Raw genomic sequence first — 461,373 nt, 5'->3', positions numbered from 1 at the left:
CGTCCCTGCTTGACCTGTACGTCTCACAGTCAAGCTCCCTTGTGCACTTGCACTCAACACCTGATTGCCATCCAGGTTGAGGGAACCTTTGGGCGCCTCCGTTACATTTTAGGAGGCAACCGCCCCAGTTAAACTACCCACCAGGCACTGTCCCTGAACCGGATATACGGTTCGAGGTTAGAGGTCCAATACGACCAGAGTGGTATTTCAACAACGACTCCACAATAACTGGCGTTACTGCTTCACAGTCTCCCACCTATCCTACACAAACCGAATCGAACATCAATACCAAGCTATAGTGAAGGTCCCGGGGTCTTTTCGTCCTGCCGCGCGTAACGAGCATCTTTACTCGTAGTGCAATTTCGCCGAGTCTATGGTTGAGACAGTTGAGAAGTCGTTACGCCATTCGTGCAGGTCGGAACTTACCCGACAAGGAATTTCGCTACCTTAGGATGGTTATAGTTACCACCGCCGTTTACTGGGGCTTAAATTCTCCGCTTCACCCCCGAAAGGGTTAACAGGTCCTCTTAACCTTCCAGCACCGGGCAGGCGTCAGTCCGTATACATCGTCTTGCGACTTCGCACGGACCTGTGTTTTTAGTAAACAGTCGCTTCTCACTGGTTTGTGCCACCCACTCACGCTCACCACCGCGAAGATGGATCACGCCATGTGGGTCCCCCTTCTCCCGAAGTTACGGGGGTATTTTGCCGAGTTCCTTAACCATAGTTCACTCGTACGCCTTAGTATTCTCTACCTGACCACCTGTGTTGGTTTGGGGTACGGGCCGTGTACGGACTCGCTAGAGGCTTTTCTCGACAGCATAGGATCACCGAATTCGCCTCAATCGGCTATGCATCACCTCTCAGACATATGAGTGACGGATTTGCCTATCACTCGTCCTACAGGCTTGCCCCAGTATTACCACTGACTGGTACGGCTACCTTCCTGCGTCACCCCATCGCTTGACTACTACCACCGAAGGTCCCGCGCAGCCGGCAACAGTCCTTTCCCGAAGGATCAGATCTGCCACCTTTTGGGCGGTTAGTACCGGTGATTCATCAGGGACGCTCATACACGGGTACGGGAATATCAACCCGTTGTCCATCGACTACGCCTGTCGGCCTCGCCTTAGGTCCCGACTCACCCTGGGCGGACTGGCCTGGCCCAGGAACCCTTGGTCTTTCGGCGGGCAAGGTTCTCACTTGCCTTATCGCTACTCATGCCTGCATTCTCACTCCCACACCCTCCACAACACGGTCACCCGGCTGCTTCACTGGATGCAGGACGCTCCCCTACCCATCGAACAAGTTCGATGCCGCGGCTTCGGCGGTGTGCTTGAGCCCCGCTACATTATCGGCGCACAATCACTTGACCAGTGAGCTATTACGCACTCTTTCAAGGGTGGCTGCTTCTAAGCCAACCTCCTGGTTGTCTTCGCGACTGCACATCCTTTTCCACTTAGCACACGCTTAGGGGCCTTAGCCGGCGATCTGGGCTGTTTCCCTCTCGACGCACGGAGCTTATCCCCCGCCGTCTCACTGCCACACTTCAACTTGTCGGCATTCGGAGTTTGGCTGACGTCAGTAACCTAGTAGGGCCCATCGGCCATCCAGTAGCTCTACCTCCAACAAGAAACATGTAACGCTGCACCTAAATGCATTTCGGGGAGAACCAGCTATCACGGAGTTTGATTGGCCTTTCACCCCTACCCACAACTCATCCCCTCAGTCTTCAACCTAAGTGGGTTCGGGCCTCCACAACATCTTACTGCTGCTTCACCCTGGCCATGGGTAGATCACTCCGCTTCGGGTCCAGAACACGCCACTACACCCCTCACGGGGATACGCCCTATTCAGACTCGCTTTCGCTACGGCTACCCCACCCGGGTTAACCTCGCGACATGTCCCTGACTCGCAGGCTCATTCTTCAAAAGGCACGCCATCACCCCACGTAAAACGAGGGCTCTGACGGATTGTAAGCGCACGGTTTCAGGTACTATTTCACTCCCCTCCCGGGGTACTTTTCACCATTCCCTCACGGTACTAATCCGCTATCGGTCACTGAGAAGTATTCAGGCTTACCGGGTGGTCCCGGCAGATTCACAGCAGATTCCACGGGCCCGCTGCTACTCGGGGAACATTCCACAACAGAGTGCATGTTTTCGCCTACAGGACTCTCACCCTCTACGGCAGGCCATCCCAGACCACTTCGACTAACACACACTTTTCTGACTGTCGCCCAGGCCGGCGGACCTGAGAAGAAACGCCCCACAACACCGCACACACAACCCCCGCCGGGTATCACATGCACACGGTTTAGCCTCCTCCGCTTTCGCTCGCCACTACTCACGGAATCACAATTGTTTTCTCTTCCTACGGGTACTGAGATGTTTCACTTCCCCGCGTTCCCCCCCGCCACCTATGAATTCAGTGACGGGTGACACGACATCACTCGTGCCGGGTTTCCCCATTCGGACATCCTCGGATCCACGCTCGGTTGACAGCTCCCCGAGGCTTATCGCAGCCTCCTACGTCCTTCATCGGCTCCCAGTGCCAAGGCATCCACCATGCGCCCTTAAACACTTACAAACACAAAAACCAAAAGAAAAATCAGAAATTACACCACAACAAACCACACACCCAACCCCCACCCCAAAGAGTGAGAACCGTTGTGCGGCCTGATGCTCGCAACCACTATCCACAAATCAAACACCACACCCCACCACCAAGATGGAGCGACAACACGCCTCCCACCCCACACAGGGGCCAGAGAAAAACGGGCCTGTTGCCTCAGGACCCAACAGTGTGTCTGGCAGCATCACGAACAACAACCCCAAAAGGTTGCTTCCCGGTCCATGACTGCATTGTTTGTTGTTGCACCAGACCCCCACCCACTACAGGCAAGAGGCCATCCAACGAATCGCTCAGGTCACCGAACCCCCACACGATGTGGGCGGGCCCGAGTCTCGTGGTGCTCCTTAGAAAGGAGGTGATCCAGCCGCACCTTCCGGTACGGCTACCTTGTTACGACTTCGTCCCAATCGCCGATCCCACCTTCGACAGCTCCCTCCCTTACGGGTTAGGCCACTGGCTTCGGGTGTTACCGACTTTCATGACGTGACGGGCGGTGTGTACAAGGCCCGGGAACGTATTCACCGCAGCGTTGCTGATCTGCGATTACTAGCGACTCCGACTTCACGGGGTCGAGTTGCAGACCCCGATCCGAACTGAGACCGGCTTTGAAAGGATTCGCTCCACCTCACGGCATCGCAGCCCTTTGTACCGGCCATTGTAGCATGTGTGAAGCCCTGGACATAAGGGGCATGATGACTTGACGTCATCCCCACCTTCCTCCGAGTTGACCCCGGCAGTCTCTCACGAGTCCCCACCATAACGTGCTGGCAACATGAGACAAGGGTTGCGCTCGTTGCGGGACTTAACCCAACATCTCACGACACGAGCTGACGACAGCCATGCACCACCTGCACACAGGCCACAAGGGAACCGACATCTCTGCCGGCGTCCTGTGCATGTCAAACCCAGGTAAGGTTCTTCGCGTTGCATCGAATTAATCCACATGCTCCGCCGCTTGTGCGGGCCCCCGTCAATTCCTTTGAGTTTTAGCCTTGCGGCCGTACTCCCCAGGCGGGGTACTTAATGCGTTAGCTACGGCACGGATCCCAAGGAAGGAAACCCACACCTAGTACCCACCGTTTACGGCGTGGACTACCAGGGTATCTAATCCTGTTCGCTCCCCACGCTTTCGCTCCTCAGCGTCAGTTACTGCCCAGAGACCCGCCTTCGCCACCGGTGTTCCTCCTGATATCTGCGCATTCCACCGCTACACCAGGAATTCCAGTCTCCCCTGCAGTACTCTAGTCTGCCCGTATCGCCCGCACGCCCACAATTGAGTTGTGAGTTTTCACGGACAACGCGACAAACCACCTACGAGCTCTTTACGCCCAGTAATTCCGGACAACGCTCGCACCCTACGTATTACCGCGGCTGCTGGCACGTAGTTGGCCGGTGCTTCTTCTGTCACTACCGTCACTTGCGCTTCGTCGTGACTGAAAGAGGTTTACAACCCGAAGGCCGTCATCCCCCACGCGGCGTCGCTGCATCAGGCTTGCGCCCATTGTGCAATATTCCCCACTGCTGCCTCCCGTAGGAGTCTGGGCCGTATCTCAGTCCCAGTGTGGCCGGTCACCCTCTCAGGCCGGCTACCCGTCGTCGCCTTGGTAGGCCATTACCCCACCAACAAGCTGATAGGCCGCGGGCCCATCCCACACCGCAAAAGCTTTCCACCACAACCCATGAAGGCCATGATCATATTCGGTATTAGACCCAGTTTCCCAGGCTTATCCCAAAGTGCAGGGCAGATCACCCACGTGTTACTCACCCGTTCGCCACTCGAGTACCCCGAAGGGCCTTTCCGTTCGACTTGCATGTGTTAAGCACGCCGCCAGCGTTCGTCCTGAGCCAGGATCAAACTCTCCAAACAAAAACCCCCAGACCAAACTGGGCAGAATTCAATCAGAAAAATCCGATCACAAACAAAAGACACCAAAAACTGGCATCCAAAAAAACCACGCCCTAAACGGGAAAAAGAACGTGGCAAAAAACAACAAACAAAAACCACCAAACACACTATTGAGTTCTCAAACAACAGACCTGATTGTGACTACCCCTCAGGCCGCGCAAAAAACCCGCGGCCAAAAGGCCGCGACTTCAAGTGCGGACTAGTGGGAACACCCTGTTATCCAAGGTTATTCCCGGGGAAGCCGTCGCGCTCTCCGGCGGGGCCGTGTCGCGGCGACGAGAGATAAGTTACGTGCTTGCAAACTCGGAGTCAAATCGGCTGGTAGAAGGGGGTTTTCGGACCTTCAAGATCAACTCCCGACCTTCCGCACGCCGGCCACGTTCCGCTTGCCGCGGCGCAGCACCAGCCACCGACCGAACAGAAAGTCCGAGGATTGCGGCGCCCAGTCGTCGGTGCCGACCCGAATGTTGTTCACCGACACCCCGCCCTCGGCGATCGTGCGCCGGGCCGCGCCCTTGCTCGCGGACAGTCCGGTGGCCACCAAAAGGTCGGCTATCCCATCCGGACCGTCGGGTGTGAGGTCGGCCACCGACGCCTCGGTGAGCGCCGCGGCCAACGTCGGCTCGTCGAGTTCGGTCAGCTCTCCCCTGCCGAACAGCGCCTGGCTGGCCAGTTCCACCGAGGCGGTCGCCGCCTCCCCGTGCACCAGCGTCGTCAACTCCTGGGCCAGCCGGCGTTGGGCGGCGCGTTCGTGCGGACGCTCGGCCGTGGCCTGCTCGAGGTCGGCGATCTCCTCGGCGGACAAGAAAGTGAACCAACGCAAATAGGGCAACACGTCGGCGTCGGCGGTGTTGACGAAGTACTGGTACCAGGCATACGGGCTGGTCATCTCCGGGTCCAACCACAGGTTGCCGCCCCCGGTGGACTTGCCGAACTTCTTGCCCTCGGAGTCGGTGACCAGCGGCGTCGTCAACGCGTGCACCGTCGCACCGAGCTTCTGGCGGACCAACCGGACCCCGGCGATGATGTTGCCCCACTGATCGGACCCGCCGAGCTGAAGTCCACAGTCGTAGCGTCGGTGCAGTTCCACGTAGTCGTTGGCCTGCAGCAGCATGTAGCTGAACTCCGTGTACGAGATCCCGTCCCCGTCGAGCCGGCGTCGCACCGTGTCGCGGTCCAACATGACGTTGACCGAGAAGTGCTTGCCGAGGTCACGCAGGAATTCGATGGCCGACAACTCGGCGGTCCACGCCAGGTTGTTCTCGACGATGGCGCCGGTGGGTGAATCGTCGAACTCCACGAACCGCTCGAGTTGACCACGGATGCGGCCGGCCCAGTCGGCGACGGTGTCGGCGTCGTTGAGGGTGCGCTCGCCGGCGTCGCGCGGGTCACCGATCATGCCGGTGGCGCCGCCGGCCAGCACGATGGGCCGGTGTCCGCCCTGTTGGAAGCGCCGCAACGTCAACAACGGCACCAGGTGTCCGGCGTGCAGGCTGGGCCCGGTGGGATCGAAGCCCGAATAGACCGTGACCGGACCGTTCGCCAACTGTTGGGCAAGGGCATCACGGTCGGTCGACTGCGCGATCAATCCGCGCCAGTCCAACTCATCGAGTATCGAAGCCATGGGTCGATCTTCCCGCACGGCCCGCGGCGTCAGTCGCTGAGGCCGGTCGCCGGGGCCCGCGGGCTGCGTCGATACGCCGAAACCTCCGGGTGATCGGCCAGCCAGAACCGCCACGGCCGGTCCGCGGCCTTGCTGACGCCGACCCGCGGACCGCTGACCGAGTCCCCAGGGTCCCCCAGTTCCAGTCGGACCGGGCTGGCCGCGTCGAACACGTCGACCCCGTTGTCGGACATTGCGATTCCCAGCGCCGAGCACAGATTCCCCGGGCCGCGGCCCAGCGCCCGGTCGGCGACGTCCCCACGCCGGCGCCGCGCCGCGGCGATCCCGTCGGTGATCACCCCGGCCCGCAGCAGAACCGCGGCGGCGGTGTCGTCGGGACCGCACACGACGTTCGCGCACACGTGAATGCCGTGGCTGCGATAGGTGTAGAGCCGACCCGCCGGCCCGAACATCACGTCGTTGCGGGCGTTGGGTCCGCGAAAAGAATGCGCGGCCGGATCCGGCCACGGCCCGTCGGGAACGCCGCCGTAGGCCTCGACCTCGACAATCACTGCGGCCGCGTCCCGGGTGAAAACAGTGGCGCCGAGCAATCGGCGGGCGGCGGCCTGCGGATCAGTGATCAGGTCCTCGACACTCACGGTTGCGATTGTGCTGCACCGCGTCCGCAATCAACAGACACAACTAGGCAGACCCCGCCAACCTGGCGTGCTCGTCGTCGTCCTCGACCTGCCGGGCCTCGTCGGCGAGCAGCACCGGGATGCCCTCGTCGATGCGGTAGGCGCGCCGCAGTCGCGGGTTGTAGAGCACGTCGTCGGTGTGTACCAACGGGCCGCGATCGACTGGACACACCAGGATCTGCAGCAGCTTCTCGTCGAGCGCCGCCAAGAGTTATCGACCCGGCATCTCGAAGACGGGATTGCCGTTGTTGCCGCCGGTGCGGTCCATCGGGTTGGGGTTGTTCCAGTTGTCGTTGGGCATGATGCCGACCTGGATGGGCGACTGACCCCGGCCACCGGAGGCATGGCTCAGCGCCTTGCGCTGGTTGGCCAGCGCCCCGTTGAGCGCCTCCACCAGCGGAGCCTGGTTGGGGCCGCGGTCCATGGCGGCCTTGATCGCGGCGAGGTCGGCCGGTTTCGGGTTGTACCCCTTGGCCCGCAGTTCCAGTGACGCGCGCAGCAGGTTGGCGACGAGGCCGGCGCCGGAGCCGGTGCTGTACTGCTGGGCCAGTTCGTCGAGGACGTCGGCGTTGGCGGTGCCCGCCCCCGCGCCCAGGGAACCGAGCGCCAATCCCACGCTGGTCACCCCGATGACCGCGGCGCGACGCCAGCGAGATGTCTTCTGTCCAGTCATGCGATTCCTCCGAAAGAATGTCATCGGGAGCCTAACAGCGCTGTCGTCGCCGAGCATGTTCTCGTTACTGCCCACCGGCGAACTGCGCGCGCACGGCCGGGGTCAGCCGCTTGTACTGCCCGCTGGCCGCATCCAGGCACCAGGTCTGCCGGCCGGCCTTCGGGATCCCGGCCGCGCGCAGGTCGTTGACGACCGGGCGGTAGGTCGCCGACAGCGGAAGCTCGGGGACGACGTGCACGATGTCGGGTGGCAGGCCCACCGGCAGCTCCGCCAACGCGTCGGTGAGGTCGGCCGCGGTCACCGCCGCGCCCGCCCGCAGCGTCAGCGCCGTGATCGCCACGTCGTGGTCGCCGACCGGCACGCGATAGGTGACGGCCAGGTCGACCGCGCCGATCAGGCTCACCGCGTCGGTGATCGGCTCACCGAACACCACCCCGCGCGCGGTGTGCATGGCCGTGCTGCGGGTCCCGACCAGCCAGAAATCGCCGTCGGCGTCGCGCCGGAACAACGATTCGGTGGACACCCAGGTGTCGGCCGGGGCGAACACGCCCCGCTTGACCGAGGCCGACGGGTCGACCGGGCCGCGCGGCCGGGCCAGCAGGACGCCGACCTCGTCGGTGCCGGCGACCTGGACGAAGCCCCGCTCGTCCTCGAGGATCAGGTCCTCCTCGGCGCTGTAGGCGCCCAGTTCGATCTGGCCACCGCCCGGCAGCGGCCGGCCCTTGCTGCCGACCTTGGCCCCGGACACGTTGGCCAGCACCGCCTGCCCGTCGGTGGTGGCGTAGAACTCCACGACGTTGGCCGGCGCGAACGCCTCGGTGACGCGCTGCCACAGCCCGGTCGGCATGCCGGAGCCGATGAAGACCCGGACCGGATGGTTGCCGTGCAGGGCGAAGCCCGGATCGTCGATGACGTCGGCCAGCATCGCCCAGGTGTAGGACACCACCGTGACGCCGTATTGCCGCACCTCCTGGACGAAGGTGTCGGGCCGCAACCCGCGCGACAGGGCGATGCGGGCGCCGCCGACCACCGCGCCGCCGAGCGCGACCAGCAGGCCGGACTGGTGGTGCAGCGGGGTCAGGCAGTACACCGTGTCGTTGCGGCCGATCGACGCGGTCGAGGCGGTACCGAAGGCCGACAACGCCCAGCGGAAGTTGGTGATCTCCTTGGCGACCAGTTCGCCGGCCACCGTGCTGAACGCGACGAACGCGCGGTCACGCGCATAGCCGGGGTTGGGGCGGTACCAGCCGGGCAGCTCGACCACCTCGGGATCGATCTGCTCCATGTCGACGACGTCGGTCCCGTCGGGCAGCTGCAGGCGGCGCGAGTCGCCGCCGCCGAGCACCAGCACCTGCAACCCGAGCTGACCGGCCGCCTCCAGGTTGGTTGGGTCGGTGAGGATTTCGGAGACACCGCCGAGGCGAGCGGCCTCGGCCAGGTCGCCGTCGGGCGGCATCAGCACCGCGACGGCCCCGAGCCGGGACAGCGCCGCGATGGCGACCAGCGCGCTCGGCCTGGTCTCCATCAACACGCCGACGTGATCGCCCTGCCGGATGCCGACGTCGATCAGGCCGCGCACCACGTTGTTGATGCGCCGGTCGACGGCCTCGTAGGTGTGCACCCGGCCGTCGAACAACAGGAACTCACCGTCGGGCGCGCCGCGGGCCTGCTCGGAGATAATGCGGCCCAACGAGATCCGGGTGTGGTCATTGATCTGGCCGAGCCGGGCCAACCGTGGCAGCGTGCGCGCGGTTTCCACGGCCAGGGTGCGGATCGATTTTCCGGCCGCCCCCACGGCATCGGCGGCCCCGCGCGCCAACGTCAACGCCACCTCGGAGGCACCGCCCACGCCGTGCACCACCCGCGAGGCCAGCGGCACGCCGCTCTCGCCTTCCTCCTCGGGCTGGTCGTTCATCGGTTCGACGGTCGACGGCATCGGGCTCTGCCCGGACAGCCACAGCACCCAGTCGGCCACCGTGGGCCAGGTGATCTCCGAGGCCTTCGACCCCACCACCAGGCCGAAGTGCCCGGTGCGGATCATCGTCTCGTAGACGTCGGCGTGCGGCGCGGCCTTGCGGATGCCCCGCACCGAGGCCGGCTGGCCGATGTCGTCGACCTCGCCGACGAAAGCCAGTACGGGACAAGTGATGTCGGTGAGGGTGACCAGCTGACCGTTGATCGCGAAACCGCCGGTCATCATGCGGTTGTGCGCGATGAACTGCTTGAGCAGCTCCGAGATCGCCGGCCCGGACCAGGCGATCCAGCCCTCGGAGTCCAGGAACCGGCGCTGCTGCTCACGCGGCAGCAGCGCCTGGCGGTCATGCAGTTGGCGCAGGAAATCCAGGCGGGCCTTGGCCGTCTTGAGCGGATCCATCATCTGGAAACCGGTGCGCGCCATCCAGCCCTGGATGTCGAGGCGGTTGAACACGTGGTCGGCCATGAAGTCCGCGGCCACCGCGCCCAGGTTCGGCGGGATCCCCATCGGCAGCGCCGCCAACGTGTCCACCGGAGAGCCGAACGCGATGATGCTCGCGACGTCCTTGGACCGGCGGTAGGCCACCGTCTGATAGCAGAACATCCCGCCCTGCGAGTAGCCGGCGACGTGGACGTCGCGGCCGGTCACCTTCTTCACGGTGTCGATGGCGTCGTTGAGACCCACCAGGTGGTCGGCCAGGGTGCGGCGCATGCCGCCTTCGACCTTGTCGGGTTCGCCGAAGTCGATGACCCACGGATCCAGCCCGGCGCTGTGCAGGATCCCGACGGCGCCGTCCTCGCGGGTGACGTCCCACATGTCGGCCGACATCATCATCGGGTGCACCATCAGCACCGGTTCGCCGGCCGGCGCCTTGCCGGGACGGCTGTCCGGCGGGAAGTACCGACGCAGCTTGTACATCGGCACACTCTCGACGATCTGGTACGGCGAGGGCACGGTGCCGGTTTCGAGACCGCCGAGGCGCAGCACCTCCAGCCCGTTCTGCGCCGTGGCCAGCAGCCGCTCCACCGGCCTGGCCACCGCCCTTAGCCTTCGATCCACCCGCAGCTCCCCTGCCAAAAGTGCCGACGTGCCCCGACAGCCTGCACATTCTGGCACAGCCGCGGATCGCAGCGGTCAGGCTTGCACCGCGCGGCGGCGATCAGACCCTGGCGGCGACCAACCGGAACGCCTCGGACTCCCGCCCGAACACCATCCGTCCCTCGCGCCACAACGCCATGCCGACCTGCGCGACCGGGGTCGCATCCCCGTCCGGGCCGGGCTGCAGGCGCCGCAGCGAGCCCGACAGCGGCTTGCCGACCTCGATCGCGGGATCGGGCAGGCCCAGCACGGCCGCGGGGTTGGTCGAGATCATGTCGACGGCGGCCGACAGGCTCAGCGAGGTGTCGCGCACCAGCGCGTACGGGGCGGCCTGTAGCGCCGAGGGCAGATAGTCCGAGCACAGCACGTCGCACAGGCCGGCCTCGGCAGCCTCGGCCGCCAACACGTTGCCCTCCGAGGTGGACCGTCCCCGCACCGCGTTCGGTGCGCCCAGCACCACGTGCATCCCCAGGCTGTGCGCGTGCCGGGCCGCGGCCATCGTCAGCGGGAACTCCGCGACCCGGGCCCCGAAGTCGAACGCCTCCTGCACGTGCTCGGGGGTCCGGTCGTCGTGGCTGGCCAGCACCACGTTGTGCGCCAACGCCAGCTTCGCGACCTCGGCGCGGCGGTCGGCGACCGCGGCCAACCGGGCGGCGTCGACGTTGAAGACCTCGTCGACCTCGGCCTCGCTCACCCCCCAGTCCTGGGCGTAGAAGGCGCGGGTCTGCTCGGGCGAGCCGAACCGGCTGCGCTCCGCGGAGGTTTCGATCATCGAGATCAGCGCGACGCGCGAGGTGGCCGCCAGCACCGCGGCCAGGGTGTCGACGCTGCGTTCGTCGGTCAGTTCGACCCGGGCGTGGATCCGCCAGTCGCAACCGAGTTCGGGGCCCAGGCGTTCGATGCTCGCAGCCAGCGCCGGCGCGTCGGCGATGTCGATGCCCTTGCGGGGCGAGTGCTCGCACCGCGCGGCGATGCACACGGTGCCGATGCCCGCCGCGGCGCATTCGGCGTCGAGCACCGGCAGCACCGTCTCGTTGTCGAGCAGCACTGTGGCCCTCGGCGCCCGGCGCTGCACCAGGTTGTCCAGGTGCAGGTCGACGGCTGCCGGCAGCAGCACTGCCCGGGCCGGCGCCGAGTTCGCGGCGATGTCCAGCACCCGGCCACCCTCCCCGAGGGTGACCGTCGCATCCGGGATCACCGGCCGGCCGCCGCCGGGCACCACGGTCAATCCCTCGAGCACTGTCAGACCCATGTGATGCGTCCCTCCTGTAGTTGGCCCACCGCGGATGCGATCGGGCGTAGTGCACTTTCGACGCCGGCGGCGACGATCACCGCGGCTCCGCGCGCGGCGGACTCGGTCAGCCAATTGGCCAGTGCGGCAACCGGTGCCGATTGTTCGGGATCGTCGAGCACGACGATGTCCCGCTCGGCGAGCAGCGCCGCGGCCAGTGCGGCGGTGCGCCGCTGGGGTGCGCGCAGGCGCCCGACCGGGAGCGCGGCGAGCGGTTCGGCGCCCAGCCGCCGCAGCGCGCGCTGCGCCGCCGGCGCGTCCGTGTGGGCGAGGCGGGCCACCGCCTGCGCGACGAGGAGGGTGGGCGCGGCGACCAGTTCCCCGTCGAAGCAGGCCAGGTGGTGGGCCCGCAGCCAGGCCACCGAGCGCGGGTCCGCGTCGGCCAGGCTGACCTCGACGACGTCCGGGGGCGCCACCGTGACGTCGCCGCCGCACAGTCGGTAACCACCGGTCAGGCAGCGCACCAGGCTGGTCTTGCCGGATCCGGGCGTCCCCAGCACCAAGGTCACCTCCCCCGCCGGTGCTACGAGGTCCACCGACTCCAGCGGCCCACGCGCCTCGTCGAAGCGCTTGGTGAGCGCCGCCGCGGTCAGCACGTCAACCTCGACGAGACCAGCAGGCGGGTGTACGGGTGCTGCGGATCATGCAGGATCTGTTCTGTCACACCGTGTTCGACGATGCGTCCGTGGTGCAGGACGACGGTGCGCGAGGCGAGGATGCGCACCGCGGCCAGATCGTGGGAGACGACGACGGTCGCCGACCCGAGCGTGGCCGCCACCTGTTGCACAGCGTCGAGCAGACCCGCCTGGATGGACGGGTCCAGGCCGGTGGTGGGTTCGTCCAGCAGCAGCACCGGGGGCGGATCGACGAGCGCGCGGGCCAGCTGGACGCGCTGCTGCATGCCGCCGGAGAACGTCATCAGCGGATCGCCGTGGCGTTCGCGGCGCAGACCGAGTTCGACGAGCATGGCCGCGGAGGTGGATTGCAGCTGCTCGAAGTTGCGGGTGCCGGCCGCCAGCAGTCGTTGCGCCACATTGGATTCGGCGGCCAGCCGCGGGTACAGGCCGGCCGCCAGCGCGTTCTGGTGCACCATCACCACCGACGATGCGTGCATCGGCGCGCGGCCACACCACACGGTGCCCTCGTCCGGACTCAGATCCAGGTGCAGGCTGCGCAGCAGCGTGGTCTTGCCGGATCCCGACTCGCCGACGATGCCCAGCACCTCGTTGGGCCCGACGTCGAACGAAACATCTTGCAGGGCAACGACCGAACCGCAGGAGGGGCAGCGATTGGTGCCCGGCTCCTCGCCGGTGAGTTCGAAGCACCGCGCACACTTGGGCCCGAAGCGGTGCGAGATTCCGCGCACCGACAACACCGGCTCCGGTGGCCCCAGTCGGGTCTCGGGTGCCGCGATGGTCGCCTCCGACGTCATCGTGTTTCCTCCTCTGCCCGGAGCCGACAGGCGTCCGCGTCGGTGCAGATCCAGTCGGCCCCGGAGTCCTGCGAAACGCGGTACGACGTCGTGCTGCCGCACCGCGCACACGGGTCCCCGCAGTGTTCGGATTGCAGCGGCCGATCGTCGAAGGCCAGCGGCGCCACCGTGGTGTGGGGCGGCAGGGCGGTCAGGCGGGCGCGGCGACCCGCGCCCAGCAGGATCGGATACGGGCGCCGGTCCAATCGCAGCACGTCGTAGCGCGGGATGGGGCTGGGGCTCATCAGGTGCTTGTCCGCGACCAGCACCGGATGGTCGGCGCCGGTGCGCGGGCCGCCGAGGCGCGTCTGCGCGTCGTAGAGATCCAGCCACGCCGGGGTGTAGTCGCCGCCGGCGTGCCGTTGCAGCGCGGCGGCCTCGTCGGGCACGACGCGGTGCAGCGGGTCCGGGTGGGGCACCTGCAGCACCAGCAGCTGATCGGCGCGCAGTTCCACCTCCGGAATGCGGTGCCGGCTCTGGACGATGGTGGCCTCGGCGGTGACGGTGGTGGCCTCGCACCGGGCCGACCTGCTGATCAGATCGCGCATCCCGGCCGCGTTGACCGACATGTCGTCACCCTGGTCGATGACCTTCACGACGTCGTCGGGGCCCACCACCGACAGCGTGACCTGCAGTCCGCCACTGCCCCACCCCCGGGCGACGGGCATCTCCCGGGACGCGAACGGCACCTGCCAGCCCGGGATGGCCAGGGCCTTGAGGACGGCGCGACGAACGTTGCGCTTGGTGTCCTCGTCGAGGTACGCGTAGGACTCGGCGGTGCTGTGCGTCGCCGCGAGTTCGGCGACCGTTGTGGTCATGATGTGCCTCCCGACACTGCGGACAGATAGGCGGCGAAGCTCGCGTAGTGCGGCAGCCGCAGGTGTTCGACGAAGCCGTTGGTGGCCGCGCCGTCGCTGGCGGCGATGACGGTCTGCTCGTCGAGGAGCAGGGGTTGCTGCAGTTCCCCGTCGGCCTTCATCGCGGCGTCGATGAGCGCCAACGCCAGGGCGCGACGTTCGACGGTGCCCAGCGTCGCGCCCCAGCCGGTCGCCAGCCCCGGGGCGCCGGCCACGTCGGCGTCGAGGACCACCTCGACCTGCGTGACCGGCACTTCGGCGATCACGCAGGGGATCCCGCTGCTCGGGTGGGCAACTCGCACGGCGACGACCTCGACGGTGAGCTCCATCATGATCGCCTCCTGGCGGCGGCCCAGGATCAGGGCGGACAGCGCCACCAGCGCGCCGGTCTCACCGCGCGCCAGCACCGACATCCGGCTGGCCCGCGACAGCGGCGGGGTCAGCACCGAGGTCGCCGGGTCGGCGCCGGCCCCGTCCTCGGGTTCGGGCGCCAGGCGGATGCCGCCGAGCAGGTCCCGAACCCGCGACGTGGTGGCCCGGGTCGGCAGCGGCGGCGTTTCGACAGCGGCCTCGGGGGCGACCGCGGGCCGCGGCGAGGCGGGCGCGTCGTCCCAACTCAGCTGCCGGGACCGCAGGTCTCGGGCCGCGCCGAGCCACTGCCCGCCGGGGATGCGCGGATACGCCGAGGACAGCCGCCGTTCGATGGCGACGTCGCGCGGGCGCACCGGCTCGGGGGTCACGTGCGGCTGGGTCGCCGCCCACACCCGCAGCATGGCCACCGCCGCGGCGGTGTCACCGTGGGCCTGGTGCAGCGCGCGGCGCGCCGCGGCGCGGTCCCACAGCCCGGCCTCGGCGCACAGCTGCTCCTCGAGCACGCTGGTGTCGATCTGCTCGCCGGCCACGGTCTGGTTCACCAACGCGCGCGCGGCGTCGAGGGCCTCGTTCTCCTGCATGCTCGCGTACATCAGGCCGCCTCCCGCCGCAATGTCAGGGTGCGCGGCAGGCCGTACAGCCGATCACCGGTGACGACGAAGACATCGACGCCGCAGGGGGTTTCGGCGTTGGCCGCCGCGAAGGCGTGCAACGCCAGTTCGTCGAGCGGCACCCGCACCGTCGCGGTGCCGTCCACGCCGGGCCCGCTGATGGACGCGCTGCTCGACGGTCCGGCGGTCGCGACGACCACGGTCGCCCCGCGCTCCGGATTCGTGCGATCGCCGCGGGGAGCGCGGCTGATCGCATCGGCGGCCGGCCCGTGGGCCAATACCCAGTCGGCGGCCTCGATGTCGCCGAGTTCGGCGCCGGTCTCCTCGGCCAGCGCGGCGGCCAGGCGTTGCGCGGCCGGGCCGCCGGCCACCCCGAGGACCAGTCCGCGGTCCAGCAGGGCCAGCAGCACCCCGGCGGCCGCATCGAGTTCGGCGGACTCGCACCGCCGCGGCGCGGCGGGCAGTTCCTGCGGCTGCCCGGGCGCGCACAAGGCGCGCATGCAGGCCAGGAAGCCGTGCCGGCCGTCGTGCACCTGATCCCAGCTCATGCTTCGGCCAGCCTGGTCGCGGCCACCCGGCGGGCACGTTCGCGGGTCGCGTGCTGCACCTGTTCCGCGGTCTGGCGGCACAGGTGCTCGACGCGTGCGGCGTGCGGACCGCCGAGTTGGGCGGCGGCGTCGCAGACCGCCGCGGCCACCGCACCCACCGGGTCGTAGCCGCTGCGGTAACCGTCCCCGCGCACGCCGCCCAACTCCACGGTGCATCGGCTCAGCCCGACGTGGCCGAGAACCGCGGTGCTGGAGTCGGTCCCGGGGATGGGCAGCCGGATGGGCGCGCTGACGGACTCGGGGCCGGCGATGACCTCGACGCCGGGCACCTCGGCCAGGATGTCGTTGGCCAGTGCCTCCAGGTCGGCGGCCTCAGCGGCGGCCAACGCCTCGAAGCGGTGCTCGGGGCTCATCGCAGATCCACCGTGAACTGCACGCGGTCACCCGGGAAGCGGTGCTCGACGGCGGCGACGGGATCGCCGTGCTGATCGACGTTGACGCCGCGCATGCCGAAGATCGCGTCGCCCACCCGGATCCGCAGGTGCTCGGCGTCGGCGGGCTCGGCCAGCGCCGCGACGAAGGTCCGGTGGCCGCGCTGCATCGTCACGCCGTGCGCCTCGAGCAGGAAATCGAACAGCGACGTCTGCCCCTGCCACCGCTCGATCAACCCGGGGAAGCGCCGGACGCCGATCCGGGTCTCGGACAGCGACCAGGGCTGGTCGTCGACCAGGCGGACGGTTCGACACACCAGAACCGCGTCGGCGGTGCGCAGTTCGGCCCGCAGATCGGGATCGTCACTGACGGTGCGGGACAGTTCGCGGATGTTCACGCGGTGGCCGCGTTCGCGCATGTTGCGGGTGAAGCTGGCGTGCTTGCCCGCCGACACGTCGTAGCGCAGCCGCGGGGTGGCCACGAACGAGCCCTTGCCGTGCAGCGTGTCGATGATGCCGCGACGGTTCAGTTCGTCGAGCGCCCGGCGCACCGTCAGCCGGTTCACGTCGAACTCGGCGGACAGTTCGGCCTCGCTGGGCAACCGGTCGCCGGGCTGGGCGTGTTCGGCCAGCCGGGCCTCGAGCAGGTCGCTGAGCTGCCGGTAGATGGGCCGGTCGCCGAATCTGTTGAGCACCGCGACAGCGTTGGTCATGGGTAGTCCTCCTGGCCCAGCACCCGGCGCCGGATCGCCGCCGAGAGTCGTTCGAATGCAACAACAACGAGAAGAATCGAGAGAATGATCGTGAAGGCCTCGTCGTAGCGCAGCAGCGTCATGGACGTGGCCAGCTCGATCCCGATGCCGCCGGCGCCCACCAGGCCCAGCACCACCGAGGAACGCACCGAGGATTCCAGCGCGAACATCGACGTCGTCACGAACGGCGGCAGGCAGGCCGGGAGCACCCCGCCGGCGAGCACCCCGACGCGGGACGCGCCCAGCGCGCGCAGTCCCTCCAGTCGTCCGGGTTCCAGATCCTCGATGCTCTCGGCGAAGAACCGTCCGCAGAAACCCATGACGTCGACGGTGATGGCCAGCACGCCGGCCTCGGGACCGAGGCCCACCGCGACCACGAAGATCAGTCCCCAGACCAGGTCGGGGATGCTGCGGCACACGGTGATGACCCCGCGCGCGGCGCCGTAGAGCGTCCAGTGCGGGGAGATGTTGCGGGCCGCCAGCGCGGCCAGCGGAAGGCTCAGCAGGACACCGAGGATGGTGCCCAGCAACGCCATCTCGATGGTCACCAGCAGGGCTTTGAGAATGGGTCCCAGCCGACTCGCGTCGGGCGGGATCGCGTCGGAGAAGAACTCCCCCAGCCGCAGGGTGCCGATCGCCAGCGACCCGGGGTCCACCTTGGCGCCCTGGGTCCAGCCGTGGATCAGCAGGCAACCGGCGACCAGGACGATCACCAGGCTGAACAGGCTGGGACGGCGCAGCCGGGCGGGGCCGGCCGCCTCCGGCCGCGTCAGCGTCGGACTCACGAGGCCCTCGACGCGTAGACCGCATTCAGTCGGGCCGGGTCGCAGGACCCGCTGGGCTGATCGAGTTCGATTGCTCCGCCGCGTAATCCGATGATGCGGTCGGAGTACCGCAGCGCCAGGTCGACGTGATGCATCGCCATGATGACCGTGACGCCGCTGTCGGCGGCGATGGACCGCAGCAGGTCCATCGCCGAGATCGCCGACGCCGGATCCAGGCTGGCGACCGGCTCGTCGGCCAGGATCAGCCGGGGCCGTTGCATGAGCATCCGGGCGATCGCGACCCGCTGCTGCTGACCACCGCTGAGGGACTCCACCCGGCGGTCGGCGAGGTCGGCGAGGCCCACTCGCTCGAGCGCCTGCAGTGCCTCGTCGCGCACCTCCTGGACCGCCAACAGCGGCCAGGCGCAGCGCAATCCGCGTCGCCCCATGGCGCCGTGCACGACGTTGTCGAACGCGGACAACCGACCCACCAGATGGAACCGCTGGAACACGAAGCCCACATCGCGGCGCACCGCGCGCAGGGTGCGCCGGGAGGCCGCCGTCACGTCGACGTCACCGAGGCGGATGGTGCCGGCCGACGGTTCGACCAGGCGCACCAGGCAGCGCAGCAGGGTCGACTTGCCCGCCCCGTTGGTGCCCACCAGGGCCACGCTCTCGCCCTGGCGCACCGTCAGATCCACCCCGGACAGCGTCGGCGCGGCGTTGCGTCGGTATCCGACGCGCAGCCCGGACACGGTGACCGCGGCCGGTCCGCGGCGCTGCTCAGCGGATACCCCGACTGCCGCCTCGATGACCGAACCCATCTCAGCTGCCGATGAATTCGGAGAAGTCGTTCACGCCGACGGCCTGATACATCGACCGCACCACGTCGTAGTCGCCGTCGGTGACGGTCACCAGGGTCGCGTTGTCGTACTTCGCGTTGTCCTTGCCCTCGAGCATCGCGGGCAGGAGCGTGTCGAAGTGGTCGACGAAGGTGGTCCGGATGGTCTCCACGGTCGCCTCGTCGAGATCCTCGCGGGCCATCAGCAGATCGGGCGGCAGGACTGGCCCCTCGGCCAGCATCCGGAACTGCGCCGGATCGTCCTCGGTAGCCATGAACTCCTCGTAGTCGTGACAGCCGATGCCGACCGAGGCCACATCACCGCGCTTGAGCGCCTGATGGACCGTGTCGCCCACGGTGAGCACCTCCATGTCGGCGACCGGGTCCAGTCCGGCGTCAACGAGGATCTGCGAGGGCCCGAGATGTCCACTGGTGGAACCGACGTCGGACATCGCGATCTTGGTGCCGCGCAGTGCGTCGAGGTCGGCCGGCCCGTCGCGGGTGGTGTAGATGCAGGAGCGGTAGCCGTCGCGTTCGATCGCGACGATGGGCTCGGCGCCGGTGCGCTCGTGCAGCACCACGTACTCGGCCGGGCCGGTGAAGACCACGTCCACCCGGTCGGCCTGCAGCGCCGCGGCGGCGGCCGTGCGGTCGTTGACCGCGAAGAAGTCGACGTCCAGACCGGACTGCTGCTCGAATTCGTCCTTGAAGGCCCCGAACTCGCGTTGCAGTTCCTCGAGACCCTGCAGGTCGGTGACCGCCAGCCGCAGCGTCGGGGACTGGGCATGTTCCTCGCTGGGCGCGCCGCTGCAGGCCGCGACGGCGGCCGTCACGGTCAGCATTCCCACCGCGCCTACGATCGTGCCGCGTACAGACATCATGTTCTCTTCCGTTCGTTCGCCGATGGTCGCTGCAACTGCCGTATAGATGTCTAGATGTGCAACCGGAACTGCGGGTTAACGGCTGCTGACGGCTGAAAATCGGCTCGATGGCCAGCGCGGTCGACGCCGGGAGGCCCCCGGCCGATAGGGTCGGCGGCAATGGCACACCTACTCGGCGCGGAGGGACTGCACCTGCAGTACCCCACCAAGGTCGTCTTCGATTCGGTGTCCCTCGGTGTCGACGACGGCGATCGGATCGGCATCGTCGGACGCAACGGCGACGGCAAGTCCAGCCTGCTCGGCATGCTGACCGGCGCGGTGCGGCCCGACGCGGGTCGCGTCACCCGGCGCAGCGGGCTGCGGGTGGGTGCGCTGGCCCAGGCCGACCTCCTGGACGATGACCACACCGTCGGGCACATCCTGGTCGGCGATCAGGCCGAGCACGAGTGGGCCGGCGATCCGCGGATCCGTGACGTGGTGGGCGGGCTGGTCGCCGACATCGAGTGGAACGCCCGGGCGGGCACGCTCTCCGGTGGTCAACGTCGCCGAGTTCAGTTGGCCGCGTTGCTGATCGGCGAGTGGGACGTCATCGCGCTCGACGAGCCCACCAACCACCTCGACGTCGAGGGCATCACCTGGCTGGCGGAGCACTTCAAGGGACGCTGGGCACGTAACACCGGCGGCCTGCTGGTGGTGACCCACGACCGGTGGTTCCTCGACGAGGTGGCCACCGCCACCTGGGAGGTCCACGACGGCATCGTCGAACCGTTCGACGGCGGGTACGCGGCCTACGTCCTGCAGCGGGTGGAACGCGACCGCGTCGCCGCGGCGGCCGAGGCCAAGCGGCAGAACCTGATGCGCAAGGAACTGGCGTGGCTGCGGCGCGGGGCCCCCGCGCGGACCTCGAAGCCGAAGTTCCGCATCGACGCGGCCAACGCGTTGATCGCCGATGTGCCGCCGATCCGCAACACCGTGGAATTGGCAAAGCTGGCCACCGCCCGGCTGGGCAAGGACGTCGTCGACCTGCTGGACGTCTCGGTCTCCTTCGACGGGCGCACGGTGCTGCGCGACATCGAATGGCGCATCGGGCCCGGTGAGCGCACCGGCATCCTCGGCGCCAACGGCGCGGGCAAATCCACGCTGCTGGGTCTGATCGCCGGCACCGTCACCCCGGACTCGGGACGGGTCAAACGCGGCAAGACCGTCCAGTTGGGCGTGCTCGACCAGCAGTCCGGAATCCTGGCCGAGGTGGAGGGCGACCTGGTCCGCGAGGTCATCGGCCGGCTGAAGGCCGGTTATGTGGTCGACGGCCGCGAGCTGACGCCCGCGCAGCTGTTGGAGCGGCTCGGCTTTGCCCGCGAACAACTTTCGAATCGGGTATCGGATCTGTCCGGCGGTCAGCGGCGCCGGCTGCAGTTGATGTTGACGCTGTTGGCCGAGCCGAACGTGCTGATCCTCGACGAGCCCACCAACGACGTCGACACCGACATGCTCACCGCCACCGAGGATCTGCTGGATTCCTGGCCGGGCACGCTGATCGTGGTCTCCCACGACCGCTACCTGCTCGAGCGGGTCACCGATCAGCAGTACGCAATCCTCGACGGCCGGCTGCGGCACCTGCCCGGCGGTGTCGAGGAGTACCTGCGGCTGGCGGCCGAGCCCCGCGACGCCCCCGCCGCGCGGACGGCTCCGGAACCCGTTGCCGACGAGGCGCTTTCCGGGGCCGAGCTGCGCGCCGTGGAGAAGGAGATCGCCTCGATCGACCGGTCGCTGGCCAAGCTGTCGGACCGGATCGCCGCCAAACACCAGGAACTGGCCGACCATGATCAGTCCGATCACGTCGGCCTGGCGGCACTCACCGAGCAGTTGCGTGCCCTCGAGGCCGAGGTGGAGGAACTCGAATCGCGCTGGCTGGAGCTTTCCGACAAGCTGTCGTGAGCTCAGGCCGCGGTGATCCGCCGGAGAAAATCGATCTGATCGGCGACGATCCGCGGCCGCACCTCTTCGGCGTAGAAGTCGAAATGCGCCACCGGGTAGGTCTTGCGCTCACTGTGCGGCACCGCATCGGCCAGGGCTTCGGCAAGCTCCGGCGGGGTTTCGGCGTCGCCGGCTCCGATGCACACCAGCACCGGACAGGCCACGCTCGGCGCGACGGTCGCCGGCCGGTAACGCAGCATCTCCAGCAGTCCGCGCGGGGCCACCTGGTTGCGCCAGGTCGGGCTGGTCATGCCCGCGATGACGCGCTGCGCCTCGTCGCTGGCGATCACCGCGAACTCGCCGCGCCCACCCACGGCGGACAGGTAGAGCGGCGGAAGCCGTAGTTTACCGCGCAGCCAATCGCCGACCATGACGCCGAGCAGCTTGAGTGTGGCTGCGGTGGAACGGCCTTCGACCTTGCGCGGGAAGCCATTGAACGGAATCTGGGCGATGACGGCGGCGATGTCGGGATCCCGGGACGCGGCGGTGACGACATGTCCGCCGCCCAGCGAGGTGCCCCACAGCATCACGGAGTCGACCTCCTCGATCCCGCGGGCGCGGTCGACGGCCGCGGCGATGTCGGCGAGCTGACCCTCGACGCTCATCACCTGGCGGGGTTCGCCGTCACTGACACCGAAGCTGCGGTAGTCGAAAGTCAGGACGTGGTAGCCGGCCGTCGCGAAGTCGCGGGCGGTGGCCCGCAGAGCCGGGGTGTCCTGGGTACCACCGAATCCGGTGCACATCACGATGCAGTGCCGGCTCGGATGGGCCGCGCGATACACCTGACCCACGCAGCGGGTCCCCTCAGACGTGAACACGACCCGCTCTGTCATGTCCCCAGCCTAGGACTCAGCCGAACAACCGGATGCGCAATTCCTCGACGGTCCGCCGCACGCCGGCGAGCTGGTTGGCCACCTGATCCGGGGCGGTGCCGCCGCGCGCGTTGCGCGAGTTCACCGAGCCCTCGACCGTCAGCACCTCGCGGACCGCGGGCGTCAGCGCCGCGTCGATGGACGCGAACTCCTCGTCGGTGAGTGCATCCAGGCCCACCCCGCGACCCTCGGCGATCCGGACCGCCGCGCCGGCGGCCTCGTGCGCGTTACGGAACGGAACACCCTGGCGCACCAGCCATTCGGCGATATCGGTGGCAAGCGTGTAGCCAGCCGGGGCCAGCTCGGCCATCCGCGCCTCGTCGAAGGTCAGCGTGCCCACCAGGCCGGCCATCGCCGGCAACAGCAGTTCCAGCTGCGCCACCGAGTCGAAGACCGGTTCCTTGTCCTCCTGCAGATCCCGGTTGTAGGCCAGCGGCTGGGCCTTGAGGGTGGCCAGCAGGCCGGTCAGGTTGCCGATCAGCCGGCCGGACTTGCCGCGCGCCAACTCGGCGATGTCCGGGTTCTTCTTCTGCGGCATGATCGAACTGCCCGTCGACCAGGAGTCGTGCAGGGTGACGTAGCCGAACTCCGTTGAGCTCCAAATGATGATGTCCTCGGCCAGCCGGGACAGGTCCACGCCGATCTGGGCCAGCACGAACGCCGCCTCGGCCGCGAAGTCGCGGGCTGCGGTGGCATCCACGGAGTTGTCGGCCGCTCTGGCGAACCCGAGGTCGGCCGCGATGGCGTCGGGGTCCAGTCCGAGCGAGGATCCGGCCAGCGCCCCGGACCCGTACGGCGACACCGCGGTGCGCCTGTCGAAGTCGGCGATGCGGTCGACGTCGCGCAGCAGCGGGTGCGCGTGGGCCAGCAGGTGGTGGGCCAGCAGGATCGGCTGGGCCGACTGCAGGTGGGTCTTGCCCGGCAGCACGGCGCCGGGATGCGCGGCGGCCTGGGCGGCCAGCGCACCGACGACCTCGAGTACGCCGTCGGCGACCCGGCGCACCGCGTCACGCAGCCACAACCGAAACAGCGTGGCCACCTGGTCGTTTCGCGAGCGTCCCGCGCGCAGCCGGCCGCCCAGCTCGGGTCCGACGCGGTCGATCAGGCCGCGCTCGAGGGCACCGTGCACGTCCTCGTCGCTGGGCAGCGGACCGAAGCTGCCGTCGGCGACGTCGGAGCCCAGCGAATCCAGCCCCGCGAGCAGCCCGTCGCGCTGCTCATCGGTGAGCAGCCCGGCCGAGTGCAGCACCTTGGCGTGCGCCTTGGAGGCGGTGATGTCGTAGGGCGCCAGCGCCCAGTCGAAGTGCGTCGACTTGCTCAGCGCCGCCAGCGCCGGCGACGGCCCGTCGGCGAACCGGCCGCCCCACAGCGAACCCTCGTTGGTGCTCATGACAACCGCCTCGAAACCAACGCGAGCGTGCGCAAACTACGCACTTTGCGCGGCGTGTCGGCCGCGAACACGCCCGCTCGCGGGAAGGGGGTGGGGGTCACAGGCCGAGGTCGCGCTTGGCGGAAATCTTCGACGACAGGCCGTGCACGTGCACGAAGCCCTTGGCCGACGACTGGTCGAAGGTGTCGCCCTCGTCGTAGGTGGCCAGGTTGAAGTCGTACAGCGACTGGCTGCTGCGCCGGCCGTTGACCGCGATGTGCCCGCCGTGCAGCACCAGCCGGATCTCGCCGGTGACGTGCTCCTGGGTGTGCTCGACGAAGGACTCCAGCGCGCGCTTGAGCGGCGAGAACCACAGGCCGTCGTACACCAGCTCGCCCCACTTCTGGTCGGTGCCGCGCTTGTACCGGCCCAGCTCGCGTTCGAGGGTGACGTGCTCGAGCTCGGTGTGGGCGGTGATGAGCACCATGGCGCCCGGGGCCTCGTAGATCTCGCGGCTCTTGATGCCAACCAGCCGGTCCTCGACCACATCGAGCCGGCCCACGCCTTGGGCGCCCGCGCGGCGGTTGAGTTCCTCGATGGCCTGCAGCACCGTGACCGGCCGGCCGTCGATGGACACCGGCACACCCTTCTCGAAGCCGACGATCACCTCGTCGGGGGTGCTCCAGTTGAGGGTGGGATCCTCGGTGTAGTCGTAGACGTCCTTGGTGGGCGCGTTCCACAGGTGCTCGAGGAAGCCCGTCTCCACTGCGCGGCCCCACACGTTCTGGTCGATCGAGAACGGCGAACGCTTGGTGACGTTGATCGGGATGGCGTTCTCCTCGGCGAAGGCGATGGCCTTCTCCCGGGTCCAGGCGTAGTCGCGGACCGGGGCCAGCACCTCGAGATCCGGGGCCAGCGAGGCGAATCCGACCTCGAAGCGGACCTGGTCGTTGCCCTTGCCGGTGCAGCCGTGCGCGACGATGCCGCCACCGTGCTCGCGGGCCGCGGTGACCAGGTGCTTGACGATCAGCGGCCGGCTGATCGCCGAGACCAGCGGGTAGCGGTCCATGTAGAGCGCGTTGGATTGGATGGTCGGCAGGCAGTACTCGTCGGCGAACTCGTCGCGCGCATCGACCACCACCGCCTCGACGGCACCGCAGTCGATGGCACGCTGACGCACCACCTCCATGTCCTCACCGCCCTGACCGAGGTCGATGGCCACGGCCACCACTTCGCGGCCGGTCTCTTTCCCGATCCAGCTGATCGCCACGGAGGTGTCCAGACCGCCGGAATACGCCAGGATGACGCGCTCAGACATCACCGATCTCCTTCATCATTTTTCTTCAGTCTCTGGGTGGTTTTCAGTCATTGCAGTTCTTCGAATGTGATCGCGAGCTCGGCGCCGGTCATCGGCTCGCGCGCGATCACCAGCACCGTGTCATCGCCGGCAACCGTACCGACCACGTTGGGCAGCGCCGCACGGTCGATGGCGCTGGCCAGATAGTGCGCCGCGCCCGGCGGGGTGCGCAGCACCGCGAGGTTCCCGCTGGCATCGGTGGACACCAGCAGCTCCCCGAGCAGTTTCGACACCCGTTCGGTGCCGCCGGTGACGCCCCGCACCGGGCTGCCGTCCTCGGGGATGACGTAGGCGCCGCTGCCGCCGTCGGCGCCACGCAGCTTCACCGCGCCGAGTTCCTCGAGATCGCGCGAGAGGGTCGCCTGGGTGACCTCGATGCCCTCGGCGGCCAGCAGGCCGGCGAGTTCGCCCTGGCTGTGCACCGAGTGCACCGAGAGCAGCGCGATGATCCGGGCCTGTCGTCCGGCCCGGGTCGACGCGACGCCCGGCGCGGTCTTGCCCGCGACGTCGGTCACGAGGACACCGTCCCGCTTCGCTCGAGCAACCAGACCAGCAGCGCCTTCTGGGCGTGCAGCCGGTTCTCGGCCTCGTCCCACACCGCGCTCTGCGGTCCGTCGAGTACTTCGTCGGTGATCTCGTGGCCGCGGTGCGCGGGAAGGCAGTGCAGCACAATCGCTTCCGGATCGGCCAGGCCCAGCAGCTCGGCGTTGACCTGGAACGGCCGGAACGGGCGGACCCGATCGAGCCCGTCGTTCTCCTGCCCCATCGACGTCCAGGTGTCGGTGACCAGAACGTCGACGCCTTCGACGCCGGCGCGGGGGTCGTTGGTCAGCGTCACCGAGGCGCCGGTCTCGGCCGCGCGCTGTTGGGCGGCGGTGACGAACTCCGGCTGCGGTGCGAAACCCTCGGGCGCGGCGATGGTCACGTGGATACCCGCGGTGACGCCGCCGAGCATCAGGGAGTGGGCCATGTTGTTGGCGCCGTCGCCCAGATAGGTCAGCCGCAGTCCAGCCAGGGCGCCCTTGCGCTCGGCCAGGGTCTGCAGGTCGGCGAGGACCTGACACGGGTGCAGCTCATCGGACAGGGCGTTGACGATCGGGACGATGGCCCCGGAGGCCATCGCGGTCAGCCGCTCCTGGGCGAAGGTGCGCCACACGATGGCGTCGACGTAGCGCGACAGCACGGTGCCGGTGTCCTCAAGGGTCTCCTCGCGCCCCAGCTGCGTGCTGCGCCCGTCGACGACGATGGCGTGCCCACCGAGTTGGGCGATGCCCATCTCGAAGGAGAACCGGGTGCGGGTGGAGTTCTTCTCGAAGATCACCGCGACGCCGCGCGGCCCCTCGAGCGGGCGCCGGCTCAGCGGTTTGCGCTTGAGTTCGGCGGCCAGGGCCAGCACCTCGGCCTGCTCGGCCGGGCTCAGGTCGTCGTCGCGCAGGAAGTGTCGGATGCCGCTGGGCTGTGCTGCTGTCATGAGGTCTCCTGTGCGGTATCGAGGACGCCGGGCAAGGCTTCGACGAAGCCACTGAGCTGATCCTCGGTGATGATCAACGGCGGGGCCAACCGCACGACGTCGGCGGCCGCGGCGTTGACCAGGAAGCCGGCCTCGCGGGCCGCGGCCTCCACGGCCTTGGCTTTCTCGGCGGTCAACACGACGCCCTGCAGCAGGCCGCGGCCCCGAACATGGCTCACCAGTGGGTGTTCGAGGCTCTCGATGCCGTGACTGAGCGTCTTGCCCAGCACGTCGGCCCGGGTGATCAGGTCCTCGTCGCGCAGCGTGCGCAGCACCGCGAGCGCGGCCGCGGTGCACACCGGGTTGCCGCCGAAGGTGCTGCCGTGCAGGCCCGGGGTCATCAGGTCGGCCGCGGCGCCGATGCCGATGCACGCGCCGATCGGCAGGCCGCCGCCGAGGCCCTTGGCCAGGGTGACGATGTCGGGGGTGATGCCGTCGTGCCGGTGGGCGAAGAAGGCCCCGGTGCGCCCGACCCCGGTTTGCACCTCGTCGAGGGCCAGCAGCGCGCCGTGTTCGGCGGTGATGTCGCGCGCCGCGGCCAGATATCCGGCCGGCGGCACGACGACGCCACCCTCGCCCATGATGGGCTCCAGGAACACCGCGGCGGTGTCGCCGTCGACGGCGGCCGCCAATGCCGCGATATCGCCGTACGGGACGTGGCTGACCTCGCCGGGCAGCGGTGCGAACGGCGCCTGCTTGGTGGGCTGGCCGGTGAGCGCCAGCGATCCCATGGTCCGGCCGTGGAAAGCACCCTGTGCGGCAACGAGTTTGGTGCGCCCGGTCAGTCGGCTGATCTTGAAGGCGACCTCGTTGGCCTCGGTGCCGGAATTGCAGAAGAACACCCGGGCGCTCTGCTCGGTTCCGAGGTGGTCGACGAGCGCCTCGGCCAGCGCGATGCCCGGCTCGGTGGCGTACAGGTTCGACGTGTGGCCCAGCGTGTTCAGCTGGGTGGTGATGGCCTCGATGACGGCCGGGTGGCGGTGGCCGAGCAGGTTGACGGCGATGCCGCCGAGCAGGTCCAGGTACGCCTTTCCATCCGGGTCGGTCACGACGACGCCATCGCCGCTGGCCAGCGCCAGCGGTGGGGTGCCGTAGTTGTCCATCATCACCGCGGACCAACGCCGTTGCAGGTCTTGGGTTTCCGTCATGCTTGCGCCACCACCTTTGTCCCGGCCCCCGCATCGGTGAACAGTTCGACCAGCACACAGTGCTCGACCCGGCCGTCGATGACGTGGGCGCTGGGCACCCCGCCGTTCACGGCCCGCAGACAGGCCTCGATCTTGGGCACCATCCCGGACTCCAGCGTCGGCAACAGCTGAGTCAGCGCCGCGGTGTCGATCTCGCTGACCAGCGAATCGCGATTCGGCCAGTCGGTGTACAGGCCTTCGATGTCGGTGAGCATCAACAACTTCTCGGCGCCCAGCGCCTCGGCCAACGCCGCCGCGGCGGTGTCGGCGTTGATGTTGTGCACCACGCCGTCGACGTCGGGGGCGATGGTGGACACCACCGGGATCCGGCCGGCCGCGATCAGGTCCACCACCGCGGCGGTGTTGACGTGTTCGACGTCGCCAACCAGACCGATGTCGGTGGACACGCCCTCGACCATCACGCTGCGCCGCACGGCGGTGAACAACCGCGCGTCCTCGCCGGTGATCCCGACGGCGTAGGGACCGTAGGCGTTGATGAGGTTCACCAGTTCCCGACCGACCTGACCGAAGAGCACCATCCGGGCCACGTCGAGGACCTCGGGGGTGGTGACCCGGAAGCCGCCCTTGAAATCGCCGACGACGCCGAGCCGTGTGAGCATTGCGGTGATCTGCGGGCCTCCGCCGTGCACGACGACGGGCTGGATTCCGCAGTTGCGCAGGAAAACCATGTCCGCGGCGAAGGCCGCCTTCAGGACGTCGTCGGTCATGGCGTTGCCGCCGTACTTGACCACGACGATCTTGCCGTGCAACTGCTGCAGCCACGGCAGCGCCTCGGCGAGGACCTGCGCTCGGGTCTCGGTGCTGACGGTCATGAGCTCGCTCCTCCGCACTGCTCGTCCCTCGCAGCGCTGCGTCGACTCGCGGCGGTCATGAGCTCGCTCCTCCGCACTGCTCGTCCCTCGCAGCGCTGCGTCGACTCGCGGCGGTCATGAGCTGTAGGCCGAGTTCTCTTCGACGTAGGCGTGCGACAGGTCGGTGGTGCGGACGGTGGCCCGCGCGTCACCGAGTTGCAGATCCACCAGCACTTCGATGTCGGCGCCGGACAGGTCCACCTCGCGAGCGCCGGCGGCGCCCATCCCGTCGATGCACACCGGAAAACCGTTGAACGACACCGAGATCAGGTCGTGCTGCACCGTGAACGGCACCATCCCGACCGCGGCCAGCACCCGACCCCAGTTCGGGTCCGAGCCGAACAGGGCGGTTTTCACCAGGCTGTCGCGGGCGATCAGCCGCGCCGCGGTGAGGGCGTCCTCCTCGGTACGGGCGCCGGCCACGGTGATGGTGATCCGCTTGGTCACGCCCTCGGCGTCGGCCTGCAGTTGCGCGCACAGGTCTTCGCAGGCCAGCAGGACCGCGCGGTCGAGATCCTGCTGGCTGGGCACGATCTCGCTGGCACCGGAGGCCAGCAGCAGCACGGTGTCGTTGGTCGAGCAGCTGCCGTCGATGTCGAGGCGGTCGAAGGTCAGCGCCGCGGCCCGGCGCAGCGCGGCGTCGAGGGCCTCGGCGTCGGCGACCGCGTCGGTGGTCAGCACCACCAGCATGGTCGCCAGCGAGGGCGCCAACATGCCGGCCCCCTTGGCCATGCCGCCGACGGTCCAGTTGTCCGCGTGGTGCAGCGCCACCTGCTTGGGCACGGTGTCGGTGGTCATGATGGCGCGGGCGGCCTCCTCGCCGCCGGAGAGCCCGCCGGCCATCTCGTGCACGATCTCGAGGACCCCGGCGCCCAGCTTGTCCATCGGCAGCCGGTCCCCGATCAGGCCGGTCGAGCAGACCGCCACCTCGATCGCGCCGGTGTCGGTGCCCCACTGCGACAGCGCCGCGGCGACGGCCTCGGCGGTGGCGTGGGTGTCCTGGAAGCCCCCGGGCCCGGTGCACGCGTTGGCGCCGCCGGAGTTGAGGATCACCGCGCGCAGCCGGCCGGTGCCCAGCGCCTGCTGGCTCCACAGCACGGGGGCGGCCTTGACCTGGTTGCGGGTGAAGACGCCGGCCGCGGTGTAGTCGGGCCCCTCGTTGAACACCAGTGCCAGATCGAGCGCCCCGGAGGCCTTGATGCCGGCCGCGATGCCCGCGGCCCGGAAACCCGCCGGGGCGGTGACGCCCTGGGTCCGCAACAGCCGTTCGGTCACGGCGCCACTCCCACGATCGACAGGCCCTCGGTCTCCGGCCAGCCCAGGGCCAGGTTCATCGACTGCACCGCAGCTCCCCCGGTGCCCTTGACCAGGTTGTCGATGGCGCACACCGCGACGAAGGTCGAGGCGTCCGCGTCGACGGCGATGGCCAATTGCGCGGCGTTGCTGCCGATCACCGCGCCGGTGCGGGGCAGCTGCCCGTCCGGCAGCAGGTGCACGAAAGGTTCGTCGGCGTAGGTCTTTTCGTAGGCGGCCCGCAGCTCGTCCACCGACGCCTGCGTGCGCGCGGTGCAGGTGGCCAGGATGCCGCGCGAGGTGGGGATCAACACCGGGGTAAACGACACCGTGACGTCGCGATCGGTCACGGTGCGCAGCCCCTGGGCGATCTCCGGGGTGTGCCGGTGCGCGCCGCCGATGTTGTAGGCCCGAGCCGAGCCGATGACCTCGGCGCCCAGTAGGTCGACCTTCGCGGCCCGCCCGGCGCCCGAGGTGCCGCTGACGGCGACGACGTTGACCGCGGGCTCGATCAGGTCGGCGGCCACCGCGGGCAGCAGCGCCAGCAGGGCGGCCGTCGGATAGCAGCCGGGCACCGCGATCCGCCTGGTGCCGCGCAACGCCTCGCGTCCGCCCGGCAGTTCCGGCATGCCGTAGGGCCAGCTGCCGGCGTATTCGGAGCCGTAGAACCGCGTCCAGACCTCCGCATCGGTCAGCCGGAAGTCCGCGCCGCAGTCGATGACCAGGGTGTCGGTGCCCAGCTGCTCGGCCAGCACGGCGGAGTGGCCGTGCGGCAGACCCAGGAACACCACGTCGTGGCCGCGCAGCGCGTCGATGTCGGTCGGTGCCAGCACCCGGCCGGCTAACGGCAGCAAGTGCGGATGATGTTCGCCGAGGGCGGTACCGGCGCTGCTGGCCGCGGTCATCGCGCCGATTTCCAGTCGGCCGTCCAGATAGGCCGGATGCCCGAGGAGCAGCCGGAGTATCTCGCCGCCCGCATATCCACTTGCACCCGCCAACGCTACGGAAACCATTTCACCGATTCTGCATGGTTATGCGGAATTCTGCAAACTAATTCCAGCTGGGCCTTGTCAGGTGGTTATCGCATTTTCCTCCGCATAGCGCGGTGCGAGCGACTCCATCTGGTTCATCACCGCCACGATTGCGGCCGGCTGCTGATCCGGCGGGTATCCGTACTTGCGGAGCAGCCGCTTGATCGAGGCTCGGAGCTTGGCCTTGACATCCTCACGCACCGTCCAGTCGATACGGGTGTCGCGCCGCATCGTGGCGACCAAATCTCGTGCGATCTGGGCGAGAACGTCATCACCCATGACATCAACCGCTGAAGAGTTCTGGGTGACGACATCGTAGAACGCGAGTTCATCGGTGGCCAGCGGTGGCGCGAACTGCTTTCCACGGTCCGCTTCGGCCACCACCTCCTCAGCCAGTTCAACCAGCCGCGCAATCACCTCGGCAGCAGTTAGCTGCTGATTCGTGTACTTGGCCATCAATTCGTCGATGCGTTCCGAGAACAGCTTGCTGCGTACTTCATTGCCGCGGGTCGACTCCCGAGCCTTCTCCAGCAAGCTAGCTTTGAGCGCCTCGATCGCCAGATGTGCCTTGTCAGGTTTCTGCACATCCTCAACCCACGCGGGGGTCAGGTGATCCAGTTGCGGCAGCTCCAATCCGGCGGCCCGGTAGATGTCGATGACGCCGGTGGTTTCCGCCGAACCGACCACAATGTCGCCCAAAAGCCGCTTGATGTCGTCGGGGATCGGCTCACCGGAAGCAATGCGATCCCGCGCATCCAGCTTCGCCATCCAACCCCGAACCTCTTCGTAGAACCGCACATCTGGACGGACGCGCTCGAGCTCGGCGTCTCGGTCGGAATGACCTCCGGTCAGCGCCCACGCTCGGGCCAGCTTCGCCGACAGATCGCGGAACGTGTCGGCCAGCGGACGGCGCGCCGGGTCGTCGGGGTCGACGTTGCCCGGCGTTGCGGGCGACCGCAACTGGACCGTGACATCGCGAGCAGCCCGGTACCAACCCTGCTTCGGGTCAGCCCGCACAACGTCGCGCCATTGCTCACCGACCAGCGCATGCAGCTTGCTCAACAAGTCATAGACGATCGTGGCCGCCTCGGCCACGTTCTGGCCGACCAGCTTGTCGCCGGTGTCCGTGGTGTTGCGGGTGAACTCTGCAAGCGCCTTGGTCAGATTCTCCACCAACGGCGAGTATGCGACCAGCAAGCCGTCTTGTTTTCCCTGGTAGGTGCGGTTCACCCGGGCCAGGGTCTGCATCAGCAACGCGCCCCTGAGCGGACGGTCGATATAGAGGGTGTGCAGTGCCGGGGCATCGAAACCGGTCAACATCATGTCCTTGACGATCACGATTTCGAGTTCGTCATCCGGATCCTTGACGCGCTGCTTGACCGCGGCTGTCGCACTGGGCCGCCGCAGATGTTTGGTGATCGCCGGGCTGTCTCCAGGCGAAGCCGTGTACACCACCTTGACCACGCCCTTGTCGTCGGCATCGTCGTGCCAATCCGGTCGCAGCGTGATCAGTTCCTCGTACAGCCGCGCGGCAATGGACCGGGTGGCACAGACCACCATGGCTTTGCCGGGGCCTCCGATGAACGGCCGCATCAGGTCTCGTCGCGTCTCCCAGTGCCGCACCAGATCTGCGGCCAACTCGCGGACGCGATCCGGCGCGCCGTACACCGTGTCGAGAACGGCCACGCTCCTTTGCAGCCGCTCCTTGTCCACTTCGTCCAGGCCCGCTGTGACTTCTTCTGCAGCGTCGTCGATCTGGTCGTCGTCGACGTCGTCGACGCGGGCCAGTTTGATCAGGCGCGGCTCGAACAGCACCGGCACCGTGGCTCCGTCGGACACCGCCCGGTGCAGGTCGTACACATCGATGTCGTCGCCGAATACCCGGCGGGTGTCACGCTCGCCTTCGGCGATCGGTGTCCCGGTGAACGCGATCAAGGTGGCGTGCGGTAGCGCCTTCTTCAGATGCGCGGCGTAGCCGTCGAGGTTGTCGTAGTGGCTGCGGTGCGCTTCGTCGGCGATCACGATGATGTTCCGCCGCTCCGAAAGCAGCGGATGGTCTGCCCCGGAGTCCCGCTCGTCCTTCGTCAGTCCGAACTTCTGCAGCGTAGAGAAGTAGATGCCGCCACTGCGGGTATCGGTAAGTTTCTGACGCAGTTGTTCACGGTTGGTGACCTGCTGCGGGTGCTCGGGCAGCAAGGTGCTGACGTTGAAGCCGTCATAGAGTTGGCTGTCGAGTTCGGTGCGGTCGGTCAGCACGATCACCGTCGGGTTCGCCAACCGTGGATGGCGCATCACCTTGGCGGTGTACAACTCCATTTCCATCGACTTGCCCGAGCCCTGGGTATGCCAGACGACGCCGGCGCGACCGTCCGTATCGACGGCTTCGATGGTGCTGCCGACCGCCTTGGTCACCGCAAAGTACTGATGGGGCTTGGCGATTCGCTTCCGCAGACCGGAGGCATCCTCATCGAACACAGTGTAGTCACGCAGCAACTGGCCGAAGCGTTCGACGTTGTAGACGCCCGCGATAGTGAGGTCCAGTTCGGTGGACGGTTCACCGTCGGACGCAAGTTCCCCATATTCGACTGGGTGCCCATCGTCGTCGACGTTCCAGGGCGCAAAATGGTTCCACGGGGTGAAGGGTGTGCCGTACTTGGCGTTGATGCCGTCGGTCACCAAGACGAAACAGGCAAAGCGGAACGCCATTGGGAACTCGCGCAGGTAGGTCTGCAATTGATTGTAGGCGGTCTCGGCGGTGGCCGACTTGGAGCCGGCCTGCTTCAACTCGATGATCGACAGCGGCAGACCGTTGACGTAGAGCACGGTGTCGAAGCGACGTTCGTATTGGTGGCTGCGGATGGTGACCTGGCTGACTGCCAGATAGCGGTTCTTGGCCGGGTCTGCGGACATGAACCGGATGGTTGGGTTCACCTCGCGTCCGTCGTGATCGATGTAGCTGATCCCGCGGTATCCCTCGGTGACGATCTTGTGCAGACGGAAGTTTTCTTTGATCGCATCCTGCGACTGTGGGGTGGTCACCTCGGCGTAAGCCTGCTGCAGGTACTGCTCGGGCACGTTCGGATTCAGGTTCCGCAGTGCCGTTTCGACCGCGCCGCGCAGCACGATGTCGTGCCAATTCTCACGCCCACCGGAGCCGGGCGCGATTTCCTTGCCACTCTTGTGTTCCCACTCGATCTCGCCGAGCTGGTCCAGAGTCCACTGTTCCCAATCTGATTCATTCATCACCCCGGTCACGGCACGTCTCCTTCTCCGGTGGCTTCATTGAGTTCGGCTTCGATTTCCTCGACGGTGGGCAGACTGGTCTGTAGTTCAGCCGGCAGGCTTTCGGTGATCGCGGTCTTCCACTCCGACACACCGATCGGTGCGATGTAGCCGCGTAACGCATACTCGGCAACGACGTTGCTCTTCGTTTTGCACAGCACCAGCCCGATGGTGGGCTTGTCATCCTCATGGCGAAGTACGTCGTCGACAGCGGCCATATACATCCCGAGCTGACCGAGATAGCTGGGATCGAAGTCCCCAGCCTTCAGTTCGATGACGATGAAGCAGCGCAACCGCAGGTGGTAGAAGAGCAGGTCGGTGTAGAAGTCGTTACCGTCGATCTCCAGGTGAACCTGCCGACCGACGAACGCAAAACCCTGACCAAGTTCGAGGAGGAATTTCTCGACATGGTCGATCAGTGCGCGTTCCAGATCGCGTTCCCGGCGGGTATCCGCGATCCCCACGAAGTCGAACAGGTATGGGTCACGGGTGGCCTGCTGGGCCATGTCCGAATCCGCCGGCGGCAGGGTCTGGGCGAAGTTGGTGATCGCCTTGCCCACGCGGTCATAAAATCGGGTATCGATGTGATGGACCAGAATGTTGCGGCTCCACCCTTCATCGATCGCGGACTGTGCGTACCATAGCCGCAGGTCAGGGGAATCCAGCTTCTCCAGCAGGGCGATGTGGTGATACCACGGCAATTGTGCAAGCGGTGCTTGCACAATTGCCTCTTGGGGCCATGTCTCGGCGAAGCTGCGCATGTACTTGAGATTGCGCGCCGAGAATCCCTTGACACCGGGAAACCTCTCGCGCAGGTCGGCAGCCAACCGGTCGATGACGCGGGCACCCCAGCCTTCGGCGGATTGGCGGGCCAGGATCTCGGCACCCACCTGCCAGTAGGTACCGACCAGTTCCTGGTTGGCGGCGCCGATGGCGCGGCGCCGACCGGTCTGGACCGTATCGGTGACCGCGTCCAGCAAATCCGGGTACCACTCCGGCACCATGCTCTTCGGCGGTGGCACAGGGAAAATCAGGTTCTCGCCCATCGCTACAGCACCTTTTCCACCTTGGCCTCGGCTTGTTTGACGGTGATCTTGCCGTTCATGAGCAGTGGGAGGAGTTCGTCGCGGGTGCGGGCGAGGACTTGATTTTCGTCCTGCCTCGCATTGATCGCGTCCGACATCGCGGACACGATGCCTCCGATTCGCCGCTGCGTGTCGATGTCCGGCAATCTGAGCTCCAGGGTCGCCAGAAGATCTCGCCGAAGTTCGGTTTGGCCGGTGCTTCCTTCAGCTAGCGACTCGATGTCGCGTTCCATTCCGGTGAGCACAGTTCCCGCGAACACCTCGTCCGCGAGTGAGGAATCGAAGCGGACGATCGAGATGTGCGAGTCAGCGGTCACTTCAGCATCCGAGCGGATCCATCGAGAAGTCCGCCCAAGTGTCCCTTGACCGGTCGAGTTCACCAGGACATCGTTCTGCCGAAGAACTTTCGTAGGAACCGTGGGAAGCGTCGAGGTGGTACGCGCAAGGGTGACATCGACGAGGCCATTCCTTACGCACTTCTGGTTGAGGACGACATATCCGGTATCCGAATATTTTGGCGCAGCACCACGGACTAGCGACGTCGTGATGTCTCCAAGCGGTACCGGGCGCGTCGGCCACCGGGTCGCTGACACAGCCGCAGCCGATAACGCCTGCGACGCATCAATCACCTGACGGTTCGCCGCGATCTTGTCGTCCAGCGCACCGAGGACGTCACTGACAGCACACTGCGTCGGCAAGTCTGGAAGATTCACAATCCATGAACCAAGTTGGTTCAGCGGGATGCGGCTCACAGTAGCTCCGTGAACCGAATTCTCCCGAATCAGTTCCTTAAACTCAGGAGACAGCCAGTAGTAGAGAAGAAATCTGGGGCGGACAACCTCATGATCTGGCCTAATGAGGCCCATCCTCCGTCCAAGACACGCCTCGACACCGGCTGGCATCAGCGCCGCCTCCCCCAGGCGCGTCTCGTATGAGAAGAGCAGGTCTCCCTCCTGAGGCTGAACGCGGCGTGTCCATTTCTTGAAGTCGTCATCATCCACGAAGTCCGACTGACCCAGATCGAGTCGCCCGTTGTCAAGACTCGCAATATTCAGGAAATACTTGCGACCAGTGTCGCGACGTCCGGGAGTAGCGTGAGGCCCGTCAAAGATCGCTCCCGCTTCATCTATGCGCCGACTCGTGAACCCCATCACACGAGCCTCCCCAACTGTTCCCGCACCACCGAATCCAATCGAACCGACTTATCCAGCGCCCCGGTGAGTTCCTTAGTGAGCCGCGCGACCTTCTCCTCGATGGGCTCTCCGTCGACCTCACCCTCCGCTGCGCCGACATACCGTCCCGGTGTCAGCGCAAAGCCCGCGGCCTTGATCTCGTCGAGCGTTGCGCTCTTGCAGAAACCGGGGACGTCCCGGTACTCGTCGACCGCCGACTCCCGGCCACGCCAGGCACGGAACGTGTTGGCGATGCGGTCAATATCGCCACCTTCGCCGTCGGAGAAGGTGCGCTCCACCCGGTCGATCATGTGGCCGAGTTCGCGGGCGTCGATGAACAGCACCTGGCCGCTGCGGTCGGTCTTACCGCCCTTACCCGCTGATTTGTCCTTGGCGAAAAACCAAACGCACGCCGGGATTTGGGTTCCGCGGAACAACTGCGAGGGCAGAGCGAGGATGCAGGAAACGACATCTGCTTCGACCATGGCTTGGCGGATACCGCCCTCGCCACCGGTGTTGGAGGTCATGGTGCCGTTGGCCATCACCACTCCCGCTTCACCCTGCGGAGCCAGCTTGCTCAGGATGTGTTGCATCCAGGCGTAGTTCGCGTTCCTGGCCGGTGGCACGCCGTAGCGCCAGCGCGGATCGTCTTCGCGGCGCACCCAGTCCTTGATGTTGAACGGCGGATTGGCCAGCACGTAGTCGGCCTTGATGTCCGGGTGGATGTCGCGCGCGAAGGTGTCCTGCCAGACCGTCCCGAGGCCGGCCGTGTCGATGCCGTGAATGGCGAGGTTCATCTTGGCCATCCGCCAGGTGCGCTCGTTGAACTCCTGACCGTAGACGGCGATGTTGGTCGGATCCTCATGGTGCCGTTCCAGGAATTTCTCGGCCTGCACGAACATGCCGCCGGACCCGCAGCATGGGTCGTACACCCGCCCGGAGTGCGGTTCCAGAACTTCGACCAGGGTCCGGACGATCGACTGCGGCGTGTAGAACTCGCCACCCCGCTTGCCCTCCGCCTTGGCGAACTTGTCGAGGAAATACTCGTACACCTCGCCAAGCAGGTCGCGCGCCTTGGACGCTCCCCCGCCGGCGAAACGGGCGGAGTTGAACAGGTCCAGCAGTTCCCCCAGCCGCCGCTGATCGACGTTCTCGCGGCCGTACATCGTTGGCAGCACACCGCGCAGTGATTCGTTGGCATCCATCAGGCCCCGCATGGCCTCGTCGATCAGGTTGCCAATGGACTGGGCATCGTTGCTAGCAGACGCGGGGATTCCCTTGGCATGCTTGGCCAAATACTCCCAGCGGCACTCGCGGGGCACCCAGAACACCCCGCTGCCGGTGTACTCGTCCTGCTCTTCGAGGGTTTCGCTGATGAAGTCGTCAGGCTCACTGGCGAGTTCGGCGGCAAGCTCCTCACGGCGTTCATCGAACGCGTCGGACACGTACTTCAGAAACACCAAGCCGAGCACCACATCGCGGTACTGGGAGGCATCCATCGAGCCGCGCAGCTTGTCGGCAGCCTTCCACAGGGTGTCCTTGAGTTCTTTACTGGTCGACGGCGCATCTGCAGCCTTCGCCTTTACCTTCGCCATACGGCGCTGTCCTCCTTCTTCCTGGGGTGCGCTCCCACTCCGGGTGTGTTGGGTTCTTTAATTTGTGCTGTCAATGTGCCCGCCGCCAGCCCGTTCGCCAGCTCGTTCTCCAGTGCATCGAGAGCTGACAGCTCGGCCCTCAGCGCGGCCCGGCGTTCCGCGCAACGACGCAGGCTCAGCGCCAGAGCGCTGCTGGCATCGGCGGGGACGGCCCGCACCGTCCATGAGGTTGGGTCGGTGCCACGCTGGGCGCAGATGTCGGCAGCCAACACCAGGGGCAGCAGCCGGAAGCGGCTGTCACGGCGATCCATACAGCGCACGATGCGGGCCGGGGCCTGAACCACGTGGCCGCCGACGTCGTCGACAATCGCTCGCGGCACACCCGTCGGTACGAACACGACGTCGCCGGGTTCGGTGAAGCGCGCTCGCGGCGCGGTGGATTCCAATGTGAGACGGTCGATTCGACGTACGCCGACCGGAATCTCGCCGCGGACCTCATCGGGGCCGATCACCGCAACGGTGCCGGCACCGGATGCGCGGCAATCCTCGGCCGACAACCGCACCCCTTTGAGCACCCTCGCCAGTCGGCCGGTACCGCTGACCGCCGAGGGCCATGGCATCGGCACCCTGAGTTGATCGTCCGTCGACGCCGCTAGGTCGATGTCGTCGATCACCCGCGCCGCGCACTGTGACGCCAACTCCCACACACGACTCAGCGCCGCACCTTTCACCTCAATATCGGGTTCGGACACGGGCCACGCGAGCTGGTGGCGGCGCAGTACCGCCGCCGAGTCGCGAGCCGCGCTGCGCAGGAATGAATGCTTTCCCACCCGACCGGAGACAGCGGCAACCACATCGGCTGCCATGGCATCGATTTCAGCGGTGTTGAGTGCGTGATCGGAGTGGTCGGCGTACGTCGTCCATTGCGGCGTACCGGGATAGGCCGGTGCCAGCACCCACATGGCCAGCCGGCGCCGACCACCGCCACGGCACATCCCCTTGGGCAACCGCGCGACATATCGCAGCGGCGCGATGTAGTGGTCACCTCGGACAAGTGCTTCAAAGCGGTGCCGCCATGCGGGGCCTTCGAGTGAATCGACCAACAGCGCCGCCGGGCCGACGATGAGAGCCCGGCCGCCCGGAGCGAGTTCCATGGCGAGTTCGCCGACCCAGTCGAAGAACGCCTCGGAGTCATCTGCGCCTGCTGCTGCCCACTGGCCGACGATGAGCGCGGTGGACAATGCATCACCCTCCCCGGCCTGGTGCAATTCCGCGCCCACAGCCTCGAGGCCGCGCCAGGCCGAGCGCTGCCACGCGGTATCCAAAAGGTCGTCCACAACCGCGAGGGCCGGCCGTTCGGCCTCGGTGAAGCGCGCGAAAGCGCCCCCGACGAGCATCAGACCCCCGGTTCGCTGCGGCACAAGCAAACCAGGTGTGTCGCGGGCCAACTCGGCCGCCACAGCCTGCAGCAGATCCGCCCCCGATCTGGTCAGCATCTCGGCATCGTCGAGGGTGGGTGCACGCCCGACCAGGCGAGCCAATGCCCGACCGCCCCCGAAACCCGCCTCGGCGAGACGGTCCATCGCGTTGACGAAAGGTTCGTCATCGAGCAGTTCGCCGATCACTTCGAGCGGCATGAGCGCATCGAAACAGGCTGTGTCGATCCCCTGGAGGACGGTGTCCATCGCCAGGCCGTTCAGTGGCTCACCGAGCTTGGCGTTGAGCAACAGAAGCATGGATGCGTCATCGAGACGGCTGGCGGCCGTATCCAGCAGCGATGAGTGGATCGCCGCGTCGTCAGCCGCGTGCGGGTTGTTTCCGCGACCCGTCGCCCGAAACCAGTCCGCCACGTCCGAGGCGTCGAACCGCAGGTGGGCACCTGGGATCGGTTCGGGGAACGGCAGGTCTGACGCGGCGTACCGCCCGCGCCAGACGGTGACGACCGGTCGGGCGACCTCGGCGAGGTCTGCGATGTCCTGCATTGACAGCGTGTCCATCACCACCTCCGTTCCGATCATGGGTTGGCCATTACGTCACATGAATCTAGAACTACCATCGCACCAAGTCACTCAGGATATCCGATAAGACCCCTTATCGGCTTTAAACCTATCCAATCTGGTCCGTCAATGCGATCTTGGTGATGCCCAGTTGCATGAGGAAGAAGGAGTCGCCGTGAGTCGTCGCAATCGTCGAAACCAGCCAGGACTGCGGTGCAGCCGCGGGCATCGCACCCCGCACCTCGGCACCTGTCCCACCGGCAAGATCCGATTCCCCGACCACACCGCCGCGGTGCACGCCCTGCACAGCGCGGCCACCCAACGGAACTTCGCCGAACAGGACGGCACCGTCACCAATCGTCGAGAAGTGCGCAGCTACAGCTGCAAGGAGTGCAAGGGATGGCACGTGACCTCGAAACCGATGCGGCAGACACGGCCGGCACCACCCGGACAGTGCAAAGGCGATGCGGAGCTACCGTTGCGATCGCATCGAAACGAGTGATCGGAGGGGTTAGACCGGGCAAGCCCACCAGCCGCCCGGCGTAGGAGAAATCGCCAGGTCAGGCGCGCTGGACGGCGCCGACGGCCGTGCCCGCGTGCTCGACTGCGGCCGCGCGCGCGGCACTGGCGTCGTCCTCGGTCAGCGTGCGGTCGGGGGCGCGGAACCGCAGCGCCAGCGTCAGCGACTTGCGGCCCTCTCCGATCTGCGGCCCGGTGTAGACATCGAACAACTCCACGGCCTCGAGCAGTTCGCCGGCGCCGGCGCGGACCGCGTCGATGACGGCCTGGGCTCCGACACTGTCCTCGACCACCAGGCTGACGTCCTGGAACACCGCCGGGAACGGGGAGACCCGCGGCGCGGGCAGCACGGTCGCGATCGGGATGGCCGCCAGGCTGAGCTCGGCCGCGCAGGTGCCCTTGGGCAGCCCCGAGCGCTCGACCACCGCAGGATGCAGCTGCCCGGCGTAGCCGACGCTGGTCTCGCCGACGAACACCTCGGCGCACCGCCCCGGATGCCACGGCAGCTGCTGCGCGGGCCGCAACGACACCTCGACACCACAGGCCCGGGCGACCACGCGCACCGCCTCGAAGGCGTCGGCGGCCTCGACGCGGCGGCCGGGACCCCAGGGGCCGCGTGGCTCCCGCAGGCCGGTGAGCACGACACCGACGTGCTCGGGTTGGCGCGGCAGCGACGCGTCCAGCGCGGCGATCTCGGCGTCGGTCGGACGACGATCGGTCGGGATCAGCTCGACGGCGCGGGTCTGCTCGGTGCGCTCGACTACCTGGGCGATCGCGAACAACGCCACATCCGAGGCACCGCGGGACACGTTGCGCCCCAACGCTTCCAACAGCCCGGGCAGCAAGGTGCTGGCCAGCTGCGGGCGGTCGGACTCCAACGGGTTGAGCACTGCGGCGGTGTTGCGGCGCGGGTCGTCGTCGGCCAGGCCCCAGGTATCGAAGATCCCCGCCGGCAGGAACGGCGTCGGCAGCACCTCGACGAACCCGGACAGCGCCAGCGACTTGCCGACGGCGCGGTGCCGCTGCTGGGCCGCGGTCAGTCCGCGCCCGGCCGGGGCGGCGGGCAGCACCGACGGGATTGCGTCGAGCCCCTCGAGCCGCAGCACCTCCTCGACCAGGTCGGCCGGGCGCTGCAGGTCGGGTCGCCAACTCGGCGGTGCGACCACCAGTTCGGCGGGATCGTTCTCGTCGACGACGACGTTCGCGCCGATCTGGGTGAGCCGGGCGGCCGCGACGCCGTCGGGATACTGCACCCCGGCCGTGCGGTCGGGCAGGTCGGCGGGCATCCGCACCGGGGCGCCGGACCAGTCCTCGCGCGGCGGGTCACCGCGCCAGTCGGTGAGCGTGGGTTCGACTCGGCCGCCGGCGATCTCGGCGAGCAGCGCGGCGCAGCGGTCGAGCGCGGCCACCGAGATGGCCGGGTCGACGGCACGTTCGTAGCGGCGGCCGGCCTCGCTGACCAGGTGCAGCCGACGCTGGGTGCGCGAGACCGCCGCCGGATCCCAGATCGCCGCCTCGAGCAGCACATCGGTGGACTCGTCGCCGATCTCGGTGCTGCCGGCGCCCATCACGCCGCCGATGGCCGCGGTGGCCACGTCGTCGACGATCAGCACGTCGCCCGGGTCCAGCTTGCGTTCGATGTCGTCGAGGGTCAGCACGGTCTCGCCGGGGCGGGCGAACCGCACCGCGAAGCCGCCCTGGATGCGCGCCCGGTCGTGGGCGTGCATCGGGTGCCCCAGTTCGAGCATCACGTAGTTGGTGACGTCGACGGCCGGGGAGATCGGCCGGATCCCGCACAGCATCAGCCGGCGCCGCAGCCACCACGGGGAGGCAGCGTGCTGGTCGATCCCCGTGACGGGGCGCAGCGCGAATCGGCTGACGCCGGTGGCGGGGTCGACCGTCAGCGACCAGGCCTCGCCCTCGACGGGCAGCGCCTCGACGTCGGCGGGGTCGACGAAGGGAAGGTCGAAGGCGCAGGCGATCTCGCGCGCCATGCCGCGTACCGACAGCCCGTAGCCGCGGTCCGGGGTGATGGCCAGGTCGAACACCACGTCGTCGAGACCGAGCACCTCGATGCCGTCGGCGCCGGGTTCGGCGGTGCCGGCGGGCAGCACCAGAATGCCCGAGTGATCGCTGCCCAGGCCGAGTTCGGCGGCCGAACAGATCATGCCGTCGGATATGCGGCCGTAGGTCTTGCGGCTGGCGATCTTGAAGTCACCGGGCAGGGTGGCGCCCGGCAGGGCGACGACGACGGTGTCACCGACGACGAAGTTGGTTGCGCCGCAGACGATGTCGCGGGGCTCGGACTCCCCCACGTCCACCTTGCAGGCCCGGATCGGCTTCTTGAACTCGGTTAGTTCCTCGATCTCGGCCACCCGGCCGACGGTCAACGGCCCGGTGACCGGACCGAGTGTGATCACGTCCTCGACCTCGTGGCCGATCCGGATCAGTGCCTGTTCGAGTTCGCTTGGCGTGGCGGCGAATTCCGGTGCGCCGGCGCGCACCACCTCACACAGCCAGCTGTACGGGATGCGCATCAGGCACCCACCCCGAACGGCAGGGAGAACCGCACGTCGCCCTCGACCATGTCGCGCATGTCGGGAATCCCGTTGCGGAACTGCAGCGTGCGTTCCAGACCCATGCCGAACGCGAACCCGGAGTACTCCTGCGGGTCGATGCCCGCGGCGCTGAGCACGTTGGGGTCGACCATCCCGCAGCCGCCCCACTCCACCCAGCCGGGACCGCCCTTCTTGTTGGCGAACCACACGTCGACCTCGGCCGAGGGTTCGGTGAACGGGAAGAAGTGCGGCCGCACCCGGGTGCGGCCCTCGGGGCCGAACAGCGCCCGCGCGAACGCATCCAGGGTGCCCTTGAGATGCGCCATCGTCAGGCCGCGGTCCACCGCCAGCCCCTCCACCTGGTGGAAGACCGGGGTGTGGGTGGCGTCGAGTTCGTCGGTGCGGAACGTGCGCCCGATGGAGATGATGTACACCGGCAACTCGCGGGCCAGCAGCGCCCGCACCTGCACCGGGGACGTGTGGGTACGCAGCAGTTGCCGCGAACCCTCCGGGGCCACGTGGAAAGTGTCCGACTCGCTGCGCGCCGGATGATCGGGGCCGAAGTTCAGCGCGTCGAAGTTGAACTGCTCGGTCTCGACCTCGGGCCCGTCGGCCAGTTCCCAGCCCATCGCGATGAAGGTGTCGGCGACGTGCTCGGCCAGGATCGTGATCGGATGGCGCGCGCCGGTCGGCTGCCGGGTGGACGGCAGGGTGACGTCGATGCGCTCGGCCACCAGCACCGCGGCATCGCGCTCGGCGCGCAGCACCGCGAGGCGATCGTCGAAGAGTTGCTGCGCGGCGGTGCGGGCAAGATTGACCCGCTTGCCGGCGTCGGAGCGTTCGGACTTGGGCAGGCTGCCCAGCGCTTGGCGGGCCTGGGCCAGCGGCGACCGGTCGCCGAGGTGCTCGGTCTTGGCCTTGGCCAGCGCGTCGATGTCGGCGGCGGCCTCGAAGGCCGCCCGGGCCGCGGCGACGGCACCGTCCAGTGCCTCGCCCGACAAATCCAGTTCGTCACCCACTCGGTGTGAGCCTCCTCAACAGTTGCGACACCGGTGTGACGCCAGTGCTGATCATAGGTGATGACCGTTGGTACCCTCGCGCCGTGCTGAGGCCACTGCTCGTCGCCGGCGTCGCGGCGGCCGCCGTCCTGTTGGGGTTGCTGGCAGTGCTCGTTCACGCCGGTTGGTGGCTGGCGGCGGTGCCGGTGGCGGCCCTGGCCGGGCTCGGGGTGTGGGATCTGCTGCAGACCCGGCACACCATCCTGCGGGCGTTCCCCATCCTCGGCCACCTGCGCTACCTGATGGAGGCCATCCGGCCGGAGGTCCAGCAGTACTTCATCGAGTCCAGCACCGACGGCACGCCGTTCGACCGCGAGACCCGCGACATGGTCTACGAACGCGCCAAGGGCACCAAGGGCGACGAGCCGTTCGGCACCGAACGCAACCTCAACGCCCCGGGCTACGAGTTCCTGCGGCACTCGCTGCGCGCCAGGGTCGCCCCGGCCATCGCCCCGAGCGTCCGGCTCGGCGGCCCCGACTGCGCCCAGCCCTACGACATCGCGCTGCTCAATGTTTCGGGGATGAGCTTCGGCGCACTGTCCCCCACCGCGGTCGAGGCGCTCAACGCGGGGGCAGCGCGCGGCGGGTTCGCCCACGACACCGGCGAGGGCGGCATCTCCCCGTATCACCTGCGGCCCGGCGGGGATCTGATCTTCCAGATCGGCTCCGGATACTTCGGCTGCCGCGACGCCCACGGCCGCTTCGATCCGGCGACGTTCGCCGAGAAGGCCCGGTTGCCCGTCGTCAAGGCGGTTTCGATCAAGCTGTCCCAGGGCGCCAAGCCCGGGCTGGGCGGTGTGCTGCCCGGCGCCAAGGTCAACGCCGAGATCGCCGCCACCCGGGGTGTCCCGCTGGGGCAGACCGTGGTGTCCCCGCCGGTGCACAGCGCGTTCTCGACCCCGACCGAACTGATGAGGTTCGTCGCCACGCTGCGCACCCTGGCCGACGGCAAACCGGTCGGATTCAAGCTGTGCGTGGGGTCGCGTTCGGAGTTCCTGTCGATCTGCAAGGCCATGCTGGTCACCGGCATCACCCCGGACTTCGTGATCGTCGACGGCGCCGAGGGCGGCACCGGCGCAGCCCCGCAAGAGTTCGAGGACCACGTCGGCATGCCGCTGACCGAGGGCCTGATGCTCGTGCACAACGCGCTGGTGGGCGTCGGGCTGCGCGACCGCATCCGGATCGGCGCCTCCGGCAAGGTCGCCAGCGGCGTCGACATCGTCTCGCGCATCATCCAGGGCGCCGACTTCACCCTGTCGGCGCGCGCGATGATGTTCGCGGTCGGCTGCATCCAAGCGCTCAAGTGCAACACCAACCGCTGCCCCACCGGTGTCGCGACCCAGGATCCGGGGCTGGCGCGCGCCCTGCACGTCCCGGACAAGACCACCCGGGTGGCCAACTTCCAGCAGGCCACGGTGGCCAGCGCGGCGCAGCTCGTCGCGTCGATGGGGCTGAGCAGCTTCGCCGAACTGGATCCCTCGATGCTGAATCGCCGGGTGGCCGGTCAGCGCACCCAGACCTACGCCGAACTCTACGAGTGGTTGATGCCCGGCGAACTGCTCGAGGATCCGGCGCCGCTGTCGTGGCGGTCGGATTGGATCGAGGCCTCTGCCGACGAATTCCGCTGAGGCCCTTCAGCTTTCCTTGGTGACCCGGTACATCGTCAGGTCGACGGGAACCCCGCTGGGGCGGGCACTGAACACCGGTCGGCGCACCTTCTTGACACTCACCCCGAGTTGGTCGAGTTCCTCGGCGCCGATCAGGTCCAGCGTGGCGCCGGAGACGACGATGCCGCCATGGGTGGCGCGTTCCATCACCCGGGCGGCGACGTTGACGTCGACGCCCACCCAGTCCGAACCGATCCGGTGCGGCCGGCCGGTGTGGATGCCGATCCGCATCTTGGGCGTGTAGCCCTGCACCTCAACGGATTTCAGCGCCTCGCAGGCGTTGACGGCCGCGACGATGGCCACCGTCGGACTGCGGAACACCGCCATCGACCCGTCGCCCATCCGCTTGACGATGTGTCCACCGCGTTCCAGCAGCGGCGGTTCGACGGCGCCCGCCACCCGGCGCAGCAGGGTCAGCGCGGCTTCGTCGCCGGCCGACAGCGCCCAGGCGGAGAAGCCCACGAGGTCGGTGAAGACCACGGTGGCCTCGGCGTTGGCGGGGCGGCCGGCCACCTTCTCGGTCAGCGCCTGCCACACCTGCAGGCCGGCCAGGCTCAGTTCCCGCGACGCGGCGTCGCGGTCGCCGAGCAGGCGCCCGGCGGTGCGGCGGCGGCCCGCGGCGCGCCCTGCCCGGCCGTCGACAGCGGATCGCCGAACTCGGGATCGCCGGGCAGAAACCGGCGCGCGCGCTTGACCAGGGCGACCACCCGCGCGGAGGCGTCGGCCGGTTGGGGCTCCACTCGGGCCAGGGTATGTGCTCGCTCGCGAGCCCGGCAATACCCGCTGGTCACGCCCGCATGGAGCGACGATGGAGCCCCGGTAACAGAAGTCGGTGACGCGCGCCCAAAGAGTAGACAACGGCAGTTGTCAGCTATATCTTCGAGTGATCTGGGCCACCGGATCAGGAGGAACGATGACTGCCAGCGCTCCCGACCCCGCACTTGCCGACATGCCGGACCCGCTCGGCCCGGACTCGCTGACCTGGAAGTACTTCGGCGACCTGCGCACCGGAATCCTGGGCATCTGGATCGGCTCGATCCAGAACATGTATCCACAACTCGGCGCCGGCGTCGAGGAGCACTCCATCCTGCACCGGGAGCCCCTGCAGCGAGTGGCGCGCTCGGTCTACCCGATCATGGGCGTGGTCTACGACGGTCCGCGCGCCGCCGAGACCGGTGCGCAGATCCGCGGGTTCCACCACACCATCAAAGGCACCGACGCCCAGGGCCGGTGCTACCACGCGCTGGACCCGGACACCTTCTACTGGGCGCACGCCACCTTCTTCATGCTGATCATCAAGGTGGCGGAGTACTTCTGCGGCGGCCTGACCGAGGCCGAGAAGCGCCAGCTGTTCGACGAGCACGTGCGGTGGTACGCGATGTACGGCATGAGCATGCGGCCGGTCCCGGAGACCTGGGAGGACTTCTGCGAGTACTGGGACCGCACCTGCCGCGAGGAACTGGAGATCAACCCGGCGACGCTGGACATCTTCGCCATGCGGATCCCGAAACCGAAGTTCCTCCCGATGCCGACGCCGTTGTGGGATCAGATGTTTCGGCCGATGCTGGCCGCGCAGCGCTGGGTGGCCGCGGGGGTCTTCGATCCGGCGATCCGCGAACGTGCCGGCATGCGCTGGACCCCCGGCGACGAGGTGCTGCTGCGGCTGATCGGCAAGGCGGTCGAGATCGCCTTCTGGGCGGTGCCCGACGAGATCCGGTTGCACCCGCGCGCGCTGGCGGCCTACCGTCGCGAGTCCGGCCGCGCCCCGGCCGACGCGCCGCTGGTGGAGGCGCCGTTCTTCACCGACCCGCCGCGCGACCGCAAGGGCCTACCCATGCACTACGCGCCGCGGCGCCGGTCGCCGTTCCCCAAGCCGCCGGTGCCGACTCCGCCCAATCCCATGGTCCTGATGGAACGCGCGGGCTCGCTGGTGCACACGACGTTCTCGCTGGCGGGCCTGCGGCCGGCCCGGGGCCGTCAGCCGGCAGCGTAGTCTGACTGCCCATGATCGAATGGACCGACGTCGACCTTGCCGTGCGCGATGCAGTTCGCCAGTTCATCGACAAGGAGGTACGGCCGCACCTGGACGCTCTGGAGAGCGGCGACATGGAGCCCTACCCCATCGTCCGAAAGCTGTTCGCCACCTTCGGACTTGATGTCATGGCGCGGGAGTCGCTGGAGAAGCGCCTGGACCGGATGCGCAACGGGACCAGCACCGACCCAGCCGCGGACTCGGGCAAGTCCGGGGGCATGTTCGGCGACAGCGGCGGCGCCTCGGCCGGCATGGGGTTCATGCTGATCAGCGAGCTGTGCCGGGTCTCGATGGGCATCGTCACGGGCATGGGCGTGAGCCTGGGCCTGACGGTCCCCACCATCGCCTCCCGCGGCACCGTCGCCCAGCAGGAGCGCTGGCTGCCGGGCCTGGTGACCTACGAGAAGATCGGCGCCTGGGCCATCACCGAGCCCGACTCGGGTTCCGACGCCTTCGGCGGGATGAAGTCCTACGTCACCCGCGACGGCGACGACTACATCCTCAACGGCCAGAAGACCTTCATCACCAACGGCCCGGACGCCGACGTCGTCGTCGTCTACGCCAAGCTCGACGACGGCGACCCCGGCGTGGACAAGCGCGACCGGCCGGTGCTGACCTTCGTGCTGGACCGCGGGATGGAGGGCTTCGAGCAGTCGAAGCCCTTCCGCAAGATGGGCATTCACTCCTCGCGCACCGGCGAGCTGTTCTTCCACAACGTGCGCCTGGGCCCGGACCGGCTGCTGGGCGGCACGGAGAGCAACAACGCCGGCGACGGCCGCGACAGCGCGCGCTCCAGCTTCTCCACCGAACGCATCGGCGTGGCCGCGATGGCCCTCGGCGTCATCGAGGAATGCCTGCGGCTCAGCGTGGACTACGCCAAGAGCCGCACGCTGTGGGGCAAGGAGATCGGGCAGTTCCAGCTGATCCAGCTGAAGCTGGCGAACATGGAAGTGGCCCGGATGAACGTGCGCAACATGCTGTTCCGCGTCATCGAGGCGCGTCAGTCGGGTGCCGAGATTTCGCTGGCCGAGGCCTCGGCGATCAAGTATTACTGCTCACAGGCCGCCACCGACGTCGCGATGGAGGCCGTGCAGCTGTTCGGCGGCAACGGCTACATGACCGAGTACCGGGTGGAACAGCTTGCCCGCGATGCGAAGTCGTTGATGATCTACGCCGGCAGCAACGAGGTGCAGATCACCCACGTGGCGCGGGGCCTGCTCAGCGACTAGTGCGACCGGCGGCGTGGGCGCGGGCGCTCTGGTACAGACAGATCGCCGCGGCCGCGCCGACGTTGAGACTCTCGGCGTCCCCGGGCATCTCGATGCGGACGCGGTGGTCGGCCGCCCCGGCCACCTCCGCGGGCAACCCGTGGGCCTCGGGGCCGAACAGCCAGGCCGTCGGTCCGGCGAGGTCGGCCTGGGCCAGGTCGACCTCACCGTCGAGCGCCGTGGCGAGCACCTGCAGGCCGGCCCCCTGCACCGCGGCGATGACGGCCTCGGTGTCGGGTTCGACCACCACCGGGACGGCAAAGATGCTGCCCGTGGAGGCCCGCAGGCACTTGCCGTTGTAGGGATCGACGCTGTGCCCGGCGAGCACCACCGCGTCGGCGCCCATGGCGTGGCCCAGCCGGATCAGCGTGCCGGCGTTACCCGGTTCGGAGACACCCACCGCCACCGCGATCAGGGCGGCCCCGGGCAGCACGCCGGGCAACGTCGGGGTCGGGGTTTCACAGACCGCCACCAGTCCGGTGGGAGTCACGGTGTCCGACAGCGCTTTCGCGGCCCGCTCGGTCACCACGTGCACCGTGGCGCCGCCGATCACGTCGGCGTGGCGTGCCACGGCGGCCTCGGTGGCGAACACCTCGGTCACCACACCCGCCCGGGTCGCGGCCTCGACCAGGTTGGGCCCCTCGGCGAGAAACCGTCCGGCACGACGACGGCCCGCGAGTCGCAACAGCTTCGCTGCGGCGACCACGCGGGCCGATCGTTCGGTCAGGGCGCTCAGGCGGCCTCGCCGGCGGGGGCGTTGACGTCCTCGGGCAGGGCGGCCTTGGCCACCTCGACGAGGGCGGTGAACGCGGCCGGGTCGCTGACGGCGATCTCCGCCAGGTTCTTACGGTCCACCTCGACGCCTGCGGCCTTGAGGCCCTGGATCAGGCGGTTGTAGGTGATGTCGTTCGCCCGGGCGGCGGCGTTGATCCGCGAGATCCACAGCTTGCGGAACTCACCCTTGCGGGCGCGACGGTCCCGGTAGGCGTAGGTCAGCGAATGCAGCTGCTGCTCTTTGGCCTTGCGGTAGAGCCGCGAACGCTGTCCGCGGTAGCCCTTGGAGGCCTTGAGGATTTCGCGACGCTTCTTCTGGGCGTTGACTGCCCGTTTCACGCGTGCCATGGGATGTTCCTATCGTTCGTTCGAAAAAGTCGGTGCGAGATCAGCCGTTGAGCATCTTGTCGACGCGCTTGGCGTCGCCCGCGGCGACATCCGTGCGGCCGTCCAGGCGCCGGGTGCGGCGACTGGACTTGTGCTCGAGCAGGTGGCGACGGCCGGCCTTCTGACGAACGATCTTCCCCGTTCCGGTGCGACGGAACCGCTTCGAAGCACCGCTATGGGTCTTTGCCTTGGGCATTGGTCCTCAGTTCTGTGTTGATTCTGCTGTGTCGGTGGGCGGCGGTTCAGCTGCCTTGGCCGCTTCGCCGGGGCGCTGACTCGGCGCGTCAGCGTCTTGCGCTGCCTTCGCACGGGTCTTCGCGCCGCGGTGCGGTGCCAGCACCATCGTCATGTTGCGGCCGTCCTGCTTGGCCGAGGTTTCCACGAAGCCGTAGTCGGCCACGTCGGCACCCAGGCGCTGCAGCAGTCGGAAGCCCAACTCGGGGCGAGACTGCTCGCGTCCGCGGAACATGATCGTCACCTTGACCTTCGACCCGGCCTCCAGGAAGCGCACGACGTGACCCTTCTTGGTCTCGTAGTCGTGGGGGTCGATCTTGGGACGCAGCTTCTGTTCCTTGACGACGGTCTGCTGCTGGTTCTTGCGAGACTCGCGCGCCTTCTGGGCCGTCTCGTACTTGTACTTGCCGTAGTCCATGATCTTGCAGACCGGGGGCCTGGCGTCAGGGGCTACTTCAACTAGATCGAGATCGGCGTCCGCGGCAACGCGGAGAGCATCTTCGATGCGCACGATGCCTACCTGTTCCCCTCCGGGACCGATCAATCGGACTTCAGGTACACGAATACGCTCGTTGACGCGGGTCTCAGTGCTGATGGGGCCTCCCTGGTTGTGTTCCGCTACGGAACCCCACCCAGTTCAGCAAAAAGCCCTGCTCAAAAGCAGGGCCCGAATGCCGACCGATCGCGGTGACTAACCGCCCACCCACGGTCAGACCGGGGCGGAAACGACAGCTAAGCTGCCGATGACCGGACCGTAGAACCCTTCGGGTCAACGGTGGGAGCGGGACTCCACTTGCTGTCCCGGCAGTTGCCGAGACGGTCGCGCATGCAAGTCTAGCAGGCATGACCGAAAATCCGAGAATCGTGCCCGACCCCTCCAGCCCCGACCCCGCGGTGCGCGAACTCGCCCAGATTCCGGCGGTCGAGGTGATCACCCGTTCGGCCGTGATGCTGATGAGCGCCGCCGCCGAGAAGCTCGGGCTGTCCGAACCCGACCCCGACGAGAGCCCCTACCGCGACCTCGACGAGGCCCGCCGGCTGATCACCGCCCTGGCCGGCCTGGTCACCGCCAGCGCCGAATACCTGGGCGCGCACGCCGGACCGCTGCGCGACGGGCTCAAGAGTCTGCAACTGGCCTTCCGCGAGGCCAGCGCCGCCCCGGAGGAACCGGGCCACGGACCGGGCGAGAAGTACACCGGACCGGTCTGGTAACAACTGGGCGGTTTGACCACGCGAACCCGGCGCACAGCGAATAACCTCCCGGCGTATGACCCTCGCCGCCCGCCCGGTCAAGCGCTTCGCGTCCCGCTGGCACTGGGTGCCCGCGGCCACCGGCTGGATCATCGGCGTCATCGCCACGCTGGCGCTGATCGCCAGCGTGTCCCCCCTGGTGCGCTGGATCATCCACGTCCCGCGGGAATTCGTCGACGACCATCTGTTCAACTTCCCCGACACCAGCTTCGCCTGGGCATTCGTGTTGGCCCTGCTGGCCGCCGCGCTGGCCGCGCGCAAGCGCATTGCCTGGTGGACCCTGATCCTGTACCTGGTCGGGGCGATCCTCACCAACGTCGCGGACCTGGTCACCGGGCCGGAGTCCGTCCGCGACGAGATCGGCGAGGTCATCGGCCTGGTCTTCCACGTGACGGCCATCGCCGTCCTGGTGTTGGCGCGCAACGAGTTCTGGGCGCGGGTTCGCCGGGGCGCCTTGATCAAGGCCGCGGCGGTGCTGCTGACCGGGATGGCCCTCGGCGTCCTGCTGGGTTGGGCCCTGCTGCAACTGTTCCCGGGCACCCTGCAGCACGGCGAACGGCTGCCGTACGCCGCCAACCGGGTCTCCGCGTTCGCCGGGGTGGACGCCGGCTTTTTTGACGGCCGCCATCCGCACGTCTTCGTCAACACCGCGCTGGGCCTGTTCGGGGCGCTGGCGCTGATGGCCGCCGCCATCGTGCTGTTCCGGTCGCAGCGCGCCGACAACGCGCTCACCGGCCAGGACGACGCGGCCATCCGGGCGCTGCTGGCGGTGTACGGCAAGAACGATTCGCTGGGGTACTTCGCGACGCGCCGCGACAAGTCCGTGGTGTTCGCCCCCGACGGGCGCGCGGCGATCACCTATCGCGTCGAGGTCGGGGTGTGCCTGGCCAGCGGCGACCCGGTCGGCGATCCGCGGGCCTGGCCGCAGGCGATCGGCGCGTGGCTGCGACTCTGCGAGACCTACGGCTGGGCCCCGGGGGTGATGGGCGCCAGTTCCGCGGCCGCACAGGCCTTTCGGGAGGCCGGCCTGAACGCGTTGGAACTGGGCGACGAGGCCATCCTGCACCCCGACTCGTTCACGCTGTCCGGCCCCGAGATGAAGCCGGTGCGCCAGGCGGTGACCCGGGCCCGCCGGGCCGGGCTGACCGTCCGGATCCGCCGCCATCGCGAACTGTCGGGCGAGGAGATGGCGCAGGTGCTGGCCCGCGCCGACGCCTGGCGCGACACCGAGACCGAGCGCGGCTTCTCGATGGCGCTGGGCCGGCTCGGCGATCCGGCCGACGGGGACTGCCTGCTGGTGGAGGCCGTGCGCGACGACGACGCCGAGGTCGTGGCGATGCTGTCGCTGGTCCCGTGGGGCAGCACCGGGGCCTCGCTGGATCTGATGCGCCGCTCCCCCGGTTCGCCGAACGGCACCATCGAGCTGATGGTCAGCGAGCTGTGCGCGCACGCCGAAACCCTGGGCATCACCCGAATCTCGTTGAACTTCGCCATGTTCCGGTCCGCCTTCGAGCAGGGCGCGCAGCTGGGCGCCGGCCCGGTCGCGCGGCTGTGGCGGGCCCTGCTGGTGTTCTTCTCCAAGTGGTGGCAGCTCGAGACGCTCTACCGGTCCAACATGAAGTATCAACCGCAGTGGGTGCCGCGCTACGCCTGCTACGAGGACACCCGGCTGATCCCGCGGGTCGGTATCGCCTCGGTGATCGCCGAAGGTTTCCTGGTGCTGCCGTTCAGTCGGCGCAATCGCCCGCTCACCGGACAACACCCCGCGGTCACCGCCGTCCCGACCGACATCACCGAACTGTTCGACGAGCCTCCCGCACCCGCGCTGCCCGAGCAGGTCCGGGTCCGGCTGGCCAAACTGGCCACCCTGCAGGCCGACGGGGTCGACGCCTACCCGGTGGGCCGACCCCCCAGCCACACCGTGGCCCAAGCCCTCGCGGAGACCGACGGCACCCCGGTGACGGTGGCGGGCCGGCTGTTGCGGTTGCGCGACTACGGCGGTGTGTTGTTCGCCGAACTGCGGGACTGGTCGGGGGATGTGCAGTTGCTGCTGGACAGCGGCGCGCTCGACGACGACTGCACGTTGCGCGCCTTCACCGCGGCCACCGACCTCGGTGATCTGGTCGAGGTGAGCGGGACGATGGGCCTCAGCAACACCGGGACCCGCTCGGTGCTGGTGCGGCGCTGGCGGCTGACCGGCAAGTGCCTGCGGCCGCTGCCCGACAAGTGGAAGGGGCTGGCCGATCAGGAGGCGCGGGTCCGCACCCGCTACGTCGACCTGGCCGTCAACCCGGAGGCCCGCAACCTGATCCGGGCGCGCAGCAACGTGCTGCACTCGATCCGGGAAACGTTGTTCGACAAGGGTTTCCTGGAGGTGGAGACGCCGATCCTGCAGCAGATCCACGGCGGCGCCAACGCGCGGCCGTTCGCCACCCACATCAACGCCTACGACCTGGACCTGTACCTGCGGATCGCCCCCGAGCTGTATCTGAAGCGGCTGTGTGTGGGCGGGGTGGAGCGGGTGTTCGAGCTGGGGCGAGCGTTCCGCAACGAGGGTGTGGACTTCAGCCACAACCCCGAATTCACGCTGCTCGAGGCGTATCAGGCCCATGCCGACTACCTGGTGTGGATCGACGGCTGCCGGGAACTGATCCAGAACGCCGCCGTGGCGGCCAACGGCGAACAGGTGATGCTGCGGCCCGGCGCCGACGGCGGGTTGGAACCGGTGGACATCTCTGGGCGGTGGGCGGTCAAGACCGTGCACGACGCGGTGTCCGAGGCCCTCGGCGAGCCCGTCGGCGCCGACACCGAATTGCCCGCGCTGCGCCGCCTGTGCGAGGCCGCGGCGATCCCCTACCAAACCCATTGGGACGCCGGGGCCGTCGTGCTCGAGATGTACGAGCACCTCGTGGAGGACCGCACCGAGGCGCCGACGTTCTACACCGACTTCCCGACGTCGGTCTCGCCGCTGACCCGCCCGCACCGCAGTCGGCCCGGGGTGGCCGAACGGTGGGACCTGGTGGCCTGGGGCGTCGAACTCGGCACCGCCTACAGCGAATTGACCGACCCGGTCGAGCAGCGCCGCCGACTGCAGGCCCAATCGCTGCTGGCGGCCGGCGGCGACCCGGAGGCCATGTCCCTGGACGAGGATTTCCTGCAGGCCATGGAATACGCCATGCCGCCCACCGGCGGCCTGGGCATGGGCGTCGACCGGGTGGTCATGCTGATCACCGGCCGCAGCATCCGCGAGACGCTGCCGTTCCCGCTGGCCAAGCCGCGCTGATCGCGCCCGGACACTCGGTTCAGTAGTCGGATTCGGCAGCGAGGACCTCGGCCAGGAACGCCTCGGCGCCCGGTTCGGACAACCGACGGCGCGCGAAGCCGCGTACCCGTTCGCGGGTGGCCGCCGACTCGCCCTCGACGTCCGCGCCGATGCGGATCGCGGGCCTCGACCAGTCGGCGTTCCACGCCGAGGTCTCGGACACCGGCGCGCCCTCGGCGTCGAACAACGCCAGCACCGCGCGGCCGGCGGCGTCCAGCACGCCCGCACCGCCGATGCCGTCGGCCCGCAGCGCGACCTCGATCCCCGCCGGCGAGCCGGGACCCACCAGCGCGACCCGCACGACCGCCTCCGTTCCGACCACCGACCAGTCGACGGTGTCCTCGGCCGCGTCGAACACACCGGGTGGCACCGCACTCCAGCCGACACTGGCCGTACCTTCGGCGATCGCCGCGCCCGGCGGCCGGGCGCCGGGGCCCGCGGCCAGCGCGTAGTCCTCGCGCCGGGCCGGCGCCACCACGGTGGCGGGCCAATCGACGCCGCTGTCGGCGGCCAACTCGCGGCAGGCGCGCACCACCGCCTGTACCCGCGGATCACCGTGGCGGGAAACCGCATTCAGCTCGGCCACCCGCGGTGCGAGCAACTGCACCGGATCCGAATCCAGGGTGTCGTCGGTAAAGAAGTCCTCGGCGGCGGCCGTCAGCAACGCGACCTCGGCGTCCAGCAGCGCACCGTCCAGCGCTGCGATGCCGTCCCGCTCGCTGACCGGCCACCACCGTCGCAGCCAGTGCCCGACGGCCAGGCGCCGCAGTCCGGCCGTGCTGCCGGGTTGCACCGCCACGTCATCGAGTTCGAGCTGCGAGCCCGGTTCGCGGTGGCGCAGCGCATCGAGCAGGACGACATGCCCGGTCTCGCCGAGCACGCGCCACAGCCAGTCCGCCCGTTCCGGATCGGTGAACGTGATCGACGGCGGGTCGGCCGGGTCGGCGTCGACCAGCCAGCTCAGCACCGCACCGCTGACCTCGAGCACCGCCACCAATGGCAGCGGCGCCGCGATCGGGCCGGTGCTCCACAGTCCGCCGTCGGCACCGAATCTCACTGCGGCACCGCCACTTCCAGCATCGTCTTGATCCGCTGACGGTGATCGAGGCTCACCGAGCGGGCCACCCCGTCGAGCAGGGAACGCAGGTCGTCGACGTCGCCGCAGGACTCCTGCCAGACGTCACGACCGTGCAGCCGGGCCCACAGCCGGCTCAGGTAGGGCCGGCAGAACGCCGCGAGGTCGTCGATCACCTGCTGCTGGCGCGGATGCACGGCCGCGCCGTCCGCCAGGTAGCGCCGCGCGTGCAGGACATAGGCCTCCTTGGCCAGCCGAGCCTGGATCCCCGCGGCCAACTGATAACGCGGCGCGGCTGTCTCGTCGAGCGGGTGCAGGTCCGTGGCCACCTCGATGCCGGTGAGCAGCGCGGCCTGCTTGTCCTCGGCCAGCAGGCCCCACGGCGCGCAGGCACGGTCCACCTCCTCGGCGCACAGCAGCGGGACGTCGGGCAGTTCGTCGCGGTCCAGGGCCCGGCGCAGCGTGGCCCGCACCCGGTCCAGCACGCTACGGTCCAGCGGCCGGTCCCCCGCCGCCTGACCGCTGATGGCCGGGGGTTCTTGCGGGGCGACCGAACTGAGGCCGATCTCGACCATCGACCAGGGCAGCCGGGCGTCCGCGCGGCGCGCGGCGGCGCCCAGGTTGTACGGGGTGGCGTCGGCCACCAACGCCGACCACACCCGCTGCCGGGCCACCTCGGCGCGATGGCCGTCGGCCGGGCCGAGCACCGTGGCCAGGCCGGCGAAGAACGGATCGACGATCGCGTCCGACGGCGCGACGTCGCGCCAACTGCGCTGCAGTTGCCGGCGTAACCGGTCGACCACATGCGCGTCGGCCACGTGTCGGTTCAGCGCCTCGATGGCGGTGCGGTCACGGCCCTCGTGCAGGTCCTGCAGCACCGCCGCGGCGACCTGCGCGCCGTCGTCGGCCGGGGCGCCGCGGGTCACCGCCAGTTCGAAACACACCGGGAAATAAAGCTCCTGGGCGTTGCCGGTGGTGATGCCCAGCCGCCGGCGCTGCTGCTTGAGCTGGACGAACCAGCCCGCCGCGGCGCGCAGGTGCGGCCCGTTGCGCAGCACCTCCTCGTGCAGCGCGGCGGCCACCTCCGGGGTCAACACGGCCGACGAGTACTGAGCATTGCTGCGTAACCGGAGCACCAGCGGATCGATGATGCGTTTGACGGTCCGGCGCAGCGGGCCGCCGTCGTTGCCGCTGAGCACCTCGACCTCGGGTCCCAGGGCCCGCCAGGCCCGGTCGATCACGGCGCGGCGCGGCTGCGCCGAATCCGGGCCCGAACCCTGGGCGGCCGCGGCCCCCGCGGTGTCGGACCCGATACTCATCGGAACCAGGATAGAGGCGCCGAAGTTGGGTTCGGTAGCCCTCCGACGGCGGGACCCTTGCCGTCATGACCGACGCCGTGCTGCTCATCCTCGTGGGCCTGTGCTGCGGGGGCGCCCTGGGCGCCGCCTGGGGGATGCGCCGCCACGCCCGTGCCGAATGTCGGGACGACGAGGCCGACGAGCGCCTGGTCACGCTGGCCGAGCTGGTGGCCGAGTTCGATCACATGCTGGTCCGCAAGGGTCTGATGACGGGTGCGCAGCTGGCGTTGATCCGCACCGGCACCCGCTCGCGCGGGATCATCACCGGGATGCGGGCCACCGGCGGTTCCCGGGAGGACTACCGCGAGGTGGAACTCGACCTGATGGTCCTGCGCCGCGGCGGCGGGCAGTTCCCGGTGCGGCAGCGGACGTTGATCCCGGCCTCCGCGCTGGCAAAGGTGGCCCCGGGCAACGTGATCGACACCTATTACCGGCCCGGGGACGAGAACACCGTGGCGGTGTGCGTCTCCCCGGCCTGACTCAGCGGGCGCCGTCGACGGCGAAGGTGGCCAACGCCGCCCAGTACACGGGGCTCGCCGCGCGGTCGCCGTCGCGCCAGCGGCGCATCTGGGCCCGCTGCCAACGGTTGACCGCTCGGCCCGCCTCGTCCTCGCGGTGGGCCAGGTCCACCCCGACGACGGCGTCAGCCATCGGGTCGAATGTGGGATCCGTTGGGCCGGAGGCGAATCGTCGATATCCGGCGGTGGTCGGCAGCGGCCACAGGGTCGCCGTGACCAGTTGCGCACCGCCGAGCACCATCGCGGCCACCAGGCCGGTGGCCTCGTCGAAGCGATAGTCGCCCCCGGAGCCACAGGCCAGCAGCGCGACCCGCGGCGGGACCGGCAGATCGGCGGCCATGATGTCGGCCGCGGTCAGCGCGCGGTCCTCCGCCAGGTGCAGGGCGGCCCGGTCGGCGTGTCCCACATCGCCTTCGGCGGCGCTGGCATGCCCGACGTAGAGCAGCCGGGCGGGCTCATCCGCGCAGGCCCGCCGCAGCCAGTGCCGGTCGAGGTCGGTGCGCCGGAACAGTTCCTCGGGTGCCGCCGCCGCGGGTAACACCTGCCCGGCGGCCAGCGGCTCCGCGAAATGTCGGGCCAGCGCGGTCTGCGGCGAAGGGCGGCCCAGCACCGAACCCAGCGCCGAGTCCGGGCGCTGACCCGGGATCCGCGGATCGAGCACGGCCACCGCGGGGCCGTCCGCGCGCTCGGACCAACTGGTCGCGGCCCGCGGCGCGTGCACGATGTTCGGCGGCACCGCCATCAGCACGTCGACCATCTCCATCAGCCGGAACTTGTGCAGGCCCGGCATGGCCAGCTGCCCCCACGGCACCCGCGCCAGCCGCGGGCTGGGCGTGATGAACAGCACCGCGCGCGGTGCGGCCACGCAATCGGACAGCAGCTCCCAGCCATCCGGCCCGATCAACCGGGCCCCGAGCTCACGCGCCAGCTTCAACTCGGGCTTGGGCCCGGCGAAAGGCCCTGCGGTCAGCGACCTTTCGATGGCCTCCGCGGTAGATTCGCCGGGCCGGGGATCCGGCAGCGCGAGATCCAGCGCTTCGTCGACCGTCTCGAGCACCGGCTCCTCGATGACCCAGCTGACCGAGCGCTCCGGCTGCCCCACCACCCGCAGGCCGGCGTAGGTGACGATGCCCATGTCGGCGAAGCGCAGCACCAGGGTCTCGGTCACGGCCAGGTGCTCCATTCCGGCTCGGCAGCGGTGACGTCGCGACCGTAGCGCCCACGGGCCAGTTCCCGGTAGCGGCTCAGGATGGGCGCGGTCTGCGGATCCATCCGCAACGGCGGCAACGGACCCAGCCGGGTCAGCCCGCCCGCATCCACCGGCGGGGCGGCCGCGGCCACCGCGAGTTCGGGGGCCAACTCGGCCTCGATCGGCATCGCGGCGGTGGCCGTCTCGGCCCAGTCCTCGGCCGTCTGCACCACCGGATCGGCGCTGAAGGTTCCCCGGGCGCTGTGGTATTCGACCAGCTCGCAGACCAGCTCGGTGTTGTCCCCCTCCCACGCGACGGCGAAGGCCCCGGCCAGCATGGGCGCGGAAACAGTACGGGCCCAACGCATCCGGGCGCCGGCATTGGCAATGGTGTAGCGGACCGAATCCACCGCGAGCGCGGCGGGAACCTTGAGATCGGCCGCACGCTCCAAAAGAGCCATGCCGCGCAGGTACTTCGGGCTGCCGGGCCGGCAGTTGAACACGCCCTTCCCGGCGGCGTGTCGGGCCTCGACCTCCTGCCAGCTCTGCTCCGGCCGGCCCAGCCCGTCGAAACCCATCTCCGCCAGGGCCTGAGCCCGCAGGATGCTGCCCAGGTGCGCGTCCAGCCGGGCGTACTGCAGCCAGCTGTGCCGCGGCGAGGAGTCGAGCAGTTCCCGCGCCTCGGCCACCAGCGCGGTGGCCTCGTCGAAGGCGCCGCGGAACAGCGAAAGCCAGCTGCGCTGCAGCAGGATCCGGTGGATGTGCAGCGGCTTGCCCAGCTCGCGCCAGTGCCGTTCCGCGTGTGCCCAGCACTCGTCGGCCTCCTGCAGCCGTCCGATCCCCAACCGGATCAGGCCGAAGTAGAGCCAGCTGCGGGACACGTCGTGGGCGCGGGCGTGCTCGGCGATCACCGGATAGGCCTCGGTGACCAGGTCCTGGGTCTCGGCATACTCGGCGGCCGACCAGCACGCGGCGGCGCGTTCCAACTGCGTGCGCGCGCGGGCCAACGCCCAGCCGCGGGCCTCCGCGCGGGCCTCGGCCCGGCGCAGCCACGGTTGCGCTTCGTCGAGCCGACCGGATTCCACGCAGAACCGGCCGTAACCCAGGGCGCCGGCGACGAACAGGTGATCGTCCTCGGCGTCGGCACCGGCCGGGCCGATCTTGGCCAGGGATTCGACCACGGCGTCCCACAGCGGCGCCGACCGCGCGTACAGGTCGTCGTCACCCAGCCCCGTGGCCACCAGGACACGGGCGTAGTCGATCAGGCGGCGGTGCTCGTCGGCGAGTTCGGTTGGCCCGTCGACGTTCTCGGCCAGGTTGTCGAGCTGGGCCGCGGCCTCGTCGTGGTCGCCGTGGGCGGCGGCCAGCCCGGCCCGGAGGAACTGCGCGCGTCGGCCGTAGCGGCAGAGCATGTCGTCGATCTCGGTCTCGGTCATGGTGACCTGGTCGGCGCCCTCGGGCCCGGTGCCTGCGCGGATCGCGGTGTAGATGCCCAGGCAGTCCTCGAGGCGCCGAATGCTCTCCATCACTCCGTCATAGGCGCTGCGCACCAGGTACATCTCACCGAGTTGGGCGAACACCTCGAGGGCGTAGTCGTCGCGGTCGGCCTGCTCGATCCGGGGCATCAGCGAGACCAGTAGCTGGTGGGCGGCCGTCTCCTCGGAGGCCAATGCCAGGAGCCGGGCCCGGGCCAGCTCCTCGACGATCGCCACGGTCCCCCATCATAGGCAAGCGGCGGGCGTGCCAGGGACGCCCGCCGCTTGCTCCCAGCCGGGATCAGCTGCAGCTCACCGTGACGGTGAACGGCTTGGTGATCTGTCCGGCCATCGGATTGTTCAAGTCGGCCCCGCTGGCTTCACCGGTGATGGTGTACGTGTCGCCGTCGACGCTGACCTCGGCCGAACCGACCTTCATCCCCATCGCCTCACTGACGGCCAGGGCGCTGCCGTCGACCACCATGCCGAGCGACTCCACCTTGGGCGTGGCCTCGTCGGTCATGACGATGCCCAGCCCCTGTTGACCGCCGATGGCCGCGCTGCCGACGTTGATCTTGCCGCCCTGCTTGACGCAGGTCACCGAGTTCAGATCAAGGCCGGGCAGGTCGTTGCCGTCCACCTTCACCACGGTGTTGCCGCCGGTGCGCACCTCCGCGTCACCGGCGACCACCGTGCTCTCCGATTCCGCGTTCGCCGCGGCCGGCTCGCTGCCCGTGTCGTCGGAGCAACCCACCAGCGCCGCCGCCACCGCGAACATCCCGACTCCGGCGGCCAGAACCCGATTCTTCGTCATCTGTGTGTCCCTTCCTTCGTGCGTCGCCCTCGTGGCGTCGTCGTGCCTCGAGTACATCCGGGGCAAATCGCTACCGATCCCAACCTTGCGGGCGGGTACCGTGGCCCTATGCCCGATGAGCAGCAGCCTTCCGCGGCGCAGCCGGTCCCCGAGCCGGCACCCGATCCCGGTTACGACAGCGCCGGGATGCCGACGTTCGAATCGGTCCGGGAGAAGATCGAGACGCGGTACGGCACCGCGATCGGCGCCACCGAACTCGCCGAGGAGACCCCGGAGGGCCGCTCAGTGGCCGAGCAGTACGAGTCCCGGGAGCGGGCCGCCGCCGAACGGCTGCGCCAGATCCGGGAATCGATGGACAAGGACACGAACACGGACATCGACAAGAACAAGGACAGCTCGTAGACCGGTGCGGACATTTACCGTCGCCGAGCGGCGCGCCCGGCTCGGGCGCCGGCATCATTTGGCCTACCCCGCCGCGCTGTCCGAGGTGACCGATGCGGTGCTGGGCCTGCACGCGACCGACCCCGCCACCCCGTATCTGTCGCTGTGGTCGCGGGTCGCGGACTTCACGGTCACCGACCTCGACGAGGCCCTGTATGCGCGACGCGAGGTGGTCAAGCAGCTGGCGATGCGCCGCACGCTGTGGCTGGTGACCGCCGACCGGTGGCCCGTCGTGCAGGCGGTGGCCGGCACCCGCGTGGCCGAGGCCGAGAGCCGACGGCTGATCGCCGACGTGCAGAAGGCCGGGGTGGCCGCCGACGGCGCGGAATGGCTCGCCGCCGCGCGCACCGCGGTGCTGGCCTACCTCGATGCCCACGGCCCCACCGGCGCCGCCGATTTGCGCGCCGCGCTGCCGGAGCTGGCCGGCAATTGGGATCCCGCTCCCGGAAAGCGTTGGGGCGGGCCGACTCCGTTGTCGCCGCGGGTGCTGACGGTGCTCGGGGCGCGCGGCGAGATCGTGCGCGGCCCCAACCGGGGCGGCTGGACGGTCTCCCGCCCCCTGTGGGCGCCGACCGCGGCGTGGTTGAGCGGCTCCGCCACGGCCGCACCCGAGGCCGCCGACCCCGACGCCGCCGGCACCGAACTGGTGCGGACCTGGCTGCGTGCTTTCGGACCGGCCACCGTCGAGGACGTCAAGTGGTGGTTCGGCAACACGCTGACCTGGGCGCGGCGCACCCTCGCCGATGTCGGGGCGGTCCAGGTGGATCTGCACGGGACCCCCGGCGTGGCGCTGCCCGACGACCTGGAGCCCGAACCCGACGCCGAACCGTGGTGCGCGTTGCTGCCGGGCCTGGACGTCACGACGATGGGCTGGGTGGACCGGGACTGGTACCTCGACGGACTGCGCGATCAGGTGTTCGACCGCAACGGCAACGCCGGCCCCACGGTCTGGGCCGACGGGCGGGTGGTGGGCGGCTGGCGCCACGACGACGGCGGCCGGGTGGACCTGCAGATCGTGTCCGATCTGAGCCGCGATGCGCGAAAAACATTGCAGCGCAAGGCCGACGAACTGACGGAGTGGCTGGACGGGACGCGGGTCAAGCCCCGGTTCCCCTCGCCGCTGTCGAAGGGTGGCCCGGGTTAGGCGCTGACCTTGCGCTTGCGGGGCGCGCGCTTGGGCTTGGCCTTGATCGCGGCGGGGGCGCGTCCGGTCAGCACCTCGGCGAGGAACTTCCCGGTGTAGCTCTCCGGGGTCGCGGCGATGTCCTCGGGGGTGCCCTGCGCCACCACGGTGCCGCCGCCGGCCCCGCCCTCGGGCCCCATGTCGATGATCCAGTCCGAGGTCTTGATCACGTCCAGGTTGTGTTCGATCACGATGACCGAGTTCCCCTTGTCCACAAGGCCGTTGATGACCTTGAGCAACTTGCGGATGTCCTCGAAGTGCAGGCCCGTGGTGGGCTCGTCGAGGATGTAGACCGTGCGGCCGGTCGAGCGCTTCTGCAGTTCGGCGGCCAGCTTGACGCGCTGCGCCTCACCGCCGGACAGCGTCGGCGCCGGCTGACCGAGCCGCACGTACCCCAGGCCGACGTCGACGAGGGTCTTGAGGTAGCGGTGAATGCCGGTGATCGGTGCGAAGAACTCCGCGGCGTCCTCGATCGACATGTCCAGGACCTGGGAGATGGTCTTGCCCTTGTAGTGCACCTCGAGGGTCTCCCGGTTGTACCGGGCGCCGTGGCATACCTCGCAGGGCACGTAGACGTCGGGCAGGAAGTTCATCTCGATCTTGATGGTGCCGTCGCCCGAACACGCCTCGCAGCGGCCACCTTTGACGTTGAACGAGAACCGGCCCGGCTGATAGCCGCGCACCTTGGCCTCGGTGGTGGCCGCGAACAGGGTCCGGATCTTGTCGAACACCCCGGTGTAGGTGGCCGGGTTGGACCGCGGGGTGCGCCCGATCGGCGACTGGTCGACCCGGACCAGCTTGTCGACGTGGTCGAGGCCGGTGACGCGGGTGTGCCGCCCGGGCACGTTGCGGGCCCCGTTGAGCTTGTTGGCCAGCACCGCCGCCAGGATGTCGTTGACCAGCGTCGACTTCCCCGACCCGGACACGCCGGTGACCGAGGTGAGCACCCCCAGCGGGAACGGCACCTCGATCTCCTTGAGGTTGTGTTCCCGCGCGCCGACCACCTTCAGTTGCCGGGCGCGGTCCACCGGGCGACGGATCTCGGGGATCTCGATGCTCAACCGGCCGGCCAGGTAGGCGCCGGTGATGGAGTCCGGATTCTTCAGCAGGTCGGCGTAGGGCCCGCTGTGCACGACGGTGCCGCCGTGCTCGCCGGCGGCCGGGCCGATGTCGACCACCCAGTCGGAATGCGCGATGGTGTCCTCGTCGTGTTCGACGACGATCAGCGTGTTGCCGAGTTCCCTTAGGCGCGTGAGGGTTTCGATGAGCCGACGGTTGTCCCGTTGGTGCAGGCCGATGGAGGGCTCGTCGAGCACGTAGAGCACGCCCACCAGACCCGAGCCGATCTGCGTGGCCAGCCGGATGCGCTGGGCCTCACCGCCGGACAAGGTGCCCGCGGCGCGCTCCAGCGACAGGTACTCCAGCCCCACGTCGAGCAGGAAGCCCAGCCGCGACTGGACCTCCTTGAGGACCTGCCCGGCGATCGCCTGTTCGCGCGGGCCCAGCGTCAGCGCGTTGAGGAAGTCCGAGCAGTCCGAGATCGACAGCGCGCAGACCTCGGCGATGGACTTCGCGCCCCGGTCCCCCGCGGCCAGGGTGACCGCCAGGATCTCCGGCTTGAGCCGGGTGCCCTGGCATTCCGGGCAGGGGATGTCGCGCATGAAGCCCTCGAGGCGCTCCTTGGTCTGCTCGGAGTCGGTCTGCTCCATGCGGCGCTGCAGGTAGGCCATCACGCCTTCGAAGTCGGCGTAGTACGAACGGGTGCGGCCGTACCGGTTCTTGTAGCGCACGTGCACCTGCTGATCGGAACCCTCCAGCAACGCCTTGCGCGCCTTGGCCGGCAGCTTGTTCCACGGGGTGTCCACGTCGAACCCGAGGGCATCCCCGAGGCCCGACATCATCCGGGTGAAGTACTCCGCGCTCTGCCCGATCGACCACGGCGCGATCGCGCCCTCGGCCAACGTCAGCTCCGGGTCGGGCACCACCAGGTCGGGGTCGACCTCCTTGCGGAAGCCCAGCCCCAGACACTCCGGGCACGCGCCGTAGGGCGAGTTGAACGAGAACGACCGCGGTTCGAGGTCGTCGACGGCCAGCGCGTGGCCGTTGGGACAGGCCAGCTTCTCGGAGAACCGCTGCTCGCGGTGCGGATGGTCGTCGTCGCGGTCCACGAACTCGAGCACGACGATGCCGTCGGCCAGGTTCAGCGCCGTCTCCACCGAGTCGGTGAGCCGCTGCTTGGCGCTCGCCTTGACCGTCAGCCGGTCGACGACGACCTCGATGTCGTGCTTCTCCTGCTTCTTGAGCTTGGGCGGCTCGGTCAGCGGATACACCACGCCGTCGACGCGCACCCGGCTGTAGCCCTGGGTGTTGAGCTTCTCGAAGAGGTCGACGAACTCACCCTTGCGGGTCCGCACCACCGGGGCCAGCACCTGGAACCGCAGCCCCTCGTCCATGGCCAGCACCTGATCCACGATCTGCTGCGGGGTCTGCCGCGCGATGCGCTCCTCGCAGACCGGGCAGTGCGGGGTGCCGGCCCGCGCGTACAGCAGCCGCAGGTAGTCGTACACCTCGGTGATGGTGCCCACCGTCGAGCGCGGGTTGCGGTTGGTCGACTTCTGGTCGATCGACACCGCCGGGGACAGCCCCTCGATGAAGTCGACGTCCGGCTTGTCCATCTGGCCGAGGAACTGCCGCGCGTAGGCCGACAACGATTCGACGTAGCGGCGCTGCCCCTCGGCGAAGATCGTGTCGAAGGCCAGCGAGGACTTCCCCGACCCGGACAACCCGGTGAACACGATCAGCGCGTCACGGGGCAGGTCAAGGTCGATGCTGCGAAGGTTGTGCTCGCGCGCACCCTTGACTATCAAGCGGTCAGCCACCCGGCCCCACTCCTAACTTTCCGAGGTCGCGATCCATGCTATGCGCCGGTACCGACACGCGGTCGCCGGCCGGGGACCCGGCCTGTAACGTCGGCCACATGACCGTCATCGCCGATACCTACACCGGACATGTCGAGCCTGGTAGCGGGGCCCGCCGCGACCTGCCGGGCGCCACCATTGTCAAGGTTTCCGTGGGTCCGATGGACAACAACGCCTACTTGATCACCTGTTCAGCCACGGGCGAAACGCTGCTCATCGACGCCGCCAACGACGCCGAGACGCTGCTGGAGGTCATCGGCGAGCACGCGCCGAAGGTCTCCCTCATCGTCACCAGCCACCAGCACTTCGACCACTGGCAGGCGCTGGAGGCCGTGGCGAAGGCCACCGGGGCACCGACCGCGGCGCATGAACTCGACACCGAACCGCTGCCCGTGGTCCCGGACCGGACCCTGGCCGACGGCGACACCGTCACCGTCGGCAACCTCGAGTTCGCCGTGATCCACCTGCGCGGCCACACCCCGGGCTCGGTGGCCCTGGCGCTGACCGGCGACGCCGTCGGCGGGGTGCCGCAGTTGTTCAGCGGGGACTGCCTTTTCCCGGGCGGGGTCGGCAAGACCTGGCAGCCCGGGGACTTCGAGCGACTGCTCGACGACGTCAGCACCCGGGTGTTCGACGTCTATCCGGATTCGACGGTGGTCTATCCCGGTCACGGAGACGACACCACGCTCGGCGCCGAACGCCCACAGCTGGGCGAATGGCGCGAGCGCGGCTGGTAGTTCTGTCGCGAAGCTCTTAGCTGGTCGTGTGGACGATCAGCACGTCGATCTTGGACCGCCGGGCGACGTTGGCGGGCACCGAGCCCAACAACCGGCCGGCGATCGTGCTCAGGCCGACGTTGCCGATGACCAACAGGTCGGCGTTGACCTCTTCGGAGAGTTCGACCAGCGCGTCGACGGGCGCGCCGACGATGGCCTTCTCCTCGATGTTGGTGGCGCCGGCCGCCTTGGCCCGGTCCTTGGCCTCCCGCAGGATGGCGTAGATCGGGGCGTTGCCGGCGGTCTTGTAGCCCTCGTCCTTGAGCACGTCCGAGGCCCGGGTGTCGTCCTGCGAAGGGAAGTACGCGGTCGCGATGATCACCTTCGCGTCCGGACCCGCGGCGAGGGCGCCCGCCCGGTCGACAGCACGCAGCGACGAATCGGAGCCGTCCGTGCCGACCACCACGGTCTTGTAGCCGCTCATCCAAACCCTCCCAATAATCAAATTGTCAGCCGGTGTGTTACCGGTTTCGTAGTACGCCAAACGAGACAGTAACCCGTCGTCAGCCGTCGATGGGTGCAATTCGCGACACAGCCGTCGCTTCGACGTGCTATTTTGCCCCGCGACCAGCGCGTAAGGGCGCCGCCGGGCACCGAGGTGAGGTTGCCGACACCGCGCCGCGCGTCGCGCGGTCGCACTCAGCGGCGCCGAGGGTATGGCCCAACTCACAACCATCCGCCATCAGCTCGCGGTGGGTCGAAACCCATTGCCGGACAGTAGCATTTCGACCCCGCCACGCGGGCCGTCCACATCGCCAAACACCCACATCCGGACCCGGGCCGTGCCAAGATCATTGCCATGGGATCTTTCCTGGCGCGCACCGCGCTGACGGGGGCCGCACTCTGGATCGTCACGTTGCTGGTGCCCGGCGTGTATTTCGTCGGCGGCAGCAATACCTGGCAGAAAATCGGCATTGTTTTGGTGGTGGCCGCCATCTTCGGGCTCATCAACGCTTTCCTCAAGCCGATCGTTCAACTGCTGGCCATTCCGCTCTACATCTTGACCCTGGGACTCATTCACATCGTCATCAACGCGTTGATGTTGTGGATCACGTCGTGGATCACCCGCAACACCACCCATTGGGGACTCGACATCGACCAGTTCTGGTGGACCGCGATCTGGGCGGCCATCGTGCTCTCGGTGGTGAGTTGGGGTCTGTCCCTGCTGGTTCGGGACACCCCGGTGGGTTCGCGCCGAGGCTGACCCTCCCCCTGGCTCGGGCGCTCCGGCGAGAGCGAAAGGAGAACGGATGCAAGTCCCCAAGGCAGTGCGCTGGGCGCTCGGCGTGACCTGTGTCGCCGTCCTGGTGGTGGCCGCGGGCATCGACGCGAACCAGAGCGGCTCCGGCGCGGACGCCCGGGCCAAGCTCACGCTCATCGCCCCGGCGGCCGCCGGCGGCGGATGGGATCTGGTGGCGCGCGAATCCCAACAGGCGCTGCGCAGCGCCGGCATCGTCAACAACGTTCAGGTGGTCAACGTTCCGGGTGCGGCCGGCACCATCGGCCTCAGCCAGATGTCGCGGCTCGAGGGTGATCCGACCACCATGATGGTCACCGGCACCGTCATGCTCGGCGGGATCGCGCGCAACGAGTCGCAGATCGACCTGTCGGATCTGACGCCGATCGCCCGGCTCGCCGAGGATTTCGACGTCGTCGCCGTTCCCGCCGATTCCCCGTTCCGGACCATCGACGAGTTGGTCGAGGCCTGGCGGGCCGACCCCGAGGCGATGCCCATCGGCGGTGGATCGGCCGGCGGCGTCGACCACATGATCGCCGCGCAATTGGCCCGCGAGGCCGGTATCGATCCCGGCCAGTTGCGGTACGCCGCTTATGCCGGCGGCGGCGAGTTGACCATCAACCTGTTGTCCACGGCCCCGGGCACGCCGGGCGTGGGCATCAGTGGCTACAACGACTTTCGCGACATGCTCACCGAGGGCCGGCTGCGCGCGCTGATGGTCGTCGCCCCGGAGCGGCTCGAAGGACTCGACGTGCCGACGGCCGTCGAAGCCGGCTACCCGGAGGTGGACATCGTGAACTGGCGCGGCCTGGTCGCCCCGGCCGGCATCGACCGGGCCGCGCAGGACGAACTCATCGCGATCACCACCGAGATGGTCGACACCGAGCACTGGAAGAACGTGGTGGACCGCAACCGCTGGAATGAAACCGTGCTGACCGGAGACGAATTCGGCAAGTTCCTGCGCCAGGAGCAGCAGCGGGTGAACGGAATTCTGCAGGATCTGGGGCTGGCATGACGACCGACGAACCGAACACGCAGACCGAGTCCGCCCCGCCCCGATACTTCTGGTCCGGCAAGAGCGCGCTGGTCATGCCGGGCCTGCTGGTGGCGCTGGGACTGTTCCTGATCTACGGCATCAGCAGCATGGAGGTCGCCGACGACTCCGAAATCTTCGGCCCCAAGGCGTTTCCCGCGATCACCGCGGGGTTCTGCTTCCTCATCGCGGCGCTGCTGGCCTGGGTCATCCTGCGCAATCCCGAAGTGGCCGAACCCATTCGGGACGAGGACGGCAAGATCGTGGCCCGGTTGACCAGCAACTGGCGCTCCACCGGGCTGACCATCGGCGCCTTCGTGGTGTTCGCGGTGCTGCTGATCCCGGCCGGCTGGATCATCGCCGGGGCCATCGTGTTCTGGGGCGTCACCGTCGGCCTGGGCAGCACGCAGTACGTGAAGAATCTGCTGATCGGCCTCGCGGCGTCCTCGATCATGCAGCTCATCTTCTCCGGGCTGCTCGGCCTGAACCTTCCACCCGGCGTGATGGGGATGTTCTGATGGATTCACTGACTGGCCTGCTCGGCGGCTTCGCCGACGTCCTCACCCCCGTCAACCTGATCTACGTGCTGGTCGGCGCGCTGATCGGTACCGCGGTCGGTGTGCTGCCCGGGCTCGGCTCGGCGATGGCGGTCGCGCTGCTGTTGCCCATCACCTTCACCATCGACCCGCTGGCCGCGCTGGTGATGTTCGCCGGCATCTATTTCGGCGGGCTGTTCGGCGACGCGATCGCCGGGATCCTGATGAACACGCCCGGCAACTCCACCGCGATCGCCGGTTCCATCGAGGGGCACCTGATGGCCAAACGGGGCCGCGGCGCCCAGGCGTTGGCCACCTCGGCGATGGGCGCGTTCATCGGCGGCATGATCGCCACCATCCTGGTGGTGTTCTTCGCCCCGTCCCTGGCGGACATGGCCACCAAGTTCGGACCCGGCGAGTACTTCGCCCTGGCCCTGTTCGCCTTCCTGGCCACCTCCGCGGTGGTGTCGGACTCGGTGCTCAAGGGGCTGGCCGCGCTGCTGATCGGCCTGGTGCTGGCCATGATCGGCACCGATCAGGTCAGCGGGTCGCAGCGCTTCACCTTCGGCAACGTGGCGCTGTTCGACGGCGTGAGCATCGTCGTGATCACCGTGGCGATGCTGGCCGTCGGCGAGGTCATCTACGTGGCATCGCGCATCGGGCGCCCCGACGACCGCAGCTTCACCCCGTCGACCGGGCGGCCGTATCTGTCGCTGGCCGAGTACCGCGAGGCGTTGCCGGCGTGGTTGCGCGGCACCGCCTTCGGCGTTCCGTTCGGGGTGATCCCGGCCGGCGGCGCGGAGGTCCCGACGTTCCTGGCCTACGGCGTCGAGAAGCGGCTCGACCGCCGCCGCAAGTTCCCGCAGTTCGGCCGCGGCGCCATCCGGGGTGTCGCGGCGCCCGAGGCGGCGGGCAACGCCACCGCGGGCACCGCCATGGGTGCGCTGCTGGCGCTCGGGTTGCCCACGTCGGCCACCGCGGCGATGCTGCTGGCGGCCTTCCAGCAGTACGGCATGCAGCCCGGGCCGCTGTTGTTCACCCGCAACGCCGACATCGTCTGGGCGCTGATGGCCAGCCTCATCATCGGCATGGTGGTGCTGCTGATCCTGAACCTGCCGTTCGCACCGCTGTGGGCCCGGCTCCTGCTGATCCCGCGCGAGTACCTGTATGCGGGCATCGCGATGTTCGCCTGCTTCGGCGTGTACGCGGCCAGCGCCGCGATGGTCGACGTGGTGTTCATGATCCTGCTCGGCGTCGTCGGATTCGTCATGCGGCGCTACGGAATTCCGTTGGCGCCGGTGCTGATCGCCGTGATCCTGGGACCCCTGGCCGAGTCCTCGCTGCGCGAGGCGATGAACAACTCCCAGAACAACCCGCTGACGCTGATCAGCACGCCGATCACCATCACGCTGTATGCGTTGCTGATCGCCGTCATCGTGTTCAGCATCGTCAACAAGGTGCGGATGCGCCGGGAACTGTCCCAGCTCGACAGCGACGACTCCGAGGCCGCCACGACCGGATGATTGTTTCCTTCGGGAAAAGTGGGTACGCGTATCCCGACGGCCATAGGCGACAAAGGAGGCAATCATGGCCAAGGGAGACATCATGACCTACCACGAACGTGGCGTCTGGAAGAGCAAGGTGGAGGGCAGCAGCCGGGCCGCGCACGCCGGCGGGACCAGGGCCGAACAGGCCGCGGTGGGCCGCGCGATGGCGATGACCCGCCACGCCGAGCACACCATCCGCAACCAGGACGGCACCATCGGCGAGAAGAACTCCTACGGCAGGGATCCCTATCCCCCGAAGGGCTGAGCGGGCGCGGTGATGCTGCGAGACACCGTCGACGCCGTTGCGCTACTGCTGACCGGCCCGATGGTGGGGGTCGAGTTCGGCGTCGCCGTCTTCACCCACCCGGTGTTCGGTCGGCTGCCCGACGACGCCTTCGCGCAGGCGCGCAGCGACGGCAGCCGCGTGCTGGGCAAGGTGATGCCGTTCTGGTACATCGCGACCCTGCTCGCGCTAGTCGCCGCGGCGCTGCTGGCGGGCGGTGCCTGGCTGGTGACGGTGGCCGCGGCGCTGATGGCGGTCGTCGTCCTCATCACCGTCGCCCTGATGGTGCCGATCAACAACCGGATCGGCCGATGGGCCGGGGCCGCCGACGTTTCGCGCGCCGACGCGCGCCGGTGGGATCGGCTGCACGCGGTGCGGGTCGTGCTGCTTCTGGTGGTGTTCGTGCTGCTGGTGTTGCACGTGATCGAGTGACGGCGCCCGGTTCGAGCGTCGTTCCATGCGAGCGAGTGACGGGATTCGAACCCGTGTGAACGGCTTTGCAGGCCGGTGCCTCGCCTCTCAGCCACACCCGCACTGCCGTCGAGACTGCCAGCAGCGCGGGCCCCGGGCCCAGGGTTTAACTCACCGTGATCCCGTGCCGGCCGGCCCGATAGGACGCCACGCAACCGAGCAGCGCAAGGACGGCGAACACCGCGAACATCCACCGGGCCGCGACGGCGTCACCGGTGCCGACGGCGTTCACCACGACGCCGGCCAGGCCGGCACCGAAGGCGCCGCAGATCAACTGCACGGTGTTGATCGCCGCGGCGGCGACCGGCCCCTCGGCGGGGTCGTCCACCCTGGTCATCGCCCAGGCCGACAAGTGCGGCCACGCCATCCCGATCCCCACGCCGGCGATCAGCAGGGCCAGCGACCAGACCAGCACCAGCCCGGTCGGCATCCCGTCGCGCACCAGCAGTGCGCAGGCCGCCAGGCCCACCGCCATCACCAGCGGCGCGACGAGCACTATCCGCGCCACCAACACGTGCCGGTCGGCCGAGGCGCTGACGATCTCGCTCACCGTCCAGCCGATCGCCAGGGCCACCCCGAGGATTCCCGCGGCGGCCGGCGCCAGGTAGGCCAGCCGCTGCCCGAACAGCGGCACGTACATCACCACCATGGTGGCCGCCATCAACACGCCGAGGGTGAGATAGATCCACTTCAGTGGGCCCGGCCGAAACGCGGTGGGCGGCAACACCGGATCCTCGGTGCGGCGGTCCACCACCAGGAACACCCCGACCAGTGCCGCGCCGGCCAGCAGCAGGACCGCGGTGTACAGGATGTGCTGGGGCAGTCCCGCCACGCTCACCAACAGCGCGGCCGCACCCAGCGGTAGCAGCGACCACACCGGAACCCGGGTCGCGGCGACCTCGTGATCGTGTGAGCGCCGGGGCAACCCGATGGGCACCAGCACCGCGATCGCGATGGTCAGCACGACCAGGGCACCGAAAGCCCAGCGCCACGAACCGAATTGGGCGAACAGTCCGCCACCGGCGGGGCCGAGGAATGTTCCGACGCCCCACATCGCGGACACCAGCGCCGACGCCCTGGTCCACAACGACCGCGGCAACGCGGCGTTGATCACCGCATAGCCCAGGCCGGCGAGCACTCCGCCCGCCGCGCCCTGCACGACCCGGCCGCCCAGCAGCACCTCCATGCTGGGCGCCACGGCGCAGATGGTGCTGCCGCCGGCGAAGACCGCGAGCGCACCCAGGTAGGCCATCCGTGGTCCGAACCGGGCCAACATGGCGCTGACCGTGGTGGCGCCGGCCACCGAGGCCACCAGGTAGACCGTCATCACCCACGCGTAGTAGCGCTGACCGCCGATCTCCTCGACCGCGCTCGGCAGCAGGCTGATGGTGAGGAATTCGTTGGTCGCGTACAACAACACGCCGCCGGCCAGAACCGCGGACGCGCCAAGGTATTTCCGGCCGAGCAGCTCGCGCCAACTCCCGCCGGCCAGGGTCGGCTCTGGTTCGGTCACCGGACCAACCTAAGAGATCAGGCCCGAGCTACTTGAGCCCGGCGGCGTCCATGCCGCGCAGTTCCTTCTTCAGGTCCTGGATCTCGTCGCGGATCCGCGCCGCCAGCTCGAACTGCAGATCCCGCGCCGCGGTCATCATCTGGTCGGTGAGGTCCTTGATGAGGTCGGCCAGCTCGGCCCGCGGCATGTTGCTGGTGTCGCGGCCCTCGATGATGCCGGCGCTGACAGCGCGGCCCGGTTCGCCCTGCGCGCGCCGACCCCGGGACCGGTTGCGCCCCGAACCGCCCACCTCGACGGTCTCGCTGTCGTCGGCCTCCCGGTACACCTGATCGAGGATGTCGGCGATCTTCTTGCGCAGCGGCTGCGGGTCGATCCCCCGCTCCTCGTTGTACGCGATCTGCTTGGCGCGCCGACGCTCGGTCTCGTCGATGGCCTCCTTCATCGAGTCGGTGATGGTGTCGGCGTACATGTGCACCTCACCGGAGACGTTGCGCGCCGCGCGGCCGATGGTCTGGATCAGGCTGCGCGGGGACCGCAGGAAGCCCTCCTTGTCGGCGTCCAGGATGGCCACCAACGACACCTCGGGCAGGTCGAGACCCTCGCGCAGCAGGTTGATGCCGACCAGCACGTCGTACTCGCCGAGGCGCAGCTGCCGCAGCAACTCCACGCGGCGCAGGGTGTCCACCTCCGAGTGCAGGTAGCGCACGCGGATGTTCATCTCCAGCAGGTAGTCGGTGAGGTCCTCGGCCATCTTCTTGGTCAGCGTCGTCACCAGCACCCGCTCGTCGCGGTCGGCGCGCGCCCGGATCTCGCCGATCAGGTCGTCGATCTGGCCCTTGGTGGGCTTGACGATGACCTCCGGGTCCACCAGACCCGTGGGACGAATGACCTGCTCGACAACCTCGCCGCCGGCCTGGCCCAACTCGTAAGGGCCCGGGGTGGCCGACAGGTACACCGTCTGACCGACCCGCTGCGCGAACTCCTCCCAGGTCAGCGGCCGGTTGTCGACGGCGGACGGCAGCCGGAAACCGAACTCGACCAGGTTGCGCTTGCGGGACATGTCGCCCTCGTACATGCCGCCGATCTGCGGCACCGTGACGTGCGACTCGTCGATGACCAGCAGGAAGTCCTCCGGAAAGTAGTCCAGCAGCGTCGCGGGCGCCGAACCCGCGGGCCGGCCGTCGATGTGCCGCGAGTAGTTCTCGATCCCGGAGCAGAACCCGACCTGGCGCATCATCTCGATGTCGTAGTTGGTGCGCATCCGCAACCGCTGAGCCTCCAACAGCTTGCCCTGACCCTCCAGGTGGGCCAGCCGTTCCTCGAGTTCGGCCTCGATGGTCGAGATCGCCTGCGCCATCCGCTCCGGCCCGGCCACGTAGTGCGTGGCGGGAAAGATCCGCACCGAATCGACCTTGCGGACCACATCACCGGTCAGCGGGTGCAGGTAGTAGAGCGCCTCGACCTCGTCGCCGAAGTACTCGATGCGCACCGCGAGTTCCTCGTAGGACGGGATGATCTCGACGGTGTCGCCGCGGACCCGGAACGTGCCGCGGGTGAACGCCATGTCGTTGCGGGTGTACTGCACGTCGACCAGCAGCCGCAACAGTCCGTCGCGCGGGACCTCGTCGCCGACGCTCAACTCCACCGAGCGGTCCAGGTAGGACTGCGGCGTGCCCAGGCCGTAGATGCAGGACACCGACGCCACCACCACCACGTCGCGCCGGGACAGCAGGCTCGAGGTCGCCGAGTGCCGCAATCGCTCGACGTCGTCGTTGATCGAGCTGTCCTTCTCGATGTATGTGTCGGTCTGGGCGATGTACGCCTCGGGTTGGTAGTAGTCGTAGTAGGAGACGAAGTACTCGACCGCGTTGTGCGGCAGCATTTCCCGCAGCTCGTTGGCCAGCTGCGCGGCCAGCGTCTTGTTCGGCGCCATCACCAGGGTGGGCCGCTGCAGCCGCTCGATGAGCCACGCGGTGGTCGCCGACTTACCGGTGCCGGTGGCGCCGAGCAGCACGATGTCGCGCTCCCCCGCCCGCACCCGGCGTTCCAGGTCCTCGATGGCCGCGGGCTGATCGCCGGCCGGCTCGTACTCGCTGACCACCTCGAACCGACCGCCGACGCGGACCACGTCCTCCACCGCGCGGTACTCGGACTGCGCCAGCACGGGGTGCTCGGTTGCAAAAGCCATGGGACCAGGGTAGGCGCGGGTACCGACAGTTTCGCCAACAGCTTTAAGCTTGGGGCCATCCACCCGCCCAAACACGAAGTCTTCGATCTCGGCGCCCGGACCAACACGGACCCCAAGGGGTTCGTCCGCGCCGTGGACGACTACGTCCTGGCGCCCTGGGGCGGGCTGTACATGGCGCGGCCGACCCCGGGTCGCGCGCAGTTCCATTACCTCGAGTCGTGGTTGCTGCCGCCGCTGGGGCTACGCGCCAACATCTTCCACTGGAATCCGGGCCACGAGCGCGACCAGGACTTTTACCTCGACATCGGCGAGATCAGCGTCGACGGCACCGTGTGGCGGACCGAGGACCACTACGTGGACCTGGTGGTCCGCACCGGGGTGGGCACCGAGGTGGTGGACATCGACGAACTCCTCGAGGCCCACCACATTGGTCTGCTCTCCCCCGAGACCGCCGAGCAGGCGCTGCATCGGACCATCGCCGCGGTCGCCGGACTCGCCGCGCACGGCCACGACCTGCACGCCTGGCTGCGCGGTAACGGGATGGAACTCACTTGGCGATAAGAGCTAGTGTTGCTAACTATGAGCCGACCCGCACCGACAGTGGCCGCCGCGGCACTGCTGTTCCTCGGGGCCGCGCTGATTGTTCCGGCCACCGCGTCGGCGGATCCCGACCCGACGCCCAGCGAACCGATCCCGGCCGGCGAGAGCGCTCCGGAGCCCGAGTTGTACAACGTCACCTACCGGGCCCGCATCGACGGTGTCGCCCGCGGCGCCTTGATCACCTACAAGCTCAACGACACGCAGGTCCAGAGCGCGGACCCGACGATGCTGCCCGGCCGGACGTTCGAGGCGCAGACCGTGCTCTCCGATGCCGACCTGGCGGGCATGCAGATCTCCATCCAGTGGCCGTACTCGGCGAACCTGCACTGCGAGATCCTGGTCGACGACGCCATCGTGGCGATGGCCGACGAGTTCATCAAGCCGCGGCTCACCCCGGTCGACGACGAGCCGGACTACGGCAAGCTGATGTGCGGTGCCCCGCTGGTCAATCCGGTCGACCTGCCACCGGTCGACCTGCCGCCGATCGACGAGGTCCCCGGCGAGCCCGCGCCCGAGCCCCCGGTCGAGCCCGCCGCCTGATCAGGTCTGCGAGATCACGAGGAACGTCAGGTAGGCCAGATAGGCGGCCACCATGGCGCCGCCCTCCCTGCGGCTGACCCGCCGCCCGGTGAGGAATATCGGGATGCACACCAGCGCGACCAGTGCCATCAGCGGGATATCGATGCGCACCAGGTCGGGGTCGAGGTGCAGCGGACGGCCGGCGCCCAGCACCGTCAGGCCGAGGATCAGCAGGATGTTGTACACGCTGCTGCCCAACAGGTTCCCGATCGCGATGTCGCGCTCGCCGCGGAACGTCGCGACCAACGTCGTCGCCAACTCCGGGGCGGACGTGCCGATCGCCACCACCGTCAGCCCGATGAACGCATCCGAGACCCCGAATGTCTGCGCGACGCCGACCGCACCGCCGACCAGCCAGTCGGCGCCGATGACCACCACCACGATCCCGACCAGCAGCAACGCCAGCTCCCGGGCCATCGCCCCGCGGGAGCGCCCGATCACCGGGGTGGCGTACTCGTCGGCGAATTCCGCTTGCACACTCTGGCTTTCGCGCCGGGCCGACACGATGAGCACCGCCGTGTAGAGCAGCGCGGCCACCGTCAGCACCGCGCCGCCGCTCATCGCCAGGGTGCCGTCGGCGGCCAGCAGCCACAGCAGCAACGCGGCCGCCGTCATCATCGGCAAGTCGAGTTTCGGGGTGCGTAGGTGCAGCGACAGGGGCCGGATGAGGGCGCTCAAGCCGAGGATGAGCAGCACGTTGACGATGTTGGTGCCGGCGATGTTGCCCACTGCCAGCGAGCCGTTGCCGCTGGCGGCCGCACGCAGGCCCACCGCGAGTTCGGGCATGCTGGTGCCGATCGACACCACCGTCAGCCCCACCAGGATCGGCGAGATCCCGAGGCCGCTCGCCAGCCGCGAGCCGCCCTTGACCAGCCACTCGGATCCGACGACCAGCGCGATCAGCCCGATCGCCAGCCAGCCCAGATCCGCGGCCATCAGCGTGGACGCCAGCCCGTCGTGTCCGCCCACTCCCAGGCCCGGCGGTAGGCGTCGAGGAACCAGGGTTCCTTGGCCTCGGCGTAGGCACCGATGTCGCCGCCGCCCCGCTCGTGGGCATGGCGTTTGGCGGCCAGATAGTCGGCCTGCACGCCCGGGTTGGCCGCGATCCAGTCGGTGAACAGCAGCGCAAACTGCTGATTCGGCCAGCCGTCCACTCGGACGTGGACGTTGGTGGGCCGGCCCGGGTCCGCGGACTTGAAGTAGCGCTTGCGCCACAGCGACGCGTCGTCGGTGTGGTCGAATTCCCCAACGGTGCTGCGGCCGTTAGGTTTTGGCACGTCGGCCGTGATGTTCTCGAGGCGCAGGTAGCCCGCGGCCAGCAGGCCCTCGGTGAGTTCGTCGGCGGTGGCCAACGAATCGACGGTCACCTGGATGTCGATGACGTCCTTGGCGTCCAGCCCGGGTACCGCCGTCGACCCGATGTGGTCGATGCGGCGCACCCGATGCCCGCCGGCGGTGTTCAACCGGTTGACGATCCGCGCGGCCTGGGCCGGCCAGGACGGATCCGACGGCACCAGCCGCACCTCGGCGCGCGCCGGTTCGCGATGCTGCAGGTTGTGCGAGAACGGCAGGATCCGCTCGTGCCACAACGCGCGGGCGCGTTCCTTGAGGTCGCCGGCCGTACCGGAGTTGTCCAACCACACATCGGCGACCGCGCGGCGCTGCTCCTCGGTGGCCTGGGCGGCGATCCGCGCCCGCGCGTCCTCCTCACTGAAGCCGCGGTGCTCCATCAGCCGCGCCACCCTGGTCTCGACCTCGGCGTGCACGATGATCACCAGCGGGAACATCGGCGCCATCTGCGATTCCACCAGCAGCGGGATGTCCTCGATGATCACCGGGCTCTCGTGCGCCTCGACCGCCGCGGCGATCAGCTCCGAGCGGCGGTGCGCCACCAGCGGGTGCACGATGCCGTTGAGGGTGGCGCGCTTGTCATCGTCGCTGAACGCGATGGCGGCCAGCGCGGGGCGGTTCAGGGCTCCGGCCTGGGGCCCGCTGTCGTGCAGGATGTCCCGACCGAACGCGTCGACCAGCTTCGCCAGCCCCTCGGTACCGGGCTCGACGACTTCCCGCGCGATCACATCCCCGTCGACGACGATCCCGCCACACTCTGTGAATGTCGCGGACACCGTTGACTTCCCGGCCCCGATTCCACCGCTCAATCCAATACGCAACACCCCGACAGTCTTGCAGGCCGCACGGGGCGATCAGCCGGGCACTCCGGTCAGCTCGATGGTCGGCCGGCTCAGCGTGGTTTCCGCGAGGTGCTCGCCGGTCGCGAGATCGACGGCGACCAGTCGGCGGGCGGCCGGATCGCTGACGTAGGCGATGCCGTCCTGCACGAACAGGTTCGGCATGGGCGACTGCCACTGATCCGGTTCGGTCCAGCCGTCGATGGCCGCGAAGTGTCCGATCCGGGCCGCGGTCGCCGGGTCGAACACGTGCAGCGCCCCGTCGGTACCCAGGATCACCGCTTCCCCGTCGGGTCCGCGATCCAGCGACCGGAAGCTGTAGCTGACGTCGAGCGGCACCACGGTGAGTTGGCCGGTTGCGGTGTCGATCAGGGTGAACTGTTGCGGGCGTTCCAAGTCCGCCTCCGGGTCCGTCTTGTAGTCGCCCAGCACCACCGGGGAGGCGGGGCTGCCCGCCGGATTTCCGATGCGGCCGTAGGGGTCCGGACTGGTCACCTTGCGGATCTCGTTGCCCCGCACGATCAGCATCCCGTCCTGACAGCCGAAGGTCACGACACCCTCGGCGGCCTCGGCGGCGCCGTGCAGCCCCGGGCACTGGTCGTTGCCGGCGATCCGACGACCCGCGCTGTCGAGAATCTCGATGCCGGAACGGGATTCGGCGTCACCGACGCTGAGCACCACCGAGCCGTCCGCGCGGCCGACGGCCACCCCGTGGTGTGGCTCGGTGGTCGTGACGGTCGTGGCCTCGACACCGCCGGCATCGTCGAGCAGGCCCTCGGGATCGACCTTCTCCACCGCGCCGGTGCCGTCGCTGAACAAGGTCAGGACACCGTCGTGGGCGACCACGTGCCCGGGCTTGCTGCCGCCGAACCGCGTGTCGGTGAGCCGCGGCTCGGCGGTGTAGTGATGGCCGTGGTCGCCGTGCGCCTCGGTCCAGGTGCCGGTGTCGAAGACCACGAAGCCGTCGGACTGCGACACCAGCACGTGCCGGCCGTTGTGGGCGGGGTTGAGCCGCACGAAGCCGGGCATCGGTACGTCAGCCACCTGCTGCAGACTCTCGGCATCAAGGACCAGCAGACCGCCGTCGTAGCTGAGCACCAGCCGCGGCGAGGGCGCGGTCTGCTCGACCGGTTGCGCGGCGGGCTCCGGCGCCGAAGTGGGCTCGGGTGTTCCCGCTCCACAGCCGGCAACGAAGAGCGGCACGGACAGGGCGGCGAGGAGGCGGTTCGGCGTCAGCATGCCGCACAGTCAACTTGATAATGAAAATCATTGTCAAAAGCGCATGCCCGCATGAGAGGGCCGGACAAAGCAGAACTCCCCGGCTCGCGAGGAGCCGGGGATTTCCGTTGTCTAACTGTCGATCGCAGCCTTAGGCGTTGCCGGCCAGCTTCTCGCGCAGCGCGGCGAGCTGGGCGTCGCTGGCCAACGAACCACCGGCCGACTCCTCCGAGCGGGACGAGCCGTTGGACACCGGGCGAGCCAGCTCCTCGGCCTCGGCCGCGGCGAACTTCTCCATCTGCGCGGTGTGCATCTTGTGGCGACGCTCGGCCTCGGCGTACCGGGCCTCCCACTCGTGCCGCTGCTTGTCGAAGCCCTCGAGCCACTCGTTGGTCTCGGCGTCGAAGCCCTCGGGGAAGATGTAGTTCCCCTGCTCGTCGTAGCTGTCGGCCATGCCGTACTTCGACGGGTCGAACTCGTCGGTGTAGTCCTCGTTGGCCTGCTTGAGGCTCAGCGAGATCCGGCGCCGATCGAGGTCGATGTCGATGACCTTGACCATCGCGTCGTCGCCGACGGTGACCACCTGATCCGGCACCTCCACGTGGCGCTCGGCCAGCTCGGAGATGTGCACCAGGCCCTCGATGCCCTCCTCGACGCGGACGAACGCACCGAACGGCACCAGCTTGGTGACCTTGCCCGGCACGATCTGCCCGATGGCGTGCGTGCGGGCGAAGTGACGCCACGGATCTTCCTGAGTCGCCTTGAGCGACAACGAAACCCGCTCGCGATCCATGTCGACGTCGAGCACCTCGACGGTGACCTCGTCGCCCACCTGGACCACCTCGGACGGATGGTCGATGTGCTTCCAGGACAGCTCGGAGACGTGCACCAGGCCGTCGACACCGCCGAGATCGACGAAGGCGCCGAAGTTGACGATGGAGGACACCACACCCTTGCGGATGGCGCCCTTGGTGAGCTGGTTGAGGAACTCGCTGCGGACCTCGGACTGGGTCTGCTCCAGCCAGGCGCGGCGGGACAGCACCACGTTGTTGCGGTTCTTGTCCAGCTCGATGATCTTGGCCTCGATCTCCTTGCCGATGTACGGCTGCAGATCGCGGACGCGACGCATCTCCACCAGCGACGCCGGCAGGAAGCCGCGCAGGCCGATGTCGAGGATCAGGCCGCCCTTGACGACCTCGATGACGGTGCCCTTGACGGCCTCGTCCTTCTCCTTGAGCTCTTCGATGGTGCCCCAGGCGCGCTCGTACTGTGCGCGCTTCTTGGACAGGATCAGGCGGCCTTCCTTGTCCTCCTTGGTGAGGACCAGAGCTTCGACCTCGTCGCCGACGGACACAACCTCATTGGGGTCGACGTCGTGCTTGATGGACAGCTCACGGGAAGGGATGACGCCTTCGGTCTTGTAACCGATGTCGAGCAGGACTTCGTCGCGGTCGACCTTGACGATGGTCCCTTCGACGATGTCGCCATCGTTGAAGTATTTGATGGTCTTGTCGATGGCGGCCAGAAAATCCTCAGCCGAGCCAATGTCGTTGATGGCTACTTGCGGCGAGGTGACGGAGGGACTTGGCATATTGTTGGGTTGCTCCGGACAGGTTCAATCGTAGGGACAGGATGTTTTGTTCTGGTGAATCTGTGCGACTCGCGCGAACGTACGCACACGAGTACCCCCTGAGCCTACTTCACTACGCACACGCTGGACAAACCCGTCTGCGTCGCAGCACCCGGCTACCGGTTTTTCCGCCTGCCGCCAGCTAACCTCCTTGACGTGCAATATCCCGTGCTGCCGCAGCAGCCGCCGCCCCCGCTGGCCCCCGCGCTGCCGACCAAAGTCCGCAAGGTCGGCGCGCCGCTGGCCGTCATCATCGCGCTCGGCACCCTGACCGCGCTGATCCTGGTGTTGATCGTCGCGACCAACCCGGGCGGCGCGGTCGTCGGTTTTGTGCTGACCACCGTCGCGATGACCGTCGTGGTGGGCGCCTACCTGTGGTTGGACCGCTGGGAGCCCGAGCCGCCGCGGTTGCTGATCCTGGCGTTCCTGTGGGGCGCGTCGGTCGCGATCGTGATCTCGGTGATCCTCGAGGTGGCGTTCGAATACGCCATCAACCCCGCCGCCACCACCGAGTCGGCGACCAGCTTCTTCACCGTCGCGATCGGGGCGCCGGCCATCGAAGAGGCCGCCAAGGGGCTGTTCCTGCTGCTCATGATGACCGGACGGCGCCGCCTCGAGCTCAACTCGATGACCGACGCGCTGGTGTTCGCCGGGCTGGTCGGCGCCGGTTTCGCCTGGATGGAGGACATCTTCTACATCGCCAGCGGGGAGACCGTGGCCGCGTCGCTGGCGACCGCGGGCCTGCGGCTGATCATGGCGCCGTTCGCCCATCCGCTGTTCACCACGTGCATCGGCATCGCGGTATACCTCGCCCTGCAGCAACGCCACACCGTCGTCAAGGTGGCCTACCTGGTGGCCGGTTACCTGGCCGCGGTGCTGCTGCACGGACTGTGGAACGCCTCCGCACTGCTGGGACCGAAGGCCTACTTCGGCGTGTACCTGCTATGGATGGTGCCGATGTTCGCGCTGGCCATCGCGCTGGCGATCCACAGCCGGCGGCGCGAGCAGCGGGTGGTCGCGGCAAAGCTGCCCGGCATGGTGGCCGCGGGGGTGATCACGGCCAACGAGGCCACCTGGTTGGGTTCGCTGCGCACCCGCAAGGCGGCGGTCGCGGCGGCCTCCCAGCACGGCGGCCGGGCCGCGGCCAAGGGCGTGCGGCACTTCGCCGTGCAGGTGGTGGAGCTGGCCTTCGCCCAGGACCGGATCGACCGCGGTTTCAGCGACCACCGCGTGGTCGAGCTACGCAACGACGAGACCTACCGGGTGTATGCGGCCCGCGCCTACGCGGCGCCGACGCTGCACTGGCTGACCAACTACCGGGCGGGCTGACGCCGGAACGCGCGCCACAGCACCAGGCCGGCCTGCAGCCCGAACGCCACCGAGATCATCGAGATCAACGTGGCGGGCAGGGCCGCGTCGCCGTCGGCCCCGAACACCTCGGTGACCCCGATCAGCCCCATCGACCCCGGCACCAGCAACCAGAAGCCGGGCAGGATCATCGTGATCGCCGGCGGCGATCCCCGCAGCCGCGACATCAGCAGCGCCGCGACCGACAGCGCGAGGCCGCCGCAGAAACCACTGGCATAACTGCCCAGCACCAGGTCCCCCACGAACTGCGCGGCGTACGCGATGCCCGAGATGGCGACCAGCCACGGCAGGAAGGAGCGCGGCGGCGCCATGAACAACATCACGCCCACCGCATAGACCACGACACCGAGCCACGGCGCCCACGGCCCGATCTTGTTGACCGCCTCCGGACTCAGCTGGCTCTCGTCCAGACCGAGCAGTTGCGCGGCGATGATGATGCCGAAGGCCAGCTGGACGATCTGCACGAAACCCGCGATCAACCGGCTGGAGCCCGAGATGACGTCGCGCGAGGTCAACTCGATGACCGCCAGCGTGATGGCCGCCCCGGGCAGGAACATCGCCAGCGGCGGTATCAGCGCGCGCAATCCGACGTGGTCCAGCTCGAGGTGGCGCGCGCCGAGGATGCAGATGGCCGTGACCGCGAACGCGCTGAACACCGGCACCAGATGACCCAGGCCGGGGATCCGTTGGCCGGCCACCCAGAACAGCCCGACCATCATCCCGAGCACCGCGGCCGCCAGCACGTTGAGGACGGTCGGTTCCAGCACCAGCGCCAGGCCCGCGCTCCACACCCCGTAGCCCAGTACCGTCACCCAACTCGGATAGGGCTGGGGCAGTTCCTCGACCCGGTCCAGCCGGGTCTCACCGGCGACCGGGTCGATTCGCCCGTGCAGCGTGTCGGAGACCAACCCCGCCAGCGGGAACGTCTGGTCGAAGCGCAGATCACCACCGATGTGGGCGGCCTTGACCACGGACCCGGACTCCGCGGCCGAGTCGACGACCTGCACGTGGTTGGGCAGCGCGATGAAGTCGGTCTTCAACCCGTACACCGCTGAGGCGCGCTCGATCATCTGGCGAACCATCGTGACCGGATAGTTGGACGCCGCCATCGCGGCGCCCAACCGGGCGATGTATCCGATCTGCTGTTCGCTCATGATCCCGGTGGCTAGTGCGCGGCGGCGTCCCAGCTGCGCCCGTAGCCCACCGACACCTCCAACGGCACGTCCAGCGGATAGGCCCCGCCCATCTTCTCCCGCACCAGCGCGTCGACCTGTTCGCGTTCGCCCTCGGCGACCTCGAACAGCAACTCGTCGTGCACCTGGAGCAGCATCCGCGACTTCAGCTTCTGCTCGGTGAACGCCTTGTCGACCTCGATCATCGCGACCTTGATGATGTCGGCCGCGCTGCCCTGGATGGGGGCGTTCAGCGCCGCGCGTTCGGCGCTCTCCCGGACCTGCCGGTTGCTGCTGTCGAGTTCCGGCAGGTAGCGGCGCCGGCCCAGCACCGTCGAGGTGTAGCCGTCCTTGCGGGCCTGGTCGACCACCGACTGCAGGTAGTCGCGCACCCCGCCGAATCGGGCGAAGTACTGGTCCATCTGCCCCTTGGCCTCTTCGGTGGAGATCTTCAGCTGGGACGCCAGCCCGTAGGCCGACAGGCCGTACGCCAGGCCGTAGGACATCGCCTTGACCCGGCGCCGCAGCTCGGCGGTGACCTCGTCGATCTCGACGCCGAACGCCCGCGACGCCACGAACGAGTGCAGATCCTCGCCGGTGTTGAACGCTTCGATGAGGCCCTCGTCGCGGGACAGGTGCGCCATGATCCGCATCTCGATCTGGCTGTAGTCCGCGGTCATCAACTCGCCGTAGCCCTCACCGACCACAAACGCATCGCGGATCTCCCGGCCGGCCTCGGTGCGGATCGGGATGTTCTGCAGGTTGGGCTCGGTCGAGGAGAGCCGGCCGGTCGCCGCGATCGTCTGGTTGAAGGTGGTGTGGATGCGGCCGTCGGAGGCCACCGCGTTCAGCAGGCCGTCGACGGTCACCTTCAGCCGCGTGACGTCGCGGTGGGCCAACAGGTGCTGCAGGAACGGGTGGCCGGTCTTGTCGAACAGGGACTGCAGCGCGTCGGCGTCGGTGGTGTAGCCGGTCTTGGTGCGCTTGGTCTTCGGCATCTCGAGTTCGTCGAACAGCACCACCTGCAACTGCTTGGGCGAACCGAGGTTGATCTGCTTGCCGATCACCGCGTACGCGGCCTCGGCGGCGTCGCGGATCTGGTCGCCGAACTTGCTCTGCAGCGCGGTCAGCCTGTCCAGGTCGATCGCGATGCCGCGGGTCTCGAGGCCGGCCAGCACCGACTGCACGGGCAGTTCCATGTCGGTGAGCAGCGCCGCGGACTCGATGCGGGCCAGTTCCTCGTCGAGAGCGGCGGCGAGGTCGACGACGGCGCGGGCCCGCAGGATCAGCGTCTGCACCGCCTGGTCATCGACGCCGTCGGAGTCATCCAGCAGCGAAAGCTGTTGCTGCTCAGGGGTATCGGCGCGCAGCTCGCGGCGCAGGTAGCGCAGCGAGAGGTCGTCCAGGGCGAAGCTGCGTTGCCCGGGGCGCACCAGGTAGGCGGCCAGGGCGGTGTCGGAGGTGACGCCGGCGAGGGTCCAGCCGCGGCCCTCCAGGTCGTGCATGGCCCACTTGGCCTCGTGCAGCGCCTTGGGCGCATCGGCGTCGGCCAGCCAGGCGCCCAGCGCCGCATCGTCCTCGGGGGTCAGGGTCGCGGTGTCGAGGTAGGCGCCCTCGCCGTCGGCGGCGGCGATCGCCAGCGCGGTGGCGTCGGCATCGAAGGCCAGGTGCGTGCCGACCACCGCGAGCCCGGCGCGCTGCCCGTCGTTGACGTGATCGGCGAGCCAGGCGGCCACCGTGCCGGGGGCCAGCAGGCCTCCGCGCACGTCGAACCCCTCGTCGACCTCCGGGTCGGCCGAGGCCAGCGTGTCGAACAAGCGGTCGCGCAGCACCCGGAACTCGAGGTCGTCGAACAGCCGATGGATCAGATCGCGGTCCCACGGCTGCATCCGCAGCGTGTCCGGGGTCTGCGGCAGCGGCACGTCCTTGACCAGGTCGGTGAGCTCCCGGTTGAGGATCACCGAGGCCAGGTTGGCGCGCAGCGAGTCGCCGACCTTGCCCTTGACCGCGTCGGCGTTGTCGACCAGCGACTGCAGCGAGCCGTACTCGTTGATCCACTTGGTGGCGGTCTTCTCCCCCACCCCGGGGATGCCGGGCAGGTTGTCGCTCGGGTCGCCGCGCAGCGCGGCGAAGTCCGGGTACTGCTGCGGGGTCAGGCCGTACTTCTCCACCACGGCCTCGGGGGTGAACCGGGTGAGCTCGCTGACCCCCTTGCGCGGGTAGAGCACCGTGACGTCGTCGCTGACCAGTTGCAGCGAGTCGCGGTCGCCGGTGACCACCAGCACCCGGTAGCCCTCGGACTCCGCCTGGGTGGCCAGCGTCGCGATGATGTCATCGGCCTCGAAGCCCGGCTCGGCCAGCACGGTGATGCCGAGAGCGGCCAGCACCTCCTTGGTGATGTCGATCTGACCGCGGAACTCGTCGGGGGTGGCGGCCCGGCCTTCCTTGTACTCCGGGTACTTGTCCTTGCGGAAGGTCTGCCGGGACACGTCGAAGGCGGCGGCGATATGGGTGGGCCCCTCGTCGCGCAGCAGGTTGATCAGCATGGCGGTGAAGCCGTAGACCGCGTTGGTGGTCAGCCCGCCGCGGGTCTTGAAGTTCTCCGCGGGCAGGGCGTAAAACGCCCGGAATGCCAACGAGTTGCCGTCGAGCAACATGAGCGTGGACTTCGTGGTCGACGCGGTTTCGGATGCGGTGTCAGTCGCGGCGGGGCTCACGGTCCTCACTCTAGGCACCAGCGGTGACAGCCGGGTGGGCACTACCCTCGTCGGGCGGTGACCACTTCAACTACCGACATCGCACCGCTGGCGTGGCGTCCCGTCGCCGTCATCACCGCCATCGTGGGAGTCCTCCAACTCGGTGCCGCGATCGCGGGCCGCGGCTACTGGTTCGACGAGGTCTACATGCTGGCCATCGGCCGCAGCCATCTCGACTGGGGTTCGGCCGACCAGCCGCCGCTGACCCCCGCGCTGGCCGCGCTCAGCGACACCCTGTTCGAAAATTCCGTTGTGGCGCTGCGGATCCCGGCGATCCTCGCGACCATGGGCACGATCATGGTGGCGGCGCTGATCACCCGCGAGATGGGCGGCGACGGGCGCGCGCAGACCTTGGTGGCCGCGGCGCAGGCCAGCGCGCCATGGGCCGCCGTCAGCGGACACTGGCTGACGCCCTATGCGCTCGAACCGGTCGGCTGGCTGTTGCTGGTGTGGCTGCTGGTGCGTTGGATCCGGGTGCGCGACGACCGGCTGGTGTTGGCCCTCGGCGTGGTCGCCGGCCTCGCCGCGATGACGAAGTTCCAGGTCGTCTTCTTCTGCGCGATCATGCTGACCGGGGTGGCCACGGTCGGGCCGCGCGCGCTGCTGCGCCGCCCGCTGCTGTGGGCCGGCGCCGCCGTCGGCCTCCTGATCTGCGCGCCCACGTTGTGGTGGCAGGCGCAGCACGGCTGGCCGCAGCTCAAGATGGCCGAGGTGGTGGCAGCCGAGGCGGAGCCGCTCTACGGTGGCCGCGCCAGCATTGCGGTGCTGCTATTCGTCTTTGCCGGCCCGGCCGCCGCCGGCCTCGCGCTCTATGGATTGCTGAGCCTGGTTCGAGACCGTGCGCTGCGCGACTACCGCTTCCTCGGCGTCACCTTCGTGGCGCTCTACGCGGCGTTCGCCGCCACCGGGGGCCGGCCGTACTACCTGTGTGGGCTGTTCGGTGCGCTGGCCGCCGTCGGAGCCCTGAGCCTGCAACGCCGCCGTGAGGCAGGGCTCACGCGGTGGCGATGGGCGGTCTGGCCGGTTTACCTGATCAGCGCCGCCCTGGCGCTGGGCGGGCTGTACCTCGGCGTCGACCTGACCCGCTCCGACGACGGCGAACGGATCGTCCAGCGCACCGCGGAGGTCTATCGGAGCCTGCCGGCGGAGCAGCGCGGGCGAACCGCGCTCATCGGCGAGTCCTACATCGTGGCGGCCTACATCGACGCGTACTCGACCGAGTACGACCTGCCCGCGGCATTCAGCCCGGCCCGCAGCTATGGCTACTTCCCGGCCCCGGGCCCCGAGATCGACACGGTACTGGTGATCGGCGACAACCGGCCGGACCGGCTCCGCCCGTACTTCACCGAAAGCCGCAAGATCGACGGACCCGAGGACCAGATCGACGTGTGGCTGATGTCGGGGCCGACCGAGGGCTGGGACACGCTGTGGCCCAAGATGCGAACCCTCGAGGTCGTGTGATCGGGCTCCTGCACCGAGGATCACAGCCACCGGTGACTGCAATCCTCGGCGCAATGTGTCCACCAGCCGGGACAAAACTGGAACACGTTTCAGTTCAGCGCGCGGCGCTGGGTACGCTGACCGCGTGCCTGCAGCAACCACAGCGCCCGCGATCGAAGGGTGGTTCGCCACCGACGACGCCGGCCAGACCCATCTGATCGGCGGCAAGTGCACCGCGTGCGCTACCTACGTCTTCCCGCCGCGGACCAACAACTGCCCCAACCCGGCGTGCGACAGCGACGTCCTGGACCCGGTTCCGCTTTCGCGGCGCGGCAAGGTCTGGAGCTACACCGAGAACCGCTATCCCCCACCGGCGCCGTATCCGGCACCCGATCCGTTCGAACCCTTCGCCATCGCCGCGGTCGAGCTGGCCGAGGAGGGCCTGATCGTGCTCGGCAAGGTCGTCGAGGGCACGCTGGCCGCCGACCTGCAGGTCGGGATGGATATGGAGCTGACCACCACGGCGCTCTACACCGACGACGAGGGTGTCGTCCGCACCACCCACGCCTGGAGGATCGCATGAGCGCGCCGGAACCGCTGTACATCCTCGGCGCGGGCATGCACCCGTGGGGCAAGTGGGGCCGCGACTTCACCGAGTACGGCGTGGTCGCCGCCCGCGCGGCGCTGGCCGAAGCCAACCTGGACTGGCGGCAAATCCAGCTGGTCGCCGGCGCCGACACCATCCGCAACGGCTATCCCGGCTTCATCGCCGGTTCGACGTTCGCCCAGAAACTGGGCTGGAACGGCGTGCCGGTCTCGTCGAGCTACGCAGCGTGCGCCAGCGGCTCGCAGGCCCTGCAGAGCGCGCGCGCCCAGATCCTGGCCGGCTTCTGCGACGTGGCGCTGGTGATCGGCGCCGACACCACCCCCAAGGGCGCCTTTGCCCCGGTCGGCGGGGAACGGAAGAACGACCCGGACTGGCAGCGCTTCCACCTGATCGGCGCGATGAACCCGGTGTACTTCGCGCTGCTGGCGCGGCGCCGGATGGATCTCTACGGCGCCACCGCCGAGGACTTCGCCCAGGTGAAGGTGAAGAACTCCCAGCACGGTCTGCAGAACCCGAATGCCCGCTACCGCAAGGAATCCGCGGTCGAGGACGTGCTGGCCAGCCCGGTGGTCGCCGATCCGCTGCGCCAGCTCGACATCTGCGCCACCTCCGACGGTGCGGCCGCGCTGATCGTGGCCTCGAAATCGTTCGCCCAGAAACACCTCGGCTCGCTGGAGGGAGTGCCGTCGGTGCGGGCGGTCTCGACGGTGACGCCGCGCTATCCGCAGCACCTTCCGGAATTGCCCGACATCGCAACGGATTCCACCGCGGTGGTCAACGCCCCGGAGCGGGTGTTCAAGGACCAGATCCTCGACGCCGCCTACGCCGAGGCCGGCATCGGCCCCGAGGACGTCAGCCTGGCCGAGGTGTACGACCTGTCGACCGCGCTGGAGCTGGACTGGTACGAGCATCTCGGGCTGTGCGCCAAGGGTGAGGCCGAACAACTGCTGCGCAGCGGTGCCACCGCGATCGGCGGGCGGGTGCCGGTCAACCCGTCGGGCGGGCTGGCCTGTTTCGGTGAGGCGATCCCGGCCCAGGCCATCGCGCAGGTCTGCGAATTGACCTGGCAGCTCAAGGGACAGGCCACCGGCCGCCAGGTGGAGGGCGCCTCCGTGGGCGTCACCGCCAACCAGGGCTTGTTCGGTCACGGATCGTCGGTCATCGTTGCCCGCTGAGTCGCCCGTCGAGGTGGTCAGTGTCCGGGTCAAACCGGGCAGCAAGAAGGGGCCGTTGGTCGAGGCGCAGGCCGGCGAGTTGACGGTGTACGTCCGCGAGCGCGCGATCGAGGGTCAGGCCAACGCGGCCGTGATCCGGCTGCTGGCCGAGCATTTCGGTGTGCCGCGAAGCCGGGTCGAGTTGGTCTCGGGGGCGACCTCGCGGGTCAAGCGATTCCGCATCACCCGGTGACCGCGGGTCACTGCACCTTGTAGATCCAGATCAAAGTGCTGGTCAGTTCCCCGTTTTCGGCCCACTGGTACTGGCGTTCCAGTCCCTGACCCGAGTAGTTGCGCACGTAGTCCAGCAGCGCCGGCCGGGTGCGCGCACCGGAGTCGATCCCGTTGAGCAGGATGGTGCCCAAGTCGTAGCCGCCCGCGCTGAAGGTGCCCGGCGGCTCACCGAACTTCTCGGTGTAAGCCGCCACGAATTCCGGGTTGTCGGGGGCGCAGGAACACGACAGCACGGCATCGCGAGCCGCTTCGCCTGCGGCGGCGACGAATTCGCGGTCCTTGCTTCCGTCGGCGCTGACGAAAGCGGCATCCACCCCACCGTCGCGCAGCGCCCGCGCCAGCGCCGCGGACTGCGAGTGGTAACCGCCGAAGAACACCGCGTCCGGCGAGCGCTCCTCGACGGTGGACACCGTCGAGGCGGGATCGTCCAGGTCCAGCGCGATGCTGCACGCGGCATCGGCAGCGGCGCCGAGGGTCTGGCGCACCGCCTCGGCCAACCCGGTGCCGTAGTCGGTACCGTCGTCGAGGACGCACACCGAGGTGCTGCCCAGTTGCCGCTTCATGTAGTTGGCCACGGCCATCCCCTGCACGGCGTCGTTGGCCAGGCCGCGGAAGAAGGTGCCCCAGCCCTGGCCGGCCAGGGCGACGGCGGTCGCCGAGGCGGTGGCCGCCACCATGCCGGCCGCATCGAAGATGTCGCCGGTGTCCAGCACCTCGGTGGAAAACGCGGGCCCGATCACGCCCAGGGTGAACGCGTCCTCGACGATCTGTTGCGCATCGGCCCGCGCCTTGTCCGTATCGCCCTCGGTGTCAAAGGTTTTCAGTTGGATCTGGCAGCCCGGATTGGCCGAGTTGTGCTCGTCGACCGCCAGCTGGATGCCGTTGCGGATGCCGATCCCCAGGGCCGCGTCGGGACCGCTGAGGGTGGCCGTCGTCGCCAACGACAGCGGCGGACAGACGGCGTCGCCGTCGCCGCCGGGGGCGGCCGGCGGGGGTGCTGTCGTCGCACCGGGCACCACCTGATTGCCGTTCTGATCGATCCGCACCTGTTCGACGATCCGCAGCCCCGTGTCGTCACCCGCCCGCTCCGAGGAGGTCTGCGCGCACCCGGCAAGCCCCAGGACGACCGCCGAACTCAGCGCGAGCACGCCCCGTACCGCACCGACGCGCACATGAACCTCCGGATCGCTGGACTATGGCTAAACATAGCCAACCCACCGGCGAGTTCCGGTGTTTACTCCGCTCAGAACCGAAAGTCCCCGTGCCGGCTCACTTGACGGTGGGTGTCCGGGGTCAACTCCAGGGCCGCGGCCACCGACAGCACCGCCAACATCCCGACGAAGAGGATCAGCACCATCATGGGACCAGCCTGGCGCCCCCGGCGGCGCAGCAAAAGTGGCAGTACTGACAGGGTTGGCAGAAATCCTGCCAACCGCCGCGCGGTGCGCTTAACCGGCGCATCCCGGTCCCAGCTGATAAACATTTGACATTCCAGAACCGCGTCAGGTGCCACGCCGAAACCTATAAGGTCCCGTAAGCCGCATCACGCCCCGGCGTGATCAACCGCAACGGAGGTTCGTTCAGTGGGGTTGAGCTCCCCCGGGAAACACTTCGTCGTCCGCGGTCTGCTCCTGCTGATGTTGACCGTCTTCGCCGGGCTGCTCTGCGCGGGCCCCGCCGGCGCCCAGGAGGATGAAACCGCAACGGTGTCCGGCCGGTTGGTCGACGCGGGTGAACCCGTTGCGGACGCGCGGGTCCGCGCACTGGATCCCGACGGCACCGAGGTCGCGGTCACCGAGTCCGACGACACCGGCCGGTGGACCTTCCAGGTCCCGATCGGCCCGCACACCTTCGAGGTGGACGCCGAAAGCCTGCCCGAGGGCGTCAGCGTGCAGCACGCGGTCACCCGGGAGGTCATCGCGGGCCGCACCAACAACGTCATCTTCACCTTCGGCGAGGTCCGCACCGGCATGTCCACCCCGCTCTACGAGCGGCTCATCCGGCTGAGCATCGACGGCCTGCGGTTCGGCCTCACGATCGCGGTCGCGGCCATCGGCCTGAACCTGATCTTCGGGACGACGGGCCTGACGAACTTCGCGCACGGCGAGCTGGTGACGCTCGGCGCGGTGTTCGCCTGGATCTTCAACGTGGCCATGGGCATGGGTCTGATCGTCGCGTCGCTGCTCGCCGTCGTCGTCGGGGTCGCCATCGGCTGGCTCAACAACGCGGGCATCTGGCGTCCGTTGCGAAAACGACGAGTGGGCCTGATCCCGATGCTGGTGGTATCCATCGGTCTGGCCATCGCCCTGCGCTACCTGATCCTGATGCTGTTCTCCGACCGCACCCAGGCGTTCGCCGACTATCCCGTCAGCGCCCAGCGGCGCTGGGGCCCGGTCGCGATCACCGACATCACGATCCTCACGATCGCGATCAGCGTGGCGGTGCTGGTGACCGTCGCGGTGCTGTTGCAGAAGACCACGATCGGCAAGGCGATGCGCGCGGTCGCCGACAACAAGGACCTCGCCGCGGCCTCGGGCATCAACGTCGAACGGGTGATCACCTATGTGTGGTGCCTGGGCGGCGGATTGGCGGCCCTCGGCGGGGTGCTGCTGGCCATGTCCGAACTCGGCGGCCGGGTGCAATGGGAGATGGGCTTCAAGCTGCTGTTGCTGATGTTCGCCGGCATCACCCTGGGCGGGCTGGGGACGGCCTACGGTGCGCTGCTGGGCTGCGTCATCGTCGGACTGCTGGTGCAACTGTCCACCCTGGTGGTCAACCCCGACCTGAAATACATCGGCGGCCTGCTGATCCTGATCTTCATCCTGATCGTGCGGCCCCAGGGCATCCTGGGATCCCGCGAAAGGATCGGGTGAGGCCCCGATGGACATCCTCACCGCGTTCCAGGCGTCCTTCGCCCAGCTCATCGGCCCGTCGGCGATCTTCTACGCGCTGCTGGCCATCGGGCTGAACCTGCACTTCGGCTACACCGGCCTGTTGAACTTCGGCCAGATCGGGTTCGCGTTGCTCGGCGGCTACGGCGTGGGCGTCATGACGGTCACCTATCAGCAGCCACTGTGGGTGGGCGTGCTCGTCGGCCTGCTCGCCGCGGGCCTGCTCGCCGTCGTCCTGGGCATCCCGACCCTGCGATTGCGGGCGGACTATCTGGCCATCGCGACCATCGCCACGGCCGAGGTGCTGCGGCTGATCTTCCGATCCACCGCGGCCGACCCGGTGACCGGATCCACCAACGGCCTCTACGGTTTCGCCGATCCGTTCACCCGGTTCAGCCCGTTCGATTCCAGCAAGCAGTATTCGCTGCTCGGAATGAAGTTCGTCGGCGACGACCTGTGGGCCATGGTGGTCGGCTGGACACTGGTGCTGGTGCTGTGCGTGTTCGTCTACCTGTTGACGCACAGCCCGTGGGGCCGGGTGCTCAAGGCCATCCGCGAGGACGAGGACGCCGCCCGCGCGCTGGGCAAGAACGTCTTCTCCTACAAGCTGCAGGCGCTGGTGCTCGGCGGCGTGATCGGCGGCATGGGCGGGGTGTTCAATGCGTTGCAGACCAAGTCGATTCACCCCGATTTCTATTCGACGTCGCAGACCTTCTACGCCTTCGGGGCGCTGCTGCTCGGCGGCGCGGCCACCGTGTTCGGGCCCGTGGTCGGCGCGATGCTGTTCTGGTTCCTGCTGGCCATCCCCGACGCCCTGCTGCGCCAGGCCATCGCCGGGCCCGATCCCCTGCTGCCGTTGACCGATGCCCAGGTCGGCGCGACCCGCTACATCCTGCTGGGCATCCTGATCATGGTCCTGATGGTCTTCAGACCCCAGGGGATAATGGGCAAGAGACGGGAGGTGCAACTCGATGGTTGACGCCGCCGGTTCGGTTTTCACCGACGTCCCGGCCGAAGCCGGATCCGCCAAGCCGGACCCGATCATCGTGGTGGACAACCTCTCCCGCGCGTTCGGCGGCCTCAAGGCCGTCGACGTCGCGCACCTCGAGATCCAGCGCGGCCACATCACCGGGCTGATCGGCCCCAACGGGGCCGGCAAGACCACGTTCTTCAACCTGCTGACCGGTTTCGACCGCGCCGACACCGGGACCTGGACCCTCGACGGGGTGGACGTCGGCCGGCAGCCGCCGCACCGCGTCGCCCGCCATGGAGTGGTACGGACGTTCCAGTTGACCAAGGCGCTGTCGCGGCTGTCGGTGCTGGACAACGTCCGACTCGGCGCCACCGGCCAGAGCGGTGAGCGAATGTTCAACGCGCTGCTCCCGTTTCGGTGGCGCAAGCAGGAGGCCGAGATCACCGAGCGGGCCCGCGAGATGCTGGTGCGGTTCAAGCTCGACGCCAAGGCCGACGACATGGCCGGATCGCTGTCCGGCGGACAACGCAAACTGCTCGAGATGGCGCGCGCGCTGATGACCGACCCGAAGGTCGTCATGCTCGACGAACCGATGGCCGGGGTGAATCCGGCGCTCACCGAGAACCTGCTGGAACACGTCAAAACGCTGCGCACGCAGGGGATGACGGTCGTGTTCGTCGAACACGACATGGACGTCATCCGCGATATCAGCGACTGGGTGGTGGTGATGGCCCAGGGCGCAGTGATCGCCGAGTCACCGCCCAGCGGCCTGGCCGACAATCCCGCCGTCGTCGACGCCTATCTGGGCAGCCATCACGACCAGGCCCTGGAGTTCGACGCCGACGGTAACCCGGTGGGCGCCACCGCCGAACTGGCCGAGGAGATCGAGCAGGCCGTCGCCGACACCATCGAGGCCGGCGGCGACCTGTCGGATCCCGGCGTCGACATTCGGGCAGGCCGCGATGACTGACCCCGCCGACCACGCGGAACTCGCCGAGGGCGCGCTGCTGCGGGCCGACCACCTGGTGGCCGGCTACCTGCCCGAGGTCGACATCCTGCGCGGCTGCGACTTCTTCCTGCGCGAGGGCGAGATCGTCGGCATCATCGGTCCCAACGGTGCCGGCAAATCGACGTTGCTCAAGACGCTGTTCGGGCTGATCCCAGTGCGCTCCGGCGCCGTCACGCTGCGCGGGGAGGACATCACCTCGGCCGCCGCGCACGTGCTCGTCACCAAGGGCGTCGGCTACGTCCCGCAGAACCAGAACGTGTTCCCGTCGCTGACCATCGAAGAGAACCTCGAGATGGGAATCTACCTGCGGCCGGCCAAGTTCCGGGAACGCTTCGAGTTCGTCAGCGAACTGTTCCCGCTGCTCGCCGAGCGCCGCAAGGTCAAGGCCGGCGCCCTGTCGGGCGGGGAACGCCAGATGGTGGCCACCGGACGCGCGCTGATGATGGAGCCGTCGGTGCTGCTGCTCGACGAGCCGTCGGCGGGCCTGTCCCCGATGTTCCAGGACGAGGTGTTCATCCGCTGCAAGCAGATCAACGCCACCGGGGTCTCGGTGATCATGGTCGAGCAGAACGCCCGTCGCTGCCTGCAGATCTGCGATCGCGGCTATGTGCTGGACCAGGGCACGAACGCCTACACCGGCACCGGGCGCAACCTGATGAACGACCCCAAGGTGATCGAGCTGTACCTGGGCACCCTCGCCGGCCGCGGCGAGAAATAGCTTGTCGAAAGCACTGCGGGCCGGGCGAATTCGCCCGGCCCGCAGTGTTTGTCGGTATCAGCCCTGTACGACGATGAAGTCCGTCGTCGTGAGCTTGTTGTCCGGACCGAACTCGAGGCGCCCGTAGGAGCCGACCGACGGCTCCCCGGCCGGCCCGAAGGCCAGTTCACCGGTGACCCCGTCGTAGTCGATGTCCTCGCCCGCCCGGATCAGGTCCCGGCACTCGGCGAACGCCGTGCACTTGGTGCCGTCACGGGTGACCGAGTTGATGTTGGCGGCGATATCCACACCCGCCGTCGACTTGGCCTGCTCGGCGGCCAGCGCCGAGACCACCACGGCGTCGTAAGCCTCACCGCCGTAGTTGAAGTCGACCAATCCCGGATCGACCGCGGTGAGCCGGCCCTCGAACTCCGGGCCGACGTCGGTCAGCGGTGTGGTGCCCTTCATGCCCTCCAGCAGGCCGGGTGCCACGCCCTCGCCGAGCGCGTTGCCCATATTGCCGTCGGTGCCGTAGACGAACATGCCGTCCGACGGGCCGATGCCCACCTCGTGCATGCGGGTGATGATCTTGGCGGTCTCCTCGAAACCGAGCACCGCCACCGCGTCGGGGTTGAACTCCTTGATCCGGTCGACCTCGGCGTTGAACGACTGCGCGTTCGGGTCGTAGATGATCTTGGTGATCTGGTCCGAGGCGATGCCCGCGGTCTCCAGGTTCTCGACGGTGTTGGCCGCCAAGCCCGTTCCGTAGGGATCGTTGAGCGCCAGGATCGCGACCCGCTGGGCGCCGTCGCCGGTGATCAACTGCGCGAGCGCCTGGGCCTGCAGGACGTCGGTGGGCGCGGTACGGAAGTACATGCCCTTGTCCGGGTAGCAGACGAACTGATCGGAGGTGTTGGCCGGGGAGAACATCACCACGCCGGCGCTGGCGATCTTGTCGATCACCTTCAGCGACACCGCCGAGGACGCCGCGCCGACGATGACGTCGACCCCTTCGGCGAGTTCGCGGTCCACCGTGGCGTTGGCGGTGTCGGTGGTGGTGTCCCCGGAGTCACCGGTGACCAGGCCGACGGGCTGGTCGAGCACGCCACCGGCGTCGTTGATCTCGGTGATAGCCACCTGCACGGCGGCCACCTCGGGCGGCCCGAGGAATGCCAGCGTCCCGGTCTCCGGCAGCAGCGTCCCGATCTTGAGCGCGCTGGTGTCCGGCGTCGCCGCGGCGGTGGCCTGCGGCGGATCGCACTCCGTCGAGGCGACCTCGGCCTCGGTCTCGGTGGCGGTTGCCGTGTCGTCGCCGGTGGCTGCCGTGTCGTCGCTCTCCTCGGCCGAGCAGGCGGTCAAGGCGAGCGCGGCCACGCCCGCTACCGCGAAGACACGAGCGAGGGTCCGATTTTTCATCGAGAAACGCTCCTAATCAGTTGTGCGTAGCGCCCCCCCAGGGCAGGTACGAGTCTCGACGCTAATGCGTGGTTGTTACCGGCGATGACAGGAAGAGCCCTCGTGACCAATCTGTTACACAACGGCCTCAGCCGGGCGAGGTCTCACCCTCCGGGGCGTCGAGCGTCTCGACGATCACCTCGGCGACCCGCTTCATCGTGGTCCGGCGGTCCATGGCCGCGCGCTGGATCCACTTGAACGCCTCGGGTTCGGTCATCGACTGCTTGGCCTGCAGCAGACCCTTGGCGCGCTCGACGAGCTTGCGGGTCTCCAGCCGGTCCGACAGCGTGGCGACCTCCTGCTCGAGCGCACTGACCTCGCTGAACCGGCTGACCGCCAGCTCGATGGCCGGGATGAGGTCGGTGATGGAGAACGGCTTGACCAGATAGGCCATCGCGCCGGCGTCGCGCGCGCGTTCGACGAGGTCACGCTGGCTGAACGCGGTGAGCACCACGATGGGCGCGATCCGCTTGCGGGCGATCTCGGCGGCCGCGTCGATGCCGTCGCGGCGGGGCATCTTGACGTCCATGATCACGAGATCGGGGTGGAGTTGTTCGGCGAGTTCGACGGCCTCCTGGCCGTCGCCGGCCTCCCCGACGACCTCGTACCCCTCTTCGCGCAGCATTTCGGCCAGATCCAGGCGGATCAGTGCCTCATCCTCGGCGATGAGAACGCGATGCGGTGTGGTGCCCTCGGCGTGGGGTTCGGTCATGTCGTTCATTGTCGCTGACCTTCACCGACGGGCGAGCGCCGACACCGAATTGAGCATCATCTAAGGTGGTATCTCGCACCAACGGTGCTTGCCCTCGTATCCCAATTGGCAGAGGAAACGGATTCAAAACCCGTCCAGTGTGAGTTCGAGTCTCACCGAGGGCACTCAAGCTCCTGACCGGCTAATTCAGCCCGTTCGCCAACGTGACAGACTCCCCCGACTGACACCGCACCCGGCCCGTCACCAGAGCGAGCACCGCGTCGGCCACGTCCTCGGGTTCCAGCAGGCCGGGGCGCGGGCGGCCTCGAGCGAACATCTCTTCCGCATCGGCGCGTCCCGGATGGTCCAGGTCCGGTCGGATCAGCCGATAGGTCGTCGGGTTGTGGATCATCGGTGTGTTCACCCCGGCCGGTAATACGGCGTTGACGACGATCCCGTGCTCGGCGACTTCGTGGGCCAGCGATTGCACCAGCGCCACCACGCCGGCCTTGCTCGCGGCGTAGTGTCCCGAATTCGTCGCCCCGGTTTTCGCGACGACCGACGACGTCGCAACCAGATGCCCGCCGCCACGCTCGATCAGTTGCGGGAGGACCGCACGGAAGGTGTTGAACACGCCGGTGAGGTTGATGTCGATCATTGTGCGCCAACGTGTTTCGGACATCTCGGCAATGGGAGCACTGCTGGCGATGCCGGCGTTGGCGATGACGATGTCGATGCCGCCGAAGGCCTCCTGCGCGGCGTGGGCCACGTGGTGCAGGTCCTCCAGTTCGCGGACGTCGGCGGTGAGCGCGATGCAGCGACGACCGGTGGACTCCACCCGTTCTGCCGTTTCGCGCAGGTCTTCGGGTATGGCCAGTGGGTAGTCGACCTCGTCGACCTGGGCGGCGATGTCGCAGAAGACGATGTCGGCGCCCGCACGAGCCAGCGCCGCGGCATGCGCGCGGCCCTGCCCACGCGCACCTCCGGTGACGAGCGCGATCTTTCCTTCGAGTGTCATCTACTCCCCTCTCTGCCTACTGGCTTAGACCGGGGCCGGCGACCATTCTCATCGCTGTTATCCACAGTCTCGTTTTGATCCACAGGTGGGTGGTTTCGGCGGTGCGGCGGGGTTGAGACCGGCTTAGTGTCGAACGTATGTGCGACTCGCTGGATCTCTCCTCGTTGGCCTCCGCTGACGATGCCGCGGTCGTGGACGCCATCTCCGAGTCCGCCCGGGCCGAGAACAGGGCGGCGGCCGCGCGGTTGGCCGCGATCGGCGAACTCATGAACCGCCGCCTCTTCAGCGATGGCGAGGACGATGAGCGCGACCTGTGGGCCTGCGACGGCTGGGACAGCGTTGCGGCCGAAGTCGCCGCCGCGCTGGGTCTGACCCACCGGCGGGCCTCCACCCAGATGCACCTAGCCCATGCGCTGCGGACCCGGATACCGAAGACCGCGGCCGGCTTGGCCAACGGCGAGCTGAGCCTGCGCAGTGCCACCACGATCGCCTGGCGCACCAAACTGGTCGAAGACCCGGCCATCTTGGCGACCATCGACGCCGAGTTGGCCGATAAGGCCACCGGGTTCGGGACGCTGTCGGACAAGGCCCTCGACAACGCCATCGACGCCGTGCTGGCCGAACACGACCCCGATGCGGTGATCGAGCACCGCGACGCCGACCGCAACCGGGATGTGCAGTTCGGCAAACGCGACGACACCACCGGCACCACCTCGATGTACGGCAGCCTCACCAACGTCGATGCCGCCCTGTTCGACCGCCGGTTGCGCGCGATGGCCACCAGCGTCTGCCCCGAGGATCCCCGCACCACCGGACAACGCCGCTCCGATGCCGTGGCGTTGTTGATCACCGGCGCCGACCGACTACCGTGCCGCTGCGGCAATACTGAATGCCCGGCCACCACCGCCCCCGACACCCGCGCCGACCACATCGTCGTCCACGTCGTGGCCGACCAGGCCGCCGTCGAGCAGGCGCGGGCCACCAATGCCGCGGCCAAAGCCGAAGCCCAAGCGCGGCGCACGGCCAAGACGGTCGAGGGTGTTGCTAGGGCCGACGACAGCCCCGGCAACAAACCTGTCGAGCCTCCAGCCCCCAAAGACCCCAGCCCGCAACCCAATACCTGCGCCCGGACCGCGGTCCTGCAGGGCGGCGGGGTCGTGCCCGCACCGCTGCTGGCCGAACTCGTCGACACCGGCGCCACCGTCAAAGCGCTGCGGACCCCGGCCGAGGCCCCCGAACCGCGCTACCGGCCCTCGACCACCCTGGCCACCTGGGTCCACGCCCGCGACATGACGTGCCGGTTCCCGGGCTGCAACACCCCCTCCGAACGCTGCGATCTCGACCACACGATCCCCGACGGCCAAGGCGGGCCCACCCACCCGTCGAACCTGGCTTGCCTATGCCGAAAACACCACTTGCTGAAGACGTTTTGGACCGAATGGTCCGAAACCCAACACCCCGACGGCACCATCGTCTGGACCACACCTGCGGGCAAGACCTACACCACCCACCCCGGCAGCAAGATCGCGTTCCCGAACTGGGACACCACCACCGCCACCCTGCCGACACCCACACGGCCCAGCGAGCCCGCGAACCCGCACCGCGGCCTACAGATGCCGCGTCGCCGACGCACCCGCAAAGCCGACCAAGCCCAACGCCTCAAAACCGAACGGGGCAACAATGCCCCAGCACGCCAAAGGTATTCACCCCCAGCGAAACAAGCGGAACAGAATCCCCACACCCGAGAGGGGCCCGACGATGCGGGCGACCCGCCGCCATTCTGAGGGTGCCGGCGCCGGCAATGCACCGGTGTTGAACAGGTCGACGGTGCGACCCGCTAGGTCAGGCGTCCTGTTGCGGCAGCAGTGCTTCCAGGGCCGCACCGGTGATACGCCGGAAGGCCCGTCGCGGCTTGGTGGCCTCGAGGACCGCGACCTCGAGCGTGGCGGGTCCGAGCACGCGGGGTTCGCCGTCGCCCTCGGTGGCCTGCAGTGCGTGGACGGCGGTCTGCACGGCATCGCCCAGTGCGGCGTTCTCGATGTAGGAGTCCTTCAACGCCGCGATGATGGGATCGGTGGTGCCGCCCATCACGACGAAATGCGGCTCGTCGGCGATCGACCCATCGTAGGTGATCCGGTACAGCTCAGGCGCTTTCGACTCGCCGAAGTGCGCGACCTCGGCGACGCAGAGTTCCACCTCGTACGGTTTGGCCTGCTCGGTGAAGATCGAACCGAGCGTGTTGGCGTACACGTTGGCCAGCTGGCGACCCGTGACGTCGCGGCGGTCGTAGGCGTAGCCGCGAGTGTCCGCGAACTGGATGCCGCCGCGCCGCAGGTTGTCGAACTCGTTGAAGCGGCCGACGGCGGCGAAGCCGATCCGGTCGTAGAGTTCGCTCACCTTCTGCAGCGACCGCGAAGGGTTCTCGGCGACGAACAGCACGCCGTCGGCGTAGGCCAACACGATGACGCTGCGCCCGCGGGCAATGCCCTTGCGCGCGAGTTCGCTGCGCTCACGCATCGCCTGTTCGGGCGAGATGAAATACGGAAAGCTCATGCGTCACCCCGGGGCGCGGCGTTGATGCCGGAATTGTCGTCGGGACCAAAGGTATCCGAGCGCGAGCGGCTGGCGACCACCTCGCGGGCCAACTCGGCGATGCGATCCTCGGGCACGTCCTCGGCGCCGTCGGCGTCGATGGTGACCGCGGTGGGATAGATGCCGCGCACCAGGTCCGGCCCACCGGTAGCCGAGTCGTCGTCGGCGGCGTCGTACAGCGCCTCGATGGCCACCGCGAGCGCCGAGTCGGCATCGGAGACCCGGGTGTACATCTTCTTCATCGCCGACTTCGCGAACAGCGAACCCGAGCCCACCGACTGGTAGCCCTCGACCTCGACGTTCCAGCCGCCGGCCGCATCGAACGACACGATCCGCCCCGCGCCCAGCGGATTCGGGTCGTCGAGGTCGTAACCAACCAGCAGGGGCAGCGCGACGAAGCCCTGCAGCGCCGCGCCGAGGTTGCCGCGCACCATGGTGGCCAGCCGGTTCACCTTGCCCGGGAAGGTCAGGGCGACACCCTCGAGCTTCTCGTAGTGCTCGAGTTCCACGGCGTAGAGCCGGGCGAACTCCACCGCGATGGCCGCGGTGCCGGCGATGCCGGTGGCGGTGTAATCGTCGGTGATGTAGACCTTCTGCACGTCACGCCCGGCGATCATGTGGCCCTGCGTCGAGCGTCGGTCACCGGCGATCAGCACGCCGCCCGGATACTTCAGCGCCACGATGGTGGTGCCGTGCGGCAGATCCGCCCCCGAGCCGATCGAATCCCGGACGTTCGGCAGCAGATCCGGCGCCTGCCGGCGCAGTAGATCGGCGAACGAGGACAGCTCGGTGATGGGCGATTGAGGGGTCAGACGGTCAGTGGGAGCGTTGAACGACCAGCTCACTGGCCACCCTTTTGCACGTACGCGCGCACGAAGTCTTCGGCATTCTCCTCGAGGACATCATCGATCTCGTCGAGCAGATCGTCGGTGTCCCCAGCTAGCTTCTCGCGACGTTCCTGGCCACCACTTCCAGAGTCGAGGTCGTCGTCATCGCCGCCGCCACCACGCTTGGTCTGCTCCTGAGCCATCGCTAATCCTCCTGTGCAACGCCAGATGTATTTCCACACTACCGGGCAATATTCGGATTGCCCGGGATAGCGGCTAGTTCGTGAGCTGTTCGACCAATTCGGCCGCGCTGTCCACCGAATCCAGCAGCGCCCCGACGTGCGCTTTACTGCCGCGCAGCGGCTCCAGCGTGGGGATGCGAACCAGCGAGTCACCGCCGAGATCGAAAATCACCGAATCCCAGCTTGCCGCCGCGATGTCGGCACCGAACCGCCGCAGGCATTCGCCACGGAAGTAGGCGCGGGTGTCGGTTGGCGGGTTGTCGACCGCGTCGAGCACCTGCTGCTCGGTGACCAACCGCTTCATCGAGCCGCGCGCCACCAGCCGGTTGTACAGGCCCTTGTCGAGCCGCACATCGGAGTACTGCAGATCCACCAGGTGCAACCGCGGCGCCGACCAGCTCAGGTTCTCGCGCTGACGGAACCCCTCGAGCAACCGCAGCTTGGCCGGCCAGTCCAGGATCTCGGCGCACTCCATCGGGTCGCGTTCCAGCAGATCCAGAACCTCGGCCCAGGTCTCGATGACGTGCGAGGCCCGCGGATCGGGATCGCGGCTGTCGACCAGCTTGGCCACCCGATCCAAGTAGATACGTTGCAGCGCAAGGGCGGTCAGCTCGCGGCCATCGGCCAGCGCGACGGTGGCGCGCAGCGTCGGGTCGCGGCTGATGACGTGGACCGCGTGCACGGGCCGGGCCAGCGCCAGGTCTGAGAGGTCGACATTCTCCTCGATCAGGTCGAGCACCAACGACATGGTGCCCACCTTGAGATAGGTGGAGGTCTCGGCCAGGTTCGCGTCGCCGATGATGACGTGCAGCCGGCGGTACTTGTCGGCGTCGGCGTGCGGCTCGTCGCGGGTGTTGATGATGCCGCGCTTGAGCGTGGTCTCCAGGCCGACCTCGACCTCGATGTAGTCCGCGCGCTGGGACAGCTGGAAGCCCGGCTCGTCGCCGGAGGGGCCCAGGCCGACGCGACCCGACCCGCTGATGATCTGCCGGGACACCAGGAACGGCGTGAGTCCGGCGATGACCGCCGAGAACGGGGTGTGTCGGCTCATCAGGTAGTTCTCGTGCGAACCGTAGGACGCGCCCTTGCCGTCCACGTTGTTCTTGTACAGCTGCAGCTTGACCGCCCCGGGCACGGACGCCACGTGCCGCGCCGCGGCCTCCATGACCCGCTCGCCGGCCTTGTCCCAGATGACCGCGTCCATGGGATCCGTGACCTCGGGTGCCGAGTACTCCGGATGCGCGTGGTCGACGTAGAGGCGCGCGCCGTTGGTCAGGATCATGTTCGCCGCGCCCACCTCGTCGGCGTCGATGATCGGCGGCGGTCCCGTCGAGCGGCTCAGGTCGAATCCGCGCGCATCGCGCAGCGGGGATTCCACCTCGTAGTCCCAGCGCGTCCGCTTGGCCCGCTGAATTCCGGCCGCCGCGGCATAGGCGAGCACGGCCTGCGTGGAGGTCAGGATCGGGTTCGCGGTCGGGTCGGACGGCGACGAGATGCCGTACTCCACCTCGGTGCCGATGATCCTTTGCATGCACACCAGCCTAGAGGGCGACGCAGCGGCCGAGGCACGAGGCCGCGGAGGAGCCCGACCATCCAACACAGCGGGCGACGCAGCGGCCGAGGCACGAGGCCGCGGAGGAGCCCGAGCGGCAGAGGCTGTGGGTCGTGTCGCTGCTTGCGCGGCCCCGCCCGACGGTGTGGAGTTGGCGACGAGATGACCACCGACTTCAGGCGCGCCGAGGCCGAACGCTGGTTCCTGCGCAACGGCCTGCCCTACGTGCTGCGGCCGGGCACGCTGGTGCGCCGGGTGGTGTCCCGCTCCGCGCCCGCGCAGGCCGCCTTCGCGCTGGTGATGTTGTCGTCGATCCTGGTGGTCGCGGTCACCGGCGAGCACACCATCGACATCGACGGCACCCCCACGCGCACCGAATGGTTCGTGCTGTTCATCGTCGTCCTGGTGCTGCCCGCCGCCACGCTGACGGGCTGGCTGACCAATCGCGTCGAGTCGGTCCCCCGGCGCCGGCTGATCGCCCTCGCCTCCGTCGGCATCGCTCTGCTCGGCGCCGTCTTCGGCGGGCCGAGCGTCCTGGTCTTCGTCGACATCGTGCTCGACGTCGTCATCATCGGGCTGATATTGCTGTGCACGGCAACGGGAGTCGGCGCCATCCTGGGTTGGGCCGCCCGAATGACGCTGACCAATCTCGCCTCGATCGGGGCGCTGATGCTGCGGGCGCTGCCGGTGATGTTGCTGACCGTGCTGGTGTTCTTCAACTCGCCGGTGTGGACCATGGCGTCGACGATCGGCCGCGGCCGGCTCTGGCTGGCGCTGCTGTTCCTGTTCGCCATCGCCGCGGTGTTCCTGGTGTCGAACACCATGCACCGGGTCCGCCCGATCCTGGACCCCGACGCCAAGCGCGACGAGGACGCAAAGACGTTGGCCGGCACCCCGTTCGAGGATCTGCCGGACCGCCCGCGCCGGGTGCCGCTGTCGGCCGCCGAACGCCTCAACGTGGTCTACGTCGTGGCGCTGTCACAGCTGGTGCAGGTCCTCACGGTGGCGGTGGCCACGGGCATGATCTTCATGGTCTTCGGCCTGATCCTGATCAGCCCGGAACTGTTGGACGCGTGGACCAATGGCGGCCCCTCCGACGGTCAGGTGTTCGGGATGACGCTGCCCATCCCGGACGCGCTGATCCAGATGACGATGTTCCTGACCGCGCTGACCTTCATGTACCTGGCCGCGCGCGCGGTCGGCGACGCGGAGTACCGCGCGCAGTTCCTGGATCCGCTGCTCGACGACCTGCGCCGCACCCTGGTCGCGCGGGACCGCTACCGCACCTACACGGCCGGCAACCCGCGGTCCTAGAGGTACTGGCCCAGGTTGCTCTCGGTGTCGATCGCGCGGCTGGCGCTGGAACTCTTGCCCGTGACCAGCGTGCGGATGTAGACGATCCGCTCGCCCTTCTTGCCCGAGATCCGTGCCCAGTCATCGGGATTGGTGGTGTTGGGCAGGTCCTCGTTCTCGGCGAACTCGTCGACGATGGAGTCCAGCAGATGCTGGATGCGCAGACCCTTCTGACCGGTCTCCAGCACCGACTTGATGGCGTTCTTCTTCGCCCGGTCGACCACGTTCTGGATCATGGCCCCGGAGTTGAAGTCCTTGAAGTACATGACTTCCTTGTCACCGTTGGCGTAGGTGACCTCCAGGAACCGGTTGTCGTCGATCTCGGCGTACATCCGGTCGACGACCTTCTCGATCATGGCCTTGATGGTCAGGCCGCGGTCGCCGCTGAACTCGGCGAGGTCGTCGTCGTTGATCGGCAGTTCCTCGGTGAGGTACTTGCTGAAGATGTCCTGGGCCGACTCGGCGTCCGGGCGCTCGATCTTGATCTTGACGTCCAGGCGGCCGGGCCGCAGGATCGCCGGGTCGATCATGTCCTCACGGTTGGAGGCGCCGATCACGATGACGTTCTCCAAGCCCTCGACGCCGTCGATCTCGCTGAGCAACTGCGGGACCACGGTGGTCTCCACGTCCGAGCTCACGCCCGTGCCGCGGGTGCGGAAGATCGAGTCCATCTCGTCGAAGAACACGATCACCGGGGTGCCCTCGGAGGCCTTCTCCCGGGCCCGCTGGAAGATCAGCCGGATGTGCCGCTCGGTCTCGCCGACGAACTTGTTGAGCAGCTCGGGGCCCTTGATGTTCAGGAAGTACGACTTGGCTTCCCGGGACTCCTCGCCGCGCAGCTCGGCCATCTTCTTGGCCAGCGAGTTTGCCACCGCCTTGGCGATCAGCGTCTTGCCGCAGCCGGGCGGGCCGTAGAGCAACACACCCTTGGGCGGCCGCAACGCGTACTCGCGGTAGAGATCCTTGTGCAGGAACGGCAACTCGACGGCGTCGCGGATCTGCTCGATCTGCCGCGTCAGGCCGCCGATGTCGTGGTAGCTGACGTCGGGCACCTCCTCGAGCACGAGGTCTTCGACCTCGGCCTTGGGGATGCGCTCGAAGGCGTAACCGGCCTTGGTGTCCACCAGCAGCGAATCACCGGGACGGAGCTTGCGCGGCCGCAGTTCCAGCTCGGCCTCGGTGAGCGAACCGGCGACCTCGGCCGGCAGATCGTTGGCGGCGATCAACGGCTCGGCCAACCAGACGATGCGCTCCTCGTCGGCGTGGCCGACCACCAGCGCGCGCTTGCCGTCGGCCAGGATCTCGCGCAGCGAGCTGATCTCGCCGACCGACTCGAAGCTGCCCGCCTCGACCACCGTCAACGCCTCGTTGAGCCGAACGGTCTGGCCCTTCTTGAGGGTGTTGACGTCGATGTTGGGCGAGACCGTCAGCCGCATCTTGCGCCCCGAGGTGAACACGTCGACGGTGTCGTCCTCGGCCACGTCGAGCACCACGCCGTACCCGCTGGGCGGCTGGCCCAGCCGGTCGACCTCCTCGCGCAGGGCGAGGAGTTGCTGACGGGCTTCTTTAAGAGTTTCCATCAATTTCGCGTTGCGCGCGGCGAGCGAGTCAATCCGGGCCTCGAGTTGATGCACATCGCGCGCGCTGCGGGCGCCTCCAGCACCGCCGGCGACCTCCGCCAACTGCTCTCGCAATGCCGCGGCCTCGCGGCGCAGCTGCTCGAGCTCGGCGGCGTCTTCGCTGGACATGGCGGTGTTGAAACCGTCCGAGTACGCTTCTGAACGCTCCGACTCACTCATGTTGCGCTCCTCTCCCGCACCGAAAGTTGGTGCAGTAACAACTTCAACGCTACCGGCGATTCAGCCTTTGTGTGCGGTGTAGCAATTCGACACACCAGTACCACTGTTAGCCTCTGCTGATTGAGTCGGCTGAACGAAAGGAAGCCTTGACCATGAAATACCTAGCCACAGGCGTGGCAGCCATCGCCGGCGCCGCCGTGATCGCCGGCGCCGCTGCCGCGGGTGTGACTTCAATTGCAGCCGGTGCGCCGGCGCCCCAGGCTCAGCTCGCCGTGTTCGATGCGCCGATGCCGCAGAATCCGGTGGCCGGTGTGCCGACCGCCGACGCGCTGTACGGGGTGCTCAACGGCCTCGCCAATCCGGGCGTGCCGTTCGGCAGCAAGGGCTATCTGGTCGAGGGTGGCATCGGCATCATCGAGGGCAAGACCGCCGATCGCCTGATGAAGAACGCCGTCGCCAAGGGCCTGCTGCCACTGTCGTTCTCGATCGCCGACATTGCCCCGGCCGGACCGGGCACCGCCACGGCCAACGTCACGGCCTCCGGGCCCGGGCTGACGCCGACCACGCAGAACATCACGTTCGTCGACCAGGGCGGCTGGAAGCTCTCGCGGGGTTCGGCCTCGCAGGTGCTGTCCATGTTCGCCGGATGAGTTGAGTCAGCCCCTTTCGTCAGTCCTGAGCGCCGCCACGATCTTCGTGGCGGCGTTCGGGCTGTCGGGGTGCTCCGACGACCCGGGCGCCGAACCCCGCGCGCCGGTGACCCCGACGACCACCTCGGCGCCCGCCCCCGCCGTCGCGCCGCTGCCCGACCCCGCGGCGCTGACCGACGTGTTGGCCCGGCTCTCCGACCCCGCGATTCCCGGCGACGCCAAGCTGCCGCTCGTCGAGGGCGCGACCCCCGATCAGGCCGGCGCGCTCGACGGCTTCGCCAAGGCGCTGGCCGACAACCAGCTGCTGCCCCTGAGCTTCACCGCCACCGAACTGTCCTGGTCGGAAGCCGATCCGGGCAACGTGTGGGCGACCGTGACGGCCACCCCCGCCAAACCCGAGAGCGGGCCGCTGACCTTCCCGATGGAATTCCAGCCGGCCGGGGACGGCTGGCAGCTGACCCGCGAGACCGCCGACCTGCTGTTGGCCTTCGGCGGCTGAGCGACCGTGTGGATCGGCTGGCTCGAGTTCGATGTGCTGCTCGGCGACGTGCGTTCGCTGAAAGAGAAACGGTCGGTGGTGCGGCCCATCGTCGCCGAATTGCGCCGCCGGTTCGCGGTCTCCGCCGCCGAGACGGGAGCAGCGGAGTTGCATCGCCGCGCCGGGATCGGGGTGTCGATGGTGGCCGGGGACCGCGCCCACGTGGTCGAGGTGCTCGACGCCGCGGAGCGGTTGGTGGCCGCGCGCCCCGAGATCGAATTGCTCTCGGCGCGCCGCGGCCTGGTCCACAGCGACGACTGAGTCAGACCTGGCGCTTGCGGCGCAGCGGGGTCGGGGTGACCGTCCCGGGCGCCAGCCGCCGCGCCGACACCAGGAACGCCGTGTGCCCGCGCATGTTGTGCTGCGGGCGCACCGCGAGCCCGACGACGTCCCAGCCGCGCTGCAGCGTCTCCCAGGACCGCGGCTCGGTCCAGCACTGCTGCGCGCGCAGCGCTTCGACGACCTTCGAGAGCTGTGTGACGGTCGCGACGTAGACCATGAGCACCCCGCCGGGCACCAGCGCGCGGGCCACCGTGTCCAGCACGTCCCACGGGGCGAGCATGTCGAGGACGACGCGGTCGACCTGCGGGCCGTCGTCCGGGTAGTCGGCGAGGTCGGCGATGCTCAGGTCCCAGTTGGCCGGGCGCTCCCCGAAGAAGGTCTCGACGTTGCGCACCGCATGTTCGGCGTGATCGGCGCGCACCTCATAGGAGATCACCCGTCCCGTCGGCCCCACGGCGCGCACCAGCGAACAGGTCAGCGCGCCCGACCCGGCCCCGGCCTCGAGCACCGTCGCGCCGGGGAAGATGTCGCCCTCGTGCACGATCTGGGCGGCGTCCTTGGGGTAGATCACCTGGGCGCCGCGCGGCATCGACAGGACGTAGTCGATCAGCAGCGGGCGCAGCACCAGGAACGGGTCGCCGTTGGTGGACTTCACCACCGAACCCTCGGGCTGACCGATCACCGAGTCGTACGGGATGGCGCCGCGGTGGGTATGGAACTCCCCGCCGGGGGTCAGCACCATCGTGTAGTGCCGCCCCTTGGCGTCGGTGAGTTGTACGCGGTCACCCACGCGGAAGGGACCGGTTGCGTCAGACACAGGGCATCAGCCTGCCATGCCTTGTCGGTGCTGCTGCATAGGCTGCTGAGTATGCATCGTCCCGCCCTGTCACCGTCGCGGGCAGCCGACTTCAAGCAGTGCCCGCTGCTGTACCGATTCCGGGCCATCGATCGGCTGCCGGAGCCGCCGTCGGCCGCCCAGGCGCGCGGTTCGGTCGTGCACACCGCGCTCGAACAGCTCTACGCGCTGCCGGCCCCGCAGCGCGACCCGCAGACCGCGCTGTCCCTGGTGGAGCCCGCCTGGCAGTTGCTGGCCGCCGAGGAGCCGGAGTTCGCCGAGACGTTCGGCGCCGAACAGCGCGACCGGTTGCTCGCCGAGGCCCAGGCCCTGCTGTCCGGGTACTACCGCCTCGAGGACCCCACCCGGTTCGATCCGGACTCCTGCGAACAGCGCGTGGAGGTGGAACTCGAGGACGGCACGCTGCTGCGCGGCTACATCGACCGCATCGACGTGGCGCCGACGGGCGAGGTGCGCGTGGTGGATTACAAGACCGGCAAGGCACCGCCGGAGGCCCGCGGCTTCGCCGAGGCCAAGGCGATGTTCCAGATGAAGTTCTACGCGATCGCGCTGCTGCGATCGCGGGGGGTGCTGGCCGCGCGGCTGCGACTGGTATATCTGGCTGATGGCCAAGTGCTGGACTACACGCCCGACCGCGAGGAACTGCTGCGCTTCGAGAAGACGCTGATCGCGATGTGGCGTGCCATTCAATCAGCCGGTGCGACGGGCGATTTCCCGCCGAAGCCGTCGCGGCTCTGCAACTGGTGCAGCCATCAGGCGCACTGTCCGGCCTTCGGCGGCACGCCGCCGCCGTACCCCGGCTGGCCGGTGGTGGCCGCGTGACCTGCTACTACCGGCGGGTGTCGCCGGACTCCTACGAGTCGACCGACCTGACACGCAGCAACTGGACCCCCGAAATCCAACACGGCTCTCCCCCGCTGGCACTGTTGACCCGGGAAATCGAACACCACCTCGAGGGTTCGGGCCTGCGAATCGGGCGGTTGGTTCTCGACATCCTCGGCGCGATCCCGGTGGTACCGCTGACGGTCCGGACCTTCGTTCCGCGTCCCGGTAAGCGCATCAGCCTGGTCTGTGCGGAGATGGCACCGGTGGCCGATCCGGATCGACCGGTGGCCCGGGTGTCGGCGTGGGCGTTGGCCACCAGCGATACCTCCGCGGGGGCGTCGGACCGGTATCCCCCGCTGGTCCGCGGCGAGGCGATACCGCTGCCGGAGTTCTGGTGGGACGCCCCGGGCTACTTGGAGTCGGTGGCCTGGCAGCGTCAGCAGGACGAGGCCGGCGCCCGGATCTTCTGGCTGCGACCGACAGTCGCCTTGGTGGACGACGAGCCCACCACGGCCCTGCAGCGACTGGCCATGGTGGTCGACTCGGCCAACGGCATCGGCTCGGCGCTGAACCCCGAGGAGTTCATCTTCATGAACACCGACACCGCGGTGCATCTGCATCGGCTGCCGACCGGCGACGAGTTCGCGGTGCGGGCCCGCGGCTCCATCGGCCCCGACGGCCTCGGCGTGACCACGGCCGAGATCTTTGACCACTCCGGTTTCATCGGCACCTCGGCGCAGACGCTGTTGGTGCAGCCGCGCTAGATCCATAATGTCCTGAATTCAGAAAGCTATGTACTATGACCGGCATGCAAACAGTGCCGGTGATGCATCGTGACGCGTTGGCCCGGTTCGGCTATGCCCTATCCGATACCACCCGGGCCCAGATCTTGATGTCGCTGCGGACGGCCTCGCGTTACCCGTCCGATCTGGCGGACGAAATCGGCGTGTCTCGTCAGATTGTGTCGAATCACCTTGCCTGCCTTCGCGGTTGTGGATTGGTGGTCGCGATGCCGGAGGGGCGCCGGTCTCGTTACGAGTTGGCCGATGCCCGGATCGCCAAAGCCCTCGACGACCTCGTTGGGTTGGTCCTGACGGTGGATCCGGAGTGCTGCTGTTCGATCGGCACCGGGGATGGGTGCTGCTGATGGCGGCCGAGTTGGACCTGGCGAGGCGACAGCTACTGACCCGGCGCATCCGCTGGTTCGTGGCCGCGACCATCACCTACAACATCATCGAGGCCGCGGTGGCGATCCCGGAGGGTGCGCGGGTCGGCTCGACCGCGTTGATCGGGTTCGGGTTGGACTCGGTGATCGAGGTGTCCTCGGCGGCCGCGGTGGCGTGGCAGTTCGCCGGGCGCGATCACGAGTCGCGGGAGAAGACGGCGCTGCGGGTGATCGCATTTTCGTTCTTCGCGCTGGCCGCCTATGTCACCGTCGACGCGGTGCAGTCGTTGGTCGGCGTCGGCGAGCCGCCACGACATTCGACGATCGGCATCGTTCTGGCCGCCCTGAGTCTGGCGATCATGCCGGTGCTGTCGTGGCTGCAGCGCCGCGCCGGCCGGGAGCTGGGATCGTTGTCGGCGGTCGCCGATTCCAAACAGACGTTGTTGTGCACGTACCTGTCGGCGGTCCTGCTGGCCGGCCTGGCGCTCAACAGCCTGTTCGGCTGGTGGTGGAGCGATTCCGTTGCGGCACTGGTGATCGCCGCGGTCGCCGCCCGCGAGGGCGTGGAGGCCTGGCGCGGTCAGCACTGCTGCGGTTAGTCGACAGCGACGTTCAGGTCGGCCAGCAAATTTCGTACCCGGGTCTCGATGATGCCGCGAATGGGTCGCACGGTGTCAAGGTCTTGTCCGGCCGGGTCGGGCAAGTCCCAGTTCTCGTAACGGGTCCCGGGGAAGATGGGGCAGGCGTCGCCGCATCCCATGGTGATCACAACATCAGCCGCTTGCACGATCTCATCGGTCCAGGGTTTGGGGTATTCGCCGGTGATGTCGATGCCGACCTCACGCATGGCGGCGATGACGGCGTGGTTGATTTCGCTTCCGGGTTCGGACCCGCCCGACCAGGCCACAGCGCGGTCGCCGGCGAGGTGGGCGAAGAAACCCAGGGCCATTTGTGAGCGGCCGGCGTTATGGGTGCACAGGAACAGCACGGTGGGTCTGCCGTCGCTGACCTTGCCTTCCACCCGGGCCAAAGCCTGCAGGCGTTGGCGGGCGAAGCGCTCGGCCAGCAGCGGCAGGAAGTTGGGAATGGTGGCGCGGCTGGCGAATTGGTCATAGGAGGAGTGCAGGAATCGTTCGATGGTTTCAGTACCGAAAGTGTCGGCGAACTCGGCGTGCAGCCGGGTCGCGGCGGTGCGCAGTGCGAGTTGCTGGTCGATGGCGAGATCGGTCATGGGCGGACTCCAGGTTCGGGGGCAGACGGGTGCGGGCTCGATGAAATGGCGTCGCGGAACCGCTTTCGCAACGCCAGCGAGACGTAAATCAAGGCGACCAACACCGGCACCTCGATGAGGGGGCCGACGACGGTGGCCAGCGCCTGGCCGGAGGTCGCGCCGTAGGTCGCGATGGCGACCGCGATGGCCAACTCGAAGTTGTTGCCCGCCGCGGTGAAGGCCAGGGTGGTGGTCCGGGCGTAGCCCAGCCCCAGCGCGGCGCCCAGCAGGTAGCCGCCACCCCACATGATCGCGAAGTAAGCCAGCAGCGGCAGCGCGATGCGGGCGACGTCGAGGGGGCGACTGGTGATCTGCTCGCCTTGCAGCGCAAAGAGAATCACGACGGTGAACAGCAAGCCGTAAAGCGCCCACGGCCCGATGCGCGGCAAGAAGGTCGACTCGTACCAGTCGCGGCCCTTGGCTCGCTCGCCGATCCGCCGGGACAGGTATCCGGCGATCAGCGGGATGCCGAGGAAGATCAGCACGGACTTGGCGATCTGCCACGGCGAGGTGTCGATGGTGGTCTGATCGAGGCCGAGCCAGCCGGGCAGCACCGAAAGGTAGAACCAGCCCAGGACCGCGAACATGACGACCTGGAAGACCGAGTTGAGCGCCACCAGCACGGCGGCGGCTTCGCGGTCGCCGCACGCCAGGTCGTTCCAGATGATGACCATCGCGATGCACCGCGCCAACCCGACGATGATCAGCCCGGTCCGGTACTCGGGCAGATCGGGCAGCAGCAGCCAGGCCAGCGCGAACATCAACGCCGGGCCGAACACCCAGTTGAGCACCAGCGACGACAGCAGCAGTTTGCGATCACCGGTGACGGTATCGAGGCGGTCGTAGCGCACCTTCGCCAGCACCGGATACATCATGATCAGCAGTCCGAGTGCAATCGGCAGCGAAATGCCGTCGATCTGAACGCTTTCCAGGACGGTGTTCAGACCGGGAACCCACCGCCCCAGCAGCAGGCCGGCGATCATCGCGGCACCGATCCACACCGACAGGAAGCGATCGAGGGTGGACATTCTGCCGACCACCGCCGGCGCGGCGGCGGTCATCCGCGCGCCCCGACCGGGTCAGCCACCCCGAGCAGCACAGCCAGGCTGGCCAGGGCGTCGGGCACCACCGCGTAGTACACCCACGAGGCACGACGCTGCGAAGTCAGCAGACCGGCATCGCGCAGCACCTTGAGGTGATGCGAGACGGTCGGTTGTGAAACCTCCACCCCGACCGCGATATCGCACACGCACGCCTCGCCCCCGGCGCGGCTCGCGATCGCGGAGAGCAACTGCAGGCGCACTGGATCGGCCAGCGCCTTGAGCTTCACCGCCATCTCCGTCGCCGCGGTGGCCGACAGCGGTTCCGGCAGCAGCGCCCCGGGCGGACAGCCTGGCGCATCGGCGACCCGCGACCCTGACTTCGACATTCATCTATATTGATGGATGTCGAAGCAGGGCGCAAGTCGAGCCGGTGATCGTCAGCAGCAGGCGGTGGCGGAGGTGGCCCCCTGGGCCTCCGGGTCGAGGTGCTGCGGACTGCTGCCGAATTCTTCCGAATCGGCCAGCACGGTGTAGACCTCCCACTTCTCGCCCGCAGGTCCAGTCACCCACACCTTGTCCTGGGTGGCGAAGCAGCACGTCGTGCCGATCTCCTCGGCGGTGAACAGCCCCTCGCCCGACAGTCGGGCAATCTCGGAGTGCACCTGCTCACTGCTGCCGACCTCCACGCCGAGGTGGTTGAGGGTGCCGCCGCGGCCGGGGTTCTCCAACAGCACGAGCTTCAGCGGCGGTTCGGCGACCGCGAAGTTCGCATAGCCCGGCTTGACCTTCGCCGGCGCGGTGTTGAACAGCTTGGTGTAGAACGCAATCGCCTGGTCGAGATCGTCGACGTTGAGGGCGAGTTGAACCCGGGACATGGGAACCTCCTCGAGAGGATTGTGACATATATCGAACTTCGGACAACCGCCAGAATGCTCCCCTTTTTGATATATGTCAATATCCCTGGCAAGATGGATCCATGCCCAAGGCCTTACCCGTGATCGACATGAGCGCACCGGTGTGTTGCGCACCGGTGGCGGCCGGGCCGATCAGCGACGACGACGCCCTGCAGATCGCCATGCGCTTGAAGGCCATCGCCGATCCGGCCCGGGTCAAGATCCTCGCGCACCTGTTCAACTCCCCTACCGGCGAGGAGATCAGCGGTGAATTGGCCGCGCTGCTGGATCTGACCGAATCGACCGTCAGCCATCACCTGAGTCAGCTGCGCAAAGCCGGACTGGTGATCTCGGACCGTCGCGGGATGAACGTCTTTCACCGGGTGCGCCCCGAGGCGCTGCAGGCGCTGTGCGTGGTCCTGGATCCGAACTGCTGCACCTGAGTCAGCTCAGCGGTTGCAGATCCTGCAGCAGGGTCGGCACCAGTTCGCTGACCGTCGGATGGATGTGCATGGTGCGCGAGATCGCGGTGTAGGGCAGCTTGGCGGTCATGATGTCGAGGATCGAGTGGATGACCTCGTCACCGCCCACGCCCAGCACCGCCGCGCCCAGGATCTGCTCGGTCTCGGCATCGACGACCACCTTCATGAAGCCTTGGGACTCACCCTTTTCCACGGCGCGACCCACCCTGGTCATCGGTCGGGTGGCCACGAGTGCCGGCCGGCCCGACCGTCGTACCTGATCCACGCTCATCCCGGCCCGCCCCAACGGCGGATCGATGTAGAGCGCATAGGTCATGACGCGGTCGGACACCCGGCGCGGGTCGTCGTCGAGCAGATTGGCCGCCACGATCTCGAAGTCGTTGTAGGAGGTGTGGGTGAACGCACCCCGGCCGTTGCAGTCCCCCATCGCCCAGATCCCATCCGCGCTGGTGCGCAGCTGATCGTCGACCTTGACGTAGCCCCGCTCGTCGCACTCGACCCCGGCCACCTCCAGTCCGAGGTCGTCGGTGTTGGGTCGGCGTCCGGTCGCCATCAGCAGATGGCTGCCCGCAATCGGTGCGGCGCCGGCGCCGAGTGTCAGCTCGAACCCGTTGTCGCACCGGTCGAATCGCATATCGGCCGCGTTGAGCACGACGTTGATGCCCTCGGCTTCGAGGATGTCCTTGATCGCCGCGGAGATGTCCTCGTCCTCGCGGGAGGTCAGGCGCGCGCCCCGTTCGACGACCGTGACCTCGGCACCGAAGCGCCGGTACATCTGCGCAAACTCCAGCGCGATGTAACTACCGCCCACGATCACCAGATGCGCTGGCACCGTGTCCAGTTCGAGTATCCCGACGTTGGTCAGATAGTCGCAGTCCGCCAGGCCCGGAATCTCCGGGACGACGGCGCGCCCGCCGGTGTTGAGGAAGATCCGGTCCGCCTCGATGACGGCCAGGTCGGCGCCGTCGATCTGCAGGGTCTTGGGTCCGATGAACCGGGCGTGGCCGCGGATCAAGGTGCACCCGGTCATGCCGTCGAGCCACGACTCGAGACCGTGGCGGTCGTCGAGCATGATCTTGTCCTTGCGCGCCTTCACCTTTGCCATGTCGATGGCGATGTCCCCGGTGCCCACCCCGTATTCGGCGCCGCGACGCGCGGTGTGCGCGGCGTACGCGCTGGCGACCAGGGTCTTGGTCGGGATACAGCCGTAGTTCACACAGGTGCCGCCGACGAGTTTGCGTTCGACTACCGCGACCGTCTTTCCGGCCTCGGTCAGTCGCCCGGCCAACGGCGGGCCGGCCTGTCCCGCTCCGACGACGATCGCGTCGAAGCGCTCGGTCACAGCGCCGCTGTCAGGGCCGCGATGCTGAAACCGGCCAACACCGCGACGACATCCTCGGTCAGGGCCACCGGCAGATCGATGCCCTGCCGGTCGGACAGCTTGCGGCGCAGGTGATAGCCGCCGAGGGTGCCGAGCACCGCGCCGATCATGCCGGCGCCGAGGCCGCCCCAGGTGTACCCCCAGGCCGTCCCCAGCACCGCGCCCGACAGCGCGCCGGTGACCAGTCGCGCCGCGAACGGCGCCGCGGCGGTCCGGTTCGGGGTCTTGGGCAGCTGATCGGAGATCAGTTCGACGACGGCCAGCACGGTCAGCAGGGCCACGACGACCCAGTTGCCCATCCAGGAGGCCCAGGTCCCGTCGAGGTTGATCCACTGCAACACCGTCGCCCAGGCCAGCACCGCGGGCGCGGTGAACGCGCGCAACCCGGCGACCGCGCCGATCAGCACAGCCAGCAGAAGAACCAGAACGTGCGTCGTCACAGACGGACGCTAACACGTTCAGATGCGGCAGAACCTGATGTCGGACGCCAAGATCGCCTTGGCTCCGATGGCGCCGAGTTCGTCCATGATCGAGTTGACGGACTTGCGCGGCACCAGCGCCCGCACCGCCACCCAGTCCGGGTCGGCCAGCGGGGCGATGGTCGGCGACTCCAGGCCCGGGGTGACCGCCATGGCGTCGTCCAACACCGCGCGCGGGCAGTCGTAGTCGAGCATCAGGTACTGCTGGCCGAACACCACGCCCTGGACCCGCTTGGTCAGCTGGTCGCGGGCCCGCTCGGCGGGGCGGTCGGCGGCCTCGATGAGCACCGCCTCCGAATCGCACAGGGTCTCACCGAAGGCCACCAGGTCGTGCTGGCGCAGCGTGCGCCCGGAGCCGACGACGTCGGCGATGGCGTCGGCCACCCCGAGCTGGATCGAGATCTCCACGGCGCCGTCGAGGCGGATGACGGTGGCCTCGATCCCCTTGTCCGCCAGGTTCTTCCGGACCAGGTTCGGGTAGGCCGTGGCGATCCGCTTGCCCGCGAGCTGATCCACCGACCAGTCCTGGCCCGCGGGCGCGGCGTAGCGGAACGTCGAGTAGCCGAAGCCCAGCGCCAACCGCTCCACCACCGGGGCACCGGATTCGGCGGCCAGGTCGCGGCCGGTGATGCCGAGATCCAACTGGCCGGAGGCCACGTAGATGGCAATGTCCTTGGGCCGCAGGAAGAAGAACTCGACCTGGTTGGCCGGGTCGATGACCGTCAGATCCTTGGGGTCGGTGCGACGGCGGTAGCCGGCCTCCGACAGGATCTCGGCGGCCGATTCGCTCAGGGCACCCTTGTTGGGTACGGCTACTCGCAGCATTTCAGTCACAGCTTCCGGTACACGTCATCGAGGGTCAGCCCGCGCGCCAGCATCAGCACCTGGGCCCAGTAGAACAACTGGCTGATCTCCTCGGCCAGCGCGTCGTCGGACTCGTGTTCGGCGGCCAGCCAGACCTCGCCGGCCTCCTCGAGGACCTTCTTGCCGATGGTGTGCACCCCCGCGTCCAGCGCGGCCACGGTGGCACTTCCGGTCGGTCGGGTGCGCGCACGTTCGCCCAGCTCGGCAAACAGCTCCTCGAACGTCTTCACGGACAGTGATTCTTTCATGCCCGCGCGCGGCCCGGCGGCTGGCCGGTCAGGCCTTGTTCTCCGGCTGCCCCTCCCGCAACAACTCGGAGTGCATGTCCTCCAGCGACACGCCCTTGGTTTCGCGCACGAAACGCCACACGAACAGCAGCGACAGCACCGCGCACAGCGCGTAGAAGCCGTAGGCCGCGCCCAGGAAGTTGCGCAACTCGGGGAACGTCACGGTGATCAGCCAGTTCGCGGTCCACTGACCGGCCGCGGCCAGTCCGAGCGCCGCGGCGCGGATCCGGTTCGGGAACATCTCGCCGAGCAGCACCCAGACCACCGGACCCCACGACATGCCGAACGCCACGACGAACAGGTTGGCGGCCACCAGCGCGATCGGTCCGGCGGCGCCCTCGAGGTTCGGCTGGCCGTCGACCACCGGGGCGCTGGCGAAGATGACCGCCATGGTGGCCAGCGTGATCGCCATGCCCGACGAGCCGATCAGCAGCAGCGGCTTGCGGCCGACCTTGTCGATCAGCGCGATGGCGATCAGCGTCGTCAGGATGTTGACCACCGAGGTGATGACGGTGATGGTGAACGACGAACTCTCGTCGAAGCCGACCGCCTGCCACAGCACGTTGGAGTAGTAGAAGATCACGTTGATGCCGACGAACTGCTGGAAGATCGACAGGCCCAGGCCCACCCAGACGATGCCGTAGAGCCCGCCGGTGGGCTTGCGCAGATCCCGCCACGACGGCTTGTCCTCCCGCTCCAGGGTCTCCTGGATGCGGTTGATGGTGATCTCCAGGTTCTTGGTGCCCAGCAGTCGGGTCAGCACCCGGCGCGCCTCCGGGATCCGGTGGGTGGCAACAAGATAGCGGGGAGACTCGGGGATGGTGTAAGCCAGCGCGCCGTAGACGATCGCGGGCACCGCCATCATCAGGAACATCCACCGCCAGGCCGCCATGCCCAGCCACAGCTCCTGATCCGATCCCCCGGCCAGGTGCGCGAGCAGCCAGTCGACCGCCAGCGACAGGAAGATGCCGGAGACGATGGCCAGTTGCTGCAGCGATCCGAGCCGGCCGCGGATGTGCGGCGGCGACACCTCGGCGATGTAGGCGGGCGCGATCACCGAAGCCACGCCGACGCCGATGCCGCCGACGATCCGGAACAGCACGATCATCCAGATGCCGGTCGCCAGGCCCGTGCCGATGGCGCTGAGCAGGAACAGCACCGCGGCGATCTTCATCACCGCCAGGCGGCCGATCCGGTCGGCGAGCCGACCCGCGGTCATCGCGCCGGCCGCCGCGCCCAGCAGCGCCGAGGCGACCGCGAAACCCAGTGAGGCGTTACCGATCTCGAAGTGCTTCTGGATGGCGTCGACCGCGCCGTTGATCACCGCGCTGTCGTAACCGAACAGCAGACCGCCCAGCGCGGCCACCGACGCTATTCGAACGGCGCTCTGCCCGCTGGCGAACTGCTCGTCACCGACCGCGCGCTCGGACATCCGAATCCCTTCCGCCGACGCCAAATGCGTGATGCTCATCACATTTAAGCACCAGGGGGCGGGTCGGCGCGGCCAGACGCCTCAGCCGGCTTTGCGCACGTGCCGGTCGAGTTCGGCGTGCACCGTGCGCAGGTCCGCGACGGACAGTTCGCGCAGCGAGTCGACGTGGCGACGACGGAGGCTGCTGGGCACCGCCACCTCGTTGGGCACCACGATCACCGGGCAACCCGCGTCCTCGGCCGCCTCGGTGCCGGTCACCGAGTCCTCGATGGCCAGGCAGTGCCCCGGGTCGAGGCCGAGCAGGTGCGCCGCGCGCAGGTACGGGTCCGGCGCCGGTTTGCCGCTGGGCACCTCGTCACCGCAGACCGACACCGAAAAATAATGGCGGCCAATGCTGTTGAGCGCCTTCTCGGTGAGGTCGCGGCGGGTGTTGGTCACCAGCGCCATCGGCACCTCGGCCGCGGTGAGCGCATCCAATATCTCTTGGGCGCCGGCACACCACGGCAGGCCGGTCTCGAACAGCTCGCCGACGTAGTCGTGCATCCAGTCCGCGGTTTGCGCCATGTGCACGGGGTCGGGGGCCAGCCCGAGATCCGCGTAGATGATCGCGACGACCGAATCGCTGGAGCCGCCGACGGTCGAGTTGCGCAACTCCTGGCTCATCTCCCGGTCGTGGCGCCGGTAGAACTCCTGCAGGGCCTCATCCCAGAGCTTTTCGGAGTCGACGAGCGTGCCGTCCATGTCCCAGAGCACAGCGCGCATACCGGCGATTGTCTCATCGAAGCCCGCGGAAGCCGAAATCCTCGCGGCGTCGGTCGCCCTGATTACCGTGGAGGGCATGGCGATACTTGTGACCGGCGCCACCGGCAACATCGGCCGACGCGTGGTGGACCATTTGATTGAGCTGGGCGCCAAAGACATCCGCGCGCTGATCAGAAACCCGCGCAAGGCAGATCTGCCCGACGGGGTGACAGCGATCACGGGGTATCTCGGAGCGCCCGAATCGCTGCCGGCCGCACTTGACGGCGTGGAACGGATGTATCTGGCGCCGCTGCCGGCGACGCTGGACACCACGCTGGAGATGGTCAAGAGCGCGAAAGTGGACTACGTGGTGGCCCTGTCGGGCGCGGGCGACTGGCAGGAACACGCCGACAAGGTCACCGCCTCGGGGCTGACGCACACCCAGCTCGGGCCGGGCGAGTTCACTGACAACTTCACCATCTGGGCCGACCAGATCAGGACCACCCGCACGGTCCGGGATCCCTATCCCTCGGTGGTCGAGGCGCCGATCTCGATGGACGACATCGCACGCGTGGCGGCGACACTGCTGGTCGACCCCGACGACGCGCATCACGGGAAGATGTATCCGATCACCGGGCCGGTGGCGCTGACCCGCGCGCAGATCGCCGAGCAGGTCGGTGTGGGCGTCGGGGTGGCCGTCGCGTGCGAGCAGTGCAGCCGTGCCGACGGCGAGGCGGCGTTGCGCCCCGCCATGGGTGAGTACGCGCGCTGGTATCTCGATGAGATCGCGAAGGGCATCGACCGACCGCAGCAGGCCAACGCCCTGGTGGCCGAGCTGACCGGCACTCCGGCCGAGTCGGTCGCCCAGTGGGCGGCGCGCAACGCCGCGGTGTTCGGCTGACCCGCATCACTTTCTCGAAAAACGGGCCGGTCAGTCCTCCGGGTTGTATCCGAGGTTGGGCGCGAGCCAGCGCTCGGCCTCGGCCAACGTCCAGCCCTTGCGCTTGGCGTAGTCGGCGACCTGGTCCTGGGCGATCCGGCCGACGACGAAGTACTGCGACTGCGGGTGCGAGAAATACCAGCCGCTGACCGCGGCACCGGGCCACATCGCCATCGAGTCGGTCAGCTCGATACCGGTGCGCCTCTCGACGTCCATCAACTGCCAGATCGTCGTCTTCTCGGTGTGTTCCGGGCAGGCCGGGTAGCCGGGGGCGGGCCGGATTCCGACGTACTTCTCGCCGATCAGCGCGTCGTTGTCCAGCTGCTCGTCGGGCTGGTATCCCCAGAACTCCATCCGGACCCGCTGGTGCAACCGCTCGGCGAACGCCTCGGCCAGCCGGTCGGCCAGCGATTCCAGCAGGATCGCGCTGTAGTCGTCGAGATCGGCCTTGAACTCCATGATCTTGTCCTGGCTGCCCAGCCCGGCGGTGACGGCGAAGGCACCGACGTGATCGGCCAGGCCGGTGTGCTTGGGCGCCACGAAGTCGCCCAGGCTCCGGTTCGGGATGCCCGGACGGTGCTCACCCTGCTGACGCAGGTTGTGCAACGTGGTCAGCACCTCGGTCCGGGACTCGTCGGTGTAGACCTCGATGTCGTCGTCGACGGCGTTGGCCGGGAAGAACCCGATCACCCCGTTGGCGGTCAGCCACTTCTCCTTGATCAGGGTGTCGAGCATCTGCTGGGCGTCGTCGTACAGCTTGCGGGCGGTCTCCCCCGACGCCGGGTTGTTGAGGATGTCGGGGAAGCGGCCCTTCATCTCCCAAGCGTTGAAGAACGGCTGCCAGTCGATGAATTCGCGCAGCTCGGCAAGGTCGTAGTCAAGAAATTCACGTATCCCCGTCCCTTGCGCGGGCACCGGCGGGGTGTAGCCGTCCCATTCGATCGGCGTGCGGTTGGCCCTGGCCTTCTCCAGTGTCAGCATCGGCCGCTCGTTCTTCTGGGCGTGTCGTTCCCGCAGCGACGCGTAGTCCTTCTCGGTGGCTTCCAGCAGCGCCGGACGCTGCTTGTCGTCGAGCAGCGCGGCCGCCACGGGAACGGAACGCGAGGCATCTTTGACCCAGACCACCGGGCCGGACCGCCGCGGCGAGATCTTCACGGCCGTGTGGGCCCGCGAGGTGGTCGCGCCACCGATGAGCAGCGGGATCTCCAGACCGGCGCGTTCCATCTCGACGGCGAAGTTGCTCATCTCGTCCAGCGACGGGGTGATCAGGCCGGAGAGCCCGATGATGTCGGCGCTGTGTTCCTTGGCCGCATCCAGGATCTTCTGCGCCGGGACCATCACCCCGAGGTCGATCACCTCGAAGTTGTTGCACTGCAGCACAACCCCGACGATGTTCTTGCCGATGTCGTGGACGTCGCCCTTCACCGTCGCCATCACGATGGTGCCGTTGGTGTCCTTCGTTCCGGACGTGCCGGCCTCTTCCTTCTCGGCCTCGATGAACGGCAGCAGGTAGGCCACGGCCTTCTTCATCACGCGGGCCGACTTCACCACCTGCGGCAGGAACATCTTCCCGGAGCCGAACAGGTCGCCGACGACGTTCATGCCGTCCATCAGCGGGCCCTCGATCACCTCGATCGGACGACCGCCCGCGGCGTCGATCTCGGCGCGCAGTTCCTCGGTGTCCTCCTCGACGTGGGCGTCGATGCCCTTGACCAGGGCGTGGGTGATGCGCTCGCGGACCGGCTGGGAACGCCACTCGGCAGCGGTCGGATCCTCGGCCTTGTCCTTGGAGTTGAACCGCTCGGCGATCTCGAGGAGGCGTTCGGCCGCATCCTCGCGCCGGTTCAGCACGACGTCCTCGATGCGCTCCCGCAACTCCTCGTCGATCGAGTCGTAGGGCACCAGGGCACCGGCGTTGACGATGCCCATGTCCAGACCGGCCTTGATGGCGTGGTAGAGGAAGACCGCGTGGATGGCCTCCCGGACCGGGTTGTTGCCGCGGAACGAGAACGAGACGTTGGAGATGCCGCCGGAGAGATGCACCCCGGGCAGGTTCTCCTTGATCCAGGCGCAGGCCTCGATGAAGTCGATGCCGTAGGTCGCGTGCTCCTCGATCCCGGTGGCCAGCGCGAAGCAGTTCGGGTCGAAGATGATGTCCTCGGCCGGGAAGCCGACCTGTTCGGTCAGCACCCGGTACGCGCGCCCGCAGATCTCCTTGCGGCGCTCCAGGTTGTCGGCCTGCCCCGTCTCGTCGAACGCCATGACGACGACGGCGGCGCCGTACTTGCGGCACAGCCGGGCGTCGTGGATGAACTTTTCCTCGCCCTCCTTCAAGGAGATCGAGTTGACGATCGGCTTGCCCTGCACGTTCTTCAGGCCGGCCTCGATGACCTCCCACTTGGAGGAGTCGATCATCACCGGGACGCGGCTGATGTCCGGTTCGGAGGCGATCAGCCGGGTGAAGCGGTCCATCGCGGCGACGCCGTCGATCATGCCTTCGTCCATGTTGATGTCGATGACCTGCGCACCGACCTCGACCTGCTGCAGCGCCACCGACAGCGCGGTGTCGTAGTCCTCGGCCTTGATCAGGTTCCGGAACCGGGCCGAGCCGGTGATGTTGGTCCGTTCACCGATGTTCACGAACAGCGAGTTGTCGTCGATGTTGAGCGGCTCGAGGCCCGACAGCCGGGTCGCGACTGGAAGCTCGGGCACCTGACGCGGCGCCTTGCCCTCGACCACCTTCGCGATCTCGGCGATGTGCGCCGGCGTCGTCCCGCAGCAGCCACCGACCAGGTTGACGAAGCCGGCGTCGGCGAAGTCGGCGAGGTAGCCGGCCTGACGTTCCGGGGTCTCGTCGTACTCGGCGAAGGCGTTGGGCAGGCCCGCGTTCGGGTAGCAGGACACGAAAGTATCTGCGATGCGCGAGATCTCGGCGATGTACGGCCGCATCTCGGGTGCGCCCAGGGCGCAGTTGAGGCCGACGGCGAGCGGCTTGGCATGCCGGATCGAGTTCCAGAACGCCTCGGTGACCTGGCCGGACAGGGTGCGCCCGGACGCGTCGGTGATGGTGCCGGAGATGATCACCGGCCAGCGGCGGCCCCGCTCCTCGAACAGGGTCTCGAGGGCGAACACCGCGGCCTTGGCGTTGAGCGTGTCGAAGATCGTCTCGACGAGGAGAATGTCGGCACCGCCGTCGACCAGACCGTTGGCGGCCTCGAGGTAGGCGGCGACCAGTTGGTCGTAGGTGACGTTGCGGGCGCCCGGATCGTTGACGTCCGGCGAGATCGACGCGGTCCGCGTCGTCGGTCCCAGCACCCCGGCGACGTAGCGCGGCTTGTCGCCGGTGCTGAACTCGTCGCACGCAGCGCGGGCCAGCGCGGCCCCGGTGTAGTTCAGCTCGTAGCTGAGTTCGGCCATGCCGTAGTCCGACAACGAGATCGCGGTGGCGTTGAAGGTGTTGGTCTCGAGGATGTCGGTGCCCACCTCGAGGTACTCGCGGTGGATCGCCTCGATGATCTGCGGCTGCGTCAGGTTGAGCAGGTCGTTGTTGCCGACGAGATCGCTCGGCCAGTCGGCGAACCGTTCGCCGCGATAGCCGGCCTCGTCGGGCCGGTCGCGCTGGATGGCGGTACCCATGGCGCCGTCGATCACCATGATTCGCTGCCGCAGCGCGGCGGTCAGCTCCTCGGTGCAGTCGGGGCGAATGTTCGGCTGCACGGCGCTGGACTCGGATGTCTGCTGCTCAGGATTATTCACGCAACTCCCTCCCATGACGGAAGGCGTCCTTGACTCTGCCGAGCGTGGCGGATATTACGGGTGCCCGCCCCGAATAACCGTTGCAACGCCTCTCGACCCAAAAAGTCTACGTGGTCACCGGTTCGTCGTCGGGACACCCCACAGCCAGGGTGTTGCTCGTGGGCGTATTTCCGGCCCGAGGTCGTACGCTGGGTTGGTGACCTCGCCGGATTCCCGCAGAGTTGATCTGCCCGAACTCCACAACACCATCATTGTGGCGGCCTTCGAAGGCTGGAACGATGCCGGCGATGCGGCCAGCGACGCCGTTGCGCACCTCGACGCCATCTGGGAGGCGTCGGCGATCGTGGACATCGACGACGAGTCGTACTACGACTACCAGGTCAACCGCCCGGTGATCCGGCAGCTCGACGGCGTGACCAGGGAGTTGGTCTGGCCGTCGATGCGGGTCTCGCACTGCCGCCCGCCCGGCAGCGAGCGCGACATCGTGCTGATGCACGGCGTCGAACCCAACATGCGGTGGCGGTCGTTCTGCGCCGAACTGTTGGGGATCGCCGAGAAACTCGACGTGGACACCGTGGTCATCCTCGGCGCGTTGCTGGCCGACACGCCGCACACCCGCCCGGTTCCGGTGTCGGGCGCGGCGTACTCGTCGAACTCGGCCCAGTACTTCGGCCTCGAGGAGACCCGCTACGAGGGGCCGACCGGCATCGCCGGGGTGTTCCAGGACGCGTGCGTGGCCGCGGGCATCCCCGCGGTGACGTTCTGGGCCGCGGTCCCCCACTACGTGTCCCATCCGCCGAACCCGAAGGCCACCGTGGCGCTGCTGCGCCGGGTCGAGGACGTCCTCGACATCGAGGTGCCGCTGGCGGACCTGCCGCAGCAGGCCGAGGAATGGGAACAGGCCGTCACCGAGATGACCGCCGAGGACGACGAGGTCGCCGAGTACGTCGCGTCGCTGGAGGAGCGCGGCGACGCCGAGGTGGACCTGCACGAGGCGCTGGGCAAGATCGACGGCGACGCCCTGGCCGCGGAGTTCGAGCGCTACCTGCGGCGGCGCGGCCCCGGCGGCAGCCCCGGGTTCGGGCGCTAGAGCGCGATACCGAGCAGCGCGTCGACCGCGGTGGCCACCAACTTGGGTGCCTGCTCGTCGTGGCCGCCGTACTCCAGCGCGTCGGTACACCAGCCGTCCAGGGCCGTCAGCGCCCCGGGGGTGTCCAGGTCGTCGGCCAGGTAGCGCCGCACCCGCGCGAGCACGTCGGCGGCGTCGGGACCGGCGGGCAGCGCGACGGCCTCGCGCCAGCGGGCCAGCCGCTGCTGCGCGTCGGCGAGCACCTGCGGGCTCCAGAACCGGTCGGTGCGGTAATGCCCCGCGAACAGCCCGAGCCGGATGGCGCCCGGGTCCACCCCGTCGGCGCGCAGCTTCGAGACCAGCACCAGGTTGCCCAGGCTCTTGGACATCTTCTCGCCGTCCCAGCCGATCATCCCGGCGTGGACGTAGTGGCGCGCGAACCGGCGCTGCTCGGTGACCGATTCGGCGTGCGCGGCCGAGAACTCGTGGTGCGGGAAGATCAGGTCGCTGCCGCCGCCCTGCACGTCGAAACCCATGCCCAGGCGCGTCAGCGCGATGGCCGAACACTCGACGTGCCAGCCCGGCCGGCCCGGACCGAACGGCGACTCCCAGCTGGGCTCACCCTCGCGGGCGGCCCGCCACACCAGCGCGTCGAGCGGATCGGCCTTGCCGGCCCGGTCGGGGTCCCCGCCGCGCTCGGCGAACAGCGCGCGCATGGTGTCCTGGTCGTAGCCGGACTCGTAGCCGAACTGCTCGGTGGCGTCGGCCCGGAAGTAGACGTCGGGGAACTCGGCGTCGTCGACGGTGTAGGCCGCGCCGGAGGCCAGCATCTTCTCGACGAGTTCGATGACCTCGTCGATGGCGTCGGTGGCCGCGACGTAGTCCTGCGGCGGCAGCACCCGCAGCGCGCTCATGTCCTCGCGGAACAGCTGGGTCTCGCGGTCGCCGAGGTCGCGCCAGTGGATGCCGTCCCGGTCGGCCCGCTCGAACAGCGGATCGTCGATGTCGGTGATGTTCTGCACGTAGTGCACCTGATGCCCGGAATCCAGCCACATCCGGTACACCAGATCGAAGGCCAGATACGTCGCGGCGTGCCCGAGGTGGGTGGCGTCGTACGGGGTGATGCCGCAGACGTACATGGTGGCCGTGGGGCCCGGCGCGACGGGACGCACCTGCCGGTCCGCGCTGTCGAACAGTCGCAACTGCGGTGCCCGACCGGGCAACTCCGGAACTGAAGCGGCCGACCACGATTGCATAGCGTCGAACTCTATTCGGGTGTCCATGGGGCTCCTCAACTGGCCGACCGGATCGCGTCGAGCAGCACGTCAGCGAATTCGGCCCGGCACATCAGCAGATCGGGCAGGTACGGGTCGGGGCGGTTGTAGAGCATCGGGGCCCCGTCGAGGCGGGAGGCGTGCATGCCCGCGGCCTGGATGACGCCGCCCGGCGCGGCCGAGTCCCATTCCCACTGCCCGCCGGCGTGGATGTAGGCGTCGACGTCGCCGCGCACCACGGCCATGGCCTTGGCGCCGGCCGAGCCGATCCGGACCAACTCGAAGTCGACGTACTGCGACATCCGGTACAGCACGGCCGGCGGCCGGTTGGCGCTGGCGGTGATGCGGATGGGCGCGGCCGGGTCGCGGCGCGGGCCGGCGACCACGGTGTCGGACCGGAACACCTCGCCGCTGGCCGGCAGCGACACCGCGGCGTCGGTGATGCGCCCGTGCGGGCCGCCGACGCGCTGCCACAGCGCGATGTGCACGGCCCAGTCGGCGCGGCGGGGGGTGGAGTATTCGCGGGTGCCGTCGACGGGGTCGATGATCCACACCCGGTCGGACTGCAGCCGGCTCAGGTCGTCGGGGGCCTCCTCGGACAGCACCGCGTCGTCCGGGCGTTCGGCGGCCAGTCGACGCAGCAGCAGCTTGTTGGCCTGGCTGTCGCCGGCGTCGCCGAGCATCCACGGATAGTCGAAGCCGACCTCCTCGCGCATCGCCAACAGGAGATTTCCCGCGTCGACGGCCAGGTCGGCGGCAAGCGCGGCGTCGGTCTGGTTCTCGTTGCTGCCGCCCGCCTCTGTCACCGTGTCAGTATCCGCGATGAGCGTGCACGCTGTGGCCGGGGGCTGGGCTGACGGTAAATTCGGCACATGCGTACAACAGCGTCGGCGGCCGTGATCTTCCTGACCGCGGTTGCGCCGCTGGTCGCGTGTGGTTCCGAGGCGCCGCCGCGGACATTGACCGGCACCAGCTGGGAGCTGGTGTCCGTGCAGTCGATGGCCGACGCCGAGGCCACCGAGGTGCCCGACCCCACCAAGTTCACCGTCGAGTTCGGCGAGGACGGCAAGGCCTACTTCCAGCTGGACTGCAACCGCGGCAACGGCAGCTACACCGCCGAGCCCAGCGGCGACGGGGACTCCGGGTCGCTGACGTTCGGACCCATCGCCGTGACGCAGATGTTCTGCCCGCAGCCGTCGATGGACCAGCAGGTCACCAGCTCACTGGAGCACGTGCGGACCTACCTGTTCGCCGGCGATCAGCTGCACCTGTCGAAGCTGGCCGACGGCGGCATCCTGACCTGGCGCCCGGCCTGACTCAGAACGCCGGCCACGGGATGGGCCGGGAGCGGTTGGGCGCCGGCATCACCGGGTCGTCGAGCAACTCGCGCGCCCGAGCCCGCAGCGCGGCGATCTCCGCGCCGGTGACGTGCGGGGCCAACTGTTCGGCGAGCTCGCCGGCCAGGGCGTCCTGCACCTCGGCCACCGCTTCGAGGATGTCGTCGTCGACGGGCTTGCCGGCCCACCCCCACAACACCGTGCGCAGCTTGTCCTCGGTGTGCAGGCACAGGCCGTGGTCCACGCCGTAGACGCGGCCGTCGACGCCGGACAGGATGTGCCCGCCCTTGCGGTCGGCGTTGTTGACCAGGACGTCGAAGACCGCCATCCGCACCAGCCGCGGGTCGTCGGCGTGGATGAGCAGCACCTCGTCGCCGGCGTAGTCGTAGGCCCGCAGCACCGGCAGATAGCCGGCGGGCAGGTTGTCGACGGGGCACAGGTCGACCAGGTCGGGTCCGGCATCGGTTTCCCCGGGTGGGCTTTCCGGCTGGTCCACCCACTGCTGCACCATGCCCGGACCGGCCGGACCGGAACGAATGATGGTGTGCGGCACGATGTTCCAGCCCAGCGCGGCGGAGACCAGGTAGGTGCCCAGCTCGCGGCCGGCCAGCGTGCCGTCGGGAAAGTCCCACAGCGGTTGTTCGCCGCTGACCGGCTTGTAGACGCAGTGCGTGCGCTGCCCGTCGAGTTCGGCCTCGCACAGGAAGGTGGCGTTGCTGGCCGAGCGGATCCGGCCCAGCACCGTCAGCTCACCGTCGCGCAGGACCGCCGCGTGCTCAGGGCTGGGGGGCTCAGGGTTGGGGGTCATCGTCGGACCCGAACAGTTCGGCGCGCCGGTAGCCGTTGGTGCGCACGCAGATGTGACCGTCGGCATCCAGCGGTTCCTCGCACAGCGGGCAGGGCGGCCGACCCGCCGAGATCACCCGCTGGGAACGATTGGCGAACTGGCGCGCCGATTCCGGGCTGAGGAACACCCGCACCGCGTCGGGCCCCTCCTCGGCGTCGTCGAGCACCACTGACGCGTCGAACTCGGTGTCGGTGACCGCGAGCAACTCCACCACCACGGTCTGGGCCTCGGAGTCCCAGCCCAGGCCCATGGTGCCGACCCGGAACTCCGCGTCGACCGGCGTCTCGAGCGGGTTGAGGTCCTCGACGTCCGCGGACTCCGGCGGCAGCGGCGTGCCGAACCGGCGGTTGATCTCGACCAGCAGCGCACCGATCCGGTCGGCGAGCACCTCGACCTGCTGCTTCTCCAGGACCACCGAGACCACCCGGGTGTCGTGGACGGCTTGCAGGTAGAAGGTCCGGTTTCCGGGTTGACCGACGGTCCCGGCCACAAAGCGGTCGGGGGTCCGGAAGACGTGAATTGCACGGGCCATGGCGACCTCCAAAATACCGGCTCGCACCGGCGACGTCGGGATCAGTCCGTCGAGCCGCCGACGACGGCGTCGCCCGCGGCAGGGTTCTCTCCATTGGTTTCGGCGGCCGGCGGCGCACTGAGCACGTTGGCCAGCGCCGGCCCGGTGTGGTTGACGTGGACCACGAACGGCCGCACCGCCGTGTAGCGGATCACGCTGCACGACGCCGGGTCGGCGGTGATGCGCTGGAAGCCGTCCAGGTGCAGGCCGAGCGCGTCGGCGATGACGGCCTTGATGACATCGCCGTGGGTGCAGGCCACCCACAGCGCGTCGCCGCCGTGCGCCTCGGCCAGCCGACGGTCGTGTTCGCGGACCGCGGCGACCGCCCGGGACTGCACCGCGGCCAGCCCCTCACCGTCGGGGAAGATCGCGGCGCTGGGCTGCTGCTGCACCACCGACCACAGCGGCTCCTTGACCAGTTCGCCGATGGGGCGGCCGGTCCACGCGCCGTAGTCGACCTCGCTGATCCGCTCCTCGACCGTCGGCGCCAGCGACAGCGCCGCCGCCAGCGGTTCCAGCGTGCGCTCGCAACGCAGCAGCGGGGACCGCACCAGCGCCTTGATGGGCAGGGTCGCCAGCCGCTCGACCAGCGCGTCGGCCTGCTGGCGGCCCTTGTCGTCGAGATCGACGCCGGCGCTGCGGCCCGCCAGGGTGTGCGCGGTGTTCGAGGTGGAGCGGCCGTGCCGCAGCAAGATCACTGTCATGTCGCGCTCATCACTCCAGTTCCGAGAAGGATCAGTACCAGCACGCCGAGGGCCACGCGGTAGCCGACGAACCAGTACATGCTGTGCCGGGTCAGGAACCGCAGCAACCAGGCGACCGCGACGAAGCCCACCACGAACGCGATCAGCACCGCCACCAACAACTGCGGGCCCGTCGCGCTCATTCCCTCGCTGACCGGGGCGAACGCGTCCGGCAGCGAGAACAACCCGGAGGCGAACACCGCGGGGATGGCCAGCAGGAAGCCGAACCGGGCGGCCAACTCGCGGTCCACTCCCAGGAACAGCCCGGCGCTGATGGTCGCCCCCGAGCGCGACACCCCCGGCACCAGCGCCAGGCACTGGGCAAACCCGACGATGACCGCGTCGCGCCAGGTCAGCTGCTCGGCATGGCGGGTCTGCCGGCCGACGTACTCGGCGAGCGCGATGACCACCGAGAACACGATCAGCGCCGAGGCCACCAGCCACAGGTTGCGCGCGCCGCCGCGGATCACGTCCTTGAACAGCAGGCCCAGCACGCAGATCGGGATGGTGCCGATGATGACGAACCAGCCCATCCGGTAGTCGACGTTGTCGCGGCGGGTGGCGTCGAACAGGCCCGCGAACCACGCCCGCACGATCCGGACGATGTCCTTGGCGAAGTACAGCAGCACGGCGGCCTCGGTGCCCAGCTGCGAGACCGCGGTGAACGAGGCACCGGCGTCGTCGGAGAAGAACAGCCGCGAGGTGATCGCCAGATGCCCGGAGGAGGAGACCGGCAGGAATTCGGTGAGCCCCTGCACGATCGACAACACCACGACCTGCAGCCAGGACATCGCCGCCACTTCCACGCCGACGACCGTACCGTGGGCCGCCGGGACGGCTCAGCGTGCCGGGCGGGCGGCCGCCTCGGTGACCGCGTCGCGCACCGCGGCGATCAGGCTGCGCTCGTCGGCCAGGTCGACGCCCTTGCAGCTGCGAGTGGTCGAGGCCACCACGTCCTCGCGCTGCGGCACCGGGCCGGCCAGCCGCGGCCGGTAGATCTCGACCCGCAGGTCCTGATGGTCGTGCACGAGGAAGGCGAACGTCCGGCCGTCGCCGACGGAGCCGAAACCGCTGGCGTGGGGCCCGGTCGTGAGATCTTCCACGGCGAACTCGTCGCCCAGTCCGGTGTCTGCGCCCTGGGACATGGGCCCGACCATACCGCCGGGGTCGACCGGGGCGGTTGGTGGTGCCGGATAGAGTCTTTCGGCAGTGCTACAGCAACGAAGGTTCCCCGTGTCGGCCGCCGCCGTCCTCGCCGCGCTGGCCCTGCTGGGCGGCGTGGCGTGCTCCTCGGCGCCGGTCGAGCTGGCCCCGGCGACCATTCCCCCGGCCTCCCCCGCGCGTGCGCCGGCGCCCGCGCACGCGCCCGCGGGCACCGTGCGGCCGCTGGACGCGCCCGCGCAGGCCGCCGTGTTCGATCCGGGCGCGGACGCCCTGGTGGTGCTCAGCCCCGGCGCCGACGCCTCGGCGCCGGCCACGCTGACGGTGTTCGACACCGCGGCCGGTCCCGGACGGGTGATCGAGCTGCCCGGGCGGGCCATCGCGCTGGCCCGCGACGAGGACCGGCTCTACCTGTCGACCCGCGGCGGCTACTTCGTCGTCGACCCCACCGCGCCCGACGGCGCGGTCCGCCGCGTCGCGGTCCGCGAGCACGCCGACACCGTCTTCACCGCGCTGGACCGGCGCGCCGACGGCCGCATGGTGCTCGGCAGCGCCGACGGCGCGGTGGTCATCCTGGCGGCCACCGACGGCCCGGAGGCCGACGTCGGCGACTACCGCAAGATCTTCGCGCGGGTGGATTCGATTGTCACCGAAGGTGATACCGCGATGGTGCTGGACCGCGGCCAGACCTCGGTGACCGCGCTCGACGCCAACGCCGAGGTGGCCCAGGCGCTGCGCGCCGGCGAGGGCGCGACCACCATGGTCGCCGACCCGGCGGGCCGGATCCTGGTGGCCGACACCCGCGGCGGGGCGCTGCTGGTGTTCTCCGCCAACCCGCTGATCCTGCGGCAGCGCTACCCGGTGGCCTCGGCGCCCTACGGCCTGGCCGGCTCGAGCGAACTGGCGTGGGTGTCGCAGACGGCGGCCAACACCGTGGTTGGTTACGATCTGTCCACTGGAATCCCCGTGGAAAAGGTGCGTTATCCCACCGTGCAGCAACCGAACAGCCTGGCCTTCGACGACGCCACCGACACCTTGTACGTGGTGTCGGGATCGGGCGCGGGGGTCCAGGTGATCCGCGACGCGACGGGCTCGCCGTGACGAATCGGGCGGCGCGCGCGCGACTGCCGAGGGGCTGGGACCACGACCTGTCCGACGAGTACGAGTGGATCCCGCTGCGGCTGCCGCCGGACGTGACCCGCCTGACCGCCTCCACCCGGCTGTCCATCGAGGCCGAGTACCGCGGCTGGGAGCTGAGCAAGGTCCGGCTGTACACCGACGGGTCACGCCGGGTGTTGTTGCGGCGCAAAAAGACCCGCGTGCAGAATCCGCACGCCGAACCGATCCCGGGGCTGTAGATGTACCAGACGTTGCGCCGCGGGCTGTTCGCGGTGCCCGCCGAACGGATCCACACGGTGGTGTTCGGCGCGCTGCGCTCGGCGACCGCGTGGGGCCCACCCCGGCGCCGCCTGCACGCCCTGCTGGCCCCGCACGACCCAATCCTGGCCAGCACCGTGTTCGGCGTGCGTTTCCCGGGCCCGCTGGGGCTGGCCGCCGGGTTCGACAAGAACGGCGCGGGCCTGCACACCTGGGGCGCCCTCGGGTTCGGCTACGCCGAGGTGGGCACCGTCACCGCGCAGGCCCAGCCCGGCAACCCGCAGCCCCGGCTGTTCCGGCTGCCCGAGGACCGCGGCCTGCTCAACCGGATGGGCTTCAACAACCACGGTGCGGGCGCGTTGGCGCTGCAGCTGGCCCGCCATCGCCCCGACGTGCCGATCGGGGTCAACATCGGCAAGACCAAGGCGACCCCGCCCGAGCACGCCGTCGACGACTACCGCGCCAGCGCGCGCCTGCTCGGCTCGCTGGCGAGCTACCTGGTGGTCAACGTCAGCTCCCCCAACACCCCTGGCCTGCGGGACCTGCAGGCGGTGCAGACGCTGCGGCCCATCCTGCAGGCGGTGCTCGAGGAGACCGCCACCCCGGTGCTGGTGAAGATCGCGCCGGACCTCTCAGATTCCGATATCGACGAGATCGCCGATCTTGCAATGGAATTGGGCCTGGCCGGCATCGTCGCCACCAACACCACGGTGTCCCGCGAGGGACTGCGGACGCCCGGGGTCGACGCGCTGGGCGCCGGCGGGGTCTCCGGGCCGCCCGTGGCGCGCCGGGCCCTCGAGGTGTTGCACCGGCTGCACGCGCGGGCCGGCTCGGAGCTGGTGCTGATCAGCGTCGGGGGCATCGAGACCGCCGACGACGCCTGGGAGCGGATCACCGCCGGGGCCGCGCTGCTGCAGGGCTACACGGGATTCGTCTACGGCGGCGGCATGTGGGCCAAGAACATTCACGACGGGCTGGCCCAGCGGCTGCGCGCCGGCGGGTTCGCCTCGCTGAGCGAAGCGGTGGGCTCGGCCGCGCCGTAACCCACCGCTTCCGGTGCGTCAGCTACTTCTGTTCGTAGGTGCCGTGGATGACCGCGCGGGCGATGGCGTTCATGAACAGGTTGAAGCCCAGGTAGGCCGGCGAGGCGCTCTCGTCGATCTCGAGCTTCTCGACCTGCAGCGCGTGCACGGCGATGAAGTAGCGGTGCACGCCGTGACCGGCCGGCGGGGCCGCGCCGACGTAGCGGCGCATGCCGGCATCGTTGGCCAAGGTGATTGCGCTGCCGGGCAATTCGCTGCCGTCGCCGATGCCGGCGGGCAGCTCGGTGACCGTACCGGGCAGGTTGGCCACCGCCCAGTGCCAGAAGCCCGAGGCCGTCGGCGCGTCCGGGTCGTAGACCGTCACGGCGAAGCTGCGGGTCTCCTCCGGGAAGCCCGACCAGCTCAGCTGCGGGGAGACGTCCTCGCCGCCGGCCCCCATCAGGCCGCTGACCTGAGCGTTGTCCAGCGGGCCGCCGTCTTTCACCGAGGTCGAGGTGAGGGTGAAGCCGGGCAGTTTCGGCAGGTGATCGTAGGGGTTGTACGGGAACGCCATGGTTGCCTTTCTGTTGGGTTGTGTCGGGTCTAGCAGTTCTTCAGGAAGTGTTCGAGCACCTCGGTGCCGAAGATCAGCGCGTCGACGGGGACCCGCTCGTCGACCCCGTGGAACAGCGCGGAGAAGTCCAGTTCAGGCGGCAACTGCAGCGGTACGAAGCCAAAGCAGCGGATCCCCAGCCGGGCGAAGTGCTTGGCGTCGGTGCCCCCGGAGAGCATGTAGGGCACGGTGCGGGCCTCGGGATCGGTGGCCAGGATCGCGGCGTTCATCGCCTCCACCAGGTCGCCGTCGAAAGTCGTTTGGTACGAAGGCAGTTCGGTGATCCATTCGCGCTGCACATCGGGGCCGATGATCTCGTCGACCTCGCGTTCGAAGGCGGCCTGGCGCCCCGGCACCACCCGGCAGTCCAGCACGGCCTCCGCGGTCGCCGGGATCACGTTGGCCTTGTAGCCGGCCTTGAGCATGGTCGGGTTCGCGGTGTCACGCAGCGTGGCCCCGATGATCCGCGAGATGGGACCGAGCTTGGCGATGGTGCCGTCCAGATCGGGCGAATCCGGGTCGAAGGTGTAGCCGGTCTCCTCGGTGACCGCGGCCAGGAACTCGGCCACCGCCTCGTGCATGACGATCGGGAACTGGTGCCGGCCCAGCTTGGCGACCGCCTCGGCGACCGCGGTGACCGCGTTGTCGTCGTGCACCATCGAACCGTGCCCGGCGCGGTTGCGGGCCGTCAGGCGCATCCACAGCATGCCCTTCTCGGCGGTCTCGATCAGGTACAGCCGGCGTTCTCCCCCGTCGCGGCGCGGGATGGTCAGCGAGAAGCCGCCCACCTCACCGATGGCCTCGGTGATGCCCTCGAACAGGTCGGGACGGTGGTCGACGAGCCACTTGCAGCCGTAGGTGCCGCCGGCCTCCTCGTCGGCGACGAAGGCGAACACCAGATCGCGCGGCGGCACGATGCCGGCGCGCTTGAAGTGCCGCGCGACCGCGATCATCATGCCGACCATGTTCTTCATGTCGATGGCGCCGCGGCCCCACACGTAGCCGTCCTCGACGGCCCCGGAGAACGGGTGCACGCTCCAGTCCGCGGCCTCGGCCGGGACGACGTCGAGGTGCCCGTGCAGCAGCAGGGCCCCGCGCGCGGGGTCGGCGCCGCGCAACCGGGTGAACACGTTGGCCCGCCCGGGCGCGCCCGACTCGAGGTATTCACACTCGTATCCGACGGCCTCGAGCTGCTCGACCACCCACCGGGCGCATTCGGCCTCGCCCTTGGTGGTCTCCGGCACCCCGGTGTTGGAGGTGTCGAACCTGATCAGGGTGCTGACGAGGTCGACCACCTCGTCGACGGAGCGCAGCGGTGAGGTCACAGTGCCTGTCTACCAGTTGCGGGCCGCAATGCGGGGGTTGGGTTTGGGCCAACCGGACCCGATCCGTTAGCCTTAGCTGCCCACCGCGGACGCTTCCCGGTGGGTGATGTCCGAGTGGCGGAATGGCAGACGCGCTAGCTTGAGGTGCTAGTGCCCTATTAACGGGCGTGGGGGTTCAAGTCCCCCCTCGGACACCCAGTCAGTACACATCCCGCAGGTAGCGCTTCTCCGCGATCAGTTCGCGCTTGTAGTCCCGCGCGGCCTCCTCGCTCATCCGACCGTGGGTGCGGATGATGTCGGTCAGCGCCGTGTCGACGTCGCGGGCCATCCGGGCGGCATCCCCGCACACGTAGAAGTGCGCGCCGTCGGCCAGCCAGCGCCACAGTTGCGCGCCGGCGGCCCGCATCCGATGCTGCACGTAGACCCGCTTGGCCTGATCCCGCGAGAATGCCACGTCCAGGCGGGTCAGGATGCCGTCGTCGAGCATGTCCTCGAGTTCGGCGCGGTAGTAGAAGTTCTGCTCGCGGTGCTGATCGCCGAAGAACAGCCAGTTGCCGCCGGTGTGCCCGAGCGCGCGCCGCTCCTGCAGGAACCCCCGGAACGGCGCGATGCCGGTGCCCGGCCCGACCATGATCATCGGGGTCTCCGACCGTTGCGGGGGCCGGAAGTGCGGCGAGCGCTGCAGGAACACCTCCACCGGCGTATCCGCGGGCAGATCCGCCAGGTGGGTCGAGGCCACACCGCCGCGCACGGCCCCTTCGGGGCTGCGGTAGCGCAGCACCGAGACCGTCAGTTGGATCTCGTGGGGGCTGACCAGCGGGCTCGACGAGATCGAGTACTGCCGCGGGGTCAGCCGCACCAGCACCTCCTGCCACTCCTCGGGGTCGGCGCGGACGGCGAAATCCCGGACCACGTCGAGGCCGTTGCGGTCGACCAGCCACTTCTCCAGCGCGTCGCGGCGGCGCAACCGCTTGGCCCGGGCGCGGTCGGTGGTGCGCTCGGCCAGGAAGTCCAGCAGGTTCGGCGTCACCTTGGCGATGTCGTAGTGCGACGTGAGCGCCTGGCGCAGTTCGGTTTCGGCGCCGTCGACGACGACGGTGGCCGCGCCGGAAAGTCCGGTGGCGGCCAGCCACTCGTCCACCACGGCCGCATTGTTGGCGACATAGACGCCCAGGGAATCCCCCGCGGCGTACTCGACGTCGTGGCCGCTGATGTCGAAGCCGAACTGGCGAACCTCCTTGGCCGCGGTGCCCGGGGTGAGGAGTCGGTTGCGGCACAGCGGGGCGGCGATCGGCCGGGTGCGGGTGAAGGGTGCGGGCCCCGACGGCGCTGCGCTGGGCGCCGAGTCCGGCGAAACCCCGAGCAGCTCAACAACTTTGTCGGTCCAGCGGCCCAGCGGCTGCTCCTCGTGCACCTCGTGGTCGGCGCGGTCGAGCAGGCGGGTGGCGCCCAGTTCGGCCAGCCGGGCATCCAGCACCCTGGCGTAGCCGCAGAAGTCGGCGTAGGCGCGGTCGCCGAGGCCGAGCACCGCGAAGCGCACCCCGGCCAGCGACGGCGCCTCCGGTGCGGACAGCCGGGCCCAGAAGTCCGCGCCGTTGTCCGGCGGACCCCCGTCGCCGAAGGTGCTGGTGACGACGAGCACCTCCCCCGCGGCCGTCAGATCGCTCAGCGCGGTCTGGTCCAGCGTCCGCAGCCGCACCCCGCCGAGCCGCCCGCCCAGGGCACCGGCGAGTTCCTCGGCGTTGCCGGTCTGCGAGGCCCACAGCAGCAGCGGCCCGCCCGGCTCGGGGGCGGCCGCGACAGGGGCGGCTGCCGGGGTCGCTTCGACGGGCGCGGAGACCAATTCGAGCCGCACCGCGCAGACCTTGAGTTCGGGCTGCAGCGATTCGGCGTCCACCGCATCGTTGGTGACGGTGTTGATGGCGAAGCGCCTGCCGTCGGCGTCGTCCCAGTGGAACGGCGCCCAGACGCTGCCGGGACGGACCCGGTCGGTCAGCACGGCCGGCAGCACCGCCGTACCGCGCCGCGACCGGATCGCCACCTCGGCACCGTCGACGATGTCCAGCGCCGCGGCGTCGTCGGGGTGGATCTCGACGAACGGTGACGAGTTGAGCCGGTTCAGCTTGGCCACGTTGCCGGTCTTGGTCATCGTGTGCCACTGGTGTTGCAGGCGACCGGTGTTGAGCACCAGCGGGTAGTCGTCGTCGGGCATCTCCGCGGCGGGCAAGTGCGGGCGCGGATGGAACACCGCGCGGCGGCTGGGGGTGGCGAACGCCAGCCGCGGCCGGTGCCCGTCGGCGTCGACGAACAGCTCCTGGGAGACCCCGTCGTTGAGGTAGCGGATCGGGTTGCGGTCGTCGTCCCCCGGGATCTCGGGCGGGCACGGCCACTGCAGCGGGGTTTCGCGCAGCCGCTCGTAGCTGGCCCCGCGCAGGTCGTAACCGGTTGCGGGATTGTGGAATCGACGGATCTCGTCGAAGATCTGCTCGCTGGACTTGTAGTCGAACTGCTCACCGAATCCGAGGTGGCGGGCCACCCCGCAGATCAGCTCCCAGTCGGGGCGCGCATCGCCGAGGGCCGGGACACTCTGCTGCAGCAACGTCAGGTTCCGCTCGGAATTGACCATCACCGCATCGGATTCGGCCCACAGCGCCGCCGGCAGCACGATGTCGGCGAAGCGGTTGGTCGCGGTGTCGGCATAGGCGTCCTGGGTGATCACCAATTCGGCCGCGCGCAACCCGGCGATCACCGCGTCGCGGCGGGGCACCGTCACCGCCGGGTTGGTACAGATGATCCACGCGGCCTTGATCTCGCCGGTGCCGAGCCGGCGGAACATCTCGATGGTGCCCGGTCCGACGTCGCTGCGGATGGTGCCCGGGTCGAGCTCCCACTGCGCCTCGACGAAGTCGCGGTCGGCCTCGGACAGCACCGAGCGCTGGCCCGGCAAACCCGGTCCCATGTAACCCATTTCGCGCCCGCCCATCGCGTTGGGCTGCCCGGTCAGCGACATCGGCCCGGATCCGGTGCGACAGAGGGCGCCGGTGGCCAGGTGCAGGTTGCAGATCGCGTTGGTGTTCCACGTCCCGTGCGTGCTCTGGTTCAGTCCCATCGTCCAGCACGTCATCCACTCCCCCGCCGCGGTGATCATCGCCGCGGCGGCACGGATGTCGGCGACGTCCAGTCCGGTGATCTCGGCGACGCGCTCCGGCGGGTAGTCGGCGAGGAACGCCGGCATGGCGTCCCAGCCCTCGGTGTGTTCGGCGATGAAGTCCCGGTCGATGTCACCGGCCTCGACCAGCAGGTGCAGCAGCCCGTTGAGCAGCGCCAGGTCGGTGCCGGGCCGGATCGGCAGGTACAGGTCGGCGTTCTCGGCGGTGGCGGTGCGCCGCGGGTCCACCACGATCAGCCGGGCTCCGGCCCGGACCCGATCCATCATGCGCAGGTGCAGGATCGGGTGGCAGTCGGCCAGGTTCGCGCCGATCACCAGGAACAATTCGGCCGCCTCGAAGTCGGCGTAGGAGCCCGGCGGGCCGTCGGAGCCCAGCGACTGCTTGAAACCGGTTCCGGCGCTTGCCATGCACAGCCGCGAGTTGGACTCGATGTGCACGGTCCGCAGGAATCCCTTGGCCAGCTTGGTGGCCAGATACTGGGCCTCCATCGACATCTGACCCGAGACATACAGCGCGACCGCGTCGGGGCCGTGTTCGTCGACGATCGCCCGCAACCGCGCGCCGGCCTCGGCCAGCGCCTCGTCGACGTCGACCGGCACGGCCTCGGCGGCGCGGTCGGGGCGGCGCAACGCCGTGGTCAGCCGCCCGTCGGTAGCGGCCATCAACTCGGCGTGGGTGGCCCCCTTGGTGCACAGCCGGCCGAAGTTGGCCGGATGCAACCGATCCCCGGAAACCCGGGCGATCACCGGCCGACCGGTGTCGGCGTCGGGGCGGGTCTCGACCGAGATCCCGCACCCCACACCGCAATACGAGCAGGCCGTCCGCGTCGTCGTCGTGGTCGTGGTCATCGTGGTGCTCGCCCCGCCGGGACCGGCGCGCTCTCCCCGACCGGGCGGGCCCGCGGGGCCTGCAGGCGCAGGAACACGCACCAGGTGACGACGGCGCACACCACGTAGAAGCCGAGGAACACCCAGAACGCGTTGGTGGCGGACTTGGCGTCGCTGACGTAGGAGGCGCGCAGCACGATGTTGATGAACACCCCACCCAGGGCGCCGACGGCCCCGGCGAACCCGATCAGCGCGCCGGACATGCTGCGCGACCAGGCGGCCTTACCGGCCCGATCCAGGTCGTCGCGCCCCTGCGCCTTGGCCTCGAAGATGGACGGGATCATCTTGTAGGTCGAGCCGTTGCCGATCCCGGACAGCACGAACAGCAGGATGAATCCCGCCACGTAGGCGCCCATCTGGGCGCCCGTGGGCGCGCCGCTGCGGGCGTCGTCGGCCATCCCGGTGGCCACCAGGATGCCCGCGGCGAAGGTCATCGCGACGAACGTGTACAGCGTGATTCGCCCGCCGCCGATCCGGTCGGCCAGCTTGCCGCCGTAGGGCCGGGCGATCGAGCCCAGCAGCGGTCCGAGGAAGGCGATCTGGGCGGCGTGCAGCGCGGCCTGGGCCGGCGTCTCCCCACCGGCCAGGAAGTTGATCTGGAGCACCTGCCCGAACGCGAAGGAGAACCCGATGAACGACCCGAAGGTGCCGATGTACAGGAAGCTCATGACCCAGGAGTGTCTGTGCCGCAGCGCTTCCGCCAGGGCGCCGAGGTTGGACCGTTGGTTGCGCAGGTTGTCCATGAACAGCGCGGCCCCCAGGGCCGCCAGGCTGACCGCGACCAGATACGCCGCGCAGACGATCTCGGGCCGGGTGTTGCCCACCGTGGCGATCACCAGCAGCGCCACCAACTGGATGACCGGCACGCCGATGTTGCCGCCGCCGGCGTTCAGGCCCAGCGCCCAGCCCTTGAGCCGCTGCGGGTAGAACGCGTTGATGTTCGTCATCGACGAGGCGAAGTTGCCGCCGCCGAGACCGGCGAACGCCGCCACCACCAGGAACGTCGTGTAGCTGGTGCCGGGCGAGGCGATGAAGTACCAGGTCAGCGCGGTCGGGAGGAGCAGCAGCAGCGCGCTGAACACGGTCCAGTTGCGCCCGCCGTAGCGCGCCGGGGCCACCGTGTACGGGATCCGCATGAACGCCCCGACCAGGGTTGGCACGGCCACCAGGTAGAACTTGCCCGCGGCATCGATGCCGTAGACGTCCTCGGGCATGAACAGCACCATCACCGACCAGATCGACCAGATGGAGAAGCCGACGTGCTCGGCGACGATCGACCAGATCAGGTTGCGCCGCGCAATTGTTCTGTTGCCGGCCTCCCAGGCCTCGACATCCTCGGCATCCCAGTCCTCGATATCGCGGTTTCGGCGCAACGACAGTGCTGACATCTGGGCCCTCCGGGGTGGTTTCGGTGACGCGTGCCCCAGGTGTACCGAGCGGCAATGCCGCACCCATTGCACCGGCGTGACCGCGGTGTCACCAGTGCCTCACACCCCTGCCCGCCCCGTCGTGAGCCAGCCGAGTCCCGCGGGTCCGGCTAATGTCGAGGGATGACCGGCGAAGCCGAACTCCTGGCCCTGCGCGGGATCGTGGACGAGCTCCTGGACCACCTCGGCGAGGCCGAGCAGGCCTGGGCCGACGGCATCGCGCAGACCGCCCCCGAGTACCGGGATTCGGCGCGAAACATGGTGCACTACTTGGCGATCCGCCAGCACGACCTGCGCGAGCTGCAGGGCCAGCTCGCCCGGTTGGGCCTGTCCTCGCTGGGTCGCAGCGAACCCCACGTGCAGGCCACCCTGCGCGCGGTGCGGGCCGCGCTGACCGCGATGGTCGGCGACGACGGCTGGTCACCGCCGGAGCCCAGCGCAGTGCCGTTGGACGAGGGCACCGCGCTGCTGGTCAAACACGCGACCGCGCTGCTGGGCCCGGCCCCGGAGCACCGGGCGAGCCGGATCATGGTGACCATGCCGACCGCGGCGGCCACCGACTCCGCGCTGGTCACCGGCCTGCTGGAGGCCGGAATGGACGGCGCGCGCATCAACTGCGCCCACGACGACCCGAACACCTGGCGGGCCATCGCCGCCAACGTGCGCCGGGCCGCCCGCGCGACCGGCCGCACCTGCTTCATCGCCGCCGACCTGGCCGGGCCGAAGGTGCGCACCGGCGCGTTGGAACCGGGGCCGCGGGCGAAGCTGCGGCTGCACCGCGGCGACGTCCTCGAGCTGACGGCGGATTGCGCCCCTGCCCCGGTGGACTCGCCCACTGCGCGGATCGGATGCACCCTGCCCGAGGTGATCGACGCCGCCGAGATCGGGCACCGGGTGCTCTTCGACGACGGCAAGATCGCCGGCAAGGTGATCGAGAAACAGCCCGGGATCCTGCGGATCGGCATCACCCACGCCGCGGCCAAGGGCTCGAAGTTGCGCGCCGACAAGGGCATCAACCTGCCCGACACCACCCTGTCGGCGTCGGCGCCCACCCAGCAGGACCTGGTCGACCTGGCCGTCGCGGCGGAGTTCGCCGATCTGGTCGAGATGTCGTTCGTGCGCGATCCCGGCGATGTCGAACTGCTGCTCGACGAACTGGAGCGCCTCGGCGCGCAGGCCATGGGACTGGTGCTCAAGATCGAGACACCCAGCGCGTTCGAACATCTGCCGCGGCTGCTGATCGCCGCGATGCGCCGCCCCAAGGTGGGGGTGATGATCGCGCGCGGTGATCTGGCGGTGGAATCCGGCTACGAACGCCTCGCCGAGGTCCAGGAGGAGATCCTGTGGCTGTGCGAGGCCGCGCACCTGCCGGTCATCTGGGCGACCCAGGTGCTCGAGCAGCTGGCCAAGACCGGCAACCCGTCCCGCGCCGAGATCAGCGACGCCGCGATGAGCGAACGCGCCGAATGCGTGATGTTGAACAAGGGGCCCTACATCCGCGACGCCGTCACCGCGCTCGACGACATCCTGCGCCGGATGAACGAGCACCAGAACAAGAAGGTGCAGCTACTGCGGCCGTTGCGGTCCTGGCAACCCGGCGGATGAGGCACCATCGGAGGACATGCGCGTGCGCGCATCGGTGCGACGGAAGGGGATGTCGATGGCGACCAACGAACAGGGCACCGTACTGACCTGCGCCCACGAGGGCTGCGGCTGCCGGGTGCGGATCGAAGCCCCGTGCAACTGCGCGGATTCCGGTGGCAGCTACCGCTGTACGTGCGGCGCCGAACTGGTCCCCGTCGAGTAGCCCGCATGTCCGCCGCGAGGCAACCGGCCCGCTACCGCGACCGCAGCGAGGCCGGACAGGCCGTGCTGGCGGCGCTACGCGCCACCGACGCCGCCCGCGGGGGCGACGAGATCCTGGTCGTGGGTCTGGCCCGCGGCGGGGTGCCGGTGGCCGCCGAGGTGGCGCGCGGCCTGGGAGCCGACCTCGACGTCGCGGTGGTGCGGAAGCTGGGCGCACCGGGCCACGAGGAGTTGGCCCTCGGCGCGATCACCCGGGACCGGATGGTGCTCAACGACGCGGTGGTGCGCTCCCTGGGCATCTCACAGGACGCGCTGGATTCCGTGGTCGCCGCCGAGCGCCGCGAACTGCTGCGCCGCGAGACGGCCTACCGGGGTGGTCGGCCGCCGGCGCCGATGCGCGGCCGGGTGGTGATCCTGGTCGACGACGGCATCGCGACCGGGGCCACCATGCGCGCGGTGGCGCTGGACGCCCGGGATCGCGGGGCGGCGCGGATTGTCATCGCGGTGCCGACCGCGCCGGACAGCGCGGCGGCCGAATTCGGGGACGTCGCCGACGAGTTCGTCTGCCCGCACACGCCGAATCCGTTCCTCGCCGTGGGGTTGTCCTACGAACGGTTCGATCAGACCAGCGACGATCAGGTGCGCGACCTGCTGGGTTAACCGGTGCTGGGCTTGTCCGCCTCGGTGGCCGGATCGGTGGGTTCGGCCACCTCGTCGGGCAGTTGTTCCTCGGGATAGTCGGCGTCGAAGGTCTGATAGGTGGCATCGACGCTGTCGGCGTCGGGGTCCACCTCGTCGTCGGCCGGGGCCGGCTCCGGCGTCGGCTCACCGGCGCGCTGCTTCTCCCGGATCGCGTCCACGATGAGCAGGATGACCCCGATGACGCTGGCCGCGATGCAGACCCAGGCGATCACTTCATTGCTGGTCACCACGGCCGTCACCAGGGCTGCGAGCCCGATGACCGCCAGGACCAGGGCGACGATCAGCATCGCGTCCTCCCTGCCGGGCGTTTAGTTGGCGCCGCGGTTGAACTGGTTGAAGTTGCCCTCGCCGGCGCTCGAGTCGACCGGGGCCGCTGAACCGCGCTGGCCGAGCTCCTCGAGCTGCGATTCCAGGTAGGTCTTGAGCCGGGTGCGGTATTCGCGCTCGAACGTGCGCAGCTGCTCCAACCGGCCCTCGAGCACGGTGCGCTGCTGGTTGATGGTGCCCATGATTTCGGAGTGCTTGCGCTCGGCGTCGGCCTGCAGGGCGTCGGCCTTCTCCTGGGCCTGCCGCAGCTGGGTCTCCGACCGGGTCTGCGCGTCCGACAGCATGGCGTCGGCGCGGGACTTGGCGTCAGCGACCGTGGTCTCCGCGGTCCGCTTGGCCTCGCTGATCATCGCGTCGGCGTTCGCGCGGGCGTCCGCGAGCAGCTTGTCGGACTCCGCCTTGGCGGTGCCGGTGAGCCGATCGGCGGTGTCCTGGGCCAGCGCCAGCACCTTGGCGGCCTTGACGTGTGCCTCTTCGCCGGCGGGAGCCGCGGCCGCCGCAGCGGGCGGCGGCGCCGGGGTCGGGGGCTCGTACACCGGCTGCGCGGGTTCGGGCTCGGGTTCGGGCGTGTACAGCGGCACGGCCTGGGCGGACTGACCGCCGCCACCGGCGCGGGCGCTGGCGAGTTCCTGATCGAGTTCGCTGACGCGCTGGCGCAGATCGGCGTTTTCCTCGATGAGGCGGGTGAGCTCGTTTTCCACCAGGTCGAGGAAAGCGTCGACCTCGTCCTCGTTGTAGCCACGCTTACCGATGGGCGGCTTGCTGAACGCGACGTTGTGGACGTCGGCTGGTGTGAGCGGCATTTTCTGCCCCCTTGAGTCTGTACGGTCAAACCGGTCTGACAAGTTTAGGACGAGCTACCAAGTTGGTAGCCCAGACTGTAACTGGCGTCCATCCTGTCACACCAGAACCGTCGGTTGCTCAGCAGCCCGATAATTAAGAACGAATTTCAATCTTCGCGCAGAGTTTTGCGCGACGACTCCGGCGCCTCACATCGCCGCGGTGAAGGCCAGTCGCATGCCGATGAACGCCAACAACAGCAGCACCATGATCGACAGGTCCAGGCGCACCGCACCCAGGTTGAGCGGCGGAATCAGCCGACGCAGCAGCTTCACCGGCGGGTCCGTGAGCGTCATGATGATCTCCAGGATCACCACCGTCGGGCCCTTGGGATGCCAGTCGCGACTGAAGGATCGGATGAACTCGACGACGATCCGCGCGATGAGGAGCAGCCAGAAGATGAACAGCGCGAAACCCAGGATTTCGAAGAAAATCTTCAACCTTGAGCGACCTAACTGACGAGGTTGGGATGCTGCCGACACCGGTCGGTCGACGCCTCGGTCAGCTTACCGGCTGGTGGAACCGCTACGCGTAGAAGCCGGCCTCGGCCATCTTGCGACGCTCCTCGGGGGTCACCTCGACGTCGGCGGGCGACAGCAGGAACACCTTGGTGGCCACCTTGTCGAACGATCCGCGCAGCGCAAAGGCCAGGCCGGCGGCGAAATCGACCAGCCGCTTGGCGTCGGCGTTGTCCATCGAGACCAGGTCCATGATCACCGGCGTGCCGTCGCGGAAGCGCTCGCCGATGGTGCGCGCCTCGCTGTAGTCCTTGGGGCGCAGCGTGGTGATCTTCGACAGCGGGCTGCCCTCGTCGAACAGCATCGCCATCCGCCGCGGGTCCATGGCCAGCGCGCCGCGGGTCGGACCGCGCAGCGCACCCAGGCGCGGCGGCGGCGCCGAGCGGTCGAACTCGCGCGGACGGAACCGCTCCTCGGCGTATCCGCCGCGGTAGGCGCCGGCGTACTCGGGCTCGTCGTCGTACTCATGCTCGCGCTCGGGGTAGCGCCCCCGCTCGTAGCCGTCGTCGAAGCGCTCCCGGCGCGGGTAGGGGCGGGCGCCGCGGTCGTCGTCGTCGTAATACTCGTCGTCGTAGTCCTCCAACGGTGCCATCCCGAAGTAGGCCTTGACCTTGTGAAGTGCGCTCATCGTGGACCCTCTCGATGGTCTGAAAGTCTTGGTGCCTGTGATGAAGATGTGACTGGAGTGACTACTCACGGTGACGTTAGCGGTCGTGGGCCCATAAGCGCGGTACCGACACGCACGCAAGTTGATCCGTGTTTCACGGCAATTTCCAGATCCTGGGTCATCCCCGCGGACAGCCCCAGGCGCTGCGCAAACCCGTCCTGAACTCGACGAAGCTCGGCGGCCAGGGCCGCGAAGGCCGCGTCGGGGTCGGAGTCCAGCGGCGGCACGCCCATCAGCCCGACGAATTTCAGGCCCTCGGCGGCATCGACCTGCGCGCACAGCGCGTCCACCTCGGCCGGCGCGTTGACGTCCACCCCGCCGCGCGAGACGTCGCCGTCGAGACTGATCTGGACGTAGACACCGAGCGGTTCGGCGCGGTGGCCGGCCGCCAACGCGTCGGTGGCCCCGCGGTCCAGCGCGGCGGCCACCCGGGCGCTGCTGACGGAATGCACCACCGCGGCCCACGTGGCGATCGAGCGCGCCTTGTTCCGCTGGATCTGCCCGACCATGTGCCACCGGACGTCGGCCGGCCAGGCCGGGTCGCGGCGCGCCTCCTCGATCTTGGCGCGGGCCTCCTGATCGCGCGCCTCGCCGAAGGACCGGCAGCCCAGGCCCGTGAGAATGTTGATATCGGCGGCCGGAAAGAATTTGGTGATCGGCAGCAATTCAATTTCTTCGACTTTGCGGCCGGTATTCTCCGCGACCGTTGATAAACGACTTTTCAGCAAAGTCAAAGAATTTGCCAGCTCAATGCGCCGGTCCGTCGATTCGGTCATTCGACCCACACCAACGAGGCGAGCCGACCGGTCGGCGCGCCGCGGCGGTGGCTGAACAACGCCTTGTCGGCCACCGTGCAGCGCGGGTCGACGTCGATGGCCGCCACGCCCAAATCCTTGAGCTGACGGACGATTCCGGCGCGCAGATCCAGCCCCGGGGTGCCCTTGGCGGTGACGGTCCGGCTGCCGGGCAGGGCGGCCTCCACCTCGTCGGCCATGGCGGCGGGCACCTCGTAATTGGTGCCGCTGACCGCCGGACCGAGCAGCACCGAGATGTCGGCCAGTTGCGCCCCGGCCCGCAGCATGGCTTCGACGGTGCGCGGCACGACGCCATTCTGGGCGCCGACCCGGCCGGCGTGCGCCGCGCCCACCACTCCGGCGCGGGCATCGGCGAGCAGCACCGGGACGCAGTCGGCGGTGACCACGGCCAGCGCCAGCCGCGGCGTCGCGGTCACCAGCGCGTCGGTGTCCTCGACCCGGGGGCGCGGTCCCTCGACGGTCTCCACCCGGACGCCGTGCACCTGATGCATCCAGATGACCCGGTCCTCGCCCAACCCGGTGGCGGTGGCCAGCCGGCGGCGATTGGCGGCGACGGCCGCCGGGTCGTCACCGACGTGATCGCCCAGATTGAACGTGTCGTACGGCGGGGTCGAGACGCCGCCGGACCGCGTGGTCGTCACGCGTCGTACGCGAAACACCCGTCAGTGGCGCATGAAGGGCGGCACGTCGACGTCGTCGTCGGCGATGCCACCGTCGTCAGGGCCGTCACCGCCGCCGACGCGGACCGTGGCGCCGTTGGAGTGCGGCGGGACGCTGGCCGCGTCCACCGGCTCGAACAGCGGCGAGCTCACCTTGCCGGCCTTGCCGGGGGCGATCGGCTGGGCGCCGGTGCCGGTGCCGGTGCCCGATCCCGGCGCGGCGCCTGGGCTCACCACCGGTTTCCGACCGGCCGCACCGGCCTCGAAGCCCGCCGCGATCACGGTCACCCGCACCTCGTCGCCCAGCGAGTCGTCGATGACGGTGCCGAAGATGATGTTGGCGTCCTGATGGGCGGCGTCCTGGACCAGCGAGGCGGCCTCGTTGATCTCGAACAGACCCAGGTCACTGCCGCCGGCCACCGACAGCAGCACGCCCTGGGCGCCCTCCATCGAGGCCTCGAGCAGCGGCGAGTTGATCGCGATCTCGGCGGCCTTCAGGGCACGACCGTCCCCGCGCGCGGCCCCGATGCCCATCAACGCGGTGCCGGCCCCGCTCATGACGCCCTTGACGTCAGCGAAGTCGACGTTGATCAGGCCCGGTGTGGTGATCAGGTCGGTGATGCCCTGCACGCCGTTGAGCAGCACCTCGTCGGCGCTGCGGAACGCGTCCATCAGCGAGACGGCCGCGTCGCCCATCTGCAGCAGCCGGTCGTTGGGGATCACGATGAGGGTGTCGCAGCTCTCCCGCAGCGCGGTGATGCCGAGTTCGGCCTGATTCGAGCGGCGCTTGCCCTCGAACGAGAACGGCCGGGTGACGACGCCGACGGTCAGCGCGCCGAGCTTGCGGGCGATGGTGGCCACCACCGGCGCGCCGCCGGTGCCGGTGCCGCCGCCCTCACCCGCGGTGACGAACACCATGTCGGCGCCGCGGAGCAGCTCTTCGATCTCATCCTTGGCGTCCTCGGCGGCCTTGCGCCCGACCTCGGGGTCGGCACCGGCGCCCAGGCCACGGGTGGAATCGCGGCCCACGTCGAGCTTGACGTCGGCGTCGCTCATCAACAACGCCTGCGCGTCGGTGTTGATGGCGATGAACTCGACGCCCTTGAGGCCCTGTTCGATCATTCGGTTGACGGCATTGACGCCGCCGCCGCCGATGCCGACCACCTTGATGACGGCGAGGTAGTTGTGCGGGGGGGTCATGGTCTTCCTCCCATGGGACGATTGCTTGCCGATCTGGCGCCGAACCTCTTGACCGGCAAACCCTCAACCTCAACCATAGGCTTAGAGTTATGTCAAGTAGTTCTGCGTAACCAAGACGGTATGGGTGGTACGGCAGCTATCCCGGCAGGCGCGCCGACGTGTCGGCCGGCAATTTTCGTCCTACTTGACGGTAGGGAGATCCGGACTCGACACGTCGTAGGTGTGTCCGGGCTGCGTCAGCAACGCCGCGAGCTTCTCGGCCTTCTCCTCGGTGCGCTCATGAGTGCCCCACACCACTTCCCTGCCGTCGGTCAGGATCAGCGTGATCGAGGCGACCGACGGTGCCGCCACCCGGCCCACCTGACCGGCCACCTCGGGCCGCAGCGAGGTCAGCACCGCCAGCGCCGCCTGGGTCGGCGGATCCGTCGGTCCCGGGTTCGCCACCTCCAGGTACGGCAGCGACGGCGGCGGCGGTGCCGTCGCGAAGTCGACGCCGTCGCGGTCATACAGGTGCGGGCCGTCGGGGAAATCCATCACCGCGACCGGCACCCGTTCGGCGATGGTGATCCGCAGCGTCGAGGGGTACTCGCGCTGCACCCGCGCGCTGGCCACCCGCCGGATGGTGGCCACCCGGTCGGCCACCTCACCGGTGTTGACCTGCAGCAGCGGGGTGCCCAACGGGACCGCGGCGACCGCCGTCACCTCCTCGATGGGCACCTCGGCGGTGCCGACCACGGCCACCGCGCGCACCGACATCACCGGCGTGAAGTACAGGATCGAGCCCACCCCGACGCCGAGGATGATCAGCAGCACCGTCAGCAGCACCGCGCGCAGGCCGCGGACCTTGCCGCGGCCGGTCGGGGCGGCCGGCGGGACGAGTCCGCTGGCGCGGCGCTTGGCCTCGCGCCGGGCCTCCTCGATGGCCCGCGCGCGCTGTTGGGCCGCCCGGCGCTGCTCGCGCTCCCGGCGGGCGCGCCGGCGCGGACCCTCGAAGTCGGTCTCAGATGACTCGGTCTCGGATGACTCGGTGGCCGGGGCGGCCCGATCGTCGGGGACCTCCTGCGGGATCTCCCCCGGCGCGACCTCCCCCTGCGGCGCCTCGGGCTCGCTCACCAGGACGCTCCGGGTCCTCCGGGTGCGGCGCGGTTGGCCTGCACCTGCAGCTGGATCAGGATCTCCGGGCCCAGCATGGTCACATCGCCGGCGCCCATCGTGACGATGACGTCACCGGGGCGGGCCACCTCGGCCACGGTCTGGGCCACCGCCGAGAAATCGGGCAGGTAGCGCACCGGCACCTGCACCCGCTCGGCGATGGTCGCACCGCTGATCCCGACGATCGGCTGCTCGCGCGCGGCGTAGACGTCGAGCACGAACACCCGATCGGCGCAGCTGAGCGCGTCGGCGAACTCGGCCGCGAAAGCCTTTGTGCGCGAATACAAATGGGGCTGGAAAACCACCAGCGCGCGGCCGCCGCCGCTCTGTTCGGTGACGGTCTGCAGCGCGGTGAGCACCGCGCGCACCTCGGTGGGGTGATGGGCGTAATCGTCGAACACCCGGATCCCGTTGGCCACCCCGACCAGCTCGAACCGGCGCCGCACACCCTCGAACCCGGCCAGGCCGTCGAGCACCAGCTCGGTCGGTGCCCCGCCCTCGATCGCGGCCAGCAGTGCGGCCAGCGCGTTGAGCGCCATGTGCCGGCCGGGCACCGACAGCCGCAGGGCCCGCGGATGCGGCTCGCCGGCCAGCTGGATCTCGGCGACCGCACCGGTCCCCTGCTGCTGCCAGGACAGCAGCGCCCCGGCCAGCGGCCGGTCACCGGGGGCACCATAGGCCAGCACCCGCACACCCGCGGCGGCCGCGCGGTCGGCCAGCGCGGCGGCCCCGGGATCGTCGACGCAGACCACCAGCGCGCCGCCGGGCGCCAGCCGGTCGACGAACTTGTCGAACACCTCGGTGTAGGCCTCGGGGCTGCCGAAGAAATCCAGGTGGTCGGCCTCGATGTTGGTGACCACCGCGACATTCGGGGTGTACTCGAGCAGCGAACCGTCGCTCTCGTCGGCCTCGGCGACGAAGATCTCTCCGCTGCCGTGATGCGCGTTGGTGCCGGCCTCGCCGAGGTCGCCGCCCACGGCGAACGACGGGTCCAGCCCGGCGTGCTGCAGGGCCACGATGAGCATCGAGGTGGTGGTGGTCTTGCCGTGCGTGCCGGTGACCATCAGGGTGGTGTGCCCCTCCATCAACCGGGCCAGCACGGTCGGGCGCATGATGACCGGGATGGCGCGGCGGCGCGCCTCGACGAGTTCCGGGTTGGTCTTCGGGATCGCGGCGTGGGTGGAGATGACCGCGGTCGGTCCGCCGGGCAGCAGGTCGAGGGCGGCCGCGTCGTGACCGATGTTGATCAGCGCGCCGCGGGCCCGCAGCGCGACCACGCCGCGGGATTCCTTGGCGTCCGAACCGGACACCAGCGCCCCGCGGTCCAACAGGATGCGCGCGATGCCGGACATACCGGCCCCGCCGATGCCCACCATGTGGACCCGGCGCAGTTCCTCGGGCAGCGGCGCGCTCATCGCCGCGCCCCCCGGGCGATCTCGAGCGCGACGGCAGCCACCCGCGCGGCGGCGTCGCGGTGCCCCACGGCGGCCGCGGCCGTCGTCATCTGCGCCAGCCGCGGCGCGTCGGTCAGCAGGCCGACGACCGTCTCGCCGATGTAGGCCGGGGTCAGGTCGGCGTCGGCGACCAGCAGGCCGCCCCCGGCGTTGACCACCGGCAACGCGTTGAGTCGCTGCTCGCCGTTGCCGATCGGCAGCGGCACGTACACCGCGGGCAACCCGACGGCGGAGACCTCGGCGACCGTCATCGCGCCGGAACGGCAGATGGCCAGGTCCGCCGCGGCGTAGGCCAGGTCCATCCGGTCCAGGTACGGCACCGCGACGTACGGCGGGTCGCCCGGACCCGGGGTGCGCAACTCCAGGACGTTCTTCGGCCCGTGTGCGTGCAGCACGGCAATTCCGTTGGCGGCCAACGTCTCCGCGGCCGCCGAGACCGCCCGGTTGATCGAGGCCGCCCCCTGGGAGCCGCCGAACACCAGCAGCACCCGCGCGTCTTCGGCGAAGCCGAAGTGCGCCCGGGCCTGCGCGCGCAGCGCCGCGCGGTCCAGGCCGGTGATCGTCGAGCGGACCGGCATGCCGACCACCTCGGCGGCGGCGAGGCCGGACCCGTCGACGGCGGCCAGCACCCGGGCCGCGCTGCGCGCCCCCACCTTGTTGGCGATGCCGGCGCTCGCGTTGGCCTCGTGGATCACCACCGGCACCGACCGGCGGGTCACGCCGCGGCGGGCGGCCAGGTAGGCCGGCAGCGCGACGTAGCCGCCGAAGCCGACGATGACGTCGGCGTGCACCGCGTCGAGGACCGCGCGGGTCTCGCGCACCGCCCGTCGCACCCGCAACGGCAGCCGCATCAGGTCGGCGTTGGGCTTGCGCGGCAGCGGCACCGGCGTGATCAGTTCCAGGTCGTAGCCGCGGTCGGGCACCAGCCGGGTCTCCAGCCCGCGGGCGGTGCCCAGCGCGGTGATCCGCACGTCGGCGTCCAGGGCGCGGAGCGCATCGGCGACGGCCATCGCGGGTTCGACGTGTCCGGCCGTCCCGCCGCCGGCCAGGACCACCGAGATGCGCCCCTGCCCACCGGCAGAGACCGGCACCGAGTCACTCACCCGTAACGCTGACCTTCCACTGTTCTGGCCCTGCGCGGCCGCGGGGTACCCGCGCTCGCAGCAGCCGATTGCTTTCGCGCCCGCGGGGTGGACCTCGCGCGGCGTTGACCGTCTCCATGATGCACCGCGCGGCGGGCGCCGCGATCACCGGGAGCGGGTGCCTTCTTCTTGGGCTTGGCCGGCCGCTTGGCCGCCTGTTTGGCCGACTGTTTGGGCGAGGCCTTGGGCTGGGTGCGCAACCGGTCGCGCAGCGCCTCCACGCGGCTGGGCACGTACGGTTCGGGCAGCGGCAGCCGCAGGATCCGGTTCATCCGGTCGTCGCGGCCCGCGCGCAGCGCGGCCACCGCGTCCGGCTCGTGCCGGGCCGCGTTGGCCATCAGCCCGATGATGAACAGCTCGGTGGCCGTGGAGGTTCCGCCGGCCGAGATCAACGGCAGCTGCAGCCCGGTGACGGGCAGCAGTCCGACCACGTAGCCGACGTTGATGAATACCTGGCTCAGCGTCCAGAAGGTGGCGGTGGCCGTGAGCAGCCGCAGGAACGGGTCGACCGAACGACGGGCGATCCGCATGCCGGTGTAGGCGAACAGCGCGAACAGGCACAACAATCCCAGCGCGCCGACGAAGCCGAGTTCCTCACCGACGATGGCGAAGATGAAGTCGTTGTGGGCGTTGGGCAGGTAGTTGTATTTTGCCGTGCCCTGGCCCAGTCCCTCGCCGAACATCCCGCCGTTGGCCAGGGCGAACTTGGCCTGCCGGGCCTGATACCCCGACCCCATCGCATCCGCGGACGGGTCGAGCCAGGACTGCACGCGCGCGCTGCGGTAGCCCGCCGAGACCGCCAACACGGCGCCGGCGGCCAAGACCGCCAGCGACGACGCGAGGAAGACCTTCAGCGGCAGTCCCGCATACCAGAGCAGGGCCAGCAGGATGAGCCCCAGCGAGATCGTCTGGCCGAGGTCGGGCTGCAGCAGGATCAGCACCAGCGCGATCAGCACCGCGGGCACCAGCGGGATCAGCATCTCGCGCAGCGACGCGCGTTCCATCCGGCGCGCGGCCAGCAGCTGGGCGCCCCAGATGGCGAACGCGATCTTGGCCAGCTCGGACGGCTGCATGGAGAATCCCGCGACGACGAACCAACCGCGCGAACCGTTGGCCTCCGTGCCGATACCCGGGATCAGCACCAGGACCAGCAGCAGGATCGACAGGGCGAACCCGGGAAAGGCCAGCCGCCGGATCATCGCGACGGGCATCCGCAGCGCGATGTAGAACCCGACCAGGCCGATGACGGTCCACAGCACCTGCTTGGCAAAGATCGTCCAGGGTGAGCCGTCGGCATCGTAGGAATGCACGCCGGAGGCCGACAGCACCATGATCAGGCCGAGCGTCGCCAGCAGCGCCGCCACCGCGATGATCAGGTGGAACGAGGTCATCGGCTTGTTCAGCCACGCCCCGAACCTGCCGCGATGCTCCACCGGCACCGCGGCCGACGGCGCGGGGTCGTCGCGCCCCGGGCGCACCCGGTCCCACCACCGGGTGACGATATTGGCGGCCATCGCGCTGCGGCCTAGTGTCCGGCGTCGCTCAGCGCGCGCACCGCGGCAGCAAATCGGTCTCCGCGTTCGGAGTAGCCGCTGAACTGGTCGAACGACGCCCCCGCGGGGGCCAGCAGCACCGTGTCGCCGGGGCGGGCCAGCGACCGCGCGGCCGCCACCGCCTCGGTCATGACCGCCTCGCCGAGCACCCCCGGCGCACTGATCACACGAGTCACAACAGACTCATTCGTCCCAAGCATCCCAACATCCTCCCCCGTCACAACCTGAACGACGGGTACATCGGGTGCGTGTCGTGATAACGCCTCGGCAACCGCGCCGCGGTCCCGGCCGATCAGCACCGCACCGGCCAGCCGATCTGCCACCGCGGCGACCAAGTCGTCGACCGAGGCGCCTTTGAGCAAACCCCCGACGATCCACACCACCCGCGGGTAGGCGCGGATCGAGGCCTCGGCGGCGTGCGGATTGGTGGCCTTGGAGTCGTCGACGTAGGCGATGCCGTCGGTCACGCCGATCACCTCGGCGCGGTGCCGCCCCACCTGGAACGACGCCAGCCCGGCCGCGATCGCCGCCGCCGGGGTGCCGACCGCCCGGGCCAGGGCGGCCGCCGCCAGCGCGTCGAGCACCCCGACCGGGCCGGCCACCGGGATCGAGTCCACCGGTGCCAACGGCACCGGCTCGGCCCCCGAGGCCCCGAAGGCGCGGTCGACGAGCATCCCGTCGAGCACCCCGAGTTCGCCCGGTCCCGGCGCGCCGAGGCGGAATCCCACCCGGACCGGGGCCGGCGCCTCGTCGAGCAGGCCGGCCGCCCACGGGTCGTCGAGGCCGGCCACGGCGACCTCACCGGTCAGCGCCTTGGCCTTGGCGGCGGCGTAGTGCTCGGGCGAGCCGTGCCAGTCCAGGTGATCCTCGGCGATGTTGAGCACCGCACCCGCGGCCGGCCGCAGCGACTCCGACCAGAACAGCTGGAAGCTCGACAGCTCGACGGCCAGCAGCCGCGACGGCCGGGTGAGCACGTTGAGCACCGGGTCGCCGATGTTGCCGCACAGCAGGCTGTCCTGTCCCCCGGCGGTCAACATCGCGTGCAGCATCGAGGTGGTGGTGGTCTTGCCGTTGGTGCCGGTGACCACCAGCCAGCGCCGGGGCGGACCGTAATGGCCGGCCTGATCGAGCCGCCAGGCCAACTCGACATCGCCCCACACCGGAACGGCCGCGGCCGCGGCGGCCACCGGGATCGGCGCGGTGGGCGGCAGCCCGGGGCTGATCACCACCAGCGCGTAGTCGGCGATGCGCCGCGCCGCGGTCCTGGCGTCGAGCACCGCGACGCCGTCGGCCGCGTACGGCTGCAGCGCCGCCGGGTTGTCGTCGGTGAGTTCGGCGCGCACATCCAACGGGCCCAGCGCGGCCAGCACCGCCCGGCCCGTGACACCGGCGCCGACCACCAGCACCCGCGCGCCGGAAGTCAGCGGGCCGCGCACGTCAGGCCCCGATCGCGGTCAGCCACTCGCCGTAGAACAGCGCCACGCCCAGACCGCAGGCGATGGCGGTCAACAACCAGAACCGGATGATCACCGTGGTCTCGGCCCAGCCGACGAGTTCGAAGTGGTGATGGAACGGCGCCATCCGGAACACCCGGCGGCCGGTGGTGCGGAACGCCAGGATCTGCACCACCACCGAGACGATCTCGGCGACGAACAGCGCGCCGAGCACCACGGCCAGCACCTCGGTGTGGCTGGTCACCGACAGGCCGGCGATGATGCCGCCCAGCGCCAGCGAACCGGTGTCGCCCATGAAGATCTTGGCCGGCGCGGCGTTCCACCACAGGAAGCCGATGCACGCCCCGGCCGTGGCGGCCGCGATGATCGCCAGGTCCAGCGGGTCGCGCACGTTGTAGCAGCCCAGCCCGGGCGCGGTGGCGCACGCGTTGCGGTACTGCCAGAAGGTGATCAGCACATAGGCCGCGCTGACCATGCCCATGCTGCCGGCGGCCAGGCCGTCGAGGCCGTCGGTGAAGTTCACCGCGTTCGACCAGGCCGACACCACCAGCACGACGAACAGCACGAACACCAGCGTCGGCAGCGCCACCGTGGCGATCTCGCGGACGTAGGACAGCTGGGTGCTGGCCGGGGTCAACCCGTCGGCGTTGCGGAACTGCAGCACCAGCACGCCGAACAGCACGGCCGCGGTGACCTGGCCGATGGTCTTGGTGGTCTTGTTCAGACCCAGGTTGCGCGAGCGCCGGATCTTGATCAGGTCGTCGAGGAAGCCGACCAGGCCCAGCGCGGTGGCCAGGCCCAGCACCAACAGGCCCGACGCCGAGGGCCCCTCGCCGTTGAGCGCCACGCCGATCAGGTGGGTGCCCAGGTAGCCGGCCCAGATGCCGGCCAGGATCGCCACGCCACCCATCGACGGGGTGCCGCGCTTGGTCTTGTGGCTGGGCGGGCCGTCCTCGCGGATCTCGTGGCCGAAGCCCTGCTTGGTGAACAGCCGGATCAGCCACGGCGTGAGCAGGATCGAGACGGCCAGCGAGATCCCGACGGCGATCAGGATGAGCCTCATGCGCGGCCCTCAGCGTCCGCGAGCAGGTCCTGGGCCAGTTGGGCCAGGCCGGCGGAGTTCGACGCCTTGACCAACACGACGTCGCCGGGCGCCAGTTCGGTGCGCAGCAACGCCAGCGCGGCGTCGGTGTCGTCGACGCGCACCGCCTCGGACCCCCACGAACCCTCCATGACCGCACCCTGGTGCATGGCGCCCATTGCCCTCCCGGTTCCCACTACGACAAGTCGAGAGACATCTAAGCGCACCGCGAGCCGGCCGATGCGGTCGTGCTCGGAAATCGTGTCGTCGCCGAGTTCGGCCATCTCGCCGAGAACGGCGAAACTGCGCCGCTTGCCGGACTGGGCCCCGGCACCCGCCCGCGCCATCCAGGCCAGCGCCTGCAGGCCCGCGCGCATCGAGTCCGGGTTGGCGTTGTAGGCGTCGTTGATCACCGTGACGCCGTCGGCGCGGTCGGCGACCGCCATCCGGTGCGGCGAGGCCGGGCCCGCGGCGGCCAGCGCCGCGGCGACCTGCGCCCCGTCGGCCCCGCATTCCAGCGCCACCGCGGCCGCGCACAACGCGTTGGACACCTGATGGTCGCCGTGCACGGCCAACCGCACCGCGACGGCATGCCCGTCCTCGGGGGCGCCCCAACGCAGCGTGAACCGGGGCCGGGCCAGCTCGTCCAGCGTCACGTCCTCGGCCCACACCTGCGCGGGCGAGGACCGGCTGACCCGCACCACGCGGCCCGCGGTGACCTCGGCCATGGCGGCCACGGCCGAATCGTCGGCGTTGAGCACCACCACGCCGGTCTCCGGAATGGCCTGCGGCAGTTCCGCTTTGGTGTCGGCGATGGCCTGACGCGACCCGAACTCGCCGAGGTGGGCGGTGCCGACGTTGAGCACCACGGCGATGCGCGGCGGCGCGATGGCCGCGAGTTCTGCGATGTTGCCGGGATGGCGCGCCGACATCTCCAGGACCAGATAGTCGGTGGTCGGCGTGGCGCGCAGCACGGTCCAGGGATGACCGAGTTCGTTGTTGAACGAGCCCGGGGGCGCGACCACCTCGCCGAGCGGGGTGAGCACCGCCGCCAGCAGATCCTTGGTCGACGTCTTGCCCGACGAGCCGGTGACCCCGACGATCGTCAACCCGGTCGCGGTCAGGCGCCGGGCCACCTCGGCGGCCAGCCGCGCCAGCGCGGCCAGCACCGCGGCGCCGGATCCGTCGCGATCGTGTTCGAGCACGCCGGCACCGGTCGGCGCGACGACGGGGGTGACGACGATGGCGGGCACCCCGACCGGGCGCGCGGCCAGCACCCCGACCGCGCCGGCGGCCACCGCGGCGGGCGCGAAGTCGTGGCCGTCGCTGCGCGCCCCCGGCAACGCCAGGAACAGGGCGCCGGGTTGCACTGCGCGCGAATCGAATTCGACGGTGCCGGTGACGATCACCCGCGCCGCATCGGCCGCGCTGATGTCGGCGAGTTCGCCGCCGACGATCTCGGCGATCTCGGCCAGGGACAGTTCGATCATCGCTGCTCCCGTCGGGCCGCCAGCGCGGCGGCCAACTGTTCGCGGTCGTCGAACGGCACCGTCACGCCGCCGGCGGTCTGCCCGCTCTCGTGTCCCTTGCCCGCGATCAACACCACGTCTCCGGGCCGGGCCCAGCGCACCGCGTAGTCGATGGCCGCGCGCCGGTCGGCCACCTCGATGACCTCGGCGGTCCGGGCGGCCGACGACGGCCCCAGCCGCCAGGACTCGGCCCCGGCGACGATGGCCGCGCGAATGGCGGCGGGCTCCTCGTCGCGCGGATTGTCGTCGGTGATCACCACCAGGTCGGCCAGTTCGGCGGCCGTCTGCCCCATCGGCGCGCGCTTGCCGGCGTCCCGGTTGCCGCCGGCGCCGAACACCACCGCGAGGCGCCCAGCGCCGGCTGCGGCGCGCAGGGTCTCCAGGACCGCGCGCAGCGCGCCCGGCTTGTGCGCGTAGTCCACCAGCGCCAGGAAGTCCTGACCGCGCTCGATCGGTTCGAGCCGCCCGGGCACCGTCGCCCGGATCAGGCCCGGCGCGGCCTGCTCGGGGGCCACCCCGACGGCGTCGAGCACCGCCAGGGCGACCAGGGCGTTGCCGATGTTGTAGCGGCCGGGCAGCCGGATGCCGATGCGGTGGTGCACCCCGGCGGGGTCGACGGCGGTGAACTCCTGGGTGCCGTCGTCGCGCACCGTGATGTCCTCGACGGACCAATCGGCCGGGCCGAGCACGCTGACGGTCACCGGATCCACGGCGCGGGCCGCCATCGCGCGGCCGGCCTCGTCGTCGACGCAGACCACGGCGCGGCGCGCGCGTAGACCCGACTCGCGTGCGAACAGCCGGGCCTTGGCCTCGAAGTAGTCGGCCATGGTCGGGTGGAAGTCGAGGTGGTCGCGGGACAGGTTGGTGAACCCGGCGACCGCGTAGTCGACGCCGTCGACGCGGCCCAGCGCCAGGGCGTGGCTGGAGACCTCCATGACCGCGGTGTCCACGCCACGCTCGACCATCAGCGCCAGCAGCGCCTGCACCGCGGGGGCCTCGGGCGTGGTCAGCGCGCTGGGCACCTCCGTGCCGTCGATCCGGACCCCGACCGTGCCGATCAGGCCGGCGCGGCGGTCGGCGGCCCGCAGGCCCGCCTCCACCAGATACGATGTGGTGGTCTTACCGGAGGTGCCGGTGATGCCGATGACGGCCAGCGCCTCCGACGGCCGGCCGTAGACCTCGGCCGCCAGCGGACCGAGCACCGAGCGGGGATCGTCGTGCAACAACACCGGCGCCGGCGGCGCGGGCGCGAGCACCTCGAGCCCGGCCGGATCGGTGAGCACGGCCACCGCCCCGGCGGCGACCGCGTCGTCGGCGTACTTGGCGCCGTGGGCGCGGGATCCGGGTAGCGCGGCGAACAGGTCTCCGGGCCGGGCGGCCTGCCCACGCAGCGTCACCCCGGTGACCGTCACGGCCGCCGGATCCGGTGTGGGGCCGACGATGCGGGCACCGACGGTCTCGGCCAGCCGAGCCAGCGCGATGCCGGGGATACGGCTGGGACGCGGGTCAGTCACCACCGTCACCTCCGTCCCCGCGCGACACCGCCTGAGGTTGTCCCGACCAGCCTGACACCCTACCGAGGGCCGCGCGAACGCCTCGCGAAAGGTTGGCTACGTCAGATTGGCTACGTCGCCTGCAGCAGCAGCGGGGGGCCCGGATCCGGCGACAGCGGCACGTTCTGGCGCTGCATCAGCCAGGACGCGATGCTGTGGAACAGCGGCGCGGCCGAGGATCCCGGCGAACCGTCGGAGGCCCGGTGCGGGGCGTCCATCATCACGCCGATCACGTAGCGCGGATCGTCCACGGGGATCATCCCGGCGAAGGTGATCCAGTAGACGTCGCTGTAGTAGCAGCCGCACGCCGGGTTGATCTTCTGCGCGGTGCCGGTCTTGCCGGAGACCTGATAGCCGTCGATGGCGGCCTGCGGGGCGGTGCCCTGCTGGTAGCCCATCGGATCCCGTTGCACGACGGCGCGGAACATGTCGCGCACGGTCTTGGCGGTCTGCGCCGACACCACCCGCACGCCCTCGGGGCGCTCCTCCTCGGTGCGGGTGCCGTCATCGGCGATGGTGGCCTTGATGATCCGGGGCGGGATCCGCACGCCGTCGTTGGCGATCGCCTGGTACATGGCCGTCATCTGCAGCAGCGTCATCGAAAGACCCTGTCCGATGGGCAGGTTGGAGAACGTGCTGCCGGACCACTGCTCCATCGGCGGGACCAGACCGGCGCTCTCGCCGGGCAACCCGACGTTGGTGCGCTCGCCGAGACCGAACTTGCGCAGCATCTCGAAGTAGCGCTCCTGGCCGATCCGCTGGGCCAGCATCAAAGTGCCGACGTTGGAGGACTTCCCGAAGATACCGGTGGTGGTGTAGGGCATGACGCCGTGCTTCCAGGCGTCGCCCACGGTGACCCCGCCCATGTTGATCGACCCGGGCACCTGCAACACCTCGTCGGGGTTGGTCAGTCCGTGCTCGATGGCGGTGGCCGCGGTGATGATCTTGTTCACCGAGCCGGGCTCGAACGGCGCGGAGACCGAGGGATTGCCCATCTCGCGGTTGCCCTGCCGGCCGATGTCCTGCGATGGGTCGAACGTGTTGTCGTTCGACATGGCCAGCACCTCACCGGTTTTGGCATCCAGGACCACGGCCGAGACGTTGTTGGCGCCGGAGGCGTCCTTGGCCATCTGCACCTGCTGCTGGACGTGGAACTGGACGTCGTCGTCGATCGTCAGCTGCAGGGTGGAGCCGTCCACGGCGCTGTGCATGTTGCGGTAGCTGCCGGGGATCACCACGCCGTCGGAACCGCGGTCGTAGGTGATGGAGCCGTCGGTGCCGGCCAGCACCGAGTCGAAGGAGTCCTCCAGGCCCAGCAGGCCGTGGCCGTCCCAGTCGATGCCGCCGATCATGTTGGCCGCCAGCGACCCACCCGGATACTGGCGCAGGTCCTGGCGTTCCGAACCGACCTCGGGGTACTCCTCGGAGATCGCCGAGGCGACCGCCGGGTCGACGGCGCGGGCGAGGTAGACGAAAGTCTCGTCGCTCTTGAGCTTCTTGAGCACGGTCGCGGCGTCGGGACGGTTGTCCAGCCGCGCGGCCACCTCCCGCGCGATGTCGCGCAGGCGCTCATTGGGATCGGGTGCCTCCGAGGACTTCTCGCGGGCCTCGGTGAGCTGTTCGCGGATCTTGACCGGTTGGAAGGTCAGCGCGCGCGCCTCGATGGTGAAGGCCAGCTTGTCGAAGTTGCGGTCGACGATGGCCCCGCGCATGGCCGGTTGCACGTCGGTGACCTTGAGCTGGCCGGCGGCCTGGGCCCGCAGGCCGGCCGCCCGCGGCACCTGCAGGCTGAACAGCTGCGCGGCCGCGACGATCAGCACCAGGAAGATCGCCGCGGTGCCGACCCGCTGCCGGAAGGCGAACGAAGCGGTGCCGGAGTCGGTTTCGGTCGCCGGGCGGGTGCGACGCGCCCGCGCGGAGCGCTCCTGGCCGCCGGCCGGCTTGGGCGCTGGACCGCGGCTCATGCCGCCGGGACCTGTTCGGGCAGCGCGACCGCGGGCGCCTCGACCGGTCCGGGTTCCGGGCCCAGCGTCGGGCCGGGCAGCGTGGGCTGGCCGGGCACGGCCGGACCGGGCGCCGCCACGGCGGGTACGTGCTCCTGCGGGAGCACCGGCTCCGGATTACGCACCGGGACTTCGGGGTTGACTCCGGGCGCGGGCACGGCCGCGGGCTCGCCGGCCAGCGGCACCGCGGGATCACCGGCCAGCGGCACCGCGGGCGCCTCCGGCGGGGCCGGAGCGGCCGGCACCCGGACGGGCTGCTCGACGGTCCGGGGGGTTTCTGGCGCACGTGGCGGGGCCGGGTCGGGCAGCGGGGTGTTCAACGGCGGCGGCGGTACGCCCTCGGCCGGCTTGGGCTCGCCGACGACGATCCAGTTCCCGGCCGGGTCCTGCACCAGGTGCGCGGTGTTGCGCGACGGGATCATCCCCAGGTTGCGCGCGGCCTCGGCGAGCGCCGGTGCGGCCTGCGCCTCGAGCACATCGCGCTCGAGCGCTTCCTTCTGTTGCAGCAGAACCTGATTGGCCTTGCGGGCGGTGCCCAGCTCGTAGGAGCGCTCGGCGGCGTCGGTGGACAGCCACAGCGTGACACCCAGTCCCATGCCGAGGGCGCCGATGACCAGCACCACGAACGGGACGCGGGCGGCCAGGGTCCGCGGGTTCAGATCGATCGAGGAGATCCGGGTCAGGATGCGTTCGCGCAGCGGTACCCGGACGACCTTGGGCGCCTTGGCCTTGCGCGCCTTGGCCCGGGCCTTGGCCTGGTTGGTGTTCTTGGGCCGCACCGGCCGCCGCGACGGCGATGTCGCCGGACCGTGCCGCAGCCCGCGCGGGTCGCGGTCCCGGGTCCGCGTCGACCGGGCCTGCGGGTCGGCGGGCCGGCGCTGCTCCCGTCGCCGCTGGCTCTCGGCGCGCCGCAACTCCCGGGGGTCGGTCCCCTTCTGGGGCCGCCGCGCGGGCTTGCGGGTCTTGGCCGACCCCTTCGAGGCCGGGGTGGTGCGCTTCGTCTTCATTCCTGGCCCCTTTCCGCCGCACGCTGCACGGCCCGCAGGCGGACCGCGGCGCTGCGCGGGTTGCGTTCGATCTCCTCGGTGTCGGCCCGCTCGGCGCCACGGGTCAGGAAGTTGAATTCCGGCTCGTGGCCGGGAAGTTCGACCGGTAGGCCCGGCGGGGTGCGACTGGCCGTCGCCGCGGCGAAGACGTTCTTGACGATGCGGTCCTCGAGCGACTGATAGGCCATCACCACCACGCGTCCGCCGGCGCGCACCGCGTCCAACGCCGACGGCAGCGCCGCGCGCAGCGAGTCCAACTCGGCGTTGACGGCCACCCGCAGCGCCTGGAAGGTCCGCTTGGCCGGGTGCCCGCCGGTGCGCCGGGCCGGTGCGGGGATGGCGTCGTAGAGCAGTTCGACCAGTTCGCCGGTCGTCTGCAACGGTGCGGTGGCGCGGCGACGCAGCACGGCCGTGGCGATCCGGCCGGCGTGGCGTTCCTCACCGAACTCCCGCAGGATCTCCATCAGGGCGGCCTTGTCGTAGGTGTTGAGGATGTCGGCGGCGGTCAGCGGCAGGTCCGGATCCATCCGCATGTCCAGCGGCGCGTCGGCGGAATAGGAGAAACCGCGCTCGGTGCGGTCCAGTTGCATCGAGGAGACCCCGAGGTCGAAGAGCACGCCGTCGACCGAACCGGTCGCGGGATACCCGCACTGCTCCAAAGCGTCGGCGATGCCGTCGTAGCGGGTGCGCACCGCGGTGAACCGGTCGCCGAACTCCGCCAACCGTCCGCCCGCCAACTCCAGCGCGCTCGGGTCGCGGTCCAGGCCGATCACCCGCAGGCCACCGAATTGCGTCAGCAGCCGTTCGGAATGGCCGCCGGCGCCCAGGGTCGCGTCGATCACCAGCGCGCCGGTGCCGTCTGCGGCGGTATGGGTCAGCGCCGGGGCGAGCAGTTCCACGCAGCGGTCGAGCAGCACGGGGACGTGGCCGAAGGGGCCTTGCTGCTCGGCCACGTCGACACCGCCCCTCAGATCGATGGCCGCCGCCCCTGCATCGAGGTCCCTGTCCGATACGGACCTGGCGTTGGGGAAGTACGCCAGGGCCGGTTCGGGCAGAGGCCACGATGCACGGGCCACAGCCGGTACAGGCTCGTCAAATAATGTCGCGGAGGGCTTCATCGCTGGCTGCGGAGAAGTTCTCTTCGTGGGTTTGCTGGTAGTCCTGCCAGGCCTGGGAATCCCAGATCTCGAGGTAATCGACCGCGCCGATGACCACGCACTCCTTGGACAGGTCCGCGTAGCGCCGGTGGTCGGCCGACAGGGTGATCCGCCCCTGAGCGTCGGGATGCTGCTCGTCGGTGGCGGCGGCCAGGTTACGCAGGAACGCCCGCGCCTCGGGATTGCTGCGCGACGCGCTGGCCGCGCGACGGGCCAACTGCTCGAACTCGGCCCGCGGGTACACGGCGAGGCTGTGATCTTGGCCTTTGGTGACCATCAACCCTCCTGCCAGTGCATCGCGAAACTTGGCGGGCAGCGTGAGCCGCCCCTTGTCGTCGAGCTTGGGCGTGTAGGTGCCGAGAAACACTCGTCACCTCCAGCCCTCGGACCTCCCGTGTCCGATTCCCCCTCGCTCCGTACTCCGCCACCATACCCCACAATCCCCCACTTTTTGCCATTCAGCACCATCAAATTGGTGCGCTCCCCCACAACCGTCCCCTTTGCGCAGGACGAAGCGGAATTTTCCACGGACCATCCGGCCTGGCAAACGCCACTGGAACACCCGAATACGCAGTTCAGGGCGCACAAAAGGGCTGCTGGGTGGCCGGTGGGGCAATGTGGGGGGCCAGGTGGGGCCAAGTGGCGCACAGTAGCGACACGCCCCGTCTACGGGCAACAAAAAGGGCCGGCCTCGCGGCCGGCCCTGGAGCCTTACGGAACTACCGAGGCATCACTGGTCGAAGCGGCGCCGGAAGCGGTCTTCCATCCGGCTGGTGAACGACCCGCCGGTGCCGCGGTTCTTCTTGGCCCGCGGGGCACCGCCCGCCGGGCCGTCCACGGACTTCAGGTCGGGGCCGCCTTCGCGGCGACCGGAGACGGCGAACACCACACCGCCGAACATCACGATGAATCCGAGCACCGAGAGCGCCGGCAGGTCACCGATCCAGGTGGCCTTGATCATGACGCCGGAGACCAGCAGGGCCAAGCCCACCACGAACAACGCGAGGCCCTGGATGCGGCGGCGTGCCGAGGGCGCTCGCAGAGTGCCGCCACGCACGCTGGACGCAAACTTCGGGTCCTCGGCGTAGAGCGCGCTCTCGATCTGATCAAGCATGCGCTGCTCATGCTCGGAGAGTGGCATTAGTCCCTCCTTGCCGGCGCGGCGGGTCACGGTGGTCGGTAATCGGTCGTCGACGGTCCCCCGGGTAGCGGACCATCAACAACGATGATACGAGGTGAATCCGCGGGGGACCACCTTGTTCCCTGACGATTCTAGGCCCTGGGCGCCGACACCGCGGCCACCACCTTCCCCGACATAATGGCAACACACCGACAACAGCGGGTCATCCGGCGCGATTTGATCGCGTTGCACCCCCGAATCCCCACCGCTTCGGAGGAGGACAGCCGGCCTTGGCCATGTATCTCATCGACCTGTCGCCGAACGACATGCAGCGGCGCCTCCGCGAGGCACTGCACATCTACGTCGATGCGATGCGCTATCCGCGCGGCACCGAGAACCAGCGGGAATCGATGTGGCTCGAGCACATGCGCAGGCAGGGCTGGAAGGCGGTGGCGGCCGTGCAGACCGGCGACCCGGACCCCGCGGCGCCGGGCTCGGCGACCGACCCGACCGAGGCCGACCTGACCGCGGCTCCCCTGCTCGGCGTCGCCTACGGCTACTGCGGCGCCCCGGACCAGTGGTGGCAACAGCAGGTGCTGCAGGGGCTGCGGCGCAGCGGCATGCCCCTGGAATCCATCGAACAGCTGATGCACGACTACTTCGAACTGACCGAACTGCACATCCACCCCCGCGCCCAGGGGCAGGGCCTGGGCGAGGCGCTGACCCGGCGGCTGCTCAGCGACCGCACCGAGGCCAACGTGCTGCTGTCGACGCCCGAGATCAACGGCGAGGACAACCGGGCCTGGCGCCTCTACCGGCGTCTCGGCTTCGCCGACGTCATCCGGGGCTACCACTTTGCCGGGGACCCGCGGCCGTTCGCCATCCTCGGCCGGTCGTTACCGTTGTAGATCGGCGAAGTTGCGCGCCACGCCGGTATCCGGCGGGCGAGTCTGGCACGATAGCTCGGTGCCGCGCGTCACCCTCCAACACCGCCGTCAGCGCCGTCGGCGACTGGTCACCCTGACCGTCCTGCTGCTGCTCTTGGTCCCGATGGCCGTCGGCTGCGTGCGGGTGCGCGCGTCGATCACGGTGTCCCCCGACGACCTGGTGTCCGGCCGGATCATCGCCGCGGCCGTCCCCCGCGACGCCGACGACACGGGCCCGCAGCTGGCCAACGACCTGCCGTTCGCGCACAAGGTCGCCGTCTCCGACTACGAGGCCGACGGCTACGTCGGCTCCGAGGCGGTGTTCTCCAACCTGAGCTTCGCCGAATTGCCGCAGCTGGCCAACATGAACCGCGACGCCGCCGGCGTCGACCTGTCGCTGCGCCGCGCCGGCAACCTGGTCATCCTCGAGGGCCGGGTCGACCTCACCGCACTGTCGGACGCCGAGGCCGAGGTCGAGCTCACGGTGTCCTTCCCCGGCGAGGTCACCTCCACCAACGGCGACCGGATCGCCACCGAGGTGGTGGAGTGGCAGCTGGAACCCGGCATCGTCAACACCATGAACGCCCAGGCTCGCTATACCGATCCGAGCACCCGCTCGTTCACCGGGGCGGCCTGGGTGCTGGGCATCGCGGCCATGATCGCCGCGGGCGCGGTCGCCGCGCTGGCCTATTCGGCGCGGGACCGCTCCCCGCGGGTGGGCGCCGAGGCCGGCCGCGACACCGATACCGACAAGGACTAGCTGCGACGGGGCACCGTTCTCGACGTGCCTTCCGAGGACCTACGCTCTACTGTGATCGGTCGGGGTAGCTCTGGAAGAAAGGGGCCCGGCGCTGAGCGTCGAATCCGCGGCACCGTCCGCCCGCGAGTTGGTCGGCGCCGTCACCGAGGAACTGCGGGTTCACCTGCGTGAACGCCGCAACAGTGCCGGCTATGTCGGCGAGGACTACGACGGGTTCATCGCGGCCCTCGAGGACTTCGTCCTGCGCGGCGGCAAGCGGGTGCGCCCCGCCTTCGCGTACTGGGGCTGGCGCGCCGTCGCCCCGCCCGATACCGATCCGCTGCGCGCCGACATGCTGTTGCTGTTCGGCGCGCTGGAACTGCTGCACGGCTGCGCGCTCATCCACGACGACGTCATCGACGCCTCGGCCACCCGGCGCGGGATGCCCACCGTGCACATGCACTTCGCCGCGCAGCACCGCGAGCACCGCTGGGCCGGGTCGCCCGATCAGTTCGGCCTGTCCGCGGCGATCCTGCTCGGCGACCTGTCGCTGGTCTGGGCCGACGACATCGTCGCCACCGCACCGCTGTCCGACGACGCGCGGCTGCGGGTGCGCCACGTGTGGTCGCAGATCCGCACCGAGGTGCTCGGCGGCCAGTACCTCGACATCGTCGCCGAATCCAGCGGCGCGGACACCATCGCCTCGGCGATGCGGGTCAACACCTACAAGACCGCCAGCTACACCGTGACCCGCCCGCTGCAACTCGGGGCGGCCGCCGGCGCCGACCGCCCCGACATCCAGACCGTGTTCCACGACGCCGGCACCGATCTGGGGATCGCCTTCCAGCTGCGGGACGACGTGCTCGGCGTGTTCGGCGATCCCGCCGTCACCGGCAAGCCCTCCGGCGACGACCTGCGCTCCGGCAAGCGCACCGTGCTGCTCGCCGAGGCCATCGAGCGGGCCGACGCCACCGATCCGGCGGCCGCCGAACTGCTGCGCTCGTCGATCGGGACCGACCTCAGCGACGACCGGGTGCGCGAGTTGTGTTCGGCCATCGAATCGGTCGGCGCGCTGTCGGCCGTCGAGTCCCGGATCGAGGAACTGACCGACACCGCGCTGGCCGCCATCGACGGCGCCGCGATCAACCCGGCGGCCAAGGTGGGGCTCACCGAGCTCGCCCGGCTGGCCGCCAATCGGACGGCGTGAAACGACTCCCGATGACGACCGGACTGGTACGGCTCCGAGAATTCAGCACCGCCGAGGAGGCCCGGCCCGCGCTGCTGGGATTCCTGGGCGCGCTGATGATCTGCGCCGGCGGCCTGGGCGCCGGCAGCACCCGGCAGCACGACCCGGTGCTCGAGGGTCTGAGCCTGTCCTGGCTGCGCTTCGGCCACGGGCTGGTGGTGTCCTCGGTGCTGCTGTGGGGCGGCGTCGCGCTGATGCTGGTGGCCTGGCTGTGGCTGGGCCGTCGGGTGGTCGACGACACGCGGCGCACCTCGGTCTACACCATGGTCGCCACCACCGGTTTCTGGTTGGCCCCGCTGCTGGCCTCGGTCCCCTTGTTCAGCCGGGACACCTATTCCTACCTGGCCCAGGGCGCGCTGCTGCGCGACGGCCTCGACCCGTACGCGGTGGGTCCCGTCGAGAACCCCAACATCCTGCTCGACGACGTCAGCCCCATCTGGACGACGACGACCGCACCCTACGGGCCGGCGTTCATCCTGATCGCCAAGTTCGTCACGATGCTGGTGGGCGACCACGTCATCGCGGGCACCATGGTGCTGCGGCTCTGCATGCTGCCCGGCCTGGTGCTGTTGATCTGGGCCACCATCCGCATCGCCCGCCGGCTGAGCGCCAATGCGGCTGTCGCGCTGTGGATCTGCGTGCTCAACCCGCTGGTGATCATCCACCTGATGGGCGGCGTGCACAACGAGATGCTGATGGTCGGCCTGATGATGGCCGGCATCGCCCTGACCCTGGACCGACATCCGGTGGTCGGCATCGCCCTGGTCGCGGCCGCGGTCGCGGTGAAGGCCACGGCCGGACTGGCGCTGCCGTTCCTGGTCTGGGTCTGGATGCGGCAGCTGCAGAACCGCGGCGCCACCGACGAGACCGACCGCCCGCCAAGGCATCCGGTGGTCGCCTTCCTGGCCGCCTCGGCGGGATCGGTGGCGATCTTCGTCGCGGTGTTCGCCGTGTTGTCCTGGCTGGCCGGCGTCGGCCTGGGCTGGCTGACCGCGCTGGCCGGCTCGGTGAAGATCATCAACTGGCTGACCATCCCGACCGCGATCGCCAACCTGAGCAACGCCATCGGCGGCCTGTTCTTCACCGTGAATTTCTATGCGGTGCTGGAGGTCACCCGCATCGCGGGCATATTGATCATCGCGATCTCGCTGCCGGTGCTGTGGTGGCGCTTCCGCCGCACCGACCGCGAGGCGCTGGCCGGAACCGCCTGGGCGATGGGCGTGGTGGTGTTGTTCGTGCCCGCCGCGCTGCCCTGGTACTACACCTGGCCGCTGGCCGTGATGGCGCCGCTGACCCAGTCGCGCGCCTGGATCGCGGCCATCGCCGGGTTCTCCACCTGGATCATGGTGATCTTCAAACCGGACGGCGCCCACGGGATGTACTCCTGGCTGCACGTGCTGCTGGCCACGGCGTGCGCGGTGGGCGCGTGGTACTCGCTGCGCCGCACCGACCGGGCAGCGGTCGGTACGCCCTCGCCTCAGTAGGCCATGGCTTGGGCGCGGCGGACCACCTCCCGCGCCTGATGGGCGTGCAGCGCGTCGACCGGGCGCGCGTTCTCGCGTACCTCCTGGGTGCCGTCGAAGGTCAGCGTCAGCGTGGGGTCGGCGGTGAACAACCAGCGCAGGATCTCGGTGTCGCGGTAGCCGCCGTCGCGCAGCACCGACAGCAGGCCCGGCAGCGGTTTGACGACGGCGCCGGCCTCGGTGAAGAAGATCCGCGGGACCACGATGACTCGGTCGCGGCGGACCGCGATCAGGTGCCCGTCGCGCAACTGCTGCTGCGCCTTGGTCAGCGGAATGCCCAGCATCTTCGCCACTTCTTGGAGTTCGATGACCGGTTCGGTGGGATCGAGGACGTCGTCCGCGGTCGGAATGCTGCTCACGGCTTCGAGTCTAAGCGCGCCACGCGTGGCAGGATGGCCCGGTGACGCCAACCGCGCCGAGCGACCCGCTGGAGGGTGAGCTGCTCGACGGCCGCTACCTGGTGGAGACCAAGATCGCCACCGGCGGCATGTCGACGGTCTACCGGGGCCTGGACACCCGGCTGGACCGCCCGGTGGCCTGCAAGGTGATGGACGCCCGCTACGCCGGTGACCAGCAGTTCCTCACCCGGTTCCAGCTCGAGGCCCGCGCGGTGGCCCGGCTCAAGCATCCCGGCCTGGTCGCGGTCTACGACCAGGGCACCGACGGCCGTCATCCGTTCCTGGTGATGGAACTCGTCGACGGCGGCACGCTGCGCGAGCTGCTGCGCGAACGCGGGCCGATGCCGCCGCACGCGGTCACCGCGGTGCTGCGGCCCGTGCTCGGCGGCCTGGCGGTCGCCCACCGCGCGGGGCTGGTGCACCGCGACGTCAAACCGGAGAACGTGCTGATCTCCGACGACGGCGAGGTCAAGCTCGTCGACTTCGGGCTCGTGCGTGCCGTCGCCGAGGCCGGGATCACCTCCACGAGTGTGATTTTGGGCACCGCCGCGTACCTGTCGCCCGAACAGGTCGCCAGCGGCAGCTCCGACCCACGCAGCGACGTGTATTCGGTCGGGGTCCTCACCTACGAATTACTCACCGGGACAACGCCGTTCACCGGCGATACCGCCCTGGCCCTGGCATATCAGCGGATGGACAACGACGTCCCCGCCCCCAGCACCCAGATCGGCGGTGTGCCACCACAATTCGACGAGCTGGTGCTGCGCGCGACCGCGCGCGACGCCGCCGGGCGGTATCCGGACGCCGCGGCGATGGCCGAGCACCTGGACGCCATCGCCGCCGAGTTGAACCTGCCGGCGTTCCAGGTCCCCGCACCGCAGAACTCCGCGCAGCACGCCTCGGCCGAACTGCATCACAGCCGGATGCACGAACACACCACCGAGCGTCGGCCCCGGCCCGCCGCCGAGCCGATCCTGCCGGTCCGCCACCCCACCCGGGCCATGACCCGCGGACCCGAGGACTGGGCGGACGAGGACTGGGCGGACGCCCCCGGCAGCGCGGGCGAACTGCCGCCGGTCGGCCAGTTCGCCGGCATCGACCTGCACGAGTTCGCGTGGGCCCGGCAGCGGGCGCGCCGCGCCGGTGTCATCTGGCTGGCGATCGTGCTGGTGCTCACCGGATCGGTGGCCGCGGCGGCGTGGTCGCTGGGCAGCAACCTCACCGCGCTGCTGGGACCGTAGGACCGGTCAGTCGCGCAGCATCTCCGCGACCAGGAACGCCAGCTCGAGGCTCTGCTGGGTGTTGAGCCGCGGATCGCAGGCCGTCTCGTAGCGGCCGGCCAGGTCGGTGTCCGAAATGTCCTGCGCCCCACCGAGGCACTCGGTGACGTTCTCACCGGTGATCTCGACGTGGATGCCGCCCGGGTGGGTGCCGAGCGCGCGGTGCACCTCGAAGAAGCCCTGCACCTCGTCGACGATGCGGTCGAAATGGCGGGTCTTGTAGCCGGTGGACGATTCGTGGGTGTTGCCGTGCATCGGGTCGCACTGCCAGATCACCTGGTGGCCGGAGGCCTGCACCTTCTCGATGATCGGCGGGAGCGCGTCGCGGACCTTGCCGTTGCCCATCCGGCTCACCAGGGTCAGCCGGCCGGGCACGTTGTGCGGATCCAGTCGCTCGACGTATTCGACCGCCAGCTCCGGGGTGGTCGTCGGGCCGATCTTGACGCCGATCGGGTTGGCGATCACCTCGGCGAAGGCGATGTGCGCCCCGTCGAGTTGGCGGGTGCGCTCGCCGATCCACAGGTAGTGCGCGGACAGGTCGAACAGCTTGAACGAGGCGCCCTCGTCGGCGTCGTCGGCCAGCCGCAGCATGGCCCGCTCGTAGTCGAGCACCAGCGCCTCGTGCGAGGCGTAGATCTCGGCGGTGTCCAGCGCGCGGTCGTTGACGCCGCAGGCGCTCATGAACCGCAGCCCGCGGTCGATCTCCCCGGCCAGCGCCTCGTAACGCGCGCCGGCGGGCGAGGTGCGGACGAACTCGCGGTTCCAGTCGTGGACCAGATCCAGCGACGCCAACCCCGACGAGGTCAGCGCGCGCACCAGGTTCATCGCCGCGCTGGCGTTGGCGTAGGCACGCACCAGCCGGGACGGATCGTGTTCGCGCACAGCCACATCCGGGGCGAACCCGTTGACCATGTCGCCGCGGTAGGACTTCAGGCCCAGCGCGTCGGTGTCCGAGGACCGCGGCTTGGCGTACTGCCCCGCGATGCGGGCCACCTTCACCACCGGCATGCTCGCGCCGTAGGTCAGCACCACGGCCATCTGCAGCAGCGTGCGGATGTTCGCCCGGATGTGCGGTTCGGTGTTGTCGGCGAACGTCTCGGCGCAGTCGCCGCCCTGCAGCAGGAACGCCTCCCCGCGGGCGACGGCGGCCAGCTGACCGCTGAGCTTCTCGACCTCGGACGGCACGGTGATCGGCGGCACGCTCTCCAGCACGGTGCGCATCGCCTCGGCCTGCCCGGCGTCCCAGCTGGGCTGCTGGACGGCCGGCCGCGCCAGCGCCGAATCCAGGCGTTGCCGCAGGTCATCCGGCAGGGGCGGCAGCGACGGGAGCTGCTCGATCGGTACGTCGACGGTCCAGTTCACCCCTACATGGTAGCGGGGCGCCACGGGCGCTCCGACCCGTTCGCGACCTGCACAAACGCCGGATTCAGCCGGCCGCGGGCGGACCCGTCTGCTCGACGATCAACGAAAACCGTCGCAGGTGGTCGCGCGCGTCCACCAGGGCGTCGTGGGTGTCGGCCGGCCGCGGCGGCATCCGCGGGCTGCCGCGGTCCTCCCAGAATTGCCGCAACTCCCGGGTGAACCGCGGGATCTGCGTCGGCAGACTGGTCATCGGCCCCCACAGCTGACACAGCGCGACGTGGTCGTAGGCGGCCACCCAGGCCCACAGCTCGATCGGTTCGGCACCGCCGATCCCGAAGAACTCCTCGAGGTCCTCGCGGATGCGCCGGCGCGACCGCCACAGCTGCGACGACGGCGGCGGCAGCTTGGGCAGCACATGCTTGCGCACCCAGTTGCCGGCCTGCGCGGCGTCGAATTCGGTTGACACCGCGTAGTATTCGCGGCCATCCTCGGCGACCACCCCGATCGAGACCAGCTCGATGGTGCGGCCGTCCTCGATGAACTCGGTGTCGTAGAAGTACCGCACGGGCGACCACCCTATCCAGTCGCGGCGGAGATCGGCGCGGGCGCCGGGTGCACCTGGCGGTCCAGCGTCGCGTCGATGGCGGTGTCGTCGGGCAGGCGCGGCATGCCGGCCAGCGCGCTCTGCAACCACAGATTGGCCCGCACCAGCGGGCGCCGGATCCGGCGTTCCCGCTGCAGCGCCCGGTCCATCTTGTGCGGATGGTCCAGGTAGCGCCAGCGCGCCCACGGCGCGTGCGGCCGGGACAGCCGCACCGCCCCGATCACCAGCAGCGGCGGCACCCCCATGCCGAGCAGGCCCGTCCACACCTTGCCCTTGGCGAGCACGACGAGCGCGAGCGCCAGGCTGGCCACCGCCCAGCCGATGACCGCGGCGCGGACCACCCACGAGTCGTCGGCGCGCCAGATGTCGATGTCGAAGAACGCCAGCGGGTTGAAGCCCAGCATCAGCAGGCCCGCCACGGCCACGGCGATGAACACCGCGTCGACCGAGGTGCGCCCGTCCTCCGACCAGTAGACGTCCTGCAGGTGCAGGATCAGCGCGAACTCGTCGAGCACCAGCGCGGCGCCGATGCCGAAGAAGATGGCCGCGGTGGTGAAGGCGCCCACGCCCCCGTCGACCGCGAGCGTCACCATCGCGACCCCGGAGATCAGCACCAGCAGCACGCCGAACACCACGTGGTGCAGGTGGAAGCCCTTACCGTCGCCCTTGCCGTCACCCTTGCCGCCGCCCAGCGACAGGTTGCGGGGTTGCCACCACTTCTTGGGCGCGGTGTCCTCGGCCGTCGCCCGGATGTAGCGCACGATCGCCCGGGTGATGCAGAACGTCAGGATGAACGCGATCAGGCACCACATCAGCGGCAGCCGGCTCTGGGTGATGAAGTCGAACCTCATGTCGACGGACCACTGGGGCACGGCCGTGAACTTACTGCGTTGCTGGGCAACCCGGATAGTCTGTTCAGGTCATGACTAAACAGCGACGGCGGCTGGCCGCCTGGCGGGTGTTTCAACTGGCCACCGTGGCGGCCCTCGGCTACGCGGTGTGGCGGCTGTTCGCGCCCAACCCGTACCGGATCGACATCGACGTCTACCGCATGGGCGGCCGGGCCTGGTTGGACTCCCAACCGCTGTACAGCGAGGGCGTGACGTTCCACACCGTCGGCGGGATCGACCTGCCGTTCACCTATCCGCCGCTGTCGGCGGTGCTCTTCAGCCCGTTCGCCTGGCTGTCGCTGCCCGGCGCCGGCATCGCGATCACCATCACCACGCTGGTGCTGCTGGTGGTTGCCACGATGATCGTGCTGACCCGGTTGGAGGTGTTCGCCGGCGCGCCGGCGCACCGCTGGTGGCTGGCCGCGGCAATCACCGCGCCCGCAGCCCTCTGGCTCGAGCCGCTGGTATCCAACTTCGACTTCGGGCAGATCAACGTGGTGCTGATGACGTTGGTGCTCGCCGATACCGTGCCCCGTCGCACGCCGTGGCCGCGGGGCATGCTGCTGGGCCTGGCGATCGCGCTGAAGCTGACGCCCGCGGTGTTCCTGGTGTATTTCGTGCTGCGCCGCGACGTGCGCGCGGTCCTGGTGGCCGCGGCGTCCTTCGTCGCCGCGACACTGCTGGGATTCGCGCTGGCCTGGCGGGATTCGATCGAATACTGGACGACGACGGTGATCAACACCGACCGGATCGGCACCGCGACGTTGAACACCAACCAGAACATCTCCGGTGCGCTGGCGCGGCTGGGCCTGGCCGAGAACGTCCGCTTCGTGGTGTGGGTGCTGGCCTGCTTCGCGGTCCTGGGCCTGACGGTGTGGGCGGTGCGACGGATCCTGGCCGCGGGCTCGGACGGCCCGGAGTCGGTGCTCGCGCTGATCTGCGTGGCGCTGTTCGGCCTGGTGGTCTCGCCGGTGTCATGGTCGCACCACTGGGTCTGGGCGCTGCCCACGCTGGTGGTCACCGCGGTGCTGGCCTGGCGGCATCGCAACGCCGCGCTGGCCGTGGTGACCGCGGTGGGTCTGGCGTTGATGATCTGGCCGCCCATCGACCTGCTTCCCGAACATCAGGAGGCCGAAGCGGCGTGGTGGCGGCAGTTGCTGGGCGGTTCCTACATCTGGTGGGCGATCGCGACGATCGTCGTGGCCGGTCTGGCCGCCAAGGCGGTCGCGGGGCCGGTCAGCCGGCCGCGGACTGCGGCAGACGCGCCGGCGGCTGACCGTTCTGAGCAGGCGCTGCACCCTCTTTGAGGGTGGCGGCGTAGATGTCGACGTATTCCTGACCGGACAGCCCCATCAGCTCGTAGATCACCTCGTCGATGACGGCGCGTTCGATGAAGCGGTTGCCGGCCATGCCGTCGAACCGGGAGAAGTCCATCGGCTCGCCGAACCGCACCGTGACCCGGCCGAACCGCAGGCCCTTGGTTCCCGGCGGGTTGACGACGTCGGTGCCGATCATCGCGACGGGAATGACGGGTACGCCGGTCTCCAGCGCCAGCCGGGCCAGGCCGGTCTTGCCCTTGTAAAGCCGGCCGTCCGGGGAGCGGGTGCCCTCCGGGTACATGCCCAGCAGCTTGCCCTGGCCGAGGATGCGCGCGGCGGTATTCAGGGCGTCCTGCGCGGAGTCGGCGTTGGTGCGGTCGATGGGGACCTGCCCCACCACGGTGTAGAACCACGCCAGGAGGCGGCCCTTGAGGCCGGTGCCGGTGAAGTACTCCTGCTTGGCCAGGAAGGTGATCCGCCGCCGTACCACCAGCGGCAAATAGAAGCTGTCCATCACGGCCAGGTGGTTACTGGCCAGAATCGCCGGACCGTCGGCCGGAACGTGTTCGAGTCCTTCGACTTTGGGTCGACCGAGCAAGGCCAGCAAGGGTCCCAGCAGGATGTACTTGAAAATCCAATACCACATGGACCCTCCCGAGTTGGCCGCATCGGACGATGCTGCGCGCAACTTTACCCACCCCGCCTGCGCGCGACCACACGGCAGCGGGTCAATCCCGGCTATTCCTCGACGGTGACCGGGATCGGTTCGTAGCGGCCCCTGGGCGGCGGGGGCGGCTCGGTCGGCGGCTCGGGGTGCTCGGCGGGACCGGCCTCGGCGGCGTCGGTGTCGGCCAGGATCGCCCGGACCACCTCCAGCAACGCCACGCTGTGCTCGGAGATGATGCCGAGCAGCGGATGCTCCTCGCCGGTGGCCAGCGCGGCCAGCGCACACACCGGGCACCACACCTGCTGGCAGCGGCCGGGCCCCGCGGCGCTGCGCGCTGCGGCCAGCGCGGCCGCCGAGCGCAGGGCGGGATCGAGGCGGTCCAGGATCAGCTGCGCGAGCTGGCGCAGCTCCGGGCCGAGCTCGGGGTGGGTCGCACTCATCGTGGCCACACCTCCGGGTTGGGTCGGAAACGGACGGTCAATTCGGTGCCCTTGAGTTGGGCCCCGATCACGATGCAGCGCCGCAGCACCGACGCCAGCCGCACTCGACGCCGCATGCCCCCCACCCCGATGATCAGATCGTCGTCGACCCGGCCCAGCGTGAGCGTGCCCGAGTCCACGTGCGGCAACTCTAGCTGCATCCGGTACACCGCTTCGAGACCGACGCCGGACTCCAGGTCCACGACGGGACGCAGCGGTCCGGGCGGGGCCGCGCCGTCGCGCCGGCGCACGCTGTCGAGCAGGTGCCCAAGGGCCTTGGGCCCGATCGGCTCACCGGGCAGATGCGGCACCAGCACCAATTCGACGTCGCCGATGGTGCCCGACAGCTCGTCGAGGACCGCCCGCTGCTCGGCGATGCGCTCGGCGTACCAGTCGAACGCCGGATGCTCGGGCAGGTTCTGATACTCGTACGAATCATCTTGGGCCAGAACCTGATTGACGATCAGCTCGGCCACCCGCACCCCCATCAGCGCCAGTGAGCCCAGGGTGCGGGCCGCCTCGGCGGCCACCACCCGCTCCGGGGTGAGCACCAGGTGCGCACCGACGGCCGAGCCGTCGGTCAGCAACTCCGAGAGCTGCTCGACCCCGGCGGTGATGCGCTCGAGCAGCTCGACGACCACCGCGGTGGCGCCGCTGTCGGCCATGGACAGCCGGCGGTGCCGCGGCCAGGCGCGTTCCACGTAGAGCCCGAACGTCGAGGGCAGGGTGAGCATCCGCAGCGCGTCGGCCGTCGACGCGCAGTCGACCACGATGTGGTCCCAGCCCGCCGAGGCCGCCAACTCGCCCACCTCGTGCAGGCCCAGCACCTCCTGGACGCCGGGCAGCGCCGAAAGTTCCTCGGGGGCAACGTCACCCAGATCGGATTCGGGGAACTGCTCGCCGAGCGGACGGGCGATCTCCCGCCACCGGGACTCCAACAGCGCCAGGGTGTCCAACGCCAGCGCGTCCAACAGCCCACCGCCGGCGTCGGCGTCGTCGGTCAGCACCCGCACCGGTTCCCGGCCGCCGGTGGGCGGCACCGCCACGCCCAGCACATCGCCCAGCGAATGCGCCTGATCGGTGGACACCACCAGGACCCGCTGCCCGGACTGCGCGTCGCGCACCGCGGTGGCGCACGCCAGCGTCGACTTGCCGACCCCACCCTTGCCGACGAAGAGACTGATCCGGGTGTGCTCGGCCGACACGGATTCGGCGGTAGCGGTCAGCCCTCGACTCTTTTCTTCAGATCCTTCAGCGCGGTGTCGGTCAACCTGCGCTCGGCCTTGCGCTTGAGCAGTCCGATCATCGGGATCAGCAGGTCCACGGACAGTTCGTAGGTGACCTCGGTGCCAGACCCCTTGGGCGTCAACCGATACGCGCCGTCGAGCGCCTTCAGCAGCGAGCTGGACACCAGCGACCAGCGCACCGACTTGCGGTCGGCCGGCCATTCGTAGGACAGCACCATCGTGTCGCGCAGGACCGCGGCGTCCAGCACCAGGCGCGCGGTCTTGGGCAGCCCCGAGCTCTCGGTCTCGAGCACCTCGGTCTCCTTGTACTCCTTGACCCACTCGGGGTAGGAGCCGATGTCGGCGATGACATCCATGACCGTGCCGGGATCGGCCTCGATGTAGATGGTCTGCGTGGTCTTGTCCGCCAACTTGCTGCCTAACTGTGAAACCGCGGGCGCGGAACGGGTCGCCTTGGGATAAAACGGTACCCCGGTGCTGTTGCCCGGGACCGGCTATCGGGCTTGCGGGGCCACCCCCACCGGGCGATCGGCCTCGAGTTCGGCCTTGATCTGGAAGGACATGTTCTTGCCGGCGACCCGGCGCCGGTGCACCAGCTTGGCCAGGTTCAGCTTGGCGAGCGCGTGCGCGGAGACCCCGGCCGGTTCGGCGTGCAGGAAGTAGTGCAGCAACACGCCGTCGAGCATGGGTTCCAGCCAGATCTCCATGGTGCCGGTCAGCGGGCCGGCGACGGTCCAGCGGATGCCCTTGTCCCCGCGTTCCTCGACCACCTGCAGGTGCAGGTCCGGCCACCACTGCCGCCACCGGGCGGGATCCGCGACGGCCTCTCCGACCAACCCCGGATCGGCGGCGATGAACGTCTCGTCGGCCACCTGGATGCTGTTCATGGGCATAGCTTCACATACGCCCCACCGGTGAGGACCGTCACACCGCACCCGGAGCGCCTATTAGGCTGAGGACGACGTCCCGATCCGAAAGAGGCCATGAGCATTGCGTGAGTTAAGTGTTCCCGCATCCTTTGAAGTCGGCGAGCACGACACCGTCGTCAACGCCGTCTTCGAACACGAACGCGACGATCCCAACTTCCCGATCTATGAGCGCCTGGTGGACGGCCAGTGGCGCCCCGTCACCGCCGCCGAGGCCGCCGCGCTGGTCCGGTCCGCGGCCCAGGGTCTGCTCGCCGAGGGCGTGCAGCCCGGCGACCGGGTGGCGATCCTGTCGGCGACCCGCTTCGAGTGGGCCATCCTGGACTTCGCGATCCTGGCCATCGGCGCCCTGACGGTCCCGATCTACGAGACGTCGTCGGCCGAACAGGTCCAGTGGGTGCTGTCGGACTCCGGGGCGGTCGCGGTGTTCGCCGAGACCGACGAACATGCCGCGCTGGTCAACCAGCTCTTCGACGACCTGCCGGAGCTGCGCAAGGTGTACCGGATCGAGTCCGACGGGGCGAGCGCGTTCGAGGAACTCGCCGCGGCCGGCGCCGCCGTCGACCCCGCCGAGGTCACCAAGCGGGTCGAGGGCCTGCGCTCGGCGGATCCGGCCACGCTGATCTACACCTCGGGCACCACCGGGCGCCCCAAGGGCTGCGTGCTGACCCATTCGAATCTGGTCTACGAGATCCAGGGCTCCAAGGCCGCCATGCCGACGCTGCTCAGCGAGCGCGAGCGCCTGTTGGTGTTCCTGCCGCTGGCGCACGTGTTGGCCCGGGCGCTGACCATCGGCGCGTTCAACTTCAAGGTGACGGTCGGGTTCACCAGCGACATCAAGAACCTCGTGGCGCTGTTCGGCGTGTTCAAGCCGACCATCGTGGTCTCGGTGCCGCGGGTCTTCGAGAAGGTCTACAACACCGCCGCGCAGAACGCCGCCGACGGCGGCAAGGGCAAGATCTTCGAGATGGCGGTGCAGACCGCGGTCGAGTACAGCGAGGCCCAGGACGCCGGCGGCCCGGGTCTGCTGCTCAAGCTCAAGCACGCGGTGTTCGACCGGCTGGTCTACCACAAGCTGCGGGCCGCGCTCGGCGGCGATTGCCGCGCGGCCATCTCGGGCGGTGCGCCGCTGGGGGCGCGGCTGTGCCACTTCTACCGCGGCGTCGGCCTGACCATCTACGAGGGTTACGGACTGACCGAGACCAGCGCGGCCATCGCCGTCAACCAGGTCGGCGACATGAAGGTCGGGACCGTCGGAAAATTGTTGCCGGGCAACAGCTTTCGACTCGGTGAGGACAGCGAGCTGCTGGTCCGCGGCGGCGTGGTGTTCCAGGGTTACTGGAAGAACGACGAGGCCACCAACGACGCCGTGCGCGACGGCTGGTTCCACACCGGCGATCTCGGCGAGGTCGACGCCGACGGTTTCATCAAGATCGTGGGCCGCAAGAAGGAGATCATCGTCACCGCCGGCGGCAAGAACGTCGCCCCCGCGGTCCTCGAGGACGAACTGCGCGCGCACCCGCTGATCAGCCAGGCGATGGCGGTCGGCGATGCCCAGCCGTTCATCGGCGCGTTGATCACCATCGACCCCGAGGCCTTCGAGGGCTGGAAGCAGCGGCACGGCAAGCAGGCCGAGGCCACCGTCGCCGACCTGGCAGGCGACCCCGATTTGAGGGCCGAGGTGGAGCAGGCGATCAAGGTGGCCAACGGGCACGTCTCGCACGCCGAGAGCATCCGCAAGTTCCGCATCCTGCCGGTCGACTTCACCGAGGACACCGGCGAACTCACGCCGACCATGAAGGTCAAGCGCAAGGTCATCGCGGAGAAGTTCGCCGAGGAGATCGAGGCGATCTACCGCAAGGACTGATCGCTCAGCCGGCCAGCAACCCGCTGAGCCGGCCGGCCAGCACGTCCCAGCGCCAGTTCGCCAGCACCCAGTCCCGCCCGGCCGCGCCCATCTCGGCCGCGCGGGCCGGGTCGGCCAGCAGGGCACCGACCGCCGTGGCGATCTCGTCGACGCGGCGCCCGTCGACCACGGTCCCGGTCTCGCCGTCGCGCACGGTTTCCGGGGCGCCGCCGGAGTTCCCGGCGACCACGGGCACGCCGCTGGCCGAAGCCTCGAGGAACACGATGCCCAGGCCCTCGACGTCGAGGCCGGCCCCGCGGGTGCGGCACGGCATGGCGAACACGTCGCCGACGGCGTGGTGGGCGGCGAGTTCCTCGGCGGGCACCCCGGCGGTGAACACCACGTGGTCGGTGACGTCGTGCTCGGCGGCCAGCTTGCGCAGGGTCGGCAGGTAGGGCCCGCCGCCGACGATCACCAGCGCGGCGCCGTCGACGCGTTGCCGGATCCGCGGCAGCGCGCGGATCAGCATGTCCTGGCCCTTGCGCGGGACCAACCGCGACACGCAGACGACGGTCGGGCGCTCCCCCAGCCCGTACCGGCGGCGTAATTCGGCGCGCGCGGCCGGGTCCGGCCGGAACCGCTCGGTGTCCACCCCGGGCGGGACGTGCTCCATCGCGGCGTGCGACCCGAACGCCGAGGCGAAGCGGCCCCGGGTGTAGCGGCTGACGTAGGTGATGATGTCGGCGCCGTCGCCGATGCGTCGCAGCGCCGAGCGCGCCACCGGCAGCATCGACCACCCCACCTCGTGGCCGTGCGTGCTGGCCAGTACCCGGGTGGCCCCGGCCCGGCGGGCCCGGCCGGCCAGCAGCGCCAGCGGCGCGGCGGCACCGAACCAGACGGTCTCGATGTCGTGGCGTTCGATCAGCCCCCGCATCCGGGACTCGACCGAGGGCTCGGGCAGCATCAGCGTGGTGGGGTGGCGCACCACCCGGTAACCGGCGGCGTCGGCGGCGTCGTCGTACGCCTCGGCGCCCTTCCATTTCGGCGCGTACACCGTGAGGTCGTGGTCACCCGAGGTCGCGAGCCGACCCACCAGTTCCTCCAGGTACGACTGGATGCCGCCGCGACGGGGTGGAAAGTCATTGGTCACCAGCAGGATTCGACTCATGGTGTGCCGATGCTAGCGCGGCCCGGCCGACCACTGCCGCCACTGCTGCAGGAGCGCGGCGGGTTCGGCGCCGGTGATCTCGCGCAGCGCGTCCTCGGCGGGGACGCGGTCGGGTCCGGCCGCGCGCCGGTAGAGCTCGCGCAGCGCCGCCGGGCCGTGCCGGTCGGCCAGGAACCGGGCGAACATCCAGGCGCGGTCGTAGGCCCGCGACAGTTCGGGCTCCGGACGGTCGAAATCGGCGTCGGCGGGCAGCGCCGACGGGACCGGGGACGGGGTCGTGGCCGACGGCGCGGGGCGGGCGACGTAGTCGGCGACGCCCTCGGTGAGCCAGCGCGGCGCGTCGGCGGCGGTGTCGGTGCGCGCGGCGTAGTGAAACAGCTCGTGGGCCAGCACGATGCGCAACGCGGCATCGCTCATCCGGTGGGCATCGGGGCCCAGCACGATGCGTTGGCCGGTGGCCACCCGCCGATCGAGGTCGACGTCGTCGGCGACCGCGACCGCGGCCATCCCGGCGGGGGCGCCGGGCGCGGCCGCGGCGAACTGCGTCGGCGAATCGGTGGCCACCACGGTGATCTCACGGTTCCAGTCGGTGCCCCAGAAGTCCTCGACGCGCGCGGTGGCCTCGCCGAGTTCGGCGGCCACCCGGTCGAGCAGCGCATCGGTGTCGTCGCCGCCGAGGCTGAGCAGGGTGACGGTGCGGCCGTCCCCGACGATCAGTTCCGCGGGCGCGGCGCTCGGCGGCGCACTCGACGGTGCGGACGCGTCGGGCCGCAGCAGCACCGCGGCCGCGGCGACCACCGCGATGGCGATCAGGGCGAAAACCGGCGCGCGCCACCCGGACCGGGAGTCGGCGGGCTCGGGGACTGCGGGTTCGGTGACGGCCGGCTCAGTAACGGCGCGCGTTGTAGAACGGTCCGGCGCCGTCCAACGGCACCACCTTGACCGGCACACCGTAGGTAGAGGCGTGCACCACCATGCCGTCGCCGACGTAGATGCTGGTGTGCGAGGCGTCCGAGTAGGTGTTCACCACGTCGCCGGGCTGCAGTTGGTCCCGCGACACCGGGGTGCCACCGCGGGCCAGCGCCTGGCTGGAATGCGGCAGCGAGATGCCGGCCTGCTGGAACGCCCACATCACCAGTCCCGAGCAGTCGAAGGCACTCGGGCCCGAACCGCCCCAGGAGTACGGCGATCCGACCCGGGTCAGCGCGGCCTGGACGGCGATGGCGCCCTGCGGCGATCCGCCACCCGGCGCGGGCACCACGGCGGCCTCCGGCGGCGGCGCGATATCGCCGGCCGGGATGCCTTCCGGACCCTGCGCCAGGATCTCCGGACCGGGCGCGGCGGCCGGCGGGACGGGGCCCGGGTCCGCCAGCGCGACCCGCTGATCCGGGGTCAGGGTGTTGTACTGCGAGCGGACCACGGCGATCTTGAGTTGCAGCTCGCTCTGCTTGGACTGCAGATCGGCGCGCACGGCGGCGGCCTGCTCCGCGGCGGTCTTCGCCTCGGCGGCGGAGTGCACGGAGGCGGCCTCGGCGGCCTTGGCCTGCTCGCTGACGCTGCGGTAGTTGGCCATCTGCGAGGACATCTCGTTGGCCATCACCCGCTGCACGGCCATCTTGTCGATCAGGCCCTGCGGCGACTCGGCGGTCAGGATGGCGTTGAAGCCGGAGGTCCGACCACCCATGTAGGTGGCGGCGGCGAACTTGTCGACCCCGGCCTGATAGGTCGACAGCTGCGCCCGGGCGGCCTCGACGGCGGCGCGGTCGGCGGCCAGCTTCTGCTCGGCGGCGGCCTGGGCCTCGAGCTTCTCGGTGAGGTCGAGCTGCGCGGCGTGCATGGCCTCGGTGGTCTGTTCGGCCTCGCGGGAAAGTTCGGTCAACTTTGCCAGGGCATCTTCTTGCGGGTCCGCATACACCGCCGAGGCGAATGCCCCGCTCAGCACGGTCAACACGGCAATCAGGCAGATTGCGGTCCGTTTGAGGGGTCGGTTGATGATGCGATCGGTCCAGAGCGTGCCGTCGATCCTCAAGATTCGCGTCCTTAAAACTGCTTACAACTGTCTGCGTTGTGCCGTTTCCGCGTCGCCCCCGACCGCGTTAGGTCTCGAATAGGTTACGAAACGATATCGGCGTTGTCCAACAGAAGTTGCCAATCTAGCAGGAGTTACAGGCCGGGCGCCCACTGGCACGCCCATCCCGCGGCACCCGCCGAAGGTGAATCAGGCCACACCGTGGTGCGGGCCGCGCCGCACCGGCACCAGCCGCAGCCGCGGCGCCATGCCGGCCTCCGCGAGCACCTCCAGCGCCGCCCGCTCATCGGCCAGCAACTCATCCGGCACCCCGAGCAACACGCTGACCACGCAGTCGTGGCAGCCCGACCCGCGGACAGCACAGTCGTCGCAGTCGATGACCACGGGGTCCGCAGCATCGGAGCGCCCCTCGTGGTCGTGAACATGGTCGTGATCGTGGCCGCGATCGCCTCCGCCGTGCCGTACCGGCAGCTTCCCTATCTCCGTCATGCCGCGTCCCATCTCTCGTTTCCGCCGTGGCGGCTGGCTGTAGCCGGACGCTAACCGAGGGCACCGACAACCCGCCCCGGCGCGCGTCGGCGCGCGTCGGCGCGGTAAATGTCCGCCCCGGGCTCTAACGTATTCGAACATGCGTTCGTCGGATGGGGGGCAGCTGAGTTTCGCGGACTTCGACCCGTCCGCGGACCTCTCCCTGCGCGACACCACCTTCGTGGTCGTGGACCTCGAGACCACCGGGGGACGCGCCGCCCCGAAACAACCCGGCGGGGCGTGCGATGCGATCACCGAGATCGGCGCGGTGAAGGTGCGCGGCGGCGAGGTGCTCGGCGAATTTGCCACACTTGTCGATCCGCGTCGATCCATCCCGCCGCAGATCGTCCATCTGACCGGTATCACCACCGCGATGGTGCGCGCCGCGCCGACCATCGAGGCGGTGCTGCCGATGTTCCTCGAGTTCGCGCGTGGCGCGGTGCTCGTGGCCCACAACGCCGGATTCGACATGGGATTCCTGCGCGCGGCCGCCGCGCAGTGCGACATCGCGTGGCCGCGTCCGCCGGTGTTGTGCACGGTGCGGCTGGCCCGCCGCGTGCTCACCCGCGACGAGGCGCCCAGCGTCCGGCTCGCCGACCTCGCCCGCCTGCTGGGCGCGGCCACCACCCCGACGCACCGGGCCCTCGACGACGCGCGCGCCACGGTCGACGTCCTGCACCGCCTGATCGAGCGCGTGGGCAATCAGGGCGTGCGCACGTATCCGGCGCTGCGTTCGTATCTGCCCGACGTCACCCCCGCGCAACGGGCCAAGCGCGGGCTGGCCACCCAGCTGCCCCGCGCCCCCGGCGTCTACCTGTTCCGCGGCCCGTCAGCGGAGGTGCTCTACGTCGGCACGGCCACCGATCTGCGGCGCCGGGTCGGGCAGTACTTCAACGGGTCGGACTCGCGGGCGCGGATGCGAGAGATGGTCGCGCTGGCCGAATCCGTGGACCACGTCGAATGCGCGCATGCGCTGGAGGCCGGGGTGCGTGAGCTGCGGCTGCTCGCCGCGCACGCCCCGCCGTTCAACCGGCGCTCCAAGTTCCCGCAGCGCTGGTGGTGGGTGGCGCTGTCGGACGAGGCGTTCGCCCGCTTCGTGGTGGTCCGCCGGCCGCGGCACCCGGGTGCGCTCGGGCCGTTCCGGTCCCGCGCCGATGTCGCGCAGACCGCGGCGCTGCTGGCCCGGTTCGCCGGCGTACGGACCTGCACCACCCGCCTGGGCCGCTCGGCCCGCCACGGTCCGTCCTGCCCGGAACGCGAGCTATCCCCCTGCCCGGCGCCGCGCGACATCTCGGCGGCCGACTACGCGCCCGTGGCGGCGCGAGCCGCGGACATCTTGGCCGGCGCCGACAACGCGCCGCTGGACGCCGCGGTGGCCGAGGTGGACGCGCTGGCGCGCCGCGGCCTCTACGAGAACGCCGCGCGGCTGCGCGATCACACCGCCCTGGCCATCGAGACCGCCTGGCGCGGACAACGCCTGGCCTCGCTGGTGGCCATCGACGAGCTGGTGGCCGCGGCGCCGGACGGGGCCGGCGGCTGGCAGCTGGCGGTCGTACGCCGCGGTCAGCTGGCCGCGGCGGGCACCGCGCGACGCGGGGTCCCGCCGATGCCGGTGGTGGCGGCGCTGTGCGCCGGCGCGCAGACCATCCTCAGCGAGCCGGCCCCGCTGGGCGGCGCGCTGGTCGAGGAGACCGCGCTGATCGCGCGGTGGCTGACGACGCCGGGCACCCGGATCGTGCGCACCAGCCAGGGTTGGACGTCCTCGCGACACGGCGCGGGCCGGTTGGCCGGGTGGGCGGCCGCCGCCCGGTCGGCGCGGCTGGCCGCCGAGCAGCACCGCGACGCGGACGCCGATCGGGATCCGCCCCGGCGCGGCGCGCTCAGTTCGGCGCTGCGAGCTTCTGGCTGAGCTGCACCCACTTGGCGAGCAGTTGTTCGGCCGCCCCGGAGTCGATCGCCTCGGTGGCCCGCGCCAGGCCCGACTCCCAGGACGGCAACCAGTCCGCACCCGCCGAGAGCCCGGCGTGGGCCACCATCGCGCCGGCGGCGTTGAGGAGAACGGCGTCGCGCACCGCGCCGTGGGCGCCGGCGAACACCGACCGCGCCACCTCCGCGTTGTGCGCCGCGTCGCCCCCGCGAAGCTCCGAGAGTTGCGCGCGCTTGAAACCGAAGCCGGCCGGGTCGAAGGTCAGCCGGTCGATGGTCCCGGCCTGCACCCGCCAGATCGTCGAGGTCGTCGTCGTGGTGAGTTCGTCGAGGCCGTCGTCCCCGTGCACCACCAGCACGCTGCTGCGCCGGGTGGCGAACACGCCGGCCATCACCTCGGCCAGATCCCCGAACGCGCAGCCGATCAGACCCGCGCGCGGCGACCCCGGATTCGTCAGCGGTCCCAACAGGTTGAACACGGTCGGGACGCCGATCTCGCGCCGCGGTCCGCCGGAATGCCGGAACGACGGGTGGAACTTGGCCGCGAAGCAGAAGCCGATGCCGAGTTCGGCGATGCAGCGGGCCACCTCGTCGGGCCCCAGATCGATGCGCACCCCGAGCGCCTCGAGGGTGTCCGCGCCGCCGGACAGCGACGACGCCGCGCGGTTGCCGTGCTTGATGACGGGCACGCCGCAGGCCGCGACCACGATCGCGGCCATCGTGGACAGGTTCACGGTGTTTGCGCCGTCGCCGCCGGTGCCGACGATGTCGACGGCCTCGATGCCGGTCTGGGCGGTCGGCAGGTGCACGGCGTGGGCCAGCATCACCTCGGCCAACTCGTTGACCTCCGCGGAGGTCGGGCGCTTCATCTTCATGGCGACCCCGAACGCGGCGATCTGCGCGGGCGTGGCCACCCCGGTCATGATCTGTTCCATGGCCCAACCGGCCTCGCCGGTGGCCAGCGGTTGCAGTTCGGTCAGGCGGCCCAGGATCGTCGGCCAGGCGGGAGCGGCGGATTCCGGCCGCGCGGCGGTGTCAGTCACAACCCCGATATTCCCACGTCGCGGCTCGCCCGGAGCATCTGGGAGGGCGACACTTGGACCCAAATGCATCCCCGGGTGGAGTTCGACAACTACAAAGCGTCATACTTCTAGGCGTGACGAGTGCTGTGGGTACCTCTGGGACTGCAATCACGTCGCGCGTGCATTCGCTGAACAGGCCAAACATGGTCAGTGTCGGCACCATCGTGTGGCTTTCCAGTGAGCTGATGTTCTTCGCTGGACTGTTCGCGATGTACTTCGTCGCGCGCGCACAGGCCGGCGGCGAGTGGCCGCCGCCCCCAACCGAGCTGAACCTCGCGTTGGCCGTACCGGTGACGTTGGTGCTGATCGCATCGTCGTTCACCTGTCAGATGGGCGTGTTCGCCGCCGAGCGCGGCGACGTCTTCGGGCTGCGCCGGTGGTACTTCATCACCCTGCTGATGGGCACGTTCTTCGTCCTCGGGCAGGGCTACGAGTACATCCACCTGGTGCAGCACGGGACGACGATCCCCGGTAGCGCATACGGCTCGGTCTTCTACCTCACCACCGGCTTCCACGGCCTGCACGTCATCGGCGGTCTGGTCGCCTTCGTGCTGCTGCTCGTGCGCACCACGATGAGCAAGTTCACGCCGGCGCAGGCCACCGCGGCGATCGTTGTGTCCTACTACTGGCACTTCGTCGACATCGTCTGGATTGCGCTGTTCGCCACGATCTACTTCGTCCGATAGTTCACGCGGCCATGAACAGGAGAGCTCGGTTGAATATCTCGCGCTTGATCGGATCGGCCAACGGTGACCGGTCCCGGCGGCGGTGGCGCCGTCGCCTGACGGCCGGGACGTTGCTGCTGATCGCCTTGGCGCTGGCGGGCGGTCTGGCCGCCGTGCTGACGCCCAAGCCCCAGGTGGCGGTCGCCGACGAATCACAGTCGGCACTGATCCGCACCGGTAAGCAGCTCTACGAAACGTCGTGCATCAGCTGCCACGGCGCCAACCTGCAGGGCGTGCACGATCGCGGTCCCAGCCTGGTCGGCGTCGGCGAGGCGGCCGTCTGGTTCCAGGTCTCCACCGGACGCATGCCGGCCATGAGCCTGCACCAGCAGGCGCCGGAGAAGCCGGTGAACTTCGATGAGCATCAGACCGACGCGCTGGGCGCCTACGTCCAGGCCAACGGCGGCGGCCCCATGGTGGTCCGCGACGCCAACGGTGAGATCGCCCAGGAGTCGCTGACCCACGGCAACCTCGCGCGCGGCGGTGACCTGTTCCGGCTCAACTGCGCCTCGTGCCACAACTTCACCGGTCAGGGCGGCGCGCTGTCGTCCGGCAAGTACGCGCCGGCACTCGGAGACGCCAATCCCCAGGTGATCTACACCGCGATGCTCACCGGGCCGCAGAACATGCCGAAGTTCTCCGACCGGCAGCTCACCCCCGAAGAGAAGACGGACATCATCAGCTACGTCCGCAACGTCTCTGAGGCCAAGAGCCCCGGCGGATACGGCCTGGGTGGGCTGGGACCCACGTCTGAAGGAATGGTGATCTGGATCCTCGGCATCACCGTGATGATCGGAATCACAATGTGGATCGGGGCAAGGGCATGACCGACAACCAGGGTGCGAAACCGACCGACGAACAGTTGGCGGCGATGTCGCGAGAAGAGCTGCTCGCACTCGGTGGCAAGCAAGACGGTGTCGACATCGTCTTCAAGGAGCCCCGCTGGCCCATCGAGGGCACGCGGGCCGAGAAGCGCGCCGAGCGCTCGGTGGCCGGCTGGCTGCTGTTCGGCGGGCTGTGCGGCCTGGCTCTGCTGCTGGTATTCCTGTTCTGGCCTTGGGAATTCGATCCGGACAGCTGGTGGTACGCCCTGGCCACGCCGATGTACGGCCTGACCTTCGGGCTGTCGATCCTGGCGATCGGCATCGGCGCGGTGCTCTTCCAGAAGAAGTTCATCCCGCAGGAGATCACCATCCAGGACCGCCACGACGGCGCGTCCTCGGAGTTCGACCGCAAGACCATCGTCGCCAACCTGACCGACGCCCTCGAGGGGTCGACGATCAAGCGACGCAAGATCATCGGCGCCTCGATGGGCCTGGGTCTGGGCGCCTTCGGGCTCGGCACGCTGGTGGCCTTCGCGGGCGGCTTGATCAAGAACCCGTGGAAGCCCGTCGTCCCGACGGCCGAGGGCAAGAAGGCGGTGCTGTGGACCTCCGGGTGGACCCCGCGCTACCACGGCGAGACCATCTACCTCGCCCGGGCGACCGGCGACAGCCACGCCCCGTTCGTGAAGATGCGTCCCGAGGACATCGACGCCGGCGGCATGGAAACCGTGTTCCCGCTGCGTGATTCCGACGGCGACGGCACCACCGTCGATTCGCATCACAAGCTGACCGCGATCCAGATGGGCGTCCGCAACCCGGTCATGCTCATCCGCATCAAGTCGCAGGACATGAGCCGCGTGGTCAAGCGGCAGGGCCAGGAGAGCTTCAACTTCGGCGACCTGTTCGCCTACACGAAGGTGTGCTCGCACCTGGGCTGCCCCTCGTCGCTGTACGAGCAGCAGAGCTACCGCATCCTGTGCCCGTGCCACCAGTCGCAGTTCGACGCGCTGGAGTTCGCTCGCCCGACGTTCGGCCCGGCCGCACGTGCGCTGGCGCAGCTGCCCATCACGATCAACACCGAGGGCTACCTGGTGGCCAATGGTGACTTCATCGAACCTGTCGGTCCGGCCTTCTGGGAGCGCAAATCATGAGTCCGAAACTCGGCGAGGTAATGGCCAAACAGGGCGACGCGATCGACTCTCGCTACCACCCCTCGGCGGCCGTTCGACGCGGAATCCTCAACAAGGTCTTCCCCACGCACTGGTCGTTCCTGCTGGGCGAGATCGCGCTGTACAGCTTCATCGTCCTGCTGATCACCGGCGTCTACCTGACGCTGTTCTTCGATCCGTCCATGGCACACGTCGTCTACGACGGCGTGTACCAGCCGTTGCGCGGCGTCGAGATGTCCCGCGCCTACGAGACGGCGCTGAACATCAGCTTCGAGGTCCGCGGCGGCTTGTTCGTCCGGCAGATCCACCACTGGGCCGCGCTGCTGTTCGCCGCGTCGATCATGGTGCACCTGGCGCGCATCTTCTTCACCGGCGCGTTCCGCCGGCCGCGTGAGGCCAACTGGGTGATCGGCTCGCTGCTGCTGATCCTGGCGATGTTCGAGGGCTTCTTCGGCTACACGCTGCCCGACGAACTGCTGTCCGGCACCGGCCTGCGCGCCTCGTTCTCCTCGATCACCCTGGGCATGCCGGTGATCGGCACCTGGCTGCACTGGGCGCTGTTCGGCGGTGACTTCCCGGGCGAGATCATCATCCCGCGGATGTACGCGCTGCACATCCTGCTGCTGCCCGGCATCATGCTGGCGCTCATCGGCGCCCACATGGCCCTGGTGTGGTTCCAGAAGCACACCCAGTTCCCCGGCCCCGGCCGCACCGAGAAGAACGTCGTCGGCGTGCGCGTCATGCCGGTGTTCGCGGTGAAGTCCGGTGCGTTCTTCGCGATGACCGTCGGTGTCCTGGGCCTGATGGGCGGCTTGTTGCAGATCAATCCGATCTGGAACCTCGGTCCCTACCGGCCGTCGCAGATCTCCGCGGGTAGCCAGCCCGACTTCTACATGATGTGGACCGAGGGTCTGGCACGTATCTTCCCGAACTGGGAGCTCTACCCGGGCAACTACACCATCCCGGCCTCCACCTGGGTGGCCCTGGGCATGGGCCTGGTGTTCGGGCTGCTGATCGTGTGGCCGTACCTGGAGAAGAAGTTCACCGGCGACAACGCGCACCACAACCTGTTGCAGCGGCCGCGGGACGCTCCGGTCCGCACCGGCATCGGCGCGATGGCCATCGCGCTGTACATGGTGTTGACCTTCTCCGCGATGAACGACCCCATCGCGCTGAAGTTCCACATCTCGCTGAACGCGACGACGTGGATCGGGCGCATCGGCGCGGTGGTGCTGCCGCCGCTGATCTTCTTCATCGCCTACCGGTGGGCCATCGCCCTGCAGCGCAGCGACCGCGAGGTGCTCGAGCACGGCATCGAGACCGGCATCATCAAGCGGCTGCCGCACGGTGCCTACATCGAGCTGCACCAGCCGCTGGGCCCGGTCGACGAGCATGGTCATCCGATCCCGCTCGAGTACCAGGGTGCGGCACTGCCGAAGAAGATGAACAAGCTGGGCTCGGCCGGCGAACCGGGTTCGGGCAGCTTCCTGAGACCGGATCCGCTCGAAGAGGATCGGGCGCTCGGCGAGGCCGCCCACGCCGCGGAGCACCGCGCTCTGACCGCGCTCAAGGAGTACCAGGACCGCGAGCACGGCGGCAACGGCAACGGATCCGACGGGCACCACTAGCCGTCGACCGCGACACCAACGGTTCGGGGCCGTCACCGGATTCCGGTGACGGCCCTGACCTTTCGGGCGATCAGTCGATCCGGCGGGCGACGACCGCGAAGTTCAGCGGGATCCGCGGCGCACCCGGCGGCAGCGTCCAACCCTGGGGCCCGGGCACCAACCCCTCGAAGGCCGGCCAGTCCATCTGCGGCAACTCGGCGAACGCCTCGATGCGCAACCCCGCCGCGAGCAGCGACCCCAGCACCTCGCCGAGATCGTGGCGCCACTCGTGGTTGGTGGTCTGCGTGATCTGCCCGGCCGAGTCCTCGGTATAGCTGCCGTCGTCGCGATAGACCCGCTCCCCTCCCCCGGCCAGATAATCGTCGGTGATCTGCCAGGGTGTGAACTCCATGGCGGCCAGGATCGGGTGGTCGTCGCGGATCAGGAACACCCCGCCCGGCACGAGCAAATCGTGGATGGACCGCGCCCAGGACCGCAGTTCCGGCAGCCACACGATGGTGCCCGCGCTGGTGACCACGATCTCGAAGCGCCGGTCGGTCAGCGTGGCGGCACGCCGGGCGTCGCCCTCGATCCAGTCGACGTCGCGGCCGTCGGCCTCCGCAATCCGGCGGGCGTGCCGCAGCGAGTTCGGCGACAGGTCCAGGCCCGCGACCCCGGCGGCGCCCAGGCGCGCCCACGACACCGTGTCGATGCCGATGTGGCACTGCAGATGCAGCAGCGACCGCCCCCGTACCCCGGAATCCGGAAGGTGCGGGGCCAGCACCGCGAGATCGCGCCGCACCACGTCGGAGATGGCCGTGCGGTCGGCCAGGAAGCCGTCCACGTCGTACATGCGGGAGCGGGCGTGGACGTCGGCGCGTTGATCCCAGTTGGCCCGGTTGTCGGCAAGGGCGGCGTGCTCATTCATCGTCTCGATGGTGACACGCCGCGGCGTCAGGCGCTGGGGCCCACCTGGGCCTGCAGTTCGCGCAGGAAGTACAGCGGGATGACCACCATCGCGGCGGTGATGACCGCGGCCACCGCGTACAGCACCCAGGACGCCACGACCGAGTCGACGGCCATCAGGTGCGTGGCGATCGCGACGGCGCACATCGCGACACCGGCCGCGGTGAGCACCGAGAGTCCGCAGCGCAACCAGATCCGGTCCAGCGCAGCGGCATTGGGGGCGGCCGCGGGTGGACGGCCCGCCGCGGCGACCGGCGCCGCGGTGCGCACCGGGCTGCCCGCACGGGCGGCGGCCGGGGCGGCGGACGAGGTGCCCGTGCCCGTCTTGCGGGCCCGCAGCAGCAGCGGCACCGCGGCCACGATCACCGCGGCCGAGATCCCGATCACCGTGTAGAGCAGCCAGGGCGTCCCGCCCCCGTCGGCGTCCTGCGGGCGGCTCTGTCCCAGGTTGGCCAGTGCCACCCCGGCGGCCACGAACAGGCCCAGGACCAGCAGCCACACCACCGCGCAGGCGGCCATCAGGGTGCGGTCGACGTTCTCCGGTGTGCGGAACAGGTCACTGCCAGGACGTGAGTTCATACCTTCTCGGACCCCTCAGCAGCTCGTCTGCGCCGCGTTGCCGGAATTCGACGACAACACGGTGCCGTCGCTGGTCGTGATCGAGCAGTTCAGTTGGCTCACCAGGAACAGGCTGGAGGCCTGCACCGAGCCGACCTCGGACTGCGAGATGGGCGTGACGGTCAGCGACCACGGGATGTACACGTTGCGCTGGGTGCGCCGACGGCCCGAGGCGTCGACGTAGGTCACCGAGATGATGTCGCCGGGGGCCTTGGTGCCGGTCACCGAATAGGTGACCTGACGCGGCCCGCTGCGCGTCGTCGTGGTCGGCGGCGGCGGCTCCTCGGTGGTCGCCGGCGGCGGGGGTGGTTCCTCGCTTGGCGGCGGAGGAGGCGGGGGCGGCTCCGGGACCACCGTGACGGTCTCCGGCGGCGGCGGGGGCGGCGGCTCGGGCGGTGGGGGCGGCGGCGGTTCCTCGCTCGGCGGCGGAGGCGGCGGGGGCGGCGGGGGCGGCGGCTCCGGCGTGGTGATCTCGTCCTGGACCGGCGGCGTCGTCGGCGTGGACGTCTGTGGGGTGGCCAACGTGTCGGTGTCGGTGCTGGTCACCAGCAGGGACACCGAGACCACCAGCGCGATGGCGGCGATGATGGCGGTGACCCCGACCACCCAGGGCCAGCGCGGCGGCGCCTCGTCGGCGACCACCTCGGTGGCCGCGTCATAGCTGTCGTAGTCGTAGAGACTCGGATCGGCGGGCACATAGGGCCCGGAGACGAACTGCTCGGACTCCGGTGCGGAGTAGGCCTGCGACGGGAACTCCTCCGGCGGCACTTCGCCGGCGGTGAGGTCGTCCGGATCGCCCGCAGAGCCCGGTTCCGGAGAATTCGGCCCGCTCATCTTCGCCTGTCCTTCTCGACTAGATCACCCGCGACGGGCACAACCGTTCGGTTTGCGCCCCGGCCACACTACCCAACCGAGGGCGTCGAACCGATCCGACAGTGAGGTGGCACGCCGTGTCGCGCCACGATTGTGACCTTTGCCGCGGATGGGGCGGGATCAGTGCTTCTCGGGCTTCAGGTAGTACTCCCAGACCCAGCCGGCCGCGCCCATGATCAGGAAGACGAACCCGGTGAAGATCAGCCAGGGCAGGTACAGGGCCACGCCGACCGCGGTGACCGAGGCGCACAGCGCCAGCGACACCGGCCACCAGCTGTGCGGGGCGAAGAAGCCCAGCTCGCCGGCGCCGTCGCTGATCTCGGCGTCCTCGTAGTCCTCGGGCCGGGTGTCCAACCGTCGTGCCACGAACCGGAAGAAGGTGCCGATGATCAGGCACAGCCCGCCGGACAGCGCCAGCGCGGTGGTGCCCGCCCACTCGACGCCACCGTCGGCGTACATGGCCGTGAGCACGGCGTAGACCACGGTGGTCACCACGAAGAACGCGGTGAGGATCTCGAACAACCTGGATTCGATATGCATGAGGCGTCCCCTCGTCCCTTAGTTCCGCGGTCCGGACGCCAGCTCACCGCGCCGCGTGTCGAACGGCTGGGTGGTGACTGCCAACGGCGCCTGGTTGATCGCCGCCAAAGCCTCGGCGTTGGTCTTCCCGTCGATGCGCTGCTGCATATAGGCCTTGAAGTCGTTCGGTTCGACGACCCGGACCTCGAAGTTCATCATCGCGTGGTAGGTGCCGCACATCTCGGCGCAGCGCCCGACGAACGCACCGGTCTTGGTGATCTCGCTGACCTGGAAGATGTGCTGGGAGTTGTTCTCCACCGGGTTGGGCATGACGTCCCGCTTGAACAGGAACTCCGGCACCCAGAAGGCGTGGATCACGTCGGACGAGGCGATCTGGAATTCGATGCGCTTGCCGACGGGCAGCACGAGCACCGGGATCTCCTCGCTGGTGCCCAGCGTCTCGACGTCGTTGAAGTTCAGGTACGAGCGGTCCTCAGGGTCCAGCCCGGCGATCGCGCCGCGGACTTCGTGGTCGCTGTCGGGATGAGCCTCGGGCCGGGAGACCATGGCCGCCTTGCGCTCCTCGTCGGCACCCTCGTAGCTGTAGGTGCCGTCGGCGAAGTTGATGCTCTGGTAGCCGAACTTCCAGTTCCACTGGAAGGCGGTGACGTCGACGACGACCTCAGGGTTCGGGTCGATGTTCATGATCTTCTCCTGCACCACCACGGTGTAGTAGAAGAGCACCGAGATGATGAGGAACGGGATGACGGTGAGCACCAGTTCCAGCGGCATGTTGTAGCCGAACTGGCGAGGGAAGTCGGTGTCGGTGTCCTTCTTGCGGTGGAAAACCGACGTCCAGAACAGCAGCACGTAGACGATGCCGCCGACCACGAACGCCGTGATGACCGAGCCGATCCACAGGTTGTAGTTGGCATGCGCCTCGGGGGTGATGCCCTTGGGCCAACCCAGACCGATGACGTCCTGCCAGCTGCAGCCGCTCAGGGTGACCGCCAGCAGGCCCAGCGTCGCCGCCAGACCCACCATCCGGAACCGACGAGAACGACCTTGTGACAAGGCCTGCCCGCGGGTTTTCACGTCGGTGCCTCCTGTATGAGTTCCAGTCAATCCAATCGCATACGCACGCGTCGCGAATCGAATACTACGCAGCGTAGACCACGCCTTTCCACCGGGCGCGACACACCTACCCCATTGGGCCCACGCGTCGTCGGTCCTGCCGCGATGACACCGCCCGGAGTGCGGCATACTTGCCACCAATGTGCGGACTGCTTGCCCTGGTGTGCGACCCGGATCGGTCCGTCACCAGCGAAATCGTGGAGACCGTCGCGGGCGCATCACATCTGATGCGACACCGCGGTCCCGACGAGCCCGGAACCTGGTCGGATGACCGCGCGGTGCTCGGGTTCAACCGGCTCTCGATCATCGACATCGCCCACAGCCATCAGCCGCTGCGCTGGGGACCCCCGGAGGCCCCGCAGCGCTACATGCTGGTGTTCAACGGGGAGATCTACAACTACCTCGAACTACGCGAGCAACTGAGCTCCGAGTTCGATGTGGTCTTCGCCACCGAGGGCGACAGCGAGACCATCGTCGCGGCCTATCACCACTGGGGCCCGGCGGCGCTGACCCGGCTGCGCGGCATGTTCGCCTTCGCGATCTGGGACACCGAGACCGCCGAGCTGTTCTGCGCGCGCGACCCGTTCGGGATCAAGCCGCTGTTCATGGCGACGGGTCCGAGCGGCACGGCCGTCGGCAGCGAGAAGAAGTGTCTGCTGGAACTGGCCGGACCGCTGGGCCTGGACACCGCGATCGACGAGCGCGCCCTGCAGCACTACACCGTGCTGCAGTACGTCCCGGAACCGGAGACGCTGCACCGCGGGGTGCGCCGGCTGGAGTCGGGCTGTTACGCGCGGGTGCGCCCCGGCGCGGCCCCGGAGGTGACGCGCTACTTCGTGCCGCGCTTCGCCGCGGTCCCGTTCGGCGCCCGCAAAGAGGACGCGCAGGCCCGCTACGACGAGATCACCGCCGTCCTCGAGGACTCGGTGGCCAAGCACATGCGTGCCGACGTCACCGTCGGCGCGTTCCTGTCCGGGGGCATCGACTCCACCGCGATCGCCGCGTTGGCCATCCGGCACAACCCGAACCTGATCACCTTCACCGCCGGGTTCGAGCGCGAGGGCTTCTCCGAGGTGGACGTGGCCGTGGCCTCGGCCGAGGCGATCGGCGCCCGGCACGTCACCAGGGTGGTCAGCCCGGGCGAGTTCGTCGAGGCGCTGCCGCAGATCGTCTGGTACCTCGACGAGCCGGTGGCCGACCCGGCGCTGGTCCCGCTGTTCTTCATCGCCCGCGAGGCCCGCAAGCACGTGAAGGTGGTGCTGTCCGGGGAGGGCGCCGACGAGCTGTTCGGCGGCTACACCATCTACCGGGAACCGCTGTCGCTCAAGCCGTTCGATTTTCTGCCCAAGGGGCTGCGCCGCTCCGTCGGCAAGTTGTCGGGACCGCTGCCGGAGGGCATGCGCGGCAAGAGCCTGCTGCACCGCGGTTCGCTGACGCTCGAGGAGCGCTACTACGGCAACGCGCGCAGCTTCAGCGACGCGCAACTGCGCGCCGTGCTACCGGGCTTCCGGGAGCAGTGGGTCCACACCGACGTCACCGCGCCGATCTACGCCGAGTCGCAGGGTTGGGATCCGGTGGCGCGCATGCAGCACATCGACCTGTTCACCTGGCTGCGCGGCGACATCCTGGTCAAGGCCGACAAGATGACCATGGCCAACTCGCTGGAACTACGGGTGCCGTTCCTGGACCCCGAGGTGTTCGCGGTCGCCGCGCGGCTGCCGCTGGAGCAGAAGATCACCCGCACCACCACCAAGTACGCGCTGCGCCGCGCGCTGGAGCCCATCGTGCCCGCGCACGTGCTCAACCGCGCCAAGCTCGGTTTCCCGGTGCCCATCCGGCACTGGTTGCGGGCCGGCGAGCTGCTCGAGTGGTCGCAGCAGCTGATCGAGGCCTCGCAGACCGACGAGTTCATCGACCGCGCCGCGGTGCGCCGGATGCTCGACGAGCACCGCACCGGCGTCAGCGATCACAGCCGACGGTTGTGGACGGTGCTGATCTTCATGCTCTGGCACGCGATCGTCGTCGAGCGGTCCATCACCCCGCAGATCAGCGAACCGACCTACCCCGTCGAGCTCTGAGTCGTCAGGCCCGGGCCGTTACGCCAGGGCCTTGGCGATGGCCCCGGCCGCCTCGGCGCCGTAGGCGTTCTCGAGGCGGGCCAGGCCGCTGTCGCGGTTCCAGGTCCACTCCTGGGTGCCGTCGGTCTCGAGGACCAGCACCGCGACCAGGCAACCCAGCTGCGCGCACTGCTCGTAGGCCAGACCCGCGCTGCGCCCGGTCAGGAAGCCGGCCCGGAACGCGTCGCCGACACCGGTCGGATCGGTCTGCACCGTCTCCGGCACGACGTCGACGTGCAGCGTGGTGCCGTCCGGATGCACCACGTCGACGCCCTTGGCGCCCAGGGTGGTGATCCGCAGCCCGATCTGGCCCATCACATCGGCCTCGGTCCAGCCGGACTTGCTCAGCAGCAGGTCCCACTCGTAGTCGTTGGTGAACAGGATCTCCGCGCCGTCGATGAGCCGGCGGATCTCCTCGCCGGACAACCGTGCCAGCTGCTGCGACGGATCCGCCGCGAACGGCAGACCGAGCTTGCGGCACTCCTCGGTGTGGGCGAACATCGCGTCCGGGTCGTTGGCGCCGACGATCACCAATTCCGGTGCGCCGCTTGCGGATACGTAGTCAGCCAGCGAGATGTTGCGGGCCTCCGACATCGCGCCGGGGTAGAACGAGGCGATCTGGGCCATCTCCAGATCGGTGGTGCAGACGAAGCGCGCGGTGTGCGCGGTCGTCGACTCCAGCACGTGCGCGCAGTTCACGCCGGCGGCCTCCAGCCAGGCCCGGTACTCGGCGAAGTCCGCGCCGGCCGCGCCGATCAGCGCGGCGTCGCCGCCCAGCACGCCGATGGCGTAGGCCATGTTTCCCGCGACTCCGCCGCGACGGACCACCAGGTCGTCCACCAGGAAGCTCAGCGACACCTTCTGCAGGTGTTCGGCCAGGAGCTGTTCGGAGAACTTGCCCGGGAACCGCATCAAATGGTCGGTGGCAATGGACCCGGTCACGGCAATTGTCACGAAGTTCTCCGCCCTTCATCGATGGTCGAACCAGCCAAGCCTAACGGCAGCCACGGTCGCGTTGGTCAGTGCCGGGTTGCGATAACCTGGCTCGACCGACGTTCCCGTCCGCCCGACTCACGCATCACCTGGGAGGGAAAGCCATGGCCGGCCCGTATCCGCCGCACCAGGGTAACGACCCCTCCGGGGAGTATCCGGTGCCGCCCAGCTACGGGCCCACCTATGCCGGACCGCCGCCTCCCCCGGTGGCCTATCCGCGCCGCCCGCGCTGGCCGGTGCTGGCCGCGGGCCTGGTGGTGTTGGCGGCGGTGGCGGGCATCGTGGCCGCGCTGGTGTTCGCCGGCGGGGAGAAGTCGACGGCGGCGGCCGGGGGCCAGATCACCACCGAGAGCGCGCAGCGGGCCATCCAGACCTACCTGGACGCGCTGTCGAACAAGGATCTGGAAGTGATCGCACGCAACACGCTGTGCGGGATCTACGAGGGGGTCAAGGACCGGCGGTCCGACGACGCGCTGGCCAAGATGTCCAGCGACGCGTTCGAGAAACAGTTCTCCAGTGCCGAGGTGACCTCGGTGGACGCCATCGTGTTCGCGTCACCGAACAGCGCGCAGGTGCTGTTCACCATGCGCACCGAACCGGCGCGCGGCACCCGCGGCGGTCCGACAGAACGTCAGGGCGTGGCCCAGCTGCTGAGCTACGACAACCAGATCTTGGTGTGTTCCTACGTCCTGCGGACGGCCGGGGCGTTCTAGCTGTCGATCAGTTGAACGAGTCCCCGCACGCGCACGATCCCGTGGCCTGGGGGTTGTCAATGGTGAAGCCCTGCTTCTCGATGGTGTCGACGAAGTCGATCGAGGCGCCCTCCACGTACGGCGCGCTCATCCGGTCGACGGTCAGGTTGACGCCCTCGAACTCGACGGTCAGGTCGCCGTCGAGCGTCCGGTCGTCGAAGTACAGGTTGTACCGCAGTCCGGCGCAGCCACCCGGCTGCACGGCGATACGAAGCGCCAGGTCGTCGCGGCCCTCCTGGTCGAGCAGTGACTTCGCCTTGGCGGCGGCGGCAGAGGTCAGGATCACACCATGCGTGGTGGTCGCCGACTCGTCCTGAACAGTCATTACCTTCTCCCTCGGGTTCCCATGCGGGTTGCTTTCCGGCGGGTGGGTCGCGGTGACCACACTTACCACCGACTTTTCTAACGGTACCTCCTCGCCCTGCTATTCCCGTAGTTCTGCCGACTGTCCGGCCGGCGCGGCCGGGTATGTGCCGGAGCACCCGATGCTGCGAAGTAACCTGGCAGGCGTGAAGCTGCTGGGTCGAAAGAACGGCGACGGCGACACCAACCCGGCTGACGAACCCGGTTCGGAGTCGACCGTCGAGGAAACCTCGGACGTCGAGACGGCCGAATCAACCAGGACCACCGCGCCCAAGGGCCGCCCGACGCCCAAGCGTGACGAGCGCCGCCGCAGGGGCCCGGTGGCCCCCGCGCCGATGACGACGGCCGAGGCCCGCAAGCGCCGCAAGGAACTCGCCGGACCCAAGCTGTCCAAGGCCGAGCGCAAGGCCGCGCGCCTCGAGCGCCGCAGCCGGTTGAACGAGAACCGCGAGCGGATGATGGCCGGCGAGGAGGGCTACCTGCTGCCGCGCGACAAGGGGCCGGTCCGCCGGTACGTCCGCGACATCGTGGATTCCCGGCGCAACCTGCTGGGCCTGTTCATGCCCGCGGCGTTGCTGATGATCTTCTCGATGCTCGCGGTGCCGCAGGTGCAGTACTACATCTCCCCCGCCATGCTGATCCTGATGGCGCTGATGGCCATCGACGCCATCTGGCTGGCCCGCCGTGTCAACAACATGGTGGACGCGAAGTTCCCGGACAACACCGAGAGCAACTGGCGGCTCGGCTTCTACGCCGCCGGGCGGGCTTCGCAGCTGCGCCGGATGCGCGCCCCGAAGCCGCTGGTCAACCGCGGCGACCCGATCTCCTGAACACCGATGGCAGCAGCCTGATGGCGGCCTCGGTGTTTCCCGAGGTGGCCGCACCGGACGCCGACGCCGTCGCGGCCGCCCGCGCCCGCCAGGACCGATTGACCAAGCCGACCGGCTCGCTGGGGCGTCTCGAGGACCTGTCCGCCTGGGTGGCCGGCTGCCAGGGATGTTGTCCGCCGGCACAGTTCGAGCGGGCCCGGGTGGTGGTGTTCTGCGGCGATCACGGCGTCGCCCGGGGCGGGGTCTCGGCGTATCCGCCCGAGGTGACCGCCCAGATGGTGCGCAACATCGCCGACGGCGGCGCGGCGATCAACGTGCTGGCCGAGGTGGCCGGGGCCGGCGTGCGGGTGGTGGACATCGCCGTCGACGGCGACTCGGACGACCCGATCCTCAGCGCGCACAAGGTGCGCCGTTCCAGCGGTGACATCGCCACCGCGGACGCGTTGAGTCAGGACGAGGTGACCGCCGCGCTCGAGGCGGGCAAGACCATCGCCGACGAGGAAGTGGACTCCGGCGCGGACCTGCTGATCGCCGGCGACATGGGGATCGGGAACACCACGGCGGCAACCGTTCTGGTGTGCGCCCTGACCAATACCGAACCGGTGGCGGCGATCGGCCGCGGGACCGGGATCGACGACGCGGGCTGGATGCGCAAGACCGCCGCGGTGCGCGATGCGCTCTACCGCGCCCACCCGGTGCGCTCGGATCCGGTGGGCCTGCTGCGGGTGGGCGGCGGCGCCGATCTGGCCGCGATCGCGGGTTTTCTGGCCCAGGCCGCGGTGCGCCGCACCCCGGTGCTGCTCGACGGGATCGTCGTGACCGCCGCCGCGCTGGCCGCCGAGGCGCTGGCCCCCGGTGCGCGCGCCTGGTGGCAGGCCGGGCACCGGTCCACCGAACCGGCCCACACGTTGGCGTTGGCGCAGCTGGAACTGCAGCCCATCCTCGATCTCGGACTGCACCTGGGCGAGGGCACCGGCGCGGCGCTGGCGCTGCCGGTGCTGCGGGCCGCGACGGCGACCCTGGCGTCGATGGCGACCTTCGACTCCGCCGGGATCTCCGGTCAGCCGGATTCGTGATCGGCTCGCTGACAACCAGTTTCGCGTTCGCGACGGTGCTGCCGCTGCGCGGCGGGGCACCGTTCGGCCGGGGCGCGGTGACCGCGCTGCCGCTGGTCGGGGCGGCGCTGGGCGCGCTGGCCGCCGCGGTGGTGTGCGCGGGCGCGGCGCTGTTCGGCGCGGGCAACCCGATCGGCGGACTGCTGGCCGTGGCGGTGTTGCTGCTGGCGACCCGGGGGCTGCACCTCGACGGCCTGGCCGACACCGCCGACGGCCTGGGCTGCTACGGCCCGCCCGAGCGGGCGCTGGCCGTCATGCGCGACGGCGGCGCGGGGCCCTTCGGGGTGGCCGCGGTGGTGCTCGCGATCGCGCTGCAGGCGCTGACCTTCACCGAACTGTCCTGGCTGGGCATCGTCGTGGCGGTGGCCGCGGGGCGGGTCGCGGCGGTGGCGGTGTGCCGCCGCGGGGTGCCGGCCGCCCCCGGCAGCACCCTGGGCGCCATGGCCGCGGGCACGCAGCCGCGCTGGGTGGTCGCGGCGTGGGTCGTCGCGCTGGCCGTGGCCGCGGGCTTCGCCGCCGGGCGGCCGTGGCAGGGCCCGGCGGTGGTGCTGGCCGTGTTGGTGCTGGTCGCGCTGCTGGTGCGGCACTGCGTGCGCCGGTTCGGCGGCATCACCGGCGACGTGCTGGGCGCCGCGGTCGAGGTGACCGCGACGCTGACCGCGCTCGGCCTGGCGATCGGCTAGCTGAGCCGCGCCATCCAGCCGTGCGTGTCGGCGAAGGTGCCGCGCTGGATGCCGGTCAGGGTGTCGCGCAGCGCCATGGTGACCTCACCGGGTTCGCCGTCGGCGACGGTGAATTCGGCCTCGCCGCCGTTGTCGTCGTACTTGACCACCGACACCGGGGTGATGACCGCGGCGGTGCCGCACGCGAAGACCTCGGTGATCTCGCCGTCGGCCACGCCCTTGCGCAGTTCCTCGACGTCGATCTTGCGTTCCTCGACGGCGAAGCCCGCGTCAGTGGCCAACTGCAGCAACGAATCCCGCGTGATGCCCGGCAGCAGCGAGCCGGACAGCTCCGGGGTCACCAGCCGGGCCGAGCCGCCGCTGCCGAACACGAAGAACAGGTTCATGCCGCCCATTTCCTCGATGTAGCGGCGCTCGATCGCGTCGAGCCACACCACCTGGTCGCAGCCGTGCTCGGCGGCCTCGGCCTGGGCGAGCAGCGAGGCCGCGTAGTTGCCGCCGAACTTCGCCGCGCCGGTGCCGCCCGGGCTGGCGCGCACGTATTCGGTGGACAGCCACACGCTGACGGGTTTGACGCCGCCCTTGAAGTACGCCCCGGCCGGCGAGCCGATCACCAGGTAGCGGTAGTCGTTGGACGGGCGCACCCCCAGGCCGGGTTCGGTGGCGAAGATGAACGGCCGCAGGTACAGCGACTCCTCGCCGCCGGCCGGCGGGACCCAGTCGGCGTCGACGGCGATGAGCTGACGCAGCGACTCGATGAACACATCCTCGGGCAGTTCCGGGATGGCCAGCCGCCGCGCCGAGGTGCGCAACCGGGCGGCGTTGGCCTCGGGCCGGAACGACACGATGGTGCCGTCGGGCCAGCGGTAGGCCTTGAGCCCCTCGAAGACCTCCTGGGCGTAGTGCAGCACGATCGCCGACGGGTCCAGTTCGATGGGCCCGTACGGGACCACCTGCGCGTCGTGCCAACGGCCGTCGCTGTAGCTGATCGACACCATGTGGTCGGTGTGAAAGCGGCCGAACCCCGGGTCGCCCAGAATCTTCGCCCTTACGTCGTCGCTTGCCGGGCTCGGGTTGCGGGCAAGCGAGAACTCAAGAGGGCCGTTGGTCATGGGGGAATTGTATAACTGCGCGCCAACGGGTTATCGGGGGCGGACGTCGACGAACGGCGGGCGGACGACCTCGCACTCCAGCGCCCGTCCGCGCACGTCGACGGTCACCCGCGCGCCGTCCTCGAGGCCCGCGGCGGTGTCGATGAGCGCCAGCGCGATCCCGGTCTTCAGCGTCGGCGAGAACGTGCCCGAGGTGGTGACGCCCACCTGGGTGCCGTCGGCCAGCACGGTCAGCTCCGGGCGCAGCACGCCGCGCCCGACCGCCCGCAGGCCGCGCACCAGTCGGCGCGGGCCGGCCTCCTTCTCGGCCAGCAGCGCCGCGCGGCCCCAGAACTGTTCCTTCTTCCAGCCGATCGCCCAGCCGCAGCGGGCCTGCACGGGCGTGATGTCCAGCGACAGCTCGTGGCCGTGCAGCGGGTAGCCCATCTCGGTGCGCAGCGTGTCGCGGGCGCCGAGGCCGGCCAGCTCACCCCCGGCCTCGCCGACGGCGGCCACCAGCGCGTCGAACACCGGGGCGGCCTGCTCCCAGGGCGGCAGCAGCTCGTAGCCCTGCTCGCCGGTGTACCCGGTGCGGCACACCCGCACCGGCACGCCGGCGTACTCGGCGTCGGCGTAGCCCATGTAGTCCATGTCGGTGGGCAGGCCCAGGGCCGTCAGCACCTCGGCGCTGCGCGGGCCCTGCACGGCCAGCACGGCCAGCGAGCGGTGCTCGTCGGTGACCGTGATGCCCTGCGGCGCAACCTCGCTCAGCGCCGCGACCACGGCCGCGGTGTTGGCCGCATTCGGCACCAGGAAGATCTCGTCGTCGGCGACGTAGTAGGCGATCAGGTCGTCGATGACGCCGCCGGATTCGGTGCAGCACATCGTGTACTGGGCCTTGCCGGGTCCGATCCGGTTCAGGTCGTTGGTCAGCGTGGAGTTGACGAAGGCGGCCGCGCCGGGCCCCTTCACCGACGCCTTGCCGAGGTGGCTGACGTCGAACAGGCCCACGTTGGTGCGGGTGGCGGTGTGCTCGCTGACGGTCCCGGCGTAGGACACCGGCATCAGCCAGCCGCCGAACTCGGCGAAGCTCGCGCCGAGTTCGCGGTGGCGGTCCTCGAGGGGCCCGTGCAGCAGGTCAGCTGAGTTGTCGGTCACGGAGATCGAGCCTAGCCGTGTACCGCCCGACGGATAGGGTGATGGCCGTGAGCACCAAATATGGCTACCAGTCCCCCGCCGTCACCGTCGCCACCGCGCTGCCCAAGAGCGACGACAGTTCGGATGTGCTGATCGTCGGTGTGATCAGCGGCGATCCGGACAACCCCGACGCCAAGACCACCGTGGTCGCCGGCGAATTCCTCGACGCCGGCGCGGTCGCCGAGATCGAGGCCGGCTGTGCGGCGCTGGGCGCCAAGGGCGGCGCCGATCAGGTGACCCGCGTGGTGGCGCCGTCACTGCCGTTCGGCAGCGTGCTGGCCGTGGGCCTCGGCAAGGGGCGCGATGAGTGGCCCGACGACGTGGTCCGCCGCGCCGCCGGCACCGCGGCGCGCTCGCTCAACGGCACCGAGGCGGTGTTCACCACCCTCGGCGAGCTGAACCTGGAGGCGACGGTCGAGGGTCTGATCCTGGGCTCCTACCGGTTCACCGAGTTCCGCAGCGCCAAGACCGCCCCCAAGGACAAGGGCCTGCGCAAGATCACCGTGCTGTCGAAGGCCAAGGACGCCAAGAAGCGGGCTGCCCGCGCGGCGGCGGTCGGCACCGCGGTGGCCACCGCCCGCGACTTCGTCAACACCCCGCCGAGCCACCTGTACCCGGCCGAATTCGCCAAGCGCGCCAAGGCTTTGGGTCAGTCGGTGGGCCTCGAGGTGGAGATCCTCAACCGCAAGGCGCTCGAGGAGGCCGGCTTCGGCGGCATCGTCGGCGTCGGGCAGGGCTCGGCGCGGGCGCCGCGGCTGGTCCGGTTGATCCACCGCTCGGGCCGGGCCGACGCCAAGACGGTCGCCCTGGTGGGCAAGGGCATCACGTTCGACACCGGCGGCATCTCGATCAAGCCGGCCGCCTCCATGCACCACATGACCTCCGATATGGGCGGCGCGGCCGCGGTGATCGCCACCGTCGCGCTGGCCGCCCAGCTCGAGCTGCCCATCGACGTCATCGCCACCGTGCCGATGGCCGAGAACATGCCGTCGTCGACCGCGCAGCGCCCCGGTGACGTGCTGACCCAGTACGGCGGCACCACCGTCGAGGTGCTCAACACCGACGCCGAGGGCCGGCTGATCCTGGCCGACGCCATCGTGCGGGCCTGCGAGGACGACCCGGACTACCTGATCGAGACCTCCACGCTGACCGGCGCCCAGACCGTCGCGCTGGGCGCGCGGATCCCCGGCGTGATGGGCTCCGACGAGTTCCGCGATCGGGTGGCGCGGCTGTCCCAGGCCGTCGGCGAGAACGGCTGGCCCATGCCGCTGCCCGATGAGCTCAAGGAGGACCTCAAGTCCACGGTCGCCGATCTGGCCAACGTCAGCTCGACGCGGTTCGCCGGGATGCTGGTCGCCGGGGTGTACCTGCGCGAGTTCGTCGCCGAGGGCGTGCAGTGGGTGCACATCGACATCGCGGGCCCGTCGTACAACACCGGCGGGCCGTGGGGCTACACCCCCAAGGGTGGCACCGGGGTGCCGGCCCGGACGATGCTCGCGGTGCTCGAGGACATCGCCGAAAACGGTTAGCCGGGCTCCTCAGAGGGCGTCGGCGCGTGCCGCGCGCCGCAGCGCCCCGGGCACCAGCCGCGACAGGCCGTAGACCAGGTGCGCTTCCGGCGTGACGGGCCGCACGGCGGTGCCGTCGTGCACCGCGGCGAGGATGGCCTTGGCCACCTTGTCCGGTGTGTAGCGGCGTCGGGTGAACACCTTCTGGGCCCGCGCCCGCGCGGCGTCGGCGACGTCCACGTCGATGTCGAAGTGCGTGGTGGCGACGATGTTGGTGTCGACGACGCCGGGGCAGATGGTGGTCACACCGATTCCGGCCGAGGCCAATTCGCCGCGCAGGCAGTCGGAGAACATGAAGACGGCGGCCTTGGACGTGCAGTAGGCGTTCATCGAGCCCAGCGGGGCGTAGGCGGCCATCGAGGCCACGTTCACGATGTGCCCGCCGGTGCCGCGCTCGACCATCTTCGCGGCGAACGCGCGGCAGCCGTTGATCACGCCGCCGAGGTTGATGTCGAGCACCCGGTCGAATTGTTCGGGCGGGGTGTCCAGGAACGCCCCGGCCTGCCCCACCCCGGCGTTGTTGACCACCACGTCGGGCACGCCGTGTTCGGCGCAGACCCGCGCGGCGAAGCGCCCCACGGCCTCGGCGTCGGCGACGTCCACCGCGTAGGCGTGCGCCTGGCCGCCGCGCTCGGTGATCTGCGCGGCGGTCTGCTTGGCGTTGGCCTCGTCGATGTCGCTGACCACCACCTCGGCGCCGGCGGCCGCAAAAGCCAGCGCGGTCGCCCGGCCGATGCCGCTGCCCGCACCCGTCACCGCGACCAGGGTGTGGCCGAACGGGCCGCGGGCACGGCCGACCTCGGCGCGTCGCAGCGCCCGGGCCGGCGGCGCACCATCGAGGTGGTCGACGAGTTCGCGGACCGCCTGCGCGATCGCCGGGGCGTGCGAGAACGGCGCCCAGTGCCCGGCGAGCAGATCGCGGCGCCACAGCCGCGGCGACCACCGGGCCTGATCGGCGAACCCGTACGGGCGCACCACCGGGTCCTTGTCGTTGCAGACCAGTTGCACCGGCACGGTGACGTAGTGGTCGCGGCGCAGCGTCGGCTTCCGAAAGGCGATGGCGCGGTAGATCTTCATCGAGTTGGCGGCGTCGTCGTCGAACCCGTCGCCGCGGTACTTCGGCGCCCCCGGGGAGTCCTTGGCCTGCAGTCGGCGGGCCAGCCCGGCGCGCATCGCCGCCGGCGCCAGCACGGGCACCGAGAACGGCAGCCAGTAGGACATCCGCGCCGCCAGGCCCAGCGCCTGCGCGAACCTCACGAGACGGTACGGGCGGGCGAGCCCGGACCGGATGAAGGCGCCGAAGTGGTCGGTGCTCGGCCCGGACACCGAGGTGAACGAGGCCACCGTCGCCGACGCTTCCGGGCGGCTCAGGTACTCCCAGACGGCCACCGATCCCCAGTCGTGGGCCAGCACGTGCACCGGGACCCCCGGGCTGTATTCGGCGACGACGGCGGCGAAATCGTCGGCGAGCCGGGCCATGGTGTACTCGCGGACCGGCTTGGGCACCGTCGAGGCGCCCGCGCCGCGGTTGTCGTAGCGGATGATGCGGAACCGGTCGGCCAGCTCGGCGACGACCCCGTCCCACAGGCGGTGCGAGTCGGGCCAGCCGTGGGTCATCACCAGCGGCGGGCCGTCGGGGTTGCCCTCCTCGTAGACCGCGATCCGAATGCCGTCGCCGGCGTCAACGTAGTGCGCTGTGGTCATCCGCAACTCCTGAGTCCGATACCTCCGGTTACCTCATACCGCCGGTACCGGGTTGTCAAGGGTATCGGTCAACTCTCGAGTTCGCGGCGCATCGCACGCTTGCGCTCGATGCGCCGACGGGCGTCGAAGTCCCGCATGCGTTGCGGGTACCCCACCTTCTGCACGTCGTAGACGGGAATCTTCAATTGCGACGAGAGCCGTTGGGCCCCGGCCTCCCCCACGCTGCGCCGCGTCCACTCGCCGTCGCTGGCGATCAGCACCGCGGTCACGTCGGTGACCGTCGTCTTCGGTTCGATGAAGGCCTCCACCCCATGGTGGGTGCCCACCCAGTCACGCAGGTACTTCAGGTCGCCGGTATTTCGCTTCCCGGTCCCGCGGAACCGGTCGAACAAGCCCATGTTTTCGATAGTGCCAGAACCGCGGTTTCGGCCCGGGTTCGTGCCAGACCCCGAGCAGTGACAGGATGGACGACGGACGTTCCAGCTCCGGTTTCTGATGGCGAACACGACGCTGTGGTAAGCCAGAGGACAACCGGTGACAACCACCTTCGAGGAGTCAACTGACATGGCCGTGTCCGTACAGATGCCCGAACTCGGGGAGAGCGTGACCGAAGGGACTGTCACTCGCTGGCTCAAGCAAGAAGGCGACACGGTCGAGGTCGACGAACCCCTGCTCGAGGTCTCCACCGACAAGGTCGACACCGAGATCCCGTCGCCGGTGGCCGGCGTGCTGACCAAGATCGTCGCCCAGGAGGACGACACCGTCGAGGTCGGCGGCGAACTCGCGCAGATCGGTGACGCCGGCGAAGCGGGCGGCTCCGACGAGGCCGCCGAGCCCGAACCGGAACCGGAGGCTCAGGCCGAACCCGAACCCGAACCCGAACCCGAACCGGAGCCCGAACCGGAGCCCGAGGCCGAGCCGGCCGCCGCCTCCTCCGGGGGTGGCGATTCCGGCACCTCGGTGACCATGCCCGAGCTCGGCGAGTCCGTCACCGAGGGCACCGTCACCCGCTGGCTGAAGAAGGTCGGCGACTCCGTCGAGGTCGACGAACCCCTGCTCGAGGTCTCCACCGACAAGGTCGACACCGAGATCCCGTCGCCGGTGGCCGGCACGCTGCTGTCCATCAGCGCCGAGGAGGACGACACCGTCGAGGTCGGCGGCGAGCTCGCCAAGATTGGCGACAAGGGCGCCGCCCCGGCCGCCAAGCCGGAACCCAAGCCCGAGCCCAAGCCGGAACCCAAGCCGGAACCGAAGCCCGAGCCCGAGGCCACCAAGCCCACCGCGAAGCCGGCCGAGGAGGCCCAGCCGGAGCCCGCGAAGCCCCCGGCGCCGAAGCCCGAGGCCACACCGGAGCCCAAGGCCGCCGCGCCGGCCGGCGGTGCCGACAGCAGCCCATACGTCACCCCGCTGGTGCGCAAGCTGGCCGCCGAAAACGACGTCGACCTGGCGTCGGTGAAGGGCACCGGCGTGGGCGGACGCATCCGAAAGCAGGACGTCCTGGCCGCCGCCGAGGCCAAGAAGGCCCCGGCCGCCCCCGCCCCGGCCGCCGCGTCGAGCGCACCGGCCGCCTCGGCGCCGGCGCCCGCCGCCCCGAGCCCGCTGGCGCATCTGCGCGGCAGCACGCAGAAGGCGAACCGGATCCGCCAGATCACCGCCAAGAAGACCCGCGAATCGCTGCAGGCCACCGCGCAGCTGACGCAGACCCACGAGGTCGACATGACCAAGATCGTGGCGCTGCGGGCCAAGGCCAAGCAGGACTTCAGCGAGCGCGAGGGCGTCAACCTGACGTACCTGCCGTTCATCGCCCGCGCGGTGATCGACGCGCTCAAGGCGCATCCGAACATCAACGCCAGCTACAACGAGGAAAGCAAGGAGATCACCTACTTCGACGCCGAGCACCTCGGCTTCGCGGTGGACACCGAGCAGGGGCTGTTGTCCCCGGTGGTGCACAACGCGGGTGATCTCTCGCTGGCCGGGCTGGCCCGCGCCATCCACGACATCGCCGATCGCGCCCGCACCGGCAAGCTCAAGCCCGACGAGCTGTCCGGCGGCACCTTCACCATCACCAACATCGGTAGCCAGGGCGCCCTGTTCGACACCCCGATCCTGGTGCCGCCGCAGGCGGCGATGCTGGGCACCGGCGCCATCGTCAAGCGGCCGCGGGTCGTCGTCGACGAGACCGGCAACGAGTCCATCGGCGTGCGGTCCATCTGCTACCTGCCGCTGACGTACGACCACCGGCTGGTCGACGGCGCCGACGCGGGCCGCTTCCTGACGACCATCAAGAAGAGACTCGAGGAAGGCGCCTTCGAGGCCGACCTGGGGCTGTGAGCCGGTGGCCGACGACGCAGCCACCTCCGTCGCCATCGCGGGCTCCTCGGGGCTGATCGGTTCGGCGCTGGTCTCCGCGCTGCGCGCCGATGGGCACGCCGTGACCCGGTTGGTGCGCCGCACACCGGCGAAACCCGACGAGCGGTGCTGGAATCCGGACACCGGCGACGTCGACCCGCGGGACCTGGCCGGTCTCGACGCCGTCGTCAACCTGTGCGGGGTGAACGTCGGCGGCGGTCGCTGGTCCGGCGCGTTCAAGCAGAGCCTGCGCGACAGCCGGATCGACCCGACCGAGGTGCTCGCGGCGGCCGTCGCCCGCGCCGGCGTGCCCACGCTGCTCAACGCCAGCGCGGTCGGCTACTACGGCGACACCCGCGACCGCGCGGTCGACGAAACCGCCCCGCCCGGTTCGGGTTTCATGGCCCGGCTGTGCCAGGACTGGGAGGCCGCCACCGCGCCGGCCGCCGAGGCCGGCACCCGGGTGGTGCTCTCGCGCACCGGACTGGTCCTCGCGCCCAAGGGTGGCCTGCTGGGGCGGCTGCGGCCGCTGTTCGCGCTGGGGCTGGGCGCCCGCCTGGGCGACGGTCGCCAGTACATGCCGTGGATCACCCTCGCAGATCAGGTGCGCGCGCTGCGCTTCGCGCTCACCAACACCGCGTTGTCCGGGCCGGTGAACCTGACCGGCCCCGCACCCGTCACCAACGCGCAGTTCACCTCGGCGCTGGGCCGGGCGCTGAATCGTCCCGCCCGGCTGGTGATCCCGGGCTTCGCGGCCAGGTTGGCCGTCGGAGAGTTCGCCGAGGAGGCGCTGCTGAGCGGTCAGCGCGCCATCCCGGCGGTGTTGGAGCGCGCGGGCTTCGAGTTCGAGCACAACACCATCGGGGCCGCGTTGGCCTACGCGACGGGCCGCGACCAGCGGTAGCCTGAGTCCATGACGGCATCCATCCGGTCGGCCGACACCCCGGTCGAGGTGCGTGACCTGGGCCGGGTCGAGTACCAGGACGCCTGGCAGTTGCAGCGCGACTGCGCCGATGCCCGGGTGGCCGGCGGCCCCGACGCGTTGCTGCTGCTCGAACATCCCCCCGTCTACACCGCCGGGCGTCGCACCGAACCGCACGAGCGTCCCGTCGACGGCACCCCCGTGATCGACACCGATCGCGGCGGCAAGATCACCTGGCACGGGCCGGGACAGCTGGTGGGTTATCCAATCATCGGGTTGACCGAGCCGCTGGACGTGGTGAATTTCGTTCGGCGCCTGGAGGAGTCGTTGATCAGCGTGTGCGCCGGCCTCGGGCTGGACGTGGGCCGGGTGGAGGGCCGCTCCGGGGTCTGGCTGCCCGCGCAGGTGGTCCGCGGCGAACCGCGCCCGGAACGCAAGATCGCGGCCATCGGCATCCGGGTGGCCCGCGCGGTGACCCTGCACGGTTTCGCGCTGAACTGCGACTGCGATCTGAACGCCTACGGCAGCATCGTGCCGTGCGGCATCACCGACGCCGGGGTCACGTCGCTGTCGGCCGAGTTGGGCCGCCGGGTCGAGGTGGCCGAGGTCCGCCAGACGGTCGCCGACGCGGTCTGTGATGCGCTCGACGGCCGACTGCCGCTCACCGACGCAACGGCCCGCGTAGCATCGTCGTTGTGAGTGTCGATCCCGGTAACCGCAAACTGCTGCGTCTCGAGGTTCGCAACGCCGAGACCCCCATCGAGCGCAAGCCGCCGTGGATCAAGACCCGCGCCCGCATGGGCCCCGAGTACACCGAGCTCAAGGCGCTGGTCAAGCGCGAGGGGCTGCACACGGTGTGCGAGGAGGCCGGCTGCCCCAACATCTACGAATGCTGGGAAGACCGCGAGGCCACCTTCCTGATCGGCGGCGAGCAGTGCACGCGGCGCTGCGACTTCTGCCAGATCGACACCGGCAAGCCGGCCGACCTCGACCGCGACGAACCGCGCCGGGTCGCCGAGAGCGTGGCCGCGATGGGGCTGCGCTATTCGACAGTCACCGGCGTGGCCCGCGACGACCTGCCCGACGGCGGCGCCTGGCTGTACGCCGAGACGGTGCGCGCCATCAAGGCGCTCAATCCGGGGACCGGGGTGGAGTTGCTCATCCCGGACTTCAACGGCATCCACGAGCAGCTTGCCGAGGTCTTCGAGTCGCGTCCGGAAGTGTTGGCGCACAACGTCGAAACGGTGCCGCGGATCTTCAAGCGGATCCGGCCCGCGTTCCGCTACCAGCGCAGCCTGGATGTGCTGACCGCCGCCCGCGAGGACGGCCTGGTCACCAAGTCCAACCTGATCCTGGGCATGGGCGAGACCCCCGACGAGGTGGTCACCGCGCTGCGCGACCTGCACGCCGCGGGGTGCGACATCGTCACCATCACCCAGTACCTGCGGCCCTCGGTGCGCCACCACCCAGTGGAGCGCTGGGTCAAGCCCGAGGAGTTCGTCGAGCATGCGGCGTTCGCCGAGAGCATCGGCTTCGCCGGGGTGCTCGCGGGTCCGCTGGTGCGTTCGTCGTATCGGGCGGGGCGGCTCTACGCCCAGGTGATCGAGCAGCGCACCACTGCTGCCAAGCACTGATTTTCACCGCTTATCCTTGCTGTATGGCGAAATCCCGCACCCCCGCCCAGACCAAGGCCGCCAAGGCCGAGGCGAAGGCCGCCCGTAAGGCCGCTTCCAAGCAGCGCCGCAGCCAGCTCTGGCAGGCGTTCCAGATGCAACGCAAAGAGGACAAGCGGCTGCTGCCGTACATGATCCTGGCGTTCGTGCTGATCGTCGCGTTGTCGGTGGTGGGCGGCCTGGCCATCGGCGGCTTTACGATGTACATGATGATCCCGCTGGGCATCGTGCTCGGCGCGCTCGTCGCCTTCATCATCTTCGGCCGGCGCGCGCAGAAGTCGGTCTATCAGAAGGCCGAGGGACAGACCGGGGCGGCGGCCTGGGCGCTGGACAATCTGCGCGGTAAGTGGCGGGTGACCCCGGGCGTCGCGGCCACCGGGCACTTCGATGCGGTGCACCGGGTGATCGGCCGCCCGGGTGTGATCTTCGTCGCCGAGGGCTCGGCCAGCCGCGTCAAGCCGCTACTGGCGCAGGAGAAGAAGCGCACCGCGCGGCTGGTGGGCGACGTCCCGATCTACGACATCATCGTCGGCAACGGCGAGGGCGAGGTTCCGCTGTCCAAGCTGGAGCGGCACCTGACCAAGCTGCCGGCCAACATCCCGGCCAAGCAGATCGACTCGCTGGAGTCGAAGCTGGTGGCGCTGGGTTCCAAGATCGGCCCGGCCGCGATGCCCAAGGGGCCGATGCCCGCGCAGGCCAAGATGCGCGGCGTGCAGCGCACCGTGCGCCGCAAGTAGCTAGCGCCGCACCACCGCGGCCGCCGCCGCGAGTCAGAAACCACGCACACAAAGTGCGAGTGACCCGATGCCTCAGGTCTGACTCGATGCGCTCAACTAGCGTCGCAACCCGGCCAGTTCCGCCCTGCGCAGGATGCTGGACCCGGTGTCGCCGGCGAGCACCCGAATCCGTCGCCAGCCGAGACGCTCGATGTACTCGGATCGACCAATGTCGCCGCGGTACTGCGCGTCGTCCAGCCGGTGCTGCTCGCCGTCATACTCGGCGGCGAGCGTGAACTCGTACCAACCCATGTCCAGGAAGTACTTGGGGAGACCGTTCGGGCCCGGGACCGGGATCTGAGTCTCAGGTCGGGGATAACCCGCGTTGATGAACAGCAACCGCAGCCAGGTCTCCTGGGGCGATTGAGCGCCCGCATCAACCAGGTCCAGAGCCGCCGGGATGCGCGGGCTGCCTCGGGCACCAGGATGGCGTCCGGCCAGTTCGAGCACGTCCTCGATCTTGAAGTGCGTGGCGCGGGCCAGCGCGTCCAGGCGTTGGACCGCCTTGCCAACGGGCAAGCGGCGAGCGAGATCAAAGGCCGTGCGCTCGATGGTGGTGACGGGCATCCCCCGCACCCGGGTGACCTCGTCGTCCCGCAGCGTCTCATTCCTGGTCAGCACCCCTTTGGGTGACTTGTTGTTGGCCAGGTTCAACTCGATGGGGACCTCGCTCTTCACCCACTTGGCACCATGGAGCGCAGAGGCCGCCAAACCCGTGATGACACCCTGGCGCTTGGACCAGAGCCAGGCCGCACGTGTGCGATCCAGGAGGGTCAGTGGGACACGTTTGGGCGCATAGACATTGGGCAGCACCCGCACATAGAGCGTGCGAAGTTCGTACCGGGTGACCTTGCCGGCCGTCAGGGCCTCGCTGCCGAGGAACACGTGCGTCATCCGAGGCAAAATGTCAGATCAGCGAGCTGCCCGTGCTCCGCTATCCACACCCCCGTCGAGTCAGAAACCACGCACACGAAGTGCGAGTGACCCGATGCCTCAGTTCTGACTCGATGCGCCGCAAGTAGCTAGCGCCGCACCACCGCGGTGTGGGTGAACTTGTCCTGCAGACCCCGCCCGTCGCTGTCCATGAACAGCGCGGGGATGACCAGCGCCAGCAGCGCGCCGCGGCCCAGCGCCCGGCCCAGGCCGACATGGATGCGGTTGTCCACCGGCGTCACCATCATGCCCAGGGCCAGCTGCCCCGGGGAGAAGCCGAACAGCCGCACCGAGACCGCGCCCAGCAGCACCCACACCACCAGCACGGCCGTCGACAGGAACGCCTGGGAGAACAGCCCGAAGGTCATCAGCAGCGCCGCCAGCCCGTAGGCCACCAGCCAGTCGACCAACAGCGCCAGGATGCGGCGCCCCGTCGGTGCCAGGGACCCAGGGCCGCTCTGCGGCAAACCCAGTAACTCGCCGGGATAGGTCGAAGCCGGGCCGGAATCCCCCGGTTCACCACCGGAAAGCCAGGACGATGTCGCGCGCGCCATGTTTCCCAGCATAGGGGGCCAGAAATTGCGTAACGTCCACGCAACATACGGTTGACTGTGGTGCAACATCGGCTCCATAGCGTCAGGCGCGAGTTACACGGAGTGGACAATGAAGGAGTAGTAAGTGGCTGAACAGAACGCTGATGACATCATCAAGCTGATCAAGGACGAGCAGGTCGAGTACGTCGACATCCGCTTCTGCGATCTGCCCGGTGTGGTCCAGCACTTCTCGATCCCCGCATCGGCGTTCACCGAGGACGTCTTCGAGGACGGATTGGCATTCGACGGCTCCTCGGTCCGCGGGTTCCAGTCCATCCACGAGTCCGACATGATGTTGCTGCCGGACCCCGCGACCGCCAAGATCGACCCGTTCCGCGCCGCCAAGACGCTGAACATGAACTTCTTCGTGCACGACCCGTTCACCCGTGAGGCCTACTCCCGCGACCCGCGCAACGTGGCCCGCAAGGCCGAGAACTACCTGATCAGCACGGGCATCGCCGACACCTGTTACTTCGGCGCCGAGGCGGAGTTCTACATCTTCGATTCGGTGAGCTTCGACTCGCGGATCAACGGCACCTTCTACGAGGTGGATTCGGAGTCCGGCTGGTGGAACACCGGCGAGCCGCTGGAGGCCGACGGCTCCCCCAACCTCGGCTACAAGGTGCGCCCCAAGGGCGGCTACTTCCCCGTCGCCCCCTATGACCACTACGTGGACCTGCGCGACGAGATGTCGACCAACCTGACCAACGCGGGCTTCGTCCTGGAACGCGGTCACCATGAGGTCGGCACTGCCGGGCAGGCCGAGATCAACTACAAGTTCAACACGCTGCTGCACGCGGCCGATGATGTGCAGCTGTTCAAGTACATCATCAAGAACACCGCCTGGAAGAACGGCAAGACCGTCACCTTCATGCCCAAGCCGCTGTTCGGGGACAACGGTTCCGGCATGCACGCCCACCAGTCGCTGTGGAAGGACGGCCAGCCGCTGTTCCACGACGAGTCCGGCTACGCGGGCCTGTCCGACCTGGCGCGGCACTACATCGGCGGCATCCTGCACCACGCGCCGTCGCTGCTGGCGTTCACCAACCCGACGGTGAACTCCTACAAGCGCCTGGTGCCCGGCTACGAGGCCCCGATCAACCTGGTGTACAGCCAGCGCAATCGCAGTGCGTGCGTGCGCATTCCGATCACCGGCAACAACCCGAAGGCCAAGCGCCTCGAGTTCCGCTGCCCGGACAGCTCGGGCAACCCGTACCTGGCGTTCGCGGCGATGCTGATGGCCGGCATCGACGGCATCAAGAACAAGATCGAGCCGCTGACCCCGGTCGACAAGGACCTCTACGAGTTGCCGCCGGACGAGGCCGCCAGCATCCCGCAGGCACCGACCTCGCTGGCCGCGGTGATCGACAAGCTCGAGGAGGACCACGAGTACCTCACCGAGGGTGGCGTGTTCACCGAGGATCTGATCGAGACCTGGATCTCCTACAAGCGCGAGAACGAGATCATGCCGATCCAGATCCGTCCGCATCCCTACGAGTTCTCGCTGTATTACGACGTGTAAATCCCACGCGAGCAGACGTAGAGTCGCACGGAATTCATAGGATTTCGTGCGACTCTGCTTTTGTTCGAGGGATGGGTGAACCATGCGGGTGTTGGTGCAGCGGGTCAGTTCGGCCAGCGTGTCGGTCGACGACGAGATCGTCGGCGAGATCCGGCCGCGCACACAGGGTTTGCTCGCCCTGGTGGGCGTCACCCACGACGACGACGCGGCCACCGCCACCCGGATGGCCGAAAAGCTCTGGGGGCTGCGAATTCTCGACGATCAGCGCAGCGCGTCCGACGTCGGCGCCCCGGTCCTGGTGGTCAGCCAGTTCACGCTGTACGCCAACACCGTCAAGGGCCGCCGCCCGTCGTGGAACGCCGCCGCGCCCGCGCCGGTGGCCGAACCGCTGGTCACGGCCTTCGCCGATGCGCTGCGCGGCCTCGGCGCCGAGGTCGCCCAGGGCGTGTTCGGGGCCCACATGCAGGTGTCGTCGGTCAACGACGGGCCGGTCACGCTGATGCTCGAACTGTAATCGCGGGTTGGCTCAACCGACACCGGCGCGGCCTATCGTCGGCACATGACCAATCAATTGGGTACGCGCGTCGACACGTATTCGACGCACATGCTGAGCGTGTTCCGCATCGTGGTCGGCCTGCTGTTCCTGATGCACGGCACCTCCAAGCTGTTCGGCTGGCCCGCGGCCGGGGGCACCGCCGAAATGTTCGCCTGGCCGACCTGGTGGGCCGGGCTGATCGAGATCATCGTCGGCGTGCTGGTCACCCTCGGGTTGTTCACCCGCGCGGCCGCGTTCATCGGCGCCGGCCAGATGGCGATCGCCTACTTCTGGCAGCACTTCCCCACCGACTTCTGGCCGATCAACAACGGCGGTGAGCCCGCGGTGCTGTTCTGCTTCGCGCTGCTCCTGCTGGTGTTCACGGGTCCCGGCGCGTGGGCGCTCAACCGCAGGTAATACCCTCCCCTGCATGGTCAGCAAGCATGTTCCGTCGTGGCACGACGACGAGGTTTCGGCGCTCTTCGATCTCGCGAAAGGATTCTTCGAGCGTGAGGTCGTCGCCCACGCCGAGAAGTGGGACAGCCAGCGGCACATCGACCGTCAGGTGTGGCTCGAGGCCGGGAAGCTGGGCCTGCTGCTGTGCTCGGTGCCCACCGAATACGGCGGTGGCGGCGGCACGTTCGCGCACGACCTGGCGGTCTTCGACGCCCAGGGGTACTCCGGTGACCAGTCCCTGGGAATCGGCGTGCACAGCGGCATCGTCGCGCACTACGTCCTGACCTACGGCAGCGAGGAACAGAAGAAGACGTGGCTGCCGCCGATGGCCACCGGCGAGGTGCTGGGCGCGATCGCGATGACCGAGCCGGGCGCCGGTTCCGATCTGAAGGCCATCCGCGCCACCGCCATCCGCGACGGCGACGAGTACGTGATCAATGGCTCCAAGACCTTCATCACCAACGGGGCCCAGGCCGATCTGGTGCTGCTGGCCGCCAAGACCGACCCCAAGGCCGGGGCGCGCGGCATCTCGCTGCTGCTGATCGACGTGCGCGACTGCCCCGGATACCAGGTCACCCGGGTGTTGGACAAGGTCGGCATGCACGGCGCCGATACCTCGGAGATCTCCTTCACCGACGTTCGGGTGCCGGTCGGCAGCGCGCTGCTGGGACCGGAGGAGGGCAAGGGCTTCGGGCAGCTGATGGCCCAGCTGGCCCAGGAGCGGTTGATCGTGGCGGCGCAGGCCGTCGGCGGCATGGAGCGCGCGGTGGACGAGACGGTGGCCTACACCAAGTCCCGGGAAGCCTTCGGGCACAGCCTGTTCAAGTTCCAGAACACCGCCTTCGAGCTGGCCGAGTGTATGACGATCGCGCGCACCTCGCGGGTGTTCCTGGACCATTGCATCCAGTCGCATCTGCGGGGTCAGCTCGACGGCACCGAGGCCGCGATGGCCAAGTACTGGCTCACCGATCGGCAGTGCGAGGTGGTCGACCGCTGCGTGCAGTTGCACGGCGGGTACGGCTACATGCGCGAGTACCTGATCGCCCGGATGTACGAGGACGCGCGCGTGCAGCGCATCTACGCCGGCGCCAACGAGGTGATGAAAGAGATCATCGCCCGGTCTTTGTGAGACGTCCTTGTGAGACTCGGTCCCGGTAAGACGAGAATTGCCCCGGGGGTCGGCCGTGGCGGCCGCCCACCCGGGGCAATCTTGTCTCTGCGACGCGGTTAGACCTTGGCGAGAACCTCGGTCGTCATCAACGCCTGTCCCACGCCGGCCACGATCGAGGCGAGGCGGATGGCCTCGAAGATCGCGGTGCGCGAGACATCGGAATCACGCAGGGTCTTCTCGTGGGCGGCCAGGCAGTGCCCGCAGCCGTTGATCGCCGATACCGCCAGCGACCACAGCTCGAAGTCGACCTTGTCGACGCCCGGGTTGCCGATGATGTTCATCCGCAGGCTCGCGCGCAGGTCGTCGTACTGACCGTCGAGCTGACCCTTGGTCCGGTAGAACACGTTGTTCATGCCCATGATGGACGCGGCACCCAGCGCTGCGTGGTAGGCCTCCTCGGACAGCACGTCCAGCGCGTCCTCGGAGATCTCCTTGAGCAGCCGGTCGGACTTGGTGGCCGCCGCGGTCGCCACCAGGGCGCCCCACAGCTGCTGCTCGTTCAGCTCGGTGGTGCGGACGATCGCCCCGAGGTTGAGCTTGAGGTCCTTCGCGTACTCCGGAAGGGCTTCCTTGATGTTGTCGACACTCATGGGCTACACCGCCTCGGACAGGAGCTCACCCGCGTTGATGGTCGGGTCGCCCTTCTTCCAGTTGCAGGCGCACAGCTCGTCGGACTGCAGCGCGTCGAGCACCCGCAGCACCTCGTCGACGTTGCGACCCACCGAGCCGGCGGTCACGGAGACGAACTGCACCTCGTTGTTCGGGTCGATGATGAAGGTGGCGCGGTCGGCGACACCGTCGGCGTTGAGCACGCCGGCCGCGGTGGCCAGCTCGCGCTTGAGGTCGCTGACCATGGGGAACGGCAGCGTCTTGAGGTCCTCGTGCTGGGCGCGCCACTGGAAGTGCACGAACTCGTTGTCGACGGACACGCCGTACACCTTGGTGTCGCGGTCCTCGAAGTCGTCGTTGAGCTTGCCGAAGGCGGCGATCTCGGTCGGGCAAACGAAGGTGAAGTCCTTCGGCCAGAAGAAGACGACGCGCCACTTGCCGGCGTTGTCCGCGCTGCTCACCGTGGTGAAGTAGTCCTCGGGAGCCTTCGCATCAACCTTGGACAGGTCGCCCCCGATGACGGCCGTCAGCTCGTACTGCGGGAACTGGTCACCGATGGTCAAAAGAGTCACAGAAAAACACTCCCTTTTCTGGAATTATTCAAGTATTGACGTCTCCATTGTGCATCGGAACCCGCGGTTTGTGAACCTCCCCCGGGGTGATACCGGCCACATCGCCTGTGCGAAATGCGCTCGGTAGCAGTCGATATCGACGGCACCAACGTGAGCTCAGCCGAGCCCCTGGTCCTCCCGGAACCGCCGCATCCCCTCGATCTTCTGGGCGAGCGTCGCGGACTCCGGGGTGTAGAACATCCAGGGCATCGTGATTATTCCCGTGACCCCGCCGGCCTCGGCGCGCGCGTAGTGCTCCGGGGTGAACGCGTCGACCAGTGGCGTCAGCACTGCGAAATCGTCCATCGACAAGCCGCTTTCGGCGCGCAACTCGCGCAACCGGTCCGCCCGCCGCAGCGCGTCGTCGGTGGTGATCAGATCCCCCACCCAGCCGTCGTGGCGCGCCGCACGGCGCAGCGCGACCTCCGAGAGGCCGCCGACGTAGACCGGGATGGGCGGCGGGGTCGGCTCCATCTCGAGCCGCGGGGCACGGTAGAACTCGCCGTCGAACTCCGTCCAGCCCGGGGCCCACAGCGCCTTCATCAACTCGAGCATCTCGTCGGTGCGCTTGCCGCGCCGCTCGAACTGCTGCCCGAGCAGCTCGAACTCCTCGCGGCACCAGCCCACCCCGATGCCGAGTTCCAGCCGACCGCCGGCCAGGACTGCCGCCGTACCAATGGCTTTGGCGGCCGAAAACGGGTCGCGCATCGCCGGCAGGTAGACAGTGGTGACGAACCGTAGCCGGCGGGTCGCCAACGCGATCGCGCCGATCATCACCCAGGGGTCGGGCCAGTCGGTGAACGACTCCCAGCGACGACGGCCGTCCTTGGTGTAGGGATAGGGCGTCTGCAAGGTCTCCAGGTTGATCACGTGATCCGGGATGGCCATCCCGTCATAGCCCAGATCATCTGCGGCCCTGGCGATCTCGACTGCCTCGGCGGTATCGAGAAATGCGGTGCTGACGTAGAACCTCACTGCGGGTCCCGGGCCCAGGCCGGCTTGATGAAGACGCCCTCGGCCTCGACGGTCGGGCCCTCGGCGTCCGAGATGAACCCGCGCGCATAGGTTTTGACGCCGTCCACCCGTTCGATCCACGCCTCGGAGCGCAGCGGGCCCAGCGGGGTGCCGCGCAGGTACCGCAGCGAGATGGTGCCGGTGAACAGCGGGGTGCTGCCACCGGCGCTGGCGGCCTCGCCGAGCAGGTGGTCCAGGATCAACGCAGAGATGCCGCCGTGCACGTGGTCCGGCGGGCCCTCGTAGGCCGCGCCGAGTTCGAACTCGGTCCAGCACTTCTCGGCGCCGTGCTCGATGGTCAGCGGCGGCGCCATCGGATTGCGGACGCCGACCACCGGGTTGCCCCAGGACATGCCCTGGCCCTCCGTGGTGAACCGGACGCCGAAGGGCCCGTCGAGCTGCTTGGCCCGCAGCCGGGCGGTGACCGCCTCGATCGAGGCCTGCGCGGCCGCAATGTCCTCGGCGCCGACCTCGGTGCGGATCGTGGCGTCGAGCAGCTCCCGGACCGCCCGCGTGAACGGCTCGTAGATGGCCCGCTGTCGCCTGGCCTCGTCAGCGTCGACCGGCTCATAGGTGAACTGCATCCACCTGTCTTAGCATCGAGGGCTCTACGAAACCCGCGCGGGGCCCGTCAGCTGCCGAACACTTTGCGCACGACGGCCTTGGCCCGCCGCGTCACCCGCAGGTAGTTGTCCAGGAACGCGCCGCCGTCGTCCTCCGGCCAGCCGGCGGCCACCGCCACCGCGTTGAGCATCCGCCCCGGCCCGGGCAGCTGATCGGTGGGCTTGCCCCGCACCAACACCAGCGCGTTGCGGGCGCGGGTCGCGGTCAGCCACGCCTGCCGCAGCAGGTCCACGTCGCCCTCGGCGATCAGTTCGGCCGCGCCGATCGCGTCGAGGGCCTGCAGCGTCGAGGTGTTGTGCAGCTCCGGGGTCTGGTGGGCGTAGCGCAGCTGCAACAGCTGCACGGTCCACTCGACGTCGGCCAGCCCGCCGCGGCCCAGCTTGGTGTGGGTGTTGGGGTCCGCCCCGCGCGGCAGCCGCTCGGCGTCGACACGCGCCTTGACCCGCCGGATCTCCTGCACCGTGTCGGCCGAGACGCCGCCGGCCGGATACCGCGTCTGGTCGACCATCACCAGGAACCGCTCGCCGAGCTCCAGATCGCCGGCGACCCGGTGCGCGCGCAGCAGCGCCTGGATCTCCCATGGCTGGGCCCACTGCTGGTAATAGCTGGTGTAGGAGGCCAGCGTCCGCACCAGCGGCCCGTTGCGCCCCTCCGGGCGCAGGTTCGCATCGACCTCCAGCGGCGGGTCGACGCTGGGCGTGCCCAGCAGCGCGCGGAGCTGTTCGGCGACGACGGTGGCCCACTTGACGGCCTTCGTGTCGTCGACGCCCGGGGTGGGCTCGCAGACGAACAGCACGTCCGCATCGGAACCGTAGCCCAGTTCGCCGCCGCCGAGCCGGCCCATGCCGATCACCGCGATGGAGGCCGGCACCGCGCCGTCGGGCGGGGTGTTCGCCTTCGTCACCGCGTCCAGCGCGGCCTGCAGCACCGCCACCCACACCGAGGTCAACGCCTGGCACACATCGCGCACGTCGAGCAGGCCCAGCAGGTCGGCCGAGGCCACCCGGGCCAGTTCGCGGCGGCGCAGCGTCCGCGCGGCGGCGATGGCCTTGGCCGGATCGGACTGCCGCCCCGCCGCGGCCACCAGGGCCCGCGCGAATCCCTCGGGTTCCACGTCGAGCAGCTTGGGTCCCGAGGGACCGTCGGCGTAGCTCTGGATCACCTCGGGGGCGCGCAGCAGCAGATCGGGCACATAGGCCGAGGTGCCCAGCACGTGCATCAGCCGCTTGGCCACCGCGCTCTCGTCGCGCAGCGTGGCCAGGAACCAGCGCTGGTCGACCAGGCCCTCGGACAGCCGTCGATAGTGCAGCAGGCCCGCATCCGGGTCCGGGGTGTCCGACAGCCAGTCCAGCAGGGTGGGCAGCAGGATGGCCTGCACGCGACCGCGCCGGGTGCTCTGATTCGCCAGTGCCGCAAGGTGACTCAGCGCGCTGGCCGGGGCCTGATAGCCCAGCGCGGCCAGCTGCCGTTCGGCCGCGGCCGCGTTCATCCCGTCGGTCAGCTCGACGGCGCCGCCGACCGATTCCAGCAGCGGCTGATAGAACAGCTTGGCGTGCAGCCGCGAGACCCGGTGGCTCTGCCGCTTGAGTTCCTTGCGCAGCACCCCGAGCGCGTCGTGGGTCCCGTCGGGCCGCACGTGGGCCGCGCGGGCCAGCCAGCGCAGCGCCTCGGCGTCGTCGGGGGCGGGCAGCATGTGGGTGCGCTTGAGCCGCTGCAGCTGCAGCCGGTGTTCGAGCAGCCGCAGGAATTCATAGGACGCGGTCATGTTGGCGGCGTCGTCGCGGCCGATGTAGCCGGCCGAGCCCAGCGCCGCGAGGGCGTCCACGGTGGACGCCACGTGCAGCGCCTCGTCGTTGCGGCCGTGCACCAATTGCAGGAGCTGCACGGCGAATTCGACGTCGCGCAGACCGCCGGTGCCCAGCTTGATCTCGCGGTCGCGGACGTCGGCGGGCACCAACTCCTCGACCCGGCGGCGCATGGCCTGCACGTCGGACACGAAGTCGTCCCGCTCGCAGGCCGTCCACACCATCGGCATCAGCGCATCGATGTACTGGCGGCCCAGCTCGGCGTCGCCCACCGCGAACCGCGCCTTCAGCAACGCCTGGAACTCCCAGGTCTTGGCCCAGCGCTGGTAGTAGGCCACATGCGAGTCCAGCGTGCGCACCAGCGGACCGCGCTTGCCCTCCGGGCGCAGCGCCGCGTCGACCTCGAAGAAGGTCTCCGAGGCCATCCGCATCATCTCCCCGGCCACCCGGGTTTCCAGCGCGTCGGCGTTGGCGCCCACGAAGATGACGTCGACGTCGGAGACGTAGTTCAGTTCGCGCGCACCGCATTTGCCCATCGCGATGACCGCCAGGGTGGGCGCGGGCTCGTCGGGCTTGCCGACGGTGTCGGTCGCGTAGCGCAGCGCGGCGGCCAGCGCGGCGTCGGCCAGGTCCGACAGATGGACCCCGACCGCGGCGAACGGCAGCACCGGTTCGTCCTCGACGGTGGGCGCCAGATCGAGGGCCGCCAGCACCAGGATCCGATTGCGGTACAGCGTGCGCAGCTCGTGCAAGGTTGCCGGGCCGTCGTTCTGGTCGAGGCAGTCGAGGAACATCGCCTCGAGCTCGGCCGCCGACGGCAGCGCCGGCTCGGGGTCTTCCGATCCCTCCAGCAGCCGCCAGGACTGCGGGTGGGCCACCAGGTGATCGCCGAGCGCCAGCGACGAACCCAGCACCGCGAACAGGCGACCGCGCAGGGTCTTGTCCTTCTGCAGCGCGGCGTCCAGCTGGTCCCAGTCGGTGTCGAGCGCCTCGGACAGCCGCACGACGGCGCGCAGCGCGGCGTCGGCATCGGGTGCGCGCGACAGCGACCACAGCAGTTCGACGTGCGCGTCGGTGTCCCAGCCGAGGCGGGCCAGATCGGCCGGGGCGGTGCGCTCGACGAGTCCGAGCCGCCCCACCCCGGGCACTGTGGGACGCTGCGTCACCGGTCTGGACACGGCAGCAACGGTAGCCCACTCGGGGCGTGTGCAGTAGCCACCGCTACAGCGAGAGGTACTGCTTGAGTTCGAACGGGGTGACGGCGTTGCGGTACGTCTCCCACTCGCTGCGCTTGTTGCGCAGGAAGAAATCGAAAACGTGCTCCCCCAACGCTTCCGCCACCAGCTCGGAGTTCTCCATGGCGTGCAGCGCGTTGCCGAGGCTGCCGGGCAGCTCGCGGTAACCCATCGCGCGGCGTTCCTCGGGCGTCAGGCTCCACACGTTGTCCTCGGCCTGCGGCCCCAGCACGTAACCCTTCTCCACCCCGCGCAGCCCGGCGGCCAGCAGCACGGCGAACGCCAGATACGGGTTGCAGGCCGAGTCGGGGCTGCGCACCTCGACGCGCCGGGAGGCGGACTTGTTCGGGGTGTACATCGGCACCCGCACCAGCGCCGAGCGGTTGGCCGCCCCCCAGGACGCGGCCGTCGGCGCCTCGCCGCCGTGCACCAGCCGCTTGTAGGAGTTCACCCACTGGTTGGTGACGGCGCTGATCTCGTTGGCGTGCTCGAGGATCCCGGCGATGAAGGACTTGCCGATATCGGACAGCTGCAGCGGGTCGTCGGGGCTGTGGAAGGCGTTGGTGTCGCCCTCGAACAGGCTCATGTGGGTGTGCATCGCCGAACCCGGGTACTCGCTGAACGGCTTGGGCATGAACGAGGCCCGCACCCCGTCGCGCAGCGCGACCTCCTTGACCACGTAGCGGAACGTCATCACGTTGTCGGCCATGGACAGCGCGTCGGCGTAGCGCAGGTCGATCTCCTGCTGCCCGGGCGCGCCCTCGTGGTGACTGAACTCCACCGAGATGCCCATCGACTCGAGCGCCTCGATGGCGTGCCGACGGAAGTTCGGCGCCGAATCGTGGACCGCCTGGTCGAAGTAGCCGCCGTTGTCGGCGGGCACGGGCACGCTGCCGTCGTACGGGCCGGGTTCGAGCAGGAAGAACTCGATCTCCGGGTGCACGTAGCAGGAGAAGCCCAGGTCGCCGGCCTTGGCGAGCTGGCGGCGCAGCACATGCCGGGAGTCGGCCCACGACGGGGAGCCGTCGGGCATGGTGATGTCGCAGAACATCCGTGCCGAGTGGTTCTGGCCGTCGTCGCCGGTCCAGGGCAACACCTGGAACGTCGACGGGTCGGGCCGCGCGACGGTGTCGGATTCGGAGATCCGCGCGAAGCCCTCGATCGAGGAGCCGTCGAACCCGATGCCCTCCTCGAAGGCGCCCTCGAGTTCGGCCGGGGCGATCGCGACGCTCTTGAGGAACCCGAGCACGTCGGTGAACCACAGCCGAACGAACCGGATATCCCGTTCCTCCAGCGTGCGCAGCACGAATTCCTTCTGACGGTCCATGACTGCGAGCCTAGGCAGCGGCTGTTAATTCTGTGTTACAGGCGTGTCCCGAGATCGCCGGTCAGCACCGCATGTCGCCGGGCACCACACCGTCGACGAAGTAGTCGACCACCGTGGCGTCGATGCATTCGCGGCCGCTGAACACCACGGTGTGCTGGGTGCCCTCGAAGGTGATCAGCGGCGCCTGCAGCTGGCGGGCCAGGTTGACGCCGGCCTGGTACGGCGTGGCGGGATCCCCGGTGGTGGAGACGACGACGACCGAGCCGGGCCGCGCCGGCGACGCCGGTTGCGGTGCGGAGGTGGCCGGCACCGGCCAGAACGCGCAGATGTCGCGGGGGGCGAAGCCGGTGAAGGCACCGTAGGAGGCGAACGGGGCCACTTCCCGGATGCGCCGGTCGGCGGCCGCCCACACGGCCGGGTCCGTCGGCGACGGCGCATCCATGCACCGCACCGCGTTGAACGCGTCCTGGTTGTTGCGGTAGTGGCCGTCCGCGTCGCGGCCCTCGTACTCGTCGGCCAGCAACAGCAGATCGCCCGGGTCGGTGCCGCGCGCGAGCCCCAGCAGCCCGCTGGTCAGGTACTTCCACAGCTGCGGGGTGTAGAGCGCGTTGAAGGTTCCGGTGGTGGCGTCGGCGTAGCTGAGCCCGCGCGGGTCCGCGGTGGCCGCGGGCCGGGCTACCAGCGGGTCGACGAGCTGGCGGTACCGCGCCACCCACAGCGCGGGGTCCTGCCCCAGCGGGCAGTCCGGCGATTGGGCGCAGTCCGCGGCGTAGGCGTTGAACGCCTGCTGGAAGCCGGCCATCTGGTTGATGCTCTTGGTCACCGGGTCGACGGTCGGGTCGATCGCCCCGTCGAGCACCATCGCCCGCACGTGCTGGCCGTAGGAGCGCAGATAGGCGGTGCCGATCTCAGTGCCGTAGGAGAAGCCGAGGTAGGTGATCTGCTCCTCGCCCAGGGCGCGCCGCACCGTGTCCATGTCGCGCGCGACGTCGCGGGTGCCCATGGTGGCCAGGAACTCGGTGCCCATCCGCGCGGCGCACTGGTTGGCGAACTGTTGGTAGAGCGCTTCGATGCGCGCCACCCCGGCCGGGCTGAAGTCGGCCATCGGCTCGCGCCGCCAGGCGTCGAACTCGGCGTCGGTGCGGCAGCGCAACTCCGGGGTGGAGAACCCGATGCCGCGCGGGTCGAAGCCGACCAGATCGAAATGTTCGTTGATGGGCGAACCCACCAGGGCGGCCCCCATGCTCGCCACGGTGTCGACGGCCGAGGCGCCCGGGCCGCCGGGGTTGACGAACAACGCGCCGATGCGTTCGCCGGCGGCCGGCACCCGGATGACCGCGAGCGCGGTGGTGGACCCGGCGGGTTCCTCGTAGCTGATCGGCACCGGAAGCCGCGCGCACTGCGCGGTGGGGATCATGCTGGTGTTGTCGTAGAACAGGCTGCACGACTGCCAATTGAGTTGCGGCGCAGCGGGTTCCGGCGCCGCGACCGCAGTGTGCATGGGTGCGCCGAGCAGCACCAGAACTGAGCTGAGCAGCGCAGTGCCCCATCGTTTACAGCGCTGCATGCCGCCCATCGTCCCATGCGCGGGCCCCGGGTGCCGCCCGCGGTCGGTCACGCTCCGGTATCGGTCCGGATACGCCCGCCTCAGCAGCGAGCGTCGGGCGGCGGCATGGTCCCGTCGATCAGATACGCCGTGGCCATCTCGTCCACGCAGGCCTCGCCCTGGAACACCACGGTGTGCTGGGTGCCCTCGAAGGTGATCAGCCCGCCCTTGAGCTGCCGGGCCAGGTCCACGCCCGCCTGATACGGGGTGGCCGGGTCGCCGGTGGTCGAGACCACCAGGGTGGCCGGCAGGTCCGGGATGGACAGCTCGTGCGGCTCGCTGGTCGGCGGTACCGGCCAGAACGCGCACGTCGACATCGGGGCGTGCCCGGTGAACTCGCCGTAGCTCATGAACGGGGCCACCTCGCGGACGCGCCGATCGGTCTCGACCACCACCTCGCGGTCGGTGATCGGCGGCTTGTCCACGCAGTTGACGGCGATGCGCGCGTCGGTGGCGTTGGTGTAGTGGCCGTTGGCGTCGCGACGCATGTACATGTCGGACAGGATCAGCATGGTGTCCCCGGTCCCGTTGCGCAGCTCGCTCAGCCCCTGGGTCAGATGCCGCCACAGCGCCGGCGAGTACAGCGCCATGATGGTCCCGACCACGGCGTCGCTGTAGGACAGCCCGCGCGGATCCTTGGTCTCGGCCGGCTCGTCGACCAGCGCCTCGACCATCTCGCGGTAGACGTCGACGGCCTTGTCCGGGTCGGTGCCCAGCGGGCAGGACGCGTCGGTGGCGCAGTCCGCGGCGTAGTCGTCGAACGCGCCCTGGAACGCGGCGGCCTGGTTGACGTCGGCCTCCACCGGGTCGGCGTTGGGGTCGACGGCCCCGTCGAGGATCATCGCGCGCACGTTCTGCGGGAACTGCTCGGCGTAGGCCGCCCCGATCCGGGTGCCGTAGGAGTAGCCGAGGTAGGTCAGCTTGTCATCGCCGATCGCCTCGCGGATCTGGTCGAGATCCTTGGCGACGTTGACGGTGCCGACGTTGGCCAGGAAGTCGGTGCCCATCTTGTCGACGCAGCGCTGGATGAATTCCTTGGTTTCGTTCTCGATGTACTCGACACCCTCGGGCGTGTAGTCGACCTGGGGGTCGGCGCGCAGGCGGTCGTTGTCGGCGTCGGAGTTGCACCACAGCGCCGGCGTCGAGGACGCGACCCCGCGCGGGTCGAAGCCCACGAAGTCGAACCGCTCGTGCACCTCCTCGGGCAGCAGGTCGACGATGCCGATGGCGGCCTCGATGCCCGACTCCCCCGGCCCGCCGGGGTTGACCAGCAGCGAGCCGACCTTGTCGCCGGTGGCCGGGAACCGGATCAGCGCGAGCTGGATCTGCGGGGCGTCCGGATCGTCGATGTCGTCGTAGTCGACGGGCACCGCGATGCGGCCGCACTCGGTGTCCGGGGGCAGCTCGAGGTCGGCCCCGCCGGTGAACTTGCACGGCTCCCAGCGCACCGGTTCGCCGATGCGGGGCTCGGCCAGCGCGGCCTGTCCCTCGATGACTTTCGAGCACCCCGTGGCGCCCAGAGCCAGGGCCGACACGGCCGTCACGATCATCGTGGCGCGCAGGAACGACCGGGGGCGAAGAATGCTCATGGCATCCAATGCTGCCATGAGCCCGCCGCGGGCCTTGTCAACGCATGTCTACCGAGTCGCAGCCAACAACTCGTCCATGCCGGTAGCGAAGTCGTCGGCCAGGTCCCACAGGTCCGGCAGCAACTCGGGGCAGGAGATCAATCCCACGTCCAACGCGCCGTTGAGCGACATCACGGTGATGTTCAACCCGGAGCCGTGGAAGATCGGCCCCAGCGGGTAGAGCGCCTTGACCTCGGCCCCGAGGAAGTACAGCGGCACCTGCGGGCCCGGCACATTGGACAGCACCAGGTTGTGCACCGGCCGGGCCTCCGTCAGCCGGGTGCCGGCATAGACCCGCATGGCCGCGCCGAACACCGCCGGGGCGGCGAACTGGGACCAGTCCTGCAGCAGCGAGGCCGCGATGGCCGAACTGTGTTCCTTGGCAACCGAAGTCGCCTCGGCGATGGCGCGCAGCCGCTCGGCCGGGTCGGCGATCTCGGTGTGCAGGCTGGCGAACATCCCGGACACCTTGTTGCGGCCCGGCCGGTCGGAGCGGTCGTGCACCGACACCGGGACCATGGCCACCAGCGAGCTGTCCGGTAGCTCGCCGCGGTCGATGAGGAACTGCCGCAGCACCCCGGACACCAGCGCCATGACCACGTCATTGACCTTGACGTCGAAGTGGTTCTTGACGGTCTTGATGTCCTCGAGGTCAAGCTCGGCGTAGGCGATGTTGCGCCGCCCGGTGATGCTGGCGTTGAAGGCGGTCTGCGGCGCGCGGAACGGGCTGGCCATCGCCGAGCCGTTGAGCGCGCGGCGCACGGTGTCCACGACGGTGGTGACGGTGTCCGGCAGCACCTTGGTCGCCAGGTTCACCGGCCGGGTGGCGAACCGGGCCAGGCCCCGCACGGCGATCTCGAGCTGACCGGCCCCGCCGGGGGCCGGCACCGGTTCGGGATCCGGGGCGTCGGGCTCGGTGGTGCACAGCTGCGACATCAGGTTGGCGCCGGTCACGCCGTCGACGGCGGCGTGGTGCACCTTCGTCATCACCGCCAGCCGGCCGCCGTCGGTGGCGTCGGTGCCCGCGATGTTCTCGACCACCAGCATTTCCCACAGCGGCTTGCTGCGATCCAGCGGCAACGACGCGAAGTGCCCGCAGATCTCGGCCAGTTCGGCGCGCCCGCCCGGGGCGGGCAGGCCGACGCGGTGCACGTGGTGGGCCACCTCGAAGTTCTCGTCCTCCACCCACACCGGGTGGTCGAGGTTCAAGAAGCTGTCGGTGAGCTTCTCGCGGAACTCCGGCATGGCGGTCATCCGCACCGCCAGCGCCTCGCGCAGCCGGTCGAAGGTGTAGCCGCCCGGGACCGTGGAGGCGTCCAGTTCCAGCAGCGAACACACGTGCAGGGGCTGCTGAGGTGTTTCCAAGTACAAGAAGCTGGCGTCGAGGCCGCTGAGCCGCTGATAACCGGACATCTGCAGATCGTAGGTCGGTCCGGGGTGCGGTGTGAGGAAGTCCACTCAAGTGTCGCTTCACCTGCGCGTGTCGCAATGGCAGACTTGACGGCGTCAGACGACCCGGGGACCCGGATGGGCCTCGAGGATCGACCCGACAATCGACAAGGGACCACGAGAGCCATGTCTTCAGAACACACCGTGTACGGCACTGCCACCGATGCCAAACCCCGGACCAAGGTGCGCACGCATCATCTGCAGAAGTGGAAGAGCGAGGGCCACAAGTGGTCCATGCTCACCGCCTACGACTATTCGACGGCGCGGGTGTTCGACGACGCCGGCATCCCGGTGCTGCTGGTCGGCGACTCGGCCGCCAACGTGGTGTACGGCTACGACACCACCGTGCCGATCTCCATCGACGAGCTCATCCCGCTGGTCCGGGGTGTCGTCAAGGGCGCTCCGCACGCGCTGATCGTCGCCGATCTGCCGTTCGGCAGTTACGAGGCCGGCCCGCAGCAGGCGCTGGCCACCGCCACCCGTTTCATGAAGGAGGGCGGCGCCCACGCGGTGAAACTCGAGGGCGGCGAACGCATCGCCGAGCAGATCGCCGTGCTGACCCAGGCCGGCATTCCGGTCGTCGGCCACATCGGCTTCACCCCGCAGAGCGTCAACGGCCTCGGCGGATTCCGGGTCCAGGGCCGCGGCGACGGGGCCGAACAGACCGTGCACGACGCCATCGCGGTCGCCGAGGCGGGCGCCGTGGCGGTGGTGCTGGAGATGGTGCCCGCCGAGTTGGCCACCCAGATCACCGGCAAGCTGACCATTCCCACCGTGGGCATCGGCGCCGGACCCAACTGCGACGCCCAGGTGCTGGTGTGGCAGGACATGGCGGGCATGACCTCGGGCCGGACGGCCAAGTTCGTCAAGCGGTTCGGTGATGTCGGCGGCGAACTGGGCCGCGCGGCAAGCCAATACGCCGCGGAGGTCGCCAGCGGCGCCTTCCCTGCCGAGGAGCACTGCTTCTAAGGGCATGTCGCTGACGCGACCCGCTCGGCGGTCAGATGCTTGCGCGCCCGGCTCACCAGCTGACGCGCATTCGGTTCGCTGACCCCGACCGATTGGGCGATCAGCCGATACGGATAGTCGAAGGCTTCCCGCAGCACATAGGCGGACCGCTCGGTCGGCGGTAGCTTCGCCAACACCATCCGTGTGGCGGCCAGCGCGTCGGCACGCTCGGCCCGCAGTGCGGGGTCGGCAGCGGTGTCGACGGGCTCGGGCAGCCACGGCCCCAACGGGGTTTCGCGCCGGCAGTGGGCGGACTGCAATTCGTTGAGGCACAGCCGGGTGGTGGTGGTCAGCAGGAACGCGGTGGGGTTGCGCACCGCGTCGCGGTCGCAGCACTGCCACCGCAACCAGGCGTCCTGCACAATGTCCTCGGCCTCGGCCGTGCTGTGCAGCATGCGACGGGCCACGGCGAACAGCAGATGCCGGATGCTGGTGAAGAACTCCGCGGTGTCCTCGAGGTCTGCGACGGTCATGTCTCCAGACTGCGGGCCGCGCGGCCACGGCAAACCCTTGAAAGTTCGTGGTCCCGGTGGCGCTCAGTGCGCCCACGTGGCGGTGCGCAGCTGGCGGCGCGAGCTGATCCCGAGCTTGACGAAGACCTTGCGCAGATGCCATTCCACGGTGTGCGTGCTGAGGAACAGCTGCGCGCCGATCTCGTGGTTGGTCAGCCCGTCGGCGGCCAGTCGGGCGATCTGCCCCTCCTGGGCGGTGAGTGCGTCGCCGGAGCGCAGCGGCCGGCGCCGGACCTTCGCGCCGACGGCGACGAGTTCCCGACGGGCGCGTTCGGCGAACGCATTGGCGCCCATCTTGGCGAACCGCTCGGCGGCCGTGGTCAGCTGTTGGCGGGCGTCCCCGCGGCGGTTCACCCGACGCAACCATTCGCCGTAGCTCAGTTCGATGCGCGCCAAGTGCACGTTCACGCCGCTGTCGACGAAATGGTCGATCGCCGCGCCGAATAGCGCCTCGGCGTGCTCGTTGTCGGCGACCAGCGCCTGCGCGCTCGCGACCGCGCCGCGGGCCCAGCCGCTGGGGCTCGCGCCCACCCGCCGCTCGAATCGCCGCACCCCGCGCGCGGCGATGTCGCGGCGACCGGTGTGGACGGCCGCTTCGATCATTTCGTACAGCGTCCAGCTGTAGAAGCCCAGATCCTCGAATTCGCATGCCTCGCGGGCGCAGTCGAAGGCCTCCTCGTAGCGGCCGAGCCCGTTGTAGAGCACGGCGCTGGCGTATCCGGTGAGCCCCAGCAGGCGGCCTTCGCCGCGGGCGGCGGCATCGGCGGTGGCGCCGGCAATCAGCCCGAGCGCCTCCGCTGCGTCGCCGCGCCAGGCGGCGATGGTCAGCGAGTGGTACCGCACCGGGGTGTAGCCGGTGGCCGCGGTGATCGCGTCGGCCTCTTCGAGAAGGGTTGCCGCCGTGGAGAGTTCACCCGCCAGGACGTGCACCCCGGCGTGATAGGCCAGCGCCGGGGGTAGGGCCGCCAGCGCGCCGGCGGCGCGGGCGGCCCGCACCAGGCCGGCGGCCATCCGGTTCATGACGGCGTCGTCCCAGAGTTCGCCGGCCGCCGATTCCTGCACGATCGCCAGCCCCAACGACATCCACCGCGGCGGCTGCCCGTCGCAGCCGTCGAGTTGGGCACACATGGTCGCCAATGCGGCACCGAGCAGTTCGGCCCCGCAGCCCGGGCCACCGGTGATCCGGGTGGCCATGCCGCCGAGCAGAACGTCGATGGGCCGCTGGAGGTCCGGGTCGCGGTGCACTGCGGCGAGCGCGGCCGCGGCGGTGTTCGCCAACGCCTCGGGTGCGCCGAGTCGCCCCGCGTACATGGCCGCCGCCAGCGACTCGAGGTAGGTCTCCCGGGCCAGATCCCGGTCCAGACCGTCGAGTTGCTCGGCGGCGGCGCGCAGCCGGGCGGCGACCTCGCTGAGTCGGGGCGCCGCGGGGTCCCCGCCGCGGCAGCGGACGAAGTCGATCTGCGCCCGCAGCCGCGCCACCTGAGCGCGCTGCAGGGCCGACAGCGGGCCCAGTTCGGCCAGCGCCAACAACTCGTAGGCCGCCTCGGACGCCGCGGCATCCCGCTTCGCCCGGGCCGCCGCGATCGCCCTGGCACCGCGCAGCCCGGGGTCCGCGGTCAGCACCGCCGCGCGCTCCAGGAACGCGGCGGCGGCGGCCACCCCGCCGCGGCTCTGGGCACGGCCGGCCGAGGCCTCGAGTTGGGCGGCCACCGCGTCATCGGTGCCCGCGGTGGCGTTGGCGGCGTGCCAGGCCCGCCGGTCGGGGTCCGATTGCCGATCCGTCGCCTCGGCCAGCGCGCGGTGAATCGCCCTGCGGTCCACCAGATCCGCCGCGGCGTAGGCGGCCGATCGGACCAGCGGGTGGTGGAACCGCATGCGCGACCCGAACTCGATGACGCCGGCGGCCTCAGCGGGACCGAGCGCCTCGACCGGGATGCCGAGGTGTCCCGCCGCGCGCTGGAACAGCGCCGTATCGCCGACGGGTTCAGCTGCCGCCGTCAACACCAACAGTTGGGTGTCGGTCGGCAGCAACCGAATTCGGCGAACAAAACTCTCCTCCACCTGTCCGGCCGACGGCCGCGCCCCGGCGTTGCCGAACCCGCCGGCCAGCTCCGCCGGGGAGAAGTTGCGCGGCACCTCCAGCACCGCGAGCGGGTTGCCGCGCGTCTCGGCCACGATGCGGTCGCGCACCCGTTCGTCGAGTCGGCCCAGCACCACCGCATCCAGCAGGGCCCGCGCGTCGCTGTCGGACAGCCCGTCGAGGCGCAACTCCGTCAGCCCGGTCAGCACCGCGGGCCCGCCGTCGCGCACCGCGAACACCACGCCGACCGGTTCGGCCAGCAGTCGCCGGGCCACGAAGCCCAATGTCTGCACCGAGACCTGATCCAGCCACTGCGCGTCGTCGACGATGCAGAGCACGGGTTGCTCCTCGGCCGCGGTGGCCAGCAGGCTCAGGACCGCCAACCCGACCAGGAAGCGGTCGGGTGCGGGGCCCACCCCGCGGCCGAAGGCCACCGCCAGGGCCTCCCGCTGCGGTTCGGGCAGTTCGGTCATGTGGTCCAGCAACGGCGCGCACAGTTGGTGCAGACCGGCGAAGGCCAGTTCCATATCGGATTGCACGCCCGCGACCTGAGCGATCCGGAAGCCGGCGGAACCGGCGCACTCCCCCACGAAGTCCAGCAGTGCGCTCTTGCCGATCCCGGCCTCGCCGCGCAGCACCAGCGCCTGCCCGCAGCCGGCGCCGACGTCGGCCACCAGGGTCTGCAACTCGGCGCACTCCCGGTCGCGTCCGCGCAGCAGCGATGCCCGATCCTCGCGTGTCATGGGCCTCACCGCGTCCGCTGTCGGGGACGGATTACCCGGAAATATTAGCGAGCGGCCACGGATTTCGCCCTAGGTCGCCGAGCCGCCGCCGTCGACGTGCAGGGTGGTGCCGGTGATGAAGCTGGCGTCGGGACCGGCCAGGAACACGACGGCCGCGGCGATCTCCGCGGGTTGAGCCGTGCGGCCCAGCGGTAGCGCCTTGCCCAATTCGTCGTTGACCGCACCCCATTGGGCCACCACCCCCTCGGTGTCGGTGGGGCCTGGGGCCACACAGTTGACCCGGACGCCACGGCCACCGAACTCGACGGCCCAGGTGCGGGTCAGTGCTTCCACCGCGGCCTTGGAGGCGCTGTAGGTCGACGCGCCCGGGACGCCCTTGCCGGCGACCAGGCTGGTGATGTTGACGATGCTGCCCGATCCGCGGTCGAGCATTCCGGCGGCCAGACCGGCGGTCAGGAAGTAGGTGCCCAGCACGTTGGTGTCGAAGGTCTGCTCGAATGCGTCGACGCGTTGGTCGACGGTCAGGGCCGCCGGAAAGCTGGCGGCGTTGTTGACCAGGATGTCGATGTCGCCGCTGTCGCGCACCAGGTTTCGCACCGAGTCGATGTCGGCGAGGTCGGCCCGCGCGAACCGGGCCCGGTCGCCGATGCCGGCCAGGGCTGCTTCGCCGCGGCGTTGATCGCGTCCCGAGACGATCACCCGGGCGCCGGCCCGGGCCAACAGTTGCGCGCAGGCCAGCCCGATGCCGGCGGTGCCGCCGGTGACCAGGGCCGCGCGGCCGTGCAGTGGCTCCATGAGATTTCTCCTTCGTTCCGTTCAGGCGGCCGTGAGTTGTTCGCGCAGGCGCTGCCGCGCGCGGGAGACCCGCGACATCGCGGTGCCCACCGGGGTGCCCATCAGGGCGGCGACTTCGAGGTAGGTGTAACCGGCCACCTCGGCGTAGTACACCGCCGTGCGGAAGTCCTCCGAGAGGGCGCCGAGCGCCGCTTCGAGTTCGGGTCCCGGCAAGGCGGCGAGCACCGCGGCTTCGGCCGAGCGTGCGGCCGCGGGCCGGGCCGCCGCGGCCCGGGCGAGGTCGTGTTCGGTCAGCGCGTCGAACGACACTTCCGCGGGCCGACGTTGCCGGTGCCGGAACGCACTGACCCACTGGTTGTGCAGGATCCGGAACAACCACGCGTTCAGGTTGGTGCCGGTCTGGAAGCCCTCGAAGCCCGCGTAGGCGCGCAGCAGCGTGTCCTGCAACAGGTCCTCGGCATCGGCTTCGGTGCGGGTCAACCTGCGCGCGGCCCGCAGCAGCGCGTCGCGGTACGGCAGCACCTCGGCCTCGAAGCGCCCCGCCGCGGCGGTGACCGTCGACTCTCGCATCATGACTCCCCTTCGGTAGCGCGGAAGTTGTTGTCGCTTCGCCTATCCGACCGGCCACCGCTCCCAGTTGTGACAACCGGAGGACGACGTCACAGAGTGCCGTCGCGGCCGGTCGTAACTGTGACTGCTCGATTCGCGAAAGGAGACCGGCATGCGCATCGTCGTCATCGGCGGCACGGGACTGGTGGGTTCGAAGCTGGTGGATGTCCTGACCGGCCGGGGCCATCAGGCCGTGCCCGCTTCGCCGCGCAGCGGGGTCAACTCCGTGACCGGCAAGGGGTTGACCGAGGCGCTGACCGGTGCCGCCGTGGTGGTCGACGTGTCGAACTCGCCGAGTTTCGACGACTCCGCGGCCATGGAGTTCTTCCGCACCTCCACCACGAACCTGCTGACCGCCGAGCGGCTCACCGGCGTCACCCAGCACGTCGCCCTGTCGGTGGTGGGCACCGAACGCCTGGCTCCCCAGAGCGGCTACTTCCAGGCGAAGTTGATGCAGGAGGAGTTGATCGGCACCGGCCCCATCCCCTATTCGCTGGTCCGGGCGACGCAGTTCTTCGAATTCCTGCCCGTCATCGCCGATGCGGCGACCGAGGCGGGCACGGTCCGGCTCCCGCCGGCGTTGATTCAGCCGATGGCCGCCGTCGACGTCGCCGAGGCCCTCGCCCGCACCGCGCTCGGCGATCCGGTCAACAGCAGCGTCGAGATCGCGGGCCCGCAGCGGTTCGCGCTCGACGAGCTGATCCGCGAGCTGTTCGCCGCGCGCGGGGACCGGCGCGCGGTGCTGCGCGACGCCGACGCGAAGTACTGGGGCATCGAGGTCGGCGAGCGCACGCTGATCCCCGGCCACGGGGCAACGGTGTTCGGCACCAGCCTCGCGGCGTGGCTGAACGGCTGACTACCCGGGTTGCGCGGCGCTGAGCCGCCAATCGGCCAGGCGCGTCCCGAACAACGTCGCATCGGCCCCCGGGGTCAGGGTGTCCGTCTTCAGTTCGGCACCCCAGTAGCGGGCCGCCGGATCCGTCCGGACGGTGCGGGAATCCCGGCGCGCCGCCAAGGTGGTGCGAGCGAGTTCGTCGAGCCGGAACCGTTGTGGGCCCGCGACTTCCAGAACCGCGTTGCGCGGGGCCGCGACCGCGACCTCGGCCACCGCCGCAGCGACGTCGGCCGAGGCGATCGGCTGGAAGCCCACCGGGGCCAGCCGCACGGCGTCACCGTCGGTCGCCGCATCGATGATGCCGGTGACGAATTCGTAGAACTGGGTAGCGTGCACGATGGTGAACGGCACCCCGGCCCCGGCGATCAGTTCTTCCTGCAGCTGCTTGGCGGCGAAATAGCCGCTCTCGGCGGCCAATTCGGCGGTGCCGACCACCGACAGCGCCACGTGATGACCGGTCCCGGCCGCCTTCTCCGCGGCCAGCAGGTTGCCGGTGGACATGCGGAAGAACCCCACCGCGGCATCCCGGTCGAAGGACGGCGAGTTGGACACGTCGACCACGACGTCGGTGCCCGAAAGTGCTTCGGGCAGGCCCGCGCCGGTGATGGTGTCGACCCCGGTACTGGGCGCGGCCGCCACCGCCTGCTCGCCGCGTTCGGTGAGCAACCGCACGACCTGGGAACCGATCAGGCCGGTCCCTCCGATTACGACGATCTTCATGTTCGGGCTCCCTCTCGTCCACGCTGCCCGACCGGTGGTGGCCGGGCAGTCGTCAACTAGGACCGAACAGATCCGCGATTCGTGACGGCGCGGGTCAGGCGTACTTCGGGGCGCGCTTGTTCAGGAACGCCTCGATCCCCTCGCGGCCGTCGGCGCTGTCGGCGTTCGCCGAGATCAACCGCGCCTCGAGGTCCATCTGGGTCTCGATGTCGTTGTCGAAGGTCGTCAGCAGCAGCGTCTTGGCGGCGGCGGCCGAACCAGCTGCGCCCGAGGCGATCTCGTTGGCCAGGGCGTCGACACGCGCGGTGAACTCGTCGTCGGCGACCACGTAGTTGACCAGGCCCCACTGCTCGGCCTCGGCCGCGGACAGCTTGCGGTTGGTGAGCATGAGGTCACCGGTGCGGCGCACGCCGATCAGACGGGGGAGGGTGTAGGACGCGGCGCCGTCCGGACTCAGTCCGGCGCGGGTGTAGGCCATCGTGAACGACGCCGAGGCCGCGGCGACCACCAGATCACCGCTGACCGCCAGCGAGAAGCCGGCCCCGGCGGCGGTGCCGTTGACGGCGGTGATCAGCACGGCCTCCATCCGGGCGAACTTCGACAACGCCCGGTGCAGATCGTCGGCGATGCCCTTGACGAAGGGGCCCGGCCCCAGCGGCGAGTTCGCCATCGCCTTGAGATCGCCTCCGGCGCAGAAAAACCGGCCGGCGCCGGTGAGCACCACGACCTTGACGCCGGGCGCCTCGCAGCGGGCGGCAACGTCGGCCAGTTCGCGGGTCATCGCATCGTTCATGCCGTTGGCCGCGTCGGGCCGGTTCAGCGTGATGCGGGCGACGGGGCCGTCCTGCTCGAACAGCAGGGTCTCGTAGGCATGCGACTCGGTAGACATGCCGGTGACGTTAACCCGCGCGGCCCGACCGCCGGTCGGGTCCCCCTCAGATCCGGCCGGCCAGGTAGTCGGCCCGGCAGGCCCGGCGGGCCAGCTTGCCGCTCGTAGTGCGCGGAATTGTCCCCGCGGCCACCAGCCGCACATCGGCGACCGGCACCGCGTGGGTGCGCGACACCGCGGCCCGGACCGCGGCCAGCACCGGCTCCGGATCGGCCTTGCCGGCGCCGGCGGCGCGCTCGGCGATGATCACCAGCTGCTCGCCGGCGGAATCTTGGGCGGGCACCGAGAACGCCGCCACGTAACCGGTCCGGATGGCGTCGGAGGCCGCTGCGACCGTGGCCTCGATGTCCTGCGGGTAGTGGTTGCGCCCGTCGACGATCACCAGATCCTTGATCCGGCCGGTGATGTAGAGCTGACCGTCCAGGTAGACCCCGAGATCGCCGGTGCGCAACCAGGTTTCGCCGTAGGCGGTGCCCTCGGCGTGGCTGCCGGCGGCCAGCCGCGACTGCAGCTTGTTGCCGAAGGTCAACTCCGATTCCTCAGGGCGACGCCAGTAGCCGCGGCCGATGTTGTCGCCCTGCAACCAGATCTCGCCGACCCGTCCGTCGGGCAGTTCGGCGTCGGTCTCCGGGTCGACGATCACGGCCCACTGGCTGCGGGCCACCGCACCGCAGGACACCTGCGCCACGGCGTTCGGCGAGTCGGGGGCCACCCGCACGGCGTGGCCCGCGCCGAGTTCGTCGCGGTCGAGGTGGACCGCGCTGGGGGCGGCCTCGGGCCCGACCGTCGAGACGAACAGCGTGGCCTCGGCCATGCCGTAGGACGGCTTGACCGCGGTGGCCGGGAGCCCGTACGGCGCGAAGGCCGCGGTGAACTTGTCGATGGAGGCCATGCTCACCGGTTCCGACCCGTTGATCAGGCCGGCAACGTTGCTCAGGTCGAGGTGCTGGCCGGAGGCGGGCAGGCCGCGGGTGGCGGCGAGTTCGAAGGCGAAGTTCGGCGCCGCGGCGAACGTGGGACCGTACTTGCCCTGCTCGCCGAGTTCGGCGATCCAGCGGCCGGGCCGGCGCACGAACGCCAGCGGCGACATCAGCGTGATCTGCCCGCCGCACAGCGCCGGGAACATGATCATCAGCAGTCCCATGTCGTGGTAGAGCGGCAACCAGCTGACGCTGCGGATGTTGCGGTCCAGACCCACCGACATGATCATCTGCAGCACGTTGGTGCACACGCCGCGGTGGGTGATCTCCACGCCGGCCGGGGTGCGGGTCGAACCCGAGGTGTACTGCAGGTAGGCGACGTCGTCCACGGCGGCCTCTGCCGGGGTGAACAGCTCGCCGACGGTGTCCGGGATCGCGTCGACGGCGACCACCCGGGGACGCTGGTGGCGCGGCCGGGTGCGGAGGAACTTCTGCACCGACTCGGCGGCCGCGGTCGTGGTCAGCACCACCGTCGGCTCCGCGTCGGTGAGCACCGCGTCGAGCCGCTCGGTGTGGCCCGGCAGTTCCGGGGCGAACAGCGGCACCGCGATGTTGCCCGCGGCGACGGCGGCGAAGAAGGCGACGACGTAGTCGATGCCCTGCGGTGCCAGCACCGCCACCCGGTCGCCCGGGGTGCTGATCTGCTGCAACCGGGCCCCCACGGCGCGCAGCCGGGAGCCCAGCTGCGACCAGGTGATTTCGATGGCGGTCCCGTCGCGGTCCTGGGTGTAGTCCAGGAAGCGGTAGGACACTTCGTCACCGAGGGCGGCGATGTTGCTTTCCAGATACGACGTCAACGTCGTACCCGCCGGGAGGGCGATGTTGCCCTCCTCGTCGAGGTAATCCTCGACGCGTAGCGTGTTCGACCCGATGTTCATGAGGCCAATTCTAAGAGATCTCTGAGGTTCGTTGGTCATCGACATATCTCAATTCGGTCTCGACGGGTCCGGCGGCCCGAATCGGCCGAGTTCAGCTCACCTGCGCTGCGGGGTGCCGGTGGTGCGGGTGTGGCATCCTGGGAACAAGGTCCATCGCTGGCGATCGAAGGTGACATGACGGCCAAAACGGCAGCTCAGAAGTCCAAAACCAACCGCTACACCGAGATCGAGCGCAAGTACGAGGTCTCCGGCGAGGCCGTCGCCCCGTCATTCGACGGGCTGACCTCCGTGACGCATGTCGAGCGATCGCCCTCACAATCGCTGGACGCTGTCTACTTCGACACACCCGACCACGATCTGGCTGCCCACAAGATCACCCTGCGCCGGCGCACCGGCGGTGAGGACGCGGGTTGGCACCTGAAGCTGCCGGCCGGTCCGGACGCCCGCACCGAGGTGCTGACGCCGTTGGAATCCGAGGAGGTTCCCGACGAGTTGCGCGACGTCGTGCTGGCCGTCGTGCGGGATCGTCCGCTGGCCCCGGTGGCGCGGATCGAGACGACCCGGCACGTCCAGCGTCTGCGGGGCGCCGACGGGTCGGTGCTGGCCGAGTTCAGCGACGACCACGTGACCGCCACGGCCGGAGAGAACGAACAGCAGTGGCGCGAGTGGGAACTCGAACTGGTGGAGTCCGACGATCGGCTGCTGCTGGACCGGCTGGGCAACCGCCTGCTCGATGCCGGGGCCGCGCCGTCGGCGCACGGCTCCAAGCTGGCGCGAGTCCTGGACTCCCCCGCCGACGCGCGACCGGCCGCCGAACCGACCGATCCGGTACACCGCGCCGTCATCGAGCACAACCGGGAGCTGGTGCTCTGGGATCGTGCGGTGCGCTCGGACACCTTCGACTCCGTGCACCAGATGCGGGTGACCATACGCAAGCTGCGCAGCCTGCTCAAGGAATCCGAGGAATCCTTCGGCCTGACCGACGACGCCTGGGTGCTCGACGAACTGCGGCAGCTGGCCGCCCTGCTCGGGGTGGCCCGAGATGCCGAAGTGCTGGCCGCGAAGTACGCCGAGGCCCTCGACGAGCTGCCGGCGCAATTGATCCGCGGGCCGGTGCGCGAGCGCCTGGTCGACGGGGCCCAGCGGCGCTACGACACCGGGCTGCGGCGGTCGCTGAAGGCCATGCGCACACCGCGCTACTTCCGGCTGCTCGACGCGCTCGACGAGCTCGCCCACACCCCGGCGCCCGCCCCGGGGACCGAGCAGAAGCCCGTCAGCCTCGACGCCGCCTACAAGCGGGTCCGCAAGGCCGCGAAGAACGCCCGGGCCGCCGCCGAGGACGCCGCCCACGACCGCGACGAGGCACTGCACCGAATTCGCAAGAGCGCCAAGCGGTTGCGCTACACCGCCGCGGCCACCGGCAAGCGCAAGGTGTCCGACGCCGCCAAGACCATCCAGTCGCTGCTGGGTGACCATCAGGACGCCGTGGTGAGCCGCAATCATCTGAGCCAGCAGGCCGAGGCCGCCCACGCCGCCGGCGAGGACACCTTCACCTACGGGCTGCTCTATCAGCGCGAGGACGATCTGGCCGAGCGCTGCCGCGAGCAGCTCGACGACGCGCTGAAGGCGTTGGCCAAGGCGATGTCTTAGCTGGGGCGAACGAGTTGGCCTGTAAGCCGGATTCTGTTCCGAGCCCCCGTTTCCGGGGTGCTCGGCGGCGACCATCCATCTGGGCACACCGTTGCCGGGTACCTCGAGCGGCCTACCCGCAGGCTCGGGCGAGCAGCCCTCGAGCGCCTGCGCAGCCGTGCCGGGCACGGCCTCTTGGCCTTGCTTCGGGTGGGGTTTGCCTAGCCACTCCGGTCACCCGGAGCGCTGGTGCGCTCTTACCGCACCGTTTCACCCTTACCATCGCTGGCGGTCTGTTTTCTGTGGCACTTTCCCGCGAGTCACCTCGGATTGCCGTTAGCAATCACCCTGCTCTGTGAAGTCCGGACTTTCCTCGAGCCCCAGATTGCTCTGAGGTCCGCGGCCGCCCAGCCAACTCGTTCGCGCTCATAAGGTACCCGATCGATGGGTCATACTGGGAAAATGTTGCCGCCCGCGCGCTATCTGATGCGCGCCAAGGACTTCGTCGACGCCCGGTACGCCCGGAATCAGGCGGCGTGACCCACGATCTCGATGGCGATGTGGGTTTCGATCTCACTGACCTCGACAAAACGTCGTCCCGGCAGCGGCGGCGCGGTGCAGTGATGCCGCGCCCCGGTCGGGGTGATGAACTCGGTGCTGTGCCGCCCCTGTTCGTCCACCGCGGTGGCGGCCTTCCAACCGCCGGCCTCCTTGGCGTAGTTGCACGCCGCACACAGGCCTTGCCCGTTGGCCCCCGAGGTCACCCCGCCACCCGCGGCCGGGGCAACATGATCGGTGTGCCGGATCGGCGCATCGCAATACGGCATCCGACACGTGTCATCGCGCAACCGGATGAACTCGGCCAACCCCTTCGGGAAGATCCGCGACCGCGACTCCATCGCCACCAGCGCCCCTGAAACCGGGTGTTTGTACAACCGCCGCAAACTCGCCCGGGATCGCTCGTCGTCGACCGCCCCGCGCACCAACTGCCGCGCCACCCCCGCCGGCACCGGCCCGTAGCCGGCCACCCGCGCGGGGTGCTCCTCCCCGGCCAGCAGCGACTCATCCGAGAGCACCAGGTTGACCGCGATCGGAGTGGGCACCTCCGCCGACTGACCGGTGACCCGCTCCACCAGCGTGTCGGCCATCACCTGACCCCGAGACCGCCCATCACAGGTCACGTCAGCCTCCCGCTTGAGCGCGGCATACACCGACACCCCCTGGGCCACCGGCAACAACGCCGTCACATACGTCATCGTGTCCGGGGCCGGGCGCACACTGACCGTCCGATCCCGCGCCGCCCGCGCCGCCCGATCCACCACCGCCTGCGGATCCAACCGATACGCAATACCCTTGGCCTCCGCCACGATCCGCCGATCCCCCAACCCCTCCAGATTGGCGACATCACCACACAACTCGGCATCCAACACCCGGCGACCCTCCACATCCAGACACGCCGACTCCCGCACGATCAACGTCGCCCGCCACTCCGAAAGCACCCCGGCCTCCAACGCCGCCAACGTATGCGGCATCTCCTGCACCAACGCCTTGGCAAAACCCAAATGCTGATCACCGCGCGTCGGCGAATCCCGCCGCGCCAACCCCACCTCGGTCGCCAACCCACGCCCCCGCCGACCCACCGGCACCCCACGCGCCACCTCATCAGCCGCCCGCGCCGACACCAACGCCACCGTCGCCCGCGCCTGCGCCGCCGCCGCCACCGCCTTCAACGTCTCCAACTCACCGATATGGGCCACCAACGCCGCCTCACCGGCATCCGGCCTCAACTCCGCCACTTCGAACATGCATTCGAGCATGGCACCACCCACCGACAGGCCAGAAACCCCAGGTCAGCGCCGTCGCAGCAGGATCACGTTGTCCACCAGCGTGCCGAGCTGACCGTCCGGACCGAGCCCCTCGCGCCCCGCCCGTTCGACTCGCTCGCGCTCCCATTCCGCGGGGTCGAGGTCCATCCCGGCGACCACCTCCTCGGCGGTGGCAAAGACGTGGTCGTGGATGTGCTCGGCCCACGGCGGCGCCTCGGCGTGGTCCACGATGAGCAGCCGACCGCCCGGGGCCACGGCCGCCGCGGCCCGGCGCATCACCGCATCGCGGTCCCACTCCGTCGGCGAGTGCAGAAAATGCGCGGTCACCAGGTCGAAGCGGCCACAGGGGAACGTCACCGTCAGGTCGTGGCGCTGGAACTCGACGCGCTCGGCCAGGTCGCCGCCGGCCGCCTCGAGCGCCGCCGCGGCGCGCTGCAGGGCGTTGTTGGCGATATCCACGGCGAGCACACGCCAGCCCCGCTGCGCCAACCAGACCGTGTCACCACCCTCGCCGCAGCCCAGCTCCAGCGCGGCGCCCGGGGGCAGCGTCGAGACCACCTCGACCAGCCGGGCATTCGGCCGTCCGCTCCAGATGCGCTCCGACTCCGCGTAGCGCTCCTCCCACATCTGCTGTGTGTCAGTGTTTTCCATGCCCAAAGCTTGCTCGCACCCGAAGCCACCTGGCAAGCTTTCTTGCCATGACGGCAAAACCCGACGACGTGGACCTGCGCGTGCGGCGCCGGCTACGCGAGCTGCGGACGCAGCAGAAGCTGACGCTCGAGGACGTGGCCTCGCGCGCCCAGATCGACGTCTCGACGCTGAGCCGGCTCGAATCCGGCAAGCGCCGACTGGCGTTGGACCATCTGCCGCGCCTGGCGGCGGCGCTGGCCGTCAGCACCGACGACCTGCTGCGCGAACCCGAGCAGCGCGACCCCCGCGTGCGCGGAACCCCGCAGACCCATGACGGCGTGACGTTCTGGCCGCTGACCCGCCACGGACCGGCGGCCGGCCTGCACGCCTTCAAGATTCGCGTCAGCGCACGGCGCCGGACCCCGCCGGCCGAACTACCGGTGCACGAGGGGCAGGACTGGATGTACGTCCTGTCCGGCCGGATGCGGCTGATCCTCGGCGAGCGGGACTTCACCATCACCGCCGGCGAAGCGGTGGAGTTCAGCACCTGGACGCCGCACTGGTTCGGGGCCGTCGACGGGCCCGTCGAGGCCATCACCATCCTGGGCCCGCACGGCGAACGGATTCACCTGCAGGAGTAGGGCTTTAATGGTACGACGTGTCGTTGACGAGTCGCACCGAGGCCAGCCCATCGGAGTAGAACTCCGCGATCGACAGCGACGCGAGATCCAGGTGCAGGCGGTACAGGATCGTCGGGCCGGCATCCAGCGCCATCCGCAGCAGCGTCTTGATCGGCGTCACGTGCGAGACCACCAGCACCGTGGAATCGCCGTGGTCGGCGATGATCCGGTTGCGGGCCCGCCGCACGCGGGTGTGCACGGTGTCGAAGCTCTCCCCGCCGGGTGGGGTGACGCTGGTGTCGCGCAGCCATTGGCCGTGCAGATCCGGGTTGGCCGCGCTGGCCTCGCCGAACGTCAGCCCCTCCCAGCCGCCGAAGTCGGTCTCGATCAGGTCGTCGTCGACGCTGACCTCCAGCCCGAGCGCCTTGGCGGAGATGGCCGCGGTGTCGTAGGCGCGCTGCAGCGGCGAGGAGATCACCGCCGAAATCCCGCCCTTGGCCGCCAGATAGGCCGCCGCGGCCTCGGCCTGGCGCCGACCCAGCTCGGTCAGTTCGGGGTTACCCCGCCCGGAGTAGCGGCGCTGCACCGAAAGTTCGGTCTGGCCGTGCCGCAACAGCAGCAACCGGGTGGGTGTCCCGCTCGCCCCGGTCCAGCCGGGCGCGGCGGGTTTTTCCGTCGGGGCCGGATTCTGTTTCGGCTCCCCCGGATCCAGAACCTCGGCGGCCGCGTCCATCGCCTCGTTGGCCAGCCGGTCGGCGTGCGAGTTCTGCGCGCGCGGGATCCAGCGGTAGTCGACCCGGTCGAATCGGGCGGCCAGATCCCGGGCCTGGCGGTGCAATTCGGCCAGGCTCGCGTTCTTGACCTTCCACCGGCCGGCCATCTGTTCGATGACGAGCTTGGAGTCCATCGCCACCGAAACCTCGGTGGCGCCGAGGTCGGCGGCCTCGGCGAGCCCGGCGATCAGGCCGCGATACTCGGCGACGTTGTTGGTGGCCACGCCGATGGCGGACTTGCTCTCGGCCAGCACTGTGCCGCGGTCCGCCGAGAACACCACCGCCCCGAAACCGGCCGGTCCCGGATTGCCGCGCGAGCCGCCGTCGGCCTCCAGCAGAACCTTCATACCTTGACCCGCAACAGGATCGCGTTGCACTCGGGGCAGCGCAGCACGTCCTCGTCGGCGGCCGCGGCGATGCGCGACAGTTCGCCGCGGTCGATCTCGATGCGGCAGGCACCACAACGCCGGCCCTGCAGCGCCCCCGCGCCGGTGCCCGACTTGGCGCGCTGTTGCTCGTAGAGCGCCAGCAGTTCCTGATCAACACTGGCGGTCAGCGTTTCGCGGCGCTGAGTGCGCTCGGTGCGGATGTTCTCGATTTCGGCCAGCGCGGCGTCGCGTTCCCGGCCGGCCTCGGCGGCCTCGGCGTCGAGCTTGTCGATACCCGCCGATTCCTCGGCCACCTGGCGTTCGAGTTCCTCGCGCCGCTCCATCACCTCCAGCTGCGAATCCTCCAGGGAGGCCTGCCGGCGCTGCAGCGTTTCCAGTTCGTGCTGCAGTTCGGTGAGTTGCTTGGCCGACGTGCTGGGCGAGGCGAGCAGCTGGCGGTCCCGGTCCTCGCGCTGGCGGACGCCGTCGATCTCGGTTTCCAGCCGGGCCACCTGCGCATCGATGTCCTCGACCGCAATCTGCAGCACCGCCAACCGATCCCGGGCGGCCTGCTGTTGGGCCTGCACCTCTTCGAGGCGCTGCTGCTCGGGCAGATGCCCGGCCCGATGCGCGATGCGGGCCAACTCGGCGTCCAGCTCGGAGATCTCGAGTAACGAACGCTGTTGCCAGAGGTCGGCTTTCATCAGTTCACTCCCAATGTCCAGGGGTCGGTTCGGATGTCGCTGACCCGCACCGGCAGCGCGTCGCCGAAGGCGTCCGCCAGCACGGCGGCGGCCTGCGCGCACCACGGGAATTCGCTGGCCCAGTGCGCGACATCGATGAGCGCCACCTCCGACCGGCGGGTGTGTTCATCGGCGGGGTGGTGCCGCAGATCGGCGGTGAGATAGGCCTGCACCCCGGCCGCGGCGGCCCGGTCCAGCAGCGAGTCCCCCGCCCCGCCGCAGACCGCCACCCGCGTCACCGGCAGATCGGGCGCGCCCGTCGCGCGCACTCCCCACGTCGTCGTCGGCAGGGCCGCACCGACGCGGGCGACGAACTCGCGAAGCGGCATCGGCTGCGGCAGCGACGCGATCCGCCCGATGCCCACGCCGGCCGGCAGCGGCGCCAGCGAGAAGACGTCGAAGGCCGGTTCCTCGTAGGGGTGGGCGTCTCGCAGGGCCGCCAGCACCCGGGCCCGCAGGCCGGCGGGGGCGATCACCTCGATGCGGTCCTCGGGCACCCGTTCGATCGAGCCCACCTCGCCGATGGCCGGCGAGGCGCCGTCCTGCGGCAGGAACTGACCGGTGCCGGTGACGCCCCAGCTGCAGCACGAGTAGTCCCCGATCTGCCCGGCGCCGGCCGCGAACACCGCGGCGCGCACCGCGTCGGCGGACTCGACGGGCACGAAGATCACCCACTTGTCCAGGTCGGTGCCGCCCGGCGCCGGATCCAGGACGTCCTCGACCGTCGCGCCCAAGGCCTCGGCCAGCGCGTCGGACACGCCGGGTGCCGCGGCGTCGGCGTTGGTGTGCGCGGTGAACAGGGCGCGGCCGGTGCGGATCAGCCGGTGCAGCAGCGCGCCCTTGGGGGTGCTGGCGGCCACGGTGTCCACGCCGCGCAGCAGCAGCGGGTGGTGGGCCAGCAGCAGCCCGCGCTCGGGCACCTCGTCGACGACGGCGGCGGTCGCGTCGACCGCGACCGTGACCGAATCGACCGGCTCGTCGGGATCACCGCAGACCAGACCCACCGAGTCCCAGGACTGCGCCAACCGCGGCGGGTAGGCGGCGTCCAGCACCTCGATGACCTCAGCAAGGCGCACACTCACGCCTGCAAACAGTAGTGGTCCGCGCATCGGGGACAATGGCGGCGTGACCGAACTGGCCCCGACAGGGTTATCTGCGCCGCAGGCTGAGCGGCCCGAACTGGTGATCTTCGATCTCGACGGAACCCTCACCGATTCCGCCGAGGGCATCGTCGCGAGCTTCTGCCACGCATTGGAGCAGGTCGACGCGGCGGTGCCGGAGGGTGACCTGGTGAGCAAGATCATCGGTCCGCCGATGCACCACACGCTGGCCGGCCTCGGGCTCGGCGAGCGCACCGACGAGGCGATCGCGGCCTACCGGGCCGACTACGTGGCGCGCGGCTGGGCGATGAACACCCCGTTCGACGGCGTCGAGGAGCTGTTGACCGATCTGCGCGCCGCCGGCGTGCGGCTGGCGGTGGCGACGTCGAAGGCCGAGCCCACCGCGCAGCGCATCCTGGCGCATTTCGGGCTCGCCGAGCACTTCGAGGTCATCGCCGGTGCCAGCCCCGACGGGGTCCGCGCGTTGAAGGCCGACGTGGTGGCCCACGCGCTGGCCCAGCTGCAACCGCTGCCCGACCGGGTGTTGATGGTCGGCGACCGCCTGCACGACGTCGAGGGCGCCGCCGAGCACGGCATCGACACCGTGGTGGTCGCCTGGGGATACGGCCGCCACGACTTCACCCCGGACGAGCCGGCGCCGAGGGTGGTGGACGACGTGTCCGCGCTGCGCGAGGTGCTCGGTGTCTGACCGGCTGCACGTCACGTTCGTCTGTTCGGGGAACATCTGCCGCTCGCCGATGGCGGAGAAGATGTTCGCCCACCAGATCGCCGAACGTGGCCTGGCCGAGCGGGTACGGGTGAGCAGCGCCGGGACCGGCGGCTGGCACGTCGGCGACGGGGCCGACGGGCGGGCCCGGTCGGTGCTCGAGGCGCACGGGTATCCCAGCGGGCACGTCGCCGCCCAGGTGGGCGACGACCACCTGGGCGCCGATCTGGTGGTCGCGCTGGGCCGCAATCACCAGCGGCTGCTGACCCAGCTGGGCGTCGAACCCGAGCGGGTCCGGATGCTGCGCGGGTTCGATCCGCGCTCGCCCCGAAACCCGGAGGACGTCGAGGACCCCTACTACGGCGATCTGAACGACTTCGAGGACGTGTTCACCGTCATCGAGGCCGCCCTGCCCGGCCTGCACGGCTGGGTCGACGAGCAACTCGAAGGCCGCGCGCCGTGAAGTGGCCGACCTGGTTGCGCCCGGGCTGGATCGCGCTGGCGATCGTGGTCCTGGCGTTCGCCTACCTGTGTTTCACCGTCCTGGCCCCCTGGCAGCTCGGCAAGAACACGGAGACCTCGCGGGAGAACAAGCAGATCAGCGAGTCGGTGCAGGCAGATCCGGTGCCGCTGACGGACTTTCTGCCGCACCAGGATTCGGCGGCACCCGACCAGCAGTGGCGGCTGGTCACCGCGACCGGCCACTATCAGGCCGACAAGCAGATCCTGGCCCGGCTGCGGGTCATCGAGGGCGAGGCCGCCTACGAGGTGCTCACACCGTTCGACGTGACCGACGGGCCCACCGTGCTGGTCAACCGCGGCTGGGTGCGTCCCGTGCAGGGCTCCGGGGTGCCGACCATCGAGCCCGCGCCCGCCGGCGAGGTCGCGATCACCGCGCGGCTGCGCGACAGCGAGACCGCCCCGGCCAATCGCGCGCCGCTGAACGAGGGCGGCGTGCAGCAGGTCTACGCCATCGACACCGCGCAGCTGGCCGGACTGTTCGGCGTCCCGCTGACCGGCTCCTACCTGCAGCTGACGGCCGATCAGCCCGGTGCGCTCTCGGTGCGCGCGCTGCCGCACCTGGATGCCGGGCCGTTCCTGTCCTACGGCATCCAGTGGATCGCGTTCGGCATCCTGGCCCCGCTCGGGCTCGGGTACTTCGTCTACAGCGAGGTCAAGGCGCGCCGGCGCGATCGCAGCGCGCGGCCCGCCGACGGCGACCCGGAGCAGCCGGTCACCGTCGAGGACAAGCTCGCCGACCGCTACGGACGACGCCGCTGAGGACGGCCACCGCGGCCGCGGTCAGCGCCGCGGCGCCCTGAACGCAGCGCGACAAGGCCACGCCCCGGCGCAGGTCATCGACGCCGGGCGCCGGCCCGTCGCCCAGGGTGGGGCGCAGCTGCAATTCGTGGCGGTACCGCGTGGGCCCGCCCAGCTGCACCCCGAGCGCGCCGGCGAACGCCGCCTCCACCACCCCCGCGTTGGGGCTCGGGTGCCGACGGGCGTCGCGGCGCCACGCGCGTGCCGCACCGATCGCCGATCCGCCGACCAGCGGCGCGCACAGCACCGTCAGCGCCCCCGCCGCCCGCGCCGGCAGGTAGTTCGCGAGGTCGTCGAGCCGCGCTGCGGCCCAACCGAACTGGGCATACCGCGGGGAACGGTGCCCGACCATCGCATCCAGGGTGTTGGCACCGCGGTAGAGCAGCACGCCCGTCGTTCCCCCGACCGCGGCGCACAGAGCCGGGGCCACCTGCGCGTCGGAGGTGTTCTCGGCGACCGACTCCAATGTGGCCCGGGTCAGGCCGTCGGCGTCGAGGAACTGCGGATCGCGGCCGCACAGCGAAGGCAGCAGGGCGCGGGCACCGTCGACGTCGCCGGCGCCGAGCAGATCGGCCATCGCGGTGCCGGTGCGCGCCAGGGAGGTCCCGCCCAGCGCGACCCATGTCGCCGCCGCCAGCGCGGCCGTCGTCCCCACCGTCCCGAACCGGGCCGCGCCGCGGCCGACCCCGAGCGCGCCCGCGCCCAGCCCGCCGAGCAGGATCGCCACGTGCGCCGCCCCGGCGATCCGGCTGTCGCGGTAGGTCAGCCCTTCCAGGCGCGCGGCGACGGTGCCGAAACCGGCCACCGGGTGGCCGCGGCGCGGGTCGGCGAGCGCCAGGTCCGCGAGATATCCGACGAGAACTCCGGTGGCCCGCGCGCGGGTTCTGGGCGGATTCATCCTCAGCAGCGTCTCATAGGTGGTCTACTCGGTGATATGAGCCCAGTGAAGCGGCCGACACGGGTGGTCGACCTGCTCAACCCGGCAGCCGCACTGCTGCCGGCGGCCAACGTGATCATGCAACTGGCGCTGCCGGGCGTCGGCTACGGCGTGCTGGAGAGCCCGGTCAACAGCGGCAACGTCTACAAGCACCCGTTCAAGCGCGCCCGGACCACCGGCACCTATCTGGCCGTGGCGACCATGGGCACCGCGCAGGACCGCGCGTTGATCCGCGAGGCCGTGGACACCGCGCACGCGCAGGTGCGCTCGGGGAAGTCATCGCCGGTGCGCTACAACGCCTTTGACCCCCGGCTGCAGCTGTGGGTGGCGGCGTGTCTGTACCGCTACTACGTCGACCAGCATGAGTTCCTCTACGGCCCGCTCGACGACGAGGCCGCCGACGCCGTCTATCGGGACGCCCGGCGGCTGGGCACCACGTTGCAGGTGCGCGACGACATGTGGCCCGCGGACCGTCTGGCGTTCGACGAGTACTGGAAGCGCAGCCTCGACGAGCTGAACATCGATCCGCCGGTGCGCGAACATCTGCGCGGGGTGGCCTCGATGGCGTTTCTGCCCTGGCCGGTGCGCGCGACCGCGGGCCGGTTCAATCTCTTTGCGACGACGGGATTTCTGCCGCCCGAGTTCCGCGCCATGATGGCGCTGCCCTGGGGCGGGGCGGCGCAGCGCCGCTTCGAATGGTTGCTCGCCGCGCTGCGGTTGGCCGACCGGCTGATCCCGCATCAGACCTGGCTGCTGGGCTATCAGCTGTACCTGTGGGACATGCGGGCCCGCGCGCGGCGCGGCAAGCGGATCGTTTGAGCCGGCCCCGGCTGAGTAGCGAGCCGAAATTGCGTCGACGGTCGTGATCTCGGCGAGCGCACCACCCTGGGCCCAATCTCGACGCCCGGCGCCGACGCGGGTTGCTGCGCCGTCTCCACCGCCGGCACATCGATACTCTGGTCGGATGCGGCTCTCCGGCGGTGATCCATGACCACGACGGAACGGATGTCGACGTGGGCGCCGCTGCGGTCGAGAATCTTCCGGGCATTGTGGATCGCGCAGTTCGTCTCCTTCCTGGGCACCTGGATGCAGACGGTGGGCGCGCAGTGGATGCTCGTCGACCATCCCCGGGCGGCGGTGCTGGTGCCGCTGGTCCAGACCGCCACCGCGCTGCCGGTGATGCTGCTGGCCCTGCCGTCGGGGGTGCTGGCCGACCTCGTCGACCGCCGGCGCCTGCTGATCGTCATGCAGACCACGATGGCCGCGGCCGTGACTCTGCTGGCCGTCCTGACCGCCGCCGGGTTGACCACTCCGACGGTGCTGTTGCTGCTGCTGTTCGTGATCGGTTGCGGAACAGCGCTGACGGGGCCGGCCTGGCAGGCCATCCAACCGGATCTCGTTCCCCTCCACCAGATTCCGGCGGCGGCCGCGCTCGGCAGCATGAGCTTGAACGCGGCGCGGTCCATCGGGCCGGCGATCGCCGGGGCGCTGGTGTCGCTGTCCGGTCCGACGGTGGTGTTCGCGCTCAACGCCGTATCGTTCGTGGGCGTCGTCGCCGTCTTGATCGCGTGGCGCCCCGCCACCCCTCGGCAGGACTTCCCCGCCGAACGCGCGCTGTCGGCGCTCGGCGCCGGTGCCCGGTTCATCCGCAGCTCACTGATCGTGCGACGGATCCTGCTGCGGACCACACTGTTCATCGCCCCCGCGAGCGCGCTGTGGGGCCTGCTGCCGGTGATCGCCAGTCGTCAACTGGGGCTGGGCTCGTCGGGGTACGGCCTGTTGCTGGGGGCGCTGGGCCTGGGCGCGGTGGTCGGCGCCGTCGGATTGTCGCGATTGCGCTCCCGGTTCGACGAGAACGCGATGTTGGTGGTCGCCGCGGTGGGGTTCGGCGCCACCACGGTGGTGCTGGCGTTGGTCCCCGTCTTCGCCGTGGTGCTGGTGACGCTGGTGGGCGGCGGCGCCGCCTGGTTGCTGTGCCTGGCGACGCTCAACGCCTCGATGCAGCTGAGCCTGCCGGGTTGGGTGCGGGCCCGCGGGCTGTCGGTGTACCTGATGATCTTCATGGGCGGCCAGGCGCTGGGTTCGTTGCTGTGGGGGCTGCTCGCCGGTGCGACGTCCAGCGTCACCAGCCTGCTGGTCAGCGCGGCGCTGCTGGGGTTCTGCGCGCTGTCGTCGCTGTGGTGGCCGCTGCACGCCAAGACCGGCAACATCGACCTCACGCCGTCGACGCATTGGCCGGAGCCGACGTTGGTGTTCGAACCCGAACCGCTGGACGGTCCGGTGCTGGTGATGACGGAGTACCGGGTCGGGGTCGAGGACGAGGACGAGTTCGTGGCGGCGATGACCGTCATGGGCCGGTCCCGCAGACGCACCGGCGCCGCGCGGTGGCGGCTCTACCGCAGCGTGGAGCGCGAGCACACGTTCGTCGAGACGTTCGTGGTGCGGTCCTGGGGCGAGCATCTGCATCAGCACCACCGGCGGCTCACCGGGCAGGATCTGGTGATCGAGCAAACCGTCGAACGCTGGGTGGACGGGGTGTCGCACCATCTGATCGCGGTGCGCAAGCTGCGCTGACGTGGCCGACACCGCCCGCCCTGACGGACACGGCGTCGAACGTGTGTTCTAATGGGCGCGCAATGTCAGCCCACTCCACGTTCACGAGGAGACGCCGCAACGATGACTGTAGACACCCTGGTGGCCGAAGCGCCGTACACCGACGACACCGCGCCGTGGGACACCCCGGCGCCCGAGGCCGTCGCCCCTGCGGTTCCCGCTGAGGAGAAGCCCAAGAAGGCCCCGGCCAAGCGCGCGGGCGGCCGGAAGGCCAAGACGCTCGAGTTGACCGTGACCGTCACCGGCACCGCCGACGGCGAATGGCGCGCGGACCTCAAGCAGGGCAGCACCTACATCGCCCGCAACGTCACGGTCGCGGCCGCCGCCGTGTCGCGGGCGGCCAAGGAACTGCACGAGGACCTGTCCACCCCGATCGACGCAGTCATCGAGGAGGCCCGCGCCCAGCAGGCCGCCCGGGTCTCCGAGTTGGAAGCCGAATTGGAGGCCGCGCGCCAGGCACTGGCCAACCTGGACTAGGAGCCCGCCGCAGTGGGTATTACCCGGCGATGATCACTCGCATCGTTTCCGGGATCGTCCAACTGGCCGGGGGCCTCGGCGGCATCGTGGGCATCCGCGTCGGCACCGAGGAGCCGATGTACCTGTCCGAACCGCTGTCCGGCGGCGTGGAGATCCGCCGCTACGGCCCGCGGATCGCCGCGGAGACCACCGTGCTCGAGGACGACGAGCAGGCGCGCAACACCGGCTTTCGTCGGCTGGCGGGCTACATCTTCGGCGGCAACAGCCGACAGACCTCGATCGCCATGACCGCACCGGTGGCCCAGTCCAGCGAGAAGATCGCGATGACGGCGCCGGTCGCACAGAGCCGCGACCCGCAGGGCGGCTCGGTGATCCGCTTCTACATGCCGGCCAAGTGGTCCCTGGCGACGCTGCCCTCCCCCAACGACAGCCATGTGCGCCTGGTCGAGGTGCCGGCCGAGACGTTCGCGGTGTTGCGGTTCACCGGCGACCGTAGCCCGGCCGCGGTGCAGCGTCGCACCGAAGAGCTATTGAAGACCTTGGCGGACAACGGGATCAAGTCCGACGGCGAGGCGCTGTCGTGGTTCTACGATCCGCCGTGGACCATTCCGTTCCGGCGGCGCAACGAGGTCGCGGTGCCGATCGCCGAGTAGCGCACGTAATCCCGCCGCGGTGCCAGTCCGCCAACGTGGTGCCCTCGTCCGCCGTCACACCTCGCTGCGACACTCAGAGCATGAGCACCCGGAACAGATAGGGCCTGAGGAGCTTCCAGCTTCCCACTCGGTCAGTCGCCCACCAAAATCCGCAGCGCCGCGCGACCTCGGCGAGCAGTAGCTCCGGTGGCGATCCACGACGGGTGATCCTGGTCGGCCAGCGCCGCCCACAGGGCCCGGATGCGTTTGGCATCGCTGCCGATCATGCGCGCACGGTCGGCAACCGGGTCAGTCGCCGCGCATGCCAGCACCGCGGCGTCGTCCAGGTGACGCCCGCGGTCCCGCGAATCCTCCGTGTACGCCGCACCTTTGAGCACCAGCGCCCCAAGGACGTCAGGGACGCTCAACGTCACAAGGTCTGTGCCAATGGTGACCTCACAGTTCACCGTCTTACGCAACGCCGAAGTTCCTCCAGGAACTTCGAAAACCTTTCGCCGAAGCACCTTAGGACGCCATCTCGGAGGCAAATGGTCGGCGACCATCACATCCACCACCTCCGAGTCGCGACGGCCGCGGACGAATCGATGCACCGGTCCATCTCCGACGGGTTCCCGCAATGCGTACCCGAGACGTTCCAACTCGTGTCGCACTCCGCTGAAGGTCGCTGCGCCGGTCTCGATGTGCAGGATCATGTCCACGTCGCGGGTGGGGCGGGTGAGTCGCAGTCCCGCGTACGCAGCGTGCAACTGCACCATCAGCCCACCTACCCAACGTCCACTGAGTGTGCGGTACCACCTGCACGATCTCGACGAGTTGCGGCCACGGTGGTGTCCAACCTCCGGGTGGCGCACCGACCACCCACACCTGGCGTTCGCCGTCCGGAGCGGAGCTCATCGGGTCCGCCGCGGCTCCACCTGTACGTTGACGCCACGGTTCAACATACCGTCGCCTGACCGGAACTCGGCAAGCAGAGCTTCGAGCACCCGCTCCCCCGCGGCGGATTCCCGGGTATCCAATGATTCCGACAGATCGACGGCGATGGCCGCGAGGAGCGGACGGTCAACGGCGTAGCCCGCGTCGTCAGGCACAACACGCACGACCACATCGCCCGCGATGTCCTCGAACAGTCCGAAATTGGTCACGAGATCACCGAATCCACTGTCCAGCACGTAACCATCAGACCCTCGATCCACCGGAGGCAAACCGAACAGCACGGCCACCTCCGGGTCACGCAGCGCGCTGACACCAGTGGGCAACAACCCAGCATCCTTGCCCCACCCCTGCATTTGGTGCACGGTCGCGCGTTGGCGAGCCAGCCACACCACTTCGCGGTGGTTGAGGCCGCGCAGACGGTGCCGCAGCCGTGATAGCGCCGAGGCGCCGAGCCAGTCCACCCGCTGCCCCGACAGCAATGCGAGCGCAGCCCACGCTGTCGGCGCCGACCACGGCCGGCCGTTGTGCCGGACCCGGCCCGCCAGCCGGTGCACCGACGCCGCGTCGAGCAACAGGGTTCGGCCGACGACGCGACTGATCGTCAATACGCCCGAGCGCGCGAGACGCGTCACCTGGCGCTGCGACACCGCCAGCTGCTCAGCGGCGTCCGCCGCCGTCATCTCCGCCATGCACATATGGTCCCCCATCAGACCCATTAGCGCAATATCCACTGCTCAGTGCGATAAAAGTGCAAGGTCTTCGTGTGTCGACTGGGTGACCGTCGACAAGCACCCCGGTGTAGGGCATCCCTGCCCGCACTACACACCTCCTGGTGTCACCCAGACCCGCGCATGGCTCTCGCCGCGTCATGCGCAGGATCCGTCGAGAAGCCATGCAGCTTGGTGAGTTTCGGGTCAAAGATGAGAAAAGCTCTGACCCGGAAGCCGAAATTCTGGTGGGCGCGATAGGGATCGAACCTACGACCGCTGGTGTGTAAAACCAGAGCTCTACCGCTGAGCTACACGCCCGTGCCGTGGCAGGCTACCGAAAACCACGGCGGAGAATCCAATTCACCGGCTAGTTCAGCGCCGCCAACGCCGAGGTCCAGACCGCCTGGTCGCGCGCCTGGCCGGGCGCCTTGCACTCGGCGAACTGGATCACCCCGGCCTTGTCCACGAGGAACGTGCCGCGGTTGGACACCCCGGCCTCCTCGTTGAACACGCCGTAGGCCTGGGCGACCCCGCCGTGCGGCCAGAAGTCCGACAGCACCGGGAACAGGTAGCCGCTCTGCAGCGCCCAGATCTTGTGGGTGGGCGGCGGGCCGACGGAGATGGCCAGTGTGGCGGTCTCCTCGTTCTCGTAGCGCGGCAGGTTGTCGCGGATCTCGTCGAGTTCACCCTGACAGATCCCGGTGAACGCGAGCGGGAAGAACACCAGCAGCACGTTCTGGGAGTCCCGGAAGTCCGACAGCGAAACCGGTTGCCCGTCCTGGTCTTTCAGCGTGAAGTCCGGGGCCTTGTCACCGGGGGCCAACATCAACTGTGCCGCCCGGCAGCCTTGGACTTCGGCTGCACCAACCGACTGGCGCTCCAGTCACCGAGGTTGGCCGACGACGTCTGCATGAGCCCGGCGGTGGGCGCCGACTCGGCGATCTCCGCGGGCAGGACGTGGCCGGGTTTGCCGGTCTTGGGGGTCAGGACCCAGATCACCCCGTCCTCCGAGAGGGGGGTGATGGCGTCCATCAACGCGTCCACCAGATCACCGTCGTCGTCGCGCCACCACAGCAGCACCACGTCGATGACCTCGTCGGCGTCCTCGTCGAGCAGTTCCGAACCGCAGGCCTCTTCGACGTCGGCACGGATGTCGTCGTCCGTGTCCTCGTCCCAGCCCAGTTCCTGCACAACCTGATCTTTTTGGATGCCCAGCTTTTGGGCGTAGTTCGAGGCGCCGTCCGCCGCGACCACCGTTTACCTCCTCAGCACCGCACGTGGATTAATGACCGAATTGACCAATCGTCGCACAGTGGCCTCGACCGCTGCTGCGCAACGCGGCGGACCGCTCGAAATGGCACAGTCAGTACGCCGTGTCACACAGGTTCAAAGCATCGGTCCGAGTGGTGTTCACCCGGTCGATCGCGGTGTTGAACTCCGAGGGTGACGGCCCGCCGCCCAGCACGTCGCCGGCGGCGCGGGAGGCGTCCACCCAGGCGGTCAGCGCGTCGCGCAACGGGACGGGCAGCGTGTCGTTGATCTCCGCCGACACCCGCCCCGCGCTGCTGTTCAGGGCCTCGCGGGCGGGTTGGATGGTCGCGGCCACATCGCCGCCGGAGTTCACCGCCTCGACGTAGGCGTTGACCGTCTTGACGGCGTCGGCGCTGCTGGTGCTCAGCGTCTCGCACACCGTGCGCACGGCCTGCGTGGTCATCGAGGCCTGCCGCTGGGACTCGCGCACGCTGGAGGTGACCGCGGACGCGGAGACCGATGCGGACACCGAGGCGCGGTAGTCGGGGACGTCGGCGCGGTCGACCGAAGGGTCCCCGGTGACGATCGACGTGCAGCCGGCCACGCCGAGCACCGCGATCGCGGCGAGTCCGGCGGCCAGCGGCAGCGCACGCCTGTATCCGCTCAGCACAGCCGGTGACGTTACCGGCTGTGCGGCCTCGCGTGGCGCAGTGGTGGAGACGGGTCCCCCTGCGGCGAGGGACACAAAGGGGGCAGGATGGTGAGCGGACACGGGAAATCCCCGCGTCACCAATCAAGGAGTATTGCGTTGACGACCGAGTTCGTGCGCCAAGACCTGGCCCAAAACTCCGGCACCGCAGGTGAACCCGATCGCGTTCGAGTCATCCGGGAGGGTGTGGCGTCCTACCTGCCCGACATCGATCCCGACGAGACGGGTGAGTGGCTGGAATCGTTCGATGACATGTTGTCGCGGTCCGGTCCGGCCCGCGCCCGCTACCTGATGCTGCGCCTGCTCGAGCGCGCCGGCGAGCAGCGTGTCTCCATCCCCGCGCTGACCTCGACCGATTACGTCAACACCATCCCGACCGAGCTGGAACCGTGGTTCCCCGGCGACGAGGACGTCGAGCGGCGCTACCGGGCCTGGATCCGCTGGAACGCCGCGATCATGGTGCATCGCGCGCAGCGCCCGGGCGTCGGCGTCGGCGGCCACATCTCCACCTACGCCTCGTCGGCCGCGCTGTACGAGGTCGGCTTCAACCACTTCTTCCGCGGCAAGTCGCATCCCGGCGGCGGGGATCAGATCTTCATCCAGGGCCACGCCTCCCCCGGCATCTACGCCCGCGCCTTCCTCGAGGGCCGGCTGACCGCCGACCAGCTCGACGGCTTCCGTCAGGAGCACAGCCACCCCGGCGGCGGCATCCCGTCCTACCCGCACCCGCGGCTGATGCCGGACTTCTGGCAGTTCCCCACGGTGTCGATGGGGCTGGGCCCCATGAACGCCATCTACCAGGCCCGGTTCAACCACTACCTCGACGACCGCGGTATCAAGGACACCTCCGACCAGCACGTGTGGGCCTTCCTCGGCGACGGCGAGATGGACGAGCCGGAGAGCCGCGGGCTGTGCCACGTGGCCGCGCTGGAGGGCCTGGACAACCTGACCTTCGTGGTCAACTGCAACCTGCAGCGCCTCGACGGTCCGGTGCGCGGCAACGGCAAGATCATCCAGGAGCTGGAGTCGTTCTTCCGCGGTGCCGGCTGGAACGTCATCAAGGTGGTCTGGGGCCGCGAGTGGGACGCGCTGCTGCACGCCGACCGCGACGGCGCCCTGGTCAACCTGATGAACTCCACGCCCGACGGCGACTACCAGACCTACAAGGCCAACGACGGCGGCTACGTCCGCGACCACTTCTTCGGCCGCGACCCGCGCACCAAGGCGCTCGTCGAGCACATGAGCGACCAGCAGATCTGGAACCTCAAGCGCGGTGGGCACGACTACCGCAAGGTCTACGCCGCCTACCGCGCCGCCCTCGAGCACAAGGGCCAGCCGACGGTGATCCTGGCCAAGACCATCAAGGGCTACACGCTGGGCAAGCACTTCGAGGGCCGCAACGCCACGCACCAGATGAAGAAGCTCGCGCTGCAGGACCTCAAGGACTTCCGCGACACCCAGCGCATCCCGATCACCGACGAGCAACTCGAGCAGGATCCCTATCTGCCGCCGTACTACCACCCCGGCCCGGAGGCCCCGGAGATCCGCTATCTGCTGGATCGTCGTCGGGCCCTCGGCGGGTTCCTGCCGGAGCGCCGCGTCAAGAGCCGGCCGTTGACGCTGCCGGGCCGCGACGCCTACAAGGTGCTGAAGAAGGGCTCCGGTCAACAGGAGGTCGCCACCACGATGGCGACGGTGCGGACGTTCAAGGAGTTGTTGCGGGACAAGAACATCGGCCCGCGGTTGGTGCCGATCATTCCCGACGAGGCCCGCACGTTCGGGATGGACTCCTGGTTCCCCAGCCTGAAGATCTACAACCGCAACGGGCAGCTGTACACCTCGGTCGACGCGCAGTTGATGCTGGCCTACAAGGAGAGCGAGGTCGGCCAGATCCTGCACGAGGGCATCAACGAGGCGGGGTCCACGGCGTCGTTCACCGCGGTGGGCACGTCGTACTCGACGCACAACGAGCCGATGATCCCGATCTACATCTTCTATTCGATGTTCGGTTTCCAGCGCACCGGCGACGGCTTCTGGGCCGCCGCGGATCAGATGGCCCGCGGCTTCGTGCTGGGCGCCACGGCGGGGCGCACCACGTTGACCGGCGAGGGGCTGCAGCACGCCGACGGGCACTCGCTGCTGCTGGCGTCGACCAACCCGGCGGTGGTGGCCTACGACCCGGCGTTCGCCTACGAGATCGCCCACATCGTGGAGAGCGGTCTGCAGCGGATGTACGGCGAGGACCCGGAGAACGTCTACTTCTACATGACGATCTACAACGAGCCCTATGTGCAGCCCGCCGAGCCGGAGGGCTTCGACCCCGAGGGCTTGCTGCGCGGCATCTACCGCTACCGCGCGGCCACCGAGAAGCGCACCAGCACCGCGCAGATCCTGGCGTCGGGGGTGGCCATGCCCGAGGCGTTGCGCGCGGCCGACCTGCTGGCCGCGGACTGGGACGTGGCCGCCGATGTGTGGTCGGTGACCAGCTGGGGTGAGCTCAACCGCGACGGTGTCGAGTTGCAGAAGCGGCAGCTGCGCCACCCGGGCAGCGACGCCGGCGAGGCGTATGTCACCAAGGCGCTCAAGGACACCCGCGGCCCCGCGGTGGCAGTGTCGGACTGGATGCGCGCGGTGCCCGAGCAGATCCGGCCGTGGGTGCCCAACACCTACGTCACGCTGGGCACCGACGGTTTCGGTTTCTCCGACACCCGCCCGGCCGCGCGGCGCTACTTCAACACCGACGCCGAGTCCGTCGTCGTCGCGGTGCTGGGGGCGCTGGCCCGGGACGGCGAGATCGATCCCTCGGTGGCCGTGGCGGCCGCGCAGCAGTACAAGATCGACGACGTGTTCGCCGCCGGTGTCTCGTTCAAGGACACCGGCAGCGCCTGACGGCGGCGATTTGGAGCTTCCACCAGAAAAACGGCGTAGGTTTTAGGGGTGCCCGACAAACCGCTGGAGCCCTTCACGTCGCGGTCGCCGAACGAGCTCATGGCGAACGTGCCCGATTCGCTGCGTCGACGGCTCAAGCAGTACTCGGGCCGGTTGGCGACGGAGGCCGCGGCGGCCATGCAGGAGCGGTTGCCGTTCTTCGCCGAACTCGAGGCCTCCCAGCGCGCCAGCGTGCAGTTGGTCCTGCAGACCGCGGTGGTGAACTTCGCCGAGTGGCTGCACGACCCGGACAGCGATGTGGGCTACACAGCCGAGGCGTTCGCGCTGGTCCCGCAGGAGCTCACGCGGCACATCGCGCTGCGGCAGACCGTGGACATGGTGCGGGTGTCGATGGAGTTCTTCGAGGTGGTGGTGCCGTCGCTGGCGCGCAACGAGGAGCAGCGGATCGCGTTGACGGTCGGCATCCTGCGCTACAGCCGCAACCTGGCGTTCGCGGCGGCCAAGGCCTACGCCGACGCCGCCGAGGCGCGCGGGGCCTGGGACAGCCGGATGGAGGCCAGCGTGGTCGACGCCGTGGTGCGCGGCGAGGCCGGCCAGGAACTGCTGTCGCGCGCGGCCGCGCTGAACTGGGACACCAACGCCCCGGCCACGGTGGTGGTGGGCACGCCGCCGGCCGACCGGGTCGAATTGGCCAGCCAGGACATCCGGGAGGCCGCGGGCCGGCACGGCCGGGCGGCGCTGACCGACGTGCACGGCACGTGGCTGGTGGCGATCGTGTCCGGGCCGTTGTCCCCCACCGACAAGTTCCTCACCGAACTGCTGACCGCGTTCTCGGCCGGACCGGTGGTGGTCGGCCCGACCGCGCCGTCGTTGACTGCGGCGTATCACAGTGCCAGCGAGGCGATTTCGGGGATGAACGCGGTGACCGGCTGGGGGGCGGCGCCGCGGCCGGTGTCGGCCCGCGAACTACTGCCCGAACGCGCGCTGATGGGCGATCAGGCGGCGATCGCCACCTTGCATTCCGATGTGATGCGGCCGCTGGCGGACGCCGGCCCCGCCCTCACCGAGACCCTCGACGCTTATCTGGATTCGGGCGGCGCCATCGAAGCTTGCGCACGCAAGTTGTTCGTTCATCCAAACACCGTCCGCTACCGTCTCAAGCGCATCGCCGACTTCACCGGCCGTGACCCCACCGCCCCGCGCGACGCCTACATATTGCGCGTGGCGGCGACTGTGGGCCGGCTCACCGCGCAACCACAGCCGCCTCGCGCAGGAAAGAGCTCGGTGAACCATCACACCGCGGTGGCGATGGACGCCTTCGGCGGCGGCCGGCCCAGGTAAGGATTCTGTAACAGGTCGCGACCCGATCTCGATGACGTCGCATCACGTGCCGTTTTGTAGGCTCTCCACAAAAACATAAGACAAGGTTCATAATGTCTTACACCCCGCAAATGAGGCTTCACAGTGTTCTCTTAATCATGTGCCTGAAACGACACCTGTGATTGCGCTGCTCGCTCCCGGGCAGGGTTCCCAGACCCCGGGGATGCTGACCCCGTGGCTGGAACTGCCGGGCGCCGCCGACCAGCTGGCCGGCTGGTCCGAGATCAGCGGCCTCGACCTGGCCCGCCTCGGCACCACCGCGACCGCCGAGGAGATCACCGACACCGCGGTCACCCAGCCCCTGGTGGTCGCGACCACGCTGCTCGCGCATCAGGAACTGACCCGCCGCGGCCTGCTGTCCTCGGCGGAACTGGTCGTCGCCGGCCACTCCGTCGGCGAGATCGCCGCCTACGCGATCGCCGGCGTCATCAGCGCCGACGACGCCGTGAAGCTGGCCGCCACCCGCGGCGCGGAGATGGCCAAGGCCTGCAACAACGAGCCCACCGGCATGTCCGCGGTGCTCGGTGGCGACGAGGCCGAGGTGCTCGCGGCCCTGCAGGACCTCGAACTGGTCCCCGCCAACCGCAACGCCGCCGGCCAGATCGTCGCCGCCGGCCGCCTCGAGGCGCTCGCCAAGCTCGCCGAGAACCCGCCGGCCAAGGCGCGGGTGCGCCAGCTGGCCACCGCCGGCGCGTTCCACACGCACTTCATGGCCTCGGCCACCGACGGCTACTCGGCCGCCGCGGCCGGCGTCGAGAGCACCGAACCGCGCTCCGGGGTCACCCTGCTGAGCAACGCCGACGGCGCACCCGTCGCCTCCGCCGCTGACGCGATGACCAAGCTCGTCGCGCAGCTCACCAACCCGGTCCGCTGGGACCTGTGCACCAAGACCATGGGTGCACGTGAACTCGCCGCCGTCGTCGAGTTCCCGCCGGCCGGAACCTTGGTCGGCATCGCCAAGCGCGAGCTTCGGGGAACCCCGACGCATGCCGTCAAGACTCCCGCGGACCTGGACGGTCTGCCCGCTCTCTAGGGCGAACTGTCCACCAGCACAACCACATACGCACCAACCCCGTAGCGCATCCGTTGTCGGGACATCAAGAAAAATATGAAGGGAGCCACACTGTGGCCGCCAGCCAAGAAGAAATCATCGCCGGTCTCGCCGAGATCATCGAAGAGGTCACCGGCATCGAGCCGTCCGAGGTCACCCCGGAGAAGTCCTTCGTCGACGACCTGGACATCGACTCGCTGTCGATGGTGGAGATCGCGGTGCAGACCGAGGACAAGTACGGCGTGAAGATCCCGGACGAGGACCTCGCGGGCCTGCGCACCGTCGGTGACGTCGTGTCCTACATCCAGAAGCTCGAGGAAGAGAACCCCGAGGCCGCCGCCGCCCTGCGCGAGAAGTTTGGCTCGGAATGACCAGACCTTCCACTGCTAACGGAGGTTTCCCGAACGTCGTGGTGACCGCCGTCGAGGCCACCACGGCGCTCGCAGCGGACATCGAGAGCACGTGGAAGGGCCTGCTGGCCGGCGAAAGCGGAATCCGCGTCCTCGAGGACGACTTCGTCACCAAGTGGGACCTGCCGGTGCGCATCGGCGGTCATCTCGTCGATTCGGTCGACGACCACATGACCCGTCTGGACCTGCGACGCATGTCGTACGTCCAGCGGATGTCGAAGCTGGTCTCCGCCCGGCTCTGGGAAAACGCGGGCAAGCCTGAGGTGGACCCGGACCGCTTCAGCGTGGTCATCGGCACCGGTCTCGGTGGCGGCGAGAAGATCGTCGAGACCTACGACCTGATGAACGAGGGCGGCCCCCGCAAGGTGTCGCCGCTGGCCGTTCAGATGATCATGCCGAACGGTGCCGCCGCGGTCGCCGGCCTGGAGCTCGGTGCCCGCGCCGGGGTCATCACCCCGGTGTCGGCCTGTTCGTCGGGCTCGGAGGCCATCGCCCACGCATGGCGTCAGATCGTCATGGGTGACGCGGACTTCGCCGTCTGCGGCGGCGTGGAAGGCGGCATCGAGGCACTGCCCATCGCGGCGTTCTCGATGATGCGCGCCATGTCCACCCGCAACGAGGATCCGGCCGGGGCCTCGCGTCCGTTCGACAAGGACCGCGACGGCTTCGTGTTCGGTGAAGCGGGCGCCATGATGATCATCGAGACCGAGGAACACGCGAAGGCCCGCGGCGCCAAGCCGCTGGCCCGGTTGATGGGGGCCGGCATCACGTCGGACGCCTACCACATGGTGGCGCCGTCGCCGGACGGTCTGCGGGCCGGCCGGGCGATGACCCGATCGATGGAGCTGGCGGGCCTGTCCGCCAAGGACATCGACCACATCAACGCACACGGCACCGCCACCCCGATCGGTGATACCGCCGAGGCCAACGCAATCCGGGTCGCCGGGTGCGAGAACGCCGCGGTCTACGCGCCCAAGTCGGCGCTGGGTCACTCGATCGGCGCCGTCGGTGCGCTGGAGTCGGTGCTGACGGTACTGGCACTGCGGGATGGGGTCATCCCGCCCACGCTGAACTACGAGACCCCGGACCCGGAGATCAATCTCGACGTGGTCGCGGGTGAACCGCGGTACGGCGACTACCAGTACGCCATCAACAACTCCTTCGGATTCGGCGGGCACAACGTGGCGCTCGCCTTCGGCAAGTACTGAGTCGGGATCACCAGAAGGGACATACGCAGGAGCAATGGGAGTTACTACTGGAAACGGTCTCCCGGATGTAGTTGTCACCGGCGTCGCCATGACGACGGCCTTGGCAACCGACGCGGAGTCGACATGGAAGGCACTTCTCGACGGTCAGAGCGGGATCCGCAAGCTCGAGGATCCGTTCATCGAGGAGTACGACCTACCGGTGCGTATCGGGGGGCACCTGCTCGAGGATTTCGACGGCGAACTGAACAAAGTCGAACTCCGACGTATGTCCTACCTGCAGAAGATGGCCACGGTGCTGGGCCGGCGTGTGTGGGAACACGCCGGCTCACCCGAGGTCGACACCGACCGTTTGATGGTGTCCATCGGCACCGGCCTGGGCTCGGCCGAGGAACTGGTCTTCGCCTATGACGGGATGCGGGCGCGCGGCCTGCGGGCGGTGTCCCCGCTCGTCGTCCAGATGTTCATGCCCAACGGCGCGGCCGCCGTCGTCGGCCTCGAGCGCGGCGCCAAAGCCGGTGTGAACACCGCGATCTCGGCGTGTGCATCCGGCTCGGAAGCCATCGCCAATGCCTGGCGCAACATCGTCTACGGCGAGGCCGACATGGCCATCTGCGGTGGCGTCGAGACGAAGATCGAAGCGGTGCCCATCGCCGGGTTCGCCCAGATGCGCATCGTGTTGTCCAACACCAACGACGACCCGCCGGGCGCGTGTCGGCCGTTCGACAAGGACCGCAACGGTTTCGTCTTCGGCGAGGGCGGTGCCCTGCTGGTCATCGAGACCGAGGAGCACGCCAAGGCCCGCGGCGCCAACATCCTGGCCCGCATCATGGGCGCGTCGGTCACCTCCGACGGTTTCCACATGGTGGCCCCGGACCCCAACGGCGCGCGCGCCGGTCACGCGATTTCACGGGCCGTCGAACTCGCGGGTCTGCAGCCCACCGACATCGATCACATCAACGCCCACGCCACCGGCACCAATGTCGGTGATGTCGCCGAAGGTAAGGCGATCAACAACGCGATGGGCAGCCACCGACCCGCGGTCTACGCGCCCAAGTCGGCACTGGGGCACTCGGTCGGCGCCGTCGGCGCCGTCGAGTCGATCCTCACAGTGCTGGCGCTGCGTGACGGGGTCGTCCCGCCCACCCTCAACCTGAAGAATCTCGATCCCGAGATCGATCTGGATGTGGTGGCGGACCAGCCGCGGACCGGCGATTACCGGTACGCGGTGAACAACTCATTCGGATTCGGCGGGCACAACGTCGCACTCGCCTTCGGCAAGTACTAGAGCCATAACGGCTTAGGAGAATAGATGACGACCATGGCCCCCGACGCGGTAAACGAGTCGCTGGATCCCCGCGATCCGCTGCTGCGACTGTCCACCTTCTTCGACGACGGCAGCGTCGAGCTGCTGCACGAAAGGGACCGCTCGGGTGTGCTTGCCGCGGCGGGCAACGTCAACGGTGTGCGGACCGTCGCGTTCTGCACCGACGGCACCGTGATGGGCGGGGCGATGGGCGTCGACGGATGCCGCCACATCGTCAACGCCTACGACGTCGCCATCGCCGAGCAGAGCCCCATCGTGGGTATCTGGCACTCCGGCGGCGCGCGGCTGGCCGAGGGCGTCAAGGCGCTGCACGCGGTGGGCCTGGTCTTCGAGGCGATGATCCGCGCCTCCGGTTACATCCCGCAGATCTCGGTCGTCGTCGGCTTCGCGGCCGGCGGCGCGGCCTACGGCCCGGCGCTGACCGACGTCATCGTGATGGCCCCGGAGAGCAAGGTCTTCGTGACCGGCCCCGACGTGGTCCGCAGCGTCACCGGCGAGGACGTCGACATGGTCTCCCTCGGTGGCCCTGAGGCGCACCACAAGAAGTCCGGCGTCTGCCACATCGTCGCCGACGACGAGCTCGACGCCTACGAGCGCGGCCGCCGGCTGGTCGGATTGTTCTGCCAGCAGGGCCATTTCGACCGCAGCAAGGCCGAGGCCGGCGACACCGACCTCAAGGCGCTGCTGCCGGAGTCCGCGCGCCGCGCCTACGACGTGCACCCGCTGATCGACGCGCTGCTCGACGAGGGTGTGCCCTTCGAGGAGTTCCAGTCCAAGTGGGCCCCGTCGATCGTGGTGGGCCTGGGTCGGCTGGCCGGGCGCTCCGTCGGCGTGATCGCCAACAACCCGCTGCGCCTCGGTGGTTGCCTGAATTCCGAAAGTGCCGAGAAGTCGGCGCGTTTCGTGCGGCTGTGCGACGCGTTCGGCATCCCGCTGGTGGTCGTCGTGGACGTGCCCGGTTACCTGCCCGGGGTGGATCAAGAATGGGGCGGCGTCGTGCGTCGCGGCGCGAAGCTGCTGCACGCCTTCGGCGAGTCCTCGGTCCCCCGCGTCACGCTGGTCACCCGCAAGATCTACGGCGGCGCCTACATCGCGATGAACTCGCGGTCGCTGAACGCCACCAAGGTGTTCGCCTGGCCCGACGCCGAGGTCGCCGTGATGGGCGCCAAGGCCGCGGTCGGCATCCTGCACAAGAAGAAGCTGGCCGCCGCGCCCGAGCACGAGCGCGAGGCGCTGCACGAGGAACTGGCCATCGAGCACGAGCGGATCGCCGGCGGCGTGGACAGCGCCATCGAGATCGGCGTCGTCGACGCCAAGATCGATCCCGCGCAGACCCGCAGCGTGCTGACCCAGGCGCTGGCCGAGGCGCCCGCGCGCCGCGGCCGGCACAAGAACATCCCCCTGTGAGCTAGCGATTTCGGTGCGCCCGGTTGCGGTGGCCGCAACTGCGCGCACCGAAATCACCGGGCTCAGCGGGTGGTGTAGCCGCCGTTGGCGAAGATGGTCTGCCCGTTGATCCAGTGGCCGTCGCCGGCGAGGAACACCACCAGCGGCGCGATGTCCTCGATCTTCGTCAGCCGGTTCCCCATCGCCTGCGACTTGTGGAACTCGACGCGCTCCGGGGTCTCCTGCGGATAGAAGAACGGCGTGTCCATCGGGCCCGGCGCCACGTTGTTGACGTTGATGCCGCGGACACCGAACTCCTTGGACGCCGCGCGCACGAAATGCTCGACGGGGCTCTTGGAGCCGCCGTAGGTCGAGTAGCCGTCGGTGTAGGCCGCCAGCAGCGCCGTCACGATCGTGGTGATCGACCCGCCGTCGTTTAGCCGCCGGCCCGCCTCCTGCAGGAAGAAGTACGCCGCCTTGGCGTTGATGTCGAACATCGAATCATATTCGGCCTCAGTGGTTTCCAGGATTGGCTTGCGCAGCACCTTGCCCACCGTGTTGATCGCGATGTCCACGCCGTCGAAGGCGCCGGCCGCGGCGTTGAACAGCGCGGTCACCGTCGCGGGCTTCGTCAGATCACCCTGGAACATGATCGCCTTGGCGCCGGCGGCCTCGACGGCGGCGACGGTGCGCTCGGCCTCGGGTGCGGTGGCGTCGCTGTTGTAGTGCACGGCGACGTTGACGCCCTGCTGGGCCAGGGTGGTGCTGATCAGACCGCCGAGGTTCTTCGCACCCGCGGCGACCACTGCTGACTTTCCGGTGAGTTTGCTCATTGCCCCGACGCTAGACCCGCGATGCACAAATAGAAAACAGATCTATCGGAGCTTTCCACAAGTATTATTTGTGCATGGATTTGCGTCGGCTGCATCAGTTCGTGACCGTCGCCGAAGCCGGCAGCTTCACCCGCGCCGCCGCCCAGCTGCACCTGAGCCAGCAGGCGCTGAGCAGTTCGGTGCGGCAACTGGAGTCCGACCTGGGCGCACCGCTGTTCGACCGGGACGGCCGACGGATCACGCTGACCCCCGCCGGGGTGACCCTGCTGCGGGAGGGCCGGGCGTTGCTGGCCGCCGCGCGCACCGTGGGCGACCACGTGCGTACCGCGGCCTCCGGCGGCCTGCACTGGACCGTCGGCCACACCCCCGCGCTGTCCGGCGCCGAGGTCTACACCCTGATCGAACCGGCCGTGACGGCCTTCCCCGACGTCTCGTTCACACTGCGCCAGATGTACCCCGACGCGCTGCTGGCCGCCGTGCTCGACGGCTCGATCGACCTCGCGCTGCGCCGCGGCGTGGCACCGACCGGCGAGCTGGCCGCCGCGATCATCGGCTATCACCGGATCCGGGCGGCCATCCCGGCCGGGCATCGGCTGGCCGAACGCGCGGCGGGCATCGCCATCACCGACCTCGTCGGCGAGCGCCTGGCGCTGTGGGCGCCCCCGGGTTCCTCGTACTTCAGCGACTTTCTGCTGGGCGCCTGCCGGCGCGCGGGCTTCGAACCGGACTACCTGGTCAGCCGGGTGCAGGGGGCGGCCATGGTGGCCGCGCCGTTGACCACCGGCGCCATCGCCCTGGTCACCGCGGAGCCGGGACCGACGATGGGCGACCGGGTCCGCGTCGTCGACGTCGACCCGCCGCTGCTGGTCCCGGCGCAGGCGCTCTGGCAACGCCACACCCTCTCGGAGGTGCGCGACCGCCTGCTCAGCGGCTAGCCCGGCAGGGTCAGGATGCGCGGTCCGTCCTCGGTGATGGCGATGGTGTGCTCGTAGTGCGCGCCGTACGAGCCGTCGGCCATCCGCAGCGTCCAGCCGTCCGGATCGAAGACGATCTTCTCCGTGGTCGCCGACCACCACGGCTCCAGCGCCAGCGTCATGCCCGGCTTCAGCCGCAGCCCGCGGCCCCGCTTGCCGCGGTTGGGCACGTGCGGATCCTCGTGCATGGTCCGGCCCAGCCCGTGCCCGCCGAAGTCGGTGTTCACCCGGTAGCCGTGCCGGCGGGCGACCCCGCCGATGGCCGCCGAGATGTCCTCGAGGTGACCGCCCGGTTTGGCCGCGGCGATACCCGCGGCCAACGCCTCCCGCGTCGATGCGATGAGCTCGGCGTCGGCCGGCGAACCGGTCCCGACCGACACCGACACCGCGGCGTCGGCCACCCAGCCGTCGATCGAGACGGCGAAGTCCATGCTCAGCAGATCGCCGTCGCGCAGCACGTAGTCGAACGGAAGCCCGTGCAGCACAGCGTCGTTGACCGACAGGCAGATGACATTGCGGAACGGCCCGCTGCCGAACGACGGGGCGTAGTCCCAATAGCACGACTCCGCGCCGCGGTCCTCGATCAGCCGGCGGGCGTGCCGTTCGAGTTCCAGCAGGTTGACGCCGGGTTCGGCGCGCGCCGCCAGCGTCGCCAGGGTCTCGCCGACGAAGCGACCGGTGACGGCCATCTTCTCGATCTCTTGCGGGGACTTCAGTTCGATCACGGTACTAACCTACGGCCGCCACGAATTCCTGCGCCGCGGCCACCGCGCGTTCGCGGTCCGCGGGCACCAGGCCGATCCGGGTCCGGCGGTCCAGCACGTCGCCGACGTCGAGGGCGCCCTCGTGGGTGACCGCGTACTCGAACTCGGCGCGGGTCACGTCGATGCCCTCGGCCACCGGTTCGGTGGGGCGCTCGCAGGTAGCCGTGGCGATCACCTTCGCGGCCTCGGCGCCGTAGCGGGCCACCAGCGACGACGGCAGCGCGGTCGGCGCGGTCGCGATCCGGGCCCCCGGGTTCGCGGGTGCGCCGATCAGCGGCAGGTTGCGCGTGCGGCACGGCCCGGCCGCCAGCCCGCGCACCGCCACGGTGTGGTCCAGGACGTCCTCGGCCATGTGCCGGTACTCGGTGAGCTTGCCGCCGACGATGCTGATCACGCCGGTGGGCGCGTCGATGACCGCGTGATCGCGGGAGATGTCGGCGGTGCTGCCCGCGCCGGTGTCGATCAGCGGTCGCAGCCCGGCGAAGCTGCCGAGCACATCGGCGCGGGAGACCTTGGCACCCAACGCCGTATTGACGGTGTCGAGCAGGAAGTCGATCTCGGCGGCCGTGGGCTGCGGTTCGTCCGGGATGGGTCCGGGCGCGTCCTCGTCGGTCAGCCCGAGGTAGACCCGGCCGAGTTGTTCGGGCATCGCGAAGACGAACCGGTTGAGCTCACCGGGGATCGGGATGGTCAGCGCGGCAACGGGATTGCCGAATGCGGCAGCGTCGAACACCAGGTGCGTGCCCCGGCTGGGCCGCAGCCGCAGCGACGGGTCCAACTCGCCGGCCCACACGCCGGTGGCGTTGATGACCGCGCGGGCGGTCACGTCGAACGACTCCCCCGTCAGCATGTCGGTCAGCCGGGCCGAGGTGCCGGTGAGCTCGCCGGCGGCCACCCGGGTCAGGATGCGGGCCTCGTGCTGGGCCGCGGTGCGCGCGACGGCGGTCACCAGCCGGGCGTCGTCGATCAGTTGACCGTCGTAGGCGAGCAGTCCCCCGTCGAGGCCGTCGCGCAGCACGGTGGGCGCCAGTTCGACGGCCCGCCGGGCATCCACGCGCCGCGACCGCGGCAGCGTCGAGGCCGAAGTGCCGGCCAGGCGGCGCAGCATGTCGCCGGCGAGGAATCCCGCGCGCACCAGCGCGCGTTCGGCGCGGCCCATGGCCGGCAGCAGCGGGACCAGTTGCGGCATGGCCCGCACCAGGTGAGGTGCGTTGCGCGACATCAGGATTCCGCGTTCGGCGGCGCTGCGCCGGGCGATGCCGACGTTGCCGGTGGCCAGGTAGCGCAGGCCGCCGTGGATCAGCTTGGAGCTCCACCGACTGGTGCCGAAGGCCAGGTCGTGGCGTTCGACGAGGACCACGTCCAGTCCCCGGGTGGCCGCGTCGAGCGCGATCCCCACCCCGGTGATGCCGCCGCCGACGACGAGCAGGTCGGGCACCATGCCGTCGGCGAGCTCGGCCAGTTCGTGTCGACGCCGCGCCGCGTTGAGCGCACTGGAACTAGCCATTGCTCAGGTATCCGTTCAGGGCGCGGCCCAGCTCGAGCGCCAGGGCCTCGGCGGGCAGGATGGGTTCGACGATCTGCGCGGACTGGATGGTCGACTGCGTGATCAGCAGGACCATGGTGGCCAGCTGCCGCGGGTCACCGGCGCGCACACTGCCGTCGGCCTGCGCGGCCCCGAGGTCGGCGGCCAGCGCGTCGATCAGCAGCTGCTGGCTGGTGCCGAGCCGCTCGGAGATGTAGGTCATCGCGAACTCGGGGGCCGAATGCATGACCGCCATGAGCAGTTCGTCACGGCCGAGGCGCTGGGCGACGGCCACGATGCGCGCCACGATCGCGGCGCGGCCCGAGCCGGTACTCGGCACCTCGGCGGCCACCTCGGTGACGCGGCGGGTGAGCAACGCGGCCAGGATCGCCTGGCTGTCGGGCCAGCGGCGATAGATGGTCGGACGGCTCACGCGGGCGCGCCGGGCGATCTCGGCGAGGGTCACCCGCTCGATCCCGTAGTCGCGCACGCAGCTGGCCGCGGCGGCGAGGATGCGCTCCTCGACGGCCGGGTGTGCATTACTGATTGACAGCATCTGTAATACTGTAACGCATGACTGTGCCGCCGATGAAATGGAACGCCTGGGGCGACCCCGCCGCGGCCAAGCCGCTGTCCGACGGGATCCGCACCCTGCTCACCCAGGCGCTCGGCGTCGAGCAGACCGAGCGGCCCGAGCTGCGACTCGACGAGGTCCGCGTGCGCCCGTCGGCGCTGGCCGAACCGCACCGCGCGGCGCTGACCGCGATCGTCGGCGAAGAGCACTGCAGCGTCGATGACGAGGCCCGGTTGCTGCGCGCCGGCGGCAAATCCACGCTCGATCTGCTGCGCCGGACCGAACGCGGCGAGCAGGACGCCCCGGACGCGGTGCTCACCCCCGGCGCCGAGGACGAGATCGGCGAGGTGCTGCGGTACTGCGCCGAGCACGGTATCGCCGTCGTCCCGTTCGGGGGCGGCACCAGCGTCGTCGGCGGCCTGGACCCGATCCGCGGCCCGTTCTCCGCCGCAATCACGCTGGACCTGCGGCGCTTCGACGCCCTGCTGCAGTTCGACGAGGTCTCCGGCGAGGCCGAACTGGGGGCCGGGGTCACCGGTCCGCGGGCCGAGGAACTGCTCGGCGAGCGCGGGTTCTCCCTCGGACACTTCCCGCAGAGTTTCCAGTTCGCGACCATCGGCGGGTTCGCGGCCACCCGTTCCTCCGGCCAGGACTCGGCCGGCTACGGCCGGTTCGACGACATGATCCGCGGGCTGACCGCCGTGACACCGGTCGGCGTGCTGGACCTCGGTCGCGCGCCCGCCTCGGCGGCCGGACCTGATCTGCGGGAGTTAATCATCGGGTCCGAGGGCGTCCTCGGCATCATCACGCGGGTCCGGGTGCGGGTGCATCCGGTGCCGGCGACCACGCGCTACGAGGCCTGGTCGTTCCCGGACTTCGCCACCGGGGCGGCTGCGCTGCGCGCCGTGGTGCAGACCGGCACCGGCCCCACGGTGATCCGGCTGTCCGACGAGGCCGAGACCGGCGTCAACCTGGCCACCACCGAGCACATCGGCGAACAACAACTCACCGGCGGCTGCCTGGCCATCACCTTGTTCGAGGGCACCGCCGAGCACGCCGAGAGCCGGCACGCCGAGACCCGCGCGCTACTGGAATCCCGGGGTGCGACATCGCTGGGTGAGCAGCCCGCGCGGGCCTGGGAGCAGGGCCGGTTCTCAGCGCCGTATCTGCGGGACTCGCTGCTGGCCGCCGGTGCGCTGTGCGAGACCCTGGAGACCGCGACCACCTGGGCCAACCTCGAGCCGCTCAAGGCCGCCGTCACCGCCGCGCTGACCGAGACACTGGCCGAATCCGGCACGCCCGCACTGGTGATGTGCCACATTTCCCATGTGTATCCCACCGGGGCGTCGCTGTACTTCACGGTGGTCGCCGGCCAGCGCGGCGCCACCCCGGCCGAGGTGATCACCCAGTGGACCGCGGCCAAGCGGGCGGCCTGCGAGGCCATCGTGCGCACCGGCGGCACCATCACCCACCACCACGCGGTCGGCGCCGACCATCGCCCGTGGATGACCGACGAGGTCGGCCCCCTCGGCGTCCAGATCCTGCGCGCGGTCAAGGCCTCGCTGGATCCGGCCGGAATCCTCAACCCGGGCAAGCTGATTCCGTGACCAGCGCCATCTCCCGGGTGACGGTGCTGACCAATCCGGCATCCGGGCATGGCAATTCGCCGCACGCGGCCGAACGGGCGATCACCCGGTTGCAGCAGCGCGGCGTCGACGTCACCGCGGTCGTCGGCCGCGACGCCGACCATGCGCGGGCACTGATGCGCGAACAGCTCGACCTCGGCACCGAGGCGCTGGTGGTGGTCGGGGGCGACGGCGCGATCGGCCTGGCGCTACAGGAGTTGGCCGGCAACGACATTCCGCTCGGGATCGTCCCGGCCGGCACCGGCAACGACCACGCCCGCGAGTACCGCATCCCCACCGGCGATCCGGAGGCCGCCGCCGACGTCGTGGCCGACGGTCACGCCGCGACCGTCGATCTCGGCCGCATCGAGAGCAGCGACGGCACCGGCAAGTGGTTCGGCACCGTCGTCGCGACCGGGTTCGACTCGCTGGTCAGCGACCGCGCCAACCGGATGCGGTGGCCGCACGGTCGGATGCGCTACAACCTGGCGATGCTCGCCGAGCTGTCGAAGCTGCGGCTGCTGCCGTTCCGGTTGTCGTTCGACGGCGGGGCCGCGGTGCACACCGAGCTGACCATGGCCGCGATCGGCAACACCCGCAGCTACGGCGGCGGCATGCTGATCTGTCCCGACGCGGACCCCACCGACGGCCTACTCGACATCACGATGATCAGCTCGGCGTCGCGTGCCCGGTTGGTGCGCCTGTTCCCCACCGTCTTCAAGGGCACCCACGTCGACCTCGACACCGTGAGCACCCGGCGGGCGCGCACCGTCGCGGTCGAGTGCCCGGGCATCAACGCCTACGCCGACGGCGATTACGCCTGCCCGCTGCCCGCGGAGATCAGCGCGGTGCCCGCCGCCCTGCGCATTCTGCGCCCCGCCGCTCCGTAACGAATCCCGTCGGCAAATGTATGCACGTGTGAGACTTCTGTTAAAGATGTGGTCGACGGGCGCAGCTCGTCATACCGTTCTCACGTCGGTCGTCGTTTGAGCGCACACGGAGCGTCATGGAAACCAGCAAATACATCGGTCGCGTCGGCGCACTGGCGGTCGCCCTCGGTATCGGTACGGCGCTGACCACCGGGACCGGCATCGCCTGGGCCGATGATGCCGGGAGCAGCAGCAAGTCCTCGAGCAGTTCGGACTCGAAGGGCTCCGGCGACTCGGATTCCACGAGTTCGAAGACCTCCACCGACAGGGACAGCGCCGGCGACGCGGCCACCGACGCCAAGGACAGCAAGGCATCCACCCGCAAGGGGCCGCTGTCACGGATCGGCGAACGGGTCCGCAAGGAGGCCGAAGCCGGCGTCTCGCGCGCCGAGGCGGCCGTGGAGCGCACCCAGGCTCGGCTGGAGAAGGCCCAGACACGGATCAGCGAGCGACGCGCGGCGCTGCAGGACAAGATCGACGACGTCGCCGGCGAAGCCCTCGCCGACGCGGCAGAACCCGTGCGCCGCCCCTTCGGTGTGCGCCCGCGGCCCGAGGAGCCCACCACTCCCGAGGCACCCACGACTCCCGAGGCACCGGCCGCCGCGAAGAACAACAGCACCGCGAGCTCCGACACGCCCCGCGTGACGCCCGCGGTCGTCGAGGCCCAGCCGAAGCCCACCGCCCCGGCCCGCGCCAAGTCCGTCGCCCTGAAGCTCCGCGAGGTGCGCGAGGACGTGACCGAGCGCGGACTCGCGGCCATCACCACCGTCGCCGAGTCGGTCACGACGCTGCCGGCCGGCGTCCTCGAGCCCGCGCCCATCACGTCCTTCGCCAAACCGGCTGCCGCACAACCGGATATCTCCACCGGCTCCGCGGAACTGCCCGAGACCACGGCCACCTCGGTGGTTTCGGCGCTACTGGTGGCCGCGGGCCTCTCGCCGCTGGCCGCCGGGACCAGCCCCGTGTCCCCCGGCCCGTCGGCGGCGCTGTGGGCGATGGCCGCCTGGGCGCGCCGGGAGGCCGAACAGGTGGTCAACCCCAAGGGCGTGGCCCTGACCTCGGCCAAGGACGCCGAAGCCCCCGCGGCCGCCACCGATGTCGAACCGCTGGCCGCTGTCGCGGCCGCCGACACCCAGCAGTGGGAGGCCAATCCAGGACTCACCGACGCACCCGTGATCTCCGGGACCTCGATCCTGCGCGACCTCGGCTTCATCACCGGCCCGGGCACCCCCGCCAACCACTGGTTCGTCGGCGGCACCGATCTCGGCATCATGTGGGTCGGCGGTTACGAAGAAGACGGCACGCCCATCGTCTACACGCTGTTCGGCGACACCTTCGACGATCCGGGCATGACGACCGGCTGGCGCAACAACGTGCTGTTGCGCTCGTGGGACACCGACCTCAGCGACGGCCTGAGCTTCAGCGACGCCCTCATCCATGCCGGTGCCGGGCCCGGGGTGCCGGGCACGCCCACGTGGTACGGCCTCGGCGGCGATCCAGCCGGCGCCGCGCAGATCATCTACGACCCCGGGTACACCGGGTGGTTCGGCACCACCTACACGATGATCCCGACCTCGGCGATCGCGATCGAAAACGAGGACGGCTCCTACACCCAGTACGCGACCGTGATGTCCGTGCGCACCTGGGACAACCCGGGCAGCTGGACCACCAACTACTCGGCGATCGCGGTGTCGGAGGACGGCGGCAAGACCTGGACGGTGGACCCCGACACCGTGCGGGGCTCCGGGTGGCTGCGCGCCAACAAGACCTTCGAGTTCGGCAACCAGAACTTCCAGCAGAACGCGCTGGTACAGGGACCCGATGACGATCCGAACTCGTGGACCACTCCGGACAAGACCGAAAAGTACATCTACGTGTACGGCACGCCGTCGGGCCGGGCCGGGTCGGCCTACCTCGCGCGGGTGCCGGAGAGCCAGTTCACCGACCTGGATGCCTATCAGTACTGGGCCGGCGAGAACGCCGATGGCACCGGCAACTGGGTGACGGGCGACCCGTCGGCGGCGACCTCGGTGATCGGCGGCGGAAACAGCAACTACATCTCGTTCCTGCCCAAGGACGGCTTCCTGGGCCAGATCAACAAGCTGTTCGCCGGATTCCTCAACGGGTTCATCGTCGGCGGCCTGCCCACCGGCGGCAACGTCAGCGAGATGTCGGTGCAGTACAACGAGTACCTCGGCAAGTACGTGGTGACCTACACCGACAGCGGCAACAACGTGGTGATGCGGGTGTCCGATTCGCCGCAGGGCAGCTGGTCCAACACCCACACGCTGATCCGCAACAACTACCTGGGCAACACCGGCATGTACGCGCCGATGATCCACCCGCTATCGGGAACCTCGGCGGCCGGCGCCGGCAACGAGCAGTACCTGTACTACAACGTCTCCTTCTGGAACAACTACAACGTGAAGTTCATGGAGTCCGACCTGAGCCAGCTCGACATCACCTAGGCCCATGAAATTCGCCGTCGTGCTGTCTGCGGTGGCCGCCACGGCGGCCGCCGCAGTCAGCACGACCGCGTGCGCCCACGCCCAACCCGAACCGCCGCCGTCGGTCCCGCCACCGCTGCCGCAGGTCGGTGCCGCGTGCGCCGAACACCTCGACGGCGCACTCACTGAGCTACCGGCACCGGCCGATGCGCCGCCGAGCCGCGCCAAGAATCTGCTGGAGTGCGCCGACGGCAGCTGGCAGACGTATCGCAACCCGTATCCGTCGCCGCAGAGTTGGCTGACCACCGGCCCCGAGTTGGTGCTCAGCGGCATGCGAAACCCGGAGATCGGCTCCGGAACATGGACCGGCACACCGCAGTTCGCCGACGGCCAGTGCGAGGCCCAGCAGGTCGAGGTCGTCGCCGCGGGCCAGACCTCCGCACCCCAGGCCTTCACCGCCGAACCGGGCGCGCCGCTGACCGTGCCGGTGTCCGACCGGCTGTTCACCCTCAGGCTGAGCGGCTACTGCCTCTGGCAGCGTGCGGACTAACCACTGTCACACCACGCGGGCACACTGTCGGCAACCGACAGAAATCCCACACTGTGTCGAACATTCGACTGGACTCCATCCCAGCAATTGTCTATGCGCATAGACTAGAAAACGTCTACCTGGATAGACTATCGTCATGATCGCACCGGCGCCGACCCGGGAGATCGTCAAACAACTCAAGAAGGCGGGCTTCACGCGTCGCGACGGCAAAGGTAGTCACGGCATGTGGACCTGCGCTCACGACCGCTACAGCATCTCGCTGGTCGACGGGCACCGGCCCATCAGCCCAGGCGTTCGCCGCCAAGTGGACGCTGCGATCAGCGCCTGCGCTACCGACTGCAAGGAGCGGTGACATGCACATCTACAAAGTCCACGTCGTCCGCGACGACCGCTGGTGGATGATCACCGTTCCCGAGCTCCACGGCTACGTGACCAGAGACGGGTCGACCAACCTCAGCGATACGACTCAAGCTCGCCGGTTGTCCGAGGTGCCCAGCCAAGCCCGCGATTTCATCTGCACGGTCACCGACGTTGCCCCGTCGAAGGTCAGCGTGGACATCACGGTTTCCGTCGACGATATCGATGTGACGGCGGCGGCCGAGAAAGTGAATCGCGATCGGGAACTGGCTGAGCGTCACATGGCGGCCGCGCAGGGCGAGGCACGGGACCTTGCGCGAAAGCTCGCAGCCCGCGGGGTGCCGGTTCGTGATGTCGGCGAAGTTCTGGGGGTGTCGTTCCAGCGCGCCCAGCAGCTAATTACAGCGTGAGGGCTGAAACCGCTAGCCCACGCCCCGGCTGAGCCAGCTGACCTCGGCGCCGTCGCCGCCGTTGCGGAAGTCCTCGAGCGATTCGTCCCACGCGGTGCCCAGCACCGTGTCCAGTTCGGCGGCCAGGGTGTCGGCACCGGCGGCCATCAGGGCACGCAGCCGCATCTCGCCGACGATGGTGTCGCCGTTGGCGCTCATCGCGCCGCTCCACAGGCCGAGCTGCGGGGTGTGGCAGAAGCGCTGCCCGTCGACACCCTCGCTGGGATCCTCGGTGACCTCGAAGCGCAGCACCGACCAGGAGCGCAGAGCGTTGGCCAGCTGCGCGCCGGTGCCCACGGGGCCCACCCAGTTGGTGACCGCGCGCAGCTGTCCGGGCATCGCCGGCTGCGGCGTCCAGGTCAGCTTCGCCCTGGCATTCAGGGTCGACGAAAGAGCCCACTCCACGTGTGGGCATACCGCCGCGGGTGAGGCGTGGATGTAGACCACGCCTGTAGTCGCGTCGGCAAATTGGTTCGACGCACGCATTGGCTGCTCCTTCAGTTCGACGAGGGACGTCTTCCCCAACGGCCTCGGTGAACCAACGAGCATCACAAGTTTGTGTGTCGCGCGTGTCTATTGTGCCCTGTGTGGCACGTGTTGCGCTAGTGTGCCCCGAATTCTCTCAGGACTTCGTCAGAGATCGCCGGCCACAGCGGGTACGCCCACTCCCCGAAATTGCGGTTCGTCAACACCACGAAAGCCAGCTGCGCGGCCGGATCGGCCCAGATGAACGTGCCTGACTGACCGAAATGGCCGAACGTGGCGGGCGAGTTCGTCGAGCCCGTCCAGTGCGGCGACTTCTCCCCGCGCAGCTCGAAACCGAGACCCCAATCGTTAGGTCGCTGTGACCCGAAACCGGGCAACACGCCCGAAAGTCCGGGGAATTGCACGGCGATCGCGTCGGCGTGCATCGGCGCCGACACCACCCGCGGGACAAGCAGGTCGCCAGCGAACGCCGCCAGGTCGGCCACCGTCGAGGTCCCGCCGAACCCCGCCTCGGCCGCGCCGCCGGGCAGTGTCGACGCGGTCATCCCGAGCGGGGCGAAGACCGCCTCGGCCAGATAGCGACCGAACTCGATGCCGGCGGCGGCCTCGACCGTCTCGGCCACGATCTTGAATCCGTAGTTGGAGTAGATGCGACGCGCACCGGGCTTGGCCAACACCGACTCGTCGTGCATCGTGTACCCGGCGGCGTGCGCCAGCAGATGCCGCACGGTCGAGCCCGGCGGACCGGCAGCGGTGTCGAGGTCGACGGCGCCCTCCTCGACGGCCACCTGCACGGCGCGCGCGGCCAGCGGCTTGGTCACCGAGGCCAGCGCGAACGACGCGGTGGTGTCGCCGTGGCTGGCCAATATTCCGGACGGTCCGACCACCGCGGCCGAAACCGCCGACACCGGCCAATCATCGAGAACTTCGAGTGCACCCATCGGTCGCGAGCCTAATCGCTTGGGCGACTTTCCGGTCGGGATGATCCCAACGACACAAACCATTAGGTTGGGGGCATGAGTCAGACAGTGCGTGGAGTGATTTCCAGGAGTAAGGGCGAGCCGGTGGAGCTCGTCGACATCGTCATCCCCGACCCGGGTCCCGGGGAGGTGGTCGTCGACATCATCGCCTGCGGGGTCTGCCACACCGATCTGACCTACCGCGAAGGCGGCATCAACGACGAATACCCCTTCCTGCTCGGCCACGAAGCCGCCGGCACCGTCGAAGCCATCGGCGACGACGTCACCAACGTCGCCGTCGGCGACTTCGTCATCCTCAACTGGCGCGCGGTCTGCGGCCAATGCCGCGCCTGCAAACGCGGCCGCCCCCACCTGTGCTTCGACACCCACAACGCCACCCAGAAAATGACCCTGACCGACGGCACCGAGCTGACCCCGGCCCTGGGCATCGGCGCCTTCGCCGACAAGACCCTCGTCCACCAAGGCCAGTGCACCAAAGTCGACTCCGGCGCCGACCCCGCCGTGGCCGGCCTGCTGGGCTGCGGCGTGATGGCCGGCATCGGTGCGGCGATCAACACCGGCGCGGTCAGCCGCGATGACACCGTGGCCGTCATCGGCTGCGGCGGGGTCGGCGATGCCGCCATCGCCGGAGCCGCCCTCGTCGGCGCCAAACGCATCATCGCCGTCGACACCGACAACAAGAAACTCGACTGGGCCCGCGATTTCGGTGCGACCCACACCATCAACGCCCGCGAACTCGACCCCATCGAAACCATCCAGGACCTCACCGACGGCTTCGGCGCCGACGTCGTCATCGACGCCGTCGGGCGCCCCGAAACCTGGAAACAAGCCTTCTACGCCCGCGACCTCGCCGGCACCGTCGTCCTCGTCGGCGTCCCCACCCCCGACATGACCCTCGAAATGCCCCTGGTCGACTTCTTCTCCCGCGGCGGCGCCCTCAAATCCTCCTGGTACGGCGACTGCCTACCCGAACGCGACTTCCCCACCCTCATCGACCTCTACCAACAAGGCCGACTCCCCCTCGACAAATTCGTCACCGAACGCATCGGCCTCGACCACGTCGAAGACGCCTTCCACAAAATGCACGCCGGCGAAGTCCTGCGCTCGGTGGTGGTGTTGAAATGAGTGACGCCATCACCCGCGTGGTCACCAGCGGAACGTTCAGCCTCGACGGCGGCACTTGGGATGTCGACAACAACATCTGGGTGGTCGGTGACGACAAGGATGTGGTCGTGTTCGACGCGGCCCACACCGCCGATCCGATCATCGAGGCCGTCGACGGCCGCAACGTCGTCGCCGTGGTCTGCACGCACGGTCACAACGACCACATCACGGTCGCACCGCAGCTCTCCGAGCAGCTCGACGCGCCGATCCTGCTGCATCCCGCCGACGAGATGTTGTGGCGGATGACGCACCCGGACAAGGACTTCCGCACCGTCGAGGACAATCAGGTCATCCGGGCCGGCGGGATCGAGCTGCACGCGATCCACACGCCCGGGCATTCGCCGGGCTCGGTGTGCTGGTACGCCCCGGATCTGGGTGCGGTGTTCTCCGGCGACACCCTGTTCCAGGGCGGGCCGGGCGCCACCGGGCGCTCGTTCTCGGACTTCCCCACCATCCTCGACTCCATCAAGGAGAAGCTGGGCAAGCTTCCGCACGACACCGTGGTCTACACCGGGCACGGTGACACCACCCGCTACGGCGACGAGATCGTCAACTACGACGAGTGGGTGGCGCGGGGCCACTGAGATCCGAACCTCAAGGGATCCGAACCTCAGGGCCCGAATCTCCCACCGCGGCGGTTCGTTTCAGGACGCGGCGGGTTGGCGGCGCTTCATCCAGCGCCCGGCCGTGATGTCGGCCAGGCCGTTGAGCAACAGCACGACGGCCAGCCACGGCAGCCAACCCGCCTCGAACTGCAGGGAAGCGAGGAACGCGACCCCGGCGGCGACGATCATCCCGACGCCGACCTTCAACAGAATGCCTGGTGTTTGACGTTTCACAGGCCGAAGTGTGTCACGACCCGGCGCCGGGGACTACCGTTGGCCACATCGCAACGTGGGAGGTCACCATGCCGTCCGAGGACACCGCCGCACCATCGTCGGGGCGTGCGCGCAGGTTCGCCCTGCGGCACTGGTTCGCGCTGATCCTGGTCGTGCTGGCCGCGATCTTCATCGCCCAGAACCGCGAACAGGTCAACATCCATGTGCTGTGGACCAGCTTCGCCGCCCCGGTGTGGTTCTTCTTCGCCGGGTTGTTGGTGGTCGGCATCCTGATCGGGCTGCTGCTGCGGCGGCGCCGACGAGGTTGACCGTGCGCGAGTCGAGCATCGTAGTTCGACCGGAGTCGCCGGACAGCCCCAACTACACCGCGGCGGCTCGGCTGCAGGCCGCCGGATTGCAGTCCGCCATCGAACTTTTCGTCGATGCGGCCGGCGCGGTGCCGATCCCGCGGTACCCGCAGCCCATCGTGATCGCCGACTACGGCGCGTCCACCGGGCACAACGCGCTGCTGCCGGTGGCCGCCGCCATCACCGCGCTGCGGCGCCGGACCCGCAAGGAACATCCCATCCTGGTGGCGCACACCGATGTTCCCGACAACGACTTCACCGCGCTGTTCCAGACCCTGACCGACGACCCGGACAGTTATCTGTACAAGGACGCCGCGGTGTTCTGCTCGGCGGTGGGACGGTCCTTCTATCAGCAGCTGTTGCCGTCGCAGAGCGTGTCGCTGGGCTGGTCGTCGTGGGCCATACACTGGCTCTCGAAAACCCCGGTGCCCGTTCCTGATCACATCCTGCCCGCCCTCAGCGACGATGACCGCACCCGCGCCGCCTGCGAGCGCCAAGCCGCGCAGGACTGGCAGGAGTTCATCGCGTTCCGCGGTCGCGAACTGGTCGGTGACGGCCGACTGGTGGTGCTGACCATGGGGGTCGACGAGGCCGGTAGACCGGGCCTGCTGCCCCTGGTCGACATCCTCTACGGCGCGCTCACCCAACTGGTGGGCAGCGGACTGATCAGCGCCGAGGAGCTCCGGGCGATGGCGATCCCGATCGTCGGGCGCGGCGAAAAGGATTTCGCCGCGCCGTTCGCCCCGAAGGATCGGTTCGAGGGTCTGTCGATCGAGCAGGTGGAGGTCTTCGATGCCGAGGACCGGTACTTCCAGCAGTTCACGGTGGACAACGACGCGAATGCCCTTGGCGCGAAATGGGCTTCGTTCCTGCGCGCCTCGGTGTTCGGCTGCCTGACCGCGGCGCTGAGCGGCGGCCACGACGACCCGCGGGCAACCGAACTGTGCGACCGGCTCGAACGCAGCATCGCCACCCAGGTCGCCGCCGCGCCCGCGCGGACCCCGATGCCGTTGGCCAAGGTGGTGCTGCGCAAACATCCGCGGACGCGGGATTAGCCCCGACGTCGGGTGAGGCCGGCTCCGGACGGCCTCTCGATCAAATGCCGTCACCTCCGGGTGACGGCTATCCACAGGGCGCCCGGCGTGCCCGCCCCTTGCTGTGCACAACTGTCAACACGACGTAACGGGTTTCGATCGAGGGCCGGGTGGACAGCGGCGAACCGCGATCAGCCTCCGGCCGGGGGCTGCGGAATCAATTGCGGCAGACCGGGAATGGTCGGGATCGGAGGCAGGGTGGGAATCCATTGCGGGTGCGTCGGCACCGGCGAGTCGGGGGCCGGCTCCGACGGTGCCGGTTCCTCGACGGGTGGTTGCTCGGCGGGTGGGTCCGGTTCGGGCGCAGGCTGCTGGGCCGGCGGATCAGGTTCCGGTGCGGGCGATTCGGCCGGCGGCGGCTCCGGTGCGGGCGCCTCCGAGGACGGCGGGGGCGGTGGCGTCACGGTCTCGGTGACCGTCGACGTCGCGGGCGGGGCCGGCTCGGCGGGCCGCGGTGTGGGTGCCTGTTGTTGCACCACCCGGGTGCGGGTCACCGGCGCGGGGGTCGCCGCGACCACCGGTCGCTGCACCGCGGGTGGCGGCGACGCGGGCGGGGGCGGTTCGGCCGGCGGCTGCGCGGCCACCGGTGCAGGTTCGGGTGCGGTGCTGATACTCGGGGTCGGTTCCGAAACCTGCACGGCCCCACTGTCGTTGACCAGCACCACGCCGAGGGCGCTGACTGCGCCGATCAGCACCACGCTCGCCGCGGCCATCGTCGCCAACGGTCGCCGATACCAGCGCAGCGCGGGTTCCACGGCGGCGTCCTCGGCCGCGAAGGCCACCGCCGGGCGCGCACTCGACAACCCGGTGTCTGGCGACTGGTCGTAGAGCTCGAGGCCCGCGAACTCTTCCTCGGCCTCCGGCTCCTGGGCCTCCGACCAGGCCAGCGCGGCAGGCTCGAGGGCCGGGGCCACGGCGACCGGGGCGGGCGCCGGCAGCGCCACCTTCGTCGCGGTGTCGTCGGCGGGGCCGCGCAGCGCGCGCAACGCCGAACCGGTGGCCGCGATCAGCGCCGGGCGCGGCGCGGTGATCACCGGCACCCGCAGGTGATCCGAGAGCGTGGTGGTGACGGCGGCCATGGCGGCCGCTCCGCCCACCGAGGCCACCGCACTCAGCGCCGCGGGAGGAATACCGTTGCGGGACAACGTGTCGTCGAGGACATCGACCAGGCCGGCCAGCGGCTCCCGCAGCACGGCATCCAGCTCGGGGCGGGTCAGGCGGACCTCGTCCCGAAACTCGGGCAGTTCCACCGGCATCGACGTCACGGCCGCGGCCGAGAGTCGCTCCTTGGCGCCGCGGCACTGCGCGCGCAGCCGCCACAGCGAGCCGATCGCCGAGGTGCTGTTGAGATCCACCGAGCCCGCGCCGGCGAGTTCGCCGATGACGTGGGTGAGCAGGGCCTGATCCACCAGATCACCGGAGAAGTCGGGATGCCGGACCGTCGGCCCCACCGGCGCATAGCCCCGGTCGGCGTCGACCAGGGTGATGCTGGTCCCGCCGCCCCCGAAGTCGCACACGGCGATGACGCCGCGGGTCGGCAGACCGGGGTCGTTCTGCAGGGCGGTGACCACGGCCGATACCTCGGAGAGCACCGCCGGGGGCCGTCCTCGCCACTCCGGCACCCGGGCCAGCGCCGAGGTCAGCGCCTGCACCGCCGCGGGACGCCAGTGCGCGGGGACGGCGACCGCCGCCAGTTGCGGAAGTTCTCGACCGCGGGTGGCCTCGTAGGCCGTCTGCCGCAGCGCCTCGGCGAGCACCCGCTCCGCGCGGTGACTGGTCCCGTCGGCGGCCAGCAGGCCCACCGGGTCCCCCACCCGGTCGACGAAGTCCGTGATCGTGCCGCCCCCGGCCGTCAGGACCGGCGCCTTGCGCACCGCGTTGTCCGATGTCACGGCCGCCAAGGCCGTGGTGCCGACCGACAGTCCGAGCGCCGGCCGTGTTGCGTCCCTCATGTCTCCATCCCGCGATTCCTCATTGGGAATCTCGGTTCCGGGCCCCGGACCGTTACGTCGGGGAATCCTTCGGCCGCCCCGTTCGTTGCCCACTCCATAGAATGTGAAGTCAAACCGGCTGCGGGCAACCTCGGCCCGAGGATGTCGAGGTGTCCAGCATGCTGGCGATAGGCGCCCCCAAGGGCCCTGGTGTCAGAGGGCGCCGGCGCCGTCGGCTCTATTTGACCGTCAGCTTCCCCCTCGTCCTGGTGGCGTCGCTGTATTTCGCCGATGTGATGTTGACCTCGGGAAAGGTGTCCCGCGGGGTCACCGCCGCCGGCGTTGAGCTCGGCGGACTGACCCCGGTGGCCGCCGAGCAGCGGCTCACCGAGGTCGTCGGCCCGCGCGCCGAGGAGCCGGTGCCCGTGACCCTGGGGACCGCCGAGGCCGAGGTGGACCCGCGGTCGATCGACCTGACCCTCGACGCCCCCGCCACCGTCGCGCAGGCGGGCCCGCAACCGTTGAATCCCTTCACCCGATTCACCTCGCTCTTTGCCGAGACCCCGATCGACGTCGTCTCGTCGGTGGACGCAGCCGCCCTGACCGAGGCCCTCGAAAACCTCGGGGACACCGTCGCCGAGGATCCCGTCGAGGGCTCCGTGCGATTCGTCGACGGCGAACCCGAGGCCGCGCAGCCGCAACCCGGCCGCCGACTCGACGTCCCGGCCGCCGCCGAGGTGTTCACCCGGGACTGGGCGACCGGCGACACCGTGGACCTGCCGATGGTGGAACGCCCCGCGCGCACGACCAGCGCCGAGATCGAGTCCGCCCTCAACGACGTCGCCATCCCGGCGGTGTCGGGGCCGGTCACCGTCGACGGCGACGACGACACCCGGGCCGTCATCTCCGAGGACGTCATCGCCGAAGCGCTGACCTTCCGCACCGAGGACGGCCGCCTGGTGCCGGAGATCGACGAGAACGTGATTGTCGAGGAGTTGCGCCCGCAGCTGGCAGAGTCGGAGGTCCCGCGCCGCGACGCCGACATCGACTTCGCGGCCAGCCCGCCGGTCAAGGCGCGCGAGCAGGCGGGCCGCACCGTCGACTACGACGCCACCCTGACCGATCTGCTCTCGATGCTCACCAGCACCGACGACCGCGAGATCACCGCCGAGTACGTCGACGAGCCGGCCACGTTCACCTTCGCGGAACTCGAGGCGCTCGGCCCCATCGAGGTCATCGGCGAGTTCGAGACCAGCGGCTTCTCCGGGGACTCCGGTCGCAACATCCGCCGCGCCGCCCAGCAGATCGACGGCATCGTGGTCCGGCCGGGAGAAACGTTCAGCCTCAACGACGCAACCAATCCGCGCACGTTGGCCGCCGGCTACGTCGAGGCCGGCATCATCCAGAACGGCAGGCCCGCGCGCGGGGTCGGCGGCGGGGTCTCCCAATTGGCCACCACGCTGTACAACGCCTCGTACTTCGCCGGCATGGAGGACATCGAGCACCACGAGCACAGCTACTACATCAGCCGCTACCCCGCCGGCCGGGAGGCGACGGTGTTCGGCGACGTGCTCGACGTGAAGTTCCGCAACGACGGTCCCACGTCGGTGCAGATCCAGACCCAGTGGACCTCGAGCTCCATCACGGTGCGCCTGGTCGGCATCAAGCGCTACGAGGTGACGTCGTCGCAGAGTGACCGCAGCCGTCCGACGAGCCCGCGGACCGTGCGGATCCCCGCCGGCGAGGCGTGCAGCGCCAGCAACGGCGGGCCGGGATTCACCATCACCGACACCCGCACACTGCGCGACATCACCACCGGACAGACCCGCACCGAGCCCCGCACGGTGGTCTACGACCCGATCCCCCGGGTGGTGTGCGGCGGCTGAGCCCCCACGGCAATCAGGCGATCCCGGTGTGGACTCAGCAAATTGTGCCGTAGGATTCGGCGCATTCGCTTTGTGCACTTCTGGGGGTTTCGGGTGGGGAAATCGTGTGGTCGGCATCGCGCTCAGCGCAGCCGTCGTTGGTCGGCGGGCGGCACCGCGGCCACGGTGGCCGCGGCCGGCGTCGCCGCGACGGTCGTCGGGCTGACGCCGACGCTGGTGGCGAGCCCGCAGTTGCTGGCGCAGACGTACTACCTGCGCGGCACCAACATCGGCGACGAGCCGACCGACGCCGAGTTCACCGCCTTCATGGGGCGGGTGTTCGCCGGCACCGCGACGGTGCCGCCCAGCGGTCCCCCCACCAAGATCGACTACAACGCCGGTTTCTGGCCGGTGTCACACGGCGGACTCGACGACCTGAAGTGGGATGCGTCGGTGTCCCAGGGCGCCGCGCTGCTGGCCGATGAGCAAATCGGCGACGGTGACGTGGTCTTCGCGTTCTCCCAAGGTGCGGTGGCGGCCTCGAAGTACAAGGGCGAGCATGCGAACACCGGCGCGACGTTCGTCCTCGTGGAGAATCCCAACCGCGCCAACGGCGGTGTCCTGTCGCGCTTCGCCGGGCTGAAGATCCCGATTTTGGATGTCACGTTCAGCGGGGCCACCCCCGACAACGGGGATCTGACCCTCGACATCGCCCGCCAGTACAGCGGTTGGTCGGACTTCCCCACCTATCCGCTGAACCTGTTGGCCACCGCGAACGCGGTGCTGGGCATCGTCTATCTGCACGGTCCGACGCAGCGGGTCGAAGATCTGGAAGCGCAACTCGCCGCGATTCCCACCGACGACCCCGACTACTACCAGCAGCACGGCAACACCACCTACTACCTGATCCCCACCGATCGGCTGCCGCTGCTGCGCCCGTTCGGTGGCATCGTGCCCGAACCGATCCTGGTCGCCCTCAACGAGCCGCTGCGGGTGCTGGTGGAAACCGGTTACGACCGAACCGATTACAGCACCCCGACCCGCGCGCAGCTGCTCCCGAAGATCGACCCGGTCGAGCTGACCCGTGACCTGGCCGACGCCACCGCGGCCGGCGTCGCGAAAGGCCTTGCCTCGGCCGGGATTTCCCCCGCGCCCGCCGCCACCGCGGACCAGGCACCGGATTCCTTGGCGGCGCCGGACCTCGGCGAGCGCAGCGAGGCACAGCAGGCGGCGACGACCCTGACCGCCGACGATGACGCCGGTGCCGGAGCCGGCGGCGGCGGCGAGACCGCGGAGACGCCCGCCGCCCGCAAGGCACCCGGGGCCAAGCTGCGCAAGGCCCTGCGCGACCTGGCCCCGAAGATCGGCGCCACGGCGGAACAGCGAGCCGAACGTAAGGCCGAGCGCGCAGCCAAACGCGAGACCGAGCGCGCCACCGCATCCGAGCAGTCCGAGGATCGGTCCGCGCCCGAGTCGGACGACAAGTCCGAACCCGCCGACCGCGAGGCGGGTTGATTCTTCCGCGCCCCGGGTACAGGCTTGTTCGGGCAGCCGAGAAAGCGACCCGATAAGGCCGGGTGATGAGGATGGGGCGACGAGCGGTCGCGCTCTGCGCTGCTCTGATCCTGCTCTTGACCTCGTGCGCCACCGGGAACCGCGTGGACCTCGGCGGCGGTGCGTCGAGCAACCTCATCGCCGGGATCGCCGGCGAACCCGACCAACTCGACCCGCACAAGACGACCGCGTACTTCTCGTTCGAGGTGCTCGAGAATGTCTTCGACACCCTCGTCGAACCCGACGCACAGTTGCGGATGCAACCGGCGCTCGCGCAGTCCTGGGAGACCGCACCGGACCAGCTGAGCTGGACGTTCCACCTGCGCCCCGGGGTGCGGTTCCACGATGGACGACCGTTGACCGCCGAGGACGTCGTGTACTCCTACCGCCGCATCATCGACGAGAAGCTGGCCAACGTCGACAAGTTCAGCGCCGTCACCGAGGTGTCGGCCCCCGACCCCGCCACCGTGGTGATCAACCTGAGCCGACCGACCCCCAACCTGCTGACCAACCTCGGCGGCTTCAAGGGGATGGCGATCGTGCAGCGCGAGAACGTCGAAAGCGGTGCCATCGCCACCCATCCCGTCGGCACCGGGCCGTTCGCGTTCGCGGGCGCCAAGAGTGGCGACTCCATCACCCTGAGCGCCAACCCCGACTATTGGGGCGGCGCCCCGCAGATCACCGGCGTCACCTACCGCTTCATCTCCGAGCCCTCCACCGCGCTGTCGGCGCTGCAGGCCGGCGAAATCGATTGGACCGACTCGGTTCCCACTCAGCGGGTCGAGCAGCTGCGCGGCGACGATTCGATCCGGCTCGAGGTCACCCCCAGCAACGACTACTGGTATCTGGCGCCGAATCAGGCCCGCGAACCCTGGAACGACGTGCGCGTGCGGCGGGCCATCGCCTACGGCATCGACCGGCCCTCGATCCTCACCGCCACCAGCTACGGCACCGCGGCCGCCAACCAGCTGGCGATCCCGGAGGGCAATCCCTGGCACACGCCGTACGACCGGTACCGCTTCGACCTCGACGAGTCCCGGAAGCTGTTGCAGGAGGCGGGGACCCAGCCCGGCGAGTTGGACATGCTGGTCACCAACGAGTATCCGGAGACCATCACCGCCGCGCAGATCATCGCCGCCAACCTGGCCCCGCTGGGCTTCACCGTCCGGATCCGGACCGTGGACTTCGCCACCTGGCTCGACGAGCAGAACCGCGGCAACTTCGACATGCTGATGATGGGCTGGCTGGGCAACATCGACCCCGACGACTTCTACTACGCCCAGCACCACACCGACGGCACGAGCAACGCGCAGAAGTTCTCCGATCCCGAGGTGGACCGACTGCTGGACGCCGGCCGGGTGGAGACCGACCCGCAGGCCCGCCGGGAGATCTACGCGCGGGCGGCCACCCGGATCGCCGACGAGGTCAGCTACATCTTCTTGTACAACCCGTCGGTCATCCAGGCCTGGAATCCCGAACTGAGCGGCTACGAGGCCCGCCGCGACGGCGCGATCCGGTTCCGCACGGCCCGATTCGGGGACACGTGACGCCGCTGCTGAGGTTTCTGACCCGGCGGGTGCTGTATTCGCTGGTGGTCCTGTTGGGCGTCCTGGTCCTAGTGTTCGCGCTGGTGCATCTGGTTCCCGGCGACCCGGTCCGCATCGCGCTGGGCACCCGCTACACCCCGGAGGCCTACGAGGCCTTGCGCACCGCCAGCGGGCTGGATCGGCCACTGCTGCAACAGTTCTTCGGCTACGTCGGCTCGGCGCTGCGCGGCGACCTGGGCGTGAGTTTCCGCAACGGCGATCCGGTGACGGTGACACTGCTCGAGCGGCTGCCGGCCACGGTCTCGCTGGGCCTGGTCGGCATCGTCATCGCGCTGCTCATCGCGATTCCGCTCGGGGTGTTCTCCGCGCTGCGGGAGGGCCGGCTCAGCGACGGGATCATCCGGGTGACAAGCCAATTCGGGGTGTCGGTGCCCGATTTCTGGATGGGCATCCTGCTGATCAGCCTGTTCTCCACGACCCTGGGCTGGCTGCCCACCTCCGGTTACCGGCCGCTGTTCGACGACCCGGCGGGCTGGCTGCGGCACATCGTGCTGCCCGGCCTGACGGTGGGACTGGTCGCCGGCGCCATCCTGACGCGCTACGTGCGTTCGGCGGTCCTCGAGGTCGCCGCGATGGGCTACGTGCGCACGGCACGGTCCAAGGGCCTGTCCCCCGCCGTCGTCACGAGGCGGCACATCATGCGCAACGCACTGGTCCCCATCCTGACCATCACCGGGATCCAGCTGGCGACCATCCTGGGCGGGGTGATCGTCGTCGAGGTGGTCTTCGCCTGGCCGGGTCTGGGCCGGTTGGTGTTCAACGCGGTCTCGGCGCGCGACTATCCGCTGATCCAGGGCGCGGTGCTGCTGATCGCGGTGCTGTTCCTGCTGATCAATCTCCTGGTCGACGTGTTGTATGCGGTGGTGGACCCGAGGATTCGGCTGTCATGAACCAACGCGTGTCCCCGTGGAAGTTGCTGCTGACCAACCCCATCACCGCGCTGAGCGTCGGCGTGCTCGTCGTCGTCGCGGTGATCGTGGTGGGCGCCGGCTGGCTGGCCCCGTACGGCATCAACGACATCGACGTGCCGAATGCGCTGCAGGGCCCGGGCCTGACGCATTGGTTCGGCACCGACGAGCTGGGCCGCGACGTGCTGTCCCGGGTGCTGGTGGCCATTCAGGCCTCGATGCGCATCGCGGTGATCAGCGTGACGTTCGCGGCCGTCGTCGGCGTGGCGATCGGCCTGCTGGCCGGATACCGCGGCGGCTGGCTGGATGCGGTGCTGATGCGTGTGGTCGACGTGATGTTCGCCTTCCCGGTACTGCTGCTGGCGTTGGCGATCGTGGCGATCCTGGGCCCTGGCGTCACCACCACCACGCTGGCCATCGGCATCGTCTTCACGCCGATCTTCGCGCGGGTCGCACGGGCCAGCACACTCAGTGTGCGCACCGAGCCCTACGTCGCGGTCTCGCGGACCATGGGCACCGGCGACGGATACATCCTCGGACACCATGTACTGCCCAACATTTCGGGACCGCTGATCGTGCAGACCTCGCTGTCGCTGGCGTTCGCGACGCTGTCCGAGGCCGCGCTGTCGTTCCTGGGGCTCGGCATCCAGCCGCCGCAGCCGTCGCTGGGCCGGATGATCTTCGATTCGCAGGGCTTCGTCACGATGGCGTGGTGGATGGCGGTGTTTCCCGGCGCGGCGATCTTCGTCATCGTGCTGGCGTTCAATCTGCTCGGCGACGGGCTGCGCGACGTGCTGGATCCCAAGCAGCGCACCCTGATCGAGGCGCGGCGGGCGGGGCGGGTCCGATGAGCGCGCCCGTGCTGAACGTCACCGATCTGCGGGTGCGCATCGGTAGGCGCGAGATCGTCGGCGGGGTGTCGATGTCCGTGGCGCGGGAGCAGACCCTCGGCATCGTCGGCGAATCCGGTTCCGGCAAGTCCATGACCGCGCTCGCGGCCACCGGTCTGCTCGACGCCCCCGGTGCCGTCGTCACGGGCAGCGCCGTGCTGGCCGGGACGCCGCAGACCCAACTGGTCGGCGCGTCGGCGCGGGTGCTGCGTGGTGTGCACGGCGGGCGCATCGGCTTCGTGTTCCAGGACCCGGGCACCTCCCTGAACCCGCTGCTGACGCTGGAGCGACAGATCACCGAATCGCTGGAGGCCCACCGGGGTTCGACCCGGCGCGGGGCGCGCTCGCGGGCGCTGGAATTGCTGGAGGCCGTCGGCCTGCCGGATCCGTCGGCGCGGCTGCACTCCTACCCGCATCAGCTCTCCGGCGGGCAGCGCCAGCGGGTGATGATCGCCATCGCACTGGCCTGCGATCCCGAACTGCTGATCGCCGACGAGCCCACCACCGCCCTGGACGTGACCACCCAGGCGCAGATCATCGACCTGGTGCGGGAGTTGCAGCGCGACTTCGGCACCGCCGTGGTGTGGATCAGCCACGACCTCGGGGTCATCGGGCAGGTCGCCGACGACGTCACGGTGTTGCAGGCGGGCGAGGCCGTGGAGCAGGCGCCGGTGCTCGACGTGTTCGACCACCCCCGGCAGCCCTACACCCGCGAACTGCTCGAGGCGCGGCCGCTGATCGGCGCCGACGGGCCCCCGCCCGTGGCCGAGGCTCCGGTGCTGTTGGAGGTCGCCGGCCTCGACGTGACGTTCACCGCCGAGACGCCGCGGGGCCGCTCCGATGTGCGTGCCGTCCAGGATCTTTCGTTCCGGATCCGCCGCGGCACCACCCTGGGCCTGGTCGGCGAATCCGGCTCGGGCAAGTCGACGGTGGCCGCGGCGCTGACCACCCTGGTGCGCCCCGCCGCCGGCACGGCGACGCTGGACGGCGTCGACGTGGCCGACCGGTCGATGCGCCGGCGGATCAGCATGGTGTTCCAGGATCCGTTCTCGTCGCTGAACCCGCGCCGGACGGTCGCCGCCGCGATCGCCGAGCCGCTGCGGGTGCACGGGCTGGCCGACGGCAAGCGGGGCCGCGCCGCCCGGGTCGGCGAGCTGCTCGAACTCGTCGGGCTCACACCGGAATTCGCGTCCCGCTATCCGCACGAGCTGTCGGGCGGTCAACGGCAGCGGGTCAGCATCGCCCGCGCCGTGGCCGTCGAACCCGATCTGCTGATCCTCGACGAGTCCACGGCCTCCCTCGACGTCTCGGTGCAGGACCGGGTGCTCGACCTACTGGCCGACCTGCAGCGCGACCTGGGCCTGACCTATCTGTTCATCGCCCACGACCTGGCGGTCGTGCAGCGGATGAGCCACGACGTGCTGGTCCTGCGCGACGGGCGCGCCGTGGAGTACCGGCCGGCCGCCGAGTTGTTCGCACACCCCGACGCCGACTACACCCGCGCGCTGCTGGCGGCGGTCCCCCCGGCGCGTCCGCGCGGCGCCGGCGCGGCATGAGAAGGTGCAGCGATGACTTCGTATCAGCCCCTGGGGTACCAGCCGCTGGCCGGCAAGGTGGCCCTGATCACCGGCGTCTCCTCGGGACTCGGCGCGGCGACGGCGAAACTGTTCGCCGAGCGCGGCGCCACGGTGTTCGGCATCGCCCGCGACGCCGAGCGGATGGCCGCGGTCTTCGCCGATGTCCCGGGCGGTAGGCACGCCTCGTTCGACATCGGCCGCCCGCAGGCGTGCCGCGACGCCGTCGAGCAGTGCGTGGCCGAGTTCGGTCGCCTCGATGTGCTGGTGAACGCCGCCGGGTACCACCAGATGCGGCACACCCTGACCATGACCGATCAGGACTGGGACGACGACCTCGCGGTCAACCTGACCGGACCGTTCCACCTGTGCCGGGCCGCCCTGCCGCACCTGCTGGCCGCCGGCGGCAACATCGTCAACGTGTCGTCGGTCGCCGGCCTCGAGGGCGAGGTGTACTCGTCGGGGTACTGCGCCGCCAAGCACGGCATCGTCGGCCTGACCCGCGCACTCGCCGTCGAGTTCACCGCCGAGCGGCTGCGGGTCAACGTCGTGTGCCCGGGCGGGATGTCCACGCCGCAGGTCACCGAGTTCGCCGCGCCCGAGAACGCGGACTGGAACCTGATCATGCGCATCGCCGCGCCCCGCGGAATGATGGACCCGGTCGACGTGGCCAAGGCCATCGCGTTTTTGGCCAGCGACGACGCCGCGGCCATCCACGGTTCGGTGTACCGAGTCGACAACGGCAAGGGCGCCGGCTGAGTAGCCTCGTGCCCATGGCAGCGTCGCGAGGTGTCGTCCGTTCCACAGCGACCGAGGCCAGCGCCGGGTTGGCCGGGTCGGTGGCCACCGCCCGCAGTGCGGGTGTCGCGGGCTCGGTCGCCACCGTCACCAGCGCCGGCGTCGTCGGCTCGGTGGCGACCGCCAGCAGCGCCGCGATCGCCGTCAGCGCCATGACCACGCTGTCATTCGCGATCCTCGGATGCATCGGCTGCGTGGGCTGTTTCGCCTGCCGCACGTGTGTGGCGTGTCTGGGCTGTGCCCGCTGCACCAACTGTGTCGGCTGCGTGGGCTGCTACAACTGCTCCGGCCTGCGCAACGCCGTGGGGCAGCGCAACGTCCACGTGTGACGAACCGCGGGTCAGCGGGCCTTCGCGGTTTCGGCGTGGCCGGCGTCGAAGTGGTCGGCGTCGAAGTGGTCGGCATGGAACAGGGCGTGGCTCAGCAGTCGCTGGACGTGCTGGTCGGCCGCCGAGTAGTAGACGAAGGTACCTTCGCGACGGCCCTTGACCAGGCCCGCCAACCGCAGCTTGGCCAGGTGCTGGCTGACCACCGTGGGCGCGACCTCGGCCAGTTCGGCCAGGCACGCCACTGACGACTCACCCTGCAGCAGCGCCCAGAGCACCCGAATCCGGGTCGGATCGCTCAGCATCCGGAACGTTTCGGCAGCCAGGTGCACCTGCTCCTCGTTCGGCATCTGGAAGTCCGGCAGCGACGTGTGCATGCCACCAGCTTACTGAGTGATCGTCTGCTCAGCTGCATTCGTACCTGCGTGCATTCGCAGGTACGCTTCCAAGGTGGTCATCGAAACGCCAGCGCTCGCGCCCGCCTCCGCCGTCGATCGCGGGCGGCGATCGAGCGCCTGGGAGCTCCCCGAGGTCCGGTGGGCGCAACTCGCCGCAGCACTGTTCCTCGTGGGCCTGCTCGCGCAACTGGCCGGCGCGCCCGCTCCGGTGTACTGGGCGTTGTACCTGGGCTGCTATCTGTCGGGCGGCTGGCAACCCGGGTTGGCGGGGCTGAAGGCTCTGCGGAACAAGGTTCTTGACGTCGATCTGCTGATGGTGGTCGCCGCGGTCGGCGCCGCGGCCATCGGACAGGTCTTCGACGGTGCCCTGCTCATCCTCATCTTCGCCACCTCGGGCGCCCTCGAGGCCGTGGCCACCAAGCGCACCGAGGATTCGGTGCACGGCCTGCTGGATCTGGCCCCCGAGACCGCGCAGCGGCTCACCGAATCCGGTGCGGAGCAGACGGTGGACACCGCGACGCTGGACGTCGGCGACGTCCTGATCATCCGGCCTGGCGAACGCATCGGTGGCGATGGCGTCGTCCTGGCCGGCGCCGGCGAAGTGGATCAGGCCACCATCACCGGCGAACCGCTGCCGGTAACCAAGCAGCCGGGCGACGAGGTCTTCGCCGGCACGGTCAACGGCACCGGCACCCTTCGGGTCCGGGTGTCGCGTCCGGCCGCCGACATGGTGATCGCCCGCATCGTCGCGATGGTCGCCGAGGCCAGCGCGAGCAAGGCCAGGATGCAGTTGTTCATCGAGAAGGTCGAGCAGCGGTACTCGGTGGGCATGGTCGCCGCCACCGTCGCCCTGTTCACGATCCCGCTGCTGCTGGGCGCGGACCTGGAGTCGACGCTGCTGCGCGCGATGACGTTCATGATCGTCGCGTCGCCGTGCGCGTTGGTGCTGTCCACGATGCCGCCGATGCTCTCGGCGATCGCCAACGCCGGCCGGCACGGGGTACTGGTGAAATCCGCGGTGGTGCTCGAAAAGCTCGGCACCATCACCCATGTCGCGCTGGACAAGACCGGCACCCTCACCGAGGGCGCCCCGCGCCTGGTACAGATCCGGCGGCTGGCCGGTATCGGCGCCACCGAACTGCTCAGGCTCACCGCTTCCGCCGAGCACCCGTCCGAGCACCCCGTGGCCCGCGCCATCGTGACCGCCGCGCGGGACGCCGACCTGGCGCTGGAGCCCGTCGCCGAGTTCAGCTCCGCCCCCCGGGCGCGGCGTCCGAACTCGCCTCGGCGACAAGGTGATCGAGGTCGGCAGCCCCGCCCTGCTCGGCGCCGACGACGCGCCGGCGCGGGAGATCGTCGGCGAGTTCGAGCGAGTCGGCCACACGGGCGTCGTCGTCCGCATCGACGGCACCGTCGTGGGTGTGCTCGGGCTGACCGACCGGGTCCGCGACGACGCCGCGGACGCGGTGGCCGACCTGACCGCGCTGACCGGGGCCCGGCCGATCCTGCTCACCGGCGACAACTCGCGAGCGGCGGCGACTCTGGCCGCCCAGTCGGGCATCACCGACGTCCGCGCCGAGTTGTTGCCCCAGGACAAACTCGCGGCGGTCACCGACCTGCAGGCGCACGGCGGCCGGGCCATGTTCGTCGGTGACGGGGTGAACGACGCGCCGGCCATGGCCGCGGCCACCGTGGGGGTCGCCATGGGCCGCACGGGCTCCGACCTGGCGCTGGACACCGCCGATGTCGTCATCACTCGCGACGATCTGTCGACCCTGCCGGCCGTCGTCGCGATGGCGCGCCGGGCGCGCCGGTTCGTGATCGCCAACCTGACCATCGCCGCGACGTTCATCGTCGTCCTGGTGGCGTGGGACCTGTTCGGGCATCTACCGCTACCGCTCGGAGTCGCCGGCCACGAAGGCTCCACCATCCTCGTCGGGCTCAACGGTCTGCGGCTTCTGCGCGGCGCGGCCTGGCCGGCGAGCCGAGAGCGGTGACTGCCCGACTCGGCGTTTCGCCGCAGATCAGCGCCCACCAGGTGAGGCAAGATGGCCAGCATGAACGCAGCGACACCACCGGCCGAATCCAAGGGCGTCCTGGTCTGGCTGTTCGGGCTGCCCAAGCGCATCCTGTCGCTGCGCACCATCGTGATCGCGGCGATGGCCGGGGTGATCGGCACCATCCTGATCATCGGCGGGTGGGTCTGGTTCGGCATCATCAACGACCAGTACAGCCAGCTCGACCGGCGCCTGGACTCGGTGAGCAGCCTGGGCGACTTCAGCAACATCCTCACCGCGCCGCCACCGTCGGCCGCCGATGACCCGCTCGAGGAGGGTGACCTGGTCCGCACCGCGCGCATCGGGCGGGTGACGGTCTCCACGCCCAGCAACGTGGTGCTGCCCGAGTTCGAGGACGGCTACACCAACACCACGATCGACGGCGTCGACTACCGGGTCCGCACCTTCCAGGTGGGGCCCGCGTCCATCGCGCTGGGTTCGCCGCTGCAGGAGACCCAGGACCGGATCGACGCGCTGCACACGCGGGTCATGCTCATCTGCGGCAGCCTGATCCTCACCACGCTGGTGGTGGGCTGGGTCATCTCGCTGGTGATGATCACCCCGTTCCGTCGGTTGGCCCAGCAGGCCCGCGCCATCAACGCCCAGTCCACGCCCGACGAGGTCCAAGTGCGCGGCGTGTGGGAGGCCGTGGAGATCGGCGAGGCCGTCGAGGGCATGCTCGACCGGATCGGCAAGGAGCAGGAACGCACCAAGGCCGCCCTCGAGTCGGCCCGCGACTTCGCCGCCGCGGCCTCGCACGAGTTGCGCACCCCGCTGACCGCGATGCGGACCAACCTCGAGGTGCTGTCCACCCTCGACATGCCCGCCGAGGCGCGCCAGGAACTCGTCGGCGACGTGATGCGCACGCAGAGCCGCATCGAGACCACGCTGTGGGCCCTCGAGCGCCTCGCGCAGGGCCAGCTGACCACCGCCGACGACTTCGTGCCGTGCGACATCACCGAGATCCTGGACCGCGCCGCGCACGACGCCGAACGCAGCTACCCCGATCTGCAGGTGTCGCTGGCCGCCACCACCACGGTGCTGATGGTCGGTCTGCCGGCCGGGTTGCGGCTGGTCATCGACAACGCGATCGCCAACGCGGTCAAACACGGCGGGGCCACCGAGGTGCGCCTCGATGCCATCAGTTCGGCCACCGGGGTGCAGATCACCGTCGACGACAACGGGTCCGGGGTACCCGAGGCCGAACGCGCCGAGGTGTTCGAGCGGTTCTCCCGCGGGTCGACGGCCTCGCGCTCGGGTTCGGGTCTGGGGCTGGCGTTGGTGGCCCAGCAGGCCGAGGTGCACGGCGGCACCGCGCGCCTCGAGCAGAGCGCGCTGGGCGGGGCGCGGCTGGTGCTGGATCTGCCGGGCGTGCAGTAACGAGAAGGTCACAGCCACCAAAGAGGTTGATAACGACGCGATCACGCGCGGCGCGCGTGTCGGGTCCGGCGGCGGTGCGCGGCTAACTTGCCGGTGTGACGGACGCACTCAGGACCACGACCCGCATGGCCACCGCCACCCTGTTGGCGGCGATGTTGACTGCGATGTTCCTCATCGTCGGGCCCGCCCCGCAGTCCCGGGCCGCCTCGCAGGTGGCCATCGAACTGCTCGATGTGCCGTCGCCCTCGATGGGCCGCAACATCCGCGTCGAATTCCTCGGCGGCGGACCGCACTCGGTGTACCTGCTCGACGGCCTGCGCGCCCAGGAGGACTCCAACGGCTGGAACATCAACACCGCCGCGTTCGACTGGTTCAACGGCTCCGGGATCTCGGTGGTGATGCCCGTCGGCGGCCAGTCCAGCTTCTACACCGACTGGTACCGCCCCGCGGCCGGGACCGCCGGCACCAGCACCTACAAGTGGGAAACCTTTCTGACCCAGGAACTTCCGGCGTGGCTGGCCGCCAACCGGGGCCAGGACCCCACCGGCAACGCGGTCGTCGGGCTGTCGATGGCCGGCGGGGCCGCGCTGACCCTGGCCATCTGGCATCCGCAGCAGTTCATCTTCGCCAGTTCGCTGTCCGGCTTCCTGAATCCGTCGAACGGCCTGTGGCCCACCCTGATCGGGCTCGCGATGAAGGATGCCGGCGGCTACAACTCGGTGGACATGTGGGGTCCGGCCGGCGATGTCGCCTGGAAGCGCAACGACCCGATGGTCAACATCAACCGGCTGGTGGCCAACCGGACCGCGCTGTGGATCTACTGCGGCAACGGCACCCCGTCGGACCTCGACAGCGGCAACGACTTCGGCACCAACTTCAGCGCGCAGTACCTGGAGAACATCACCGCGAGCACCAACAAGGACTTTCAGCAGCGCTACCTGGCCGCCGGGGGCCGCAACGCGGTGTTCCAATTCCCCACCAACGGCACCCACAGCTGGGGCTACTGGGGTTCGCAGCTGCAGGCCATGAAGCCCGACCTGGTGCGCATCCTGACCACGCCCACCCCGGCGCCGCTGCCCGCCCCCGCGCCCGCGCCCGCGCCGGGCCTGCCCGGAGCGCTGCCGCCCCCGGCCGCGGCACCGGCCGCCCCGGCGCTGCCCGCCGCGCTGCCGCCGGCGCTGCCCGTGGCCCAGCCGGTCGCCGCCATCGGATAGCCCAACTGCAGGGTACGACGGCCCGCGGGCAGTTATCGTGATCGTTACGGTAAGCCCGTTCGCAGCCTGCGGACCCGGAGAAGATTGGGGCGATTGTGCCCACCGAACAGAAGGTCACCTACTGCCGGATCTGTGAGCCGATGTGCGGCCTGATCGCCACGGTCGAGAACGACCGCCTGGTGTCGCTGCGCCCGGATCACGACCACCCGCTGTCCCGGGGCCGCGCCTGCCCCAAGGGCATCGCGTTCACCGAGGTGCAGAACGATCCCGACCGGGTGCTGACCCCGTTGCGCCGCCGGCCCGACGGCGGCTTCGAACCGGTGTCCTGGGATGTCGCACTCGACGACATCGCCGCGCGCCTGACCCGCATGCTGGCCGAGCACGGCGGTGCCGCGGTCGGCCAGTACTTCGGCAACCCGGCGGCGTTCGGCTACGCGGCCAGCATCTGGTCCGGGTTCTTCATGAAGCGCATCGGCGCCAACCACCTGTATTCGGCCGGCTCGCAGGACATCAACAGCCGGTATGTCGCCTCCGCCCTGCTCTACGGGGCGGCCACCCAGCTGCCGTTCCCGGACCTGCCCCGCACCGACTTCCTGTTCATGCTCGGCGCCAACCCGCTGATCTCACACGGCAGCGCGCTGCGCGTGCCGCGGGTCCGCGACGACCTGGCGGGCATCGTCAAACGCGGCGGGCGGGTCGTGGTCGTCGACCCCCGTCGCACCGAGACCGCCGCGGCCTACGAGCATGTCGAGGTCCGACCGGACTCCGATGCCTGGCTGCTGCTGTCGGTGCTGCAGGTCGTCTTCGCCGAGGGCCTCGAGGATCGGCGCGCCATCGCCGCGCAGTCCACCGGGGCCGAGACCCTGCGGGCGTTGTGCGCCGATTTCCCGCCCGAGGACACCGCGGCCCGCACCGGCGTGCCCGCCGACGTCGTCCGGGCGCTGGCCCGCGACTTCTGCACCGCCCGGACCGCGGTCGCCTACGGCCGCACGGGCGCCTGCCTGGGGCATCACGGCACCCTGGTGAGCTTCCTGATCGACGCGCTCAACGTGGTCAGCGGCAACCTGGACGCCCCCGGCGGCAGCCTGATGTCGCACACCGTGATCCCGCTGGAGGACATGGGCGAGAAGACCGGCGCGTTCGACTACGACACCAAACGCTCCCGGATCGGAAACTTCCCGGCCGTGCACAACACGTTCCCCGCCGCCGTCATGGCCGACGAGATCACCACCCCGGGCCCCGGGCAACTCCGCGCGCTGTTCGTGCTGGCCGGCAACCCGGTGCTCTCGGTGCCCAACAGCACCGCCCTCGACGACGCGCTGGGCAAGCTGGATCTTCTTGTGTCGCTGGACTTCTACGTCAACGAGACCAACCGGCACGCGCACTACATCCTGCCGAGCACCACCATGCTCGAGCGCGACGACCTGCCGATGGCGTTCGCGGCCTGCTGCCCGTCGGTGTACATCCAGTCCACCGAGGCCGTGGTCAAGCCCTACGGGCAGGCCCGGCAGGAGTGGGAGGTGTTCCAGGAGTTGGCCACCCGGATGGGGGTCTCCATGCTGGCGGCCGGGGCGATGGAGAAGCTCAACCCGGTGCTGCACTGGTTCGAACGGCGCGGCCTGCGATTCACCCCCCGACGGATGATGGATCTGCTGCTGCGCACCGGTCCCTACGGCGACCGGTTCGGCCTGCGCCGGAGCGGTCTGAATCTGAAGAAACTGCAACAACATCCGCACGGCATCCTGCTCGCCGAACACGCCCCGCACGGCGTGCTGCACAAGGCGGTGCGGCACAAGGGCGGCAAGGTGCGGCTGGATCCCGAGCAGATTGTCGCCGAGATCGGTCGGCTGGGACATGCGCCCGCCACCACCGCCGAGTTCCCGTTGCTGGCCATCGGCATCCGCGAGCTGAAGTCGCAGAACAGCTGGATGCACAACAGCCCCACCCTGATGAAGGGCGACCGCCGGCACCGGGCGCGGATCCATCCGCGCGATGCCGAGGCGGCGGGCCTGCGCGACGGCGGCCGGGTCCGCGTGGTGTCGGTCGACGGCGCCGTGGAGACCGAGGTGCTGATCACCGACGAGATCGGCCCCGGCACCGTCGCGATCCCGCAGGGCTGGGGGCACCGCGGCGGCGGCTGGCGGTTGGCCAACGCCAACCCGGGCGTCAACGTCAACGAACTGACGTCCAACCGGGCCGAGGACCTCGAGGTGCTCGCGGGAATGTCGGTGCTCAACGGGGTGGCCGTCCGGCTGGAGGCCGTGCCGCTGGTCGGCGACCTCGCCGCCGCGGCCAGCACGGTCGAAGCGCCATAGCGCCCGACCCCGCGCCCCGCGGCCGCCCAGGCCGTAAGGTCGACCCGTGACCCGACTCGACAGGTTCTTCGAGATCACCTCGCGCGGCTCGACGGTCGCCGGTGAACTCCGCGGTGGCGTCGTCACTTTCATCGCGATGGCCTACATCATCGTGCTGAACCCGATCATCCTGTCCGGCACCGCCGACGTCGCGGGCAACGAGCTCGGGTTCACCCAGGTCTCCGCGGTGACGTCGCTGGCAGCCGGCGTGATGACCATCGTGTTCGGGGTGGTGGCGCGGCTGCCGTTCGCGTTCGCGGCCGGGCTGGGCATCAACTCGTTCTTGGCGTCCTCGATCGTGGGCGTGGTGACCTGGCCCGAGGCGATGGGCCTGGTGGTCATCAACGGCCTGATCATCGTGCTGCTGGCGGTCACCGGCCTGCGCCGGCTGATCTTCGAGGCGGTGCCCATGCCGCTCAAGCTCGGGATCACCGCCGGCATCGGGCTGTTCATCCTGTTCATCGGCCTCGTCGACGCCGGCTTCGTCGGCTCCACCGGCCGGCCCTCTCCCCCGGTCGGCCTGGGCCGCGACGGCGCCGGCTCCATCGACAGCGTGCCGACGGTGGTGTTCGTCCTGACGCTGCTGCTCACCGGGATCCTGGTGGCCCGAAAGGTGCGCGGCGCCATCCTGATCGGGCTGACCGCCGGCACCGTCGTGGCCGTGGTGATCGAGGCGATCTGGCACCTGGGGTCGGCGACCGAGAACCCCGGCGGCTGGGGACTGTCGGTGCCCACGCTGTCCGGGTCGCCGTTCTCCATGCCCGATCTGGCGCTGATCGGCGAGTTCAGCTTCGACAGCGTCGGGCGGATCGGCATCCTGGCCGCGGTGATGCTGGTGTTCACGCTGGTGTTCACCAACTTCTTCGACGCCATGGGCACCTTCACCGGGTTGTCCCGGCAGGCCGGGCTGGCCGACGAGCGCGGCAACTTCCCGCGGCTGCGCGCGGCGCTGGTGGTCGAGGGTGCCGGCGCGGTGGTCGGCGGGGCGTCGTCGTCGTCGTCGAACACGGTGTTCGTCGAGTCCGGGGCCGGCATCGGCGAGGGTGCGCGCACCGGCCTGGCCAGCGTGGTGACCGGCGGATTGTTCCTGGCGGCAATGTTTTTGACGCCGTTGGCCGCGATCGTGCCGTCCGAGGTGGCCACCGCCGCGCTGGTGATCGTCGGGGCCATGATGGCCGCGAACCTGCGCGAGATCGACTTCTCGGACTTCTCGGTGGCGCTGCCGGTGGTGCTCACCGTCGCGGTGATGCCGCTGAGCTACTCGATTGCCAACGGCATCGGCGTCGGGTTCATCGCCTGGGTGGTGGTCCGCTCGGCGTCCGGCAAGGCCCGCGAGATCAGCCCGCTGCTGTGGATCGTGGCCGTCGGGTTCCTGCTCTACTTCGCGCGCGGTTGGATCGACGCGCTGGTGGGGGTCTGATCCCAGCTACACGGTGCTGGTCAACCGCTGCGCGAGCAGCGCCGCGAACTTGGCCGGGTCCTCGGGGATGTCCCCCTCGGCCAGAAGCGCCGTGCCGTAGAGCAATTCGGCCGTGTCGGCGAGCCGCTGCCCATGCGCCTCGTCGCCGCCGTCCGTGTGCGCCTTCTGCAGCCCCAGCACAAGCGGATGCTTCGGGTTGAGTTCGAGGATCCGCTTGCCCACCGGGACCTCCTGCCCGGAGGCCCGGTACATGCGCGCCAGCGCCGGGGTCATCCCGAAGTTGTCGGTGATCAGGCAGGCCGGCGACTCGGTCAGCCGGGTCGAGAGCCGGACCTCCTTGACGTGGTCGTCCAGCGTCTCCTGCAGCCAGGCCAGCAGGTCGGCGAAGTCCCGCTCGGCCTCTTGGCGCTCGGCCTCGTGTTCGGCCTTCTCCTCCTCGGAGTCCAGGTCCACCTCGCCCTTGGCCACCGACTGCAGCGGCTTGCCGTCGAACTCGTGCACCGTGCCGGTCCAGACCTCGTCGACCGGGTCGGTGAGCAGCAGCACCTCGTAGCCCTTGGCCTTGAACGCCTCGAGATGCGGTGAGGCCAGCAGCTGCTCGCGGGACTGCCCGGTGGCGTAGAAGATCTGCTCCTGACCGTCCTTCATCCGCTCGACGTACCCGGCCAGCGTGGTGCGTTCGGTGTCGTCGTGCGTGGAGTCGAACGACGCGATGCCCAGCAGCGTCTCCTGATTGTCGAAGTCCGACATCAGGCCCTCCTTGAGGACCGAGCCGAACTGCGTCCACAGCGTGGCGTAGTCCTGCGGCCGCTCGGACTGCAGGCTCTTGATCACCGACAGCACCTTCTTGGTCAGCCGGCGCCGGATCGCGGTGAGCTGCCGATCCTGCTGCAGGATTTCGCGAGACACGTTGAGCGACATGTCCTCGGCGTCCACGACGCCCTTGACGAACCGCAGGTACGGCGGGATCAGCTGCTCGCAGTCGGCCATCACGAAGACCCGCTTGACGTAGAGCTGCACGCCGACCTTGGCGTCGCGGCTGAACAGGTCGAACGGCGCGTGCGACGGGATGAACAGCAGCGCCTGATAGGAGAAGGTGCCCTCGGCCTTCATCGAGATGACCTCGAGCGGGTCGTCCCAGGCGTGGGCGATGTGCTTGTAGAACTCCTTGTACTCGTCCTCGGAGACCTCGGACTTGTCCCGGGCCCACAGCGCCTTCATGGAGTTCAGCGTCTGGGTTTCGATGGTGACCTGCTCCTCGCCGCCCTCCTCGGCGGGCGGGGTGCGCCGCTCGACCTGCATCCGGATGGGCCAGGCGATGAAGTCGGAGTACTTCTTCACCAGTTCCCGGAGCTTCCACTCCGAGGTGTAGTCGTGCAGTTGATCCTCGGCGTCCTCGGCCTTGAGGTGCAGGGTCACCGACGTGCCCTGCGGCGCGTCGTCGACGGTCTCGACGGTGTAGGTGCCGTCCCCGCTGGAGGTCCACCGGGTCGCGGCGCTCTCCCCGGCCTTGCGGGTGAGCAACTCGACCTTGTCGGCCACCATGAACGTCGAGTAGAAGCCGATGCCGAACTGGCCGATCAGCTCCTCGGAGGTGTCGGCCGAGTTGGCCTCCCGCAGCTTCTGCCGCAGCTCGCCCGTGCCGGACTTGGCGAGCGTGCCGATCAGGTCGACAACCTCCTCGCGCGTCATGCCGATGCCGTTGTCCCGGATGGTCAGGACGCGCGGCGGGCCCTGATCGACCTCGAGTTCGATGTGCAGATCGGACGTGTCGACGTCGAGGTCCTTGTTGCGCAGCGCCTCGATCCGCAGCTTGTCCAGCGCGTCGGACGCGTTCGAGATCAACTCGCGCAGGAACGAGTCCTTGTTGGAGTACACCGAGTGGATCATCAGATCCAGCAGTTGGCGGGCCTCGGCCTGGAATTCGCGCTGTTCTACCTGTGACGTCATCTCATCCCCATTCGACGACAAACCTGCAAATACCGACAACCGAAAGATCATAATCACCTCTGACGACGCGCAGCGGTACGCCGACCGGGAGTGGCCATGCAAGGGTTCCTTGATTGGTTCCTTGAACGGTTCATTGACAGCCCCCTCCTGACCCTGTTCTTCTGCGTCGGGGTCGGCAGCCTGTTCGGGCGTATCCGGTTCGGACCGGTGTCGTTCGGCCCGGCCGGCGCGCTGTTCGTGGCGCTGGCGCTCGCGGCCGCCGAGCCCGACGTCAGCCTGCCGCCGATCGTCACCACGCTGTCGTTGTGCCTGTTCTGCTACGTGGTGGGTATCGCGGCCGGCCCGTCGTTCATCAACGCGCTGCGCACGGGTTGGAAGCCGGTGGTGGTGTCGGTCGTCGCCATCATCGCGATGGCGGGCGCCGCCCTGGGCGTGGGCCGCGCCCTCGGCTTCGACATCGGCACCATCGCGGGCGCGTTCTCCGGTGCGGGCACGGCCACCGCCGCGCTCGGCGCCACCCAGCAGCAGCTCGCCGACGGCGGGACCATCCCGATCGAACCGGCGATCGGTTACGCCGTGGCCTATCCGATCACCGTGTTCCTCACCATCCTGGCCTGCTCGTACCTGGTCGGCGCCGGGCGCCGCAAGCCGACGGCCGAGGACCGCGAGACGATGCCGCCCATCGTGGTGCGCACGCTGGAACTGCTCGGCGATCCGAACCTGAGCGTGCACGGCCTGGAATCGCGCTACGAGACGGTGGTGTCCCGGCTGACCCGCGACGGACGGACCGTCGTCGCGCACGAGGCCGAGCGCCTGGTCGCCGGGGATCTGCTCACCATCACCGCGCGCGAGGACGTCGCCGACCGGCTGGTCAACGAGCTGGGCCGGGCCGCCACCCATGAACCTTGGCTGGACCGCCGCAGCATCGACTTTCGCCGCATCACGCTGTCCAACTCCGACTACATCGGACGCGAGCTGCACGAGCTGCGGATGGAGGAACGCTTCGACGCGGTGGTCAGCCGGGTCCGCCGCGGCGACGTCGACATTATCGCCGGCCCGGACCTGATCCTGCAGAGCGGCGACCGGCTCCGCGTGACGGCCCCGCGCGACCGGCTGGCCGAAATCACCAGGGATCTGGGCGATTCGGAACGCGCCGCCGGCGACATCAACGCCATCGGTCTGGGTCTGGGGCTGACGATCGGGCTGCTGCTGGCGTTCGTGGAGCTTCCGCTGCCCGGCGGCGGGACCCTGGTGCTCGGCACAGCCACTGCTCCGCTGATCGTGGGCCTGGTGCTCGGCGCGTTCGGGCGCACCGGTCCGGTGGTGTGGACGCTGCCCGGCAACGTCGCCAATACGCTGAATCAGTTCGCGTTGTTGGTGTTTCTCGCGGCGGTGGGCACCGGGGCCGGCGGCGGACTGGTCGAGGCACTGCAGGCCGACGGGATCGCGCTGGTGATCCTCGGCGGTGCGATCTCGGCTGTGCACGCGCTGATCTGCATCGTGGGTCTGCGCAGCGTGCTGGGGTACGGCACCGCGCGGGCGCTGGGCGGGCTGACCGGATCCCAGCTGAACCCGGCCCCGTACGCCTACGCCATGAACAGGGTGCCCGACCAGCGGGTGGCCCTCGGCTACGCCGTGTTGTTCCCGGTGTCGATGATCTTCAAGGTGCTGTTGGCCCAGCTGCTGGTGGTCTATTTCTGATCACCGCCTATGTTGGTCGGAGTGACCACCTGGAATCTCGATCAGCACGACGGCACGCTGACCCTGCTCACCGGCGTCACCGGGCGCGCCGCCCGGATGGGGCACCGACTGACGATCGCGATGGACTCCTGGCGGATCAGCGTCACCGGGGACGGAGACACCCCGACGTCCGCCCGCCTGATCGTCGACGTGGACTCGTTGCGCGTGCTCAGCGGCACCGGCGGGCTGACCCCGCTGACCGGGCCGGAGAAGACCCTGATCCGCGGCAACGCGCTGAAGACCCTGTCCGCCAAGCGGTTTCCCACCATCGAATTCGACGCGCAGACCATCACCGCGACCGACACCGGCTACCGGCTGGCCGGACCACTGACGTTGCACGGCGTCACCCGCGACATCGAGGTGCCGGTCGAGGTCACCGACGGTCGGCTCAGCGCCCGCGCCACGGTGTCGCACAAGGACTTCGGGATCCGGCCGTACAGCATGGCGATGGGGTCCATGAAGGTGGCCGACGAGGTGGTCATCGAGTTCAGCGCGGCGCTGCCCGCGCATTAGTCGAAGATCCCCACCATGCCCCACTAGCGCTGTGGCGCACAGGGTTTGCGTCAGCACAAATTTTTATCATCCACTCGGGCCATCGGTTGTGTTACAGAACATAGTTCGAGACATGCTTTCGCGACGAGGGAGATCCATGAGCAGGCCGGCCGGCAGCACGATGACGCGGTGAGCGCCCCCGCCGAGCAGACCCGCAAGCGACGTCTGCTGCTCGACCTCTCCCCGCTGCGGGAGAGCCCCGCGTTCCGCCGGCTGTGGCTGGGCAACACCCTGGGCAGCATCGGGCAGGAAATGACCGTGGTGACGGTGGCGCTGCAGGTCTATGCGCTGACTGGGTCCACCTTCGCGGTGTCCCTGGTCGCCGGGATCGCGCTGGGACCCATGATCGTCCTGGGCCTCTACGGCGGCACCCTGGCCGACCGGTTCGACCGGCGCAAAGTCGCGCTGACGGCCTCCGTGGTGTCCTGGGTGGCCATCGCCGTACTGGCGGCACACGCGGTGCTCGGCGGCACCTCGCTGTGGCTAATTTACACTGCGGCCACGGTGAATTCGGTGTTCGGCACCATCGGCGGGATCACCCGTCGCGCCATTGTTCCGCGGCTGCTGCCGCAACACCTGCTGCCGGCCGCCGGCGCGCTCAACGGCATCAACATGGGCCTGATGGCCACCATCGGCCCGCTGCTGGCGGCCGCAGCCGTCGGCGCGGGCGGGTTCCAGGCCGCTTTCCTGGTGGACGTCCTGCTGCATTCCGCGGCCTTTCTGGGGGTCTGGACGCTGCCGGCGCTGCGCCCGCTGGATGCGGTGGTCGGTACCTCGCTGCAGGCCATCCGCGACGGCCTGGGATTTCTGCGGCGGGCCCACAATGTGCGGTTCAGTCTGCAGCTCGACCTGATCGCGATGGCCCTGGCGCAGCCGCGGGTGTTGTTCCCCGCCCTGGGCGCGGTGACATTGGGCGGCGGGGTGGCCACGGTCGGGGTGCTGTCGGCGGCCTCGGCGTTCGGGACCGTGCTGGCATCGTTCTTCTCCGGTTGGACCGGGTCGGTCCGCCGACAGGGCCGGGCCATCCTGGTGGTCACCTACATCTACGCCGTCAGCATCATGGCCGGCGGCGTCGTGCTGCTGCTGGCGGTGCTGCACCCGCGCGGGGACGAGGCGAACATCGCGGCCATCGTTGGCCTGACGGTGACGTTGGCCATCGGCGGTGTGGCCGACAGCATTTCGGTGATCTTCCGGATGACCATCCTGCAGGCCGCGGTGCCCGATCAGCTGCGCGGCCGGGTGCAGAGCATCTTCTCCCTGGTCGTCACCGGCGGCCCGCGGGTGGGCGATGTGGTCACCGGTGCGGTGGCCAGCCTGGTGACGCTGTGGAGTCCGGTGCTCGCGGGCGGGGCGGCGATGATCGTGGTGATCTGGCTGGCGTCGCGCCGGGTGCCGTCGTTCGCCCGCTACGACCGGGACAATCCGCAGCCGTAGCTACTGCGGCGCGGGGCCTGCGAGATAGCGGGCGAACACCGGACGCAGCCACTGCACCAGGTCGGCGGTGTCCATCGCCACCAGCGGCGGCACCCCAACGATGTTGCGCGCCAGCACGATTCCGAGCACCTGCGAACCGACCAGGGCCGCGCGCTCGGCCGGGCGGTCGACGGCCGCCGCAGCCAAAGCCGGCGCCACCTGCTGGACAAAAACCTCCAGCAGCGTGTCGGCGGCAACCTTGTTGGTGGCCGCGGCGCGCAGCAGTGGGATGAACGCGCCGTCGCTGCCCCACACCTGCTCCAGCAGCGGCACCAGCGCGTCGGCGATGCGGTCGGGCGGGGTGTCGGACAGGTCCGGGAACGGGATCTCCAGGCGCGAAGCCTCGGCGAACAGGTTGGCCTTGCTGCCGAAGTAGTGCATCACCAGCGCGGGATCCACCTCGGCCGCGGCGGCCACGGAGCGGATGGTCGTGCGTTCGAAGCCGTGCGCGCCGAACTGTGCGCGGGCGGTCGCCAGGATCGTCGCACGGGTGGCATCGGCATCTCGGGTCTTGGTGGCCACCCCCGGAGTCTATTCAACAACTGTTGACATGCCCCGGCAGGCGCGCCTACCGTGGAATTCAACAAGCGTTGAATCGCGGAGGGAGTCCCCCATGATCAGCAACGATGCCGACGTGGTCGTCGTCGGCGCCGGACCCAGCGGCCTCACCGCCGCCGGCGACCTGGCGCGCCTGGGGCGCCGCGTCGTCGTCCTGGAACGCTGGCCCAGCGCGAACCCGTCGAGCCGCGCCTTCGCCACCATGGCCCGCACCCTCGAGGTGCTCGACGCCCGCGGCCTGGCCGACGACCTGCTCGCCGACTCGCACCGCGCCCCCGGGGTCACCCTGTTCGCGGGCGCACGCCTGGACCTGACCCTGCTGGAGTCCCAGTACCCGTTCGTGATGATCGCGCCGCAGACCAAGGTCGATGCCGCCCTGGCCCGCTACGCCGCCGAGCAGGGCGCCGAGGTTCGGCGCGGCTACGAGGTGACCGGCCTGGAGCAGGACGCGCACGGCGTGACGGTGCTCGCCCGCCGGGCCGACGGACACCAGGAGAGCTGGCGGGCGCCGTATCTCATCGGGGCCGACGGCGCGCACAGCACCGTGCGCGCCCTGGTCGGCGCCGACTTCCCCGGCGAGACCGTCTTGCGGTCGATGATCTTGGCCGACATCCGGCTCATCGACGGGCCCGCCGGCGGCGGGTTGACCGTCGGCAACACCGAGAACGTGCTGGGCTTCCTGGCCCCGTACGACGGGCACTGGTACCGCGCGATGGTGTGGGATCGACGCCACCAGTTGCCCGATTCCGAACCGGTGACCCGCGCCGAGATCGAACGCACCCTCACCGAGGCCATGGGCGCCGACTTCGGCGTGGCCGAGGTCGGCTGGACCTCCCGATTCCATTCGGACGAGCGACAAGTCGAGCACTACCGGCACGGCCGGGTGTTCCTGGCCGGCGACGCCGCGCACGTGCACTCGCCGATGGGTGGGCAGGGCATGAACACCGGAATCCAGGACGCGGCCAACCTCGCCTGGAAGATCGACGCGGTGCTCGGCGGCGCCGACGAGGCCGTCCTCGACAGCTATCACAGCGAGCGGCACCCCATCGGCAGGCGGGTGCTGCGTCAGTCCGGGCTGCTGGCGCGCGCGGTGACCCTGCACCTGCGGCCCGCGCGCTGGTTGCGGGATCTGGTGGTGCCCAACCTGCTTCGCGTCCCGCGGGTTCGCGCCGCGGTGGCCGGCAGTTTCGCGGGCACCACGCTGCGTTACGGCCGGCGCGGGCTGATCGGGCGCCGCGCCGCGGCGATCCCGTTGGTCGGCACCCGGCTCACCGAGTTACAACGCTCCCCCGGCTTCGTGCTGGCCCGCGAACGCGGCACGCGACCGGTCGCCGGTGCGCTGCGGCAGGCCGAACGCGCCGACGCGGGTCCGGCGGTGCTGATCCGCCCGGACGGCTACATCGCCTGGGCGGACACCGCCGCGGACACCGAGGGCTGGTCGGCCGCAATGCGGCGCTGGACCGGCCCGCGGCCGGGGCAAGCCCTCAGACCCACTCCGCGGAGTAATCCGTGCTCAACCAGCGGGCCGGGCGCATCCGGATGAGCACCGACGTCGGCGTGTTGTTCTGCGTCGCGAACGCCGCACCGGCCTCCTCGCCCAGGTAGCGCACCGCGAGGGCGCGGACCACCTCGTCGGCCGCGGGCTCCACCCCGGTGACCTCGCCCTCGGCCGTGACGTACTTGTACGGGGGCTGCTCGTCCTGGACGGTGATGGCGAACCGGCCGGCGGCCGCGATCAGCTTGTGCTTGATCGACTCCCGCTCGGTCCACAACAGCACCTCGCCGCCCGGCTCGTAGCCGTACCAGATGGGCACCGCCAGCGGGGCCCGGTCGGGCCGCTCCACCGCGATCACCCCCACGTGCACGCCGGCCAGATACTGCTCCCGTTGATCCTTCGACATGGTCGCCATGTCGGCGACAACCCCGCGGACTCGCCGGGTTATTCCAGCGTGCGGCAGGATGACGGCCGATGACCGACGACGCCCCCGCCGTGTCCCGGCGCCGCCACGCCGTGCGGCTGCTGGTGTTCTTCGCGTTCCTGTTCGCGTTGTTCTACGCGGTGGCCATCGCGCGGGTCATCGACGTCGAGGACGTCCGTGGCTTCATCGCCTCCACCGGTCCGGCCGCGCCCCTGGTCTACGTCGTGGTCTCGGCACTGCTGGGGGCGGTCTTCGTGCCCGGGCCCATCCTCGCTGCCGGCAGCGGCTTCCTGTTCGGACCCCTGCTGGGCACCTTCGTGACCCTCGGCGCGACGGTGGGCACCGCGACCGTGGCCAGCCTGGCCGGGCGCCGCGCCGGCCGCGACAGCGCGCGGGGTCTGCTGGGCGCCGAGCGCGCCGACCGGCTCGACGCGCAGATCGAGCGGCGCGGCCTGTGGGCCGTCGTCGGCCAGCGCTTCATCCCGGGCGTCTCCGACGCCCTGGCCTCCTACGGGTTCGGCGCGTTCGGGGTGCCGCTGTGGCAGATGGCGGTCGGCGCGTTCATCGGCTCGGCCCCGCGGGCGTTCGTCTACACCGCGCTCGGCGCCTCGATCGGCGACCTGTCGGCGCCGCTGGCCTACACCGCCATCGCCGTGTGGTGCGTCATGGCGATCATCGGGGTCTTCGCCGCCCGCAGCGGCTACCGGTCCTGGCGACGGTCCCGGGCGACCACGACCGACGGCTAGACTCGACCCGGCTGCGACGGCGATCCGGCGCGTGCGCGGAGGTCCGGGCTGGCCGTTTCGGCATACCGAGGGCCCCGGTCGGCACCGCCGTCTGGTATTAGTAGTCGTACTAACAGATCCGGAAGTGCCGAATTCGCACTGGCGATTCCCCGACCGACCACGGGTGGTTTTTTACTGATGGCCGATACCGGCACCAGCACGGAGTTTGCGGCCCAGTGATGTCTGCATGAGCGCGATCATCCCCGGCGCGGCCGCCGGTCCCCCCGGTACCCCACCGCCCCCGGAGCAGGAGAAGCGCCGCGGGCTGGCCAAGTGGCTGCGCACCCTCGCCGTCCCGGTGATCATCGCCTGGGTCGCGTTCGTGGCCCTGCTGAACATGACGGTGCCGCAGCTCGAGGTCGTCGGGCAGATGCGCTCGGTGTCGATGAGCCCGGACGACGCCCCGTCGGTGATCGCCATGAAGCGCGTCGGCGAGGTCTTCGAGGAGTTCAAGTCCGACAGCTCGGCGATGATCGTCCTCGAGCACGAGCACGCCCTCGACGACGCGTCGCACTACTTCTACGACGACATGATCGACAAGCTCGAGGCGGACACCGAGCACGTCGAACATGTCCAGGACTTCTGGGGCGACCCGCTGACCGAGGCCGGCGCGCAGAGCCCCGACGGCAAGGCCACCTACGTGCAGGTGTACCTGGCCGGCAACATGGGCGAGGCGCTGGCCAACGAGTCGGTCCAGGCCGTCACCGAACTGGTCGAGGGTCTCGAGCCGCCCCCGGGCCTGACGGTCTACATCACCGGTAGCTCGGCGCTGGCCAACGATCAGCAGATCTCCGGTGATCGCTCCGTGCGCGTCATCGAGTCGGTCATCTTCGTCGTCATCATCACCATGCTGCTGCTGGTGTACCGGTCGATCATCACCACGGTCCTGGCGCTGGTCATGGTGGTGCTGAGCCTCACCTCGGCCCGCGGGGTGGTGGCCTTCCTCGGCTATCACGAACTCATCGGACTCTCGACGTTCGCCACCCAGCTATTGGTGACCTTGGCGGTCGCGGCCGCCACCGACTACGCGATCTTCCTATTCGGGCGATATCAGGAGGCCCGCACCAACGGCCTGGACCGCGAGTCGGCGTACTACGACATGTTCCACGGCACCGCGCACGTGGTGCTGGCCTCCGGTATGACGATCGCCGGGGCCATGCTGTGTCTGAGCTTCACCCGGCTGCCCTACTTCCAGACCCTGGGCATCCCCATGTTCGTCGGCATGGTCGTGGTGGTCGCCACCGCGTTGACGCTGGGACCGGCCATCGTCACCGTCGCGACCCGCTTCGGCAAGATCCTCGAGCCCAAACGCGCGATGCGGATCCGGATGTGGCGCCGCATCGGCACCATCGTGGTGCGCTGGCCCGGCCCGGTGCTGCTGGCCACCATCGCGCTGTCGTTGATCGGGCTGCTGACCCTGCCGGGTTACCAGACCAACTACAACGACCGCAATTACCTGCCCAAGGACCTGCCCGCGCAGGAGGGCTTCTCGGCGGCCGAGCGGCACTTCTCGGCGGCCCGGATGAACCCCGAGTTGCTCCTCATCGAGACCGACCGCGATCTGCGCAACCCGGCCGACTTCCTGGTGATCGAGAAGATCGCCAAGGAGGTGTTCCGGGTGCCGGGCATCGGCGAGGTGCAGTCCATCACCCGTCCGGAGGGCGAGCCGCTCGAGTTCTCCACCATCCCGGCCCAGATGGGTCAGGGCGGGATCTTGATGGACATGAACCGCAAGTACCTGATGGACCGCATCGACGACATGCTGGTGCAGGCCGACGACATGCAGACCAACATCGACACGATGGACCGCATGGTCGAGCTGATGACCGAGATGGCGGCGACCACCAGCAGCATGGTCGGCAAGACCCACACCATGGTGGACAACCTGGTCGAATTGCGGGACCACATCTCCGATTTCGAGGACTTCATCCGGCCGATCCGCAACTACCTGCACTGGGAACCGCACTGCTACAACATCCCGATGTGCCAGTCGATGCGCTCGGTGATGGAGGCCATCGACGCCACCGACGTCATGACCGCGCAGATGGAGGAACTGCTGCCGGACATGGATCGGCTCAACGAGCTGATGCCGCAGATGATCACGCTGCTGCCCGCGCAGATCGACTCGATGCGCAACATGCGCACCACGATGCTGACGATGTACCAGACCCAGAAGGGTCTGCAGGACCAGATGGCCGCCCAGCAGGAGGGCCAGACGGCGATGACGCGGGCGTTCAACGACGCCAAGAACGACGACACGTTCTATCTGCCGCCGGAGATCTTCGACAACGAGGACTTCAAGCGCGGCATGGAGAGCTTCATCTCACCGGACGGAAAGTCGGTGCGGTTCATCATCTCTCACGACGGTGACCCGCTGACGCCGGACGGCATCAAGATCATCGACGGCATCAAGCTGGCCGCCAAGGAGGCCATCAAGGGCACCCCGCTGGAGGGCTCGAAGATCCAGGTCGCCGGCACCGCCGCGGCGTTCAAGGACATGCAGGAGGGCAACAACTACGACCTGCTGATCGCCGGCATCTCGGCCATCTGCCTGATCTTCATCATCATGCTGCTGATCACCAGGAGCCTGGTGGCCGCCGCCGTCATCGTCGGCACCGTGCTGCTGTCGCTGGGCGCGTCGTTCGGCGTGTCGGTGTTGGTGTGGCAGCACCTGATCGGCATCGAACTGCACTTCATGGTGATGGCCATGGCGGTGATCGTGCTGTTGGCCGTCGGCGCGGACTACAACCTGCTGCTGGTCGCCCGCCTCAAGGAAGAGGTCCACGCCGGCATCAACACCGGCATCATCCGCGCGATGGGCGGCACCGGGTCGGTGGTGACCGCGGCCGGGTTGGTGTTCGCGTTCACGATGATGTCGATGATGGTCTCCGAGATGGTGGTCGTGGCCCAGATCGGCACGACGATCGGCATGGGCCTGATGTTCGACACGCTGGTGATCCGCGCGTTCATGACGCCGGCGATCGCGGCGCTGATGGGCAAGTGGTTCTGGTGGCCGCAGCGGGTGAAGCAGCGACCGTCGCAGGGCGCGATCACCCGGCTCGCGACCAAGAACAACTGAGCGCACCGAAATCGCGAGATCACCTACGGTGGTGCCATGAAATACCTCGAGGTGGATGGGCTCGGTCAGGTCAGTCGGATCGGACTGGGCACCTGGCAATTCGGTTCCCGGGAATGGGGTTACGGCGAGGGCTACGCCGCCGGGGCCGCCCGCGACATCGTGCGGCGAGCCCGCGAACTCGGCGTCACGCTGTTCGACACCGCCGAGATCTACGGGTTCGGCAAGAGCGAACGCATCCTGGCCGACGCGCTCGGCGAGGAACGCTCCGAGGTCGTGGTGGCCAGCAAGGTCTTCCCCGTCGCGCCGTTTCCGGCCGTCATCAAGCAGCGCGCCGAGGCCAGCGCCCGGCGGCTGCGGCTCGAGTCCATCCCGCTGTATCAGATCCACAAGCCCAACCCGGTGGTCCCCGATTCGGTGATCATGCCGGGAATGCGGGAACTGCTGGAGACCGGGCGCATCGGTGCGGCCGGCGTCTCCACCTACACGCTGGAGCGCTGGCGCAAGGCCGATGCCGCACTGGGCTTTCCGGTGATCAGCAATCAGGTGCACTTCTCCCTGGCCAATCCGCAGCCCCTCGATGACCTGGTGCCCTTCGCCGAGCAACACAACCGGATGGTGATCGCCTACAGCCCGCTGGCCCAGGGCCTGCTCGGCGGCAAGTACGGCCTGAACAACCGGCCCGGCGGGATCCGGGCCACCAACCCGTTGTTCGGCACCGAGAACCTCGCCCGCATCGAGCCGCTGCTCAACGTGCTGCGTCAGGTCGCCGACGACGTCGACGCCAAACCCGCGCAGGTGGCGCTGGCCTGGCTGCTTCACCTGCCCGGCGTCGTCGCCATCCCGGGGGCCTCCAGCGTCGAACAACTCGAATTCAACGTTGCCGCAGCCGAAATCGAGCTCAGCGCGGAAGCGCAGGCCGCGCTGACGGCGGCGGCGCGCGCCTTCCACCCGGTCTCGGGGGCGCGCAGCATGGCCAATCTGCTGATGGAGAAGATCGGCCGCCGCTGAGGCCGACCTACACCCCGCGTTCGATCGGCAGGCGCCCGGAGTCGACGGCGGCCAGCAGCGCCGCGTGGTCGGCCTCGGTCTGATCGGCGTAGCGGCGCGCGAACTCGCACAGCGCGTCGTCGACCTTCTCCGAGCGGCCCAGGTAGCCGGCGATCATCGACGCGCCACTGGTGCGGGCGTGCCCCTTGGCGAGCAGTTGGCCGACGACACCGGCGTAGTCGATGAGCGCGACGGGGTCCATGGAGTCCAGGGCGATGCTGCCCTTCATGTTGCGGAACTGGCGCACGTAATACTGCAGGCCATCGACGGTGGTCCAGCCCAGCAGCGGATCGCTGACCGTCTGCAGCGCCTGCTGGTACTCGACGACGCGCTGCCCCTGATGCGCGTGCCAGGCCGATTCGCCGTGCACGTAGCGGGCCAGCACCGAGCGCCGGGCCTGCTTGAGCTGAAGGAACACCACGTCCTCGGGCGAGGACCCCTCCAGTAGCGCGACATAGGCGCGCAGCCCGACACTGCCGACGCCGACCACCTTGTGCGCGACGTCCAGCAGCGTGTAGCCGCCCAGCACGCGACGCCAATGCGTGGAGAGGGTCTGCAGATACTCGTCGAGCGCCACGGCCAGGGCCTCGGCCTCCCGGTCCGGCAGCCGGGTGATCAGCGGGGGTTCCTCGACGATGCGGCGCACCCCGTCGACTTCCTGGGTGAACCGGGGCAGCGCGCGGTCACTGGTGCGGTTGCGGGCCCGCCGCGCCGAGCGGCGCACCTCCTCGGCCAGAGACTGCGCCGTCTGCCCCGCCAGCCGCTCGACGTCGAGGCGGGTGAAGGACCGGGAGAACAGCGGCTCGTCGGCCAGCCGGCGCAGCTCGAGCCGATACGAGGTGACACACGAGCGCACCGCGGCGCCGCAGTCGTCCTCGGCGGCGCCGTTCTGCCGGCCGGCCACCCAGATGCTGGCGACCAGCCGGCGCAGGTCCCATTCCCAGCCGCCCGGGTGGGCCTCGTCGAAGTCGTTGAGGTCGAGCACCAGGTCGCGCTCCGGGGAGGCGTAGAACCCGAAGTTGCCCAGGTGTGAGTCGCCGCACACCACCGGGGTGATGCCGGTCGCGGGCAGCCGGGCCACATCCTCGGCCATCACCACGGCGCTGCCCCGCAGGAAGCCGTACGGCGAGGCGGCCATCCGGCCCACCCGCACCGGGATCAGGTGTGGTTGGCGGCCATGATGATTGAGCTCGATGAGCCGGATGGGGTCGGGGCGATCCGGCGGCGGCTCCCAGGCGGCCAGCTCGTGGCGGTGCACCCGGTCGCGCAGGCTCTTGCCCAGCGCGTACCGCTCGGCACGGGTCACCGGACGCTGCAGCAGTGAGTGGTAGGCACTGCTGTCGGTGTCGGCCAGCACGGTGTGCCTGATCGGTGGACGCCCCGGCGCGGCGCTGCTCACTGTCCGACCACCTCCTGCTGTGGGTCGATTCGGTGGCTCCCATGTTGCCACCGTCGGGTCACCGCGTGGCGCTCGACTGCCGCCACGGTCGTCGTCGACCAGTTGACGGCGGCGCGCGGCCCGAATCGGGCGGCAGCAAATCGCCGACGGCCTAGGCTGGTTGCTATGTCCGACCAGGGTCCGCAGCGCCGAGCAACAGTCGCCAAGCTGGCGCTGTACTGCGTGCTCGCCGGGTTGCTGGTGGCCGCGTTGGTGTTCCCGTTCGCCGGGGCCGCGGGCCTGGTCGCGATGCGCGTCTCGGACTCGGTCAGCGAGGACTCCACCAAGATGGTGCAGGGCGAGGTGCCCGTCGTCACGACGATGGTCGACGCCGCCGGTAAGCCCATCGCCTGGCTGTATGCGCAGCGCCGTTGGCCGGTGCCGACCGCGCGGATCGCCGACACCATGAAGCTGGCCATCGTCTCGATCGAGGACAAGCGCTTCGCCGAACACAACGGTGTCGACGTGCAGGGCACCCTGACCGGTCTGATCGGTTATCTGCGCGACGACGAGGACACCCGCGGCGGCTCGACCATCGAGCAGCAGTACGTCAAGAACTACAACTTCCTGGTCGACGCGCAAACCGATGCCGAGCGGCGCGCGGCCATCGAGATCACCCCGGCGCGCAAACTCCGCGAGATGCGCGCGGCGATGGCGCTGAACAAGGCGCTGCCCAAGCCGGAGATCCTGACCCGCTACCTGAACCTGGTGTCGTTCGGCAACGGCGCGTTCGGCGTGCAGGACGCGGCGCGCACCTACTTCGGGGTCAACGCCGCGGACCTGAACTGGCCGCAGGCGGCGCTGCTGGCCGGGATGGTGCAGTCCACCAGTGCACTCAACCCCTACACCAACCCCGAGGGTGCGCTGGCGCGCCGCAACGTCGTGCTCGACACCCTGATCGACAATCTGCCCGAGCGCGCCGAGGAACTGCGCGCGGCCAAGGCCGAACCCCTGGGGGTGCTGCCCAATCCGCGGCCGCTGCCGCAGGGCTGCATCGCCGCACGGGATCGGGCGTTCTTCTGCGAGTACGCGCTGCAGTATCTGGCGCGCGCCGGGCTGCGCAAGGAGGACGTGGCGCGCAACGGCTACCTGATCCGCACCACCCTGGATCCCAAGGTGCAGGACAGCGTCAAGCGCGGCGTCGACTCGGTGGCCGCCCCGGACCTCGACGGCGTGGCGAGCGTGATGAGTGTCGTACAGCCCGGCAAGGACGCGCACCGGGTGTTGGCGATGGTCGACAACCGCACCTACGGGCTGAACCTGAAGCGCAACGAGACCGTCCAGCCGCAGCCCTATTCGCTGGTGGGCGACGGCGCCGGGTCCATCTTCAAGATCTTCACGGCCGCGGCGGCGCTGGATCTGGGGATGGGCATCAACGCGGACCTCGATGTGCCGCAGACGTTTCAGGGCAAGGGCCTGGGCAGCAGCTCCTCGCCCGGCTGCCCGCAGATGACGTGGTGCGTGCGCAACGCCGGCGGGGCCAGTTTCCGGAGCCCGATGAATCTCACCGACGCGCTGGCCAAGTCCCCCAACACGGCGTTCGCGAAGCTCATTTCGCAGGTGGGGGTCTCCCCCGTCGTCGACATGGCGGTGCGGCTGGGGCTGCGCTCCTACGCCGAACCGGGCACCGCGCGGGCCTACGACCCGGACAGCAACGAGAGCCTCGCCGAGTACCTCAAGCGGCAGAACCTCGGGTCCTTCACGCTGGGCCCGGTGGAGGTCAACGCGCTCGAGCTGTCCAACGTCGGGGCGACGCTGGCCTCCGGCGGGGTGTGGTGCCCGCCGACGCCGATCGACAAGATCTTCGACCGCAACGGCCGCGAGGTGGCGCTGGAGACCCCGGCCTGCGAGCAGGCCGTCCCCGAGGGGTTGGCCAACACCCTGACCGTCGCGCTCAGCGAGGACCACACCGGCGGAACCGCCACGGCGGCAGCGGGTTCGGTGGGCTGGACCCTGCCGATGTCGGGCAAGACCGGCACCACCGAATCGCACCGGTCCTCGGGTTTCCTGGGCTTCACCAACCAATACGCCGCCGCCACCTACATTTTCGACGACAGCCCCAACCCGTCGGGGATCTGCTCGTACCCGCTGCGCAAGTGCGGCGGCGGCAGCCTGTACGGCGGCAACGAGCCGGCCCGCACCTGGTACACCGCGATGAAGCCGATCGCCGAGGAGCTGGGCCCGGTGCGGTTGCCGCCCACCGATCCGCGCTACGTCGACGGCGGCGCCGGCAGCGAGGTGCCGTCGGTGACCGGTCTGAACCTCGACGCGGCCCGGAAGCGGTTGATCGACGCCGGTTTCCGGGTCGCCGACGAACCCACCCCGGTCAACAGCTCGGCGTCGCGGGGCACGGTGGTGGGGACCACGCCGAAGGGCAAGACCATCCCGCGCTCGATCATCACCATCAACACCAGCACCGGCATCGCTCCCGCACCGGTGTACCAGCCGCGCTACGACCGGCCCTCGGGCCCGCCCCCGCCGCCCGAGGCGCCGCCACCGCCGGCCACGCCGCCGCCGAACATCATCGAGATTCCGGGCCTGCCGCCGATCACCCTGGCGCCGCCACCCCCGCCGCCGGCCCCGGCTCCCCCACCTCCGCCGCCGGTCGCACCCCCGCCGCCACCGCCGCCGATGTGAGGTCCAGTCCGGCGTTGCGCTGAAATCCCGCCGATGATCGTGTTACATGGCGGTGTGGCACAAGCAAGTCGCAGTCGGGTGATATCGGCCCAGCCGCAAGCAATCTGGGATGTCTTGGCCGACTTCGGGGAACTGAGTTCCTGGGCGGACGGTATCGACCACTCCAGCGTGCTGACGGCACACCCCGACAATGTGGGCACCAGCCGTCGGGTGCAGGTGGGCCGCAACACGCTGGTGGAGACCATCACCGTGTTCGAGCCGGCCAACACCCTGGCCTACGACATCGAGGGCCTGCCGCGCTGGCTGGGCACGCTGGAGAACCGGTGGACGCTGCGGCCGTCCGGCGGGGCCACCGAGGTGACGGTCACCAGCACCATCACCAAGGGTTCCGGCCCGCTGGCGCGGCTGCTGGAGCGGATCGTGGGCGTCGTGATGGCCAAGCAATCCGACGCCATGCTGGCCGGGCTGGACCGCCGAGTAGGAGGAGCGACGTGACCGACCGACCCGACATCGTGATCCTGATGACCGACGAGGAGCGCGCGATCCCGACGTACGAGTCGGACGCGCTGCTGGCGTGGCGGCAACGCGTGCTGGGCGGGCGACGTTGGTTCGACGAGAACGGCGTCAGCTTCGCCCGGCATTACACCGGCTCGCTGGCGTGCGTGCCGAGCCGCCCGACGCTGTTCACCGGTCAGTACCCGGATCTGCACGGCGTCACCCAGACCGATGGGCTGGGCAAGCGGTACGACGATTCTCGGCTGCGGTGGCTGCGCCGCGGCGAGGTGCCGACGCTGGGCAACTGGTTCCAGGCGGCCGGCTATGACACCTATTACGAAGGCAAATGGCACATCTCGCATGCCGACATCGAGGACCCCGCCACCGGGGAGATCCTCGCGACCAACGACGACGACGGCGTGGTCGACGAGGCGGCCGTGCAGGCGTACCGCAAGGCCGACCGGTTGGCGCCGTTCGGCTTCTCCAACTGGGTGGGACCCGAACCCCACGGGGCGCCGTTGGCCAACAGCGGATTTCGCCGCGACCCGCTCTACGCGGAGCGGGCCGTGGCCTGGCTGCAGGACCGGTATGCCCGTCGGCGCGCCGGCGACGCCGCGGCACTGCGGCCGTTCCTGCTGGTGGTCAGCTTCGTCAACCCGCACGACATCGTGCTGTTCCCCACCTGGGCGCGGCGCAGCCCGCTGGCGCCGGCGCCGATGTGGGAGCCGCCGCCGGTGGCACCGCCGCCGACCGCCGACGAGGATCTCCGCGACAAGCCGGCCGCCCAGATCGCCTACCGGGAGACCTACTACTCCGGCTACGGCCCGGCCGCGGCGGTGCGTCGCACGTATCAGCGCAAGGCGCAGGAGTACCGCGATCTGTACTACCGGCTGCACGCCGAGGTGGACGGGCCGCTGGACCGGGTGCGCCGGGCGGTCACCGACGGCGGGTCCGAGAACGCCGTGCTGGTAAGGACTTCCGACCACGGCGAGCTGCTGGGCGCGCACGGCGGTCTGCATCAGAAGTGGTTCAACCTCTACGACGAGGCCACCCGGGTGCCGTTCGTCGTCGCCCGCATCGGCGCCGCGGCCACCTCGGCGCGCACCGTGTCCGCGCCGACGTCGCACGTCGACCTGGTGCCGACGCTGCTCGGGGCCGCCGGGGTGGATGTGGACACGGTGGCCGCCGGGTTGGCCGAATCGTTCTCCGAGGTGCATCAGTTGCCCGGCCGGGATCTGATGCCGGTGGTCGACGGGGCCGACGCCGACGAGCACCGGTCCATCTACCTGATGACCCGGGACAACGTGCTCGAGGGCGATACCAAGGCCTCCGGGTTGGCGCGGCAGCTGGGCCGGACGGTGAAACCACCGGCGCCGCTGCGGATCAAGGTCCCGGCCCATGTGGCCTCCAACTTCGAGGGCCTGGTGGTCCGCGTGGACGAGGCCGATGCGCCGGGCGGCGCCGGGCATCTGTGGAAGCTGGTGCGCACCTTCGACGACCCGGCGACCTGGACCGAACCCGGCGTGCGGCATCTGGCCAGCGACGGGCTCGGCGGCGAGGCGTACCGCAGCGACCCGCTGGACGATCAGTGGGAGCTGTACGACCTGACCGCCGACCCGATCGAGGCTGAGAACCGTTGGGGCGACGCCGATCTGCACGAGCTTCGGCAGCATCTGCGGATGCAGCTCAAGCAGGTCCGCGCCGAGTCGGTCCCGGAGCGCAACCAGCCGTGGCCCTACGCCGACCGGCAGCCGCCGACCGGTTCGGACCAGGGGTTGGTGCGACGGGTGCTGGGCCGGTTGGGGTTGTAGCCCTCAGGGAGTCCGCTCAGGGTGCCCGCACGACGGGCTCACGCACGACGATGACCGGCGTGTGCGCGGCCTCAACCACCGCGGCGCTGACCGAGCCCAGCAGCATCCCGGCGAGGCCGCCGCGGCCGCGGCGCCCGACCACCACAAGCTGCGCGTCCTGCGAATGCTTGACCAACCGGCGGGCCGCGCCGTCCGGAACCACGACCTTGCGGACCGACACCTGCGGGTACTGCTGCTGCAGGTCCGCGAGCCACTCGTCGAGGGCGGCAACAGCCTTGGGGTGCATCACTTCCCACTCCGCGCCGGGCAGTTCGATGCCGATGTACTCGGACCAGGAGTGCAGGACGATCAGCTCGACGTCGCGGCGCGCGGCCTCGTCGAACGCGACGGCCGCGGCCGCCTGCGATGCCGCCGACCCGTCGACGCCGACGACCACCGGCAGCTTCGCCACATCCTCGGGCGCGCCGCGCTTCTCGTCGTGCACGATCACCACGGGGCACCGGGCGTGGTGGGCGAGGCCGGTGCTGACCGAGCCCAGCAGGCGCCGCGGGATCCGGCCCAGGCCGCGGCAGCCGACCACCACCAGCTCGGCGTCCTCGGACAGCGCCACCAGCGCCGGCACCACGTCGCCGGAGAGCTCGGCCGTCTCGATCTGCAGCGCCGCATCGACGGAGCGTTCGGCGACCGCGCGGCTCTCGGTCAGCACCGCCTCCTTGGGGGCCGGGGTCACATGGACCAGGACCAGTCGGGTCTCGCGCAGCGCCGCGGTCCGGGCCGCCCACGCGACCGCGGCGTCCGACGACGGTGAGCCGTCGACCCCGACCAGGACGGCGTGCGCGGCTGAAACAGTCATGCCGCAGATCATCACACGCTCGTACCTACGGCCAACCCGGTAACGGCGCGTCGATGCCGATCCGGGCGCTATAGATGAATCCCGCGCCCCGGAACTCCAGGGTGCCGTCGGCGCACACCGTGACGCTCAGCTCGGTGACCTCGTCGTCGTCCTGCACCCGCTCCATGAAGCGTTCGAGGTGCGCGAGTTCGGCGCCCTCGATGACGATGCACTTGATCGCCCGGTGGTGGCGGGCACCGCAATCGGGGGCCGGCCGGGGTCGCTCCAACCGGACCGTCAACGGTTCGATGAACGGGTCGGCGTCACACGCGTGCATTCCGCCCAGCCATCCGAAGAAGGCGGCCTCCCCGCAGTTGCCACATACCGGCCACCCTGACATTGCACCCCCACCATCAGACAGCTACCTCATTCTAGTGCGGTGGTCTGACACTTTTATCCTGCCAGCAAACGGTGCACACAGGGACGATTATTCGATCTGCCCGCCCGGGCAATACCATCAGTACCGAGATGACCGACAACACCCTGACCGATAACGCCCCCGCCACCGACGCCCGCATCGCCGCCGAGGCGGCGCGCCGTCGCACCTTCGCCGTCATCAGCCACCCCGACGCCGGTAAGTCCACGCTCACCGAGGCGCTGGCCCTGCACGCGCGCGCCATCACCGAGGCCGGCGCGGTCCACGGCAAGGCGGGCCGCCGCGCGACCGTGTCGGACTGGATGGAGATGGAGAAGGCCCGCGGCATCTCGATCACCTCGACCGCACTGCAGTTCCCCTACCGCGACTGCGTCATCAACCTGCTGGACACCCCCGGCCACGCCGACTTCTCCGAGGACACCTACCGGGTGCTCACGGCGGTGGACTGCGCGGTCATGCTCATCGACGCCGCCAAAGGCCTCGAGCCCCAGACCCTCAAGCTGTTCCAGGTCTGTAAGCACCGCGGCATCCCGATCATCACCGTGATCAACAAGTGGGACCGCCCCGGCCGCCACGCCCTGGAACTCATCGACGAGATCCAGGAGCGGATCGGCCTTCGCCCCACACCCCTGACCTGGCCGGTGGGCATCGCCGGCGACTTCAAGGGCGTGTTGGATCGCCGCAGCGGCAACTACATTCGGTTCACCCGCACCGCCGGCGGCGCCACCGTCGCCCCGGAGGAACACATCGCCGCCGACGCCGCGCACGACGCGGCCGGCGTGGACTGGGACACCGCCGTCGAGGAGTCCGAGCTGCTCTCGGCCGACGGGTCGGACTACGACCGGAACGGCTTCCTGTCCGGCGAGTCCTCGCCGCTGCTGTTCACCTCCGCCGCACTGAACTTCGGCGTGAACCAACTGCTCGACGTCCTGGTCGAGCTGGCCCCGGCGCCGGATTCGGCCACCGGCGTCGACGGGACCGAGCGGACCACCGACGGACCGTTCAGCGCGTTCGTGTTCAAGGTGCAGGCCGGCATGGACACCGCGCACCGCGACCGCATCGCGTATGCGCGGGTGTACTCGGGCACCTTCGAGCGCGGCGAGGTCCTCACCCACGCCGGCACCGGCAAGCCGTTCGTCACCAAGTACGCGCAGTCGGTGTTCGGACAGCAGCGCGCCACGCTGGACACCGCCTGGCCCGGCGACGTGATCGGCCTGGCCAACGCCGCCGCCCTGCGCCCCGGCGACACGCTGTATCGCGATGTGCCCGTGCAGTATCCACCGATCCCGAGCTTCTCCCCGGAGCACTTCTCGGTGGCCCGCGGCACCGATCCCAGCAAGCACAAGCAGTTCCGCCGCGGCATCGAGCAGCTGGACCAGGAGGGTGTCGTGCAGGTGCTGCGCTCGGATCGCCGCGGCGACCAGGCCCCCGTGTTCGCCGCCGTCGGCCCCATGCAGTTCGAGGTCGCCGCGCACCGGATGGCCACCGAGATCGGCGCCCCGATCGCGCTGGAACCGCTGCCCTACCAGGTGGCGCGGATCGTCGAACCCGAGGACGCCGAGTTCATGAACAAGCAGGTCTCGGCCGAGGTCATGACCCGCTCCGACGGCGTGCTGCTGGTGCTGTTCTCCACACCGTGGCGGCTGCAGGGATTCCAGCGCGACAACCCCGAGATCAAGCTGCGCTCGCTGGTGGCCGCCGCGGAGGGCTGAGCGCTACTCCCCGACCGCGATCGGCAGCCGGCCCTGCGGGTACGGCAGGTCGATGCCGTTCTTGTCGTAGGCGCGCAGGATCTCGCCGCGCAGCCGTCGCTGCACCGACCACTGCGCGTTCGGCTTGGTCTTGACCAACATCCGCAACGTCAGCAGATCGGGTGAGAGCTCCTGCACCCCAAGCATCTCGGGCTCGCCGATCACCTTGGACTCCATCGCAGGATCCTTGATGGCCTGCTTGGCCGCCTCGACGGCCACCGACTCCGCGCGCCCCAGGTCGGCCGTCAACGACACCGGTACCTCGACGCGCGCGACGGCGTAGTCCTGGCTCATGTTGCCCACCCGGGCGATCTCACCGTTGCGGACGTACCAGAGAGTGCCGTCGATATCGCGCACGGTGGTCACGCGCAGACCGACGGTCTCGACCTCGCCGATGGCCTCGCCGAGGTCGACGATGTCACCGACCCCGTACTGATCCTCGAGCAGCATGAACACCCCGGTGACGAAGTCACGCACCAGGTTCTGCGCACCGAAGCCGATGGCCAGGCCGACCACGCCCGCCGAGGCGATGAACGGCGCGATGTTGACGCCCAGCACGTTGAGGCAGGCCAGCACCAGCCAGACCAGCAGGACGATCGACACGGTCGACTTCAGCACCGACCCGATGGTCTGCGCGCGCTGCTGGCGGCGCGCCGCGATGCGGGCCGCGCCGGCCGTCGACGCGGCACGGTCGCGCAGGTGACGCAGCAACGGCGGCTTCTTGGCCGGCGCGTCGACCTCCTCGCTCCGAACCTTGCGGGGGTGCGCCGTGGTGGCCCGATCGATCATCCGGTGCAGCAGATAGCGCGCGACCAGAACCACGACGATGTACGCGACAAGCCGAATGGGTACCTCGATCAGCCAGTGTCGGTTGGTCTCCGTCCATTCGAAGGCAAGGGTGTACACATCCATGGTCTCGACCGTACCCATGACGCGCGGTGCCGAATCGCGCTCAGGCGATGACGTCGGCCACTTGCGCCGCGCGCGCCAACCTTTGGTCCGTCGTCAGCAAGGTCAAACCGGCCGTCTCGGCCAATTCGACGTAGAGCGCATCAGCCAGGCGCAACGTGTCGCGACGCGCCCACGCGCCGGAAAGCAGCGACGGGAGAGCGTGCCGTGTCACCGGCGCCTGCCGGAGTTCATCAAGGGCTGCATCGACTTCCGCCACGGTCAGTACAGCCGCACGTTGCAGGCGTCCCAGCGCCGAGAGCACTTCGGCGTCGAAGTGGGCCGGTGCATGCATCACCGTCCGCGCCAGCCTTGCCCGGACTGCGGCGAAGCGATCCGTGCGGGCGACGAGGTCCACCATGGCACTTGCGTCGATGACCACCTGTTCCGGCGGCGCAGGAACGCTCACGCGCCGAGTTCGTCGCGGGCGGCGTCGATGGCATCCAGCACATCGTCATGCCGCGCCCGGGTGCTTCTCGGCGCCAAGGCCTCGAGCCACGCGTCGGTGGCGGAGTCGTCCAACTCCGCGCGGATCGCGGCCTGCGTCAGCGCCGAGACGTTCAGGCCCCGCGCCCGGGCGCGTTCAGCCAGTTCGTCGGGCACGTACACGTTCAAGCGAGCCATACACACCAATGTACACACATGGGCTGCTACCTGGCCGAATCCAACTGCGCACACACCGCGTCGTAGGCCTCGCTGCTGAACGCGACCAGGACCGCCTGCTCCACGTCGACGTCGGCCGTCGACAGGGTTTCGATGGCCGCCGCGATGGCGTCATGTTGCGGCCAGCCGTAGACACCGCTGCTGATCAGCGGGAAGGCCACCGTGCGCGCACCCAGCTCGTCACCGACCTCCAGCGACCGCCGATAGCAGGATTCGAGCAGCGCCCGGTCCCGCTCACCGGCGTTGTAGTTGGGTCCGACGGTGTGGATCACCCATTGGGCGGGCAGCTTGCCGGCGGTGGTCCAGCCGGCGTCGCCGGTGGCCAGGCCGTCGGGGAAGCGCTCGATGCAGTCCCGCAGGATCGCGGGCCCGCCGGCGCGGTGGATGGCGCCGTCGACGCCGCCGCCACCGCGCATCGCATTGTTGGCGGCGTTGACGATCGCGTCCACGTCCTGGCGGGTGATGTCGCCCTGGATGGCGGTGATGGTGGGCATGAGGCCAGTATGCGCGTGCAATAGCGGATGCCGCGGCCAGCACGGCTATGCGAAGCTGATCGGGACCACCCGCCCCGCACGACCGACGGAACTTCGCCCCCATGTCTTCGAGACCGCACCTGCGCTGGTTCAAGTTCGCGGTCGCGGCGCTGTGCGTGCTGGTCGGCACCGGATGCGCGCAGTACACCCTCGACGGGCGTGCGGTGTCGATGCGGTACGACCCGTTCCGGGTCGCGGGCCTGCCGGCCACCGACGGGCCCAGCGGACCGACCGTGCCGCTGCCGGAGTCGGTCGCGCGGGTGCAGCACAGTGACGGCGGCGCGGTCGACCGGGCGGCGCTGCTGGCCATCGAGGACGTCGAGGACTTCTGGGCCCAGCACTACTCCGAGACGTTCTCCGGCGGGTTCGCCCCGGTGCGGACGCTGGTGTCCATCGACCCGTCGGCTCCCGACGCCCCCGAGATTTGTGGTGCCGACACGTCGCAGCTGAAGTACAACGCGGCCTACTGCCGCACCCAGGATGTGCTGCTGTGGGATCGTGAGTTTCTGCTGCCGGTCGCGCAGAAGTTCTTCGGCGACATGGCGCTGAACGGGTTGATGGCCCACGAGTACGGCCACGCGGTGCAGGTGCAGGCACGCCTGGTCGACGCCGACACCCCCACGCTGGTCAGCGAGCAGCAGGCCGACTGCCTGGCCGGGACGTATCTGCGCTGGGTCGCCGAGGGCCACTCGCCGCGGTACACCCTCAACACCACCGGCGCGCTGGACCGGGTGATCGCCGGGGCCATCGCGATGCGCGACCCCATCTCGCTGTTCAACCTGCTGTCGGCGCCCTCGGATGCGCACGGCACCGCCCTGGACCGCGTCAGCGCCCTGCAGCAGGGCTTCGATATCGGCACCGAGGCCTGCGCCGCAATGGATCTCGACGAGATCGACCAGCGCCGGGGCGATCTGCCCGGCCTCCTGTTCCACTCCGGCATCCCGGGCAGCGACGCACCCATCACCGAGGCCACCGTCGCGTCGCTGCTGGACACCCTCGATGCCGTCTTCACCCCGGCCGCGCCGCCCGTGCTGGTCACCGATCAGACCGGCTGCCCGCTGGCCGAGGGCCAACCCACGGCCTACTGTCCCGACACCAACACCGTCAGCGTCAACCTCGCGTTGCTCGCGCAGATCGGCACCCCGGCCGACGAGAGCGAACAGGTGCTGCTGCAGGGCGACAACACCGCCCTGTCGGCGGTCGCGTCGCGCTACGTCCTTGCGCTGCAGCAGGAGCGGGGCGTCGGCCTGGAATCTGGTGTGGCCGGGATGCGGACCGCGTGCCTGACCGGCGTCGCCCAGAGCGAGATGGCCCAGGGCTCCGATCTGCCGCTGGTGTTGGGGACCGGCGACCTCGACGAGGCGGTGTCGGGCATCCTGACCAACGGCATCGTGGCCAGCGACGTGCGCGGCGGCGTGGTGCCCTCGGGCTTCACCCGGATCTCGGCGTTCCGCTCCGGGCTGGTCGGTGACGCCGACGACTGCTTCCGGAGGTTCCCGTAGTGACCGGCCAGTATGGCGAGCGGCCCCGCCCGCCTCACGGGCCCCGCGGGCCCCGCCCCGGCCCCGACGATCCGACGGTCGCGTTCCGCCGGCCGCCTCTCCCGCCGCCCGAGGAACCGTGGTGGCGCACCGTGAATCAGCGACCCGCGCCCGTACCGCCGCCCCCGCCGCGGCCGGCCCCGCCCCCGCCCGTTGTGAAGCAGGCGCCCGCCAAGAGTTCCCGGTGGTGGCTCGTCGCCGGTGCGGCCGTCGTCGTCCTCGTCGGTGTGGCGCTGGGCGTCGGGCTCTCGACGCTGAATCCGGTGCGCGACAACGTCCTCGAGGTCTCCCAGGTCGAGGACGACGTCACCGCGGTGCTGCTCGACCCGGTCGACGGCTACGGGGTGACGGGGTTGACGAAGATCCGATGCAACGACGGGGACGATCCCGTCGTCGCCGCCGGGGCCGAGTTCCGTTGCGAGGTGGTCGTCGGCGACAAGGCCCAGAGCGTGCTCGTGGTGTTCCAGGACGACGCGGGCACCTACGCGGTGGACCGGCCGCGGTAGCTCAGCCGTAGATGGCGTGGTACCAGATGTGGAACAGGGATTGCCGGGCGCCCTCGGTCGATTCGGGGGTGAAGCCGCTGCGCCCGATGCGGTCCAGCAGGCTGACGTTCATTCCGATCAGCGTCACCGTCAGGGTGGTGGCGTCGGGTCCGGGGCGGGCGCGCCCGGATTCGCGTTCGACGTCGATGGCCTCGGCGATCGGCCCGACGAACTGGGCCAGCCAGTCGTCCCAGAACTGCTGCACGGCCGCATCGGTGTGCCGCGCGTCCAGGATCGCCATGTAGAGGTTGGTGTGCCGCTGCCAGGAGGCCACCACGTTGTCGATGCCGGACTTGACGTTGTCGTGCGGGTCGCCGGCGTGGGCGATGAACGGCGCTGTGCCGGCGAACATCTCGGTGAACAGGTCCGACAGCAGCGCCGCGACGGCCACCGACTTGTTGGGGAAGTAGAAGTAGAAGGTGTTGCGCTTGACCCCGGCGGCGGCGCTGATGTCGGCCACGTTGATCTCGTCGAAGCGGCGCTGTTCGAGCAGGTCGGCCAGCCCGGCGAGGATCTCGGCGCGGCGGGTTTCGCCGCGGTAGGGTCCGCGCCGGTCGGCGAGCTGCGGGGCCTGCGGGTCGACGGTCATTCCTGGGTGCCGAAATACCGTGTCAGGAAGTCGATCTGGTGGGTGATCACCGGTTCGAACCACGCCTCGCCCGGATAGACGTCGAAGTGGTCGCACGGGTAGTGCCGGATCTCGGCGCGGCTGCGCACGCCGGCCTTCATCGCGGCCGCCGGCGGGGCGCTGCGGTCGTAGTCGGCGATCTGCATCAGCATCGGCACGCGCACGTCCTTGGCGCGGCGGGTCGGCCGGTAGTTGCCGACCTGCAGGAAGATCCGCGCGGCCAACTCGTTGCGCCACGTCGGGCCGGCCATCTGCAGGTGCTTGTCCAGCGCGCCCGGGGCGTTCAGCGCGGCGATGGTGCCGGGTTCTCCGACGATCGGGGCCAGCACGGGCGGGCGGCGCAGCGCCGCGCTGATGACGTCGCGCAGACCGACGCGCATGCTGCGGGCCAGGTGGGCCACGCCCTGGTTGCGGGTCAGCTGCAGCGCGGCGGCCAGCCCGTCCGGGGCCGGGGTCAGCGCGATGACACCGGCGATGCGGGGGTCCTCGGCGGCGACGTTGAACACGTGCCCGCCGGCGAACGACACGCCCCACACGATGACCTTGTCGGGGTCTACGCCGGGCAGCGCGCGGGCGGCCTCGACGGCGCCGCGGTAGTCGGCGAGTTGTCCGGGGATCGAAAGAAGTTGGCGCGGTTGGCCGTCGCTGTCGCCGAAGTTGCGGTAGTCGAAGACGACGACGTCCAGGCCGGCCGCGCTGAGGCGTTCGGCGAAGGCGGGTAGGGCGCTGTCCTTGGTGGCGCCGAGGCCGTGGGCCATGACGACGACGGGTCGGCCCTGCGGGCCGGCGAAATTGTCGCCGCGGCCCGGGTAGTGCCAGGCGCGGACGGTGTCACCGTCGACCCGGAAGGCCAAATCGTCGCGGAACTGGTCGGGGGCGTCGGTGTCGACCGGGCTCACGGTGGTCATGCAGGCACCTTTCGGGCGAGGTCGACGGGACCGTACCGCGCGACGCGGCGGGCGCCGGCGGGCAGTTCCTTCTTCTGGATCTCGTGGACGTAGCTGTAGTAGTCGAGCTGCTGGGTGTGGCGCGGCCGGTCGGCGAAGTGCCCCATGTTGGCCTTGTCGTCGGCGTCGATGATGCGTTCCATCTCGTCCGGGTTCGGCGGCCGGTAGGTGCCGGCCAGATAGGCGCCGAGCAGTCGGGACTGGCACTCGACGAACGGGAACAGCGTCGGCACCGCCTGGGCGAACCCGACGAACGCGATGTCGTCCATGTCGGGTTTGAGCATGCGCTTGTAGAGCCGAATCTTGTTGTCGGGGGCGCTGATGAAGTCCTTGTCGAAGAACGGGAACGTGATGTTGTACCCCGTCGCGTAGACGATGGCGTCGAAGTCCTCGTGGGTGCCGTCGACGAAGTGCACGGTCTGGCCGTCGAGGTTGGCGACGTTGGGCTTGACCTTGACGTCCCCGGATCCCAGGCGCAGCAACAGTTCACTGGACTGGGTGGGGTGCGCCTCGAGGAAGTGGTGATCCGGGCGGGGCAGGCCGTAGCGCTCGGGCGGGCCGGAGATCAGCGTGGGCAGCTTACGGATGAGCATGCGCTGCCACTTGGCGGGGATCTGCGGGAAGGTGCGGGCGATCCGGTCGGTGGGCAGGCCGAAGATGTACTTCGGGACGACCCACGCGCCGGAGCGCGTCGACATGTACACCGTGTTCTGGAAGGTCTTCTGGGACAGCTCGCTGATGATGTCGGCGGCGCTGTTGCCGATGCCGACCACCAGGATGCGCTTGCCGGTGAGGTTCAGCGGGGTGCTCGGGTCGATGTACTGGTGCGAGTGGAGGCTCTCGCCGGTGAAGGTGCCGGGGAAGTTCGGGTAGCGCGGGTCCCAGTGGTGGCCGTTGGCGACGACGAGGAAGTCGAATTCGCGGTCCTGACCGTCCTGGGTGCGCAGCGTCCAGCCGCCGTCGGGGTTGCGGCGCGCGTGCTCGACACCGTTGCGGAAGTGGATGTTTCGCTTGAGGTCGAACGCCTCGGCGTAGCGCTCGAGGTAGTCCTTGATCTGGGTGTGGTGCGGGAAGTCCGGGAACTCCTTGGGCATCGGGAAGTCCTTGAACGACAGGCGTTCCTTGGACGTGTCGATGTGCAGCGAGCGGTAGGCGCTCGAGTGCCCGTTGGGGTTGCCGAAGGCCCAGTTGCCGCCGATGCGGTCCGAGGACTCGAAGCACTCGTAGGGGATGCCGTAGTCGGAGAGCATCTTGCCGGCCGTCAGGCCGCTGATGCCGGCGCCGATGATGGCCGTGCGGGGGCGCGGTGCAGTCGTGGTCACGGGTGTCCTTTTCTGGCGACCGCCGGCGTGAGCCGGGCGGCGTCGCCGGCGTGCTGTGAGTTGAACCACTCTCTTGGGACCGACTGTAAGCACAGTTTGGACATCCGTCAAGAAGTCTCGACGCGCGTCGAAGGGGTGCGGTGGGCGCTCTACGCTGGGGCGACGGCGAAGCCGGCCAGCTCAGCCGAGATCCAGTCCAGGTCCCGCTCGGAAGTCGCCACGTCGTTAACGCTTTCCGCTTGTCTCACCTCTCCGCGACAACGAGCGACACCTTGCGCCGCGAACTTGAGCGGTACCGTTGCCACCGCGACTGACCCGATTGAGACGTTGGCGACGATGCTGACCGAGGACGGCCCGCTGGATAAGGACACGATCGCGCGGCGCTTGCGGGCCGACGGCGTCGCCGACGTCGACGTCCCGGCGCTCGCCGGCCACACACCCCGGCAGGCCGCCGCCGACCCGACGCGGCGCGACGATCTGATCAGGCTGCTGGACACGTTCCCGTCCGGCGCGGCCGCGGGTTCCGGGATGGACGCCGATCGGCTCCGCGCGGCGCTCGGCCTGGAATGGGCCTGTCATTCGCGAGTAAGGTCATTGGGCTGCAACGACATCCGTGTGCTGAAAGCCATCGCCCTTGAACAGCAACGGCTGACCGTTCACCTTGGCCAAAGCGTAGGAGAAGCAATCGCCGTAGTTCAGGCCGGCAGGGTGGCACCCCTTGCCGTACTGCCGGTAGGCGCGCCGCGCAACCTCAGCTTGGTCAGCGGTGACAGGGACGAGGTCCACCGATGCCCGATGGAGCCATAGGTCCAATTCGCGACCGCCGGCTTCACCGTATCGAGCTTCGATCACAATCGCCGTCTCCAAATACGACGCGGTGGACATCGTCCGCACCGGATCCTCTGCCACGCGGGCTTCGAGAAGTACTGCGTCGGCTTCGTCGGTCAACATTGCGACCAGCGCAGAGGTGTCGATGACCATCAGGACGGTAGACCGCGGTCGTCGTAGCCCAAGATCGCCTCGGCGGCGCGGTCATCCTTGACCTCGAGTGCCGCGCAGCGCCGTCGGATCGCCGCGAGTTCCTCGCGTAGTGGAGCGACGCGTACCCGATTGGATTGGCGCGCCAGGCGCTCACGCAACGCCACCACCACCACTTCCGTCAAAGTCTCTCCGGTCTGCGCAGCGAGTTGCCGGGCCAGTCGGTCGGCCTCGGGATCTTTGATACTTAGTGCCATTTCTAGATTATAGATAGCATTCCGGATTTATAGATAACCCGTGTTCATTAGGTCTTCTCGGGTGGCAGGTACCGGCCGTGGACTCCCCGCGGGTCGCCCTCCTGATACAGCTGGTCCTCGTAGTCGGCGCGCTCGGCGAGCATGTCGCGCCGGAACTGTTCCTGGCGTTGCTGCTCTTCGCGCTGCTGCGCCGACTTGAGCGCCCAGAATCCGTAGCCGCCCGCGATTCCGAGGATCGCCAGCACCACGAACAGCCACGGGTGCTGCGCCGCGGTGCCGAGGACCACCAGCCCGCCGAAGACCGCGGCCGCGACCATCAGCGGTCGACGGTTGGTGCTGCGCGCGACCGCCCCGCCCGCGCCCCCGATCGCCACCGCCGATCCCGAACCCGCGCTGAAGATCGCCACCAGGATCCAGATCGGCAGCCAGAGCCCGCAGGACAGCAGCGTGAGCACCGCATGCAACGCGTGGTTCGCACCCCCGCCGGTGGACACCGCGACGGCAACGGCCGGCGGTGGCTGGCTGGGCGGTGGCGTCGGCACGAAGTGTTGGGTCCACCGTCGGCCGTCGTGGTAGCGCTGGCCCGGCTGCCCGCCGGGGTCCGGATGCCAACCCGGCGCCGGTGTCGAGTGCCCCTGGTAATCAGTCACTTTGGTCTCCCCTCCTCGAACGCGGGCCTCACCGCGTTCCCCGTGGAGCAAAGGCTCGCATGAGCCACCGACAAGTTCGGGTCACGCTCGGCGCCGGAAGCTTGCGGTGTTGGATTTGCCCACCTCCGAGCGACACGTGTCGCGCAGTGTCGCTCGGAGGTGGGCAACCCGCACTCTCGAACCTTGTCGGTGCCCTGGTCTAACCTCCGTGCCAAGCGCTATCCGAGGGGGGAACAATGCGTGGGGTAACAGCAGCGGTGCTCGCGGTATCTGCGTCGGTGGTGCTGGCCGGTCCGGCCCGGGCCGATCAGTACGACTTCATCACCGAGCTCGACAACGCCGGGGTTTGGTACTCGTCGATGATCGACATGATCGACATCGGCAAGGAACTCTGCCACGAACTGCGTCACGGGGTCGCTCCCCCGCTGGTGCTCGGCAAGCTCGCCAATACCGGGTTCGCGCCGGCCGAGTCGGCGATCGTCCTGATGTCGGCGGTCAATCACCTGTGCCTGGACGCCAAGCCGGTCGTCGTCGACTGGGCCCGCGACCAGGGCTACGTCGGCCCGCTGTAAGCCATCCAAGGGAGTGACATGAACGTGAATTTGACGACGGCACAGCGCGATCGCGCGGTCGGAACCCTGTTAACGACGGCAGCCGGGGACGCCCTGGGCGCCGGCTACGAGTTCGGCCGCCCGATGACCGACGAGCAGCCGGTCGCGATGATCGGCGGCGGACTGGGCCCGTTCGCGCCCGGCGAGTGGACCGACGACACGTCCATGGCGATCGCCATCGCGGAGGTCGCTGCCACCGGCGCCGATCTGCGCGTGGCGCCGTCTCAGGACTCGATCGTGCAGCGGTGGGAGCAATGGGCGCGCACCGCCAAAGACGTTGGGATCCAGACCCGCTCGGTGCTCGCGGCCGCGGCGCGCATCGGGATCTCGGCGGCAACGGCCCGCGCCGAATCCGCGGCCCTGCACGCCCAGAGCGGGCGGACCGCGGGTAACGGCTCGCTGATGCGTACGGCGCCGGTGGCGCTGGCCTATCTCGATGATGAGGCCGGGCTGGCGCAGGCCGCGCGCGAGGTCAGCGCGCTGACGCATTTCGACCCCGACGCCGGGGACGCCTGCGTGCTGTGGTGCGCGGCGATCCGCCATGCGGTGCTGACCGGTGAGCTGGATGTCCGGATTGGCCTGCGGCACCTCGATTCCGAGCGTCAGGACGTGTGGCGGGAGCGCCTGACCGCGGCCGAGAACGCGCGGCCGGCGGACTTCTCGCACAACAACGGCTGGGTGGTCGCCGCGCTGCAGGGCGCCTGGTCGGCGATCAGCACGACGCCGGTGCCCACCGAAGATCCCGCTGCGGAGAGCTTCCGCGCCGATCATCTGCGTCTGGCGCTCGAGGCCGCGGTACGCGGCGGCGGGGACACTGACACGGTGGCCGCCATCGCCGGTGGCCTGCTGGGCGCGGTGTACGGCGCCTCGGCGGTGCCGGCGCAGTGGCGGTTGATGCTGCACGGGTGGCCCGGTCTGATGACCCGCGGGCTGGCCACGCTGGCGGATCGTATTGTCGGCAAAGGTGCGACGGCCGAACCGGATTACGAGTCGTGGGCCGCGACGGTGCCGCCGCGGCAGCACCCGCACGACGACAAGGTGTGGATCGGCTCCGTGCGCTCGCTGGGTGCCCTGGCCGACGACATCGACGCGGTCGTCTCGCTGTGCCGGATCGCCGACAGCGACGTTCCCGACGCGGTGCATCTCGAGGTCCGGCTGATCGACCGGGTGGGGCATAACGCCAATCTCGATTTCGTGCTGCTGGACACTGTGCGGGCCATCGAGGCGCTGCGGGCCGACGGGCGCACGGTCTTCGTGCACTGCGTGGAGGCGCAGAGCCGCACCCCGACGATCGCCGCGCTCTACGGTGCGCGCCGACAGGGACTCGGTGTCGACGAGGCGCTGCGCGAGGTGTGCGCCGCGCTGCCCGCGGCGAACCCGAACCCCGACTTCCGGGAGGCGTTGCGCCGGTTGATCGCTCCGTAACTGTCGAGCTTCTGATGTCAGTGGGTGCTGGCATCATGCGAGGCGGGGATCGGGAGGAGAGATATGAGCGTTCCAGGAGGTCAATCCGGCGGCGGCGCGCTGGGGGTGATCGGCGTGGTGGTGTTCATCGGCGTCATCATCAAGTACTTCTGGTGGATCCTCGCCGGGTTGGCGATGGTCCTCGTCGTCTTTCTCGCCGTCGTGATCGGCAAGGCGCTGATCCAGCAACTGGAGGCGGCCGAGGCCGAGCGAAAGCGGCAGAACCGCAGGCTTTCCGCCCAAGCCGACCGTCAGCACCGGTGGGTACTCGACGGTGATCCCCGCGGCGTCTACGGCGCGAAAGGTGCGGAGTACATGCGCTATGTCGAACGCAACAACTGGGACGGGTTGCTGCGCAGCATCCAACGCCCGCCAGTCGACTTGTAGCGGGGCCGCCTCAGCTCGGGAGCTGGGCCAGCCAGTCCGATTGGCCATCGACCGCCTGGCCGTCGATCACGACGCGCGGCACGCCGGATTCCGGCAGCTGCCGCAGCAGGACGAGGTTGTTGGCGGCGATGGTGCGCGGGTCGTAGCCCAGCGGGAAGCCCCACTTGATGAGCTCCTGGGCCAGCGGCGGGGCCCCGGCCTCGTTGGCGAGGGCGGCCAGCTGCTCGTTGGTCAGGTCGCTGGGACCGTTCCGGCGGGGCTGCTGATCGGCAGCGAAGACCCGTTGGATGAACCGCCACGTGACGTCGCTGGACTGCGACTGGGCGGCGACCACGTAGGCGGAGTAGATGGCCCGGTAGTCGTAGTTGCCGCTGGCCGAGTACTTGTCGAGAAAGTCCACGAAGCGCAGGTTGACGTGCAGGGCGCCGGCCTCGATGCGTTCGCCGATGGCCTGGCCCTGCTCCTGGATCATCTTTCCGCTGTAGAAGCACAGCGGATCCAGGTAGAGGTCGATCTGCCCGGGAGCGGCGGGATCACCGATCGAGATGGCGTCGCCGGCCGGCGCTGCGGGGGCCGCGTGTGCCAGACCCGCGGCTGGGCTGCCCAGCAGGAGTGCCACGACCAGGGCGACGACGGCGCCGACGGGTCCAAGGGGATGCTTCACCTTTGCTCCACGCATGCCTTCCATCATGTACTACCCGCAGTAGTGGTCGGCGCGCATGTTCCGGGAGTAGCGTGGTTCTCGGACCTCGCATCGGAGGTGATGCTGTGATCGAAATACTGTCTGACATGCCCGAAGGCGTGACCGGGATCCGCGTCACGGGCACGGTGACCGGCGACGAGATGCGTGCCTTCGAACCGAAGATGCGCGAGATGCTGGAGACCGACGAGATCAGGTTCGTCGAGGTCATCGACCCGGACTACGAGGGCTTCGGACGCGGCGGTCTGGTCGAGGACCTCAAGATGGGCTTCGGCATGCTCATCAAGCACCGTGCGGCGTTCAAGCGGATGGCCGTCGTCACCGACACCGACTGGATTGTGCGCGCGCTGCACGTGCTGGGCTGGATGGTGCCCGGTGAACTCGAGATTTTCGGGCTCGCTGAGCTCGAGCGGGCCAAGGAGTGGGCCGCGGGCGGCTAGGACGCCGACTCAACGAACGCATTGAGCGTCGACACCAGTCGCATGTCCTCGACCGTGCGGGCTCGGGTATCCAGCAGCGCATCAGTGCAGACGAGGTAGGCCAGACAGCGGGCGCGGCTGACGGCGACGTTGAGCCGGTTGCGGGAGAACAGGAAGTCCACTCCCCTGGTGATGTCCTCGCCGCTGGAGGCGGCCATGCTGAAGAACACCACCGCGGCCTCGCGGCCTTGGAACTTGTCGACGGTGCCCACCGGGACCTCAGCCAGTGCGGGGTTTTGTTCGAGGCGGGCGCGAATGGCGTTGACCTGCAGGTTGTATGGCGCCACGACCATGAAGTCGCTGGGCTGCAAGGCTTTTGCCTCGCCCTTGTGGTTGGTCCAGGGCGTACCGAGGAGACGCATCAGCTCCGAGGCGATCGCGTCGGCCTCCTGCACCGACCACGTGCGGTTGCCTTCGTGGTCGACCCGCAGCCATCGCAGCCCGGTCCCCGCGACCGTCGACTGCTGGTCGCAGTCGGCGTAGCTGTGCAGACGGCCGTCGTAGATCTGCCGTGAGATGAACCCGCAGACGTCGGAGTGCATGCGGCGGGTCTGGCGCAGGAACACCCCGCGGTCCTCGGGGAGCAGCACCTCGTCGCCCACGATGTGGTCCAACACGCTGCGCCCGGAGATGCCGGGGTGACTGGCTTGCGCGACCTGGGGCAGCTGCAGCGGGTCCCCGAGCAGCACCAGATTGTGCGCGGCTCCGGAGGCCGCCAACGCGTCGGCCAGGGCCAGTTGGCCGGCCTCGTCGATCAGCAGCACGTCCACCGGGGCGTCGCGCATGACCGGGTTGGAGAACAGCCAGGTGGTGCCCGCGACCACGTTGTACTCGTCGCGCGCGCACTTGGTGTTGCCGCCGTAGGTGACGTCGGGCAATCGACGCACGGAGCTGCTACCGGGGTTGCACCCCGCCGACAGCAGGTCGAGTTCACCGGATTCGGTGAACGCCTCGACGACGCCCTCGAGCAGGTTCGCGATGGCGTAATGGCTGACCGCCGTGATACCCACGCGCTTCCCGGCGCGCACCAGCGCTCGGATCAATCGTGCTCCGCGGTAGGTCTTTCCGGTGCCCGGCGGCCCCTGCACCGCGACGACGCTCTGGTCGAGCTTGGTGACCCACTCGGTCATGTCATCGAGGTCGTCGACGAACACCCGGCCGGTCCGGTCGGTGAAACGCGGCAGGTCGCGGCGAAGCAGGGCCAGCGTCACCGGGTTGGGGTTACGACCGTCGAGGAAGCCTTCGGCGAACGTCTGCAGCGCCTCGGGTTTGGGTTTGGTGGGGACCCAGTCGTGCAATACTGCGGCGCGCGGACAGCAGCCGGACTCCTGTAGCTCCTCGTTCCAGAGCAGATCGAGAGTGTGGCCGGCGCGGTCCAACCGGTCGATACTGGCCGATCGCCATTCGTCCGGCGAAGTGGCGATCATGACGGACCCACCGCCGGCGGGGAAACGTTCGAGTTCCTGTGCGGGGAAGGTGAATCGCATCGCCGGCGTGATCGGCGTACCCCTCTTTCCCAGCCGCTCCACCAAGCCGACGGGACTCAGGTCGGCAATGGCTTCGGCGTCATCCAGCAGGTCCAACGGATCGGCGGCCAGCTTCACCTTCTTGGGCGCCACGTAGGCGAACCATTCGTCGCGCCAGTAACACAGCAGGTCCCCGAGATCGTGCTCCTCGGTACCCGGCGGAAACCCGTGCAGCCGCGCGACCATCTCGTCGAGCTCGGGGATCCCGGGGTCCGGTTCGATCACCGCGGCACGCCACGGCAACTCGGGTGGCCGGTGCCCGACCAGCCAGTCCCGCAGCGCCAGGGTGGCCCGCACGTCGTCCTCGTTGTAGGCGGCGATGGCGTCGAGGTCGCTCTGGTTGGGCTCGGCCATGTAGTGCTCGTACTGGACGACGGCGCCGGCGCCCTGGTCGATCTCGTGGCTGCGTTCGTAATCGGTCAGGCGTTCCAGGTGCTTGAGCCCGTAAGATTCGGTGCCCACCTGAATGCTGTTGCGTGCCACCAGTAACAGGTCGACAAAGGCACCGGTGTCGATCAGCTCGGCCAGCGCGAGTTCCGCAACGCCGTGGGTTTCCGTCATTCGCTGCAACGACGAGCGTTCGGTGTGGTTGTAGTGGTAGACGTGCATGCCGGGGAACTGCTCGCGGCGGCGGGCCACGTAGTCGACGAGCGCCTCGACCGCGGCGGCCTCCTGGGCGACGTCGTGCGCCCACCAGCACCGGTACTGCCACTGGCCGCTCGAGTCCTGCTCCACGAGGCCGAATAGGAAGAAAAGTCCGGTGTCGGCGCGCCAGAACGGGTGGCCTTCGAAGTCGAGGAACACGTCGCCGGCGTCCGGTTTCGGCAGCGTCTCGAAGCCGTGACCCCAGGGCGGTTCGCCCTCTTCGATCAGCTCGAAGGGTGGACGAGCCTCCTCTTGGTGGCGTGCGATCACCTGCAGCGACGCCTGGGCCCGCAGGCGAGCCAGGCGTTCCGGCGCCACCCCTTCCAGCGGGCCGTCGGCGGTGGCCAGTGCGGCCAACGTGACGATGTCCGCATCGACTAGCGCGTCCCGGTCAGGCTTGAGGATGTTGGCCACATAGATCAGCGAATCGGCGTCCCGCCAGTGCATCTCGCAGGTCGGTTGGAACTCGCAGAAATCACAGTGCGCGCAGGGTTCGGGAACGGTGCCGTCCTCGGGACCGCCGGCCAGCGCCGCGGCGAGCTGCCGTTGCAGCCGGCGCCAGTACGGTTGGAAGTCGCTGACCCGCAGAGTCTCCATGCCGCCGGAGCCCAGCCAGATGTGCATGTGCTCGGGGCGCCGGCCGGTCAGTGCCTCGATGGCGTCGGCGTAGAAGCACAGCTGCAGCACGTGACCGGGCTTGGCCTCGGTGCGGGTGAGCTTGGCGTCGACCGGTTCATAGCTGACCTCGCCGGTCCCGAGATCCGCCACGCGCACCACGAAGTCGGCGACACCGCGAATCCCATTGTGAATGAACGGCATCTGGTAGACGACGTCGTAATCACCGAGCGGGTTCCCGGTCGCTTCCGTCCACGCGGCGAAGCTCCGGTCGCCCTTCTCCGGGACCTCGAGGATGCTCTTGCCCTCGCTCCGGTAGTTGGCCAGGCAGTCGCGTTCGTGCGCCAGGCCCTTGTTCAGGAGCAACTCGGCGAACGATCCGAAGCGGTAGTCCGGTCTCGGCAGGGTCCCGTCGTCGACCTGGGCGCACAGCGCCAGATAGTGCGGGCAGTCCAGCCAGGCCGTCACCTTCGACGGTGTGAGCAGACGCTCACGGACGGGTGCGGTCATCGGCACCGGTCGCCGGCGACGATGCTGCACATTCGGCCTGACTGGTAAGTGTTCATATCCCCCCACTTTCGTACGGTGGGCACGTTAGCAGCGGGCGGTGACACGACGGCTACGGCGCCGGGTCGAGCATCGCGACGTGGTCGCCCTGCCACTGGTAGCGCACGGTGTGGACGGCGGCCGGCGGGCAGGCGTTGCAGGCGCCGGGGGTCTTGTAGTTCAGGACCACGGTGTCGTCGGTGGTGCGGGCGCCGTTGAGGGACGTGAATCCGTAGGCCTTCGACGTCGCCGTCCCCAGGTACTGGCCGTGGTGGAAGATCAGCGCCGTGGTCGGTGAGCTTCCGGTGGCGCGCTCCACGGTGACCAGCGCCGTGGACAACGTGGCGCACGGATCGAAGTTGCCCTGGATCGTGCTCGGGTCGCTGGACCAGGGCCAGTCGGTGCCGGGGTACGGCGGCAATGTCGCGACGGCCTTCGAAATTTGGGGAGCCGCCAGGTTGACGCCGCAGGTATCGGCGGCGGCTGCGGGCGCGAGGGCAGTGACCGGTACGACGGCGGCCGCGCCCAGTAGCGCTGTCGTCAACGCTGCTCGGATCATGTCCCCTCCGCTGTGGATAGGCGACGTCTCCGCACGGTAGCAGCGGGTGGCAGACCACCCGTCGTTATGCGTGAGAATCCACGCTTAAGCCCTTGCCGGATCGGCCGAACGGCCGCAAATCCACCTAATGCGTGATCTTCCAGGCATAAGGGGCAAAAGGGCCGGCCCCCGGCGGGGCTATCCCCGCCGCTACCGGCCTATGCCCTCCGCGCACCTCGGCCCCCTGCGGTACGCAGCACCTCCGAGCCACGGATGATGGTCCTGTGACTGCTCTTGCCGACACGGTGCTGCCCCTCATCAGGACCCGATCGGACGTGTGGCGGTGGAACATCGCCAACGCGCACGGGTCGCGGATGCACGAAGCCGTGGCGATCCTGCAACAGGCCGCGGACCACGGCGACCCCGCCGAAGTGTTCACCGTGACGCAGCGGGCGATCGCCTCCGCGCTGAAGGTGATCATGCGCGCCGACGATTCCAGCGGCATCATCGGCGACGCCTGCCGCGAGCTGCTGGAACTTCACCCGGTCGCCGCTGCCCGCGCGCGCCCGGCAGTCACCAAACTCGTCGACTGGATGATGAAGTTTCAGTTCGACAACGAGTGCGACTACTTCACCATCGATCCGGTGGCGTACGCGCCGGCGCTGGGCTCCGGCGGGATGGTGACCTACCGCGCGAAGCTCGATGAGCAGGCGGCGACGCTCGGCCCGCGGCCCCCCGAAGACCAGCGATGGTCGTCGCCGAATTCCGGTGCGTGGTTCACTCTCGACTGGAATGCCCGGCGTCTCGCCGTTCTCGACCGGGATGTCGACGCCATCATCCGCACCCACGCCAGGAATCGACGTGTAGTCGCGTGGCTGCAGGACACCGCGGTGGCGCTGCTAGAGATCGGGGAAATCGACGCCGCCATCGACTGGGCGAAGCAGGCCACCGATTTCGACGAGGGCCATCAGGCGCGCCGCGCCGCCGACTACTGGTGCGAACTACTGGCCCGGCATCGCCCCGATGAATTGGTCGCGGCGCGGGTCGCGGTCTTCCGCCGCTGGCCGTCGTCGAGCACCGCGGGCCACCTGTATCGCGACGCGGCTGACGCCTGGACCGACTACGAGAAGGAGGTGATGGACCGCCTCGCAACGCAGCCGCGCGACGCGGTGCTGCGCGCGCAGCTGTCTCTCAAGGACATTCCCCTAGCCTGGAATCTGGCACACCGGCTCGGACTTCGCGACAGCGACGTCTGGAGCGGTCTCGGCAAGGCCTACGAGAAACGCGACCCGCTCGCCGTTCTGCCGGTCTACACGCAACTCGTCGAAGGTGAACTGACCGGTGCGAATGCCAAGTACTACCGCAGCGCAGCGCGACGGCTCAAGAAGATGCGGAAGCTGGCGGCAGGAACCGGCGAGTCAGCCGAGGTCGACGCGTTCATCGCCGACCTTCGCGACCGATACCGTCGTCGCCCGAGGTTGCAACTGGAGTTCGACCGAGCCGACCTGCCGTGACGCCGGGGAAGGCCGACTCACCCGGAACCGGCCCGCCGATCTCGTTGTGTCACCAGCCTCCTCGGCCCTGGTCCTCCAGCCAGCACCGATTAGCGAAACCTCCTCGACTCAGGCGCTTCTCGTCGGCGGCAGCAATGATGTGCGAGAGTCGGTAACCGTGCTGTTCGACGATGGCGACGAGCACCTCCAAGACATCGGCCGCCTCCTCGAGGACGGCTTCTGCGGTGGCCGCCGAGCGCACCTCGGCGATCTCCTCGTCGAGCTTGTCCAGCAACGCCGCCGCGAACTCGTCGTCATCCAGTTGCCGGGTGACCGCACGTCGCCCCGAGGCCCGGATCAACCCCGGAATGTTGTCCCGTACGAGTTTGGCCACGTTATCCCCGCCCTTCGCGATAATGCTCCCGTGAGGTTGTATCGCAAAGGGCCGACACGTGAGGTGCGGATGTGACCGAGGCCGGCGACCCGCTGCTGCTGGGTCAGCGCGTGGTCGCGATCCTCGAGACCGGGCTGCGCACCGCCACCTACAAGTTGGCGACGTTGATGGCGCTGATCGAGCACTGCGTGGAGAACCTGCCCACCGACCCCGCTGACGCGCTGCAGGTACCGATTCCCGCGCTGGCGCACCGCGTCCTGGAGATCTACTGGCATCAGGTGCGGCCGTTCGACGGTCATGAGCTACGGCAATCCACCCAGCCGAAGGCACGGATTCTGGCTGCCACCACGTCGCTTCGGGACGCGGCAGGGGTCGGTCGCGGCGGCTTCTCCGTGGACACCGCGCGGCTGCGCGCACCCGAGGCCTACCAGCGCGCCATCGACGACGTCGCGTTGTGCCTGGCACAACAACCGCTGCACCGCCTGCAGAAGTTGCCCGGAGCCTCGACCAGCGACGCCTTCCTCTACGACGATTCGTTCCTGCACGACCATGTCAGCCGCTCGACCCTGCGGGCCCGTGGCGACGCGATTGTCCTCAACCCCGGGGTGGCCCATGGCCTGGCCCGACTGGCCGGGCTGTTGAAGCCGGCGTTGGAGATCATGTGGGTCGACGATGTGCGCCGGATGAACAAGTTCCTCGCCGCAGAAGTCCCCGACGTCGCCGGGCATCTGTTCGGTCGGGAGCGCACCGCGTTGACCGTGGTTCGCGGGCCCTTCAAGGAAGCCTTTGGGCCGCACTGCTTTTACTGCCAAACCCACTTACCCGCCAACAACCCCATCGATCATGTGCTGCCGTGGTCGCTGGTCGGCATCGACGGCCTGGCCAACCTGGTGCTGGCATGCTCCCGATGCAACGGTGACAAGAGCGGCTCACTGCCGGCGGTGGCGATCGTCGACCGGGTGTTGGAACGCGATCAGGGTGTCCTCGAGGACGTCGCGGCATCGTTGCAGTGGCCGACCCAGCACCCGCGGGTCGTCGCGGCGGCCCGCGGCATCTACCTCGGCCAGCCGGCCGGGGTCCCGACCTGGTCGGGGTACCGGCGCAGCGAACGGTTGGACGTCAGCTTTCCGCCGTGGTGGGTGCAGCCGTAACGGCCGTGTCCAAGTCTTTTCCTCGCCAGCAGCCAGGCTTCGCCGTCGCCCTCCCGCGACCTCAGAGGTCGAGTCCGGCAAGTACCCGGTCCCGTTCGGCGACGATCGCTGCCCGGTACCCGGAGACGAGAAATTCGGGTGCGCCGAGCTGGACCGCATTGGTGTCGTCGTCGAAGCCGCCGGCCCGCAGCAGCGACTTCGCCCGCTGATACGCACTGTTCTTGCCGATGCCGAAGTGCTCGGCGATGTCGGTGATTCGTAGATCACTGCCGCCAGGCCCGTTGGCGAACAGATCATTTGCCTTGCCGGCAATCCAGATGATCGCTGCAGCAGCGGTTTCCACCCGGCCCCTGCCGCCAAACACCGCCGGGTTGCCGGTGGCGATGCGGGCCAGCAGGCGCCGGGCGACCGTGCGGTACTCGGTGTCGAGCAACTGGTCACAGCATCGATCGGACAGAGCCAGGACCTCGGACACCCGCCCGGCGATGTCCTCGGGGATGCCCGCCCAATCGAACCGGTCGTCGGGCAGAGGCTGCACGTCGAGGTCATTCAGTTGCTGGTGGCCCCCGACGATCCCGGCGAAGTAATCCAACAGCATGTCCGCAAGGTCCTGCGAGCCGATCAGCCCGGGCACCGGATGCGGTGCCCCGTCCGCTCCGATATCGGCCAGGAAGTACGGGGCGCAGTCGTCGATCGCCGCGAGCGTGTCGGCGGTCAGACTTTCCCGTAATCCCGCCTCGGAGTGCGCGAACCTGACGAAGGCGCGTAAGAGATCCGGCGCCGCGGCAAGATACTCGGCCGGTGCGAGAACCTTGCGAGCCAACCAGTCCCCGAAGAGGATCTCCACCCGAACGACGCTCCAGCGCAGTGGGTCACCGGGCCCGTACTCCGTGGCGAACCAGAGCAGCGAATCGAGCAGGTCACGATGGTCGGCGTGGTCGATGGCGGCGCCCCACCGCGAAGCGAAGAAGCGGTCCTGGAGTTCCGCCAGCGCCTGCGAATCCCACTGTGGCCGTGCACGTCCGACGCCACCATCAGGGAGGTCACGAACGATCCACTGCACCACCGGCTTACAGGCGGGCCACGATTCCGACTCAAAAGGCGGGTAGGTCATCGCGGCCAGTTCGATGGCCGGCTCGAGCCAGGCACGTGCGTCGGCCAGGCTGATGTCGTTCCACACCACGTCGGGGTCATCGGCCAACTTCCGCTGTTGGTCGGTGACAGCGGTGAGGGGTTCCGGGATGACGAACGCGTCCTTGACCAGCGTGCCCAGGTTGTGGTCGATGTACACGACGATCGTCAGCTCGTCACCTCCGTCGAGTCGCACCCCGAGCATGATGTTGTCGCCGTCATCGAGAACATGTCCCATGCGCACCGCCCGATGGACTGTCCGATGAGGTAACCGGGTAAGCCAGTCCTGCGGCGGGGCCGGCCGGGCCCCGAGCTCACGCCCGATTCGGGCGCGCAACACTTCGTCACCGGTCAGGACAGCCAGCACGGTCAGCACTGCTGTCGTCTCCGGGGCCTGCACCTCCATGAACATCGCCGCAAGTTCCTCGAGCGCGGGCCGCTCGTCCTGCGCAGCGAGCGGATGCACGTCGCCCTGGTCACATACGGCCATCAACGAGCTGACCAAACCCAGCAGCTCCAGCGAGCCCGGACCAGCCAGCGCGGACCGCACCGTCGAGAACAGGTCCGGCACGTCGCGCTCCCGTGATCGCCGTGGGCTTCGTTTCCTTGTCGGTCGCCGCCGAGGAGTCTTGGCCATGGCGCCACAGTACGGCGGTGGGCCCCTCACGCAAGCACGAGGAGCAGGGAGGCGTTGCCTGCAGCCACCGACAACACGGTCCGATCAGCTTCTCGCCAGCAGCCAGGCTTCGCCGTCGCCCTCCCCTGCGGCGATCACCTTGAGCGGGGCAAAGGCGGCTGTCAACTCTCCGGGCTCCGCGCGGAAACGTCCCGGCGCGGCGCCGACTTCGCTGAGCGCGGTGATCGCGAAGAGGCCGCCGGGTGCCAGTCGGTCGAGGATGGCTCGGTCCAGGCGTGGGTCGCGGAACCGATTGCAGAGGATGACGTCGGCCGGCGGTCCTGCAGGCAGGCCGTCGTCGAGATCAACGACGTCGAATCGGCAGTTGTCACCAACGCCGGTGCGCGCGGCGAGATCTCGGGCCTGGTCGACGGCCACCCCTGAAATGTCAACTCCGTGCACGGTCATGCCTCGGCGCGCCAGCCAGACGCTGGCCGCACCGGCCCCGCAGGCCAATTCGAGCGCGTGCCCAGTCGTCGGGAACATGTCCTCGAACGCGGCGAACGCCGATGGCGGGCCTACCGATTGAACCGACGGCGCTCCACGAGCTTGATAGCGCTCGTCCCAGCGGGTGCGGTCCTGATCGGTCACGTAGGTCAGGCTACGTGGCGCGGAATAGCGGGCGGCAATGTTGTGCGGACCCTGAGAATTCGCGGTACACGCTGCCGTTTGCGGCGCACGCTGTCACGCTGGGAGCCATGACGGCTCGCCGCGTCATCGCCGGGGTGGGCGCCGCAGCAGTGGCGACCAGCATGTATCACGTCGCTCCGACACCGTCGGCGCAGGCCGAAATCTGTCCGGACGCTGAAGTGGTCTTCGCGCGCGGCACCGATGACGCCGCGCCCCTCGGGCCCACCGGAGAAGACTTCATCGCCACGCTGCGGTCGCACGTCTCGCTCAAGTGGGTCCGTGCGTACGGCGTCGACTATCCCGCCAGCCTCGACTTCGACAAGGCGGTCGACGGTATCGGCGACGCGCGTGCGCACATCCTGGCCACCGCGGCGGGCTGCCCGGAAACCAAGATCGTGCTCGGTGGGTACTCGCAGGGCGCGGCGGTGATCGGCTTCGTCACCGCCAGCACGGTCCCCGACGGGGTTGCCGCCGACGAGGTGCCCACCCCGATGCCGGCCTACATTGCCGATCACGTCAGCGCGGTGGTGCTGTTCGCGAAGCCGGCACCGCGGGTGATGCGCTTCCTGGGTGACCCGACGGTCACCGTCGGTCCGCGGTACACACCCAAGACGCTCGAACTGTGCGTCGACAACGACCTGATCTGCGACGCCGACGGGTCAAGCTTCGCCGCGCATGACACCTACACCAAGTCCGGGATGACCGAGCGGGGAGCAGTTTTCGCGGCCAGCAAGCTCATGGCTGACTGGGCCGCCGACGCCGCGGCCGAGGCTGCCGCCGCCGCGGCGGCCGAACCTCCCGGTCCGGACCCGCGCCCCGAGGGCACTCCCCGGCTGCCGGGGCCGGTACTGCTGGCGCCGCCGCTGCCCGAGTCCCCTGCCGTGTCGCCTACGCCGGAGCCGCATTTCAGGCAGTCGTCGCCCGTCTATGGGCCGATGCTGTAGCTGTTGAGCCGGACTCCTCGTCGGAGAACGGGCTGCATTCGGGGGTGTTTGTTCGGCAGCTACCGCGGAGTCCAGTTGGAGACCGACGGGTGGACCGCCACGGGATAGCCGTGGCGCAGTGCCGCTAACGAAGGCTCGGGAGTCTGCACGACGAAGTCTTGTGACCCGAAGTCGCCGCGGAGGACAGGGTCGCCGTAGCCGTGGGGTGCCCAACGGTGTAGGGCACCACGCCAGACAAGACGGAAATCGTCCGCCCCCATTGCGACAAATGCACCGTCTGGGAGCGAGCCGACCGGCACGCGGGCGGGTGGCGACTTTCGTCCGCTGTTCAGCAGCGCGTCGAGTTCCTGCGCTCCGCTCACAGAGTGAGCATGTTGCACCGCTGTCACGTATGCCTGGTAACGATCCCGGCGGCACGTCGGGCAAGGACGATGGCCGGCCGCCAACGCGACCGCCTCATCGAGGAAGAACAGCTTTGTGTACTTTCGCGGCGTCTTGAGAACACGGTCGACGTGAAGTTCACACACCAACCATCTGCGACGATCGGCTCTGTTACTCATGAAGGCACCACGTGCCGACGTTGCGAAGATGGTGCCGTTCAGTGACACCCTATTGCGCTGGGGCCCCCGCGGGGCTGCGCGTTCTGGCTGTGACTCACCATACGAATCAACCTGGCAAACAACATCTTTCTCATAGTCCTGCGTTGCCAGCGGCTCCGCCGGCCCGGGTTCAACCACCGGTGGCCGACCTTCTGCGAACGCATCGTCGAAGTGTTCCGCCAAGCGATAGCGTTCTGCGACACCATCGTCGAATCTGAAGAACGGCATGGTTTCCCATTTGCTTCGCCCCTGCGGAGACGGCGTCAAGGCGAAGTCGACCCGCCGCCAATCCACGATCGCAGAATCCGGTTTCTCGACCGTCTGGACCACCCCCAACGCATGAACTCTCCCCTGCTGCAGTTCGGCGTCCCAGGATGCAACGACCAGGCCGTCCCGGTTGGAAAGCTCAGCGATGAGTCCGCCTGGCGACGTGAGCGCTGGAACGTCGGCGATGGCCGCCGGGCGACGCCCCCTGCAAGCTCCAGGCGCCAAAATCTGCTTCTCACCGTCACGATCGAACCCCCCACCACACATCCACCGATCCAAGCCCGGGCTGGCACGCAGCATAATTCACTTCAGTGACATCCCACGCCGCCCGGGCGTGCCCTGGGGCGGTCTTCGGTGACGAATTCAGATGATTGATGGCCTGTTGTGCTTGACTTGAGCCCGCGGGCGGGAGGCGCCCGACCGTTCTTCCAACCCAGCGACATGCCGCAGTTATTGCGGACTCCGCACTTTTTGCGGTATGGTGACGCATGCCCGACCGGTACGACCAGATCCGCAACGACCTAGCGAATGCCGAGACCGCCGCATCCGCTGAGGACGCATTACGACACCTCCGGTCAGTCCTGACGGAGGTGAGCCAGTTACTCGACGACCAGCTGGCTCGCGCTGTGGTCGACGACGAGATGTCGATCGCCGCAGCCGGCAAGAGCGCCGGGCTGAGCGAAAACGCAGTCGGCCCGCGGCTGGCCAGCACCCCCAGGCTGAGCCCGTACGTGAGTGCCGGTGACCGGATCACCGCCGAAGACGTCCGACGTGCCCGCAACGACAAGCACGCGGGCACTCCCCTGCCACCCGCTCCAGCGCATGAACCGATGCGCTTCAAGCCTCGCCGAAACACCAAGCCGCGCTAGCCAACTAATGGAAGAAGATCGCCGTGTCGAACCCCAACCTCACCCTCATCGCTTTCCTGCTCGACCGGTCCGGCTCGATGCAGTCCATCAAGTCCGACGTGGTCGGCGGCTTCGACGCATTCCTTGGCGAGCAGCGCGCCGGCGATGGTGAATGCCTCGTGACACTGGCACAGTTCGACAACGAGTACGAGATCGTCTATCGCTCCAAGCCGCTCAGCGACGTTCCACCCCTCGAGCTGAATCCACGCAACAGCACGGCGCTGTTGGACTCGATGGGCAAGCTCATCACCGATACCGCCGCCGAGATCGCTGCGCTCACCGAGGAGAACAAGCCCGGCACTGTGGTCGTGGCCATCATGACCGACGGGTTGGAGAACTCCAGCCGCGAGTGGAGCCGCCCGGCCATCAAGTCGCTCGTCGAGCAGCAGACCAACGAGTTCGGGTGGGAATTCCTGTATATGGGGGCCGATCAGGACGCCGTCGAAGTCGGTAAAGGGCTGGGCGTCAGGGAAGAACAGGCCATCACCTACGGCAGGGGGAAGTCGCGGGAGGCGATGTCTGCGGCATCCAGCAACGTACGTTCCTACCGTACGGCCAAACTCGGCAACGCAACGGCGGCGATGCCGGCGTTCAGTGACGCGCAGCGGTCGGAATCCTCGGACGACTGAGTCCCAGAACGCGCGGCCCACAGACGCCTGGCCCCCTCACGCCGTGGCGTTGCTGACGGAAACGGCTAGGCACTCGACCGCTGCTGCTATCAGGCCGGCCCCTCCAACTCAAGGACCGTTGGCCTCGTTGACCGGATAAGCACCTCCGGGAACTTCGCCACCAACGCACACACGAAGGCGGACCGCTTCACGTTGAGCTCGTTGAGCAGCTCCTGCTGACTCAACTCCCCCTTGTCGCACAGTCGCTCCCACGCCGCGGCAATCATCCACGCCGGCACGAGCTGCGGACCCGTACCAAGGCGCATCGATCGTTCGGTCTCGACCAACACCCCCTTGCGACTCACCGCAGTGATCCGGTTGAGGTTCTTGGTCGACAACGTCAAGATCGCCGTGCCGGGGCCCGCCACCTCGGATACCCGATCGAAGAGATCGTCATCGAATTCGGCTGCGGTCATGCCGATCCGACAACCAAGATCCGCGAGGGGAGCTCCTTCAACACGCCGGTGGCCAAAGCCCGTTCCAACGCCTCGTCGAGCCGCGCCCCGATGTCCTTGGTGATCCGAACGCCTCCGAACAGCGCCAGCGCCTCACGTTTGAGGTCGTCGGCCGCGCTGCCGCCGGTCTGCTCGGCGACCACCCGCATCGCGTTGCCGATCTCCACCAAACTGACCTCGCCGAGGGGCCTGCCCTCCCCGCGCTTCGACGTCCGAACCGTTCGCCACGTCCCTGGGTCGATGCCATTGGGCCAGTAGAACTCCCGGTCATCGCGTCGCAGATACTCGGCGGGCACGACCCTCTGGATCGCGGTTCGGCGTCCCTCGCTGACCTTGCCGAGGCTGAAGGCACCGGCCACCAGCTTGGCGAGCCGATCGCGATGGACCGGGCCCTCGGACTCGATGATCGACTCGATCACCTTCACCACATGCGACCTGTTGTAACTGGTGTGGATCTCGTCGAGCACGCTGACCCCACCGATCACCACCGGCACCCATGGGCTGAAGTCCGCGAGGCTGGGGTGCTGCCGGGGCGCCACAGGCCGCTGCGGCGCCGCGGGCTGCTGCACCGTGGGGGCCGACCGGAAAGCAAACTCTTCTTCCACGTTCGCCTGCGCCGGCGAATGCGCCACCTGGGCGGCCGGCGCAACCTGGTCCTGCGCCGGTTCCAGGCGCCGCTGCTTGGCAGCGGCAACCGCTTCCCGCAGGCGCGCCACCGTCTCATCGCGTTGGCTCAGCCATTCGGGTAGCCAAACGCGCTCTACGCCCGGCCATTTCAGCAGCGTCGACAACACGTCCACCGGCAGACCATCGCGGTCGGCCACCGTCCGGCGCCCGTACCACTCCGACCCATCCAGCAGGACCGCGAGTAGCGGCTGCTCCGGCTCGTCGGGGTCGGCGATCACCAAGTCGACGCGGAAGTCGGACAGACCCACATCGACGGATACGACGAAGCCTTCCCGGCGCAGCGCCGCGGCGATGTCGTCACGATGCCGGTCGATGACCGCGTTGCGACGACCACCCTGCGTGATGGTGTCGACACCCCGATGCGCCATCTCCAGGTAAGCGCGCAGATGTTTGGTGCCGACTTGCATCGTTTCCTCGGCCCGCAGATCGGAGGGCTCGAAGCTGGCGTACAGCACCACCTCGCGCCGCGCGCGGGTGATCGCCACGTTCAGGCGTCGTTCACCACCCGGGCGCGACAACGGCCCGAAATTCAGCGGCACGACACCTTTGTCGTTCTTGCTGAACGCCACGGAGAACAGGATGGTGTCGCGCTCGTCGCCCTGCACATTCTCCAGGTTCTTGACGAAGAGCCCGTCCGGCTCGTCCAATGCCTGCAGCAGTCGCTCATCACCGGTGTCGCGCAACATGTTCTCGATGAGATCGCGCTGCTGCGCGTTGAAGGTGATGACCCCGATCGACGGGGCGTCCTCGGTTGATGAGGCGAACCGGCTGCGGATGTCGGCCACGATGCGTTCGGCTTCGACCCGGTTGGTGCGTAGCGCCTTTCCGCGCCCGGACCGTTCGAAGTGGCCATCGACGCGGACGAGGGAGATTCCGTGTCCCGATGCCGGCGGCAACGGTGCCGGGAACGACGCGAGCCTTCCGCTGTAGTAGTGCAGATTGCTGAACGCGATCAGTGCCTCGTCCTGGCTGCGGTAGTGCCACGACAGCCACTGCTGCGGCACCAGTGACTGCACGCATTCACTGAGGATCGATTCCTCGTCGGCCACAACCTCCGGATTGGCCTCTTCCTCGGTGTCATCGACCGACGCGCCGACATCGGCGAAACTCGTCGGCGGCATCTGCTTGCTGTCCCCCACCACCACAACCGATTTTGCTCGGCCCATGGCGCCGATCGCATCCGCGACCCGGATCTGCGATGCCTCGTCGAACACCACGATGTCGAAGACGTCGGCGTGCGCGGGGAAGAAGCGGGCGACGGAATCGGGGCTCATCAGCGTGCACGGCAAAATCGCGGTGATCAGATCCCCGAAGTTGGCCATCAGATTACGCACGCTCATGCCACCGCGCTTGCGGTCCAACTGCCGCTTCAGCAGACCGATCTGACCGCTTTCCGCGAACGCATCGAACGTGCGACGTTCGAGCAGCTCTGCGGGAATGGAGCGGCAGAGCTCGCCGCGGATCGACTTCGCGCTGGTGGTGAAACGCTGAATTGCCTTGCCGTGCGCGTTCACATCGAATTCGCTGAGTCCGCTCGCATCGAGCCTCTCGGCGATGGACGCGGTCGCCACACCGCGGTCGAAGGCCAAGCTGGCATCCTCGGGCACGATGTTGCCGGCCAGGATCGCCCGGCTAGTATCCGCCATGTCGGCGATGAGCAGCGGCCGGACATGTTGCAGCAGTGCCACCCAACGTTCGATGGTCACCGTGGACTCGAGCTTGCGGCCTTCGCGAGTGTCCCACCACCGTCCGATGAACCCTCGGTCACCCGCCCAACGGTGGAGCTGGTCGGATGCCGTCCCGGTAGCTGCCGACAGACTTCGCCAGCCTGCTGCCGTGGCTTCCAACGGGCCCGCCATCGCCCCGGTCTGGGTGTCGCTGTAGAACTTGCGCAGATCGGCGACACGCGGGTCGGTGGGCTTCTGGGACAGGATGTCCCCGATGCGCCGTAGCGCCGCGAAGCTCCGCGTGAGGTGCGCGGCGTCCTCGGCCACCAGCGGGTTCCACGGCCGGTCGAACAGCGTCACCGGTAGCGCCGAAACCCGCTGCCGCACATCGGCGACGACGACGTGGCTGTTGAGCATCTCGCCGGTCAGCTCCGACAGTGTCTTGAGGTTCACCGCCGTCGGGTCCACTACCAGCACTCCGGTGAGCTTCTCCAGAACCGCGCGACGACGCTTCTTGCGGCCGAAGAAGCCGGACTCGTCGGCCGCGACCGCTTCGGCGTGAATGGCCGGGATGTCGAGGTCCATGGCGGCCGGTGTCGCGGTCGCAAGCCAGTCCGGCTTTGTCGACAGACTGGCGAGCAGCTGTTCGATGGCGGCGATGTGTGTCTGCCACTGCGCGGTCGCGACGGCGTCGATCGCCGCCAGCGGGTAACGCGGCTCGTTGGTCAGTCGCGCCCAGGCGTCGAGGACATCCGGGCTGTCGCACTTACCCACGACGTCCACTGCCAGTCCGCCGCCGATGATCTCGGCCAGAGCCGCATCGAAGGCCACAGCTGCGGTGTGAACACCGACGGGGTCCAATCCCGCTGCTGGGATGGCGTCGATGAAGGCCCACGGATGATCCGGTCGGGGGCGCGCGTCATCGAACTTCTCGGGCAGGGTGCGCAGAGCTTGCGCGACATTGTCGAAAACGGTGGGGTCGGAGCCGGTGACGAGACTTCTTGGGACCGTCAACGGGGCGACGTCCTGGTCGGCGGCCAGCTCGGCGGACCGCGCGGTGTACAACGAGTGCCCCACCGCGTTGCGTTCGTGCAGCCGGTCGGCGTAGCGCGCCAAGCTGTGCCGACTCGACTCGGCCACCTGCAGCTCGGTGCGCAGCAGATCGGCATCATGGTTCAGCCGCAGTTCCAGGGCGTGCTTGATCTGGGCGCGCACCGCCGCGGGACGCGCGGACTTGTCGTGGATGTCCAACGACAGCTCGCCCAGACCCACACTTTCGAGACGCTTCTTCACCACGTCCAGCGCCGCGCGCTTCTCGGCCACGAACAACACCCGTCGACCGGATTTCATGGCGTGCGCCAGCAGGTTGGTGATGGTCTGCGATTTCCCGGTTCCCGGAGGACCCTCCAGCACGAAGGTCCGGCCCGCGACAGCGTCGGCGACGGCATGCAGCTGGGAGGCGTCCGCGGGCACCGGCACCGCGGTGCTCAGCGCATCGAGATCGACCTCGGCGGGCGCGTCGACGGGATCGGTGAACGGCTTCTGCGGATTCTCGATGAGGTGGCGGACCAAACTGTTGCGGGACAACTGCTTCCACGACTCGTCAAGGTCTTTCCACAGCGGGAACTTCGCGAACTGGAGGATCGACAGGTGCACGCTGTCCTCGACCAGGTACGGCAAACCCGCTTCGGCGACAGCGCGGCGCACCGCGTCGAACGTGCCCTTCAGGTCGATGCCCGAAGCGTCTTCGTCCGGCTTGGCGAGCGCAGGGATCTCCAGATCCAGTGCCGTGCGCAGCTTCTCGACGAGGCAGTAGTTGGGTGTGGAGGTGCCGGTGTCATCCATGGTGATGACGTAGCGCTCGCCACGGTTGGTGGTGCTCAGCGTCACCGGAACGAGCACCAGCGGGGAGCGCAAGGGACGGTCGTTGAGCTGCCAGGTGAGCATGCCGAAGGCCAGGTAGAGATTGTTGGCGCCGGTTTCCTCGCGGATCGTCTTCGCCTTGTTGGCCACATACCGCAGCTTGGCCTTGTAGGACGCCGCGGTGATGTCGATGTAGGCGTTGCGCTTGTCCGCGAGCAGGATCTCGCGTTCGGACTCGGGCAGGTCACGGCCGAAGCGCACCCCGCGGGCGATGTCGACGTTCTGCACTTCGTCGGAGCCCAGCAGGGTGAATCCCGCTCCGGCGTTGACGGCATCTTCGAACCGGCTCAGCGCAGGGCCGGGGACTTCGAGGCGAAACCCGGCGCGGTCGGTGTAGTTGATCAGTCTGTTGCGCAGACTGAGGTCGAGCAACGCGTTCTTCCACTGCTTGACCCGCGGCGGGACGGCCTCCGTCTGCTCGGCCGGCTTGGCGTCTCCGGCCACGTACGGCGCGATGACGGGACCGCCATCCGGTTTGTACTCGGAGACCGAGATGTTGCCGGCTTCGTCGGCGCTGCGGCTGGGTAGCGGGTAGATCCGGGCCCGGCGAGCCTGGCGGATGTCGGTGACGCCGAGGATGTTCGTCAGGTCCGCGAGGTGCTGCGCGCGGGGTGCCCGGCACGCGTCGTCGAAGGTGGCGTCCGGCGCAGACTGTGTCACCAGCGTCGTTTCGATGAGCCCGATGTTGGCGAGGTCGACCTGGTTGACCACCTCGGCGGCCTCGGTGGTGGAGACGGCGGCCAGGGCACCGTCGATGCGCCAGTACCCCAGGAAGGCGTGTTCGCGCAGCAGCCAGATGGTCGAGTTGATGCCGCATTGTTCGAGGAGGGCGGCCAGCACCATGGTGGTGTCCAGGCAGGTGCCGAGGCGGCCTTCGAGGACTTCTGCCGGGGTTCGCACCTTCTGGCCGACATCGCCCCAGCTGGCGGGTGGCTCCGCGTAGCGGATGTCGCGGGCCTTGACGGCGTCGAAGACTGCGCGCGCAATCGCGTCGACACGTTCGGGGTTCTCGCTCTGGTACCCGTCGATCGATGAGTTTCCGGTGGCTGCGCCCAGCCTGTCGGAGATGTCGATCATCAGTGCGGCGACCGCGGCGGCGTTGGGCTGGACGTGGGTGGCCAGGATCTCGAGGGCGAGTTGCGGCGGGGTGGCCTTCCACTGGCTGGCCGCCAGGATGTTGACTTCCTTGGTGGTCTCCGCAAGCACCTCGCCGGCGCCGTCGCGAAGGACCACGCGGATATCGCCGGGGCGCTGCTCATCAACGCGCAGCATGGAGGCCGGGTCGAGTTTGAGGCCGACGGTGTTCAAGACGGTCGGCTGGTGTGCCAGCAGGTCGAGGTGGATCTCGGTCGGCCCACCATGCGAGCCCTCGGCGCTGACGACGTCGACCTCGATGACCGCGCCCTGACGGTCGCCGCCGGTGTTGTCGACGGTGATGTGGTCTATGACGGGGATGCGACAGTGCGCCATCGCGTAGCTCAGGTCGCCGATGGCGGAGATTTCGATGCGCGGCGCGTCCGTCGCCGCGGGCAGCGATGGCGGTGTCGGGTCCGGCGCCGACGCGGCGACTGTGGATGCGGGTGGCTGCGAGGGTGCCGTAGCTGTGGCGATGGGCGCCACGGGAGCCTTGAGCTTGTGGACCTGCGCGGCGACCTCGGGGGCGCCGATGGCCCGCAGGAGAAGTTCCGCGGAATCGATGGCTCGGTAGGTCTCGGCCACGGTGAACTCACCGGTGTGTGCCCACTTGTTGCGAACCTCGCGCAGCTCCTTGGCGTAGATCTCGGCCTGCCGGGGCATCGCCTTGTTGAAGGGATAACCGAGGTCGCCGAGGCGTTCGGTCATCGCCCGTAGCATCAGCGCCAGGTCGCGGCTCTGGTAATCGCCGCCGCGGCGCCCATTGGCCGCGTCCTTGGCCCTGAGCAGGTCAACCCAGTCGGTGCCAGGCGGGAGTTCCCGGTTCAGGACCTGCGCGACGAAGGGCCCGAGCCCGCCGGCCAACGTCGTCAACGTTTGCCCCACAAGTTGGTGGCATTCAACGGAGTTCACAGTCCACACCCCACCCTGTTGCGAGATTGCAGTTCGCGGATTCGCATAACGGATGACCTCCCCTAAGGCCCCAAACACATCGGCCCGTGACGGCAACCAACGGACCAACCCACCTCGCCAGGTGTGTGACGGCGGCAAGTTTCTGCGGATCGTAGCGAATGGTGCCGGTGCGGCCACCGCGGGGTGGCCGTCGACGCGGTTGGTGATCGGTCACCGTGTTCTCCTCTTGTCTCGGGCGGCTGTGCCCGCTGAGGCGAGCCGATCAGGATGGCACGGGGTACCGACAGAGCGCGTCCTTCCGCTATGTCAACATCCGGCAGCCGACGCCGCACTGCTGCTCTTCACCTAGACATTCGAAGCGAGCAAAGGAGATCATGGCAAGCACCGAAGACGCACTGCGGCCTTCTCCACTCTCCCGCCTGGAGCCTCACTGCATGGCACTCTCATTACATGCCGTTACGACGACTGATCATCACGGATTCCGGCCGAGCAAGCACACTGATCGTATAGTCCGGTATGGGCCCGCTACCTGCGATTCGAGGCTCGCGCTGCATCCTTGAGAATCAGATTGCGTGTAACGGACGCCTCGAGCTCACCTACCGAGAATGGGACCGACATCGTGACATTGGAAGCGCAGACGACGATTTCGAATCTGAGCGACGTGAGTCCGCGCGAACAGGCCAAGATGGTCCGGTTCCTTCAGCGCACGCTCACACCTCGCGAGGTTCGCGCAGCACTGGCACGATTTTCCAGCGACAGCCGGAGCAGATCGATCGAGTGGATCGTGGCAGCCGCGGAACGGGAGACGACCCCACCCAAGACGCTGCGACTGACTGACGACGGCGTCTACGAGTTGCTGGTTGAACTCGCCGGTCCAGACTTGTTGTCAGACCGTGAACTTCGGAGACTGATCGCCGCCCACAGCCACCCCCGGATTCTCGCCAAGCTCCACGAATATCCCTCGTCGATGCGCGGAAGCGGAAGCGACCGGTCCAACGCGAACGCCGTCGCACAACGCAAGTGGCACCCCGGCAAGTCCTGGGCGAGGTTCTTCGTCAAAACCATCAACATGCCGCCGGCGTTCGCAGGATCGAGGGGAACCATATCGGTGCCCGACATGCTCGAAGTCGAGCCCTGCGTCAAACTTCCTACGTTGGTCGACTTCCAGATCGAGCTATTCGAGAAACTGGTGAACGTCCTGGATGGTCCCGAAGACGCCAACCGAGCGATCCTGACACTGCCCACGGGTGCCGGGAAAACGAGGACCGCTGTCGAAGCGCTCTTGAAATGGCGACAGACACGAGAGGATCGACCGCGCATCCTCTGGATTGCACATAGCGACGAGCTCTGCGAGCAGGCCGTGCAAGCAATCCGTGAAGTCTGGTTCGACCTCGGCCACGGAAACTACCCGTTCCGGGAGACGTTGACGATCGGCCGTCTGTGGGCTAACAAGAATGCCGTTCCGTCGGAGTGTGGTGTCGTCGTGTCCAGCGTCCAGAAACTCCATGCCCGCGGCACCTTAGCTCGAGACCAACTCGAGAACCTCCAGGACAGCCTCGGCGTCGTCGTGATCGATGAGGCCCACCGCGCTCTCGCACCCAGTTACGGCGATGTCCTCAACGCACTGGGGTTCAACTTTCGGCAGAAGCGAGCCCGCTCGGCTCTAATCGGTCTCACGGCCACACCTCGTCGTACCAGCGAGGATGAAACCCGTCGGTTACGCCGCCGGTTCCACAACAACATCCTCAATGCACCGAGCCTCGGCGCGGACCCGCTGCAGACGTTGCGCGGCCGAGGTGTCCTAGCTCGTATTGAGGAGGAGAGCCTCGATTATGACGCCGACCGGATCGAACTGTCGACAACCAGAGCGTATGCCGATCACTACGAAGTTTTCGATGACGTGCACCCGGAGGTCCTCACGAAACTTGGTGAAGAGCACCGACGCAACCGCCGTTTGATCGAACGACTCATGAAGCTCGATCCGGCGTGGCCGGTGCTTGTGTTCGCGTGTTCGGTCCAGCACGCCCAGGCCTTGTCCAGCCTGCTGCGGCGCCGCGGCAGGTCCTCCGGGTGTGTCCTCGGTACGACGAGGCCTGCAACCCGTCGAGCCATCATCGAACGATTCCGCAACAACGAACTGTCCGTCCTCTGTAACTATGGCGTGCTCACCACAGGCTTCGATGCGCCGTCCGTCCGCTGTGTGGTGGTCGCGCGGCCGACAACGAGCAACGTTCTGTACGAGCAGATGGTCGGTCGCGGAATGCGCGGTCCCGCCTTCGGCGGAACCGAAAAGTGCTTGATCATCGATGTCGAAGACAACATCCGATGGCGCAATCGCCCTGCAACCGTTCACTACTCCGGTCTGGAGGAAGAGATGCGGTACGCCCGGTGAACTATGCACCGACATTCGTAGAATCGAAATGCTCGAATCTTTCCGACAAACAATCCAAGATGAGACGCAACCGACGTACAACTTGCAAGGAGAGTCTTGACCGTTACCTGGCGATGGGAAGAGCAGAGCCGAAACTACGCAAACTACGGGAACGCCAATCAATGGACGGTGAACGCCGGCCTTTCGTCGCTTGCCCGCGAGAGTGCTCAGAACAGCAATGACGCGCGGCTTCCGGGGCCCGCGGATCTCGTATACTCGTTCATCGTTCTGTCCGGCGACGACCGGCAACGCTTCGAAGACGCAGTCGCCTGGCATGACCAGTTGGAGCCCCACCTCGCAGCCATGGCCGACGCGGCGACGGGTGCGGTGACCGCCGGCCAGCTTCAATCAGGGCTGGCGGCCCTCAAATCCGCCGAGTCCCTGACGTTGCTCCGGATCGCGGACTACGGCGCCAAGGGACTCACTGGTCCCGAGTTTGCAGAGGGGGACGCCGATGCTTACGGAAACTTCGTCAAGCTGTGCCGGTTGGACTTGTACAGCGGTAAGGACAAGACCTCAGGTGGGTCCTTCGGCCTTGGCAAGGCCGTCTACTGGCGGTTCTCGCGACTCCAGACAGTCCTATTCAACTCGACACTGCAGCCCTCCGACGCCGTAAACGGTCGCCGGCACAACCGGATCATCGGCGTCAATCAGGGCGTCGTGCATCAACTTTCCTCGACGAACTTTCAGGGCCGGGGTTTCTTCGGTGTCCAGGAGGCCAATGACGACGTTGCTTCCGTGTGGGAAGATGCCGACCTAGCGCACCGTCTTTGGCTCCGACGAGAGGACGACCGTCCCGGAACATCCGCGTTGTTGCTCGGTTTCTACGACCCGGACGAACCCGAAAAAGGCCTAGGTGATATCGCCCAGGTCCACGAGTTCGCCAAGAGTCTGGAAGCCGCAATCGAAGAGGAATTCTGGCCCTTGCTAACACGGGACCGCCTGCGGGTTCGGGTGGAGGTCCTCGATGGCGACCGTACCGTCTACCAACACACCGTCGACCCCGAGGAGCAGTACACCGAACTCGTACGTGCCCTTCGAAAGGTCGACGCAGGCCAGATCGATGACGAACTGAATGAATTGGGCGATGTCGTGGTCAGGGACGTACCGATCTCGATCTCAGCCCGTACCGATGCCGAAGAGCGCCACATCGCGTTCGAGCACACCGCGAAGCTGGTCGTCACCCTGTCCGATGACCAGAAAGACTCCCTGGAGAACAAGGTGTGCCTCTTTCGACGCCCCGAGATGGTTGTGCAGACTGTCGATAAGGAATTCGAGGGCCGCACTTATCACGCGTTCTTGATGGCGGGCGCCGCCGTCAACCCGGATTCACCATCTCTGGAAGAGGAACGGGCAGACGATTTCCTGCGATTCGCCGAGCCGCCCGCACATGACCAGTGGATACCGGGGTCAGGTCGCACCAAGACGTCGCAAGCCAATCTCACGGCTCATTACAAAGCCCCGTGGGTGCCAAATCTCAGGAACATTCGACAGGCGATCCTCGATCAGCTTTCCGACATCTTCGGTGCACCGGCGCCATCAGGTGACACGCCGCCGAAATCAATCTTCAAGAATTTGGCATTTCTACAGGGCGAATCGGGTGGCAGTGGTGCACGTGGCACCGCGTCGGTCCGCAAGCCGGAGATAAGAATTCACAATGCCACGGTCGTCGATGGCGCCTGGCATCTCGACTTCGAGATCCGCGCGCGCAACCGTCCTGAGGGGTGGTCCGTGGAGCCCCGCCTGGCGTTGGTCGGGCTCGATGGCGGCTATCAGGACATCCCATGGGATCAACTGGATGCCGATCCGCCGGCTGAGCAGTCCGGCAATACAGTGGTCCTGCTCCACAAGCCCCGTGGGCGGCTGCTGACAACGACTGTCCGTGGAGTGAGCACCACGACGCTTCCCATACCGGCAATGGAGTCTGCAGTCGACATACGCATCGGTCGTGCCGATGTCGCCCCAACCTCCGCACAACCAGAAGCGCAGGACATTCCGTGACGCCGCGGTTCGCCTGGCCCACCTACCGAGATCAATGGGATTGCCAGGTAACACAGTTCAGTCTGGACAGCGAGCGCCACGACGATGTCATCGACTCGGACTACCTGCGACTGAAAGCCTCGGAGCGGGTGTGGTCCGTCGCCGACATCGAGATCTCGGCAACCACCGACCAGCCCCTGCCCGCCGGGTTGACCGGCTTGACGGCCCATGTTCTGCTGGCTTGCCCGACAACGCAACTGCGTCGCGCATACCCGATGGCCCCGCACTCAGATGGCTCTCGGTTCGATGCCCAGATCTGCATACCACGGTCGGCCGTGACGCAGAAGGCATCGCTGACGGTCGAGCTTGTCGCCACGCACAATGAACGGCTGCGGATTGTCGGGGCCGGCGTCGAGTGGGCGCTGATCGTGGAGGCCGGTGAAGCGCCTCGCCCTGCGGGAGCCCCGCCCATAAGCAGTGCCTGGATCGACTTCACGAGTGATGACGCCCCGCCGGAGGCTCGGCGCAGTCCGATGAGTTACTGCTACCTCGACCTCAACGAGTCGCCGCCACTGCTGTACCTGAATAGCGGTATCGATGGATTCGAGGCGTTGATAAAGGCTGAGAACGCCAAGTTAGAGCGTCGCCGGCATCGCGATCTACTGGGTGCGATGATCGCTCGTCAAGTCACGAACTCACTGCTTCGTGCCGCCATCGACGAGATTGCTCCCGGCGAGTACGGAGCACCTGCAACAGGTCCTTCTACCCGGATCCTGCAAAGCGCCTGCGAGGCGATGTCACGGGAGCTTTCGGACACCAACTCGGTCGAGGACCTCTACGAGAAAATCGCCGCACTGGAAGGTAATCCCGCCGCCACGGCCCAGTTCTGGGCCGAAGCCGATCTGGTGCTGGACCGAATGACCGGATTATCGGACACAGTCATGAACGTATGCAAGGACGTGAAACATGTCTGATGCGCTTCACACGCTTCCTGTCCGCCTGGATGCGCTCGAACGCCCCCACTACAACGCCGAGCAGGATTCTAGAGCGACAGAACTTCGCCGGCTGGACGGAAATTCGATCGGACTCGAAGTACTCGATGCACTGATGGCCGAGGTCAAGACACGAACCACCGAAGCATTCTGGGCAGACAGGACACACAGCGACCGGTGGCTCGCTCCGCGGATCCACTACGCACTTCGACTGTTGCGTTCAGAGGCCGCCGACCGTGGGGTATGGCAGTGGCTCGCGCTGCGCTACTGCCGGTACGTCGAGTGGCGGTGGGCTGGCACCGACGGCACGGTCGCCGATGACCGCTGGTGGGGACCAATTCACAAGCAGGCAATCGCTCGATTGTGGTGGGGGGCCGAGGTTTTCCGCGACGGCGCGGACTACCGCCCCGTCGAGAAGGCCTTCGTGTTCCAGGATCTGCCGAACAGCTATCTGCACCGGCCGATAGTCCGGTGTCGGTCACTGGCGATAGCGATTGTCGATCGCATCGATAGGTCAGGGACGCCGAGTTCGGATCAGGTGAATGACCTGGCGCGGGTCCTGAACCTGGCCACCGTCGGGACTCCTCCCGAGGTCGAGACCGGTTACCAATCAGATGATCTACTCGCGTACGACAACTGGTGCAGCTCAGCACCTGCAGTTCCACCCAGTTGGGACCATCTGCCGTTCGGTCCGCGCGCCATCGACACCACCGACCGTTCGCTCCAAGGGGCAGCGAACGTTGTCAATCGCGCTTGCGGCTACGCTGGTTTGGAGGATTGATAGCCGACAATATAGCAACCGTGTTTGTACCCGCGGCGGCCGCAGGCCGGGTATACCGCCCTGCCATTTGCCCGTACCCCTATTATTGAGATCCCTGTCGGGACTACATTGGAGCGTGCTCAGGCATGAAAGACATCCAACCACTCAAGACGCTCACCGACGATGCCGCTGCCGCGTGGATCAAGCAACGGGTAACGAACGTAATCAAGAGCTATCACAACGCAGCCGATGTCATCGCAGAACCCATTCAGAACGCCGTCGATGAGGTTCTGTCGGCCGAAAGCATAGGTGATACCGGGCAGGTACGCATCGTCCTCGATACCGATGAGGACAGGATCGCGGTGTGGGACAACGGCCGAGGTATCGGCAGCGATATTATCGAGCGGTATCTGGCACCCGATGTTGGATCCAAGCGCGAGGCCTTCCTCAAGGGCCTAGTCCGTGGCCACAAAGGCGTCGGCCTCACATTCTTGGCGTATGGTTTCAATTTTTTCGAAGTAGAGAGCCGCACGTCCGACGAGCATTATCGCGTACGGATCGAAGGGGGTCGGTCATGGGTGGAAAGCACCGACTCCAGCGTCGAACCTCCGATCGGAAAGCTATCGGTTGTAGGCGTGGACGTTCACGATGGTCGCCTTGCTGCCCCCGGGACGATTGTGACCATCGGCCTTGGACCGCTTACCGAGCCTCGTAGCCTGCGCCATGCGTTTCCTAGCATTGATTACGCCGCTACCGCCATTCGAAATCAAACCGCCATTGGCATCGTCGAGCCACCCGCCATAACGAAAAAGCGCAAACTTGTCGCAACGCTCGAGTACCGTGCGCACGGCAACTCCGACAGCCGCGACGTGCCCGCCCTTTATCGGTACCCGCACATGGACACTCGAGCAGGAGTTCGGACTCTAGACCTAGGCAATTGGCTGAAGAAAAACAGGGGGACCGAGCCGCAGGCCAAGGAGCGCAAAGCCTATCACGCATGTTATATGAATTTGAGTCCAGACGACCTGCTCGAGCTAATCAAAGATAGACACGGAGAGAAGCTCGTCACTTCCGAGGAAGTATCCACGTTTGTCAGGCAGCACGAGGTAAGTGCCTACTGCCTCTTCTCATATAGCGCGAGCTATCGTGACCAGATTCGAGAAGCCTGGAACATCCCCGGCAATCGAAAGTTTCTGTACTCGCCGAGCCTACGAATCGCAACTGACGGGATGATCTCGTCGTGGTCGCGGGAGATTGCCCTAACACACCGCGGATTTAACGTCGACCGCACCTGGATCGTGTACAGCATGCGAGGCATCGAACCCGACCTCGGACGTAAAGATTTTCCCCCGGAGGTCAAGGACTTCATTGCAATCACTGAGGAGCTGATAGCGAATGATGTCGCCAATAAGAGTCGACCATTTCTTCGAATTGCGCCACCGAGAAGTTCCGGCACGCCGAGTGGCTATGTTTCACCCGCTGTCAAGGCGTATCAGCGCCGTCAACGCCCGCTGAATCCGCGCCACATTCCGGGCTTCGGTGACATTCAGCTTGCAACTGAGCCAGTATCAGAGCAGGATGTAATAGCTCTGTTCAACGAATTAGTAGGAATGGGTATACTGTGCCACCTACGCCCAGTTTTCTATAGCGGTTTCGATTATTACGACTCGTATTTTGAGTATGCCGAAGCGGTAACCGACAGTCAGGTTAGAGAGCTCCTTCCTGGAATTACCGATGTAGATGAACGAGAGCGCGAGGGCGTAGCAGAGTTCAAATTCAACGCCGATTCAATAATCGATGACATAGTGGCATCGATAAAGAAGTGGACGGATATGACATTCCTCCTCTGCTGGGAAATCGGCAAGAACCAACGTAGCCTCGGAGGGGATGAGATCACGATCGATGAACCAAGTGATCCGGCAAGCCGGCGCTACCATGGCATAACCCATATCGGCCGGCTTCAAAGCGGCGGCGACCACACCGTGTTCATCTTAGCCCTCAAGGATTTTCTACGAATTGTTTCCGCAGACAGTTAATGCCGGAGCCCTAACTTCGCACGACCCAGCAGTGGCGACACCTTCCCACCGTCATCCGAAGCGACCACTTCGGCATTGGGGCTCCCAAGGCCCTTGGCATTACTGACTCTCTGTGCCATGCAAGGTCGCAATCTGGGGAGCCTCCGTTGCGACCACGGCCGTATTGATCGTGACCTGAGGACGACGCCCGAGCGGGTACGCAAGAAAACGAACAAACGGCGTAGTCGTGTGCCTTTACCGCTATCGATAGAGAAAGAGTTCGCGACGAATCGATGGCTGACCAAGAAAGGGTGCTGGTTGGACCGATGGCAGGGGCAGCCGATGGCCGGCGCCAGACTGCCCGTTTCGAGCGTCACCTGAGTTAGGACATTTTTAGTGCCCCGTGTTTGATGCCTAGGTCGTTGAGGATTTTGCGCTCGGTGGCGGGGATCGCGGGCGGGAAGGTCTGGGTGGCGCCGTTGATGGTGATGGTGGCGCCTGAGTTAGGACACCCCCGGCGGATTTTGGAATCGGAATCGCTTTGACCTGTGGTTTTAGTTTGCGATGGTCGGGTTTTGGCTTACTAAGCGGGTAGGGTCCGGTGGGTGTTCGTGCGTAAAGTGCGCACTGCCTCGGGCGCGGTGGCGGTGCAGGTGATGCGCAAGGACGGCCGCCGTGACGTGCTGGTCGAGCACATCGGATCGGCTCATACCGACGCCGAACTGGGTGTGTTGCTCGAACAAGCCCGGCGGATCGCTATCGGTGATCAAGATGTGCTGGATTTCGAGGTACCTGCTCGCGCGCAGCGCGTCGCTGATGTGGCCGATTGGCGCCACGGCACGTTGACGTTGCCGGCCGGTGTCCCCAAGGGTGCGCCGGCGGCGCCGGGGCGCACCGCGGCGACCAGTTCGCGGCTGCTCTACGACGTCATCGGAGGCATCTATGACTGGATAGGGTTCGATGCCGTCGCCGATACAGTGTTCCGGGATCTGGTGATCGCCCGGATCGTGGAACCCACCAGCAAGATGGATTCGCTGCGGGTGCTGGCTGACCTGGGTGCAGAACCGATGTCCTATAAGACTGTTCAGCGTCACCTGGCCAAGGTCAACGCTGGCAACTACCGCGACGTGATCGCGACCAAATGCTTCATCCATGCCGCCGACCGTGGCACCTTGAGCCTGCTGCTCTACGACGTCACCACGCTGTATTTCGAGGCCGAGAACGAAGACGACCTGCGCCAGGTCGGCTACTCGAAGGAACGCCGCGTGGATCCGCAGATCGTGGTCGGCCTACTCGTTGATCGCACCGGATTTCCGTTGGAGATCGGCTGCTTTGAGGGCAACACCGCCGAAACCACCACGCTCATCCCGATCATCACCGCCTTCGCGCAACGCCACGACCTCGGTGACACCCCGATCGTGGTCGCCGCGGATGCCGGCATGCTCTCAGCGACCAACCTCGCCGCCCTCGATGACGCCGGATTGGGATTCATCGTCGGCTCCCGAGCGGTGAAGGCTCCAATCGATCTCGCCTCGCATTTCTATTGGAACGGTGATGTTTTCACCGACGGGCAGATCATCGACACCGTGACACCCCGGCATGCCAAGAGCGTCGTCAATGACACCGACAAGCGCGCCGAGCCGGTCTGGAACCCCGAGGATCATTCGGGGGCGTGGCGGGCGATCTGGGCCTACTCGGCCAAACGCGCCCGCCGTGATCAGAAGACTCTGCACGCCCAGGAGACCCGCGCCAAGGAGGTCATCAGCGGTCAGCGGGCTGCGAAATCGACCCGATTCGTCAAAACCACTGCCGGTGGACGCGCCCTCGATGAAGTCAGTTTGGCTCGCGCGCAATCTCTGGTCGGGTTGAAGGGCTACGTCACCAACCTCAGTGTCGAGGTCATGGCCGCCGCGGAAGTCATCGCCAAGTACCACGACCTGTGGCACGTCGAACGGTCATTTCGGATGTCCAAGACCGATCTCGAGGCCCGGCCTATGTTCCATCGCACCCGCGAGGCGATCGAAGCGCACCTGACCATAGTGTTCACCGCCCTGGCCGTCGCGCACTGCATCCAGGAACGCAGTGGCCTGGCCATCGCCAACGTCATCAAACAACTACGGCCACTACGTTCAGCGACCATCGTCATCAACGGTGCCAGCCAAGCATTCCCACCCGAAATTCCTACGCCTCAACGGAAAATCCTGACCGCACTCGGCATCAAAGTGGCTTACTAAGCCAAATGTCCTAACTCAGGTTTGATGCCTAGGTCGTTGAGGATTTTGCGCTCGGTGGCGGGGATCGCGGGCGGGAAGGTCTGGGTGGCGCCGTTGATGGTGATGGTGGCGCTGCGCAGCGGGCGCAATGTCTTGACGACCTTGGCCCTGAGTTAGGACACCCCCGGCGGATTTTGGAATCGGAATCGCTTTGACCTGTGGTTTTAGTTTGCGATGGTCGGGTTTTGGCTTACTAAGCGGGTAGGGTCCGGTGGGTGTTCGTGCGTAAAGTGCGCACTGCCTCGGGCGCGGTGGCGGTGCAGGTGATGCGCAAGGACGGCCGCCGTGACGTGCTGGTCGAGCACATCGGATCGGCTCATACCGACGCCGAACTGGGTGTGTTGCTCGAACAAGCCCGGCGGATCGCTATCGGTGATCAAGATGTGCTGGATTTCGAGGTACCTGCTCGCGCGCAGCGCGTCGCTGATGTGGCCGATTGGCGCCACGGCACGTTGACGTTGCCGGCCGGTGTCCCCAAGGGTGCGCCGGCGGCGCCGGGGCGCACCGCGGCGACCAGTTCGCGGCTGCTCTACGACGTCATCGGAGGCATCTATGACTGGATAGGGTTCGATGCCGTCGCCGATACAGTGTTCCGGGATCTGGTGATCGCCCGGATCGTGGAACCCACCAGCAAGATGGATTCGCTGCGGGTGCTGGCTGACCTGGGTGCAGAACCGATGTCCTATAAGACTGTTCAGCGTCACCTGGCCAAGGTCAACGCTGGCAACTACCGCGACGTGATCGCGACCAAATGCTTCATCCATGCCGCCGACCGTGGCACCTTGAGCCTGCTGCTCTACGACGTCACCACGCTGTATTTCGAGGCCGAGAACGAAGACGACCTGCGCCAGGTCGGCTACTCGAAGGAACGCCGCGTGGATCCGCAGATCGTGGTCGGCCTACTCGTTGATCGCACCGGATTTCCGTTGGAGATCGGCTGCTTTGAGGGCAACACCGCCGAAACCACCACGCTCATCCCGATCATCACCGCCTTCGCGCAACGCCACGACCTCGGTGACACCCCGATCGTGGTCGCCGCGGATGCCGGCATGCTCTCAGCGACCAACCTCGCCGCCCTCGATGACGCCGGATTGGGATTCATCGTCGGCTCCCGAGCGGTGAAGGCTCCAATCGATCTCGCCTCGCATTTCTATTGGAACGGTGATGTTTTCACCGACGGGCAGATCATCGACACCGTGACACCCCGGCATGCCAAGAGCGTCGTCAATGACACCGACAAGCGCGCCGAGCCGGTCTGGAACCCCGAGGATCATTCGGGGGCGTGGCGGGCGATCTGGGCCTACTCGGCCAAACGCGCCCGCCGTGATCAGAAGACTCTGCACGCCCAGGAGACCCGCGCCAAGGAGGTCATCAGCGGTCAGCGGGCTGCGAAATCGACCCGATTCGTCAAAACCACTGCCGGTGGACGCGCCCTCGATGAAGTCAGTTTGGCTCGCGCGCAATCTCTGGTCGGGTTGAAGGGCTACGTCACCAACCTCAGTGTCGAGGTCATGGCCGCCGCGGAAGTCATCGCCAAGTACCACGACCTGTGGCACGTCGAACGGTCATTTCGGATGTCCAAGACCGATCTCGAGGCCCGGCCTATGTTCCATCGCACCCGCGAGGCGATCGAAGCGCACCTGACCATAGTGTTCACCGCCCTGGCCGTCGCGCACTGCATCCAGGAACGCAGTGGCCTGGCCATCGCCAACGTCATCAAACAACTACGGCCACTACGTTCAGCGACCATCGTCATCAACGGTGCCAGCCAAGCATTCCCACCCGAAATTCCTACGCCTCAACGGAAAATCCTGACCGCACTCGGCATCAAAGTGGCTTACTAAGCCAAATGTCCTAACTCAGGCCAGACTGCCCGTTTCGAGCGTCACCTGAGTTAGGACATTTTTAGTGCCCCGTGTTTGATGCCTAGGTCGTTGAGGATTTTGCGCTCGGTGGCGGGGATCGCGGGCGGGAAGGTCTGGGTGGCGCCGTTGATGGTGATGGTGGCGCTGCGCAGCGGGCGCAATGTCTTGACGACCTTGGCGATGGAGCATCCGGTGCGTGACTGGATGGCGTGGGAGACGGCCAGGGCGGTGAACACGATGGTCAGGTGCGCCTCGATGGCCCGGCGTTGACGGTGGAACATGGGCCGCGCGGCGAGGTCGCTCTTGGACATCCGAAAGGACTTCTCCACGTGCCACAGGTCGTGGTACTTCGCCATGACCTCGGCAGCCGGCATCACCGCGGCAGGCACGTTCGAGACGTATCCCTTGAGGCCGACGAGGGATTGGGCGCGGGCCAGACTGGCCTCGTCGAGGGTGCGGTCATCGCCGCGGACCTTCACAAACCGGGCGGACTTGCCCGCCTTGGAGCCCTCGACGATGGCTCGGGCGCGGGCTTCTTGGGCGGCCAGGGTCTTCTGGTCGCGGCGGGCCCGTTTGGCCGAGTACGCCCAGACCGCCCGCCACGCTCCCGGTGAGGTCTCGGGGTGCCAGGCCGGCTCAGCACGCCGGCTGATGTCGTTGACGACGCTGTTGCCGTGCCGGGGTGTGACGGTGTCGATGATCTGTCCGTCGGTGAAAACATCACCGTTCCAATGGAAGTGGGACTCTAAGTCTTTGGGCGCCTTGGTCACTCGGGAGCCGACGATGAACAACAGCCCCAGCTCATCGAGGGCTGTGAGGTTCGCCGCGGAGAGCATCCCGGCATCAGCAGCCACCACCAGCGGTGTGCCGGCGAGGCCGTGGCGTTCGACGAAGCCGGCGATAATCGGCACCAGAGTGGTCGTCTCGGCGGTATTTCCCTCGAAACAACCGATCTCCAAAGGGAAACCACTGCGATCCACCAGCAGTCCGACCACAATTTGAGGGTCGACCCGCCGTTCTTTGCTGAACCCCACCTTGCGCAGCTCATCCTCCGATTCAGCCTCGAAATACAAGGTCGTAACGTCATAGAGCAACAGGGACAGCCCACCGCAATCACGGGAGTAGTCAAAGCACTTCGCGGCGATCGCATCCCGATACCCACCCGGGCCGATCACGTCCAGATGGCGCTGGATGGTCCGATACGACACCGTCGTAGCGCCCAAGTCTTCGAGCACCCGGATCGAGTCGAGCTTGCTGGTCGGCTCCACGATCCGGGCGATCACCAGATCCCGGAACACCGCGTCATCGACCACATCGAATCCGAGCCAGTCATACACGTGCCCGAGGACCTCACGCAGTAACCGCGAGGAGGTGCCCGTGATGTGACCCGGGCCGGCCGACGCCGGCGCCACGGTCTCATCGGCGGGCCGCCAGTCGGCGACCTCGCCGACACGGGCGACCTTGCGGGCTACCTCCAGATCCAGACCCTGTTGATCACCATCGGCGATCCGGCGGGCCTGCTCCAGCAGAACCCCCAGCTCAACGTCGGTATGGGCGGACCCCAGATGAGCCAGGATCTCGTGTTTGCCCTGGTTCTTGCGGGCCACCTGCACCGCTGACCGCGCTCACTGAAATTCCCCACTGACGCTCATCGAAATTCCCCACCCGTGTGGCTCCGCCGAGAAGGGCGGGCCTCCCTCGATGCTGCTGGTGTCTGACGCCAGTAGCTCCAGTCGAAGGAGGCCCGCTTTCTCATGCTCACATGGGAGGACGACATGGAAGTACACGCCCTACGAAAACGTGGTTGGTCGATCTCTGCGATTGCCCGTCACACCGGATTCGACCGCAAAACAGTCCGCAAGTATCTGGCCGGCGATGGCAAGCCCGGAGTGCGGGCCAGGTCGGGTCCGGATCCGTTCGACCCGTTCGTCGACTACGTGTCGGCCCGGCTGGTCGAGGACCCGCACTTGTGGGCCCGCACCCTTTACGACGAACTCGAAGGCCTGGGTTTCGGGCTGTCGTATCAGAGCCTGACCCGCAACATCCGCACCCGAGGTTTGCGGCCGGACGGCCAGGCTTGCCGCACCGCCACCGACCGACCCAACGCCATCATCGCGCATCCGCCGGGTGAGGAAACCCAGTGGGACTGGCTGGAATTGCCCGATCCACCCGAATCGTGGGGTTGGGGGAAGAAGGCGTTCCTGTTGGTCGGATCGCTGGCACATTCCGGGAAATGGCGGGCAGTGCTCTCACCGTCGATGGATCAACCGCACCTGGTCGCCGCCATCGACAAGATCTGCCGCGGCCTGGGTGGACTGAGCAGGGTGTGGCGGTTCGACCGGATGGCCACCGTCTGCGATCCCGGCTCAGGTCGAGTCACCGCATCGTTTGCCGGGGTGGCCAAACATTACGGGGTGTCGGTGGCGATCTGCCCGCCGCGCCGCGGTAACCGCAAAGGTGTGGTCGAGAAGGTCAATCACACTGCCGCGCAACGCTGGTGGCGCACCCTGGCTGACGACATGACCGTCGAACAGGCCCAAGCCAGTGTGGATCGTTTCTCCCGTGTGCGCGGGGACACCCGCATTCGGGCCACCGTCGGCGGGCGATCCTCGGTGGCCGTGGTCGCCAAGGCCGAACCGCTGGCGCCGGTGCCGGCGGCGCCGTATCCGGTGATCGTGTCGCAGTCCCGGACCGCCTCGCGCCAAGCGTTGGTGTCCTACCGCGGCAACCGGTACTCGGTGCCACCGGAGCTGGCTGCCGCGCAGGTGACGATCAGCCATCCAATCGGTGGCCAGTTCTGCGACATCGCCACCACGAGTGGGATCGTGATCGCGCGACACCGCATGGCTGCCGACGGGCTCGGTGTGATGGTCCGCGACAGCGGCCACATCATCGCCCTGGACACCGCGGCGATGGCCACCGCTAACACCGGGCGACCGCATCGCCGCAAGGAACGCATCCCACCCGGCCCGGCCGCCAAAACCGCTGCCGCACAACTGCGTGCGCTCCGCGACACCACCGCCAATTCGGCCGAATCAACCACGCCATCAACCGATTCCACTGTCATCGACCTGTCCGTCTACGAGCGGGCCGCCCAGAAAAGGACCCTGCAATGACCCCCACCCCACGCACCCCGAAAACCACCACCGAGACACCGGCGGCCGCGGCAAGCCGCTATCAGCAACTGCGGTCGCACCTGGCCGAGCTTAAACTCACCGCTGCCGCCGAGGCCCTGCCCTCGGTGCTCGACCAGGCCACCGCCGAGGGCCTGTCGATCACGGTGGCCCTGGAGCGGCTGCTGGCCGCCGAAGTCGATGCCAGCACCGCCCGCCGCCTCGCTGGAAGATTGCGGTTCGCCAACCTGCCCACCCCCGCCACCCTCGCCGATTTCGATGTCGACGCCGCCGCCGGCATCGACCGCGCACTGATCGACGAACTGGGCACCTGCCGCTACCTCGAATCGGCAACCAACGTCCTACTGATCGGCCCGCCGGGCACAGGAAAAACGCACTTATCAGTTGGATTAGCAAGGGCCGCAGCACATGCCGGATACCGCACCTACTTCACTACCGCCGCCGACCTGGCCGCACGCTGCCACCGCGCCGCCATCGAGGGACGCTGGGCCACCACCATGCGGTTCTACGCCGGCCCAACACTGCTGGTGATCGACGAACTGGGCTACCTGCCACTACCAGCTGAGGCAGCCTCGGCGCTGTTTCAAGTCGTATCCCAACGCTATTTGAAGACCAGCATCGTCATCACCACCAACCGCGGGGTCGGCGCATGGGGCGAAGTACTCGGTGACACCACCGTCGCCGCCGCCATGCTCGACCGCCTCCTACACCGGTCGGTGGTCATCAATCTCGACGGCGAGTCCTACCGGCTACGCGACCACCACGCCGCCGCCGAAAGCCTCCGCCGAGCCGCCACCGGAACCCGTCAACCCCTACACTGACCGGTGCTCACAGGTGAGGAATTTCGGCGAGCACACCTGGGGACGTTCGATGAGCGCGATCACCGCCACCGCACCGGAGGAAGTGCGCACCTTCCGCACGTACGCCACCGCCCGAACCTACCCCGTTAGTGCCCCTAGTGCCCCAAATCACCACACGAAACCCCAGGTCACAGCGATAAGACCCCTCAGATCCCCGATCGATGTCCTAACTCAGGCCCAAGGCCCTTGGCATTACTGACTCTCTGTGCCATGCAAGGTCGCAATCTGGGGAGCCTCCGTTGCGACCACGGCCGTATTGATCGTGACCTGAGGACGACGCCCGAGCGGGTACGCAAGAAAACGAACAAACGGCGTAGTCGTGTGCCTTTACCGCTATCGATAGAGAAAGAGTTCGCGACGAATCGATGGCTGACCAAGAAAGGGTGCTGGTTGGACCGATGGCAGGGGCAGCCGATGGCCGGCGCCAGACTGCCCGTTTCGAGCGTCAGTGGGTTGTTGCCCCACGACTGAGGTGATCTCGCAGCCGTCGTTTAATGACCGCAGCACACGGGCCGGTGCGCCAAGACACAACGCCCAGCGACGTCATTACTGGCTCTGCCCAAATCTCAAGTATCCTACGGCCCCAATAGTTGCGACTTCTTTCCACTCCACGTGACCACCAACGCATCCCGCGCGCGGCTGCTAGCAACATAGAGCAATGAGCGTTCCCGCAGAAGCGCCTCGGCGCGCTCCTCCTCGGGCACGTTGCGCACGGACGCCGGCAACGGTACGTGCTTCTCGTCGGCGCCCACCAGTACCACCCTGGAAAATTCCATCCCCTTCGCCCGGTGCATGGTCATCACGAGCGGTTGACCCGGTATCGACGCGTTCTTGTCGACGGCGCGCGCAGAAACGCCGCGCTCGCCGAGCCCTCGAACGAAACGATCGCGTTCGTCCTGACTGCGGGTGAGCACGGCGATGCTTTCGGGCTCCACACCGTCCTCCACCAACCATGACTTGACCTTCGCCGCCACCGTCTCGAGTTCGGCACCCAAGTCAGAACACGGAATCAACTCCGGGACTGGGCCATTGCGCGCGGAGCGATAGTCACTGGTCGACTCCTCCCCCTGTTCGAGATCACGATACTCCGCACCGGAAAGCACGCTCACCGCGAAGTGGAGGTTCTGCGCCGTAGTCCGATAATTCAGTGTCAGTCGACGGGATCGACCGACAATCTTGATCCCGAAGCGGCTCAACACAACCGGACTGCCGTAGATCCGTTGGTGCGAGTCCTCGGCGATGAACAGGTCGTTGGGGCCTTCTGCCACCAACGCCCTCAGTAATGCCCAGTGCGTGGCATGCAGATCCTGCGCCTCGTCCACGATGACGTGGTCCGCCAGGTAGCTGCCATCACGCTCGGCACGGACGCGCAGCGCTTCGGCGGCGAGCGCGAGGACTTCCGGGAAACTGATTGTTTCGTCCATCTGACTTTGCCGACGGAACGCCTCGACCAGCTTCCAGACGGCGATGCGCTGCGGACGGCTGAGCCGCACCCCGCGACCCGGTCGCGCAATCTTGGCGTACTGCTCCAGCGTGGTGATGCGATTCGCCAGAACTACCGCTACGTACTCACTCTCGAGAAATGCGGGACTGGCGAGTTTGGCATCCAGACCCGAATCGACCGACTGTGCGACGTCTCGCCACACCGCGTCAGATGCTGTCCTCTTGGAACCGAACTCGGCGACCGGACCGAACACTCGCCTGCAAGCCTCTGTCGCGGCGTCTCCCGAGCGGTACAGCACATCCCTGCCGAGTGCGTCGATACCGCCCACATGCACTCCGGGATCTCCGGGTCTATCGGCGATAAGCACACCGGGATCCAGCGCCTCGAGGTCGGTCTTCAGCCCTTGGGCGAGAGTGGCGTTGTAGGTGGTCAGGATGATCCGGGCGTCCGGCTTGTCGCGCGCCAGGCGGCGTGCCCGATGGATGGCGACGACAGTCTTACCGGTGCCGGCACCCCCTGAAAGACGGAATGCGCCAGAGAAATCCGACTCGACATACTTGCGTTGCTCGGGGTGCAGGAAGGTGCGCCACGCCGCAAAGTCGCCGCCTTCGATGACTCGGCGAAGCTCTTCGTTGTCCTCGATGAACGCAAACTGCATCTTCGAGGCCGGGCGCTCCAGGGCGGCGATGATCTGCTGGTCCTCATCGAGGGATGTGTCCACCGGTTCTTTGGCGAACCCATGGTTCTCCCGGATCGTCTCGATCGCGACACCCGTGGCGAGTTCGAGCAGCGCACTACCCTCCCATTCGAGCCCAGTCGCCGCGACCTCCAAAAGCGCCGACTCGTCCGGTGCTTCCATCGACTTGGCTGCCAGCGCGGGGCTGATGCCCAACCCGTCGGTCAAGTCGGCGAGGGTGTAGCCGACCCCGGCAAGATAAGACAGTGCCGGCTTCGAAACCGGTTGCTCGACGGGAGCAACCGGCATTGGCTCTGCAGGAGCGGACTCACCGATCAAACCTTCGAGAGTGCCGTTGATGGGATTGACCCGCAGGGTGGCACGTTCGGCGAGTTTGATGGCGTCGTCGTGGCTCCAGGTGCCCATGTAGATATACGTGGGCCCGCTGGACTTGTCGTCGACGCGGAACAGCACCGCGCGATAGTGCAGGTCGACGCGCCCCGTCCGCACGCGGGGGTCGATGGCGACGTGGAGCGGTTCGATGTGCAGGGAGGGCTGAGTGTCGTCGGCGGCAAGTTTCTCGAAGAAGTCGTACACCTTGTTCTTGATCGAACCGTCCAGCTTGGACATGCCTTTACTGTTCGATGCGATAACCAGATTCGCCACCTACACCACTCCGTTCAATTTCAATGCCTGACAAACTTTGTCCACGTCGGGCGAGAACAGCGGCCTCGCAAGCGAACGGCCCACACCTGGTTCGAGTTTTCGTTACATGCACCGTAACTGCGTTTTCGTCGGGCTCACTACTCGGAACTTCGGTATATCGTCGCCTGCGACCGCGGCATTCGGCAGGTGCAATGCGAACTAACAATCAGGACCCGTTCATCGGACACCGCATCGTGGGTACTGCCGCCGCGGACTGAGCTATGTGCCCGAACTCAAATGTTCACTCCTGTTCGGGAAGAACTGTGAAACCGTTCTCTGCGTTGTACTCGAGCAGCCGCTCTGCGACGATTCGCGGAAGATCGCGGTACTTAACCAGCCCCAAGTCGCGCGTATTTTTCCAACGGTAATCAAGGTCGCGCTCACCCTCCGAACCATCATCAAGGAGCTGGGGACCCCACACTCGGACCTCGATTAGCACGCCATCGGTCCAGTCGGCCGTGAAGTAGGTCGGACGGAAGTCTCTAACCCGCCGAATACCCTTCGCCTCGTCGGTGCACGCGCCGCATCTCATGTCGCGGAGTTCCCCATACTTGAGCGGGAACCTCTGATGGTGCTTCACTTTCACTGAGTCTCAATACCTTTCCTGAAGGACCTGCCGATTCGCCGACAAGTCTCAGCGCGCTCTCTCCACCAGCTCACTAAACAATCCCGCATCCTCACAGCCCGCATCGTGGGTCCCGAACAGCAACGCCCGGTCCAGGAAGGAGTTGTTCATCTCGCAGGAGGTCTCCGGCGCGAGCACGCACGCGTGACATGCTGCGAGATTCAGCCCTTCGGTACCCGAGCCCGTCAACTCGATGCAAACGGGATCCGAGGAACACCACGACAGACGTTGCAGACCTTCTCTGAGCGCCGCCTCGAGCTGTTCGGTCTCGGCCATAGAGGCAACCCCGCCCAGGCTTCCCGCAGAGTCCGAGCTTGCCGTGTACACGAGCAGGCCTGCCACCTTGTCGTCCACGAAGAGTCGTTCCCGGAGCGCAGCGGCCGGATACCCCGCGTCGAGCGACAACTGATCGATGATGATGTGCGACAGGGTGTGGATCGCGACCTTGATGATGTCGACGGGAGCCGGCGGACGGCCGTAGTCCGCAGCCGCGCGGTCGGCCGCCCTCTGCAGGATGCTGAGTCGCTTTTGCGCGAAGTCACCCTCGGCCCACTCGACGAGCGCGGTGCGCCGAAACGCGAGGAACACGCCTTCGCCGATCACCTCGATCGCGGGTAACCAGTGCAGATGCGTGGGTGCGAGCGCGCATAATTTCTGCGCGGGCCCCGACGGGTCTGGAGCTCCGTCCAGCCGGGTGAACCCTTGCAGCGCACCGACTTCTCGGAGCCTGGTCACTTTCCGCACGTCAGTGATCAGGGACTCGAAACCATCAGGGACATCGCGTCGTAGACAGACGAAGTCCGAATCGAGGCTCTCCTCCTCACGTCCTTCGACCAGTGCCTTGTATTCGTCCGCTCGAAGCTTGGCCTCCGAGATCTCCTCGTCGTCTTCGTCCTCACCACGACGCCGTTCGATCTCACGTGTAATCTGGTCGGCGCTGAACCGCCCCTTGGACATCGCAGCCAATCCGGCGATCACAGGCGGGATCACGGCGGCCGGGTCTTTCACCATTTCCCAGTGCTTGTCCACGAACTTCGCCAGCGCCTCCGAGTACGGCGGTATGGAGATGGAGGACCGCACGGCGGGGAACCAGACGTTGGAGGCACCGCGCTGGACCGCGCGGGGGAACTCGTCACAGCTCTCGGTCGCATCAGCTCCGAGCCACGGCCGAAACCCACTGCACTTACCGAAATCCATGAGGGACCCCGAGCCGATCGCCCCCTCTAGGCTGCGTTTCTCGACGCCACACGTGCAGTCGAGGACCAAGTCACCGAGCGACGAGGTCCGTCCCAGCACGTTGAGCCTCATGACATGGTCATCACCGACGCTCTGCTCCTGCTGCCCCTTGTGCAACCACCGGAAAACGGGGAACTCGCTCACGTGACCATTTCGGCAAGCACCCATGAGCCTGAACGGACTCAGGTCGACGTTGTCGACCTTGCATCTGGCCTCACCCTTGTCCTTCGAGAGGTCCCCGAGTGAACCGATGCGCCGGCACTTGGGACACACCTGGGTGTACGGATAGCGGATTACCGGGATATCGCGCTTGCCACCGGCGGGCGGTGCCTTGAGCTCGGTAACTCCGAGTGCCCTGGCCAATCGCGGCTCGGAGATGTGTTCTGCTCTTTCGACGTTCCACACGTGGAGGCCGGCAATCATGAAACTGGTCGATTCGGCCGGGAACAGGCCGCCGACACCGTACGTGCTCAGCAGCTGGCTACGGCGGGCCTTCGCACTATTCATCAGAGCATCCTTCTCGCAGAAATCTGGTACAACGTGCTTTCGGCGTCGACGTCCCGCATGCTCTGCAGGGTCGGCCAGGGGGTCTCTCGAGTGGAGTACTCGATGTCGTCGTTCGTCAACGCCTCGTCGGTTGGTACCAGTAGCGACTCGTCGTAGTCGCGGCTGTTCCGGTACTGCATGTCCGGACTGGATTCGGCGGCCTCAGCCCATACCTTGAGAAGCTCGCCAAGCTGGTTGACGGTGTCTTCCGCCTCCTCCGGATCGGTGACCACCTGCGCGCGTTGCCCCAACAGTTCGGCCATCAGGGCGATCTCGTCGTACCGGTCAGCCGCCTTGTGCGCCGACTCATTGCTTGCCAGATCGTCCACCAGAAGCCGGGTGAGCGAAACCAGAACGCCGTGCAAGGCACGGTCTCGTGCGCGGGCGGCGAACGGTGTCGCGCTGGTCGCTTCGACTGCCCGGTACAGCGCTTGGTGGTACGGCACGAAGTTCTCGTAGTGTGACCTGTCCCGTGACCGGGCAGAGTTGAATATCGTGACGACCAACCCAGGGTGCTGACGTCCGACGCGGCTGGTGGCTTGGATGTACTCCGCACTCGATTGGGGCTGGCCCATTACCGCCATCAGGCCGAGCCTGTCGATGTCGACGCCCACCGAGATCATGTTGGTGGCCAGCACCACGTCGTTCGCCGAACCCGAGGACACGTCTTTCTCGAGGCTCTTGAGCGTACGCGGGATCTCTGCCGATGGGACACGACTGGTCAACTCGACGGGAGGCCTCAAATCACGTGGCGACGCCTGCTTGCGTCGGGCGACAAGTTGCAGTCGGTCTCGAACATCGCCTTCCACTTGAAGATTCGCGCTGCCGAGCACGCGGAGACTGTTGAAATAACCCAGGAGTGTCCAATAGGGATCCCTGGTTTCGGGACTACCTGTCAGATCATGCGCGGCCTGCAATATGGCGGCGTAGACCCGCACCATCAGTGTGGCGTGGCTGGTCCCCGGCGCCATCACCCCGATGTACTCACGTGTGCCGTAGTGATCGCGGGGGGCAGGTTCCGCGAAGAAAGATTGATCCGGATCAATGCCCGGCGGCGGGAACTGCTCGGCCCGACGGTTGAACACTGCGCGGATCTGACGGTCGGCGCGGCGGATGGTCGCCGTCGAGGCGATGACCTTCGGCCTGCCGCGGATGATGCCTTCGGAGGTCAGCTGTCCACAAGCGGCATCGATCGCGGCTTCATACAGTCCGACGATCGAGCCGAGCGGACCGGAGATCAGATGCAGCTCGTCCTGGATGATCAAAGATGGCGCCGTACCGATTCCGTCGCGCGCAAACAGGTTTCGAACCTTCTCATTCCACGCCATCTGCGCGAACTTGTCGACGGTGCCCAGGACGAGTTCCGGACGCACTCGGTAGATGTCCTGGTCGACGACGTAGGCCGGCAGACCGTTCCGGAACTCACACGCACTGTTCCCGCACGCGATCCTGAGCCGCTCCTCGGGCGACTTGACCACCGAGTAGTGGGTCTCGTTGAGGTCCTGACCACACCACGGGCACTGGGTCAGCTGTACCGGGTTCTTCTCGTTGAGTTCCCGGCCCTCGGCGATAGCGTTCAGTGACTTACGCACTTCGACCAACGTATTCGGCGTTGCGCCCTGGCCAACCCACAGGCCGATCGAGAACGGGCGGTCCCCCAGGTCGTTCTCACGCTGACGTATCCGCTCCAGCGAGCACAGCAGCATAGTGGCGCGTTCGAATTGTTGAATCGTCAGCAGGCGCAGGGTGTAGCGCATGATGACGGCCACGCCGAGCGTCCCGGGGTCTTTGAGCCTGCGGTGAAAGATCGTGAAGGCGACCAAGCCGAGATAGGCCTCGGTCTTGCCGCCACCGGTGGGGAACCACAAGAGGTCCGCTATGTCGCGGTCCTCGTGATCTGCATCCGCAAGGCCTGGCAGGTTCAACAGAACGTAGGCGATCTGGAACGGTCTCCAACTCTGCTCCGCGCCGTCGCCAACAGCTCCGACAGCACCGCCGCGGACCCAGTCCTGACGTGCACGCTGCATCTGCATGGCGGCGTTCGCTAGCCGGAATGCACGTCCGGCGTCCGAATCGGTGACGATTAGATCGATTCCGTTCTGCATTCGTGCGGCCGCAGTCCGAGCACGCTCGACATGTTCCCCGGCAACCACCTTCAGACCGTCGTCGACGTCGGCCTCGTCGTGCTGAACGCTCTCGCTCAGCCGGTCGATCCACTCCCTGTACTCGGTGACCAGCTGGCCGAGATTGTGCGCCAACTCCTCGTCGGAGGCGTTGCTCAAAAAAGACATTCGAAGGTCCACACCGGAGCTCACGCCGCCGGGTTTCGCCCTGGAGATCTCCTGCCGAGGAACGAACGTAGTTGCCACCCGGCCGACATGAGAACAAGTACCTTCGCGATCCCAACTGGAGGCGCAACCGTGGCCGATGGCGAAGACTCGTGCGTTGCGATACAGCAGTGCCGCAGAACGTAAGTCGGAGTCGTCGCTGAGGACGCCATACGAGGACCGGTCGACGATCGCGAGCTCGGGCGACTGAACCTCCAGGCCGACCTGAAACCAGGCAAATCCGTCGCGAAACTCTGCCTTGAGGGGCACCTGTGTGTTGCGTAGCGCCGCCGACACCGCCACCCGTCCGTTAGCCGGGACGCGTGTGTACACGTAGAGCTCGAGGCCGGGTACGACGTCGACCTTCTTCACCCCGGGCGTCGCAATGTCCCAGTCGATGGGATCGATGTTCTGGGGGGTGCGAGTCCAAGAGTCCGGCCGTGCGATCCGCTTGCGACGGGTTGGACGTTGAGATCCCGCCGACTCGCCGTCTTCCTTGGCGCCAGAGGGAACGTACTTGGCTGCACGGGCAACGATTTGGACAGACGAAGCCTTTGCCAGGTCAACGGAGAACGTAATCCCCATCGATGTCGGGTAACGCATCAGCGCTTGGGAAATCGGGCTGTCGACAGCGTCGTTTTCCTCGGACTCCCCACTGACGGGCTCTGCCTCTTCCTGCAGCCGGTCTTCCGCCGGCCACAGCACCCCGGCGATGTACCGGTCCAGGGGAAGGTCGGTGATGACCTCGTCATCCCCCTCCCCCGGGCCGACCAGGTCCTTGATCAACTCATCGACGATGTCGTCGCGAAATCCATACTGCTCAGCAAGGTTGGCCATTGCAGGCTGTAACTCCTAGGTTGTGTTCAGATCAGGCCGGGCCAGGCCTGTTATTCGTGGTACGAGCCAGAAGCCTGAGGTTCCGAGACCGGCCTTCTCTGACTCTCGATAGTCACCCGCGACGGTCTCCACGGACACCAGGGAGAGACCATCGATGACCGTCGGGCGGTTCTTCAGCCAACTGAAGGTCTTCTGGAAGGCGCTATCGAAGGCAACACTGGTGCGCCCCAGAGGAGTTCGATCTTGCGTAACCAGCAGGTACGACGGTGATTCTGCAGTGGACTCGACCTCGTCGAGTTCGGCATACACCCTCATACCGATCTGATCGATCGATTGCAGCGTCTGCTGAACCTGTCGGGCGTCCGCGTCATGTGACGCCGCGGGATAGCCAGTTTCGACATCTCCGTAGAGGAATTCAAATGCTCTGGTCCATGTCGCCCCGCGCTTCTTCCGACTCCAGGCTTCCTCCTTGAACCGCCCCAGCCGATCATCGGTCCTGATCCTCGTTTTCGATTGAGCCAGACGGCAGATGTAGACGTGATCGCGCGCCCGGCTCAATGCCACGTACTCGCGACGGACTCGCGTCCAGCTGTCTTCGTCCTCCGGCAACCAGTTGGGTTCGACCATGAACACCGTGTCGAACTCCAGGCCTTTGGCTCGATGGATCGTCGACACGATCACCGAGCTGTGGTCTGGCTCGGTGAGCGGAAGCGGCAACGCACGTGCCTTGACAAGACTATTCATCCTGTAGAGGTCCAATGAGTCGTAATCACGCAAGCGACCCTCGGCTGTTTTGAGTGCGTTCCACTTCTGCTGCACATCTTCCTCGGCGAGCAACCGCTCCAGCGCAGCTTCCACCTCGGATCGTCGTTCCTTCGGGCCAGGCAAAGGACCGAGTGCACCCGCAATCCACCGTGCCGCACCAAAATCCTGCGCCTGTCTGCGGACGGCGTGGGCCACGGATTGTTCGTTGAGGTACCGCGATACCCGAAGCACCTCTGCGTTGGTCGTGCACAGGACGGCAGTCTTCTTGCCCTCTGGCGGCGTGACGAGGTCATACCACTCCCCGATCTCGCCTCGATCTGGCACGTCGAGGACAAGATCTTCGAGGCATTCCTCCGCCACATCACCATCGTGAAACTCGCGGAGCTTGTCGCCCAGCACGACCACCTGCTTCGGGATCTTTCCTCTGGCCCGATAATTCTTGCCCAGTCCAACAGTTTCACACCCGAAGGAGTCGGTCAGCGCCTCGAAGACATCCTTTGCAGAGGTCTTGCTCAACGAATCTTCGAGCTGAAAGTCGTACACACCCTGCAAAGGGTCCCCGAGCGCTGTGATTCCGGCACCATGATCGAGCCATTTCAGTAGCGCCAGAACGAAATCCGCTCGATCACCTACGAGATCCTGAACCTCGTCGAGAATGACATGACGAATTGGCTCGATCTCATCGAGCGGTTGTTCCGCCTCCTCCAGCAGCTGCGTAGCACGTCGGATGCGGGCGTCGAAACTGCCCTCGGGCTGGAGACCGGCTCCCAACAACAAGACACTCGCGAACGAGTCGAACGTGCGGACGTTCGGGGAGGCCACGTCCCTCACGTCGAGCCGCGTCCGGACGGCCGATACGGCAGCACGGGAGAAGCTGAGAACCAGGACCTCATCGGAGGGCGTCAGCCCTTCGTCTTGCACCAAGCTACGGATTCGACTGGCCACTACCTCGGTCTTACCCTGGCCCGCCCCGGCGATCACCAGCAATCTGGCGTCGGCCGAAGCCTCGACAACGTCCAGCTGCTCCTCGTTGAGCTCGAGCTCCTGCGCACTTTCACCCGACACCGACAGACTCCTGCGCACGCTCCGCTTCGGTGATGTCCTTCACGCTCTGGTACACGATGCTGTCCCCGAACTCGAGGATGTTGTCGAGCATGTTCACGATCAGAACTTCTTCGGTGCCACCATTCTTGGGTCCACGAAGGCCTCGACCCACCATCTGCTGGTACCTGACCTCACTGCTCGTCGGTCGAGTGATGTACACGGCGTCCGTCTTGGGGGCATCGAATCCTTGTGACAGCACCGCGTAGTTGGTCAACACCTTGAGCTCGCCGGCCTTGAACCGCTCGATCGCCACGCGGCGGTCCTCCGGGCTCGTGTCCTGATCGATCGACGCCGCGGGACGTCCCTGCAAGGTGAGCAGGGTCGCCAACGTCTGTGCGTTCTCGACCGAAGTGGCGAACACGACGATCTGCCAATGGTCTGGCTTGCTCATGACGGACTCCACAATCGTACGAGTCCGATCCTCGTTCCGGCCCAGACGGATCTCCGCACTCTTGGCGAGCCAGCCCATCTCCTTGAAATTGTCGATCTCTTGATCAGACAGGTCGATGGAAACGCCATCGAGAATCTCCAGATGCGCCCGCGCAAGCACTCGATCTCGCTGCAACCGCACCTGTGGTAGATCCTCGCCGAAAACCCCTTCATCCAGGCAGTTGTCACCGAATCGGCGGAGCAGCAACTCCGTTTGGGCGCTGTCCCGCCGGCCCCTGAATGGCGTCGCCGTCAGTCCGATCAGCGGTTTGTCCCGCTGCCTCGTCGAACGGCCCAACCACTCGAGAATTGTCGTGTAGGAAGGGGTGTAAGCACCGTGTGCTTCATCGATGATCACGATCGGCGCCTCGGCCAGCCAGGCATACGAGTCGTTGCCCACGGCCCGCGAGTGGATCTTGTGCCATGTCGCCACGACTACTTGGACGCCGCCGACTTCTTCTTCCATTTCGTACGACGCCCAGAATCGACTGAGGATCAGTTGCGTATCTTGTCGGCCGGCGGCACGCCAGAGGTACGACCACGCATCTATGGCCTGCTCGCACAACTCTTCGCCGTCGGCCAACCACAGAATCGGACCGGAGAAGACTCCGCTCGATCCCAAACCGTCGAGACTGCCGTCACTGATGGCCTCGACGATCGACTGAACCGCCACGCGCGTCTTGCCCGCACCAGTCGGCAAGGATATGTATCCGCGGGGCGAACCGTTGCCGGTCAACAAGTTCCGCAACCGTTCGGATACCACCTGCTGGTAGTCATGGAGCTTTTCGAGCTGCGTGGGACCGTCGACGTACTCGGCCGGTTTGTTCCGCTGCCTCGCCGGTCGACCGGCCCAGGCGTCGCCGAAACCGAAGTTTGTCACCCACTTGCGGGTGGGGAAGGAGCCCGCCCATGTGGAAGGGGGTACGACCGGAAGCCCGGTGGGATCGACCTTGCAGGCGCGTTCGAGGGCACGTACGCCCAACATGCTCACACACAGCTCGGCCAGGGCGAGCCCCCTTGGTTCAACCCCGCCCTCGTTGGCGAGATAGCTCAGCGCATCTTTGGGGATAAGTGGCCTCAGGCGGTCTTCCCCGACCAGAAGGAGGAGTCGCTCGGCATCCGAGGAGGCTTTGCGGACCGCCCGCACCTGCTCGGAGTTCTTACGCCGGTCCATATCCTTGAGCAACGCATCCACATGCCGATCTGAATCGTCGTAGAGCAGTTGCCCCAGCACTTGCTTCAGGATCTGATGGTCGGTGGTTCCGGTGACGAGGATCGTCTTCGCCGCACGGCCGGATCCGCAGGCAACCCGTACTTCCGGCTGCCCAGGCACAGCCGCAACTTTGCTCAGCGACAGGCACTTCTGCAGCACCAGACCATCGAGTTCGTTGTCGATCTCGAGCGCATCCAGCACCGGGAACACATCGGTGAGCAGAACCGGTTCTGCACTCGTTTCGTACGAGTACGTGACGGGCAGGTCACGGCCTTCCAGGCATTCCCATAGTTCGCTCAGCGTGTGGACGTCATCGACGGAATCCACGACCACGCACGGTATGCCGAACTGATCCAGCTCGGAAAAGGCATCCGCGCCATGCACGACGGCAACAGTCCTGCGGTCTTCTTCAGACCACTGGCCGTTCTTACGAACCCAGAGCTTCTCCGGAGGCTCGGACTCTCTGTGTGTCCAGCACCACCACGCGTAGCTCTGCCCCACATGTTGCATGTCATCCCGGGCCATGTGGACATCGACGAGCTTCCGGAAACCAGCCGGATCGATTTCGCTGATTCTCTTCTTGAGCGTCAGAACGTCCTCGGCATCTCGGCTGAGTACCACTTGGGATACACAGGGTAGTAGCCCCTCCGGAGCCTCCTCGATATCTGCAACGAACGCTTCGGACGGCGGCATCGGTCCGAGAACCGTTGGTAGAAGACCTTCGCTTCTGGCCCACCACAATTCGGGCGCAACGTATCGCCCTGTTTTCGGGACGTTCGGATGACTCACTCGAACACGAGGGACGTCCACGTCGCTCAACAGGGCTACCGTCATGGCCGTCCTGTTGGTGACGCTGAGCTCCGGCAGGCACTCCAGTGGGCCCAAAACCGAGTCGAGGCCATCGATCTGGATTGCTTGACGCGCTTGAACACTCAGCCCGAGTTCGTCCCCGATACGCGCGCGAACTTCATTCATGTATCGCGACACCCAGCGTTCCTGCGCGCCTCCGCCTCGTGATGGCCGCGACCGCACACCGAGCATGTACAGCACTTCTTGGTCACTGGCGTGATAGGCACCATCGACAAGAAACTCGCCGTCTTCTCTGAGTTGTTTTAGACATTCGCCGGCGAAGTAAAGCCCCTGGGGCACAACCCAACGGCCGACTCCGTTTCGCACATGGATGATTCGGGCTGCGTGTCCTTCGAGAACGCTCTCGAACGCTTCGTGAACCTGTTGGACGCCGGATCCACGCATCGCGATCCACAACTCGTCCCAGTCGACCTTGCCGGTGCGTCTGAGTTCCGTGAGCAACTGCAGCATCTCGCCGCCATCCTCGAAGGCGGTGACCCCAAGCGCCTCGAGCGCGGCGGCGGTGGCCGCGCGGGCAGCGACATCCTGGTCGACGAATGAGGTTCCGTGCTGCCCTGCGTTTGTTCGGAGAAAGCACCGTCCACGAATGGGTTGGGCCAGCGATCCGTTCTCGAGGAGGACGATCCGGGAGTCACGGACGTCCTTCTCCGTATTACCTCCCTTGAGAATGAGGTTCGCAGCCAGTTCGATGGCCGCCGCCGATTGACCCGGGCCGGGGTCCGCTACAACCGATTGCAACCAATGGAGAACCCTGCCTGCAGGCTTCGGGCGGTCGCCCTCCTGCATCAAACGGTCGACCTTCGACCGCCGTTCGGTGGTGCTGGTGCAATCCGGGTGGACCCAAACGCTGCGGTTCCCTGTGACTGCAAGCCACATCTTCGCGTATTCCATGACATCGTCCGGAACGCGTTGCAGCGCAGACGGTGCGCGCAGCTGGCCGTCGAGATCCGGTAGGCACCGAGAATCCCTCAGTTCCCGGAAAACCGGTTCGTTGAGTACCTTGTCCGCCCAACTACGGGCTTCCTTACCGCGGGCCGGGAGCACGTCGATGTATCGACCGTAGGCCGCGTCGGCAATCAGATCCTTTCTAGCCGCGACGACCAACTTCGGTAGGACGTCTTCGAGGATCTCCAGGTTGAAAAGGCACTCGATCACATTGATGCGGTCGTCCGACAGCTTCCACGGTGCGTTGACCCGACCACTCAGGGTGATGTCGGACTTGACCGGGAAGTACGCGGACAGCTGGCCGACACCGGCGGACCCGCTCAGAGGTAGCGCCCAGCTGACAGTCACCGAGTCCCGCCGCGCCGAGTGGCCGGCAGATTCCAGCGCCTGCGACGAGGGCTTGTGGTCGGTCGATACGACCAGCCACTCCCTCTCACCGTCCTGGGTCGTCAGCGTGACGCGGTTGCCCTTCTTGGCAGCTGCGAAGCGACGTGACACGTCGGCGACGCGGTCGACCAGGTCCAAGACCCGCACATGCGGTGCGAACAGATTGAACGACTCGTCGAACTCTGCGATCTCTTGAGACAGCTGTGATGCAGTGCCTTCCTTGAGCGGCACCTTGACCACGGTGGTCGCCCAGGTGGACAGCTCGGCGAGGATCGGGTCTACGCGGAATTCTGCTGCCGGATCCAGCGTCCAGGCGAGACGCAACGCCGGTACATCGGACGGGCGGTAGTGGCGGTCCAGCTCGGCTGACAAGCACTCGGCTGACTGCGACCGACTGAACTCGAATGACACTGAGCGGCTGAAAATCTGGGGGTTGTCCGAAATGCCGCTGATGGACTTGAATCCCAGACCGAATCGTCCGATCTCGGTCCCGGTCTTGTTGGACAGGTGGGTGTACAGCAGGGCACGGACGCCTGTGTCTTCGAACGGATTGCCCTCATTCGCGACGTAGAGGGCATGTTCGGTCAAACTGACCTCGATACGACCCGGGGCACCTTGAAGTGCATCCGCGGCGTTCTGCACGAGCTCCTGGATCTGCTTCCGCCCATACCCGCCCTCGGCGATCCCGCGCTCCTTGCCGGCGTCTTCCTCGACCCGGTTCGGATCCTCCTGATAGACGCGCACGCATCGATCCCGGAAGTCGTCGACCAATCCTCCCAGCGCGAGATCAGGATCAGTCCAGCCCCTGGCGGCCACTCTTGCCTCCCCTATGTGCCCCTGCACATTCGTTGGTCGCGGATCCCCGTCCGCTTGTAAGACTGTCTATCATTCGGGTCCGACAAAATGTGCTTGCTCACACAAAGTGTCACCGTTGGGGGAATCGGCGGCCCCTCTTGAAGTCCCTGCGTACCGACGTAGTGGAACATTCATTCGCCGGCTACGATCTGTGGCATGCCGCGGGAAGACGTCATCTTGGATCCGCCGCCTCACATCATCGACCTGTTCGCGGGTCCCGGCGGCCTTGACGTCGGGGCGACCTGGCTCGACATCCCGGTCACTGGCATCGAGTGGGACCCACACGCGTGTAAAACCCGGCGAAACGCCGGCCTAGAAACGGTCGAGGGTGATGTTCGGGACTACGGGCCCGACATCTTCCCCGAAGCGAACGTCTTGACCGGCGGGCCGCCGTGCCAAACGTTCACCGTTGCCGGCACCGGATCCGGCAGACAAGCCGTCGACAAGCTCATCAACGAAGCCGAGGACATGGCCAAAGACCTCGGTGAGGGAATTCCCCGAAGCGGCTTCGCGGATGATCGGACCGGCCTCGTTCTGGAACCCCTGCGGTGGGCGTTGCTGGCACTCCAAGCCGGCAGACCGTTCCGAGCGATCGTGTTGGAACAGGTGCCCGCCGTACTACCCATCTGGAACGCATTCGGATCGATCCTCGAACGGCACGGATACGGAGTCGACGTCGACGTTCTCCGGACCGAACAGTTCGGCGTCCCACAGACGCGAAGACGCGCGATCCTCATTGCGCGATTCGGCGACGACAATGTCGCGCTCCCGGCTCCCACCCACCAGGCGTACCGACGAGGCGCATCAGATCAAGCTGAACTCGGACTCCAACGCTGGGTGTCGATGCAAGAAGCGCTGAAACGGGACACCGAATTCACCGTCGTATCCAATTACGGGAGCGGCGGGGACCCGCGAAATCGCGGCGAGCGCAGATCCGATGAGCCCTCGGCGACGGTGACCGGCAAAGTCACACGCAACCGGCTCCTCTTGGCAGGCGGTGGCGAAAGCCGCTTCACCCATCAGGAAGCCGGCAGGTTGCAGACGTTCCCCCTGGACTTTCCGTGGTCGGGCAACGACATCGGACAGCAAATCGGAAACGCGATACCGCCACGGTTAGCCGTGCACGTCCTCGCGGCCGCGCTCGAGCTGGAACTCGACGACGAGGAACTCGAAGAAACCATGGATGCCTCCTGGATGAGAGGACGCATGTCTTCGCTCGGAACCCGCCTCAGCGATCGGGTGGTATTCGCCGGGGAGTGATCTATACGGGTCGACGACCAGCCCGTAGATCCATGAGCTTGCTGCATATCGCGTCGGCGACCTCGCTGGGATCTTCGTGTTCCCAGAATCGCAAGACTGTCCATCCGCGCGCCTCGAGATCGGCGTCTGTCCGGCGATCACGCTCGGCATTTCCGTCGAGCTTCTGGGCCCACCATGCCTCGTTCGCCTTGGGTCTGGTCGCATGGAGTGGGCACCCGTGCCAGAAACAACCATCGACGAAAACAGCCAGACGCAACCGGCGCCAGACGATGTCGGCCTTGCAGCGCAGGCCAGGCACAGGCGCAGTGTCGACGCGATAGCGGATGCCGCGCGCATGAAGGATCTGCCGAACAAGCAGTTCGGGCTTCGTCCCGGTTCGGCGCTGACGACTCATACGCGCGCGAACAGAGTCCGACGACGCGGGCGGTCTTGCCGACAATCAAACCTCCGAATCGAAGTCTTGGCACCCCGGGCGGGGTATGCGTTGACAATCTCTACATCAAGGATTCAACTTGGTACTACCCGCGATGGGATGCGTGGTACTGACGATCTTGGCGATGCAGTTGTCGCGATCGAATCCGTGCTGCGTGCACCAGCCGAGTACCTCGTAGGGGTTGTTCGACCACAACCCGACCACGGTGATCCAGAAGTTGGGGGGTAAGTCCCCTGGGGTGGTGGGGTTTCGGAGCTGAGGACGACCCGGGCCCGGGTGTGTCGGTGAAGGCTTTCGGGCGGGCCATCGCGTAGTGGTCAGTGAGTTACCTACCAAGTGACTCAAGCAAAGGACGCACCACGCGATGACCCAGGACCATTCTGCCTTGCTCGCCCAGCTCGATGCACTCAAGTCCGCTGATGCTGGGGCGGTGTTCGCCGAGCTGATCCGCGCCGGGCTGCAGGCGTTGATCGAGGCCGAGGCCACCGAGACCATCGGGGCCGGACGCTACCAACGCAGCGGCGAACGCAGCACGCACCGCAACGGGCATCGGCCCAAGACGGTATCGACGACCTCCGGCGATATCGAGGTCAAGATCCCCAAACTGCGGGCCGGCTCCTTCTTCCCCTCGCTGCTGGAACGGCGCCGTCGCATCGACAAGGCCCTGCATGCGGTGATCATGGAGGCCTACGTCCATGGCGTGTCGACCCGCAGCGTCGATGGCCTGGTCGCCGCACTCGGGGTTGGATCCGGGGTCTCCAAATCGGAGGTCTCGCGCGTCTGCGCCGGCCTCGACCGCGAGATCGAGGCTTTCCGTACCCGCAGCCTGACCCACACCACGTTCCCGTACGTCTTCTGCGACGCCACCTTCTGCAAAGTCCGCGTCGGCGCCCACGTGGTCTCTCACGCGTTGGTGGTGGCCACCGGAGTCTCGATCGACGGGACCCGTGAGGTGCTGGGCACCGCGGTCGGTGACAGCGAGTCTTTCGAGTTCTGGCGGGAGTTTCTGGCCTCGCTCAAGGCCCGCGGCCTTTCCGGGGTGCACCTGGTGATCTCTGATGCCCACGCCGGGTTGAAAGCCGCCGTGGCCCAGCAGTTCACCGGGTCGTCCTGGCAGCGCTGCCGGGTCCATTTCATGCGCAACCTGCATGGCGCGGTGGCCGCCAAACACGCCCCGGCGGTCACCGCGGCGGTCAAGACGATCTTCGCCCACACCGACCCCGCTGATGTGGCTGCGCAGTGGGATCAGGTCGCTGACACGCTCTCGGGCAGTTTTCCGAAGGTGGCCGCGATGATGGATGAGGCGAAAGCCGACGTGCTGGCCTTTACCGCGTTCCCGCGCACCCACTGGCAGAAGATCTGGTCGAACAATCCCATCGAGCGGCTCAACAAGGAGATCAAACGCCGTGCCGATGTCGTGGAGATCTTCCCCAACCCCGCCGCGTTCCTACGGCTGGCCACCGCGGTGGTCATCGAGGCCCACGACGAATGGCAGGTCACCCGCCGCTACCTGTCCGAGGTGTCCATGGCTGAGCTGCGCAAAGTCATCGACGCAAAACACGCCGCCGCCCACCCAGTGACCGAACCGGTTTCCTCACAACGCCAAATCGCCTAGCATTCACCACGACTCGTTGATCACCACGCGTGAACCCACGCCGATCCGAAGTCCACCACCCCAAGGGGCACTATCAAGTTGGGCCCGTCGTAGGTCGACCAGTCCCCCGACCACAACAGCTTCACGTCCGGATAAATGCTGCGCAGCCGCAGGTGTTCGTCGAGGATTGCCTCGTTGTCCCAGGTGATCCCCTTCGCCACCAAACCCACACGCTTGGAGCTGATCTGAGGGATCCAACGGTCAGCGAGAACCACGGACACCGACGGCCGATCCTCGTTGGCGATCGCGCGCAGGCGAGCGAGACTCTGCTGTTCGACATCAGGGGTGGGCGTCACAGTGACGGTTTTCGTCGCTGGCGGCTTCGGCGGGGCCGCCGACACCGTCGGCTCCGCGCGGCCCGGTGTTCCCAGCAGCAACTCGACGCCGGCCTTCGCCTCCGCTTCCGTATAGCTCATCTGGTGCTTGCCGACCTGGACCCGGTAGAAGCGCGCCCCGCCGGGCACCTCGTCGACGCGGAACTTCAGCAGGCATTCGTCGCTGGTACTGCTGCTGCCCTCGATCGAGCCCTTCGCGAGCAGCTCTCCCGACTCGTCCTCGACCAGGATCGGCGCGTCGGGACCGATATCTCCGAAATCCTTTACGCGCACCGATATCCGGCTGGCAGGTCCGGGTCCTTGGCGACATCCGAGGCGAGTCGGACCGTCCCCGCCAGGCTGAAAGGCTCCGCGTCCGCCTTCTGGACTTCCGGCTTGACCGCAAAGTAGGTCACCATGCCGACCGCTATCAGCAGCACCGCCGCGGCCAGCCCGATCCCGAGCAACCGACGCCCGGTCCGTGGCTGGGGCGCCTGCTCCGTGTCGGACTCCGAGACCAGGCGGGTAGGTGCGGAGAAACCCGGTGGGGCGGGCGCCGCCACCGGAGCGATCAACGTATCGACGTCGTTCAACGAAGACAGTCTGGCCGCCGCGGCCGGATACGTCGTCGATTCTTCCAGCGCGCGCGCAAAGTCGCCGCACGTCGCAAACCGCTCCCCGGGGTCTTTCGCCAATGCGCGCGCCATCGCCGATTCGAGGTGCGCAAGCTCAGCACGAGTCTCGCCGAGAGCTGGCGGCGGTGCATTCAGATGCTTGCCGATGACCACCGCAGGGTTGGTATGGGTGAACAAGTGGTCGCCGGTCAACAGGTGATACGCCGTCGCGGCCAGCGAGTACTGATCGGCCCGCCCGTCCAGTTCGAGGCCCATCAACTGTTCCGGGGCCGCATATGCCGCCGTGCCGACGGTCATGTTGGTGGCGGTCAGCGCGCCCGCGTCGCCGTCCGCGACGTCGCGGGCCACCCCGAAGTCCGCCAACAGGGCGCGGCGCTCGCCGGCGTCGGACAGCAGAATGTTGGCGGGCTTCACGTCGCGGTGCAACAGGCCCATACTGTGGGCGTAGTCCAACGCAGCGGCCACGTCCCTCACGATGTCGAGCGCCTGTTGCGTGGGCAATCCCTCCGGGTGCTGCTGCAGCAGATGGGCGGCATCAGTTCCGTCGACGAAGTCCATTGAGATCCACAGCCGACCGCGGTACTTGCCGCGGTCGTGGATACGCACGATGTTCGGGTGCCACAGCTTGGACGCCAGGTCGGCTTCGCGGTTGAAGCGCTCGATGTAATCGGGATCCGCCGAGATGCTCGATCGGAGCACCTTGAGTGCATCGTGTCGCGGCAGACGGGGATGCTGGACGAGGTATACCTCGCCCATTCCCCCTGAACCAAGTTGCCGCTCAATGATGTAGCCGGCGAACTTAGTACCGTCAGATAACGGCATGTCGGGATGATACCCACGACCTGCGACAGGTTAACCCGTGTCTGAAAAGTCCGCCTACCTCCCGTTTCACTCCCCTCATCCCGGGTAACCCCCACAGATGGAGTCAGCCCACTTCACCCAAGTCACCGTGCACGTCGACGGCGAAACCAGACAAGCCGAGATCGACAACCGCACCACCCTGCTGGACCTCTTGCGAGAACACCTCGGCGTCACCGCCCCGAAGAAGGGCTGCGACCACGGCCAGTGTGGATCCTGCACCGTCCTGCTCGACGGCCGCCGCGCCACCACCTGCCTGTCGCTGGCGGTCGCACACGACCAAGCCGAGATCGTCACCGCCGCCGGCCTCGGCGACCAGACCAGCCTGCACCCCGTCGCGCAGGCGTTCCTCGACCACGACGGCTTCCAGTGCGGCTACTGCACCCCTGGGCAGATCTGCTCGGCGGTCGGCATGCTCGACGAGGTGAAATCCGGCGCCCCCAGCCACGTCACCGAACACCTGGAACGCTCCCCCGACCTCGACGACGACGAAATCCGAGAACGCATGAGCGGCAACCTCTGTCGCTGCGCGGCCTATCCCAACATCGTCGCCGCGATCCACGAGGCCGCCCGATGAACCCCTTCGCCTACCACCGCGCCACCAGCGTCCAAGACGCCGTGGCCACCGTCGCCGAGCGCCCCGACGCCGTCTACCTCGCCGGCGGCACCAACCTCGTCGACCACATGAAACTCGGCGTCACTGAGCCGGCCCTCGTCGTCGATGTCGGCCACCTGCCGCTCTATGACATCGACCACCTCGAGGACGGCTCGCTGCGCATCGGCGCCGACGTCCGCAACGCCGACCTCGCCGCGCACCCGATCGTGCGCAGCCGCTATCCCGTCCTGGCCCGCGCGCTGCTCGCCGGCGCCTCCGGGCAGCTGCGCAACCTCGCCACAACCGCCGGCAACCTGCTGCAACGCACCCGCTGCGTCTACTTCCAGGACGTCACCACCCCCTGCAACAAGCGCTCCCCCGGCCAGGGCTGCTCGGCGATCGGCGGCTACGTCCGCTACCACGCCATTCTCGGCGCCTCGCCGCACTGCGTGGCCACCCACCCCTCCGACATGGCCGTCGCCATGACCGCCCTGGACGCTCAGGTGGTCTACGTCGACCTCGACGGCGAACACCGCCTGCCGCTCACCGACTTTCACCGCCTGCCCGGCGAGGAACCCCACCGCGACACCAACCTGCCCGCCGGCGCGCTGATCACCGCCGTGGAGATCCCGGCACCGCTGGACGGGGCGCGCTCCACCTACCGCAAGGTCCGCGACCGCAACTCCTATGCCTTCGCGCTGACCTCGGTGGCCGCCGAATTGGTCACCAAGGACGGCACCATCAACTCTGCGCGCATCGCCCTCGGCGGCGTCGCCCACAAACCCTGGCGGGCCCACCGCGCCGAACACGCCCTGCTGGGCCAGCCCGCCGGCGAGGACACCTTCACCGCCGCCGCCGAACACGAACTCGCGCAGGCAGAACCCCTCGACGGCAACGAGTTCAAGGTCGAACTCACCCGCCGCACCCTCGTCGCCACCCTGCTGGGACTCATGGAAGGACACCAGTGATGACGGCCGTCCAGCCCCACGCCATCGGCACCGCGCTGAGCCGCCTCGACGGACCCGCCAAGGTCACCGGCACGGCCCCGTACGCCTGCGAATACCAGCTCGACGCCCCGCTGTACCTGCACCCCGTCCAGGCCACCGTCGCCCGCGGCCGCATCATCGCCATGGACACCGCCGCCGCGCAGGCCACCGACGGCGTCGCCGCCGTGCTGACCGTGTTCGACGCCCCGAAGCTCGCCGACACCTCCGACGGCGACCTGACCATCCTGCAAGACAACCAGGTGCACTACCGCGGCCAGTTGGTCGGCGCCGTCGTCGCCGACACGGCCGAAACCGCCCGGCACGCCGCGGGACTCGTGCACGTCGACTACGACGCCGAGACCCACCACACCGAGCTGCGTCCCGACGACCCGGACCTCTACGCCCCCGAGGAAGTCAACGCCGGGTTCCCCACCGATACCACCGACGGCGACGTCGAGGCCGCCCTGCGCGACGCCGAGGTCCTCGTCGAGCAGACCTACACCACCCCGCACGAGCACAACAACCCGATGGAGCCGCATTCCTGTATCGCGCTGTGGGACAACGACAGTCTCACGCTGTACGCCTCCACCCAGGGCGTGCACGCCGCCCGCGAGAAGCTCGCCACCCTGTTCGGATTCGAGCCCGAGCAGGTCCGGATCGTCGCCAAGAACGTCGGCGGTGGCTTCGGCTCCAAGGGCGCACCGCACTCGCACAACACGCTGGCCATCATGGCCGCCCAGCGCGTCCCCGGGCGCCCAGTCAAGCTGGCGCTGACCCGCCAGCAGATGTTCGATGTCGTCGGCTACCGCACCCCCACCATCCAGCACCTCAAACTCGGCGCCACCAAAGACGGCAGGATCACCGCCTTCCGACACGACGTCGTCGAACAGAGCTCCGCAGCCAAGGAATTCGCCGAGCAGACCGCCGTCGTCACCCGGATGATGTACGCGAGCCCCACCCGGGCTACCACGCATCGGCTGGCGAAACTGGATGTGGCCGTGCCGTTCTGGATGCGCGCCCCCGGCGAATGCCCGGGCACCTACGCGCTCGAGGTGGCGATGGACGAACTCGCGGTCGCCTGCGACCTCGACCCCATCGAACTACGCCGGCGCAACGAACCCGACGTCGACCCCGAAACGGGCAACCCGTGGTCGGACCGACGCCTCGTCGAATGCCTCAGCACCGGCGCAGAACGCTTCGGCTGGCACCCCCGCAACCCCGAACCGGGTATCCGCAGCAACGGTGAATGGCTGATCGGCACCGGCGTCGCCTCGGCGGTGTATCCGGCGATGAACATGCCCGGCAACGCCGCCCGCATCGAATGCACCGCGCCCGGGCGCTACGCCGTGGCCATCGGCGCGGTCGACATCGGCACCGGCACCTGGACCGCGCTGACCCAGATCGCCGCCGACGTGCTCGACGTCGATGTCGACGCGGTCGAGTTGCAGATCGGCGACACCGACCTGCCGTCGGCCTCGGTGGAGGGCGGCTCCTCAGGCATCAGCTCCTGGGGCACCGCGATCCACGCTGCGGCACAACGGTTCCGCTACGACCACGGTGACAACCCCGCACCGGGTGTGACCACCACCGCCGAGGCACCCGAGAACGAGGACGCGCAGAACTACGGCATGTACTCCTTCGGCGCGCAGTTCGCCGAGGCCCACGTCAGCCGCTACACCGGCGAGATCCACATCGCGCGGATGCTCGGCGTCTTCTCCGTCGGCCGGGTCATCAACCCCGCGACGCTGCGCTCCCAGCTCATCGGCGGCATGACCATGGGCCTGTCGATGGCGCTGCATGAGGAGAGCGTGCGCGATCACCGCTTCGGCCATATCGTCACCCGCGACCTGGCCAGCTACCACATCAGCGCGCACGCCGACATCCCCGAGATCGACGCACTGTGGCTCGACAGCGTCGACGAGCACTCCAACCCGATGGGCTCGCGCGGGGCCGGCGAGATCGGCATCGTCGGCTCGGCCGCCGCCGTCGCCAACGCGATCTACCATGCCACCGGGGTGCGGGTGCGCGACCTGCCGATCATGTGCGATGCGCTGCTGAGCTGAGAGCCTTTCGTGCGGGCTACCATCTTGCTAGGGTTTCGCTAGCGTTTTGCTAGCATCGACACATGCGAGCCCTGCACCTGCGCAATGTGCCCGACGTCGTCATGGATCGTCTGGAGCGAATGGCGCGCGCTGCGAACACCTCGGTGACCGCTGTCGCGATACGCGAACTCGATGCCGCGACGCGCCGAGTGGACAACGCGGCACTCCTTGCCACACTGCCTGATCTCGGAATTCCGCCCGCGGACATCGTCGAATACATCGAGGCCGACCGACGGTGATCGTCCTCGACGCGTCCGCCGCGATCTCCGCTCTACTGAACGACGGACTGGCACGTCGGCTCATCTCGACCGAGACGATCAATGCCCCGCATCTGGTCGACACCGAAGTCATCAGCACCCTGCGACGACCGTCCGCCGCGGGCGCACTCACCCCCGAGGCTGCTCGACGCGCCCTTGATGTCTGGGCTGGGCTCGGGATCATCCGGTACGCGGCGGCGCCACTGCTGGGTCGGGTATGGGCGCTGCGCGACAACGTCACCGCCTACGACGCCATGTACGTCGCACTGGCCGAGGCGCTCGATTGCCCACTGGTGACCGCTGATGCTCGACTGAGCCGAGCACCCGGAATCAGTTGCGCCGTAACGATCGTCCCGAATTGATTGCACGAGGCACACTGAGCAGATGACGGAGTTGCTGATCGCGCTGAATCCGGCCGAGGACTCCCGGCTGGGCTACCTGCTGCGCATCCCCCAACCGGACGGTGACCTGCTGTTCCGGACTTCGGGAACCTGGCCCCGCATCAAGGCCCTCTACTGTCACCCGGTCAGCCTCGCCGAGTGGCCCGACGACGCGGACGTCGTGGAGCGGTTGCCGCTGCGGTCATGTCAGCGTCGGGGTGCGTCCATCGACCTGATTCTGCATCGGGGACGCGAGAACCGTTCCCAATTGGTGTTCACCAGCGCGCGCGGCCGAGACGTGGTGTTCTGGCAATCGCCGCGCACCCGCAAGCAGGCCCGCCCCAGCGTCCGCACCCCGACCGCGCGCGCCCAGGGCATTGAGCAGTTACCCATCCTCGTCGACAGCCACGAGCGCTACGCCTACCGGTTCACCGGCCAGCAGGCGACCACCGAGACTCGCGCATTACCTTGCGGCGACTACGGCCTGAACGTCGACGGGCAATTGGTAGCCAGCGTCGAACGCAAATCGCTGGCCGATCTGGTGAGCAGCCTGATCAACGGTCGGCTGCGCTTTCAGGTCGCCGATCTGGCCGCGCTGCCGCGGGCAGCGGTCGTCGTCGAGGACCGCTACTCACAGTTGTTCAAACTCGACCGGGTACGCCCGGCGATCGTTGCCGACGGGCTGGCCGAACTACAGGTCCGTTGGCCGAGCGTGCCGATCGTCTTCTGCGAGACCCGCCCGTTGGCCGAAGAATGGACCTACCGATTCCTCGCAGCCGCGCACTCCTGGGCGACCACTGAAAGTGCTGCACTGCAACGGATCTCGGATGCCCGTATCGACATTGCCGTGCCCGCGCCGACCGCTGACGGTCCGAGTACCGCCGATGTGCGTGCCTGGGCCCGCTCGGCCGGGCTGCCGGTGCCCGACCGCGGACGATTGCGGCCCGAGGTATGGCAGGCGTGGCGTGACGCACACCCGAGCAACCCGTGATCACACTCGGCCGTCTGCGCGGACTGCTCGCCGAGGCCGGCCGCACGCCGTCGCGAACGCGATTGAACCACGCCACCGGGGTGCGGGGCCGCGACCTGCCGATCATGTGCGATGCGCTGCTGACCTGAGCGGGGCGTACCTGCGCCGGCTCAGCTGAGCCGATTCCACTCCCCGCACCGCGAGGTCGAGAAGGCCACGTCACTCGGCGAGATGGTGACAACGACCGGCCCATCCTCGTTCCCATTGGCGATGAGGTCGTGGAATTCGCCCGACGTGCCCTGCAATCGCTCCCAGTAGCAACCGCTGCTCGGCGTTGCCCGGTAGGTCCCGGGCAGGATCTCGGGCCCAACCAGAAATATTCCGGTCCCCGGAATGGTGCTCAATTGAGCCAGCCGCTCCTTCTCCGCCACGGCTGATTCCCTGGTGTCCAGAGATGTCGCTTGCTGCTCCTGGGCGGCTTGCTCTTCAGCCAGCGTCTGCCGCTCGGTATCGAGACGCTGCACTTCGGCATCCGTCGCCGCACGGGTCACCGTCACGGTTTCGACGGGTTGCGATTGCGGAGCACCAGCGCAGGCCACCAATCCACAACAAGCCAGTCCGCCAAGCACTCCCGCGACTACATTGCTGAACATGTTCTCCCCCCTCAGGTGAACTTCTGGCCGTCGCGTATCGGAGCGGTCTCCGAGTCCCCACACGACGACAGCGCAGAGACTAGACCCGGCCACCGACAGAAGAGGAAGCGCTCACCGCGAGAGGACGCGCACATCGAGAAGCCCACCTTCGAGCGACAATGAGCGACACGCCTCGTCGGCCCGGGCGCAAAGTCGCTCAGGTGTCGCTGCGAGGTGGGCAATTCGGAATGCCCAGGGGCGCCGGATGCGGGCCCGGGCCGCCACCTTGGAGGAACGGCTGCGCTCCGGAGACCTGACGAGGCGCCGAGGGTGGACATGTTCACACCACGTCCTGCGGGTTCGGGTCAACAACCCAACTCTGGGCGCGGCAGCAGCAGCAGCGGCGGCGGCCCCGCCGGCCGCACCGACCCCCAGCCCCAGATCCCCAGTAACCAGAGTGACGCCAGCAACCCCCTGAGACCCCTGTGATCAGACACGCCCGACACGCGCCCCGCAGGCGGAGGCGGCAGCGGGGTGTCGTCGGCGCCGTCGCCTAAGTTGGACCCTCCGGAGACACGGCCAGGGAAAGGAGACGAGTGGACGCCACCGCTGAGCACGAAGCCACGCTGTCCGCTCCCGAGCTGCTCGCACAGCACCGCGACCTCCAGGGCTCCCCCACCGTCCGGCTGTTGGCCACGCAGAACCTGCACCTCTACGCCACGCTGATGGAACGCCACCTCGGCGGCGGGGTGGTCCCCGAGACCGAGCTGGTGGTCCTGCTCGAACGCGACCTCGACGACCTTGAGCGCCCCGACGGCCAGTCCGGCCTGGCGCTGATCAAGTCCTGGGCCAGCCAGGGCTGGCTGCACCGGGTCGCCGACACCCGCCCCGGCCACGAGCGCAACCTGTGCCACCTCACCCAGGAGGCCCGCCGCGCGCTGGACTTCCTGCGGGGCATGCGCCGCAAGGACACCATCGCCACCGGCGGCTCCATCACCGGCATCGCCTCCCGGCTCAAGCAGATCGCGCTGCGGGTGGGCAACGACACCGACCGCATCCGGGCCGGCATCGAAGCCGAGATCGCCGCGCTGCAAGAAGAATTGGACGCGCTGGAGCAGGGCCACGACCTGGACCGCCCTGCCCCGGACCTCACCGACTCCTACGACGAGGCGCACGCCATCGCGCTGCAGATGGAACGGTTGATCACCGACATCGGCCAGTACGGCACCATGATCGAGCAGGCCACCGCCGCCCTGGACGACCCGATCGACAGCAACGTGCAGTACCGCGACCGGCAGCGCCAGATGTACGCCGACTACCAGGCCGCCTGGGACTCCCAGGGCCGCGACAGCCACCGCGCCTTCCTGCGCATGATCAACGACCCCGATCAGCGTGCCGAGTTCGAGGCCGACGTCGCCGCGGTCGCCGACGGCCTGCCCGGCCTGGACCCGGCGCTGCGCAAGGTGATGGCCGGGTTCTTCGAACTGGTCGGCCACCAGATCGACGAGGTGGAGCGCATCCAGCAGCGCTGCGCGCAGCGGGTCAAGCGGTTCACGGCCTTCGGCATGCTCGAGCAGAGCCGCGGGGTGGCCCGCCAACTGGGCGACGCCATCGGCGCCTCGCGCAACCTGCTGAAGACCTCGCTGACGGACTCGCGCCTGGATCTCGAGCTGCCGCTGGCCCGCCACACCATCAGTTCCGTTGGCGCCCTGAGCTTCAGGATCGGCGACCTGTCCAATCCGAAACCCGCCGAGGTCGCCCAGGGCGAGGTCGACATCGCCAGCTTCGCCGCGCTCACTACCCAGGTCGACGCCCCGGCCATGTCGGAGATGATCAACACCGCGATCGTCGACGGCCCGCTGTCGCTGCCGGAGGCGGTCGACCGCCTCGACGCAGCCTACCTGGGCCACGTCATCGTGCTGTGGTCCTGGGCGCTGAAACAGCCCGGCGCCGAGACCACCAACGAATCGACCGTCGTGCGGTTCCAGTCCGTCGACGGCCACGACCGCCAGATGGAGGTCCCGCGCCTGATGTTCACCGAACCCATCTCCACCCTGTTGGGAGCCGCCCCGTGACCACCGGCGACACCGAACTGGACTACGCGGCGCTGGCCGCCCTGCCCGAGGTCGACCAGAGCACACGCGTCCCGCAGCAGCGCCGCCCCCGCTTCGACGGCGACGTCAGCGAACTGCCCGACCGGGCCTGCTGGGCGCTGCAACACCTGCTGACTCGCCGCTACATCAGCGCCGAGACCGACCGCGACCTCTACAGCTGGGTGCTGGAGTATCGCGCCGAACTCAGCGTGCGCCTGTCCGAGCTGGACCTGATGCTGCGGATCGCCGAGAACGTGGACGTGGCGTTCATCGAGCAGGCCCGCTACGAATCCGCCCGCGGCGTCAAGCTTTTGCGCCGCGAACCGCTGGGCACCTACGACTCCATCCTGGCGCTGCACCTGGCCCAGTTCATGCGGGCCTCCGGCGATCAGAACGTGGTGATCAGCCGCGACGAGATGCACGCGCTGTTCTCCGGGGTGCTCAACGAGGTCGACCGCGACGCGGTGACGTTCACCGCCCGCATCGACGCGGCCATCGCGCGACTGGCCGGCCTGGAGATCCTGCGCAAGAGCCGCGACGACGAGGACAGCTACACCGTCAGCCCCGTCATCACCGCGGTGATGACGGCCTCGGTGATCGCCGAGTTGCAGCAGCAGTTCGAGCTGCTGCTCTCCGGCGGCACCCCGGCCGCCCCGGACGACCCCGACGACCAGGAAGCCGGCATTGATGTCTGAGCAGTTCCACCTGTCCCGCCTGCAGGTCATCAACTGGGGCGTGTTCGACGGGTACCACGACATCCGTTTCAGCCCCGGCGGCGCGCTGATCGCCGGGGCCTCCGGCAGCGGCAAATCCTCGCTGCTGGACGCGATCTCGCTGGGCTTCCTGCCGTTCAACCGCCGCAACTTCAACGCCTCGGGCGACAACACCGCCGCCGGGTCCAGCGCCGGGCGCCGCACCGTCGACAAGTATGTGCGCGGCGCCTGGGGGCAGCGCAGCGACGGCGGCACCTCGAAGGTGATGTACCTGCGCGGCGACGGCACCGCCTGGTCGGCGGTCGCGGTCACCTACGCCAGCGACGGCGGCCGCACCGTCACCGGCCTGGTCCTCAAGTGGCTCACCGGTGAGTCCCGCACCGACTCCTCGAGCCGGTTCGTGCTGGCCGACGGCGACCGCGATATCGAGGAGGTCTGTAACCGCTGGGCGGCCGGCCGCTTCGACACCAGCGTGTTCAAGGACGATTGGCGCTTCTCCACCAAGGTCGAATCCCAGTACCTGGCCCAGCTGTACGCCACCATCGGCATCCGTAGCTCCGATGCCGCCCAGCAGCTGCTCGGCAAGGCCAAGTCGTTGAAAAGCGTTGGCGGGCTGGAGCAGTTCGTCCGCGACTTCATGCTGGATGAACCCGACAGCCTGGCCCGGCTGCCGGAGGCGCTCAAGCAGATCGACCCGCTGGTTGAGGCCCGCGAGTTGCTGGCCGTCGCGCAGCGCAAACGCAAGATCCTCGGCGACATCGAGAAGATCCAGGCCCGCTACGTCTCGGAATCCTCCGATTTGGGCATCATCGATCTGGTCGACGCCCCGATGGTGCGCGCCTACACCGACCACGTCCGGCTGGCGCAGTGCCCGGCCCAGATCGAGTCGCTGGACCGGACCATCGACCAGCTGGGCAACGAGTACGAGGACGTCACCCGCTCGCTGAATCTGGCCAAGGCCGAGGCAGATTCGCTCAACGCCCAGATCAGCGGTTCCAGCTCGAGCATCGGTCCGCTGCAGTCGCAGGTGGCCGCCGCCGAGGCCCAGGCCGAGGAGGTCTCTAGGCGCAGCGCCGCCTACGAATCCCTGCTCGCGGCCCAGGATCTCGAGGCCCCGGAGACCGCCGATGAGTTCTGGAACCTGCGCGAGGAGCTGACCAACCAGGCCACCGAGCTGATGGCCAAGCTCGACCGCGGCCGCGAGGCCTCCACCGACGCCGAGTACGCGCAGAAGGTGGCGCGGATGGCCCGCGACGACGCCGCCAAGGAGCTCAAACGCGTCGAGCAGGTGGGCTCGGCGCTGCCCGAATCGGCCATCACCATGCGCGATTTCATCTGCGCGGCCGTCGGGGTGGACGCCGCCGAACTGCCCTACATCGCCGAGCTGCTGGACCTGCGCCCGGAGCACAGCCGCTGGCGCGTCGCGGTAGAGAAGGTGCTGCGCGGGGTGGGCCTGCGGCTGCTGGTGCCCGACCGGCACTACGCCGCGGTCCTGCGCTTCGTCAACGAGACCAACATGCGCGGCCGGCTGCAGTTGCACCACGTGCGGGCCAGCCTGGTGGGGGCCACGCCGGTCGAGGCCGAGCCGAACACGTTGGCCGGCAAGCTGTTCCTCGTCGACCCGAATCATCCGTGCGCGGCCGAGGCCGCCGATGTCGTCGCGCATGCCGGCGATCACATCTGCGTCGACACCCCCGACGTGTTCAACCGGTTCCGCCGCGCGGTCACCGACACGGGCCTGTACAAGGACTCCGACCGATTGGCCGTCAAGGACGACCGCCGCCCGCTCAAGCAGGCCGACTACATCTACCAGGGCGACGTGGCCACCAAGATCGACGCGCTGACCGTCGACCTGGCCAACGCCGAGCAGGCCTATCAGGAGGCTCGCCGCGCCGCCGACGACATCGCCGCCCAACGCCAGCAGTGGCGCGACCGGGCCGCGGCCAGCCGGGCGATCTGCGAGCAGTTCCCGCAGTGGAACCACATCGACACCGAGACCGCCGACAAGCACGCCGACCGGCTGCGCGAGCAGTTCGAGATCCTGTTGGCCGACCACCCCGACATCGAGGCGCTCTCGGAGCGCGCCGAGGAATGCTGGTCGGAGATCCAGACCCTGATGACCCGCCGCGGCGCCATCCAGACCCGCCGCGACGACCTCGACCACCGCCGCACCCAGCTGCTGGAACTGTCCGAGCGGCTGTCCCCGCCGTTCGTATCCGAGCCGCTGACCGGGCTGCTGCACCGCTACGCCGCCGAGGTGCCGGTGCCGCTGGAGCTGCTGGGCCCCGAACCGCACCGGGAGGCGCTGTTCTCCGCGATCCGCCGGGAACGCGAGCAGCTGCGGGAGAGCCGTCGTCGCTCCTATGACGAATTGGCCCGCATCCTCAACACTTTCGACACCGCATTCCCCGATGCGATCCCCAACGACAGCGAGGTGTTCGACGAGCGGGTGCACGACTACGTCGCGCTGTGCCGCCACATCGACGAGCGCGAACTGCCCGAGGCCTACGAGCGGATGATGCGCCTGGTCACCGAGCAGGCCCCGGACGCGATCCTGACGCTGCACCGCGTCGCCGAGCAGGAGACCCGGCGGATCAGCGAGCAGATCGACCGGGTCAACACCGGCCTGGGTGCCGTCGAGTTCAACAGCGGCACCAAGCTGACGCTGCGCGCCACCCCGCGGCACCTGACCGCGGTCGCCGAGCTCACCGACATCGTGCGCGCCATCTCGCGGCGCATCGCCGAGGTGGGCCTGGGCGACAAGCAGGCCATCCTGGATCAGTACGCCGACATCCTGCGGCTGCGAAACCGGTTGGCGTCCACCGCGCCCGAGGACAAGGCCTGGACCCGCGACGCGCTGGATGTGCGCAACCGGTTCACCTTCGACTGCGCCGAGTGGGACGCCGACAGCGACGAGCTGATCCGCACGCACAGCAACGCCGGCGACAACTCCGGCGGTGAGCAGGAGAAGCTGATGGCGTTCTGCCTGGCCGGCGCGCTCAGCTTCAACCTGGCCAGCCCCGACGGCGGGGATAACCGGCCGGTGTTCGCGCAGCTGATGCTCGACGAGGCGTTCTCCAAGTCGGACCCGCAGTTCGCGCAGCAGGCGCTACAGGCGTTCCGCAAGTTCGGCTTCCAGCTGGTGATCGTGGCGACGGTGCAGAACGCGACCACGATTCAGCCCTACATCGATTCGGTGGTGATGGTGTCCAAGCGCGAGGCGTCGGGACGCAACGCGCGCCCGGTCGCGACGGTGGCCACCAAGACCATCTCGGACTTCACCGCGCTGCGCCACGAGATGACGGCCACCGCGAACGCCGAGCGGGTGCCGACCCCGGTCTGAGCCGGGCCGCGGCTGCTACTGCCAGTGCCACACTCCGCGCCGGGCCACCCAACGACCCGGGCGGGCCATCGGGTCCAGCGTCGCGATATCGGTGCCGCCGGACTCCAGGAACTGCCGGGCCCGTCCCAGCAACGCGCGTCGGTGCCCGTCGAGGCGGGACTCGAACCGGCCCACCCGGGCGACGATGTGGGCACACCGCGCCGAGAGTTGCTCGCTGGTCATGCCGAAGCGCGGCAGCGCCTCCTCCGGGTCGGGCCCACCGAACGGCGCCCAGCGCACCACGAACTCGACGATCTCCCAATCGATCCCGTCGATCACGGGCGCGACCGGCCGTTGTTTCAGCACAGGGCGGGGCCCGGGTACTTCAGGGTGCGGTTGACCTCGTCGCTGAGGAAGTAGGCGTCGGCGATGGTACGGGTGACAAACTCAAAGCTGGCCTCGTCCATCCCGTAGAGGACCCCCAACGGATCGCTTGGCGGCTCTGCGGGCAGGGTGCTCATGGCCTCGACGAACGGACGCAGCAGGTCGACTCGGGCGTTGAGGGTCCGGGGCAACAGCGTCTCGACCAGGCCGGCCAGGGTCGCCGCCGGCATGCCGAGGTAGTCGTCACGTGGAATCAGTGCGTCACATGCCCAGTCAAGTTGCGGCCGAATGGATTCCAGGGCGTTATGCACGGTCACCTCCTGTTCGCGGTCGACGTCGCCGGGGAGGTGGACATGACATGGCAGGCGATCGGGATCACCTCTCCGGGCGTGTGTGATGCGAACCACCGTAACTGATTGAGTTCGGAAGTCAACATTCTGAATTCAGTCAGGGCTGACGGCCGGCGCCCCAGCCCATCCACGGCTAATCCACGTAGTGCGCGCGGCGGAACCGCTCGAGATAGGCCGGCCAATCCCACGTCGCCAGGAACTCGGCGGCCGCCGCGTACCCCTTGTCGTAGAGCGCCTCGGCCTCGGCCCGGGTGATGTCGAAGTCCAGCACGCCGACGTCGGTCGAATCGACCTGGATGGCACGCGCTTTGACCCACGGCTGGCTCAGGTGCGTCTGATCGTGACCGGCCAGCATGGTGGTGATCAGGCTTTCCAGCAGCGACGGCTCGCCCCGGCACGGCAGCCGCAGCCCCGGGATCAGCTCCTCGAACGACGGTGCCGGCAGATACGGCACCACCGCCACCCCGAAGGTCGGCCACCGCGGCTCGCCCCCGTCGGGCCGGTCGAAGGAATCGATGGGAAAGTTCGACAGCACTCCCCCGTCGACCAGCGTCGACGGCTGGCCGGCCGCGTCGCGCAGGGTGACCGGCTGGAACAGGAACGGGATGGCCATCGAGGCGCGCACCGCGTCGGCGACCGACTGCTCGTCGGGGTCCAGGCCGTAGACCCGCTGGTAGTCCCACGGCAGCCGCACCAGCTGACCGGTGGTCAGGTCGGTCACCGTCACCACCAGGCGGTAGCGCCGCTCGGCGAGCAGGTGATCGTCATCGACGGCGAGATCCCCGAAGGTGACGACGCCGAGGTTCGCCAGCTCACCGCGAATCCATTCGTGCGCGAAATCGCCGCGGTAGATGCCGGTTTCGCGCAGTAGTCCCCACGCGGTGCCGAACAGCGGAATCCGCTCCAGCGGCCCGCTGTCCCGAAACTTGCTGTACGGCAGGCCGATCGCGAGTTCTCGCACGAGTTCGCTGCCCAGCACTCCGCGTTGGGCCGCGGCGGCCACGACCGCGCCGACCAGCGATCCCGCCGAGGTTCCGGACACCCGCTGCACGGCGTACCCGGCGTCGGTCAGCGCGCCGACGGCGCCGACGAGCCCGATGCCCTTGACCCCACCGCCGGACAGCACGAGATCCGCGCGCCGCGGGCCCGCGACGCCTCGCTTGCCGGCCATGGCCTACCCCCTACGACGCGAACAGGTTCTCCACGTTGTCCCCGCGCATGGCGCCCAGGATCAGTTCGCAGCCGTGGTCGGCGTGCTCCTTGGAGAGTTGATCGGCGAGGTCGGCGTCGCCGGCGACGATGGCGTCGTGGATCTTCTTGTGCTCGTTCCACACCCACTGCGGGGTCCCGCTGTGGCGCAGCACCTCACCCATCACGCGGCGCACGTTGTGGAACAGCACCGCGGTGGTTTCCAGCAGCAGGGTGTTGTCGGCGACCTTGAGCAGGTACTGGTGGAACTCCATGTCGGCGGTGATCATGTGGGCGAATGACCCCTCGGCCACCGCCTGCTGGCCGCGGGCGAGCACCTCGGCGATGTAGTCGATGTCGCGGTCGGTGCGCCGATCGGCCGCCCGTCGGGCCGCCAGGCCGTCGATCGCGGCGCGCATCTCGTAGAGGTCGACCACGAATTTCTCGTCGAGCGGCACCACCTCGAGGCCGCGCCGGTTGGCGGTCTCGCGCACCAGTCCGTGCGATTTCAGCAGCAGCAGGGCCTGTTGGATGGGCTGGCGGGAAATCTGGAACCGTTCGGCCAGCAATTCCTGGCGCAATGGCGCCCCACCAGCGAGTTCACCACTGCAGATCTCGTCGATGATCGCGTCGTAGACCTGCTCTACGCGCGACGGCGGAACTGGCAGTGCGGTCATCGATGGCCCCCTCGTCAGTCACGGCAGTCGGGCCACCAGCGTAACCCGCGCCACAGTCGTCGCACTCAATCTACCCGAATGTTGCATGTTGAATTCTGAATTCGGTCTCGCTAGTGTCGGCTGCATCACACCGCGTGGTGGACGTGCCAGCCGGCACAACACCCCGACTGAACTGCAAAGACACTGAACTGCAAGGACGAGGAGAGATCGTGGAGCAATGGGCCTTCCCCGCCAAGTACGACAACAGCTACTTCCCCGAAGCTGACAGCCCGTACTGGTTCCGCGAACGCGAAACCATGGATCCCGAGCTGCGCGCCGAGAAGGTGCTGGTCCGGCTGCGCGAGGTGATGCGCTACGCGTACGCCACCTCCGGCTTCTACCGGCGCAAGTGGGACGACGCCGGCATCAACCCCGAGGACATCACCTCCTGGGAGGCGTTCGAATCGGTCCCGGTGGTCACCAAGGCCGAGATGCGTCAGTCCCAGCTCGACCACCCCCCGTTCGGCGACTACCTGTGCGCCCCGGACTCGGAGATCCACCACATCCACGGCACCTCCGGCACCACCGGCACGCCCACCGCGTTCGCGGTCAGCCGCCACGACTGGGACACCATCGCCAACAACCACGCCCGCATCATGTGGGGCATGGGCCTGCGCCCCGGCGACACGGTGTTCATCGCCGCGGTGTTCAGCCTCTACCTCGGCTCCTGGGGTGCGCTCTCCGGCGCGGAACGACTGCACTGCAAGGCATTCCCGTTCGGCGCCGGCGCCCCGGGCATGACCGCCCGCGCGGTGCGGTGGCTGCGGGCCAGCAAGCCCAAGGGCTTCTACGCCACCCCCTCGTACGCGTTGCGGCTGGCCGAGGTGGCCCAGGCCGAGGGTGTCGATCCGCGCGAGTTCGAGATCGGCGTCATGTTCTTCTCCGGTGAGCCCGGCGCGTCGATCCCGTCGGTGCGCAACGCGATCGCCGAGGCCTATGGCGCCCGCGTGGTCGACTGCGGGACCATGGCAGAGATGACGCCCTTCATGAGCGCATCGGCCACCGCCGGCACCCCGGAGGGAATGCTGCTGTACCAGGACATCGTGCACCACGAGATCTGCGACCCCACCACCTATCGGCCGGTGCCGTACGGCGGCGAGGGAACTCCGGTCTACACCCACCTGGAACGCACCTCGCAGCCGATGATCCGCCTGGCGTCCAACGACCTGAGCAGCTGGGTCTACGAGGAAAACCCCTGCGGGCGAACCTATCCCCGACTCCCCCGCGGCGTGTACGGCCGGATCGACGACATGATCCACATCCGCGGCGAGAACGTCTACCCCACCGAGATCGAGAACGTGTTGCGCGGCCTGGAGCACTACGGCGGCGAGCACCGGATCATCGTCACCCGCACCGGATCGATGGACGAATTGCACGTCGACGCCGAATGCGTGCACACCGCCAACGATCCCACCGCACTCGAGTTGTTCAAGAAGACCGCCGCCACCGAACTGCAGTCCATGCTGGGCCTGCGGGTCTCGGTCGACACGGTTCCGCAGCACACCTTTGACCGCACCGACCACAAGGCCCGACGCGTCGACGATCGTCGCGCCCTCGTCTGACCGTCCCCACCCGACAGGACCCCCCGATGACAACTCCGTCCGCCCCAACGCATCTCCCCGACAGCGCGGAGGTGAATGCCGTCTACCGCAAGGTGTCGTGGCGGCTGATCCCGTTCCTGTTCATCTGCTACACCGCCGCCTACCTCGACCGCGTCAACGTCGGGTTCGCCAAGCTGCAGATGCTGGACGAATTGAAGTTCAGCGACGCCGTCTACGGCCTCGGCGCCGGCATGTTCTTCGTCGGCTACATCATCTTCGAGGTGCCCAGCAACGTCATCCTGCAGAAGGTCGGCGCCAAGGTCTGGATCGCCCGCATCATGTTCACCTGGGCGATCATCTCCGCCGCCATGGCGCTGGTGACCACCCCGATGATGTTCTACGTCCTGCGGTTCCTGCTCGGCGTCGCCGAGGCGGGCTTCATCCCGGGCATCCTGTTCTACCTGACGAAGTGGTACCCGGCGGCCCGGCGCGGACGGGTGTTCGCCCTGTTCCTGGCGGCCATCCCCGTGGCGTCGATCTTCGGCGGCCCGCTGTCGGGCTGGATCCTGCAGACCTTCCACGGCTCCGGCGGACTGTCGGGCTGGCAGTGGATGTTCATCATCGAAGCCATCCCGTCGCTGCTGCTGACCTTCGCGGTACTCAAGTGGCTGGACAACTCCCACAAGGTGGCCAAGTGGCTGACCGACCGCGAGAAGTTCGTCATCGAGCACAGCCTGGCCCAGGACGTTCCGACGAAGGACCACGCGCACAGTTTCGCCGCCGCGATGAAGAGCAGGAAGGTGTGGCTGCTGTCGGTCATCTACTTCACCATCGCGATGGGCATCTACGTCAACAGCTTCTGGCTGCCGACCATCATCCAGCGCTCCGGCGTCAGCAGCGCGCTGACCATCGGGCTGCTGACCGCGGTGCCCTACACCGTGGCGGTGATCGCGATGATCGTCAACAGCTCGCACGCCGACCGGACCGGAGAACGTCGCTGGCACACCATCGTTCCGTGTCTGGCCACCGCCACCGGACTGGTGCTCACCGGCATCTTCGCCGGCAGCCCGGTGATGGCGCTGGTCGGGCTGATCATCGCCGCCGCGGGCGCCTCCACCGCCCAGGCCGCGTTCTTCAGCCTGCCGGCCGCCTTCATGTCCGGAGTGGCCGCCGCCGCGGGCATCGCGCTGATCAACTCGGTGGGCAACATCGCCGGCCTGGTCAGCACGTCGGTGGTCGGCTGGATGAGCAACGTCACCGGCAGCACCACGTCCAGCCTGTACGCCATCGCCGCACTGATGGTGGTGGGTGCCCTGCTGATCCTGACCATCCCCGCAAAGGTGGTCAACGACAAGGGCCTGGCCAGTACCGAAGAGAAGAAAGTGGTCGCATGAGCGCCGAATTGGCAACCCGTACCCGCGAATTCATCCGTGAGACGATCCTGCCCATCGAGGACGCCAACTACGGCGACATCGAGGCGGCCGGTGGCGACGAGATCCGGGTCAAGATGCAGCAGGCCGCCCGCGACGCCGGGGTGTTCGCCCCGCACGTCGGGGTCGAGTACGGCGGCCACGGGCTGAACATGGCCGAGCGCGCGCCGGTGTTCGAGGAGGCCGGCTACTCGGTGTTCGGGCCGACCGCCCTGAACATCGCCGCGCCCGACGAGGGCAACATGCACCTGTTGGCCCACCTGGCCGACGCCGAGCAGAAGGAGCGCTTCCTGGCGCCACTGGCCCGCGGCGAGGTGCGCTCGGCCTTCGCGATGACCGAACCCGCCCCCGGCGCCGGGTCCGACCCGTCGGCGCTGACCACCCGCGCCGAGAAGACCTCGGGCGGCTGGAAGATCAACGGCCGCAAGTGGTTCATCACCGGCGCTGACGGCGCAGGCTACTTCATCATCATGGCGCGCACCTCGGGCGAACCCGGCCAGCAGGGCGGGGCGACGATGTTCCTCGCCGACGCCGACACCCCGGGTATCACCGTGGGCCGGCACATCCCGACCACCGACCGCTCGATGGTCGGTGGGCACTGCGAGGTCACCTTCGAGAACGTCGTGGTCTCCGATGCCGCGGTGCTCGGCGAGGTCGACCGCGGCTTCGCCGGCGCGCAGATCCGGCTGGGACCGGCGCGGATGACCCACGTCATGCGCTGGCTCGGTGCGGCCCGGCGCGCCCACGACGTCGCGGTGTCGCACGCCGCCCGGCGCGAGGGCTTCGGTTCGCGCATCGGCGATCTGGGCCTGACCCAGAAGATGATTGCCGACAACGTCATCGACATCGCCGCCACCCGCGCGCTGCTCATGGAGGCCTGCCGCGAACTCGACGAGGGTGGCCGGGCGTCGAACTCGACGTCGATCGCCAAGACGTTCGGCGCCGAGGCCGTGGGTCGGATTGTCGACCGGTCCATCCAGATCTGCGGCGGCCTGGGGGTTTCCAGCGATCTGCCGCTGGCCCGGTTGGCGGCCGAGGTGCGGCCGTTCCGGATCTACGACGGCCCCTCCGAGGTGCACCGCTGGGCGATCGCAAAGCGGGCCGTGGCAGCCGCGACATGAGTGCCCTGGATTTGGTTGCGCTACAGGGGTTCCTGCAGCTCAGCGGCGTAAAGGTCGACGGGGAGCTGACGGCCGAACTGATCTCCGGTGGCCGCTCCAACCTCACCTACGCGGTGCGCGATTCCGCGACCCATTGGGTGCTGCGACGCCCGCCGACCGCCGGGCTGACCCCGTCGGCCCACGACGTGGCCCGCGAGTACCGCGTCGCCGACGGGCTGCAGGGCACCGGGGTCCCGGTCGCCGAGACGGTGGTCCTGTGCGAGGACGAGTCGGTGCTCGGTGCGCCGTTCTCGCTGGTGCGCCACGTCGACGGGGTGGTCATCCGGTCCCAGGAGCAGCTCGACGCCCACCCTTCCGGTGCCATCGAGGCGTGCCTCGATTCGCTGGTGGACGTGATCGTCGATCTGCACGCCGTCGACTATCAGGCCTGCGGCCTCGGTGATTTTGGCCGGCCCGACGGGTTCCTGGAACGCCAGATCAAGCTGTGGGCCCGGCAGTGGCGGCACATGGAACTGGCCGCCGGCGACGACATCCGTGCGCTGCACGGCTGGCTCACCGATAACACTCCGGCGCAACGCTATTCGTCGATCGTGCACGGCGACTACCGGATCGACAACGTCATCGTCGACGCGGAGAACATCGGCCGCATCGCCGCCGTCGTCGACTGGGAGCTGTCCACCCTGGGTGACCCGCTCACCGACGTCGCGCTGATGTGCGCCTACCGCAATCCGGCGATGGACCTGGTGCTGGGTTTCCCCGCCGCCTGGACCAGCCCCCGGCTGGCCGACGGCGAGCAGATCGCGCAGCGCTACGCCGAGCGCAGTGGCCGCGACCTCTCGGACTGGAACTTCTACCTGGCCCTGGCGTACTTCAAGCTGGCGGTCATCGCCGCCGGCATCGACTACCGGTATCGCGCCGGCGCCGGCGAGGGCGCCGGGTTCGACACCGCCGGGCATTCGGTCGCACCGTTCATCGCGGCCGGCCTGAGCGCCACACAAGGAGTGACGGTATGAACACCGCGCTGATCACCGGGGCCTCCCGCGGTATCGGCCTGGGCATCGCGCGCATGCTCGCCGAACAGGGCTACGGCCTGACGATCACCGCGCGCGGGCAGGAGCGACTGGACGCCGTGACCGCCGAACTGCGCGACCTCGGTGCCGACGACGTCGTCACAGTGGCCGCCGACCTCGCCGACGAGGACGCGCCCGCCGCCATCGCCGCCGCGCACGCCGCGCGGTTCGACCGGCTCGACGCACTGATCCTCAACGCCGGGGTCGGCAGCGCCGGCAACATCGCCGAGTTCCCAATGAAGCGCTACGACAAGACCTTTGCCGTCGACGTCCGGGCGCCGTTCATGCTGCTGCAGCAGTGCCTGCCACTGCTGCGCACCACCGCGGCCGACAGCCCGCGGGGCGCGCGGGTGATCGCGCTCGGATCGATCACCGGGGTGTACGCCGAGCCGGGGTTGGCCGCCTACGGGGCCGCCAAGGCAGCGATGAACTCGCTGATCGAGACGCTCAACGTCGAGGAATCCGGCGCCGGTATCAGCGGCACCGCGATCGCGCCGGCGTTCGTCGACACCGACATGTCGGCCTGGACCCGCGAATCGGTCCCACAGGAGTCGATGGTCGGAGTGCAGGACATCGTGGAGATCGCGGCCATGGCGCTGCGGCTGTCGCGTCAGGCGGTCATCCCGAAGATCGTCGTCGGCCGCGCCGGGACCGACGGGTACCGGGCGTAGTTCCGACACAGTTTCGCTGCCGCCGAGACGGCAGTTTCATCCGCCGTCTCGGGGTGTTGCGGATGAAACTGCCGTCTCGGCAAACCCGCTCACGGATGTGAGTTGAATCACTGCTTCCGTTCGTGTTGACGAACCTCACAAAGTCGCTACTCTCTGTATACAGCCACCGACAACCTGTATCCGAGAAGTGAGACATGTCGACAAGCTCAGTGAGTGAAACGGTCATCAACGGCCTTCGGCATGCGCTGCTGACCGGCGAGATCGACCCAGGCACCAAGCTGTCGCAGTCCCGCCTCGCCCAACAGTTCGGCGTCAGCCGCATCCCAGTGCGCGACGCCGTCCAGGCTCTGGTCGCCGAGGGTTTGATCGAGATGATCGATGGAGTCCCGCACGCGCGCGGACTCTCGATCCTCGAGCTACAGGAGCTCTACGAGATCCGTACCGCGGTCGAGCCGAACCTCACCCAAATCGCCGCCTCGGGTGTCGGCCGTGCCGAGACCATCCAAATGGCACAGCATTTCGACACGATGGCCAACACCACCGACGTCGTCGAATGGCTCGACGCCAACGCGTCCTTCCACGCCCTGATCTACCACCGCGCGAACCGGCCCAGAACCATCGAACTGGTCGACCAACTGCGCAAACTCACCGACCGCTACCTGTACCTGCATCTGGCGGTCATCGGCAACGTCGAGCACCTCCAAGAAGAACACGCTGCAATCCTCGACGCCGCCAAGGCCAACGACGGTCCGCTGCTCAAAGACTTGACCCGAAAACACCTCGAGACCTCACACGAGTTCATCGTCCACTACCTACTGGCTTGCGGGGACAGCGAGCACTGACTCGCTGGCTCCACCCACACCTGTACCCATCACGTCCGGCGATGGGTTGCGCCTGCGCGCGGTTTTAAAGTGAAAGGAAACGGCTGTGATCACACGAAAAGGTACGTTGGCCTTGCTCAGTAGTGCCGCGCTGGCACTGACCGCGTGCGGCGGCGGCGCCGGCAGTAGCGACAGCGCCGACAGCGTGAAGTTCGGCTGGCTCAACGGAATCACCGGGGACTATTCGTCCTACTACGAGCCTTCGCAGGCCGCCGTCACCATCGCCATCGACGAGATCAACGAGAACGGCGGCGTGCTGGGCAAAGAGGCCGTGCTGGTCACCGCCGACGACCTGTCCACGGTAGAGGGTGCGGTGCAAGGCTTTTCGCGGTTGGTCGATGTCGAAAGGGTTGTCGCCATCGGCGGCGTGGAGTCCACTGGCGGTCTGGCCATCCTCGACAGCGCCATCGAACAACAGATCCCGGTCTTCTGTCCCGGCTGCGGCTCGGCCGAACTCGACACCCTGGCCGGCGAATACATGTGGCGCATCACCGGATCTGACAGTGACGGCGGCACCATCGCCGCGCAGTTCGCCCGCGACGAAGGGGTGAAGCGGGTCGCGATCATGGCCCAGAACACCGAGGGCATGTCCGAACCGGCCGACGTCTTCAAGAAGGTCTTCCAGGACGGCACCGACGGCGAGATCGTCGCCGACATCCGCTTCAACCCCGGCCGCTCGTCTTATCAGGCCGAACTGCTCAAGGCCTTCGAATCCAATCCCGACGCCGTCTACCTGGCCGCTGGCCACGAAGCCGCCTCGGTGATCTTCCGCGAATGGCAACGCCGCGGCTACGGCGGAAAGTTCTACGTGTCACCGGATCTGGTGACGCCGCCCATCGGCGGCCTGATGCCCGACCTCGAGGACGGCGTCGCCGTCGGCGCGATCGCCGCTTACGACGTCGAGTCACCCGCCTACATCAGCTTCGCCGAACGCTTCAACGAGGCCACCGGTTACGCACCCTCCCCCGGTGTATACGACGCCAACCAGTACGACCAGTACATTGCGCTGGCATTGGCCATCACCAAGGCGCAGAGCACCGAAGGCGCCGCCATCGCCGAGGCCATCCCCCAGGTGCTCAATTCCGGTGGCACCGTGGTCTATTCCTACGCCGACGGGGTGCGCGAGCTCGAGGCCGGAAACGAGATCAACTACGACGGCGCCTCGGGCAGCCTGGAACTCAACGAGTACGGCAACCTCGCCTCGCCGCTGTTCGGTGAGCAGTTCATCATCGACGGCGCCTGGCAGCAGGTGGGCACGCTGAAGCTCGACCCCGAACTCCGGGAAGTTCTCGACCGCTGACACGCCGATAGCGCGTAGCACCCCCGCGGCGTCACCCGCCGGCGGCACTGATCGTGCCGTCGGCGGTGCCGACGCGCACCACGAATTGTCCGCATCCGACGTCCGAGAGGCGATGCTGTGCAATACCTGATCTTCGGTCTGGTGACCGGAAGCATCCTCGCGATGGCCACAGTCGGGTTCTCGATGGTCCGCCAGACCGAGGGATTCCTGAACATCGCCCACGGCCAGTTCCTGGCCCTGGCGGCGTTCCTGGGGCTGTTGGCCTGCCGCGACTTGGGCCTGCCCGTCTGGGCGGCGGCGCTGTTCGCCGCGATCACCACGGGCGCCGTCGCGGTGATCCTGTCCATCGTCATCTTCGAACCCATCCGGCAGAAAGGCGCCCTCGTCCAACTGTTCTCGTCGGTGGGCGTCGCCTATGTCGTCTACGGCACCTTGGTCATGGTGTTCGGGGCGAATCTGCAGAACTACCCGGTGACGTTCGGCGCGAGCTATCGCGTGCTCGGCGTGGAGGTCTCCTTCGGCGAGATCGCGATCATCGCCACCGCCGCGGTCTCCATCCTGGCCCTGCACCTGTTCCTCACCAAGACCTCCGCCGGGGTCTCGATCCGGGCGGTCGCCGGCAACCCCGACCTGGCCCGCGTCCGCGGGATCTCCACCCGGTCGGTGTCCTACCAGGTGTGGTTCGTCGCGGGCTTCCTCGCCGGGCTGGCCGGTGTGATGATCGGCATCATCGGCGCCGTCGGACCTGAACTCGGTTGGCAGAACATCATTCTGATCCTCGCCGCGGCCGTACTCGGTGGACTCGGCAGCACCTACGGCGTGATCGTCGCCAGCCTGATGCTCGGACTCGCGATGGACCTGTCCTCGCTGCTGATCCCGACGTCCTACCGCACCGTGGTCGCGTTCGTGGCCCTGATCATCGTCCTGCTCGTGCGACCCAGCGGGTTGTTCAGCGTCCGGCAAAGAAAGCAGGCTGCCTGATGAGCTCTCTCGTCGTCTTCCTGGTCGGCGTCCTCACCCTCGCCGGCATCTACGCGGCCCTGGCCATGGTGCTCAACCTCGTGGCCGGCTGGGCCGGCATGTGGGACCTGGGCGTGGCAGGCCTGGTCGGCGTGGCCAGCTACACCTACATCCTGCTCACCCAAACCCGCACCACCACGGGCCTGTTGATCTCACCGGGCCTGCCGATACCGGTCGGGGTCGTCGCCGCCATGGTGGTCACCGCGTTGGTCGCACTGCTCATCGCGGTGCCCTCGATCCGGCTGCGCGGGGAGTTCTTCCTCATCACCACCTTGGCCTTCGCCGAGGTGATCCACCAGATCGCCGTCAGCGAGACCGCACTCACGCGGGGCACCACCGGTTTCTCGTCGATCGACCGTCCGTTCAGCGACCTCGTCCCGCCCGGCTCGTATCGGTGGGTGCTGCTGGCGATGACCGCGGTGGTGGTGCTGGTGGTCTTCCTGCTGATGAACCGACTGGCCAAGACGCCGTATGTCCGGCTGCTGCGCGCTGCCCGCGACAACGAACCGGTCGCCCGGTCGCTGGGTAAACGAGTCGTCTACTACCGCATCATCACCTACGTCTTCGCCGGTGCGTTGATCGGGTTGATCGCTCCCCTGTACCTGTGGCATGTCCGCAGCGTGGTGCCGTCCCTGTTCGTCTCCGAGATGACCTTCGTGGTGTGGACCGCGCTGGTGATCGGCGGCATCGGCAGCCGCAGCGGCCCCGTGCTGGGCGCGAGCCTACTGATCGTGAGTACCGAGTTGCTCACCTTCCTGCAGGGATCCGCCGAGTACGCGCAGATGCTGGCGGCCACCCGCCCGATCATCCTCGGCCTGCTGCTCATCCTGGTGCTCCGGTTCCGCCCCTCCGGCCTGGTCAGTGAACGCTCTTCGTTCCAGCTCAGCGCCAAGGACCTGGGCCAGGGCCGATTGCTCCGACGACGAGGAGAGGCGGTGTCGCGATGACCTCCACACCCGCGCTCGAGGTGCAGCGCGTTCGGAAGGCCTTCGGCGGCGTGGTCGCCGTCGACGACGTGTCGATTCAGGCACCCGAAGGCACGATCACGGCCATCATCGGCCCCAACGGCGCCGGCAAGACCACGCTTTTCAACGTGCTCACCGGTTTCGACCAGGCCGACGTCGGCGAGGTGAGCCTGTTCGGCGACCGGGTGGAGAAGCTGCCGGCCTGGCGGATTGCGCAGCGCGGCATGGTCCGGTCCTTCCAGACGCCGGTCGGCTTCCCGCTGCTCAGCGTCTGGGAGAACCTGATGACCGCCGGTGCGGGCAAGTCGGAGTCGTTGTCCAACGCGCTGTTTCGCCGCAAGGCCTGGCGCGCCCTGGAACGAGAGACCAGCACCCGCGCCGAGAAGCTTCTCGACGAACTTGGCCTTGCCGACATCCAGGACCAGCGCCTGGAAGATCTCACCGCCGGTGAGACCAAGCTGGTCGACTTCGCGCGGTTGTTGATGGTGCAACCGCGGATGCTGCTGCTCGATGAGCCGGCGGCCGGTGTCGCGCCCAGCGGCATCGGGCGCCTGGCCGAACAGATCGGCGATCTGCGGGCCCGCGGCATCACCCTGCTGATCATCGACCACAACATCCAGTTCGTCTTCGCCGTCTCCGATTACGTGTACGTGATGGCCGAGGGCCGGGTGGTCGCCTCCGGGACTCCGCAGGAGATCTCCGAGCATCCGACCGTCGCGGAGATCTACCTCGGGAGCACACAATGACACTGCTGAGCGTGCAGAATCTGACCGCCGGTTACGCGAAACTTCCCGTTATCCACGATGTCTCGCTCACTGTCCAGCCGAACGAGACCGTCGCGCTGGTGGGCCCCAACGGGGCGGGTAAGTCCACCCTGCTCAAGTCGCTGTTCCAGCTCGTCAAGCCGATGTCGGGGACCATCCGGCTCCGGGACGCCGACATCGGGGCCGTACCCACGGCTCAACTGGTCCGCCACGGCATGGCCTATGTACCGCAGGGCGGCAACACCTTTCCGAACCTCACCGTCGAGGAGAACCTGCGGGTGGCGCTCCTGCCCGCGGGCCGCAACCAACTGACCCCGGGCCTGGAGTCGGCCTTCGACCGGTTCCCGGCGCTGGCCAAGCGCCGGCGGATGAGCGCCTCGACCCTGTCGGGCGGTGAGCGCCAGATGCTCGCCGTGGCCGGGGCTCTCGCGACCGGGCCGGAATTCTTGGCGCTCGATGAACCCACGACCGGGCTGGCGCCGGCCATCGTCCAGGAGTTGATTGCCCGGGTCGACGAAACGACGCGCGACGGCGTCGGCGTGCTGTGGGTGGTCGAGGAAAACCCCGCGGTCATCCTGCCGCACTGCGACCGGGTCTACATCATGCAGGGCGGCCGGATCGGCGACGAACAGGACGTCGCCGATGTCCTCGACGACGAGGGGCTACGCCGGCTGTTCTTCGGCATGGAAGAGGCCGAATAGACCAAGACCAGGCCCGCGTCCGCGCGAAACCTCAAAAGGCCGTATTCACAACAAGTAACAACCGTGGGGCGTCGCCCCGCAGGAGGTGGGAACCATGTCGCTTCAAGCCACTGACCGGAGCTCGGTGGAGAGCATCCTCGACGAACGGGTCGCCGTATCCGATGGTCTGATCTTCCTCTCCGGTCTGACCGCCGCCGACCCCGGTGTGGGTATTCCGCCGGAGGCGACGATGTCGACCGAATTCCCCTACTACGGTTCGGAAATCCAGAAGCAGACCACGCATCTGCTCGAAAAGGCGGTCCGCCTGTTGAACTCTCGCGGTGTTGGGCTGCAGGACGTCGTGAAGACCCAGGTGTTCATCACCGATTGCCGGCTGTTCGACGCCTTCGACCAAGTGTGGAAGCGCTTCTTCCCGGTGCCACCGCCCCGCACCACCGTCGGGGTCGGTGCGGACCGGCTGGCGGTGCCGGGCACCCTGGTGTCGGTCGACCTCATCGCCGCGTTGCCGGACACGGTCGACGTCCGACCGCTCGAGAGCCCTCGGTTGCCCAAACCGTTGGCCAACTACACGGCCTGCGTCGGCGCCGGCGACTGGCTGTTCCTGGCCGGTCAGCTTCCGACCGATTTCGGCGCGACCGGCTTGGCGCCCGGCGCTCAGGTGAATCCCCTTTTCCCACATCATGTCTCGCCGATCGTGGCGCAGGCCAACTACACCCTGGGCATCTGCGACACGCTGCTCACGGACGCAGGTGGCGACTGGGACAACGTGCTGCGGGTGGAAGTCTTCCTCAAGGATCTGCGCGACGCCCCGGTCTTCGAGCGGCTCTGGCGGGAGCGCTTCGATGGGGCGCCGCCACCCTGTGTGATCATCGGGGTCGACGAGTTGCTCACCGGCGGAGCGATCATCGAGATCGATGTCATCGCGGTCCGCAGCGGGGCGCCATCGGTGCACCGCGCCGTCGGCAACCGCGCCGAGGGGCATCGGATCTCGATCGGCGGCTCGGGGGCGACGAGCCTGGCCCTGGCCGAGATCGACGTCGACCACACCGTCGGCGACCGCAGCCAGAACGTCGAAGCGGCGGTGCGGGGCGCGCTCGCCGCGGCCGCCACGCAGGCCGGCGGGTCCGCGCACCCCATCAAGGTGCACGCATACCTGCCGGACAACGCAGATGTGTTCCCGTTCGGCCGCGCCCTGCTCGACAGCCAGGATCAGCCGGTGGCCGTGACGACCTCCCCGAATATCGGAACCTCCTCCAGCATCGTTCTCGAAATCGTCCTGCACGACACAGAAAGCAAATGACCAGTGAAGCAAGCCAACATCAATCGTCTCCTCATCGACGGCCGTGAAGCCGAGGGCCGCAGCGACATCCTCGACCTGATCAACCCCGCCACCGGCGAGGTCTTCGCGCGCTGCCACAGCGGCAACGAGGATGACATCGACGATGCCGTGCGCGCCGCCCACGCCGCGTTCGAATCGGGCGTATGGCGTGATGCTCCAATCCACGAACGCGCCCGCATCCTCAACCGGTTCTCCGACCTGATCGACGAGAACATGGAGGAGCTGTACCGGCTCGAAACGCTGAACAACGGGCGGCCGATCACCGAGACGAAGGCACAGATCACCCGCCTGTCCGAGTGGTACCGGTACAACGCTGCGCTGCTGCTGGCCGACCGCACCTCCGTGGTGCCGATGTCCGGGCCGTACCACTCCTACACCAGCCGCTTCCCGCTCGGCGTCGTCGGCATCCTGTCGTCGTTCAACCATCCGCTGATGATCGCCTCGAAGAGCCTCGCACCCGCGTTGGCCACCGGGAACAGCGTGGTGCTCAAGCCCTCCGAGCAGACCCCGCTGACCGCGCTGGTGATCGGCCGGCTCGCCGCCGAGGCCGGCATCCCCGACGGGGTGTTCAACGTGGTGCCCGGCCCGGGCCCCACCGCCGGCTCGGCCCTGGTGGAACACCCGCTGGTGAAGAAGGCGGTGTTCACCGGCGGCACCGAACCCGGCCGCTCTATCGCCGTGGCCACGGCACGCCGATTCGCCAAGGCCACACTGGAACTCGGCGGGAAGTCCCCGGTGCTGGTGTTCGACGACCTGCCCACCGAGATCTCCTCGCGGGGCACCGCATTCGGCGGATTCGTCGGCGCCGGCCAGACCTGTATCGCCGGCACCCGGCTGATCGTGCAGTCCACGATCCACGACGAGTTCGTCGAGCGGTTGGTCGCCCAAGCCGAGGCGATCCGCATCGGCGACCCTGCGCTGGCCGACACCCAACTGGGCCCGGTGATCTCGGAGAAGGCCCGTCGCCGCATCCTCGACTACGTGGCGCTCGGCGTCGAAGAGGGCGGGACAGTCGCCACCGGTGGCGAGGCGGCCAAAGTTCCCGGCCTGGACGGCTACTTCGTGAAACCGACCGTCCTCACCGGGATCCGCAACGACATGCGCATCGCCCGGGAGGAGATCTTCGGTCCGGTCCTGGTGGTCATCCCGTTCGACACCGAGGACGAGGCCATCGCCATGGCCAACGATTCGGACTTCGGGCTGGGCTCGTCGATCTGGACCGGTGACGTCGCCCGGGCGCACCGCGTCGCCGGCCGCCTGGAACAGGGCATCGTCTGGGTCAACGATCATCACCGCCTCGACCCGTGTTCGCCGTGGGGCGGCGTGCGGGAGAGCGGGCAGGGCCGCGAAGGCGGCTGGGAGTCGTTCCACGACTTCACCCAGGTCCGCGCGGTGACCGTCAGGACCGCTCCGGACTACGTCGACTGGTACGGCGGCGTGGGCCAGGACCGACTGAACTAGAAAGGGTATGCACATGACCACGGAAACATTCGCGACGGTGACCGACGGTGTTGTACGTGCCGTCCTGCCGCTGTCGGACGACGGGCTGATCTCCCTCGATGACTGCGACCGATTCACCGAACTGCTGATGTCGCCGCCGGAGTCGGCGCACATCGTGGTGATCGAGTCCCGGGCCCAGTCGTTCTGCCTGGGCCGGGAACGCAGCGCGGCGACCGTCCACGAACTGCCCGACGAGGTCGACCGCTTGGTGGCGGTCAACCACGCGCTACGGAACAGCCCGTTGGTGTCGGTGGCCAGGGTGCACGGCGATGCCGCCGGATTCGGCGTCGGCGTGGCCGCCCTGTCGGACATCGCCGTCGCCGCCGACACCGCGAAGTTCTTCTTCCCCGAAGTGAACATCGGGCTGGCCCCGACGCTCGTGCTGGCGTGGCTACCGCAACTGGTCGGGCGGCGGGAGGCCTTCCGGCTGACCGCAACCGGCGCCGCGATCTCGGCGGAGCGCGCCGCCGCGTTGGGCCTGGTGTCCGAAACCGCCACCGCCGCGGACCTCGACGCCAGGGTGGACGCCGTCGTGCAAGAACTGCGGCGCCACAATCCGCGGGTGCACCGGGAGATCCGTGATTTCCTGCGCGCCACCGATCAGGCGACCGAGGCCCAAGCCACCGAGCTGGCCAAATCCCGCCTGGTCATCGGATCGCTGCGCCGACAGTCCTGACCGAGGTCCGCGGTGCCGCAACCTGTCGACGACATCGACTGGGAGATCGTCGAATTCGTGGTGAACTGGGCCCCGTTCGGTGGCCCCGATCCCGAGGAGGCGCTCCCCCGGTTCGGCATGTCGTGTGAGCAGATCTGGGCGCGCTTCACCGACATCGTCGACGAGGTCGGGCGGTCCGACGCCCGACTCGATCGGCGCCGACGGGAACTGGTACGGCGGGCCCGCCGGGTGCTGGGTCGCGCGGACGGCGGTGCGCCGCATCGGTCGTCCGCGTCGGACCCCGCCGATCCGCTCGCGATCTCGGCGCCCGGGCACTGGGTAGCGCGGCGCGGCGTCTGGTACTGGCGGTAGCCCCTACCAGTTGCTCACCGCGTAGTCCTTCAGGAAGCACCCGTAGAGATCCTCACCGGCCTCCCCGCGCACGATCGGGTCGTACACCCGCGCCGCGCCGTCGACCAGATCCAGCGGGGCGTGGAAGCCCTCCTCGGCCAGCCGCAGCTTGGTCGGGTGGGGGCGTTCGTCGGTGATCCAGCCGGTATCGACGGCGGTCATCAAAATGCCGTCCTGCGAGAGCATTTCGGCCGCGCTGGTGCGGGTGAGCATGTTCAGCGCGGCCTTGGCCATGTTGGTGTGCGGATGCCCGGGGCCCTTGTAGCCGCGGCTGAACTGGCCTTCCATCGCCGAGACGTTCACCACGTACTTGCGCCGCGCGCTCGAGGCGGCCAGCGCGCCACGCAGCCGGCTGATCAAGATGAACGGCGCGGTCTGGTTGCACAGCTGCACCTCGAGCAGTTCCAGCGCGTCGACCTCGTGCACGCGCTGGGTCCAGCTGTTGACCGGGGCGGTGTCCGGCAGCAGCCCGCCGGCGTCGATGGCGGTCCCTGCGGCGATCCGCGCCGGGGAGGCGCTGCGCGCCACCAGGGCGAGTTCGGTCAGGGCGTGCGGCTGCTGGTGTTCGGCCAGGCTGCCGGCCAACGCGGCCGGGTGGGCATCGCTGACGTGGTCGAAGGTGATCACGTCGACCAGTTCCGGGGCCGGGGTCCGCTCGGCCTCGACCAGCGCGGCATAGGAGCCCGGCGCGCGGCGCACGGTCTGGGCGGCATTGTTGATCAGGATATCCAGCGGGCCCCGCTCGGCCACGGCGTCGGCCAGCGCGACCACCTGCGCCGGATCCCGCAGGTCGATGCCGACCACGCGCAGCCGGTGCAGCCAGTCGGCGCTGTCGGGCATGCCGGCGAACCGGCGTACCGCGTCGTTGGGAAAACGGGTGGTGACGGTGGTGTGGGCCCCGTCGCGCAGCAGACGCAGCGCGATGTACATGCCGATCTTCGCACGCCCGCCGGTGAGCAGGGCGCTGCGGCCGGTCAGGTCGGTGCGCGCATCGCGTTTGCTGTGGTTGAAGGCGGCGCACTGCGGGCAGAGCTGGTGGTAGAACGCGTCGACCACGGTGTAGCGGTTCTTGCAGACGTAGCAGGCCCGCGACCGCTGCAGCGTGCCCGCGGTGGCACCCACCGCGGTGGACACCAGGGGCAGCCCCTGGGTCTCGTCGTCGATGCGACCGGGCGCCCCGGTGGCCGTGGCGGCGGTGACGGCATTGTCGGCCGCGGCGATGGCGTCGCGCTTGGCGTGGCGGCGGGCGATCTTCACCGACTTCCACAGGCTCGCGGTCGCGCGGCGCACCGCGACGGCGTCGGGGTGCTCGGGCGGCAGCGTCTCGACCTCGGCGAGCACCCGCAGGCACAGTTTCAGCTGTTCAGGATCGATCGCGGTCACGCTGCAACGGTACGGGGCCCTCAGCCGAACTTGCGCTCCGAGGCCGTCTCCGGTGCGTCGTCGGCCGTCGCGGTCAGGAACCGATCGGGCAGCGCCAGCTTGAGGATGGTGCGCTGGGTCAGAAAGAACTGCCGCGCAAAAGGTCCCGTGGTGTAGGGCAGGTCGTACTTGTCGCAGAGTTCACGCACCCGCTCGGCGATCTGGGCGTAGCGGTTGCTGGGCAGGTCGGGGAACAGGTGGTGTTCGATCTGGTAGCAGAGGTTACCGCTGGCGAAGGCCAGCACCGGGCCCGCGTCGAAGTTGGCCGTGCCGAGCATCTGGCGCAGATACCAGTCCGGCTTGGTCTCGTCAGCCAGGGCCTCCTCGGTGAACTTCTCGGCGCCGTCGGGGAAATGCCCGCAGAAGATCACCGCGTAGGCCCACAGGTTGCGCAGGACGTTGGCCGCGATGTTGGCGGTCAGGGTGCGCCGCCACCGTCGCCCGCTCAGCGCCGGCAGCAGCAGATAATCCTTGGCCAGCTGCCGACGAGTCTTGCGCATCAAAGCCGCGCTCTGGGAAGATCTTTCGGCGTCCGAGTCGGCGCGCTCGTGTTCGGAGTGCAGGCCGTGCATGGCGATGCCCCACTCGAAGATGAGGGCCAGCAACAGGTTACGCACGGGCTGGGCGAGCCATTTACGCCGCCACGGCTCGTCGCGCGAGACCCGCATGATGCCGAAGCCCAGGTCGTCGTCGACGCCCAGGACGTTGGTGTACATGTGATGCCGATAGTTGTGGGAGTAGCGCCACTGCGACGACACCCCGGCCATGTCCCACTCCCAGGTGTTGGAGTGGATCTCCGGGTCGTTCATCCAGTCCCACTGGCCGTGCCCGATGTTGTGGCCGAGTTCCATGTTCTCGACGCTCTTGGCCACCGCCAGCGACACCGCGCCCAGCGCCCAGGTGGTCTTGGAGCGGCTGCTGAAGATCAGCAGCCGCGCGGCGGCGTCCAGCGCCCGTTGGAATCGGATGGTGCGGTGGATGTAGGCGGCGTCGCGGGCGCCCAGCGAGTTCTCGATCTCGACGCGGATGGAATCCAGCTCGGCACCGAGCGCATCGATATCCGTGCGGCTCAGGTGCGCGTAGCGTGCAACGTCGGTAATGGCCATGAATGTCCTGGTGTCGGCGTGAATTGTCGGTCGGCGTTCCGGACGGGCTGGGTTTACCAACAGTGCAACCGTACCTGCTCGTTGTCGACCACACTGGTCCTCATGACAGAAACCGGTGTCACCCGCGTGGCGGTCTACCTCGACTTCGACAACATCGTGATTTCTCGATACGACCAGGTCAACGGTCGTAACTCGTTCCAGCGTGACCGGGCCAAGAATCCGGCCGACCACGCCGAGCGGTTCGACCGCGCCACCGTGGACGTCGGCGCCATCATCGACTTCGCCTCCTCGTTCGGCACGCTGGTGCTGACCCGGGCCTATGCGGACTGGTCGGCGGAGATCAACGCCGCCTACCGCGACCAGCTGGTGGGACGCGCGGTCGACCTGGTGCAGCTGTTCCCGGCCGCGGCCTACGGCAAGAACGGCGCGGACATCCGGCTGGCCGTCGACGCCGTGGAGGACATGTTCCGGCTGCCGGACCTGACGCACGTGGTGATCGTCGCCGGCGACTCCGACTACATCGCGCTGGCGCAGCGTTGCAAGCGGCTCGGCCGCTACGTGGTGGCCATCGGGGTGGCCGGGTCGTCGAGCCGCTCGCTGGCCGCCGCGTGCGACGAGTTCGTCACCTACGACGCGCTGCCGGGCGTCCCGGTGTTCGAACCGGCCGCCACCGACGAGTCGGCGCCGAAGCACCGCAAGCGCTCGGCCAAGGCCGCCAAGGAGCCCGATCCGCAGGCCGCGGCCACCGCGCTGCTGACCCGCGCGCTGCAGATCGGGCTCGAGAAGGACGACGTCGAATGGCTGCACAACTCGGCGGTCAAGGCGCAGATGAAGCGCATGGACCCGTCGTTCAGCGAGAAGTCGTTGGGCTACAAGTCCTTCAGCGACTTCCTGCGGTCGCGCCCGGAGGTGGAGTTGGACGAGAGCTCGACCACGCGAATGGTGCGGCTGAAGGATTCTTCCGGCTAGGTCACTGCGCTTCTTCTCGGCGCAGCTGTTCGACCGCGCGCTCGCGGAGTTCGATCTTGCGGACCTTGCCCGTGACGGTCATCGGGTAGTCGTCGATCACCGCGACGTGGCGGGGGATCTTGTAGTGCGCGATCCGGCCCGCGCAGAACTCCCGGATGGACTCGGCGGTGGGCGGCGCGGCGCCCTCCCTGATCCGCAGCCACGCCATCAGCTCCTCCCCGTAGCGCTCGTCGGGCACCCCGACCACCTGGGCATCGATGACGTCGGGGTGCTGGTAGAGGAATTCCTCGATCTCCCGCGGATACACGTTCTCGCCGCCGCGGATCACCATGTCCTTGATCCGGCCGGTGATCGCCACGTACCCGTCGTCGTCCATGACGGCGATATCCCCGGTGTGCATCCAGCCGTCGGCGTCGAGCACCTCGGCGGTCTTCTTCGGGTCGTTCCAGTAGCCGGCCATCACGCTGTAGCCGCGGGTGCACAGTTCGCCGGGGGCACCGCGCGCCACGATCTCCCCGGAATCGGGGTCGACGACCTTGATCTCGAGGTGCGGGCCGGCCGTGCCGACCGTGCCGGTGCGCTGGACCAGCGTGTCGGAGGGGCGGGTCTGGGTGGAGACCGGGGAGGTCTCGGTCATGCCGTAGCAGATGGCGACCTCACCCATGTTCATCTGCTCGATGACCTGCGTCATCACCACCTCGGGGCACGGTGAGCCGGCCATGATCCCGGTCCGCAGGCTGCCGAGGTCGTAGGAGTCGAGGTTCTCGAGCGCCAGCTCGGCGATGAACATCGTCGGCACCCCATACAGCGAGGTGCATCGTTCGGCCGACACCGCCGCCAGCGTCGCGGCCGGGTCGAAACCCGGCGCGGGGATGACCATCGTCGACCCGTGCGAGGTGCACGCCAGGTTGCCCATCACCATCCCGAAGCAGTGGTAGAACGGGACCGGGATGCAGACCCGGTCGTGTTCGGTGTAGCCGACGCCCTCGCCGACGAAGTAACCGTTGTTGAGGATGTTGCTGTGGGTCAGCTTGGCCCCCTTGGGGAATCCCGTTGTGCCCGAGGTGTATTGGATGTTGATCGGGTCGTGCGGCGTGAGGCCCGCGGCGACGTCGGCCAGCGCAGCGTCGTCGATCGGGGACGCCGCCAGCGATTGCCACGCATCGGATCCGACGATGATGACGTCCTGCAGGTCCGGACACTTGCCGGCCACCGCGGCGAGCATGGCCTCGTAGTCGGACGTCTTGAACGACGACGCCGCGATCACGGTGCGAATCCCGGACTGGTTCAGCACATACTCGAGTTCCTTGACCTGGTAGGCCGGGTTGATGGTGACGAGAATGGCACCGATGCGCGCCGACGCGTACTGCACCAACGTCCACTCGGCGGTGTTCGGGGACCAGATGCCCACGCGGTCACCGGGACGCAGACCCAGCGCCAGCAGCCCACTGGCGGTGCGACGCGTGTCCTTGTCGAACTCGCGGTAGGTCCACCGGCGGCCGGTGCTGACCTCGACGAGGGCTTCCCGATCGCCGAAGGCGGCGACCATCCGGTCGAGATTGGCGCCGATCGTCTCCGTGAGCAGGGGTGTGTCCGTGCTGCCCTTCACGTACGACGCCGCGCTGTGCTCTTTCAGGGCCACTGCCAAGCTCCTCGGGTCGACGGGCGGGCCATCCCCGCCGCTTGTGATCCAAGTTACTATATGACATAGTGTTCGTAATACTCGACGATGTGTCAATTATTGAGAGGCACCCATGTCCGTCACCCTGCCCGTCTCCGGCACCAAGCTCGACGTGGACTTCGACCCGGCACCGATCCGGGCGCGCTACGCCGAGGAGCGGGACCGCCGCCTGCGGCCCGACCACCTCGGCCAGTTCCAAGGCCTGTCCGACGTGCGCGCGGCCGACGATGCCGACCCCTACAGCGAGCCCATCGAGCGCGACGCCCTGACCGCCGAGCACGACGTCGTCATCCTCGGCGGCGGCTTCGGCGGCCTGCTGGCCGGCGCCTACCTGACCCGGCAAGGCGTGACCGACTTCCGCATCGTCGAACAGGCCGGCGATTTCGGCGGCACCTGGTACTGGAACCGCTACCCCGGCGTGCAATGCGACGTCGAGTCCTACATCTACCTGCCGCTGCTGGAGGAGACCGGCTACATCCCCACCCAGCGCTACGCCGACGGCGACGAGATCTTCGCCCACGCCCAACGCATCGGCCGGCACTTCGATCTCTACCGCGCCGCGCTGTTCCAGACCGCGGTGACCTCGGCGACCTGGTCGCAGGACCGGCAGCGCTGGGAAATCCGCACCGACCGCGGCGATGTCCTGACCGCGAAGTACGTCGTGCGCGCCAACGGGCCCCTGAACAAGCCGCAGTTCCCGCGGGTCGACGGCATCGCCGACTTCAAGGGCGCGATGTTCCACACCAGTCGCTGGGACTACGACTACACCGGCGGCGATCAGCACGGCGGCATGACCAAGTTGGCCGACAAACGCGTCGCGATCATCGGCACCGGCGCGACCGGGGTCCAGGCCGTACCGTTCCTCGCCGAGGACGCCGCCGAACTGTTCGTCATCCAACGCACCCCCAGCGTCGTCGGTCCCCGCGACAACCGGCCCACCGACCCGGACTGGGTGGCCGGCCTGACGCCGGGTTGGCAACAGCGCCGCCACCACAACTTCAACTCCCTGGTCAACGGTCACCCGCAGGACCAGAACCTGGTCGGCGACATCTGGACCACGGTGCTGACGGCCGTCACCGGACAGCATCTCGTCGAGGCGCCGCTGGACACGTTGGCGATCGAGGACCAGATCGCGCTCGCCGAAGTCGCCGACATGCAGGTCATGCGGACCGTGCACGCCCGCATCGAGGACATCGTCGAAGATCCGGCGACCGCCGAGGCGCTCAAGCCGTGGTTCGGCGCGGTCTGCAAGCGCCCCACCTTCAACGACGAGTACCTGCAGTCGTTCAACAAGCCCACCGTGCATCTGGTCCACTCCCCCGGCGGGGTCGAAAAGTTCACCGAGACAGGCCTTGTGGTCGACGGCAAGCACTACGAGGTCGACTGCATCGTCTTCGCGACCGGTTTCGAGACCGGCTCGTCCACCGCCGCGCGGTACGGCTACGACATTATCGGCCGCGACGGGGTGTCGATGCGGGACGAATTCGCCGACGGCCACAAGACCCTGCACGGGTTCTTCTCCCGCAAGTTCCCCAACTTCGTCGAACTCGGGGTGAGCCAGAACGCCTACGTCGTCAACTTCACCTACATGCTCGACCGCAAGGCCCGCCACGCCGCCCGCATCCTGCACCACGCCCTCAAGCACCACATCGCCGCCATCGAACCCGACGATGCCGCCCAGGCAGACTGGGTCCAACTGACCCGAGAATCCGGATTGGCTCGACTGTTCTACTTCTCCACGTGCACACCGGGCTACTACAACGGCCAGGGCGATCTCCAGCACGGCTTCTGGGGCGACGTCTACCAGGGCAGCGAGGTCGAGTTCTGGGAGATGATCGACACCTGGTGGGAAGCAGGCGATTTCAAGGGGCTGGAGCTCGAGTCCGCCGGCCCGGAAGTCCAGGGCTGAGGCGACGATGACCACTCGCTCGCCGTTGGTCTGCGTCCACGGATTCAGTGGCAGCCAGCGACACTGGCAGCCGATCCTGCCCCTGCTGCAGGCCCACCATGACGTCCATGTGGTGACGCTGGCCGGCCACGCCGACGGGAGATCGCTGCCGGCGGGCCAACGTGCCACCGTCGCCGCGCTGGCCGATCACCTCGAACGCGACCTCGACGCGCTCGGAATCGAACGGGCCCACCTGGTGGGCAACTCGCTGGGCGGTTGGCTGTCGCTGGAGATGGCCACCCGCGGGCGCGCCCTGTCCGTGCTGGCGCTGTCCCCGGCGCTCGGCTGGTATCCGGGCAGGCACGTGCGGACGGTGAAACTCAAACTGGTGTTGGCGCGCCGACTCTTCACGATGCTGGGTCCGGTTGCCCCGCAGGCGCTTCGGAGTGGCCTGCTGCGTCGGCTGGCCCTCGGCGCCGCCGTCGCGGACACCCGCAACATGTCCCCGGCGGACGCGGCCGCCTTCGTCGAGGACAACCTGCGCTGCAGCGTCTACTTCGAACTGGTCGACGACGTCGTGGGCAGCGAGCACCAACTCGGCGCCGTGCAGTGTCCCACTGAGATCGCCTGGTCGGAGCGCGACGCGCTGATTCCGTACGACCCCTATGGCCTGCGGTTCCGGGCTCTGGTGCCCAACGCACAGTTCACCACCCTCCCGCGCGTGGGGCACGTACCGATGTACGACGACCCGGAGTTGGTGGCGCGCACGGTGCTCGACATGACCAGCGCCGTGGACGCGAAGCGCGACTGACAGCCCGGGGTCAGCCCGGGCTGGGTGTGGAGATCCCCCACCCCGACGCCAGCCAGATTGCCTGCACCATCTCGCGGGACTTCCGGGTGCGCTGAGAGTCGTTCTGACGCAGCCGATCCAGGTAGAAGATGTGCATGGTCATCTCAAGCAGCATCGTGATGAGCCCGCGCACGTCGGCCGAAACCGGATGCGCCACACCCTGTTCCTGGTCCTTGATCAGTTGATCGGCGATGACGTCGGCGAGGCGCAGGATCCACTCGTCCCACAGTTGCGCCAGCTGCTCATCCAGCGGCACGGCCTGCACCGAGGCCATCAGCACGCCCTCGTTGTCGTGCCAGAGCTCCAGCGCGATATCGGCGGTGCGACCGATGAAGTCGTGGATGGACTCGTCGTCGGCGCGGGTGAAGAACTGCGCCCGGTTCATCAACTCGGCCCAGATCTCGGCGGTGATCACGGCCAACGGCGCATACTTCGAGTCGAAGTAAAAGTAGAACCCCGAGCGCCGCACGCCGGCCGCCGCCGCAATCTCACCGACGGTCAATTCCCCGATCGGGCGTGCAGCGAGCAACTCCGGCAGACAGTCGAGGATGGCGCGGCGCTGCCGCTCCCCCTTGCTGGGCGCGCGCCGGTCTCCGAGGAGAACAGCGTTGTCCCTCGCCGCACCAGATGCTGAGGTGGACATGACAGACAACTCTATCTTGCGCAGCCCTGCGGGGACGCCGAGAAGTAGCTGCCGTACGCGTTTCCGCAGGACGGGGTGTCACTGAGCTTCTTCTCGGCGACGGAGTGCTGGTGGGGCGGGCGGGGCTCGAACCCGCGACCAGCGGATTATGAGTCCGCGGCTCTAACCGACTGAGCTACCGCCCCCGATCGATGCGGACATTATGTTCCCACGTCGGGTGGCGTGGCTCGAAGCAGGTGGCCACCGGCGACCTCAGCGGATCATCTCCGTCACCGCCCCCGACAGCGCGCGCATCGCGGGCACGGCGCGCAGCAGCGCGCTGACGTGCTCGTCGGACAACTCCCCCAGCGCCTGGGACACCGACCCGGCCAGCGCGGTCTCGATCGCGGAGCGGTCCTTGCGGGCCCTGGCGGTCGGGTGCAGCAGCGTCATCCGCTTGTCGTCGGGGTCCGGCCGCTTCTCGATCAGCCCACGGGCCACCAGTGAGCGCACCGCGGCGCTGACGTTGCTGGGCTGCATGGCGATCGAGGCCGCCGCATCCGAAACCCCGCGGCCGGGTTGTTCGAGCACGGCCCGCAGCACCGCGACCTCGGAAGCCGGCAGCGGCTCCAGCCCCACCTGCGCGGGACCGAAACGGGCGATGCGCCACGACAACTCGTGCAGCGCCAGCGCGAGGTCGCGGGTGTCCGAAGCGGTGACGTCCATCACGTCAGCATACTCATAATCTTGACATACATATGTCGTCATAGCTATATTCTCATACATACTTCCCGCAGATGCAAGGAATCAATGACCTCTCGAACCACGGCGGCCTCTCGAACCGCGCCGACCCCCGCTCCCGCGCCGTCGGCAATGCTCATCGCCGTCCTTGCGCTGCTCTCGGCGGTGACCCCGTTCTCGATCGACATGTACCTCTCGGCGTTCCCGGACATGGCGACCGAGTTCAACACCTCGGCCTCGACGATCCAGCTGACCCTGACGTCGTTCCTGATCGGCCTGGCCCTCGGCCAACTGCTCATCGGGCCGCTCTCCGACCAGTTCGGCCGTCGCAGACCACTGCTCATCGGCACCTTCGCCTGCCTGATCGCCAGCGTGCTCTGCATCGTCGCCCCCTCGATCCAGGTGCTGATCGGGCTGCGCTTCGTCCAGGGCTTCGCCGGGGCCGCCGGCGTGGTCATCGCCCGCGCCATCATCGCCGACCGCGCCCAGGGCGCCGCGGCGGCGCGACTGTTCGCGGCCATGATGGTCATCGGCGTGCTCGCACCGATCACCGCGCCCGTGCTCGGCGGCTTCATCGTCGCCGGCTGGGGCTGGCGCACCGTCTTCGCCGTGCTGGCCGCGATGAACCTGCTGATGCTCGTCGGCGCGGCGTTCTTCGCCGCCGAATCGCTGCCGGTCGAGCGCCGCCGCCCCGGCGGCCTGGCCTCGCTGGCCGGCGGCATGCGCGCCGTGCTGAGCAACCGCCGCTACCTCGGCTACACCCTGGCCCTGGGCTTCGCGTCCACGGCGATGTTCGCCTACATCGCGGCCTCGCCGTTCGTCCTACAGAACATCCTGGGCTTCTCCCCCCGCGAGTACTCCCTGGTCTTCGGGGCCTGCGCGCTGGCCGTCGCCACCGCCGGCATGCTCTCGGCCCGGCTGGTGCGCTCGGTGCACCCGCGCACGTTGCTGATCGGCGGCGTCAGCGCCATGGTGGTCGTCACCGCCCTGCAGCTGATCAACGTCACCGTCGCCGGCGTGCCCCTGTGGTCCACCATCGCACTGATGGCCGCGTTCATGGGCACCGTCGGGTTCACCTTCTCCAACGCCACCACGCTGGCCCTCGAGCAGGTCCGCGCCGCCGCCGGAACCGGCTCGGCGGTACTGGGTTTCCTGCAGTACACCCTCGGTGCGGCCGCCACCCCGCTGGTCGGGCTCGCCGGCGACGCCAGCGCCGTCCCCATGGGCATCGTGATGCTGACCGCCGCGGCCCTGGCGGCGACCGCGATCATCGCCCTGACCCGCAATCGCAAAACCTCTTCACCCACCCCGCAACTCGTCACCACTTCCTAACGCCACCCAGAAAGAGGTTCACCGATGGCGTACTTCGTAGGCATCGACATCGGCGGTACGTTCACCGACGCCGTCCTGCTCGACGACACCGGCACCGCCCGGTTGCTGAAAACCCCCACCACCCCGCACGACCCGTCCGAGGGCGTCAACAACGCCCTGGCCCTGGCCGAACAGGAACTCGGCCTGCAGCCCGGCGAAATCCTGTCGCAGGTCGACTATTTCGGTCTGGGCACCACCGTGGCCACCAACGCGCTGATCGAACGCAAGGGCGTCAAAACCGGCATCATCACCACCAAGGGCTTCCGCGACATCGTGCTGATGCAGCGCGGCACCGGCCACTGGGTGGGCCGGGAGATGCACGAGATCAGCCGCGACTGGCAACGGCGCCAGGCCGAACCCGTCGTCGAACGCCACCTGATCCGCGAGGTCACCGAACGCATCGACTACCGCGGCGCCATCATCACCCCGCTCGACGAGGACGACGTCCGCACCCAGGTGCGGGCCCTGCTCGACGAGGGCGTCGAGGCCATCGCCGTCTCGCTGCTGTGGTCGTTCCGCGAGGACCGCCACGAGCAGCGCGTCGCGGCGATCATCCGCGAGCTGGCCCCCGACATCTACCTCACTGTCTCCAGCGACCTGGCCCCGGTGCTCGGCGAGTACGAGCGCACCGCGACCACCGCGCTCAACGCCTACCTGGGGCCCGCCGTGCGCGGCTACATGACCAAACTCAATGGCTCCCTGCGGGATCGGGGGCTCAACGGTTCGCTGCGCATCCTCGACTCCGGCGGCGGCGTCATCACCCCGGAGCGCTGCGGTGACACCCCGGTGTCCATCCTGACCTCGGGCCCGGCCGGCGGTGTGCTGGCCAGCGCCCAGCTGGCCCGCCAGATTGGCACCCCCAACGTGTTGACCACCGACATGGGCGGTACGTCCTTCGACGTCGGGATGATCCTCGACTACGAACCCGTCGTCGCACCGCGCCAGCAGGTCAACGGATACCAGGTGCTCAAGCCGGCGGTGGAGATCACCGCGATCGGCGCCGGCGGCGGGTCGATCGCCCGCGTGGTCGACGGCCGGTTGGTCGTCGGACCCACCAGCGCCGGCTCCGTGCCCGGCCCGGTCTGCTACGGCCGCGGCGGAACCGAGCCCACCGTCACCGACGCCGACGTCGTCCTCGGCATCATCGACCCGGAGTTCTTCCTCGGTGGCAGCTTCGCCCTCGACAAAGAGGGCGCCGCGCGCGCCATGCACGACAAGATCGCCGCGCCCCTGGGCATTTCGATCGAGGAGGCCGCCGCCGGGATCAAGGCCATCGCCGACCACCGGATGGCCGACCTGCTCGACACCCTGACCGTCGGCCACGGCCACGACCCGCGTGACTTCGTGGTGATGGCCTACGGCGGCGCCGGTGGCTCGCACTGCCACCGGTTCGGCGCCGAACTCGGCGCGCAGTCGATCATCGTGCCCGCCACCGCCACCGTGCACTCAGCGTACGGCGCCGGCACCAGCGACCTGCACGTCTCCGCCGAGATCTCCGACCCGATGCACTCGGTCAGCTGGACGGGCGCCGCGGAGGTCTTCGACGCCGAACGACTGAGTCGGCACTTCGAGAACCTCGAGGCCGAGACCACCAAGGAACTGCTGGAGGCCGGCGCGGTCAGCGACCGAATCGTGCTGCAGCGCTTCGTGGATGTGCGGTTCCGGATGCAGAGCAAGAGCCTGCCGGTACCGCTGGAGCCCGGGCCGCTGGACGCCGGCACGCTGGGCCGCATGCTGGCCGCCTTCGAGACCCAGTTCGTCGAACTGTACGGCCGGGAGGCACTGTTCCTGGGCGCCGGCGTGGAGATCGTCTCGCTGCGCGTGCACGGCAAGGGCGAGATCGACAAGCCGCGGACCTCGCGGGTGATCAGCGCCGGCGGTGCGCATGTACCGATGTCGACCGCGCGCCCGGTCTACCTGGGACCGCAACTCGGCATGGCCATCGCCGACGTCGCCCGCGGCACCGACCTGGGCCCCGGCGACCGCATCGCCGGTCCCGCCATCATCGAACACCCGGGCACCACGATCTTCGTCGGGCCCCGCCAGACCGCCGTCATCGATGACCTGCAGAACACCGTCATCACCACCGAGAAGGACAGCTGATATGACCATCACCGACGTTGACCTCGTCACCTACGAGGTGGTCCGCAACCGGCTCACCGCCATCGTCGCCCAGCAGTCCGCGGTGCTCAAGAACGTCTCCGGCTCGCCGCTGGTGACCGAGGCCAACGACTGCAACACCGGGATCTACCTGGCCGACGGGGACGTCGTCACCATGGGGCCGCACAACCTCTTTCACTCCGGGTCCATGGAGACGGTGGTGAACCACATCATCGCCGACTGCACCGACACCATCGGCATCAACGAGGGCGACGTGTTCATCACCAACGACCCCTACAAGGGTGCGCTGCACATGCCCGACGTGACCATGCTCGAACCCGTCTTCCACGACGGGGTGCGCATCGGCTGGGTCGGCACCTGCGCGCACGTGCTCGACATCGGCGGTATGACCGCCTCGAGCTGGTCCCCGGCTGCCACGGAGATCTACCAAGAGGGCCTGATCCTGCCGCCCACCAAACTGGTCGAGGCCGGCAAGACCCGTCACGACCTGTGGAACCTGATCCTGGCGGCCTCGCGGCTGCCGGCCAACCTGGGCCTGGACCTCAAGGCGATGATCGCGGCGAACACCCACGCCCGCAACGGATTGCTGCGGCTCGTCGAGCGCTACGGCGTCGAGGTGGTGACCTCGGTGATGTCCACCATGCTGGACCGCTCCGAGGCCCAGGTGCGGGCGCGGCTGGCCGCGCTGCCCGACGGGATCGCCCGCGCCCGCGGCTATTTCGACCACGACGGCCACCAGTCCGGGCTGTCCCGGGTCGAGGTGGAGCTGCGCAAGGTCGACGACCGTTTGGTGTTCGACTACGGGCAGACCGCACCGCAGCTGCCCGGCTTCTTCAACTGCACGATGTCCGGGCTGCGCGGCGGCGTGTTCGCCTCCGTGTTGCCGGTGCTGGGCTACGACATCCCGTGGAACAGCGGCGTCATGCGCGCCATCGAGGTGCACGCCCCCGAGGGCTCAATCGTCAACGCAGCGCACCCGGCGCCGTGCGGGGCGGCCACCGTCGGGGCGGCCACCATGGTGCAAAACACCGCCGGCAACGCGCTGGCGAAGCTGGCCGGCGCCGACGAGGCGGTCCGCGCCGAGGCGATGGCCGGCAGCACCGGGGCGGTGATGATCTTCCACATCGCCGGGCAGAACCAGTACGGCGAACCGTTCGGCGGTGCGCTGACCGAGGTACTGGCCGGCGGCGGCGGGGCCACCGCGGCCGCCAACGGCGTCGACTACCGCGGTCCGCACGAGATCCTCACCGCGCAGTTCAACAACGTCGAGGGCGAGGAGTCGGTGTTCCCGCTGCTCTACCTGCGCCGCGGCGCCAACACCGACGGCGGCGGCGCCGGCCGCCACCACGGCGGCGTATCCACCAGTTCCACGTTCACCCTGCACGACACCGAGCGCATGCACGGCGTGCTGGCCGGGCACAGCATGTCCATGCCGTCGACCTCCGGGCTGCACGGCGGCATGCCGGGCTCCACCCACCACGTCAACATCACCCGCGCCTCCGGCGAACAGATCACCTACACCGGCTCACCCGGTGAGGTCAGCCTGGCCGCCGGCGACGTCGTCGACTGGAGCTTCCACGGGGGTGGCGGCTGGGGCGATCCCCTCGATGCCGATGCCGAGGGCGTGCTCGCCGATGTGCGGGCCGGACGCATCTCGGCGGCCGCGGCACAGCGGCACTTCGGCGTGCAACTGCGCGACGGGGCACTCGACGAGGCGGGCACCGCGGCGCACCGGGACCAGATGCGGGCGGCGCGCCGGGACTGGCCGCAGGCCAAACAGTGTGCCGCCCAGCCGGTCTCGATGACCGACGCGCGGCCGGTGGGTGATCGTCTGATGCTGACCGGGCAGGGCTACGCCTGCGACTGCGGTCAGCCGATCGCGCCGGCCGAGCACAACTGGAAGGACTACGCCTGCCGCGGCGCGCTGAGCGCCGAGGAGCTGGGCCCCAAGATCCGGCTGCACCCCGGGCTGCGGGCCGAGGGCTACGCCTGCCCTGGCTGCGGTGCGCTGCTGACGGTCGAGGTCCGCGCGGCCGACGACGCCCCGCTGTTCGACCTCGAACTCACGACGTCGGTGGGTTGACGGCCTGGCCGGGCTTCCAGAGCAGTGCGCCGAGCACCAGCCCGGTGAACGGGATGGCGGCCAGCACCGCGCTGAGCCCGGCACTGCCGCCGGTGACCAGGGTGAAGTTGGACAGCACCAGCCACAGGCTGGTCAGCAACCCCAGCAGGGCGGCCACCGGCACGATGCGGGTCTGCCAGAGGCGCCCGCCGGCCGCCTCGGGGTTGCGCAGGAAGAACACCAGCACGGCGGTGGTCGTGGTGAGCATCATCAGCACCATGCCGACGGTCGCCACCCCGGCCATCGACCCGAAAACCCCCACCAGCGGGTCGATGCCGAGGACGGCGAAGATCGCCACGATCACCGTGGCGGTCACCGTCTGCACCACCGACGAGAACGCCGGCGACTGGTGCCCGGGGTGCACCTCGCCGAGGCGGCGCGGCAGCAGACCCTTTCCACCCAGCACGAACTGGTAGCGGGCGATCACGTTGTGGAACGACAGCACGCAGGCGAACAGGCTGGTCAGCAGCAACACGTTGACCACGTCGCGCCCGAGCCGGCCGAGGGTGTCGTTGGTGGTGTCCAGCAGCATGTTGGCGTTGCCGTCGAGGGTCTGCTGGGCCACCGCGGCCACGTTGTCGGGACCGATGGCCACCACGAACGCCCAGCAGGTGATGGCGTAGAACGCGCCGATGATCAGCACCGCGGCGTAGGTGGCGCGCGGGATGGTGCGCTGCGGGTCGCGGGCCTCGTCGCGGAACACCGCGGTGGCCTCGAAGCCGATGAAACCGGTCAGCGCGAACAGCACCGCGATGCCCAGCGCGCCGCTGGCCACGACCTCCGGGGTGAACGACGCGAACGTCACCCCCGCCGGGCCGGGGTCGGCCACGATCACCAGATCGAGCACCGCGACGATGCCGATCTCGAGGACCAGGGCCACGCCGAGCACCTTGGCGCTGAGCCCGATGTGCCGGTAGCCCAGCACGGCGACGATGGCCAGGACCGCGAACGAGTAGACAGGCCAGGGGATCTGCGGGCCGCCGTAGAACTTCACGGTGTCGTCGATGGCCCAGCCGATGTAGCCGTAGATGCCGACCTGGATTGCGGTGTAGGCGATCAGCGCGACCACCGCGATGCCCTTGCCGAGCCGGTCGCCGAGGCCGACGGTGACATAGGAGTAGAACGCGCCGGCCTCGGGCACGTGCGGCGTCATGGTCACGAACCCGACGCTGAACAGCAGCAGCACGAGTGCGGCGAGGGCAAAGCCGACCGGAGCCCCGGCGCCGTTGCCCAGGCCCATGGCCAGCGGCATGTTGCCGCCGATGACCGTCAGCGGCGCGGCTGCGGCGACCACCATGAAGACGATGGCGATGGGACCGAGTTTGCCGTGCAGGCGCGGCTTTTCGGAGGCGACGGTGGCGTCGGTCATCGGGACTCCCGGGTTTCGGTGGCGAGGGCTTGGCGAAGCAGGTCGTGGTCGAGGGCGTGGACGGTCAGGCCGTTGCGCCCGGTCATGGTGTCCGCGGCGACCATCGCGTTGACGATCGCCTCCTCGGTGGCCTCGATGGTCAGGTCGAACAGCCGGGTCATCAGCTGCGGGGCGACCATCCGCACCGGCACCTCGGGGTCGGGGACCGCGGTGTTCTCGTCCCAGCTGTAGGACGGGATGCCGCGGTTGCCCGTCGAGAACGCCAGCATCAGATCGCCGCTGTACTGCTCGCCGCTGCCGCCGACGCGGGCCACCGCCAGCGCGGCGCGCTGCGCCAGCCGGGTGCACTGGTGCGGCAGCAGCGGGGCGTCGGTGGCGACGAGGACGATGATCGATCCCGAGCCGGGCTCGTAGTGCGTGGGCAGTTGGGGCTCCGGGACGACGGCGGCGCCGATACGCTCGCCCACCGGAATTCCGTTGATCCGCAACCGTTCCCGTCGGCCGTGGTTGGCCTGCACCAGGGCGCCGACCGTGTAGCGCCCGGCGGCGGTGTCGGTGACCCGCGACGCGGTGCCGATGCCGCCCTTGAAGCCATGGCAGATCATGCCGGTGCCGCCGCCGACGTTGCCCTCGGCCACCGGCCCGTCGGTCGCGGCGCCCAGGGCGGCCTCGACGTGGTCGGGGCGCACGTGAAAGCCGTTGATGTCGCTGAGCAGCCCGTCGTAGGTCTCCCCCACCACCGGCAGCGACCAGTAGACGCCCTCACCGCGGGCGGACACCTGGGCGGCGACCAGCGCGTCGCGGACGACGCCGGCACTGTGGGTGTTGGTGATCCCGATCGCGGAGGTCAACTCGCCCGATTCCTGGATCCACTGCAGGCCGGTCATCTCGCCGCTGCCGTTGAGGCGGTGGGCGCCGGCGAACACCGGTTGGGTCCAGATGTCGTCGTGCGGGACGACGACGGTGACGCCGGTGTGGACGTGCGGTGGGCCGGCGTCGTCGAGGGTGGTGTGCCCGACGCGCACCCCCGCGACGTCGGTGATGGCGTTGTTCGGCCCCGTCGGGTGTTCCCCGATGACGATGCCGAGATCCCTGGTCCGCATGCTGTGCTCCCGGAATGTTTTTTTCCTTAACGGAAAACAATGGACCCTCCGCGACGATTACACAAGGGAAATCGGAAAACTGCCCGACGGGCCGGTAACGTCGAACCCGTCAACCCCCTACCGAGCTGGGAGAACACACGCGTGGCACGCCCAAACCGTCAGGTCGAACGTCGCAGCGAAATTCTGGACGCGACAATCGCTTTGATCGAGCGCAACGACGTGGCGAATCTCCGGATCGCCGACGTCGCCGCCGAGCTCGGGCTGACCGCCAACGCGGTGCGCTACTACTTCAAGGACATGGCCGAGCTGCTCTCCGAGCTCGCGCTGCGCTCCGACGCGCGCTTCTACGACGATCGACGCCGGGTCATCGACCGCACGGCCGAACCCGCGGCCCAGCTGGCATTGACCATCGCCGCGGGGCTGCCCACCGGGCCGGAGGACGCCGAATGGCGGGCGATCTGGCGGGCCGTGCTGGCCGCCGGCTTCGAGCTCGATCAGCGCGCCGATGTCCAGGGCATCTATCACCGGCAGGTCGGGCTCTACGCCGATCTGCTGCGCGCCGGGGCCGAGGCGGGGGCGTTCGTGATGAGCTCGTCGGCCGACGACGTGGCGATGACCCTGATGTCGATGGAGGACTACCTGGGGTACCGCATCGTGGCGCGCGACCCCGCGCTGGACCGGTCCACCGCGCTGCGGCTGATGCGCCAGTACGCCGAGTTGGCGACCGGCGCCCGGCTGCCCGAGACGGTCTGAGCGGTGCAGCACTCCGCCGCCTTCGCCTCCGACAACGCCGCCCCGACGCACCCGGCCGTGCTCGAGGCGCTGATCCGGGCCAACGACGGGGCCGTCGGCTCCTACGGCCGGGATCCGTTCACCGAGCGCGCCACCGCGCAGCTGCGTACGGTGTTCGCCAGCCCCGAGGCCGAGGTGGTGTTCGCGTTCACCGGCACCGCGGCCAACGTGATCGCGCTCAGCGCGGCGGTGCGGCCCTGGCACGAGATCCTGTGCAGCGACGTCGCGCATGCGCTGCTCGACGAGGCCGGTGGGCCGGTCCGGATCTCCGGGGCCCAGCTCACCCGGCTGCCCAGCGACGACGGGATCATCGACGCGGGCGAACTCGAACGTCGCGTGGCCCGCCGCGGCGATGTGCACCATTCGCAACCGAGGATCGTCACCATCACGCAGTCCACCGAGAACGGCCGGGTGTGGACTGCACCGGTGCTGCGGGAGTTCATCGACCGCGCCCACGCGGCGGATCTGCTGGTGCACATCGACGGATCCCGGATCGCCAACGCCGTGGCCGCCCTGGGTGTCACACCGGCCGAGGCGATCGGGGACGCCGACATCGTCACGGTGGGCGGCACCAAGAACGGGCAGATGTTCGGCGACGCCGTGTTGGTGCGCCGGCCCGAGTTGTTCGACGGAATCCGGTTCGTGCAGAAGCAGATCGGGCAGCTGGCCAGCAAGCAGCGCTTCGTGGCCGCGCAGTTCGAGGCGATGCTGACCGACGACCTGTGGTTACAGGTGGCCGCGCACGCGAACGCGATGGCCGCGCGGTTGAGTGCGGGGGTGACCGCTCTGGGTTTTCGGCTGGCGGCGCCGACGGAGGCCAACGAGGTGTTCGTGTACCTGGATGACGCTGCGCGCGACCGCCTCTCGGACTACGCGGTGCATCAGCCGGACGCGCTGACGCCGGTGTTCCGGTTCGTGTGCTCGTGGGCGACCACCGCCGACGAGGTCGACGATGTGCTGGAGCGGTTGCGCGGCCGTTCGTAACCGTGAGGGCTGCGCAGTCCTGTTTGCCCACCTCTGAGCGACACCGGTCGCGCGTTGTCGCTCAGAGGTGGGCAATCCGAGCACCGCGCCAAAAACGATGAGGGTCGGTCCTCAGCTGTAGACCGGCTGCGCGCACGCCCGCATTCACGTCGGCAAGCTCGCGCGGATTCAGCGCGATCAGCTCCGCCAGCAGTGCGGTCCCGGCCATCGGGCGATTATCGCACGCCGACGGACCGCCCAGGGTTGCAACAGCAAATGAGACCGTGTACTACTGAACAGAACTAGAACGTGTTCCATATTTGTCGTCGCGCGGCAAAACGACTGTGCGCAAGGGAAATTCACGGGCCGGAGGGAGAACCGCGATGACGGCGGTCGCACCGAACAGTACGGAAAGGTACGGTGACCCGCTTCCGCCCTATCCCTATAGCTGGTACGCCGTGGCCTTCGCCCACGAGCTCAAACCCGGCAAGGTCCTCACCCGCCGCTTCCTCGACGACGAGATCGTCCTGTTCCGCACCGCCTCCGGCGCGCTGTCGGCGGTCGAACCCTACTGCCCGCATCTGGGCGCCCATCTCGGCAAGCGCGGCTGGGTCGACGGCGAGACCGTCGTGTGCCCGTTCCACCAGTTCAAGTTCGCGCCCTCGGGCCGGTGCGTCTCGACCCCGGAGGGCGAACCACCGCGCGGGGCCGCGCTGCGTACCCTGCCGGTGCGCAACCACCTGGGCATGATCATGGTCTATCACGGCCCATCCGGTCAGCCGCCGAGCTTCGAACTGGAACTGCCCGAGTCCGATCCGGACTGGCACCCGATCGCGACCAAGAAGTTGCACTTCCACACCCATCCGCAGGAAGTCAACGAAAACGGTTTGGATCACCTGCATTTCGCCACCATCCACAAGTTCCGTGACTTCGTGGTGCCCAAGCCGATGGAGACCGACGGCGCCCGGCTCTACACCGAATACGGCGGCACCAAGCCGATCCCGATCCTCGGCGGGATCCGGTTCCAGTTCAACTCGGTGCTGATCGGCCTCGGGTTCTCGCTGGTCGAGATCGCCATCCAGGGCGGTCTGACCGTGCGCCAGATGGTGCTGCCGACCCCCGTCGCCCCGCGCGAGGTGGACATCTACATCGGTATCAGCCCCCGGAAGAAGTTCCGGAACCGGTTGCTACGCAGCCTGATGTCCCCGATCGAACGCCTGCTGGGCTGGATCGTCCTGCAGGTCGTCGGCTACGAGGTGCAGCGCGACCAACTGATCTGGGACGACAAGGTCTACCTGGAGCATCCCAAGCTGACCGCCGCGGACCGGCCGATCGGCAAGTACCGGCACTGGGTCCGCCAGTTCTATCCCTGACACCGAGGAAACCAATGTCTTTCGAGCGCGCCGAACGCATCGGCGGGATGGACGCCTGGCAGCTCTACCAGGAGACCCGCCTGCAGGTCGGCAACGGCATGACGCTGGTGCCCGTCGACCGCAGCAAGCTCTCCGGCAGCCTTTACGACCATGTGGTGACCGCGCTGGCCAACCGGATCCACCTGATCCCGGCCTACCGCAAGACGCTCTACGACCCGTGGTTCAACCCCGACCGGCCGATGCTGGTCACCGCGCCGCACACCGACGTCCGCGACCACGTCACGGTGCTGCCGATGCCGGCCCCGGGTGGGTCGGCCGGGGCGGCCAAGGCGCTGGCCCAGGTGCGCGCCACCCACCTGGACCGCAGCAAGCCGCTGTGGCACATCTACGTCCTCGAGGACGACGCCGAGCGGGGCTACCTCATCTCGGTGGTGCACCACCTGTTGGTCGACGGTGACTCGGCGATGGATGTCGTGGGCTACCTGATGAGATCCGGTGACCTGAGGGCGTTGCCGGCCCGCCACACCCCCGACTCGGCGACCTTCCCGGCCCGCCCGGCGGCCATCCTCGCCGACGCCGCCCGGCGCAAGTGGCGGCGCCTCGGGCGGCTGCCCGCCCTGGCGGCGCTCTCGGCGCGGACCATGCTGGCCGAACGCTCGTCCCGGCACCTGAAGGTCAAGGCACCGCGCACCGCGTTCAACTGCACGCTGTCGGGGACCTCGACGGCGGCGGTGGTCGCGCTGCCCATCGACGAGGTGAAGCAGATCGCCGAGACCTGCTCCACCACCGTCAATCACGTGCTGCTGCACTGCGTGGGCAAGGCGCTGCACGACGTGCTGCGCGAGCGGGGTGCCCTGCCGGACCGGCCGCTGGTCGCCGCGGTCCCCTACGCCATGCGCGGCGCCGACACCTCCGAGTACGTCACCGACAACGTCGGCACCACCACCGTGCTGAAGGTCAACCTGCACGACGACATCGCCGATCCGCTCGACCGCCTCGCGGCCATCGCCGAGCACGCCCGCGCGGTCAAGCAGCTACAGGAACGCCGCGGCGTCAACCTGTTTCGGCAGTGGAACGAGTACGTGCCCGGGCCGGTGGTGACCGCGCTGTTCCGCACCATCGAACGGCTGGGCCTGGCCGAGCGGATCTCCTGGCCGTGCAATGTGATCGTGTCCAACGGCAGCGGGGTCGTCGTCGACGAGCCGACGTTCCTGGACCTGCCCGTCCCGCAGTTCTATCCCGCCGGACCGCTCTACCACGGGATGGGCCCCAGCGTCATCGCGTTGACCTGGAGCAACCAGCTGTGCCTGTCGATCACCGCCGACGCCGCGCACGCCGACGCCGAAACCCTGGCCCGTGGCGTCGAGGACGAGTTCGCGACGTTGGTGTCGCTGACCGGCACCCGGGCCGCCGCGTCCGGCTGATCCGCCCCCGGCGAGGTCGTTCGAGGACATTTTCCCAGGTCAGGGGGTACAATGGGCCAATCACCCTGTACCTCGACGACCGGAGAGTGGCCCAATCACCTACTCAGACACCGCCCCCCGAAGCACCCAACTGCTGCCCGCGGCAACGAAGCACCCCAAGTCCCTCGAGCACAAGCGCCCCGCCCCACTGTCCCGACGCGGCGCATCGGCGAGACTATCCCGCCCGCATCACAGACACCCGCTGCCGAATGCCTCGGCGATCCCCCGCGAAGCCCTCGTGGAAGACCTGTTGTTCCTCCGCGCGGTCCTCGCGACCGCCCGCCTCGACTATCTGCTGATCCAGGACACCGATCGGCGGCCCGTGATCGCCATCGACCAGGCGGATCGCGCCGTCTTCGCGGCGGTCCTGGCCGACGCCCGCCAGCCCGTGCAGTGCTCGGTGGTCGACGCCGAGATTCCGCACGCGACCGTCACCGCGGACGCCGCGTTCGCGTTGGGCCCAGATGCCCGCATTTTCCGGGTGTTTCGGCCGCGCGCGCAGCGCAACGACGGCCTGCGCCGCGAGCAGGAAGCGGGCGTGCAGATCCAGCTGTGGTCGTTCACCGGCGACACCATCACCGCACCTGCGCCAAATGTCTTGACCCGCAGTGCCATCCCCGCGCACGAGGCGGTGCGCACCACGGTGGAACGCTACGGCCACACCTGGCCGACGTTGCAGCACATGTTCGCCACCCACGCCGGCGACGTCACCTTCGACATCGACCTGGTGTTCTCCTGGGTCGACGGCGCGGACCTGCAGTGGCAGCGCCAACGCGCCGAGGCGATGGCGGGCCACGTGGTCGGGGCCGGCGACGATTCCGCGGCCCGGTTCCGCCACGTCGACGAGCTGCGGTACGCGCTGCGCTCGGTGCACATGTATGCGCCGTGGGTCCGGCAGATCTTCGTCGCCACCGACTGCGCCCGCCCGTCCTGGCTGGCCGACGATCAGCGGGTGCGGTTCGTGCGCAGCGAGGAGTTCTTCGCCGACCCGTCGGTGCTGCCCACCTACAACTCGCAGGCCGTGGAATCGCAGTTGCACCGCATCCCGGGGCTGTCCGAACACTTTCTCTACGCCAACGACGACATGTTCTTCGGGCAACCGGTAGGCCCGGAGATCTTCTTCTCCCCCGGCGGGATCACCAAGTTCATCGAGGACGAGACCCGGATCGGCTTGGGCAGCCCGGAGAAGCACCGCAGCGGCTTCGAGAACGCCGCCCGGGTCAACCGGCGCCTGCTGCACAGCCGCTACGGCGCGGTGACCACCCGGCATCTGGCGCACGCCGCGACCCCGCTGCGCAGGTCGGTGATGGCCGAGCTGGAAGCGGAGTTCCCCGAGGAGTTCGCGGCGACGGCCGCCAGCCCGTTCCGGGCCCGGGACAACATCTCGGTGACCAACTCCCTGTACCACTACTACGCGCTGCTCAGCGGCCGGGCCGTGGTGCAGCACGGCGCGCAGGCCCGCTACATCGACACCACCACCAAAGCCGGTCTGCGGGAGATGAAGACGCTGCTGAAGCACCGTTCGGTCGACTTCTTCTGCCTCAACGACGACGCCGACGAGGAAGTGTCGCCGCGCAAGCGCGCCAAGGCGATGACGAAGTTCCTGCGGTCCTACTTCCCGATTCCGGCCCCGTGGGAACGTCCCGACCCCGACATCGGGTAGCCGCCGAGGCTAGGTGGGCAGCAGCGGAGCGCCGGGAATCCGGATCCCGGCCTCCCGCAGCCGGCGGGCCGTCTCGTCGGCCGACACCGCCTCCCCGACCGTGGCGTAGGTGCCGATGGGCACCACCGAATGCACGATCGTGTCCGGATACACGTGCACGAGGTTGCTCGACTGCGCGCCGTCGCGGCCGCGCTGCGCGCCGACGGGCGCGTTGAGGTCCTGGGTGTAGCAGGTGGCCGCCACGACGGAGACGGGGATGCCGGCGAAGGTCGCCGAGGTCGAATAGTGCAGGTGCCCAGCCAGGATCGCCCGCACATCGGTGCCCCGCAGGACCCGGGCCAACCGGGTCTGCTCCCGCAGTTCGACCAGCACCGCCAGGTCCTGGACGCACGGGATCGGCGGGTGGTGCATCGCCAGGATCGTGCCGTGCGGGGCCGGGGTGGCCAGCTGCGCCGCCAGCCACTGCAGACGCTGTTCGTCGATCTCGCCGTGGTGGTGCCCCGGCACGGTCGTGTCGAGGGTGACCACCCGCAGACCATCGAGGTCGTAGACGTAGTCGACGGCACCGGTCCCCGGCGCCGCGGGCAGGAACTCGGCCCGGAAGTTCGCCCGGTCGTCGTGGTTGCCCATCACCCAGATGACCTGCGCCCCAAGCTCAGTGGCCACCGGTGCGACCAGTTCATGCAACCGGGTGTACGCCTGCCGTTCACCCCGGTCGGCCAGGTCCCCGGTGAAGATCAGCGCATCGACGCGCGCCTGCGAGGCCAGCATCTCCTCCAGGATCTGCTGCAGCCGAGCCTCGGCGTCGAGTTGTCCGTACAACCGTCCGGCCCCGACCAGGTGCGTGTCGCTCAGGTGCACCAGTCGATGTGTGGGACGGCCATGCTCGGCCTCACGCACCTCGCCCATGCCGACCACCGTATAGCCCGACTATGCGGACCGCATTACGACCCGCCTATTGCGCCTGGCTGACCGAGGACATGTGGAAGTCCGGGATCCGCAGCGACGGCATCCGCGCGCGGGTCGCCCAGTCGGCCCACTCGCGCGGCAGCGTCACCTCGGCGATGCCGGCCTCGGTGGCCCGTCGCAGCAGGTCCAGCGGGCTCTCGTTGAACCGGAAGTTGTTGACCGCCGCGGTCACCTCGCCGTCCTCGACCAGGTACACGCCGTCGCGGGTCAGCCCCGTCAGCAGCAGGGTGGTCGGGTCCACCTCGCGGATGTACCACAGCGTGGTCAGCAGCAGGCCGCGCTCGGTGGCGGCCACCAGATCCGCCAATTCCGCTGTGCCGCCGGTCATCAGCAGGTTCGAGCACGGTACCGCGACGGGGACGTCGAACTCGGCGGCCGCGGCCCGCGGATAGGCCAGCGCGTTGATCACGCCGTCACGGATCCAGTCCACCCGGTCGAGGGTCATGCCGTTGTCGAACACCGACATGGTCTCCGAGGATCCGCCCACCGACACGAACGGCGTGCATTCCAGGCCGGGCGCCAACGGATCGGAGTACAGCGTCAGGCCCAGATCGGTGAGCTTCTCCCCCACCCGGGTGCCGCCGCCGGGTGCCGACAAAGCGGTGTGGCCCTCCTGCGCGCCGCGGCCCTCCATCGTCCAGCCGAGGTAGATCATCATGTCCGCGACCGTCGAGGGCGGCATGAGCGTCTCGTAGCGACCGGCCGGCAGTTCCACGGTGCGCTTGGCCCAGTCCAGCCGCATCGACAGTTCGGCGAGCAGGTCGTCGACGGGCACCTCGACGAACCACGGCGTGCTGGTGCCCGCCCAGGCACTGGCCTCGCCGCGCTTGGCGTTGATCTCCACCGACCCGGTGGGCTGGGTGAACCGCCGCCGAACACCGGTAGAGGTTGCCAGATAGGTGGTTTCGACGATGTGGTGGGCGAACCCGTACAGCTTGTCGGAGCCCTCGAAGCCGCGGCTGAGCGCGGCCGCAACACCGCCGAAGGCGTCGGCCCCGGTGGCGGCGGGCGCCTGATCCCAGTCGTCGGGGTCGCCGCTGCCGGTCAGCAGCGGGACCGCGTCGCGGGCGTCCGGCGCCGAGCGCGCGGCCTGCTGGGAGGCGGCCACCAGTGCGGGAATCGCGGCGGGGTCCACGTCGGTGGAACTCAGCGAGCCGACCTTGGCGGTCTCCCCGGACCGGACGATGGAGATCACGATGGTGCTGCGCTGCACCGATTCCCCGTTGGTGGTCATCGAATTGCCCGCCCAGCGCAGCGCCGCATCCGCGGTGTCGCGCACCATGACGATGGTCTCGTCGACCCCACCGGCCCGGGCGGCCTCGGCCAGCACCATGTCCACGACCTGCTGCGCCGGGATCATGAGTGCCCTCCTTCGGTGCGGGTGTTGAGCACGTTGACTTTTCGGAACAGCGCCGACGGGCAACCGTGACTCACCGCGGCGACCTGCCCGGGCTGGGCCTTGCCGCAGTTGAACGCCCCGCCCAGCTGCCAGGTCGACGGTCCGCCGACGGCCTCCATGGAGTTCCAGAACTCGGTGGTGGTGGCCTGGTAGGCGACATCGCGCAGCTGACCGTCGAGTTGGCCGTCGCGGATGCGGTAGAACCGCTGCCCGGTGAACTGGAAGTTGTAGCGCTGCATATCGATCGACCACGACTTGTCGCCGACGACGTAGATGCCGTCCTCGACCCGGGAGATCAGATCGGCGGTGCTGATGTCCTGATCGGCCGGCTGCAGGCTGACGTTGGCCATCCGCTGGATCGGCACGTGGTGCGGCGAGTCGGCATACGAGCAGCCGTTGGAGCGCTGCTCGCCCATCCGCGGGGCGAACACCCGGTCCAGCTGATAGCCGACGAAGACGCCGTCGCGGATCAGGTCCCAGCTCTGCGCCTGCACGCCCTCGTCGTCGTAACCGACTGTGGCCAGGCCGTATTGGACGGTCCGGTCGGCGGTCACGTTCATCACCGGCGAGCCGTACTGCAGGATGCCGCGCTTGTCCGGGGTCGCGAACGAGGTGCCGGCGTAGGCAGCCTCGTAGCCGATGGCGCGATCGTATTCGGTGGCGTGCCCGATGGATTCGTGGATCGTCAGCCACAGGTTGCTCGGATCGATCACCAGGTCGGTGGGCCCGGCGGTCACGCTGGGCGCCTTGGTCTTCTCGGCCAGCAGTTCGGGCAGCTGCGTCAGTTCGCCGCTCCAGTCCCAGACCTCGTCGTCGCGCACCGCCTCCCAGCCGCGGCCGGTGGGCGGGGCCAGGGTGCGCATGGATTCGAAGGTGCCCGAGGCGGCATCGACGGCCACGGCGTTGAGCAACGCCTGCAGCCGCCCCCGCTGCTGGGTGATCGAGGACCCGTAGGTGTCGGCGTAGAAGGTCTGCTCCTTGGCGCAGTTGAGCCCCGCCGAGACGTGGTCGACGCCGTCGGCGGCCAGCAGCCGACCCGAGTACTCGCCGAGGACCTCGATCTTCTCGGCGGTCGGCACCTCGAACGGGTCGATCCGGTAGCTCGACACCCAGTGCGCATCGCGGTAGACCGGCTCGGCGGCCAGTTCGATGCGTTCGGTGTTCAACGGCGCCAGCGTCCTCGCCACGTACACCGCGCGGCGGGCGGTCTCGGCGGCCACCTGCACCGACAACTCGGCGTTGGAGGCAAAGCCCCACGTGCCGTCGACGATCACGCGGACGGCCAGCCCGATCTCGCGGGATTCCACCGCGGTCTCGAGTTCGCCGTCGCGCAGGTGCACCACATCGTTGGCGATGCGGTGGATGCGCAGATCGGCGTAGCTGGCGCCGGCGGCCACGGCGGCCTCCAGCGCGGCCGCGGCCAGCTCGTGGCGCGGCAGGGCAAGGAAATCAGCGTCGACTTCGCGGCGGGCCGTCACGATTGGCACTGTAGCGGGCCGGAGCAGCGCCGGCATCGCCGAAGGTAGGGCGTGTTATGCGCACACGCTCTGCCCGCCCGGCAGCGCGGCCGGGCGGGCAGAGCGGTCGTGATGGCGGCTAGTCCTTGCGCAGGCCGTAGGGCACGGCGCTGAGCAGGGTGACGTCCTGCGAGCTGCCGTTGGGCAACTCGTAGCTGCGGGTGTCGCCCACGCGGGCACCGTTGATGGCCGCGCCCAGCGGCGAGCTCGGCGAGTAGACCTCGATGCCGCCGTAATCGGCGCCGCGGGTACCGAGCAGGAATTCCTCGGTGTCGTCGCTGCCCTCGTAGCGGATGGTCAGCACCATGCCGGGCTCGGCGACGCCGTCGTTCGGCGGTTCCTCACCGACGATGGCGTTGCCGAGGATCTCGTGGATCTCCTGGATGCGGGTCTGCTGGGCGCGCCGGACCGCCTCAGCGTTCTGGTCGGACGAATCGATGTTGTCGTCCGTCCACTGCTGCAGGGTCTCGAGCTCCTCCTGCAACTTCTCGTGGGCGGCCGGTGTCAGCCAGATCCGTTGTGCGGTCGTCATGGTGTGAATCTCCTTGGGATAGAAAGGCTGTCGTCAGGGGCGGGTGGCAAATCGCACCGCCCCTGACGACGTGGGTGGAGGCTTACCGGTACGGCTCGAAGGGCCGTAGCGCGTCGGGTTGTTTGCCGGTACTGATCTGCTCCGCGAGCAGCCGGCCTGTGACAGGGCCATGCGCGAGGCCCCACATTCCGTGTCCCCCGGCGACGAACACTCCGTCGTCGAGCCGGCCGATCAGCGGCAGGCCGTCGGCGGTGACGGGGCGCGGGCCGACCCAGACGTCGTGCATCCGGTCCCAGTCCACGCCGTCGAGCAGGTGGGCGGCCGATTCGGCGACCGCGCGCACCCGCGCCGGGTCGATGGGATCGTCGGGTCCGCGGAACTCCATGGTGCCCGCCACGCGCAGGCCGTCGCGATACGGCGTGCACGCGACCCGCTGGGTCGGCAGGTAGATCGGGCCGGGGATGGGACGCGCCACCGGAACGGTGAACGAATAGCCCCGTCCCGCACGGACTTCGGCGCGCACCCACCGGTGGGTCAGATCGGGCAGCCAGGCACCGGTGGCCAGCACCACCGCGTCGGCGGTCAGCATCTCACCACCGAAGGCGTGCACCGCGGCCTGACGGCGGTAGTGCGTGATGTCGGTGACGCGCAGTTCCCGGATCTCGGCGCCGCGCTCGGTGACGGCGCGGCCCAGGGCGGTCACGAAATGCCCGGGGTCGACGTAGCGCTGATGCTCGACCGCCAGCCCGACGGTGGCCGCGTCCGCCGCCAGCGGAACCCGTTCGCGCAGTTGCGGACCCGACAGTTCGGTGACCTCGACGTGCTGGCCGGCGTCGCGCATGTCCTGCAGTTCGCGGCGCAACTCCTTGGCCTGCCCGGCGTTCTCGAACAGCGCGGTGATCGCCGCGTCGGTGCGCGGGGCCTCGACCCCGTTGCCGATCAGGACGTCGTAGGCCTCGAGGCACTCCTCGTTGAGCGGCAGATTGGCCCGGATCACCTGGTCGGTGCGGGAGCGCCGGCAGTTGAGCGCGAACTTGGTCAGGAACCGCAGCAGACCGACGTCCGCGCTGAGCGGGATGTGCAGCGGCGCCGTCCGGCTGAACAGGGACTTGAGGCCGTAGCGCAGCACCGAGGGCTGGTTGAGCGGAATGGTCAGCGCGGGCGAGATCCACCCGGCGTTACCCCAGGAGGCACCGGCGGCCACACCCTCGCGGTCGACGACGGTGACCTCGATGCCGCGTTCCTGCAGGAACCACGCGGTGGAGAGGCCGACGATCCCGGCGCCCACGACGACCACAGAGCGTGGTCCGCCGTCGATGCGCTCGGTCATCGTGTCACCTCCCCTGGTAGTCGAGTTCCCGTAGTTGCGTCCCCCACAGTCGTTACTTCCATGATGGGGCAGCGATGACCACACCTCATGTGGTCAGCCCACAACCAACACCCTACAGATTGTGGCGTTACAACAGCGCCTAGAGTGCCGCCAGTTCGATCATCAACGCCATCCGTTTGCGGGGATCGCTGAGATCCACCCGCGCCACCCGGATCAGCTTGCGCAACCGATTACGCACGGTGTTCTCGTGCACGCCGAGGATCTCCGCGGCGCCGGCCGCATCCCCCTGGGCCTCCAGCCAGGCCCGCAGCGTCACCACGAAGCGGGTGCCGTTGTCCTCGTCGTGGCGGAGGAGTTCGGCGACCGGGCCGCGCGTGGGCCCCCGCCCCGAACCCGCGGCCGCCCGCAGCCGCTGCAGCAGGATGTCGTCCCAGCACTCGTCGTACCTGGGCGGATCGCCCCCGGCGGCCTCGTGCAGCGCCAGGCACTCGTCGGCCTCGCGACGCGCGGCGACCAGCTCATCGGCGGTGGCCGGGCCGCTGATCCCGGCCCACAGCGTGGCCGATTCGGGCAGCGCATCGGCCAGCGCGGCCACCCAGGAGCGCGCCGCGTCGTGGGCGGCGTCGAGCGGCAGCACGGTGTAGACGATGTTCTCCACGACCGCGCTGCGGCCGGGCCGCGACCAGCCGAAACCGGCGGTGGCCTGCTCGAAGGCCATCAGCAGCGCGGTGTGCGGTTCGGTCTCGGCGCGCGGGCGCACCGCGATCACCTGCAGCGACCCCGGCGGCAGGCCCAGGCGGCTGGCCAGGCTCGCGGCGTCCGGGGTGCCCTCCAGCAGCCGGATCACCGCTTCGGACTCGACCTGGCGCTCCAGATCCGCACTGGCCCGCGACCGCAGCAGGTGCAGCGCCACCGTGCGGGCCCCGTCGGCCAGCGCGCGCCGCGCGGCCCCCCGCAGCGTCCGCGGGGTGCTCACCCACACCGATCCCAGCAGTTCCCGGCCCACCCGCACCGCGACCACCATCCGCCCGCGCATCCCGGATTCGTCCTCGGCGGGGATGAAAAACGGATCTTCGCCGGCCATCAGCCGCGCGTACACGCCGCGCTCGACGAACCGCCGGCGCAGCGACTCGGGGGCGCGCCGACCCAGGATGGTCTGGGTGCGCACCGGGTCGGCGTCGACCTGCCCGCGGGAGTAGGCCAGCAGGTTGGAGTGGCGGTCCTCGATGGTCAGCGGCGCGCCGATGGCGTCGGCCAGGGTGTCGGCCAGCGCGAACAGGTCGGTGGGCCCGCGGCCGGACTCGGTCTCGCGGCCCTCGAGCACCAGGCCGTAGACCACCGCGGCCAACTCGCTCCACGGCACCGTCGGCTCGACCTGCAGGACGGCGACGTCGTCGGCGTCGGCGCTGCCGTCGGCGCGCACCAGCACCGCGGTGGCACCCACATCGCGCGCCAGCCGTATCCCGTCGGCCACCGAGGCCGCACCCAGGGCCAGCAGCACGTCGCCGGCCACCTTGGGGCCGGGTGGTTCGGGCAGCACCACGCTGCGCAGTTCGGTCGACCGGGGCACCGCGCCCAGCCGCGAGACCACGCCGTACCCGCCGAGCACGTTGACGAGCCGGTCGAGGGTGATCACCTTCGCAGCCTATCCAGGTTTAATGTCCCCATGCCCAGGCGCGCACGATCCACCGCAGTGGGCTATGCGTTGTTGGCGCCCAGCCTGTTCGGCGTGCTGGCGTTCCTGCTGCTGCCGATGCTGGTGGTGGCGTGGCTGAGCCTGCACCGCTGGGATCTGCTGGGCCCGATCAGCTATGTGGGACTGGACAATTGGCGCTCGGTGCTCACCGACCCGGTATTCGGCAACTCGCTGCTGGTGACCCTGGGGTTCATCGCGCTGGTGGTGCCGACGCAGATGGCGCTGGGTCTGGTGGCCGCGGCGCTGCTGGCGCGGGAGTTGCCGGGCAGCGGGGTGTTTCGGACGCTGTACGTGCTGCCGTGGGTGTGCGCGCCGCTGGCGATCGCGGTGCTGTGGCGCTGGATCCTGGCGCCCACCGACGGCGCGGTGGCCACCGTGCTGGGGCGGCAGATCGACTGGTTGACCGATCCGGGCCTGGCGCTGCCGGTGGTCTCGGCGGTCACCGTGTGGTCCGGGGTGGGCTACACGACGTTGTTCTTCGTCGCGGGCATGCTGGCCATTCCGCCGCAGGTGCACGCCGCCGCGACGATCGACGGGGCGTCGTCGTGGCAGCGGTTCTGGCGGATCACGCTGCCGATGATGCGGCCCACGCTGTTCTTCGTCGCCGTGACGGGGGTCATCAGCGCCGCGCAGGTCTTCGACACCGTGTACGCGCTGACCGGCGGTGGGCCGCAACACCGCACCGATCTGGTGGCGCACCGCATCTACGCCGAGGCGTTCGGCGCGGCCGCGATCGGGCGGGCCGCGGTGATGGCGCTGGTGTTGTTCGTCATCCTGGTGGGGATCACCGTGGCGCAGCACCTGTATTTCCGGAGACGGATCAGCTATGACCTCACCTAGATCGTGGCTGATCTACCTGGGCCTGATGGTGGGCGCGGTGATCACGCTGGCGCCGTTCTCGCTGGGGCTGCTGACGTCGTTCACCTCGGCGGAACAGTTCGCGACCGGGTCACCGCTGTCGTGGCCGGACCCGCCGACGCTGGAGAACTATTCCGGGCTGGCCGGTTTCGGGTTCGGCCGCGCGCTGGTGGTGACGGCGCTGATGACCGCGGTGATCCTGGTGGGTCAGTTGACGTTCTCGGTGCTGGCAGCGTATGCGTTCGCGCGGTTGGAGTTTCCCGGCCGCGACACGTTGTTCTGGGTGTACATCGCGACGCTGATGGTGCCGGCCACGGTGACGGTGGTGCCGCTGTATCTGATGATGGCCCAGTTGGGTCTGCGGAACACGTTCTGGGCGTTGGTGTTGCCGTTCGTGTTCGGCTCACCCTATGCGATCTTCCTGCTACGCGAGCACTTCCGCGCGATACCGCGGGATCTGGAGCGGGCCGCGCGCATCGACGGCGCCAACACCCTCGATGTGCTGGTGCACGTGGTGTTGCCGTCGTCGCGGCCGATCCTGGTGACGCTGGCGCTGATCACCGTGGTCTCACAGTGGAATTCGTTCATGTGGCCGCTGGTGATCACCAGCGGGTCGCAGTGGCGGGTGTTGACGGTGGCGACCGCGGGTCTGCAGTCGCAGTACAACGCGCAGTGGACGCTGGTGATGGCCGCGACCACGATCGCGATCGTGCCGTTGCTCGTGCTGTTCTTGGCCTTCCAACGCCACATCACCCGCTCGATCGTCGTGACGGGGCTCAAATGAGCAGACCCCGGTTCTCGACGTGGTTCGCCCTCGGCGTGGTCGCGGTGCTCGTGTGCCTGTTGACGACGGCGGTGTGGCTGGGCCGGGAAACCTCCCCGGCGGGCCGGACGGTGCTCACGCTGCGGCTGTGGGATCAACAGGTCGCCGCCGCCTACCGGGAATCGCTGGCCGCGTTCAGCGCCGCCAACCCCGACATCGAGGTGCGGGTCGACGTCGTCGCCTACGCCGGCTACTTCGATTCGCTGCGCACCGACGTCGCCGGCGGCAGCGCCGACGACATCTTCTGGATCAGCAACGCCTACTTCGCCGGCTACGCCGACAGCGGACGGCTGCTGCCCATCACACCGTCGCCGGACTGGGAGCCCGCGGTCGTCGACCAGTTCACCCGGGACCAAACGCTGTGGGGCGTACCCCAGCTGACCGATGCCGGCATCGCGCTGTACTACAACGCCGAACTGCTGGCGCAAGCCGGCGTCGACCCGGCCGACCTCGCCGAGTTGGAGTGGGGCACGCCCGCGGACTCGCTGCGGCCGCTGGCCATGCGGCTGACCGTCGACGCGCGGGGCCGCCGCGCCGGGCAACCGGGCTTCGACCCCGGCCGGATCCGGCAGTGGGGTTACAACGCCGCCAACGACCTGCAGGGCATCTACCTGAACTTCATCGGCTCCGCCGGTGGCACGTTCTCCGCCGACGACCGGTTCACGTTCGACAATCCGCCGTCGGCAACGGCATTCGACTACCTGGTGGGCCTGATCAACACCGATCACGCGGCCCCGCCGGCCTCGGCCACCAACGACAACGGCGACTTCTCCCGCAACCAGTTCCTCGCCGGGCGGATGGCGCTGTTCCAGTCGGGCACCTACAACCTGGCCAACGTGGCCCAGGCGCCCTTCGAGTGGGGGGTGGCGATGCTGCCGCGCGGTCCGGCCGGCCGGGTCAGCGTCACCAACGGCATTGTGGCCGCCGGTAATTCGGCGACCAAGCACCCCGAAGCGACGCGGCGGGTGCTGGCCTGGCTGGGCAGCACCGAGGGCAACTCCTACCTCGGTGCCGGTGGCGCGGCGATTCCGGCGGTCCGCAGTGCCCAACGGGTCTATCACGACTACTGGGCGCGGCGCGGGGTCGACGTCGACCCGTTCTTCGACGTGCTCGACGGCCCCCACCTGAGCGCCCCGGGCGGCACCGGATTCGCGGCCGGATTCACCGCGCTCAAACCGTATTTCGACGAGATGTTCCTGGGCCGGCTGCCGGTCCCCCGCGCGTTGCGGCAGGCGCAGGAGGCGGCCAACACCGCCGCCGCGCGTTAGTGCACGCCCTCCATGTGCCGGCTGATCCACGGCGCGATCGCGAACACCAGCAGGCCGACCACGACCGCGACGGCGCCGAGGATGCCGAAGTAGGCGACCTCGCGGGCGGCCTCGTAGTACCCGGCCAACAC

Annotated in this window: 407 protein-coding genes, 5 tRNA genes, 2 rRNA genes, 1 other RNA gene and 5 pseudogenes (2 of these 420 only partly in view); 191 read left to right on the top strand and 229 right to left on the bottom strand. The window is 68.7% G+C overall.

Annotation, left to right across the window (positions count from 1 at the left end; all coding sequences use genetic code 11):
* The 18 genes from EL338_RS10505 to EL338_RS10420 form a co-directional block, all read right to left on the bottom strand.
* Positions 1-2,589 (bottom strand): 23S ribosomal RNA (locus tag EL338_RS10505) (it extends 525 nt beyond the left edge of the window).
* A 393-nt stretch (positions 2,590-2,982) separates the two neighbouring features.
* Positions 2,983-4,501, bottom strand: a 16S ribosomal RNA gene (locus tag EL338_RS10500).
* Together the 16S and 23S rRNA genes form the textbook arrangement of a ribosomal RNA operon.
* 388 nt (positions 4,502-4,889) lie before the next feature.
* A complete protein-coding gene (gene tyrS / locus EL338_RS10495; protein WP_126333705.1) occupies positions 4,890-6,164 on the bottom strand; it encodes a tyrosine--tRNA ligase in 1,275 nt (424 codons plus the stop codon).
* Between the two features lie 29 nt (positions 6,165-6,193).
* On the bottom strand, positions 6,194-6,802 hold the full coding sequence (locus EL338_RS10490) for a DNA-3-methyladenine glycosylase (RefSeq protein WP_126333704.1): 609 nt from the start codon (positions 6,800-6,802) through the stop codon (positions 6,194-6,196).
* A gap of 43 nt (positions 6,803-6,845) precedes the next feature.
* On the bottom strand, positions 6,846-7,049 hold the full coding sequence (locus EL338_RS10485; protein WP_126333703.1) for a Trm112 family protein: 204 nt from the start codon (positions 7,047-7,049) through the stop codon (positions 6,846-6,848).
* 3 nt (positions 7,050-7,052) lie between these two features.
* Entirely contained in the window at positions 7,053-7,514 is a 462-nt protein-coding gene (locus tag EL338_RS10480) for a hypothetical protein (protein WP_126333702.1), read from the bottom strand.
* A 64-nt stretch (positions 7,515-7,578) separates the two neighbouring features.
* The gene (locus EL338_RS10475) at positions 7,579-10,548 is read right to left on the bottom strand and encodes an acyl-CoA synthetase (protein WP_126333701.1); all 2,970 of its coding nucleotides are present in this window, start codon (positions 10,546-10,548) and stop codon (positions 7,579-7,581) included.
* Positions 10,549-10,648: 100 nt separating this feature from the next.
* Entirely contained in the window at positions 10,649-11,839 is a 1,191-nt protein-coding gene (locus EL338_RS10470; protein WP_126333700.1) for an alpha-D-ribose 1-methylphosphonate 5-triphosphate diphosphatase, read from the bottom strand.
* Positions 11,830-12,474, bottom strand: a complete 645-nt coding sequence (locus EL338_RS10465; protein ID WP_126333699.1) for an ABC transporter ATP-binding protein — start codon at positions 12,472-12,474, stop codon at positions 11,830-11,832. Before EL338_RS10465 ends, EL338_RS10470 begins: the two co-directional genes overlap by 10 nt.
* Positions 12,468-13,310 carry an ATP-binding cassette domain-containing protein gene (locus EL338_RS10460; RefSeq protein ID WP_126333698.1) on the bottom strand — a complete coding sequence of 281 codons (843 nt, stop codon included), beginning with the start codon at positions 13,308-13,310 and terminating at the stop codon, positions 12,468-12,470. Before EL338_RS10460 ends, EL338_RS10465 begins: the two co-directional genes overlap by 7 nt.
* Positions 13,307-14,167: an alpha-D-ribose 1-methylphosphonate 5-phosphate C-P-lyase PhnJ gene (locus tag EL338_RS10455; protein ID WP_126333697.1), complete on the bottom strand. Its 861-nt coding sequence runs from the start codon at positions 14,165-14,167 to the stop codon at positions 13,307-13,309. Before EL338_RS10455 ends, EL338_RS10460 begins: the two co-directional genes overlap by 4 nt.
* Positions 14,164-15,171, bottom strand: coding sequence for a carbon-phosphorus lyase complex subunit PhnI (locus EL338_RS10450; protein ID WP_126333696.1), 1,008 nt, complete (start codon positions 15,169-15,171; stop codon positions 14,164-14,166). The genes EL338_RS10455 and EL338_RS10450 overlap by 4 nt, the downstream gene beginning before the upstream one ends.
* Entirely contained in the window at positions 15,171-15,737 is a 567-nt protein-coding gene (gene phnH, locus EL338_RS10445) for a phosphonate C-P lyase system protein PhnH (RefSeq protein WP_126333695.1), read from the bottom strand. The genes EL338_RS10450 and phnH overlap by 1 nt, the downstream gene beginning before the upstream one ends.
* The gene (locus EL338_RS10440; protein WP_126333694.1) at positions 15,734-16,150 is read right to left on the bottom strand and encodes a phosphonate C-P lyase system protein PhnG; all 417 of its coding nucleotides are present in this window, start codon (positions 16,148-16,150) and stop codon (positions 15,734-15,736) included. Before EL338_RS10440 ends, phnH begins: the two co-directional genes overlap by 4 nt.
* Complete coding sequence (locus tag EL338_RS10435; RefSeq protein WP_126333693.1) at positions 16,147-16,881, bottom strand: GntR family transcriptional regulator; 735 nt, start codon at positions 16,879-16,881, stop codon at positions 16,147-16,149. The genes EL338_RS10440 and EL338_RS10435 overlap by 4 nt, the downstream gene beginning before the upstream one ends.
* Positions 16,878-17,705 (bottom strand): phosphonate ABC transporter, permease protein PhnE, encoded by an 828-nt coding sequence (gene phnE / locus EL338_RS10430; protein WP_126333692.1) that lies wholly within the window; start codon positions 17,703-17,705, stop codon positions 16,878-16,880. Before phnE ends, EL338_RS10435 begins: the two co-directional genes overlap by 4 nt.
* Entirely contained in the window at positions 17,702-18,508 is an 807-nt protein-coding gene (locus EL338_RS10425; RefSeq protein WP_126333691.1) for a phosphonate ABC transporter ATP-binding protein, read from the bottom strand. The genes phnE and EL338_RS10425 overlap by 4 nt, the downstream gene beginning before the upstream one ends.
* A gap of 1 nt (position 18,509) precedes the next feature.
* Positions 18,510-19,367: a PhnD/SsuA/transferrin family substrate-binding protein gene (locus EL338_RS10420; RefSeq protein WP_235666501.1), complete on the bottom strand. Its 858-nt coding sequence runs from the start codon at positions 19,365-19,367 to the stop codon at positions 18,510-18,512.
* A 198-nt stretch (positions 19,368-19,565) separates the two neighbouring features.
* Here EL338_RS10420 and EL338_RS10415 point away from each other — a divergent pair, with 198 nt between their 5' ends.
* A complete protein-coding gene (locus tag EL338_RS10415; protein WP_126333690.1) occupies positions 19,566-21,344 on the top strand; it encodes an ABC-F family ATP-binding cassette domain-containing protein in 1,779 nt (592 codons plus the stop codon).
* 2 nt (positions 21,345-21,346) lie between these two features.
* On the opposite strand, the gene EL338_RS10410 is transcribed toward EL338_RS10415, so the two are convergent.
* The 17 genes from EL338_RS10410 to pheS form a co-directional block, all read right to left on the bottom strand.
* Positions 21,347-22,216 (bottom strand): alpha/beta hydrolase, encoded by an 870-nt coding sequence (locus tag EL338_RS10410; RefSeq protein WP_126333689.1) that lies wholly within the window; start codon positions 22,214-22,216, stop codon positions 21,347-21,349.
* A gap of 16 nt (positions 22,217-22,232) precedes the next feature.
* Positions 22,233-23,645 (bottom strand): argininosuccinate lyase, encoded by a 1,413-nt coding sequence (gene argH, locus EL338_RS10405; RefSeq protein WP_126333688.1) that lies wholly within the window; start codon positions 23,643-23,645, stop codon positions 22,233-22,235.
* 97 nt (positions 23,646-23,742) lie between these two features.
* A complete protein-coding gene (locus EL338_RS10400; protein ID WP_126333687.1) occupies positions 23,743-24,942 on the bottom strand; it encodes an argininosuccinate synthase in 1,200 nt (399 codons plus the stop codon).
* Positions 24,943-24,989: 47 nt separating this feature from the next.
* Positions 24,990-25,496 (bottom strand): arginine repressor, encoded by a 507-nt coding sequence (locus EL338_RS10395; RefSeq protein ID WP_126333686.1) that lies wholly within the window; start codon positions 25,494-25,496, stop codon positions 24,990-24,992.
* Positions 25,493-26,452: an ornithine carbamoyltransferase gene (gene argF / locus EL338_RS10390; RefSeq protein WP_126333685.1), complete on the bottom strand. Its 960-nt coding sequence runs from the start codon at positions 26,450-26,452 to the stop codon at positions 25,493-25,495. Before argF ends, EL338_RS10395 begins: the two co-directional genes overlap by 4 nt.
* Entirely contained in the window at positions 26,449-27,639 is a 1,191-nt protein-coding gene (locus tag EL338_RS10385) for an acetylornithine transaminase (RefSeq protein ID WP_126333684.1), read from the bottom strand. Before EL338_RS10385 ends, argF begins: the two co-directional genes overlap by 4 nt.
* On the bottom strand, positions 27,636-28,511 hold the full coding sequence (argB, locus tag EL338_RS10380; RefSeq protein WP_126333683.1) for an acetylglutamate kinase: 876 nt from the start codon (positions 28,509-28,511) through the stop codon (positions 27,636-27,638). Before argB ends, EL338_RS10385 begins: the two co-directional genes overlap by 4 nt.
* Positions 28,512-28,625: 114 nt before the next feature.
* Positions 28,626-29,867, bottom strand: coding sequence for a bifunctional glutamate N-acetyltransferase/amino-acid acetyltransferase ArgJ (gene argJ, locus EL338_RS10375; RefSeq protein ID WP_276005934.1), 1,242 nt, complete (start codon positions 29,865-29,867; stop codon positions 28,626-28,628).
* The gene (gene argC / locus EL338_RS10370) at positions 29,822-30,856 is read right to left on the bottom strand and encodes an N-acetyl-gamma-glutamyl-phosphate reductase (RefSeq protein WP_126333681.1); all 1,035 of its coding nucleotides are present in this window, start codon (positions 30,854-30,856) and stop codon (positions 29,822-29,824) included. Before argC ends, argJ begins: the two co-directional genes overlap by 46 nt.
* A 57-nt stretch (positions 30,857-30,913) precedes the next feature.
* Positions 30,914-34,120: a type I restriction endonuclease subunit R gene (locus EL338_RS10365; protein ID WP_435404931.1), complete on the bottom strand. Its 3,207-nt coding sequence runs from the start codon at positions 34,118-34,120 to the stop codon at positions 30,914-30,916.
* A gap of 5 nt (positions 34,121-34,125) precedes the next feature.
* Entirely contained in the window at positions 34,126-35,202 is a 1,077-nt protein-coding gene (locus EL338_RS10360; protein WP_126333680.1) for a PDDEXK nuclease domain-containing protein, read from the bottom strand.
* Positions 35,203-35,204: 2 nt separating this feature from the next.
* Positions 35,205-35,993, bottom strand: a complete 789-nt coding sequence (locus EL338_RS10355) for a restriction endonuclease subunit S (protein WP_327391022.1) — start codon at positions 35,991-35,993, stop codon at positions 35,205-35,207.
* Between the two features lie 398 nt (positions 35,994-36,391).
* Entirely contained in the window at positions 36,392-38,008 is a 1,617-nt protein-coding gene (locus EL338_RS10350; RefSeq protein WP_126333678.1) for a class I SAM-dependent DNA methyltransferase, read from the bottom strand.
* On the bottom strand, positions 37,996-40,026 hold the full coding sequence (locus tag EL338_RS10345; RefSeq protein ID WP_126333677.1) for a DNA-binding protein: 2,031 nt from the start codon (positions 40,024-40,026) through the stop codon (positions 37,996-37,998). Before EL338_RS10345 ends, EL338_RS10350 begins: the two co-directional genes overlap by 13 nt.
* A gap of 88 nt (positions 40,027-40,114) precedes the next feature.
* Positions 40,115-40,411 (bottom strand): hypothetical protein, encoded by a 297-nt coding sequence (locus EL338_RS10340; RefSeq protein ID WP_126333676.1) that lies wholly within the window; start codon positions 40,409-40,411, stop codon positions 40,115-40,117.
* A 154-nt stretch (positions 40,412-40,565) separates the two neighbouring features.
* Positions 40,566-43,061, bottom strand: coding sequence for a phenylalanine--tRNA ligase subunit beta (pheT, locus tag EL338_RS10335; protein WP_126333675.1), 2,496 nt, complete (start codon positions 43,059-43,061; stop codon positions 40,566-40,568).
* The gene (gene pheS, locus EL338_RS10330; RefSeq protein WP_126333674.1) at positions 43,061-44,101 is read right to left on the bottom strand and encodes a phenylalanine--tRNA ligase subunit alpha; all 1,041 of its coding nucleotides are present in this window, start codon (positions 44,099-44,101) and stop codon (positions 43,061-43,063) included. The genes pheT and pheS overlap by 1 nt, the downstream gene beginning before the upstream one ends.
* A gap of 83 nt (positions 44,102-44,184) precedes the next feature.
* Here pheS and EL338_RS10325 point away from each other — a divergent pair, with 83 nt between their 5' ends.
* A complete protein-coding gene (locus tag EL338_RS10325) occupies positions 44,185-45,768 on the top strand; it encodes an FMN-binding glutamate synthase family protein (protein WP_126333673.1) in 1,584 nt (527 codons plus the stop codon).
* A 6-nt stretch (positions 45,769-45,774) separates the two neighbouring features.
* Here EL338_RS10325 and EL338_RS10320 read toward each other — a convergent pair.
* Positions 45,775-46,556, bottom strand: a pseudogene (locus EL338_RS10320) (adenylate/guanylate cyclase domain-containing protein).
* A 164-nt stretch (positions 46,557-46,720) separates the two neighbouring features.
* Between EL338_RS10320 and EL338_RS10315 the strand changes: the two are divergent.
* Both EL338_RS10315 and EL338_RS10310 read left to right on the top strand, forming a co-directional pair.
* Positions 46,721-47,800, top strand: coding sequence for an oxygenase MpaB family protein (locus EL338_RS10315; RefSeq protein WP_126333672.1), 1,080 nt, complete (start codon positions 46,721-46,723; stop codon positions 47,798-47,800).
* Between the two features lie 11 nt (positions 47,801-47,811).
* On the top strand, positions 47,812-49,068 hold the full coding sequence (locus tag EL338_RS10310) for an acyl-CoA dehydrogenase family protein (protein ID WP_126333671.1): 1,257 nt from the start codon (positions 47,812-47,814) through the stop codon (positions 49,066-49,068).
* Here EL338_RS10310 and EL338_RS10305 read toward each other — a convergent pair.
* The 4 genes from EL338_RS10305 to infC are packed head-to-tail and all read right to left on the bottom strand — an operon-like array spanning position 49,058 to position 51,097.
* Positions 49,058-49,843: a TrmH family RNA methyltransferase gene (locus EL338_RS10305; protein ID WP_235666500.1), complete on the bottom strand. Its 786-nt coding sequence runs from the start codon at positions 49,841-49,843 to the stop codon at positions 49,058-49,060. The genes EL338_RS10310 and EL338_RS10305 overlap by 11 nt on opposite strands.
* On the bottom strand, positions 49,840-50,229 hold the full coding sequence (gene rplT / locus EL338_RS10300; RefSeq protein WP_126333669.1) for a 50S ribosomal protein L20: 390 nt from the start codon (positions 50,227-50,229) through the stop codon (positions 49,840-49,842). Before rplT ends, EL338_RS10305 begins: the two co-directional genes overlap by 4 nt.
* Before the next feature lie 40 nt (positions 50,230-50,269).
* Positions 50,270-50,464 carry a 50S ribosomal protein L35 gene (gene rpmI / locus EL338_RS10295; protein WP_126333668.1) on the bottom strand — a complete coding sequence of 65 codons (195 nt, stop codon included), beginning with the start codon at positions 50,462-50,464 and terminating at the stop codon, positions 50,270-50,272.
* 6 nt (positions 50,465-50,470) lie between these two features.
* Positions 50,471-51,097 carry a translation initiation factor IF-3 gene (gene infC / locus EL338_RS10290; protein WP_126333667.1) on the bottom strand — a complete coding sequence of 209 codons (627 nt, stop codon included), beginning with the start codon at positions 51,095-51,097 and terminating at the stop codon, positions 50,471-50,473.
* A 248-nt stretch (positions 51,098-51,345) separates the two neighbouring features.
* Between infC and EL338_RS10285 the strand changes: the two genes are divergently transcribed.
* Positions 51,346-51,714 (top strand): DUF1844 domain-containing protein, encoded by a 369-nt coding sequence (locus EL338_RS10285; RefSeq protein ID WP_126333666.1) that lies wholly within the window; start codon positions 51,346-51,348, stop codon positions 51,712-51,714.
* 55 nt (positions 51,715-51,769) lie between these two features.
* Positions 51,770-55,036: a bifunctional lysylphosphatidylglycerol synthetase/lysine--tRNA ligase LysX gene (gene lysX / locus EL338_RS10280; protein ID WP_126333665.1), complete on the top strand. Its 3,267-nt coding sequence runs from the start codon at positions 51,770-51,772 to the stop codon at positions 55,034-55,036.
* Positions 55,037-55,055: 19 nt separating this feature from the next.
* On the opposite strand, the gene EL338_RS10275 is transcribed toward lysX, so the two are convergent.
* Both EL338_RS10275 and EL338_RS10270 read right to left on the bottom strand, forming a co-directional pair.
* Positions 55,056-56,132 carry a hypothetical protein gene (locus tag EL338_RS10275; RefSeq protein ID WP_126333664.1) on the bottom strand — a complete coding sequence of 359 codons (1,077 nt, stop codon included), beginning with the start codon at positions 56,130-56,132 and terminating at the stop codon, positions 55,056-55,058.
* On the bottom strand, positions 56,129-57,469 hold the full coding sequence (locus EL338_RS10270) for a hypothetical protein (protein WP_179967190.1): 1,341 nt from the start codon (positions 57,467-57,469) through the stop codon (positions 56,129-56,131). Before EL338_RS10270 ends, EL338_RS10275 begins: the two co-directional genes overlap by 4 nt.
* Before the next feature lie 65 nt (positions 57,470-57,534).
* Between EL338_RS10270 and EL338_RS10265 the strand changes: the two genes are divergently transcribed.
* Positions 57,535-57,987, top strand: a complete 453-nt coding sequence (locus EL338_RS10265; RefSeq protein ID WP_126333663.1) for a hypothetical protein — start codon at positions 57,535-57,537, stop codon at positions 57,985-57,987.
* Position 57,988: 1 nt separating this feature from the next.
* On the opposite strand, the gene EL338_RS10260 is transcribed toward EL338_RS10265, so the two are convergent.
* From EL338_RS10260 to EL338_RS10250, 3 genes are all read right to left on the bottom strand, one after another.
* Positions 57,989-59,209, bottom strand: coding sequence for a CHAT domain-containing protein (locus tag EL338_RS10260; protein ID WP_126333662.1), 1,221 nt, complete (start codon positions 59,207-59,209; stop codon positions 57,989-57,991).
* On the bottom strand, positions 59,191-60,927 hold the full coding sequence (locus tag EL338_RS10255) for a hypothetical protein (protein WP_126333661.1): 1,737 nt from the start codon (positions 60,925-60,927) through the stop codon (positions 59,191-59,193). The genes EL338_RS10260 and EL338_RS10255 overlap by 19 nt, the downstream gene beginning before the upstream one ends.
* Before the next feature lie 64 nt (positions 60,928-60,991).
* Positions 60,992-61,504, bottom strand: a complete 513-nt coding sequence (locus EL338_RS10250; RefSeq protein WP_126333660.1) for a lipoprotein LpqH — start codon at positions 61,502-61,504, stop codon at positions 60,992-60,994.
* A gap of 108 nt (positions 61,505-61,612) precedes the next feature.
* Between EL338_RS10250 and EL338_RS10245 the strand changes: the two genes are divergently transcribed.
* Together EL338_RS10245 and EL338_RS10240 are read left to right on the top strand one after the other, a co-directional pair.
* A complete protein-coding gene (locus tag EL338_RS10245) occupies positions 61,613-61,906 on the top strand; it encodes a hypothetical protein (protein WP_126333659.1) in 294 nt (97 codons plus the stop codon).
* 4 nt (positions 61,907-61,910) lie between these two features.
* Entirely contained in the window at positions 61,911-63,089 is a 1,179-nt protein-coding gene (locus tag EL338_RS10240; protein WP_126333658.1) for a winged helix DNA-binding domain-containing protein, read from the top strand.
* Here the strand turns inward: EL338_RS10240 and uvrA are convergent.
* On the bottom strand, positions 63,086-66,007 hold the full coding sequence (gene uvrA, locus EL338_RS10235; RefSeq protein WP_126333657.1) for an excinuclease ABC subunit UvrA: 2,922 nt from the start codon (positions 66,005-66,007) through the stop codon (positions 63,086-63,088). The genes EL338_RS10240 and uvrA overlap by 4 nt on opposite strands.
* 98 nt (positions 66,008-66,105) lie before the next feature.
* Here uvrA and EL338_RS10230 point away from each other — a divergent pair, with 98 nt between their 5' ends.
* The gene (locus EL338_RS10230) at positions 66,106-66,783 is read left to right on the top strand and encodes an MBL fold metallo-hydrolase (protein ID WP_126333656.1); all 678 of its coding nucleotides are present in this window, start codon (positions 66,106-66,108) and stop codon (positions 66,781-66,783) included.
* 16 nt (positions 66,784-66,799) lie between these two features.
* Here the strand turns inward: EL338_RS10230 and EL338_RS10225 are convergent, their stop codons facing one another.
* On the bottom strand, positions 66,800-67,246 hold the full coding sequence (locus tag EL338_RS10225; RefSeq protein WP_126333655.1) for a universal stress protein: 447 nt from the start codon (positions 67,244-67,246) through the stop codon (positions 66,800-66,802).
* A 375-nt stretch (positions 67,247-67,621) separates the two neighbouring features.
* On the opposite strand from EL338_RS10225, the gene EL338_RS10220 reads away from it, so the two are divergent.
* The 6 genes from EL338_RS10220 to EL338_RS10195 all read left to right on the top strand — a co-directional run bounded on the left by EL338_RS10220 (position 67,622) and on the right by EL338_RS10195 (position 71,890).
* Positions 67,622-68,026: a phage holin family protein gene (locus EL338_RS10220; protein ID WP_126333654.1), complete on the top strand. Its 405-nt coding sequence runs from the start codon at positions 67,622-67,624 to the stop codon at positions 68,024-68,026.
* Between the two features lie 46 nt (positions 68,027-68,072).
* Positions 68,073-69,074, top strand: coding sequence for a Bug family tripartite tricarboxylate transporter substrate binding protein (locus EL338_RS10215; protein ID WP_126333653.1), 1,002 nt, complete (start codon positions 68,073-68,075; stop codon positions 69,072-69,074).
* Positions 69,071-69,610: a tripartite tricarboxylate transporter TctB family protein gene (locus EL338_RS10210; RefSeq protein ID WP_126333652.1), complete on the top strand. Its 540-nt coding sequence runs from the start codon at positions 69,071-69,073 to the stop codon at positions 69,608-69,610. Before EL338_RS10215 ends, EL338_RS10210 begins: the two co-directional genes overlap by 4 nt.
* Entirely contained in the window at positions 69,610-71,151 is a 1,542-nt protein-coding gene (locus tag EL338_RS10205; protein ID WP_126333651.1) for a tripartite tricarboxylate transporter permease, read from the top strand. The genes EL338_RS10210 and EL338_RS10205 overlap by 1 nt, the downstream gene beginning before the upstream one ends.
* Before the next feature lie 64 nt (positions 71,152-71,215).
* Positions 71,216-71,440, top strand: a complete 225-nt coding sequence (locus EL338_RS10200) for a DUF2188 domain-containing protein (protein ID WP_126333650.1) — start codon at positions 71,216-71,218, stop codon at positions 71,438-71,440.
* A 15-nt stretch (positions 71,441-71,455) separates the two neighbouring features.
* Positions 71,456-71,890 carry an anthrone oxygenase family protein gene (locus tag EL338_RS10195; protein WP_126336787.1) on the top strand — a complete coding sequence of 145 codons (435 nt, stop codon included), beginning with the start codon at positions 71,456-71,458 and terminating at the stop codon, positions 71,888-71,890.
* A gap of 30 nt (positions 71,891-71,920) precedes the next feature.
* Here the strand turns inward: EL338_RS10195 and EL338_RS10190 are convergent.
* The 3 genes from EL338_RS10190 to uvrB all read right to left on the bottom strand — a co-directional run bounded on the left by EL338_RS10190 (position 71,921) and on the right by uvrB (position 75,630).
* A tRNA-Cys gene (locus tag EL338_RS10190) sits at positions 71,921-71,991 on the bottom strand.
* Between the two features lie 44 nt (positions 71,992-72,035).
* Positions 72,036-73,442, bottom strand: coding sequence for an MFS transporter (locus tag EL338_RS10185; RefSeq protein ID WP_126333649.1), 1,407 nt, complete (start codon positions 73,440-73,442; stop codon positions 72,036-72,038).
* Positions 73,443-73,470: 28 nt separating this feature from the next.
* Positions 73,471-75,630, bottom strand: a complete 2,160-nt coding sequence (gene uvrB / locus EL338_RS10180; protein ID WP_126333648.1) for an excinuclease ABC subunit UvrB — start codon at positions 75,628-75,630, stop codon at positions 73,471-73,473.
* A gap of 57 nt (positions 75,631-75,687) precedes the next feature.
* Here uvrB and EL338_RS10175 point away from each other — a divergent pair, with 57 nt between their 5' ends.
* Both EL338_RS10175 and EL338_RS10170 read left to right on the top strand, forming a co-directional pair.
* The gene (locus tag EL338_RS10175; protein WP_163792341.1) at positions 75,688-76,191 is read left to right on the top strand and encodes a ribonuclease FAU-1 family protein; all 504 of its coding nucleotides are present in this window, start codon (positions 75,688-75,690) and stop codon (positions 76,189-76,191) included.
* A gap of 18 nt (positions 76,192-76,209) precedes the next feature.
* Positions 76,210-76,770, top strand: a complete 561-nt coding sequence (locus tag EL338_RS10170; protein ID WP_126333647.1) for a hypothetical protein — start codon at positions 76,210-76,212, stop codon at positions 76,768-76,770.
* On the opposite strand, the gene EL338_RS10165 is transcribed toward EL338_RS10170, so the two are convergent.
* The 4 genes from EL338_RS10165 to rpsA form a co-directional block, all read right to left on the bottom strand.
* Positions 76,771-77,745: a calcium/sodium antiporter gene (locus EL338_RS10165; protein ID WP_126336785.1), complete on the bottom strand. Its 975-nt coding sequence runs from the start codon at positions 77,743-77,745 to the stop codon at positions 76,771-76,773.
* Entirely contained in the window at positions 77,745-78,983 is a 1,239-nt protein-coding gene (gene coaE / locus EL338_RS10160; RefSeq protein ID WP_126333646.1) for a dephospho-CoA kinase, read from the bottom strand. Before coaE ends, EL338_RS10165 begins: the two co-directional genes overlap by 1 nt.
* A gap of 30 nt (positions 78,984-79,013) precedes the next feature.
* On the bottom strand, positions 79,014-80,237 hold the full coding sequence (gene aztD, locus EL338_RS10155) for a zinc metallochaperone AztD (RefSeq protein WP_258538479.1): 1,224 nt from the start codon (positions 80,235-80,237) through the stop codon (positions 79,014-79,016).
* A 130-nt stretch (positions 80,238-80,367) separates the two neighbouring features.
* On the bottom strand, positions 80,368-81,807 hold the full coding sequence (gene rpsA / locus EL338_RS10150) for a 30S ribosomal protein S1 (protein ID WP_126333645.1): 1,440 nt from the start codon (positions 81,805-81,807) through the stop codon (positions 80,368-80,370).
* Between the two features lie 195 nt (positions 81,808-82,002).
* Here rpsA and EL338_RS10140 point away from each other — a divergent pair, with 195 nt between their 5' ends.
* On the top strand, positions 82,003-83,175 hold the full coding sequence (locus EL338_RS10140) for a PrsW family intramembrane metalloprotease (protein ID WP_235666430.1): 1,173 nt from the start codon (positions 82,003-82,005) through the stop codon (positions 83,173-83,175).
* Here the strand turns inward: EL338_RS10140 and EL338_RS10135 are convergent.
* Positions 83,160-84,368, bottom strand: coding sequence for a threonine/serine exporter family protein (locus EL338_RS10135; protein ID WP_126333644.1), 1,209 nt, complete (start codon positions 84,366-84,368; stop codon positions 83,160-83,162). The two genes, EL338_RS10140 and EL338_RS10135, sit on opposite strands and share 16 nt — an antisense overlap.
* An 11-nt stretch (positions 84,369-84,379) precedes the next feature.
* The gene (gene polA, locus EL338_RS10130) at positions 84,380-87,043 is read right to left on the bottom strand and encodes a DNA polymerase I (RefSeq protein WP_179967262.1); all 2,664 of its coding nucleotides are present in this window, start codon (positions 87,041-87,043) and stop codon (positions 84,380-84,382) included.
* A 117-nt stretch (positions 87,044-87,160) separates the two neighbouring features.
* Here polA and EL338_RS10125 point away from each other — a divergent pair, with 117 nt between their 5' ends.
* The 4 genes from EL338_RS10125 to EL338_RS10110 all read left to right on the top strand — a co-directional run bounded on the left by EL338_RS10125 (position 87,161) and on the right by EL338_RS10110 (position 90,596).
* On the top strand, positions 87,161-88,603 hold the full coding sequence (locus EL338_RS10125) for an ArnT family glycosyltransferase (RefSeq protein WP_235666429.1): 1,443 nt from the start codon (positions 87,161-87,163) through the stop codon (positions 88,601-88,603).
* Between the two features lie 124 nt (positions 88,604-88,727).
* Positions 88,728-89,165 carry a Zn-ribbon domain-containing OB-fold protein gene (locus EL338_RS10120; RefSeq protein WP_126333642.1) on the top strand — a complete coding sequence of 146 codons (438 nt, stop codon included), beginning with the start codon at positions 88,728-88,730 and terminating at the stop codon, positions 89,163-89,165.
* Positions 89,162-90,364, top strand: coding sequence for a lipid-transfer protein (locus tag EL338_RS10115; RefSeq protein ID WP_126333641.1), 1,203 nt, complete (start codon positions 89,162-89,164; stop codon positions 90,362-90,364). The genes EL338_RS10120 and EL338_RS10115 overlap by 4 nt, the downstream gene beginning before the upstream one ends.
* Positions 90,354-90,596 (top strand): DUF167 domain-containing protein, encoded by a 243-nt coding sequence (locus EL338_RS10110; RefSeq protein WP_126333640.1) that lies wholly within the window; start codon positions 90,354-90,356, stop codon positions 90,594-90,596. The genes EL338_RS10115 and EL338_RS10110 overlap by 11 nt, the downstream gene beginning before the upstream one ends.
* Positions 90,597-90,603: 7 nt before the next feature.
* Here the strand turns inward: EL338_RS10110 and EL338_RS10105 are convergent, their stop codons facing one another.
* Positions 90,604-91,809 (bottom strand): branched-chain amino acid ABC transporter substrate-binding protein, encoded by a 1,206-nt coding sequence (locus EL338_RS10105; RefSeq protein WP_126333639.1) that lies wholly within the window; start codon positions 91,807-91,809, stop codon positions 90,604-90,606.
* A gap of 465 nt (positions 91,810-92,274) precedes the next feature.
* Between EL338_RS10105 and EL338_RS10100 the strand changes: the two genes are divergently transcribed.
* The 4 genes from EL338_RS10100 to EL338_RS10085 are packed head-to-tail and all read left to right on the top strand — an operon-like array spanning position 92,275 to position 96,228.
* Positions 92,275-93,510: a branched-chain amino acid ABC transporter permease gene (locus EL338_RS10100; RefSeq protein WP_126336781.1), complete on the top strand. Its 1,236-nt coding sequence runs from the start codon at positions 92,275-92,277 to the stop codon at positions 93,508-93,510.
* 7 nt (positions 93,511-93,517) lie between these two features.
* On the top strand, positions 93,518-94,507 hold the full coding sequence (locus tag EL338_RS10095) for a branched-chain amino acid ABC transporter permease (RefSeq protein ID WP_126333638.1): 990 nt from the start codon (positions 93,518-93,520) through the stop codon (positions 94,505-94,507).
* The gene (locus EL338_RS10090) at positions 94,500-95,471 is read left to right on the top strand and encodes an ABC transporter ATP-binding protein (protein WP_126333637.1); all 972 of its coding nucleotides are present in this window, start codon (positions 94,500-94,502) and stop codon (positions 95,469-95,471) included. Before EL338_RS10095 ends, EL338_RS10090 begins: the two co-directional genes overlap by 8 nt.
* Positions 95,464-96,228: an ABC transporter ATP-binding protein gene (locus EL338_RS10085; protein ID WP_126333636.1), complete on the top strand. Its 765-nt coding sequence runs from the start codon at positions 95,464-95,466 to the stop codon at positions 96,226-96,228. The genes EL338_RS10090 and EL338_RS10085 overlap by 8 nt, the downstream gene beginning before the upstream one ends.
* Positions 96,229-96,285: 57 nt before the next feature.
* On the opposite strand, the gene EL338_RS10080 is transcribed toward EL338_RS10085, so the two are convergent.
* Together EL338_RS10080 and EL338_RS10075 are read right to left on the bottom strand one after the other, a co-directional pair.
* Positions 96,286-97,623 carry an ABC transporter substrate-binding protein gene (locus EL338_RS10080; protein WP_126333635.1) on the bottom strand — a complete coding sequence of 446 codons (1,338 nt, stop codon included), beginning with the start codon at positions 97,621-97,623 and terminating at the stop codon, positions 96,286-96,288.
* Positions 97,624-97,750: 127 nt separating this feature from the next.
* Positions 97,751-98,374: a two-component system response regulator PdtaR gene (locus EL338_RS10075; RefSeq protein WP_126333634.1), complete on the bottom strand. Its 624-nt coding sequence runs from the start codon at positions 98,372-98,374 to the stop codon at positions 97,751-97,753.
* Positions 98,375-98,464: 90 nt separating this feature from the next.
* Here EL338_RS10075 and EL338_RS10070 point away from each other — a divergent pair.
* A tRNA-Leu gene (locus EL338_RS10070) sits at positions 98,465-98,538 on the top strand.
* A 17-nt stretch (positions 98,539-98,555) separates the two neighbouring features.
* Here EL338_RS10070 and EL338_RS10065 read toward each other — a convergent pair.
* Positions 98,556-99,371: a mycofactocin-coupled SDR family oxidoreductase gene (locus tag EL338_RS10065; protein WP_126333633.1), complete on the bottom strand. Its 816-nt coding sequence runs from the start codon at positions 99,369-99,371 to the stop codon at positions 98,556-98,558.
* Positions 99,372-99,508: 137 nt separating this feature from the next.
* Here EL338_RS10065 and EL338_RS10060 point away from each other — a divergent pair, with 137 nt between their 5' ends.
* Complete coding sequence (locus tag EL338_RS10060; RefSeq protein ID WP_126333632.1) at positions 99,509-101,155, top strand: HNH endonuclease signature motif containing protein; 1,647 nt, start codon at positions 99,509-99,511, stop codon at positions 101,153-101,155.
* A gap of 58 nt (positions 101,156-101,213) precedes the next feature.
* Here the strand turns inward: EL338_RS10060 and prcA are convergent, their stop codons facing one another.
* From prcA to dop, 4 genes are all read right to left on the bottom strand, one after another.
* Positions 101,214-101,924, bottom strand: coding sequence for a proteasome subunit alpha (gene prcA, locus EL338_RS10055; protein WP_126333631.1), 711 nt, complete (start codon positions 101,922-101,924; stop codon positions 101,214-101,216).
* Positions 101,921-102,808, bottom strand: coding sequence for a proteasome subunit beta (gene prcB, locus EL338_RS10050; protein ID WP_163792113.1), 888 nt, complete (start codon positions 102,806-102,808; stop codon positions 101,921-101,923). The genes prcA and prcB overlap by 4 nt, the downstream gene beginning before the upstream one ends.
* Positions 102,805-102,993, bottom strand: coding sequence for a ubiquitin-like protein Pup (locus tag EL338_RS10045; protein WP_126333630.1), 189 nt, complete (start codon positions 102,991-102,993; stop codon positions 102,805-102,807). The genes prcB and EL338_RS10045 overlap by 4 nt, the downstream gene beginning before the upstream one ends.
* 73 nt (positions 102,994-103,066) lie before the next feature.
* On the bottom strand, positions 103,067-104,563 hold the full coding sequence (gene dop, locus EL338_RS10040) for a depupylase/deamidase Dop (protein ID WP_126333629.1): 1,497 nt from the start codon (positions 104,561-104,563) through the stop codon (positions 103,067-103,069).
* A gap of 183 nt (positions 104,564-104,746) precedes the next feature.
* On the opposite strand from dop, the gene EL338_RS10035 reads away from it, so the two are divergent.
* Complete coding sequence (locus EL338_RS10035; RefSeq protein WP_126333628.1) at positions 104,747-105,898, top strand: hypothetical protein; 1,152 nt, start codon at positions 104,747-104,749, stop codon at positions 105,896-105,898.
* Here the strand turns inward: EL338_RS10035 and arc are convergent.
* Positions 105,895-107,736, bottom strand: a complete 1,842-nt coding sequence (gene arc, locus EL338_RS10030; protein WP_126333627.1) for a proteasome ATPase — start codon at positions 107,734-107,736, stop codon at positions 105,895-105,897. The genes EL338_RS10035 and arc overlap by 4 nt on opposite strands.
* Before the next feature lie 152 nt (positions 107,737-107,888).
* Here arc and EL338_RS10025 point away from each other — a divergent pair, with 152 nt between their 5' ends.
* Genes EL338_RS10025 through EL338_RS10015 form a run of 3 tightly spaced genes read left to right on the top strand, consistent with a single transcriptional unit; the run spans position 107,889 to position 109,185 of the window.
* Entirely contained in the window at positions 107,889-108,386 is a 498-nt protein-coding gene (locus EL338_RS10025) for an MTB12 family secreted protein (protein ID WP_126333626.1), read from the top strand.
* 1 nt (position 108,387) lies between these two features.
* Complete coding sequence (lppK, locus tag EL338_RS10020; protein ID WP_126333625.1) at positions 108,388-108,885, top strand: lipoprotein LppK; 498 nt, start codon at positions 108,388-108,390, stop codon at positions 108,883-108,885.
* 6 nt (positions 108,886-108,891) lie between these two features.
* Positions 108,892-109,185: a DUF503 domain-containing protein gene (locus tag EL338_RS10015; protein WP_126333624.1), complete on the top strand. Its 294-nt coding sequence runs from the start codon at positions 108,892-108,894 to the stop codon at positions 109,183-109,185.
* A 1-nt stretch (position 109,186) separates the two neighbouring features.
* Here EL338_RS10015 and EL338_RS10010 read toward each other — a convergent pair whose 3' ends face one another.
* A complete protein-coding gene (locus tag EL338_RS10010; protein ID WP_126333623.1) occupies positions 109,187-110,023 on the bottom strand; it encodes a tRNA (adenine-N1)-methyltransferase in 837 nt (278 codons plus the stop codon).
* A gap of 51 nt (positions 110,024-110,074) precedes the next feature.
* Between EL338_RS10010 and EL338_RS10005 the strand changes: the two genes are divergently transcribed.
* Genes EL338_RS10005 through EL338_RS09990 form a run of 4 tightly spaced genes read left to right on the top strand, consistent with a single transcriptional unit; the run spans position 110,075 to position 112,651 of the window.
* Positions 110,075-110,884: a RecB family exonuclease gene (locus tag EL338_RS10005; RefSeq protein WP_126333622.1), complete on the top strand. Its 810-nt coding sequence runs from the start codon at positions 110,075-110,077 to the stop codon at positions 110,882-110,884.
* Positions 110,881-111,651, top strand: a complete 771-nt coding sequence (locus tag EL338_RS10000) for a thioesterase family protein (protein ID WP_126333621.1) — start codon at positions 110,881-110,883, stop codon at positions 111,649-111,651. Before EL338_RS10005 ends, EL338_RS10000 begins: the two co-directional genes overlap by 4 nt.
* 44 nt (positions 111,652-111,695) lie before the next feature.
* On the top strand, positions 111,696-112,034 hold the full coding sequence (locus tag EL338_RS09995; RefSeq protein WP_126336779.1) for an ArsR/SmtB family transcription factor: 339 nt from the start codon (positions 111,696-111,698) through the stop codon (positions 112,032-112,034).
* Positions 112,034-112,651, top strand: coding sequence for a cation efflux transmembrane domain-containing protein (locus EL338_RS09990; RefSeq protein ID WP_126333620.1), 618 nt, complete (start codon positions 112,034-112,036; stop codon positions 112,649-112,651). Before EL338_RS09995 ends, EL338_RS09990 begins: the two co-directional genes overlap by 1 nt.
* Here EL338_RS09990 and EL338_RS09985 read toward each other — a convergent pair.
* The 4 genes from EL338_RS09985 to EL338_RS09970 are packed head-to-tail and all read right to left on the bottom strand — an operon-like array spanning position 112,648 to position 115,240.
* Complete coding sequence (locus tag EL338_RS09985; RefSeq protein WP_126333619.1) at positions 112,648-113,283, bottom strand: arsenate reductase ArsC; 636 nt, start codon at positions 113,281-113,283, stop codon at positions 112,648-112,650. The two genes, EL338_RS09990 and EL338_RS09985, sit on opposite strands and share 4 nt — an antisense overlap.
* Positions 113,280-114,383 (bottom strand): ACR3 family arsenite efflux transporter, encoded by a 1,104-nt coding sequence (arsB, locus tag EL338_RS09980; RefSeq protein ID WP_126333618.1) that lies wholly within the window; start codon positions 114,381-114,383, stop codon positions 113,280-113,282. Before arsB ends, EL338_RS09985 begins: the two co-directional genes overlap by 4 nt.
* Positions 114,380-114,751, bottom strand: a complete 372-nt coding sequence (locus EL338_RS09975) for an ArsR/SmtB family transcription factor (RefSeq protein ID WP_126333617.1) — start codon at positions 114,749-114,751, stop codon at positions 114,380-114,382. The genes arsB and EL338_RS09975 overlap by 4 nt, the downstream gene beginning before the upstream one ends.
* Before the next feature lie 51 nt (positions 114,752-114,802).
* Positions 114,803-115,240, bottom strand: coding sequence for an ArsI/CadI family heavy metal resistance metalloenzyme (locus tag EL338_RS09970; RefSeq protein ID WP_126333616.1), 438 nt, complete (start codon positions 115,238-115,240; stop codon positions 114,803-114,805).
* 101 nt (positions 115,241-115,341) lie between these two features.
* On the opposite strand from EL338_RS09970, the gene EL338_RS09965 reads away from it, so the two are divergent.
* Positions 115,342-115,701: an Rv2640c family ArsR-like transcriptional regulator gene (locus tag EL338_RS09965; protein WP_126333615.1), complete on the top strand. Its 360-nt coding sequence runs from the start codon at positions 115,342-115,344 to the stop codon at positions 115,699-115,701.
* Position 115,702: 1 nt separating this feature from the next.
* Here EL338_RS09965 and EL338_RS09960 read toward each other — a convergent pair whose 3' ends face one another.
* The 6 genes from EL338_RS09960 to EL338_RS09935 all read right to left on the bottom strand — a co-directional run bounded on the left by EL338_RS09960 (position 115,703) and on the right by EL338_RS09935 (position 120,945).
* Positions 115,703-117,082, bottom strand: a complete 1,380-nt coding sequence (locus EL338_RS09960; RefSeq protein ID WP_126333614.1) for an FAD-containing oxidoreductase — start codon at positions 117,080-117,082, stop codon at positions 115,703-115,705.
* Positions 117,079-117,561 (bottom strand): DUF4126 family protein, encoded by a 483-nt coding sequence (locus EL338_RS09955; RefSeq protein ID WP_126333613.1) that lies wholly within the window; start codon positions 117,559-117,561, stop codon positions 117,079-117,081. The genes EL338_RS09960 and EL338_RS09955 overlap by 4 nt, the downstream gene beginning before the upstream one ends.
* Positions 117,562-117,579: 18 nt before the next feature.
* Entirely contained in the window at positions 117,580-118,425 is an 846-nt protein-coding gene (hisG, locus tag EL338_RS09950; RefSeq protein WP_126333612.1) for an ATP phosphoribosyltransferase, read from the bottom strand.
* Positions 118,426-118,430: 5 nt separating this feature from the next.
* The gene (locus EL338_RS09945) at positions 118,431-118,712 is read right to left on the bottom strand and encodes a phosphoribosyl-ATP diphosphatase (RefSeq protein WP_126333611.1); all 282 of its coding nucleotides are present in this window, start codon (positions 118,710-118,712) and stop codon (positions 118,431-118,433) included.
* A gap of 28 nt (positions 118,713-118,740) precedes the next feature.
* Positions 118,741-120,183 (bottom strand): sugar porter family MFS transporter, encoded by a 1,443-nt coding sequence (locus tag EL338_RS09940; protein ID WP_126333610.1) that lies wholly within the window; start codon positions 120,181-120,183, stop codon positions 118,741-118,743.
* An 81-nt stretch (positions 120,184-120,264) separates the two neighbouring features.
* Positions 120,265-120,945, bottom strand: a complete 681-nt coding sequence (locus EL338_RS09935) for an HAD family hydrolase (protein ID WP_126333609.1) — start codon at positions 120,943-120,945, stop codon at positions 120,265-120,267.
* A 76-nt stretch (positions 120,946-121,021) separates the two neighbouring features.
* Between EL338_RS09935 and EL338_RS09930 the strand changes: the two genes are divergently transcribed.
* Entirely contained in the window at positions 121,022-121,825 is an 804-nt protein-coding gene (locus EL338_RS09930) for an SDR family oxidoreductase (RefSeq protein WP_126333608.1), read from the top strand.
* 30 nt (positions 121,826-121,855) lie between these two features.
* On the opposite strand, the gene metH is transcribed toward EL338_RS09930, so the two are convergent.
* Positions 121,856-125,620 (bottom strand): methionine synthase, encoded by a 3,765-nt coding sequence (gene metH, locus EL338_RS09925; protein ID WP_235666427.1) that lies wholly within the window; start codon positions 125,618-125,620, stop codon positions 121,856-121,858.
* Positions 125,621-125,813: 193 nt separating this feature from the next.
* Between metH and EL338_RS09920 the strand changes: the two genes are divergently transcribed.
* A complete protein-coding gene (locus EL338_RS09920; RefSeq protein WP_126333606.1) occupies positions 125,814-126,710 on the top strand; it encodes a PAC2 family protein in 897 nt (298 codons plus the stop codon).
* Here EL338_RS09920 and mshC read toward each other — a convergent pair.
* Positions 126,707-127,945, bottom strand: coding sequence for a cysteine--1-D-myo-inosityl 2-amino-2-deoxy-alpha-D-glucopyranoside ligase (gene mshC, locus EL338_RS09915; RefSeq protein ID WP_126333605.1), 1,239 nt, complete (start codon positions 127,943-127,945; stop codon positions 126,707-126,709). The two genes, EL338_RS09920 and mshC, sit on opposite strands and share 4 nt — an antisense overlap.
* Before the next feature lie 35 nt (positions 127,946-127,980).
* Positions 127,981-128,769 (bottom strand): 3'(2'),5'-bisphosphate nucleotidase CysQ, encoded by a 789-nt coding sequence (locus EL338_RS09910; protein WP_235666426.1) that lies wholly within the window; start codon positions 128,767-128,769, stop codon positions 127,981-127,983.
* Positions 128,770-128,835: 66 nt separating this feature from the next.
* Between EL338_RS09910 and EL338_RS09905 the strand changes: the two genes are divergently transcribed.
* Entirely contained in the window at positions 128,836-129,279 is a 444-nt protein-coding gene (locus tag EL338_RS09905; RefSeq protein WP_126333604.1) for an META domain-containing protein, read from the top strand.
* 1 nt (position 129,280) lies between these two features.
* Here the strand turns inward: EL338_RS09905 and EL338_RS09900 are convergent, their stop codons facing one another.
* From EL338_RS09900 to EL338_RS09880, 5 genes are read right to left on the bottom strand one after another with little or no spacing between them, the layout of a single operon-like run.
* Positions 129,281-130,108 carry an Rv2133c family protein gene (locus EL338_RS09900; RefSeq protein ID WP_179967188.1) on the bottom strand — a complete coding sequence of 276 codons (828 nt, stop codon included), beginning with the start codon at positions 130,106-130,108 and terminating at the stop codon, positions 129,281-129,283.
* The gene (locus tag EL338_RS09895; RefSeq protein ID WP_126333602.1) at positions 130,092-130,679 is read right to left on the bottom strand and encodes an Rv2134c family protein; all 588 of its coding nucleotides are present in this window, start codon (positions 130,677-130,679) and stop codon (positions 130,092-130,094) included. The genes EL338_RS09900 and EL338_RS09895 overlap by 17 nt, the downstream gene beginning before the upstream one ends.
* Positions 130,680-130,720: 41 nt before the next feature.
* A complete protein-coding gene (locus EL338_RS09890) occupies positions 130,721-131,422 on the bottom strand; it encodes a histidine phosphatase family protein (protein WP_126333601.1) in 702 nt (233 codons plus the stop codon).
* Complete coding sequence (locus EL338_RS09885) at positions 131,419-132,252, bottom strand: undecaprenyl-diphosphate phosphatase (protein WP_126336777.1); 834 nt, start codon at positions 132,250-132,252, stop codon at positions 131,419-131,421. The genes EL338_RS09890 and EL338_RS09885 overlap by 4 nt, the downstream gene beginning before the upstream one ends.
* A gap of 48 nt (positions 132,253-132,300) precedes the next feature.
* Positions 132,301-132,606: a hypothetical protein gene (locus EL338_RS09880; RefSeq protein WP_126333600.1), complete on the bottom strand. Its 306-nt coding sequence runs from the start codon at positions 132,604-132,606 to the stop codon at positions 132,301-132,303.
* A gap of 88 nt (positions 132,607-132,694) precedes the next feature.
* Between EL338_RS09880 and EL338_RS09875 the strand changes: the two genes are divergently transcribed.
* The 3 genes from EL338_RS09875 to EL338_RS09865 are packed head-to-tail and all read left to right on the top strand — an operon-like array spanning position 132,695 to position 135,042.
* The gene (locus EL338_RS09875; protein WP_435404900.1) at positions 132,695-133,723 is read left to right on the top strand and encodes a YncE family protein; all 1,029 of its coding nucleotides are present in this window, start codon (positions 132,695-132,697) and stop codon (positions 133,721-133,723) included.
* Positions 133,720-133,980: a DUF5703 family protein gene (locus EL338_RS09870; RefSeq protein WP_126333598.1), complete on the top strand. Its 261-nt coding sequence runs from the start codon at positions 133,720-133,722 to the stop codon at positions 133,978-133,980. The genes EL338_RS09875 and EL338_RS09870 overlap by 4 nt, the downstream gene beginning before the upstream one ends.
* Positions 133,981-135,042 carry a quinone-dependent dihydroorotate dehydrogenase gene (locus EL338_RS09865; RefSeq protein ID WP_126333597.1) on the top strand — a complete coding sequence of 354 codons (1,062 nt, stop codon included), beginning with the start codon at positions 133,981-133,983 and terminating at the stop codon, positions 135,040-135,042.
* 22 nt (positions 135,043-135,064) lie between these two features.
* On the opposite strand, the gene EL338_RS09860 is transcribed toward EL338_RS09865, so the two are convergent.
* Together EL338_RS09860 and EL338_RS09855 are read right to left on the bottom strand one after the other, a co-directional pair.
* Positions 135,065-135,595 carry a YbhB/YbcL family Raf kinase inhibitor-like protein gene (locus EL338_RS09860; protein WP_126333596.1) on the bottom strand — a complete coding sequence of 177 codons (531 nt, stop codon included), beginning with the start codon at positions 135,593-135,595 and terminating at the stop codon, positions 135,065-135,067.
* Between the two features lie 29 nt (positions 135,596-135,624).
* On the bottom strand, positions 135,625-136,959 hold the full coding sequence (locus EL338_RS09855; protein ID WP_126333595.1) for a M20/M25/M40 family metallo-hydrolase: 1,335 nt from the start codon (positions 136,957-136,959) through the stop codon (positions 135,625-135,627).
* Positions 136,960-137,067: 108 nt separating this feature from the next.
* Here EL338_RS09855 and EL338_RS09850 point away from each other — a divergent pair.
* Positions 137,068-137,153 (top strand) — tRNA-Leu (locus tag EL338_RS09850).
* Positions 137,154-137,158: 5 nt separating this feature from the next.
* Here the strand turns inward: EL338_RS09850 and EL338_RS09845 are convergent.
* Both EL338_RS09845 and EL338_RS09840 read right to left on the bottom strand, forming a co-directional pair.
* Positions 137,159-140,977 (bottom strand): bifunctional nitrate reductase/sulfite reductase flavoprotein subunit alpha, encoded by a 3,819-nt coding sequence (locus EL338_RS09845; protein ID WP_126333594.1) that lies wholly within the window; start codon positions 140,975-140,977, stop codon positions 137,159-137,161.
* Complete coding sequence (locus EL338_RS09840; RefSeq protein WP_126333593.1) at positions 140,974-142,404, bottom strand: nitrate/nitrite transporter; 1,431 nt, start codon at positions 142,402-142,404, stop codon at positions 140,974-140,976. Before EL338_RS09840 ends, EL338_RS09845 begins: the two co-directional genes overlap by 4 nt.
* A gap of 162 nt (positions 142,405-142,566) precedes the next feature.
* Here EL338_RS09840 and EL338_RS09835 point away from each other — a divergent pair, with 162 nt between their 5' ends.
* From EL338_RS09835 to EL338_RS09825, 3 genes are read left to right on the top strand one after another with little or no spacing between them, the layout of a single operon-like run.
* On the top strand, positions 142,567-144,048 hold the full coding sequence (locus EL338_RS09835; RefSeq protein WP_126333592.1) for a pyruvate kinase: 1,482 nt from the start codon (positions 142,567-142,569) through the stop codon (positions 144,046-144,048).
* Between the two features lie 55 nt (positions 144,049-144,103).
* Positions 144,104-144,250, top strand: a complete 147-nt coding sequence (mymT, locus tag EL338_RS09830) for a copper-binding metallothionein MymT (RefSeq protein ID WP_126333591.1) — start codon at positions 144,104-144,106, stop codon at positions 144,248-144,250.
* A 5-nt stretch (positions 144,251-144,255) separates the two neighbouring features.
* On the top strand, positions 144,256-144,909 hold the full coding sequence (locus EL338_RS09825; protein WP_126333590.1) for a phosphoribosyltransferase: 654 nt from the start codon (positions 144,256-144,258) through the stop codon (positions 144,907-144,909).
* On the opposite strand, the gene EL338_RS09820 is transcribed toward EL338_RS09825, so the two are convergent.
* From EL338_RS09820 to EL338_RS09725, 20 genes are all read right to left on the bottom strand, one after another.
* Complete coding sequence (locus EL338_RS09820) at positions 144,906-145,238, bottom strand: DUF3784 domain-containing protein (protein ID WP_126333589.1); 333 nt, start codon at positions 145,236-145,238, stop codon at positions 144,906-144,908. The genes EL338_RS09825 and EL338_RS09820 overlap by 4 nt on opposite strands.
* A gap of 21 nt (positions 145,239-145,259) precedes the next feature.
* Positions 145,260-146,081 (bottom strand): DivIVA-like cell division protein Wag31, encoded by an 822-nt coding sequence (gene wag31, locus EL338_RS09815; protein ID WP_126333588.1) that lies wholly within the window; start codon positions 146,079-146,081, stop codon positions 145,260-145,262.
* A 186-nt stretch (positions 146,082-146,267) separates the two neighbouring features.
* Positions 146,268-146,558, bottom strand: a complete 291-nt coding sequence (locus EL338_RS09810) for a YggT family protein (RefSeq protein ID WP_126333587.1) — start codon at positions 146,556-146,558, stop codon at positions 146,268-146,270.
* 85 nt (positions 146,559-146,643) lie between these two features.
* A complete protein-coding gene (locus EL338_RS09805) occupies positions 146,644-147,264 on the bottom strand; it encodes a cell division protein SepF (RefSeq protein WP_126333586.1) in 621 nt (206 codons plus the stop codon).
* A 65-nt stretch (positions 147,265-147,329) separates the two neighbouring features.
* Entirely contained in the window at positions 147,330-148,079 is a 750-nt protein-coding gene (locus EL338_RS09800) for a YggS family pyridoxal phosphate-dependent enzyme (protein WP_126333585.1), read from the bottom strand.
* Complete coding sequence (pgeF, locus tag EL338_RS09795) at positions 148,076-148,777, bottom strand: peptidoglycan editing factor PgeF (RefSeq protein WP_126333584.1); 702 nt, start codon at positions 148,775-148,777, stop codon at positions 148,076-148,078. Before pgeF ends, EL338_RS09800 begins: the two co-directional genes overlap by 4 nt.
* 3 nt (positions 148,778-148,780) lie before the next feature.
* On the bottom strand, positions 148,781-149,977 hold the full coding sequence (gene ftsZ / locus EL338_RS09790) for a cell division protein FtsZ (protein WP_126333583.1): 1,197 nt from the start codon (positions 149,975-149,977) through the stop codon (positions 148,781-148,783).
* Between the two features lie 180 nt (positions 149,978-150,157).
* Positions 150,158-151,045 carry a cell division protein FtsQ/DivIB gene (locus EL338_RS09785; protein ID WP_235666497.1) on the bottom strand — a complete coding sequence of 296 codons (888 nt, stop codon included), beginning with the start codon at positions 151,043-151,045 and terminating at the stop codon, positions 150,158-150,160.
* A gap of 41 nt (positions 151,046-151,086) precedes the next feature.
* Positions 151,087-152,544: a UDP-N-acetylmuramate--L-alanine ligase gene (murC, locus tag EL338_RS09780; protein ID WP_126333581.1), complete on the bottom strand. Its 1,458-nt coding sequence runs from the start codon at positions 152,542-152,544 to the stop codon at positions 151,087-151,089.
* Positions 152,541-153,593: an undecaprenyldiphospho-muramoylpentapeptide beta-N-acetylglucosaminyltransferase gene (gene murG, locus EL338_RS09775; RefSeq protein ID WP_235666496.1), complete on the bottom strand. Its 1,053-nt coding sequence runs from the start codon at positions 153,591-153,593 to the stop codon at positions 152,541-152,543. The genes murC and murG overlap by 4 nt, the downstream gene beginning before the upstream one ends.
* A gap of 89 nt (positions 153,594-153,682) precedes the next feature.
* On the bottom strand, positions 153,683-155,239 hold the full coding sequence (gene ftsW / locus EL338_RS09770) for a putative lipid II flippase FtsW (RefSeq protein ID WP_126333580.1): 1,557 nt from the start codon (positions 155,237-155,239) through the stop codon (positions 153,683-153,685).
* An 11-nt stretch (positions 155,240-155,250) separates the two neighbouring features.
* Complete coding sequence (gene murD / locus EL338_RS09765) at positions 155,251-156,702, bottom strand: UDP-N-acetylmuramoyl-L-alanine--D-glutamate ligase (protein WP_126336775.1); 1,452 nt, start codon at positions 156,700-156,702, stop codon at positions 155,251-155,253.
* A gap of 13 nt (positions 156,703-156,715) precedes the next feature.
* Positions 156,716-157,795: a phospho-N-acetylmuramoyl-pentapeptide-transferase gene (gene mraY, locus EL338_RS09760; RefSeq protein WP_126333579.1), complete on the bottom strand. Its 1,080-nt coding sequence runs from the start codon at positions 157,793-157,795 to the stop codon at positions 156,716-156,718.
* Positions 157,792-159,303 (bottom strand): UDP-N-acetylmuramoyl-tripeptide--D-alanyl-D-alanine ligase, encoded by a 1,512-nt coding sequence (locus EL338_RS09755; RefSeq protein WP_126333578.1) that lies wholly within the window; start codon positions 159,301-159,303, stop codon positions 157,792-157,794. The genes mraY and EL338_RS09755 overlap by 4 nt, the downstream gene beginning before the upstream one ends.
* Positions 159,300-160,859 (bottom strand): UDP-N-acetylmuramoyl-L-alanyl-D-glutamate--2,6-diaminopimelate ligase, encoded by a 1,560-nt coding sequence (locus tag EL338_RS09750; protein ID WP_126333577.1) that lies wholly within the window; start codon positions 160,857-160,859, stop codon positions 159,300-159,302. The genes EL338_RS09755 and EL338_RS09750 overlap by 4 nt, the downstream gene beginning before the upstream one ends.
* Before the next feature lie 107 nt (positions 160,860-160,966).
* Positions 160,967-162,859, bottom strand: a complete 1,893-nt coding sequence (locus tag EL338_RS09745; RefSeq protein WP_126333576.1) for a peptidoglycan D,D-transpeptidase FtsI family protein — start codon at positions 162,857-162,859, stop codon at positions 160,967-160,969.
* On the bottom strand, positions 162,856-163,905 hold the full coding sequence (gene ftsL / locus EL338_RS09740; RefSeq protein ID WP_126333575.1) for a cell division protein FtsL: 1,050 nt from the start codon (positions 163,903-163,905) through the stop codon (positions 162,856-162,858). The genes EL338_RS09745 and ftsL overlap by 4 nt, the downstream gene beginning before the upstream one ends.
* Positions 163,902-165,062, bottom strand: coding sequence for a 16S rRNA (cytosine(1402)-N(4))-methyltransferase RsmH (gene rsmH, locus EL338_RS09735; protein ID WP_126333574.1), 1,161 nt, complete (start codon positions 165,060-165,062; stop codon positions 163,902-163,904). Before rsmH ends, ftsL begins: the two co-directional genes overlap by 4 nt.
* Positions 165,037-165,468: a division/cell wall cluster transcriptional repressor MraZ gene (mraZ, locus tag EL338_RS09730; RefSeq protein WP_126333573.1), complete on the bottom strand. Its 432-nt coding sequence runs from the start codon at positions 165,466-165,468 to the stop codon at positions 165,037-165,039. The genes rsmH and mraZ overlap by 26 nt, the downstream gene beginning before the upstream one ends.
* Before the next feature lie 363 nt (positions 165,469-165,831).
* On the bottom strand, positions 165,832-166,242 hold the full coding sequence (locus tag EL338_RS09725; protein ID WP_126333572.1) for an SCO2097 family morphological protein: 411 nt from the start codon (positions 166,240-166,242) through the stop codon (positions 165,832-165,834).
* A gap of 269 nt (positions 166,243-166,511) precedes the next feature.
* Between EL338_RS09725 and EL338_RS09720 the strand changes: the two genes are divergently transcribed.
* The 4 genes from EL338_RS09720 to EL338_RS09705 all read left to right on the top strand — a co-directional run bounded on the left by EL338_RS09720 (position 166,512) and on the right by EL338_RS09705 (position 170,616).
* Positions 166,512-167,129 (top strand): GNAT family N-acetyltransferase, encoded by a 618-nt coding sequence (locus tag EL338_RS09720; RefSeq protein WP_163792112.1) that lies wholly within the window; start codon positions 166,512-166,514, stop codon positions 167,127-167,129.
* Positions 167,130-167,271: 142 nt separating this feature from the next.
* The gene (locus tag EL338_RS09715; protein WP_126336773.1) at positions 167,272-167,907 is read left to right on the top strand and encodes a DUF3153 domain-containing protein; all 636 of its coding nucleotides are present in this window, start codon (positions 167,272-167,274) and stop codon (positions 167,905-167,907) included.
* Positions 167,908-168,034: 127 nt separating this feature from the next.
* The gene (gene idsA2 / locus EL338_RS09710; RefSeq protein WP_163792110.1) at positions 168,035-169,093 is read left to right on the top strand and encodes a bifunctional (2E,6E)-farnesyl/geranyl diphosphate synthase; all 1,059 of its coding nucleotides are present in this window, start codon (positions 168,035-168,037) and stop codon (positions 169,091-169,093) included.
* 11 nt (positions 169,094-169,104) lie between these two features.
* Positions 169,105-170,616: an alpha-(1->6)-mannopyranosyltransferase A gene (locus EL338_RS09705; protein WP_126333570.1), complete on the top strand. Its 1,512-nt coding sequence runs from the start codon at positions 169,105-169,107 to the stop codon at positions 170,614-170,616.
* Here EL338_RS09705 and EL338_RS09700 read toward each other — a convergent pair.
* Positions 170,610-171,014 carry an Rv2175c family DNA-binding protein gene (locus EL338_RS09700; RefSeq protein WP_126333569.1) on the bottom strand — a complete coding sequence of 135 codons (405 nt, stop codon included), beginning with the start codon at positions 171,012-171,014 and terminating at the stop codon, positions 170,610-170,612. The two genes, EL338_RS09705 and EL338_RS09700, sit on opposite strands and share 7 nt — an antisense overlap.
* A gap of 68 nt (positions 171,015-171,082) precedes the next feature.
* Between EL338_RS09700 and EL338_RS09695 the strand changes: the two genes are divergently transcribed.
* Positions 171,083-172,294: a protein kinase domain-containing protein gene (locus tag EL338_RS09695; protein WP_170217499.1), complete on the top strand. Its 1,212-nt coding sequence runs from the start codon at positions 171,083-171,085 to the stop codon at positions 172,292-172,294.
* 6 nt (positions 172,295-172,300) lie between these two features.
* On the opposite strand, the gene EL338_RS09690 is transcribed toward EL338_RS09695, so the two are convergent.
* From EL338_RS09690 to EL338_RS09680, 3 genes are all read right to left on the bottom strand, one after another.
* The gene (locus EL338_RS09690; RefSeq protein ID WP_126333568.1) at positions 172,301-173,695 is read right to left on the bottom strand and encodes a class II 3-deoxy-7-phosphoheptulonate synthase; all 1,395 of its coding nucleotides are present in this window, start codon (positions 173,693-173,695) and stop codon (positions 172,301-172,303) included.
* Between the two features lie 64 nt (positions 173,696-173,759).
* Complete coding sequence (locus tag EL338_RS09685; protein ID WP_126333567.1) at positions 173,760-174,260, bottom strand: polyadenylate-specific 3'-exoribonuclease AS; 501 nt, start codon at positions 174,258-174,260, stop codon at positions 173,760-173,762.
* 11 nt (positions 174,261-174,271) lie between these two features.
* Positions 174,272-175,150 carry a hypothetical protein gene (locus tag EL338_RS09680; protein WP_126336771.1) on the bottom strand — a complete coding sequence of 293 codons (879 nt, stop codon included), beginning with the start codon at positions 175,148-175,150 and terminating at the stop codon, positions 174,272-174,274.
* Between the two features lie 71 nt (positions 175,151-175,221).
* On the opposite strand from EL338_RS09680, the gene EL338_RS09675 reads away from it, so the two are divergent.
* A complete protein-coding gene (locus tag EL338_RS09675; protein WP_126333566.1) occupies positions 175,222-176,496 on the top strand; it encodes a glycosyltransferase 87 family protein in 1,275 nt (424 codons plus the stop codon).
* Here the strand turns inward: EL338_RS09675 and EL338_RS09670 are convergent.
* The 5 genes from EL338_RS09670 to EL338_RS09650 form a co-directional block, all read right to left on the bottom strand.
* Positions 176,426-177,154, bottom strand: a complete 729-nt coding sequence (locus EL338_RS09670; RefSeq protein ID WP_126333565.1) for a lysophospholipid acyltransferase family protein — start codon at positions 177,152-177,154, stop codon at positions 176,426-176,428. The two genes, EL338_RS09675 and EL338_RS09670, sit on opposite strands and share 71 nt — an antisense overlap.
* A gap of 92 nt (positions 177,155-177,246) precedes the next feature.
* A complete protein-coding gene (locus tag EL338_RS09665; protein WP_126333564.1) occupies positions 177,247-177,615 on the bottom strand; it encodes a hypothetical protein in 369 nt (122 codons plus the stop codon).
* Positions 177,612-178,859, bottom strand: coding sequence for an ArsA family ATPase (locus EL338_RS09660; protein WP_163792098.1), 1,248 nt, complete (start codon positions 178,857-178,859; stop codon positions 177,612-177,614). The genes EL338_RS09665 and EL338_RS09660 overlap by 4 nt, the downstream gene beginning before the upstream one ends.
* A gap of 17 nt (positions 178,860-178,876) precedes the next feature.
* On the bottom strand, positions 178,877-179,311 hold the full coding sequence (locus tag EL338_RS09655; protein WP_126333563.1) for an SRPBCC family protein: 435 nt from the start codon (positions 179,309-179,311) through the stop codon (positions 178,877-178,879).
* An 84-nt stretch (positions 179,312-179,395) separates the two neighbouring features.
* Positions 179,396-179,794, bottom strand: coding sequence for an SRPBCC family protein (locus EL338_RS09650; protein ID WP_179967186.1), 399 nt, complete (start codon positions 179,792-179,794; stop codon positions 179,396-179,398).
* Positions 179,795-179,891: 97 nt separating this feature from the next.
* Between EL338_RS09650 and EL338_RS09645 the strand changes: the two genes are divergently transcribed.
* The gene (locus tag EL338_RS09645) at positions 179,892-181,694 is read left to right on the top strand and encodes an AMP-dependent synthetase/ligase (protein ID WP_126333561.1); all 1,803 of its coding nucleotides are present in this window, start codon (positions 179,892-179,894) and stop codon (positions 181,692-181,694) included.
* 4 nt (positions 181,695-181,698) lie between these two features.
* On the opposite strand, the gene EL338_RS09640 is transcribed toward EL338_RS09645, so the two are convergent.
* From EL338_RS09640 to EL338_RS09625, 4 genes are all read right to left on the bottom strand, one after another.
* Positions 181,699-182,841, bottom strand: a complete 1,143-nt coding sequence (locus tag EL338_RS09640; RefSeq protein ID WP_126333560.1) for a glycosyltransferase family 4 protein — start codon at positions 182,839-182,841, stop codon at positions 181,699-181,701.
* A 12-nt stretch (positions 182,842-182,853) separates the two neighbouring features.
* Positions 182,854-183,654 carry a basic secretory protein-like protein gene (locus tag EL338_RS09635; RefSeq protein ID WP_126336769.1) on the bottom strand — a complete coding sequence of 267 codons (801 nt, stop codon included), beginning with the start codon at positions 183,652-183,654 and terminating at the stop codon, positions 182,854-182,856.
* 73 nt (positions 183,655-183,727) lie between these two features.
* The gene (gene ripC / locus EL338_RS09630) at positions 183,728-184,870 is read right to left on the bottom strand and encodes a peptidoglycan hydrolase RipC (protein ID WP_235666423.1); all 1,143 of its coding nucleotides are present in this window, start codon (positions 184,868-184,870) and stop codon (positions 183,728-183,730) included.
* Between the two features lie 189 nt (positions 184,871-185,059).
* A complete protein-coding gene (locus EL338_RS09625) occupies positions 185,060-185,359 on the bottom strand; it encodes a hypothetical protein (protein ID WP_276006039.1) in 300 nt (99 codons plus the stop codon).
* A gap of 139 nt (positions 185,360-185,498) precedes the next feature.
* Between EL338_RS09625 and EL338_RS09620 the strand changes: the two are divergent.
* A pseudogene (locus EL338_RS09620) lies at positions 185,499-187,398 on the top strand (DEDD exonuclease domain-containing protein); the annotation flags it as partial.
* Here EL338_RS09620 and trpD read toward each other — a convergent pair.
* On the bottom strand, positions 187,279-188,436 hold the full coding sequence (trpD, locus tag EL338_RS09615) for an anthranilate phosphoribosyltransferase (protein ID WP_126333558.1): 1,158 nt from the start codon (positions 188,434-188,436) through the stop codon (positions 187,279-187,281). The pseudogene EL338_RS09620 and the gene trpD overlap by 120 nt on opposite strands.
* Before the next feature lie 44 nt (positions 188,437-188,480).
* Here trpD and ctaE point away from each other — a divergent pair, with 44 nt between their 5' ends.
* Genes ctaE through qcrB form a run of 4 tightly spaced genes read left to right on the top strand, consistent with a single transcriptional unit; the run spans position 188,481 to position 192,752 of the window.
* Positions 188,481-189,092, top strand: a complete 612-nt coding sequence (gene ctaE, locus EL338_RS09610) for an aa3-type cytochrome oxidase subunit III (RefSeq protein ID WP_126333557.1) — start codon at positions 188,481-188,483, stop codon at positions 189,090-189,092.
* Between the two features lie 29 nt (positions 189,093-189,121).
* Positions 189,122-189,958 (top strand): cytochrome bc1 complex diheme cytochrome c subunit, encoded by an 837-nt coding sequence (gene qcrC / locus EL338_RS09605; protein ID WP_435404899.1) that lies wholly within the window; start codon positions 189,122-189,124, stop codon positions 189,956-189,958.
* Positions 189,955-191,106 carry a cytochrome bc1 complex Rieske iron-sulfur subunit gene (gene qcrA / locus EL338_RS09600; RefSeq protein ID WP_126333555.1) on the top strand — a complete coding sequence of 384 codons (1,152 nt, stop codon included), beginning with the start codon at positions 189,955-189,957 and terminating at the stop codon, positions 191,104-191,106. Before qcrC ends, qcrA begins: the two co-directional genes overlap by 4 nt.
* Entirely contained in the window at positions 191,103-192,752 is a 1,650-nt protein-coding gene (qcrB, locus tag EL338_RS09595; protein WP_126333554.1) for a cytochrome bc1 complex cytochrome b subunit, read from the top strand. The genes qcrA and qcrB overlap by 4 nt, the downstream gene beginning before the upstream one ends.
* Positions 192,753-192,822: 70 nt before the next feature.
* Here the strand turns inward: qcrB and EL338_RS09590 are convergent, their stop codons facing one another.
* The 5 genes from EL338_RS09590 to ctaC form a co-directional block, all read right to left on the bottom strand.
* Positions 192,823-193,659 carry a class I SAM-dependent methyltransferase gene (locus EL338_RS09590; RefSeq protein WP_126333553.1) on the bottom strand — a complete coding sequence of 279 codons (837 nt, stop codon included), beginning with the start codon at positions 193,657-193,659 and terminating at the stop codon, positions 192,823-192,825.
* Positions 193,660-193,685: 26 nt separating this feature from the next.
* A complete protein-coding gene (locus EL338_RS09585; protein ID WP_126333552.1) occupies positions 193,686-194,276 on the bottom strand; it encodes a DUF2561 family protein in 591 nt (196 codons plus the stop codon).
* 15 nt (positions 194,277-194,291) lie between these two features.
* A complete protein-coding gene (locus EL338_RS09580) occupies positions 194,292-195,149 on the bottom strand; it encodes an MmpS family transport accessory protein (RefSeq protein WP_126333551.1) in 858 nt (285 codons plus the stop codon).
* A 159-nt stretch (positions 195,150-195,308) separates the two neighbouring features.
* Positions 195,309-195,728 (bottom strand): cytochrome c oxidase subunit 4, encoded by a 420-nt coding sequence (locus EL338_RS09575; RefSeq protein WP_126333550.1) that lies wholly within the window; start codon positions 195,726-195,728, stop codon positions 195,309-195,311.
* Positions 195,729-195,746: 18 nt separating this feature from the next.
* Positions 195,747-196,751 (bottom strand): aa3-type cytochrome oxidase subunit II, encoded by a 1,005-nt coding sequence (ctaC, locus tag EL338_RS09570; protein ID WP_126333549.1) that lies wholly within the window; start codon positions 196,749-196,751, stop codon positions 195,747-195,749.
* 230 nt (positions 196,752-196,981) lie between these two features.
* Here ctaC and asnB point away from each other — a divergent pair, with 230 nt between their 5' ends.
* A complete protein-coding gene (gene asnB, locus EL338_RS09565) occupies positions 196,982-198,919 on the top strand; it encodes an asparagine synthase (glutamine-hydrolyzing) (protein WP_126333548.1) in 1,938 nt (645 codons plus the stop codon).
* Between the two features lie 18 nt (positions 198,920-198,937).
* Here the strand turns inward: asnB and EL338_RS09560 are convergent, their stop codons facing one another.
* On the bottom strand, positions 198,938-199,912 hold the full coding sequence (locus tag EL338_RS09560) for a carbohydrate kinase family protein (RefSeq protein ID WP_126333547.1): 975 nt from the start codon (positions 199,910-199,912) through the stop codon (positions 198,938-198,940).
* A gap of 143 nt (positions 199,913-200,055) precedes the next feature.
* Between EL338_RS09560 and EL338_RS09555 the strand changes: the two genes are divergently transcribed.
* Entirely contained in the window at positions 200,056-200,664 is a 609-nt protein-coding gene (locus tag EL338_RS09555; protein WP_126333546.1) for an Rv0361 family membrane protein, read from the top strand.
* A 7-nt stretch (positions 200,665-200,671) separates the two neighbouring features.
* On the opposite strand, the gene EL338_RS09550 is transcribed toward EL338_RS09555, so the two are convergent.
* Complete coding sequence (locus EL338_RS09550; RefSeq protein WP_126333545.1) at positions 200,672-201,028, bottom strand: HesB/IscA family protein; 357 nt, start codon at positions 201,026-201,028, stop codon at positions 200,672-200,674.
* A gap of 184 nt (positions 201,029-201,212) precedes the next feature.
* Between EL338_RS09550 and EL338_RS09545 the strand changes: the two genes are divergently transcribed.
* The 3 genes from EL338_RS09545 to EL338_RS09535 are packed head-to-tail and all read left to right on the top strand — an operon-like array spanning position 201,213 to position 203,694.
* Positions 201,213-201,896: a DUF3043 domain-containing protein gene (locus EL338_RS09545; RefSeq protein WP_235666422.1), complete on the top strand. Its 684-nt coding sequence runs from the start codon at positions 201,213-201,215 to the stop codon at positions 201,894-201,896.
* A 20-nt stretch (positions 201,897-201,916) separates the two neighbouring features.
* Positions 201,917-202,972: a nicotinate-nucleotide--dimethylbenzimidazole phosphoribosyltransferase gene (cobT, locus tag EL338_RS09540; RefSeq protein WP_126333543.1), complete on the top strand. Its 1,056-nt coding sequence runs from the start codon at positions 201,917-201,919 to the stop codon at positions 202,970-202,972.
* On the top strand, positions 202,969-203,694 hold the full coding sequence (locus tag EL338_RS09535; protein WP_126333542.1) for an adenosylcobinamide-GDP ribazoletransferase: 726 nt from the start codon (positions 202,969-202,971) through the stop codon (positions 203,692-203,694). The genes cobT and EL338_RS09535 overlap by 4 nt, the downstream gene beginning before the upstream one ends.
* Here EL338_RS09535 and EL338_RS09530 read toward each other — a convergent pair.
* Both EL338_RS09530 and gcvT read right to left on the bottom strand, forming a co-directional pair.
* Positions 203,691-204,806 carry a branched-chain amino acid aminotransferase gene (locus tag EL338_RS09530; RefSeq protein WP_126333541.1) on the bottom strand — a complete coding sequence of 372 codons (1,116 nt, stop codon included), beginning with the start codon at positions 204,804-204,806 and terminating at the stop codon, positions 203,691-203,693. The genes EL338_RS09535 and EL338_RS09530 overlap by 4 nt on opposite strands.
* A gap of 30 nt (positions 204,807-204,836) precedes the next feature.
* The gene (gene gcvT, locus EL338_RS09525) at positions 204,837-205,949 is read right to left on the bottom strand and encodes a glycine cleavage system aminomethyltransferase GcvT (protein WP_126333540.1); all 1,113 of its coding nucleotides are present in this window, start codon (positions 205,947-205,949) and stop codon (positions 204,837-204,839) included.
* 32 nt (positions 205,950-205,981) lie between these two features.
* On the opposite strand from gcvT, the gene EL338_RS09520 reads away from it, so the two are divergent.
* The gene (locus EL338_RS09520; RefSeq protein ID WP_126333539.1) at positions 205,982-207,511 is read left to right on the top strand and encodes a leucyl aminopeptidase; all 1,530 of its coding nucleotides are present in this window, start codon (positions 205,982-205,984) and stop codon (positions 207,509-207,511) included.
* A 9-nt stretch (positions 207,512-207,520) separates the two neighbouring features.
* Here the strand turns inward: EL338_RS09520 and EL338_RS09515 are convergent, their stop codons facing one another.
* Both EL338_RS09515 and EL338_RS09510 read right to left on the bottom strand, forming a co-directional pair.
* A complete protein-coding gene (locus EL338_RS09515; RefSeq protein ID WP_126333538.1) occupies positions 207,521-209,254 on the bottom strand; it encodes an SDR family oxidoreductase in 1,734 nt (577 codons plus the stop codon).
* A 68-nt stretch (positions 209,255-209,322) separates the two neighbouring features.
* Positions 209,323-209,652, bottom strand: a complete 330-nt coding sequence (locus tag EL338_RS09510) for an oxidoreductase (protein WP_126333537.1) — start codon at positions 209,650-209,652, stop codon at positions 209,323-209,325.
* Between the two features lie 166 nt (positions 209,653-209,818).
* Between EL338_RS09510 and sucB the strand changes: the two genes are divergently transcribed.
* The 5 genes from sucB to EL338_RS09485 are packed head-to-tail and all read left to right on the top strand — an operon-like array spanning position 209,819 to position 214,935.
* Complete coding sequence (gene sucB, locus EL338_RS09505; protein ID WP_126333536.1) at positions 209,819-211,585, top strand: 2-oxoglutarate dehydrogenase, E2 component, dihydrolipoamide succinyltransferase; 1,767 nt, start codon at positions 209,819-209,821, stop codon at positions 211,583-211,585.
* 4 nt (positions 211,586-211,589) lie between these two features.
* Entirely contained in the window at positions 211,590-212,507 is a 918-nt protein-coding gene (locus EL338_RS09500) for a TIGR01777 family oxidoreductase (protein WP_126333535.1), read from the top strand.
* Between the two features lie 9 nt (positions 212,508-212,516).
* Positions 212,517-213,224, top strand: coding sequence for a lipoyl(octanoyl) transferase LipB (lipB, locus tag EL338_RS09495; RefSeq protein ID WP_126333534.1), 708 nt, complete (start codon positions 212,517-212,519; stop codon positions 213,222-213,224).
* On the top strand, positions 213,221-214,159 hold the full coding sequence (lipA, locus tag EL338_RS09490) for a lipoyl synthase (RefSeq protein WP_126333533.1): 939 nt from the start codon (positions 213,221-213,223) through the stop codon (positions 214,157-214,159). Before lipB ends, lipA begins: the two co-directional genes overlap by 4 nt.
* Positions 214,160-214,182: 23 nt before the next feature.
* Positions 214,183-214,935: a DUF4191 domain-containing protein gene (locus tag EL338_RS09485; protein ID WP_126333532.1), complete on the top strand. Its 753-nt coding sequence runs from the start codon at positions 214,183-214,185 to the stop codon at positions 214,933-214,935.
* 96 nt (positions 214,936-215,031) lie between these two features.
* Here the strand turns inward: EL338_RS09485 and EL338_RS09480 are convergent, their stop codons facing one another.
* Positions 215,032-215,868, bottom strand: a complete 837-nt coding sequence (locus EL338_RS09480) for a type IV toxin-antitoxin system AbiEi family antitoxin (protein ID WP_126333531.1) — start codon at positions 215,866-215,868, stop codon at positions 215,032-215,034.
* Positions 215,869-215,996: 128 nt separating this feature from the next.
* Positions 215,997-216,461, bottom strand: coding sequence for an RDD family protein (locus EL338_RS09475; RefSeq protein ID WP_126333530.1), 465 nt, complete (start codon positions 216,459-216,461; stop codon positions 215,997-215,999).
* Positions 216,462-216,585: 124 nt separating this feature from the next.
* Between EL338_RS09475 and glnA (EL338_RS09470) the strand changes: the two genes are divergently transcribed.
* The 4 genes from glnA (EL338_RS09470) to EL338_RS09455 all read left to right on the top strand — a co-directional run bounded on the left by glnA (EL338_RS09470) (position 216,586) and on the right by EL338_RS09455 (position 220,142).
* Positions 216,586-218,022 (top strand): type I glutamate--ammonia ligase, encoded by a 1,437-nt coding sequence (gene glnA / locus EL338_RS09470; RefSeq protein WP_126333529.1) that lies wholly within the window; start codon positions 216,586-216,588, stop codon positions 218,020-218,022.
* Between the two features lie 82 nt (positions 218,023-218,104).
* On the top strand, positions 218,105-218,536 hold the full coding sequence (dtd, locus tag EL338_RS09465; RefSeq protein ID WP_126333528.1) for a D-aminoacyl-tRNA deacylase: 432 nt from the start codon (positions 218,105-218,107) through the stop codon (positions 218,534-218,536).
* Positions 218,537-218,581: 45 nt separating this feature from the next.
* Complete coding sequence (locus tag EL338_RS09460) at positions 218,582-218,974, top strand: DoxX family protein (RefSeq protein WP_126333527.1); 393 nt, start codon at positions 218,582-218,584, stop codon at positions 218,972-218,974.
* A 13-nt stretch (positions 218,975-218,987) separates the two neighbouring features.
* The gene (locus EL338_RS09455; protein WP_126333526.1) at positions 218,988-220,142 is read left to right on the top strand and encodes an acyl-CoA dehydrogenase family protein; all 1,155 of its coding nucleotides are present in this window, start codon (positions 218,988-218,990) and stop codon (positions 220,140-220,142) included.
* A gap of 98 nt (positions 220,143-220,240) precedes the next feature.
* Here the strand turns inward: EL338_RS09455 and ahpD are convergent, their stop codons facing one another.
* From ahpD to EL338_RS09410, 9 genes are all read right to left on the bottom strand, one after another.
* Entirely contained in the window at positions 220,241-220,774 is a 534-nt protein-coding gene (gene ahpD, locus EL338_RS09450) for an alkyl hydroperoxide reductase AhpD (protein ID WP_126333525.1), read from the bottom strand.
* A gap of 3 nt (positions 220,775-220,777) precedes the next feature.
* A complete protein-coding gene (locus EL338_RS09445; RefSeq protein ID WP_126333524.1) occupies positions 220,778-221,365 on the bottom strand; it encodes a peroxiredoxin in 588 nt (195 codons plus the stop codon).
* Positions 221,366-221,521: 156 nt separating this feature from the next.
* Complete coding sequence (locus EL338_RS09440; protein WP_126333523.1) at positions 221,522-222,379, bottom strand: TIGR03619 family F420-dependent LLM class oxidoreductase; 858 nt, start codon at positions 222,377-222,379, stop codon at positions 221,522-221,524.
* The gene (locus tag EL338_RS09435; protein WP_126333522.1) at positions 222,376-223,002 is read right to left on the bottom strand and encodes a PaaI family thioesterase; all 627 of its coding nucleotides are present in this window, start codon (positions 223,000-223,002) and stop codon (positions 222,376-222,378) included. Before EL338_RS09435 ends, EL338_RS09440 begins: the two co-directional genes overlap by 4 nt.
* Before the next feature lie 47 nt (positions 223,003-223,049).
* The gene (locus tag EL338_RS09430; protein ID WP_126333521.1) at positions 223,050-226,025 is read right to left on the bottom strand and encodes a bifunctional [glutamine synthetase] adenylyltransferase/[glutamine synthetase]-adenylyl-L-tyrosine phosphorylase; all 2,976 of its coding nucleotides are present in this window, start codon (positions 226,023-226,025) and stop codon (positions 223,050-223,052) included.
* 43 nt (positions 226,026-226,068) lie between these two features.
* On the bottom strand, positions 226,069-227,409 hold the full coding sequence (gene glnA / locus EL338_RS09425) for a type I glutamate--ammonia ligase (RefSeq protein ID WP_126333520.1): 1,341 nt from the start codon (positions 227,407-227,409) through the stop codon (positions 226,069-226,071).
* A gap of 61 nt (positions 227,410-227,470) precedes the next feature.
* On the bottom strand, positions 227,471-228,985 hold the full coding sequence (locus EL338_RS09420; RefSeq protein WP_435404930.1) for an alpha/beta hydrolase: 1,515 nt from the start codon (positions 228,983-228,985) through the stop codon (positions 227,471-227,473).
* A gap of 71 nt (positions 228,986-229,056) precedes the next feature.
* A complete protein-coding gene (locus EL338_RS09415) occupies positions 229,057-230,604 on the bottom strand; it encodes an alpha/beta hydrolase (RefSeq protein ID WP_179967184.1) in 1,548 nt (515 codons plus the stop codon).
* A 48-nt stretch (positions 230,605-230,652) separates the two neighbouring features.
* Positions 230,653-232,056 carry a WS/DGAT/MGAT family O-acyltransferase gene (locus EL338_RS09410; RefSeq protein ID WP_126333517.1) on the bottom strand — a complete coding sequence of 468 codons (1,404 nt, stop codon included), beginning with the start codon at positions 232,054-232,056 and terminating at the stop codon, positions 230,653-230,655.
* 162 nt (positions 232,057-232,218) lie between these two features.
* Between EL338_RS09410 and panB the strand changes: the two genes are divergently transcribed.
* On the top strand, positions 232,219-233,061 hold the full coding sequence (gene panB / locus EL338_RS09405) for a 3-methyl-2-oxobutanoate hydroxymethyltransferase (RefSeq protein WP_126333516.1): 843 nt from the start codon (positions 232,219-232,221) through the stop codon (positions 233,059-233,061).
* Here the strand turns inward: panB and EL338_RS09400 are convergent.
* The 4 genes from EL338_RS09400 to EL338_RS09385 all read right to left on the bottom strand — a co-directional run bounded on the left by EL338_RS09400 (position 233,058) and on the right by EL338_RS09385 (position 237,800).
* The gene (locus EL338_RS09400; protein WP_126333515.1) at positions 233,058-233,573 is read right to left on the bottom strand and encodes a sigma-70 family RNA polymerase sigma factor; all 516 of its coding nucleotides are present in this window, start codon (positions 233,571-233,573) and stop codon (positions 233,058-233,060) included. The two genes, panB and EL338_RS09400, sit on opposite strands and share 4 nt — an antisense overlap.
* Before the next feature lie 63 nt (positions 233,574-233,636).
* Positions 233,637-236,435, bottom strand: coding sequence for a helix-turn-helix transcriptional regulator (locus EL338_RS09395; RefSeq protein WP_126333514.1), 2,799 nt, complete (start codon positions 236,433-236,435; stop codon positions 233,637-233,639).
* Positions 236,436-236,504: 69 nt separating this feature from the next.
* Positions 236,505-237,230 carry an SDR family NAD(P)-dependent oxidoreductase gene (locus tag EL338_RS09390; RefSeq protein WP_126333513.1) on the bottom strand — a complete coding sequence of 242 codons (726 nt, stop codon included), beginning with the start codon at positions 237,228-237,230 and terminating at the stop codon, positions 236,505-236,507.
* Positions 237,231-237,251: 21 nt separating this feature from the next.
* A complete protein-coding gene (locus tag EL338_RS09385; protein ID WP_235666421.1) occupies positions 237,252-237,800 on the bottom strand; it encodes a sigma-70 family RNA polymerase sigma factor in 549 nt (182 codons plus the stop codon).
* 151 nt (positions 237,801-237,951) lie between these two features.
* On the opposite strand from EL338_RS09385, the gene EL338_RS09380 reads away from it, so the two are divergent.
* Positions 237,952-238,695 (top strand): SDR family oxidoreductase, encoded by a 744-nt coding sequence (locus tag EL338_RS09380; protein WP_126333511.1) that lies wholly within the window; start codon positions 237,952-237,954, stop codon positions 238,693-238,695.
* Here EL338_RS09380 and EL338_RS09375 read toward each other — a convergent pair whose 3' ends face one another.
* From EL338_RS09375 to EL338_RS09365, 3 genes are all read right to left on the bottom strand, one after another.
* Positions 238,696-239,454 (bottom strand): SDR family oxidoreductase, encoded by a 759-nt coding sequence (locus EL338_RS09375; protein WP_126333510.1) that lies wholly within the window; start codon positions 239,452-239,454, stop codon positions 238,696-238,698. It abuts the gene before it with no gap.
* A 94-nt stretch (positions 239,455-239,548) separates the two neighbouring features.
* Positions 239,549-240,343, bottom strand: coding sequence for an enoyl-CoA hydratase/isomerase family protein (locus EL338_RS09370; RefSeq protein ID WP_126333509.1), 795 nt, complete (start codon positions 240,341-240,343; stop codon positions 239,549-239,551).
* Positions 240,344-240,389: 46 nt separating this feature from the next.
* On the bottom strand, positions 240,390-242,201 hold the full coding sequence (locus EL338_RS09365; RefSeq protein WP_126333508.1) for a fatty acyl-AMP ligase: 1,812 nt from the start codon (positions 242,199-242,201) through the stop codon (positions 240,390-240,392).
* Between the two features lie 174 nt (positions 242,202-242,375).
* Here EL338_RS09365 and EL338_RS09360 point away from each other — a divergent pair, with 174 nt between their 5' ends.
* Entirely contained in the window at positions 242,376-243,851 is a 1,476-nt protein-coding gene (locus EL338_RS09360) for a CYTH and CHAD domain-containing protein (protein WP_126333507.1), read from the top strand.
* A gap of 6 nt (positions 243,852-243,857) precedes the next feature.
* Here EL338_RS09360 and rnpB read toward each other — a convergent pair.
* The 3 genes from rnpB to EL338_RS09345 form a co-directional block, all read right to left on the bottom strand.
* An RNA gene (rnpB, locus tag EL338_RS09355) (RNase P RNA component class A) lies at positions 243,858-244,249 on the bottom strand.
* Positions 244,250-244,357: 108 nt separating this feature from the next.
* Positions 244,358-245,635, bottom strand: a complete 1,278-nt coding sequence (locus EL338_RS09350) for an HNH endonuclease (protein ID WP_126333506.1) — start codon at positions 245,633-245,635, stop codon at positions 244,358-244,360.
* Between the two features lie 45 nt (positions 245,636-245,680).
* Positions 245,681-246,307: a class I SAM-dependent methyltransferase gene (locus tag EL338_RS09345; RefSeq protein WP_126333505.1), complete on the bottom strand. Its 627-nt coding sequence runs from the start codon at positions 246,305-246,307 to the stop codon at positions 245,681-245,683.
* A 47-nt stretch (positions 246,308-246,354) separates the two neighbouring features.
* Between EL338_RS09345 and EL338_RS09340 the strand changes: the two genes are divergently transcribed.
* Complete coding sequence (locus EL338_RS09340; protein ID WP_126333504.1) at positions 246,355-246,927, top strand: helix-turn-helix domain-containing protein; 573 nt, start codon at positions 246,355-246,357, stop codon at positions 246,925-246,927.
* 4 nt (positions 246,928-246,931) lie between these two features.
* Here EL338_RS09340 and EL338_RS09335 read toward each other — a convergent pair whose 3' ends face one another.
* From EL338_RS09335 to EL338_RS09325, 3 genes are read right to left on the bottom strand one after another with little or no spacing between them, the layout of a single operon-like run.
* Positions 246,932-248,026, bottom strand: coding sequence for a bifunctional RNase H/acid phosphatase (locus tag EL338_RS09335; protein WP_126333503.1), 1,095 nt, complete (start codon positions 248,024-248,026; stop codon positions 246,932-246,934).
* Positions 248,023-248,751 (bottom strand): zinc ribbon domain-containing protein, encoded by a 729-nt coding sequence (locus tag EL338_RS09330; RefSeq protein WP_126333502.1) that lies wholly within the window; start codon positions 248,749-248,751, stop codon positions 248,023-248,025. Before EL338_RS09330 ends, EL338_RS09335 begins: the two co-directional genes overlap by 4 nt.
* Positions 248,751-249,872 carry a Nif3-like dinuclear metal center hexameric protein gene (locus EL338_RS09325; protein ID WP_163792096.1) on the bottom strand — a complete coding sequence of 374 codons (1,122 nt, stop codon included), beginning with the start codon at positions 249,870-249,872 and terminating at the stop codon, positions 248,751-248,753. The genes EL338_RS09330 and EL338_RS09325 overlap by 1 nt, the downstream gene beginning before the upstream one ends.
* 43 nt (positions 249,873-249,915) lie before the next feature.
* On the opposite strand from EL338_RS09325, the gene EL338_RS09320 reads away from it, so the two are divergent.
* The 3 genes from EL338_RS09320 to EL338_RS09310 are packed head-to-tail and all read left to right on the top strand — an operon-like array spanning position 249,916 to position 251,898.
* Positions 249,916-250,599, top strand: a complete 684-nt coding sequence (locus EL338_RS09320) for an HAD-IA family hydrolase (protein WP_235666420.1) — start codon at positions 249,916-249,918, stop codon at positions 250,597-250,599.
* On the top strand, positions 250,592-251,080 hold the full coding sequence (locus EL338_RS09315; RefSeq protein ID WP_126333499.1) for a low molecular weight protein-tyrosine-phosphatase: 489 nt from the start codon (positions 250,592-250,594) through the stop codon (positions 251,078-251,080). The genes EL338_RS09320 and EL338_RS09315 overlap by 8 nt, the downstream gene beginning before the upstream one ends.
* Positions 251,077-251,898 (top strand): SURF1 family cytochrome oxidase biogenesis protein, encoded by an 822-nt coding sequence (locus EL338_RS09310; protein ID WP_126333498.1) that lies wholly within the window; start codon positions 251,077-251,079, stop codon positions 251,896-251,898. Before EL338_RS09315 ends, EL338_RS09310 begins: the two co-directional genes overlap by 4 nt.
* On the opposite strand, the gene EL338_RS09305 is transcribed toward EL338_RS09310, so the two are convergent.
* On the bottom strand, positions 251,852-252,835 hold the full coding sequence (locus tag EL338_RS09305) for a cobalamin biosynthesis protein (protein ID WP_126333497.1): 984 nt from the start codon (positions 252,833-252,835) through the stop codon (positions 251,852-251,854). The genes EL338_RS09310 and EL338_RS09305 overlap by 47 nt on opposite strands.
* A 45-nt stretch (positions 252,836-252,880) precedes the next feature.
* Here EL338_RS09305 and EL338_RS09300 point away from each other — a divergent pair, with 45 nt between their 5' ends.
* From EL338_RS09300 to EL338_RS09285, 4 genes are all read left to right on the top strand, one after another.
* Complete coding sequence (locus tag EL338_RS09300; protein ID WP_126336766.1) at positions 252,881-253,693, top strand: oxygenase MpaB family protein; 813 nt, start codon at positions 252,881-252,883, stop codon at positions 253,691-253,693.
* A gap of 168 nt (positions 253,694-253,861) precedes the next feature.
* The gene (locus EL338_RS09295; protein ID WP_126333496.1) at positions 253,862-255,448 is read left to right on the top strand and encodes an MFS transporter; all 1,587 of its coding nucleotides are present in this window, start codon (positions 253,862-253,864) and stop codon (positions 255,446-255,448) included.
* A gap of 102 nt (positions 255,449-255,550) precedes the next feature.
* Positions 255,551-255,964 carry a DUF6319 family protein gene (locus EL338_RS09290; protein ID WP_126333495.1) on the top strand — a complete coding sequence of 138 codons (414 nt, stop codon included), beginning with the start codon at positions 255,551-255,553 and terminating at the stop codon, positions 255,962-255,964.
* A gap of 29 nt (positions 255,965-255,993) precedes the next feature.
* Complete coding sequence (locus tag EL338_RS09285; RefSeq protein WP_126333494.1) at positions 255,994-256,617, top strand: SOUL family heme-binding protein; 624 nt, start codon at positions 255,994-255,996, stop codon at positions 256,615-256,617.
* Positions 256,618-256,748: 131 nt separating this feature from the next.
* Here EL338_RS09285 and EL338_RS26465 read toward each other — a convergent pair whose 3' ends face one another.
* The 6 genes from EL338_RS26465 to EL338_RS09255 form a co-directional block, all read right to left on the bottom strand.
* On the bottom strand, positions 256,749-257,024 hold the full coding sequence (locus EL338_RS26465; RefSeq protein WP_235666419.1) for a hypothetical protein: 276 nt from the start codon (positions 257,022-257,024) through the stop codon (positions 256,749-256,751).
* A 483-nt stretch (positions 257,025-257,507) separates the two neighbouring features.
* Positions 257,508-258,239, bottom strand: coding sequence for a DNA-binding protein (locus tag EL338_RS09275; protein ID WP_179967183.1), 732 nt, complete (start codon positions 258,237-258,239; stop codon positions 257,508-257,510).
* Positions 258,240-258,503: 264 nt separating this feature from the next.
* A tRNA-Val gene (locus tag EL338_RS09270) sits at positions 258,504-258,578 on the bottom strand.
* 49 nt (positions 258,579-258,627) lie between these two features.
* A complete protein-coding gene (locus EL338_RS09265) occupies positions 258,628-259,086 on the bottom strand; it encodes a peroxiredoxin (protein WP_126333492.1) in 459 nt (152 codons plus the stop codon).
* A complete protein-coding gene (locus tag EL338_RS09260; protein WP_126333491.1) occupies positions 259,086-259,514 on the bottom strand; it encodes a DUF3052 domain-containing protein in 429 nt (142 codons plus the stop codon). Before EL338_RS09260 ends, EL338_RS09265 begins: the two co-directional genes overlap by 1 nt.
* Positions 259,515-259,623: 109 nt before the next feature.
* Entirely contained in the window at positions 259,624-260,181 is a 558-nt protein-coding gene (locus tag EL338_RS09255; protein ID WP_235666418.1) for an Rv2240c family protein, read from the bottom strand.
* Between the two features lie 138 nt (positions 260,182-260,319).
* Between EL338_RS09255 and aceE the strand changes: the two genes are divergently transcribed.
* The 7 genes from aceE to EL338_RS09220 all read left to right on the top strand — a co-directional run bounded on the left by aceE (position 260,320) and on the right by EL338_RS09220 (position 269,889).
* Entirely contained in the window at positions 260,320-263,109 is a 2,790-nt protein-coding gene (gene aceE / locus EL338_RS09250; RefSeq protein ID WP_126333490.1) for a pyruvate dehydrogenase (acetyl-transferring), homodimeric type, read from the top strand.
* Positions 263,110-263,208: 99 nt separating this feature from the next.
* On the top strand, positions 263,209-264,450 hold the full coding sequence (locus tag EL338_RS09245; protein ID WP_126336764.1) for a PucR family transcriptional regulator: 1,242 nt from the start codon (positions 263,209-263,211) through the stop codon (positions 264,448-264,450).
* Positions 264,451-264,607: 157 nt separating this feature from the next.
* A complete protein-coding gene (locus EL338_RS09240) occupies positions 264,608-265,522 on the top strand; it encodes an ACP S-malonyltransferase (protein WP_163792094.1) in 915 nt (304 codons plus the stop codon).
* A 92-nt stretch (positions 265,523-265,614) separates the two neighbouring features.
* On the top strand, positions 265,615-265,911 hold the full coding sequence (gene acpM / locus EL338_RS09235) for a meromycolate extension acyl carrier protein AcpM (protein WP_003884427.1): 297 nt from the start codon (positions 265,615-265,617) through the stop codon (positions 265,909-265,911).
* Positions 265,908-267,158: a 3-oxoacyl-ACP synthase KasA gene (kasA, locus tag EL338_RS09230; protein WP_126333488.1), complete on the top strand. Its 1,251-nt coding sequence runs from the start codon at positions 265,908-265,910 to the stop codon at positions 267,156-267,158. Before acpM ends, kasA begins: the two co-directional genes overlap by 4 nt.
* A gap of 34 nt (positions 267,159-267,192) precedes the next feature.
* Positions 267,193-268,443 carry a 3-oxoacyl-ACP synthase KasB gene (gene kasB, locus EL338_RS09225; RefSeq protein WP_126333487.1) on the top strand — a complete coding sequence of 417 codons (1,251 nt, stop codon included), beginning with the start codon at positions 267,193-267,195 and terminating at the stop codon, positions 268,441-268,443.
* 24 nt (positions 268,444-268,467) lie between these two features.
* Positions 268,468-269,889, top strand: a complete 1,422-nt coding sequence (locus EL338_RS09220; RefSeq protein WP_126333486.1) for an acyl-CoA carboxylase subunit beta — start codon at positions 268,468-268,470, stop codon at positions 269,887-269,889.
* 62 nt (positions 269,890-269,951) lie between these two features.
* Here the strand turns inward: EL338_RS09220 and EL338_RS09215 are convergent, their stop codons facing one another.
* A complete protein-coding gene (locus EL338_RS09215; protein WP_126333485.1) occupies positions 269,952-270,701 on the bottom strand; it encodes an SDR family oxidoreductase in 750 nt (249 codons plus the stop codon).
* A gap of 74 nt (positions 270,702-270,775) precedes the next feature.
* Between EL338_RS09215 and EL338_RS09210 the strand changes: the two genes are divergently transcribed.
* Positions 270,776-271,636 carry a LysR family transcriptional regulator gene (locus tag EL338_RS09210; protein WP_126333484.1) on the top strand — a complete coding sequence of 287 codons (861 nt, stop codon included), beginning with the start codon at positions 270,776-270,778 and terminating at the stop codon, positions 271,634-271,636.
* On the opposite strand, the gene map is transcribed toward EL338_RS09210, so the two are convergent.
* From map to EL338_RS09195, 3 genes are read right to left on the bottom strand one after another with little or no spacing between them, the layout of a single operon-like run.
* Entirely contained in the window at positions 271,633-272,400 is a 768-nt protein-coding gene (gene map, locus EL338_RS09205) for a type I methionyl aminopeptidase (RefSeq protein WP_126333483.1), read from the bottom strand. The genes EL338_RS09210 and map overlap by 4 nt on opposite strands.
* 4 nt (positions 272,401-272,404) lie before the next feature.
* A complete protein-coding gene (locus tag EL338_RS09200; RefSeq protein ID WP_126333482.1) occupies positions 272,405-273,946 on the bottom strand; it encodes a glycerol-3-phosphate dehydrogenase/oxidase in 1,542 nt (513 codons plus the stop codon).
* The gene (locus EL338_RS09195) at positions 273,939-274,520 is read right to left on the bottom strand and encodes a TetR/AcrR family transcriptional regulator (RefSeq protein WP_126333481.1); all 582 of its coding nucleotides are present in this window, start codon (positions 274,518-274,520) and stop codon (positions 273,939-273,941) included. Before EL338_RS09195 ends, EL338_RS09200 begins: the two co-directional genes overlap by 8 nt.
* A 32-nt stretch (positions 274,521-274,552) precedes the next feature.
* Between EL338_RS09195 and EL338_RS09190 the strand changes: the two genes are divergently transcribed.
* The 6 genes from EL338_RS09190 to EL338_RS09165 all read left to right on the top strand — a co-directional run bounded on the left by EL338_RS09190 (position 274,553) and on the right by EL338_RS09165 (position 280,856).
* A complete protein-coding gene (locus tag EL338_RS09190; protein WP_126336763.1) occupies positions 274,553-276,145 on the top strand; it encodes an FAD-binding oxidoreductase in 1,593 nt (530 codons plus the stop codon).
* On the top strand, positions 276,142-277,053 hold the full coding sequence (locus tag EL338_RS09185; RefSeq protein WP_235666417.1) for a diacylglycerol kinase: 912 nt from the start codon (positions 276,142-276,144) through the stop codon (positions 277,051-277,053). Before EL338_RS09190 ends, EL338_RS09185 begins: the two co-directional genes overlap by 4 nt.
* Before the next feature lie 116 nt (positions 277,054-277,169).
* The gene (locus EL338_RS26460) at positions 277,170-279,560 is read left to right on the top strand and encodes a DUF4185 domain-containing protein (RefSeq protein WP_235666416.1); all 2,391 of its coding nucleotides are present in this window, start codon (positions 277,170-277,172) and stop codon (positions 279,558-279,560) included.
* 4 nt (positions 279,561-279,564) lie between these two features.
* Positions 279,565-280,089, top strand: coding sequence for a hypothetical protein (locus EL338_RS09175; protein WP_126333480.1), 525 nt, complete (start codon positions 279,565-279,567; stop codon positions 280,087-280,089).
* A gap of 136 nt (positions 280,090-280,225) precedes the next feature.
* The gene (locus EL338_RS09170; RefSeq protein ID WP_126333479.1) at positions 280,226-280,441 is read left to right on the top strand and encodes a type II toxin-antitoxin system HicA family toxin; all 216 of its coding nucleotides are present in this window, start codon (positions 280,226-280,228) and stop codon (positions 280,439-280,441) included.
* Between the two features lies 1 nt (position 280,442).
* On the top strand, positions 280,443-280,856 hold the full coding sequence (locus EL338_RS09165; protein ID WP_126333478.1) for a HicB family toxin-antitoxin system: 414 nt from the start codon (positions 280,443-280,445) through the stop codon (positions 280,854-280,856).
* A 12-nt stretch (positions 280,857-280,868) separates the two neighbouring features.
* Here EL338_RS09165 and EL338_RS09160 read toward each other — a convergent pair whose 3' ends face one another.
* Together EL338_RS09160 and EL338_RS09155 are read right to left on the bottom strand one after the other, a co-directional pair.
* Positions 280,869-281,381 carry a DUF3145 domain-containing protein gene (locus tag EL338_RS09160; RefSeq protein WP_126333477.1) on the bottom strand — a complete coding sequence of 171 codons (513 nt, stop codon included), beginning with the start codon at positions 281,379-281,381 and terminating at the stop codon, positions 280,869-280,871.
* Between the two features lie 116 nt (positions 281,382-281,497).
* Positions 281,498-282,322, bottom strand: coding sequence for a serine hydrolase domain-containing protein (locus EL338_RS09155; protein WP_126333476.1), 825 nt, complete (start codon positions 282,320-282,322; stop codon positions 281,498-281,500).
* Between the two features lie 75 nt (positions 282,323-282,397).
* Here EL338_RS09155 and EL338_RS09150 point away from each other — a divergent pair, with 75 nt between their 5' ends.
* A complete protein-coding gene (locus EL338_RS09150) occupies positions 282,398-283,486 on the top strand; it encodes an S-(hydroxymethyl)mycothiol dehydrogenase (RefSeq protein WP_126333475.1) in 1,089 nt (362 codons plus the stop codon).
* Positions 283,483-284,109 carry an MBL fold metallo-hydrolase gene (locus EL338_RS09145; RefSeq protein WP_126333474.1) on the top strand — a complete coding sequence of 209 codons (627 nt, stop codon included), beginning with the start codon at positions 283,483-283,485 and terminating at the stop codon, positions 284,107-284,109. The genes EL338_RS09150 and EL338_RS09145 overlap by 4 nt, the downstream gene beginning before the upstream one ends.
* 60 nt (positions 284,110-284,169) lie before the next feature.
* Here the strand turns inward: EL338_RS09145 and EL338_RS09140 are convergent, their stop codons facing one another.
* The gene (locus EL338_RS09140) at positions 284,170-284,364 is read right to left on the bottom strand and encodes a hypothetical protein (RefSeq protein ID WP_126333473.1); all 195 of its coding nucleotides are present in this window, start codon (positions 284,362-284,364) and stop codon (positions 284,170-284,172) included.
* A gap of 68 nt (positions 284,365-284,432) precedes the next feature.
* Between EL338_RS09140 and EL338_RS09135 the strand changes: the two genes are divergently transcribed.
* Both EL338_RS09135 and EL338_RS09130 read left to right on the top strand, forming a co-directional pair.
* Positions 284,433-284,672: an LPXTG cell wall anchor domain-containing protein gene (locus EL338_RS09135; protein WP_126333472.1), complete on the top strand. Its 240-nt coding sequence runs from the start codon at positions 284,433-284,435 to the stop codon at positions 284,670-284,672.
* A gap of 2 nt (positions 284,673-284,674) precedes the next feature.
* Complete coding sequence (locus EL338_RS09130) at positions 284,675-285,766, top strand: class I SAM-dependent methyltransferase (RefSeq protein WP_126333471.1); 1,092 nt, start codon at positions 284,675-284,677, stop codon at positions 285,764-285,766.
* 170 nt (positions 285,767-285,936) lie between these two features.
* Here EL338_RS09130 and EL338_RS09125 read toward each other — a convergent pair whose 3' ends face one another.
* On the bottom strand, positions 285,937-287,757 hold the full coding sequence (locus tag EL338_RS09125; RefSeq protein WP_126333470.1) for an Hsp70 family protein: 1,821 nt from the start codon (positions 287,755-287,757) through the stop codon (positions 285,937-285,939).
* Positions 287,758-287,915: 158 nt separating this feature from the next.
* Here EL338_RS09125 and EL338_RS09120 point away from each other — a divergent pair, with 158 nt between their 5' ends.
* The 8 genes from EL338_RS09120 (at position 287,916) to EL338_RS09085 (ending at position 297,261) form a co-directional block, all read left to right on the top strand.
* Entirely contained in the window at positions 287,916-289,622 is a 1,707-nt protein-coding gene (locus EL338_RS09120; RefSeq protein WP_126333469.1) for a VanW family protein, read from the top strand.
* 93 nt (positions 289,623-289,715) lie between these two features.
* Positions 289,716-291,116, top strand: coding sequence for a PE-PPE domain-containing protein (locus EL338_RS09115; RefSeq protein WP_126333468.1), 1,401 nt, complete (start codon positions 289,716-289,718; stop codon positions 291,114-291,116).
* A 71-nt stretch (positions 291,117-291,187) separates the two neighbouring features.
* A complete protein-coding gene (locus EL338_RS09110; RefSeq protein WP_126333467.1) occupies positions 291,188-292,702 on the top strand; it encodes an ABC transporter substrate-binding protein in 1,515 nt (504 codons plus the stop codon).
* Positions 292,699-293,652, top strand: a complete 954-nt coding sequence (locus EL338_RS09105) for an ABC transporter permease (protein ID WP_435404898.1) — start codon at positions 292,699-292,701, stop codon at positions 293,650-293,652. Before EL338_RS09110 ends, EL338_RS09105 begins: the two co-directional genes overlap by 4 nt.
* The gene (locus tag EL338_RS09100; protein ID WP_126333466.1) at positions 293,649-294,521 is read left to right on the top strand and encodes an ABC transporter permease; all 873 of its coding nucleotides are present in this window, start codon (positions 293,649-293,651) and stop codon (positions 294,519-294,521) included. Before EL338_RS09105 ends, EL338_RS09100 begins: the two co-directional genes overlap by 4 nt.
* A complete protein-coding gene (locus tag EL338_RS09095; protein WP_126333465.1) occupies positions 294,518-296,116 on the top strand; it encodes a dipeptide ABC transporter ATP-binding protein in 1,599 nt (532 codons plus the stop codon). Before EL338_RS09100 ends, EL338_RS09095 begins: the two co-directional genes overlap by 4 nt.
* Before the next feature lie 12 nt (positions 296,117-296,128).
* Complete coding sequence (locus tag EL338_RS09090; protein ID WP_126333464.1) at positions 296,129-296,893, top strand: SDR family NAD(P)-dependent oxidoreductase; 765 nt, start codon at positions 296,129-296,131, stop codon at positions 296,891-296,893.
* Between the two features lie 14 nt (positions 296,894-296,907).
* Positions 296,908-297,261: a hypothetical protein gene (locus tag EL338_RS09085; protein ID WP_126333463.1), complete on the top strand. Its 354-nt coding sequence runs from the start codon at positions 296,908-296,910 to the stop codon at positions 297,259-297,261.
* An 11-nt stretch (positions 297,262-297,272) separates the two neighbouring features.
* Here EL338_RS09085 and EL338_RS09080 read toward each other — a convergent pair whose 3' ends face one another.
* Positions 297,273-297,635 (bottom strand): ArsR/SmtB family transcription factor, encoded by a 363-nt coding sequence (locus tag EL338_RS09080; RefSeq protein ID WP_126333462.1) that lies wholly within the window; start codon positions 297,633-297,635, stop codon positions 297,273-297,275.
* Between the two features lie 334 nt (positions 297,636-297,969).
* Between EL338_RS09080 and EL338_RS26825 the strand changes: the two are divergent.
* From EL338_RS26825 to EL338_RS09055, 6 genes and pseudogenes are all read left to right on the top strand, one after another.
* Positions 297,970-298,704: pseudogene (locus tag EL338_RS26825) on the top strand (HAD-IC family P-type ATPase); the annotation flags it as partial.
* Positions 298,678-299,653 (top strand): annotated as a pseudogene (locus EL338_RS26820) (HAD-IC family P-type ATPase). The pseudogenes EL338_RS26825 and EL338_RS26820, both read left to right, overlap by 27 nt.
* A 162-nt stretch (positions 299,654-299,815) precedes the next feature.
* A complete protein-coding gene (locus tag EL338_RS09070) occupies positions 299,816-301,093 on the top strand; it encodes a sensor histidine kinase (RefSeq protein ID WP_235666494.1) in 1,278 nt (425 codons plus the stop codon).
* A gap of 164 nt (positions 301,094-301,257) precedes the next feature.
* Complete coding sequence (locus EL338_RS09065) at positions 301,258-302,307, top strand: esterase family protein (protein WP_235666493.1); 1,050 nt, start codon at positions 301,258-301,260, stop codon at positions 302,305-302,307.
* Positions 302,308-302,447: 140 nt separating this feature from the next.
* Positions 302,448-304,622 carry a molybdopterin-dependent oxidoreductase gene (locus EL338_RS09060; protein WP_435404928.1) on the top strand — a complete coding sequence of 725 codons (2,175 nt, stop codon included), beginning with the start codon at positions 302,448-302,450 and terminating at the stop codon, positions 304,620-304,622.
* A gap of 46 nt (positions 304,623-304,668) precedes the next feature.
* Positions 304,669-306,081 carry an NCS2 family permease gene (locus EL338_RS09055; protein ID WP_126333459.1) on the top strand — a complete coding sequence of 471 codons (1,413 nt, stop codon included), beginning with the start codon at positions 304,669-304,671 and terminating at the stop codon, positions 306,079-306,081.
* 6 nt (positions 306,082-306,087) lie between these two features.
* Here the strand turns inward: EL338_RS09055 and htpG are convergent, their stop codons facing one another.
* The gene (gene htpG, locus EL338_RS09050; protein ID WP_126333458.1) at positions 306,088-308,031 is read right to left on the bottom strand and encodes a molecular chaperone HtpG; all 1,944 of its coding nucleotides are present in this window, start codon (positions 308,029-308,031) and stop codon (positions 306,088-306,090) included.
* A 96-nt stretch (positions 308,032-308,127) separates the two neighbouring features.
* On the opposite strand from htpG, the gene EL338_RS09045 reads away from it, so the two are divergent.
* From EL338_RS09045 to EL338_RS09035, 3 genes are all read left to right on the top strand, one after another.
* A complete protein-coding gene (locus EL338_RS09045; RefSeq protein WP_126333457.1) occupies positions 308,128-309,732 on the top strand; it encodes an aspartate-alanine antiporter-like transporter in 1,605 nt (534 codons plus the stop codon).
* 21 nt (positions 309,733-309,753) lie between these two features.
* Complete coding sequence (locus EL338_RS09040; protein ID WP_163792092.1) at positions 309,754-310,284, top strand: YceI family protein; 531 nt, start codon at positions 309,754-309,756, stop codon at positions 310,282-310,284.
* A gap of 168 nt (positions 310,285-310,452) precedes the next feature.
* The gene (locus tag EL338_RS09035; protein ID WP_126333455.1) at positions 310,453-311,757 is read left to right on the top strand and encodes an MFS transporter; all 1,305 of its coding nucleotides are present in this window, start codon (positions 310,453-310,455) and stop codon (positions 311,755-311,757) included.
* Here the strand turns inward: EL338_RS09035 and EL338_RS09030 are convergent, their stop codons facing one another.
* Complete coding sequence (locus EL338_RS09030; protein WP_126333454.1) at positions 311,758-312,318, bottom strand: TetR/AcrR family transcriptional regulator; 561 nt, start codon at positions 312,316-312,318, stop codon at positions 311,758-311,760. It abuts the gene before it with no gap.
* 91 nt (positions 312,319-312,409) lie between these two features.
* On the opposite strand from EL338_RS09030, the gene EL338_RS09025 reads away from it, so the two are divergent.
* Positions 312,410-313,897, top strand: a complete 1,488-nt coding sequence (locus tag EL338_RS09025) for an FAD-dependent oxidoreductase (protein ID WP_126333453.1) — start codon at positions 312,410-312,412, stop codon at positions 313,895-313,897.
* Here the strand turns inward: EL338_RS09025 and EL338_RS09020 are convergent.
* Entirely contained in the window at positions 313,839-314,264 is a 426-nt protein-coding gene (locus EL338_RS09020; protein WP_179967182.1) for a pyridoxamine 5'-phosphate oxidase family protein, read from the bottom strand. The two genes, EL338_RS09025 and EL338_RS09020, sit on opposite strands and share 59 nt — an antisense overlap.
* 59 nt (positions 314,265-314,323) lie before the next feature.
* On the opposite strand from EL338_RS09020, the gene EL338_RS09015 reads away from it, so the two are divergent.
* From EL338_RS09015 to EL338_RS09005, 3 genes are all read left to right on the top strand, one after another.
* Positions 314,324-315,019, top strand: coding sequence for a TVP38/TMEM64 family protein (locus tag EL338_RS09015; protein ID WP_126333452.1), 696 nt, complete (start codon positions 314,324-314,326; stop codon positions 315,017-315,019).
* Between the two features lie 226 nt (positions 315,020-315,245).
* Complete coding sequence (locus EL338_RS09010) at positions 315,246-318,137, top strand: MMPL/RND family transporter (protein ID WP_126333451.1); 2,892 nt, start codon at positions 315,246-315,248, stop codon at positions 318,135-318,137.
* A 36-nt stretch (positions 318,138-318,173) separates the two neighbouring features.
* On the top strand, positions 318,174-319,145 hold the full coding sequence (locus EL338_RS09005) for an aldo/keto reductase (RefSeq protein WP_126333450.1): 972 nt from the start codon (positions 318,174-318,176) through the stop codon (positions 319,143-319,145).
* Between the two features lie 7 nt (positions 319,146-319,152).
* On the opposite strand, the gene EL338_RS09000 is transcribed toward EL338_RS09005, so the two are convergent.
* Positions 319,153-320,583 (bottom strand): DUF2252 domain-containing protein, encoded by a 1,431-nt coding sequence (locus tag EL338_RS09000; protein ID WP_126333449.1) that lies wholly within the window; start codon positions 320,581-320,583, stop codon positions 319,153-319,155.
* A 165-nt stretch (positions 320,584-320,748) separates the two neighbouring features.
* Between EL338_RS09000 and ponA2 the strand changes: the two genes are divergently transcribed.
* The 3 genes from ponA2 to EL338_RS08985 are packed head-to-tail and all read left to right on the top strand — an operon-like array spanning position 320,749 to position 325,565.
* Positions 320,749-323,259 (top strand): transglycosylase/D,D-transpeptidase PonA2, encoded by a 2,511-nt coding sequence (gene ponA2, locus EL338_RS08995; RefSeq protein ID WP_163792090.1) that lies wholly within the window; start codon positions 320,749-320,751, stop codon positions 323,257-323,259.
* Between the two features lie 36 nt (positions 323,260-323,295).
* A complete protein-coding gene (locus EL338_RS08990; RefSeq protein WP_126336756.1) occupies positions 323,296-323,754 on the top strand; it encodes an SRPBCC family protein in 459 nt (152 codons plus the stop codon).
* Positions 323,751-325,565: a sulfatase-like hydrolase/transferase gene (locus EL338_RS08985; protein WP_126333448.1), complete on the top strand. Its 1,815-nt coding sequence runs from the start codon at positions 323,751-323,753 to the stop codon at positions 325,563-325,565. The genes EL338_RS08990 and EL338_RS08985 overlap by 4 nt, the downstream gene beginning before the upstream one ends.
* A 16-nt stretch (positions 325,566-325,581) precedes the next feature.
* On the opposite strand, the gene EL338_RS08980 is transcribed toward EL338_RS08985, so the two are convergent.
* Positions 325,582-326,418, bottom strand: coding sequence for a universal stress protein (locus tag EL338_RS08980; protein ID WP_126333447.1), 837 nt, complete (start codon positions 326,416-326,418; stop codon positions 325,582-325,584).
* Between the two features lie 25 nt (positions 326,419-326,443).
* Complete coding sequence (locus tag EL338_RS08975) at positions 326,444-326,734, bottom strand: hypothetical protein (protein WP_126333446.1); 291 nt, start codon at positions 326,732-326,734, stop codon at positions 326,444-326,446.
* A 191-nt stretch (positions 326,735-326,925) separates the two neighbouring features.
* Between EL338_RS08975 and EL338_RS08970 the strand changes: the two genes are divergently transcribed.
* Positions 326,926-328,545: a peptide chain release factor 3 gene (locus EL338_RS08970; protein ID WP_126333445.1), complete on the top strand. Its 1,620-nt coding sequence runs from the start codon at positions 326,926-326,928 to the stop codon at positions 328,543-328,545.
* A 3-nt stretch (positions 328,546-328,548) separates the two neighbouring features.
* On the opposite strand, the gene EL338_RS08965 is transcribed toward EL338_RS08970, so the two are convergent.
* The 4 genes from EL338_RS08965 to EL338_RS08950 are packed head-to-tail and all read right to left on the bottom strand — an operon-like array spanning position 328,549 to position 330,689.
* Complete coding sequence (locus EL338_RS08965; RefSeq protein WP_126333444.1) at positions 328,549-329,496, bottom strand: mechanosensitive ion channel family protein; 948 nt, start codon at positions 329,494-329,496, stop codon at positions 328,549-328,551.
* Between the two features lie 40 nt (positions 329,497-329,536).
* The gene (locus EL338_RS08960; RefSeq protein WP_235666492.1) at positions 329,537-329,893 is read right to left on the bottom strand and encodes a type II toxin-antitoxin system VapC family toxin; all 357 of its coding nucleotides are present in this window, start codon (positions 329,891-329,893) and stop codon (positions 329,537-329,539) included.
* Positions 329,894-329,937: 44 nt separating this feature from the next.
* The gene (locus EL338_RS08955; protein WP_126333443.1) at positions 329,938-330,156 is read right to left on the bottom strand and encodes a type II toxin-antitoxin system CcdA family antitoxin; all 219 of its coding nucleotides are present in this window, start codon (positions 330,154-330,156) and stop codon (positions 329,938-329,940) included.
* A gap of 26 nt (positions 330,157-330,182) precedes the next feature.
* The gene (locus EL338_RS08950; protein WP_126333442.1) at positions 330,183-330,689 is read right to left on the bottom strand and encodes an O-acetyl-ADP-ribose deacetylase; all 507 of its coding nucleotides are present in this window, start codon (positions 330,687-330,689) and stop codon (positions 330,183-330,185) included.
* Positions 330,690-330,790: 101 nt separating this feature from the next.
* Here EL338_RS08950 and EL338_RS08945 point away from each other — a divergent pair, with 101 nt between their 5' ends.
* Together EL338_RS08945 and EL338_RS08940 are read left to right on the top strand one after the other, a co-directional pair.
* Positions 330,791-332,230, top strand: a complete 1,440-nt coding sequence (locus tag EL338_RS08945) for a neutral zinc metallopeptidase (protein WP_126333441.1) — start codon at positions 330,791-330,793, stop codon at positions 332,228-332,230.
* Positions 332,230-332,775: a DUF4333 domain-containing protein gene (locus EL338_RS08940; protein WP_163792083.1), complete on the top strand. Its 546-nt coding sequence runs from the start codon at positions 332,230-332,232 to the stop codon at positions 332,773-332,775. The genes EL338_RS08945 and EL338_RS08940 overlap by 1 nt, the downstream gene beginning before the upstream one ends.
* Before the next feature lies 1 nt (position 332,776).
* Here the strand turns inward: EL338_RS08940 and EL338_RS08935 are convergent, their stop codons facing one another.
* From EL338_RS08935 to EL338_RS08925, 3 genes are read right to left on the bottom strand one after another with little or no spacing between them, the layout of a single operon-like run.
* Entirely contained in the window at positions 332,777-333,403 is a 627-nt protein-coding gene (locus EL338_RS08935; RefSeq protein WP_126333439.1) for a TetR/AcrR family transcriptional regulator, read from the bottom strand.
* On the bottom strand, positions 333,400-334,350 hold the full coding sequence (locus EL338_RS08930; protein WP_126333438.1) for an alpha/beta hydrolase: 951 nt from the start codon (positions 334,348-334,350) through the stop codon (positions 333,400-333,402). Before EL338_RS08930 ends, EL338_RS08935 begins: the two co-directional genes overlap by 4 nt.
* Complete coding sequence (locus tag EL338_RS08925) at positions 334,347-335,639, bottom strand: flavin-containing monooxygenase (RefSeq protein ID WP_235666491.1); 1,293 nt, start codon at positions 335,637-335,639, stop codon at positions 334,347-334,349. The genes EL338_RS08930 and EL338_RS08925 overlap by 4 nt, the downstream gene beginning before the upstream one ends.
* 477 nt (positions 335,640-336,116) lie before the next feature.
* Between EL338_RS08925 and EL338_RS26455 the strand changes: the two are divergent.
* A pseudogene (locus tag EL338_RS26455) lies at positions 336,117-336,275 on the top strand (hypothetical protein); the annotation flags it as partial.
* A gap of 27 nt (positions 336,276-336,302) precedes the next feature.
* Here the strand turns inward: EL338_RS26455 and EL338_RS08920 are convergent.
* The 3 genes from EL338_RS08920 to EL338_RS08910 are packed head-to-tail and all read right to left on the bottom strand — an operon-like array spanning position 336,303 to position 337,596.
* Complete coding sequence (locus EL338_RS08920; RefSeq protein ID WP_126333436.1) at positions 336,303-336,692, bottom strand: type II toxin-antitoxin system VapC family toxin; 390 nt, start codon at positions 336,690-336,692, stop codon at positions 336,303-336,305.
* Positions 336,692-336,946: a type II toxin-antitoxin system VapB family antitoxin gene (locus EL338_RS08915; RefSeq protein WP_126333435.1), complete on the bottom strand. Its 255-nt coding sequence runs from the start codon at positions 336,944-336,946 to the stop codon at positions 336,692-336,694. Before EL338_RS08915 ends, EL338_RS08920 begins: the two co-directional genes overlap by 1 nt.
* 47 nt (positions 336,947-336,993) lie before the next feature.
* The gene (locus tag EL338_RS08910) at positions 336,994-337,596 is read right to left on the bottom strand and encodes a DUF2510 domain-containing protein (protein ID WP_126333434.1); all 603 of its coding nucleotides are present in this window, start codon (positions 337,594-337,596) and stop codon (positions 336,994-336,996) included.
* Between the two features lie 257 nt (positions 337,597-337,853).
* On the opposite strand from EL338_RS08910, the gene EL338_RS08905 reads away from it, so the two are divergent.
* The 3 genes from EL338_RS08905 (at position 337,854) to EL338_RS08895 (ending at position 340,058) form a co-directional block, all read left to right on the top strand.
* Complete coding sequence (locus tag EL338_RS08905) at positions 337,854-338,168, top strand: DUF732 domain-containing protein (protein WP_235666415.1); 315 nt, start codon at positions 337,854-337,856, stop codon at positions 338,166-338,168.
* 18 nt (positions 338,169-338,186) lie between these two features.
* Positions 338,187-339,632 carry an ADP-ribosylglycohydrolase family protein gene (locus EL338_RS08900; protein WP_126333432.1) on the top strand — a complete coding sequence of 482 codons (1,446 nt, stop codon included), beginning with the start codon at positions 338,187-338,189 and terminating at the stop codon, positions 339,630-339,632.
* A gap of 63 nt (positions 339,633-339,695) precedes the next feature.
* Positions 339,696-340,058 (top strand): hypothetical protein, encoded by a 363-nt coding sequence (locus EL338_RS08895; RefSeq protein ID WP_235666414.1) that lies wholly within the window; start codon positions 339,696-339,698, stop codon positions 340,056-340,058.
* Between the two features lie 10 nt (positions 340,059-340,068).
* On the opposite strand, the gene EL338_RS08890 is transcribed toward EL338_RS08895, so the two are convergent.
* Positions 340,069-340,737, bottom strand: coding sequence for a thioredoxin domain-containing protein (locus tag EL338_RS08890; RefSeq protein ID WP_126333431.1), 669 nt, complete (start codon positions 340,735-340,737; stop codon positions 340,069-340,071).
* A gap of 89 nt (positions 340,738-340,826) precedes the next feature.
* Between EL338_RS08890 and EL338_RS08885 the strand changes: the two genes are divergently transcribed.
* The gene (locus EL338_RS08885) at positions 340,827-341,198 is read left to right on the top strand and encodes a SpoIIAA family protein (RefSeq protein WP_126333430.1); all 372 of its coding nucleotides are present in this window, start codon (positions 340,827-340,829) and stop codon (positions 341,196-341,198) included.
* Here the strand turns inward: EL338_RS08885 and EL338_RS08880 are convergent.
* Entirely contained in the window at positions 341,195-344,533 is a 3,339-nt protein-coding gene (locus EL338_RS08880; protein ID WP_126333429.1) for a TM0106 family RecB-like putative nuclease, read from the bottom strand. The two genes, EL338_RS08885 and EL338_RS08880, sit on opposite strands and share 4 nt — an antisense overlap.
* A gap of 109 nt (positions 344,534-344,642) precedes the next feature.
* On the bottom strand, positions 344,643-345,128 hold the full coding sequence (locus tag EL338_RS08875; protein WP_126333428.1) for an LppP/LprE family lipoprotein: 486 nt from the start codon (positions 345,126-345,128) through the stop codon (positions 344,643-344,645).
* Positions 345,129-345,391: 263 nt separating this feature from the next.
* Between EL338_RS08875 and EL338_RS08870 the strand changes: the two genes are divergently transcribed.
* Positions 345,392-346,621, top strand: a complete 1,230-nt coding sequence (locus EL338_RS08870; RefSeq protein WP_235666413.1) for a DUF6880 family protein — start codon at positions 345,392-345,394, stop codon at positions 346,619-346,621.
* Positions 346,622-346,670: 49 nt separating this feature from the next.
* On the opposite strand, the gene EL338_RS08865 is transcribed toward EL338_RS08870, so the two are convergent.
* Positions 346,671-346,994, bottom strand: a complete 324-nt coding sequence (locus EL338_RS08865) for a nucleoside triphosphate pyrophosphohydrolase (RefSeq protein ID WP_126333427.1) — start codon at positions 346,992-346,994, stop codon at positions 346,671-346,673.
* Between the two features lie 71 nt (positions 346,995-347,065).
* On the opposite strand from EL338_RS08865, the gene EL338_RS08860 reads away from it, so the two are divergent.
* Positions 347,066-348,145 (top strand): DUF8808 domain-containing protein, encoded by a 1,080-nt coding sequence (locus tag EL338_RS08860; protein WP_126333426.1) that lies wholly within the window; start codon positions 347,066-347,068, stop codon positions 348,143-348,145.
* 61 nt (positions 348,146-348,206) lie between these two features.
* On the opposite strand, the gene EL338_RS08855 is transcribed toward EL338_RS08860, so the two are convergent.
* Positions 348,207-349,847, bottom strand: coding sequence for a DUF6398 domain-containing protein (locus EL338_RS08855; RefSeq protein ID WP_145965901.1), 1,641 nt, complete (start codon positions 349,845-349,847; stop codon positions 348,207-348,209).
* 150 nt (positions 349,848-349,997) lie between these two features.
* A complete protein-coding gene (locus EL338_RS08850; protein WP_126333424.1) occupies positions 349,998-350,543 on the bottom strand; it encodes a class I SAM-dependent methyltransferase in 546 nt (181 codons plus the stop codon).
* A gap of 107 nt (positions 350,544-350,650) precedes the next feature.
* On the opposite strand from EL338_RS08850, the gene EL338_RS08845 reads away from it, so the two are divergent.
* Positions 350,651-351,526, top strand: coding sequence for a cutinase family protein (locus EL338_RS08845; RefSeq protein ID WP_126333423.1), 876 nt, complete (start codon positions 350,651-350,653; stop codon positions 351,524-351,526).
* 59 nt (positions 351,527-351,585) lie between these two features.
* On the opposite strand, the gene EL338_RS26450 is transcribed toward EL338_RS08845, so the two are convergent.
* On the bottom strand, positions 351,586-352,692 hold the full coding sequence (locus EL338_RS26450; protein WP_235666412.1) for a hypothetical protein: 1,107 nt from the start codon (positions 352,690-352,692) through the stop codon (positions 351,586-351,588).
* A gap of 188 nt (positions 352,693-352,880) precedes the next feature.
* Here EL338_RS26450 and EL338_RS08835 point away from each other — a divergent pair, with 188 nt between their 5' ends.
* On the top strand, positions 352,881-353,261 hold the full coding sequence (locus tag EL338_RS08835; protein WP_126333422.1) for a hypothetical protein: 381 nt from the start codon (positions 352,881-352,883) through the stop codon (positions 353,259-353,261).
* Positions 353,262-353,284: 23 nt separating this feature from the next.
* A complete protein-coding gene (locus EL338_RS08830; protein WP_126333421.1) occupies positions 353,285-353,929 on the top strand; it encodes a vWA domain-containing protein in 645 nt (214 codons plus the stop codon).
* 89 nt (positions 353,930-354,018) lie between these two features.
* On the opposite strand, the gene EL338_RS08825 is transcribed toward EL338_RS08830, so the two are convergent.
* Positions 354,019-354,384, bottom strand: a complete 366-nt coding sequence (locus tag EL338_RS08825) for a hypothetical protein (protein ID WP_126333420.1) — start codon at positions 354,382-354,384, stop codon at positions 354,019-354,021.
* Positions 354,381-360,746, bottom strand: coding sequence for an anti-phage protein ProA (proA, locus tag EL338_RS08820; RefSeq protein WP_126333419.1), 6,366 nt, complete (start codon positions 360,744-360,746; stop codon positions 354,381-354,383). Before proA ends, EL338_RS08825 begins: the two co-directional genes overlap by 4 nt.
* A gap of 619 nt (positions 360,747-361,365) precedes the next feature.
* On the opposite strand from proA, the gene EL338_RS08815 reads away from it, so the two are divergent.
* The 7 genes from EL338_RS08815 to EL338_RS08785 all read left to right on the top strand — a co-directional run bounded on the left by EL338_RS08815 (position 361,366) and on the right by EL338_RS08785 (position 373,041).
* Positions 361,366-363,138 (top strand): DEAD/DEAH box helicase, encoded by a 1,773-nt coding sequence (locus EL338_RS08815; protein ID WP_126333418.1) that lies wholly within the window; start codon positions 361,366-361,368, stop codon positions 363,136-363,138.
* Between the two features lie 96 nt (positions 363,139-363,234).
* On the top strand, positions 363,235-365,178 hold the full coding sequence (locus tag EL338_RS08810) for a hypothetical protein (protein WP_126333417.1): 1,944 nt from the start codon (positions 363,235-363,237) through the stop codon (positions 365,176-365,178).
* Entirely contained in the window at positions 365,175-366,131 is a 957-nt protein-coding gene (locus tag EL338_RS08805; protein ID WP_126333416.1) for a hypothetical protein, read from the top strand. The genes EL338_RS08810 and EL338_RS08805 overlap by 4 nt, the downstream gene beginning before the upstream one ends.
* Entirely contained in the window at positions 366,124-366,930 is an 807-nt protein-coding gene (locus EL338_RS08800; RefSeq protein ID WP_126333415.1) for a DUF6339 family protein, read from the top strand. The genes EL338_RS08805 and EL338_RS08800 overlap by 8 nt, the downstream gene beginning before the upstream one ends.
* 125 nt (positions 366,931-367,055) lie before the next feature.
* On the top strand, positions 367,056-368,945 hold the full coding sequence (locus EL338_RS08795) for an ATP-binding protein (RefSeq protein ID WP_126333414.1): 1,890 nt from the start codon (positions 367,056-367,058) through the stop codon (positions 368,943-368,945).
* Between the two features lie 635 nt (positions 368,946-369,580).
* Positions 369,581-371,158: an IS1634 family transposase gene (locus EL338_RS08790; protein WP_126336751.1), complete on the top strand. Its 1,578-nt coding sequence runs from the start codon at positions 369,581-369,583 to the stop codon at positions 371,156-371,158.
* A gap of 305 nt (positions 371,159-371,463) precedes the next feature.
* Complete coding sequence (locus EL338_RS08785) at positions 371,464-373,041, top strand: IS1634 family transposase (protein WP_126336751.1); 1,578 nt, start codon at positions 371,464-371,466, stop codon at positions 373,039-373,041.
* 50 nt (positions 373,042-373,091) lie between these two features.
* Here EL338_RS08785 and EL338_RS08780 read toward each other — a convergent pair whose 3' ends face one another.
* Positions 373,092-374,675 carry an IS1634 family transposase gene (locus EL338_RS08780; protein ID WP_126333413.1) on the bottom strand — a complete coding sequence of 528 codons (1,584 nt, stop codon included), beginning with the start codon at positions 374,673-374,675 and terminating at the stop codon, positions 373,092-373,094.
* 141 nt (positions 374,676-374,816) lie between these two features.
* On the opposite strand from EL338_RS08780, the gene EL338_RS08775 reads away from it, so the two are divergent.
* The gene (locus EL338_RS08775; RefSeq protein WP_126333412.1) at positions 374,817-376,178 is read left to right on the top strand and encodes a Mu transposase domain-containing protein; all 1,362 of its coding nucleotides are present in this window, start codon (positions 374,817-374,819) and stop codon (positions 376,176-376,178) included.
* The gene (gene istB, locus EL338_RS08770) at positions 376,175-377,017 is read left to right on the top strand and encodes an IS21-like element helper ATPase IstB (protein ID WP_085130819.1); all 843 of its coding nucleotides are present in this window, start codon (positions 376,175-376,177) and stop codon (positions 377,015-377,017) included. Before EL338_RS08775 ends, istB begins: the two co-directional genes overlap by 4 nt.
* Before the next feature lie 614 nt (positions 377,018-377,631).
* On the opposite strand, the gene EL338_RS08765 is transcribed toward istB, so the two are convergent.
* The 6 genes from EL338_RS08765 to EL338_RS08740 form a co-directional block, all read right to left on the bottom strand.
* On the bottom strand, positions 377,632-379,842 hold the full coding sequence (locus EL338_RS08765; protein WP_126333411.1) for a 3'-5' exonuclease: 2,211 nt from the start codon (positions 379,840-379,842) through the stop codon (positions 377,632-377,634).
* A 280-nt stretch (positions 379,843-380,122) separates the two neighbouring features.
* Positions 380,123-380,461: a hypothetical protein gene (locus EL338_RS08760; RefSeq protein ID WP_126333410.1), complete on the bottom strand. Its 339-nt coding sequence runs from the start codon at positions 380,459-380,461 to the stop codon at positions 380,123-380,125.
* Between the two features lie 54 nt (positions 380,462-380,515).
* A complete protein-coding gene (drmB, locus tag EL338_RS08755; protein ID WP_126333409.1) occupies positions 380,516-382,249 on the bottom strand; it encodes an MrfA Zn-binding domain-containing protein in 1,734 nt (577 codons plus the stop codon).
* Positions 382,249-385,452: a helicase-related protein gene (locus EL338_RS08750; RefSeq protein WP_126333408.1), complete on the bottom strand. Its 3,204-nt coding sequence runs from the start codon at positions 385,450-385,452 to the stop codon at positions 382,249-382,251. The genes drmB and EL338_RS08750 overlap by 1 nt, the downstream gene beginning before the upstream one ends.
* A 15-nt stretch (positions 385,453-385,467) precedes the next feature.
* Complete coding sequence (locus EL338_RS08745; RefSeq protein ID WP_126333407.1) at positions 385,468-387,282, bottom strand: UvrD-helicase domain-containing protein; 1,815 nt, start codon at positions 387,280-387,282, stop codon at positions 385,468-385,470.
* Complete coding sequence (locus EL338_RS08740; protein WP_235666411.1) at positions 387,272-391,981, bottom strand: DEAD/DEAH box helicase; 4,710 nt, start codon at positions 391,979-391,981, stop codon at positions 387,272-387,274. The genes EL338_RS08745 and EL338_RS08740 overlap by 11 nt, the downstream gene beginning before the upstream one ends.
* A 195-nt stretch (positions 391,982-392,176) precedes the next feature.
* On the opposite strand from EL338_RS08740, the gene EL338_RS08735 reads away from it, so the two are divergent.
* Complete coding sequence (locus EL338_RS08735) at positions 392,177-393,280, top strand: DNA cytosine methyltransferase (RefSeq protein ID WP_126333406.1); 1,104 nt, start codon at positions 392,177-392,179, stop codon at positions 393,278-393,280.
* A 1-nt stretch (position 393,281) separates the two neighbouring features.
* On the opposite strand, the gene EL338_RS08730 is transcribed toward EL338_RS08735, so the two are convergent.
* Entirely contained in the window at positions 393,282-393,674 is a 393-nt protein-coding gene (locus EL338_RS08730; protein ID WP_126333405.1) for a very short patch repair endonuclease, read from the bottom strand.
* 403 nt (positions 393,675-394,077) lie between these two features.
* Between EL338_RS08730 and EL338_RS08720 the strand changes: the two genes are divergently transcribed.
* Positions 394,078-395,328, top strand: coding sequence for an IS256 family transposase (locus EL338_RS08720; protein WP_126333404.1), 1,251 nt, complete (start codon positions 394,078-394,080; stop codon positions 395,326-395,328).
* A gap of 20 nt (positions 395,329-395,348) precedes the next feature.
* On the opposite strand, the gene EL338_RS26930 is transcribed toward EL338_RS08720, so the two are convergent.
* Together EL338_RS26930 and EL338_RS26815 are read right to left on the bottom strand one after the other, a co-directional pair.
* The gene (locus EL338_RS26930) at positions 395,349-395,975 is read right to left on the bottom strand and encodes a hypothetical protein (RefSeq protein ID WP_179967180.1); all 627 of its coding nucleotides are present in this window, start codon (positions 395,973-395,975) and stop codon (positions 395,349-395,351) included.
* Positions 395,966-397,138 (bottom strand): serine/threonine-protein kinase, encoded by a 1,173-nt coding sequence (locus EL338_RS26815; protein WP_179967179.1) that lies wholly within the window; start codon positions 397,136-397,138, stop codon positions 395,966-395,968. The genes EL338_RS26930 and EL338_RS26815 overlap by 10 nt, the downstream gene beginning before the upstream one ends.
* A 97-nt stretch (positions 397,139-397,235) precedes the next feature.
* Between EL338_RS26815 and EL338_RS08710 the strand changes: the two genes are divergently transcribed.
* From EL338_RS08710 to EL338_RS26765, 7 genes are all read left to right on the top strand, one after another.
* Positions 397,236-397,751 carry a 2Fe-2S iron-sulfur cluster-binding protein gene (locus EL338_RS08710; RefSeq protein WP_126333403.1) on the top strand — a complete coding sequence of 172 codons (516 nt, stop codon included), beginning with the start codon at positions 397,236-397,238 and terminating at the stop codon, positions 397,749-397,751.
* Complete coding sequence (locus EL338_RS08705; protein WP_126333402.1) at positions 397,748-398,737, top strand: FAD binding domain-containing protein; 990 nt, start codon at positions 397,748-397,750, stop codon at positions 398,735-398,737. The genes EL338_RS08710 and EL338_RS08705 overlap by 4 nt, the downstream gene beginning before the upstream one ends.
* A complete protein-coding gene (locus EL338_RS08700; protein ID WP_126333401.1) occupies positions 398,737-400,818 on the top strand; it encodes a xanthine dehydrogenase family protein molybdopterin-binding subunit in 2,082 nt (693 codons plus the stop codon). The genes EL338_RS08705 and EL338_RS08700 overlap by 1 nt, the downstream gene beginning before the upstream one ends.
* 62 nt (positions 400,819-400,880) lie before the next feature.
* Positions 400,881-401,096: an antitoxin gene (locus EL338_RS08695; RefSeq protein WP_126333400.1), complete on the top strand. Its 216-nt coding sequence runs from the start codon at positions 400,881-400,883 to the stop codon at positions 401,094-401,096.
* A complete protein-coding gene (locus EL338_RS08690) occupies positions 401,093-401,476 on the top strand; it encodes a type II toxin-antitoxin system VapC family toxin (protein WP_126333399.1) in 384 nt (127 codons plus the stop codon). Before EL338_RS08695 ends, EL338_RS08690 begins: the two co-directional genes overlap by 4 nt.
* A 22-nt stretch (positions 401,477-401,498) precedes the next feature.
* Positions 401,499-402,485, top strand: a complete 987-nt coding sequence (locus EL338_RS08685; RefSeq protein ID WP_126333398.1) for an ERCC4 domain-containing protein — start codon at positions 401,499-401,501, stop codon at positions 402,483-402,485.
* Positions 402,482-402,613 carry a hypothetical protein gene (locus EL338_RS26765; protein WP_258538473.1) on the top strand — a complete coding sequence of 44 codons (132 nt, stop codon included), beginning with the start codon at positions 402,482-402,484 and terminating at the stop codon, positions 402,611-402,613. The genes EL338_RS08685 and EL338_RS26765 overlap by 4 nt, the downstream gene beginning before the upstream one ends.
* A gap of 21 nt (positions 402,614-402,634) precedes the next feature.
* Here the strand turns inward: EL338_RS26765 and EL338_RS08680 are convergent, their stop codons facing one another.
* On the bottom strand, positions 402,635-403,117 hold the full coding sequence (locus tag EL338_RS08680) for an Rv1352/Rv1906c domain-containing protein (protein WP_126333397.1): 483 nt from the start codon (positions 403,115-403,117) through the stop codon (positions 402,635-402,637).
* Between the two features lie 575 nt (positions 403,118-403,692).
* Between EL338_RS08680 and EL338_RS08675 the strand changes: the two genes are divergently transcribed.
* The 3 genes from EL338_RS08675 to EL338_RS08665 are packed head-to-tail and all read left to right on the top strand — an operon-like array spanning position 403,693 to position 409,245.
* Entirely contained in the window at positions 403,693-405,171 is a 1,479-nt protein-coding gene (locus tag EL338_RS08675) for a DUF3375 domain-containing protein (RefSeq protein ID WP_179967178.1), read from the top strand.
* The gene (locus tag EL338_RS08670) at positions 405,168-405,884 is read left to right on the top strand and encodes a DUF4194 domain-containing protein (protein WP_126333396.1); all 717 of its coding nucleotides are present in this window, start codon (positions 405,168-405,170) and stop codon (positions 405,882-405,884) included. Before EL338_RS08675 ends, EL338_RS08670 begins: the two co-directional genes overlap by 4 nt.
* On the top strand, positions 405,877-409,245 hold the full coding sequence (locus EL338_RS08665; protein WP_126333395.1) for an ATP-binding protein: 3,369 nt from the start codon (positions 405,877-405,879) through the stop codon (positions 409,243-409,245). Before EL338_RS08670 ends, EL338_RS08665 begins: the two co-directional genes overlap by 8 nt.
* A 15-nt stretch (positions 409,246-409,260) precedes the next feature.
* On the opposite strand, the gene EL338_RS08660 is transcribed toward EL338_RS08665, so the two are convergent.
* The 4 genes from EL338_RS08660 to EL338_RS08645 form a co-directional block, all read right to left on the bottom strand.
* The gene (locus tag EL338_RS08660; RefSeq protein WP_126333394.1) at positions 409,261-409,563 is read right to left on the bottom strand and encodes a hypothetical protein; all 303 of its coding nucleotides are present in this window, start codon (positions 409,561-409,563) and stop codon (positions 409,261-409,263) included.
* 20 nt (positions 409,564-409,583) lie between these two features.
* Positions 409,584-409,919, bottom strand: a complete 336-nt coding sequence (locus EL338_RS08655) for a hypothetical protein (protein ID WP_126333393.1) — start codon at positions 409,917-409,919, stop codon at positions 409,584-409,586.
* A gap of 172 nt (positions 409,920-410,091) precedes the next feature.
* On the bottom strand, positions 410,092-411,129 hold the full coding sequence (locus EL338_RS08650; protein WP_126333392.1) for a patatin-like phospholipase family protein: 1,038 nt from the start codon (positions 411,127-411,129) through the stop codon (positions 410,092-410,094).
* Between the two features lie 10 nt (positions 411,130-411,139).
* Entirely contained in the window at positions 411,140-411,823 is a 684-nt protein-coding gene (locus tag EL338_RS08645) for a GntR family transcriptional regulator (RefSeq protein WP_126333391.1), read from the bottom strand.
* Positions 411,824-412,032: 209 nt separating this feature from the next.
* Between EL338_RS08645 and EL338_RS08640 the strand changes: the two genes are divergently transcribed.
* The 15 genes from EL338_RS08640 (at position 412,033) to EL338_RS08570 (ending at position 427,192) form a co-directional block, all read left to right on the top strand.
* Positions 412,033-413,424 (top strand): phenylacetate--CoA ligase family protein, encoded by a 1,392-nt coding sequence (locus EL338_RS08640; protein ID WP_179967177.1) that lies wholly within the window; start codon positions 412,033-412,035, stop codon positions 413,422-413,424.
* Between the two features lie 26 nt (positions 413,425-413,450).
* A complete protein-coding gene (locus tag EL338_RS08635) occupies positions 413,451-414,797 on the top strand; it encodes an MFS transporter (protein ID WP_126333390.1) in 1,347 nt (448 codons plus the stop codon).
* Positions 414,794-415,954, top strand: coding sequence for an acyl-CoA dehydrogenase family protein (locus EL338_RS08630; protein ID WP_126333389.1), 1,161 nt, complete (start codon positions 414,794-414,796; stop codon positions 415,952-415,954). The genes EL338_RS08635 and EL338_RS08630 overlap by 4 nt, the downstream gene beginning before the upstream one ends.
* Positions 415,951-416,967 carry a phosphotransferase family protein gene (locus EL338_RS08625; RefSeq protein WP_126333388.1) on the top strand — a complete coding sequence of 339 codons (1,017 nt, stop codon included), beginning with the start codon at positions 415,951-415,953 and terminating at the stop codon, positions 416,965-416,967. Before EL338_RS08630 ends, EL338_RS08625 begins: the two co-directional genes overlap by 4 nt.
* On the top strand, positions 416,964-417,695 hold the full coding sequence (locus tag EL338_RS08620) for an SDR family NAD(P)-dependent oxidoreductase (protein ID WP_126333387.1): 732 nt from the start codon (positions 416,964-416,966) through the stop codon (positions 417,693-417,695). The genes EL338_RS08625 and EL338_RS08620 overlap by 4 nt, the downstream gene beginning before the upstream one ends.
* 209 nt (positions 417,696-417,904) lie before the next feature.
* On the top strand, positions 417,905-418,537 hold the full coding sequence (locus EL338_RS08615) for a GntR family transcriptional regulator (RefSeq protein ID WP_126333386.1): 633 nt from the start codon (positions 417,905-417,907) through the stop codon (positions 418,535-418,537).
* A gap of 112 nt (positions 418,538-418,649) precedes the next feature.
* Entirely contained in the window at positions 418,650-419,876 is a 1,227-nt protein-coding gene (locus EL338_RS08610) for an ABC transporter substrate-binding protein (protein WP_235666410.1), read from the top strand.
* 117 nt (positions 419,877-419,993) lie between these two features.
* Positions 419,994-420,857, top strand: a complete 864-nt coding sequence (locus tag EL338_RS08605) for a branched-chain amino acid ABC transporter permease (protein WP_235666409.1) — start codon at positions 419,994-419,996, stop codon at positions 420,855-420,857.
* Entirely contained in the window at positions 420,857-421,843 is a 987-nt protein-coding gene (locus tag EL338_RS08600; RefSeq protein ID WP_126333383.1) for a branched-chain amino acid ABC transporter permease, read from the top strand. Before EL338_RS08605 ends, EL338_RS08600 begins: the two co-directional genes overlap by 1 nt.
* Positions 421,840-422,607, top strand: a complete 768-nt coding sequence (locus EL338_RS08595; protein ID WP_126333382.1) for an ABC transporter ATP-binding protein — start codon at positions 421,840-421,842, stop codon at positions 422,605-422,607. Before EL338_RS08600 ends, EL338_RS08595 begins: the two co-directional genes overlap by 4 nt.
* A complete protein-coding gene (locus tag EL338_RS08590; protein WP_126333381.1) occupies positions 422,604-423,326 on the top strand; it encodes an ABC transporter ATP-binding protein in 723 nt (240 codons plus the stop codon). The genes EL338_RS08595 and EL338_RS08590 overlap by 4 nt, the downstream gene beginning before the upstream one ends.
* Before the next feature lie 94 nt (positions 423,327-423,420).
* Complete coding sequence (locus EL338_RS08585; RefSeq protein WP_126333380.1) at positions 423,421-424,626, top strand: RidA family protein; 1,206 nt, start codon at positions 423,421-423,423, stop codon at positions 424,624-424,626.
* A gap of 3 nt (positions 424,627-424,629) precedes the next feature.
* Positions 424,630-426,126 (top strand): aldehyde dehydrogenase, encoded by a 1,497-nt coding sequence (locus EL338_RS08580; RefSeq protein ID WP_126333379.1) that lies wholly within the window; start codon positions 424,630-424,632, stop codon positions 426,124-426,126.
* A 13-nt stretch (positions 426,127-426,139) separates the two neighbouring features.
* Positions 426,140-426,841, top strand: a complete 702-nt coding sequence (locus EL338_RS08575) for an enoyl-CoA hydratase/isomerase family protein (protein WP_126333378.1) — start codon at positions 426,140-426,142, stop codon at positions 426,839-426,841.
* Between the two features lie 12 nt (positions 426,842-426,853).
* Entirely contained in the window at positions 426,854-427,192 is a 339-nt protein-coding gene (locus EL338_RS08570) for a hypothetical protein (RefSeq protein ID WP_126333377.1), read from the top strand.
* 3 nt (positions 427,193-427,195) lie between these two features.
* On the opposite strand, the gene EL338_RS08565 is transcribed toward EL338_RS08570, so the two are convergent.
* Both EL338_RS08565 and EL338_RS08560 read right to left on the bottom strand, forming a co-directional pair.
* Positions 427,196-428,614, bottom strand: coding sequence for an SDR family oxidoreductase (locus tag EL338_RS08565; RefSeq protein ID WP_126333376.1), 1,419 nt, complete (start codon positions 428,612-428,614; stop codon positions 427,196-427,198).
* A 20-nt stretch (positions 428,615-428,634) separates the two neighbouring features.
* Positions 428,635-429,759 (bottom strand): fatty acid desaturase family protein, encoded by a 1,125-nt coding sequence (locus EL338_RS08560; protein WP_126333375.1) that lies wholly within the window; start codon positions 429,757-429,759, stop codon positions 428,635-428,637.
* Positions 429,760-429,861: 102 nt separating this feature from the next.
* Here EL338_RS08560 and EL338_RS08555 point away from each other — a divergent pair, with 102 nt between their 5' ends.
* Positions 429,862-430,728, top strand: coding sequence for an NYN domain-containing protein (locus tag EL338_RS08555; RefSeq protein WP_126333374.1), 867 nt, complete (start codon positions 429,862-429,864; stop codon positions 430,726-430,728).
* Between the two features lies 1 nt (position 430,729).
* Here the strand turns inward: EL338_RS08555 and EL338_RS08550 are convergent, their stop codons facing one another.
* Positions 430,730-432,370: an AMP-binding protein gene (locus tag EL338_RS08550; RefSeq protein WP_308213122.1), complete on the bottom strand. Its 1,641-nt coding sequence runs from the start codon at positions 432,368-432,370 to the stop codon at positions 430,730-430,732.
* Positions 432,371-432,482: 112 nt separating this feature from the next.
* Here EL338_RS08550 and EL338_RS08545 point away from each other — a divergent pair, with 112 nt between their 5' ends.
* A complete protein-coding gene (locus EL338_RS08545) occupies positions 432,483-434,318 on the top strand; it encodes a flavin-containing monooxygenase (protein ID WP_126333373.1) in 1,836 nt (611 codons plus the stop codon).
* 7 nt (positions 434,319-434,325) lie between these two features.
* A complete protein-coding gene (locus tag EL338_RS08540) occupies positions 434,326-435,108 on the top strand; it encodes an alpha/beta fold hydrolase (RefSeq protein WP_126333372.1) in 783 nt (260 codons plus the stop codon).
* A 10-nt stretch (positions 435,109-435,118) separates the two neighbouring features.
* Here EL338_RS08540 and EL338_RS08535 read toward each other — a convergent pair whose 3' ends face one another.
* From EL338_RS08535 to EL338_RS08525, 3 genes are all read right to left on the bottom strand, one after another.
* The gene (locus EL338_RS08535; protein WP_126333371.1) at positions 435,119-435,790 is read right to left on the bottom strand and encodes a TetR/AcrR family transcriptional regulator; all 672 of its coding nucleotides are present in this window, start codon (positions 435,788-435,790) and stop codon (positions 435,119-435,121) included.
* A gap of 108 nt (positions 435,791-435,898) precedes the next feature.
* A tRNA-Ile gene (locus tag EL338_RS08530) sits at positions 435,899-435,975 on the bottom strand.
* Positions 435,976-436,042: 67 nt separating this feature from the next.
* On the bottom strand, positions 436,043-436,495 hold the full coding sequence (locus EL338_RS08525; RefSeq protein ID WP_126333370.1) for a MarR family winged helix-turn-helix transcriptional regulator: 453 nt from the start codon (positions 436,493-436,495) through the stop codon (positions 436,043-436,045).
* A gap of 84 nt (positions 436,496-436,579) precedes the next feature.
* Here EL338_RS08525 and EL338_RS08520 point away from each other — a divergent pair, with 84 nt between their 5' ends.
* From EL338_RS08520 to EL338_RS08510, 3 genes are read left to right on the top strand one after another with little or no spacing between them, the layout of a single operon-like run.
* Positions 436,580-437,842 (top strand): multidrug effflux MFS transporter, encoded by a 1,263-nt coding sequence (locus tag EL338_RS08520; protein ID WP_126333369.1) that lies wholly within the window; start codon positions 436,580-436,582, stop codon positions 437,840-437,842.
* A gap of 24 nt (positions 437,843-437,866) precedes the next feature.
* The gene (locus EL338_RS08515; protein ID WP_126333368.1) at positions 437,867-439,984 is read left to right on the top strand and encodes a hydantoinase/oxoprolinase family protein; all 2,118 of its coding nucleotides are present in this window, start codon (positions 437,867-437,869) and stop codon (positions 439,982-439,984) included.
* Position 439,985: 1 nt separating this feature from the next.
* On the top strand, positions 439,986-442,085 hold the full coding sequence (locus EL338_RS08510) for a hydantoinase B/oxoprolinase family protein (protein WP_126333367.1): 2,100 nt from the start codon (positions 439,986-439,988) through the stop codon (positions 442,083-442,085).
* Here EL338_RS08510 and EL338_RS08505 read toward each other — a convergent pair.
* Both EL338_RS08505 and EL338_RS08500 read right to left on the bottom strand, forming a co-directional pair.
* Complete coding sequence (locus EL338_RS08505) at positions 442,066-443,493, bottom strand: APC family permease (protein ID WP_126333366.1); 1,428 nt, start codon at positions 443,491-443,493, stop codon at positions 442,066-442,068. The two genes, EL338_RS08510 and EL338_RS08505, sit on opposite strands and share 20 nt — an antisense overlap.
* The gene (locus tag EL338_RS08500; protein WP_126333365.1) at positions 443,490-444,596 is read right to left on the bottom strand and encodes a DmpA family aminopeptidase; all 1,107 of its coding nucleotides are present in this window, start codon (positions 444,594-444,596) and stop codon (positions 443,490-443,492) included. Before EL338_RS08500 ends, EL338_RS08505 begins: the two co-directional genes overlap by 4 nt.
* A gap of 141 nt (positions 444,597-444,737) precedes the next feature.
* On the opposite strand from EL338_RS08500, the gene EL338_RS08495 reads away from it, so the two are divergent.
* Both EL338_RS08495 and EL338_RS08490 read left to right on the top strand, forming a co-directional pair.
* Complete coding sequence (locus EL338_RS08495) at positions 444,738-445,349, top strand: TetR/AcrR family transcriptional regulator (protein ID WP_235666408.1); 612 nt, start codon at positions 444,738-444,740, stop codon at positions 445,347-445,349.
* A 3-nt stretch (positions 445,350-445,352) separates the two neighbouring features.
* Positions 445,353-446,372 carry a threonine aldolase family protein gene (locus EL338_RS08490; RefSeq protein WP_126333363.1) on the top strand — a complete coding sequence of 340 codons (1,020 nt, stop codon included), beginning with the start codon at positions 445,353-445,355 and terminating at the stop codon, positions 446,370-446,372.
* 61 nt (positions 446,373-446,433) lie between these two features.
* Here the strand turns inward: EL338_RS08490 and EL338_RS26140 are convergent, their stop codons facing one another.
* Entirely contained in the window at positions 446,434-446,580 is a 147-nt protein-coding gene (locus EL338_RS26140) for a hypothetical protein (protein WP_163792080.1), read from the bottom strand.
* Positions 446,581-446,734: 154 nt separating this feature from the next.
* Here EL338_RS26140 and EL338_RS08485 point away from each other — a divergent pair, with 154 nt between their 5' ends.
* The 3 genes from EL338_RS08485 to EL338_RS08475 all read left to right on the top strand — a co-directional run bounded on the left by EL338_RS08485 (position 446,735) and on the right by EL338_RS08475 (position 450,850).
* Positions 446,735-447,724, top strand: coding sequence for a Rieske 2Fe-2S domain-containing protein (locus tag EL338_RS08485; RefSeq protein ID WP_126333362.1), 990 nt, complete (start codon positions 446,735-446,737; stop codon positions 447,722-447,724).
* A 14-nt stretch (positions 447,725-447,738) separates the two neighbouring features.
* Positions 447,739-449,148 (top strand): wax ester/triacylglycerol synthase domain-containing protein, encoded by a 1,410-nt coding sequence (locus tag EL338_RS08480; protein WP_126333361.1) that lies wholly within the window; start codon positions 447,739-447,741, stop codon positions 449,146-449,148.
* A gap of 277 nt (positions 449,149-449,425) precedes the next feature.
* Positions 449,426-450,850 (top strand): stealth family protein, encoded by a 1,425-nt coding sequence (locus EL338_RS08475; RefSeq protein ID WP_435404897.1) that lies wholly within the window; start codon positions 449,426-449,428, stop codon positions 450,848-450,850.
* A gap of 9 nt (positions 450,851-450,859) precedes the next feature.
* Here EL338_RS08475 and EL338_RS08470 read toward each other — a convergent pair whose 3' ends face one another.
* The 6 genes from EL338_RS08470 to EL338_RS08445 form a co-directional block, all read right to left on the bottom strand.
* Positions 450,860-451,759 (bottom strand): phosphodiesterase, encoded by a 900-nt coding sequence (locus tag EL338_RS08470; RefSeq protein WP_126333359.1) that lies wholly within the window; start codon positions 451,757-451,759, stop codon positions 450,860-450,862.
* A gap of 46 nt (positions 451,760-451,805) precedes the next feature.
* The gene (locus tag EL338_RS08465) at positions 451,806-453,179 is read right to left on the bottom strand and encodes a metallopeptidase TldD-related protein (protein ID WP_126333358.1); all 1,374 of its coding nucleotides are present in this window, start codon (positions 453,177-453,179) and stop codon (positions 451,806-451,808) included.
* The gene (locus EL338_RS08460) at positions 453,176-454,696 is read right to left on the bottom strand and encodes a TldD/PmbA family protein (protein ID WP_126333357.1); all 1,521 of its coding nucleotides are present in this window, start codon (positions 454,694-454,696) and stop codon (positions 453,176-453,178) included. The genes EL338_RS08465 and EL338_RS08460 overlap by 4 nt, the downstream gene beginning before the upstream one ends.
* A gap of 118 nt (positions 454,697-454,814) precedes the next feature.
* Positions 454,815-455,267 carry a GreA/GreB family elongation factor gene (locus EL338_RS08455; RefSeq protein WP_126333356.1) on the bottom strand — a complete coding sequence of 151 codons (453 nt, stop codon included), beginning with the start codon at positions 455,265-455,267 and terminating at the stop codon, positions 454,815-454,817.
* 82 nt (positions 455,268-455,349) lie between these two features.
* Positions 455,350-456,597: an NAD(P)/FAD-dependent oxidoreductase gene (locus EL338_RS08450; protein WP_126333355.1), complete on the bottom strand. Its 1,248-nt coding sequence runs from the start codon at positions 456,595-456,597 to the stop codon at positions 455,350-455,352.
* A gap of 139 nt (positions 456,598-456,736) precedes the next feature.
* Positions 456,737-458,233 (bottom strand): PucR family transcriptional regulator, encoded by a 1,497-nt coding sequence (locus EL338_RS08445; protein WP_126333354.1) that lies wholly within the window; start codon positions 458,231-458,233, stop codon positions 456,737-456,739.
* A gap of 30 nt (positions 458,234-458,263) precedes the next feature.
* On the opposite strand from EL338_RS08445, the gene EL338_RS08440 reads away from it, so the two are divergent.
* Genes EL338_RS08440 through EL338_RS08430 form a run of 3 tightly spaced genes read left to right on the top strand, consistent with a single transcriptional unit; the run spans position 458,264 to position 461,242 of the window.
* Entirely contained in the window at positions 458,264-459,133 is an 870-nt protein-coding gene (locus EL338_RS08440) for a carbohydrate ABC transporter permease (RefSeq protein ID WP_126333353.1), read from the top strand.
* Positions 459,120-459,935 carry a carbohydrate ABC transporter permease gene (locus EL338_RS08435; RefSeq protein WP_126333352.1) on the top strand — a complete coding sequence of 272 codons (816 nt, stop codon included), beginning with the start codon at positions 459,120-459,122 and terminating at the stop codon, positions 459,933-459,935. The genes EL338_RS08440 and EL338_RS08435 overlap by 14 nt, the downstream gene beginning before the upstream one ends.
* Entirely contained in the window at positions 459,932-461,242 is a 1,311-nt protein-coding gene (locus tag EL338_RS08430) for an ABC transporter substrate-binding protein (RefSeq protein WP_126333351.1), read from the top strand. The genes EL338_RS08435 and EL338_RS08430 overlap by 4 nt, the downstream gene beginning before the upstream one ends.
* Here the strand turns inward: EL338_RS08430 and EL338_RS08425 are convergent.
* Positions 461,239-461,373 carry the 3' end of a peptide MFS transporter gene (locus tag EL338_RS08425; RefSeq protein WP_126333350.1) on the bottom strand. Its footprint extends 1,329 nt past the window's final position, so only the last 135 of its 1,464 coding nucleotides appear in the window; its start codon lies off the right edge, out of view — the gene reads right to left on this strand; it ends in the stop codon at positions 461,239-461,241. The genes EL338_RS08430 and EL338_RS08425 overlap by 4 nt on opposite strands.

Source organism: Mycolicibacterium chitae, assembly GCF_900637205.1.
Taxonomy (GTDB): domain Bacteria; phylum Actinomycetota; class Actinomycetes; order Mycobacteriales; family Mycobacteriaceae; genus Mycobacterium; species Mycobacterium chitae.
This window is presented reverse-complemented; position numbering and strand designations above follow the sequence as displayed.

What these genes read in the sequence shown, in the direction of transcription:
- EL338_RS10450 (WP_126333696.1), bottom strand. Translation starts at nt 15,171, where the DNA reads ATGTACGCGAGCATGCAGGAGAACGAGGCCCTCGACGCCGCGCGCGCG.
- EL338_RS09485 (WP_126333532.1), top strand. Translation starts at nt 214,183, where the DNA reads ATGGCGAAATCCCGCACCCCCGCCCAGACCAAGGCCGCCAAGGCCGAG.
- EL338_RS10455 (WP_126333697.1), bottom strand. Translation starts at nt 14,167, where the DNA reads ATGACCACAACGGTCGCCGAACTCGCGGCGACGCACAGCACCGCCGAG.
- tyrS (WP_126333705.1), bottom strand. Translation starts at nt 6,164, where the DNA reads ATGGCTTCGATACTCGATGAGTTGGACTGGCGCGGATTGATCGCGCAG.
- EL338_RS08965 (WP_126333444.1), bottom strand. Translation starts at nt 329,496, where the DNA reads ATGGATGTGTACACCCTTGCCTTCGAATGGACGGAGACCAACCGACAC.
- EL338_RS09900 (WP_179967188.1), bottom strand. Translation starts at nt 130,108, where the DNA reads ATGACCCCCAACCCTGAGCCCCCCAGCCCTGAGCACGCGGCGGTCCTG.
- EL338_RS10315 (WP_126333672.1), top strand. Translation starts at nt 46,721, where the DNA reads ATGACTGCCAGCGCTCCCGACCCCGCACTTGCCGACATGCCGGACCCG.
- EL338_RS08960 (WP_235666492.1), bottom strand. Translation starts at nt 329,893, where the DNA reads ATGGTGGACCTCGTCGCCCGCACGGATCGCTTCGCCGCAGTCCGGGCA.
- mshC (WP_126333605.1), bottom strand. Translation starts at nt 127,945, where the DNA reads ATGCAATCGTGGTCGGCCGCTTCAGTTCCGGAGTTGCCCGGTCGGGCA.
- phnH (WP_126333695.1), bottom strand. Translation starts at nt 15,737, where the DNA reads ATGAGCTGGGATCAGGTGCACGACGGCCGGCACGGCTTCCTGGCCTGC.
- EL338_RS10265 (WP_126333663.1), top strand. Translation starts at nt 57,535, where the DNA reads ATGACCGACGCCGTGCTGCTCATCCTCGTGGGCCTGTGCTGCGGGGGC.
- EL338_RS09845 (WP_126333594.1), bottom strand. Translation starts at nt 140,977, where the DNA reads ATGACCACGACCACGACGACGACGCGGACGGCCTGCTCGTATTGCGGT.
- EL338_RS09665 (WP_126333564.1), bottom strand. Translation starts at nt 177,615, where the DNA reads ATGAGTGCGACCCACCCCGAGCTCGGCCCGGAGCTGCGCCAGCTCGCG.
- EL338_RS09125 (WP_126333470.1), bottom strand. Translation starts at nt 287,757, where the DNA reads ATGAGGGACGCAACACGGCCGGCGCTCGGACTGTCGGTCGGCACCACG.
- cobT (WP_126333543.1), top strand. Translation starts at nt 201,917, where the DNA reads ATGGCGGCCTCGGTGTTTCCCGAGGTGGCCGCACCGGACGCCGACGCC.
- EL338_RS09150 (WP_126333475.1), top strand. Translation starts at nt 282,398, where the DNA reads ATGAGTCAGACAGTGCGTGGAGTGATTTCCAGGAGTAAGGGCGAGCCG.
- EL338_RS09670 (WP_126333565.1), bottom strand. Translation starts at nt 177,154, where the DNA reads ATGTGGTATTGGATTTTCAAGTACATCCTGCTGGGACCCTTGCTGGCC.
- EL338_RS10250 (WP_126333660.1), bottom strand. Translation starts at nt 61,504, where the DNA reads ATGACGAAGAATCGGGTTCTGGCCGCCGGAGTCGGGATGTTCGCGGTG.
- EL338_RS09455 (WP_126333526.1), top strand. Translation starts at nt 218,988, where the DNA reads ATGGTCAGCAAGCATGTTCCGTCGTGGCACGACGACGAGGTTTCGGCG.
- EL338_RS09585 (WP_126333552.1), bottom strand. Translation starts at nt 194,276, where the DNA reads ATGAACTCACGTCCTGGCAGTGACCTGTTCCGCACACCGGAGAACGTC.
- EL338_RS09640 (WP_126333560.1), bottom strand. Translation starts at nt 182,841, where the DNA reads ATGAGTCGAATCCTGCTGGTGACCAATGACTTTCCACCCCGTCGCGGC.
- arc (WP_126333627.1), bottom strand. Translation starts at nt 107,736, where the DNA reads ATGAGTGAGTCGGAGCGTTCAGAAGCGTACTCGGACGGTTTCAACACC.
- EL338_RS10045 (WP_126333630.1), bottom strand. Translation starts at nt 102,993, where the DNA reads ATGGCTCAGGAGCAGACCAAGCGTGGTGGCGGCGGCGATGACGACGAC.
- EL338_RS08595 (WP_126333382.1), top strand. Translation starts at nt 421,840, where the DNA reads ATGACCTCCACACCCGCGCTCGAGGTGCAGCGCGTTCGGAAGGCCTTC.
- EL338_RS08875 (WP_126333428.1), bottom strand. Translation starts at nt 345,128, where the DNA reads ATGATCCGAGCAGCGTTGACGACAGCGCTACTGGGCGCGGCCGCCGTC.
- EL338_RS09175 (WP_126333480.1), top strand. Translation starts at nt 279,565, where the DNA reads ATGAAATTCGCCGTCGTGCTGTCTGCGGTGGCCGCCACGGCGGCCGCC.
- EL338_RS09835 (WP_126333592.1), top strand. Translation starts at nt 142,567, where the DNA reads ATGACCGGCGAAGCCGAACTCCTGGCCCTGCGCGGGATCGTGGACGAG.
- argH (WP_126333688.1), bottom strand. Translation starts at nt 23,645, where the DNA reads ATGAGCACCAACGAGGGTTCGCTGTGGGGCGGCCGGTTCGCCGACGGG.
- EL338_RS08775 (WP_126333412.1), top strand. Translation starts at nt 374,817, where the DNA reads ATGCTCACATGGGAGGACGACATGGAAGTACACGCCCTACGAAAACGT.
- EL338_RS09985 (WP_126333619.1), bottom strand. Translation starts at nt 113,283, where the DNA reads ATGACCGATCTCGCCATCGACCAGCAACTCGCACTGCGCACCGCCGCG.
- EL338_RS09935 (WP_126333609.1), bottom strand. Translation starts at nt 120,945, where the DNA reads ATGCGCGCTGTGCTCTGGGACATGGACGGCACGCTCGTCGACTCCGAA.
- EL338_RS08795 (WP_126333414.1), top strand. Translation starts at nt 367,056, where the DNA reads ATGAAAGACATCCAACCACTCAAGACGCTCACCGACGATGCCGCTGCC.
- EL338_RS10230 (WP_126333656.1), top strand. Translation starts at nt 66,106, where the DNA reads ATGACCGTCATCGCCGATACCTACACCGGACATGTCGAGCCTGGTAGC.
- EL338_RS09025 (WP_126333453.1), top strand. Translation starts at nt 312,410, where the DNA reads ATGATCAGCAACGATGCCGACGTGGTCGTCGTCGGCGCCGGACCCAGC.
- EL338_RS09930 (WP_126333608.1), top strand. Translation starts at nt 121,022, where the DNA reads ATGGCGATACTTGTGACCGGCGCCACCGGCAACATCGGCCGACGCGTG.
- EL338_RS08920 (WP_126333436.1), bottom strand. Translation starts at nt 336,692, where the DNA reads ATGGTCATCGACACCTCTGCGCTGGTCGCAATGTTGACCGACGAAGCC.
- EL338_RS09340 (WP_126333504.1), top strand. Translation starts at nt 246,355, where the DNA reads ATGACGGCAAAACCCGACGACGTGGACCTGCGCGTGCGGCGCCGGCTA.
- EL338_RS08700 (WP_126333401.1), top strand. Translation starts at nt 398,737, where the DNA reads ATGACGGCCGTCCAGCCCCACGCCATCGGCACCGCGCTGAGCCGCCTC.
- EL338_RS08695 (WP_126333400.1), top strand. Translation starts at nt 400,881, where the DNA reads ATGCGAGCCCTGCACCTGCGCAATGTGCCCGACGTCGTCATGGATCGT.
- EL338_RS08630 (WP_126333389.1), top strand. Translation starts at nt 414,794, where the DNA reads ATGAGCGCCGAATTGGCAACCCGTACCCGCGAATTCATCCGTGAGACG.
- EL338_RS08500 (WP_126333365.1), bottom strand. Translation starts at nt 444,596, where the DNA reads ATGCGGACCAGGGATCTCGGCATCGTCATCGGGGAACACCCGACGGGG.
- EL338_RS10470 (WP_126333700.1), bottom strand. Translation starts at nt 11,839, where the DNA reads ATGGGTCTGACAGTGCTCGAGGGATTGACCGTGGTGCCCGGCGGCGGC.
- EL338_RS10310 (WP_126333671.1), top strand. Translation starts at nt 47,812, where the DNA reads ATGATCGAATGGACCGACGTCGACCTTGCCGTGCGCGATGCAGTTCGC.
- EL338_RS09210 (WP_126333484.1), top strand. Translation starts at nt 270,776, where the DNA reads ATGGATTTGCGTCGGCTGCATCAGTTCGTGACCGTCGCCGAAGCCGGC.
- asnB (WP_126333548.1), top strand. Translation starts at nt 196,982, where the DNA reads ATGTGCGGACTGCTTGCCCTGGTGTGCGACCCGGATCGGTCCGTCACC.
- EL338_RS10480 (WP_126333702.1), bottom strand. Translation starts at nt 7,514, where the DNA reads ATGACTGGACAGAAGACATCTCGCTGGCGTCGCGCCGCGGTCATCGGG.
- ftsZ (WP_126333583.1), bottom strand. Translation starts at nt 149,977, where the DNA reads ATGACCCCCCCGCACAACTACCTCGCCGTCATCAAGGTGGTCGGCATC.
- EL338_RS08635 (WP_126333390.1), top strand. Translation starts at nt 413,451, where the DNA reads ATGACAACTCCGTCCGCCCCAACGCATCTCCCCGACAGCGCGGAGGTG.
- EL338_RS09345 (WP_126333505.1), bottom strand. Translation starts at nt 246,307, where the DNA reads ATGGAAAACACTGACACACAGCAGATGTGGGAGGAGCGCTACGCGGAG.
- EL338_RS09840 (WP_126333593.1), bottom strand. Translation starts at nt 142,404, where the DNA reads ATGTCAGCACTGTCGTTGCGCCGAAACCGCGATATCGAGGACTGGGAT.
- dtd (WP_126333528.1), top strand. Translation starts at nt 218,105, where the DNA reads ATGCGGGTGTTGGTGCAGCGGGTCAGTTCGGCCAGCGTGTCGGTCGAC.
- EL338_RS09890 (WP_126333601.1), bottom strand. Translation starts at nt 131,422, where the DNA reads ATGACAGTGATCTTGCTGCGGCACGGCCGCTCCACCTCGAACACCGCG.
- EL338_RS09510 (WP_126333537.1), bottom strand. Translation starts at nt 209,652, where the DNA reads ATGGGCTTGTTCGACCGGTTCCGCGGGACCGGGAAGCGAAATACCGGC.
- EL338_RS09110 (WP_126333467.1), top strand. Translation starts at nt 291,188, where the DNA reads ATGGGGCGACGAGCGGTCGCGCTCTGCGCTGCTCTGATCCTGCTCTTG.
- EL338_RS10080 (WP_126333635.1), bottom strand. Translation starts at nt 97,623, where the DNA reads ATGAAAAATCGGACCCTCGCTCGTGTCTTCGCGGTAGCGGGCGTGGCC.
- EL338_RS10260 (WP_126333662.1), bottom strand. Translation starts at nt 59,209, where the DNA reads ATGGAGCACCTGGCCGTGACCGAGACCCTGGTGCTGCGCTTCGCCGAC.
- qcrA (WP_126333555.1), top strand. Translation starts at nt 189,955, where the DNA reads ATGACCGACAACCAGGGTGCGAAACCGACCGACGAACAGTTGGCGGCG.
- panB (WP_126333516.1), top strand. Translation starts at nt 232,219, where the DNA reads ATGTCTTCAGAACACACCGTGTACGGCACTGCCACCGATGCCAAACCC.
- EL338_RS10410 (WP_126333689.1), bottom strand. Translation starts at nt 22,216, where the DNA reads ATGACAGAGCGGGTCGTGTTCACGTCTGAGGGGACCCGCTGCGTGGGT.
- EL338_RS08435 (WP_126333352.1), top strand. Translation starts at nt 459,120, where the DNA reads ATGACCTCACCTAGATCGTGGCTGATCTACCTGGGCCTGATGGTGGGC.
- EL338_RS09575 (WP_126333550.1), bottom strand. Translation starts at nt 195,728, where the DNA reads ATGCATATCGAATCCAGGTTGTTCGAGATCCTCACCGCGTTCTTCGTG.
- EL338_RS09070 (WP_235666494.1), top strand. Translation starts at nt 299,816, where the DNA reads ATGGCCGGGGTGATCGGCACCATCCTGATCATCGGCGGGTGGGTCTGG.
- argB (WP_126333683.1), bottom strand. Translation starts at nt 28,511, where the DNA reads ATGACCGTCAGCACCGAGACCCGAGCGCAGGTCCTCGCCGAGGCGCTG.
- EL338_RS09715 (WP_126336773.1), top strand. Translation starts at nt 167,272, where the DNA reads ATGGCCGTCGGCTGCGTGCGGGTGCGCGCGTCGATCACGGTGTCCCCC.
- EL338_RS09755 (WP_126333578.1), bottom strand. Translation starts at nt 159,303, where the DNA reads ATGATCGAACTGTCCCTGGCCGAGATCGCCGAGATCGTCGGCGGCGAA.
- EL338_RS09475 (WP_126333530.1), bottom strand. Translation starts at nt 216,461, where the DNA reads ATGGCGCGCGCGACATCGTCCTGGCTTTCCGGTGGTGAACCGGGGGAT.
- EL338_RS08680 (WP_126333397.1), bottom strand. Translation starts at nt 403,117, where the DNA reads ATGTTCAGCAATGTAGTCGCGGGAGTGCTTGGCGGACTGGCTTGTTGT.
- mraY (WP_126333579.1), bottom strand. Translation starts at nt 157,795, where the DNA reads ATGAGGCTCATCCTGATCGCCGTCGGGATCTCGCTGGCCGTCTCGATC.
- arsB (WP_126333618.1), bottom strand. Translation starts at nt 114,383, where the DNA reads ATGACCGCCGCCGCGCCGGCGGTGGTCGGCAGAATGTCCACCCTCGAT.
- EL338_RS26140 (WP_163792080.1), bottom strand. Translation starts at nt 446,580, where the DNA reads ATGGCCGGGACCGCACTGCTGGCGGAGCTGATCGCGCTGAATCCGCGC.
- EL338_RS09880 (WP_126333600.1), bottom strand. Translation starts at nt 132,606, where the DNA reads ATGTCCCAGGGCGCAGACACCGGACTGGGCGACGAGTTCGCCGTGGAA.
- EL338_RS10285 (WP_126333666.1), top strand. Translation starts at nt 51,346, where the DNA reads ATGACCGAAAATCCGAGAATCGTGCCCGACCCCTCCAGCCCCGACCCC.
- EL338_RS08835 (WP_126333422.1), top strand. Translation starts at nt 352,881, where the DNA reads ATGCCCGACCGGTACGACCAGATCCGCAACGACCTAGCGAATGCCGAG.
- EL338_RS08880 (WP_126333429.1), bottom strand. Translation starts at nt 344,533, where the DNA reads ATGACCGCACCCGTCCGTGAGCGTCTGCTCACACCGTCGAAGGTGACG.
- EL338_RS09480 (WP_126333531.1), bottom strand. Translation starts at nt 215,868, where the DNA reads ATGACGCACGTGTTCCTCGGCAGCGAGGCCCTGACGGCCGGCAAGGTC.
- EL338_RS09420 (WP_435404930.1), bottom strand. Translation starts at nt 228,985, where the DNA reads ATGGGCGGCATGCAGCGCTGTAAACGATGGGGCACTGCGCTGCTCAGC.
- EL338_RS08950 (WP_126333442.1), bottom strand. Translation starts at nt 330,689, where the DNA reads ATGCCCACCATCACCGCCATCCAGGGCGACATCACCCGCCAGGACGTG.
- EL338_RS09865 (WP_126333597.1), top strand. Translation starts at nt 133,981, where the DNA reads ATGTACCAGACGTTGCGCCGCGGGCTGTTCGCGGTGCCCGCCGAACGG.
- EL338_RS09065 (WP_235666493.1), top strand. Translation starts at nt 301,258, where the DNA reads ATGTTCCTCATCGTCGGGCCCGCCCCGCAGTCCCGGGCCGCCTCGCAG.
- EL338_RS09530 (WP_126333541.1), bottom strand. Translation starts at nt 204,806, where the DNA reads ATGACCAACGGCCCTCTTGAGTTCTCGCTTGCCCGCAACCCGAGCCCG.
- wag31 (WP_126333588.1), bottom strand. Translation starts at nt 146,081, where the DNA reads ATGCCGCTCACACCAGCCGACGTCCACAACGTCGCGTTCAGCAAGCCG.
- EL338_RS09295 (WP_126333496.1), top strand. Translation starts at nt 253,862, where the DNA reads ATGACCACGACGGAACGGATGTCGACGTGGGCGCCGCTGCGGTCGAGA.
- rplT (WP_126333669.1), bottom strand. Translation starts at nt 50,229, where the DNA reads ATGGCACGCGTGAAACGGGCAGTCAACGCCCAGAAGAAGCGTCGCGAA.
- rpsA (WP_126333645.1), bottom strand. Translation starts at nt 81,807, where the DNA reads ATGCCAAGTCCCTCCGTCACCTCGCCGCAAGTAGCCATCAACGACATT.
- istB (WP_085130819.1), top strand. Translation starts at nt 376,175, where the DNA reads ATGACCCCCACCCCACGCACCCCGAAAACCACCACCGAGACACCGGCG.
- EL338_RS09860 (WP_126333596.1), bottom strand. Translation starts at nt 135,595, where the DNA reads ATGGCGTTCCCGTACAACCCCTACGATCACCTGCCGAAACTGCCCGGC.
- EL338_RS10170 (WP_126333647.1), top strand. Translation starts at nt 76,210, where the DNA reads ATGAGCCGACCCGCACCGACAGTGGCCGCCGCGGCACTGCTGTTCCTC.
- EL338_RS08710 (WP_126333403.1), top strand. Translation starts at nt 397,236, where the DNA reads ATGGAGTCAGCCCACTTCACCCAAGTCACCGTGCACGTCGACGGCGAA.
- EL338_RS10035 (WP_126333628.1), top strand. Translation starts at nt 104,747, where the DNA reads ATGACCACCGACTTCAGGCGCGCCGAGGCCGAACGCTGGTTCCTGCGC.
- EL338_RS09365 (WP_126333508.1), bottom strand. Translation starts at nt 242,201, where the DNA reads ATGAACATCGGGTCGAACACGCTACGCGTCGAGGATTACCTCGACGAG.
- EL338_RS09940 (WP_126333610.1), bottom strand. Translation starts at nt 120,183, where the DNA reads ATGTCCGAGCGCGCGGTCGGTGACGAGCAGTTCGCCAGCGGGCAGAGC.
- EL338_RS26460 (WP_235666416.1), top strand. Translation starts at nt 277,170, where the DNA reads ATGGAAACCAGCAAATACATCGGTCGCGTCGGCGCACTGGCGGTCGCC.
- EL338_RS09120 (WP_126333469.1), top strand. Translation starts at nt 287,916, where the DNA reads ATGCTGGCGATAGGCGCCCCCAAGGGCCCTGGTGTCAGAGGGCGCCGG.
- EL338_RS08735 (WP_126333406.1), top strand. Translation starts at nt 392,177, where the DNA reads ATGCCGCGGGAAGACGTCATCTTGGATCCGCCGCCTCACATCATCGAC.
- EL338_RS10095 (WP_126333638.1), top strand. Translation starts at nt 93,518, where the DNA reads ATGGACATCCTCACCGCGTTCCAGGCGTCCTTCGCCCAGCTCATCGGC.
- EL338_RS09200 (WP_126333482.1), bottom strand. Translation starts at nt 273,946, where the DNA reads ATGGCTAGTTCCAGTGCGCTCAACGCGGCGCGGCGTCGACACGAACTG.
- EL338_RS09590 (WP_126333553.1), bottom strand. Translation starts at nt 193,659, where the DNA reads ATGAATGAGCACGCCGCCCTTGCCGACAACCGGGCCAACTGGGATCAA.
- EL338_RS09970 (WP_126333616.1), bottom strand. Translation starts at nt 115,240, where the DNA reads ATGTCCCGGGTTCAACTCGCCCTCAACGTCGACGATCTCGACCAGGCG.
- EL338_RS10345 (WP_126333677.1), bottom strand. Translation starts at nt 40,026, where the DNA reads ATGATCGGAACGGAGGTGGTGATGGACACGCTGTCAATGCAGGACATC.
- EL338_RS10060 (WP_126333632.1), top strand. Translation starts at nt 99,509, where the DNA reads ATGTGCGACTCGCTGGATCTCTCCTCGTTGGCCTCCGCTGACGATGCC.
- EL338_RS10210 (WP_126333652.1), top strand. Translation starts at nt 69,071, where the DNA reads ATGACGACCGACGAACCGAACACGCAGACCGAGTCCGCCCCGCCCCGA.
- EL338_RS08575 (WP_126333378.1), top strand. Translation starts at nt 426,140, where the DNA reads ATGACCACGGAAACATTCGCGACGGTGACCGACGGTGTTGTACGTGCC.
- EL338_RS08925 (WP_235666491.1), bottom strand. Translation starts at nt 335,639, where the DNA reads ATGCTCTCCGACTACGGCATCCCCTACGAGTGCTTCGAGTCCTCGGAC.
- EL338_RS09190 (WP_126336763.1), top strand. Translation starts at nt 274,553, where the DNA reads ATGAAATGGAACGCCTGGGGCGACCCCGCCGCGGCCAAGCCGCTGTCC.
- EL338_RS10415 (WP_126333690.1), top strand. Translation starts at nt 19,566, where the DNA reads ATGGCACACCTACTCGGCGCGGAGGGACTGCACCTGCAGTACCCCACC.
- EL338_RS10360 (WP_126333680.1), bottom strand. Translation starts at nt 35,202, where the DNA reads ATGGGCGAGAACCTGATTTTCCCTGTGCCACCGCCGAAGAGCATGGTG.
- EL338_RS08645 (WP_126333391.1), bottom strand. Translation starts at nt 411,823, where the DNA reads ATGACCGCACTGCCAGTTCCGCCGTCGCGCGTAGAGCAGGTCTACGAC.
- EL338_RS10400 (WP_126333687.1), bottom strand. Translation starts at nt 24,942, where the DNA reads ATGTCTGAGCGCGTCATCCTGGCGTATTCCGGCGGTCTGGACACCTCC.
- mymT (WP_126333591.1), top strand. Translation starts at nt 144,104, where the DNA reads ATGGCGACCAACGAACAGGGCACCGTACTGACCTGCGCCCACGAGGGC.
- EL338_RS10385 (WP_126333684.1), bottom strand. Translation starts at nt 27,639, where the DNA reads ATGACGGAAACCCAAGACCTGCAACGGCGTTGGTCCGCGGTGATGATG.
- EL338_RS09275 (WP_179967183.1), bottom strand. Translation starts at nt 258,239, where the DNA reads ATGGCGGAGATGACGGCGGCGGACGCCGCTGAGCAGCTGGCGGTGTCG.
- EL338_RS08685 (WP_126333398.1), top strand. Translation starts at nt 401,499, where the DNA reads ATGACGGAGTTGCTGATCGCGCTGAATCCGGCCGAGGACTCCCGGCTG.
- rsmH (WP_126333574.1), bottom strand. Translation starts at nt 165,062, where the DNA reads ATGAAGCCCTCCGCGACATTATTTGACGAGCCTGTACCGGCTGTGGCC.
- ahpD (WP_126333525.1), bottom strand. Translation starts at nt 220,774, where the DNA reads ATGAGTGTCGACAACATCAAGGAAGCCCTTCCGGAGTACGCGAAGGAC.
- EL338_RS09965 (WP_126333615.1), top strand. Translation starts at nt 115,342, where the DNA reads ATGCCCAAGGCCTTACCCGTGATCGACATGAGCGCACCGGTGTGTTGC.
- EL338_RS10200 (WP_126333650.1), top strand. Translation starts at nt 71,216, where the DNA reads ATGGCCAAGGGAGACATCATGACCTACCACGAACGTGGCGTCTGGAAG.
- EL338_RS10165 (WP_126336785.1), bottom strand. Translation starts at nt 77,745, where the DNA reads ATGGCCGCGGATCTGGGCTGGCTGGCGATCGGGCTGATCGCGCTGGTC.
- EL338_RS08750 (WP_126333408.1), bottom strand. Translation starts at nt 385,452, where the DNA reads ATGGCCAACCTTGCTGAGCAGTATGGATTTCGCGACGACATCGTCGAT.
- EL338_RS10085 (WP_126333636.1), top strand. Translation starts at nt 95,464, where the DNA reads ATGACTGACCCCGCCGACCACGCGGAACTCGCCGAGGGCGCGCTGCTG.
- EL338_RS10460 (WP_126333698.1), bottom strand. Translation starts at nt 13,310, where the DNA reads ATGACGTCGGAGGCGACCATCGCGGCACCCGAGACCCGACTGGGGCCA.
- drmB (WP_126333409.1), bottom strand. Translation starts at nt 382,249, where the DNA reads ATGAATAGTGCGAAGGCCCGCCGTAGCCAGCTGCTGAGCACGTACGGT.
- EL338_RS10025 (WP_126333626.1), top strand. Translation starts at nt 107,889, where the DNA reads ATGAAATACCTAGCCACAGGCGTGGCAGCCATCGCCGGCGCCGCCGTG.
- EL338_RS08540 (WP_126333372.1), top strand. Translation starts at nt 434,326, where the DNA reads ATGACCACTCGCTCGCCGTTGGTCTGCGTCCACGGATTCAGTGGCAGC.
- EL338_RS09385 (WP_235666421.1), bottom strand. Translation starts at nt 237,800, where the DNA reads ATGCGAGAGTCGACGGTCACCGCCGCGGCGGGGCGCTTCGAGGCCGAG.
- EL338_RS09400 (WP_126333515.1), bottom strand. Translation starts at nt 233,573, where the DNA reads ATGACCGTCGCAGACCTCGAGGACACCGCGGAGTTCTTCACCAGCATC.
- EL338_RS08600 (WP_126333383.1), top strand. Translation starts at nt 420,857, where the DNA reads ATGAGCTCTCTCGTCGTCTTCCTGGTCGGCGTCCTCACCCTCGCCGGC.
- EL338_RS08450 (WP_126333355.1), bottom strand. Translation starts at nt 456,597, where the DNA reads ATGACCGAGCGCATCGACGGCGGACCACGCTCTGTGGTCGTCGTGGGC.
- htpG (WP_126333458.1), bottom strand. Translation starts at nt 308,031, where the DNA reads ATGACGTCACAGGTAGAACAGCGCGAATTCCAGGCCGAGGCCCGCCAA.
- EL338_RS10245 (WP_126333659.1), top strand. Translation starts at nt 61,613, where the DNA reads ATGCCCGATGAGCAGCAGCCTTCCGCGGCGCAGCCGGTCCCCGAGCCG.
- EL338_RS10205 (WP_126333651.1), top strand. Translation starts at nt 69,610, where the DNA reads ATGGATTCACTGACTGGCCTGCTCGGCGGCTTCGCCGACGTCCTCACC.
- EL338_RS08935 (WP_126333439.1), bottom strand. Translation starts at nt 333,403, where the DNA reads ATGACCGTCGACCCGCAGGCCCCGCAGCTCGCCGACCGGCGCGGACCC.
- EL338_RS09100 (WP_126333466.1), top strand. Translation starts at nt 293,649, where the DNA reads ATGAACCAACGCGTGTCCCCGTGGAAGTTGCTGCTGACCAACCCCATC.
- EL338_RS09305 (WP_126333497.1), bottom strand. Translation starts at nt 252,835, where the DNA reads ATGAATCCGCCCAGAACCCGCGCGCGGGCCACCGGAGTTCTCGTCGGA.
- lysX (WP_126333665.1), top strand. Translation starts at nt 51,770, where the DNA reads ATGACCCTCGCCGCCCGCCCGGTCAAGCGCTTCGCGTCCCGCTGGCAC.
- aztD (WP_258538479.1), bottom strand. Translation starts at nt 80,237, where the DNA reads ATGCTGACGCCGAACCGCCTCCTCGCCGCCCTGTCCGTGCCGCTCTTC.
- EL338_RS09945 (WP_126333611.1), bottom strand. Translation starts at nt 118,712, where the DNA reads ATGAAAGAATCACTGTCCGTGAAGACGTTCGAGGAGCTGTTTGCCGAG.
- EL338_RS09245 (WP_126336764.1), top strand. Translation starts at nt 263,209, where the DNA reads ATGGCGAACGTGCCCGATTCGCTGCGTCGACGGCTCAAGCAGTACTCG.
- EL338_RS09220 (WP_126333486.1), top strand. Translation starts at nt 268,468, where the DNA reads ATGACGACCATGGCCCCCGACGCGGTAAACGAGTCGCTGGATCCCCGC.
- kasA (WP_126333488.1), top strand. Translation starts at nt 265,908, where the DNA reads ATGACCAGACCTTCCACTGCTAACGGAGGTTTCCCGAACGTCGTGGTG.
- EL338_RS09090 (WP_126333464.1), top strand. Translation starts at nt 296,129, where the DNA reads ATGACTTCGTATCAGCCCCTGGGGTACCAGCCGCTGGCCGGCAAGGTG.
- EL338_RS10100 (WP_126336781.1), top strand. Translation starts at nt 92,275, where the DNA reads ATGTTGACCGTCTTCGCCGGGCTGCTCTGCGCGGGCCCCGCCGGCGCC.
- EL338_RS08975 (WP_126333446.1), bottom strand. Translation starts at nt 326,734, where the DNA reads ATGCACGCGTGTGACGCCGACCCGTTCATCGAACCGTTGACGGTCCGG.
- rpmI (WP_126333668.1), bottom strand. Translation starts at nt 50,464, where the DNA reads ATGCCCAAGGCAAAGACCCATAGCGGTGCTTCGAAGCGGTTCCGTCGC.
- EL338_RS08705 (WP_126333402.1), top strand. Translation starts at nt 397,748, where the DNA reads ATGAACCCCTTCGCCTACCACCGCGCCACCAGCGTCCAAGACGCCGTG.
- EL338_RS09290 (WP_126333495.1), top strand. Translation starts at nt 255,551, where the DNA reads ATGACTGTAGACACCCTGGTGGCCGAAGCGCCGTACACCGACGACACC.
- EL338_RS09360 (WP_126333507.1), top strand. Translation starts at nt 242,376, where the DNA reads ATGACGGCCAAAACGGCAGCTCAGAAGTCCAAAACCAACCGCTACACC.
- EL338_RS09020 (WP_179967182.1), bottom strand. Translation starts at nt 314,264, where the DNA reads ATGGCGACCATGTCGAAGGATCAACGGGAGCAGTATCTGGCCGGCGTG.
- EL338_RS09885 (WP_126336777.1), bottom strand. Translation starts at nt 132,252, where the DNA reads ATGTCCTGGCTGCAGGTCGTGGTGTTGTCGATCGTGCAGGGGCTCACC.
- EL338_RS09515 (WP_126333538.1), bottom strand. Translation starts at nt 209,254, where the DNA reads ATGACCACAGCGCACTACGTTGACGCCGGCGACGGCATTCGGATCGCG.
- argF (WP_126333685.1), bottom strand. Translation starts at nt 26,452, where the DNA reads ATGACAGCAGCACAGCCCAGCGGCATCCGACACTTCCTGCGCGACGAC.
- EL338_RS08520 (WP_126333369.1), top strand. Translation starts at nt 436,580, where the DNA reads ATGACCTCTCGAACCACGGCGGCCTCTCGAACCGCGCCGACCCCCGCT.
- EL338_RS09330 (WP_126333502.1), bottom strand. Translation starts at nt 248,751, where the DNA reads ATGAAAGCCGACCTCTGGCAACAGCGTTCGTTACTCGAGATCTCCGAG.
- EL338_RS09195 (WP_126333481.1), bottom strand. Translation starts at nt 274,520, where the DNA reads ATGCTGTCAATCAGTAATGCACACCCGGCCGTCGAGGAGCGCATCCTC.
- EL338_RS10440 (WP_126333694.1), bottom strand. Translation starts at nt 16,150, where the DNA reads ATGAGCCCCGAGCACCGCTTCGAGGCGTTGGCCGCCGCTGAGGCCGCC.
- EL338_RS08505 (WP_126333366.1), bottom strand. Translation starts at nt 443,493, where the DNA reads ATGACCGACGCCACCGTCGCCTCCGAAAAGCCGCGCCTGCACGGCAAA.
- EL338_RS09215 (WP_126333485.1), bottom strand. Translation starts at nt 270,701, where the DNA reads ATGAGCAAACTCACCGGAAAGTCAGCAGTGGTCGCCGCGGGTGCGAAG.
- EL338_RS09390 (WP_126333513.1), bottom strand. Translation starts at nt 237,230, where the DNA reads ATGGAGCCACTGCACGGCCGCGCGGCCCTGGTCACCGGCGGCACCGCC.
- ftsW (WP_126333580.1), bottom strand. Translation starts at nt 155,239, where the DNA reads ATGGCCGCCAATATCGTCACCCGGTGGTGGGACCGGGTGCGCCCGGGG.
- EL338_RS09285 (WP_126333494.1), top strand. Translation starts at nt 255,994, where the DNA reads ATGATCACTCGCATCGTTTCCGGGATCGTCCAACTGGCCGGGGGCCTC.
- EL338_RS09375 (WP_126333510.1), bottom strand. Translation starts at nt 239,454, where the DNA reads ATGAAGATCGTCGTAATCGGAGGGACCGGCCTGATCGGTTCCCAGGTC.
- EL338_RS09820 (WP_126333589.1), bottom strand. Translation starts at nt 145,238, where the DNA reads ATGCTGATCGTCGCCCTGGTCCTGGCGGTCATCGGGCTCGCAGCCCTG.
- EL338_RS08720 (WP_126333404.1), top strand. Translation starts at nt 394,078, where the DNA reads ATGACCCAGGACCATTCTGCCTTGCTCGCCCAGCTCGATGCACTCAAG.
- trpD (WP_126333558.1), bottom strand. Translation starts at nt 188,436, where the DNA reads ATGCATTTGGGTCCAAGTGTCGCCCTCCCAGATGCTCCGGGCGAGCCG.
- EL338_RS10420 (WP_235666501.1), bottom strand. Translation starts at nt 19,367, where the DNA reads ATGCTGACCGTGACGGCCGCCGTCGCGGCCTGCAGCGGCGCGCCCAGC.
- EL338_RS08970 (WP_126333445.1), top strand. Translation starts at nt 326,926, where the DNA reads ATGACCGACAACACCCTGACCGATAACGCCCCCGCCACCGACGCCCGC.
- EL338_RS09015 (WP_126333452.1), top strand. Translation starts at nt 314,324, where the DNA reads ATGACCGACGACGCCCCCGCCGTGTCCCGGCGCCGCCACGCCGTGCGG.
- EL338_RS08430 (WP_126333351.1), top strand. Translation starts at nt 459,932, where the DNA reads ATGAGCAGACCCCGGTTCTCGACGTGGTTCGCCCTCGGCGTGGTCGCG.
- prcA (WP_126333631.1), bottom strand. Translation starts at nt 101,924, where the DNA reads ATGAGCTTTCCGTATTTCATCTCGCCCGAACAGGCGATGCGTGAGCGC.
- EL338_RS10425 (WP_126333691.1), bottom strand. Translation starts at nt 18,508, where the DNA reads ATGGGTTCGGTCATCGAGGCGGCAGTCGGGGTATCCGCTGAGCAGCGC.
- EL338_RS09165 (WP_126333478.1), top strand. Translation starts at nt 280,443, where the DNA reads ATGCACATCTACAAAGTCCACGTCGTCCGCGACGACCGCTGGTGGATG.
- EL338_RS26450 (WP_235666412.1), bottom strand. Translation starts at nt 352,692, where the DNA reads ATGCTGCGTGCCAGCCCGGGCTTGGATCGGTGGATGTGTGGTGGGGGG.
- EL338_RS09995 (WP_126336779.1), top strand. Translation starts at nt 111,696, where the DNA reads ATGCAAACAGTGCCGGTGATGCATCGTGACGCGTTGGCCCGGTTCGGC.
- EL338_RS08955 (WP_126333443.1), bottom strand. Translation starts at nt 330,156, where the DNA reads ATGGCTCGCTTGAACGTGTACGTGCCCGACGAACTGGCTGAACGCGCC.
- dop (WP_126333629.1), bottom strand. Translation starts at nt 104,563, where the DNA reads ATGCAAAGGATCATCGGCACCGAGGTGGAGTACGGCATCTCGTCGCCG.
- EL338_RS09805 (WP_126333586.1), bottom strand. Translation starts at nt 147,264, where the DNA reads ATGAGCGCACTTCACAAGGTCAAGGCCTACTTCGGGATGGCACCGTTG.
- EL338_RS08800 (WP_126333415.1), top strand. Translation starts at nt 366,124, where the DNA reads ATGTCTGATGCGCTTCACACGCTTCCTGTCCGCCTGGATGCGCTCGAA.
- EL338_RS08620 (WP_126333387.1), top strand. Translation starts at nt 416,964, where the DNA reads ATGAACACCGCGCTGATCACCGGGGCCTCCCGCGGTATCGGCCTGGGC.
- ftsL (WP_126333575.1), bottom strand. Translation starts at nt 163,905, where the DNA reads ATGAAGACGAAGCGCACCACCCCGGCCTCGAAGGGGTCGGCCAAGACC.
- EL338_RS09155 (WP_126333476.1), bottom strand. Translation starts at nt 282,322, where the DNA reads ATGGGTGCACTCGAAGTTCTCGATGATTGGCCGGTGTCGGCGGTTTCG.
- EL338_RS09800 (WP_126333585.1), bottom strand. Translation starts at nt 148,079, where the DNA reads ATGACCGAATCGACGGACCGGCGCATTGAGCTGGCAAATTCTTTGACT.
- EL338_RS09370 (WP_126333509.1), bottom strand. Translation starts at nt 240,343, where the DNA reads ATGTCTACCGAGTCGCATGCCTACGAGACCCTGCTGTTCGAGCAGGAC.
- ponA2 (WP_163792090.1), top strand. Translation starts at nt 320,749, where the DNA reads ATGTCCGACCAGGGTCCGCAGCGCCGAGCAACAGTCGCCAAGCTGGCG.
- pheT (WP_126333675.1), bottom strand. Translation starts at nt 43,061, where the DNA reads ATGCGCATCCCGTACAGCTGGCTGTGTGAGGTGGTGCGCGCCGGCGCA.
- EL338_RS08825 (WP_126333420.1), bottom strand. Translation starts at nt 354,384, where the DNA reads ATGACCGCAGCCGAATTCGATGACGATCTCTTCGATCGGGTATCCGAG.
- EL338_RS09745 (WP_126333576.1), bottom strand. Translation starts at nt 162,859, where the DNA reads ATGAGCCGCGGTCCAGCGCCCAAGCCGGCCGGCGGCCAGGAGCGCTCC.
- kasB (WP_126333487.1), top strand. Translation starts at nt 267,193, where the DNA reads ATGGGAGTTACTACTGGAAACGGTCTCCCGGATGTAGTTGTCACCGGC.
- EL338_RS26815 (WP_179967179.1), bottom strand. Translation starts at nt 397,138, where the DNA reads ATGCCGTTATCTGACGGTACTAAGTTCGCCGGCTACATCATTGAGCGG.
- EL338_RS08900 (WP_126333432.1), top strand. Translation starts at nt 338,187, where the DNA reads ATGAACGTGAATTTGACGACGGCACAGCGCGATCGCGCGGTCGGAACC.
- qcrB (WP_126333554.1), top strand. Translation starts at nt 191,103, where the DNA reads ATGAGTCCGAAACTCGGCGAGGTAATGGCCAAACAGGGCGACGCGATC.
- EL338_RS10350 (WP_126333678.1), bottom strand. Translation starts at nt 38,008, where the DNA reads ATGGCGAAGGTAAAGGCGAAGGCTGCAGATGCGCCGTCGACCAGTAAA.
- EL338_RS09895 (WP_126333602.1), bottom strand. Translation starts at nt 130,679, where the DNA reads ATGGCCCGTGCAATTCACGTCTTCCGGACCCCCGACCGCTTTGTGGCC.
- EL338_RS08980 (WP_126333447.1), bottom strand. Translation starts at nt 326,418, where the DNA reads ATGACTGTTTCAGCCGCGCACGCCGTCCTGGTCGGGGTCGACGGCTCA.
- EL338_RS09905 (WP_126333604.1), top strand. Translation starts at nt 128,836, where the DNA reads ATGCGTACAACAGCGTCGGCGGCCGTGATCTTCCTGACCGCGGTTGCG.
- EL338_RS09555 (WP_126333546.1), top strand. Translation starts at nt 200,056, where the DNA reads ATGGCCGGCCCGTATCCGCCGCACCAGGGTAACGACCCCTCCGGGGAG.
- EL338_RS09650 (WP_179967186.1), bottom strand. Translation starts at nt 179,794, where the DNA reads ATGCCCATGAACAGCATCCAGGTGGCCGACGAGACGTTCATCGCCGCC.
- EL338_RS09990 (WP_126333620.1), top strand. Translation starts at nt 112,034, where the DNA reads ATGGCGGCCGAGTTGGACCTGGCGAGGCGACAGCTACTGACCCGGCGC.
- EL338_RS09010 (WP_126333451.1), top strand. Translation starts at nt 315,246, where the DNA reads ATGAGCGCGATCATCCCCGGCGCGGCCGCCGGTCCCCCCGGTACCCCA.
- EL338_RS08785 (WP_126336751.1), top strand. Translation starts at nt 371,464, where the DNA reads ATGCGCAAGGACGGCCGCCGTGACGTGCTGGTCGAGCACATCGGATCG.
- EL338_RS08525 (WP_126333370.1), bottom strand. Translation starts at nt 436,495, where the DNA reads ATGGACGTCACCGCTTCGGACACCCGCGACCTCGCGCTGGCGCTGCAC.
- EL338_RS10135 (WP_126333644.1), bottom strand. Translation starts at nt 84,368, where the DNA reads ATGAGCGAACAGCAGATCGGATACATCGCCCGGTTGGGCGCCGCGATG.
- EL338_RS09045 (WP_126333457.1), top strand. Translation starts at nt 308,128, where the DNA reads ATGCAAGGGTTCCTTGATTGGTTCCTTGAACGGTTCATTGACAGCCCC.
- EL338_RS09380 (WP_126333511.1), top strand. Translation starts at nt 237,952, where the DNA reads ATGCGCATCGTCGTCATCGGCGGCACGGGACTGGTGGGTTCGAAGCTG.
- EL338_RS09335 (WP_126333503.1), bottom strand. Translation starts at nt 248,026, where the DNA reads ATGAAGGTTCTGCTGGAGGCCGACGGCGGCTCGCGCGGCAATCCGGGA.
- EL338_RS08560 (WP_126333375.1), bottom strand. Translation starts at nt 429,759, where the DNA reads ATGGCCATTACCGACGTTGCACGCTACGCGCACCTGAGCCGCACGGAT.
- EL338_RS09460 (WP_126333527.1), top strand. Translation starts at nt 218,582, where the DNA reads ATGACCAATCAATTGGGTACGCGCGTCGACACGTATTCGACGCACATG.
- EL338_RS09080 (WP_126333462.1), bottom strand. Translation starts at nt 297,635, where the DNA reads ATGCACACGTCGCTGCCGGACTTCCAGATGCCGAACGAGGAGCAGGTG.
- polA (WP_179967262.1), bottom strand. Translation starts at nt 87,043, where the DNA reads ATGTTGCTCGACGGCAACTCGTTGGCATTCCGGGCGTTTTACGCCCTG.
- EL338_RS09705 (WP_126333570.1), top strand. Translation starts at nt 169,105, where the DNA reads ATGACGACCGGACTGGTACGGCTCCGAGAATTCAGCACCGCCGAGGAG.
- EL338_RS09060 (WP_435404928.1), top strand. Translation starts at nt 302,448, where the DNA reads ATGTGCGGCCTGATCGCCACGGTCGAGAACGACCGCCTGGTGTCGCTG.
- sucB (WP_126333536.1), top strand. Translation starts at nt 209,819, where the DNA reads ATGGCCGTGTCCGTACAGATGCCCGAACTCGGGGAGAGCGTGACCGAA.
- murG (WP_235666496.1), bottom strand. Translation starts at nt 153,593, where the DNA reads ATGGCCGTCGCCGATGCGCTCCGCGCCCTGGACGCCGACGTGCGGATC.
- EL338_RS09415 (WP_179967184.1), bottom strand. Translation starts at nt 230,604, where the DNA reads ATGAGCATTCTTCGCCCCCGGTCGTTCCTGCGCGCCACGATGATCGTG.
- EL338_RS10090 (WP_126333637.1), top strand. Translation starts at nt 94,500, where the DNA reads ATGGTTGACGCCGCCGGTTCGGTTTTCACCGACGTCCCGGCCGAAGCC.
- glnA (WP_126333520.1), bottom strand. Translation starts at nt 227,409, where the DNA reads ATGGACCGTCAGAAGGAATTCGTGCTGCGCACGCTGGAGGAACGGGAT.
- EL338_RS08585 (WP_126333380.1), top strand. Translation starts at nt 423,421, where the DNA reads ATGTCGCTTCAAGCCACTGACCGGAGCTCGGTGGAGAGCATCCTCGAC.
- EL338_RS08510 (WP_126333367.1), top strand. Translation starts at nt 439,986, where the DNA reads ATGACCATCACCGACGTTGACCTCGTCACCTACGAGGTGGTCCGCAAC.
- EL338_RS10005 (WP_126333622.1), top strand. Translation starts at nt 110,075, where the DNA reads ATGCATCGTCCCGCCCTGTCACCGTCGCGGGCAGCCGACTTCAAGCAG.
- EL338_RS08485 (WP_126333362.1), top strand. Translation starts at nt 446,735, where the DNA reads ATGACGGCGGTCGCACCGAACAGTACGGAAAGGTACGGTGACCCGCTT.
- EL338_RS08555 (WP_126333374.1), top strand. Translation starts at nt 429,862, where the DNA reads ATGACAGAAACCGGTGTCACCCGCGTGGCGGTCTACCTCGACTTCGAC.
- ctaC (WP_126333549.1), bottom strand. Translation starts at nt 196,751, where the DNA reads ATGGTGGGTCTGGCGGCGACGCTGGGCCTGCTGGCGGTCACCCTGAGC.
- EL338_RS10270 (WP_179967190.1), bottom strand. Translation starts at nt 57,469, where the DNA reads ATGAGTATCGGGTCCGACACCGCGGGGGCCGCGGCCGCCCAGGGTTCG.
- EL338_RS09975 (WP_126333617.1), bottom strand. Translation starts at nt 114,751, where the DNA reads ATGTCGAAGTCAGGGTCGCGGGTCGCCGATGCGCCAGGCTGTCCGCCC.
- EL338_RS08455 (WP_126333356.1), bottom strand. Translation starts at nt 455,267, where the DNA reads ATGACGACCGCACAACGGATCTGGCTGACACCGGCCGCCCACGAGAAG.
- EL338_RS08945 (WP_126333441.1), top strand. Translation starts at nt 330,791, where the DNA reads ATGTCTTCGAGACCGCACCTGCGCTGGTTCAAGTTCGCGGTCGCGGCG.
- EL338_RS09170 (WP_126333479.1), top strand. Translation starts at nt 280,226, where the DNA reads ATGATCGCACCGGCGCCGACCCGGGAGATCGTCAAACAACTCAAGAAG.
- EL338_RS08515 (WP_126333368.1), top strand. Translation starts at nt 437,867, where the DNA reads ATGGCGTACTTCGTAGGCATCGACATCGGCGGTACGTTCACCGACGCC.
- EL338_RS09145 (WP_126333474.1), top strand. Translation starts at nt 283,483, where the DNA reads ATGAGTGACGCCATCACCCGCGTGGTCACCAGCGGAACGTTCAGCCTC.
- EL338_RS08895 (WP_235666414.1), top strand. Translation starts at nt 339,696, where the DNA reads ATGAGCGTTCCAGGAGGTCAATCCGGCGGCGGCGCGCTGGGGGTGATC.
- EL338_RS10215 (WP_126333653.1), top strand. Translation starts at nt 68,073, where the DNA reads ATGCAAGTCCCCAAGGCAGTGCGCTGGGCGCTCGGCGTGACCTGTGTC.
- EL338_RS08915 (WP_126333435.1), bottom strand. Translation starts at nt 336,946, where the DNA reads ATGGCACTAAGTATCAAAGATCCCGAGGCCGACCGACTGGCCCGGCAA.
- EL338_RS08730 (WP_126333405.1), bottom strand. Translation starts at nt 393,674, where the DNA reads ATGAGTCGTCAGCGCCGAACCGGGACGAAGCCCGAACTGCTTGTTCGG.
- EL338_RS09550 (WP_126333545.1), bottom strand. Translation starts at nt 201,028, where the DNA reads ATGACTGTTCAGGACGAGTCGGCGACCACCACGCATGGTGTGATCCTG.
- EL338_RS08590 (WP_126333381.1), top strand. Translation starts at nt 422,604, where the DNA reads ATGACACTGCTGAGCGTGCAGAATCTGACCGCCGGTTACGCGAAACTT.
- EL338_RS08790 (WP_126336751.1), top strand. Translation starts at nt 369,581, where the DNA reads ATGCGCAAGGACGGCCGCCGTGACGTGCTGGTCGAGCACATCGGATCG.
- EL338_RS09625 (WP_276006039.1), bottom strand. Translation starts at nt 185,359, where the DNA reads ATGACGGAGATAGGGAAGCTGCCGGTACGGCACGGCGGAGGCGATCGC.
- EL338_RS08890 (WP_126333431.1), bottom strand. Translation starts at nt 340,737, where the DNA reads ATGCGTGGAGCAAAGGTGAAGCATCCCCTTGGACCCGTCGGCGCCGTC.
- EL338_RS09135 (WP_126333472.1), top strand. Translation starts at nt 284,433, where the DNA reads ATGCCGTCCGAGGACACCGCCGCACCATCGTCGGGGCGTGCGCGCAGG.
- EL338_RS10225 (WP_126333655.1), bottom strand. Translation starts at nt 67,246, where the DNA reads ATGAGCGGCTACAAGACCGTGGTGGTCGGCACGGACGGCTCCGATTCG.
- uvrB (WP_126333648.1), bottom strand. Translation starts at nt 75,630, where the DNA reads ATGGCTTTTGCAACCGAGCACCCCGTGCTGGCGCAGTCCGAGTACCGC.
- EL338_RS08845 (WP_126333423.1), top strand. Translation starts at nt 350,651, where the DNA reads ATGACGGCTCGCCGCGTCATCGCCGGGGTGGGCGCCGCAGCAGTGGCG.
- EL338_RS09825 (WP_126333590.1), top strand. Translation starts at nt 144,256, where the DNA reads ATGTCCGCCGCGAGGCAACCGGCCCGCTACCGCGACCGCAGCGAGGCC.
- lipB (WP_126333534.1), top strand. Translation starts at nt 212,517, where the DNA reads ATGACGGCATCCATCCGGTCGGCCGACACCCCGGTCGAGGTGCGTGAC.
- EL338_RS09680 (WP_126336771.1), bottom strand. Translation starts at nt 175,150, where the DNA reads ATGAGGTTCGACTTCATCACCCAGAGCCGGCTGCCGCTGATGTGGTGC.
- EL338_RS10075 (WP_126333634.1), bottom strand. Translation starts at nt 98,374, where the DNA reads ATGACCGAACCCCACGCCGAGGGCACCACACCGCATCGCGTTCTCATC.
- EL338_RS08480 (WP_126333361.1), top strand. Translation starts at nt 447,739, where the DNA reads ATGTCTTTCGAGCGCGCCGAACGCATCGGCGGGATGGACGCCTGGCAG.
- EL338_RS08930 (WP_126333438.1), bottom strand. Translation starts at nt 334,350, where the DNA reads ATGACCACCGTGAGCCCGGTCGACACCGACGCCCCCGACCAGTTCCGC.
- EL338_RS10065 (WP_126333633.1), bottom strand. Translation starts at nt 99,371, where the DNA reads ATGACACTCGAAGGAAAGATCGCGCTCGTCACCGGAGGTGCGCGTGGG.
- murC (WP_126333581.1), bottom strand. Translation starts at nt 152,544, where the DNA reads ATGAGCGCGCCGCTGCCCGAGGAACTGCGCCGGGTCCACATGGTGGGC.
- EL338_RS08625 (WP_126333388.1), top strand. Translation starts at nt 415,951, where the DNA reads ATGAGTGCCCTGGATTTGGTTGCGCTACAGGGGTTCCTGCAGCTCAGC.
- EL338_RS09410 (WP_126333517.1), bottom strand. Translation starts at nt 232,056, where the DNA reads ATGTCCGGTTATCAGCGGCTCAGCGGCCTCGACGCCAGCTTCTTGTAC.
- EL338_RS09085 (WP_126333463.1), top strand. Translation starts at nt 296,908, where the DNA reads ATGGCAGCGTCGCGAGGTGTCGTCCGTTCCACAGCGACCGAGGCCAGC.
- EL338_RS09095 (WP_126333465.1), top strand. Translation starts at nt 294,518, where the DNA reads ATGAGCGCGCCCGTGCTGAACGTCACCGATCTGCGGGTGCGCATCGGT.
- EL338_RS09160 (WP_126333477.1), bottom strand. Translation starts at nt 281,381, where the DNA reads ATGCGTGCGTCGAACCAATTTGCCGACGCGACTACAGGCGTGGTCTAC.
- EL338_RS09005 (WP_126333450.1), top strand. Translation starts at nt 318,174, where the DNA reads ATGAAATACCTCGAGGTGGATGGGCTCGGTCAGGTCAGTCGGATCGGA.
- EL338_RS09435 (WP_126333522.1), bottom strand. Translation starts at nt 223,002, where the DNA reads ATGCAGTTCACCTATGAGCCGGTCGACGCTGACGAGGCCAGGCGACAG.
- EL338_RS08465 (WP_126333358.1), bottom strand. Translation starts at nt 453,179, where the DNA reads ATGATCCCGGCGCAGCAGGTCGTGGACATGGTGCTGGCCGAGGCCGCC.
- EL338_RS10435 (WP_126333693.1), bottom strand. Translation starts at nt 16,881, where the DNA reads ATGACCAACGCTGTCGCGGTGCTCAACAGATTCGGCGACCGGCCCATC.
- EL338_RS09580 (WP_126333551.1), bottom strand. Translation starts at nt 195,149, where the DNA reads ATGAGCGGGCCGAATTCTCCGGAACCGGGCTCTGCGGGCGATCCGGAC.
- EL338_RS09265 (WP_126333492.1), bottom strand. Translation starts at nt 259,086, where the DNA reads ATGTTGGCCCCCGGTGACAAGGCCCCGGACTTCACGCTGAAAGACCAG.
- hisG (WP_126333612.1), bottom strand. Translation starts at nt 118,425, where the DNA reads ATGCTGCGAGTAGCCGTACCCAACAAGGGTGCCCTGAGCGAATCGGCC.
- EL338_RS08470 (WP_126333359.1), bottom strand. Translation starts at nt 451,759, where the DNA reads ATGGGCGAGGTGCGTGAGGCCGAGCATGGCCGTCCCACACATCGACTG.
- argC (WP_126333681.1), bottom strand. Translation starts at nt 30,856, where the DNA reads ATGGTTTCCGTAGCGTTGGCGGGTGCAAGTGGATATGCGGGCGGCGAG.
- EL338_RS10115 (WP_126333641.1), top strand. Translation starts at nt 89,162, where the DNA reads ATGAGCGCGCCGGAACCGCTGTACATCCTCGGCGCGGGCATGCACCCG.
- EL338_RS08665 (WP_126333395.1), top strand. Translation starts at nt 405,877, where the DNA reads ATGTCTGAGCAGTTCCACCTGTCCCGCCTGCAGGTCATCAACTGGGGC.
- EL338_RS09675 (WP_126333566.1), top strand. Translation starts at nt 175,222, where the DNA reads ATGACTAAACAGCGACGGCGGCTGGCCGCCTGGCGGGTGTTTCAACTG.
- EL338_RS09725 (WP_126333572.1), bottom strand. Translation starts at nt 166,242, where the DNA reads ATGCCACTCTCCGAGCATGAGCAGCGCATGCTTGATCAGATCGAGAGC.
- EL338_RS08545 (WP_126333373.1), top strand. Translation starts at nt 432,483, where the DNA reads ATGTCCGTCACCCTGCCCGTCTCCGGCACCAAGCTCGACGTGGACTTC.
- EL338_RS10220 (WP_126333654.1), top strand. Translation starts at nt 67,622, where the DNA reads ATGGGATCTTTCCTGGCGCGCACCGCGCTGACGGGGGCCGCACTCTGG.
- EL338_RS08535 (WP_126333371.1), bottom strand. Translation starts at nt 435,790, where the DNA reads ATGTCCACCTCAGCATCTGGTGCGGCGAGGGACAACGCTGTTCTCCTC.
- EL338_RS08650 (WP_126333392.1), bottom strand. Translation starts at nt 411,129, where the DNA reads ATGGCCGGCAAGCGAGGCGTCGCGGGCCCGCGGCGCGCGGATCTCGTG.
- EL338_RS08440 (WP_126333353.1), top strand. Translation starts at nt 458,264, where the DNA reads ATGCCCAGGCGCGCACGATCCACCGCAGTGGGCTATGCGTTGTTGGCG.
- EL338_RS09395 (WP_126333514.1), bottom strand. Translation starts at nt 236,435, where the DNA reads ATGACACGCGAGGATCGGGCATCGCTGCTGCGCGGACGCGACCGGGAG.
- EL338_RS09350 (WP_126333506.1), bottom strand. Translation starts at nt 245,635, where the DNA reads ATGTTCGAAGTGGCGGAGTTGAGGCCGGATGCCGGTGAGGCGGCGTTG.